At 58.4% G+C, this 461,373-nt stretch carries 384 protein-coding genes, 4 tRNA genes and 3 pseudogenes (1 of these 391 cut by a window edge); 147 read left to right on the plus strand and 244 right to left on the minus strand.

What is annotated here, in order from left to right; translation table 11 throughout:
• Positions 1-192: 192 nt before the first annotated feature.
• Positions 193-621: a TerB family tellurite resistance protein gene (locus FGZ14_RS02875; protein ID WP_139921026.1), complete on the plus strand. Its 429-nt coding sequence runs from the start codon at positions 193-195 to the stop codon at positions 619-621.
• A gap of 120 nt (positions 622-741) precedes the next feature.
• On the opposite strand, the gene FGZ14_RS02880 is transcribed toward FGZ14_RS02875, so the two are convergent.
• The 5 genes from FGZ14_RS02880 to FGZ14_RS02900 all read right to left on the minus strand — a co-directional run bounded on the left by FGZ14_RS02880 (position 742) and on the right by FGZ14_RS02900 (position 4,608).
• Entirely contained in the window at positions 742-1,947 is a 1,206-nt protein-coding gene (locus FGZ14_RS02880) for an aspartate aminotransferase family protein (RefSeq protein WP_139921028.1), read from the minus strand.
• 194 nt (positions 1,948-2,141) lie between these two features.
• Positions 2,142-2,612: a hypothetical protein gene (locus FGZ14_RS02885; RefSeq protein ID WP_139921030.1), complete on the minus strand. Its 471-nt coding sequence runs from the start codon at positions 2,610-2,612 to the stop codon at positions 2,142-2,144.
• A gap of 28 nt (positions 2,613-2,640) precedes the next feature.
• Positions 2,641-3,096, minus strand: a complete 456-nt coding sequence (locus FGZ14_RS02890; protein ID WP_139921033.1) for a hypothetical protein — start codon at positions 3,094-3,096, stop codon at positions 2,641-2,643.
• Between the two features lie 134 nt (positions 3,097-3,230).
• A complete protein-coding gene (locus FGZ14_RS02895) occupies positions 3,231-3,776 on the minus strand; it encodes an RNA polymerase sigma factor (protein ID WP_139925993.1) in 546 nt (181 codons plus the stop codon).
• Between the two features lie 109 nt (positions 3,777-3,885).
• Complete coding sequence (locus tag FGZ14_RS02900; RefSeq protein WP_139921035.1) at positions 3,886-4,608, minus strand: DUF481 domain-containing protein; 723 nt, start codon at positions 4,606-4,608, stop codon at positions 3,886-3,888.
• Between the two features lie 130 nt (positions 4,609-4,738).
• Between FGZ14_RS02900 and FGZ14_RS02905 the strand changes: the two genes are divergently transcribed.
• The 3 genes from FGZ14_RS02905 to FGZ14_RS02915 all read left to right on the plus strand — a co-directional run bounded on the left by FGZ14_RS02905 (position 4,739) and on the right by FGZ14_RS02915 (position 6,539).
• Positions 4,739-5,392, plus strand: a complete 654-nt coding sequence (locus tag FGZ14_RS02905) for a zinc ribbon domain-containing protein (protein WP_139921037.1) — start codon at positions 4,739-4,741, stop codon at positions 5,390-5,392.
• 118 nt (positions 5,393-5,510) lie between these two features.
• Positions 5,511-6,056: a hypothetical protein gene (locus tag FGZ14_RS02910; RefSeq protein WP_219601046.1), complete on the plus strand. Its 546-nt coding sequence runs from the start codon at positions 5,511-5,513 to the stop codon at positions 6,054-6,056.
• 159 nt (positions 6,057-6,215) lie between these two features.
• Positions 6,216-6,539 (plus strand): hypothetical protein, encoded by a 324-nt coding sequence (locus FGZ14_RS02915; RefSeq protein WP_139921042.1) that lies wholly within the window; start codon positions 6,216-6,218, stop codon positions 6,537-6,539.
• Positions 6,540-6,602: 63 nt separating this feature from the next.
• On the opposite strand, the gene FGZ14_RS02920 is transcribed toward FGZ14_RS02915, so the two are convergent.
• The 6 genes from FGZ14_RS02920 to FGZ14_RS02945 all read right to left on the minus strand — a co-directional run bounded on the left by FGZ14_RS02920 (position 6,603) and on the right by FGZ14_RS02945 (position 12,321).
• Entirely contained in the window at positions 6,603-7,559 is a 957-nt protein-coding gene (locus FGZ14_RS02920; RefSeq protein ID WP_139921044.1) for a transketolase family protein, read from the minus strand.
• 68 nt (positions 7,560-7,627) lie between these two features.
• Complete coding sequence (locus FGZ14_RS02925; protein ID WP_308217164.1) at positions 7,628-8,491, minus strand: phytanoyl-CoA dioxygenase family protein; 864 nt, start codon at positions 8,489-8,491, stop codon at positions 7,628-7,630.
• On the minus strand, positions 8,488-9,885 hold the full coding sequence (locus FGZ14_RS02930) for a VWA domain-containing protein (protein WP_139921048.1): 1,398 nt from the start codon (positions 9,883-9,885) through the stop codon (positions 8,488-8,490). The genes FGZ14_RS02925 and FGZ14_RS02930 overlap by 4 nt, the downstream gene beginning before the upstream one ends.
• Positions 9,886-10,036: 151 nt before the next feature.
• A complete protein-coding gene (locus FGZ14_RS02935) occupies positions 10,037-10,939 on the minus strand; it encodes a transketolase (RefSeq protein ID WP_139921050.1) in 903 nt (300 codons plus the stop codon).
• Positions 10,940-11,098: 159 nt separating this feature from the next.
• Complete coding sequence (gene bcp, locus FGZ14_RS02940) at positions 11,099-11,548, minus strand: thioredoxin-dependent thiol peroxidase (protein WP_139921053.1); 450 nt, start codon at positions 11,546-11,548, stop codon at positions 11,099-11,101.
• A 203-nt stretch (positions 11,549-11,751) separates the two neighbouring features.
• Positions 11,752-12,321, minus strand: a complete 570-nt coding sequence (locus tag FGZ14_RS02945) for a lipocalin family protein (RefSeq protein WP_139921055.1) — start codon at positions 12,319-12,321, stop codon at positions 11,752-11,754.
• Between the two features lie 260 nt (positions 12,322-12,581).
• Between FGZ14_RS02945 and FGZ14_RS02950 the strand changes: the two genes are divergently transcribed.
• The gene (locus FGZ14_RS02950) at positions 12,582-13,922 is read left to right on the plus strand and encodes an NAD(P)/FAD-dependent oxidoreductase (RefSeq protein WP_139921058.1); all 1,341 of its coding nucleotides are present in this window, start codon (positions 12,582-12,584) and stop codon (positions 13,920-13,922) included.
• 172 nt (positions 13,923-14,094) lie between these two features.
• On the opposite strand, the gene FGZ14_RS02955 is transcribed toward FGZ14_RS02950, so the two are convergent.
• On the minus strand, positions 14,095-16,104 hold the full coding sequence (locus tag FGZ14_RS02955) for a M23 family metallopeptidase (RefSeq protein ID WP_139921060.1): 2,010 nt from the start codon (positions 16,102-16,104) through the stop codon (positions 14,095-14,097).
• A 231-nt stretch (positions 16,105-16,335) separates the two neighbouring features.
• Entirely contained in the window at positions 16,336-16,950 is a 615-nt protein-coding gene (locus tag FGZ14_RS02960) for a fumarylacetoacetate hydrolase family protein (protein WP_139921062.1), read from the minus strand.
• Between the two features lie 311 nt (positions 16,951-17,261).
• On the opposite strand from FGZ14_RS02960, the gene FGZ14_RS02965 reads away from it, so the two are divergent.
• The 3 genes from FGZ14_RS02965 to FGZ14_RS21965 are packed head-to-tail and all read left to right on the plus strand — an operon-like array spanning position 17,262 to position 18,786.
• Positions 17,262-18,059, plus strand: coding sequence for a M48 family metallopeptidase (locus tag FGZ14_RS02965; protein WP_139921064.1), 798 nt, complete (start codon positions 17,262-17,264; stop codon positions 18,057-18,059).
• A gap of 23 nt (positions 18,060-18,082) precedes the next feature.
• The gene (locus tag FGZ14_RS02970) at positions 18,083-18,652 is read left to right on the plus strand and encodes a hypothetical protein (RefSeq protein ID WP_139921067.1); all 570 of its coding nucleotides are present in this window, start codon (positions 18,083-18,085) and stop codon (positions 18,650-18,652) included.
• 2 nt (positions 18,653-18,654) lie between these two features.
• The gene (locus FGZ14_RS21965; RefSeq protein ID WP_257883327.1) at positions 18,655-18,786 is read left to right on the plus strand and encodes a hypothetical protein; all 132 of its coding nucleotides are present in this window, start codon (positions 18,655-18,657) and stop codon (positions 18,784-18,786) included.
• Positions 18,787-19,136: 350 nt separating this feature from the next.
• Here FGZ14_RS21965 and FGZ14_RS02975 read toward each other — a convergent pair whose 3' ends face one another.
• Positions 19,137-19,847 (minus strand): alpha/beta fold hydrolase, encoded by a 711-nt coding sequence (locus FGZ14_RS02975; protein ID WP_139921069.1) that lies wholly within the window; start codon positions 19,845-19,847, stop codon positions 19,137-19,139.
• A gap of 84 nt (positions 19,848-19,931) precedes the next feature.
• Positions 19,932-21,317: a UDP-N-acetylmuramate--L-alanine ligase gene (gene murC / locus FGZ14_RS02980; protein WP_139921071.1), complete on the minus strand. Its 1,386-nt coding sequence runs from the start codon at positions 21,315-21,317 to the stop codon at positions 19,932-19,934.
• A gap of 407 nt (positions 21,318-21,724) precedes the next feature.
• Between murC and dnaB the strand changes: the two genes are divergently transcribed.
• A complete protein-coding gene (dnaB, locus tag FGZ14_RS02985) occupies positions 21,725-24,283 on the plus strand; it encodes a replicative DNA helicase (RefSeq protein ID WP_139925994.1) in 2,559 nt (852 codons plus the stop codon).
• Positions 24,284-24,379: 96 nt separating this feature from the next.
• Here dnaB and FGZ14_RS02990 read toward each other — a convergent pair whose 3' ends face one another.
• From FGZ14_RS02990 to gltB, 3 genes are all read right to left on the minus strand, one after another.
• Positions 24,380-25,114, minus strand: coding sequence for a hypothetical protein (locus FGZ14_RS02990; RefSeq protein WP_139921073.1), 735 nt, complete (start codon positions 25,112-25,114; stop codon positions 24,380-24,382).
• Between the two features lie 225 nt (positions 25,115-25,339).
• Complete coding sequence (locus FGZ14_RS02995) at positions 25,340-26,815, minus strand: glutamate synthase subunit beta (protein WP_139921075.1); 1,476 nt, start codon at positions 26,813-26,815, stop codon at positions 25,340-25,342.
• Between the two features lie 186 nt (positions 26,816-27,001).
• Complete coding sequence (gene gltB, locus FGZ14_RS03000; protein WP_139921077.1) at positions 27,002-31,522, minus strand: glutamate synthase large subunit; 4,521 nt, start codon at positions 31,520-31,522, stop codon at positions 27,002-27,004.
• A gap of 257 nt (positions 31,523-31,779) precedes the next feature.
• Here gltB and FGZ14_RS03005 point away from each other — a divergent pair, with 257 nt between their 5' ends.
• From FGZ14_RS03005 to FGZ14_RS03040, 8 genes are all read left to right on the plus strand, one after another.
• Positions 31,780-32,136, plus strand: a complete 357-nt coding sequence (locus FGZ14_RS03005) for a winged helix-turn-helix domain-containing protein (RefSeq protein ID WP_257883328.1) — start codon at positions 31,780-31,782, stop codon at positions 32,134-32,136.
• A gap of 68 nt (positions 32,137-32,204) precedes the next feature.
• Positions 32,205-33,167 carry a bifunctional helix-turn-helix transcriptional regulator/GNAT family N-acetyltransferase gene (locus tag FGZ14_RS03010; protein WP_139921079.1) on the plus strand — a complete coding sequence of 321 codons (963 nt, stop codon included), beginning with the start codon at positions 32,205-32,207 and terminating at the stop codon, positions 33,165-33,167.
• A 117-nt stretch (positions 33,168-33,284) separates the two neighbouring features.
• Positions 33,285-35,927, plus strand: coding sequence for a TonB-dependent receptor (locus FGZ14_RS03015; protein WP_219601048.1), 2,643 nt, complete (start codon positions 33,285-33,287; stop codon positions 35,925-35,927).
• A gap of 198 nt (positions 35,928-36,125) precedes the next feature.
• Entirely contained in the window at positions 36,126-36,440 is a 315-nt protein-coding gene (locus tag FGZ14_RS03020) for a hypothetical protein (RefSeq protein ID WP_139921081.1), read from the plus strand.
• Positions 36,441-36,695: 255 nt separating this feature from the next.
• Positions 36,696-39,125 carry a TonB-dependent receptor gene (locus tag FGZ14_RS03025; RefSeq protein WP_180754467.1) on the plus strand — a complete coding sequence of 810 codons (2,430 nt, stop codon included), beginning with the start codon at positions 36,696-36,698 and terminating at the stop codon, positions 39,123-39,125.
• 239 nt (positions 39,126-39,364) lie between these two features.
• Complete coding sequence (locus tag FGZ14_RS03030) at positions 39,365-40,075, plus strand: ABC transporter ATP-binding protein (protein WP_308217165.1); 711 nt, start codon at positions 39,365-39,367, stop codon at positions 40,073-40,075.
• 10 nt (positions 40,076-40,085) lie between these two features.
• Positions 40,086-41,504, plus strand: coding sequence for a DUF3526 domain-containing protein (locus tag FGZ14_RS03035; protein ID WP_180754468.1), 1,419 nt, complete (start codon positions 40,086-40,088; stop codon positions 41,502-41,504).
• 4 nt (positions 41,505-41,508) lie between these two features.
• A complete protein-coding gene (locus FGZ14_RS03040) occupies positions 41,509-42,891 on the plus strand; it encodes a DUF3526 domain-containing protein (protein ID WP_139921088.1) in 1,383 nt (460 codons plus the stop codon).
• A gap of 39 nt (positions 42,892-42,930) precedes the next feature.
• On the opposite strand, the gene FGZ14_RS03045 is transcribed toward FGZ14_RS03040, so the two are convergent.
• Together FGZ14_RS03045 and FGZ14_RS03050 are read right to left on the minus strand one after the other, a co-directional pair.
• A complete protein-coding gene (locus FGZ14_RS03045) occupies positions 42,931-43,281 on the minus strand; it encodes a hypothetical protein (protein ID WP_139921089.1) in 351 nt (116 codons plus the stop codon).
• 16 nt (positions 43,282-43,297) lie between these two features.
• Complete coding sequence (locus FGZ14_RS03050; RefSeq protein ID WP_139921091.1) at positions 43,298-43,885, minus strand: hypothetical protein; 588 nt, start codon at positions 43,883-43,885, stop codon at positions 43,298-43,300.
• A gap of 150 nt (positions 43,886-44,035) precedes the next feature.
• On the opposite strand from FGZ14_RS03050, the gene FGZ14_RS03055 reads away from it, so the two are divergent.
• Positions 44,036-45,100: a succinylglutamate desuccinylase/aspartoacylase family protein gene (locus tag FGZ14_RS03055; RefSeq protein ID WP_139921093.1), complete on the plus strand. Its 1,065-nt coding sequence runs from the start codon at positions 44,036-44,038 to the stop codon at positions 45,098-45,100.
• Positions 45,101-45,122: 22 nt separating this feature from the next.
• On the opposite strand, the gene FGZ14_RS03060 is transcribed toward FGZ14_RS03055, so the two are convergent.
• Positions 45,123-46,097 (minus strand): hypothetical protein, encoded by a 975-nt coding sequence (locus FGZ14_RS03060; protein ID WP_139921095.1) that lies wholly within the window; start codon positions 46,095-46,097, stop codon positions 45,123-45,125.
• An 84-nt stretch (positions 46,098-46,181) separates the two neighbouring features.
• On the opposite strand from FGZ14_RS03060, the gene FGZ14_RS03065 reads away from it, so the two are divergent.
• The 4 genes from FGZ14_RS03065 (at position 46,182) to FGZ14_RS03080 (ending at position 51,001) form a co-directional block, all read left to right on the plus strand.
• Entirely contained in the window at positions 46,182-46,763 is a 582-nt protein-coding gene (locus FGZ14_RS03065; RefSeq protein WP_257883329.1) for a Crp/Fnr family transcriptional regulator, read from the plus strand.
• 356 nt (positions 46,764-47,119) lie between these two features.
• The gene (locus FGZ14_RS03070) at positions 47,120-47,659 is read left to right on the plus strand and encodes a (2Fe-2S)-binding protein (RefSeq protein WP_139921097.1); all 540 of its coding nucleotides are present in this window, start codon (positions 47,120-47,122) and stop codon (positions 47,657-47,659) included.
• Between the two features lie 91 nt (positions 47,660-47,750).
• The gene (locus tag FGZ14_RS03075) at positions 47,751-48,773 is read left to right on the plus strand and encodes a xanthine dehydrogenase family protein subunit M (RefSeq protein WP_139921099.1); all 1,023 of its coding nucleotides are present in this window, start codon (positions 47,751-47,753) and stop codon (positions 48,771-48,773) included.
• Positions 48,770-51,001 carry a xanthine dehydrogenase family protein molybdopterin-binding subunit gene (locus FGZ14_RS03080; protein WP_139921101.1) on the plus strand — a complete coding sequence of 744 codons (2,232 nt, stop codon included), beginning with the start codon at positions 48,770-48,772 and terminating at the stop codon, positions 50,999-51,001. Before FGZ14_RS03075 ends, FGZ14_RS03080 begins: the two co-directional genes overlap by 4 nt.
• Positions 51,002-51,072: 71 nt before the next feature.
• Here the strand turns inward: FGZ14_RS03080 and FGZ14_RS03085 are convergent, their stop codons facing one another.
• From FGZ14_RS03085 to FGZ14_RS03105, 5 genes are all read right to left on the minus strand, one after another.
• Entirely contained in the window at positions 51,073-51,954 is an 882-nt protein-coding gene (locus FGZ14_RS03085; protein WP_139921103.1) for a TIR domain-containing protein, read from the minus strand.
• A 59-nt stretch (positions 51,955-52,013) separates the two neighbouring features.
• Positions 52,014-52,343, minus strand: a complete 330-nt coding sequence (locus tag FGZ14_RS03090) for a DUF5615 family PIN-like protein (protein WP_139921105.1) — start codon at positions 52,341-52,343, stop codon at positions 52,014-52,016.
• On the minus strand, positions 52,327-52,566 hold the full coding sequence (locus FGZ14_RS03095; RefSeq protein ID WP_139921107.1) for a DUF433 domain-containing protein: 240 nt from the start codon (positions 52,564-52,566) through the stop codon (positions 52,327-52,329). The genes FGZ14_RS03090 and FGZ14_RS03095 overlap by 17 nt, the downstream gene beginning before the upstream one ends.
• A gap of 30 nt (positions 52,567-52,596) precedes the next feature.
• On the minus strand, positions 52,597-53,772 hold the full coding sequence (locus tag FGZ14_RS03100; protein WP_139921109.1) for a nitrate/nitrite transporter: 1,176 nt from the start codon (positions 53,770-53,772) through the stop codon (positions 52,597-52,599).
• 141 nt (positions 53,773-53,913) lie between these two features.
• The gene (locus FGZ14_RS03105) at positions 53,914-54,462 is read right to left on the minus strand and encodes a GNAT family N-acetyltransferase (RefSeq protein ID WP_139921111.1); all 549 of its coding nucleotides are present in this window, start codon (positions 54,460-54,462) and stop codon (positions 53,914-53,916) included.
• A 357-nt stretch (positions 54,463-54,819) separates the two neighbouring features.
• On the opposite strand from FGZ14_RS03105, the gene ygiD reads away from it, so the two are divergent.
• The 3 genes from ygiD to FGZ14_RS03125 all read left to right on the plus strand — a co-directional run bounded on the left by ygiD (position 54,820) and on the right by FGZ14_RS03125 (position 61,262).
• Entirely contained in the window at positions 54,820-55,707 is an 888-nt protein-coding gene (ygiD, locus tag FGZ14_RS03115; protein ID WP_139921115.1) for a 4,5-DOPA dioxygenase extradiol, read from the plus strand.
• A 145-nt stretch (positions 55,708-55,852) separates the two neighbouring features.
• Positions 55,853-58,330 (plus strand): M1 family metallopeptidase, encoded by a 2,478-nt coding sequence (locus FGZ14_RS03120; protein WP_139921117.1) that lies wholly within the window; start codon positions 55,853-55,855, stop codon positions 58,328-58,330.
• A gap of 298 nt (positions 58,331-58,628) precedes the next feature.
• Complete coding sequence (locus FGZ14_RS03125) at positions 58,629-61,262, plus strand: glucosidase (protein ID WP_139921119.1); 2,634 nt, start codon at positions 58,629-58,631, stop codon at positions 61,260-61,262.
• Positions 61,263-61,326: 64 nt separating this feature from the next.
• Here the strand turns inward: FGZ14_RS03125 and FGZ14_RS03130 are convergent, their stop codons facing one another.
• Entirely contained in the window at positions 61,327-61,782 is a 456-nt protein-coding gene (locus FGZ14_RS03130) for an ankyrin repeat domain-containing protein (protein ID WP_139921120.1), read from the minus strand.
• A 150-nt stretch (positions 61,783-61,932) separates the two neighbouring features.
• Between FGZ14_RS03130 and FGZ14_RS03135 the strand changes: the two genes are divergently transcribed.
• The 3 genes from FGZ14_RS03135 to FGZ14_RS03145 all read left to right on the plus strand — a co-directional run bounded on the left by FGZ14_RS03135 (position 61,933) and on the right by FGZ14_RS03145 (position 63,956).
• Positions 61,933-62,634: a dienelactone hydrolase family protein gene (locus FGZ14_RS03135; RefSeq protein WP_139921122.1), complete on the plus strand. Its 702-nt coding sequence runs from the start codon at positions 61,933-61,935 to the stop codon at positions 62,632-62,634.
• Positions 62,635-62,773: 139 nt separating this feature from the next.
• The gene (locus FGZ14_RS03140) at positions 62,774-63,244 is read left to right on the plus strand and encodes a hypothetical protein (RefSeq protein WP_139921124.1); all 471 of its coding nucleotides are present in this window, start codon (positions 62,774-62,776) and stop codon (positions 63,242-63,244) included.
• Positions 63,195-63,956: a tellurite resistance/C4-dicarboxylate transporter family protein gene (locus tag FGZ14_RS03145; RefSeq protein ID WP_139921126.1), complete on the plus strand. Its 762-nt coding sequence runs from the start codon at positions 63,195-63,197 to the stop codon at positions 63,954-63,956. The genes FGZ14_RS03140 and FGZ14_RS03145 overlap by 50 nt, the downstream gene beginning before the upstream one ends.
• On the opposite strand, the gene FGZ14_RS03150 is transcribed toward FGZ14_RS03145, so the two are convergent.
• The 3 genes from FGZ14_RS03150 to FGZ14_RS03160 form a co-directional block, all read right to left on the minus strand.
• The gene (locus FGZ14_RS03150; protein WP_139921128.1) at positions 63,919-64,374 is read right to left on the minus strand and encodes a molybdopterin oxidoreductase; all 456 of its coding nucleotides are present in this window, start codon (positions 64,372-64,374) and stop codon (positions 63,919-63,921) included. The genes FGZ14_RS03145 and FGZ14_RS03150 overlap by 38 nt on opposite strands.
• Before the next feature lie 21 nt (positions 64,375-64,395).
• On the minus strand, positions 64,396-66,693 hold the full coding sequence (locus tag FGZ14_RS03155) for a molybdopterin oxidoreductase family protein (RefSeq protein WP_139921130.1): 2,298 nt from the start codon (positions 66,691-66,693) through the stop codon (positions 64,396-64,398).
• A 328-nt stretch (positions 66,694-67,021) separates the two neighbouring features.
• A complete protein-coding gene (locus FGZ14_RS03160) occupies positions 67,022-67,474 on the minus strand; it encodes an ankyrin repeat domain-containing protein (protein WP_139921132.1) in 453 nt (150 codons plus the stop codon).
• A 293-nt stretch (positions 67,475-67,767) separates the two neighbouring features.
• Between FGZ14_RS03160 and FGZ14_RS03165 the strand changes: the two genes are divergently transcribed.
• Together FGZ14_RS03165 and FGZ14_RS03170 are read left to right on the plus strand one after the other, a co-directional pair.
• Positions 67,768-70,230, plus strand: coding sequence for a TonB-dependent receptor (locus FGZ14_RS03165; protein WP_139921133.1), 2,463 nt, complete (start codon positions 67,768-67,770; stop codon positions 70,228-70,230).
• 17 nt (positions 70,231-70,247) lie between these two features.
• The gene (locus FGZ14_RS03170) at positions 70,248-71,393 is read left to right on the plus strand and encodes a PepSY domain-containing protein (protein WP_139921135.1); all 1,146 of its coding nucleotides are present in this window, start codon (positions 70,248-70,250) and stop codon (positions 71,391-71,393) included.
• 146 nt (positions 71,394-71,539) lie between these two features.
• On the opposite strand, the gene FGZ14_RS03175 is transcribed toward FGZ14_RS03170, so the two are convergent.
• The 5 genes from FGZ14_RS03175 to FGZ14_RS03195 form a co-directional block, all read right to left on the minus strand.
• Positions 71,540-72,568 (minus strand): bile acid:sodium symporter family protein, encoded by a 1,029-nt coding sequence (locus FGZ14_RS03175; protein ID WP_139921137.1) that lies wholly within the window; start codon positions 72,566-72,568, stop codon positions 71,540-71,542.
• 87 nt (positions 72,569-72,655) lie between these two features.
• Positions 72,656-74,056 carry a PepSY domain-containing protein gene (locus FGZ14_RS03180; RefSeq protein WP_139921139.1) on the minus strand — a complete coding sequence of 467 codons (1,401 nt, stop codon included), beginning with the start codon at positions 74,054-74,056 and terminating at the stop codon, positions 72,656-72,658.
• Positions 74,057-74,195: 139 nt separating this feature from the next.
• Entirely contained in the window at positions 74,196-76,766 is a 2,571-nt protein-coding gene (locus FGZ14_RS03185; protein WP_139921141.1) for a TonB-dependent receptor, read from the minus strand.
• Between the two features lie 203 nt (positions 76,767-76,969).
• Positions 76,970-78,022 carry an LLM class flavin-dependent oxidoreductase gene (locus FGZ14_RS03190; protein ID WP_139921143.1) on the minus strand — a complete coding sequence of 351 codons (1,053 nt, stop codon included), beginning with the start codon at positions 78,020-78,022 and terminating at the stop codon, positions 76,970-76,972.
• A gap of 91 nt (positions 78,023-78,113) precedes the next feature.
• Positions 78,114-79,679 (minus strand): MDR family MFS transporter, encoded by a 1,566-nt coding sequence (locus FGZ14_RS03195; protein ID WP_257883330.1) that lies wholly within the window; start codon positions 79,677-79,679, stop codon positions 78,114-78,116.
• 122 nt (positions 79,680-79,801) lie between these two features.
• Here FGZ14_RS03195 and FGZ14_RS03200 point away from each other — a divergent pair, with 122 nt between their 5' ends.
• Complete coding sequence (locus FGZ14_RS03200; RefSeq protein WP_139921145.1) at positions 79,802-80,575, plus strand: TSUP family transporter; 774 nt, start codon at positions 79,802-79,804, stop codon at positions 80,573-80,575.
• A gap of 203 nt (positions 80,576-80,778) precedes the next feature.
• On the opposite strand, the gene FGZ14_RS03205 is transcribed toward FGZ14_RS03200, so the two are convergent.
• Positions 80,779-81,246, minus strand: a complete 468-nt coding sequence (locus tag FGZ14_RS03205) for a hypothetical protein (RefSeq protein WP_139921147.1) — start codon at positions 81,244-81,246, stop codon at positions 80,779-80,781.
• Between the two features lie 225 nt (positions 81,247-81,471).
• Between FGZ14_RS03205 and FGZ14_RS03210 the strand changes: the two genes are divergently transcribed.
• From FGZ14_RS03210 to FGZ14_RS03230, 5 genes are all read left to right on the plus strand, one after another.
• Positions 81,472-82,494, plus strand: coding sequence for an SDR family oxidoreductase (locus tag FGZ14_RS03210; protein WP_139921149.1), 1,023 nt, complete (start codon positions 81,472-81,474; stop codon positions 82,492-82,494).
• A 391-nt stretch (positions 82,495-82,885) separates the two neighbouring features.
• Positions 82,886-83,659, plus strand: coding sequence for a prolipoprotein diacylglyceryl transferase (locus FGZ14_RS03215; protein ID WP_139921151.1), 774 nt, complete (start codon positions 82,886-82,888; stop codon positions 83,657-83,659).
• A 7-nt stretch (positions 83,660-83,666) separates the two neighbouring features.
• Entirely contained in the window at positions 83,667-84,041 is a 375-nt protein-coding gene (locus FGZ14_RS03220; protein ID WP_139921153.1) for a pentapeptide repeat-containing protein, read from the plus strand.
• Positions 84,042-84,099: 58 nt separating this feature from the next.
• Positions 84,100-85,500, plus strand: coding sequence for a radical SAM protein (locus FGZ14_RS03225; protein ID WP_139921155.1), 1,401 nt, complete (start codon positions 84,100-84,102; stop codon positions 85,498-85,500).
• Positions 85,501-85,514: 14 nt separating this feature from the next.
• Complete coding sequence (locus FGZ14_RS03230) at positions 85,515-85,796, plus strand: hypothetical protein (RefSeq protein ID WP_139921157.1); 282 nt, start codon at positions 85,515-85,517, stop codon at positions 85,794-85,796.
• Between the two features lie 117 nt (positions 85,797-85,913).
• Here FGZ14_RS03230 and FGZ14_RS03235 read toward each other — a convergent pair whose 3' ends face one another.
• The 4 genes from FGZ14_RS03235 to FGZ14_RS03250 form a co-directional block, all read right to left on the minus strand.
• Complete coding sequence (locus tag FGZ14_RS03235; protein ID WP_180754469.1) at positions 85,914-86,414, minus strand: DUF5004 domain-containing protein; 501 nt, start codon at positions 86,412-86,414, stop codon at positions 85,914-85,916.
• Positions 86,415-86,729: 315 nt separating this feature from the next.
• Positions 86,730-87,548 carry a DNA-formamidopyrimidine glycosylase gene (gene mutM, locus FGZ14_RS03240; protein ID WP_139921162.1) on the minus strand — a complete coding sequence of 273 codons (819 nt, stop codon included), beginning with the start codon at positions 87,546-87,548 and terminating at the stop codon, positions 86,730-86,732.
• A gap of 162 nt (positions 87,549-87,710) precedes the next feature.
• A complete protein-coding gene (locus tag FGZ14_RS03245; protein ID WP_139921165.1) occupies positions 87,711-88,613 on the minus strand; it encodes a PhzF family phenazine biosynthesis protein in 903 nt (300 codons plus the stop codon).
• Positions 88,614-88,744: 131 nt separating this feature from the next.
• Positions 88,745-89,629, minus strand: coding sequence for a membrane-binding protein (locus FGZ14_RS03250; protein ID WP_139921167.1), 885 nt, complete (start codon positions 89,627-89,629; stop codon positions 88,745-88,747).
• Between the two features lie 187 nt (positions 89,630-89,816).
• On the opposite strand from FGZ14_RS03250, the gene FGZ14_RS03255 reads away from it, so the two are divergent.
• A complete protein-coding gene (locus tag FGZ14_RS03255; RefSeq protein ID WP_219601049.1) occupies positions 89,817-91,220 on the plus strand; it encodes an IPT/TIG domain-containing protein in 1,404 nt (467 codons plus the stop codon).
• 13 nt (positions 91,221-91,233) lie between these two features.
• The gene (locus tag FGZ14_RS03260; protein ID WP_257883401.1) at positions 91,234-91,920 is read left to right on the plus strand and encodes a T9SS type A sorting domain-containing protein; all 687 of its coding nucleotides are present in this window, start codon (positions 91,234-91,236) and stop codon (positions 91,918-91,920) included.
• Between the two features lie 166 nt (positions 91,921-92,086).
• Here FGZ14_RS03260 and FGZ14_RS03265 read toward each other — a convergent pair whose 3' ends face one another.
• The 4 genes from FGZ14_RS03265 to FGZ14_RS03280 all read right to left on the minus strand — a co-directional run bounded on the left by FGZ14_RS03265 (position 92,087) and on the right by FGZ14_RS03280 (position 99,176).
• Positions 92,087-93,883, minus strand: a complete 1,797-nt coding sequence (locus FGZ14_RS03265) for an ABC transporter ATP-binding protein (protein ID WP_139921173.1) — start codon at positions 93,881-93,883, stop codon at positions 92,087-92,089.
• Positions 93,884-94,187: 304 nt separating this feature from the next.
• Complete coding sequence (locus FGZ14_RS03270; protein ID WP_139921175.1) at positions 94,188-95,885, minus strand: MFS transporter; 1,698 nt, start codon at positions 95,883-95,885, stop codon at positions 94,188-94,190.
• Between the two features lie 195 nt (positions 95,886-96,080).
• Entirely contained in the window at positions 96,081-98,255 is a 2,175-nt protein-coding gene (locus tag FGZ14_RS03275) for a hypothetical protein (protein WP_139921177.1), read from the minus strand.
• A 201-nt stretch (positions 98,256-98,456) separates the two neighbouring features.
• Complete coding sequence (locus tag FGZ14_RS03280; RefSeq protein WP_139921179.1) at positions 98,457-99,176, minus strand: DUF305 domain-containing protein; 720 nt, start codon at positions 99,174-99,176, stop codon at positions 98,457-98,459.
• Positions 99,177-99,328: 152 nt separating this feature from the next.
• On the opposite strand from FGZ14_RS03280, the gene FGZ14_RS03285 reads away from it, so the two are divergent.
• From FGZ14_RS03285 to FGZ14_RS03300, 4 genes are all read left to right on the plus strand, one after another.
• Positions 99,329-101,602, plus strand: coding sequence for a cation-translocating P-type ATPase (locus FGZ14_RS03285; RefSeq protein WP_139921181.1), 2,274 nt, complete (start codon positions 99,329-99,331; stop codon positions 101,600-101,602).
• Positions 101,603-101,900: 298 nt separating this feature from the next.
• The gene (locus tag FGZ14_RS03290; protein WP_180754470.1) at positions 101,901-102,404 is read left to right on the plus strand and encodes an HNH endonuclease; all 504 of its coding nucleotides are present in this window, start codon (positions 101,901-101,903) and stop codon (positions 102,402-102,404) included.
• Positions 102,405-102,705: 301 nt separating this feature from the next.
• Positions 102,706-103,176 carry a hypothetical protein gene (locus FGZ14_RS03295; RefSeq protein ID WP_139921185.1) on the plus strand — a complete coding sequence of 157 codons (471 nt, stop codon included), beginning with the start codon at positions 102,706-102,708 and terminating at the stop codon, positions 103,174-103,176.
• A gap of 78 nt (positions 103,177-103,254) precedes the next feature.
• Positions 103,255-103,977, plus strand: coding sequence for a hypothetical protein (locus FGZ14_RS03300; RefSeq protein WP_139921187.1), 723 nt, complete (start codon positions 103,255-103,257; stop codon positions 103,975-103,977).
• A gap of 45 nt (positions 103,978-104,022) precedes the next feature.
• On the opposite strand, the gene FGZ14_RS03305 is transcribed toward FGZ14_RS03300, so the two are convergent.
• From FGZ14_RS03305 to FGZ14_RS03330, 5 genes are all read right to left on the minus strand, one after another.
• The gene (locus FGZ14_RS03305; RefSeq protein WP_139921189.1) at positions 104,023-104,226 is read right to left on the minus strand and encodes a hypothetical protein; all 204 of its coding nucleotides are present in this window, start codon (positions 104,224-104,226) and stop codon (positions 104,023-104,025) included.
• 467 nt (positions 104,227-104,693) lie between these two features.
• Positions 104,694-106,478: a hypothetical protein gene (locus FGZ14_RS03310; protein ID WP_139921191.1), complete on the minus strand. Its 1,785-nt coding sequence runs from the start codon at positions 106,476-106,478 to the stop codon at positions 104,694-104,696.
• Between the two features lie 438 nt (positions 106,479-106,916).
• On the minus strand, positions 106,917-107,102 hold the full coding sequence (locus FGZ14_RS22315) for an HNH endonuclease (protein WP_139921195.1): 186 nt from the start codon (positions 107,100-107,102) through the stop codon (positions 106,917-106,919).
• A 337-nt stretch (positions 107,103-107,439) separates the two neighbouring features.
• A tRNA-Glu gene (locus FGZ14_RS03325) sits at positions 107,440-107,511 on the minus strand.
• Positions 107,512-107,623: 112 nt separating this feature from the next.
• On the minus strand, positions 107,624-108,352 hold the full coding sequence (locus FGZ14_RS03330) for a TVP38/TMEM64 family protein (protein WP_139921197.1): 729 nt from the start codon (positions 108,350-108,352) through the stop codon (positions 107,624-107,626).
• A gap of 157 nt (positions 108,353-108,509) precedes the next feature.
• Here FGZ14_RS03330 and FGZ14_RS03335 point away from each other — a divergent pair, with 157 nt between their 5' ends.
• Positions 108,510-110,297, plus strand: a complete 1,788-nt coding sequence (locus FGZ14_RS03335) for a glycoside hydrolase family 15 protein (RefSeq protein WP_139921199.1) — start codon at positions 108,510-108,512, stop codon at positions 110,295-110,297.
• Between the two features lie 103 nt (positions 110,298-110,400).
• On the opposite strand, the gene FGZ14_RS03340 is transcribed toward FGZ14_RS03335, so the two are convergent.
• Together FGZ14_RS03340 and FGZ14_RS03345 are read right to left on the minus strand one after the other, a co-directional pair.
• Positions 110,401-112,575 (minus strand): bifunctional alpha,alpha-trehalose-phosphate synthase (UDP-forming)/trehalose-phosphatase, encoded by a 2,175-nt coding sequence (locus FGZ14_RS03340; RefSeq protein WP_139921202.1) that lies wholly within the window; start codon positions 112,573-112,575, stop codon positions 110,401-110,403.
• Between the two features lie 314 nt (positions 112,576-112,889).
• Positions 112,890-112,961, minus strand: a tRNA-Glu gene (locus tag FGZ14_RS03345).
• 298 nt (positions 112,962-113,259) lie between these two features.
• On the opposite strand from FGZ14_RS03345, the gene gap reads away from it, so the two are divergent.
• From gap to FGZ14_RS03365, 4 genes are all read left to right on the plus strand, one after another.
• On the plus strand, positions 113,260-114,267 hold the full coding sequence (gene gap / locus FGZ14_RS03350; protein ID WP_139921204.1) for a type I glyceraldehyde-3-phosphate dehydrogenase: 1,008 nt from the start codon (positions 113,260-113,262) through the stop codon (positions 114,265-114,267).
• A gap of 259 nt (positions 114,268-114,526) precedes the next feature.
• A complete protein-coding gene (locus FGZ14_RS03355) occupies positions 114,527-115,393 on the plus strand; it encodes a diacylglycerol kinase family protein (protein ID WP_257883331.1) in 867 nt (288 codons plus the stop codon).
• Positions 115,394-115,488: 95 nt separating this feature from the next.
• On the plus strand, positions 115,489-115,833 hold the full coding sequence (locus FGZ14_RS03360; RefSeq protein ID WP_139921207.1) for a translation initiation factor: 345 nt from the start codon (positions 115,489-115,491) through the stop codon (positions 115,831-115,833).
• Between the two features lie 210 nt (positions 115,834-116,043).
• Positions 116,044-116,475, plus strand: a complete 432-nt coding sequence (locus FGZ14_RS03365) for a DUF1622 domain-containing protein (RefSeq protein WP_139921209.1) — start codon at positions 116,044-116,046, stop codon at positions 116,473-116,475.
• 5 nt (positions 116,476-116,480) lie between these two features.
• Here the strand turns inward: FGZ14_RS03365 and kdsB are convergent, their stop codons facing one another.
• Positions 116,481-117,233, minus strand: coding sequence for a 3-deoxy-manno-octulosonate cytidylyltransferase (gene kdsB, locus FGZ14_RS03370; protein WP_139921212.1), 753 nt, complete (start codon positions 117,231-117,233; stop codon positions 116,481-116,483).
• Between the two features lie 261 nt (positions 117,234-117,494).
• Here kdsB and FGZ14_RS03375 point away from each other — a divergent pair, with 261 nt between their 5' ends.
• The 4 genes from FGZ14_RS03375 to rlmF all read left to right on the plus strand — a co-directional run bounded on the left by FGZ14_RS03375 (position 117,495) and on the right by rlmF (position 123,176).
• The gene (locus FGZ14_RS03375) at positions 117,495-118,523 is read left to right on the plus strand and encodes a LysM peptidoglycan-binding domain-containing protein (protein ID WP_180754472.1); all 1,029 of its coding nucleotides are present in this window, start codon (positions 117,495-117,497) and stop codon (positions 118,521-118,523) included.
• A 108-nt stretch (positions 118,524-118,631) separates the two neighbouring features.
• Positions 118,632-119,390 carry a TIGR02757 family protein gene (locus FGZ14_RS03380; RefSeq protein ID WP_139921216.1) on the plus strand — a complete coding sequence of 253 codons (759 nt, stop codon included), beginning with the start codon at positions 118,632-118,634 and terminating at the stop codon, positions 119,388-119,390.
• Positions 119,391-119,733: 343 nt separating this feature from the next.
• On the plus strand, positions 119,734-122,151 hold the full coding sequence (locus FGZ14_RS03385; protein ID WP_139921218.1) for an endonuclease MutS2: 2,418 nt from the start codon (positions 119,734-119,736) through the stop codon (positions 122,149-122,151).
• A 95-nt stretch (positions 122,152-122,246) separates the two neighbouring features.
• Entirely contained in the window at positions 122,247-123,176 is a 930-nt protein-coding gene (rlmF, locus tag FGZ14_RS03390) for a 23S rRNA (adenine(1618)-N(6))-methyltransferase RlmF (protein ID WP_139921220.1), read from the plus strand.
• A 128-nt stretch (positions 123,177-123,304) separates the two neighbouring features.
• Here rlmF and FGZ14_RS03395 read toward each other — a convergent pair whose 3' ends face one another.
• The 4 genes from FGZ14_RS03395 to FGZ14_RS03410 form a co-directional block, all read right to left on the minus strand.
• Positions 123,305-125,584 (minus strand): phospholipase D-like domain-containing protein, encoded by a 2,280-nt coding sequence (locus FGZ14_RS03395; RefSeq protein ID WP_139921222.1) that lies wholly within the window; start codon positions 125,582-125,584, stop codon positions 123,305-123,307.
• A 357-nt stretch (positions 125,585-125,941) separates the two neighbouring features.
• The gene (gene murB, locus FGZ14_RS03400) at positions 125,942-126,970 is read right to left on the minus strand and encodes a UDP-N-acetylmuramate dehydrogenase (protein WP_139921224.1); all 1,029 of its coding nucleotides are present in this window, start codon (positions 126,968-126,970) and stop codon (positions 125,942-125,944) included.
• Between the two features lie 132 nt (positions 126,971-127,102).
• Entirely contained in the window at positions 127,103-128,503 is a 1,401-nt protein-coding gene (locus tag FGZ14_RS03405; protein ID WP_139921226.1) for a sugar MFS transporter, read from the minus strand.
• Between the two features lie 81 nt (positions 128,504-128,584).
• Positions 128,585-129,193: a zinc-dependent metalloprotease family protein gene (locus tag FGZ14_RS03410; protein ID WP_139921228.1), complete on the minus strand. Its 609-nt coding sequence runs from the start codon at positions 129,191-129,193 to the stop codon at positions 128,585-128,587.
• 97 nt (positions 129,194-129,290) lie between these two features.
• Between FGZ14_RS03410 and FGZ14_RS03415 the strand changes: the two genes are divergently transcribed.
• Positions 129,291-130,484, plus strand: coding sequence for a class I SAM-dependent RNA methyltransferase (locus FGZ14_RS03415; RefSeq protein WP_139921230.1), 1,194 nt, complete (start codon positions 129,291-129,293; stop codon positions 130,482-130,484).
• A gap of 153 nt (positions 130,485-130,637) precedes the next feature.
• Entirely contained in the window at positions 130,638-131,300 is a 663-nt protein-coding gene (locus tag FGZ14_RS03420) for a hypothetical protein (RefSeq protein ID WP_139921232.1), read from the plus strand.
• Between the two features lie 35 nt (positions 131,301-131,335).
• Here the strand turns inward: FGZ14_RS03420 and FGZ14_RS03425 are convergent, their stop codons facing one another.
• The gene (locus FGZ14_RS03425) at positions 131,336-131,680 is read right to left on the minus strand and encodes a four-helix bundle copper-binding protein (RefSeq protein ID WP_139921234.1); all 345 of its coding nucleotides are present in this window, start codon (positions 131,678-131,680) and stop codon (positions 131,336-131,338) included.
• A 157-nt stretch (positions 131,681-131,837) separates the two neighbouring features.
• On the opposite strand from FGZ14_RS03425, the gene recQ reads away from it, so the two are divergent.
• From recQ to FGZ14_RS03455, 6 genes are all read left to right on the plus strand, one after another.
• Entirely contained in the window at positions 131,838-134,114 is a 2,277-nt protein-coding gene (gene recQ, locus FGZ14_RS03430; RefSeq protein ID WP_139921236.1) for a DNA helicase RecQ, read from the plus strand.
• A gap of 286 nt (positions 134,115-134,400) precedes the next feature.
• Positions 134,401-135,102: a DUF2306 domain-containing protein gene (locus FGZ14_RS03435; protein ID WP_139921238.1), complete on the plus strand. Its 702-nt coding sequence runs from the start codon at positions 134,401-134,403 to the stop codon at positions 135,100-135,102.
• 52 nt (positions 135,103-135,154) lie between these two features.
• Positions 135,155-136,072: a hypothetical protein gene (locus FGZ14_RS03440; protein ID WP_139921241.1), complete on the plus strand. Its 918-nt coding sequence runs from the start codon at positions 135,155-135,157 to the stop codon at positions 136,070-136,072.
• A gap of 229 nt (positions 136,073-136,301) precedes the next feature.
• Positions 136,302-137,111 carry an XRE family transcriptional regulator gene (locus FGZ14_RS03445; protein WP_139921243.1) on the plus strand — a complete coding sequence of 270 codons (810 nt, stop codon included), beginning with the start codon at positions 136,302-136,304 and terminating at the stop codon, positions 137,109-137,111.
• Between the two features lie 197 nt (positions 137,112-137,308).
• Positions 137,309-138,028: a pirin-like bicupin family protein gene (locus FGZ14_RS03450; RefSeq protein ID WP_139921245.1), complete on the plus strand. Its 720-nt coding sequence runs from the start codon at positions 137,309-137,311 to the stop codon at positions 138,026-138,028.
• 84 nt (positions 138,029-138,112) lie between these two features.
• Positions 138,113-138,832 (plus strand): GAF domain-containing protein, encoded by a 720-nt coding sequence (locus tag FGZ14_RS03455; protein WP_139921247.1) that lies wholly within the window; start codon positions 138,113-138,115, stop codon positions 138,830-138,832.
• A 358-nt stretch (positions 138,833-139,190) separates the two neighbouring features.
• On the opposite strand, the gene FGZ14_RS03460 is transcribed toward FGZ14_RS03455, so the two are convergent.
• The 4 genes from FGZ14_RS03460 to FGZ14_RS03475 all read right to left on the minus strand — a co-directional run bounded on the left by FGZ14_RS03460 (position 139,191) and on the right by FGZ14_RS03475 (position 143,240).
• Positions 139,191-141,044, minus strand: coding sequence for a M2 family metallopeptidase (locus FGZ14_RS03460; RefSeq protein ID WP_139921249.1), 1,854 nt, complete (start codon positions 141,042-141,044; stop codon positions 139,191-139,193).
• A 335-nt stretch (positions 141,045-141,379) separates the two neighbouring features.
• Complete coding sequence (locus tag FGZ14_RS03465) at positions 141,380-141,862, minus strand: SMI1/KNR4 family protein (protein ID WP_139921251.1); 483 nt, start codon at positions 141,860-141,862, stop codon at positions 141,380-141,382.
• A 42-nt stretch (positions 141,863-141,904) separates the two neighbouring features.
• Positions 141,905-142,849: a zinc-dependent peptidase gene (locus FGZ14_RS03470; protein WP_139921253.1), complete on the minus strand. Its 945-nt coding sequence runs from the start codon at positions 142,847-142,849 to the stop codon at positions 141,905-141,907.
• Between the two features lie 58 nt (positions 142,850-142,907).
• Complete coding sequence (locus tag FGZ14_RS03475) at positions 142,908-143,240, minus strand: low molecular weight protein tyrosine phosphatase family protein (RefSeq protein WP_139921255.1); 333 nt, start codon at positions 143,238-143,240, stop codon at positions 142,908-142,910.
• 525 nt (positions 143,241-143,765) lie between these two features.
• Between FGZ14_RS03475 and bglX the strand changes: the two genes are divergently transcribed.
• Both bglX and FGZ14_RS03485 read left to right on the plus strand, forming a co-directional pair.
• Positions 143,766-146,090 carry a beta-glucosidase BglX gene (bglX, locus tag FGZ14_RS03480; protein WP_139921256.1) on the plus strand — a complete coding sequence of 775 codons (2,325 nt, stop codon included), beginning with the start codon at positions 143,766-143,768 and terminating at the stop codon, positions 146,088-146,090.
• Positions 146,091-146,429: 339 nt separating this feature from the next.
• Positions 146,430-148,628, plus strand: coding sequence for a glycoside hydrolase family 97 protein (locus FGZ14_RS03485; protein WP_139921258.1), 2,199 nt, complete (start codon positions 146,430-146,432; stop codon positions 148,626-148,628).
• 155 nt (positions 148,629-148,783) lie between these two features.
• Here FGZ14_RS03485 and FGZ14_RS03490 read toward each other — a convergent pair whose 3' ends face one another.
• The 43 genes from FGZ14_RS03490 to FGZ14_RS03695 all read right to left on the minus strand — a co-directional run bounded on the left by FGZ14_RS03490 (position 148,784) and on the right by FGZ14_RS03695 (position 203,846).
• The gene (locus FGZ14_RS03490; RefSeq protein ID WP_139921260.1) at positions 148,784-149,194 is read right to left on the minus strand and encodes a carboxypeptidase-like regulatory domain-containing protein; all 411 of its coding nucleotides are present in this window, start codon (positions 149,192-149,194) and stop codon (positions 148,784-148,786) included.
• A gap of 424 nt (positions 149,195-149,618) precedes the next feature.
• Positions 149,619-150,095, minus strand: coding sequence for a hypothetical protein (locus FGZ14_RS03495; protein WP_139921262.1), 477 nt, complete (start codon positions 150,093-150,095; stop codon positions 149,619-149,621).
• A 9-nt stretch (positions 150,096-150,104) separates the two neighbouring features.
• Positions 150,105-151,133 carry a hypothetical protein gene (locus FGZ14_RS21890; protein ID WP_139921265.1) on the minus strand — a complete coding sequence of 343 codons (1,029 nt, stop codon included), beginning with the start codon at positions 151,131-151,133 and terminating at the stop codon, positions 150,105-150,107.
• A gap of 492 nt (positions 151,134-151,625) precedes the next feature.
• Entirely contained in the window at positions 151,626-153,089 is a 1,464-nt protein-coding gene (locus FGZ14_RS03505; RefSeq protein ID WP_139921267.1) for a glycoside hydrolase family 30 beta sandwich domain-containing protein, read from the minus strand.
• An 82-nt stretch (positions 153,090-153,171) separates the two neighbouring features.
• Positions 153,172-154,641 carry a glycoside hydrolase family 30 beta sandwich domain-containing protein gene (locus tag FGZ14_RS03510; protein ID WP_139921269.1) on the minus strand — a complete coding sequence of 490 codons (1,470 nt, stop codon included), beginning with the start codon at positions 154,639-154,641 and terminating at the stop codon, positions 153,172-153,174.
• Between the two features lie 62 nt (positions 154,642-154,703).
• Entirely contained in the window at positions 154,704-156,137 is a 1,434-nt protein-coding gene (locus FGZ14_RS03515) for a glycoside hydrolase family 30 beta sandwich domain-containing protein (RefSeq protein ID WP_139921271.1), read from the minus strand.
• 488 nt (positions 156,138-156,625) lie between these two features.
• A complete protein-coding gene (locus FGZ14_RS03520; protein WP_139921273.1) occupies positions 156,626-158,020 on the minus strand; it encodes a DEAD/DEAH box helicase in 1,395 nt (464 codons plus the stop codon).
• Between the two features lie 106 nt (positions 158,021-158,126).
• Positions 158,127-159,044 carry an AraC family transcriptional regulator gene (locus FGZ14_RS03525; RefSeq protein WP_139921275.1) on the minus strand — a complete coding sequence of 306 codons (918 nt, stop codon included), beginning with the start codon at positions 159,042-159,044 and terminating at the stop codon, positions 158,127-158,129.
• Between the two features lie 92 nt (positions 159,045-159,136).
• On the minus strand, positions 159,137-160,132 hold the full coding sequence (locus tag FGZ14_RS03530; protein ID WP_139921277.1) for an aldo/keto reductase: 996 nt from the start codon (positions 160,130-160,132) through the stop codon (positions 159,137-159,139).
• Between the two features lie 165 nt (positions 160,133-160,297).
• Positions 160,298-160,801 carry a phosphoheptose isomerase gene (locus FGZ14_RS03535; RefSeq protein WP_139921279.1) on the minus strand — a complete coding sequence of 168 codons (504 nt, stop codon included), beginning with the start codon at positions 160,799-160,801 and terminating at the stop codon, positions 160,298-160,300.
• Positions 160,802-161,240: 439 nt separating this feature from the next.
• Complete coding sequence (locus tag FGZ14_RS03540) at positions 161,241-162,053, minus strand: DUF1080 domain-containing protein (protein ID WP_257883332.1); 813 nt, start codon at positions 162,051-162,053, stop codon at positions 161,241-161,243.
• A 93-nt stretch (positions 162,054-162,146) separates the two neighbouring features.
• Positions 162,147-163,037 carry a hydroxypyruvate isomerase family protein gene (locus tag FGZ14_RS03545; RefSeq protein ID WP_139921281.1) on the minus strand — a complete coding sequence of 297 codons (891 nt, stop codon included), beginning with the start codon at positions 163,035-163,037 and terminating at the stop codon, positions 162,147-162,149.
• Positions 163,038-163,048: 11 nt separating this feature from the next.
• Positions 163,049-164,314, minus strand: coding sequence for a nucleoside permease (locus FGZ14_RS03550; RefSeq protein ID WP_139921283.1), 1,266 nt, complete (start codon positions 164,312-164,314; stop codon positions 163,049-163,051).
• A 160-nt stretch (positions 164,315-164,474) separates the two neighbouring features.
• On the minus strand, positions 164,475-164,954 hold the full coding sequence (locus tag FGZ14_RS03555; RefSeq protein WP_139921285.1) for a c-type cytochrome: 480 nt from the start codon (positions 164,952-164,954) through the stop codon (positions 164,475-164,477).
• Positions 164,955-164,974: 20 nt separating this feature from the next.
• A complete protein-coding gene (locus FGZ14_RS03560) occupies positions 164,975-166,027 on the minus strand; it encodes a sugar phosphate isomerase/epimerase (protein WP_139921287.1) in 1,053 nt (350 codons plus the stop codon).
• Between the two features lie 6 nt (positions 166,028-166,033).
• Entirely contained in the window at positions 166,034-167,182 is a 1,149-nt protein-coding gene (locus tag FGZ14_RS03565) for a Gfo/Idh/MocA family protein (protein ID WP_219601050.1), read from the minus strand.
• Between the two features lie 137 nt (positions 167,183-167,319).
• Positions 167,320-167,925 (minus strand): gluconate 2-dehydrogenase subunit 3 family protein, encoded by a 606-nt coding sequence (locus FGZ14_RS03570; protein WP_139921289.1) that lies wholly within the window; start codon positions 167,923-167,925, stop codon positions 167,320-167,322.
• Positions 167,926-167,937: 12 nt separating this feature from the next.
• On the minus strand, positions 167,938-169,614 hold the full coding sequence (locus FGZ14_RS03575; protein ID WP_139921291.1) for a GMC oxidoreductase: 1,677 nt from the start codon (positions 169,612-169,614) through the stop codon (positions 167,938-167,940).
• A 152-nt stretch (positions 169,615-169,766) separates the two neighbouring features.
• Entirely contained in the window at positions 169,767-170,666 is a 900-nt protein-coding gene (locus FGZ14_RS03580; RefSeq protein WP_139921294.1) for a sugar phosphate isomerase/epimerase, read from the minus strand.
• Positions 170,667-171,168: 502 nt separating this feature from the next.
• On the minus strand, positions 171,169-171,840 hold the full coding sequence (locus tag FGZ14_RS03585; protein ID WP_139921296.1) for a PA2169 family four-helix-bundle protein: 672 nt from the start codon (positions 171,838-171,840) through the stop codon (positions 171,169-171,171).
• Positions 171,841-172,054: 214 nt separating this feature from the next.
• Positions 172,055-174,298 (minus strand): xanthine dehydrogenase family protein molybdopterin-binding subunit, encoded by a 2,244-nt coding sequence (locus FGZ14_RS03590; RefSeq protein WP_139921298.1) that lies wholly within the window; start codon positions 174,296-174,298, stop codon positions 172,055-172,057.
• 11 nt (positions 174,299-174,309) lie between these two features.
• Entirely contained in the window at positions 174,310-175,296 is a 987-nt protein-coding gene (locus FGZ14_RS03595; protein ID WP_139921300.1) for a xanthine dehydrogenase family protein subunit M, read from the minus strand.
• Positions 175,297-175,305: 9 nt separating this feature from the next.
• Positions 175,306-175,935, minus strand: a complete 630-nt coding sequence (locus FGZ14_RS03600; RefSeq protein ID WP_139921302.1) for a (2Fe-2S)-binding protein — start codon at positions 175,933-175,935, stop codon at positions 175,306-175,308.
• A 261-nt stretch (positions 175,936-176,196) separates the two neighbouring features.
• The gene (locus FGZ14_RS03605) at positions 176,197-176,790 is read right to left on the minus strand and encodes a DNA-3-methyladenine glycosylase I (RefSeq protein ID WP_219601051.1); all 594 of its coding nucleotides are present in this window, start codon (positions 176,788-176,790) and stop codon (positions 176,197-176,199) included.
• Between the two features lie 234 nt (positions 176,791-177,024).
• On the minus strand, positions 177,025-179,076 hold the full coding sequence (locus FGZ14_RS03610; RefSeq protein WP_139921304.1) for a glycoside hydrolase family 127 protein: 2,052 nt from the start codon (positions 179,074-179,076) through the stop codon (positions 177,025-177,027).
• A gap of 200 nt (positions 179,077-179,276) precedes the next feature.
• A complete protein-coding gene (locus FGZ14_RS03615; RefSeq protein WP_139921306.1) occupies positions 179,277-180,959 on the minus strand; it encodes a sodium/sugar symporter in 1,683 nt (560 codons plus the stop codon).
• 64 nt (positions 180,960-181,023) lie between these two features.
• Complete coding sequence (araA, locus tag FGZ14_RS03620) at positions 181,024-182,514, minus strand: L-arabinose isomerase (RefSeq protein WP_139921308.1); 1,491 nt, start codon at positions 182,512-182,514, stop codon at positions 181,024-181,026.
• Positions 182,515-182,622: 108 nt separating this feature from the next.
• Positions 182,623-183,324, minus strand: a complete 702-nt coding sequence (locus FGZ14_RS03625) for an L-ribulose-5-phosphate 4-epimerase (RefSeq protein WP_139921310.1) — start codon at positions 183,322-183,324, stop codon at positions 182,623-182,625.
• Positions 183,321-185,042, minus strand: coding sequence for a ribulokinase (locus tag FGZ14_RS03630; RefSeq protein ID WP_139921312.1), 1,722 nt, complete (start codon positions 185,040-185,042; stop codon positions 183,321-183,323). Before FGZ14_RS03630 ends, FGZ14_RS03625 begins: the two co-directional genes overlap by 4 nt.
• Positions 185,043-185,224: 182 nt before the next feature.
• Positions 185,225-186,430 carry an aldose epimerase family protein gene (locus FGZ14_RS03635; protein WP_139921314.1) on the minus strand — a complete coding sequence of 402 codons (1,206 nt, stop codon included), beginning with the start codon at positions 186,428-186,430 and terminating at the stop codon, positions 185,225-185,227.
• Between the two features lie 288 nt (positions 186,431-186,718).
• Entirely contained in the window at positions 186,719-188,422 is a 1,704-nt protein-coding gene (locus FGZ14_RS03640; protein WP_139921316.1) for a family 43 glycosylhydrolase, read from the minus strand.
• Between the two features lie 50 nt (positions 188,423-188,472).
• A complete protein-coding gene (locus FGZ14_RS03645; RefSeq protein WP_139921318.1) occupies positions 188,473-189,549 on the minus strand; it encodes a family 43 glycosylhydrolase in 1,077 nt (358 codons plus the stop codon).
• Between the two features lie 116 nt (positions 189,550-189,665).
• Positions 189,666-191,192, minus strand: coding sequence for a RagB/SusD family nutrient uptake outer membrane protein (locus FGZ14_RS03650; RefSeq protein WP_139921320.1), 1,527 nt, complete (start codon positions 191,190-191,192; stop codon positions 189,666-189,668).
• 59 nt (positions 191,193-191,251) lie between these two features.
• Positions 191,252-192,721, minus strand: a complete 1,470-nt coding sequence (locus tag FGZ14_RS03655; protein WP_139921322.1) for a SusC/RagA family TonB-linked outer membrane protein — start codon at positions 192,719-192,721, stop codon at positions 191,252-191,254.
• 33 nt (positions 192,722-192,754) lie between these two features.
• Entirely contained in the window at positions 192,755-192,982 is a 228-nt protein-coding gene (locus tag FGZ14_RS03660) for a hypothetical protein (RefSeq protein ID WP_139921324.1), read from the minus strand.
• A gap of 20 nt (positions 192,983-193,002) precedes the next feature.
• Entirely contained in the window at positions 193,003-194,421 is a 1,419-nt protein-coding gene (locus FGZ14_RS03665) for a SusC/RagA family TonB-linked outer membrane protein (RefSeq protein WP_139921326.1), read from the minus strand.
• Between the two features lie 374 nt (positions 194,422-194,795).
• The gene (locus tag FGZ14_RS21970; RefSeq protein ID WP_257883333.1) at positions 194,796-195,464 is read right to left on the minus strand and encodes an MFS transporter; all 669 of its coding nucleotides are present in this window, start codon (positions 195,462-195,464) and stop codon (positions 194,796-194,798) included.
• Between the two features lie 131 nt (positions 195,465-195,595).
• Positions 195,596-195,979 carry an MFS transporter gene (locus FGZ14_RS21975; protein ID WP_257883334.1) on the minus strand — a complete coding sequence of 128 codons (384 nt, stop codon included), beginning with the start codon at positions 195,977-195,979 and terminating at the stop codon, positions 195,596-195,598.
• 164 nt (positions 195,980-196,143) lie between these two features.
• Positions 196,144-197,274 (minus strand): transaldolase, encoded by a 1,131-nt coding sequence (gene tal / locus FGZ14_RS03675; protein WP_139921327.1) that lies wholly within the window; start codon positions 197,272-197,274, stop codon positions 196,144-196,146.
• 142 nt (positions 197,275-197,416) lie between these two features.
• Positions 197,417-199,468 (minus strand): transketolase, encoded by a 2,052-nt coding sequence (tkt, locus tag FGZ14_RS03680; protein ID WP_139921330.1) that lies wholly within the window; start codon positions 199,466-199,468, stop codon positions 197,417-197,419.
• A gap of 208 nt (positions 199,469-199,676) precedes the next feature.
• Positions 199,677-200,672 carry an arabinan endo-1,5-alpha-L-arabinosidase gene (locus FGZ14_RS03685; RefSeq protein WP_139921332.1) on the minus strand — a complete coding sequence of 332 codons (996 nt, stop codon included), beginning with the start codon at positions 200,670-200,672 and terminating at the stop codon, positions 199,677-199,679.
• Positions 200,673-200,743: 71 nt separating this feature from the next.
• Positions 200,744-201,730, minus strand: coding sequence for a glycoside hydrolase family 43 protein (locus tag FGZ14_RS03690; RefSeq protein ID WP_139921334.1), 987 nt, complete (start codon positions 201,728-201,730; stop codon positions 200,744-200,746).
• A 13-nt stretch (positions 201,731-201,743) separates the two neighbouring features.
• The gene (locus FGZ14_RS03695; protein ID WP_139921336.1) at positions 201,744-203,846 is read right to left on the minus strand and encodes an alpha-L-arabinofuranosidase C-terminal domain-containing protein; all 2,103 of its coding nucleotides are present in this window, start codon (positions 203,844-203,846) and stop codon (positions 201,744-201,746) included.
• A gap of 342 nt (positions 203,847-204,188) precedes the next feature.
• Here FGZ14_RS03695 and FGZ14_RS03700 point away from each other — a divergent pair, with 342 nt between their 5' ends.
• The 5 genes from FGZ14_RS03700 (at position 204,189) to FGZ14_RS03720 (ending at position 208,910) form a co-directional block, all read left to right on the plus strand.
• The gene (locus tag FGZ14_RS03700; protein ID WP_139921338.1) at positions 204,189-205,307 is read left to right on the plus strand and encodes a LacI family DNA-binding transcriptional regulator; all 1,119 of its coding nucleotides are present in this window, start codon (positions 204,189-204,191) and stop codon (positions 205,305-205,307) included.
• A 165-nt stretch (positions 205,308-205,472) separates the two neighbouring features.
• Positions 205,473-206,183, plus strand: coding sequence for a 3'-5' exonuclease (locus tag FGZ14_RS03705; protein WP_139921340.1), 711 nt, complete (start codon positions 205,473-205,475; stop codon positions 206,181-206,183).
• Positions 206,176-208,080, plus strand: a complete 1,905-nt coding sequence (locus tag FGZ14_RS03710) for a DUF294 nucleotidyltransferase-like domain-containing protein (protein WP_139921343.1) — start codon at positions 206,176-206,178, stop codon at positions 208,078-208,080. The genes FGZ14_RS03705 and FGZ14_RS03710 overlap by 8 nt, the downstream gene beginning before the upstream one ends.
• A gap of 148 nt (positions 208,081-208,228) precedes the next feature.
• On the plus strand, positions 208,229-208,594 hold the full coding sequence (locus tag FGZ14_RS03715; protein WP_139921345.1) for a hypothetical protein: 366 nt from the start codon (positions 208,229-208,231) through the stop codon (positions 208,592-208,594).
• 100 nt (positions 208,595-208,694) lie between these two features.
• The gene (locus FGZ14_RS03720) at positions 208,695-208,910 is read left to right on the plus strand and encodes a hypothetical protein (RefSeq protein WP_139921347.1); all 216 of its coding nucleotides are present in this window, start codon (positions 208,695-208,697) and stop codon (positions 208,908-208,910) included.
• 69 nt (positions 208,911-208,979) lie between these two features.
• Here FGZ14_RS03720 and FGZ14_RS03725 read toward each other — a convergent pair whose 3' ends face one another.
• From FGZ14_RS03725 to FGZ14_RS03740, 4 genes are read right to left on the minus strand one after another with little or no spacing between them, the layout of a single operon-like run.
• A complete protein-coding gene (locus tag FGZ14_RS03725; protein WP_139921349.1) occupies positions 208,980-209,813 on the minus strand; it encodes a DUF4097 family beta strand repeat-containing protein in 834 nt (277 codons plus the stop codon).
• Positions 209,810-210,703 carry a hypothetical protein gene (locus FGZ14_RS03730; RefSeq protein ID WP_139921351.1) on the minus strand — a complete coding sequence of 298 codons (894 nt, stop codon included), beginning with the start codon at positions 210,701-210,703 and terminating at the stop codon, positions 209,810-209,812. Before FGZ14_RS03730 ends, FGZ14_RS03725 begins: the two co-directional genes overlap by 4 nt.
• The gene (locus FGZ14_RS03735; protein WP_139921353.1) at positions 210,681-211,586 is read right to left on the minus strand and encodes a zf-HC2 domain-containing protein; all 906 of its coding nucleotides are present in this window, start codon (positions 211,584-211,586) and stop codon (positions 210,681-210,683) included. The genes FGZ14_RS03730 and FGZ14_RS03735 overlap by 23 nt, the downstream gene beginning before the upstream one ends.
• Entirely contained in the window at positions 211,561-212,133 is a 573-nt protein-coding gene (locus tag FGZ14_RS03740; RefSeq protein WP_308217166.1) for an RNA polymerase sigma factor, read from the minus strand. Before FGZ14_RS03740 ends, FGZ14_RS03735 begins: the two co-directional genes overlap by 26 nt.
• A 327-nt stretch (positions 212,134-212,460) precedes the next feature.
• Between FGZ14_RS03740 and FGZ14_RS03745 the strand changes: the two genes are divergently transcribed.
• Positions 212,461-212,961, plus strand: a complete 501-nt coding sequence (locus tag FGZ14_RS03745; protein WP_139921355.1) for a hypothetical protein — start codon at positions 212,461-212,463, stop codon at positions 212,959-212,961.
• Between the two features lie 101 nt (positions 212,962-213,062).
• Here the strand turns inward: FGZ14_RS03745 and FGZ14_RS03750 are convergent, their stop codons facing one another.
• The 3 genes from FGZ14_RS03750 to FGZ14_RS03760 form a co-directional block, all read right to left on the minus strand.
• Positions 213,063-213,350, minus strand: a complete 288-nt coding sequence (locus tag FGZ14_RS03750; protein ID WP_139921357.1) for an amidohydrolase family protein — start codon at positions 213,348-213,350, stop codon at positions 213,063-213,065.
• Positions 213,319-214,500 (minus strand): amidohydrolase, encoded by a 1,182-nt coding sequence (locus tag FGZ14_RS03755; RefSeq protein ID WP_139921360.1) that lies wholly within the window; start codon positions 214,498-214,500, stop codon positions 213,319-213,321. Before FGZ14_RS03755 ends, FGZ14_RS03750 begins: the two co-directional genes overlap by 32 nt.
• A 125-nt stretch (positions 214,501-214,625) precedes the next feature.
• On the minus strand, positions 214,626-215,573 hold the full coding sequence (locus tag FGZ14_RS03760; RefSeq protein ID WP_139921362.1) for a YihY/virulence factor BrkB family protein: 948 nt from the start codon (positions 215,571-215,573) through the stop codon (positions 214,626-214,628).
• 107 nt (positions 215,574-215,680) lie between these two features.
• On the opposite strand from FGZ14_RS03760, the gene FGZ14_RS03765 reads away from it, so the two are divergent.
• Positions 215,681-216,187 (plus strand): DUF2062 domain-containing protein, encoded by a 507-nt coding sequence (locus FGZ14_RS03765; protein ID WP_180754475.1) that lies wholly within the window; start codon positions 215,681-215,683, stop codon positions 216,185-216,187.
• Positions 216,188-216,303: 116 nt separating this feature from the next.
• Here the strand turns inward: FGZ14_RS03765 and FGZ14_RS03770 are convergent, their stop codons facing one another.
• The 7 genes from FGZ14_RS03770 to FGZ14_RS03795 all read right to left on the minus strand — a co-directional run bounded on the left by FGZ14_RS03770 (position 216,304) and on the right by FGZ14_RS03795 (position 221,450).
• Positions 216,304-217,290 (minus strand): enhanced serine sensitivity protein SseB, encoded by a 987-nt coding sequence (locus FGZ14_RS03770; protein ID WP_139921367.1) that lies wholly within the window; start codon positions 217,288-217,290, stop codon positions 216,304-216,306.
• A 183-nt stretch (positions 217,291-217,473) separates the two neighbouring features.
• Entirely contained in the window at positions 217,474-217,917 is a 444-nt protein-coding gene (locus FGZ14_RS03775) for a cytochrome c (protein WP_139921369.1), read from the minus strand.
• Complete coding sequence (locus FGZ14_RS03780) at positions 217,914-218,609, minus strand: SCO family protein (RefSeq protein WP_257883335.1); 696 nt, start codon at positions 218,607-218,609, stop codon at positions 217,914-217,916. The genes FGZ14_RS03775 and FGZ14_RS03780 overlap by 4 nt, the downstream gene beginning before the upstream one ends.
• The gene (locus FGZ14_RS03785; RefSeq protein ID WP_139921371.1) at positions 218,609-219,028 is read right to left on the minus strand and encodes a hypothetical protein; all 420 of its coding nucleotides are present in this window, start codon (positions 219,026-219,028) and stop codon (positions 218,609-218,611) included. The genes FGZ14_RS03780 and FGZ14_RS03785 overlap by 1 nt, the downstream gene beginning before the upstream one ends.
• 233 nt (positions 219,029-219,261) lie before the next feature.
• Positions 219,262-219,477 (minus strand): hypothetical protein, encoded by a 216-nt coding sequence (locus tag FGZ14_RS03790; RefSeq protein ID WP_139921374.1) that lies wholly within the window; start codon positions 219,475-219,477, stop codon positions 219,262-219,264.
• A gap of 120 nt (positions 219,478-219,597) precedes the next feature.
• A complete protein-coding gene (locus FGZ14_RS21665; protein WP_180754476.1) occupies positions 219,598-219,762 on the minus strand; it encodes a hypothetical protein in 165 nt (54 codons plus the stop codon).
• 1,208 nt (positions 219,763-220,970) lie between these two features.
• Positions 220,971-221,450, minus strand: a complete 480-nt coding sequence (locus tag FGZ14_RS03795; protein ID WP_139921376.1) for a hypothetical protein — start codon at positions 221,448-221,450, stop codon at positions 220,971-220,973.
• Between the two features lie 570 nt (positions 221,451-222,020).
• On the opposite strand from FGZ14_RS03795, the gene FGZ14_RS03800 reads away from it, so the two are divergent.
• The 9 genes from FGZ14_RS03800 (at position 222,021) to FGZ14_RS03840 (ending at position 233,135) form a co-directional block, all read left to right on the plus strand.
• A complete protein-coding gene (locus tag FGZ14_RS03800; RefSeq protein ID WP_139921378.1) occupies positions 222,021-222,848 on the plus strand; it encodes a hypothetical protein in 828 nt (275 codons plus the stop codon).
• Positions 222,849-222,900: 52 nt separating this feature from the next.
• A complete protein-coding gene (locus FGZ14_RS03805; RefSeq protein ID WP_139921380.1) occupies positions 222,901-224,412 on the plus strand; it encodes a P-loop NTPase fold protein in 1,512 nt (503 codons plus the stop codon).
• A gap of 688 nt (positions 224,413-225,100) precedes the next feature.
• Complete coding sequence (locus tag FGZ14_RS03810; protein ID WP_139921382.1) at positions 225,101-226,186, plus strand: NAD-dependent epimerase/dehydratase family protein; 1,086 nt, start codon at positions 225,101-225,103, stop codon at positions 226,184-226,186.
• Positions 226,183-227,238 (plus strand): NAD-dependent epimerase/dehydratase family protein, encoded by a 1,056-nt coding sequence (locus FGZ14_RS03815; RefSeq protein WP_139921385.1) that lies wholly within the window; start codon positions 226,183-226,185, stop codon positions 227,236-227,238. The genes FGZ14_RS03810 and FGZ14_RS03815 overlap by 4 nt, the downstream gene beginning before the upstream one ends.
• 23 nt (positions 227,239-227,261) lie before the next feature.
• Complete coding sequence (locus FGZ14_RS03820; RefSeq protein ID WP_139921387.1) at positions 227,262-228,038, plus strand: glycosyltransferase family 2 protein; 777 nt, start codon at positions 227,262-227,264, stop codon at positions 228,036-228,038.
• Positions 228,031-228,768, plus strand: a complete 738-nt coding sequence (locus FGZ14_RS03825; RefSeq protein WP_139921389.1) for a glycosyltransferase family 2 protein — start codon at positions 228,031-228,033, stop codon at positions 228,766-228,768. Before FGZ14_RS03820 ends, FGZ14_RS03825 begins: the two co-directional genes overlap by 8 nt.
• Positions 228,765-230,297: a glycosyltransferase family 39 protein gene (locus FGZ14_RS03830; RefSeq protein WP_139921390.1), complete on the plus strand. Its 1,533-nt coding sequence runs from the start codon at positions 228,765-228,767 to the stop codon at positions 230,295-230,297. The genes FGZ14_RS03825 and FGZ14_RS03830 overlap by 4 nt, the downstream gene beginning before the upstream one ends.
• Before the next feature lie 4 nt (positions 230,298-230,301).
• A complete protein-coding gene (locus FGZ14_RS03835; RefSeq protein ID WP_139921392.1) occupies positions 230,302-231,837 on the plus strand; it encodes a hypothetical protein in 1,536 nt (511 codons plus the stop codon).
• Positions 231,834-233,135 carry a glycosyltransferase family 39 protein gene (locus FGZ14_RS03840; RefSeq protein WP_180754477.1) on the plus strand — a complete coding sequence of 434 codons (1,302 nt, stop codon included), beginning with the start codon at positions 231,834-231,836 and terminating at the stop codon, positions 233,133-233,135. The genes FGZ14_RS03835 and FGZ14_RS03840 overlap by 4 nt, the downstream gene beginning before the upstream one ends.
• Here the strand turns inward: FGZ14_RS03840 and FGZ14_RS03845 are convergent.
• The 9 genes from FGZ14_RS03845 to hsdR form a co-directional block, all read right to left on the minus strand.
• Positions 233,095-234,030, minus strand: coding sequence for a glycosyl hydrolase 53 family protein (locus FGZ14_RS03845; protein WP_139921396.1), 936 nt, complete (start codon positions 234,028-234,030; stop codon positions 233,095-233,097). The genes FGZ14_RS03840 and FGZ14_RS03845 overlap by 41 nt on opposite strands.
• A 209-nt stretch (positions 234,031-234,239) precedes the next feature.
• The gene (locus FGZ14_RS03850; RefSeq protein ID WP_139921398.1) at positions 234,240-234,677 is read right to left on the minus strand and encodes a hypothetical protein; all 438 of its coding nucleotides are present in this window, start codon (positions 234,675-234,677) and stop codon (positions 234,240-234,242) included.
• Positions 234,678-234,718: 41 nt separating this feature from the next.
• Positions 234,719-235,450, minus strand: a complete 732-nt coding sequence (locus tag FGZ14_RS03855) for a hypothetical protein (protein WP_139921399.1) — start codon at positions 235,448-235,450, stop codon at positions 234,719-234,721.
• A 308-nt stretch (positions 235,451-235,758) separates the two neighbouring features.
• Positions 235,759-237,078: an McrC family protein gene (locus FGZ14_RS03860; protein ID WP_139921402.1), complete on the minus strand. Its 1,320-nt coding sequence runs from the start codon at positions 237,076-237,078 to the stop codon at positions 235,759-235,761.
• A gap of 12 nt (positions 237,079-237,090) precedes the next feature.
• A complete protein-coding gene (locus FGZ14_RS03865; protein ID WP_139921404.1) occupies positions 237,091-238,989 on the minus strand; it encodes an McrB family protein in 1,899 nt (632 codons plus the stop codon).
• A 70-nt stretch (positions 238,990-239,059) separates the two neighbouring features.
• Positions 239,060-239,461, minus strand: a complete 402-nt coding sequence (locus FGZ14_RS03870; RefSeq protein ID WP_139921406.1) for a hypothetical protein — start codon at positions 239,459-239,461, stop codon at positions 239,060-239,062.
• A gap of 111 nt (positions 239,462-239,572) precedes the next feature.
• Positions 239,573-241,102 (minus strand): restriction endonuclease subunit S, encoded by a 1,530-nt coding sequence (locus tag FGZ14_RS03875; RefSeq protein WP_139921408.1) that lies wholly within the window; start codon positions 241,100-241,102, stop codon positions 239,573-239,575.
• Complete coding sequence (locus FGZ14_RS03880) at positions 241,092-242,498, minus strand: class I SAM-dependent DNA methyltransferase (protein ID WP_139921410.1); 1,407 nt, start codon at positions 242,496-242,498, stop codon at positions 241,092-241,094. Before FGZ14_RS03880 ends, FGZ14_RS03875 begins: the two co-directional genes overlap by 11 nt.
• Positions 242,499-242,566: 68 nt before the next feature.
• A complete protein-coding gene (gene hsdR / locus FGZ14_RS03885; protein WP_139921413.1) occupies positions 242,567-245,821 on the minus strand; it encodes a type I restriction-modification system endonuclease in 3,255 nt (1,084 codons plus the stop codon).
• Between the two features lie 869 nt (positions 245,822-246,690).
• Between hsdR and FGZ14_RS03890 the strand changes: the two genes are divergently transcribed.
• Positions 246,691-247,368 (plus strand): recombinase family protein, encoded by a 678-nt coding sequence (locus FGZ14_RS03890; protein WP_139921414.1) that lies wholly within the window; start codon positions 246,691-246,693, stop codon positions 247,366-247,368.
• A 13-nt stretch (positions 247,369-247,381) separates the two neighbouring features.
• Here the strand turns inward: FGZ14_RS03890 and FGZ14_RS21895 are convergent, their stop codons facing one another.
• The 4 genes from FGZ14_RS21895 to FGZ14_RS03905 form a co-directional block, all read right to left on the minus strand.
• Positions 247,382-247,726 carry a hypothetical protein gene (locus FGZ14_RS21895; RefSeq protein WP_219601052.1) on the minus strand — a complete coding sequence of 115 codons (345 nt, stop codon included), beginning with the start codon at positions 247,724-247,726 and terminating at the stop codon, positions 247,382-247,384.
• Positions 247,727-247,791: 65 nt separating this feature from the next.
• Complete coding sequence (locus FGZ14_RS03895) at positions 247,792-249,357, minus strand: hypothetical protein (RefSeq protein WP_139921417.1); 1,566 nt, start codon at positions 249,355-249,357, stop codon at positions 247,792-247,794.
• A gap of 495 nt (positions 249,358-249,852) precedes the next feature.
• Complete coding sequence (locus FGZ14_RS03900; protein ID WP_139921419.1) at positions 249,853-250,839, minus strand: hypothetical protein; 987 nt, start codon at positions 250,837-250,839, stop codon at positions 249,853-249,855.
• Between the two features lie 74 nt (positions 250,840-250,913).
• A complete protein-coding gene (locus tag FGZ14_RS03905; RefSeq protein WP_180754478.1) occupies positions 250,914-251,159 on the minus strand; it encodes a helix-turn-helix domain-containing protein in 246 nt (81 codons plus the stop codon).
• Between the two features lie 467 nt (positions 251,160-251,626).
• On the opposite strand from FGZ14_RS03905, the gene FGZ14_RS03910 reads away from it, so the two are divergent.
• Both FGZ14_RS03910 and FGZ14_RS22320 read left to right on the plus strand, forming a co-directional pair.
• The gene (locus tag FGZ14_RS03910; protein ID WP_139921423.1) at positions 251,627-252,826 is read left to right on the plus strand and encodes a hypothetical protein; all 1,200 of its coding nucleotides are present in this window, start codon (positions 251,627-251,629) and stop codon (positions 252,824-252,826) included.
• Positions 252,827-253,501: 675 nt separating this feature from the next.
• The gene (locus FGZ14_RS22320; RefSeq protein ID WP_374221712.1) at positions 253,502-253,987 is read left to right on the plus strand and encodes a murein L,D-transpeptidase catalytic domain-containing protein; all 486 of its coding nucleotides are present in this window, start codon (positions 253,502-253,504) and stop codon (positions 253,985-253,987) included.
• 9 nt (positions 253,988-253,996) lie between these two features.
• Here FGZ14_RS22320 and FGZ14_RS03920 read toward each other — a convergent pair whose 3' ends face one another.
• Entirely contained in the window at positions 253,997-254,554 is a 558-nt protein-coding gene (locus tag FGZ14_RS03920) for a hypothetical protein (protein ID WP_139921427.1), read from the minus strand.
• Positions 254,555-254,602: 48 nt separating this feature from the next.
• On the opposite strand from FGZ14_RS03920, the gene FGZ14_RS03925 reads away from it, so the two are divergent.
• The 3 genes from FGZ14_RS03925 (at position 254,603) to FGZ14_RS03935 (ending at position 262,418) form a co-directional block, all read left to right on the plus strand.
• On the plus strand, positions 254,603-255,292 hold the full coding sequence (locus tag FGZ14_RS03925) for a tetratricopeptide repeat protein (protein WP_180754479.1): 690 nt from the start codon (positions 254,603-254,605) through the stop codon (positions 255,290-255,292).
• A 666-nt stretch (positions 255,293-255,958) separates the two neighbouring features.
• A complete protein-coding gene (locus FGZ14_RS03930; RefSeq protein WP_139921431.1) occupies positions 255,959-256,681 on the plus strand; it encodes a hypothetical protein in 723 nt (240 codons plus the stop codon).
• A gap of 748 nt (positions 256,682-257,429) precedes the next feature.
• Positions 257,430-262,418, plus strand: a complete 4,989-nt coding sequence (locus FGZ14_RS03935) for a hypothetical protein (RefSeq protein WP_139921433.1) — start codon at positions 257,430-257,432, stop codon at positions 262,416-262,418.
• A 347-nt stretch (positions 262,419-262,765) separates the two neighbouring features.
• Here FGZ14_RS03935 and FGZ14_RS03940 read toward each other — a convergent pair whose 3' ends face one another.
• From FGZ14_RS03940 to FGZ14_RS03950, 3 genes are all read right to left on the minus strand, one after another.
• Complete coding sequence (locus FGZ14_RS03940) at positions 262,766-263,002, minus strand: hypothetical protein (RefSeq protein ID WP_139921435.1); 237 nt, start codon at positions 263,000-263,002, stop codon at positions 262,766-262,768.
• A 189-nt stretch (positions 263,003-263,191) separates the two neighbouring features.
• Complete coding sequence (locus tag FGZ14_RS03945) at positions 263,192-264,625, minus strand: tyrosine-type recombinase/integrase (protein WP_139921437.1); 1,434 nt, start codon at positions 264,623-264,625, stop codon at positions 263,192-263,194.
• Between the two features lie 65 nt (positions 264,626-264,690).
• Entirely contained in the window at positions 264,691-265,188 is a 498-nt protein-coding gene (locus FGZ14_RS03950) for a DUF4112 domain-containing protein (RefSeq protein WP_180754480.1), read from the minus strand.
• A gap of 239 nt (positions 265,189-265,427) precedes the next feature.
• Here FGZ14_RS03950 and FGZ14_RS03955 point away from each other — a divergent pair, with 239 nt between their 5' ends.
• The gene (locus FGZ14_RS03955; RefSeq protein ID WP_139921439.1) at positions 265,428-266,075 is read left to right on the plus strand and encodes a response regulator transcription factor; all 648 of its coding nucleotides are present in this window, start codon (positions 265,428-265,430) and stop codon (positions 266,073-266,075) included.
• 28 nt (positions 266,076-266,103) lie between these two features.
• On the opposite strand, the gene FGZ14_RS03960 is transcribed toward FGZ14_RS03955, so the two are convergent.
• On the minus strand, positions 266,104-267,555 hold the full coding sequence (locus FGZ14_RS03960; protein WP_180754481.1) for a DNA integrity scanning protein DisA nucleotide-binding domain protein: 1,452 nt from the start codon (positions 267,553-267,555) through the stop codon (positions 266,104-266,106).
• A 212-nt stretch (positions 267,556-267,767) separates the two neighbouring features.
• Here FGZ14_RS03960 and FGZ14_RS03965 point away from each other — a divergent pair, with 212 nt between their 5' ends.
• Positions 267,768-268,025 carry a hypothetical protein gene (locus FGZ14_RS03965; RefSeq protein WP_139921443.1) on the plus strand — a complete coding sequence of 86 codons (258 nt, stop codon included), beginning with the start codon at positions 267,768-267,770 and terminating at the stop codon, positions 268,023-268,025.
• A gap of 257 nt (positions 268,026-268,282) precedes the next feature.
• Here the strand turns inward: FGZ14_RS03965 and FGZ14_RS03970 are convergent, their stop codons facing one another.
• Positions 268,283-269,518, minus strand: coding sequence for a TIGR03862 family flavoprotein (locus FGZ14_RS03970; protein WP_139921445.1), 1,236 nt, complete (start codon positions 269,516-269,518; stop codon positions 268,283-268,285).
• 158 nt (positions 269,519-269,676) lie between these two features.
• Here FGZ14_RS03970 and FGZ14_RS03975 point away from each other — a divergent pair, with 158 nt between their 5' ends.
• Positions 269,677-270,864: a cation:proton antiporter gene (locus FGZ14_RS03975; protein WP_139921447.1), complete on the plus strand. Its 1,188-nt coding sequence runs from the start codon at positions 269,677-269,679 to the stop codon at positions 270,862-270,864.
• Between the two features lie 199 nt (positions 270,865-271,063).
• On the opposite strand, the gene FGZ14_RS03980 is transcribed toward FGZ14_RS03975, so the two are convergent.
• The 6 genes from FGZ14_RS03980 to FGZ14_RS04005 all read right to left on the minus strand — a co-directional run bounded on the left by FGZ14_RS03980 (position 271,064) and on the right by FGZ14_RS04005 (position 278,243).
• Positions 271,064-272,848, minus strand: coding sequence for a chloride channel protein (locus tag FGZ14_RS03980; RefSeq protein WP_139921449.1), 1,785 nt, complete (start codon positions 272,846-272,848; stop codon positions 271,064-271,066).
• Positions 272,849-273,045: 197 nt separating this feature from the next.
• Positions 273,046-273,870, minus strand: a complete 825-nt coding sequence (locus FGZ14_RS03985; RefSeq protein ID WP_139921451.1) for a mechanosensitive ion channel family protein — start codon at positions 273,868-273,870, stop codon at positions 273,046-273,048.
• 107 nt (positions 273,871-273,977) lie between these two features.
• A complete protein-coding gene (locus FGZ14_RS03990; protein WP_139921453.1) occupies positions 273,978-274,376 on the minus strand; it encodes a hypothetical protein in 399 nt (132 codons plus the stop codon).
• Positions 274,349-274,639, minus strand: a complete 291-nt coding sequence (locus FGZ14_RS03995) for a hypothetical protein (protein WP_139921455.1) — start codon at positions 274,637-274,639, stop codon at positions 274,349-274,351. The genes FGZ14_RS03990 and FGZ14_RS03995 overlap by 28 nt, the downstream gene beginning before the upstream one ends.
• Positions 274,640-274,655: 16 nt before the next feature.
• Entirely contained in the window at positions 274,656-275,090 is a 435-nt protein-coding gene (locus FGZ14_RS04000) for a nucleoside deaminase (protein WP_139921457.1), read from the minus strand.
• Positions 275,091-275,213: 123 nt separating this feature from the next.
• The gene (locus FGZ14_RS04005) at positions 275,214-278,243 is read right to left on the minus strand and encodes a PD-(D/E)XK nuclease family protein (protein ID WP_257883336.1); all 3,030 of its coding nucleotides are present in this window, start codon (positions 278,241-278,243) and stop codon (positions 275,214-275,216) included.
• A gap of 288 nt (positions 278,244-278,531) precedes the next feature.
• Between FGZ14_RS04005 and FGZ14_RS04010 the strand changes: the two genes are divergently transcribed.
• The 3 genes from FGZ14_RS04010 (at position 278,532) to FGZ14_RS04020 (ending at position 280,833) form a co-directional block, all read left to right on the plus strand.
• A complete protein-coding gene (locus FGZ14_RS04010; RefSeq protein WP_139921459.1) occupies positions 278,532-278,879 on the plus strand; it encodes a nuclear transport factor 2 family protein in 348 nt (115 codons plus the stop codon).
• A 145-nt stretch (positions 278,880-279,024) separates the two neighbouring features.
• Positions 279,025-280,245 (plus strand): hypothetical protein, encoded by a 1,221-nt coding sequence (locus FGZ14_RS04015; protein WP_139921461.1) that lies wholly within the window; start codon positions 279,025-279,027, stop codon positions 280,243-280,245.
• An 84-nt stretch (positions 280,246-280,329) separates the two neighbouring features.
• On the plus strand, positions 280,330-280,833 hold the full coding sequence (locus FGZ14_RS04020; RefSeq protein WP_139921463.1) for a vitamin K epoxide reductase family protein: 504 nt from the start codon (positions 280,330-280,332) through the stop codon (positions 280,831-280,833).
• Positions 280,834-280,925: 92 nt separating this feature from the next.
• Here FGZ14_RS04020 and FGZ14_RS04025 read toward each other — a convergent pair whose 3' ends face one another.
• The 3 genes from FGZ14_RS04025 to FGZ14_RS04035 form a co-directional block, all read right to left on the minus strand.
• The gene (locus FGZ14_RS04025; RefSeq protein WP_139921465.1) at positions 280,926-282,188 is read right to left on the minus strand and encodes a TCR/Tet family MFS transporter; all 1,263 of its coding nucleotides are present in this window, start codon (positions 282,186-282,188) and stop codon (positions 280,926-280,928) included.
• A 66-nt stretch (positions 282,189-282,254) separates the two neighbouring features.
• Positions 282,255-285,665, minus strand: coding sequence for an exodeoxyribonuclease V subunit beta (locus tag FGZ14_RS04030; protein WP_139921467.1), 3,411 nt, complete (start codon positions 285,663-285,665; stop codon positions 282,255-282,257).
• A gap of 423 nt (positions 285,666-286,088) precedes the next feature.
• Positions 286,089-286,523: a thioesterase family protein gene (locus FGZ14_RS04035; protein ID WP_139921469.1), complete on the minus strand. Its 435-nt coding sequence runs from the start codon at positions 286,521-286,523 to the stop codon at positions 286,089-286,091.
• 318 nt (positions 286,524-286,841) lie between these two features.
• On the opposite strand from FGZ14_RS04035, the gene FGZ14_RS04040 reads away from it, so the two are divergent.
• Together FGZ14_RS04040 and FGZ14_RS04045 are read left to right on the plus strand one after the other, a co-directional pair.
• Positions 286,842-287,033: a cold-shock protein gene (locus FGZ14_RS04040; RefSeq protein WP_110980085.1), complete on the plus strand. Its 192-nt coding sequence runs from the start codon at positions 286,842-286,844 to the stop codon at positions 287,031-287,033.
• A gap of 431 nt (positions 287,034-287,464) precedes the next feature.
• A complete protein-coding gene (locus tag FGZ14_RS04045; protein WP_139921471.1) occupies positions 287,465-289,411 on the plus strand; it encodes a DEAD/DEAH box helicase in 1,947 nt (648 codons plus the stop codon).
• Between the two features lie 181 nt (positions 289,412-289,592).
• On the opposite strand, the gene FGZ14_RS04050 is transcribed toward FGZ14_RS04045, so the two are convergent.
• From FGZ14_RS04050 to FGZ14_RS04060, 3 genes are all read right to left on the minus strand, one after another.
• Positions 289,593-290,039: a PA2169 family four-helix-bundle protein gene (locus FGZ14_RS04050; protein WP_139921473.1), complete on the minus strand. Its 447-nt coding sequence runs from the start codon at positions 290,037-290,039 to the stop codon at positions 289,593-289,595.
• A gap of 186 nt (positions 290,040-290,225) precedes the next feature.
• Complete coding sequence (locus FGZ14_RS04055) at positions 290,226-291,497, minus strand: NAD(P)/FAD-dependent oxidoreductase (RefSeq protein ID WP_257883337.1); 1,272 nt, start codon at positions 291,495-291,497, stop codon at positions 290,226-290,228.
• 45 nt (positions 291,498-291,542) lie between these two features.
• Positions 291,543-292,391: an NAD(P)H-binding protein gene (locus FGZ14_RS04060; RefSeq protein ID WP_139921475.1), complete on the minus strand. Its 849-nt coding sequence runs from the start codon at positions 292,389-292,391 to the stop codon at positions 291,543-291,545.
• A gap of 101 nt (positions 292,392-292,492) precedes the next feature.
• Between FGZ14_RS04060 and FGZ14_RS04065 the strand changes: the two genes are divergently transcribed.
• Both FGZ14_RS04065 and FGZ14_RS04070 read left to right on the plus strand, forming a co-directional pair.
• Positions 292,493-292,894 (plus strand): hypothetical protein, encoded by a 402-nt coding sequence (locus FGZ14_RS04065; RefSeq protein WP_139921477.1) that lies wholly within the window; start codon positions 292,493-292,495, stop codon positions 292,892-292,894.
• 32 nt (positions 292,895-292,926) lie between these two features.
• Positions 292,927-293,808, plus strand: coding sequence for an SDR family oxidoreductase (locus tag FGZ14_RS04070; protein ID WP_139921479.1), 882 nt, complete (start codon positions 292,927-292,929; stop codon positions 293,806-293,808).
• Positions 293,809-293,941: 133 nt separating this feature from the next.
• On the opposite strand, the gene FGZ14_RS04075 is transcribed toward FGZ14_RS04070, so the two are convergent.
• Both FGZ14_RS04075 and FGZ14_RS04080 read right to left on the minus strand, forming a co-directional pair.
• On the minus strand, positions 293,942-294,790 hold the full coding sequence (locus FGZ14_RS04075) for a DUF1571 domain-containing protein (RefSeq protein ID WP_139921481.1): 849 nt from the start codon (positions 294,788-294,790) through the stop codon (positions 293,942-293,944).
• Positions 294,791-294,909: 119 nt separating this feature from the next.
• Entirely contained in the window at positions 294,910-295,209 is a 300-nt protein-coding gene (locus FGZ14_RS04080) for a hypothetical protein (RefSeq protein WP_139921483.1), read from the minus strand.
• A 100-nt stretch (positions 295,210-295,309) separates the two neighbouring features.
• Here FGZ14_RS04080 and FGZ14_RS04085 point away from each other — a divergent pair, with 100 nt between their 5' ends.
• On the plus strand, positions 295,310-296,074 hold the full coding sequence (locus FGZ14_RS04085; protein ID WP_139921485.1) for a glycosyltransferase: 765 nt from the start codon (positions 295,310-295,312) through the stop codon (positions 296,072-296,074).
• A gap of 92 nt (positions 296,075-296,166) precedes the next feature.
• Here the strand turns inward: FGZ14_RS04085 and FGZ14_RS04090 are convergent, their stop codons facing one another.
• From FGZ14_RS04090 to FGZ14_RS04110, 5 genes and pseudogenes are all read right to left on the minus strand, one after another.
• Positions 296,167-297,438: an amidohydrolase family protein gene (locus tag FGZ14_RS04090; protein WP_139921487.1), complete on the minus strand. Its 1,272-nt coding sequence runs from the start codon at positions 297,436-297,438 to the stop codon at positions 296,167-296,169.
• A 40-nt stretch (positions 297,439-297,478) separates the two neighbouring features.
• On the minus strand, positions 297,479-298,153 hold the full coding sequence (locus tag FGZ14_RS04095; RefSeq protein WP_139921489.1) for a hypothetical protein: 675 nt from the start codon (positions 298,151-298,153) through the stop codon (positions 297,479-297,481).
• 79 nt (positions 298,154-298,232) lie between these two features.
• Positions 298,233-300,494, minus strand: coding sequence for a S46 family peptidase (locus tag FGZ14_RS04100; RefSeq protein WP_139921492.1), 2,262 nt, complete (start codon positions 300,492-300,494; stop codon positions 298,233-298,235).
• Positions 300,495-300,843: 349 nt separating this feature from the next.
• Positions 300,844-300,942 (minus strand): annotated as a pseudogene (locus FGZ14_RS22325) (YkvA family protein); the annotation flags it as partial.
• 322 nt (positions 300,943-301,264) lie between these two features.
• Complete coding sequence (locus FGZ14_RS04110) at positions 301,265-301,834, minus strand: YdcF family protein (protein ID WP_219601054.1); 570 nt, start codon at positions 301,832-301,834, stop codon at positions 301,265-301,267.
• A 127-nt stretch (positions 301,835-301,961) separates the two neighbouring features.
• On the opposite strand from FGZ14_RS04110, the gene FGZ14_RS04115 reads away from it, so the two are divergent.
• Complete coding sequence (locus FGZ14_RS04115; RefSeq protein WP_139921496.1) at positions 301,962-302,498, plus strand: DinB family protein; 537 nt, start codon at positions 301,962-301,964, stop codon at positions 302,496-302,498.
• A gap of 331 nt (positions 302,499-302,829) precedes the next feature.
• A complete protein-coding gene (locus FGZ14_RS04120; RefSeq protein WP_139921498.1) occupies positions 302,830-303,183 on the plus strand; it encodes a hypothetical protein in 354 nt (117 codons plus the stop codon).
• 1 nt (position 303,184) lies between these two features.
• On the opposite strand, the gene FGZ14_RS04125 is transcribed toward FGZ14_RS04120, so the two are convergent.
• The 3 genes from FGZ14_RS04125 to FGZ14_RS04135 form a co-directional block, all read right to left on the minus strand.
• Positions 303,185-303,811 (minus strand): helix-turn-helix domain-containing protein, encoded by a 627-nt coding sequence (locus FGZ14_RS04125; RefSeq protein WP_139921501.1) that lies wholly within the window; start codon positions 303,809-303,811, stop codon positions 303,185-303,187.
• Between the two features lie 93 nt (positions 303,812-303,904).
• Positions 303,905-304,774, minus strand: a complete 870-nt coding sequence (locus FGZ14_RS04130) for an SDR family oxidoreductase (RefSeq protein WP_139921503.1) — start codon at positions 304,772-304,774, stop codon at positions 303,905-303,907.
• Positions 304,775-305,003: 229 nt separating this feature from the next.
• Positions 305,004-305,426, minus strand: coding sequence for a DUF3127 domain-containing protein (locus FGZ14_RS04135; RefSeq protein ID WP_139921505.1), 423 nt, complete (start codon positions 305,424-305,426; stop codon positions 305,004-305,006).
• A 148-nt stretch (positions 305,427-305,574) separates the two neighbouring features.
• On the opposite strand from FGZ14_RS04135, the gene FGZ14_RS04140 reads away from it, so the two are divergent.
• The gene (locus FGZ14_RS04140) at positions 305,575-306,564 is read left to right on the plus strand and encodes an isoaspartyl peptidase/L-asparaginase family protein (RefSeq protein ID WP_139921507.1); all 990 of its coding nucleotides are present in this window, start codon (positions 305,575-305,577) and stop codon (positions 306,562-306,564) included.
• Between the two features lie 230 nt (positions 306,565-306,794).
• Here the strand turns inward: FGZ14_RS04140 and FGZ14_RS04145 are convergent, their stop codons facing one another.
• Positions 306,795-307,733 carry a cyanophycinase gene (locus FGZ14_RS04145; protein WP_139921509.1) on the minus strand — a complete coding sequence of 313 codons (939 nt, stop codon included), beginning with the start codon at positions 307,731-307,733 and terminating at the stop codon, positions 306,795-306,797.
• Positions 307,734-307,926: 193 nt separating this feature from the next.
• On the minus strand, positions 307,927-309,735 hold the full coding sequence (locus FGZ14_RS04150) for a M1 family metallopeptidase (RefSeq protein ID WP_139921511.1): 1,809 nt from the start codon (positions 309,733-309,735) through the stop codon (positions 307,927-307,929).
• Positions 309,736-310,023: 288 nt separating this feature from the next.
• Here FGZ14_RS04150 and FGZ14_RS04155 point away from each other — a divergent pair, with 288 nt between their 5' ends.
• The 3 genes from FGZ14_RS04155 (at position 310,024) to FGZ14_RS21670 (ending at position 313,814) form a co-directional block, all read left to right on the plus strand.
• Positions 310,024-311,784 carry a murein L,D-transpeptidase gene (locus FGZ14_RS04155; protein WP_139921513.1) on the plus strand — a complete coding sequence of 587 codons (1,761 nt, stop codon included), beginning with the start codon at positions 310,024-310,026 and terminating at the stop codon, positions 311,782-311,784.
• A gap of 571 nt (positions 311,785-312,355) precedes the next feature.
• Complete coding sequence (locus FGZ14_RS04160) at positions 312,356-312,904, plus strand: helix-turn-helix domain-containing protein (RefSeq protein ID WP_139921515.1); 549 nt, start codon at positions 312,356-312,358, stop codon at positions 312,902-312,904.
• Between the two features lie 739 nt (positions 312,905-313,643).
• Complete coding sequence (locus FGZ14_RS21670) at positions 313,644-313,814, plus strand: hypothetical protein (RefSeq protein ID WP_180754484.1); 171 nt, start codon at positions 313,644-313,646, stop codon at positions 313,812-313,814.
• A gap of 130 nt (positions 313,815-313,944) precedes the next feature.
• Here FGZ14_RS21670 and FGZ14_RS04165 read toward each other — a convergent pair whose 3' ends face one another.
• Both FGZ14_RS04165 and FGZ14_RS04170 read right to left on the minus strand, forming a co-directional pair.
• On the minus strand, positions 313,945-314,421 hold the full coding sequence (locus tag FGZ14_RS04165; protein ID WP_139921517.1) for a hypothetical protein: 477 nt from the start codon (positions 314,419-314,421) through the stop codon (positions 313,945-313,947).
• Positions 314,422-314,613: 192 nt separating this feature from the next.
• The gene (locus tag FGZ14_RS04170) at positions 314,614-316,056 is read right to left on the minus strand and encodes a DEAD/DEAH box helicase (protein ID WP_139921518.1); all 1,443 of its coding nucleotides are present in this window, start codon (positions 316,054-316,056) and stop codon (positions 314,614-314,616) included.
• A 229-nt stretch (positions 316,057-316,285) separates the two neighbouring features.
• Between FGZ14_RS04170 and FGZ14_RS04175 the strand changes: the two genes are divergently transcribed.
• Entirely contained in the window at positions 316,286-316,801 is a 516-nt protein-coding gene (locus FGZ14_RS04175; RefSeq protein WP_139921520.1) for an NUDIX domain-containing protein, read from the plus strand.
• A gap of 77 nt (positions 316,802-316,878) precedes the next feature.
• Here the strand turns inward: FGZ14_RS04175 and FGZ14_RS04180 are convergent, their stop codons facing one another.
• Positions 316,879-317,439, minus strand: coding sequence for a hypothetical protein (locus FGZ14_RS04180; protein WP_139921522.1), 561 nt, complete (start codon positions 317,437-317,439; stop codon positions 316,879-316,881).
• Between the two features lie 361 nt (positions 317,440-317,800).
• Positions 317,801-318,555, minus strand: a pseudogene (locus tag FGZ14_RS04185) (IS5 family transposase).
• A 567-nt stretch (positions 318,556-319,122) separates the two neighbouring features.
• On the opposite strand from FGZ14_RS04185, the gene FGZ14_RS04190 reads away from it, so the two are divergent.
• A complete protein-coding gene (locus FGZ14_RS04190; RefSeq protein WP_139921525.1) occupies positions 319,123-321,093 on the plus strand; it encodes an OmpA family protein in 1,971 nt (656 codons plus the stop codon).
• A gap of 22 nt (positions 321,094-321,115) precedes the next feature.
• On the opposite strand, the gene FGZ14_RS04195 is transcribed toward FGZ14_RS04190, so the two are convergent.
• The 4 genes from FGZ14_RS04195 to FGZ14_RS04210 form a co-directional block, all read right to left on the minus strand.
• Positions 321,116-321,655 carry a hypothetical protein gene (locus FGZ14_RS04195; protein ID WP_139921528.1) on the minus strand — a complete coding sequence of 180 codons (540 nt, stop codon included), beginning with the start codon at positions 321,653-321,655 and terminating at the stop codon, positions 321,116-321,118.
• Between the two features lie 154 nt (positions 321,656-321,809).
• The gene (locus tag FGZ14_RS04200) at positions 321,810-322,850 is read right to left on the minus strand and encodes a S41 family peptidase (RefSeq protein WP_139921530.1); all 1,041 of its coding nucleotides are present in this window, start codon (positions 322,848-322,850) and stop codon (positions 321,810-321,812) included.
• A gap of 34 nt (positions 322,851-322,884) precedes the next feature.
• Positions 322,885-323,268 carry a hypothetical protein gene (locus FGZ14_RS04205; protein WP_139921532.1) on the minus strand — a complete coding sequence of 128 codons (384 nt, stop codon included), beginning with the start codon at positions 323,266-323,268 and terminating at the stop codon, positions 322,885-322,887.
• 30 nt (positions 323,269-323,298) lie between these two features.
• The gene (locus tag FGZ14_RS04210) at positions 323,299-325,014 is read right to left on the minus strand and encodes a M28 family metallopeptidase (RefSeq protein ID WP_139921534.1); all 1,716 of its coding nucleotides are present in this window, start codon (positions 325,012-325,014) and stop codon (positions 323,299-323,301) included.
• Positions 325,015-325,337: 323 nt separating this feature from the next.
• Here FGZ14_RS04210 and FGZ14_RS04215 point away from each other — a divergent pair, with 323 nt between their 5' ends.
• A complete protein-coding gene (locus FGZ14_RS04215) occupies positions 325,338-326,108 on the plus strand; it encodes a nucleotidyltransferase domain-containing protein (protein WP_139921536.1) in 771 nt (256 codons plus the stop codon).
• 28 nt (positions 326,109-326,136) lie between these two features.
• On the opposite strand, the gene FGZ14_RS04220 is transcribed toward FGZ14_RS04215, so the two are convergent.
• Positions 326,137-326,616: a GNAT family N-acetyltransferase gene (locus FGZ14_RS04220; protein WP_139921538.1), complete on the minus strand. Its 480-nt coding sequence runs from the start codon at positions 326,614-326,616 to the stop codon at positions 326,137-326,139.
• A gap of 51 nt (positions 326,617-326,667) precedes the next feature.
• On the opposite strand from FGZ14_RS04220, the gene FGZ14_RS04225 reads away from it, so the two are divergent.
• Entirely contained in the window at positions 326,668-327,762 is a 1,095-nt protein-coding gene (locus FGZ14_RS04225) for a DNA polymerase beta superfamily protein (protein ID WP_219601055.1), read from the plus strand.
• Positions 327,763-327,832: 70 nt separating this feature from the next.
• Here the strand turns inward: FGZ14_RS04225 and FGZ14_RS04230 are convergent, their stop codons facing one another.
• From FGZ14_RS04230 to FGZ14_RS04240, 3 genes are all read right to left on the minus strand, one after another.
• Entirely contained in the window at positions 327,833-328,069 is a 237-nt protein-coding gene (locus tag FGZ14_RS04230; protein ID WP_139921542.1) for a hypothetical protein, read from the minus strand.
• Between the two features lie 163 nt (positions 328,070-328,232).
• Positions 328,233-328,514, minus strand: coding sequence for a hypothetical protein (locus FGZ14_RS04235; protein WP_139921544.1), 282 nt, complete (start codon positions 328,512-328,514; stop codon positions 328,233-328,235).
• A 405-nt stretch (positions 328,515-328,919) separates the two neighbouring features.
• On the minus strand, positions 328,920-329,102 hold the full coding sequence (locus FGZ14_RS04240; protein ID WP_139921546.1) for a hypothetical protein: 183 nt from the start codon (positions 329,100-329,102) through the stop codon (positions 328,920-328,922).
• Positions 329,103-329,194: 92 nt separating this feature from the next.
• Here FGZ14_RS04240 and FGZ14_RS04245 point away from each other — a divergent pair, with 92 nt between their 5' ends.
• Positions 329,195-330,142, plus strand: coding sequence for an ADP-ribosylglycohydrolase family protein (locus FGZ14_RS04245; RefSeq protein WP_139921548.1), 948 nt, complete (start codon positions 329,195-329,197; stop codon positions 330,140-330,142).
• A gap of 38 nt (positions 330,143-330,180) precedes the next feature.
• Here the strand turns inward: FGZ14_RS04245 and FGZ14_RS04250 are convergent, their stop codons facing one another.
• The 3 genes from FGZ14_RS04250 to FGZ14_RS04260 form a co-directional block, all read right to left on the minus strand.
• Positions 330,181-331,275, minus strand: coding sequence for an ATP-binding protein (locus tag FGZ14_RS04250; protein WP_139921550.1), 1,095 nt, complete (start codon positions 331,273-331,275; stop codon positions 330,181-330,183).
• A 399-nt stretch (positions 331,276-331,674) separates the two neighbouring features.
• Positions 331,675-331,748: transfer RNA gene (locus FGZ14_RS04255), tRNA-Asp, on the minus strand.
• A gap of 371 nt (positions 331,749-332,119) precedes the next feature.
• Positions 332,120-332,193: transfer RNA gene (locus FGZ14_RS04260), tRNA-Asp, on the minus strand.
• Between the two features lie 253 nt (positions 332,194-332,446).
• Here FGZ14_RS04260 and FGZ14_RS04265 point away from each other — a divergent pair.
• The 5 genes from FGZ14_RS04265 (at position 332,447) to FGZ14_RS04285 (ending at position 336,522) form a co-directional block, all read left to right on the plus strand.
• The gene (locus tag FGZ14_RS04265; protein WP_139921552.1) at positions 332,447-333,394 is read left to right on the plus strand and encodes an acetyl-CoA carboxylase carboxyltransferase subunit alpha; all 948 of its coding nucleotides are present in this window, start codon (positions 332,447-332,449) and stop codon (positions 333,392-333,394) included.
• Between the two features lie 119 nt (positions 333,395-333,513).
• Positions 333,514-334,365 carry an MBL fold metallo-hydrolase gene (locus FGZ14_RS04270; RefSeq protein ID WP_139921554.1) on the plus strand — a complete coding sequence of 284 codons (852 nt, stop codon included), beginning with the start codon at positions 333,514-333,516 and terminating at the stop codon, positions 334,363-334,365.
• A gap of 118 nt (positions 334,366-334,483) precedes the next feature.
• Entirely contained in the window at positions 334,484-335,281 is a 798-nt protein-coding gene (locus FGZ14_RS04275; protein WP_139921556.1) for a patatin-like phospholipase family protein, read from the plus strand.
• 48 nt (positions 335,282-335,329) lie between these two features.
• Entirely contained in the window at positions 335,330-335,899 is a 570-nt protein-coding gene (locus tag FGZ14_RS04280; RefSeq protein ID WP_139921558.1) for a 1-acyl-sn-glycerol-3-phosphate acyltransferase, read from the plus strand.
• Between the two features lie 98 nt (positions 335,900-335,997).
• On the plus strand, positions 335,998-336,522 hold the full coding sequence (locus FGZ14_RS04285; protein ID WP_139921560.1) for a hypothetical protein: 525 nt from the start codon (positions 335,998-336,000) through the stop codon (positions 336,520-336,522).
• A gap of 101 nt (positions 336,523-336,623) precedes the next feature.
• Here FGZ14_RS04285 and FGZ14_RS04290 read toward each other — a convergent pair whose 3' ends face one another.
• Complete coding sequence (locus FGZ14_RS04290) at positions 336,624-337,289, minus strand: DUF4159 domain-containing protein (protein WP_139921562.1); 666 nt, start codon at positions 337,287-337,289, stop codon at positions 336,624-336,626.
• A 144-nt stretch (positions 337,290-337,433) separates the two neighbouring features.
• Complete coding sequence (locus tag FGZ14_RS04295) at positions 337,434-338,141, minus strand: 16S rRNA (uracil(1498)-N(3))-methyltransferase (protein ID WP_139921564.1); 708 nt, start codon at positions 338,139-338,141, stop codon at positions 337,434-337,436.
• 283 nt (positions 338,142-338,424) lie between these two features.
• On the opposite strand from FGZ14_RS04295, the gene FGZ14_RS04300 reads away from it, so the two are divergent.
• Complete coding sequence (locus FGZ14_RS04300; RefSeq protein ID WP_139921566.1) at positions 338,425-338,817, plus strand: hypothetical protein; 393 nt, start codon at positions 338,425-338,427, stop codon at positions 338,815-338,817.
• Positions 338,818-338,865: 48 nt separating this feature from the next.
• Complete coding sequence (locus tag FGZ14_RS04305) at positions 338,866-339,954, plus strand: SDR family oxidoreductase (protein WP_139921568.1); 1,089 nt, start codon at positions 338,866-338,868, stop codon at positions 339,952-339,954.
• Between the two features lie 124 nt (positions 339,955-340,078).
• Here the strand turns inward: FGZ14_RS04305 and FGZ14_RS04310 are convergent, their stop codons facing one another.
• Entirely contained in the window at positions 340,079-340,864 is a 786-nt protein-coding gene (locus FGZ14_RS04310) for a S1/P1 nuclease (RefSeq protein ID WP_139921570.1), read from the minus strand.
• A gap of 121 nt (positions 340,865-340,985) precedes the next feature.
• Between FGZ14_RS04310 and FGZ14_RS04315 the strand changes: the two genes are divergently transcribed.
• Positions 340,986-341,543 (plus strand): hypothetical protein, encoded by a 558-nt coding sequence (locus tag FGZ14_RS04315; RefSeq protein WP_139921572.1) that lies wholly within the window; start codon positions 340,986-340,988, stop codon positions 341,541-341,543.
• A gap of 39 nt (positions 341,544-341,582) precedes the next feature.
• Here FGZ14_RS04315 and pckA read toward each other — a convergent pair whose 3' ends face one another.
• Complete coding sequence (pckA, locus tag FGZ14_RS04320) at positions 341,583-343,196, minus strand: phosphoenolpyruvate carboxykinase (ATP) (RefSeq protein WP_139921574.1); 1,614 nt, start codon at positions 343,194-343,196, stop codon at positions 341,583-341,585.
• Positions 343,197-343,448: 252 nt separating this feature from the next.
• Here pckA and FGZ14_RS04325 point away from each other — a divergent pair, with 252 nt between their 5' ends.
• The gene (locus FGZ14_RS04325; protein WP_139921576.1) at positions 343,449-344,873 is read left to right on the plus strand and encodes a peptide MFS transporter; all 1,425 of its coding nucleotides are present in this window, start codon (positions 343,449-343,451) and stop codon (positions 344,871-344,873) included.
• 387 nt (positions 344,874-345,260) lie between these two features.
• Here FGZ14_RS04325 and groL read toward each other — a convergent pair whose 3' ends face one another.
• The 12 genes from groL to FGZ14_RS04385 all read right to left on the minus strand — a co-directional run bounded on the left by groL (position 345,261) and on the right by FGZ14_RS04385 (position 358,696).
• Complete coding sequence (gene groL / locus FGZ14_RS04330) at positions 345,261-346,898, minus strand: chaperonin GroEL (protein WP_139921578.1); 1,638 nt, start codon at positions 346,896-346,898, stop codon at positions 345,261-345,263.
• 42 nt (positions 346,899-346,940) lie between these two features.
• Complete coding sequence (gene groES / locus FGZ14_RS04335; protein ID WP_045687497.1) at positions 346,941-347,231, minus strand: co-chaperone GroES; 291 nt, start codon at positions 347,229-347,231, stop codon at positions 346,941-346,943.
• Between the two features lie 329 nt (positions 347,232-347,560).
• Positions 347,561-347,938 (minus strand): preprotein translocase subunit SecG, encoded by a 378-nt coding sequence (gene secG / locus FGZ14_RS04340; RefSeq protein WP_139921581.1) that lies wholly within the window; start codon positions 347,936-347,938, stop codon positions 347,561-347,563.
• Positions 347,939-349,357: a hypothetical protein gene (locus FGZ14_RS04345; RefSeq protein WP_139921583.1), complete on the minus strand. Its 1,419-nt coding sequence runs from the start codon at positions 349,355-349,357 to the stop codon at positions 347,939-347,941.
• A gap of 125 nt (positions 349,358-349,482) precedes the next feature.
• Positions 349,483-350,016, minus strand: coding sequence for an LptE family protein (locus FGZ14_RS04350; protein WP_139921585.1), 534 nt, complete (start codon positions 350,014-350,016; stop codon positions 349,483-349,485).
• A complete protein-coding gene (locus tag FGZ14_RS04355; protein WP_139921588.1) occupies positions 349,997-351,325 on the minus strand; it encodes a sigma-54-dependent Fis family transcriptional regulator in 1,329 nt (442 codons plus the stop codon). Before FGZ14_RS04355 ends, FGZ14_RS04350 begins: the two co-directional genes overlap by 20 nt.
• A gap of 176 nt (positions 351,326-351,501) precedes the next feature.
• The gene (miaB, locus tag FGZ14_RS04360; RefSeq protein ID WP_139921590.1) at positions 351,502-352,962 is read right to left on the minus strand and encodes a tRNA (N6-isopentenyl adenosine(37)-C2)-methylthiotransferase MiaB; all 1,461 of its coding nucleotides are present in this window, start codon (positions 352,960-352,962) and stop codon (positions 351,502-351,504) included.
• 166 nt (positions 352,963-353,128) lie between these two features.
• On the minus strand, positions 353,129-354,412 hold the full coding sequence (gene pabB, locus FGZ14_RS04365) for an aminodeoxychorismate synthase component I (protein ID WP_139921592.1): 1,284 nt from the start codon (positions 354,410-354,412) through the stop codon (positions 353,129-353,131).
• A 102-nt stretch (positions 354,413-354,514) separates the two neighbouring features.
• Positions 354,515-356,029 (minus strand): DUF3808 domain-containing protein, encoded by a 1,515-nt coding sequence (locus tag FGZ14_RS04370; protein WP_139921594.1) that lies wholly within the window; start codon positions 356,027-356,029, stop codon positions 354,515-354,517.
• Between the two features lie 59 nt (positions 356,030-356,088).
• The gene (locus FGZ14_RS04375) at positions 356,089-356,838 is read right to left on the minus strand and encodes a zinc ribbon domain-containing protein (RefSeq protein ID WP_139921596.1); all 750 of its coding nucleotides are present in this window, start codon (positions 356,836-356,838) and stop codon (positions 356,089-356,091) included.
• Positions 356,828-357,928, minus strand: coding sequence for a Nif3-like dinuclear metal center hexameric protein (locus tag FGZ14_RS04380; RefSeq protein WP_180754485.1), 1,101 nt, complete (start codon positions 357,926-357,928; stop codon positions 356,828-356,830). Before FGZ14_RS04380 ends, FGZ14_RS04375 begins: the two co-directional genes overlap by 11 nt.
• Before the next feature lie 75 nt (positions 357,929-358,003).
• Positions 358,004-358,696 (minus strand): uracil-DNA glycosylase family protein, encoded by a 693-nt coding sequence (locus FGZ14_RS04385; protein WP_180754486.1) that lies wholly within the window; start codon positions 358,694-358,696, stop codon positions 358,004-358,006.
• 187 nt (positions 358,697-358,883) lie between these two features.
• On the opposite strand from FGZ14_RS04385, the gene lpxK reads away from it, so the two are divergent.
• The 4 genes from lpxK (at position 358,884) to FGZ14_RS04405 (ending at position 363,257) form a co-directional block, all read left to right on the plus strand.
• The gene (lpxK, locus tag FGZ14_RS04390) at positions 358,884-359,945 is read left to right on the plus strand and encodes a tetraacyldisaccharide 4'-kinase (RefSeq protein WP_139921600.1); all 1,062 of its coding nucleotides are present in this window, start codon (positions 358,884-358,886) and stop codon (positions 359,943-359,945) included.
• Complete coding sequence (locus tag FGZ14_RS04395) at positions 359,938-362,001, plus strand: putative porin (RefSeq protein ID WP_139921602.1); 2,064 nt, start codon at positions 359,938-359,940, stop codon at positions 361,999-362,001. Before lpxK ends, FGZ14_RS04395 begins: the two co-directional genes overlap by 8 nt.
• Before the next feature lie 102 nt (positions 362,002-362,103).
• On the plus strand, positions 362,104-362,700 hold the full coding sequence (locus FGZ14_RS04400) for a tRNA-(ms[2]io[6]A)-hydroxylase (RefSeq protein ID WP_139921604.1): 597 nt from the start codon (positions 362,104-362,106) through the stop codon (positions 362,698-362,700).
• A gap of 92 nt (positions 362,701-362,792) precedes the next feature.
• Positions 362,793-363,257, plus strand: a complete 465-nt coding sequence (locus FGZ14_RS04405; protein ID WP_180754487.1) for a hypothetical protein — start codon at positions 362,793-362,795, stop codon at positions 363,255-363,257.
• A 26-nt stretch (positions 363,258-363,283) separates the two neighbouring features.
• Here FGZ14_RS04405 and FGZ14_RS04410 read toward each other — a convergent pair whose 3' ends face one another.
• Entirely contained in the window at positions 363,284-365,128 is a 1,845-nt protein-coding gene (locus tag FGZ14_RS04410; protein ID WP_139921608.1) for a glycoside hydrolase family 2 protein, read from the minus strand.
• Positions 365,129-365,272: 144 nt separating this feature from the next.
• Complete coding sequence (locus FGZ14_RS04415; protein ID WP_139921609.1) at positions 365,273-366,550, minus strand: asparagine synthetase B; 1,278 nt, start codon at positions 366,548-366,550, stop codon at positions 365,273-365,275.
• A 241-nt stretch (positions 366,551-366,791) separates the two neighbouring features.
• Between FGZ14_RS04415 and FGZ14_RS04420 the strand changes: the two genes are divergently transcribed.
• On the plus strand, positions 366,792-368,030 hold the full coding sequence (locus FGZ14_RS04420) for an ABC transporter permease (RefSeq protein ID WP_139921611.1): 1,239 nt from the start codon (positions 366,792-366,794) through the stop codon (positions 368,028-368,030).
• Positions 368,031-368,661: 631 nt separating this feature from the next.
• Positions 368,662-369,450 carry a hypothetical protein gene (locus tag FGZ14_RS04425; RefSeq protein WP_139921613.1) on the plus strand — a complete coding sequence of 263 codons (789 nt, stop codon included), beginning with the start codon at positions 368,662-368,664 and terminating at the stop codon, positions 369,448-369,450.
• Positions 369,451-369,527: 77 nt separating this feature from the next.
• Here FGZ14_RS04425 and mtaB read toward each other — a convergent pair whose 3' ends face one another.
• From mtaB to FGZ14_RS04440, 3 genes are all read right to left on the minus strand, one after another.
• Positions 369,528-370,868: a tRNA (N(6)-L-threonylcarbamoyladenosine(37)-C(2))-methylthiotransferase MtaB gene (gene mtaB, locus FGZ14_RS04430; protein ID WP_180754488.1), complete on the minus strand. Its 1,341-nt coding sequence runs from the start codon at positions 370,866-370,868 to the stop codon at positions 369,528-369,530.
• A gap of 151 nt (positions 370,869-371,019) precedes the next feature.
• Complete coding sequence (locus FGZ14_RS04435; protein ID WP_139921617.1) at positions 371,020-371,388, minus strand: hypothetical protein; 369 nt, start codon at positions 371,386-371,388, stop codon at positions 371,020-371,022.
• Positions 371,389-371,448: 60 nt separating this feature from the next.
• Positions 371,449-373,308 carry an LTA synthase family protein gene (locus FGZ14_RS04440; protein WP_139921619.1) on the minus strand — a complete coding sequence of 620 codons (1,860 nt, stop codon included), beginning with the start codon at positions 373,306-373,308 and terminating at the stop codon, positions 371,449-371,451.
• A 310-nt stretch (positions 373,309-373,618) separates the two neighbouring features.
• On the opposite strand from FGZ14_RS04440, the gene FGZ14_RS04445 reads away from it, so the two are divergent.
• Positions 373,619-375,808, plus strand: coding sequence for a glutamine synthetase III (locus FGZ14_RS04445; RefSeq protein ID WP_139921621.1), 2,190 nt, complete (start codon positions 373,619-373,621; stop codon positions 375,806-375,808).
• Between the two features lie 159 nt (positions 375,809-375,967).
• Here FGZ14_RS04445 and FGZ14_RS04450 read toward each other — a convergent pair whose 3' ends face one another.
• The 3 genes from FGZ14_RS04450 to FGZ14_RS04460 all read right to left on the minus strand — a co-directional run bounded on the left by FGZ14_RS04450 (position 375,968) and on the right by FGZ14_RS04460 (position 377,458).
• A complete protein-coding gene (locus FGZ14_RS04450) occupies positions 375,968-376,393 on the minus strand; it encodes an STAS/SEC14 domain-containing protein (RefSeq protein ID WP_139921623.1) in 426 nt (141 codons plus the stop codon).
• A gap of 36 nt (positions 376,394-376,429) precedes the next feature.
• Positions 376,430-376,759 (minus strand): hypothetical protein, encoded by a 330-nt coding sequence (locus FGZ14_RS04455; RefSeq protein ID WP_139921625.1) that lies wholly within the window; start codon positions 376,757-376,759, stop codon positions 376,430-376,432.
• A gap of 198 nt (positions 376,760-376,957) precedes the next feature.
• On the minus strand, positions 376,958-377,458 hold the full coding sequence (locus FGZ14_RS04460) for a hypothetical protein (protein ID WP_139921627.1): 501 nt from the start codon (positions 377,456-377,458) through the stop codon (positions 376,958-376,960).
• A gap of 118 nt (positions 377,459-377,576) precedes the next feature.
• Here FGZ14_RS04460 and FGZ14_RS04465 point away from each other — a divergent pair, with 118 nt between their 5' ends.
• Both FGZ14_RS04465 and FGZ14_RS04470 read left to right on the plus strand, forming a co-directional pair.
• Entirely contained in the window at positions 377,577-378,554 is a 978-nt protein-coding gene (locus tag FGZ14_RS04465; RefSeq protein WP_139921629.1) for an NAD(P)H-quinone oxidoreductase, read from the plus strand.
• Positions 378,555-378,670: 116 nt separating this feature from the next.
• Positions 378,671-379,330, plus strand: a complete 660-nt coding sequence (locus tag FGZ14_RS04470) for an NAD(P)H-binding protein (RefSeq protein WP_139921631.1) — start codon at positions 378,671-378,673, stop codon at positions 379,328-379,330.
• 71 nt (positions 379,331-379,401) lie between these two features.
• Here the strand turns inward: FGZ14_RS04470 and FGZ14_RS04475 are convergent, their stop codons facing one another.
• Both FGZ14_RS04475 and FGZ14_RS04480 read right to left on the minus strand, forming a co-directional pair.
• Positions 379,402-380,025: a thioredoxin family protein gene (locus FGZ14_RS04475; RefSeq protein ID WP_139921632.1), complete on the minus strand. Its 624-nt coding sequence runs from the start codon at positions 380,023-380,025 to the stop codon at positions 379,402-379,404.
• 112 nt (positions 380,026-380,137) lie between these two features.
• Positions 380,138-380,629: a TlpA disulfide reductase family protein gene (locus FGZ14_RS04480; RefSeq protein WP_139921634.1), complete on the minus strand. Its 492-nt coding sequence runs from the start codon at positions 380,627-380,629 to the stop codon at positions 380,138-380,140.
• Positions 380,630-380,810: 181 nt separating this feature from the next.
• On the opposite strand from FGZ14_RS04480, the gene ispG reads away from it, so the two are divergent.
• From ispG to FGZ14_RS04505, 5 genes are all read left to right on the plus strand, one after another.
• A complete protein-coding gene (ispG, locus tag FGZ14_RS04485) occupies positions 380,811-382,868 on the plus strand; it encodes a (E)-4-hydroxy-3-methylbut-2-enyl-diphosphate synthase (RefSeq protein ID WP_139921635.1) in 2,058 nt (685 codons plus the stop codon).
• A gap of 74 nt (positions 382,869-382,942) precedes the next feature.
• Positions 382,943-383,242: a hypothetical protein gene (locus tag FGZ14_RS04490; RefSeq protein WP_139921638.1), complete on the plus strand. Its 300-nt coding sequence runs from the start codon at positions 382,943-382,945 to the stop codon at positions 383,240-383,242.
• Between the two features lie 32 nt (positions 383,243-383,274).
• On the plus strand, positions 383,275-383,607 hold the full coding sequence (locus tag FGZ14_RS04495; RefSeq protein ID WP_139921640.1) for a hypothetical protein: 333 nt from the start codon (positions 383,275-383,277) through the stop codon (positions 383,605-383,607).
• Between the two features lie 32 nt (positions 383,608-383,639).
• Positions 383,640-384,335 carry an epimerase gene (locus FGZ14_RS04500; RefSeq protein WP_139921642.1) on the plus strand — a complete coding sequence of 232 codons (696 nt, stop codon included), beginning with the start codon at positions 383,640-383,642 and terminating at the stop codon, positions 384,333-384,335.
• A 75-nt stretch (positions 384,336-384,410) separates the two neighbouring features.
• Positions 384,411-384,731: a hypothetical protein gene (locus tag FGZ14_RS04505; protein WP_139921644.1), complete on the plus strand. Its 321-nt coding sequence runs from the start codon at positions 384,411-384,413 to the stop codon at positions 384,729-384,731.
• A gap of 99 nt (positions 384,732-384,830) precedes the next feature.
• Here the strand turns inward: FGZ14_RS04505 and FGZ14_RS04510 are convergent, their stop codons facing one another.
• Positions 384,831-385,286, minus strand: a complete 456-nt coding sequence (locus tag FGZ14_RS04510; protein WP_139921646.1) for a nuclear transport factor 2 family protein — start codon at positions 385,284-385,286, stop codon at positions 384,831-384,833.
• A gap of 201 nt (positions 385,287-385,487) precedes the next feature.
• Here FGZ14_RS04510 and FGZ14_RS04515 point away from each other — a divergent pair, with 201 nt between their 5' ends.
• From FGZ14_RS04515 to FGZ14_RS04530, 5 genes are all read left to right on the plus strand, one after another.
• Entirely contained in the window at positions 385,488-387,254 is a 1,767-nt protein-coding gene (locus tag FGZ14_RS04515; RefSeq protein ID WP_139921648.1) for a long-chain fatty acid--CoA ligase, read from the plus strand.
• A gap of 200 nt (positions 387,255-387,454) precedes the next feature.
• Positions 387,455-387,628: a DUF6728 family protein gene (locus FGZ14_RS21675; RefSeq protein WP_180754489.1), complete on the plus strand. Its 174-nt coding sequence runs from the start codon at positions 387,455-387,457 to the stop codon at positions 387,626-387,628.
• Between the two features lie 85 nt (positions 387,629-387,713).
• On the plus strand, positions 387,714-388,097 hold the full coding sequence (locus tag FGZ14_RS04520) for an MmcQ/YjbR family DNA-binding protein (protein ID WP_139921650.1): 384 nt from the start codon (positions 387,714-387,716) through the stop codon (positions 388,095-388,097).
• 272 nt (positions 388,098-388,369) lie between these two features.
• Entirely contained in the window at positions 388,370-388,813 is a 444-nt protein-coding gene (locus tag FGZ14_RS04525; protein ID WP_139921652.1) for an Rrf2 family transcriptional regulator, read from the plus strand.
• A 71-nt stretch (positions 388,814-388,884) separates the two neighbouring features.
• Positions 388,885-389,535 carry an NAD(P)-dependent oxidoreductase gene (locus tag FGZ14_RS04530; protein ID WP_139921654.1) on the plus strand — a complete coding sequence of 217 codons (651 nt, stop codon included), beginning with the start codon at positions 388,885-388,887 and terminating at the stop codon, positions 389,533-389,535.
• 232 nt (positions 389,536-389,767) lie between these two features.
• Here the strand turns inward: FGZ14_RS04530 and FGZ14_RS04535 are convergent, their stop codons facing one another.
• Together FGZ14_RS04535 and FGZ14_RS04540 are read right to left on the minus strand one after the other, a co-directional pair.
• Entirely contained in the window at positions 389,768-392,728 is a 2,961-nt protein-coding gene (locus FGZ14_RS04535; RefSeq protein WP_139921656.1) for a leucine--tRNA ligase, read from the minus strand.
• Positions 392,729-392,874: 146 nt separating this feature from the next.
• Positions 392,875-393,870 carry a hypothetical protein gene (locus FGZ14_RS04540; protein ID WP_139921658.1) on the minus strand — a complete coding sequence of 332 codons (996 nt, stop codon included), beginning with the start codon at positions 393,868-393,870 and terminating at the stop codon, positions 392,875-392,877.
• A 252-nt stretch (positions 393,871-394,122) separates the two neighbouring features.
• Here FGZ14_RS04540 and FGZ14_RS04545 point away from each other — a divergent pair, with 252 nt between their 5' ends.
• The 5 genes from FGZ14_RS04545 to FGZ14_RS04565 all read left to right on the plus strand — a co-directional run bounded on the left by FGZ14_RS04545 (position 394,123) and on the right by FGZ14_RS04565 (position 399,490).
• Positions 394,123-394,962: a TssN family type VI secretion system protein gene (locus FGZ14_RS04545; protein WP_139921660.1), complete on the plus strand. Its 840-nt coding sequence runs from the start codon at positions 394,123-394,125 to the stop codon at positions 394,960-394,962.
• A gap of 68 nt (positions 394,963-395,030) precedes the next feature.
• A complete protein-coding gene (locus FGZ14_RS04550) occupies positions 395,031-396,206 on the plus strand; it encodes a hypothetical protein (protein ID WP_139921663.1) in 1,176 nt (391 codons plus the stop codon).
• A gap of 30 nt (positions 396,207-396,236) precedes the next feature.
• Positions 396,237-397,139, plus strand: a complete 903-nt coding sequence (locus FGZ14_RS04555; protein WP_139921665.1) for a hypothetical protein — start codon at positions 396,237-396,239, stop codon at positions 397,137-397,139.
• Between the two features lie 42 nt (positions 397,140-397,181).
• Positions 397,182-397,607, plus strand: a complete 426-nt coding sequence (locus FGZ14_RS04560; protein WP_139921667.1) for a GPW/gp25 family protein — start codon at positions 397,182-397,184, stop codon at positions 397,605-397,607.
• A 35-nt stretch (positions 397,608-397,642) separates the two neighbouring features.
• Positions 397,643-399,490: a type VI secretion system baseplate subunit TssF gene (locus FGZ14_RS04565; RefSeq protein ID WP_139921670.1), complete on the plus strand. Its 1,848-nt coding sequence runs from the start codon at positions 397,643-397,645 to the stop codon at positions 399,488-399,490.
• Positions 399,491-399,638: 148 nt separating this feature from the next.
• On the opposite strand, the gene FGZ14_RS22220 is transcribed toward FGZ14_RS04565, so the two are convergent.
• Both FGZ14_RS22220 and FGZ14_RS04570 read right to left on the minus strand, forming a co-directional pair.
• Positions 399,639-399,959 (minus strand): hypothetical protein, encoded by a 321-nt coding sequence (locus FGZ14_RS22220; RefSeq protein ID WP_308217167.1) that lies wholly within the window; start codon positions 399,957-399,959, stop codon positions 399,639-399,641.
• Between the two features lie 89 nt (positions 399,960-400,048).
• Positions 400,049-402,175, minus strand: a pseudogene (locus tag FGZ14_RS04570) (ATP-dependent Clp protease ATP-binding subunit); the annotation flags it as partial.
• Positions 402,176-402,491: 316 nt separating this feature from the next.
• Between FGZ14_RS04570 and FGZ14_RS04575 the strand changes: the two are divergent.
• The 3 genes from FGZ14_RS04575 to tssD all read left to right on the plus strand — a co-directional run bounded on the left by FGZ14_RS04575 (position 402,492) and on the right by tssD (position 404,866).
• Positions 402,492-402,932 (plus strand): type VI secretion system contractile sheath small subunit, encoded by a 441-nt coding sequence (locus FGZ14_RS04575; RefSeq protein ID WP_139921672.1) that lies wholly within the window; start codon positions 402,492-402,494, stop codon positions 402,930-402,932.
• A 63-nt stretch (positions 402,933-402,995) separates the two neighbouring features.
• A complete protein-coding gene (locus tag FGZ14_RS04580) occupies positions 402,996-404,366 on the plus strand; it encodes a DUF5458 family protein (protein ID WP_139921674.1) in 1,371 nt (456 codons plus the stop codon).
• Between the two features lie 98 nt (positions 404,367-404,464).
• Entirely contained in the window at positions 404,465-404,866 is a 402-nt protein-coding gene (gene tssD, locus FGZ14_RS04585) for a type VI secretion system tube protein TssD (RefSeq protein WP_073287881.1), read from the plus strand.
• Positions 404,867-404,955: 89 nt separating this feature from the next.
• On the opposite strand, the gene FGZ14_RS04590 is transcribed toward tssD, so the two are convergent.
• From FGZ14_RS04590 to FGZ14_RS04630, 9 genes are all read right to left on the minus strand, one after another.
• Positions 404,956-406,536 (minus strand): phospholipase effector Tle1 domain-containing protein, encoded by a 1,581-nt coding sequence (locus FGZ14_RS04590; RefSeq protein ID WP_139921676.1) that lies wholly within the window; start codon positions 406,534-406,536, stop codon positions 404,956-404,958.
• Positions 406,537-406,614: 78 nt separating this feature from the next.
• Entirely contained in the window at positions 406,615-407,592 is a 978-nt protein-coding gene (locus tag FGZ14_RS04595) for a DUF2931 family protein (protein WP_219601056.1), read from the minus strand.
• Between the two features lie 128 nt (positions 407,593-407,720).
• Positions 407,721-408,134, minus strand: coding sequence for a DUF4280 domain-containing protein (locus tag FGZ14_RS04600; RefSeq protein ID WP_139921680.1), 414 nt, complete (start codon positions 408,132-408,134; stop codon positions 407,721-407,723).
• Positions 408,131-409,051 carry a hypothetical protein gene (locus FGZ14_RS04605; protein ID WP_139921682.1) on the minus strand — a complete coding sequence of 307 codons (921 nt, stop codon included), beginning with the start codon at positions 409,049-409,051 and terminating at the stop codon, positions 408,131-408,133. Before FGZ14_RS04605 ends, FGZ14_RS04600 begins: the two co-directional genes overlap by 4 nt.
• Positions 409,052-409,130: 79 nt before the next feature.
• Positions 409,131-410,999: a type VI secretion system Vgr family protein gene (locus tag FGZ14_RS04610; RefSeq protein WP_139921684.1), complete on the minus strand. Its 1,869-nt coding sequence runs from the start codon at positions 410,997-410,999 to the stop codon at positions 409,131-409,133.
• A gap of 176 nt (positions 411,000-411,175) precedes the next feature.
• The gene (locus FGZ14_RS04615) at positions 411,176-411,748 is read right to left on the minus strand and encodes a hypothetical protein (RefSeq protein ID WP_180754491.1); all 573 of its coding nucleotides are present in this window, start codon (positions 411,746-411,748) and stop codon (positions 411,176-411,178) included.
• A 699-nt stretch (positions 411,749-412,447) separates the two neighbouring features.
• Positions 412,448-413,257 (minus strand): hypothetical protein, encoded by an 810-nt coding sequence (locus tag FGZ14_RS04620; RefSeq protein ID WP_139921689.1) that lies wholly within the window; start codon positions 413,255-413,257, stop codon positions 412,448-412,450.
• 503 nt (positions 413,258-413,760) lie between these two features.
• On the minus strand, positions 413,761-414,441 hold the full coding sequence (locus FGZ14_RS04625; protein ID WP_257883339.1) for a spheroidene monooxygenase: 681 nt from the start codon (positions 414,439-414,441) through the stop codon (positions 413,761-413,763).
• A 140-nt stretch (positions 414,442-414,581) separates the two neighbouring features.
• A complete protein-coding gene (locus FGZ14_RS04630) occupies positions 414,582-415,091 on the minus strand; it encodes a pyridoxamine 5'-phosphate oxidase family protein (RefSeq protein ID WP_139921691.1) in 510 nt (169 codons plus the stop codon).
• 81 nt (positions 415,092-415,172) lie between these two features.
• Between FGZ14_RS04630 and FGZ14_RS04635 the strand changes: the two genes are divergently transcribed.
• Positions 415,173-415,814, plus strand: a complete 642-nt coding sequence (locus tag FGZ14_RS04635; protein WP_139921693.1) for an ACP phosphodiesterase — start codon at positions 415,173-415,175, stop codon at positions 415,812-415,814.
• 158 nt (positions 415,815-415,972) lie between these two features.
• Here the strand turns inward: FGZ14_RS04635 and FGZ14_RS04640 are convergent, their stop codons facing one another.
• Entirely contained in the window at positions 415,973-416,488 is a 516-nt protein-coding gene (locus FGZ14_RS04640) for a peptidylprolyl isomerase (protein ID WP_139921695.1), read from the minus strand.
• A gap of 231 nt (positions 416,489-416,719) precedes the next feature.
• On the opposite strand from FGZ14_RS04640, the gene FGZ14_RS04645 reads away from it, so the two are divergent.
• Positions 416,720-417,856: an SMP-30/gluconolactonase/LRE family protein gene (locus FGZ14_RS04645; protein ID WP_139921698.1), complete on the plus strand. Its 1,137-nt coding sequence runs from the start codon at positions 416,720-416,722 to the stop codon at positions 417,854-417,856.
• 98 nt (positions 417,857-417,954) lie between these two features.
• On the opposite strand, the gene FGZ14_RS04650 is transcribed toward FGZ14_RS04645, so the two are convergent.
• The 5 genes from FGZ14_RS04650 to FGZ14_RS04675 all read right to left on the minus strand — a co-directional run bounded on the left by FGZ14_RS04650 (position 417,955) and on the right by FGZ14_RS04675 (position 424,469).
• Entirely contained in the window at positions 417,955-418,698 is a 744-nt protein-coding gene (locus FGZ14_RS04650; RefSeq protein ID WP_139921700.1) for an isoaspartyl peptidase/L-asparaginase family protein, read from the minus strand.
• A gap of 484 nt (positions 418,699-419,182) precedes the next feature.
• Entirely contained in the window at positions 419,183-421,165 is a 1,983-nt protein-coding gene (locus tag FGZ14_RS04660) for an AAA domain-containing protein (RefSeq protein WP_139921704.1), read from the minus strand.
• 868 nt (positions 421,166-422,033) lie between these two features.
• The gene (locus FGZ14_RS04665; RefSeq protein WP_139921706.1) at positions 422,034-422,402 is read right to left on the minus strand and encodes a glyoxalase; all 369 of its coding nucleotides are present in this window, start codon (positions 422,400-422,402) and stop codon (positions 422,034-422,036) included.
• 127 nt (positions 422,403-422,529) lie between these two features.
• Positions 422,530-423,390, minus strand: a complete 861-nt coding sequence (locus tag FGZ14_RS04670; protein WP_139921708.1) for an SDR family oxidoreductase — start codon at positions 423,388-423,390, stop codon at positions 422,530-422,532.
• 209 nt (positions 423,391-423,599) lie between these two features.
• Complete coding sequence (locus FGZ14_RS04675; protein ID WP_139921710.1) at positions 423,600-424,469, minus strand: AraC family transcriptional regulator; 870 nt, start codon at positions 424,467-424,469, stop codon at positions 423,600-423,602.
• A gap of 165 nt (positions 424,470-424,634) precedes the next feature.
• Here FGZ14_RS04675 and mgrA point away from each other — a divergent pair, with 165 nt between their 5' ends.
• Complete coding sequence (gene mgrA, locus FGZ14_RS04680; RefSeq protein WP_139921712.1) at positions 424,635-425,627, plus strand: L-glyceraldehyde 3-phosphate reductase; 993 nt, start codon at positions 424,635-424,637, stop codon at positions 425,625-425,627.
• Positions 425,628-426,528: 901 nt separating this feature from the next.
• On the opposite strand, the gene FGZ14_RS04685 is transcribed toward mgrA, so the two are convergent.
• The 14 genes from FGZ14_RS04685 to FGZ14_RS04750 all read right to left on the minus strand — a co-directional run bounded on the left by FGZ14_RS04685 (position 426,529) and on the right by FGZ14_RS04750 (position 446,129).
• Positions 426,529-426,939, minus strand: a complete 411-nt coding sequence (locus tag FGZ14_RS04685) for a DUF1810 domain-containing protein (protein WP_308217168.1) — start codon at positions 426,937-426,939, stop codon at positions 426,529-426,531.
• A gap of 312 nt (positions 426,940-427,251) precedes the next feature.
• Positions 427,252-427,977: a M48 family metallopeptidase gene (locus FGZ14_RS04690; protein WP_139921716.1), complete on the minus strand. Its 726-nt coding sequence runs from the start codon at positions 427,975-427,977 to the stop codon at positions 427,252-427,254.
• Between the two features lie 90 nt (positions 427,978-428,067).
• A complete protein-coding gene (locus FGZ14_RS04695) occupies positions 428,068-428,574 on the minus strand; it encodes a PPC domain-containing DNA-binding protein (protein ID WP_139921718.1) in 507 nt (168 codons plus the stop codon).
• 146 nt (positions 428,575-428,720) lie between these two features.
• On the minus strand, positions 428,721-429,596 hold the full coding sequence (locus FGZ14_RS04700) for an aldo/keto reductase (RefSeq protein WP_139921720.1): 876 nt from the start codon (positions 429,594-429,596) through the stop codon (positions 428,721-428,723).
• A 267-nt stretch (positions 429,597-429,863) separates the two neighbouring features.
• The gene (locus FGZ14_RS04705; RefSeq protein WP_139921722.1) at positions 429,864-431,360 is read right to left on the minus strand and encodes an efflux transporter outer membrane subunit; all 1,497 of its coding nucleotides are present in this window, start codon (positions 431,358-431,360) and stop codon (positions 429,864-429,866) included.
• Positions 431,361-431,434: 74 nt separating this feature from the next.
• The gene (locus FGZ14_RS04710) at positions 431,435-434,605 is read right to left on the minus strand and encodes an efflux RND transporter permease subunit (protein WP_139921724.1); all 3,171 of its coding nucleotides are present in this window, start codon (positions 434,603-434,605) and stop codon (positions 431,435-431,437) included.
• 130 nt (positions 434,606-434,735) lie between these two features.
• Complete coding sequence (locus FGZ14_RS04715) at positions 434,736-435,884, minus strand: efflux RND transporter periplasmic adaptor subunit (RefSeq protein WP_139921726.1); 1,149 nt, start codon at positions 435,882-435,884, stop codon at positions 434,736-434,738.
• A 196-nt stretch (positions 435,885-436,080) separates the two neighbouring features.
• A complete protein-coding gene (locus FGZ14_RS04720; RefSeq protein WP_139921728.1) occupies positions 436,081-436,347 on the minus strand; it encodes a hypothetical protein in 267 nt (88 codons plus the stop codon).
• A 284-nt stretch (positions 436,348-436,631) separates the two neighbouring features.
• Positions 436,632-437,999 carry a HAMP domain-containing sensor histidine kinase gene (locus tag FGZ14_RS04725; protein ID WP_139921730.1) on the minus strand — a complete coding sequence of 456 codons (1,368 nt, stop codon included), beginning with the start codon at positions 437,997-437,999 and terminating at the stop codon, positions 436,632-436,634.
• 291 nt (positions 438,000-438,290) lie between these two features.
• Positions 438,291-438,968: a response regulator transcription factor gene (locus tag FGZ14_RS04730; RefSeq protein WP_139921733.1), complete on the minus strand. Its 678-nt coding sequence runs from the start codon at positions 438,966-438,968 to the stop codon at positions 438,291-438,293.
• Between the two features lie 366 nt (positions 438,969-439,334).
• Positions 439,335-442,670, minus strand: coding sequence for a UTP--glucose-1-phosphate uridylyltransferase (locus FGZ14_RS04735; protein ID WP_139921735.1), 3,336 nt, complete (start codon positions 442,668-442,670; stop codon positions 439,335-439,337).
• A gap of 212 nt (positions 442,671-442,882) precedes the next feature.
• Positions 442,883-443,836, minus strand: a complete 954-nt coding sequence (locus FGZ14_RS04740) for a UTP--glucose-1-phosphate uridylyltransferase (RefSeq protein WP_257883340.1) — start codon at positions 443,834-443,836, stop codon at positions 442,883-442,885.
• A gap of 584 nt (positions 443,837-444,420) precedes the next feature.
• Complete coding sequence (locus tag FGZ14_RS04745; RefSeq protein ID WP_219601057.1) at positions 444,421-445,542, minus strand: VWA domain-containing protein; 1,122 nt, start codon at positions 445,540-445,542, stop codon at positions 444,421-444,423.
• Positions 445,543-445,577: 35 nt separating this feature from the next.
• On the minus strand, positions 445,578-446,129 hold the full coding sequence (locus tag FGZ14_RS04750; RefSeq protein ID WP_139921737.1) for a CbrC family protein: 552 nt from the start codon (positions 446,127-446,129) through the stop codon (positions 445,578-445,580).
• A gap of 328 nt (positions 446,130-446,457) precedes the next feature.
• On the opposite strand from FGZ14_RS04750, the gene FGZ14_RS04755 reads away from it, so the two are divergent.
• Positions 446,458-448,896: a zinc-dependent metalloprotease gene (locus FGZ14_RS04755; RefSeq protein WP_180754494.1), complete on the plus strand. Its 2,439-nt coding sequence runs from the start codon at positions 446,458-446,460 to the stop codon at positions 448,894-448,896.
• A gap of 187 nt (positions 448,897-449,083) precedes the next feature.
• On the opposite strand, the gene FGZ14_RS04760 is transcribed toward FGZ14_RS04755, so the two are convergent.
• The 4 genes from FGZ14_RS04760 to FGZ14_RS04775 all read right to left on the minus strand — a co-directional run bounded on the left by FGZ14_RS04760 (position 449,084) and on the right by FGZ14_RS04775 (position 454,298).
• The gene (locus FGZ14_RS04760; RefSeq protein ID WP_180754495.1) at positions 449,084-449,446 is read right to left on the minus strand and encodes an Imm51 family immunity protein; all 363 of its coding nucleotides are present in this window, start codon (positions 449,444-449,446) and stop codon (positions 449,084-449,086) included.
• A 454-nt stretch (positions 449,447-449,900) separates the two neighbouring features.
• Positions 449,901-452,261: an FtsX-like permease family protein gene (locus FGZ14_RS04765; protein ID WP_139921741.1), complete on the minus strand. Its 2,361-nt coding sequence runs from the start codon at positions 452,259-452,261 to the stop codon at positions 449,901-449,903.
• 41 nt (positions 452,262-452,302) lie between these two features.
• Positions 452,303-452,992 carry an ABC transporter ATP-binding protein gene (locus FGZ14_RS04770; protein ID WP_139921743.1) on the minus strand — a complete coding sequence of 230 codons (690 nt, stop codon included), beginning with the start codon at positions 452,990-452,992 and terminating at the stop codon, positions 452,303-452,305.
• Between the two features lie 46 nt (positions 452,993-453,038).
• Positions 453,039-454,298 carry an efflux RND transporter periplasmic adaptor subunit gene (locus FGZ14_RS04775; protein WP_139921745.1) on the minus strand — a complete coding sequence of 420 codons (1,260 nt, stop codon included), beginning with the start codon at positions 454,296-454,298 and terminating at the stop codon, positions 453,039-453,041.
• Positions 454,299-454,599: 301 nt separating this feature from the next.
• Here FGZ14_RS04775 and FGZ14_RS04780 point away from each other — a divergent pair, with 301 nt between their 5' ends.
• Both FGZ14_RS04780 and FGZ14_RS04785 read left to right on the plus strand, forming a co-directional pair.
• A complete protein-coding gene (locus FGZ14_RS04780; RefSeq protein WP_139921747.1) occupies positions 454,600-455,973 on the plus strand; it encodes a sigma-54 dependent transcriptional regulator in 1,374 nt (457 codons plus the stop codon).
• A complete protein-coding gene (locus FGZ14_RS04785; protein ID WP_139921749.1) occupies positions 455,963-457,318 on the plus strand; it encodes a PAS domain-containing sensor histidine kinase in 1,356 nt (451 codons plus the stop codon). The genes FGZ14_RS04780 and FGZ14_RS04785 overlap by 11 nt, the downstream gene beginning before the upstream one ends.
• A 216-nt stretch (positions 457,319-457,534) precedes the next feature.
• On the opposite strand, the gene FGZ14_RS04790 is transcribed toward FGZ14_RS04785, so the two are convergent.
• From FGZ14_RS04790 to FGZ14_RS04805, 4 genes are all read right to left on the minus strand, one after another.
• Entirely contained in the window at positions 457,535-458,080 is a 546-nt protein-coding gene (locus FGZ14_RS04790) for a peptide deformylase (protein ID WP_139921751.1), read from the minus strand.
• A 184-nt stretch (positions 458,081-458,264) separates the two neighbouring features.
• The gene (locus tag FGZ14_RS04795; RefSeq protein WP_180754496.1) at positions 458,265-459,704 is read right to left on the minus strand and encodes an amidohydrolase family protein; all 1,440 of its coding nucleotides are present in this window, start codon (positions 459,702-459,704) and stop codon (positions 458,265-458,267) included.
• 18 nt (positions 459,705-459,722) lie between these two features.
• Positions 459,723-460,913, minus strand: a complete 1,191-nt coding sequence (locus tag FGZ14_RS04800) for an NRAMP family divalent metal transporter (protein WP_257883341.1) — start codon at positions 460,911-460,913, stop codon at positions 459,723-459,725.
• Positions 460,910-461,373 carry the 3' portion of a LamB/YcsF family protein gene (locus FGZ14_RS04805; protein ID WP_139921756.1) on the minus strand. 316 nt of this gene lie beyond the right edge of the window, so the window shows 464 of its 780 coding nt (coding positions 317-780); its start codon lies beyond the right edge, outside the window; it ends in the stop codon at positions 460,910-460,912. Before FGZ14_RS04805 ends, FGZ14_RS04800 begins: the two co-directional genes overlap by 4 nt.

Consider the following 461,373-nt stretch of genomic DNA (forward strand, 5'->3'; position numbering starts at 1 on the left):
GTAAATCCCGCCGGAAACTACAGCCTTTGCTTTCGTAAAAGATAAAATAGCGCCCCACCCGACGACTGTTTTTTCACCGCCTGCGTATCGGCCTATTGCGTACTGCACGGCGGGTGGTTAACTTCCGCAACCGGCTGCCGCTTCCTGGCCACCGCCCGCCCGGCTGTTCTACCCCACCTAATGCCCGCCCGTATGTTTGGTTTTTTTGAAAACGAGCAGACCAGAAAAGTCAAAAGCCACCTGATGAACCTGGTGGCCCTGGCCAAAGCTGATGGCCACCTCGACGAGCGGGAAATGAATTTTATCGTGGCCGTGGGCCGCAAAAATGGCATGCGCCCCGACGAGGTACGCTCCATTGTGGGAAATGCCAGCACCATTCACCTCGTCATCCCCGAGAACGACTCCGAGCGGTTCGACCAGATTTTTGACCTTGTGGACATGATGCTGGCCGATGGGGTAGTGGACGACACGGAAATGGATTTCTGCGTGGACATGGCCGAAAAGCTGGGCTTCCGCAAAGACGTAGTAGCCGTGCTGGTTCGCCGTATTTCTCAGGGCGTGAAAGACGGCTTCCCCCGCGAGCAGATCAAAGAAGACACCCAGACCTTTCTGGAAAGCTAGGCTGGCCGTAGCGCGGCAATCCGTTTCCCGAAGAGCTGCTGGCGAGTATCCGGTACCGCGCCGGGTAGCGCATCTGCGTAGAAAATCGACCCGCTCGTCGCGAAACGGATTTTCGCGCTACTAGCCCGCGCTTTGGTTTACTACCGCCTCCACGGCCCGCAGCAGGGCGGCGCAGGCCTCATCAATCTGCTCGAAGGTGATGGTCAGGGGCGGGGCAATGCGCAGGGAATTGTCGCAGAACAAAAACCAGTCGGTGAGGATGCGCTCTTGCCAGAGGGCGTGGTCGATGATGGACTTGAGCACCTCGAACGACTCGAACTCCACGGCCATCAGCAGGCCCTGGTTGCGCACTTCCCGGATGGCCGGGTGCACCAGCTGCCGGCGGAAGCGGGCCGCTTTTTCGGCTACCCCGGCCAGCAGGTTTTCCTCCTGAATAGTGCGCAGCGTAGCCAGCGAGGCCGCGCAGGATACCGGGTGCCCCCCAAACGTGGTGCAGTGCCCCAGAATCGGGCGCGTCTTGAAGCCCGACATAATTTCCTGGGAGGAAATAAACGCCCCGATGGGCATGCCGCCGCCCATGCCCTTGGCCGTGAGCAGAATATCGGGCTCGATGCCGAACTGCTCGAAGGCCCAGAATGTGCCTGTGCGACCAAAGCCGCACTGAATTTCATCGAGGATCAGCAGGGCCCCTACCTCGGTGCAGCGCTGACGCAGGGCCGGCAGGTAGCCCGGCGCGGGCACCCGCACACCGGCCTCACCCTGCACCGTTTCAATGACCACGGCGGCCGTGTGCTCGTTAATCAGCTGCAGGTCCTCGAAGTTGTTGTGGCGGAAGTGGCGCACGTCGGGCAGCAGGGGCCGGAAGGAATTCTTGAAACCCTCGGAGCCCGTGATGCTGAGGGCCCCGTGGGTGGAGCCGTGGTAGGCATTGTAGCTGGAAAGCAGACCGGTGCGGCCGGTGTGGCGTTTGGCCAGCTTGAGGGCACCTTCTACCGCCTCGGTACCGGAGTTAGTGAAGTACACGTTGTCGAGGTGGGCGGGCAGGGTTTGGTGCAGGGCTTCGGCGAGTTGGGCCGGTGGGGCCTGCACTACCTCGCCATATACCATCAGGTGCAGGTATTTATCCAGTTGATCCTGAATAGCCTGGAGTACCTGCGGGTGGCGGTGACCCACGTTGCTGACCCCGATGCCGGAAATCAAATCAAGGTAGCGCTGGCCTTCAGCGTCGTACATATACACGCCCTCGGCGCGCTCAATTTCCAGGAGCAGCGGAAAGTCGGAGGTTTGGGCCTGATGGCGCAGAAAAAGCTGGCGGGGAGTAAGCATACTGGTAATAACAACTTCGGGGCCGCAAAGGTACGGCGGCAGCCGGGGTTTGCGGCCCCGCCCGGGGTAGGGATAAGGGCGGCACTCACTTGAGGCGGCCCCAATCCGCTGCCAAAGGCATCGGGCCGGAGCGGGCATAAAAAAGCGGCTGCCGGAGCAGCCGCTTTTCGCGCGCGGGAAAGGAAGGCAGAACGTTAATCATCGTCGCGGGTGGCTGGGGCCCGGCCCCCGCGCCGGTCGGCTACGCGCTTGATAACTTCACGGGTAAAGTCACGCTCAGCGGCGAAAAGCAGGCCTACCTGCCGGATGCTGAGCACCTTCTGAAACTTCTCAAAGTAGTCTTTTTCCAGCTTCACCTCCTGCTGGCGCAGGTCCAGGGACTGGGTCAGGTTTTCCCGAATCTGCTGATCGGTAAGGGCTTCGGGGTTGGCGAGGCGTAGCTGGCGCATGCGGCGGTTTAGGTCGCGACGCTTGGTGGTGAAGTCGTTGTACACGGGCCAGAACTTCTGGGCCTGGTCCTGGGTCAGGGAAATCTTATCGGTGAGGTAGGCAATGCGGGCGTTTTCCAGCTGACTGAGCCGCTCGGTGCGCCCGGCCTGGGCAAAGGAAAGCGCCGGGGCTACTGCCAGCAACAGCAGCAGCAGGCTACGAAGCATGTATTTCATAGATGTAGAAACTGGGGTAGGCGAGAGGTTAGAGGTAGGCATCCTCGGTGGGCTGGGCATCGAGCAGGTCCTGTACTTCCTGCTCGGAGGCGTGCAGGTAGCTTTCCGTGGGCAAAGCGGTGGTAGCAGCGGGCAGCTCCGCCAGGTCCGTAAGGGTCAGGCGCTGCTCACTGGCCAGCAGGTACTGCACCATTTCCTCGCGGGGCACCTGCGCCAGTGCCGCGCCGGCCGAAGCAGCCGGCACCGGGGACGGACTCAGCAGAAACGAAGCCGCGAAGCCCCCCAGCACTACCACCGAAGCCAGGGCCGTGCGCATGGGCCCCGTGAGGGCCGCCAGCCAGTGCCAGCCTGGGGCGCCGGGCGCCTCAGGCTGCACCCGCTGCATTACGCGCCGGGGCAGCTGCTCGAAGTAGCGGTCCGGGGGAGGGGCCAGCGGCGGGTGCGGCCGGCGCCGGTGTTCATCCAGACGAAAAGGAGTATTCATATGAGTTAGAGGCCGGAAAGGCCGTGAGGTTTAATGATACCGGGGAGCAGGGCTGCTTTTTATATTCTGGCTTTGTGCTGCCAACGGCTCAGGCATCAACTAAAGCGAAGTCAGCGAAATCAACCCACTCAGAGCTAGTCGGGGCCGGCGTTAATGTATTGCTCAATCTTCTTGACGGCGTGGTGGTAGGAGGCTTTCAGGGCGCCTACGGAAGTGCCGGTTACCTCGGCCATCTGTTCGTAGGGCATGTCGTCGTAGTAGCGTAGGTTGAAGACCAGGCGCTGCTTATCGGGGAGGCGCAGGATGGCTTTCTGCAGCTTCAGCTCCACCTCGTCGCCGGCCAGGCTTTCGTCGGCCTCCAGCTTGGCCGTCAGCTCGGCTCCTACATCGTTGAGGGGTAGGAAAAACCGGCGGCGCTTGCTTTGCAGCCAGCTCAGGCACTCGTTGGTGGCAATGCGGTAAATCCAGGTGTAGAGGGAGGCATCCTGGCGGAAATTATCCAGGTGGTTCCACACCTTCACAAACACATCCTGGGTCAGGTCGTCGGCGTCGTCGTGGCTGACCACCATCTTGCGCACATGCCAGTACACCTTGCTTTGGTACTTGCGCACCAGCTGGTTAAAGGCCACGTTGCGGGTGGCGGGGTCCTGAAACTTGACGAGTATCTCCTGGTCTTCCAAGGGGCGCAGGCAGGGCGGATTAGGGCGGGTTTGGGAGCTTAGAGGGGGTAGGGGCCGCAAGGTTTAAACAGGCCGGCAGAAACCCGTATGCGTCCCCGCGCTGAACGCGCTACTTCGTGCTGAACGATACGCCCACCGTCACGTTGGTATTGTCGCGGGGCTTGCCTTCCAGAATGCGGTTTTCGAAGGTGTAGGTATAGGTGCCGGTAATGGCGAAGCGGGGCGTGAAGCGCAACGCCAGACTCGACTGCTGCGTGACGCGGTAATCCTCGAAATTCTGCAGGTTGGGCTGGTAGAAGGTAATGGAGTTCAGCGTGAAGACCCGGTAGGAGTAGGCCACCTTCAGGCGGGTAGAGTTGCGGGCCACCGTGCGGCTGGAGCCATCTTGGAAGTAGGTGGCCTCCCGGATAATGAGGTTGCTGACGGCTACTTCGCGGTTCAGCGAATCGGTATAAATAGCCCAGCCGGGGCCGGCGCCCACCTGGTAGCGGTTCTCGATGCCGCGCAGGTTGCTGCGCTCGTAGCCCCCGATACCGTAGAAGCGGAAGCGGCCTTTCCAGTAGTAAGGGGTTGTGTTCAGCAGAAACTCCCGCTCCTTGAGCAGCTTTTCCTGCTTGCCATACGTGAAGCTGCCCGTAACCGGCGCGCCAAAGTGCAGCCCCCGCAACAGTGTAACGGAGTGCGAGGTGGAAAACAGGGTGCGGTTGACGCCGCCCGAGGTGTACTGCCCCGCCAGCTGACCCGTGTAGCGAATAATGGTGGTATCGGGCTTTTGAGCGAGGGTAGGGCAGGCAAACAGCAATAGGGCGAGCAGGAGGTAAGAAAAGCGCATGTGAAAGGAGGATGGGCATCCTCAAAGTGTCTGCAAGTATAAGCCCGTAATCCGAGCTCATCGAAAAGGCAAAGACAGCTTTGAGTGCTGAGAAACACTATTTTTAGCCCTCCACTCCTCCTCTCACGCCATGAGCAGCATGATTCAGTTCGTCGCTAACCACGACGATTTGTCCACCGACAAGGGCTTCCAATTCAAATTCTACTGCGACAAATGCCGCAACGGGCACATGTCGCGCTTTCACCCCAATGCCATTGGCATAGCCGGCGAACTGATGCGGGCGGCGGGCAGCCTGTTCGGGGGGAGCTTCTCCAGCGCCGGCAGCGCCGCCTACCATGTGCAGCGTGCCATTGGTGGTAAGGCCCACGATTCGGCCCTGGAAAAAGCCGTGCAGGAAGGTAAAGCCTACTTCAAGCAGTGCACCCGCTGCGGTAGCTGGGTGTGCCCCGATGTGTGCTGGAACCACAAAGCCAGCCTCTGCGAAACCTGCGCCCCCGACGAGCACGAGGAGCTGGCCGCCCAACAGCGCCAGGCCGCCAGTGAGCAAATCCGCACCAAAACCCGGAATCAGGACTATACCAAAGGCCTCGATTTCCTCAACACCGGGGGCTTGGTGCAGTGCCAGAGCTGCCAGACCAAGCTGGCTCCCGGCCAGAAATTCTGCCCCACCTGCGGCACTCCCAACGTAGCGGCCCAGACCAAAGACAAATTCTGCGGCGACTGCGGCGCCACCGTGAAGCCGGAGCAGCGGTTCTGCGCCGAGTGTGGTAGCAAGCAGGGGTAGGCCCTCATTCCCTACCCCCGGCCAGGGCTCAAACCCGGCCTGCCGAAAGTTTCCCGGTCCGTTTGCCTGAAGGCACTGGACTGCCGTATGCGCAAGAGTCACCCGCATCCGCCGCCCAATGCCTATGGATCTGGAAGCCGAATTCAGCGGCTTGCCGCTAAGCGAAACAGCGTACTACCTCCGGTTGGGCCTGCAACTGGAGGTAGTAACGCTGGCGGATGTAAGTGACTGGGTGGACGCCGTGTTGCTCCGCGAAGAAGAGCCCAACGGCTTTTTCGTGGAATTGTACCGGTTGCTGCGTCTGCGTCAACCAGACGTACTGGCCTACCTGGCCGCGGCCTTCCCTCCGGCCCGCTTCACTGCCCGGCCTGCCCTGGCATGGCTGCAGCAGCGGCTGGCGGGCAGCAGCTGGCCGCTGGGTCGCGTCAGCCGGGCCCTGTACCGTCTCCGTACATTAGTAGAATCGGAAGTAGAAGTTGGTTGGATATACGGCCTGGCCGCCGACTACGAGCGAGCCGCCTCTGGCCCCGCCGAGGCGCTGCAGGAAGTGTACCGCGAAACCGAAGCCTTCCTGGCCTGCTACCACGATTACACCTTTGCCAACCGCCCCGAGTGGCTGTACCTGGATGCCGTGCTACCCCAGCGCTGGGCCGGTTTGCGGTAGCTGCGCGGCAGGCATTTCGTATCATTGGTCGGATTTACTTTCTATACCCAGCCGAGTTGCATTATGATACCAGAGGTAGCCACTCCTGAACCTGACGCCCGGCCTGCTCTTCAGTCCCAGCCGGCCTTATACTCGAAGCGAGCTATCTAGGGCTTTTCGGTGTTCTTCACCGTCGTTTTCGGCGGGGTGCTCCTGTTTCATAATATGCGGGATGTTGGCCGCTGGCGCGAGGCTTGGCAGGTACTGATTTTTTCAGGGAGCTACACCCTGCTGGCCGTCCTGACCCTGAATGCGCTGAACCACCCATCCCGCGCCCTGACTTACGGATTGAACTTTGCCGGCGGCGGATTTCTAACGGAGTTCTTCTTCAAGAAATACATGCCCCAGCAGTTTCAGACCAAGAAAATCTGGAAGCCGCTGCTAATTTCATTGTTGATTACTATTCCGTTTTTTCTGGCGGCTATTTATAGTATGAATGAGTAAAAACAGCAAGTGCCCCCTGCCGCTTTTCGCAGGGGGCACTTGCTGTATTAAGTAAGCGGCGGCTTACTTGCGGCGGGCCATTACTTTCTCTACGGCGGCCACAATGGCTTGCTCGTTGAGGCCGTATTTCTCCATCAGTTGGTCGGGCGTGCCCGATTCGCCGAAGGAGTCATTCACGGCTACCATTTCCAGGGGCAAGGGCTCCTCGCGGGCCAGCAGCTGGGCCACGGAGTCGCCGAGGCCGCCGTTCATCTGGTGCTCCTCGGCCGTTACTACGCAGCGCGTTTTGCGCGCCGATTCCAGAATCAGCTGGGCATCCAGGGGCTTAATGGTGTGGATGTTGATGATTTCGGCGTTGATGCCTTTCTCAGCCAGCAGCTTGCCCGCCAGAATGGCCTTCCATACCAAGTGGCCCGTAGCGAAGATGCTCACATCAGTACCCTCGTTCAGCACAATGCCTTTGCCTACCTCAAACTTCTGGTCGGCGGGGGTGAAGTTGGGCACTACGGGGCGGCCGAAGCGCAGGTACACCGGGCCTTCGTAGTCGGCAATGGCGATGGTAGCAGCCTTGGTCTGGTTGTAGTCGCAGGGGTTGATGACCGTCATGTGGGGTAGCATCTTCATCATCCCGATGTCCTCCAGAATTTGGTGGGTGGCGCCGTCTTCGCCCAGCGTGAGGCCCGCGTGCGAAGCGCAGATCTTCACGTTCTTGCCCGAGTAGGCAATGCTCTGCCGGATCTGGTCGTACACGCGGCCGGTCGAGAAGTTGGCGAAGGTGCCGGTGAAGGGAATCTTGCCCCCGATGGTAAGGCCGGCGGCCAGACCCATCATGTTAGCCTCAGCAATGCCTACCTGGAAGAAACGCTCGGGGTTGTCCTTGATGAAGGCGTCCATCTTGAGCGAGCCGATGAGGTCGGCGCAGAGGGCCACCACGTTGGGGTTGGTTTTGCCCAGCTCTTGCAGGCCCGCGCCAAAGCCGCTGCGGGTATCCTTCGATTCGGTGTAGGGAAAGTCTTTCATATGTGGAGTTGTAGGGTTCTAAAGGTTTAAATCGTTTGTTATGCCCTTTACTTCTGTCATCTACTTATTCAGGATGAGTAGTTGGCAGAAGTGAGAGGCGCTTCCAGCCGCTCCCGCCACTGTAATCCTGCGGGCAGCTCAGCGGTGCTGAACTCCAGGTGAATCACGCGGCGCGGGCGGTTGCTGGTGCTGCGGTTGGAGGCATGAAGCGTTAGGGGCTGCATCAGCATCAGGCCACCGGCCGGTACAGGGCAGGTAACGGCCTGGGGCGTATAAGCAGGATGCTGTTTGTTTGGGATGATGCCCTGCCGGTGGGAGCGGGGCACCACGCGTAAGGCACCATTTGTTTCGTCGCAATCGTCGAGGTGGAGGCGGAGAGTATAGATGCTTTCCAGAATCGCCTGGGGCGGTAGTACTGCTACTTCACCGCTTTTGCTACTCCAGGGGCCGTAACCAGGCAAGTACAGCCGACGGTCCACGCTAATCATCACATCCTGATGCCAGGCCACCAGCCAGTTGGAGCCGGCGGGCTTATCGAAATAAATAGCCTTGGTCAGATGCGGAGTAGCACCCGGAAACAGCACCGCCAGCACTTCCCGCAGCCGAGGCGTCAGGAGTTGCTCCCGAAGCTGCGGAATCTCGCCCAGCAGATTGCGAATGGCAAACACATCCTGGCTGCGGCGAAAATTAGCGGAATCAGCTTCCGCACCCTCAATGGTTTGGAGCAGAGCCCGGGCTTCTTCGGGAGAGAAGGCGCCTGGCAAGGTTGCGTAGCCGTTTTCCTGTAAACTTTTGACTGCCTCCGCTAGCCCGTCAAGCAGAGCGCAGCGAAGCATCTCGCGTGCCGACGTCTGCAATGATACCACGCGAGATGCTTCGCTGCGCTCTGCTTGACTGTTCAGTTGGGTTTCTTTTGCTACACTGCTTTTCATCGCCCAAAAATGCTGACCGACGAGGTTTGACCCGGCCGAATGGTGAAGTTGCGGACATCGGTGAACTTGCTGCCGGTGGCGGTTTTGGTGCGGAACACCAGGCGGTAGGCCCCCGGCTGCATGGGTAGGTTGATCTTGCTGCTACCCCCGTCGGGCAGGTTGTACACCCACGTCTGCGACTCGTCGTTGTTGAGCTGGTAAATGCTGCCGTAGCCCTTCAGATCCGACACGATGTTCAGGATACCGGGCGCCTCGTAGGTCACGGCTGTTTCCTGACCCTGCTTCACCGAGATTCGGCGGATCTGGCGGGGTAGAGTTAGTAGCTCCACCTCGTAGTTGCCGGCCAGCAGCTTTTGCCGGCTCCCGAAGGGTAGGGCCACCACCGTGGCCGGGCTACCCTGGGCCCGTACTACGGCCTGCACCGTACCGTAAGGGTTGGGCGTGAGGCTGGGGCTTTGGAGCCAGAGTGTGCCCTGGGGCGTTTTGTAGGTAAGGACGTTGGCCTTGCCGGGCCGGATGGGCAGGTTCGGCTGGCGCACCGGCGGTACCGTGTTAATAACCAAATCGTAGCTCTGCAGGGCGTCGATGTCGAGCACGTCGGGCTTGCCCTGGGCGTCGCGGAAGTGCACGTAGTTGTACTCCGGCTGCTCCGTGACGTTGTTGAGGAAGGTCATGTTCACGTTCGACTCCACCGGCCGGCCGGCCTCATCGGTCAGGTTGACGGCCACTGTGGTTTTGGCCAGGGTCTGGGCCACTACATCGTTGAGGATGGTGCGAAAGGTCTTCACATCGGCCGCGTTGTAGTACTGCCCCAGGCACTCCAGCTGCTTGCCAAACTCCCGCTCAGCCCCAATGCCAATCACGAAAGGCTTCAGGAATACGTGCTTGCGCTGCAACGCCACGGCCGTAGCGCACGGGTCGCCTTTGCAGGATTCTAGCCCGTCGGTAATCAGAATGAGCACGTTACGGGCTGTGCGGTCAGCGGGAAAATCCTGGGCCGACTGCAGCAAGGAGTACGTGATGGGCGTGTTGCCTTTCGGCTCGATGGTTTTCAGCCGCGCCTTAATGGCCCCCGCGTTTTTGGGCGCGAAGGCCACTTCCAGCTTCGAGTCCTCGCAGTTATTCTCCTTGTTTTCGTGCTGATGACCGTAGGCGCGCAATGCCAGCTCCAGGTTGGGGTAGGCGTTGAGCGAGTCCACCATCTTCGAGAGCAGGTTTTTGGCCACGTCCCAGCGCTGCTGCCCTTCCCAGGGCGCCCGCATCGAGCCCGAAGCATCGAGCACGAACAAAATGCGGGTGGTCCGGGGCTTCTCGGGCGCTACGTTCTGGGCACGGCTCTGCCAGGGAGCCAGCAGGCTCAGCAGCAAGCACGTAACCAAAACCAAGTAGCGCATGTAGGGCGGCGGAAAAAGAACTGTCATGCTGAGCGCAGCCGAAGCATCTCTACCTCTGGCTAATTCTGGCTAATTCTTGCGTGAGGATGAAGCGGTAGAGATACTTCGACTCCGGCTCCGCCTTCGCTCAGCATGACAGACACGTAGGATATTAGTAGTCGCCGGCTTTTTCAACTACCAACTGCTGCAGGGCCTTCTCCAGCTGCTCATCGTTCGGAGCCACGCCGTGCCACTTGTGTGAGCCCATCATGAAGTCAACGCCGTAGCCCATCTGCGTGTCCATCAGCACCATAATGGGCTGGCCCTGGCCGCTGAGCTGCACGGCTTCTTCAATGGTGGGGAGGAGTTTCTCGAGGTCGTTGCCGTCGGTTTCGAGCACGCGCCAGTTGAAGGCTTCGAACTTGGCGCGCAGGTCGCCGAGGCCACCAATTTTGTCGGTGGGTCCGTCAATCTGCTGGCCGTTGCGGTCCACGAAGGCAATCAGGTTGTCAACTTTGTGGTGAGGCGCATACATAGCGGCCTCCCAGATCTGGCCTTCTTCCAGCTCACCATCACCCATCAGCACGAATACGTTGCGGTCGTCGTTGTTGAGCTTCTTGGCTTGGGCAGCCCCGATGGCCACGCTCAGGCCCTGGCCCAGAGAGCCGGAAGCCACGCGTACGCCGGGTAGGTGCTCGTGGGTAGCGGGGTGGCCCTGCAAGCGGGAGTTCAGCTTGCGGAAGGTAGCCAGCTCGCCCACGGGGAAGTAGCCTGAGCGGGCCAGCACCGAGTAGAATACCGGCGAAATGTGGCCGTTGGAAAGGAAAAACAGGTCTTGCCCGATGCCGTTCATGTCGAAGGGCTCGGGGGTGTGCTTCATAACCTTGAAGTATAGTGCCACCAGCAGATCGGTGCAGCCGAGCGAGCCGCCGGGGTGACCCGAGTTAACGGCGTGTACCATGCGCACAATGTCGCGGCGAACCTGGGCGGCAATCTGTTTCAAATCATCCACCGAGCGGGTGGGGGTAGGGGCATGCGTTTCGGAGGAAGCGGCAAATGAGGAATCCTGAGCCATGTGCTGAGTTAGGGTTTGATGGGGAAACAAAGGTAGAAAGTTGGGCGGGAGGGGAAAGGAGATGATAAGGTGGTGAAGTAAATGGTCACCTGTCACTATTAGCCCTGTTACCTCAACCCACAAAAAAGCCCCGCCGCAACAGGCGAGGCTTTCGGTACTTTACAGCAGCTGAGCCGCGTGGTTCTTGGTATCGACCTTGGTGATGACCTTTTCAATGCGGCCCTGCTCGTCAATTAGGAAGGTGTAACGCATGGTGCCCATGTACTTGCGGCCGTACATCGATTTTTCCTGCCACACGCCGTAGGCTTCCACTATTTTCTTGTCCTCGTCCACCAGCAGGGGAAAGGGCAGTTCGTACTTAGTAGCGAACTTCTGGTGCGACTTTTCTGAGTCGATGCTCACGCCCAGCACCTGAATGCCGGCCCCGAGCAGGCTCTGGTAATTGTCGCGGAGGTTGCAGGCCTGGGCGGTGCAGCCCGAGGTGTCGTCTTTGGGGTAGAAGTAGAGGGCCACTTTGCGGCCCGCGTAGTCCTGGAGGCGGTGCGTAGCGCCGGTTTGGTCCTGGGCTTCAAAGGCCGGAGCCTGGTCGCCCACTTGAGGTAGTGCCATGGCGCGAAGATAAGAGCGAAGCGGTGAAACGGTGAAATTGTCAATAAGCAGGTGCCATGGCAGGGCTGGCAACTATTCGTCCTTTAGGAAACCCTACCCCCTAAAGCATGACCAACCCTTGACGTACAATAGTGTCAAGGGTTGGTCACATAGACTGAAAGAAGGCTGGGATTACCCTAAGTACGGTAGCCCGTCAAACCAGCTTATTCGCTAATGGGCTGGGGCGTGAATAGCAGGTTTTCAACCGGGAACCCCAGCTCACGGGCGTGGGCTACCAGCCGGTCGCGGATGCTGCGGTCCAGGTGCGGGGTGCGGCTCAGAATCCAGAGGTTTTCGCGGCCGGGCTCACCTACCAGAGCGTAACGGTAATCAGAGAGGTCGAGGTCCAGAATCCAGTAGTCGCCCTCGAAGGGCCAGAAGAACTGCACTTTCAGCTTGCTGTTGGTGTCGTCCACGGCGCGGGCCGTGGCGGTGGCCTTTTTCACGGGGCCGTTGAGGCCTTCTTTGTGGCAGGTATTGACTACCCGTACCTTACCGTCCGGCAGCAGCTTGTACTCGGCCGTCACGTGCTGGCAGCCTTTCTCGAAGCGGGCGGGCAGGCGCGCCACCTCGTACCACAGGCCCATGTACTTATGCAGGTTGACGTGGGCCACGGTGGGCAGGGTCGGGTGGAGCTTGCGCCGGGCGTAGGCGTAGGCCGCCACGCCGGTAGCTACCGTGGCACCAATGACGGTAAACAAAACCGGGCGCCGACGCTTGAGCAGATTTGCCATAGGAAAGGGGGTAGGGAAAAGCCCATTATACGCATGGGAGCACCTCCCGGATACCCCAGACCAACGGCGCAGCCGCCGGGCCGGTTGACGCTAGCGCCGACCGCATGACATCTGCCTACCCCGGCCATGCGCTTAAACCTCAAACGGAAGTCAGCACGAAGCCAACCGCCCCGGCAGTGCACCCTGGGGCCCAAGGTCAACGGTAACGGCCGCTTTGCGCAGGCAGCCGTATAGCTTCAGGTTACCCTTTTCCTCCGATTATGCTACACCTGGAACAACTCTCGCTTAATATTCCGGAAACCACTAAGCCGCGCGTCGTAATTATTGGGGGCGGCTTTGGCGGCGTGAACCTGACCAAATACCTGCCCGACGACCAGTTTCAGGTGGTCATGCTCAGCAAACAGCACTACTACGGCTTCTGGCCCCTGCTCTACCAAGTGGCAACGGCCGGCCTGGAGCCCGAAGCCATTGCCGAGCCCATCCGCAAGCTGTTTGATGACCGCACGGATTTCCACTTCCGCTACGTGCGGGTAACCAACATTAACCCCGCCACCAAAACCGTAACCACCCTGATTGGCGAGGTGCGCTACGACTACCTGGTTATTGCCACCGGCACCAAGTCCAACTACTTCGGCAACGAGCAGATCAAGCAGAACTCCTTCGGGCTGAAAAACCTGACCGATGCCGTGAACCTGCGCAGCCAGCTGCTGCAGAGCTTCGAGCAGGCCAACATTTCCAAGGACCCCGAGCTGCGCCAGAGTCTGCTGAACGTGGTAATTGCCGGGGCCGGCCCCACGGGCGTGGAGCTGGCCGGCTCCCTGGCCGAAATGCGCCAGCACGTACTCCCGCGTGACTACCCCGGCCTCGATTTCCGGCTGATGAACATCTACCTCGTCGATGGTCTGGATAGGGTGTTGCCGCCCATGTCGCCGGAGTCGAGCAAGAATACGCACGAGTACCTGGAAAAGCTCGGCGTCAATATCAAGCTCAACAAGTTGGTTTCCAGCTACGACGGTGAAACCGTGACCTTTAAGGACGGGGAGCAGATCAAAACCCAGACTTTGGTGTGGGCCGCCGGGGTAGCCGGGGCCACCATCGACGGCCTACCCCCCGAAACGGTGGAAAGGGGCCGTTACCTCGTCAACCACTTCAACCAGGTTCAGGGCTTCGAGGACGTGTTTGCCATCGGCGACATTGCCGTGATGAAATCGGAGAAATGGCCCAAGGGGCACCCGCAAGTGGCCCAGCCGGCCCTGCAGCAAGGGCGCCTGCTGGGCAAAAACCTGGTGCGCCGCATGCGCGGCGAAGCCTGGGAGGCGTTTGACTACTTCGACAAAGGCTCCCTGGCTATTGTAGGCCGGGGCCGCGCCGTGGCCGATTTGCCCGGTAACAAGAGCCTGAAAGGCTTTATTGCCTGGGTGGCCTGGCTGTTCGTACACATTTACTACCTCATCGGCTTCCGTAGCAAGCTGATTGTGATGACGAACTGGCTCTACCGCCTTTTTACCTACCAGCGCGGCACCCGCATCATTATCCAGCCCTACGTACAGCCCGGCGACAAAGTCGCCGAGGAATTCGTCCGGCAGCACGTGAGTGAGTGATGCTTCTAAGCCACATAGAAAGAGCGGCTCTCCTGAATCAGGAGAGCCGCTCTTTCTATGTGGCTTAAAGGCAACGTGATTAAAATCTAAATAGAACGTCATGTCTCGACAAGCTCGACATGACGTTCTGCTGCTTCTCTATTCGCAGCTTTAGTTGCCGCATCCCCAGACGCTACAGCGTCACGTGAATTACTTTTTCATTGCCGGCCTGGTCGGTGAGGCGCAGGGTAGCGGGGCCGCGCAGGGGCGGGCCCAGCTTGTCGTCGCGCTCCGAGAAGAGGGTAGCGTTTTTGTGCTCAAAGCGCAGCAGGCGGAACTGCCCGTTTACTTCCAGCTGGTAGCTGGCAATGCCCGAAAGGTCGTCGCCGATTTTGAACACGACCCCGCCGGGGCCTTTGCTCAGCAGGCGGGCCGAGGGCGGAATGGTATCCGTCAGGATGCGGAACTGGCCGAAGGTTTTGATGGGGGCCGTGATGGTGTTGCCCTGCCACTTGCCGCCCACGTAGGCCCGCCCGCCCTTGGGCGTCACGCTGTAAATAGCCGAGCGGCGCTGGTCCAGCACGGGCGTTTCGGGCTTAAGGGTGAGGGCCAGGGTACCGTAGAGCGGCGTGCGCGGCTGCTGTACCGTCCAGAGGCCTTGCTTGTAGCTGGTTTGCACGAAAAGCGTGTCGAACAGGGTGTTCGGCCCGAAACCCAGGTTCAGATTCGCCGTGGAGAAGCCAAACTCCCGGCCCGCCGGAATCAGGGCCTGCCGGTCGAAGCGCTTGGTTACGCTCCCGAACTGCAGGGAGTCGGGGCGGCCGGCCCGCAGGTCGTAGAGGTACACGTTCTGGCTCTGCTCGGTGTAGCTGGGCCGGAGCGTGAGGCGGCGGTTGCCGCGGTAAAGCGTAAGGTTGCCCCCTACGGAGGCCGTATCAGGGTCGGCCGCGGTGGCTACCAGTAGGTTACGGCTGATGTCGTAGCGCAGGCTCTGGGTTTTAACGGCCGCCGAGCGGGTTTTGCGGTAGGCCGGCTCCGTACCGCGCAGCACGAAGCGCAACGGGGTCATGTTGCCGTAGGAGTCACTCATCCGGATTTCCACGCGGTACACCTGGCCCGGCTCCACGCGCAGCTTGCCTTTGCTGGGGCCGGTTTGGTAGATGCTCAGCCCGTTGCCGTCATCCACGAACAGCTTTTCCAGTTGCCGGCCCTGGGTAGCCCGCCACTCGTAGTCCATGTGCTGGTTTACCTGGCGGGAGCCCTCCGGAAACGGAATGTCATCGATGACGTGGGCGTAGTGCGGCTGGCCGTTCACCAGCACTTCCACCTTCTGAAAGCCGTTCTTGTTCCAGGCCTGGTCGAACCTATCAAAGCCCTGCACCAGTAGCCCTACCGTGCCGTTGGCCGCAATGGTATCGGCCCACACGTAACCGCCCCCGTTGGGCAGGGGCGGGGCTTTCGGCACGAACACGGCCTTGCCAAAGCGGCCCTGCACGCGGGCATTAATGTCCAGAGCTTCCACCGCAAACGCCTGCAAGGAGGGCGCTACGTGGTCCTGAATTTCCTGGAAGCCGCCCCACTGCAGGGGGTTAAGCTGGCCGCCCTCGGCCGTGCGCACCTCCCAGTGCAGGTGCGGGCCGGCCGAGCCGCCGGTATTGCCTGATAGGGCCACCACCTCGCCGCGCTTCACCGGAAACTGCTCGGGCTTGAAGAACAGCTCCAGCTCGTAGGTTTTCTTCTCGTACTGCTGGCGGCGCATTTCCTCCGCTACCGGCCCCCGGAAATGGTTGAGGTGGCCGTACACCGTCGTCAGGCCGTTGGGGTGGGTGATGTAGAGTACGTTGCCGTAGCCGAAGCTGCTCTGCTTCATGCGCGAAATGTAGCCCTCGGCGGCGGCGTACACCGGCAAATCCACCCGGCCATCGGTCTTGATGTCGAGGCCGCCGTGAAAGTGGTTGGGGCGCAGCTCGCCCATGCTGGCCGCCAGAAAGTTCTGCTGGCCGGGCTTGATGGGAAACAGGAAGTAGCCTTGCGGTACTTCTGGGCGCTTACCGGGGGTAGGGGCCGTAGCCCGGGACACTTGGGGTTCTTTGGTCGAGTCGGGCTCCTGGCCCCCGCACGAAGCCGGCTGCAACCCCAGCAACAGAAAAGGAATGGCTACGCTGAGAAGGCGGCGCGGCCGGGTATTCAACAAATCAGGCATTCAGGAAAGGAAATCAGCAGCGGAAAAAGGTGGCGCTGGCGCCAGTGGGCCTGGGCAAGCCATTATCGTGCCTTCCCGGACGCAAAGGCCGGGGGCAAGGTTGCGCCGAAGGTAAAAACGCGCCAGATGGCAAGAGCATAGTGCGGCGACCCGCAGGGGTAGGGCGACTGTCGTTGCGCGCGGCGCGCGGAATAACAACCAGAGCGGAGGATAGCTTACCCTGTGCTACCCCTACTTCACGGCCAGATCCAGCAGCTTTTCTTCCCCGATGAAGCCCGTCAGTTGGTCGCCTACCTTCACCTGGCCCACACCGCTGGGCGTGCCCGTGAAAATCAGGTCGCCCATTTTCAGGGTGATGAACTGGGAGATGTAGCTGATGATTTTGTTGAAGTCGTGGAGCATGAGGCTGGAGTTGCCCTGCTGGCGCACCTCGCCGTTCACTTCCAGGCGAAAATCGATGTTCTTCAGGTCCGGGAAATCCGTAACGGGCTTGAACTCCTGCGAAATCGGGGCTGAGCCGTCGAAGCCTTTGGCCAGCTCCCAGGGTAGGCCTTTGCCTTTCAGCTTGCTCTGCAGGTCGCGGGCCGTGAAGTCGATGCCCAGGCCGATGGCGTCGAAGTAGGTAGGGGCAAACTTCTCGTCGATGTTCTTGCCGTTTTTGCAGATGCGGAGCACCAGCTCAATCTCGTGGTGGATGTCCTGGGAGAAATCGGGCAGGAAAAAAGGCTGGTTGCGCTGGAGCAGGGCCGTATCGGGCTTGGCGAAGATGACCGGGGCGTCGGGCGTTTCGTTCTGGAGCTCGGCAATGTGTTCGGCGTAGTTGCGCCCGATGCAAAGAATTTTCATACAGCGGAAAGGCTTGAACTGGAAAAGACGGAGGAGCCTGACACGGGCCGGATTAGCCCGCGCCGGTTTTCCGAGGAGAGAAAAACCAGCGCCCGGCGGGTGCCGCGCCGACTCCAAAGTCCTCAAAAGTAGCCTTAATTCGTGGCGCCGAAAAGGTAAAATTCCTCCCGTGAGGAGGGTGGCGCAGTCGGGTGCAAACATTTTGCCCGCTGCCTCACGTATAGCCATTCTACTACCGTCCGGGCCCGTCCGCTACGCAAAGCGCCGTGCGGCGGGCCCATCCGCCATTCTCTTACCTCTTCCCCTTGCCTATGAAACTCCACCGATTTGCCCTGGCCGGTTGTCTATTTTTCGCGGCGGCTTGCTCCACGGTTCCCATCACCGGGCGCCGGCAGCTCAGCCTTGTATCAGACACCGAAATGAATACGATGTCGGCGCAGGAATACCAGAAAGTGCTGGCTTCCAGTCGGGTAATTAACAGCGGCGAGCAGGCAGCCATGGTAAAGCGCGTGGGCCAGCGCATTCAGCAGGCCGTGGAAATGTACTTTCGCCAGCAGAATGCCCAGGCCCAGCTGGAGGGCTACGCCTGGGAGTTTAACCTGCTCGACGACAAGCAGGAAAACGCCTGGTGCATGCCCGGCGGCAAGGTGGCCGTGTACAGCGGTATTCTGCCCATCACGCAGGATGAAAACGGCTTGGCCGTGGTCATGGGCCACGAAATTGCTCACGCCGTAGCCCGGCATAGCTCGGAGCGTATGAGCCAGCAGATGGCTGCCCAGGGCCTGGGCAGCGTGCTTTCAGCCTCGGCCGGCCAGAACCCCACGGCCACCCAGAACGTGTTTCTGCAGGCGGTGGGCGTGGGCTCGCAGCTAGGCCTGCTGAAATACGGCCGCAGCCAGGAATCGGAAGCTGACCACCTCGGACTTATCTTTATGGCCATGGCGGGCTACAATCCCGATGGCGCCGTAGCGTTCTGGCAGCGTATGGATGCCCGCGAAAATGCTGCTTCCCCGCCCGAATTCCTTTCTACTCACCCCTCCAACGGTACCCGGATTGCGGCCATCCAGAAAGAGCTGCCCGAGGCCCGCACGTACTATAAAGGCCGGTAAGCGCGGCCGGCTTATTTACTTCGATGAATCGTTTTCTGCGTTTTACTTTTTCTCCGCTGCTGGGAGCTGCCCTGCTGATAGCCGGCCTGAGCGCCTGCGAAACCACCAAGCGTGGCTTCCCCGAAACCAGCTCCCCCACCAATGACCCCGACGTAGTAAACCGCCGCAAGCTGGAAGCCAGCAGCAAGCAGGTAGCCGAAGTAGCCGATGGCAAAATCCGCTATATCGTCCCCCGGGAGCAGCTCTCGGGGGCATTTACCCGCGCGTTCGGCGACGGCACGGCCATCGATAAAACTATGATCCGGAAGGTGCAGGAAACGCCCAAGGATAAGGCCGTGTACTACCTGGTAGGCATTGGCCTGCGCGATGGTATGTTCCGGGCCATGGCCCTGCCCCTGCAAACCTCCTCCGATAACAGCTTGTACCTGAGCTCCAACGCGGCCCGCTACATCATTACGGGGGTAGGATGCACGTTCTGCTTCTTCAACTTCGAGAAAAATGAAATTGTGGGTACTACCTGCGAGGAAAACACCGGCGGCAGCCGCTGCGACCTGCGCGTAGAAGACAACAACACATTCTTTCCCCGCCGCTAGCCATGCTCAGCCGCAAATGGATTCTGCGCCTCTCACTTACGGCCCTGGCCCTGCTCGTCACCACCGACCGGCGCCGGCCCAGGCCTGCGACTCCCCCGCCGCCCAAGGACAAGGACGACAAGCCCACCAATTAGCTTCTATAAAAAAGGCCCACCAGTTGGTGGGCCTTTTTTTTTAATGGAAGTATATTTCTGACAGAAACTGTAGCCCTACCACCATGAAGTACCGTTCGTTGATGCTGAGTGGGGTAGGAGGGGTAGGGCTTAACTTCTTTCTGATGTTCGGGAGCCCGTTACTAATGACCTGGGGCGGGAAACCCACCTGGTGGCAGCATGTCATGAAGGCTTTACTTAGCTGGCCTATGACTCTGCTAGGCGTCACACTCCAAGACCCGATGCCATCTTACGTATTCGTGGCTCTTATCCTGTTCAATGGCTTTTGCTGGGGAGCGGCCATGTACTTGCTGCTCCGGGGGCTGCGCTCTTTACAGCATGCCTTCCTCGGCTAGCTCCACGAAGCGGGCAATGCGGTTTACCAGCAAATCGGGGTTTACCTTGTCCAGTGGGTGAGGCGTGTTCATGATGATTTCGAAGGTAGCGCGGGGCATGTGGTCGGCGAAGTAGCGGGAGGCATCTACACCGGCGGTTTTGTCCAGCTCGCCCACCAGTACCTGCACGGGCACCTCCAGGGCGGCCAGCTTTTCGGGCGTGAGGGGGGGGGCGTCGCCGAGGCCGCGCATGAGCGTGCTGGTTGCCTGTAGCAGATCGGGCAGGGGGGTAGGGGCGTGCTGCTGGGTTAGCTGCTCCACGAACTGGGGCACCTTTTCCCGCATCTTTTCCAGGTCCAGGTGCCGGGTTTCCAGCATAGCCGAGGCTGGCGACCAGTCAAACTTGGTGCCCAGGGTAGTGATGCTGCTGAACAGCTCAGGCCACTGCACGGCCGCTGTCAGGGCCGCGTAGCCGCCCATGCTGTAGCCGAACACGTGCACCGGGGGCAGCAGTTGGTCCTGAATGAACTGCCGGATTTCCTGCGCGAAGTGCTTCATGGAAAACTCACCGGCTACCAGGGGCCGCCCGCCGTGCCCGCTAAAGCAAAAGCAGTGCACCTGGTAGAAGGACGGCAGCTCGCGCACCAGAAACTTCAACTGCGCTTCCGATGCCAGAGCTCCGTGCAGAAGCAGAAGGGTATGTTGCATGTCTTGATTCCGACAGAAGCAGAAAGCACCGGGCGGGAAAAACGGGGAACACGTTTCGCCGCGCCAGGTACCTGCTACTCGGTATTACTTCGTCACTTCGGCGGCCAGCTGGGCCAGGTCCAGCCCGTCAAACGTACCCGACGACATCATCAGCAAGTTGGCCTGCTGCCAGTTCTGGGCGTGCAGGAAATCGGCCAGCTCCCGGCTGTCCGTGAACACCCGCAGATCGGGGCGCTGGAAGGCCTGCTGCACGGCTTCCGCGGGCAGGGGGGGGAGGCGCTTGTGCTCCAGCACATGAGGATTGAAGTACACTACAGCCACGTCGGGCGTGTCGAAGGTATGGGCGTACTGAGGCAGGAAGGCTGGGTTCAGGGAACTGAAGGTGTGCAGCTCCAGGCAGGCTACCAGCTTGCGCTGGGGGTACTGCTTTTTGAAGGCGGTAGCGGTGGCTTTCAGCTTGCTTGGGGCGTGGGCAAAATCCTTGTACACTACCGAGTCCTGGCCCTCGCGCACCAGCTCCAGCCGGCGGGCCGCGCCCTTAAACGAGCCCAGGGCTTCGTAGAAATCCTTGCCCTTGATGCCCAGTTGCTTGCACACTTCCTTCGCGGCCGAAATGTTGCGCAGGTTGTGCTCCCCGAATACCTTCACGGGCACTTCATCATCCTTCTTAGTGATGAGGTAGGTTTTCCCGTCCCGGATAACGTGCTCGTGCGGACCGTAGCCGATGTAGGTCACGTCGGGGTTGCTGGGCACGGTTACCAGCTGCACCTGCTCGTCGTTCTGGTCATAGATGAGCACCCCGGCTTTGGGCGTCATCTCGGCGAAAATCTTGAACTGCTCGCGGTAGATTTCCTCGGTTGGAAACACGTTGATATGGTCCCAGCTGATGCCGGAAATAACCCCGATGTGGTGCTGGTAGAGGTGGAACTTCGGCCGCCGGTCAATCGGCGACGACAGGTATTCATCGCCCTCAATGATGATGATGGGGGCATCTTCCGTGAGCTGCACCATCAAATCGAACCCTTCCAGCTGGGCCCCCACGGCGTAGTCGAACTTGCGGCCGTGGTAGCGCAGTACGTGCAGAATGAGGGAGGTAATGCTGGTTTTGCCGTGCGAGCCCCCGATTACTACCCGCTGCTTGTCGCGGGAAGCCTCATAAATAAACTCGGGGAAGGAGTACACCCGCAGCCCTAGCTCCTGGGCGCGCAATAGTTCGGGGTTATCGGGGCGGGCGTGCATACCCACAATCACAGCATCGAGGTCCTGGTTAACCTTCTCTGGAAACCAGCCCTCTTCTGCGGGTAGCAGGCCCGCTTTGGCTAGGCGGCTTTTCGCGGGCTCAAATATTTCATCGTCGGAGCCGGTAACGTGGGCGCCGCGCTGGTGCAGGGCCAGGGCCAGGTTATGCATAATACTGCCCCCGGTAGCAATCAGGTGCAGGCGTTGGAGCGAAGAGGGGGTAGCAGTCATTCAGGATAGAGAGTAAGCAGGCGGCAAAGGTAAGGGTTTGGGTGATGGAGTGATTCGTGACAGGTGATGAGGTGAAGAGGGAAACGAACTGGCGGCAGACGCCTGGCCTACGGCCAGTCCGTTCCCCTCCTTATCTCATTACGCCCTCGCCCTATCACCCTTCATCACCTAAAAAAAGAAACCTTTCCGGCTGCTTCCGGATTGTAGGCCTCAGCCGTTAGCTTTGTACCCCTTTGCGAAAACGGGGCGTTAGGCCCGAGGAAATTTCTCCCGCCTCAACCACAAACGGCCCAACCTGCTTACCTTGTAGTGCTACCTCAGTGATGAATGACCGGATGGATGACCGCCTGAAACTATCGGCCTCGCGGGCCAAAGCCGCCTGGAACAACCGCCCTGCGGTGGTCCCGATGGGTGGCCCGGCCGGCAAGCTGCCTCCGCAGGCGCTGGAGCTGGAAGCCGCCGTGCTCGGGGCGCTGATGCTGGAAAAGGACGCCCTCACGACGGTAATTGATATTCTGAAGCCCCAGAGCTTCTACAAAGATGGCCACCAACGCATTTTCAAGGCCATCCTCAACCTGTTTGATAAGTCGGAGCCGATTGATATTCTGACGGTTACGCACGAGCTGCGCGAAATGGGCGAGCTGGAAGCCGCCGGTGGGGCTCACTACGTGGCTAACCTGACCTTCAAGGTAAACTCGGCGGCTAACATTGAGTACCACGCCCGCATCATCACCGAAAATGCCATCAAGCGCGAACTGATCCGCATTGCCTCGGACATTCAGCGCGACGCGTTTGAGGATACCACCGACGTATTCAACCTGCTCGACAGCACGGAGCAGTCGTTGTTTGAAGTGTCGGAATCGAACATTCGGAAGAACTTCGACGACATGCGGAGCCTGATGGGCAAAGCCATCAAGGAGCTCGAAGAAAAGAAGGACCAGAAAGACGGCCTGACCGGCGTACCGTCTGGCTTTTCGGCCCTGGATCGAGTAACATCCGGCTGGCAACCCTCTGACCTGGTGATTATTGCGGCCCGCCCCGGCATGGGTAAGTGCCTGGGCAAGGGCACCAAAGTGCTGATGTATGACGGCACCCTGCGCAACGTAGAGGACGTACAGGCCGGGGAGCTGCTGATGGGCGACGACTCGACCCCGCGCCGGGTGCTGAGCATAGCCCGTGGCCGGGAGCAGATGTACTGGGTGCGCCAGAACAAGGCCGAAGACTACCGCGTCAACGAGAGCCATATTCTGTCCCTGAAGCGCAGCCGCACCGAGGGCAAGCACCGCCACGGCGACGTGCTCAACATTACCGTTAAAGACTGGCTCAGCAAATCGGCGAAGTTTCGCTCCAACTACAAAGGCTACAAGGTGCCCGTGGAGTTTGCCGCGCAGCCGGTGCCGGTTGATCCGTATTTCCTGGGCGTGTGGCTCGGCGACGGGGCCTCCGCCAACTGCCGCATTACGGGTCAGGATTTGGAAATAATTGAGTATCTGCACGAATATGCTGCCGAGCTGGACTTGCAGGTGACTGTAGGGGTAGTGGAAAACCGCTGCAACAGCTACGGCATCACCCGTGGTCGGCAGGGGGGGAGCCTTGCCCAATTCTCGTTGCAGGATGAGCTGCGGCAGCTGGGCGTGCTCGGCGACAAGCACATTCCGCAGGCTTACCTCATCAATAGCACTGAGAGACGCCTGCGCCTGCTGGCCGGCCTGATTGATGCCGACGGCCACCTGGACCCGGTATCCAACGGCTACGAAATCACGCAGAAAAGCCACCGCTTGGCCCGGCAGATCAAGTTCCTGGCCGACTCGCTGGGTTTCCGAACGTCTTTGAAAAAGAAGCAGGCAGCCATCAGCGCCATAGGCTACGAGAGTGAGGTATATCGGGTCCGCATTTACGGTGACATCAACCGGGTGCCGGTGCGGGTAGCGCGCAAGCAGGCTAACCCCTGGGCCAGCAAAGTGGACTGGCGCATGACCGGCATTTCGGTGGAGGCCGATGGCGAAGATGACTACTACGGCTTCGAAATTGACGGCAACCGCCTGTTCCTGCTCCAAGACATGACCGTAACTCACAATACGGCTTTCGTAGTATCTGCCATGCGCAATGCGGCGGTGGAGTTCAAGAAGCCCGTAGCCATTTTCTCGCTGGAAATGTCCTCGCTGCAGCTCGTAAATCGTCTGATTTCGGCGGAGGCAGAGCTGGATTCGGAGAAGATCAAGAAGGGCAACCTGGCCGACTACGAGTGGGCCCAGTTGAACCATAAGATTTCGGCCCTGTCGTCGGCCCCGATTTACATTGACGATACGCCGGGCCTCAGCATCCGGGAGCTGCGCACCAAGTGCCGCCGCCTCAAGGCCCACCACGACATCCAGATGATCATCATCGACTACCTGCAGCTGATGACGGGCAACACGGATGGCAAGGGTGGGGGTAACCGCGAACAGGAAATTGCCTCTATTTCGCGGGCACTAAAAGGTATTGCTAAGGAACTGAACGTGCCCGTACTGGCTCTGTCGCAGCTTTCCCGCTCCGTGGAAACCCGCGGCGGCGACAAGAAGCCGCAGCTGAGTGACCTTCGTGAATCAGGGTCTATCGAGCAGGATGCCGACATGGTAATTTTCCTGTACCGGCCTGAATACTATAAGATTACTGAGGATGAAATGGGTAACCCCACCCAGGGCACCGGCGAGGTTATTATTGCCAAGCACCGAAACGGCTCCCTGGAAACGGTGCAGCTGAAGTTCATTGGCCGCTTCACCAAGTTTGCTGACCTGGATGGGGTAGGCGGCTTCGGCGATGCAGGCTTTAACCCCGGTGCCTTCCCCACCAGTACTTTCGACGACGATGCTTCCGGCTTCGCGCCAAATACCATCCGGCTGGGCTCCCGCATCAACAACGACGGGCCGCCGCCTGCGCAGCCCTTCCCGCGCAGCACCTTTGATGACGGCCCGCCGCCATTTTAACCGACCGGTACTACATACAAAAGCCTCCTCAGCACATGCTGAGGAGGCTTTTGATTTTCTAGTAGGTAGGGGAGGTAGCCTTAGGCTACGCTCTACTTACACGCCGCTGGCGAAGTCTGAATCATCGGAAGAGCTGGAGCTACCACGGTAGCCCTGGCTACGGCCGGCCATCGAAGAGGACGAGGAGTCTGACGATTTGTTGTCGGAGTCGTAGCCGGAGGAGAAGCCGGACGAGTAATCTGATTTACCGGAATTGCCCGAGTTGTAGCTGCCGCCTACGCGGTTTTCGTTCTGGCGGTCAAAGCCGCTGGAACCATAGGCGCTGGAAGAGCTGGCGCCACGGTTCGGGCCTTTGTCCATACGGCGGCTCTCATCTACCTGCGAGTTGGAAGAGGAGTAGCTGGACGGATGTACCTGGCTGCCGGAGCGGTAGTTCTGGTTGGGTCGTTGTGCCTGGGCGCTGTCGCCATAGTAGCTAACACCTTTCATTTTTTTGCCCGATTTGCCCGAGCGGGTAGCTAGGTAGCCTAGGCCGGCCAAAGCCACAACGCCTGCTACTTTTTGCGTAGTAGAGAGCTTGTTGATTTGCTCCCAGGAGTTGGGCAGGAATTCGCGGACGCCTTGAGGAAGCTGATCTACGATTTTCTGAATGCCAGCCTGTTCCATCCAGTTTTTAGCGCCACCGGAGGATTGCTGTTCCGAAGATTTGTTCGAAGAGTCGGCGCCAGCGTTTTGCTGGTTACCGGCGTTTTGTTGCGAGTTCTGGGGCTGATCAGCTGCGGACGAGCCGGCCGCCTCGTTGGTGGGAGTGGCAGATTGATTGGGTTCCATGCAGTTGAGTTGCGTTAAGGGTATACAGATAAGCGCTGCCTACGTGGCAGTTAGCTTCCCTATGCGCAAAAAACAGCCGATGGGTTGCAAATTAGATAATGTTTTTTCTGGTTTAGACCATATTCTATTGCTTGCCCTTGAGCTGATAAGGAGGGTGAGCAGCACAGTTACCTGAGTAAGAAAGAGTGCCACGCAGGGCGCAGCATCAGGGTCTGTTCGTACACGTTACCCAAACATGCCTACGGCATCTTTGCTCGGCAACGCAGTCTTACCCATCAGGAAAACATCAACTTGCCGGGCAGCTTCCCTACCCTCTGAAATGGCCCAAACCACCAACGACTGGCCCCGACGCATATCGCCGGCCACAAACACATTGGGCCGCGACGTGAGGTAATTGGCCTCGCTGGTAGTTTGCACATTACCGCGCTCGTCCAAGGCTACCCCCAGTTGCTGCAGCAACCCTTCGTAGCGGGGCGAGGTGAAGCCTAAGGCCAGTAGGGCCAGCTGACAAGGAATTTCGCGCTCCGAACCTTCGATTTCAGTGAAGCCTAGGCGGCGACCCAGCACGTCGGTTTCCCAGGTTACATCGGTTACAAGTAAGGCGCGCAGGTGATTGTGCTCATTGCCTAGAAAGGCTTTCGTGTTAATGCCCCAGTAGCGGTGGCAGCCTTCTTCGTGCGAGGTACTGGTTCGGAAGAGGGTAGTAGGGTAGTGGGGCCAGGGCTCGAAGGCGGACCGTCCGGCATCGGGCTGGTGCATGAGGGCAAACTGCGCCACTGAGTGGGCCTGCTGACGGTTGGCCGTGCCTACGCAATCGGAGCCCGTGTCGCCGCTGCCGATAACCACTACCTCTTTGCCCGTGGCCAACAGCTCCTCCTCATTGATTGACAAGTTGCTAACGCGGCGGTTATGCTGGGTAAGGTAATCCATGGCGAAATGAATGCCCAGTAGCTCCCGGCCCGGAATAGGCAGGTCGCGCGGCACGAGAGCCCCGCCGGCCAGCACCACAGCATCAAAAGTGCGAAGAAGCTCCTCGGCGGCTAAGTCTCGGCCTACCTCCGTGTTGCACCGAAACACTACCCCATCTTCTTCCATGAGCCGCAGGCGGCGGTCAATTACCCACTTGTCCAGCTTAAAATCGGGGATACCGTAGCGAAGCAGGCCACCAGGCTGGTCGTCGCGCTCAAACACCGTGACGGCGTGGCCCGCCCGCACCAACTGGGCCGCCGCCGCCAGTCCGGCCGGCCCAGAGCCCACTACCGCCACCGTTTTGCCCGTTTTTAGTACCGGCGCTGTAGGCTGCACGTAGCCTTTGGCGAAGGCAATTTCAATGATGTGCTTCTCAATTTCCTCAATGGCTACCGGCGCGCTGTTGATGCCCAGCACGCAGGCCGACTCACAAGGTGCCGGGCAGATGCGGCCCGTAAACTCCGGAAAATTGTTGGTGGAGCTGAGGATCTGGTAGGCCTTCGCCCAGTCCTCGCGGTGCACGGCGTCGTTGAACTCCGGAATGATGTTGCCCAGCGGACAGCCCGAGTGGCAGAACGGAATACCGCATTCCATACACCGCCCCGACTGCCGGTGCAGCTGTTCCTCAGAGTAGCTGCCCACAAACTCCTGGTTGTGCGTTACCCGCTGCTGCGGGTGCACCTTGGGCGGCATTTCCCGCTGAAATTCCTTGAAACCTATTGCGTTACCCATGATGGATAGGGTTTTTGTGGTCGGCTATGGTGCTAGTATTAGACTCTAAACTCTCCTCCTCAGATGAGGAGGGGATGGTTGAAGAGAGCTAGTAATCTTTCGACGGGTGTCAACCACCCCCAACCCCTCCTCATCTGAGGAGGGGAGCTAGTTTCTAGCTTTGGTTCTTCGTGTTGTTTTCATGCATTACTGCACCGTTTCGTAGCGTGCCTTTTGTAGCACCTTCTTGTATTCTGAGGGAAAGACCTTCACAAACTTGCCGGCTTCCTCGGGCCAGTTACTGAGCAGGAAGGCTGCTAGCTGGCTGCCGGTTAGCTCGGTGTGCTGGCGGAGTAGGTGCTGAATCTGGGCTTCATCATCAGTATCGAGCGGGTCCAGCTCTACCATTTCGGGGTTGCAGTTTTGGGGAAAGGTGCCATCGGCGTCATAGACCCAGGCAATGCCTCCGCTCATGCCGGCGGCAAAGTTGCGGCCGGTACGGCCCAGGATCAGGGCGCGGCCGCCGGTCATGTACTCGCAACCATGGTCGCCTACCCCTTCCACCACGGCCGTAGCGCCGGAGTTGCGTACCGCAAACCGTTCGCCGGCCTGTCCGCGCACAAACAGCTCGCCGGAGGTCGCCCCATACAGGGCCACGTTGCCGATGATGATGTTCTGCTCGGGTACGAAGTTGCCATCAGGGGTAGGGTAGATGATGAGGCGGGCCCCGCTGAGGCCTTTGCCCACATAGTCATTGGCCTCGCCTTCCAACCGAAACGACAAGCCCCGCACGCTAAACGCCCCGAAGCTCTGGCCCGCGGCCCCCCGGAACGTGTAATTGATGGTGTGCAGGGGCAGCCCCGCGGCGTGGTAGCGCTTGGTTATTTCATTGGAAAGCATGGTGCCCACGGTGCGGTCGGTGTTGCCGACGACAAACTCTGCCGCCACGGGCTGCTGGTGGTCGAGGGCCGGCTGGGCATATTGGAGCAGCTGCCAGTCCAGAATGTTGCTGAGGCCGTGGTCTTGGTCTTCGCTGTGGTGCAGGGTGCTGCCCGGCTCTGGTGAGGTCAGGTATAGCAGGTCGCGCAGGTCGAGGTGGCGGGCCTTCCAGTGCTGAATATTGGGGCGCGGCTTGAGAAATTGGGCCCGGCCTACCATCTCGTTTACCGTCCGGAAACCCAGCGCGGCCATGATTTCGCGCAATTCCTCCGCCATAAACCGGAACAGGTTCACAATGTGCTCAGGCTGCCCGCTGAACAGGCGGCGCAGCTCCGGGTCCTGGGTAGCCACGCCCACGGGGCAGGTGTTGAGGTGGCACTTGCGCATCATCACGCAGCCACCCGCCACCAGCGCCGCCGTCGCTACGCCCCATTCTTCGGCCCCGAGCAGGGTAGCAATGGCCAGGTCGCGGCCGGTTTTCAGCTGCCCATCGGTTTGGAGCACCACGCGGCTACGGAGCTGGTTGCGCACCAAGGTCTGGTGAGCTTCAGCGAGGCCCAGCTCCCAGGGCAGGCCCGCGTGCCGGATGCTACTCATGGAAGAGGCACCGGTGCCGCCATCGTAGCCGGCTACCAGAATCACGTCGGCGTGGGCTTTGGCAACCCCGGCCGCAATGGTGCCTACCCCCGCCTTGCTCACCAACTTCACGTTGATGCGGGCCTGGCGGTTGGCGTTTTTCAAGTCGAAGATGAGCTGAGCCAGGTCCTCGATGGAATAGATGTCGTGGTGGGGTGGGGGCGAGATGAGGCCCACGCCGGGGGTAGCGTGGCGCACCCGGGCAATCCACTCGTCTACCTTGTGGCCGGGCAGCTGGCCACCTTCGCCAGGCTTGGCACCCTGGGCCATCTTGATCTGGAGTTCGTCGGCATTGGTAAGGTAGTGAGCCGTGACGCCGAAGCGGGCCGAGGCCACCTGCTTGATGGCCGAGCGCATGGAGTCGCCATTCTCCATGGCTTCGTAGCGCAGCGGGTCCTCGCCGCCCTCGCCGGTATTGCTCTTGCCCCCGATGCGGTTCATGGCAATGGCCAGGGTGCTGTGGGCCTCGTGCGAAATCGAGCCAAACGACATAGCTCCGGTAGCAAAGCGGCGCATGATGCTTTCGGCTGATTCCACTTCCGCGAGGGGCACGGCCGGGCGGTGGTGGGCAAAATCGAGCAGACCGCGCAAACTAAAGGTGCCTTTGCTGGGCGCATTGACGAGCTGAGCGTAGCGCTGGTAGGTTTCGTAGTTGCCGGTGCGGGTAGCATGCTGAAGCAGGTGCACCGTTTCAGGGTTGAATTGGTGCGCCTCGCCCCGGCGGCGCCACTGGTACACGCCGCCCTCGGGCAGCAAAGACTGCTCTTCAAGAGTGCTGCTCCGGAAACCCTGATAGTGTTTGAACAAGGTTTCGCGGGCAATTTCATCGAGCCCCAGCCCACCAATGCGCGTTACGGCTCCGGTGAAATAAGCATCCACTACCTCCCGGTTGATGCCCAGAATCTCGAACACCTGTGCACCGTGGTACGACTGCAGGGTGCTAATGCCCATTTTGGAGAAGATCTTCAGCAGCCCGTCGCACACGGCTTTGCTGTAGTTGGCTTGCAGCTTCCCTACCTCCTGCGCGGGCCCCAACCTCCCGTCCCCGTGCAAGGTTCGGATGGTGCTAAGCGCCAGATAGGGGTTGATGGCCGTGGCTCCAAAGGCCAGCAGGCAGGCGAAATGATGTACTTCCCAAGCGTCGCCGGCTTCTACAACCAAGCCCACCGAGCCCCGGTATCCCTTCCGGATGAGGTGGTGATGCACCGCCGACACCGCTAGCAACGACGGAATGGCCGCGTGTTCCGAGTCGAGGTAGCGGTCCGAGAGAATCAGCACTTCAAACCCATCGTCCACGGCGTCTTCGGCGTAGCGGCACAGGCGGTCCAGGCCAGCTTTTAACGCGCCCGGCTTGCCATCGGCCCGGAAATAGGTGTTGATGGTTTTGGCGTTGAAGAGGCCCGTATCAATGCTGCGCAGCTTTTCCAGCTCGTGGTTGGTCAGGATGGGGTGATGCAGGGCCACGCAATGGCAGTGCATTTTGTCCTCATCGAGGATGTTACCGTTGTTGCCAATGAAGGTGGCCAGGCTCATCACCAGCCGCTCCCGAATAGGGTCAATGGGCGGGTTGGTAACCTGAGCAAAGAACTGCTTGAAGTAGCTGCTCAGGTGCTGGGGCTGGTCGGACAGCACCGCCAGCGGCGTATCAACGCCCATGGACCCAATGGGCTCCTTGCCATCCAGGGCCATGGGCGTCAGGATGGTATCGATGTCCTCGCGGGTGTAGCCGAACACCTGGTGGTACTTAAACACGGAGTCGGCGGAGAGGTCGGTGAACACCAGGCGCGGCTCGGGCAGCTCCTCCAGCCGAATCTGGTAGTCGCGGAGCCACTGGCCGTAGGGCTGGCGGGTAGCGGCCTGGGTTTTCAACTCCTCATCGGTAATGATCTGGCCGGCCACGGTGTCAATAAGGAGCATTTTGCCGGGCTGGAGGCGGCCCTTGCGCACCACGGCCGCTTCGGGCAGGCCCGCGCCCAGCACGCCCGCTTCGGAAGCTACCAGCACCCGCCCATCGTTCGTTACGGCGTAGCGCAAAGGGCGCAGGCCGTTGCGGTCCAGCATGGCACCAATCATGCGGCCATCGGTGAAGAGCAGAGCCGCTGGGCCATCCCAGGGGGCCATAAAGGTGGCATGGAACTCGTAGAAGGCCTTTTTCAGCGGGTCCATCTGCTCATTGCCGTCCCAGGCCTCCGGCACCAGCATCATCATGACGTGGGGCAGGGAGCGGCCACAGTGCAGGAGCAGCTCCACAATATTATCGAGGCAGGCCGAGTCCGATTGATTGGGAATGATAACCGGCAGTAGAATCTCCATTTCCTCCGCTGAGAAGAAGGGCGAGAGGTAGGAGGGGAGGCCGGCGTAAAACCAGTTCAGGTTACCGCGCAGGGTGTTGATTTCGCCATTATGGGCCAGCAGCCGAAATGGCTGGGCTAGTCGCCAGCTCGGGAAGGTGTTAGTGGAAAAGCGCGAGTGCACCATGCCAATGCCGGAGGTTACCCGCTCATCCGAAAGCTCGGGGAAGTAGCCGCGCACCTGGTAGGTGGTCAGCTGCCCCTTGTACACAATGACGCGGCAGGAGAGGGAGGTAAAGTACACCGCCTCGGCGGGCAGTTGGGCCGCCACCTCCCGGCTGATGAGTCGGCGCAGCACGTAGAGCTTACGCTCAAAATCCTCGGAGGTACTTACGCCACTCGGCCTACCCACAAACACCTGCTCAATGGCCGGCTCCCCCGACAAAGCCGTGGGGCCAATGCCGGCCGGATTCACGGGTACGGGCCGGTAGCCCAGCACGGGTATTCCTAGCCGGGCCGCGGCGGCGTTGATGATAGTGCGGCAGGCTTCGCGTTGGGCAGTTTCTTTGGGCAGAAAAGCCATGCCTACCCCATACTCGCCGGGCTCGGGCAGCCGAATGCCCAGCGTGGTGCATTCTTCCAGCAGAAACCAGTGCGGCAATTGCAGCAGCAGCCCGGCACCGTCGCCGGAGTCGGAGTCGCAGCCACAGGCGCCACGGTGCTCCATGTTTTCCAGAATGGTGAGGGCATCGGCGACAATCTGGTGCGATTTGCGGCCATCGACGTACGCAATAAAGCCGGTGCCGCAGGCGTCGTGTTCAAACTCGGGGCGGTAGAGGCCCTGGGGCGCGTGGTGCTCCATCGGAGAAAGGTGTCGTGGTTCGAGCGTGGAAAGGTGACCCCCGGCAGCAGGTCCGAAATAGCAACCTATTCACTGCCAGCAAACCCCATGACCCGGCCGCGCCTCATTTTCCGGTTTCTAACTTCCCGCAGCCTACCCCCCGAAACCTCCTCAATCCCTCCAAATAGCCTCCTAGCCAGGCGCTGCCGCGCTGCGTCTGCCAGAAAGTTGCTACCCCTGCTACGATTTCAAACCTTCCGCAGCCCCATCTTTACAGTATGAAAAACCTGCTTCGCCCCGACCTGAACTTTTGCCTCAACGGCCGCCTCTGGGTAGAAACCCCCGACGACCGGTTCATGGGCATTGGGCGGCTGGAACTACTCACGCTCATTCAGGAACACGGCTCCATCTCGAAGGCGGCCCAGGAAATGGGCATGTCCTACAAACGGGCCTGGGACCTGGTGGCTTCCCTGAACGCCCAGAGTGCTACACCATTGGTGCAAACTCAAACCGGTGGCAAGCGCGGCGGCGGGGCTGAAGTAACCCCCGAGGGCCAGCAGCTGATTCAGGAGTTCCGGGCCCTGCAGGAGCGGTTTCAGGCGTTTCTGGCAGTGGAAGCAGCTAGGTTGCTGTAAAACAGCGAAAGAGGAATTTGATATAACAAACAATGTAAGCACTTACGTAAATTATTTATGTTTGCAGTATGGAATTCTTTGATGAACTAGGCTCCGCCGCGCTGGGAAGCCGGCTGCGCCGACTGAGTGAGGTAATGACGAGCCAGGCCGCCGAAGTGTACGAGCTATACCATGTAGCCTTTGAGCCTCGCTGGTTTCCCGTGTTTTATGTGGTGGCCACGGAGCCGGGCCGGCACGTCGGCGACATTGCCGAGCGAATCGGGCAAACCCACGCCGCCGTTAGCCAGGTAGTAAAGGACCTGGTAAAGCACGAGCTGGTGCAGGTACAGCGCGGCGAAACCGACCAGCGGCGCAGCGTCATTTCGCTTACCGAAAAGGGTGCTGCCCTCTGGCCCGCCCTCCAGCAGCAAACCGCCGACGTACGCCAAGCCACCGAGACGCTACTCGCCGAAACCCGCCACAACCTCTGGCTGGCCATCGGGGAAATGGAATACGCGTTGTCGCGCCAGAGCCTAGGGGCGCGGGTGAAGTCAGTGCGGGATGCGCGGGTAGCGGGAGCGGTGCAGATCCTGGATTATGAGCCGCGGTTTCAGCCCGATTTCAAGCGCCTCAATACTGAGTGGATTGAGCGGTATTTCCGGGTGGAAGAACCGGACCTGAAAGCCCTAGACCACCCCGAAGAGTACATTTTGCAGTCGGGCGGGCGTATTCTGCTAGCGGAGTATCAAGGGCAGATAGTAGGCGCGTGCGCCCTGCTGCGTATGGACGCCGATACAGTTGAGTTGGCGAAGATGGCGGTGTCGCCGGCGGCGCAGGGGCTGGGCATTGGGTTCCGGCTAGGCGAAGCTGCCATTGTCCAGGCCCGGGTACTGGGCGCGAAACGCATCTATCTGGAAAGCAATACCAAGCTGGCGCCGGCCATTCAGCTGTACCACAAGCTGGGCTTCCGCAAAACGGTGGCTGGTCAGCCCTCGCCCTACGAGCGCTGCAACATCCAGATGGAACTCGTGCTGCAGGAAGTGAAAGGGTAAGGGCCGTAGCCAAAGCGTCAGGTGCACCGCCGAATGGCTTGCGGCTGGCCGGAGCAAACCATTCGGTGGGTTCTGCGTTATGTTTGTCGGAATATAACGACGCCTGAATCCGCCTGCATGCCTACTACTACCCCCTACAAGCCCGCAAAGCCCAACGTACGCGCCCTATGCCGGCCGGCACTGATAGGCGGAATCATGGTAGTGGCGAGTGGGCCAGTGCTGGCCCAACGCAGTCTGCAACCCACGGCCCTGGCCGATACGACGCGGCTGGGGGAGGTAGTAGTGGCCGCCTCAAAGGTGGAGGAGAGCATGCTGCAGTCACCGGTGACGGTGGAAAAGCTGACGGCGCGGCAGCTGCGGCTCACGCCGGCCCCGTCGTTTTTCGATGCTATTGAGCATGTGAAGGGTGTGCAGGTGATTACGCCCAGCCTGGGCTTCAAGGTGATAAACGCCCGGGGCTTCACCAATACCACCAACGTGCGCTTTGTGCAGCTGGTGGATGGCATTGATAACCAGGCGCCCCACATTGGCGGACCCATCGGCAACGTGCTGGGCCCGAGTGACCTGGACATTCAGGCGGTGGAAATTGTGCCGGGCACGGCCGCGGCGTTGTACGGGCTGAACGCCATCAACGGGCTGGCTAACTTCAGCACCCGCAACCCCTTCCGCAGCGAGGGGTTGAGCGTGCAGCAGAAGGTAGGGGTGAACCATGTAAACGACGCCAACACTGGCGCGCACCTGTTTTCCGAAACCAGTGTGCGCTACGCCAAAGCCGTGAACCCCAAACTGGCGTTCAAAATGAACGGCACCTATCTGCGCGGCTACGACTGGATGGCCACCGACCCCACCGACATCAACCCGAACGGCAACGCTACCACCGGCCTATTCGGCACCGATAACCCCGCCCGCGACCCGGTAAGCAGCTACGGCAACGAATCCTCCAACCGCTCGAACCTGACGCTGGGCGGCAAAAGCTACCAGGTAGCCCGCACCGGCTACCGGGAGCAGGACGTGGTGGATTACCGCCTGCAAACCTTCCGCTACGATGCCGCCCTGCACTACAAGCTGACGCCCACGGCCGAGCTAGCCTACACCTACCGGGGCGCTAACTTCGACAACGTGTACCAGCGCAGCAACCGGTTTCAACTCAGTGATTACCACCTACAGCAGCACGCCCTGCAGCTGACTACCCCCGTAGTGCAGGCCCGCACCTACTTCACCCAGGAAAACACTGGCCGCAGCTACAACCTGCGCTCTATGGCCGAAAACCTGGACCGCAGCTTCAAGCCCGATGCGCGTTGGAACCAAGATTACACCGCCGCCTGGAACAGGGCCACGCAAGACGGCCAAACCGTAGCCCAGGCCCACGCCGCGGCCCGCGCGGCCGCCGATGCCGGCCGCCTGCAGCCCGGCACCCCCGCGTTTAAGCAGCGCCTGCGGGAGCTAGCCGGCATCAACAACTGGGACCAGGGTGCGGCCCTGCGCGTGCAGGCCGAACTGCTCCACGCCGAAGGCCAAGTGAACGTAGGGGAGGCTTTGCGCCGGGGAGGCAAAGCCCTACCCGCCTGGACCGACCTACTGGTAGGTATCGACCACCGCACTTACTTCATTCAGCCTGATGGCAACTACTTTATCAACCCCGAAAAAGGGGAGGATCCGTACAGCACCCTGACTTATGGCAAAACCGGCGGCTTTGTGCAGGCCGGTGCCCGGCTGCTGCAGGAAAAAATCCGTTTGACGGCTACCCTGCGCGCCGACAAGAATGACTACTTCAGCACCCGCTTCAACCCGCGCCTCACGGCGGTGTACTCGCCCACCCAGCGCCACAACTTCCGGGTAAGCTACCAGAGCGGCTACCGTTTTCCGAGCTTGTTTGAGGGGTTTTCCAACGTGAACAGCGGACAGGTGAAGCGTATTGGAGGGCTGCGGGTTATGTCGGACGGGGTATTCGAGAACAGCTACCTGCGCAGCTCCATTGATGCCTTTAACGCGGCTATAACGCGCGACGTGAATACCGGCGGCCTCTCGCGCAGCCAGGCTATTGCCAAAAATCAGGGCACCCTAGTGAAGAACCCCTACACCTACCTGCGGCCCGAGCACATCAAGTCCCTGGAGCTGGGCTACAAAGCGGCCCTGCTACCCGGCGGCCGCCTGCTGGCTGACGTGGACTTCTACTACAACACCTACCGCGACTTTATTGCCCAGGTAGAAGCCTACGTGCCCATCAACGCCGCCGGCCAGCCGCTTTCTGCCGACGCCGACCTGAATACCGTGGCCACTGCCCTGAGCGCCCGTGCCGGCCAGGCCCGCTACCGCCTCTGGACTAACTCCCAAAGCCAGGTGTACAACTACGGCGGCTCCCTGGGGTTGCGCTACGACGTAGCGGGCGGCTACCTGGCCGGCGCCAGCGTCACCTACGCCCGCCTCGACCGCACCGAGTCGGGCGACGGATTAGAGGACGGCTTCAACACCCCGCGCTGGGCGTATAACCTGAGTCTGGGTAGCGAGAATGTGGTGAAGAACTTTGGCTTCGGACTCAACTTCCGCTGGCAGGCGCGCTACTACTCCCAAACCTTCCTGGTAACCGGCTACGTGCCCGCCTACAGCACCCTCGATGCCCAGGTCAGCTACCGCCTGCCTACCCCCAACCTGCGCCTGAAGCTGGGCGCCAGCAACCTGCTGAATCAGTACTATGTGAGTTACCTCGGCGGCCCCAGCGTGGGCGGACTATACTACCTGCAGGTGACGTACGGACTGTAAGCACTGACCTGCTCCGCTTGCCGGGTTACCGCGAAGCATAGGGGGTAGGGGGCGCCCTAGTAGCAGCCGGTTTCAGCCTAAGGCATTTATTAAATATGCAACAATGATGCATATTTAATAAATATCCTACCTTTGCCGGATATGATGCAGAAACAAGGGTAAGTGCATACAGGACGCAGACTAATAGCGTGGTGGCTGTTGAGCCTGCTACTTCGGGTGTTGGCACCCGAGGCCGCTATCCTGCGCCTGCACTTCCACCAGCACACCGAGGATGCGCCCCTGACCAGCAGTACGGTCACGTTGGGCAAGCACAAGGCTATGCTGTCGGCTAAGCACCAGCACTGTTCTACGGAGCAGCTGTACAATGCGCCTTTTCAGCCGGCTGTGCCTATCAAACTGCCGGAACCCGTGCGCCTGTTAGCCTACGCGGTCTACCGGCCGCAGGCCCCCGTGTGCCGGGCCTCACACCTGCTGGATGGGGCTTCGCTACGCGGGCCGCCGGCTCGCGCCTAGTCTTGATTTAGGCTGCTACCCCCTCCGGGGTAGGGTAACCTGCCGTGCCTATCCGGCTGCGCTGCTAATTCCGCGCCCGTAGTGGCCTGCGTCCTTTTTCCGGCAGCCTGAATTCAGGCTAGTGGGCTCCTGCTGTATTTCAGCGGGTCGTCCGGCGCGGTGGGCGTGTAACGGCCTCCCCCTTCTTCCTCTGTTTTTCTGGTTTATTATCAGGAGCTGATGCCTCAGCTCACGGGCCCGGTGTGGCCCTGTCCTATGCCCCGCATTCTACTGGTTCTACTGCTCGTTCTTCCCCAATTGGCCCTGGGCCAACTCTCCGGCCACATCAGCGGCCACCTCATCAGCCCTACCGGCCAGGCCCTAGAGGGCGTTATGGTGGTAGAGAAAAGCGGGCGGTTTTCTGCCCTTTCTGACGCCGAAGGGCATTTCTCCCTTGATCAGCTGCCCCTGGCTGAGTATACGCTCATCACCCGCAGCCTGAGTCACCAGCAGGAGCAGCGCACGGTTATCCTGAGCGCCGAAACGCCCGCCTTGGTAGTCGATTTTACCCTGCGCGCCAGCACCAATGCCCTGCAGGAAGTGGAAGTGCTGGGCCGCAAGGAAACCACCTACAAGAGTAACTACAGCTTTGTGGGCACCAAAACGGCCACTGCGCTAAAAGACGTGCCACAGTCCATTTCTACGGTCACCAAGGAGCTGATGGAGGACCGCCAGGCCCTGCGCTTGCCCGACGTGGTGAAAAACATTGCCGGCGTCACGCAGTACTCCCACTACGACGACCTGACCATCCGGGGCTTCCGCAACGGCTACGAAAGCGGCTTCCGTCTCCTCAACGGGTTGCGCTCGGGTTTCAGCTACGGCAACTCCTTTACCCAAGCTCCCCTGACCGTGAACCTGGAGCGGGTGGAGGTGCTGAAAGGTCCCGGCGCGGCTCTGTACGGCGACATCAACCCCGGCGGCACGGTGAACATGGTCACTAAAAAGCCGCTTGATGTGGCCCGCAAGGCAGTGAGCTTCTCCAACGGCAGCTTCAATACCTCCCGCGCCACGGCCGATTTCACGGGGCCGATGAACGAGCGGAAAAACCTGCTCTACCGCTTCAACGCGGGCTTCGAGAAGTCCAATACCTTCCGCGACGTGAACGACACCCGCTCCGTGATGGTGGCGCCCACGGTCACCTTTCTGCCCACCGACAACACCACCCTCAACGCCGAGCTGGTGTACACCCACATCGACGGCTACCTCGACCGGGGGCTTGCCATTCGGGGGGGCGACTTGTACGCCCTGCCGCGCTCCTTTACCCTGAGCCAGCCGAGCGACTATTTCCGCACCAGCACCTACTATCTCAACGCCTCGCTTAACCACAAATTCACCGACTGGCTGTCGCTGAACGCCTCCTACCTCGACTTCACCTACAACGAAGACCTGAGCGAACACCGCACCCTGAATTCCTATGCCGACGCGCCGGCCAACACGGTGATGAACCTGCGCTATTTCGACCGCCGCGCCGAGGAGTACACCAAAAACCTGGCGGCCTACTTCGCCCTGAACCGCTTTACCGGCTCGGTGGCCCACAAAGTGGTGCTGGGCGTCGACTACATCCGCTTCAACACGGATAAGCAAAGTACCATGTTTGAAGCGCGGCAGAAGCTGGTGGATGGGGTGAAATCTCCCCTGACCTTCGACCTGAAGAACCCGGTGTATGAAATCCAGGACCCCACTAAGTACATCCGCCGGCCGCTGCCCCTGTTCTTCATCGACTACATCAACTCGGTGTACCACACCACGGGCATTTATGTGCAGGACCAGCTTACCGTAACGCCGCGCCTGAGCCTGCTGCTGGGGGCCCGCTACGAGCTATTTGCCGATGAGCGCGACTACCCCGACGGGTCGCAGACCATTCCGCAGCGCCGGCTGCTGCCCCGCGCTGGCCTTACCTACGCCCTGCGTGACAACCTGAACTACTTCGCCAGCTACAGCGCGGGCTTCCGGCCCCTGAAGCCGGAGCTGCTGCGCTTTCCGGAGCGCTACGGCCGCGCTACTCCCTTCGATACCGAAACCAGCTACCAGGTAGAAACCGGCCTGAAGGGGGAGTTTTTCGATAAAGCTCTGTTTGGCACCCTGGCCGTGTATCAGATAGATAAGCGCAACCAACTTGTGCCAACCAATGCGCTGATGCCTGACGGAACGACCATCTACCGCCAGAATGATTTGGTCCGTTCGCGTGGGGCCGAAGTGGAGCTGACCGGCAACCTGCTTCCGAATCTGAATCTGAACGCCACTTACGCCTTCAACCACTCCGAGGTACTGGATGCTGCGCTGGCGGTGGAGGAGGGCCAGCCCCTGGCCAACTCGCCCAAGCATTCGGCGGGTTTGTGGACCAAGTATACCTTCACTCTACCCGCCCTGCGCGGCCTGGGAGTGGCCTTCGGCGGCAACTACGTAGCCGCCCGCCGCACCGAAAATCAGGTGACCAATACCACCACGGGGAAGGAGTACTGGGGGTACTGGCCCTCTTACACCGTGCTCGATGCGGCCCTGTTCTATACCGTGGACAAGTTCAACTTCCACCTGAACGTAAACAACCTGCTTGACAAGTACTACTTCGTGGGCGGGTATGACTACTTCCGCACCAGCCCCGGCGCCCCGCGCAACTTCATGGCTACCGTGGGCTACACTTTCTAAGCGGATTAAACTCCGAGAAAAGAACACGAAAAGAACCGTCATGTCGAGCGCAGTCGAGACATCTCGCGTGCTGACGTTGCCATACTAACTCAACGATTCGAGCGAGATGTCTCGACTGCGCTCGACATGACAGTTTGGGAAAATAGTCGAAGCGTGGCTTCGTCTAACTCTCTGGCTATGTGGACGCTAGGTCAAGCCTGACGGCCAAGAGGGCGAATATCACGACACACTGTTTGCATATGAACTACATTCTGGAAGCGCGCGACCTGCGCAAAGAGTACCCCAGTAAGCTGGCCCTGCAGAGGCTGAACCTGCAAATTGAGCCGGGGGAGGTGTTTTGCTTACTCGGCCAGAACGGCGCCGGCAAATCCACGACCATCAACCTGTTCCTGGGCTTCATTGCGCCAACGTCGGGGGCAGCCTTTGTGAATGGCATGGAGGTAGCCGCCGACCCGCTCAAGATCAAGGAGCACCTGGCCTACATTCCCGAAAACGTGATGCTCTACCCCCACCTGACAGGCCTGGAAAACCTGGCCTTGTTCAGCAGTCTGGCGGGTTTTAAATACAAAGAGGCGGAGCTGCTCGACTACCTGCACCACGCCGGCTTGCCGGCCGAGGCGGTGCGGCGGCGCGTAGGCACCTACTCCAAGGGCATGCGTCAGAAAGTGGGCATTGCCATTGCCGTGGCCAAGCACGCCAAAGTGCTGCTGCTGGATGAGCCTACCTCCGGCCTCGACCCCAAAGCCTCCAATGAGTTTTCGCAGCTGCTGACCCAGCTAAGCGCCGAGGGCACGGCCGTGCTCATGGCCACCCACGACATCTTCCGGGCCAAGGAGGTAGGAACCCGTGTGGGCATCATGCGGGAGGGCGAGCTGGTGGATGTGCGCCCCACTACCTCACTCAACGCCCAGGAGCTGGAGCAGCTTTACCTCACCTACATGCACAACTAGCCCGCCCCCGATGATGCATAGTATTGCGCAAAAAGAATTCGTGAGCACCCTGCGCGACAAGCGTTTTCTGGTGCTGAGCGTGCTGGTGCTGGCCTTGCTGCTGGCTGCTACCCTAGTGGGGCGGGCCAGCTACCAGACCCTGCAGCAGGAGCGGCAGCTAGCCCAGCAAACCGTCAACGACCAGTTTCGACACCAGCCGGCGCGGCATCCGCACCGCGTGGCCCACTACGGCTCCTTTGCCTTCCGGCCCCGTTCTGGCCTCAGCCTGCTCGACTCGGGCGTAGACTCCTTCACGGGCACCTCGGTGTTTCTGGAGGCCCACCAGCAGAACAGCGTCAACTTCAGCCAGGCCCAGCAATCGGGCTCCCTGATTCGGTTTGGGGAAATGACGGTGGCCTTCGTGCTGCAAATGCTGGTGCCGCTGCTCATCATCTTCCTGTGCTTCGGGGCCTTCACCCAGGAGCGCGAAACGGGTACCCTGAAGCTGCTGTTAAGTCAGGGCGTATCCTTGCGGCAAGTGGCCTGGGGCAAGATTGTGGGGTATAGCCGCGCCGTGGCGCTGGTGGTGGCCCCGGCCCTGGCCCTAGCCGCCGTATTGCTGTTCGGAACCGAGGAGTTTGCTTCCGGCGCTGACCTAGTAGGGCGGCTGGGGCTGTTCGTGCTCAGCTACGCCGTGTACTTCTTCCTGTTTATCGTGGGGGCCGTGGTGGTATCGGCGGTGCAGGCCAGCTCCCGCGCGGCTTTGGTAACGCTGCTGGGCCTCTGGATTCTGGGCTGCATCATTCTGCCCAAAGCCACTGCCAACCTGGGTGCTACCCTGTACCCCGCCGTGACTAAGGCCCAGATGGATGCCGACGTGCACGAAGAAGCCCAGCACGGCATCAACGGCCACGACCCGCAAGACCAACGCTCGGCCGCCCTGAAGGCAGGGCTGCTCAAAAAGTACGGCGTCGATTCGGAGGAGAAGCTGCCGGTGAGTGTGGGTGGCATTGTGATGAGTGAGAGCGAAGCCTACTCGGCCAAGGTGTACCGGCAGCACTTCGCCGACCTGAATGCCACCTACGAGCGGCAGAATCGCCTTTCTGATTGGGTAGGGCTCCTGAACCCCTACCAGGCCATCCGGCCGCTGTCGATGGGCCTGGCCGGCTCCGATTTTGCCCACTACGTGCACTTCCAGCAGGCCGCCGAAGCCTACCGCTACGCCCTGGTGCAGCGCCTGAATGCCCTGCAAACCAGCATGGGTTACGGCGACAAAGAGCGCAAGCTCGATGCCCACACCTGGCAGCAGCTACCCCTCTTTGCTTACCAGGCGCCCCCCCTGGGCTGGGCCCTGCCCCGCCTGCTGCTACCCGTCGTGGCCCTGCTGCTTTGGGCCGTGGGCCTGAGCTGGCTGGGGCTGCGGTTGATTTCCAACTCCCGACTTGCCTGATCTGATGAGAATATTCTGGCTTCTGTTTTCCTACGAGTGGCGACACTTCCGCGCCGCCAAAGGGCTGGTGCTACTGTGCGCCTTACTGCTGTTTACGGGCCTCTACGGCATTTACTACGGCACCACCGAAATTGAGCGCCAACGCCAGCACCTTACCACCCTACCCGAGCTCACGCGCCGCAACGTGAAGGAACTTAAGGTGAAGTTTCCTGGCCCCACCGATGCCGGCGACATTGGCTACTACCACACCACCTACGCCGTGCACCACCCCGATGCCTGGGCGGCCCTCTCCCTGGGCCAGCGCGACGTAAATCCCTACTACGTGAAGCTGCGCCTGCTGGGCCTGCAAAACCAGCTCTACGCCACCGACAACACCAACCCTATGAAGGTGCTCAGCGGCAACTTCGACCTGGCGTTTGTGCTGGTGTACCTGTTTCCTTTGCTCATCATTGCCTTGAGCTTCAACCTGCTGTCCAGTGAGCGGGAAGAAGGCATCCTGACCTTGCTGCTGGCCCAGCCCGTAAGCCCCGGCGTGGTAGTAGGCGCGAAGCTGGCTTTCCGTCTGGCCGTGGTGCTAGGGCTGGCCTGGCTGCTCTCCGTCGTGGGCATGCTGTGGGCCCAGGTGCCGCTGGATGGCCGCGTAGGTACCTGGCTGGGGCTGAGCACGCTGTACTGTCTGTTTTGGTTTGGGGTAGCGCTGATTATCACGGCCTTGCAGCGCACCTCGGCCTTCAACGCCGTAACCCTGCTGGGCGTGTGGCTGCTGCTGGTGGTGCTGGTGCCCAGCCTGCTGAACCTGGGCGTGGCCGCCGCCCACCCCGTGCCCCAGGGCATTGAGCTGACCATCAAGCAGCGCGAGGAAATTCATGCTGGCTGGGACCGGCCGAAAACCCAGACCATGAACCGGTTCTTTGCCCTTTACCCGCAGTGGCGTGATACAGCCACCATCCGGGAGCGGTTTGTGTGGCGCTGGTACTACGCCTTCCAGCACCTCGGCGACCTGGCCGTGGCCAAGCAAGCCGCCGCCTACGCCAACGGCCTCCAGCAGCGCTACGACCTGGTGGAGAAATTGAACCTACTCTCCCCGGCCATCAACGCCCAAAGCAGCCTCAACGCCCTGGCCGGCACCGATTTGCCAACCCACCTGAAGTTTCAGCGCAGCGCCACCGCCTACCACGATGCGCTGCGGGCCTTTTACTACCCCTTCCTGTTCCGCAAAGTCGAATTCACCCACAACGATTACGCCCGGGAGCCTACGCACACCTTCACCAGCCAGCCCGAGTTGAGCACCGCTCTGCGCGGCTTGGGCAAGTTGCTGCTAAGCGTAGGGGTAGTGTTTGCGGCCGGACTACTGCTGCTCCGGGCGCGGCCCATCAACCCGCGCTAGGGTTTGGCCGGCAGGGGCAGAAGGGCCCATCCGCCGCAGCTAGTGGCCTTCCTCCACGAATTGACGCAGGCGCCGACGGGTGATGGTCTGGTTGTTCCAGTAGAATGAATCGGCCATTTCCCGCCGGCTCAGCGTGGCGTCCGACTGTTGGCTGAGCCAACTGACGAAGGCGGCCCGGTCGGGGAAGGTTAGGGCGTAGGGCGGGCGCTCATCAATAGTGTTCAGGCCCTGTAGCTGCCCATCCCAGACCTCGGCGTAAATGAATGCGCCCTCTACGCAGGCCAGCCCCAGGCCGCCGTAGTCGCGGTGGTAGGGCACCAGCGTCCGGCCCGCGGCTAAGGCGTCGGCTACCTGCTCGGCTAATGGCAACCCATAGGCGCTTGGGGGCATGACGAGTGGCGTAGGGCTAGTATTCCAGCACGTCGTCAATTTTATAGCCCTGGGCCGTGCGGAGCACTTTGATGTCGCCCTGATTATCCGTCTTGTAGGTCAGGTCCCGAATGGTGACATTGAAGAGGTACCCATTGTCCTTGGTGCGCTCTTTGAACGTGCAGCGCGTGACCTTCAGGTTGCCGTAATCCTGAGCGGTGAACAGGAAGCCCCCCGTGCCCACGTACTTGGTATTGTACTGGCCCGCCCATTTCTTCTCGAAATCTGCCACGGCCTTGTCTTGGTCCTCCGCGAATTCCAGGTTGATGGATTCGAGTTTGTAGGCTTTGTAGCGCCGGGTATAAATACCAGCGGTAGTATCGGTATCGGCTTTGGCATCGGCTCCGGGGCTGCCCGAGTGATAGTAGTCTTCCACGCTGGTCATCAGCCATTGCCGGGCGCCGGCTACATCATCAGCGGCAGCCTCGGACGCTGTAGGTTGAGCGGGCGTCTGGGCTGCGCCTGTTGCGGGAGCTGAAGGGGTAGCCGGTTTTTCGTTGGGTTGGGTTTGGCAAGCCGTGAACAAGCCCACCAGGGCACAAAGCGGCAACAGAAATTTGGTCATAAAGGCTACTAGCGAATAGGGGGTGAATATATAAAAACTCAACTATGGTCGCCTTGCCCGCAGAAAGGGGGGTAGCCTTCTACTTACTCCTGCCAGCCCTTTAGCTAGTTCCAGCTCTTTTTCTGATTTCTATCACTTCTTCTTTTGCGTATGCTGAACCGCGTTTTTCTGCTGCTTTCTACTCTTTTGCTTTCTGCCTTCCAGCTAACTGCCGCACCCAAGCCCTTTGTTTTCAACGGTCAGTCGGTGCCGGCGGGGCGTAAGCTGGCTACCCTACTCCACATAACCGATGGCCGCGACAGTACCGTAGTGCCCGTTACGGTGTTTCATGGCCGCCGGCCTGGGCCGGTGCTGGGCATTATTGCCGGGGTGCACGGCTACGAGTACCCGCCCATTATGGCGGCCCAGCAGCTAAGCAAGGAAATAGACCCGGAGCAGCTGCGTGGTACCGTGCTGTTGGTGCATGTGGCTAACGTGCCCAGCTTCCTAGGTCGCCGCATTCAGGTAAACCCCCAGGACAACAAGAACCTCAACCGTGTATTTCCCGGCAAACCCGACGGCACTATCACCGAGCGACTGGCCTACCGCCTGGGCAACGATGTGATAGGGCGCTGCACCCACGTCATCGACGTGCACGCCGGCGACGCCCTCGACGACCTGCGGCCCTACGCTGGCTACTACAACTACTTCGATACCCCCGAGTTATCAGAAAAAGGCTGCCACATGGCCTCCGTCCTGGGCTTTCCCTACGTCATTCAGTTTGGCAACGAGCCCAGCCTGAAAGATCAAGCCTCGGTGTATTGTTCCCGCGAAGCCATCAAGCGCGGCATTCCGGCCATAGATATTGAGTGCGGCCGCTTCGGTCTGCCCGAGCCGGAGCACATTGCCCAGATCAAACAAGCCCTACAACGACTGCTGGGCCACCTGCAAATGACGGAAAGCCAACCGGCAGTCAGCATTCCGCCCGCCCTGATTACCCAGCGTACCACCGTCAACAGCACGCACACTGGCTTTTTCTTCCCGCTGGTGAAAGCCGGCGAGTTCATTTACAAGGGCCGCCAGCTAGGCTACATCACTGATTTGTTCGGCAATCACTCCGCCGATGTACTGGCCCCCGTGAATGGGGTAGTGCTGTATATGATGGCCACACCGCCCATCAGCAAGGGCGAAAGTCTATTCAGCATCGGGCACCTGCCCAAAGCCGCTCAGCCTTAGTTAATGGGCGAAGCCCCGCTTTTTACAGGCTAGCGATTAAATCAGTTAGAGCCGCTTTTAGTGTGGGCAGATGAGTGCAGATTCTCGGGTCCATCAGATTGCCCCCGAAACCTGCTCTATCCTCGGACGCTTTACTGGTCAACTTTTGCAGGTTTGCCTTCAATGCTTTAGGCTGATGGGCACCCAGAGTCCAAATAGCAATTACTTTGGGGAAATCTGGCGTCTTGGCATCTGACAGCAGGGCGAGTAGCTGCTGATCTGCTTCCGGGGTGTTAACAGCCGTGAGTGCCCGCGCAGCGGATATTTGGGAGTGGAAGTTTTGGTTATCGCGCAGGAAGGGTAGGGTAGCCGTGTAGTAATCAGTCAGACCCAGGTGATAGATAGTTTCCAGGGCGGCGTGCTGCCTAAAAAAGGTGGGTAGTTCTTCCTGGTTCAGCGCAGCGGGCTTTTGAGCTAGCTGCTGCCCAATAAAAGTGCGCACTGCCTCGGCTGCATATGGCTGCTGATGGTAATGCTGAAAAATAGCCGTCATGGTTAGCTCGTATGCTGGTCGCTCGAGCAAGGCTTGATGATAACTATGGCGGTAAGTAGCAGAAACACGCTGCCCTTTCACCAAAGCAAAGCCAGTGGTTGGAGTAGCCAGACTATAAGTACCAGCCTGATTTTTCTTTAGGAAAAAGTAAGCAGTATCCTGGGGACTGAGGTGAAACTCTGGTCCGTGCCCACCCGAAGTGCTGCACAAATCAAGCGAATAGAAATCGGTGAGCTTAACGGCGCCAGTGAGTGGGCTGCCCGTCGTTCCGAGGGTAGCAAGTACAGTAAGAGTGGTGCTGCTCTCGTCAGCCGCCGCGACAGTAGCCAGCACGAAATAATCCGCTTTCCTTACTACCTGGTCGTGCCAGGGTTCATTCCAGGTAGTAGCGTAGGTAAGGTGAGAACCCCCGAGTAGCAGGAGCCAAACCAGAACGAAGTGAAGAAAATGGAGCGGATTGCGCATACCAGTAATAGAATAGGAGGTAGTATAGATTTGACGCAATACTACCAGATTCTTGTTGCTTTACGGCTAATTCCTTGATTGATTATGCTCGACGCTCTGCGTGCCTACCTCTCCGATAAGCTCCCGCTTTCCGAAGCTCAATTTGCGGAGCTGGCTGGGCTGCTCACGCCGCGCCACTTGGCCCGGCACGAGGTATTGGTGCACCAGGGGGAGGTAGGACGTTATGGGGCCTTTGTGGTGCGGGGCTGCCTGCGCAGCTTCGTGACCGACGAGCGCCAGAAGGAGCACATCCTGCAATTCGCGCCTGAAAACTGGTGGATTTCCGACCAGCACAGCCTGGCGCGGCAACAGCCAGCCCTGTTCTCTATCGACGCTCTGGAAGACTCCGAGGTGTTGGTGTTTGGGGCCGAGTTCTACGCCCGGCTGCAAGCCTTCGGGCCAGAGTTCCAGATGTTCTTTTATCAGTTGCTGCAAAACAGCCTAGTGGCGCTGCAGCGCCGATTGATTGGCGTACTCAGCGCCCCGGCGGAGGTGCGCTACCAGGAGTTCCTGCAGCTCTATCCTACGCTGGCCCGGCGGCTACCCCAGCGCCACATTGCCGCCTACCTCGGCATCACGCCCGAGTCCTTAAGCCGCATTCGAGGCGAATTGGCCAGGAATGGGTAGCTCACAAGTGCTACACAAGGCCCGTTAAGCAGCGCGCTTGGGTGGAGTTAACAGATGTATTTCGTTATGTTCCATACTATATAACGTAGGGAATGTCAGAGGTATAGACCTGGGGAAGAGATAGTAGGTGAATATTTAGAATTTGTATGCATAACCAATTAACTGCCTGAAAATTAGTCTTTCACTGTCGGGCTTTTGTATATATAGGATTTTTAAGAGAGGAAATACGAGCAAAAGAATAACGTGGGGCTGAAATCCGGCGTAAAGGAAACTCACTGTCCGGTTCGCGCCCCCTGGGCGCGGTAGGCCAGATAGCTGCTTTCCGCTCGCACTCTCACCTAACTATTCTTTCTCTCATGATACAACAGTCCTCAACCTCCGCGGCCCAAGCGGGTGGGGTGGCTGCCCCGCCGCCTACGGGCACGGTGCGCCTCACCATCAACGGCCAGCAGCACACGCTGCAGATTGCGCCCTGGACAACCCTGCTCGACGCCCTGCGCGAATACGTATACCTCACGGGCACCAAAAAAGGCTGCGACCATGGCCAGTGTGGGGCCTGCACGGTGCTGGTCAACGGCAAACGCATCAATAGCTGTCTCTCTCTGGCCGTGATGCACGAAGACCACGACATCACGACCATTGAAGGCCTGGGCAGCCAGGAAAACCTGCACCCTTTGCAGCAGGCCTTCATCGACCACGACGCTTTCCAGTGCGGCTATTGCACGCCGGGCCAAATCTGCTCGGCCCAGGGCCTCATCAATGAAGGCCGGGCCCACACCGAGGAGGAGATTAAGGAGCACATGAGCGGCAACCTGTGCCGCTGCGGTGCCTACGCCGGCATTCTGAATGCGGTGAAGGAAGTGGTGGATGCGAAAAGTAATGAGGTGAAGAGGTAAAAGGTGATGAAGTAAGCGGCTGTCAAGCCAGTAGCAGCTGCGCTCTTTCAACTGCCTCACAATCTGCTTTATCACCTCATCACCCGAGACCATGAACCCATTCACTTACTCCAGCGCTACGGCCGTCGAGGACGCCGTGCGCGACAACGCCAGCCACGAAGGCGCGGCCTACATCGGGGGCGGCACCAACATCCTCGACCTGATGAAGGAAAATGTGGCGCGCCCTACCCACCTCGTGGGACTGAACAAGCTGCCACTGACCTCTATTGAGCCTACCCCCGAGGGCGGCCTGCGCCTGGGCGCCCTGGCTACCAACGCCGACACGGCCTGGAACGAGGAAGTAAAGCGCCGCTACCCGCTGCTGAACCAGGCCATTCTGGCCGGCGCTTCGCCGCAGCTGCGGAACATGGCCACCAACGGCGGCAACCTCATGCAGCGCACCCGCTGCTACTACTTCTACGACACAGCCACGCCCTGCAACAAGCGGGAGCCCGGCTCGGGCTGCAGTGCCATTGGGGGCTTCAACCGCATTCATGCCATTCTGGGCACCAGTGAGCAGTGCATTGCCACCCACCCTTCGGATATGTGCGTTGCCCTGGCCGCTCTAGCCGCCACAGTGCGCGTGAGCGGGCCCAGCGGCGAGCGGACCATTCCGTTTGAGGATTTCCACCGCCTGCCCGGCAACACCCCGGAGCGCGACAACAACCTGAAGCCCGGTGAGTTGATTACCGGCCTCGATTTGCCGGCCAAAGGCTTCGAGAAGAACTTCAGCTACCTCAAGCTCCGCGACCGAAACTCCTATGCCTTCGCCCTGGTATCGGTGGCGGCGGCTTTGGAGTTGGACGGCGACACCATCACGGATGCCCGCCTGGCCCTGGGCGGCGTGGCCCACAAGCCCTGGCGCGACCAGGAGGCCGAAAACCTGCTGAAAGGCCAGCCCGCTACCCCCGAAACCTTTGCCCGTGCCGCCGCCAAAGTGGTGGAAAGCGCCCAGGGCTACGGCTCCAATAACTTCAAGATTGAGCTGGCCCGCCGCGCCATTGTGCGCGCCCTCAAGCAAGCCGCCGAAGGCAGCCAGCACGCATCCGACGTCTTTTTAAACTCGAATCCATGAGCACGACCAACTATATCGGCAAGCCCACGAGTCGGGTTGACGGCCCGGCCAAGGTAACGGGCGCCGCTACCTACGCCGCCGAGTTCCATGTGCCTAACATGGCGTACGGCTGGGTGGTGAGCAGCCCCATTGCCAAGGGCCGCATTACCAAAGTACATTCTGACGAAGTGCTAGCCATTCCGGGCGTGCTGGAGGTGTTTTCGCACGAAAATGTGCCCAGCCTGGCTTGGTTCGACCGCAAATACAAGGACGACGTGGCCCCCGGCGGCTCGCCCTTCCGGCCCCTGCACGAAGACAAAATCCAGTTCAACCAGCAGCCCATTGCCTTAGTAGTGGCCGAAACGCTGGAACTGGCCCGCTACGCCTCCTCGGTGCTGCGCATCGACTACGAGGAAGAAGCCCACGAAACCGACATCGAAGCCAAGCGCGACGAAGGTTTCGAGCCAGGCCGTGGCAAATCGGGCTGGATGCCGCCGCCCCCGCCCCGCGGCAACCCCGACAAAGCCTGGGAAGAGGCCGAGCACCACATCGAGCACGAGTACGTGCACGGCGCTCAGCATCACAACCCCATGGAAATGTACGGGGCCACGGTGGAGTGGCGCGGCGATAAGAAGCTGACGGTGTATGACAAGACCCAGGGGGTAGTAAATGTGCAGAACTACCTCACCAAAATCTTCGGACTGAGCAAAGACGACTGTCGGGTAATCAACCAGTACATGGGCGGCGGCTTCGGCTCGGGCCTGCGGCCGCAGTACTCGGTGTTTCTGGCTGTGCTGGCGTCCCTGGAGCTGAAACGCTCGGTGCGCGTCACGCTCACGCGCCAGCAGATGTTCAGCTTCGGCCACCGCCCCCACACCCTGCAATACGTGAAGCTGGGCACCAACCCCGATGGCACCCTGGCTGCCATTCAGCACCACGCCCTCCACGAAACCTCGCAGTTTGAGGAGTACACCGAAAACGTGGTGAACTGGAGCGGCATGCTCTACCAGTGCGAAAACGTGAAGCTGGGCTACCAGCTGGCCAAGCTGGATGTATTTACGCCCCAGGACATGCGTGCGCCGGGCGCTGCTACCGGTTCCTTCGCCCTAGAAGTAGCCATGGACGAAATGGCCGCCGCCGCCGGCCTTGACCCCATCGACTTCCGCATCCGTAACTACGCCGAGGAAGACCAGAACGCCGGCAAGCCCTTCTCCAGCAAGCGCCTGCGCGACTGCTACCACCAGGGCGCGGCCAAATTCGGGTGGGACCAGCGCAACCCCCAGCCCCGCTCCATGCGCAAGGGCAACCGCCTGGTGGGCTATGGCATGGCTGGCGGCGTGTGGGATGCTACCCAGAAGAAAGCCGCCGCTAAGGCTACCCTCACCGCCGACGGCAAACTGCTGGTTTCCAGCGCCACCACCGACATCGGAACGGGCACTTACACCATCATGACCCAGATTGCGGCCGACACGCTGGGGCTGCCCATTGAAGCCGTAACCTTCAAGCTCGGTGATACCGACTTGCCCGAAGCCCCCGTGCAGGGTGGTTCCTGGACGGCCGCCTCCGTTGGCTCGGCCGTGAAGAGCGTCTGCGAAGCCATTGGCGAGAAGCTGCTCAAGCTGGCCCAGAAGATGGAAGGCTCGCCTCTGAAAGGCGCCAGCCCGGACGAAGTAGAGTTCGTGAACGGCCAGATTCGGCTGCGCCAAGACCCCGACAACGCTGTGGTTATCCGCGACGTGCTGCAGGCCAGCGGCGAAACCAAGCTGGAAACGGATAGCTCGGCTACGCCCAACCTGCTCAAGCAGGCCACCCACTCCATGCACTCGCACAACGCTGTGTTTGTGGAGGTGGAGGTAGATGAGGAGTTTGGCACCGTGCACGTTACGCGCGTGCTCAACGCCGTGGCCGCCGGCCGCATCCTCAACCCCAAAACCGCCCGCTCGCAGGTGCTGGGCTCCATTGTCTGGGGCATCAGCATGGCCCTGATGGAGGAAACCGTCATGGACCACCAGTTTGGGCGCTACATGAACCACAACTACTCGGAGTACCACATCCCCGTGCAGGCCGATATCAACGACATCGAGGTGCTGTTCGTGGAGGAGGAAGACGACGTAGTAAACCCGCTGGGGGTGAAGGGGGTAGGCGAAATCGGCCTGCTGGGCGTAGCCGCCGCCATCACCAACGCCGTGTACCACGCCACCGGCAAGCGCGTCCGCGACCTACCTATTTACTTGGACAAGCTGCTGTAGTCCGGCTTGCTACTCTATAGAAAAGCCCCGGTGCCATAAGGCGCCGGGGCTTTTTGGTGGGGTGCTTTTTATTAAAAACCTGTTATAGCAGCCTGAATATCAACGTAAATGCCAACTGCTTGCATCTCCTTCATCAGCTTGACTTTCCAAGCACCTGCTGAATCATACTTTTCATAAAGGATGCCTTGTAAATCACTTGGGATTTCTACATCTCCCTTAACAATCATTCTCAATCTAGACTTTCCTAACTTTCCTAGAAAGTAGCCAATCTCCATAATAACATTTTGTCTTGCTCTATTATTACCCGTAGTTGTCAAGTCGTCAGGTGTTAAAAGCGCAATAGCATAGCCAGCTACCTCAGTTTCCTCTACCAATTTGTCAATAATAGTTCGCCCTTTATCAGCCTGCTCGTGCAGTACAATGCTATTAACTCCAGCTCTGTTTAATAACAGCTGGATACTCATCTTTAACTCATTGTCATGCCCGTGTATTATAAATACAGTATCGTTTTTTGATTTTTTTGGCTTTTCTTCTATTTCAGGATTTGCGTTGATAATGTCTTCTACTGCTTTCTCAAAATACCCTAAAAATGTCTGGTTAAGCTTTAATGAATTTGCGGATAGTGATTTATCCATGAATAACTCAAATGCAAAATTATTAATCCAATTTTCATCGTTATGAGCGATTCTATTGTACATACTATAGGCTAAATGTTTGGCCTGTTCTAATTTCGTAGGTAAGCTCCAGCTACCTCCATAAAAACTTATGCCTTCAGAAACAGGCCAATTCCTCCAAGATTTTGCTTCCTCTTCATATGTGTCATACACAGGATTGTCTTTAATTTCACTTTTTAAGTAATCTATCATTTGGCTAACCGCACTATGAAAAGTATGATAGTTCGCTCTTGCAATCTGACTTAGCAAAAATTGAGTGGTTTCAAGATTAAGGGCCATGTTGTGATTTACGGCTATAAATTTCGTGTGAGAATGAGCTTTCGGAGTGATGGTAGTGATTAATCCGCTTTTATCACAATCGGACCGGTTGGTAAGGTGGGAGAGGACAACAACTGCTTGACTTGGCCCGAAAGAGCCGTCAGCACGCTGTACTGGTTGATAGATGCCGACAGCACGAAGACTGTAAGTGTGTACTTCTCGAAATTCTGTTGGTGCTGCAGATTCTTGTCAAATGTGAGCAGAGCATCGAAGCCTTCGGCCAGCATGCGTTTCAATAGTTCTCCATTTTTAATTCCGGCCCATCCTTTATCGCGGACGGTGTACACCTCGTGCTCGGGGAAGTCTGCCTTCAACCGCTTAGGCAGGTTTTCATCAAGCAACAGCCGCATACCAGTGGGCTACGTTACGGGAAGTCAGCAGCTTGTTGGCTACTTCTAAAACGGCTACGGCTTGCTCCCGGCTTACCGTGGGGAAATCGTCCAAGAATTCGGACAGCGAAACGCCAGCTTCCAGATGGTCGAATAACGACTCCACAGGCACGCGGGTACCGGCAAACACCGGCTGCCCGCCCTGAATGTCTTCATTAACAGTAATCAGCGTCTTAATGTCCATAGCAAATTCAAGGTACAGCTTATTGGTCTTTTACGCGAGTACGCCCGGTTTGCTACCCCGCCGCAACCCCCAAAGCCCCAGCGCCGGTCCCACGGCCAGCGGCAGCAGCAGATATGGCGGGGGCAGGAAGTGGCCTAGCCAGTTGGTGAGCTGAATGCTGGCAATGGTGAGGGCAAACCCCAGGCAGTTGACGATGGTGAGGGAAGTGCCCCGTGAGGCAGCCGGCGCATTCTGGGCCACCAGCGTGGAAAACAGCGGCGAATCGGCCACCACCACTACCCCCCAGAAAAACAGAAACCCCAGCAGCCCCGCCACCGAGCCGCCGCCCAGCACCCACGGCGACACCACGCAGCATACCCCCGATAGGCCTAGCGCCGCCGTGGCTACCGGGCGCGGCCCCAGCCGCTGCGAGAGCAGCCCGCTGCCCATGCAGGCCAGGCTACCCACCCCGATAATCAGGAACGAGAGCAGCGGCACCGGCAGCACCGCGCCGGGATGCAACTGGTTATAGGCCACCAGCAGCACTGGCACGAAGGCCCAGAACGTGTACAGCTCCCACATGTGCCCGAAGTAGCCAAACGCCGCCGCCCGAAACGCCGGCTCCCGAAACCCCGCCAGAAACGCCGTGAGCCGCAGCTGCTGCCCCGCGCGGCGGTAGGGCCCGTCGGGCACGAGCAGCACCAGCGCTACCCCGCCCAGCACCGCCAACCCCGAGGTAGCCACCGTCACGTACTGCCACGGCAGCTGGGCGGTGGCGGCCTTGAGCAGGTGCGGAAACGCCGTGCCCAGCACCAGCGCCCCCACCAGAAACCCCAGTGACTTGCCCAATCCGGCCTCGAAGTAGTCGGCGGCTATTTTCATGCCCACCGGGTAGATGCCCGCCAGGAAAAAGCCCGTCAGGAACCGCAGGGCCAGCAGCTCCGGGGCCCCGATACCGCCGAGGCTAACGCCCAGGTTGCAGGCCGCCGCCAGCAGGGCACTGATGCAAAACACCCGCGAGGGCGAAAATCGGTCGGCGAGGGCCAGCAGGGCGAAGGTGAGCGTGCCGGTGATGAAGCCCAGCTGCACGGCGCTGGTGAGCGTGGCCACAAAACCCGGTGGCTGATGGAGCTGAGCGGCTATATCCGGGGCTACGGCGTTGCCGGCAAACCACAGCGAGGTGCAGAAAAACTGCGCCCCCACGATGGTGGGTAGGATGCGGGACATGAAGGCTTGGGCGGGACAGGTGGGTTAGGAGCCGGCAAGTTGCCGAAAGTTCGGCAAGTGTAGCCCGGACTTTAGTCCGGCCCCGAGGCGGAATGTTCCGGGTGTTCCGGGTATTGCGGGTGTTCCGGACTAAAGTCCGGGCTACAGGGTTTCGCCGGCCAGCTCGTAATACTGGTTGCCGTTGAACTCAAACTCGCGGATAACCTCCAGCCCCAGCTTGCGGGTGTGCGCCGCGTAGGAGCGGCCGTTGATGCGGTTGATAAACGTGACCAGCACTGGGTAGCGCGAGGCCATTTGCGCCCGCGAGAAATCGAAAATCCGCCCCAGCAGGCCGCTGCCTCGGTAGGCCTTGTCCACACAGACGGGGCCGTACTGGTAGGAATTTGCGGTGCTGAGCGGCCGGCCGGCGTAGGTCAGCGTGGGCAGCTGCTCTATCATAAAGGCGAAAATCGGCCACACCGACCAAAACTGCCAGCTTGCCGCCATGACGTACGCCACCACCTGCCCCTCGTGCAGGGCAATGGACAGGCCCTGTTCCTGCTCAATCAGTTGCGTAAGCTGTTCGCGGGTGAAGGCGGTAGTCACGAAGCCATCGGCCTTATCCTCCTCGGCAATGGTGGCCAGCTGGTATTTCCGGTGCAGGGCCAGCACCCCGTCTATGTCTTCCAGGCGGGCTAGTTTGAGTTGCATACTGGAGTAGGAAAATATTAACTGTCGTGCTGGTTAGTACTATATCTATTCGTAACGCCTTTATCTGTAATGCTTGTCAAGGTGAATTTATCATAAGCCATTACATCGAATACTTTGGAATAGCCTTGATTCAGCCACTTCTTGTAGATGAGGCGGCCATTCATGTATAGATAGAACTCATGGCCTGCTAGCACTTTAATAATTGCCATTGGAGCTATATGTAGAGGTGATGACACCCTTTAAGAAGCATGAACCGCAATATAGCTTTACTCTCTGCTTCCCCTCTATTTCTTATCCTATATCAAGGTCCCGCTACCGCCGCCGGGGTACTTTTGTTAGGTAACTATTACCAACCCCATGCACCGCAAAGACTTCCTTAAAGCCCTGGCTGTGCTACCCCTCGCTACCGCTATGAACTCCCTGCAAGACCTTCATAAAACCGCCAGTTCCTTTCAGAAAACGGCTAAGATGCCGGTGCTCTTCGTGGGTCACGGCTCGCCCATGAACGCGCTGGCCGATAACCCCTTCACCCAAACCCTGCGCCAGCTAGGCCACGATATTCGCAACCTGCAGCCCCCGCGGGCGGTGCTGGTGGTGTCGGCGCACTGGCTCACGCGCGGCACCTTTGTGGCCGTGAACGAGCGGCCCGAAACCATCCACGACTTCGGCGGCTTCCCGCAGGAGCTGTTCGATATGCAGTACCCCGCGCCCGGCGCCCCCGACGTGGCCCGCGAGGTGCTACAGGCCCTGCCCGATGCCCACCCCACCGACGAGTGGGGCCTCGACCACGGCACCTGGACGGTACTGCACCACATCTTCCCGGAGGCCGATATTCCGGTGTTCCAGCTTAGCATCGACTACTACAAGCCCATTACCTACCACGCCGAGCTTTCACGGCAGCTGCAGTTTCTGCGCCGCCGCGGCGTCCTGATTCTGGGCAGCGGCAACATCGTGCACAACCTGCGCCAGAGTATGCCCAAGCTGATGACCGATGATGCCACGCCCTACGCCTGGGCGCAGGAGTTTGATGAGTGGGCTAAAGCCAAAATAAACCAGCGCGACCTGCACACCCTGGCCCACTACCAGCAGGCCGGGGCCAGCGGCCCGCTCTCGGTGCCCACCCCCGACCACTACATTCCGATGCTCTACAGCCTGGCCCTGGCCGAGCCCGACGACAACATCCGTCACGCCTACGAGGAAGTGAGTTTTGGGGGCATGAGCATGCGCACGTTCGTGGTCGGGTAAGGGGTAGTATTTAGTTTCTTAATCAACTCATGAAGAGCGGGATAAGGGAGTGCTGGCCTCTGGGTCGGCCTCTGTTTCGGTTCCGAAGGCAACCTTGTTCGCCCTACCCCCATCTATCGGCGCAAGTCTCTATACCTTGTGCCCGATGCGAAATCTGTCCTTAGTACTTGCTGGCCTGTTATCGGCCGTGGCCGCGGTGGCCCAGCAACCCACCCCGCAAGCAGCCACCGCTACGACTTACCGCGCCGAGGAGCGCAAAGTCAATGCCCTGGTACACACCCGGCTGGACCTGCGCTTCGACTACGCCAAGCGCTACGCCTACGGTAAAGCATGGCTGACCATGAAGCCCCACGGCTACCCCACCGACTCCCTGCGGCTCGATGCCAAGGGCATGGATATCAAATCGGTAGCCTTACTGAAAGGCAATACGCCGCAGCCTCTGAAGTACCAATACAACGGCTGGCAGCTGGCGGTGCAGCTGGGGCACATGGTGCCAGTAGGCGAGGAATACACGGTTTACATTGAGTACACTGCCAAGCCTGATGAGCTGCAGGTGAAAGGCAGCGCCGCCATTACCGGGGCCAAAGGCCTGTACTTTATAAACCCCGATAGTGCCGTGGCAGGCAAGCCGGTTCAGATCTGGACCCAGGGCGAAACGGAGGGTAGCTCAGCCTGGTTTCCTACCATTGATAGGCCCAACCAGAAATCAACCTCCGAGATAAGCCTGACGGTGCCCGCTAAGTACGTTACGCTCAGCAACGGGCTGCTGACGAGCCAGGAAGCCGCTGGCCCCGGCATGCGCCGCGACACCTGGAAAATGGACCAGCCCCACGCGCCTTACCTGTTCATGCTGGCCGTCGGCGACTTCCGGATTACCAGGGATACCTGGCGGGGTAAAGAAGTCAGCTACTACCTCGAACCCCAGTACGCGGCCCAGGCCCGCGCCATTTTTGGCAAAACGCCGCGTATGCTGGAGTTCTTTTCCCAGCGCCTTGGCGTGGATTTTCCGTGGAGTAAATACGCCCAGGTAGTCGGCCGCGAGTACGTGGCCGGCGCCATGGAAAACACCACGGCTTCCCTGTTCGGGGAGCATGCGCAAGGTACGGCCCGCGAGCAGCTGGATTGGGAGTATGCCCTGGTGGAGCGCGAAATTGCTCACGAGCTGTTCCATCAGTGGTTTGGTGACCTGGTGACGGCCGAAAGCTGGAGCAACCTGACCGTGAATGAGTCGTTTGCCAACTTCTCGGAGGTACTCTGGGCCGAGCACGAGTACGGCCCCGACGCGGGCGCGGCTCAGGCCCACCGCAGTCTGCGCACTTACCTGCGCGGCCCCGGCAACTACGAGAAGCCCTTGGTGCGCTTTCAGTATGCCGATAAGGAGGATATGTTTGATGGGGTTAGCTACCAGAAAGGGGGTAGCATCCTGAACATGCTCCGCTCTTACCTGGGCGAAGACGTGTTTTTTGCGGGGCTGAGAACATACCTAACCCGCAACGCCTTCGGGACCGGCGAAGCCCAGCAGCTGCGGCTGGCGCTGGAGGAAGCTTCGGGCCAGGATTTGAACTGGTTTTTCAACCAATGGTACTACCGCGCTGGTCACCCCATTGTCACGATTGACTATCAGTGGGATGCTGCCCGCCAGCGCCAGGCGGTGGTAGTGCGCCAAACCCAGCCCGGAGCGCCCTTCGTGCTGCCGCTTCAGGTAGATGTGTACACCAACGGGCGCGCCCGGCGCTACCCCGCTACCCTGCGCCACGCCGTCGATACGCTGTACTTTCCGGCCGCTAGCCGCCCGGAGCTGGTGAATGTGGATGCGCAGAAAACCTTAGTCTGGCAGAAGCAGGACAACAAGCCCCTGGCTGAGTTTGCCTACCAGTACCGTCACGCGGCTACCTTCCTAGACCGGCGCGAAGCCCTGGTGGCTGCTCAGAGTCAGCTTTCCGACCCTCTGGCCCAGAAAATTCTCGTTATGGGCCTGCAGGATAAGTCGGATGTGTTGCGTGGGCTAGCCATTGAGCAGCTCAACCTCAAAAACGACACGCTTCGCAAAGCTGCTGCCCCTATCCTGGCTCGCCTCGCCACCACTGACCCGTCGGTGCAGGTGCAGGCTGCGGCCTTGTCGGCTCTGGGTAACCTGAAGCAGAAACGCTACACAAAGCTATTTACCAAAGCCCTGAACAGCCAATCGTACCAGGTGCAGGGGGCGGCCTTGCAGGGGCTGGCCGCCTTGCAGCCCGCACAGGCCCTGGCCCGCGCCACCACTTTCGAGGCCGATAACAAAGGCGCCCTGACGGTAGCGCAGGTGCAGGTATATGGTCAGGTGGGCGGCCCGGCGCAGTGGCCCTCAGTGCTGGCCAAGTTTGATGCCGCCGACCCCAACAACCGCTTCAATATGATGTCTGGCTTTGGAGCCATGCTCGGTCGCCTCGACGACCCGACGGCCCTCACCCAGGGTATTACCCGCATCAAGGATATGGGAGTACAATTCAAGCCCTACGGCGTTGCAAAACCCCTCACCGAGCTGCTCCAGAAGATTCGGCAGCAGCAGGCTACCCGCCCGAACGCCGGGCAGGCGGCCACGCTGGTAGCTCAGGCTATAGCCGAGATTGAGGCGGCAAAGTAGGGTAGGGCAAAGGCGGAGTTGCAGCAGTATTACTACCCCTAAAAAGATACTGAAGGCTGGTTAAGCTTAGCAAAGGAAAGCTGTGAAGAGGAATGGGACCAAATCAGGTCAAGTTCCTAAGGCTACCTCCTCCGTAGCAACCATCCCAGTTAAAATAGAGTAGGGCAAAGCTCACTCGGCGAGACAAATTCACCCGCAGGCGCGGCTCCAGGGCCGGTTGTCGGCCTGGGCGCCACGCTCCGGCGGGTACTCGCCACCATGTTACTTCTGGAACTCAGGAGCCCCGAGCTACTACTCTATGACGCAGGAACAACTACGCCTCGCAGAAACGAATACACACACCGCCCCCTGGAAAAAATTTGGCCCCTACCTCACCGAGCGCCAGTGGGGTACCGTGCGCGAAGATTACTCGGCCGAAGGCAACGCCTGGGACTACATCACCCACGATATGGCTCGCAGCAAGGCCTACCGCTGGGGCGAGGAAGGTTTGGGTGGCATCTCCGATGATAAGCAACAGCTATGCTTTGCTGTAGCCCTCTGGAACGGGAAAGATGAAATCCTGAAGGAGCGCCTGTTTGGCCTTACCAACGGGCAGGGCAACCACGGCGAGGACGTGAAGGAGCTGTACTACTACCTCGACAGCACGCCCACGCACTCCTACATGAAGATGCTGTATAAGTATCCGCAGCGGGCGTTTCCGTACCGGAAGCTGGTCAAGGAAAACGCCCGCCGCACCCGCGAGCAGCCCGAGTACGAGCTGCTCGACACGGGCATCTTCAGCAAGGGCCGCTACTTCGATGTGTTTATGGAGTACGCCAAGGCCGGCCCCGATGACATCCTGATTCAGATAACGGTGCACAACCGTGGGCCCAAGCGCGCTTCGGTGCAGGTGCTACCCCAGCTTTGGTTTCGCAACACTTGGAGCTGGGGCTACGACGATACCCGCCCCATGGTGCGCGAACTGGAGCCCGGCACTGCCCTGGCCGAGCACCCGGCCTTGGGTGCCTACCACCTCTACTGCGACCAAACCCCTCAGCTGCTCTTCTGCGAAAACGAAACCAACGGAGCCCGGCTTTACAACCTGCCCGCCGATGGTCTGCACTTCAAGGATGGCATCAACGACTATATCATCGATGGCAAGGTGGACGCCATTAATGCTGAGCAGCAAGGCACTAAAATGGCCGCCCAGTACTACCTCACTCTGCAGCCGGGCCAGTCGCAGGTGGTGCGGCTGCGGCTGCGGCAGCCGGCCTGCCCCGAGCCCTTTCTGGACTTTGACCACATCTTCGCGGCCCGCCGGCGCGACGCCGACGAGTTCTACGACTGCCTCCAGGAAAACCTGCCGCCCGACCCCGATGCCCGCAATGTGCAGCGCCAGGCCTTTGCCGGCATGCTCTGGAGCAAGCAGTTCTATTATTATGATGTAACCCAGTGGATAGAAGGCGACCCGGCCGTGGCAACGCCTCCGCCCGAGCGCTGCAAAGGCCGCAACCGGCAGTGGGCCCACCTGCAAAACCAGGACATCATTTCCATGCCCGATAAGTGGGAGTACCCCTGGTACGCGGCCTGGGACCTGGCTTTTCACTGCATTCCGCTGGCTATCCTGGATGCCGAGTTTGCTAAAAGCCAGCTGCGCCTGCTCACCAAAGACTGGTACATGCACCCCAACGGCCAACTGCCGGCCTACGAGTGGAATTTCTCCGACGTGAACCCGCCCGTGCACGCCTGGGCCACCTGGCGCGTGTACAAAATGGACAAAAAGCTGCGCGGCGACCAAGGCGACACGGCGTTTCTGGAAAGCGTGTTTCATAAGCTTGCCCTCAACTTTACCTGGTGGGTAAACCGCAAGGACAAGAGCGAGCGGAACATCTTTGAGGGGGGCTTCCTGGGGCTCGATAACATTGGTGTGTTCGACCGCTCGGCTCCGCTGCCCACCGGCGGCTACATTGAGCAGTCGGATGGTACGAGCTGGATGGCCATGTTTGCCCTGAACATGATGCGCATGGCTCTGGAGTTGGCCCGCACCAACCCCGTGTACCAGGAAATGGCCAGCAAATTCTTCGAGCACTTCCTCTACATTGCCGATGCCATGACCCGTGGCGGCGACGGCCTGTTTAACCTCTGGGACGAAGAAGACGGCTTTTATTACGACGTGCTGCACACCCCCGACGAGGAGCGCATCAAGCTGAAAGTGCGCTCCATTGTGGGCCTGATTCCGCTGTTCGCGGTGGAAGTAGTGGACCAGCAACTCCTAGACGCCATGCCTGAGTTTACAGCGCGGGCCCGCTGGCTGCTGGACAGCCGGCCCCACTTGGCCAAGCTGGTGGCTCGTTGGGAAGACCCCGGCAAGGGCGCCCGCCACTTGCTGGGCCTACTGCGCCGCTCCCGTCTTAAGAAGTTGCTCACCCGCATGCTCGATGAAACCGAGTTTCTATCGGAGTACGGCATCCGGGCCATGTCGCGCTACCACCTGGAGCACCCCTACGTGTTCAGTACCGAGGAGGAAAACTTTGAGGTTCACTACGTGCCCGGCGAGGCCGAAAGCAGCATGTTTGGGGGCAACAGCAACTGGCGCGGCCCCATCTGGTTTCCCATCAACTACCTCATTATCGAGTCGTTGCAGCGCTACCACTTCTACTACGATAGCAAGTTTCAGATTGAGTACCCCACCGGCTCGGGCACGTTGCTGACGTTGCAGGAGGTAGCTGCTGCCCTGGCCGGCCGCCTGACCAAGCTTCTACTCAAGGATGAGCACGGCCACCGCCCCGCCTTTGGAGATAATGAGCTGTTGCAGAAGGACCCTCATTTCAAGGACTACCTGCTCTTCCACGAGTACTTCCACGGCGACACCGGCTACGGCCTCGGGGCCAACCACCAAACCGGCTGGACCGGCCTCATCGTGCGTTTGCTGCAGTTGCAGGAGCAGCGTTAAACTGCAAGGGACCCGCCAACAAGCTGTTAGCGGGCCCCTGACGATTTGACGACGGTCGTTGCGCTTATTCTTTCAGTTTGGCCTCAATCAGGGCAATGACCCTCCGGTTCTTGCTTTGCTGAGCGGCCCCCAGCACCGTGTTGCCCTGGCCATCGTCGGCTCGCACGTCGGCGCCATGGGTGAGAAGTAGTTCCACCAGCTCCGGGCTGCCTTTGCCGGCGGCATACATGAGGGCCGTCGTCTTGAACCAGTCTTTCCATTCGAGCTGGGCCTTGTGCTCTACCAGCAGCTTCACAATAGGAAAGGTACTGGTGTTGATAGCCATGGTCAGGGCACTGAACTGAGCACCCGGGCCCATTTGCATAATGGCGCTGGCGTCGGCCCCCTCGTTGAGCAGTTGCTCTACTTTCCGGGCGTCGTTGTCGTGGATTGCGGCAAATAGCTCCTTAGACCTCGTCTGGGCGAAGCCTGCAATAGATAGGCTGATGATAAACAGGAAGGTGAGGAAAACTCTGAGCATACCGCAGCAGGAAATTGGTGTTGGATAATACCCCCAAATATAAGGAGACCAAGCAACAGACCAGTATCGTGCGAAGCTGTTTGGCTATAAAACAAACCATCGGTTACCCGCTTTAGCACCTCACCACCCTACCACTTCACAACCGTACCGATGTACCCTAACGCCGTTTCGCTTACCGCCTCCGATAACACCCAGTTCAACGCCTACACCGCCTTCCCGACTACGCAGGGGCCACATCCCGGTATTATTCTGCTGCAGGAAGCCTTTGGCGTAAACGGCCACATCCGCAACGTGGCCGACCGGCTGGCCCAGGTGGGCTACGTGGTTATTGCCCCCGAAGTGTTTCACCGCACCGCCGAGCCGGGGCTCGAAATTTCCTACTCCGACTTTGCCAGCGCCATGCCCCACTACAACGCCATTACTCCCGAGGGTGTAACCGCCGACGTGCAGGCCTGCTACGACTGGCTCCGGGCCCAGCCCAACGTGACGGAGAAGATTGGCAGCATTGGGTTTTGCCTGGGCGGACGCCTCTCGTTTCTGGCCAATGCCGTGCTGCCCCTGGCGGCCGGCGTATCCTACTACGGTGGGGGTACTCACCTGCTGAAAGACCGCGCTTCGGATTTGCACGCGCCGCACTTGTTCTTCTGGGGTGGCTTGGACCAGCACATCAGCAAAGAGAAAATCGCGGAAGTAATTGATGCGGTGGAGGCCGCCGGCAAGCCCTACATCAACACCGTTATTTCCTACGCCGACCACGGTTTCCACTGCGATGAGCGCCCCAGCTACCATCCGCAGGCCGCCGCCGAAGCCTGGGCCCTCACGCTGGCCTTCTTCCAGGAAAAACTGCGTTAGGTGCTTGTAGAAGGTAGTGACTGGAAATCACTGTCTTCATTAAATAGGTAAGCCGTGTTGCCCTGCCTGGCTCGACATTAACTTCGTTGGGCTGGGCAGGGTATAGTGGGTGAGTCGCTGTTCCTGACTACCCCCACTCATGAAGAAAGCTATCCAGCAGTTCCCCGTCGCTTACTTCGCCCTGATCATGTCAACAGGGATTATTTCGCTGGCGGCTGATGGGCTCCACTTACAGGCTGTAGCAGAAGCGTTCTTCTACGTGAACCTCATGCTATACCCGCTGTTTGTGCTACTGCTGGTGCTACGGGTCGTAATGGCATTTCAGGCCGTACGAGCTGAGCTGACTTCCCACGACCAAGGCGCTACCTATCTGACCCTTGTTCCGGCTACTTGCCTGCTGGGCAATCAGTTTGTGCAGTTGCGGCAGCAAACGGGGGTAGGCAGCGCGTTGTGGATGGGCGCCGCCGTAGTCTGGCTGATTCTGGTGTACAGTTTTTTGCTGGGAGTAAGCGTGGGCGAAGAAAAGCCACCCCTGGAAAAAGGCTTCAACGGCAGCTGGCTTGCTTCTACTGGTAGTAGCTACCGAAGCCTTAGCGGTGCTGGGAGGTAAACTGGTTGCCAGTTGGGCGGTAGCTCCCGAGATAAGCGGCTTTGGGCTCCTGAGTTTGTTTCTGCTAGGCGGTACCTTATATGTGGTGTTAATTACCCTGCTGCTATACCGGCTTACGTTCCGGCCGCTGGGCCAGGAACAGGTAGGGGCCGCTTACTGGATCAGTGTGGGTGCTAGTGCCATTACGGTGCTGGCGGGTGCTACCCTGGTCACCACCCTCCAACAGGCCCGCGTCTCCCTCGATTTGCTGGCGTTTGTAAAAGGCGGTAGTCTGTTATTCTGGGCTGTAAGCACCTGGTGGATTCCGCTGGTGGCTGTTCTCCGAATCTGGAACCATCTGAAAACGAAGCCGGCCTTCACGTACGCGCCTACCTATTGGACGATGGTATTTCCGCTGGGCATGTACGTAGCCGCTACGTTGCGTCTCTCCGAAGTACTCCCGCTGCCTAGCCTGCATCCTATTTCCAGCCTACGGAATCTACGTGGCGCTGCTGGCGTGGGGGCTCACCTGCGCGGGTATGCTCTACCATCTGGCAACCACCTCGCGCACTCCTCACCCCGTTTAACGAACGATATGCCGCACGAATCCAGGTTGATTCAGTTGATGAGTCTGCTGCTAATGAAGCATTCCTACCTGCTCCGGAGGAGTAAACCCTATTGTGTAGCGGCTATTCCTATGCCACTACCAAGGCCTGCGGGGCTGACTGCTTGATCCGGCCCAGCAGCCAGGCAATTTGCCGCTTGGTTTCAGCCTGAAACTCAGTGCAGACGGCCTCCATTTCCTTGTCGTGCAGGGTCAGGGCCGCGTTGCCGATGATTTCCCAGCACAGCTCCACCTCGTTGGCCAGCAGCCACAGGTCGTGCAGGTCTCGGACCAGGGCCAGGCTGCCCGTGCGGGGTTGGCTGAACAGGATCTTCTGCATTTCGTTGGGCTCCGGGCTGTCCTCGGCCGAATACCGCACCAGGTAGGGCTGCATCTGCCCGGCGTGGCGCAACGACCAGCCCGCCAGCTTAATACACATCTGCTCAATATCAGGCTCCGCCCGGTGGTGGCGGGCTACTTTCTCGAAGGCTTCCGACAGCTGCTTTTCGCTGCTTTCCACCAGGCCCAGGTAGTTTCCGAGTTGCATAGACGAAGGAGGGGTAGGCGGTTACACTTTTCGGATGCGGACGGCGGCGTACTTGAAGTGGGGCTGCTTGCTGATGGGGTCCCACTCCCTGATGGTCAGCTCGTTGGCGGCGCGGCGCGGCTGCCCGTCTTCCTGACCCCAGGCACCATAATGGAAGGGCATGAACACCAGCCCAGGCTCGATGCTGCCCAGCCGGGCCGGCGCCACCGCCTTGCCCCGCCGCGACGCTACTTCTACCAGGTCGCCCTCTACAATGCCGTAGCGGGCGGCGTCTTCCTCGGCCAACTGCACAAATGCCTCGGGCGCTGCCTCATTCAGGGCGCGGGCGCGGCCGGTTTTGGTGCGGGTATGGAAGTGGTACACCACCCGGCCCGTCGTAAACCACAGGGGGTAGGCCTCGCTGGGTTCCTCGTGGGGCGGCTCGTAGTCGGCGGCTTTGATGAAGGCCTTGCCCTTAGGGTCCTGGGCCTTATAGGCTTCCGCCTGCTGCTCCGTGCCGGTTTCCAGGTCGTAGCCGTAGGTTTCGCAGTAGTCGGGCTGGGTGTTGAAGACGTGGTTGGGGTACAAGTGCTCGGCCCCGTCGGGGTGCTCTTCGTTGCAGGGCCACTGAATGCCTGAGCCCGCGCTGAGCTTGGCGTAGCTCATGCCCGAGTAGTCGCAGGGGCGGCCTTTGCTGCAGGCTTTCCAGGCTTCGAAGGCTTCTTCGGGGGTAGTCCAACTGATGAGGGGACGGCCATCTTTGTCGCGAAAATCCATGCGCTGGGCATAGTCGCGGAAGATGTCGAAGTCGGAGCGGGCCTCGCCGGGCGGCTGAATGGCCTGGTGTGAAATATGAACGGTGCGGTCGGTGTTGGTGAAGGTGCCGGTTTTCTCCCCCCAGATAGCCGTGGGCAGCACCACGTCGGCGTACTGCGCCGTTTCCGTCAGAAAAGCATCCTGCACAATGATAAACAGGCCTTCCTTTTCCAGAATCTGGCGCAGGCGCGGCAAATCCGGCATCGACACGGCCGGGTTGGTAGCGCTGATCCACAGCATCTTAATGGAGCCCTGCTCGCAGTAGTGCCACAGTTGCATGGCGTGGGTGGGCGGCGACCAGTGCGGGATGATGTCGGGGTCAACGTTCCAGATGCGGGCCAGCTCCTGAATGTGCGCCGAGTTGCCCCAGTTGAGGAAGCCGGGTAGGTCGCCATCGGCACCGCACTCGCGGGTGTTCTGGGAGGTAGGCTGCCCGTTCATCTGCAGAATGGCATTGCCCCTGGACCCAATCAGCCCCCGAATCAGGTGGATGTTATTGATCTGCACCGCCGCCGCCGTGGCCTGCATCGACTGGTACACGCCCTGCAGAGCCTTGGAAACCAGGGTGTTGCTGGTGCCCAGGATAAGGGCCGCCGCCAGAAGCTTTTCGGCGGGCACTCCGCTGAGGGCTTCCACCCGCTCCGGCGTCCACTTTTCCACGGTTTTGCGCAGCTCGGCAAAACCTATCGTGTGCTCCTTGATGAACTTGTGGTTGATGTGGCCAGCCTGAATCAGTAGGTTCAGCAGGCCATTGAGCACTGCCACATTGGTGCCCACGCGCGGCGCCAGGTGCACCGTGGCTTTTTCGGCCGTGTAGGTGCGGCGCGGGTCAATGACTACCAGCTGGGGCGGGTTGGGGCCGGCCAGCCGGTCGAGGATACGGGCCCCGAGCACGGTTTGCTGAGAGGCCATGTTGTGGCCCACCAGTAGCACGGCTTCGGTGGTGTCGAGGTCGGAATAGGAGCCGGGCTGCCCGTCGGTGCCGAAGGATATTTTCAGGGCGGCCGCCGCCGTGGCTGTGCACAGGCGGGTATTGCCATCCATGTGCGGGGTGCCCGGGCCCGCCTTGCCCAGTACGCCTAGGGTGTAGTATTCCTCAATAAAAAGCTGCCCCGAGGTGTAGAAGCCAATGGCCCCGCTGGTGTGCTCCCGAATCAGGTCCTTGGAGCGCTGCACAATCAGGCTCATGGCCTCGTCCCAGGTAGCGTCTTCCAGCTGTCCGTTGCGCCGGATCAGGGGCTTGGTCAGGCGGTCAGGGCTGTGGTTGGCAGCCCAGCCGTGCAGCCCTTTCGGCCCAAGGCGGCCGTGGTTGACCCGGTCCACGGCCCGGCCCCGCACGCCCACAATCCGCCCGTCTTTCACCCCAATGTCCATTCCGCACCCGTTGGAGCACAGCACACACGCCGATTGCACCCAATGGTCGGGTGTTTCTTCTACGTGCTCGTCCACGCGGGTGGGCCACTGCCCGAGGTAGCCGGTGCGGGCTCCCCAAATGTCGGTGATGCTGTTGCGGGTTTCTTCCATAGTTGAAAAGTGCCGGACGAAAAAGCGCAGACTTGTGGCCTGGCTGAGGAGTAGGGCCTACGGCAACGGAGGGAAAGGCAATGCCAGCCACGGGCTACTACGAAAGCCAAATCAGAGAAGGGTAAAAAGCAATCTTATATTTTAATGGCATTTTAATCTATGAAAGGGCCACTACTACCCGTCAGTGGGCTTACGGGTGAGGTAATGAGCGCGCGGCTACCCCGCCTTAAGCGCTACCAAGCCTGCGTCTTCAGGTCCGAAAGCACAGATGCCCGAAGCTCAGAGATTGAGCTTCGGGCATCTGTGCTTTCGCTGGGGTAGGAGAGGTTTACTTGGCTTTGGCCTGAATCAGCTTGACTACCTCGGCGTTGCCGCTCTCCTTAGCACTGGCCAGTACGTCTTTGCCGTCCTTGTCTTTGGCCTTGGGATTGGCGCCGTTTGCCAATAGAAACTCCACTACATCGAGGCTACCGTTGGCCGCAGCGGCCATCAGGGCGGTAGCGTTGAAGCTGTCGGGCTTATCAATCTGGGCCTTGTGCTTCACCAGGGTCTTCACAACCTCCAGCTGTCCGTTGCCGGCCGCGATAATCAGGAAGGTGGTTGGGAAGCCGGGCATCATTTCCACTGGAGCATTCACATCGGCGCCGGCCGCGAGCAGGGCGTCCACGTCGGCGGCTTTATTCTTAACCACGGCACCGTACACTTTCTGCACCGGGGTTTGGGCCTGGGAGAGGGTAGTAGCGGCGAGAAATAGAGTAAAAACGAGAAGAAGTTTTTTCATGCCGGGAAATACAATTCAATAGGGAGAACAAACCCAAATATAGGGGTAAGGCAGCGGAATAGCCCTATTTCGGCAGGGAACAGAGGCGCTCTACAAAAAAACAGGGCTCTGGTCTGGGCCTGTGCTTTATAAAGAACGCTGGCCCGTACCAGCGTCGCGAAGAGGCAGTTAAGCTAAATGCTGCTCTTTGTTAAGGGAATATTGTGTAGAATTATTCTAAATAGATTTTCATCCTATTGATTCCTGCCTTTACTTTGTGAATTTTTAGAATTGTTCTAAATAACTCACCTCGCATGAACACACTGCAACGCCTGGGCCTGGTTTCCACCCTAACGGCTTGTTCCCTATCTGCTTTGGCGCAACAAACAGCGTCTATCCGTGGCACCGTAACTACCTCCGACGGCAGTCCGGCCGAGGCCGTAACTATCGGCCTGAAGGGCCGGGGCCAGGGAGCCATTACCAACAACCAGGGGCAGTATGTGATTGAGCGGGTGCGCGATGGGCAGTACACGGTGGTGGTTACGGCGGTGGGCCTGAAGTCGGAGGAACGGACGGTGACCGTAAGCGGCGGCCAAGGTGTAACTCTGGATTTTGCGTTAGCTGAAAATGCCGAGCAGCTCCGGGAGGTAGTCGTGAACGGAGCCCGCGTGAACCGCTTCGCCCGCAAGCAGTCGGTTGACGTGAATAAGATGCCGCTCAACAACCTCGAAAACCCCCAGGTGTACGCCACCGTGGGCAAGGAGTTGCTGACCGAGCAGTTGGTATTCTCCGTAGATGATGCGACGCGCAATGCTCCGGGCCTGCAGAAAATGTGGGATGCCACCGGCCGCGGCGGCGACGGCGGCGCTTTCTACGCCGCGCGGGGCTTCGTTACGCAAAGTCAGTTGCGCAACGGCGTGGCCGGCAACGTAACCGGCAACATCGACGCCGTGAACCTGGAGAAGCTGGAAGTCATCAAAGGTCCTTCGGCCACGCTGTTCGGCTCGGCTCTGACCTCATATGGCGGCTTGATCAACCGCGTCACGAAGAAACCGCTCGACACCTTTGGCGGCGAGGTAGGGGTAGCAGCCGGCTCCTATGGCTTTCACCGCGTGAGTGCCGACGTGAACCTGGTGGACCAGAACACGCCCGCCGACCAGCCCAAAGCGTTGGGCTTCCGCCTGAACACGGCCTACACTTACGAGGACAATTTCCAGAATAAGGGGTACACTGGCTTCAACAAGAACCTGGCCGTGGCTCCCAGCCTGCAGTGGCGCCCCTCGGACCGGCTGACAGTAAACCTGGACGCGGAAATCTACAAGGGCCGGGGCACGGGCAATCAGTTCATTTTCCTGTACTTCGCCCCGAATGTGCTGGGCTTTGACCGGGCCGACAAGTCGCCGTTTGATTACCGCCAGTCCTACCAGGGCCCGGGCCTGATTCAGGACTCGCGCAGCACCAACCTGTTCGGGCAGGTGCAGTACAAGATTTCGCCCGCCTTTACGGCCACCACCTACCTGACCAGCAGCAACAGCTACTCGAACGGCAACTCGGCGTATTTCTACCTGACGCCATCAACTCCGGGTTTCCGCAGCCGCAACCCCGAGCTGCCGGCCGCCGATACCTACCTGGTGCGGGCCGACCAATCGACGGACAACAGCCAACGGCAGCTGTGGGAAGTGCAGCAGCTGTTTAACGGCGACTTCCAGGTAGGCAACATGCGCAACCGCGTGGTGCTCGGCCTCGATTTCCTGCGCATCAACTCAGATGTCAACTTTGTGGGCGCCAACTTCGACACGGTGGCCCTGGCCTCGCCGCGCCCCATCCTGGACCGCTTCAACGGCACCAATATGAACGCCGTGTACGCTAGCGGCGGCGGTGGGCGCTACCTGATTACCACCAAATCGAATACCTACAGCGCCTTCGTATCGGACGTGCTGAACCTGACGGAGCAACTGAGCGTGCTGGCTGCCCTGCGCGTGGACCACGTCAGCAATACCGGTGGGCTGTTGTACACGCCCGTGGCGGCCTACAAGCAAACTACTTTTTCGCCGAAGTTCGGGCTGGTGTATCAGCCGGTGAAGGAACGGGTGAGCGTGTTTGCCAACTACCAGAACAGCTTCAACAACCTGGGCATCTACCTGGCCGCCGACGGCAGCCGTCCGCTGGCCCGGCCTGAGCGCGCCAACCAGTGGGAAGGTGGGGTGAAGCTGGACGCGGCCGGTGGCCGCCTCAGCGCTACGGTGAGCTACTACGACATCCGGGTGCAGGACCGGCTGCGGCTGCTGGGCTACGCGCCCACCACGTTTGAGGCCATCAACGCCCAGGATGCTACCCAGCGTAGCAAAGGCGTGGAAGTCAATTTTACCGCCAACCCGGTGCCCGGTCTGAACATGGTTGGGGGCTTCTCTTACAACGATTCGAAATTTGAGGACTCGCCCGAAGATGTGAACGGCCGCCGGCCCAACACCGCTTCCTCGCCCTACCTGGCTAACGCCTGGGTAAGCTACCGCCAACCCGAGGGCGCGCTGCGTGGCCTGGGCGCCGGCTTCGGCGGCAACTACGCCAGCGAAAACCGTGTGCAGAACTCATCCACCAACGTGTTTATCCTGCCCAGCTACACCGTGTTCAACGCCAGTGTTTTCTACGACCAGCCCAAATACCGCATTTCGGCTAAAGTAGATAACCTGACCGACCAGCAGTACTGGACCGGCTACACCACCATGAACCCGCAGAAACTGCGCAGTGTTATCGGCAGCGTGGCCTATAAGTTCTAACCTAACCCTTTGCGCTTATGACGGCTAAGCAGCTCGTTGGCAAGCTACACCTCTGGCTCGGACTCGCGTCCGGGCTGGTTGTGTTTATTGTGAGCATCACGGGGGCCATCTTCGTCTTCCAGGATGAAATCCGGGACCTGACGGAGCCCTGGCGTAAGGTGGAGGCCCGGGCCCAGGCGCCGGTGCTGCCCTCGCGCCTGCAGGCCGCTGCCCTGGCTGCCCACCCCGGTATAGACAGTAAGGATACCTGGGTTACCTACTTCGGGCCCGAGCGCTCCGCTACCGTGTTCTTCACCACCAAGGCCGGGGCGCCCACGCAGGTGTACCTGAACCCCTACACGGCTGAGGTGCTGCACGAGCACGACCTGCGCACGCACTTCTTTGCCATCGTGCAGGAAATCCACATGACCCTGCTGCTGCCCGAGGCCATTGCCAAATGGGTAGTGGGCGGCGCCGTCATGATTTTCGTGGTGATGCTCCTTACCGGCCTTGTGCTGTGGTGGCCCAAGCGCAAGCAGGAGCGTAAGCAGCGCTTCACCATTAAGTGGGGCGCCCGGTGGCGGCGCGTGAACTATGATCTGCACAATGTGCTGGGCTTTTACGCCGCTAGCGTTGGACTGATACTGGCGCTTACGGGTCTGTTCATGATTTTTCCGGCGGTTCTAACGCCCATTGCCTACCTGGCCAACGGCGGTAAAACCTACCCCCAGGATCTGATAACGGCCAAGGTAGATACTCTGCAGCCCGTAGCCGCGGCCGTGCAGCCTGTGCGCGACGTCATTTATCAGACGGCCCGCCGCCGCTCGCCCCAGGCCGAAATGATTCTGATGGGCCCCACCGGCGCCGGCAAGGAACCCGCCTACTGCTGGACCTACCGCAAGGCCCTGCACTACTACTACCGCGACGATTACGCCTTCCACCCGGTTTCGGGTCAGGAGCTGCAGGCCAGCCTGCACGACACGAAAAGCACTGGTACCAAGCTCACGGACATGAACTACGACATCCACACCGGCCAGATTCTGGGTTTCGGCGGGAAGTTAGTGGCGTTTCTGGCCAGCCTGGTTTCGGCCAGCCTGCCCGTTACCGGCACCGTTATCTGGTGGGGCCGGCGTAACAAGAAGAAAAAGCTCCGCCCTCAGAAGCTACAGGTGCAGGTTGCCTGAGCAAGCAGGGGTAGGAAGTATTTGTAGCGCGAAAATCCGTTTCGCGACGAGCATAGCGAGTATCGGCAGTAGGAAACTACCATAAAGAACTCGCTATGCTCGTCGCGAAACGGATTTTCGCGCTACGGCCTTAGCCTACACCCAACCTACTCCCTACCCATGCTTTGGGCCATCATGCTGGCCAGAATAATTTGCAGGGCGTGGTAGAGCATGAGGGGAAGCAGGATAAGGCCAGTGGCGGCGGTGGCCGGGAACAGCAGGCTGGCCATTACGCTGCCGTGCACCAAGGATTTCTTGGAGCCGCAGAACAGGGCCGTAATCCGGTCCTCGCGCGAGAAGCCCAGTACCCGGCTCAGGCCCCAAACCAGCCCGAAAATAGCCAAATATAGCCCCACCATGCCCAGGCCCAGCAGCACAATATCCCGGGCGGCATAGCTGCTGAAAATACCTTCGGCAAACGACTCACAGAAGGCCGTGAAGACAATCAGCAGAATCACTACCTGGTCGGAGATGCGCAGGGCGCCTTTGTGCTGCTCGGCAAAGGCCCCGAAGCGGCGGTTGAGCAGCACGCCGGCTACCACCGGCAGAATTACCTGCCAGGTCAAACTCACGGCCAAGCCCCACAGGTGGCCCTCATCGGCGGAGGTGTGCAGGAACAGACTAGTCCAAAGCGGGGTCAGAAAGATGCCCAGCAGGCTGCTGATGCTGGCATTGAAGATGGCGGCCGGCAGGTTGCCCCGCGCGATGCTCACCATCACAACGGAGGTAGAAACCGTACTGGGCAGGGTGCACAGAAAGAAGATGCTCTGCCAAAGCTGCTCGCCTTTCAACCCTGCGAACAAGGGCCGCGCTACCAGGGCCAGTACTGGAAACGCTACGAACGTAATCAGCTGCACCACCACGTGTAGGCGCCAGTTGCGCAGGCCAGCCTTTAGCTTGTCGAGGCTCAGGCGCAGCCCGTAGAAGAAGAAGATAAGTGCCACTCCGGCCGTAGTAATCGCCTTCCACGGAATCGGGCTGGCTTTACTGCCTACGTCCGGGATAAAGTAGGCCAGCACTACCGCCCCAATCAGCCCCAGCAGAAACCAATCGAGCAGACCCGCCCGCCGGAGCAGGGCCAGAAAACGATTTTCGGAAGGGTTAGAGGGCAGAAGGGGGGTAGGAGATGAAGCCATAGAAGCGCAAAATAAAAGCGTCAGGCTGAAGTAGCCTGACGCTTTCTGCAAGTACGGACGCGTAGCGTCCAGGTTCTAATACTAGCTCTATACAGCTGCCGCAGCCAGCTTGCGCTCCTTCTTCCAGGCTTTGCGCAGGCGGTTCAGCCACAGAATGGTGCCCGTAATTGGGAAGGTGAAGCCCAGCACGCACACCACGGCGCTGATAATCTTGGAAGGCCAACCCCAGATGGAGCCCGTGTGAACCGGCTTGAACATGCCGCGCACGCGCTGGCCCAAGCTGCGCTGCTCGTAGGTCTGCTGGCTCAGGACCTGGCCCGAATACTGGTCGAGGTAGGTTTCGTCGGTGGCGTTTTCGTAGCTGGCATCGGGGCGCAGGGTCGCTACCCGTATGCTGCCGGTGGGGTCTTTAGGCAACTGCAGGGAGTAGTACACCGAAGCCGGGGCCAGGGCGCGGGCGCGGGCCAGGACCGCGTCGGGCGTGAGGCCGGGGGTAGGCGCCGCCGCCTCCGGAGTAGCGGCAGGTTCGAGAGCGTCGGTGGGGGTAGGGGCTGCGGTTACGGCCGCGGCACCTGGCACTACCGAAACCGGCGGCTCGGGGCGCTGCATGGGCGAGTTGGTAACGGCGTAGATGCCCTTGTTGAACCACTCAAACGACCAGGCCAGGCCAGTAAAGGCAAACACAAACAGGAACAACGCCGAGTAGAAACCCAGCACGATGTGCAAATCGTGGTTGAGGCGCTTCCAGCCCCCACTCCACTTCACCTGCAGGCGCTGCTTCACCGCCTTGCGGGTAGCAGGCCACCAGAGCACGATGCCGGTGATAATGATGAACAGGAACATAACGGTGCTCACGCCCACAATCAGCTTGCCGATGGGGCCACCCACCATGCCGCGGTGCAGGGCCATCATGGTGAAGAAGAAGGTTTCGCGGTAGTTCAGCTCGCCGGTTACGGCGGCCGTGTAGGGGTTCACGAATACCACCGGGCCGCGGCCGCCTTCGCCGCCACCTTTGCCGCCCTTGCCTTCTCCTTTTCCTTCTTTGCCGCCTCGCTCACCCCGGCTTTCACCTCGTCCGCCTTCGGTCCGCCGCTCTTCTCCCTGCGGAGCTTTGCCGGCCTCCATACGGCCTTCGCCGCCACGTTGGCCGCCTTCACCCCGGTTCTTGCCTTCGCCTTTTTGCTCACCGCCGGGGCCACCGGGTGCGCCGGCCAGGTTGAACTCCACGGTGCGGGTAGGGTCGGCGTACACCTTCATGCCCGTGATTTTCGCGTCGGGCTTGTAGGCTTTCACAGCGGCCGTGAGGCGCTCCAGGGGCAGGGCGGGGGTAGCGGCGGCGGGTGCTGCCACAAAGTAGCGCTCCGGGTGCCAGGCCTGCTCCAGCTCCTTCTCGAAAACGAGTATGCCGCCCGTCAGGCAGACCACGGCAATAATCAGCCCCGAAACCAGGCTGAGGTAAAGGTGAATGTTGCGCAAAAAGATTTTCATGGGGCTAAAATACGAGGCGGAACGTCGGGCGAAAACCCGGAAGGTAGCCAGTTGCAGCCAGCACCTCCCGGGTTTTCTCTTCACTGACTTTTTCTTCGGCCGGCAAGGGCAGGTTTTCCAGCCCGCTGGTATGGGGCACTTACAGGCGGTAGCCCAGGGTAGCCGCGAAGTTGCGCGGGGCAATGGGGTTCACGCTGTTGTCGTCGTGGAGGTTATAGCTCAGCTCATTCAGGATGTTGGCCACCTTCACGCGCACCGAGAACCGCTCGTAGTTGTAGCCCAGGGAGGCATCCAACTGCAGGTAGTTGGGCACGCTGATCAGCTTGAAGGGCTCCGGGGTTTTGTCGGTCCAGGGCAGGCCGGTAGCGGGGTTCAATTCCCGGTTGTTGCGGCCCGCGAGCCGGTCGCCGACGTAGTAAGTCGTAACGCCGGCGGTCAGCCCCCGCAGAAAACCCGTTTCGCCAAAGGCGCTGCTGAAGTTGTAGAATAAACTCAGGTTGGCCGTGTGGGCGGGGTTGTAGCGCAGACGACTCCCGTTTTTATAGATGTTGCTGTTGGTGTAGGCCGTGTTGTTGTAGCTGTAGCCGGCAATAAACGAGAGGCCATACACCGGGCGGCTCTGAATGTCCACCTCCACGCCTTTGCTGGTTACCTCGCCCGCTAGCTCCTGGGGGTTCACGCGGTTCACCGTGTTAGCGGTAATGCGTGGGTCGTTGGGCAGCACGCTCTGCACCTGGTTGCTGTTCACGATATGGTAGGCCGTTACGTTAGCCGACAGCGCCCCTTTGAACAGGTCGTTTTTGATACCTACTTCGTACTGATCAATGATAGAGGGCGGCAGCGGCTGGCCGTTCAGGTCGGTTACTGTGTTGCCCTGGGGGGTAAACGAGTTGGAGTAGGAGGCAAACACCGCCGTGGTTTTCATCGGCTGGTACACCACACCCAGGCGGGGGGAGAAGGCATCGTCGTAGCGGCGGTTATTCACCAGCTTGCCGGCCATGGGGGCCGTGCCCGTGGTGTTGGCTACCGTGTTGTAGTAGTACACGTCGGAGGGCGTTTCCTGGTAGCTCCAGCGTAGGCCCGCCAGCACCTTCACTTTTTCAGAAATGCTGAGCAGGTCCTGGGCATAGAAACCAGCGCGGCGGGTACCTGCCTGCGTATAGGTGTTGCGCACCAGGCTCTGGAAGCCAGCCACCCGCTCCTTGGGTTGGGCAATAGTCTTGCTCAGGTCCAGGATGTTGATAACATCGAACACCGCAACGGCTTTCGTTGGATCAGTGGCCGAAGCCGGGTTAGTGTAGGCGTACGATTTGGTTTGGTACTGGTCGGCGTCGGCTCCTACCAGCACGGTGTGCTCCAGGAAGCCGGTGCGGAACTTGCCCGTCAGGTCCAGTTGGGCCAGGAAATAGTTTTCGGCTGTTTCGCTGCGCTGCAGGCCGCGGTTCCAGTTGCCGTAGGTGGCGCCCGGTGTGGCCACAATATTGGTGGGGCGGGCGGCACTCTGCTGCTCGTTCTCGTAGCGCTGGAAACCCGCTACCCCCCTAATCTGCCAGGAATCGTTCAGGCGGCTGGTAAGGGTAGCCGTGGTGCTGGTTTGCTGGGTAGCGTTGTTGGCGCCCGCTACGTTGAGGAAACGGCTGCGCGAAGCGGGAATTTCGTAATTAATGGCCCCAATGCCGTAGTCAGGCGTGCGGTTGTCGCGCAGGTAGTCGCCCTCCAGAATCAGGGTTGTTTTGGGCGTGAGGTTGAACAGCAGGGAGGGGTTCACATACACCCGGTCCGATTTCACCTCGTCGCGGAAGCTGTTGCCCTGCTCATAGGTACCGTTCAGGCGGAAGGCCACGTTTTCGCTTTTGCCCACGGCCCCGTACACGTCCACCATCGGCTTCCAGAACCCGAAGCTGCCTACGCGCAGCCCTACCGAGCCGCCGCGCTCAAACTGCGGCTTCTTGGTGACCAGGTTCAGCACCCCCCCGGCGGCCACGTTGCCGTACAGGATAGCCGCGCTGCCCTTCAGCACTTCCATGCGCTCCAGGGAGCTGGCCTCGGGCATTACGCCGTTGTTGAAGCGCACCCCGTTCTTGAAGGTGTTGTTGCTGCCGTAGGCAAAGCCCCGGCTGCCCAGCTCTTCCTGAGTGCCGCCGGTGGTGCTGGTCACGTACAGGCCGCTCACGTTCACAAGGGCGTCGGAGAGGCGCAGTACCTGCTGCTGCTCCAGCACCTGGCGCTCCACCGTCACGGCGCTCTGGGGCAGGTCCAGGGAGGCTACGGGTAGCTTGCTCACGCTGGTGGGGCGCTCGTTGAGGCTGCGATTGCCGGTTACGGTCACCTCATTGAGCTGCTGACTGCTCTGGGTCAGCCCGAAGGCGGGCAGAGTGGTGGTTTCGCCGGCCGTAATGGTTACGGTCAGCTCCTGGGAAGTATAGCCTAGGCTGCTCACGACCAGCTGGTAAGAGCCCGCCGGTGCCGAGAAGCGGAAAGTACCCTCAGCGTTGGTCATGGAGCCGAAGGAAGTGCCTTTCAGAGCCACCGTCACGCCTTCTACTGGCAGTCCTTTCTCATCTTTTACTACTCCGGCCAAACGGCCCCGCTGGGCGGTTTCGTCGTCGGCGCGTTTGGTAGCTGCCGGGCCGTTGCCCTCGCTGAGCGGGGTAGCAATGCTGGTCAGAGGAAGGGAAAGAAGCAGTAGCAGGGGGAGAGGTCGGGCCATTGGAGCTAGGGCGAGCTTGTTTAGAACGATTTAAAACAATGCAAAGCTCGGCTCTATTTAGATAGATTCAAAACAGTTCTTTAGAAAAGTTCTACACTAGGAAATAAGGCTCAAAAATACAGGTAAATAGATAGCGAGAAACCCAACGCAGGCCTGAGCTCACGTTGGGTTTACGGTATTTATTTAAGGAATAGACAGGCTTACTAGCCCACCAAGGCAGTATGCGAAGTTGCTACCCCCACCGGGAGGGCAAAGGCATCGGCTAGCAATTCATAAGAGTGCAGCCGGTCGTCGAAGTCGTGGGTGATGGTGACGGCCACTACCTCGTCCACAGCGTAGTCGGCGGCCAGGGCCGTGAGGTCGGCCTTTACCTTGTCGGGCGTGCCGCAGATAATACGCTGGTGATGGTAGGCCAGGCGGTGCAGCAAATCGGCGGAGAGGTTTTTCAGGTTTACTTTCTCCACGGCATCAATGGGGGAGTAGTTGCCGGTTTCCAGCTTCAGCATCTGCAGGGCAAGGTTGTCGGCCAGGGCCTGGGCGTGGCCAGCCGTATCAGCGCACACCACAAAAATGGCCACGTTGGCCTGGGGCGCGGCCAACTCGGCCGAGGGCTTAAACCGGTCGCGGTACAGCTTCATCAGCTTGGGGCCGCTGTTGGGGTTGATGAAGTGGGCAAACGAGAAGGCTGCGCCCGCTTCGGCCGCAAACAGGCCGCTTTGCCCGCTGGAGCTGAGCAGCCAGAGCTCGGGCTGGGTATCGGCGAAGGGCGCTGCCTTTACGGTGGCGTGAATGGTATCGGCTACTACCTCGTCGCGAAGGTAAGCCCGCAGGTCCATGAGCTGCTCGGCGAAATCCTCGTCGCTGAAGGTATTGTGGGGGTTTAAGGCGTGAGCCGTGATGCGGTCGGAGCCCGGGGCGCGCCCAATGCCCAGGTCGATGCGGCCGGGATATAGGGTTTCAAGCAGGCGAAAGTTCTCGGCCACCTTCAGGGCCGAATAGTGGGGTAGCATCACCCCGCCCGAGCCCAGCCGGATGCGGGAAGTTTCGGCGCCGAGGCGGGCCAGCAGTACTTCCGGGGCCGAGCCGGCCAGCGTGTTTGTATTGTGGTGCTCCGACACCCAGAAGCGGGTAAAGCCCAGCCGATCCGTGAGGCGGGCCAGCTCCAGGGTATGCTGCAGGGCCTCGCGCGGGGTGCGGCCCACCGGCACCGGCGACTGATCCAATACGCTGAGACGAATATTCAAAGGAGTTTCCATGGCAGAAGAATGAATAGCTACCATAACCACGGCCTGGCCGCGGAAGTTTGCTTTCTACTGGCTAGTGGAAACCGCTGCCCTGGCAGCCCGGCTACTCCACTGCGGGCGGAGGCGCGTCGGTGTTGCTCTTGCGCAGGGGCAGCTCCGGCACGAACAGCGTCATTAGCAAGCCCCCAACTACCAGGCAGATATTGAACAGATATACCCGGGAAATAGCCTGGGAAAACACGGCTTTGGCCGAAGCTGAGGCAGGAGCCGTAACGCTGGCCGCAGGCCCCTCGGCTACCATTGCCACCGGAATAGCTGGCCCCGTGCCGGTGCGGGGCAGGCCCTGGCTCAGGGTAGTAGCCAGAATAACGCCCAGAATAGACGCCGTGATGGCACCGCCAATCTGCCGGAAAAACTGACTGGCCGAGGTGGCCTGCCCCAGGAGTTGCGGCTCGATGGCATTCTGGATAGCCAGGGTGTAGAGCGGCATAGTAGGGCCCAGCCCAAGGCCGCTGAGCAGCAAATACCCTAGCACCTGCCCGTAGCTGACCGTCACGGGCATGGTCGCCAGCAGTGACAAGCCACCCAGCAATACCACCAGTCCACCCAGCATCCAGCGCTTGTAGTGCCCGAAGCGCGACACCATCTGCCCCGCCAGCAGGGAGCCCATCACAACGCCCATGGAGAGCGGAATCAGGCTTACGCCGGCCTTGGTGGCTGATACGCCCAGCACGTTCACCATAAACAGGGGCTCAAAAATGATGATGCCCAGAAAGGCCCCGCCCAGCAGAAACAGCGCCCCATTGGCCGTGCGAAACACCTGGTTCCGAAACAGGCTGAAATCCAGAATCGGGTTTTCGTGGTGGAGGCTGCGGCGTACGAACAAAGCCAGCGCCGCGGCTGATACCGCCAGCATCCCGAGCGTGACGGGCGAGGTCCAGCCGTAGGTGGCCTTATCGAGCTGCAGGGCTACTACCAGCGGCACCAGCCCCAGCATCAGCAGACCGGCGGCGAGGTAGTCGAGTGGTTTGGGGGTAGCAGCCGGGCGTAGGGCCGGCATCTGGGTCAGGATAAACCACAGAGCCACCAGGCCCAGGGGCAGGTTCACGTAGAACACCAGTCGCCAGCCAGCTACCCCCGGAATCAGGTTGGAGCCATGGTCGGTAAGGAAGCCGCCCAGCAGCGGCCCTAGCACCGACGAGGTGCCGAACACGGCCCCGGTAAAGCCCTGGTAGCGGCCCCGCTCGGCGGGCGGAAACAAATCGGCAATAATGATGAAGGCCATGGCAAACAGGCCCGCGCCGCCTAAGCCCTGCACCGCCCGGAAAATTACCAGCTGGTTCATTCCGTCGCCGAGCAGGGGTAGGGGGCCAAACTCGCCGGCCAGCCCGCACAGCATAGAGCCCAGCAGGAAAACACTCACCGCCCCGATTTCAATCTTGCGTCGCGAATAGGTGTCGGCCAGCTTGCCGTAGATGGGCACCAGCGCCGTACTGGCTACCAGATAGGCCGTGGCTACCCACGTAAAGCGGTCCAGCCCGTTCAAATCGGCCACAATGCGGGGCAGCGCCGTACTGACGATGGTTTGGTCGAGGGAGCCCAGGAACATCGCCAGCAGCACGCCGGCAAACGTGAGCATCTTTTGCCGGTGCGTCAGGTTTTCGGTCATAAGGAAGGAGGTAAGCCTTCCTGTACGGCCCCGCCTCGCCGCAAGATGCCCGAAAGAATAAGGACAAGAGCTTACCGTTGGGCTAGCAACTACGGTAATGGCGGCACTACCTTCGCGGCCGCATGATTTCTACCCTCACCCTCGCCCTACTCTGTGTATTTGCCTTTTTGGCTGGTTTGGTTGATGCCATTGTGGGCGGCGGCGGCCTGATTCAGCTGCCGGCCATGCTGGTGCTGCTCAAGGATGCCGGTACGCCGGTGCCTACCATCCTCGGAACCGGTAAGGTATCTTCCCTGATGGGTACAGCCGCCGCCCTGCGCCGCTACGCCGGGCAGGTGCCCATTCAGTGGCGGGCCGTGGGCACGGCGGCGGCGGTGGCGGGGCTGTTCTCGTTTCTGGGGGCGCGGGTGGTGAGCCTGCTGCCCCAGGAGCTGCTGCCGCCGCTGGTGTTGGGGCTGCTGGTAGTTATTGCCATCTACACCTTCTGGCGCAAAGATTTCGGTTCCATTCACGCCCCGCGCTTACCCAAAAGCCGGGAGGCACTATATGGCGGACTGGTTGGGCTGATTATCGGGTTTTACGACGGGTTTTTCGGGCCAGGCACGGGGTCTTTTCTGCTGTTTGCCTTCGTTGGCCTCTTTGGCTACGATTTCATCACCGCCTCCGCCTCGGCCAAGCTGGTGAACGTAGCAACCAACCTGGCGGCCCTGGCTTATTTCGCTTATACCGGCCAGATCCTATGGGGCGTTGCCATTCCAATGGCCGTGAGCAACATCATCGGCTCGACGCTGGGCGCCCACCTGGCCCTGCGCCACGGTACCGGCTTCGTGCGCATCCTCTTTCTGGTCGTTGTCGGGGCCTTCATTATCAAGCTCAGCCTGCAGGTATTTGGTTGATGAAAGCTAAAGTGCTGTCCTAGCTAGCGGAGCGAAGCCATCCGTCCTCTCCCTGTGACAAGCCTAATAACGTGACAAGCCCTTGACGCTACCATACGTCAAGGGCTTGTCACATTTCAAGGGGTAGGGAGTTGGTCAGGAAGGATGACTTAGCGCTGCTCGCCATGACAACGCACTCATTCATTCACCCTCTCGTTCACCACCTACTCCTCGTAGCGGCTGGGGAGGCCGGGGGCGGCGTTGCCCTGGGCACCCTGGCCGCTGGGTACGCCCATTTTTTCTTCGCGCTTGCGCTGGTACTTATCGAACTGCTGGGGCGTGAGGGCTTCCTTGAGCATCGCCATGCGCGACTGCCCGATGTCGTCAATGACGCCAGCCATCTTGCGCACATCCTGGCGGTAGGTTTGGCGGGCTGTTTCCACCCCACGTACGCTAATCAGGTTGATCTGACGCACCTTTTCTACCTGCTGCGGATTCAGGCCCAGGGCCTTCTGCATATTGTCGGTGAGGGCGTTGGCGCGGGCTTCCACCTGAGCCGGGTTGGGAGCTGCCGGGCGGGTAGGGGCCGCCGTGGCCGCGGGCTTAGGCTTAGGCTTGGCGGCGGGGGTAGTCTGGGCGAATAAGGCCGCGGGGGCGGCCAGCAGCAGGGCCGCGAAAAGGGTAGTCTTCATGTGGGGAAGCAGAAAAATCGGGGGCGCCTATAAGAGAGGCGCGGGGCTTTTCAACTGTAAAGATGATGCCAGATTATGAATCTGTTTGCCCGACAACGCAGAAAAGGTCTGGTGTATTCCGTAGGGTAGCAAAAAACTCATATTGTCGGGGCGCAACCTTTCCGGCCGGGTTTGCATACACCTCAGGGAGCCGTCCGTCCGGTTCGCCCCACTTCCTACCCGCCTATGAAACCCGAAACCCGAAATACGCTCCTGGTCGCCGCTGGCGCCGTGGGCCTGCTGGCCGCTACCCTCTACTCCAACCGCCGTGGCAGCTACGACCTCTCAGGCCGCGTGGTGCTGATTACGGGCGGCTCGCGTGGCCTGGGCCTCATTCTGGCCCGGCAGGCTGTGGCGGAAGGTGCCAAAGTAGCCATCTGCGCCCGCGACGCCGACGAGCTGGAGCGGACCCGCCAGGAGCTAACCCAGGATGGCGCCGAAGTGCTGGCCCTGGTCCGCGACCTGACCAACGCCGAAGAAGTGCAGACCCTGGTAGCCGAAGTGGAGCACCTGCTGGGCAGCATCGACGTGCTGGTAAACAACGCCGGCATCATCACGGCCGGCCCCCTCGACAACATCGAGCTGCGCGACTACCAGGATTCCATGGATACCCATTTCTGGGCCCCGCTTCATGCCATGCAGGCCGTGCTGCCGGGTATGCGCCGCCGGGGCGAGGGACGCATTGTAAATATTGCCTCCGTGGGCGGCAAAGTGCCCGTGCCCCATTTAGCGCCCTACTGCGCCAGCAAGTTTGCCCTGGTGGGCCTTTCGGAAAGCTACCGCGCCGAGCTGCTGCAGTATGGTATTCAGGTAACTACCGTCTGTCCCGGCCTGATGCGCACCGGCAGCGCCCGCCACGCCATTGTGAAGGGCCAGCATAAAAAGGAGTACGCCGCCTTCATCATTGCCGACTCCCTGCCTATGCTGTCCATGGATGCCGACCGCGCCGGCCGCGAAATCTGGAATGCCTGCCGCCGCGGCGACGCCGAAGTGATTCTGAGCGTGCCGGCCAAAGTGCTTTCCACCCTACACGGACTCTTCCCCGGTACCACCGCCGATGTGCTGAGCTGGGTGAACCGCGCCCTGCCGGCCCCCGGCGGCCCCCTCGGCGACGAGCGGCGCTGGGGCTACGAAAGCGAGTCGGAAGCCAGCCGCTCCTGGCTCACCGGCCTCACACGCAAGGCTGAAAAGCAGAACAACGAGCGGTGATTCGGTTGCCAGGGGTGAGTTGCCGATTGACCGAAGTGGCCTGCTGAGCAGCGAAGCACTTCGGCAGAAAAAGCTCTTTGCATATTCTAAAACGTCATTCCGAGCATATGGCGCATCAAGCCAGGGTCCGAGGAATCTTGCGTGCTGATGTTGCCAAAGTATCTGTCATGTCGAGCTTGTGGAGACATCTCGCGTGCTGATGTTGGGGTAGTAATCAACATCAGCACGCGAGATGTCTCCACAAGTTCGACATGACGTTTATTCGTTTTTAATATTCTCTAAACAGCTAGCCAACTCTAACTATATTTCATTTGAGTGCAGGCTGACACGTCTTTGGCAGCAGTGCGTTTTGCGTATCATTGCCACCAGCAACTGGTAACCCATAACTCCTTTGTCCTACCCTGTTCACCTCACGTTAGGGCCGCTTATTATACCCATCCATCTGCTGCTGGAGGTGCTGGCATATTCGGTGGGCTACCGCTTCTACCAGCACCTGCGCACCCGCTTCCCCGACCCGATATCCGACGAAAACCGCCTCTGGATTTTCATCGGCTGCGCGACTGGCGCCCTGCTCGGTTCCCGGGTGCTAGGTCTGCTGGAACACCCGGAACTGCTGCTGCACCCGCCCGGTGGTTGGTTGTACTACTTCACCAATAAAACCATCGTCGGGGGCCTGCTGGGTGGCCTGGTAGGGGTAGAGCTAACCAAAAAACGCCTCGGCGTAACAACCTCCAGCGGCGACCTGATGGTGTACCCAATTCTGCTCGCTATGTGCATTGGCCGGCTGGGCTGCCACCTCTCGGGCCTCGAAGACGGCACCTACGGCACGGCCACTACCTTGCCCTGGGGTTTCAACTTCGGCGACGGGGTAGCGCGCCACCCCACCAACCTCTACGAAATCGGGTGGCTGCTGCTCACGGCGGCCGGCTTGTGGCTCGCGGAGCGCCACGGGCCGCTCCCGAACGGCTGGCGCTTCCGGTTTTTCCTGGCCGGCTATCTGCTATTCCGGCTGCTGGTGGAGTTTCTAAAACCTACGACCGCCCCGGCCGGCTGGGGCCTCACCGCCATTCAGTGGGCCTGCGTGGCAGGGTTGGGATATTATGTGTGGTTGTTCGGGTGGGAGAAAGCACGCACAACGTTTCTAAATTTACTGCCTTCTAATTAGCCTCATCATGGATAGAACTGATCTAGCTGTTTATATATTAGAAAAGTATAAGTCCGGGCAACGCTATTTCGAGAATTTAGACATAATGAACGAAAGTTTAGAGGGACAAAATCTTGATGGAATAACTTTTGAAAATTGCTCTTTATACGTCAGTTTTCGGAAAGCTAATTTGACCAATGCTCAGTTTATAAACGGTGGTATTAAAACCTGTGATTTCAGAGAGGCGAATTTGACTGGCGCTCGTTTTGAAAACGTATGTATTGAAAATGCACAATTTGCACGAGCAATTACTATTGGGACTTACTTCAATAATAATTCTTGCTATAGCCAAGAGGTGACACAGCAACATTGGGAAGAGTGGATTAAAGATTATGAGGAATAGAATGACAATTTGCTGCTCATAGAAATTAAGTTAGACTTATAGTGCTTTCCTTTCCACCATGCCCGAACGGCCCTATACCTACTACGACTTCACCCTGAGTTTGTGCCCGCACTGCCTGCGGCGCGTGGAGGCCAAGATTGTGTTTGAAGATGGCGGCGTGTACATGCTCAAGCGCTGCCCCAGCCACGGCCGCCAAAAAGTGCTCATTGCCACCGACGTTGAGTACTACAAGAGCATCCGCAACTACGTGAAGCCCAGCGAAACGCCGCGCCGCTTCAACACCGCCACGCACTACGGCTGCCCCTACGACTGCGGCCTCTGCGCCGACCACGAGCAGCACAGCTGCCTCACCGTCATCGAAATAACCGACCGCTGCAACCTCACCTGTCCTACCTGCTACGCCGAGAGCAGCCCCCTGCACGGCCGGCACCGCACCCTGGAGGAGGTAGAAGCCATGGTGGACGTGCTGGTAGAAAACGAGGGCGAGCCCGACGTGGTGCAGATTTCTGGCGGCGAGCCCACCCTGCACCCGCAGTTCTGGGAGATACTGGATATGTGCAAGCGCAAGCCCATCAAGCACCTGATGGTGAACACCAACGGTGTGCGCCTGGCCAAGGATGAGGCCTTCGTGGCCCGGCTGGCTACCTACGAGGGCGCGTTTGAGGTGTATCTGCAGTTTGATTCCTTTAAGAAGGAAGCCCTGGAAAGTCTGCGCGGGCGCGACCTGCGCGAGGTGCGCCTCCAGGCCCTGGAGCACCTCAACAAGTACAACCTCAGCACTACCCTGGTCGTGACCCTGCAGAAGGGGCTGAACGACGATGAAATGGGCCAGGTCATCGACTTCGCCCTGCAGCAGCGCTGCGTGCGCGGCGTTACATTCCAGCCCACCCAGGCCGCCGGCCGCCTCCAGAACTTCGACCCCGCCACCGACCGCCTCACCCTCACTGAAACCCGCCAGCGCATCATCGAGCAGAGCCCTGTGTTTACGGCCGAGGACCTGCTGCCCGTGCCCTGCAACCCCGATGCCCTGGTGATGGGCTACGCCCTGAAACTGGGCGGCGAGGTGTTTCCGCTTACGCGCTACGTGCAGCCGGCCGAGCTGCTCCAGAGCAGCGGCAATACCATTGTGTACGAGCACGACCCACGCCTACGCCAGCACCTGCTGCGCCTGTTCAGCACGGCCAACACCGTGGATACCATCACCCCCGAGCTCAACCAGCTACTCTGCTGCCTACCCTCTATTCAGGCGCCAAACCTCCGCTACGAAAACCTGTTCCGGGTGATTATTCTGCAGTTCATGGATGCCTGGAACTTCGATGTGCGCGCCATCAAAAAGTCCTGCGTCCACATCGTAAGCAAGGATTTGAAGATTATCCCCTTCGAAACCATGAACCTGCTTTACCGCGACGAAGAAAAGCTGGCGCGCCTGCAGGAGCTGCGCGATATTCCGGTCCTCTAACCTTTTCCTACCCCATGGAAACGCCTGAACCGTCCAAACAGCCCGAGCTGTCCACCGGGGCCCTGCTGGGCCGGGTAGTGGCAGCTAATTTCGCCGCCTTGTTGGTACTCAGTAGTCTGGGCGGCTTTATCGGGATGCTGGCCCTGCCGGTACTGAACCTGGTAATCGGGGTGGCGCTTCTGTTTACCGCCCACCGCAAGCTGGGCAAGGTCATGCTCGTGTCGGGGCTGGTGGTGGGCTTGCTGGGGCTGGGCACCTGCGCCCTTATCCTCAGTAATCTGCGCGTCAATCACTGACAGCTGGGGTAGGGGCGTTTGGGCCTGTGCTCAGGGTCTCAGAAATTGCTCTGACGGAAAACAAAAAGCCCGGCTATGGTAGCCGGGCTTTTTGCACTTGAACAGGGAGAAAGGCGCTTAGCGCGCGAATACCGAGGTATAGGTGGTAGTGCCTTGCTCGCCGGTTTGGGTTAGCTTGAGGCGCAGGGTCGTGCTGGTCAGCTCTTCTACGGCGTAGTGGCGGGTCACGTCGGGTTGAGTAACCGTCAGGGAGTCGCCGGACAGCGTCCAGGAGCCGGTGAGCTGCTGGGGAGCTTCGGGGTGTGCTTTAAGGGCGGCCTCATCGAGGGTGTAGCTGCCGCCGGTGTTGAACAGATGCAGATTGTCGCGTTGGGCGTCCTTGATGCGCGGGAACAGGTCCACGGCGGGGGTAGCGACGGCACCCGGGGTAGCAGTAACCAGCGTCAGGCCGGTCAGGCGCCAGGGGCCGGCAGCCAGCAGCTCCGGTTTCGATTGGACGGTTGTAGCGGCAGCTGCCACTTCCTGGGCGGGATCTTTAATCTCCTCAATCTCTTTTTCGCAAGAGGCAAATACGAGGGTACTAGCCAGCAGGCTCAGGAATACGGGCAGTTTCTTCATGAAAACGGGTTTTGGTGATTGTACAACAACACGCTTCGAGGCGTAGTACATCTGCGGCATAAGCCTCACTTTTTACGTCCAACTTCTCTACTACCTGGCCGCCCGTGGGCTTCCGATAATACAAAGGTAGTAGATTGTAATTAATACTGGTTCAGGCGATTAGAAAAATTAACTGATTCGTGATACCTGGTATCTGTGAGGTGCAATATCAGCCGTATTTTCTTGCTTTAGAGCCCTATATATCCCCGAAAAACAAAATCAGCCGACTGGGTTTCAGTCGGCTGTACCAAATATAGAATATGGTTTTTTAAGTATTTACCTGAGTTGCTGGCAATGAGGGCAGGTATAAGTAGCCCGTCCACCGACATACGTTTTTTCAATTTTAGTAGTAGCATGCCGCGGACAGAACTGGTGCTGATCGGTGCCGGGTGTCGCGGAATCGTCCCATTCGCGGGCGTGAATAAGGAAGCTGGCCGGAAATTCCCGGTAGGTAGCCTCATGCCCGATGGCCGTACGCAGGACCAGCTGAATAGCGCCGTGCAGGTCCTCAAACTCAGGAGTAGTCAGGGTGTGGGCCGGGCGCTCCGGGTGCAGGCGTGCCTGAAACAGCACTTCATCTACAATCCAATTCCCGAGGCCCGCCGTGATGCTCTGGTCCAGCAGCAGCGGTTTTAGGAAAGTTTTGCGTTTGGCGAGCTTGTTCTGCAGTTGCTCGGCGGTAACATCTAGGGCGTCGGGGCCCAGCTTTTTCGCCTGTTGATACTGCGCTATGCCTTCGGCCAGCCGGATGCGGCCAAACTTGCGCGGATCGATAAACGCCACCCGCAGCCCCGACTCCAGGTGAAAGGCCACGCGGGTAAACCGGGGCGCATCGGCCTCGTCGCGGTAGGCGCCTACGTCGCCGGTCATGCCGAAGTGCAGCACCAGTACCTGCCCGCTACTCAGGAGCAGAAAGCAGTTTTTGCCCAGCCGGCTGGTACCGGTTACCGTGCGGCCCACCAGGGCCCGGCGCAGGGTATCCTCATCGGTGGCCAGTACGTGGGCGTCTTTTACTTCAAGGGCCGTAATGGATTGGTGCAGCATCACCTCATCCAGAAAGCGGCGGTAGGTTTCAACTTCCGGTAGTTCGGGCATGTAAAGAAATGTGTAGGTTAGCAGGAAGCACCCGCGCGGAGAGGGCGGAGCAGCCCTTGGTAACAAGCGCGGCACTAGGCTACGTTCCCGGCCCGCTCAACCTCTGCGCCAGCCCGGCTGCGCTGCCGCGAAAAGCGCCCCGGCGGCCTGCCCGTGCGCCTGCTAGAGCCGGAGCAGGCCCTCCAGCACCACTACGCCAGTGCCCCCTATCTGTACCGCCTCAATGGCCTCGCGGGGGCCATGCACGCTTACCTGCACCGTGCCCGGCCGGCCCAGCCAGTGACCCTGCTCAGCTATAAAATGCGGGCTGCTAAGAAAGCCGTAGTGCCAGAGGTAGGCAGCCATGCCGCCGGTAGCCGAGCCGGTTACGGCGTCTTCGAGCACATCGGGCGGGGTGCACAGGTGGCGGGCAAAGGTGGTGCCGGCGGGCGTGGCCCCTTCCAGGCAAAACAGATGGGAGCTGAAGAAGCCGGTGTGCTGCCGGTATTCCTCCAGGGCCGCGGGGTTGGGTAGGTGGGCCCGGCGCAGGGTAGCCGCGTCGCGCACCAGCACCATGAGCTGGGGCGTGCCCGTGCTCACCGTCTGAATTACGGAGCCCGGCACCAGGTCGTCGGGGGTAAGGCCAAACAGGGGCAGTACCTGGGCCGCGTCGTGCACCTGCCCAAATACCGGGCGGCGCTGGGTCATCAGGACGCGGGGCGGGGTTTGGGCCGTGGCGGGGGGTAGGACCTCAATGGCGATGGGGCCGTGCAGCAGCTCCAGCTGCAACCGGAGGTTTTCGGCCGTTGGGCGGGGTAGGCGGCCCGTGTGCAGCAGCGCCGTGATGGTGGCAATGGTGGGGTGGCCGGCCAGCGGAATCTCCTCGCTGGGTGTAAAGTAGCGCACCCCAAACTCGGCTACCTCCGAGCGCCGCACAAAGGCCGTTTCCGACTGGTTGAACTCCTGGGCCAGGCGCTGCATCTGCTCGTCGGTGAGGTCGTCGGCGTCCAGCACTACGGCGCAGGGGTTGCCGCCCAGGGCAGTTTCAGTAAAGGCGTCTATCAGCAGAAAGGGGTAGGAGGACATGGCAGAAAAGCAGGTACAGGATCAAAGGTAGGGCAAGCCGACCAACGGACACGGTGGCGGCCTGAACATGAAAAAAGGCCGGCTTCCACACGGAAGCCGGCCTTCAGGGATAATGCTTGTATCAGAAGCTCCTACGACGGATCGGAGAGCAGGGCTACCTGCCGGCCGCTGGTGTCATAGATGCCCCCATTGCGGCTGATGTAGAGGCGGCGCTGCTGCCCATCTACCAGCACGTAGGGGTAGTTGGTGCTTTCCGAGCGGGTGAGGCGGCCTACAACCTGGGCGGTGCGGTCCTGGCGGTCAACGCGCACCACGCTGAGGCGGTTGGTGATGTAATAGGGGTCATCGGGGTTGTCGCGGAAGGTGATTTTGCCCAGCACGCTCACGGGGCTGGCAGTAGTAGCCACCGTACGGACGGGAGCCGTGGCGCGGTCAGCCAGCACGGCGGGGGTAGCTGAGGGGGCCGCCGTGCGGGTGCTGGCTACAATCTGCTGATTGGCCCGCTGCCACCCCTCGCCAATGGCCGTGAGGCGGGTGCGGCGGCCGGGGTGAGTCGGCGAGGCCTCGTCGTCGGATACGACGGCCATGCCGGCCTGGGCCTGGGCCAGGCTAGCCCCCATTTTCCGCAGCACAAACCCCGAAAACTCGTCGGCTTCCAACTCATCGGCCGGGTTAGAGCCCCCGGCGCGCAAGGTGTGGCCATTGAGGTGGTGCCCCATTTCGTGGGCCAGAATGCTGATGCCAGCCCAGTCGGTACGGCCGGCGCGGTTTACCGCCGCTACAAACTGCGGGTTATATAAGAGGTAGCGCTTGCCGCCATATACCACGGCCGCAGCGTTTTGCACCTCGGTGGTGGCGCGCAGCTCAAAGCGCGGCTTAAGCCCCACTACATCCGTGATTTCGCGAAGCACGTCGCGCTGCCCAGTGGAGGTTTGCGCCACGGCTGAGCCGGAGAGTAGGAGCCACCCGGCAAGCACCAAGCCTGCGAAGCAGCGGAAGAAGCGAGGGTGGTTCATGAAAAAGTCCTGTTAGATGGAGATACTGAGTTGACAAGAACCTTGCCGGAAATCCGCAGCCAAAATAAAGGCCTCAGGACCTAAGCAAGCAAAGATGGTGGCAAGGAACATTATCTTTGGCGCCTCGGTTGCAGCTGCTACGCGAGTGGGACAGAGAGAAGAGGATGCCGAATACCTACTGAGTTACATGAAAAAAACACAATTAACCTGGCAATGGTTCACCCGAGCCGGCGCTAGCCTGCTGCTCCTGCTGGGGCCGGCAGCCGGGGTAGTACACGCCCAGGAAACCTGCCTGCTGGAGCCATTGCCCCTGAGCCAGCGCGTAGCCGCCGCCACGCTGGTAGTGGAAGCCCGCGTAACGGCCGCCCGCAGCCAGGACGAGGGCGCCCACATCGTTACCCTTAACGAGCTGGAAGTTTATAAAGTATTCCGGGGTGCCCTGCCTTCCGGAAACCTGACCGTAGCCACGGCGGGCGGCACGGTGGGGCTGCGCCGGGAGCAGGTTACCAACTCGGCCCAGCTGGCCATAGGGCAGCAGGGCGTGTTTCTGCTGGTGCCCGATGCCCGGCAGCCCGGCCGCTACCGCCTGTACGCCGGCCCGCAGGGGCTCATCAGCTACGATTTAACCACCGCTACCGCCTCCGAGCCGTTCGCGCGGTATGCTTCCATTGCCGAGGAGTTGTACCCAGCCCTGGAAGAACCAGCCGGTCAGGCAGTACGGGCGGTGCGGCCCAACACTGCCCTGCAGGCACGCCTGAGCCGGGCGGCCCGGCCTGCCGCCGCGCCCCTTATCAGCAGCCTGAGCCCGGCCGTTATTACGGCCGGCACAGGGGCGGTACTCACCATCAAAGGGTCGGGGTTTGGGGCCACGCAGGGTAAAGGACTGGTAGGTTTCCGCAACGCCGATAACGGGGGGCAGTCCTTCGTTTCGCCCCTGGCCTCGGAGTACGTAAGCTGGTCGGATACTGAAATTAAGGTGCGCGTGCCCTCGGTGGCCGAAGGCAACGGCGGCACGGCAGGCTCGGGGGCGGTGCTGGTAACCAATGGCACCTCGGAAAGCGCCCTAAGCCTGGACAACCTTACCATTGACTACGCCCGAATTAACCTTGACTATCAGTCGGATGCCAACTCCCCGCTGCGGGCCTACCCCGTCGCACTGGCCGGCCCCGACAAACAAGGGGGCTATACCCTGCAGTACAACGAGCGGTTTGCCGCCAACACGGCCGCTAAGCAGGCCTTCGAGCGGGCCCTGCTCACCTGGCGCAATGGGGTGGGGGCTAACCGCAAAATAGCCTCCACTACTACCACTGTTAACACCGAGGACCAGCGCGACAACATCAACCTGGTTAGCTTTGATGATGCCCAGGAGCTGGACGCCGGGGTGCTGGGGGTAACTTATTCCTACTACGCCGGCTGCAGCAGCGGCGGGGCCATCAGCTGGGCGCTAACCGGTACTGATTACATTTTTGACGGGGAGCAAAGCTGGCAGTTTACGTCGGCCAATCCTGGCAGTGGGCAGTTCGATTTTGAAAGCGTAGCCCTGCACGAGCAAGGCCACGGCCTGCAGCTGGGGCATATTGCATATTATTAAGCCGGGGGCTGTGATGCACTATGCCATTGCGCCCGCATCCCGGAACCGGGCCCTGAGCCTGACCAGCGACGTAGCCGGTGCCAACGCAGAAACGGAGTTCAGCCTTACGGCTCCCAACTGCGGCATCGGGGCGTACTCCCGGCTGGCGCCGGTACCCCTGCCGGTAACCCTGGTGAGCTTCGGGGCGGAGGTAACGCGGGCCGGTGTACAGCTGCAGTGGCGCACATCGGTGGAGCTAAACAGCCAGTTTTTTGCTCTGGAAGCTACCCATGACCCTGCCACTGCGGCCTGGGAGGAGGTAGTTCGCCTACCTGCCGCCGGCACCAGCACTACCCCCCGCGCCTACACCTACCTCGATGCCCGGCCCCTGGGCACGCTACGCTACTACCGCCTGCGCCAGCAGGACCTGGACGGAACCTCGCATTACTCCGAAGTCCTGACCGTGACCCCTGCGTTGGCCGAGGCCCGGCTGATGGCCTACCCCAACCCGTTCACTACGGAGCTGCAGGTGCAAGTGCCCGCCGGGTCGGCTGCTACCCTGCGCCTGCTCGACCTCACGGGGCGGAGCGTGTACGCGCAGCACGTGCCGGCTGCCCAAACCTCCCTCACGCTTACGCCGCCCGCGCTGCAACCGGGCGTGTATCTGCTGGAGTGGCGGAGCGGCGGCCAGGTAGAGCGTACCCGCCTGCTAAAGCAGTAACAGGGCAAAAAACCAACAAGCCTCAACCCCGGAATGCATATTCCGGGGTTGAGGCTTGTGAAGGGGGTAGGGGCAAGCCCCACGGAGCAATAGGCAAACAGGACTGGCTGCTGTAGCGGCGCTGCCGGGCGGCCTTTGCCTGGTAGTTGGGTTGTCTCGCCAGGCTTTACGCCGCGGCAGTTGCGCGGCCCGGCGTAATGGCCGACTGGGGCCGCTCCCCGATCTGCTGCCGCCACATGGCGTAGTAGAGGCCGCGCTGGGCCAGTAGCTCGTCGTGGCGGCCGGCCTCGGCTACGTGGCCGCGCTCCAGCACGAAAATGCGGTCGGCGTGCAGGATGGTGCTCAGGCGGTGGGCAATGAGGATGGTAATGTGCTGGCGCGAGCCCGAGAGCTCCCGCACCGTCTGGCCGATTTCCTCTTCCGTGAGCGAGTCCAGGGCCGAGGTGGCTTCGTCAAACACCAATAGGGTAGGGCGGCGCAGCAGGGCCCGCGCGATGCTCAGGCGTTGTTTTTCCCCACCCGATACCTTCACGCCGCCTTCCCCGATAACCGTGTCGAGGCCCAGGGGCGCGCGGGCCAGCAGCGTGTGCGCGGCTGCTTGGTGTAGGGCCCGAATGCACTGCTCGTCGGTGGCGTGGGGGGCCACGAAGCGCAGATTTTCACGGATGGTACCAGCAAACAGCTGGGTATCCTGGGTTACAAACCCAATTTGCTCGCGCAGCAAATCCAGGTCCAGCTCGGGGCCGGGAATGTTGTTGTAGAGGATCTGGCCGGTAGCCGGGGGGTAGAGGCCCACCAGCAGTTTCACCAGGGTGGTTTTGCCAGAGCCCGAAGGCCCCACGAAAGCAATGGTTTCGCCGAGCTTGGTCTGAAAGCTGATGCCATCCAGGGCCGGGGCGCTGGCCGTGAGATGCTGGAAGCGCACGTCCTGAAACGTCAGGGTCTCAATCTTCTCAATCACCTTGGGGTGCGTGGGCTTCACCTCCTTGGGCGTATCCAGAATCTGCTGGTAGTTGGCCAGGGAAGCTTCCGTTTCGCGGTACACATTAATGATGGTGCCCATTTCCTGCAGGGGCCCGAAAATGGCGAAGGAGTAGAAAAAGAACGTAATAAACTTACCTGGCTCAATCACCTCCTGCACCACCAGAAACACCAGCATGAGCAGAATCACGTTGCGCATCAGGTTCACGAAGGTGCCCTGCACGAATGATAAGGAGCGTAGGTAGCGTACCTTTTTCAGCTCCAGCTTCAGGATTTTTTCGGTGGTAGCGTTCAGGCGCTGGGTTTCCTGCTGGGCCAGTCCCAGGCTCTTGATCAGCTCGATATTGCGCAGGCTTTCGGTGGTGGAGCCGGCCAGGGCCGTGGTTTCGGCCACAATGGTTTTCTGGATGGCCTTGATGCGCTTGCTCAGAAACAGGCTCAGCGTGGCCAGCAGCGGAATTGTCAGGAAATACACTACCGCAATTGGCCAGTACACGCTGACGGCGTACCAGGTCACGAACAGAATGGCTACCAGGGAAATAAAGAGCACGTTCACGAAGCTCTGAATAAGCTTCTCCACATCGGTGCGCACTTTCTGGAGCTTGCCCAGGGTTTCGCCGGAGCGCTGGTCCTCAAACACCTGGTAGGGCAGCTCCAGGGAATGCCGCAGTCCATCGGAATACAGCTGGGCTCCCAGCCGCTGGGTGATGACGTTGGTGTAGTAGTCCTGAAAGTTTTTGGCGATGCGCGACACCATAGCCACGCCCAGGGCCTTCAGCACAAGCAGGCCCGCCCCACCCGTGACGAATGCCCAGAAGGCCGGATGCTGCCCTGTTTTCAGCTTCGGCGATACGTAGCGGTCGATAATCTGCCCCAGAATATAGGGGTCGAGCAGGGAGAATACCTGGTTAATGGCCGCCAGTAGCAACGCCAGAGCCAGCAGGCCCCAGTAGTTGCGCAGGTAGCTGTAAAGAAGTTTCATGAGAGAAAAACAGAGGGGAGACAGGTAAGAAGCACAAACATACCCGGAAGGTTTTTATCAGGGTAGGAGGGTAGGAGGGTAGGAGGGTATGGGGTGAGCATGTGGCGTGTCAAGCCAGTGCCAAACCCATTCGCCTGCCCAGTTCCCTACCCCCGGAAATATAACGAACCCTTGACGCCAGCACGGATGTCAAGGGTTCATTACATTTCCGGGGGTAGCACGTTCGTCAGAAAGGATGGATTCGTCGTGCCTCCTCGCCATGACAACTTACCCTCTCACCCTCCTACGCTCATGCCCAGAGGAACTATGCCGTAGCCTCGCCAGCGGTGCTGGCTACCAGGCGGGTGCTGCCGGGCACCATTAGGGGCGGGGTGGCGGTGGGGCGATAATGCTGAGCTAACAGGTGGGTAGTGGTAGGTGGTTCGGGGCCTTGGTGCAGGGCCCAGATCTGGGTTTTCAGCTCCGCTTCGTCGCGGCTCACGCCCCGGTCGTGCTGCTGGGCATGCTCCTCCCACGATTCGGTCATGAAATACTCCACCATACGGGTTGGGTCGGCCAGATCAGCGTAGAGGCCCCAGCCAATGGCGCCTTCCCGGCGGCGGATGCGGGCCAGCTGCTCCATTAAGTAGGTGAAGGCCGGGCGGTCGGAGGGCAGGACGCGGTACGTGGTGGTGATGATAACGGGGCCATCTTCCGGGTCGGGCTCTTCGGCCAGAATGGGCTCGGGGCGGGACCGGGCGGGCGTATGGTCGAGGCTTTCGGGGGAGTTACGCAGCGAGAACCGCAGGGCCAGCAGCGTGGTCAGGCCCAACCAGCCGGCGGCTCCGGTCAGGGCCAGGGGTAGGCTCGCGCGCTCGGCCACGGTTCCCCACACCACGCTGCCCAGGGCCATGCCGCCCTGAATGGTGAGCAGGTACAGACTGATGGTACGGGCCTGCACCCAACGGGGCACCACCGTCTGCACACCCACGCTAAACGAGTTCAGCACCAGCATCCAGGCCATGCCCACCAACGTCAGCAGGCCATATAGCAGCCAGTGGTTATCGGCGTAGCCCAGCCCCAGCAGGCTCACGGCAAAGGCCCCGGTTGCCAGCGTCACACGCCAGTCGATGCTGAGGCGGCGGTTGAGACGGGGCAGGATGAAGGCGGCAATAACGGCCCCCAGCCCCATGCAGGAAAGCAGCAGGGAGTAGAAGGAGGTGGGCTCGTGGAGGCGGCGCGCTACCACGGCCGGCATCAGGGCAAACAGGGCGCTGGCCCCAAACGTGAAGCTTACCCCCCGCACCAGAATGTGCTGCACCGCCGGCGCAAAACGGGCGTAGCGGATGCCACCCCGAATGGCCGCTACCAGTCGTTCCGTGGCCAGGGTAGAGGTAGCCTGGGGCTCGCGCTTCCAGCTGTACACCATGTAGATAGTAGCTAAAAACGACAACCCGTTCAGCAGAAAAGCCGCGCCGGCCGAGAAGTAGCCGATAACCAACCCGCCCAGGGCCGGACCAAAAGCGCGGGCCAGGTTGAAGCTCACGCTGTTGAGGGCAATGGCCTGGGGTAGCTCCTGGCGGGGCACCAATTCGGGCGTCACGGTTTGCCACACGGGGTTGTTCAGGGCCCCGCCCAGGCCCAGCAGAAACGTGAGGGTCAGCAGCAGCCAGGGGTTGTTGAGGCCGAGCAGCGTGACAGCGGCCAGCAGCAGGGCCACCACGGCCATCCAGGTTTGAGTGGCCAGCAGCATTTTGCGGCGGTCCACCAGGTCGGCCAGGGCGCCAGCGGGCAGACTCAGCAGAAACACGGGCAGCGCCGAGGCCGTCTGGAGCAGGGCCACCAGCACCGGTGAGGTCGTCAGCTCCGTCATCAGCCCTACGGCGCCCACGTTCTGCATCCACGTCCCGATGTTCGACACGAAAGACGCAATCCACAGCATCCGGAAAAACGGAATCTTCAGGGGCGTAAACGGCGAGGCGGACGGAGCAGGCGGGGTAGGGGCAGTAACGGGAGCAGACATGTAGCTCCCTTACGTAGAAGTGGTGATGAGGTAAATGGTGATGGGGTGACAGGTGATGGGGGGACAGGTAAATGGTGAAGAGGTGATAGGGTGTACTGGCGGTAGGCGTCTGCCGTCCACTCATCATTCACCTCATCACTATCTACCTCGTCACCCCATCACCTCTTCACCTGTCACCTGTCACCTCATCACCACTTACAACCTGAGGCCGATGCCGGGGCCGAGCAGGATGAAAGGTTTGCCTTTACCAAGCAGGTAGCCGCCCCCCAGATAAAGTGGGAACGTGAGCTTGGCGTCGCTGCGGGTGGGGTAAATAGAGCCCAGAATAACCACACCCAGGTCGCGGTTGGCGTCTTTGTTGCTGGTGCTGGTCAGGTTGAAGGCGTTGAGCGCCACAAATCCGGCTCCCACTTTATACGGGCGCAGGCGGTTGATTTTCTCGGGGTGGTAAAAGCTCAGCTGCCCCAGCATGGCCAGGGAAATACCACCAAACGAGGTGTAGCTCGACTCGCCCGAGTACTTGGTTAGCAGGCCGCCCGGAAAGCTCACGTCAATATCAAACTTGACGCGGCGCTGCAGCACCAACTCCAGCTTCTGCGAGAAGCCCGGCTCCTGGTACTGGCTCTGGGTATGCTTCACCGTGATGATGATAGTACTCCAGTCGTCGAGGGCGTAGGTTTTGCGGTAGCTGAGTAGGTTGTTGAGGCTGATATTACCCACCTGGCACTGCTTATCCTGGTAGAAAGCTGCCCGCACCGAGCTGCCATCGGGGCACACCACAATGTTATCAATGGTGCGCATCTCAATCAGCTCGCCCTTGGCGTTCTGGGTCCGGATGTCGAAAGTCAGATACTGCTTGCCGTAGAGCTGCTGCTCCGAGTCGATGGCGCCGGTATTGAAGCTGAACACCACGTCGCTGATGGTGCGGTTGTAAAGCACCGGCCCGTTCAGGCGCGTCAGCGGCCGGGGCGATTCGCCAAACGTCACGCCCACGAAATCGAGCGGATGGGGCCGCTGGAACTCCCGTACCGAGAGCCCAAAGCCAGTGGGCTGGCCCGCGTTGAAAATAGTAATGCGCTTTTTATCAATGGTAACCGGCACCTGCACCCGGTACACCACCGCCGCGTCGGAGCGAATACTGGAGTCGGAGGGAATCACCTGCACATCCTCAAAGTGAAACCGAGCCCGGGTCAGCGACTCGCCTTCCAGGCGCACGTCCACGGTTTCGCCGGGGTTCACGGTGGTGTTGGTAGTCCAGTCGCCGCCGCGGTGGCGCACGCTCACGGCGCTGATGGCGGTTTTGGGTGAGATGTTGAAGTTGGTAACGTACTTAGCCTGGTCGTTTTCCTTGATGTAGAGGTAGCTCTCGATCTGGCGGTGGGTGTTGTACACGCGCAGCCAGCACAGCACCCGGTCGTTGGTGAGGTACTGGCGGGTAAACAACTCGGCAATCAGGGCGCCTCCGGCTTCCTCCTGGTCCTCAATGCGGTAGGTGCGCTTCAGATCAAAGGTGCGGCCATTGTCCAGAATAAGCTCTACGCCCCGGCGGCGCGAGGACTCGTCCAGGGTAATTTCCTTTTTATCAACGCTCAGGAAGCGCAGGCGCGAGGCCTTCACGGTGAACTCCTGGCGGATGGGGGGTAGGGCGTAGGTAACGCGGCGGTTGTTATCGGTCAGGAAAGGGCGCTCGGTTTGGGGGCGCAGGGTAAGCTGGCGCGTACCCAGGGCGTTGGGCAGCACATGCAGGCGCAGCACGCCTTTCTCCTGCTCAATGCGGTAATCAATGTCCTGCCCGCGTGTCCATTCCGGCGTCACGCGGATGTTTTTGGGGTTGTTGCTGCTCAGGTCGAACACCTTTTCCTCGCCCACGAACAGCTCCGTGTCCGAAGGCCGGAACTCCAGCGCCGTGCGCGTAACGGGCAGCAGCTTCACGGTTTGGGCCAGGGGCGGGCGCCCCACCGAGTCGGATGGCTGGCGGAAGGTAAGGCTCAGAAACTTGTTGCCGCCCAGGTCCTTAAACCGCAGCTTGGCGCGGTAATACTGGCCCCCGTCCACGGCTGTGAGCGAGTCAACCAGGGTGAAGTCGGCGGAGCGCTGCAGGCGCAGGGCACTGGCGCGCGTCGGCACCTCAGGATACACCAGCAGCTCGGCGGCTTCGTCATCCTGGCGGTAGTAGAAGTACACGTGCGGCTCGCCCTGCACGGTTACTGTGTTGCGGCTCAGGCTATAACGGGTGGTATCGGTGCGCAGGCTCAGGTCGCGCACCAGGGAAAGTTGCTGGGCCTGGGCAGTCAGGCCACAAAGGAGCAGCAGCAGAGCGGCCAGGCCCCACACGCCCGGCAGCCTGCGGAACCCGGAGAAGTTCAACACGGCAATCAAAAGAAAAGCAGCTCCCGACCCACCGAAAGCTGCGCAAAGGTAGGACGCGGCATAGGCCGGTTGCACTTCGGCGGCCCTTTTTTTCCGCAAACAGAAAGCAGAAGCGCCCCACGCTACCCCTCACGGCAGCGCGGGGCGGCCCGCAAGCCGCTACTTCGGGTAGGCCCAGAATCCGCCCGCAGAAACCAGACCCTACCTCTTACCCGTGTTTTGCGCGTGCCAGTCCTGCATCTGTTTGATTTCCTTTTGCTGGGCCTCCAGCATCTGGCGGGCCATTTCCTTGAGCCGGGCATCCTGGCCGTGGGCAAGCTCGGCCCGGGCCATGTCCACGGCGCTCTGGTGGTGCACCGTCATGAGCAGATTGAAATTCAGATCGGGGTTGGTGCCCGCCTGGGGCATGTTCTGCATCATGTCCGTCATGGAGGCGTTCATTTTGCGGGCGAAGGGGTCAGCGGGGTCTTCGGGCTTGTAGTTGGCCGGAGCACTGGCCAGGCGGTTGACACTGGCTTCCAATTCCTTGATTTCCCTTTGCTGGTCGGCCCTGATTTTCTCCGCCATCCGGCGCATTGTAGCGTCCTGTCCGTCGCGCAGCTCCAGGTCGGCCATCACCACGGCGCCCTTGTGGTGCTCCAGCATATGACGGGCGAAATCGTAATCGGTGTTGCCCCGGGGCTTGGTAGCGTGCATCTGCTGCATCATCTCATTCATGGCCGTCAGTTGGGGCGAGGCGCCGGCCGGGGCGGCCGCCGAGTGTCCCATAGCCGCGTGGTCCATGCCAGCCATGCCGTCGGCGGCCGGGGCGTTTGCGGTGGCAGTAGCTTCCGAGTCGGGAGTGTTGTGGGCGTTGTTGCAGCTGCTGAGCAGCAGGGCTGCTGAAAAGAAAGCGGCAAGGCCAAAAGCTGGAGTTTTCATGGTGGCAAGGGGTAGGGTGGGAAAGCTGGGTAGGAGGCGTGAAAATCATGCAAGATTCCGGAAGAATTCCGTACGAACTCCGGCGCATTCCGGCTGTTCCTTTGTAGCAGATAAGAAGGCGGCCTTCCCGCGCCGCTTTGTTGCGTACCGCTATGGAACCTACCACCCGAACCGAAACCCTCGATATTGAGGGCATGACCTGCGCCTCGTGCGCTTCCTTCGTCGAAAAGTCGCTGAGCCGCACCCCGGGCGTGCAGCGGGCCGTGGTCAACTTCGCCACCGAGAAAGCTACCATTGACTACCTGCCTGCCCAGACCAGCCCCGCTACCCTGCGGGAGGCCGTGCTACAGGCCGGCTACGGCGTCAGTGAGCGGGCTCCCGATACCAGCGCCGCCGACCGGCAGGCAGAAGTTGACCGGCAGAAAGCGCAGGCCTACCAGCAGCTCCGGCGCCGGTTCGGGGTAGCCGCGGGCCTGGCCCTGGTCATCATGCCCCTGAGTATGCTCATGCTCTGGCCCGCCCTGCTCCAGCACATCAATATGCAGTGGCTGAACTACCTGCTGCTGCTGCTAACACTACCCGTGCTGCTGTACAGCGGCCGCGAGTTCTACGTGGCGGCCTGGAACGGCCTGCGGCACCGTACCGCCAACATGGATACGCTGATTGCCGTGGGCACCGGCGCGGCCTTCCTCTACAGTCTGGCCGCTACCCTCGCGCCCGGCTTGTTTCTGCGCCGCGGCCTGATGCCCGAGGTGTATTACGACACCACGGCCACCATCATTGCCCTGATTCTGCTGGGCAAAGTGCTGGAGCTGCGCGCCAAAACCCAAACCTCCGCCGCCATCAGGGCCCTGCTGGGGCTGCAGGCCAAAACGGCCCGGGTGGTGCGCCCCGGCGGGCTGGAAGTGGACGTGCCCCTGGAGCAGGTGCAGCCCGGCGACCTGGTGGCCGTGCGCCCCGGCGAGAAGGTAGCCACCGATGGGGTAGTGGAAGAGGGACATTCCGCCGTGGACGAGGCCATGCTGACGGGCGAGAGCCTGCCGGTGGCGAAAAAGGCCGGCGACCTGGTGTTCGGGGCTACCCTCAACAAAACCGGGGCCTTCCGCTTCCGGGTGACCAAAGTAGGCGCCGATACCCTGCTCTCTCAAATTGTAAAGCTGGTAGAAGATGCTCAGGGCAGCCGCGCCCCCATTCAGCGCCTGGCCGATAAAGTCAGCGCCGTCTTCTTGCCCACGGTCATTGGTATTGCCCTGCTCACCTTTGTGCTTTGGTTTAGCCTGGCCCCGGTGGAAAGCCGCCTGCCCCTGGCTCTGGTCAATTTTGTGGCCGTGCTTATTATAGCTTGCCCCTGCGCCCTGGGGCTGGCTACCCCCACTGCCATTATGGTGGGTACGGGCAAAGGGGCCGAGTACGGCGTGCTGATCCGCAGCGCCGAAGCCCTAGAGAAAGCCTACCAGGTAACCACCGTGCTCCTCGATAAAACCGGCACCATTACCTGCGGGGAGCCCACCGTCACGGACCTGGTGGCCGCGCCGGGCTGGGCGCCAGCTCGTCTGCTACCTCTGGTAGCGGCCGTAGAGCGCCTTTCTGAGCACCCACTGGCCGAGGCAGTGGTGCGCTACGCCGCAAGCCAGGGAGCCGCGCCCCTGTCTGCCACCGACTTCCGGGCCGTGGAAGGCAAGGGGGCTGCTGCTACGGTGCAGGGCCAGGCGGTGCTGATCGGCAACGGGCGGCTCCTGGCGGAAGCCGGCATTAGCCTGCCGCCAGATCTGCAGCAGCAGGCCGATGCCCTGCTGCTGCAGGCCAAAACGGTACTTTACGTGGCGGTAGCCGGGCAGGCCGCCGGGCTGCTCGGGGTAGCTGACACCGTGCGCCCTACCTCGGCGGCAGCCATCAAGCGCCTGCAAAACTTGGGAATTGAAGTGGTCATGATGACCGGCGACAACCCCCAGACGGCCGCCGAGGTAGCCCGGCAGATGGGCATCAAGCGGTACTTCGCCGAAGTGCTACCCCAGGATAAAGCCGCCAAGGTAAAGGAGCTGCAGCAGGAGGGGCGCACCGTAGCTATGGTGGGGGACGGCGTTAACGATGCCCCGGCCCTGGCCCAGGCCGACATTGGGCTGGCTATGGGCCAAGGTACTGATGTGGCCCTGGAAGCCGCCGGCATCACCCTCATGCGCTCTGATCTGCAGGGCGTGGTAACGGCCATTGAACTCTCACGCCAGACCATGCGCACCATCCGGCAGAACCTGTTTTTTGCCTTTATTTATAACACGCTGGGCATTCCGGTAGCCGCTGGGCTGCTTTACCCCGTCTTTGGGCTGTTGCTCTCGCCCATGCTGGCAGCCGGCGCCATGGCCCTGAGCTCCGTATCGGTACTGACTAACTCGCTACGGTTGCGTCGCTTTTCGCCCACGGCTCCTTGAGTTTCACCGAGGCCCAATCAGCCTGCCCGGTACGAAGCCAGAAGCTGCTTTCGTACCGGGCAGGCTGATTGGGCGCCCGATCAAGCTGGATGAAAAAGAAAACGCTCTGTAAACAAGATGTTTACAGAGCGTTTCTATGTGTACACAAGACAACTACCTTGTTTCTGACCAAGGAGGCGTTTTTTCCGTGCAAGCTGACCAGTGTTGCCGCTACCATTCGGATAAAAAAGGCGTGCACATGGTTCGGCTGACTTCGCACGGTGTAACGTCATGGATAATAGTGCCAATACTCGTTGCTATGAGCTTCATTCCCAATGATGATGTGCGCAACACGCACGTTATTCACATCAATGGGGACCGGACTGACAACAGAGCTGAAAACCTGCGGTACGGGCATCAATGGGAGTTGACGGCCGAAATTCTGAAACTTGGTATCCAACGGAAAAACCAGCTCCACAACAACCCAAGAAACTTGAGTAGGGAGGATGTCCAACTTCTTCATTCCGCTTACGCGACTGGAGCAACGGCACCTGAACTGGCAGAATATTATGGCATCAGTAACCATGCAGTTAATAGTAACCTGCGCTACAACACGCACACTTTGGATGTGGCGCTTGAAATCGATGAACAGGCCATATCACCAACCGCGCCACCCGCGCCCACGGCCAGCGAAGAAACTGCTCTGCCGCAGACTGATTCAAAACTGACACCTCCCCTCACGCCGCCGGTACCTCCAACTGCAGCAGATGGTGACTGGCTGCCTCATGGCAAAAGAGGAAAAGCCCTACCCGTAAACGGGTAGGGCTTTTCCTCTTTTGCCATGAGGCAGCGTAGATTTGCTTACTCAGCTAACCAAGTTTGATTTAATGCAACAGTTGTCAATTCCTTCGTTGAGTGGTACCGCGTACTTGAATAGTTACCAACCGCTTTGTTATAATACACCCGGACGAAATGCCCTCCAACGCCACAGAGACTTACAGCCCTACGAGGATGCCTCTTGCCGGAGGGAACCAGATTTTCTTCACCCTCTTGCGCCAATATCAAGCGTATGTCGGGGGCAAAGGTTTGTACCGCGTCTACAAGAAGGTGATGTGGTCGCGTACATGACGAAACGTATGGATGGCGGGCATTACCTCACGGCAGTATTACAAGTTATAAAAAACCTACGCGATAAGAACAGCCATCAACTTGTGGCGGACCACTGCGAGAGCCTAGGCCATGCTCTTCCCAGCAACTGCATGGTCCGTAATAATACACCGCTCACCCTGGACAAGACTGGCGGCTTCCGTAGCAAAGGGCGCGAAACGGTGGCTGCTGTAGCACGCGGTAATGAAGACGAGATGTCTACCATCATCCGTGCCTGGGATGGTATGTATCGGAAGCGTATTATAGTTACGCCCAATGTGGCGCTAACTAAACCTCATTACGTAGAGTTACGCACACCATCTTTCCTGACCGACCAGCACCTAGTAGATGCATTCGGAAAAGTACCATACACGTTGAATCCGCCGAAGACAACGCTGGAGCGTCTTAATATATTATTGTCATCAGTGGGTATTCAACCAGTCGAATAGTTTACTATTTGTGAAAGGATTATTCATGCACTTCGATAAGGTCTTGCTGGTGGCAACATCTTATCTGCTCTTAGTGTCTTGCCTATATTACTATGGATATTGGGGCAATTGAATATAGATGCATTTAACTATTTTCAATTTCAGGATTTAGCCAAAGGAATTGCTTTCCCGTTTAGAGCGCAATTTTTCAGTATTATAAAATTGACTTTTGGGTTGTTTGCCGTTTATATATTCAACTGGATATTTATTCAGCTACTGGATAAGTTGAAAGTCCAAAAATGGAAAGGACAGTATAGACTTATTTCCTTGGTACTTATATTGGGAACCCTGTATGGCACCCCTTACTGGTACTACAAACAGATCAGAGATGTTGATTATACAACCGCTGACCTGCCCGGTAAATTTGAATTCTGGACAATATGCGCGGGTATCGTACTGAGCTCGATGCTTGCTAACGTCCTAATACCAGACGATAAAAAAGAAAAGAAACCTTGGTTGAACACCAATATGTTAACTAGCCAGCTCCTGTTCGTTGTGATTGTAACAACAGTGGATGCTTACGCACTAGGTTATTTCAATGCCAAACGCGTGCTTGATAATGTTGCATTTGAATACGCTGATAGTAAAATAATAGCAGACTTGCCTACATCTCAACAAAGCGATACACTTAAGTATCTTGGAAAAGCTGGTGATACGTTTTTCTGGCTTACGCGTGATAATAAGCAGCGTATTATCGTAGACAAAAGCAAAGTGCCTGTCCTAATATTGCAGGGTTATCGTAAGCCAACGTTCAAAGATTAAATAAAAAGGCTGCCAACTGGCAGCCTTTTTATTTAATTAATACACTTAAGACGGTATCTGTATGTGGTCATGCTCATCGCCAATGCAGACATAACACCTGTCTTTCACTGCCATCTCATCAATATTTAAAAACAGCCCGTGTTCGTCTTTGCCGATAACCTTCCAATAAAGATCGGGGCTATCAAAGGCTTTTGTCCTGAGGTAAACTTCGTCACCTACGTTGATATCCTCTAGCTTGTACTTCGACATAATTGCTTAATGTAATGTATAGTTAACCAATAGACACTACCCAATTAGTAGTTGCCTGCAGCCGTTACAGCAAGGCTGAGGTAAGAAGAAAAGAGAGGAGGGTAAGGCAGCGCTATCTGTAGAAGTTTTGTACCTGATAAGATTGCGTCCCTACGGCGCAAATAAATCGGATTGCCAAGCATATAATTGTATTCAAAAACAACCTGCCATCACTGAGTCCCTCCATGAGAGCTAAATAGTCCGCAGCCATCCTGACTATCCTATGTTTCGCGTAACCGACGACGGCCGCATATTGGGCGCCCGTGGCTTCTGGCTCAAAGCCACAAAAACGTAGCCACACTTCCGTGTACTACTTTACCGCGTAGCATAAGTAGCCCTATATACAGATGCGCCGGCTAGTCACTCTCTACTACGTAACAGCCCAACAAGAAAACCCTCTCAATTGAGAGGGTTTTCTTGTTGGGCTGTTAATTCTGAATCATTAAAGGGGTTATGGCTTTTACTTTGCCTTTGTCGATGAACATAGCTGATGTTATGTTCATGTCGACGATTGGTATGCTCAAATTCTGAATCTTGATCTTCGACAATGTATTACCAGAGCTTACTGAGTAATAAACGTAAGTCATAAAATCAGTTGCATCGGCTAACGTTTCGAACTCCATTATCCTTCCTTCGTAAGTGATAAAGCCTTTTGAGTTGCCTTCACTTATGCCTAATCGATACGTGATAGGGCGAAATTCATTTTTCTCTACGAGCAGTACATCTTTACCATAAAACTCTATAGCAGCATTTTTCTCAAACTGCCTTTTGTTTTCGTCATCTATTTCCCCGCTGCTTTGATATAATTTATTAATGGCTTTAGTATCGATAGCCTTTTTCTTATATGCCGTTAGTGCTTGATCGTTATTTGCCAAGCGTGCACTATCTTTTTTGCTATTAGAGTTTTTCGCTAGATCTGCTTTAAAGCCTACTTCACCATATTGGAACTTGACTTTTTGGCGAGCCTCAGGAAGGTGCCGACTGCCTTTGGCTACTTCACGATAAATATACTTATAGCGAAATTTGCCTGTGACGTCTTTCTTAACATCTGGGTAGAGAAGAAACATGAAAGACGGCTCCAGCTTTCCTTCTAACAGTGGCTTGCTGTCCTTGTCAAACAGCTTATCAAACTTATCCACACGAAGTGGGGAGGCCCATGGTGCCTTCGTGCGATACTCTACAGACACGGCTGTATTGGCGCTCAAGTCAATACCCTGAGCACCTTCCTGACGTAGAAACAATGAGTCTTCATGTAGCCTGCCAGCCAGGGCCAACCGCTGGAAGATAAGGTTCTGGGCGGTTTCGTACCTGTCGCCAACGGTTGCGCTTACGCTAGGTCCCAGATTGAATGAGGAGGTAGCTGTATTCTCGCCTCCTGTGTTACCACCATGTTGCAGGCTATTGGAGCTAGTCGCCACACCCGTAGCTTCTGCGCCTGTAGAATTTGATGTCGTATTTCCACTAGTAACACCATTAAGGGAGTTACCATTGTTCGTTGTGCCAGTGACTGTGGTAGTGTTTTTGTCTGTTTGTGAATCAGAGAAAAGTGAATTGAATAGGTTACTGCTCGAGCGAGTGTCCTTTATCGTCAAGCCAGAGGCGGCCGTTGCGCTGAGATTAGCTGTTGCACTCCAGTTTTGGGCTGATGTAACCTTGCCTAAATCTACCGATCCGTACACCGATACATACCGGTCCCAATCATTAAATACTAGTGATGAGTCCTTGATGTCAAGGTAGAACTCCAAAAGGGAGATACGGTCAGCTTCGTCGAAAATGTAATAGCGTCCTCGTTCCGGGTCACCACCTGAAGCACGGCGGTGTACTGAGAAATTCAGCGCTTTCGTCAAGACTTTGGGAATCACTTTCACCCTGACAGGCACCTCCTTTTTTGGGGGTATTGTGGCCATGATGTTACGCAGTACCACTTTTGCCGTGTCGTTCTTGCTAGATAGGGCCTTGATATATTCTGCTTGCCCTTTATCAGTTAAGGCTAATACGAAGGGGAGGTTGGCAGGTGGCGTTGCTGCAGGAGTTGTTACCTTCCGCCCTACAAGGCTGATGTCTGCATACTCTAGTACTTGACCTGGTGTTAGCTTATTGTACATGTTGTATACGTCCCCTTTGTTTCTATAACGCCTAGCGAGGTTGACGCAACCACTACTGATCAGAAGAAGGGCTGTCAAAGCCAATGTGGGGCGTTGTAGGTTGTTCATATCGGTAGGAGAGTGGATAGAGTAGCTCAATATTATTAGAATATTGAGATATTAAAATGGTTACTCGTACTAAAAACTGAGAGAGGATAAGAAAGGAAAGCCAAAGGCTAGGACAGCATTATCTGTACTGGTTTTGCGCTTGCAGATTTGTGTCTCTACCGCTCAAACAGAAAGAGGCCTGCGACAATGCAGGCCTCTTTCTGTTTTTTGCTATTGCTGCGGAAAGTTCATGTACGTGAATCCTAAAGCAGCGGTCCCAGCATCGCGTGCTCTTACTGCGTTTTCCTCTTCGTTGTGGTAGCCGAAGCTGTGCGTTTTGCCGTTAACTTTCACTTTTGCTACCCACTTGCCTCTAGCCGCGTTGAAGCTTACCCCAACGTATTGCGAGGTGCCGGTTGACGAAGAGCGACGGTTGCGCATCTGGTCGCTGCGATTTGCCTACACTAGATTCTCAATGGCATTGTTCTGTACGTTTTGGTCCAAATGGTCCACTTCGTCTCTATCGGCAACAGGCGGTAGAAAGCCTTGTGTCACGACGCGGTGCGCCTTTACGCGCTTCCGCTGACCGTCTGTCGGAGCCATACCTCCAGGTAGCCGCGAGGGGTAACACCGAGTGCTGCCCATTTGCCTTTAGCCACATCGTAGATTAGGCCGGTGGTGGTGATTAAGTAGTCCGGGTATTCAGGATAGACAACTGCGCCTAGTAGGGCATCTGCGAGGGTCGTATGATTTTTCATACGCTTATACGCCCCGACTATTGAAGAGCCCTCGCCTGGGGCTACCTACGGGCTGCATTAAGTCGAATGACTATTTGTCGCAGTACTGCCCTGAAGATACAGTTTTGCCCTTTTGGTCGGTACAGACCCAATTGATTTAATTTGCTTAAAACGAAAAAAGTCTCCCTGCATCGTGCAGGGAGACTTTTTAGCGCTTACTTGAGAGCTTGTAGCCCCCAGGCGAGTAGTCCGTAGGGGAATCGAACCCCTGTTGGCAGAATGAAAATCTGCAGTCCTAACCCCTAGACGAACGGACCATTTTACCAGCGGAGCGTTTTCCGTTTTGGTGGTGCAAAGATACAAGGCGGATAGTTCAACGCAATAGCTGCACCGGAAATTTTCGCTCCTAAAGCGCTAAGTGCGATAGAATCAGGAAGTTTTTTTTCTATTTCGGCTTCGGTCCCACCATACATAGGCTCCAAACAGGAGCAGGCTGACCACCGTTACCCACACCAGACCCGATTTCAGCCGTTCACTATCCTCCCCCAGGTAGGCCAGCAGGGCAATGAGTGGGGCTACCCCTACCACCGTTGCCAGCATAAACCGCAGGTAGCCCATGCGCGCCAGTCCGGCTACAAAGCTGATGGCGTCGTCGGAGAGGGCCGGGGAGAGGCGGGCAATAATCACGGCCCACATGCCGTAGCGCTCCACCACGTCCAGCACCTTCTGCTCGTTTTTCTGGCCCAGTACGCGCGTCACGAACGATTCGCCGAGGGCGCGGCCTAGGCCGTAGCCTACCGAAGAGGCCACAATAATGCCCACCAGTGCCAGTAAGGAGCCCCACCACGGCCCGTAAGCCAGAATAGCGACCAGAATCAGGAGCACCACATTCACCACAAACAAGAACATCTGGGCCACCATAGCTACTACTATCACTACTGGCCCCCAGTAGCCAAACTGCTGCATCCAGGCGGCAATGCGGGGCTGCTCGCCGCTTTTTAGCACGGTCCATCCCTCGCGGAGAGTTGACTGAAAATCGGGCCAGGCAAACCAGCAGGCTACTAATGCCAGCAGCAACGCCAGCGTAATGTAGAGTGGAACGTGGTTGGCCTGCCGGGTAGGAGCAGGGGTAGTGGAAGCGGGGGCAGTAGTGGCCAAGAGCAGGAACGTTGTGGGGATGACAACCTCGAAAAGAGGACGTACGCAGCGGCAAACCAAAAAGCTGCGGCAACCCCAGGGCCGCGAGTGAGGTACTACCCTCTGAAAAAGCAGCAACCCGGCCGGTGGGCCGCGGGCTGACAACCTCTCTTCCCCGATGACAAAACATACCTATGACTTCGGCCTGATTGGCAACTGTGCCTTTCTGGGGCTGATTGGCACCGATACGGCCGTGCGCTGGCTGTGCTGGCCCCGCTTTGACAGCAGCTTTGTGTTTGGCTCCCTGCTTGATGAGCACAAGGGTGGCGAGTACAGCATCCGGCCCGCTGATGACTCACTGAGCTTTTCCTCGCGGCAGTACTACCGCAGCAATACCAACGTGCTGTGCACCGAAATTACGGCTCCCGACGGCAGCTACCGGGTTACGGACTTCGCCCCGCGCTTCCAGCAGTACGAGCGGTACTACAAGCCCCTGATGTTTATCCGGAAGGTGGAGCCCCTGGAAGGTTCGCCGCGCGTGCGGGTGGCCTGCCGGCCGGTGGGCCAGTACGGCGAGCTGGAGCTAACCCGGCGGCGCAGCTCCAACCACATTGCGTTTCTAGGGCTGGAAGAAGAAATTCGCCTCACCACCAACATCCCGCTGACCTACGTGCTGGATGAGGAAGATTTCGTGCTCAACGAAACCAAATACCTGGTCATGACCTACGGTGCCCCGCTGGAGGCCCCGTTGGAAAGCACCGCCGAACGCTTTCTGCGCGCTACCATTGACTACTGGCGCACCTGGGTGAAAAGCACCAGCATCAGCCCCTTCCGGCAGGACCAGGTAATTCGCTCGGCGCTGGCCCTCAAGATTCACCAGTATGAGGATACCGGGGCCATTATTGCGGCCAGCACTACCTCCCTGCCCGAGGCCCCCGGCAGCACCCGCAACTGGGACTACCGCTACTGCTGGATGCGCGACACCTACTACATCCTCACGGCCTTTAACAACATTGGCCACTTCGAGGAGATGGAGCGCTATTTCCACTACATCGCCAACATTTCCACCAAAATAAAGGGCAAGTACCAGCCGCTCTATGGCATCAGCGGGAAGTCGGAGCTGGTGGAGCAGGAGCTGCCCCTGGCCGGCTACCTCGGCAACCAGCCCGTGCGCATCGGCAACGATGCCTACACCCACATTCAGAACGACGTGTACGGGCAGGTGTTGGTGGCCCTGCTGCCCCTGTACGTGGACTGCCGCTTCCTGGACCCCGAGCGTCCGAACCCCGAAAAGCTGGTGTTTGAAACGCTGAGCCTGATTGAGGCCACCATGGACCAGCCCGATGCCGGCCTCTGGGAGTTCCGCAACCTGGCCCAGTACCACTGCTATACCTACCTGTTCCACTGGGCTGGCAGCCACGCCGCCCGCAAAGTGGCCCGCTCCCTGGGCAACCAGGAAATGGAAGCCAAAGCCGAGCGCCTGATGCAGGCCGCCGCCGACCACATCGAGCAGTGCTACAACCCCGAGCTGGGTGCCTATACCAACGCCATCGGCTCGCCCCACCTCGATGCCAGCACCATGCAGCTCATCCTGATGGGCTACCTCGACCCCAGCTCCGAACGCGCCCGCACCCACCTGGCCGCCCTGGAAAAGGAGTTAAAAACGCCCGAGGGCCTGTTCTACCGCTACCGCCACGCCGACGACTTCGGTACGCCCGAAACGACCTTCCTGATCTGCTCTTTCTGGTACGTGGAGGCCCTGGCCGCCGTGGGCCGGGTAGAGGAGGCTATTACAGAATTTGAGAAGCTGACCACTTACACGAACCACCTGGGGCTGCTTTCTGAAGACGTGGACGCCAAAACCGGCTCGCAGTGGGGAAACTTTCCCCAGGCTTACAGCCACGTAGGGTTGGTAAACGCAGCCTACCGCATCGCCCAGAAGCAGGCCAAACCAAATTTCATCTGATAAGGTCCTTGGGCCTGGATTGTAGACAAAGAAGCCTCGCCATATAGTGGCGAGGCTTCTTTGTACTCTGTCCTTCGAAAGCACTTACGCCTGAAGCAGTGAGCTATAGCAAGCTCCGTAGCAGGTTGCGGACTTCCGTGGGAGACGCTACGTTGAAGCGAGCCAGGGACCGGACGCCGGAGCCCACCTTGATGGTGTAAGCCTCGTCGGGCAGGGCCCGGAAGGTGTCTTCGTCGGTGCGGTCGTCGCCGAGGGCTAGTACGAAGCCGGGGTTGTAGGCGGCCAGCCAGCGGGCGGCAGCCGTGCCTTTGTTGATGCCGGCCGTTTTCACCTCAATCACCTTGTTGCCTTCCATCACTTGCAGCTCGGTGTTGGAGGTCATGAAGGTGAGATGGTTGAGCAGCTCCCGGGCGCGCACGTCGCCCAGTTCCACATCGGCGCGGCGGTAGTGCCACACCAGGGAGTAGTCTTTGTCCTCGATAAAGGAGCCGGCCGTACGCGCCACGTACATTTCCATAATCGGGCGGATGTCGCGCTTCCAGTTGTTATTCAGGGGCTGAAAAAGCTGCCAGTCCTCGCTGACCGGGCGCAGCCACACCCCGTGCTCGGCAATAAAATCGAGGGGGAGGTGCCCAAGCCAGTTCTGCAGCGTAGCTCGGTCGCGGCCACTGATAATAACCACATGGTTCTGCGGATCAGCCGTCAGGGCCTGGAGCAGAAACAGCAGCTCCTGGTCGGGCTGGGCCCGCTGGGGCAGGTTATGGAACGGCATCAGGGTGCCGTCGTAGTCGAGTAGCAGCAGGCGCTGATCCGCGGCCCGGAAATCGGCCGTGAGCTGGGCCGTAACTTCCGGGCTCAGCTGCTCGGTAGCTAGGGTCAGCTGCTTGATCTTGCTGTAGGCCAGGCGGTCCATAAAAAGCTTGGTCCAGGCAAATACGTCGTATTGCTGCACCAGGGCACGCATGCTGGCCATGCGGTGCGCCTGCTCTTCCTCGGGCATCACCAGCGCGTCGTGCATGGCTTCGGCCAGCTGGGCCGTATCGGTAGGGTTGATGATCAGGGCATCGGACAGCTCGCGGGCAGCGCCAGCCCGCTCGCTCAGAATCAGTACGCCCCGGCTCTCGACCTTGCTGGCTACAAACTCTTTGGCCACCAGGTTCATCCCGTCGCGCATAGGCGTCACCAGCGCTACCTCGGCCAGGCGGTACAAGGCCGAAAGCTCTTCCAGCGGGAACGAGCGGTAGAAGTAATGAATGGGCGTCCAGGTGATGGTACGATACTGGGCGTTGATACGCCCCACCAGCTCGTCGATTTCCTCTTTCAGGGCGGCGTACTGCGCCACCTGGTCGCGGGAGGGTACCACCACCATAATCAGGCTGACTTGCTCGCGCCACTCGGGGTAGCGCTGCAGCAGCACCTCAAATGCCCGCAGGCGCTCGGCAATGCCCTTGGAGTAATCGAGCCGGTCGATGGAGAGAATAACGCGCGTATCGTGCAGGGCGGCGCGGTACTCGGCCTCGTGCTGGCGGGCTCGCTCGGAAACCGCTACCTCGGCGTAGCGTCCGTAGTCGATGCCCATCGGGAAGGCATCAATCAGCACGGTGCGGTTGGCGGTTTCAATCTGCCCGTTCTGGGAAGAGAGCCCCAGCACCTGCGACACGGCGCTCAGGAAGTGGCGCATGTAGCCGAACGTATGGAACCCGATCAGGTCGGCGCCCAGCATGCCGCGCAGCAGCTCTGAGCGCCAGGGCAGGGCCCGGACCAGCTCGTAGGAGGGAAACGGGATGTGCAGGAAAAAGCCAATGGTGCAATCGGGCCGGGCTTTGCGCAGCATTTCGGGCAGCAGCAGCAGCTGGTAGTCGTGCACCCAAATGGTGTCTTCGGGGCCGGCCAGCTCCAGCACGGCCCGGCAGAATTTCTCGTTCACGGCCACGTAGGCATCCCAGTGGGCCTGCTCGTAGGTGGCGTACTGCGGGAAATAGTGGAAGGTCGGCCAGAGGGTAGAGTTGCTGAAACCCTCATAGAAGTCGCGGATTTCCGCTTCGGTCAGGAACACCGGCGCCATGCTGTCGACGCTCAACTCCTTTTCTATGTGTTGTTCTTCGGCTTCCTCTTCTACAAAGAGTCCGGGCCAGCCTACCCACACGTTGCCCTCCTGCCGGTAAATAGAGCCCAGTCCCGTAGCCAGCCCGCCTTCGCTGGGCTGAAACGTGAGGCTATTTTCGGTGCGCTGAACTTTGGTAGGAAGCCGGTTGGAAACGATAATCGTGCGGGACATGAGCCGTTGCAGAATGATGATTATCCCTCCTTACGGGAGAAAAGGGCCTTCAGTCGTTATTTTTTCGGGTTCGGTAGGCCGCACTTTCCGCAGTGTGGAGCTTGGCTGAACAATAGGGGATAGGGGGGCGCGGGCTTATCTGGTCCACAATCAGAGCCCTACCCCCTGCGCGGCGCCCACTCCTTCCCAACGGGCGAGCGGGCCTTGCGTCAGCTCCCGCTGCAGGCCGGTTGGCGGCGGGGAGGAAAAACAAAAAACCCGCTCACCGGGAAGATGAGCGGGTTTTGAGGAAGAGAGCCAAAACGGTAGGCGAGTAGTCCGTAGGGGAATCGAACCCCTGTTGGCAGAATGAAAATCTGCAGTCCTAACCCCTAGACGAACGGACCAGATTACGCGGCCTTGTTCCGTTTTGGTGATGCAAAGATAGGAAGCCAAACATTCAGCGCAATACCCGGTTTAGAAAAAAATCTACCCTGCGGGGCAAATAGGCTGATTTTCAAGCCGAAATTTTTTGACGGACGAGGCTGGTAGCTGGCGGGCTGCTTATGCTTGCTAAGGTTCTCCCAAGGCCTTATTATAGGATATTGGGTTTGATTTGGCGAAGTACCCCGAGCCCGTTACCTTCGCTCCGCGTTTTCACCCGGCCCCTCCGGACCGATAAACCTCCCATTTCCCCAACCTATTATGGCTAAAATCAAAGTTGCCATTAACGGCTTCGGCCGCATTGGCCGCCTGACGTTCAAGTCGCTGCTGCAGCGCGAGAACGTAGAAGTCGTGGCTATCAACGACCTTACGGACAATAAAACGCTGGCGCACCTGCTGAAGTACGACTCCGTACACGGCCGCTTCGACGGCACCGTAGCATACGATGAGGAAAGCCTGACCGTAAACGGCCAGCGCATTGCGGCCCTGGCCGAGCGCGACCCCAAGCTGCTGCCCTGGGGCCAGATGGGCGTTGACGTAGTGCTGGAATCAACCGGCCGCTTCGTGGACGAGGCCGGTGCTGGCCAGCACCTGACGGCTGGTGCCAAGAAAGTGGTTATTTCGGCTCCCGCTACCGGCAACATCCCGACGGTAGTACTGGGCGTGAACGAAGAAATCCTGACCGGCGAGGAAACCATCCTCTCCAACGCTTCGTGCACCACCAACTGCCTGGCTCCCATGGCCAAGGTGCTCGACGATGCTTTCGGCATCGAGAAAGGCTACATCACCACGGTGCATGCCTACACCTCTGACCAGAACCTGCAGGACGCACCGCACAAAGACCTGCGCCGCGCCCGTGCCGCTGCTTACAGCATCATTCCTACCAGCACCGGTGCCGCCAAGGCCGTAGGGCTGGTACTGCCCCAGCTGAAGGGTAAACTGGACGGTATTGCCATGCGCGTGCCCATTCCAGATGGCTCGACCACGGACCTGACCGTAATCCTGAAGCGCGAGGTAACCAAGCAGGAAATCAACGACGCCGTGAAGGCTGCCGCTGAAGGTCCGCTGAAAGGCATCTTGGAGTACAGCACCGACCCGCTGGTGAGCATCGACATCGTAGGTAACACGCACTCGTGCATCTTCGACTCGGAGTTGACTTCGACCAACGGTACGCTGGTGAAAGTAGTAGGCTGGTACGACAACGAAACCGGCTATTCTACCCGCACCGCCGACCTCATCCAGAAGCTGGGCGAGAAAATGAACGGCTAAGCTTTCGGGCTTCCTGCTGATTAAAACCGCCTGTTCGGGAAACCGAGCAGGCGGTTTTGTTTGCGTTCTTAGGGTAGGTAGCGTGTGGTGAGTGCATAAGGCACAACTGGAAGCGAAGCACCCTGCGGAAATCGTTGGCCTCCTACCCCCTCAACAGCCTGCAAGCTGCTTCTCTGTTGCGGCCGCTTGCATTGATGCCGCTCCGCTAGCTGGCTCTATCTTTAACTCGCCATTTCACTACTTCACCATCTCACCGCTCGTGCGCATCTGCTTTATTCTGAACCCGACTTCCGGCACCAACCGCACCCAGGACGTGCCCGCGCTGCTCAGGCGCTACGCCAACGCCGCCGGCGCCGACTTCGAAATCAGGGCCACGCAATACGCCGGGCACGGGGAGGAATTGGCCCGCCAGGCTGCCGCTGAGGGCTGCCGGATAGTGGTAGCGGTGGGCGGCGACGGGACGGTGAACGAGGTAGCGCGCGGGTTGCTGGGTAGCACGGCAGCTCTGGGCATCGTTCCCCGCGGCTCGGGCAACGGCCTGGCTCGCCACCTGCGCCTACCCCTCGATTTGCCGGGAGCCGTGCGCCGGGCCTGCCAGCCCACGTTTCAGCGCATAGACGCGGGCCGCATCAACGGACGCTGGTTTTTCTGCACGGCCGGGCTGGGGTTTGATGCCCACGTCAGCAAGATGTTCGCCCAGGCTGGCACCCGGGGGCTGAGTACCTACGTGAAGGTGGCCCTGCGCGAATACCGCTCCTACCGGCCCGTACCGGTGCAGGTGGAGCTGAACGAGCAGATAGTGGAAACCAGCTGCTACGTGCTGGCCTTCGCCAACGCCGCCCAGTACGGCAACAACGCCTACATTGCGCCGCGTGCCAATATTCAGGATGGGTTGCTGGATGTATGCCTGATTGATGCGCTGCCCCTGCTGCGGGCGGTGCGGGTGGGGGTAGGGCTGGCGCTGGGAACCCTGCCTACCTCCGGCGGGGCCGTGTACCACACCAGTCACCACATCCGCGTCCGGACCCAGCACCCACTGGGCTTCCACGTAGATGGGGACTATGCCGGCGACGCCGCCGAATTTGAGGTGCAGCTAACGCCCCTGGCCCTGGAGGTAGCGGTGTAGCCGTGAGATAGTGAACTTGTGAAATGGTGAGTTTGCTATTCTCTTTGCACGCTGGTGCATCAACTCACCATTTCACAAGTTCATCATCTCACCATATGAAAGCCAATAAAAACCGCCGCGAAGGGGTGGTGTATTCCACTAACCCCGATTTTGAATACCAGGAAACCGGCGACGAAACCGTTGCAACTCTACCGCCCCAGCAGCAAAACCTGCGCGTGCAGCTCGATAAAAAATCTCGCGGGGGCAAGCAGGTTACGCTCATCACGGGCTTTGTAGGTCAGGAAGCCGATTTGCAGGAGCTGGGCAAACTGCTCAAGACAAAATGCGCGGTAGGCGGCAACGTGAAGGATGGCGAAATCCTCATCCAGGGCGACTTCCGCGACAAAGTAATGGCCGTGCTGCTGGAGAAAGGCTATAAAGCCAAGAAAGCCGGCGGCTAACCGGCACCCCGAGCCCGGCCGCTCCCGTAATAGCCTCCGGTGCCTGTACTGTTGGCCTCCTGGCGTGCTACTGCGGTGAGCCGGGAACTGTGACTAGGCAGGCAACGGCGGGCGGCTTCGTGCTGACTGCATACACTCGGGCGCCGCCTGCTTTTCTCCAGGCCCGCTAAGCACAAACTACCGTGGGTTTACCTCTCCTTGCTGCCTGATATGCCTGCTACCCCCGAAACCCTGACTGTGTACGCCCAGACCGAAGAAGGAGTAATTGGGGCCGTGCAGTGGCTTAAGCTGGGGGTTGAAACCGTAGGCGCCCTGACCATTGCGCTGGGCATTGGGGTAGCGGCCCGCTTGTTTCTACAAGCCCTGCTGGCCCGGCGCACCGCCGATTTTACCGCCATCCGCCTGACGCTGGCCTGCTACCTGGCGTTGGCCTTGGAGTTTCAGCTGGGCGCCGATATCCTTTCCACGGCTATTGCCCCGAGCTGGGAGCAGATTGGCAAGCTCGGAGCCATTGCCGTCATCCGGACGGCGCTCAACTTCTTCCTCTCCAAGGAAATGAGCGAGGAGCGCCAAAGCAGCGCCGAGCAACACGTAACGAGCCGGGCCGCCGGCGAAACCCCCACGGCCCCCACTGTCCCGTAAGCCTGCTACTGCTTGCCGCGCTCCAGGTACTGCAGGGCCCGCTCCACATCCTCGGGCGTGTCAATACCGATGGTTTCCAGCTCGGTTTCAGCCGTCAGGATGCGGTAGCCGTGTTCCAGCCAGCGCAGTTGCTCCAGGCTTTCGGCCAGCTCCAGCGCGGAGGGCGGGAGCTGGGTTATTTCGGCCAGCACATCGGGGCGGTAGGCGTAGAGGCCAATGTGGCGGAGGTAGCGGTGGTGCTGCAGCCAGCTGTCCGGGGTTTGCTGGCGCTGATAGGGCAGGGGGTGACGGCTGAAGTATAGGGCATAACCGTCTGCGTCGCGCACTACTTTAGGCAGATGAGGGCTAAACAGCTCTTCTTCACTGATAACGGGTTTGACCAGGGTTGCCAGCTGGGGCGGCGCGGGGCGAGCGAAAAGCTGCACCAGCGCGTCAATCTGGGCCGGGTGAATAAAGGGTTCATCGCCCTGAATATTGATGATGCAGTCGACGGAAGTCTGCAGCTGCTGGTAGGCATCCCACACCCGGTCGGTGCCGCTGGGGTGGTCGGCAGAAGTCAGCACGGCCTCGCCACCAAAGCCGCGCACATGCGCCAGAATCCGTTCGTCGTCGGTGGCTACCACCACCCGGCTCAGGCTGGACTGCCGGGCCTGGGCTACTACCCGCTGAATCATGGATTGACCCGCCAACTCAACCAGGGGCTTGCCGGGCAGGCGGGTGGAAGCGTAGCGGGCAGGAATTATACCAATGGCTTGCATGCGCGGAAGAGGGTAGGGTGAAGGCCGCAAAAAACGGGAAATTTCTGCTTCTGAAGCCAAGTCGCCTGCTTCTAGCCCGTATCCTGCAGGCAAGGCAATGGGCCAGCGCTGAAAATGTCCCTGAATCAATCAATAAAAACGCCTTGGCGTCATATAGTAGCGCGGGCTTTCGGCCGATTCCGTAACTTTCGGCAAACTTTATGTAAGCCGGTAGCTCCGTTGTCCCACTGGCCTGCTCCTTGCCTCTCTGCCTCCCCTAGTATGTTCCGATTTTCGTTGCTGACTACCGCGCTTGCCCTCACTGGTTTCACGGCTGCGGCCGGGCCCCGGCCAGTAGCACCGCCTGATTCCATTGGGGTAGAGTACCGCAACAACCTCATGCTCATTAAGCACCGCGTGGGGCCCGGCGAAACCCTGTACGGGCTGGCCCGCCGCTACAAGGTGCCCGTAGAGCAGATCGTGGAAGCTAACTCGGGGCAGAAGGGGGCGTTGGTAACCGGGCAGGTGGTGCTGGTGCCGCGCAGCCGCGTCGTGCTCAGTCAGCCGGCGGCACCGCGGCCGGCTGCTCCTGCCGCTTCTGCCGCTACTCGCGCCCTACCCACTGATGCACACGGCAACCGCGTGTACAAAGTTGAGCCCGGCGTGACGCTGTTTGCCATTGCACGCCGCTTCCAGACTACGCCTGCTGAGCTGTACCGTCTCAATAATTTTCCGGCCAACTACAACGTGCGTGTTGGCCAGATGGTGATTGTGGCCGCTGGGTCAGGCAGCACCCCGGCCCGCACAACCGCCCCGGCTCCCGCCGCCGCCGCGCCGGCCCGTCCGGCCCCGGCTTTCCGCCCCGAGCGCGACGATGAGGCCGAACGCGACGCCCGCGAAACCCGGGAACGGGAGGCGCGGGAGCGGGCCGCCCGCGAACGGGCCCGGGATTCAGCTGCCTCAGCGGCCGCGGCAGCGCCCACCAGCCCCGCCCCCGAAGTTGCCGACAAGGACCGGGGCCCCTCCCGAGCCAGTGAAATCGTGCGCCGGGTGTCGGAGAGCGGCCTGGCCACGGCCATTCAGACGGACGCCTCTGATAAGTACCTGGCCCTGCACAAAACGGCTCCGGTGGGCACCATTATGCAGGTGCGCAACATCATGAACGGTCAATCAGTGTACGTGCGCGTCATCGGCCCCCTGCCCGATACGGGCGAAAACACCAACATTCTGGTGCGCCTCTCTAAGAAGGCCGTGCAGCGCCTGGCCACGCCCGACCAGCGCTTCCGCGTAGAAACCAGCTACGTGCCGTAGCCGTGAGATGGTGAAATAGTGAAAGGGTGAGTTTGCTGTTTTATCGGCGCTAGTGGCGCAAGCAGAACGGCAAACTCACCCTTTCACTACCCCACTAGTTCTCTCCCTATGAATCACGCTCAGGTTCGGGCCCTGCTCGATGAAAAATACCTGCATTACGATCAGCCCGGCTTCATTTTGGCTGATCCGGTCAGCATTCCGCACCGCTTTACCCAGCGGCAGGATGTAGAAATCAGCGGTTTATTTGCGGCTCTGTTGGCCTGGGGGCGCCGCCCTACCATCATCAGTAAGTGCACTGAGCTGCTGCGCCGCATGGACGATGCGCCCTACCAGTTCATTACCCAACACCACGACGAGGACCTGAAAAAGCTGCTGGGCTTCTGCCACCGCACGTTCTGTGATACGGACCTTTTGTATTTCGTGCACTGGCTGCGCTGGTTTTACGGACGCCACGACACGCTGGAAGATGCTTTCCTGACGGGCAGCACCCAAAAGGAGCGTCTGGAAAACTTCCATACCCTGTTTTTCAGCCTCGACGACGCGCCCCAGCGCACCCGTAAGCACGTGGCTACTCCCGCCCGCGGCTCGGCCTGCAAGCGCGTGAACATGTATCTGCGCTGGATGGTACGCCCCGACCCGCGCGGCGTTGATTTCGGCCTCTGGACCCACCTTTCCCCCGCCGACCTCATCTGCCCCTGCGATGTGCACGTAGAGCGCGTTGCGCGCCGCCTGGGCCTGCTGGAGCGCAAGCAGGTTGATTGGCTGGCCGCCGAAGAACTTACTACCCACCTGCGCACCTTCGACCCTCTAGACCCCGTGAAGTATGATTTCGCCTTGTTCGGGCTGGGCGTGGAAGGGGAGATGTGATGAGGTGAGGAGGTGAGGAGGTAAATGGTGACAGGTGAGGAAGTGAACGGGGAAAGGGCGATTGAAGATTGAGGCAGCCCTCTGGGGGTAGCATGTCGGTAGCAAATCCTACCCCCCTGGCACGCCCAAAACCTCAGCGGGGGCCGCAGTTCGTTGAACGACAGGTATTGTTCCGCCGGGGTTATCAAAAACGCTTTCACCTCATCCATTCTTTCTCACCTGTCACTATTTACCTCCTTACCTCCTCACCTCATATTCCAATTATTGAATCTTTCCCGCCCCCGCGAGTGTTTATCTTCGCATTCCCATTCTATTCCCAAGTACCCACTACCACCTACTTCGTTTGATTCTTCCTCAGAACTTTGAGCAAAAAATAGGTTTCTCGCAGCTGCGCGAAATGCTGGAACAGTTGTGCTTAAGCGCATTAGGCCGGCAGTTTGTGGCTAAGATGTCGTTCCAGACCAAGGCCGACCAGCTGGAAAAACTACTGCTGCAAACCGACGAATTCCGCCAGCTCCTCAACAGCGGCGCCGATTTTCCCAGCCAGCACTACCACGATGTGCACCAGCACTTGGTGCGCGCCAACCTGCCCGGCTCTTACCTGGACGTAGCGGCCTTCTTTGCCGTGAAAATGAGCTTGCGCACCATTCGGGAGGCGCTGACTTTCTTTACCCGCGCTGAAGAAAACCTGTACCCAACCCTGCGTTTACTGGGCATTGGCGTGCAGGTTGACCGCAACCTCATGGCCAACCTGGATAAGGTGGTGGATGATGAAGGCCAGGTGCGGGAGGATGCTTCTCCGCTGCTGCGCCAGATCCGGCAGGAGCTGATTAACCGCCAGGGCCAGCTGCGCAAGCAGATTGCCGGCATCCTGCGCCACGCCCGCCAGGAAGGCTGGGTACCCGAGGGGGCCGAGCCCACCATTCGGGGTGGCCGCCTGGTGCTGCCTGTAATTGTGGAGCACAAGCGCCGGGTGAAGGGCCTGATTCACGATGAGTCGGCCACGGGCCAGACGGTGTTCATTGAGCCCGAGGCCGTATTCGAGCTGAACAACGACATCAAGGATCTGGAAAATGCCTATCAGCGCGAGCTGGTCCGCATTCTGACCCAGCTCACGGCCCAGCTGCGCCCCCACATTCCGGACCTGCGCAAGGCCTACCAATACCTCGGCCTGCTCGATTTTGTTCGGGCCAAGGCTCAGCTGGCGCGTCAGCTGGAAGCGGTGCTGCCGAAGCTCAACCCCCGCCCCCTGATCCGGTGGCAACGGGTGCGGCACCCGCTGCTCTACCTCACCTTCCAGGCACACGCCAAGGATGACCCCCGCGAGGTAGTACCCCTGGACATCGAGCTAAACCAGGAACAACGGATACTGCTGATTTCGGGGCCGAACGCCGGTGGTAAGTCGGTGAGCATGAAGACGGTGGGCCTGGTGCAGTACATGCTGCAGTGCGGTCTGCTGATTCCGGCCGGTGAGGAGTCGGAGGCGGGTGTGTTCGATGATATTTTCCTGGATATCGGCGACGAGCAGAGCCTGGAAAACGACCTGAGTACGTATTCCTCGCACCTGCTCAGCATGAAGCAGTTCGTGACCCTGGCCAACAAACGCAGCCTGGTGCTGATTGACGAGTTTGGTACCGGTACCGAGCCCAGCCTGGGCGGCGCCATTGCCGAAGCCGTGCTGGAGCAGCTTAACCGTGCCCGGGCCTTCGGGGTCATCACGACCCACTACACCAACCTCAAGAACTACGCCGAGCGCACGCCGGGCATCATCAACGGGGCCATGCGCTACGACCCCGAGCAGCTGCAGCCCCTCTACCGCCTCGAAATCGGCAAACCAGGCTCCAGCTTCGCCATCGAAATAGCCCGCAAAATCGGGTTGCCCAAGCAAATTGTGGAGCGCGCTACTCAGCTGGTGGGCAAGGACAAAATCCGCTACGACCGGCTGCTGGAAGGCTTGGAAAAGGAGAAAACCGAGTTGGAGCAGCGCACCGCCGAAGCGGCCAAGCAGGAGCGGCGCATGAAAAAGGCAGCTCAGGAATATCAGGACCTTAAAAAGTACCTCGACGATACGACCCTTGAGGTGCTGCGCGACGCCAAATCCAAGGCCAAGCTGCTACTCAAGGATGCCAACCAGCAGATTGAGGCTACCATCCAGGAAATCAGGGTAGGGCAGGCCGAAAAGGAGCGCACCAAGGAGGCCCGCGGCAAGCTGGATACCTTCGTGCGCGAAAAGCTGCAGATTGAGCCGCCCAAGCCCCGGGCCACCCGTGAGCTGGCCGACCCCAACACCCTCAAGCCCGGCGACAAGGTAGCACTGCTGGGTCAGGAGGGCCACGGCGAAATTATGGCCGTAAAGGGCAAGACGGCGGAGGTTTCCTTCGGGGGGCTCAAAACTATCGTCAAGGTCAACCAGCTCGAAAAGCTGACGCGGTCCGAGATTCGGGAGCGGGAAAAGGAGGCGGCTCGCAAGGCCCCGGCCCAGCACGCTACCCTCGATATTACCGGCCGTATGTCGGGCTTCAATACGACCCTCGACTTGCGTGGGGAGCGGGCCGAGGATGCTCTAAACCGCATCATGGCTTATGTGGACGACGCTGTGATGCTGGGCGTGCCGGAAATCAAGATTCTGCACGGCCGCGGCAACGGCATTCTGCGCCAGATTGCCCGCGACTACTTGCACAAGGTACGCGAAGTAGCCAGCGTGGCCGACGAGCACGCTGACCGGGGCGGCGACGGCGTAACCATTGCCGTACTGAAATAAGCTCAGCACCGTTTCTTTTATCGTATTTCCAACCAGTGAGAACCCGCTGCGCCAGAACGTAGCGGGTTCTTTACTACCCTACCTAGTTCTTTCAGATGCACCCCCGTAACCCCCACGCCGCCCGCTACAACTTTCCGGAACTCGTGCAAACCAGTCCTGAGCTGGCGGCTTTTGTAGTCCCCAATCCCGCTGGCGACAGCAGCATCGATTTCGCCAACCCCGCCGCCGTGAAGGCCTTGAACCGGGCCCTGCTCAAGCAGTACTACGGGGTAGCGCACTGGGATGTGCCCGCCGGCTACCTCTGTCCGCCCATCCCGGGCCGTGCCGACTACCTGCACTACGCCGCCGACCTGCTGGCCGCCGACCACGCGGGGGGAATTCCGCGGGATAAATCGGTGCAGGTGCTGGACGTGGGGGTAGGGGCCAACTGCGTGTATCCCATCATTGGGAGCCAGGTGTACGGGTGGCGCTTTGTGGGCTCGGAGGTGGATACCATAGCCTTGCGCGCCGCCAAAAGCATGGTAGCCGTAAACCCTACCCTGGCTGGCCGGGTTGACCTGCGTCTGCAAAGCAACAAGGAGGACATTTTCCCCGGCATCGTGAAGCCCCGGGAAGAGTTTGACCTGGTTATCTGCAACCCGCCTTTCCATACCTCCGCCGCTGATGCCGCCACCGGAAGCCGCCGCAAAGGCCGCAACCTGGGTTACGCCAAAACCAAAACCTCCGAGCCCCTACTCAACTTCGGGGGGCAGAACACGGAGCTCTGGTGCGAAGGCGGCGAAGAGGGTTTCCTCAAGCGCATGGTTGCGCAAAGCGTGCCGCTGGCTTCCCAAGTGCTTTGGTTTTCGTCGCTTATCTCCAAAAAGGAAACCCTGCGCAGCGCCCACTATTTCCTGGGCCAGGTGGGTGCTACGGAGGTGAAGGTGCTGGATATGAGTCAGGGTCAGAAAGTAAGCCGCATAGTGGCCTGGACCTTCCAGGATGAAGCTCAGCGCCAAGCCTGGGCCCAGCGCCGCTGGAAATAGGGAGTAGGTGGTAGGCCAGAAAATAGCCGCCGCCCGGCGCGGCGGTTCGCACCAAATTCTGTTGTTATTCCATGAAAAAAGCCGTCCCCACCTGGGGACGGCTTTTTGCGGTAAGAAGGAAAGCAGAACTACTCCACCACTACCCGGCTAACCTGGGTTGACTCGGGCGTTTCAATCTGAACCAGATACAGGCCGGCGCGCAGCGACGACGCATCCACGCTCACTTCCTGACCGTTCAGGGCCTTGGTCTGATCGAGGACCACGCGGCCGGTAGCGTCGCGCAGCACCACGCGGGCCGTGCGGGCCGCGCTGGTTTGCACCCGCAGCTGGAACTTGCCGCTGGTGGGGTTGGGGTACACCTGCACCGCGCTCTGAGCCACTGTTTGCTTGTTGCTCAGCACCAGGCTGCACACCTGAAAGCCCCGGTTCTGCTCGCTGATGCGGGCCGAGAACTCCTGGAAATACTGGTTCACGATGCGGGCATCGTGCACGATGAGCGTGTTCTCGTCATTTTCCGTGTCGGCCGAGAGCGACCAGTTGTGCGAGCCCACAAACACCTGCGGATCCGACTGCGAGGCGCCGGCATCCACGATGGCGTATTTGTGGTGCATGATGCCGGTAGTATTCTTCACGATGGCCCGGTCGCCCAGGGCCGTGCGGATGGTGCGCAGAATGGCGCCGGTGCCGGCGTTGCTGGTGTCGTTGAGCAGCACCTCCGAGCAGGCCCCGATGTTGCGGGCCTTTACCTGGTCGGCAATGGCGCGGCCCAGGTCGGTGCGCGTTACCAGCATGGTGGCAATATGCAGGTCGTTATCCGCCGATTGGATGGCCTGAATCAGGCGGCTGTTTACCTGGTCAGTCGGCGAAAACCACGATTCCACATTTTTGCCCCCGATAACGAAGTAGTGCGGAGTATTGTCGGTTTTGGCCGAGCCGAAGCGGGCCGTGGCCGTAGTACCGCCGCCCCACATTTCGTTGAACTCCAGGGTATAGGTACGGGCTAGGGCCTGGTCCTGGATGGCAATGGCGTTGTTGCGGTCCAGGTTCAGTTGGGCCGGAGTCCAGTTCGTGGAGCCCGTCCAGACCCACGGCACGTTCGGGTTGGGGTCTTCGGCATCAATCACCACAAACTTGTTGTGCATGATGTTCTGCTGGGTCTGGCGGCCGATGCGCGGAATGGCCGCGTTCAGGCCCGTAATGCTGGCATTGGTGTTGTCATCCTCGAAAACTACGCGCACCTGCACGCCACGGGCGTGGGCAGCGTTTACGGCGTTGAGAATGGTAACGCTGTTCCAGTTATAGATGGCAATATCCAGGGTTTTGGTGGCCTTGCTGATGTAGCGGGCCACGGTGTCGGCAATGGTGCCGTTAGCCAGGTAGGTAGCGCCGTTGCCGGGCAGGGCCAGGGCCGTGTTCACGGGGTTGGTGAAGTAGGCCCGCATTTTACCGCTGGAGAGCGAGGCCGTTACCATCGGTACAATGCGCGACTCCGAGGTGCCGATGGCATTGGTGGACGAGGCCCGCACGTAGTAGATAACACCGGGCTGCAGGCCCGTCAGGGCAATGCGGTGCTGAGTAGCGGCGGCCGTAGGGCCGGCCACGGTGGTAAACGGCCCGGCCAAGGAAGTGGCGTACTCTACCTTGGCCGTACCGGCGTTTTCGGTAGCAAAATTCACTGTGAAGCCAGTGGTGCTAATGCCAGTAGGGAAGGGCGAGCTGAAGAAGTTGGGCGTGCCGCCCAGAACGAAATCCTGGTAGCGGCGCGGCAGCAGCTGGTAGCCGCCTACCCCGGTGCTGGCAAACTGGCTCATAATGCCCAGCACGTCAAACTGGCCGCTGGGGGCCTGCTTGCCCACAATGTCGTTGCCGGCGTTGGCCGCGGCGGCCGTGCGCAGCACGGCCCCGGTCTGCCCGTTGAGCAGGTAGTTGGTGTTGCCCCCGAACGTGCTGACGGTTCCGCCGGTGCTGGTGGTAATGGACGTGTTCTTATTGATGCGCACTACCCGCGACTCGTACTGCTCGGCAAAAACCGAGGTAACGGCGGAGGCATCTACGTTAGCCGCGGGCCGAATAACGCGGTTTTGAGCCAGCACGGTTACGCTGCTCACGGGGTCCATTTCCAGCAGGCCGTTGAAATTCTTCAGGGTGCCGCTGATTTCGATACTGTCGCCGGGCACCAGGCCCGAGAAGCCAGCCGCGGAGGTAGAATAGGCGGCCAAGCCGCCTGTGCCATCCTGCAGGTAGCGAATAACCCCCAGTTCGGGGCCATTGGTTACCACGCCGCGTACGGTCACGGTGGCGCCCGCGCCATCGGTGCGGGCTTCCGCTACCGATTTCACAGTCTGGGCCGTTGCGGTTGGCAGGGCCGCTCCGCCACAAAGCAGAGCCAGCAGAGTAATTTTCTTCATCAAATGAAAGAAGTGGGGGATGAGGTGGGAAGCAAAAACTGCAACAAATATCCTGATCTTATACCAAAGAATAAGCCAGCCCCGAAGAAGATTTTCGGAAGCAAGCAAGCTGGTATTTTGAGGGTAAATATTTGATTTTCAAATATATCAGCAGTATATGTTACGCCAAATCATACCGGCTAGGAAACCGAGCAGCCTGTCTGCGGGGTGCTTGGGGGTAGGCGGTTAAGCGCTTTTTGTTGTGCGTACTCATGGGCACGGCGGCCGAGCTGGAACTACCGGCCGCGTTGCTCGACGATACCCACACGTAAAAAAAGGCCCGACTGCCAAGAGGAAGCCGGGTCTGTGCATGAAGCGCTAGAAGATGTTGACCTCGGGGTGCAGCTCAATACCGAATTTTTCGCGCACGGAGGCAATGATGTCGTGGGCCAACTCCCGAATGTCCTGGCCCTGAGCGCCGCCGTGGTTTACCAGCACCAGCGCCTGCTTGTCGTGCACGCCGTGGGCGCCCCGGCGCTGGCCTTTCCAGCCGCACTGCTCAATCAGCCAGGCGGCCGGCACCTTTACGCCGCCCGGTACGGGGTAGCCCGGCAGCTCGGGGAAGCTGGCTTTCAGCTCGTCGAATTTCAGCTGAGAGATTTCCGGGTTCTTGAAGAAGGAGCCGGCGTTGCCAATCTGGGCGGGGTCGGGGAGCTTGCTGCGGCGGATGTGCATCACGGCTTCGCTCACCTCGCGGGGGGTAGGCTCGCCCCCAATGCCCATGTCTTCGAGAGTGGTTTTGATGGCCCCGTAGCTGACGTTGGGCCGGGCCTGGCGCTGCAGGCGCAAGACCACACCCGTAACAATGTACTGGTTTTTCAGGGGGCCTTTGAACACGCTTTCCCGGTAGCCAAACCCGCACTCACTGGCCGAAAACGTACGCACCTGACCCGTGCTGATTTCTAGGGCCTCCAACTGCTCAAACGTATCCTTTAGCTCGGAGCCGTAAGCCCCGATGTTCTGGAGTGGGGCCGCGCCTACCGTGCCCGGGATGAGGGAGAGGTTCTCGATGCCGCTCAGCTCCTGATCCAGGGTGTACTGCACCAGCCCGTGCCACGACTCGCCGGCGCCGGCCCGCACCAGGGCCGTTTCCTCATCCTGACTGATGATATCAAGGCCCCGGATTTCATTTTTGAGTACGACCCCGTCGAAGTCGCGGGTGAAGAGCAGGTTGGAGCCGCCGCCCAGCACCAGTTTCTCTGCGGCCTGTACTTCGGGCAGGGCCAGCAGCGTCTGCAGTTCTTCTACCGAGGTGAACCGGGCGAAAAGCCGCGCTTTCACGTCCAGGCCAAACGTGTTGTAGGGGCGAAGGGAAACGTGGTGTTCAAGAACGGGAGCCGAAGCCATACGAAAAGCGCTGAAGGTGATTTCGGGGCAAAGGTAGCCGTTTGGCTATTGTGCGGATTACGGCGGGCTACAAAAGAAAAGGTCCGCCACCCGATGCCGGGTAGCGGACCTTTTAAGCAGTTGGGCCAGCAGCTAGCGCACCCGGTACCCTCGTAGGGCATAGAACAGTAGGTAAGCGTAGCAGAACACTGGCAGCACGAAAGCCACCCGCAGACCACCCGCGTACGTAGCCATGGCCCCCATCAGAAACGGAATAGCCGCTCCGCCCACAATGGCCATAATCAGGTAAGAAGAGCCCTGCTTGGTAAACGGACCCAAACCCTTAATAGCCAGCGGGAAGATAACCGGCCACATAATGGAGTTGCACAAGCCGCAGAGTACCACCAGCCACAGGGCCGCCTCGCCGCGTACCAGCACGGCCGCCGCCACGCTCAGCAGCGCCACGGCGCATACCAGCACCAAGGCGTAGCGGGCATTGATGCGGCTGAGCAGCGGAATCCCGATTACCCGCCCTACCAGGGAGCCAAACCAATACGAGGATACCAGCACGGCACCCACAGCCTTCGTGAAGCCGGCAGTAGTATCAATAGGAGCGGGGGCTTGCCCGAACAGAGCCGCAGCCCAGTTGGTGGCTACGCTAAGGCTACGTACCAGAGCCTGCGTGAACCCTGAGAGCTGCCCGATATTCTGAGCTTCACCGAAGCGGATGAGGTAGTCGCCCAGCCCCACTTCCACGCCCACGTACAGGAAAATGGCCCCTACGCCCAGGGCCAGATGGGGGAAGGCCAGGGCCGAGGTCCGGGCCGGCAGGGCTGCTTCCGTGGGGTTGACTTCCTCATCGGCAAAAGTCTCCAGCTCAGGCAGCTTCAGGAAAGCGAATATGGCGGCCAGCACCGCCAGAAACACGGCCAGCCCAATGTAGGGCCCTTTCACTAGAGCGGCTTCCTGGCTCAGGCGCTGAGCCACCGGCATGGCCGCCAGTTGGGCTTTCAGCACCTCCGAGCCCCCGAACAGCAGCATACCACCCAGCAGAGGCGAGAGGGTACCACCGAAATTGTTGGCCACGCCCACCAGGCTTACCCGCGAAGCCGCTCCGCTGGCCGGCCCCAACACCGATACGTACGGATTAGCGGCCACCTGCAATAGCGTGATGCCCGCTCCCAGCACCGCCAAACCCAGCAGAAACACCCCGAAGACCCGCGAGTTGGCCGCCGGAATAAACACCAGCGCCCCTGCCGCCATCACCAGCAACCCCACCACAATGCCGCGCTGGTAGCCCAGCCGTTTCAGGAGCACACCCGCCGGCAACGACATCAGAAAATAAGCCCCAAAAAATGCCACCGATACCGTAGAGGATTGAAAATCGGTGAGCTGGCACACGTCCTTGAGGTAGGGCATGAGCACACCATTGAAGTTCGTGACGGCCCCGAACAGGAAGAACAGGCTCGTCATGGCTGCCATGGGTAGGGCGTAGCTGCGGGACGAGGCGGTAGTGGCGGTAGCTGGAGGAGAGGAAGAGGTAGGAATAGCCATGCAGGCAGAATGAAAGAAAGAAAACAGCCAACCTCGGAGGCCAGCTAAGCAATGCTACGGAGTTTTTTTGGGAAAATGACACTAAGCAGCAGGCCCGGCAAGTGCCCAGCCGCGCTGCCGTAACTGTTTTGCGCAGCGGGAGCAGAAACCGGTTTCCTTATCGGTTGGGTTACCACCTTCGGCGTCGCGCATGAAGCAGGTGGGCGCCGGGCAATGCGGCAGCCCCTGGGTGTGACCGATTTCGTGTAGTACTACTTTGTAAAATTGAGTGGGAAGCTGACGCTGGCGCAGCCGGAAGCTAGATGCGACAGCCGCCCGGCCTGGCTGGTAGCCCAGCCCCAGCACGCCCCAGTCGCGGCGGTCATTTTTGGTGGTGCTGATGTCACGCTGAGTTAGACCAATTACCACGGTGTCGGGTTGGTACTGCCGCACCAGGTAGCGCAGCAATGAATCGGCGCGGTACCGGTGGCGCGGTGGGTAGTAAGCGGCGTTTGGGAGTGCGCGTCGCGGGGCCAGTACCACTGTGCCCGCAGTGCGCCGCAACTGCTGATACACGGAGTCAGCCAGCTGGTGTGGTAGTCCTTGGAAGGGCAGCAGGACTAGTACCGGCGGGGTAGAGCGCCAGTGGCAACTCAGGCAGGTTAAGCCAAGTAGCAGAACCGCCGGTAAAATAAAAATTCGGAAAGACATACTGAGTTTCTGGTAGAGACCACGCAGTAAAAGTACACTGCCAAGCCACCGTGGCAGCGTACCTTTGCTGTCTTCTATTGCTTTACTACCCCCTCTTATGGCTGCCAACCGCCGTTCCGCCCCGTTTTACATGACTGCTACCACCCAGTTTGGGCTGGAAGAGGTGCTGGCTGAGGAACTACGCCAGTTGGGAGCTAAGATTGATAAAGTGGGCCAGCGGGCCGTAGAGTTCACCGGCGATACGCAGCTGCTCTACGAGGCCTGCCTGTGGTGCCGCACGGCCATGCGCATCCTGCGGCCCTTCGCCGGTTTCTATGCCCGCGACGAAAAAGCGCTGTACCGCGAGGTTGGCCGCATTGATTGGCAGCGTTTTATCCACCCGGATCAGACCTTCGCCATTACGGCCGTCGTCAACAAATCCACGTTCGAGCACTCCCTGTTTGTGGCCCAACTTACTAAGGATGCCATTGTAGATCAGTTTCGGAACCGCACCGGCTCGCGCCCCAGCGTGGACGTGAAAAACCCCGACATCCGCCTGCACCTGCACATGATTGAAAACGAGGTAACCCTGAGCCTCGACGCCTCCGGCGAATCGTTGCACAAGCGCGGCTACCGGCAGCAAACCAACGTGGCCCCGCTCAACGAGGCCCTGGCCGCCGGTCTGCTGCTGCTGGCGGGTTGGGATGGTAAAAAGACCCTCATCGACCCCATGTGCGGCTCCGGTACCCTGCTCACCGAGGCCGCTATGATTGCCCAGCGCATTGCCCCCGGCCTTTACCACCAGGGCAAGTTTGGCTTTGAGAATTGGGCCGATTTCGACGCGGCCCTCTGGGAATCAGTACAGCTGGACGCCCGGCAGGCCCGCTTAGAAGACCCTCAGGCCTACCTGGCCGGCTCCGATTTGTCGCGCGAGTACATTGAACTGGCCCGCCAGAACGTGGCCGCCGCTGACCTGGAAGATTTCATTCGGCTGGGCGTGCGCGACGTGAAAGAAGCCAAAGCCCCCGCCAAGGAGGAGCCGGGCATCGTTATCATGAACCCGCCCTACGGGGAGCGAATCGGGGAGGAAGCCGAAATGGATGCCCTCTACAAAGCCATCGGCGACACGCTGAAATCGGGGTTCCAAGGCTATGATGCCTACGTGTTTACCGGCAACCTGGAGGCGGCCAAGCGCATCGGCCTGAAAACCTCCCGCCGCATCCCGCTCTACAACGGCCCCATCGACTGCCGCCTGCTCAAGTACGAGCTTTACCAGGGCACCCGCAAGGTTTCGCGACCCGAGCAGGGGTAGGAAGAAGAGGTTAGCCCCTGCGGAAGGGGTAGGGAGTATTATATCAAAACCACAGGTTGTCCTTTGCTGCGCTTAGGACAACCTGTGGTTTTGGCTTGAATAGCACGTTCTTCACCCGCTTTTCTTAGAATCCAAGGCAACAAGCCCGGACCAGTGGCAGATTCTTATCTTTCGGCGGCCTCCATATCAGAAGCCACTCCGCTCATGATGAACGTATTGTACATAGTAGGAGGGGTAGCCGTGGCGGTTGTCGGCGGTATTTTCTATGTGTTTACGCTGGGGCAGCGCTCCGCTTCGTACGAGCTGCGGCTTACCCTGCGCGATGCTGCCGGTCATGCTCTGCCTCACCAACGGGTTCAGGTCTGGAGCCGAGGTAGTACGCCACTTGAATTCCAGACGGATGACGCCGGCCAGCTGCGACTAGCTCAAAGCCAATCCTTTGGAGCCAGTATTCTGGGGCCGCGCCGGCCGGGGGCGTTTACCGTTGGCTTGGCCTTTCCCGGTATCTCTCCCTTATACTATCAGTTTCCCGTAGAGCGGTCAGGGCCCGTAACCTACCAAGTGTTCAATACTTACTACGATTACAACTATACCAGTTGGGTCGGTGACTTCGATGCCGAGCACTGCGTGCGCACGCAAATCAAATACAACACGGGGAAGCTGCAGCAGGCGGTGGCTCCTGCGGGCGGGCTGGTGCAGCGCTGGCAAGCCGCCGCCGAGCTGGCCCACGTAGGCAAGCAGCAAAATGTGCACGCCTACGCTCTGGACTTGTTGTTGCAGCTCAGTGGGACAGAAATCCCGGAAGCAGTACGGTAACGCCTAAAGCCCGCTGTGCTAGCCGGCCGGAGGGCCTACCCCTGGTACTGGCGGCAAGCCTCCACGCAGGCCCGGCAGGCAGCCGCGCATTTCTGGCAATGGTCATCCTCATGACGGCCGCATTCTTCGGCGCATTTCTGGCAGATTTCGATACACTCTTTGATGACGTGTTTGGCGTGGTCGGAGCCGCGGGCTATGAAGGCGGCGGTGAGGCGGCAGATGTCGGCGCAGTCGCGGTCGAGGCGAATGCAGGGCACCATCATCTGCACATGTTCTTCGTGCAGGCAGCCATCTATGCACATTTCGCAGGCGGCAATGCAGCGGCTAAGGGCGTCGAGTACGGCTTGATTTTGGGAGAGGGATGCAGCGGAAGTAGCCATAGGGGTAACCTGTTGAAGGTGAGAAATAGTCTTCTGGTAAACGGAATAGTCGGGGCCAATGGCTGTTCAGGATTGTGCCCGGCAAGTGCACCATTTCCGCCCCCGGCCGGTTATATTCACTCTTTCTCCCCGCCGCGTTTCGCCGTATCTTTACCCCATGTTATTTGCTGCCGAACAACTCGCTCCCACTCTCGATTCTGCCCGTCGCGTCCTGAAGAAATACTACGGCTACGACACCTTCCGGCCTATGCAGGAAGACATTATCGGCAATATTCTGGGAGGGCAGGATACCGTGGTGCTCATGCCCACGGGCGGCGGCAAAAGCATCTGCTTCCAGGTGCCGGCCGTGGTACAGGAGGGCGTGTGCGTGGTGGTGTCGCCACTGATTGCCCTGATGAAGGACCAGGTGGAAGCCCTGAAAGCTAACGGTATTTCGGCTGCCTACATCAACAGCAGCGTCGGCCAGAGCGAGCAGAACAACATTGCCGCCGACTGCCTGAACGGCTACCTCAAGTTGCTTTACGTATCGCCGGAAAAGCTTCTCTCCGAAGGTTTCCTGACGTTTCTGCGGCGCATGCGCATCAGCATGTTCGCCATTGACGAGGCCCACTGCATCAGCTCCTGGGGCCACGATTTTCGGCCCGAGTACACCCAGTTGCGGGTGCTGCGCGAGCAGTTTCCGCAGGTGCCCATCATTGCCCTGACGGCCACCGCCGACCGCCTTACCCAGCGCGATATTCAGCAGCAGCTGCGCCTGAGCGAGCCGCGGGTGTTCCTCTCCAGCTTTGATAGGCCCAACCTCAACCTCATCGTGCGCCCCGGCCAGGATAGGGTAGGCGGCATCCTGGAGTTTCTGGAGCGCCACCAGGGCGAGGCCGGCATTATTTACTGCCTCTCGCGCAAGCAGTGCGAAACTCTGGCCCAGAAGATTCAGGCCAAGGGCATTAAAGCGGGTTTCTACCACGCCGGCATGACGCCCAACCAGCGCGGGGCAGTACAGGAAGCCTTCCTGAAGGACGATTTGCAGGTGATTGTGGCCACCATTGCCTTCGGCATGGGCATCGACAAGAGCAACGTGCGGTGGGTAATCCACTACAACCTGCCCAAGAACATTGAGGGCTATTATCAGGAAATAGGCCGCGCCGGCCGCGACGGGGCCCCGGCTACGGCCGTGCTGTTCTATTCCTTCGGGGACGTGATGAGCCTGCGCGACATGCTCACCAAGGAAAACCCCAACCTCACCCAGCTTAACCTCACCAAGCTGGAGCGCATGCAGCAGTTTGCGGAAGCCGCCTCATGCCGCCGCAAAATCCTGCTCAACTACTTCGGCGAAACCCTGGCCCAGGACTGCGGTAACTGCGACATCTGCCGCAACCCACCTACCACCTTCGATGGGACCGAACTGGCCCAGAAGGCGTTATCGGCGGTGGTAAGGGGTAGGGAGCGGCTCAGTATCAACCTGCTGATTGACGTGCTGCGCGGCATGCGCAACCAGGCCGTGCTCAGCCAGGGTCTCGACCAGATTAAAACCTACGGCGCGGGCCGCGACTTGGCCTACCTCGACTGGTACAGCTACATCCATCAGATGCTGAATGACGGGCTGGTATACATTGCCTACGAGGAAGGCTACGCCCTGAAAATCACGCCGCTGGGCCGCGACGTGCTGCAGGGGCAGCGGGCCGTGCCCATGAAGAAGTTCCAGCCCGCCGAGAAAGCCGAAAAGGCTCCGAAAGGCCGGAAAGCGGCCGCTACGGCCAAAGCCGCGCCGGTGTCGCGCGAGGCTCAGCTGTTCGAGGCCCTGCGCACCCTGCGCAAGCGCATTGCCGACGAGCAGGGCGTGCCACCCTACGTCATCTTCACTGACAGCACCCTGCAGGAAATGGCTGAGGAGCGCCCGGTGAACCGCACAGCTATGCTCTCCATTTCGGGGGTAGGCATGAAGAAGTTCGAAACATACGGCGAGGCCTTTATTCGGGAGGTGCTGGCCCACGGTGGCAACCCCGCCGCCCATGCCGAACTGGAGGAGAGCGACCTGTCCACCAACCTCGACCCGGATGACTACAGCGCCGCCCGCACCCCGCGCAAGCGGGAGCCGAAAGCCATTCGTGAGACTAATGGCACGGAGGTCAACGGCACCATGGAAACCACCCACCAGCTCCACCGCATGGGCCTGAGCGTGGAAGCCATTGCCCAGCGCCGCGACCTGGCCATTTCTACCGTGCAAACCCACCTTACTACCTGCTACGGCAAGGGGATGGAGCTGCGCATGGAGGAGTTCCTGAAGCCCGAAGAGCTGGCCGAAATCCAAACGGCTCAGGCCCAGCTGGGGGGTAGCCCCATGCTCCGCGACCTGTTCGACCACCTGCGCGAAAAGTACGACTACTTCCGCCTCCGTTTGGGCCTGATGTACCTGAAGAAGCTGCGCGGGGAGTAGTGAAAAGGTGAGTTAGCCGTTTCGGCGGCACGAGTAATGCCCCAGCGGCGGCGCCTACCCCCTCAAACCAGCCAAAGCCTCAGCAGGGCGACACCCAATCGTGCTACGGTAGGGGCCGCTTTGGCGGGGCTTTGAGCGTTGAGAGGGGGTAGCAAGCTGGCAATTTGCCTTTCTGTTGGGGCTTTTTAGCTTTATTGTCTTGCTTTGTCGCTGCCAGGTTCTCCTGTAGAACCAGAGCACCAGAGGCCCATTAACGTTGCTCACTCACTATCTCATCATCTGACCCATGCTGCGCGTTTTACGGCTACTGTTACTGCTGGCGGTGGCGGCTTTCAGCCTGCGCATGCTCACGATGGTGCTGCCCTACCTGGGATTCGAGAAGGGCATCCTGTTTCTGACCACTAAGTCGGCGGATATCAACGATAATCCGTGGTTCCGGGCGGGGTTCTACGTGCACATTACCAGTAGCTGGTGGGTAATGGTGACGGGCCTGCTGCAGCTGGTGCCCGCCCTGTACCACCGCTGGCCGCGCCTGCACCGGCGTCTGGGCCAAGTGTACGTGGTGAGCATCTTGGCTCTGGCCGCCCCCTCGGGACTGGTGCTGGCCGCCTTTGCCAATGGCGGACTGCCGGCCAAAGTGGGTTTTACCCTGCAGTGCGTGGTGTGGTGGCTGGCTACCTGGCAGGCCTACCGCCTAGCCCGGCAGCGCCGCTGGCTGCCGCACTCTGAGTGGATGCTGCGTGCCTACGCCGTAACCCTGGCTGCCATGAGTCTGCGCCTGGAAAGCTATGGCATGCACTCTTTCTTCCAGACCCGCCCTCTGGAAACCTACCTCACGGTGGTGTGGCTGTCGTGGGTAGGCAACCTGCTGCTAGCCGAAGTGCTGGTACAGGCCGGGCTGGGCAAATGGTACCTGCGGGCCTTCGGGCCACGGGTAGCCCCAGCAGTTACCGCCCCGGAGTCGGTAGTTGCCGCTCATATCGGGTAAGTTGTATATTCCGGTCTGCAATCTTGCTCAGCTACTTTATCCGGTGTTTCTGATGCGCTCCGCCTACCTCTCCACTACCTTGTTAACCTTATTGGCCGCCTGCCAGCAAAAGCCCGTTGCTGATGTTTCCGGCCCGGCTGCTAGCACTGTACAGGCAGTTGCGGCCCCAAAATCAGGTGCTCCAGCGGCCCCGGCTGTCGCGCCGTTGTCGGCTGAGGAGCTGAAGTTTCTGCGGGAGTACAGCCTAGCCGCCCTTCTTGCGAAAGAGCCGGACGACCACGAGGTAATGAACGGGTTCTATGGAGCCGACCACTACCGCATTGAGTTTGCCATGCTGGAAGTGCGCCGGGACCCGGCCAACCCCGCGCACTACTTCGTGAAAGGCAAAAATCGATTCAAGAAGTCCATTACGCCTTTCGAGGGAGATATTTTGCTGACCCAGCTGATGAACCAGCCCCAGGCTGAGCTTCCTAAGGGAGAAACCGATAAGAGTGTGAAAGATTACTACCGGGAGCTGAATCGGCGGAATGCGTACTCCGTGCTGGGGACCTTCACCTTGCGCGAAGACGCCGCCTACAAAGGGGCGGGCACATTCCGGGGCGATGTGCTGATTGACTTCTCGGTATCGGAAGAGGGCGACATCGAACTGTTTACCCGTAACATTAGCAAAAATACCCGGGGCGGGGGCGTCCTGTTTGAGGGTACCTGGGAAAACCCGGAAACGCACCAGCAGAAGCCCGTGCTCTTGGTTCAGAACATCTTTGAATATCAACAGGATATTTTTCGCGACTTCATGGTGGGGGAGCGGGACCGGGATTTCAACCCCAAGTATGCCAAGCTAGGCTGGGATACGTACTGGCAGAACGAGGAGTGGTGGGCCGAGCCCGGGCAGGCTACCGCAGCTAATGAGCCGGAAACGGAAGAAACCTTTTACGAAGACACAACCACTGTTGCCCGCACCTTGCTGTAGCGGCCACTCGCGCCTCCATACACCTCCCTCAGCCGCTACCCTGCGCAGTTAAGAGCAGATGCGGGGTAATATAGTGCAAGGCTGAAGAGGTAAAATTCAGGACCAGAGCCGCGTAAAATTTTAGTAAAAATTTCAGCTAATTGAATTAGTATTCGCGTACTGCGGTTTGTACCTTCGTGAGCCGGTACTTGCTTTGCCGATGCAGCCCTTACTCCCGGCTCCCTGCGTTATGATTAACACCAACCTCAAATTCTGGCGGCGCGAACTGAGCCTCACGCAGGCGCAGATGGCCGAAAAACTGGGTATTAAACGCTCCCTGGTGGGCGCTTATGAAGAAGGCCGGGCTGAGCCTAAGCTGGCTACGCTCGTGAACATGGCCCGCCTGTTCGGTATTTCCCTGGATGCCCTGGTCACCACCGACTTTAGCAAAAAGAAGAACGCCAAGGCTGCCCTGCAGCTGCAGGCCCAAACAGCTGCTACCCCCGAGGCCGGCGCCAACCGCTCCAACGGCAACCTGCGCATTCTGGCCCTGACGGTGGACAAGGAGCAGAACGAGAACATTGAGCTGGTGCCCCAGAAGGCCGCCGCCGGTTACCTCAACGGCTACGCCGACCCGGAATACCTCGAAGAGCTGCCGAAGTTCCGCCTGCCCATGCTGGGCAACACCGGTACTTACCGCGCCTTCGAAATTGCCGGCGACTCTATGCTGCCCATTGCCAGCGGCACCGTCATCGTGGGTCGTTACATCGACGACTGGATGAGCATTAAGGATGGCACGCCCTGCATTGTAGTGAGCTCCAAGGAGGGCATCGTGTTCAAGCGTGTGTTCAACCGCCTGAAGGATGCCGCCATGCTGGCCCTGCACTCCGATAACCCCCTCTATCAGCCCTATCAGGTTGATGTAGAGGATGTAGTAGAAATATGGGAGGCCAAAGCCTACATCAGCAGCACCTTCCCCATTGCCGATCTTTCGCTCAACCGCCTGGCCAGCATCGTACTGGATCTGCAGCAGCAGGTAAGCACCATGAAGAAAGTATAGGCCGCGCTCTGCGCCTCAACAGGTAAGCGCCCACCCTTCCTTCCGGAGGGGTGGGCGCTTCGCGTATGGCCTGGGGGAGCAAGCCTGTGGGTGCGGCGCCGGGCGGGAGAAGGCAATATCTATTGCGCAGGCTTTCCCGTTTAACTAACCGCGCCGTGCCGCGTAAGCTCATCTTAACCCTCAACCTCTACTCCCCGATGCTCAAAATTGTTCCTGCCACCGACCGTCATCATGCCGCCCCCGTTAGCTGGCTCAGCAGCTATTTTCTGTTCAGCTTCGCCGACTACTACGACCCCCAGAACGTACAATTCGGGCCCCTGCGCGTGTTCAACGATGATTCCATTCAGGGCAATGCCGGTTTTCCCCAGCATCCGCACTCCGAAATGGAAATCGTGACGCTGGTGCTGGATGGTGAGCTGACACACGTAGATACCATGGGCAACCGCGCTACTATCAAGAAAGGTGAGGTGCAGCGTATGACGGCCGGCACCGGCCTGGCCCACTCTGAGCAGAACGACACCGACAAGGCGGCCCACATCTACCAACTGTGGTTTCTGCCCAACCAGAAAGGCCTACCCCCCAGCTACGAGCAGAAAGACGTTGATTTTCTGGACAAGAAAAACGAGCTGGTACCGCTCGTGTCGGGGCAGAAAGTGCTGGAAGACGTGGTGTACATGAACTCCAATACCACGGTGTACTGGTGCAACCTGGCCCAGGACAAAACGGTTACGTTCAAGACCTTCCCCATCCGGAACACCTTTATCTATGTGAAGGAGGGTAGCCTGTACATCAATGGCGTTGACATTGGCCCCAACGACCAAGTGCGCTCCACCGACGAGAACGTGCTGGAAATCCGGGCTTCGCGCGATGCCCAGTTTATCCTGATTGATCTGCCAGGTTCCGAGGCGAACTACTAGTATCAGAGGCTCCGTAACTTTTCGGCGGGCTGGTAGTTAGCATCTGACTACCGGCCCGCTGTTTTTGTGCCTCATAGCTTCGCAATGACAAACGTTTTCCCTGACCAGCTAGTCCCCCAGAACGAAACGGCGCGTTTGCGTACGCTGCACCTGTACCAAATCGTAAACACTACCCCAGAGAAAATATTCGACGATTACGTGGCCTGGGCCGCTCAGCTGTTTAACACGCCCATCTCCCTGATTTCGTTTGTGGATGATGACTACGTGCACTTCAAGGCCGTAACCGGGGCCGAAGGCGTACCCGGCCTGCCCCGTACCGAAAGCATGTGCTCGGCGGCCATTCTGCCCGATGTGCCGGTGGTAACCTCCGATTATTCGGCGGAAAGCTGCCGCCTGATCAGTCCTGATGTTGCCCAGGCTTTCGGCCTGAACTTCTACGCCGGCTCGGCCCTGCGCATGCCCGATGGCGCCCGCATTGGCATGATGGCCGTTATCGGGCGGGAGCGTCGCACGCTCTCGGCGGCCGAAGAAGAAGTGCTGACCCGCCTGGCTGATCTGGTAAGCCAAACCGTGGAGCTGCGCTTTCAGTATCTGCACGCCCAGCTGCCCGAGGCCTGGGAAGCGGCCCAGCAGGAGCTGGCAGAAACCCTCGACGATAACGCCACGCTCACCCGCTACCTCAGCACCCGCAACCACGGCATCAACCTGGATGATACGGAGGTGCAGGACCTGGTATTGCGCCGCCTCACGGGGGTAGGGAAAGTGCTGGAACGCCGCCTGCGGGAAGTGCCCTCCGCCGCATAGATAAAAACGAGCACAAAAAAGCCGGCCCACATAGGCCGGCTTTTTCATTACCAGTAGTTAGCAGTAAGGAATCCTAGTACTACTCCTAGTACACACAGCGGGAAAATACTGGCCAGTCGGACCAGATAAGATTCCCCACGGGGGCGGAAAAGACTTACAGCCGCCGCCAGTAAACCAGCGAGAGATACTTGAATAGACACCCCCGAAACCAAGTTCAACCAAAATAACGGAGAGAAGCTACCCGCAGGTCGAGCCTGAAAATAATAGCTGATGCAGTAGATTATTCCTGCTACGGCCCAAGTCAAGGCCGGTCGTTTGCGGAGGTAACTCATCTATACATGGTTGCAATATGCTCGGGTTACATCGTGTACTTGCGGCCTTTGTTCTGCTGCTTGAGGTAGGCCATCAGGGGCTGGAAGTACTCAACCATGGCGCGGGCCGAGAGGTCCTCGCCGGTTTTCTCCCGGAGCACGGTGCGCCAGTCTTTGCTGGAGCCGGGGCGCATGATGTCGGCCAGGAAGGCACCTACCTCCTTGCTGCCGTAGTAGTTGGTGGCGTGCGGGTCCTGCTTCAGAATTTTCTTGGCAATGTGGTCGTGGAGCTGGAACAGAATGACGTACGAAAGGGCGTAGTCGTAATACTGGGCCGGGTCGTCGTTGATGTGGGTTTTGGTGGCGGGGTCGAGGTACTGCTCGCCGCGCGGGGTAGGGGGCACGATGCCCTGGTACTGCTTGGCCAGCTGCCACCAGCGGGCGTTGAGCTGGTCGGCGGGCAGCTTATCGGCGTAGAAGCTGTTTTCCCACTCGCTCATCACTCCGGAGGCAAACGGAATAAACACGGCGTAGTTCAGAGCCTCTTTCAGCAGGGTCTGGGTTTCGTCGGTCTTGACTTTGGGGTCAATCAGACCCAGACCAGCCAGGAAGGGCTTTTGGGTGGCGGCGAGGCCCATCAGGGAGCCCATAGCTTCGTGGTAGCCGCGGTTGGCACCCTGGCGCAGCAGCGGCGGCACCTCGGGGTTGGTGTAGGTGAGGTAGTAGTAGATGTGACCCAGCTCGTGGTGAGTGGTTTCGTACCACTCGGTGTTGCCCTCTACGCTCATCAGGCTACGCACGTCCTGGTTCAGGTCCATGTGCCAGGCCGAGGCGTGGTTGTTCTTCTTATAGGTTGCGCCCTTGGGTAGGGGGTAGAGGCTGGACTTCTCCCAGAACACGGCCGGCAGGGCCTGGAACCCCAGGCTCTGGTAGAACCTCTCGGCCTGCTTCACCTGCCACTCTGGCCCCTTTTTGGCCAGCACCGGGTCGAGGTTCAGGCCTTTCACGTCCACCATGGCGCTCCAGTCCTGGCCCCAGCGGTTGGGCAGCCAGGAGGCGGGCAGATAGTCGGGCACCTGCTTCACGCCGTACTTTTTAGCCAGCTCGTAGCGGGCGTAGGTGTGCAGTTCGCGGTAGAGGGGGCGCAGCTCTTCGTTGATTTTACGCACCAGGGTCATCACTTCCTCCCGGCTCATGCCATAGTCGGAGGCCTGGTAGGAGAAGTAGTCGGGGTAGCCCAGGGCCTGCACGGTCTGGTTGCGTAGGTCGCGCAGGTTGAGCAGGCCGTCTTTCAGCGTGGGGCCGATGGCTTTGCTGGCCTCCCAGATCTGCTGGCGCTTCAGGGGGTTGTTTTCCTTGCGCAGTAGCTCGTCCAGGTCGTTGGTGGTGACGGATTTGCCCTGGTACTTGTAGTCGAAGCCGTAGAGCTTCTCGGTTTGAGCAGCTTCGGCCTTAATGCGGCGCTTCACTACGTCGGCAATGGTCTGGGGCGAGTTGGCAGCGTTGTAGAGGGCCGTTTGCAGCTGCTTCACCTGAATTTCGGTGAGGTCCTGCTTATGCTCCAGCAGCTCCCGCAGGCGCTGAATGTTCCGGGCCGAGCCCGTGAAAGCCGCCATGCGCTCATTGGCCCGGGCCGTGGCGCCGGCATTGGTGGTGTCGCCGGTTACGATGTGGGTGTTGGAGCGCCACTCCGCCTCCGAGGACTGGGTGTAAAGGCGTTGGTATTCAGCCGAGTATTCTTTCAGGAAAGCCTCGGCCTGCTCTTGCCAGTTTGGGGCGGCGGCCTGGGTAGCCGGTTCAGCCGCAGAGGGAGGGGTAGTAGCGGCCGTGGGTGTTTTGGCCGTGGGGGCGCAGGCCGTCAGTACGGCAGCGGTGAGGGTGGGGAGGAAGTATTTTTTCATGACGGGAGAAGCGAAATACGTAGGAATAGCGAAGGTACGCAGCCTGCCGGTTTACCAGACAAGCCTCCAGCTCCTGGCGGTAAACTTGATTGAAAGTGGCTAACTCGCTATTGGGCCATTCGGAGCCATTTAGCGTAACATGCCCTCCCCACTTCTGGCGGGAAACCAACCTTCTGAACGGTTCCGATATGGAGACGGGGTAGGGAGCTCCGAACGGCGTGGGCGCGAGCTGGCCGCCTGCGGTGGCCGCAAGTCACAAGGCTTACCTGATTGGCTGGTGGGCAGACGCCTGGCCTGCGGCTAGGGCCGGGGCCTTGTCCGGCGTGTGAGGAAGCCTAATGGTTGTAGGTGTCCAGTAGAACTAAGCCGCTCATAAAATCATCAAAATTTGCCGCTACCTCTAGTTCCTGCTCCATTTCCGTGTCAATCCAGAGAATACGCGGGGTAGAGCCGGCTCGGTAATCCAGCGTAATCCACCAATGTCCGTCGCCGGTCAGCAGCACCTGCTTCTCGGGTAACTCCCATTCTGCGGTCAGGTACGGCGTATCCAGCAGGTTTTGCGCGGTCTGGATAGAAGTATCCGGCACGATGCCAAACAGCTCTGTCAGCGGCACATGATCATCGGCCCAGGAGGTAGGTTGCAACATGGGGAAGGCAAAACCGGCCGTGTAGCCCCCATTCTGCACGCGCAGCAGCTCCACCAAAAGCGGCGGAAGCTTTACTTGTAGCGTAGCCTCGGCCGCCTCCAGCATCGCATCCGTCAGGGGCGGATGCTGGTAGTAATTGTCGGCCCAGAAAGTGCTCTTGTCAATAGCCATGCGAACAGAAATAGGTTGGTAATGGGTCGCGGGGTAGAGCCTTTACGCAGCTGCCGGCTCCTGTTGCAGCAAGTGGCAATCCTTGTACTTCTTGCCGCTGCCGCAGGGGCAGGGCGAGTTGCGACCAAACTTGCGGCTGCGCAGGCTCCGGATCCACTCGCGTGGGTCCACGCTGAAGCGCAGGAAGCGTTTTTTGGGGTTCTGGCGTAAGGCCCGGCTCAGCAGCTGGTACAGCTCGGGGTGGTGCTCCTGCAGCTTCTCGGGCTTCTCGAAAAAGTACTCGGTTACCACGGCAAAAAACTCGGCCTCATTAGTGCCTGCGTAGTCGTTGATTTCTGAGTTGCCGGCCCTGATGGCCGCAATTTCGCGCTGCATCACGGCCTCCCACTCTGGGCGCAGCTCCGGGGGTAGGGCCAGAGCCGGCACCCCATCAATTACGCCATCGGCCTCATCCAGCAAGTGGGCAAACTCATGAATGCCTACGTTCTGCTTATCCATGGCATCCTGGAAGCCCTGCTCCAGAGAGGCTTTCGAAAGGCGCATGTAGTGAGAGGTCTGAAAGCCCTGCACGCTTCCCAGCAGGGTGCCCTCCAGGCCCACGAATTCCTTGTTCGGGTCGCGCTGCTGGGTCCAGGCGTCGGGCACTACCAGCACTTCGCTCAGGTTGGCGTACTCCCAATCGGGGAAGCCGAATACTGGGATAATGGCGGAGGCGGCCACCAGCACCCGGGTGGTATCGTCGATGTCGGTTTGGATACCCGTCACGCGGGTCTGGGCCAGAAACACCTGCACTTTCTTCTCGAAGCGCAGCTTGTCGCCGGGCGTGAGCGAGAGGTAGAACGCCACGCGCGCGGCCAGAATCTGCCGCCACTCAGTCGGAAACTCCGCAGTGGCTGCCGCCTGCTTCAGGCGCGACTCGCGGGTGATGTAGCGGTAGAAGAAAAAGGCCACCACGGCTACCAGGGCGGCAAATAGTAGGTATTGCATGAGGCGCTAAACGCGCCGGCGGCCGGGAGGTTGTGTGGCGGGTGAGGGGGTAGGCGGGTTACAGCACTTCGGGCCCCAGATGCTCGCGCAGCCGCTCCCGGAGCAAATCCAGCAGAATGTGGTCCATGAACTGAAATTTATCGGGAATGCGCAGGTTAATGATGCGCTTGCCGGTCAGCTCTTCCCCGAACTTCTGCTGCAGCAGCTCGGTGTGTTTGCGCTCCATCACCAGTACTACATCGGCCCAGCCCAGGTGCCCGGCCGTAACGCGTACCCGCGCGCCCGGCTCCGTGCCGGCCGAGCGGGCTTGGTAGTGCGCATGGTGGTCGAACAGACGCTCGGCCGTGAGGCTGCGCCAGCGGTTCTGGCTACAGATGAAGAGCAGGTGCATGCGGATGCAGAGTGGAAGCAGGAAAAAAGAGCGAACAGCTAAGGTAAGTGCCTGCTGTAAGAGCAGCCAATTACCAAAAAAATATCGGGGCTGGTCAGTGCGGCAGACGAAGGGTTGTCAGGGCTTTTACATCACAAGCAAACACGGCTTGCGGCAGCTGGCAGGGGTAGGTAATTTTCTGTAAAGCAGGAAATTGGGGTTAGCGGTGTGAGGCTACCCCGCCTGGCACCGGGCCGGGCCCGACACCTACGTCACACATGGGCCGGAAGGTAGCCTCTGAAGGCGCTGGTTGCCTGCCAGGCAGTGCTGGCGGGTAAGGCGGTGCGGCCTTTTGCGGGCGGGGCAGATTTGGTAGTATTGCGCATGCGGCGCGGCCAATTCCGGCCGGCAGAGCCCCGTGGCGCGGCTCCTGATTTTCGCGGATTCCGGTGGTCGCCAGGCGGTAGTTTTCGGCCGGAAGGCCATCTGCTGCCCTGCTTCCCCGCACCTTCTATTGCTTCTCAATAACTTCCCTTCCATTCCCACATGAAACGAGTTTTTCGTACCGCTTTGCTTATGTCGCTGGGGCTGCTTGCCCCGCAGCTGCAGGCTCAGAAACCAGTTGCCACCACGACTACCCGCGCTGCGGCCGCCGACGAGGACAAGATGAACAAGTTCATCTCGGACCTGATGCAGAAGATGACCCTGGAGGAAAAAATCGGCCAGCTGAACCTGATTACCGTGGGCTTCGACGTGACCGGCCCGGTAGTGAGCAAGGACGTGGACGCCAACATCCGCAAGGGCAACGTGGGCGCCGTACTGAATACGTTTACCCCGGTAGCCGCCCGCAAGCTCCAGGAAATGGCCGTGAAGGAGTCGCGCCTGCACATTCCGCTCATCTTTGGCTACGATGTCATCCACGGCCACCGCACCATTTTCCCGATTGCGCTGGGTCTGGCTTCGAGCTGGGATTTGACCGCCATTGAGCGCAGTGCCCGCATTGCCGCTGAAGAAGCCTCGGCCGATGGTTTGAACTGGGTGTACTCGCCTATGGTGGACATTGCCCGCGACCCACGCTGGGGCCGCATCAGTGAGGGCTCGGGCGAGGACCCCTACCTGGGCTCCCAGATTGCCCGCGTGATGGTGCGCGGCTATCAGGGCGACGACCTCTCGAAGAACAACACCGTCATGGCCTGCCTGAAGCACTTTGCCCTGTACGGTGCTGCCGAAGCCGGACGCGACTACAACACCACCGACATGAGCCTGGTGCGCATGTACAACGAGTTCCTGCCGCCCTACAAAGCCGCCCTCGACGCGGGCGCGGGTTCGGTTATGTCTTCGTTCAACGACATCAACGGCGTGCCGGCCACCGGCAACAAGTGGCTGATGACCGACCTGCTGCGCAACCAGTGGGGCTTCAAAGGTTTTGTGGCGACCGACTATACGGCCATTAATGAAATGACCGCTCACGGCATGGGCGACGACGCCCAGGTATCGGCCCTGGCCCTGAACGCCGGCATCGACCAGGACATGGTAGGCGAGATATTCCTGCGCAACCTGGCCCAGAACCTCAAGGACGGCACCGTGAAGCAGGAGCAGATTGATGTGGCCTGCCGCCGTATTCTGGAAGCCAAGTGGAAGCTGGGCCTGTTCAAGGACCCCTACCTCTACACCAACGAGAAGCGCGCCAAGGCTACGATGATGAAGAAGGAGTTCATTGCCGATGCCCGCTACATTGCTCGCAAGAGCATGGTGCTCCTCAAAAACAGCAACTACGCCCTGCCCCTCAAAAAGCAGGGAAGCATTGCCCTGGTGGGCCCGCTGGCTACCCGGCAGCGCGACATGATTGGCTCTTGGAGCGGGGCCGGCGACTGGAAACAGGCCGTGTCCCTGGAGCAAGGCATCCGGAACGTGGCTGGCTCGGGCGTGAAGATCGTAACGGCCCAGGGCGCCAACTTCACCGACGACCAGCAGATGATTGACCGCCTCAACGCCCACGGCGGCGAGTTGAACGTGGACAAGCGCAGCTCGGAGGAAATGATCCGCGAAGCGGTGCAGGTAGCCCAGGGCGCCGACGTAATTGTGGCCGCCGTAGGTGAAAGCCAGGGCATGACCGGCGAGGCCGCCAGCCGCGCCGACATTGGCCTGCCCGGCCAGCAACTGGAGCTGCTGAAGGCCCTCAAGAAAACCGGCAAGCCGTTGGTAATCGTGCTCATGAGCGGCCGCCCCATGACGTTGCCCTGGGAAGATAAAAACGCCGATGCCATTCTGGAAACCTGGTTTGCAGGCTCCCAGGCCGGCAACGCCATTGCCGATGTGCTGTTCGGGGCCTACAACCCCTCGGGCAAGCTCACGGCCACCTTCCCCCAACACGTCGGTCAGATTCCGCTCTACTACAACCACAAAATGACCGGCCGGCCCTACCAGGGCGTGGCGCTGGACAAGTACAAGTCGCGCTACATGGACGTGAGCAACGACCCGCTCTACCCCTTCGGGTACGGCCTGAGCTACACCACCTTCGAGTACGGCAAGCCCGAGTTGAGCACCACCACGCTGCCCATGAACGGCACGCTGGACGTGAAAGTGACCGTGCGCAACACCGGCAACTACGACGGCGAGGAGGTAGCCCAGCTTTACATCCGCGACATGGTAGGCTCCATTTCGCGGCCGGTAAAGGAGCTGAAAGGCTTCCAGAAAGTGATGCTCAAGAAGGGCGAGAGCCGCACGCTCACCTTCCGCCTCACGCCCGAAGACCTGAAGTTCTATAACGCCAACCTGCAGTTCGTGGCTGAGCCGGGCGACTTCCAGGTGTTCGTGGGTGGCAACTCCCGCGACGTGCAGACGGCCGCCTTCAATCTGGCTGCTCAGTAGTGTAAGCAACACCTGCGCCTTGTGTGGGACGAGCGCGCGGGGGCTTCCGGAAGCTAACCTGCTGATAGGGGAGTAGGCTAGCACTCCGGAAGCCATTTTCAACAACAGCGCGAAGTTTCCTGGCGGGAGGCTTCGCGCTGTTGTTTTCAGCCTTGCCCGCCCCGGTTGGAAGCCGGAGGCGTTGGATCGGAGGGAGGCGCCGCATTTAGTCAATAGCGCACGGAAAGCTGACAACCCCGACGTAGCAGGTTGCCCGGAAGAGCTTCAACTTGCTGCTGCGTATCTTCCCCGAGCTTTCTTGCCCGGCAAGACACGCCGAACTCTCTTTTCTTTCCCACCATGCTGATTGACCGCATTAGCCGGCCGGCTTCCCTCCGGGAGCAGCTCCTGGCTCAGGCACTACCCCCCGCGTTGCCTTCAACCCTCCGCCGCTTCCGCCGTGGCGCGCTGCTGCTCTGCGGCCTGCTGCTGTGGAATGTAGCTGAGGCCGAGGATATTCAGTCGCCGAACAAGCAGTTTACGCTCAGCGTGAACGTGCAGGAGGGCGGCGTGCCTACCTACAGCCTCACCTACAAAGGCCGGCCCGTGCTGAAAACCAGCAAGCTGGGCCTCGACCTCAAAAACACGACCGCCCTGACCAGCGGCTTCACCCAAACCAGCGCCGAGCGCCGCACCTTCGACGAAACCTGGCAGCCGGTGTGGGGCGAAAGCAAGAACATCCGCAACCACTACAACGAGCTGGCCGTGACCCTCACCCAGGCGCAAACCAACCGCGTCATGCGGGTGCGCTTCCGGGTGTTCGATGATGGCCTGGGCTTCCGGTACGAGTTTCCCCAGCAGAAAGGACTCGACTACTTCACCATTAAGGAGGAGCGCACGCAGTTTGCCCTGGCCGGCGACCACAAGGCCTTCTGGCTGCCCGGCGACTACGACACTCAGGAGTACAGCACCGTTACCTCCAAGCTCTCGGAGGTGCGCGGGCTGATGAAGGCGGCTACTACCCCCAACGCCTCCCAAACTCCTTTTTCGGCTACCGGCGTGCAAACGCCCCTGATGCTCAAGAGCCAGGACGGGCTCTACATCAACATTCACGAGGCGGCCCTGATCGACTACTCGGCCATGCACCTGGAGCTGGACGACAAGAACATGGTGCTGGAAAGCCACCTCACGCCCGATGCGGTAGGAGACAAGGGCCTGCTCCAGACCCCGGCCAACTCGCCCTGGCGCACCGTAATCGTGAGCGACAAAGCCGGCGACATTCTGCTCTCTAAGCTGGTGCTGAACCTCAACGAGCCCACCAAGTTCAAGGACGTATCCTGGATTAAGCCCGTGAAGTACGTGGGCGTGTGGTGGGAGATGATTACGGGCAAGAGCACCTGGTCGTACACCAACCTGGAGAACATCAAGCTCGACTCGGTGGACTACCGCAAGGTGAAGCCCAACGGCACCCACGCCGCCAACACGGCCCACGTGAAGGAGTACATCGACTTTGCGGCCAAGCACGGGCTGGATGCCGTGCTGGTGGAAGGCTGGAACACCGGCTGGGAAGACTGGTTTGGCAAGCACAAGGACTACGTGTTCGACTTCGTGACGCCCTACCCCGATTTCGACGTGGCGGAGTTGCAGCGCTACGCGGCCAGCAAAAACGTGCGCATGATGATGCACCACGAAACCTCGGGCTCAGTGCGCAATTACGAGCGGCACCTCGACTCGGCCTTTCAGTTCATGAACAAGTACGGCTACAACGCCGTGAAAACCGGCTACGTGGGCGACATCGTGCCCCTGGGCCACAAGCACTACGACCAGTGGATGATTAACCACTACAACTACGTGCTGGAAAAGGCGGCCAAGTATAAAATCATGGTGAACGGCCACGAAGCCGTGCGCCCCACCGGCCTCTCGCGCACCTACCCCAACCTGATTGGCAATGAGGCCGCCCGCGGCACCGAGTATGAGTCGTTTGGGGGCAACAACGCCGACCACACCACCATTCTGCCCTTTACCCGCCTCATTGGCGGCCCCATGGACTACACGCCGGGCATCTTCCAGACCCGCATCAGCACCTTCAACCCGCAGAACAACTCCTTCGTGCACAGCACCCTGGCCCGGCAGCTGGCCCTGTACGTGACGATGTACTCGCCCCTGCAGATGGCGGCCGACATGATTGAGCACTACAACCAGCACCTCGACGCCTTCCAGTTCATCAAAGACGTAGCCGTTGACTGGGACGATACGAAAGTGCTGGAGGCCGAGCCCGGCGACTACATCACCTACGCCCGTAAAGCCAAGGGCAGCCCCAACTGGTTTATCGGGAGCACCTGCGACGAGCGGGGCCGCACCTCCAAAATCGACCTGAGCTTCCTGGAGCCCGGCAAGAAGTATGTGGCCACCATCTACGCAGACAAGAAGGACGCCCACTACGAGAACAACCCGCAGGCCTACCAGATCCGCAAGCAGAACGTGACCAGCAAAACCAAGCTGAGCCAGTACTGCGCCCCCGGCGGCGGCTACGCCATCAGCGTAATGGAGGCCAAGTAGTCGTCCGCCCCGGTCCGACAAACAAAGGGCCCGCTTTACTGCAATAAAGCAGGGCCTTTGTTGATGGTTGTCATTCTGACTAATAAGAGAAAACTAAGTTAATCCATCAGCAGGACTATTTTTAAGGCGACCAACTGATGCCTCGGCCATTGACATTATCTATTTTTAGGCATTTTATGTATTATCGGTTGACCGATAGGAAACTGAAAATCCAACCGAATTGAATCGCCTTTACTCAATTTAATTTTTTCAGTGACTACATCATCGAAACCAACGCTTCGTGCTCGAATAGTATATGTTCCTAGTTTACCTTGCCAACTATAATTTCCTGTTCTATCAGCTGTTACTGTCGCACGACCTATTTTTATGACGCCTATTGCTAAAGGAATAAGATTAGTTTCTCCCACTATTATACCTTGGATAAGAGGAGGAGATGTTAAATTTTTTCGTTTCAGCTTTACTATCTTATAATGAGATGACTCATTATGCCGGCTATCTTGTTGAAGACGGAGAGAGCTGCCAATGCAGCCTGCCAGAGCGAGTGCAATAAAAGAGGATACTGTCATAAGTGGTGTTTCAGCTTGTTGTTGTTTAGCACCCGGAAGGATTATGGACTGGCGGCTCTTGTTGATGTCGTAGTGTTTGCGCTGGGGCTGACGGTGACCCAGAACGTGACCAACATCGCCGTGGCTTACCGGGATTCCTTACGCCAGGAGCGTTGGCAGCATGATTAGCTATGACTGGCTACTTGCAACTAAATAAGGCTAATCCAAATCTGACGCCTAAGATGTTTCGCCAGCCTAGTAATTGATTGTTCCCAATTGCCTACACATAAGAAGGAATATCGGCAGATAGCCGATATTCCTTCTTATGTGTAGGCAATTGGGATGAAGAAATAATATACTTACATGTGCACAACGGTTTTCAATCGATGCTGTTGGGCAGTGCGAAGCGCGGCTAATAGGGTAGCTAGCATATTCATACGTCGCGTTAATCGATGATGAGCTCGGCTGCACTATTAGCCGTTGGCAGTTGGATGCGTATTATGTAGCCGTAAAGAGTAGAATGGCGCAGCCACACGACAACGGGCGGAGCTGGGGCAGGGCGCAAGTTGAACTCGCCGAGGCACTTGCTCCGTGTACGTATTTCCTGATTATTGATTAAATAAGAAGGGCGTACGCGTTCAGCTGCCAACCGTCCAAAGTAGTAACTTGGTTGTTCGTAATAATTGGCACTAGACGTTTGAAAACTGATGTTGAGCTCGCCGCTGTCTAGCTCTACTATTCCCACTTTCTCAAACGTTTCATCTGGGCTCAAGGAAAAATCAAGTAGGTCCACTGCTTGAGCCGAATGTGTGAAATGCGGTACGGCGTGCAGATCGGTACCGACCAGTGTGCCACGGGCAATAATAGAGGCCAGCAGTGCGTTTTTCTTTAATAGAAGCAAAAAGTAGGGTAGCGAATCCATAGCGTAAAACTAGTTGCAGTTACCTCCACCAGTCAGACTGTGGGCATATGCAGCCACAGGTGTGTTGGGGTAGTTGGGCGTGCGAGTGATGCGACCCCCATAAGGCCTAAGCTTGGCTGCCATTTTGTTGTAGAAAGCCGTGTTGATGGTTGCAGCAATGTCTGGCGGATATGAGTTCCCGTACTGCTGTTCTAATTCTTCTTCTACTTCGTCCTTTGCGTTTGCACAAATCGTAGCTGCTTCACCAGGTGTGTAACGTGGAGGCATTTCGAAGTAAAGATTGCCTTTATAAATACCTATTCCAGCGCCAAAACTGCCGTCGGGATTGTTGTAGCGGAATAGTATGTCAACCTCCATATTGCGCACGCCACAGGCCATATAGCCACTAGGTCCAACAGCACGAAATTGCCACGAGTTGCAATCAGAGCGCAAATCTGGTTCGGGCGTGTTGGGGCTGACCGGCCGGAAATCATAAGTGTACTCATCACCGCTACCATTGTCGCCTGGGTCATCCCCAGGATCGTCCCCAGTATCCACACATGCCTGATAAGGGTAGGAGACCTGAAGCTCATATTGCGTCTCATATCCACATTCCAAGGTGTAGCCATACGGAGGCTCACAATAATCTTGACCTGTGGTGCCGATTACACGAACGTCATGATACGTGTAAGGTGGAGGGCAAGATAGGTACCATGAGCAGTCATAAAACGTAGTACAATATGCGCTGGCTCGGGCTGCGGCTCCGCTTGCTGGCTTATTGCTCTGGGGCGGTTGCCATTTTCCATTCCTATAGGTGCTGTGGGTTACTTCACCAGTTTCCAGCACTTGCGTAAGCACATCTCCCGTAAAAGTGGACAGGAATTTCGCCGCGCTAACCTCAGTTATAGACGACTGTAACCTTCCTTTCGGTAGGGTATAAAAATAAGATCGTACACTGGCAAGCCACTGGTTATTTACTTGCTCAAATCGTAGGTAGCGCCGTTTGCCCTCCATTTTGAGTATGTGGGGCTCCACCGTTTGCCGCAGTTCTAAAGGCACATATATGTAGGAACCAGATCCGGGCCGTTTCCTTTCGATTGCCTGTTCCCAGAGCGGTGTCCAGGTCCACACAGTGGTACCTGCTCCAGGGGCCAACCGTTGCACCAGTTGCCGGCTGTATTGCTTCTATGAATACAGCTGCTGTAGAAGTCGGGTATCTACGGGCTTTAAACTAATCGTCTGGTTTTGGCCGGCAGGGGCTGGCTCCTGCTGGTCTTTCGTGCAGCTACTTAGTAGTGTGAATAGCCACCCTAAGCTATAGATGGCAAGTCGCGTCAGTTGTTTCATATAAAGTAAGAATTGGTGGAAAAGCATTCTTACCGGGTTCCAATAAGCCGAAGTAGCTTATAAAACAGTGTCTGGATGACGCCGCTGGAACCAGATTCACAAAAGATGCAATAGGGATAGAGGAGGAGGGCCGAAGATGTCCTTCGGATAATGGGACGCAACAAAGTAACTTCTTGGCATACCCAAGAGTAGATTGAAAATTGCTTAGTTGATTACCAGCGTCATGATGGAGCGGGGGCGGCTGGTGGCCTGGGCGGCCTGGCCCTTGATCCAGAGCTGGAAGGGCTGCTCCTGGTCGGTTTGGTTCATGACGACCACGGCCACTTTGCCATCGGGATTCAGGAAGGCCGTGGTTTGCAGCACGTCGCGGCTGGAGGCGGTGGCGATGCGCCGGGCGCCGGGGCGGATGAACTTGCTGAAGTGCCCGATGTAGTAGTAGGCGTTGGTATAAATCAGCTGGCCGCTGCGGGTGTCGCCGATGACGGGGGCGTAGCAGAAGTTGCCCACGTGGTTGGGCCCGCCGGTTTCGTCGAGCAAAATGTTCCAGTCGGTCCAGGCCACGGTGCCGGCGTTGAAGTCGTTGATCATGGAGTTGCCGTACCGCTCGCCCAGCTTCCAGTCCTGCACGTTGCCCAGCTGGAAGTCCTCCACGCAGCCTTCCGTGAAGATGAGGTGCTTGTCGGGGTAGGTTTCGTGCACGCGGCGCAGGTTGTCGAATTGCATAGCGCTGCCGGTCCAGGTTTCGTACCAGTGGTAGCCCAGTCCCCAGAAGTATTTGCTGGCTTCGGGGTCATCGAAGAGGGTAGCGGCCCGCTGGAACATCAGGTCGCGGTTATGGTCCCAGCCGATGAGTTTCTTATCCTTAAGCCCGCTTTTGTGCAGGGTAGGCCCGAGGTAGTTTTTCACGAAGTCGCGCTCCTCCTCGGCTGTAAAAATGCACGACTCCCACCGCTGCTTGGCCATGGGCTCGTTCTGCACCGTGAGGCCCCAGATGGGAATGCCTGCCTTCTCGTAGGCCTTAATGAACTTGACGTAGTAGTTGGCCCAGCTCTGGCGGAACTCGGGCAGCAGCTTGCCGCCCTGCAGCATGTTTTTGGTGTCCTTCATCCAGGCTGGCGGACTCCAGGGACTTACGTAGAACGTGAGCTTGCCGCCCGCCGCGGCCGTGGCCTGCTTAATGAACGGCATCTTGTACTTCTCGTCGTGCCTGATATCAAAGCTCTTCAGGTCCTTGTCACCATCCTGCACGTAGGTGTAGATGTCGCTGGAGAAGTCGCAGCTGTTGATGTTGGTACGGCCCAGGGTATAGCCGATGCCCTGAGTGGGGCTGAAGTAAGCCTGCAGAAACTCCTGCTGCCGGGCTTTGGGCAGCTTGGCAAAGGTTTCGGCCGAGGCGTCGGTGAGAGCCGCGCCTATGCCCAGCATAGTCTGGAACGTATGGGTAGGGTCCACGAACACCGTAGGCTGGGTTTCCAGGGGCTGACCAACCTCCTTAAAGCTAAGTTTGTCGGTGGCCGAAAGGCGCAGGTCGGTTTGGTTAGCGGTGGTGTACACCTGCACCTGACGGCCGGCCGCTGAGTAGGCTTTGGGTGAGGGTGCGGATTTCTGAGCGAAAGCGGCCGTACTCAACCCGGAGGCCAGCAGCACGGCTAAAACAGTTTTTTGCATATAGGAAGCGGAGATGTACAAGTGAGAACCACGCGGGACAGGCCGGTTTGAGCTACCCCCGGCTACCCGTCGTGGCCGGCCCTTACCAGACGTACGTCCCGACGGCTCCTCCGTCGAGCCGGGTAGTAACTATCTGGCCGCGGTACCGGATGTCGAACGTTTGGGACGCGCCCGTATTAAGCACGATGAGCACTTTCTGGCCGGAAGGGGTTTTGAAGGCCACATTCGGCAGGGTGCCGGGCAGGTTGGTGGCAATGCGCACCGAGCCCGGCCGCGCGAACTTAGCCGCGTGGGCCACTGTGTAGTAGGCCGAGTTGCGCGTGACGGTGTTGCCGCTAATGGTAAGGGCGCCCAGGCAGGTACTGCACCCACCGGTGGTGTGCGGACCGTAGTTCTGGTCGGCGGCCAGGTTCCACTCCAGCACGTTGCGGCTCCAGTTGCGGGTAGCCCCGATGATGAGGTTGTCCAGGTGCCAGCTCAGGTCGGCGGCGAAGTTGCCGGGGCCGCCGGTCCACTGCTCCGTGAAATACACGTGCTTGTTGGGGTAGGCGTTATGCACCTGGCTCATAGTCGAAATAGAGCCCCCGTAGAGGTGAAAGGCCGAGCCATCGACGTACTGCCGGGCCTCGGGGTCCAGCAGAATGCTCAGGGGGTAGTCGGGCCGGTCGAGGTTGTGGTCGTAGAGAATGATTTTGGTGCTCAGGCCCGCCGCCCGCAGCGCCGGACCCACATGGTCGCGGATGAAGGTAGCCTGCTCGGAGGCCGTCATCAACATGCTGGGGTTGTTGCCCCCGTGCAGGGGCTCGTTCTGCAGCGTAATGGCATCCAGCCGGATGCCCTCGGCCTGCATGGCCCGCAGGTACTGCACAAAATACTGGGCGTACACGGCATAGTACTCGGGCCGCAGCGAGCCGCCAATGTAGCTGCCGTTGGTTTTCATCCAGGGCGGGGCCGTCCAGGGCGAGCCCAGCAGCTTGAGGCTGGGGTTGATAGCCAGAATTTCCTTGAGCACCGGAATGAGATGCTGCTGGTCGGGGGCCAGGCTGAAGCGGGCCAGGGTGAGGTCGGTCTGGCCGGCGGGCAGGTCGTTGTAGGTGAAGGGGCGCTCATCCAAATCCGATGCCCCGATGCTGATGCGCAGGTAGCTGGTTCCGATGTGGCCCTCATCGGTGGCAAACAGCTCTTTCAGCAGGGCAGCGCGGTTGGAGGCGCTCATCTGGTTGAGCAGCTGGGCACTGCCCCCCGTCAGGGAGTAGCCAAAGCCGTCTATGGTCTGGTAAGTGCGGGTAGTGTCCACGTCAATAGTGGGGTTGTCGCTCGTGCCGGCCTTGAAGTTCAGGGTTACTGCCTGCTTGCTGAACAGGGCCGTTTTATCCGGCGTGGTAAGCCACAGCGCTACCTGCGAGGGCCCGGTCGTAGTAGGTGGGGGCGGTGCCGTAGGGGGCTGGGGGGTAGGGTCGGAGCCGGCGTTGCCGCCGCAGCCTGTCAGGAGCAGGGCACCACCCAGCAGGGCCGCGGCAACGCCCGGGTAAATGTGCGTGAGTAGTTGCATACAATAATAAACTGACGGAGCCAGCGGCCCGCCACGCCCGGCGCGCACGGCTACTGGGTGCCTTACCATACGTAGGTGCCGGCAGCGCCCGGAGCGAGGGTGGAGGCCAAGTGTTTAGTCTGGTAGCGTAGGCTGAAGGACTGGGGAGACGCGGTGTTGTTCTGCACCAGCACTACCTGCTGCCCGGCCGGGGTTTTAAAAGCCACGTTGGGCAGCGTTTCGGAATCAGTGGAGGCAATGCGCACCGAGCCCGGCCGCACGAACTTGCTGGCGTGAGCAATGATGTAGTAGGCATCTTCGCGCCGAACGGTGTTGCCGTCCAGGGTGAGGGCCCCGCGGCACTCGGTGCAGCCGCCCGGCGTATGTGGGTTTTGCTGCGGGTCGGCGGCCAGGTTCCACTCCAGCACGGTGCGGGCCCAGTTGCGGGTAGCCCCAATCATCAGGGTGCGGATGTGCCAGGGGAAATTGTCCTCAAACCTGCTTTTCGAGCCCACCCACTGCTCCGTGAAATACACGTGCTTGTCAGGGTGAGCGTCGTGCACCTGGCTCAGGGCCTCAATGGGGCCGGCGTAGAGGTGAAAGGCCGAGCCATCGACGTATTTCCTGGCCTCGGGGTCCTGGAGAATGGTGAGGGGGTAGTCGGGTCGGTCGGCGTTGTGGTCGTACACGATGATTTTCGTGTCGATTTTCTCCTGCCGGAACGTGGGGCCCAGGTGGCGCTTCACAAACTCGGCCTGCTGCTCGGGGAGCATGAGCAGACTGGGGTTGTTGCCGGGGTGAAGGGGCTCGTTCTGCACCGTAATGGCATCCAGCCGGATGCCTTCCGCCTTCATTCCCTGGATGTACTTCACGAAATAGCGGGCGTAGGCATCATAGAACTCCGGCTTCAGGGAGCCGCCCTTCGACTCCCCGTTGGTTTTCATCCAGACGGGTGGCGACCAGGGCGAGCCCAGTAGTTTAATGCGCGGGTTGATGGCCAGAATTTCCTTGAGCACCGGAATCAGGTGCTGGCGGTCGGGGGCCAGGCTGAAGCGGGCCAGGGTGGGGTCGGTTTGTCCGGTGGGCAGGTCGTCGTAGCTGAACACGCGGGCGTCCAGGTCGGAGGCCCCAATGCTCAGGCGCAGGTAGCTGACCCCGATGTTGTTTCCATCCGTGGCGAACAGCTCGCGCAGAATGGCCTGGCGCGCCGTCGGGCTCATAGCGTGCAGGAGCTCGGCGCTGCCGCCCGTGAGGCAATAGCCAAACCCATCCATGGTCTGGAAGGTCTGCTTCTCATCGATTTCAATCACGGGCGTGCCAGCCGCCGGGGTGGCCGTGTTCCAGCGCAAGGCCGTTTGGGGCTGAAACAGTACGGATTTATCTGGGTTGGTCAGCCAGAAGGCGGCCGTTCCTTTAGCGGGAATGGCGCCCGTTTGGGGCATACGCTGGCAGCCAGCGCCTACCCCCAGCGCAAGCAGGAAGGCCAGGGTGCGGGCGGCATGAGGAAGGGTAAACATGCGGGGCAACAGGGAGAGGAAGGACAGATGCCGGGCTGCCGGATATTTTGGTCCGCAGGATGGCCAAGGGATTGGGAAGGTGCACGGGGGTAGGGGCGGGCGTAGGGCGGAGCCAAAGCCACAGGGCCGGAAACTGGTGGCCTACCGCGCCTCAGAAAAGCGGCATCAGCCAAATATATTGGCCTTCCGGTGGAGAATACAAGCCGGAAAAACTGCGTTTCCGTCGCCTACTGGGGGCCTTATACACTTACTACACACGCCTCCGGTTGGCTTTTTTGGTGGGTTAGGGCCTGAAAGAAGGCGCAGGTGGCCCAGCCTCGCCGGATAAGAAACAATAAAGCCAGGGGTACTTTTTCGCAACTGTTTCCAGGCAGCAGCTCTGATTTATCCCCAGCGGGTCGGCACCACAGGAGCAAAAACAAACCGGGGGCGCAGCAACAGCTGCGCCCCCGGTGGGCAATCTGGAATAAGAGGTGCTGAGGCAGGGGCTATTCCACCACCGATACCCGCACTTTTTTGCCTTTCACTTTGGCTCCGGCCAGGCGCTCGGCCACTTCTTTGGCCTGCTGGCGCGGCACGGCCACGTAGCTGTAGTAGTCGAACACCTCGATGCGGCCCACTTCCTCGCGGGCTACCCCGCCTACGTTCACAAAGGCCCCCACCAAATCATGGGCGCTAACCTTGTCTTTCTTACCGGCCGAAACGTGCAGAGTCACGTTTTCGGGGCGGGGCGCTTTGGGCGCGGCCGGGGGCAGCTTGGGCGCGTGCATGGCTTTCCACTGAATGGAAGCTGCTACCGGCCACTTTTTCACGTGGGCCTGCTCCTTGTCGGTTACCAGAATGTGAGCCGTACCCTCGGCGCCGGCGCGGGCCGTGCGGCCAGCCCGGTGCTGGAAGGCATCGGCCTTGTCGGGGGCATCGTACTGCACCACCGTATCAAGCTGGGTTACGTCGATGCCACGGGCGGCTACGTCGGTGGCTACCAGCACCTGGCTGGAGCCGTTGCGCAGCTTCAGCAGGGCTTTGTCGCGCTCGGGCTGGGGCATTTTGCCGTGCAGCACCTCGGCTGCTACCCCCCGGCCCACCAGAAACCGCGTCAGCTCCATGCACCGCTCCCGGGTGTTGCAGAAGATGAGGGCGCGGCCGGTTTCGGGCTGATGCAGCAGGTGGAGCAGAGCAGCGGGCTTCTTTTCTACAGTGCCCACATGGCCCAGCAGAGTCAAGTTTTCGGGCAGCTCATCGGTGTCCTCACCGGCATTCACCACGCGGGGGCGGGTCAGGTTTTTCCGGATCAGCTCCACTACCTTATCCGACATGGTAGCCGAGAACAGCAGGGTCTGGCGGCGGCGGGGCAGGCGCTTTACAATTTCCACCAACTCATCCTGAAAGCCCAATTCCAGCAGCTTGTCGGCCTCGTCCAGAATCAGGGTTTTCAGCTGGTTCGGGATGATGCTGCGGCGCTCAAAGTGGTCGAGCAGACGGCCCGGCGTGGCCACCACAATGTGCGGGGCCTGGGTCAGGGAGGCCGTTTCCTCGCGGAAGGCGTGGCCGCCGTAGAAGGCTGCTACCCGCAGGTTGGGCATAAACTTGCCCAGCTTCTTGAGGGCGTCGCGCACCTGCAGGGCCAGCTCGCGGGCGGGCACCAGCACAATCACCTGCACGGCGTCCAGCTTCAGGTCCAGCTGCTGCAGCACCGAGAGGCCGTAGGCGGCCGTTTTGCCCGAGCCCGTGGGGGCCTGTCCGGCCACGTCCTGCCCGGCCAGGGCCATGGGCACTACCTGCTCCTGCACGGGGGTAGGGGCCTGGAATTGCAGTTCTTCCAGGGCTTGCAGCAGCTCAGGGGTAAGGCCCAGGTCGGCGAAGGTGAGGGTAGTCGAAGTCATAAGCGGGTTGTTCGTCCCGCAAAGGTAGCCGGATTTGGGCTGGAAACAGGGGTAGCAAATTCAAGCCTGGTTACGCGTCCTACCCCATTTTGCGCCCCAAAGCCTTCTACTGCGCCGAAAAACGGTAAGCGGCGGGCGTTTGGCCGGTTTTGCTTTTGAACAGGCGGGTGAAGTACTGCGGGTACTCGAAGCCCAGCTGAAAGGCGGTTTCGTTGATGGAGAGGGAGGTAGTGAGCAGCAGGCGTTTGGCTTTTTCGATGAGGTGATGATGAATGTGCTGCTGGGTGTTCTGGCCGGTGAGGGTGCGCAGCATGTCGCTGAGGTAGGCCGGCGAGACATGGAGCGCATCGGCGAAGTACTGCACCGAGGGCAGACTCTGCTCGGTTTCCTGGGCAAAGTACCCGGTCAGCAACTCCTCGAAGCGGGTAAGCAAATCGTGCTCAGCCGTGCGGCGCGTCAGAAACTGGCGGTGGTAGAAGCGGTTGGCGTAGCTCAGCAGCACCTCGAGCTGGGAAACCAACACATCCTGGCTAAAGGCATCAATGGGCAGCTCGTATTCGGCGCGGATGCCTTGCAGCAGGTTTTCCAGCAGTCCTTGTTCTTTGGCTGAAAGGTGCAACGCCTCGTTGGCCTGGTAGGAGAAAAAGCCAAGACTACCGATTTTCTTCCCTAGCGGATACTTCAGCAGCAAGTCGGGGTGAAAGACCAGCATCAAACCTTCTATCTGCGACACGTCCAGCGTTTCGTCGGCCGCAAACACCTGCCCCGGCCCTAAAAAGAAAAGCACGCCCTCACTGAAATCGTACGACTGCCGGCCGTAGTAGATGGTGCCACCCTTCAGCCCGCGTTTCAGGGCCACGGTGTAGAGCTGCTGCACTACGGGCGTAGTTACGCGCGGCAGGCAACGGGCGTACTCCAGGTCGATGACGGTAAGCAGCGGGTGGGCCGGCGCCGGCAGCCCGTAGAAGCGGGCATAGTCGGTTACGGTGTTCAGCACCTGAAATTCACTGGTGGGATGTTTCATGGGAAAGTGAGCTTAAGGATGCGCTATTCCTACCCCGGCCGAAAGCGTAAAGCCTGCGCGGCTTCGCGGTTTCGGCCGGGGTAGGCACTTGCTTACAGCCCAGGGGGGTAGGCGGCCCCCGCGGCACTGCCAACCGGCATGATGGCATCAAGCTCAGCCAGCTCCTGCACCGACAAGGTAAGGCTGGCCGCCGCTACGTTCTGCTCCAGGTGCTTGCGGCGCTTGGTGCCCGGAATGGCCACTACCCCCTGCGTGAGCACCCAGGCCAGGGCCAGCTGGGCGGTTGTCACGCCTTTGGTTTGGGCCAGCGCCTGCAGTTTTTCTACCAAGGCAATGTTCTTATAGAAGTTCTCGCCCTGGTAACGCGGGAAAATGCGGCGCGAATCATTGGGCTCGAAATCGTCCGGGGTCTTGATTTCGCCCGACAGAAAGCCCCGGCCCAGGGGCGAGTAGGCCACGAAGCCAATGCCCATTTCCCGAGTGGCCTGGAGAATGCCTTCTTCCTCTACGTGCCGGTCGAAGAGGGAGTACTCGGTTTGCAGGGCCGTGATGGGGTGCACGGCGTGGCCCCGGCGCAGTACCTCCGCCGATACCTCCGAGAGGCCCAGGTAGCGCACTTTGCCTTCTTCTACCAGCCGGCTCATGGCTCCCACGGTTTCCTCCACGGGCACGTTGGGGTCCACGCGGTGCAGGTAGTACAGGTCCACGTAGTCGGTGCCGAGGTTGCGCAGGGAGCGTTCAATGGATTTGCGCACGTAGGCGGGCTGGCCGTTGTAGCCGCCGGTCCAGTTTTCCTGGTCGTCCACTTCAAAGCCGAATTTAGTGGCCAGGGTGAATTGGTGGCGCCGGCCGGCAATGGCCCGGCCCACCAGCCGCTCGTTCAGCATGGGGCCATATAAGTCGGCGGTGTCCAGCAGGGTTACGCCCAATTCCAGGGCCCGGTCAAGGGTAGCTAGGCTTTCGGCTTCATCAGCCTCGCCGTACACGCTCATGCCACTTACGCCGGCCGTCATACCCATGCAGCCCAGGCCCTCTACTGATACGTGCAGGCCCTGGCTGCCCAGGGCTACTTGTTTGATGGTGCTCATATTCTGTTTGTGAAGTAAGTAGGTGAATGGATTACCACACAAAGGTCTGGCCGCCGCCAGGGGTAGGAGCTATACAAACCGAGGCTTCTGCAACACAAAACGCCGCACAAAAAAGCCGCCCACCCGGCAGGGGTAGGCAGCCTTGGTGGGTAGGGCAGCAGCTAGTTAGCGGCCGAAGTCGTCCTGCACGCGCACGATGTCGTCCTCGTCAGAGGGCTCATCGGCGTTGGTGTGCTGCCAGATTTCGGCTACGGTTCCCCAGCCCTCCAGGCCAATGAGGCGGTGCCGCTCGCCCTGCTGCAAAGTAATCTGCTCGCCGGGGCTGTACTTTTTCAGTTCGCCTTCCTCGTTGGTGTAGCTGGTGATAATGCCCACAGTGCCGCTCACCACGCGCCAGATTTCGGCCCGGCGGTGGTGGTACTGCCACGACAGGCGTTGGTGCGGCGCCACCAGCAGCACCTTGGGGCTCAGCTTGCCCGCGATGCGTAGGCTATCCACCGAAAGACCATCGAAATAGGTGTCAGCAAACGGCTGGGCCTGGTTTTCGTCAATCACGAAGAAACCGCCCCAGGGGCGCGTCTGGTCCTGGCGCTCAATGCCAAAGCCCTGCTGCCGGAGCTGCTGCTCAACTTGCTGAAATATCTCTGGTTTGGTCGATTCTGAACGCATAGGCAGGGAAAACAAGTCAAAAATAAACCCAGAAAGGCCGGGGAAGCCCGTCTCAAACTCACTCGTACCGACAACGAGCCCAGCAAAGCACTACAAGCTACCATAACCCGGTTGAGGCCGGAAAGCTAGAAAAGAACACGTAATTCCCTCAAGAAGACGGAGCGTACGCCTTGGCCGCAGTGCCGAAAGCTGAGTTTGGGGCTCAAGATAAGAGCGTTTCAAAACAGCTGGCGAAATATTTTGCTTTTGACAAGATTAAGTTGGCTTGAATAAAGCAGGCGAAGGGGATGTTCAGGCCGTAAGCTGCCCTGCAGTGCCCACCACCGCGCCAGCCAGCAGGCAGTTCAACCCAGCGCAAACAGATATTCGACGCTGCCGAATATCTGCTTGCGCTGGGTTGGCAAGAATGAAGGGGTTAGGGCGTTAACTAGCAGGCAGGCTATAACTTACGCACCCAGATGTTGCGGAAGCTGATGGGCGCGCTGGGGTCGCCGTGGGCCTGCAGCTTGATAGGCGAGGGGCCGTGGGCCTGCTGGTAGCTGGGCTTGCCAATGTACTGGGTAGGGCCGGCCAGTACCGTGTTGTTCTGCACTACTACCCCGTTAAACCACACCGTCACGCGGGCCGGCGCTTGCAGAGAGCCATCGGCCTTGAACACGGGCGCGGTCCAGAGCACGTCGTACGATTGCCACTCGCCGGGCTTGCGGGCGGGGTTAGCCAGCGGGATGTGCTGCTTATAAATGCTGCCCGCCATGCCATTTACGTAGGTTTTGTTCTGGTAGGAGTCCAGAATCTGCAGCTCGTAGCCCAGGTCGCCCTTGCCGATGGAGGCCAGAAACACGCCGCTGTTGCCGCGGGACTGTCCCGTTTCGCGCATGCCCGCTGGAATGCGCCACTCCAGGTGCAGCTGGTAATTGGTGAAAGTCTGCCGGGTTTCGATGTTGCCCGCTTTTTTGTCCACGGTCAGCAGGCCGCCCGCCACCTGCCACTTGGCCGGCGCGGTGCGGTTTTCGGTGCTCACCCACGGGCTGAGGTCCTGGCCGTTGAAGAGCACCACGGCATCGGAAGGCGGAGGGGCCAGGTTGGGGCTGGCCGTTACGGTTTTCGGGACGGGCTCCCATACTTCCGTGTCTTCCGGTTTGCCGGTTTGCTGGGCCTGGGCCATCATCGAAAAGCTGAGAAATAATCCGGAAACAAGTAGAGCGGCCTTCATGGTAGGCAAGGGGGTAGGGAATAAAAGAAAGGTTGTCATGCCGAGTAGGAGCGAGGAATCAGGAGTAATCCACACGAGTTTAACCCAGATTCCTCGCTCTCGCTCGGCATGACAAAAACATGGCTGGCAGCCTTACACGTCGCAGAGCTGCACGGCCTGGCGCAGGGAGGCCAGCTTGTCGGCTTGCTGAGGCATGAACTCCTGGGCCACGTAGCCCTGGAAGCCGGTGGCTTTAATGGCGCGCATGATGGCGGGGTAGTTCAGCTCCTGCGCGTCCCCGATTTCGTGGCGGCCGGGTACGCCGGCCGTGTGGTAGTGGGCAATGTAAGCGTGGTGCTCGGTGAGAGTCCGGATAACGTCGCCCTCATTGATTTGCATGTGGTAGATGTCGTAGAGCAGCTTGAAGTTCTCCGAGCCCATCTTCCGGGCCAAGGCTACGCCCCAGCTGGTTCGGTCGCACTGGTAGTCTTTGTGGTCGATTTTGCTGTTGAGCAGCTCCATTACCAGCACCACGTTGTGCTGAGCGGCCAGCTTCAGCAGGGGCTGCAGACCCCGGGCGCAGTTTTCCAGACCCTGGGCATCCGAAAGGCCTCGGCGACTGCCACTAAAGCAAATCAGGTTGCGGTAGCCGGCCTGGGCCACTTGCGGAATCATCTCGGTGTACTGCTTCTGCAGCTGGGCATGAAACCGCGGGTCGTTGAAGCCGTCGGTTAGGTTGATTTCGGCCCCGTTGCACATCGAGGACTCCAGCCCGTACTTCTTCAGAGTGGGCCAGTCCTTCGGCCTTACCAGGTCGATGCCTCGCAGGCCCATTTCCTTGGCGGCCGCGCAAAGTTTCTCCAGAGGCATGTCCTGGAAGCACCAGCGGCACACGGCCTGTTTCAGCGCGCCCTTCAAGGCTTCGTTGCCGGTGGCTTTCTGCTCTTCAGAAGGAGAACAGGCCGCGGCCAGGCCCAGCGCGCCCACCGTGGCGGCACTGGTCAACAGGCCCTGCAAAGCGGCCCGACGGTTCCAGGTAGCCATAGGGGGTAGGGTTAGTTAGCGGCCGAAGCCAAGGCGGAAGTGGTATCGGCGTCGTCGTACGCGGCAGCTTCCGTGGCCTGGGCCTGGGGCCGGTCGCGGAACAGGAGCAGGAACAGCACCACCACTACCCCGGCAATGCCCGCCGGAATCAGCCAGATCATGCGCCAGTCGTGGGAGGTAGCCGAAAGCTGGTAGGCGTCGAAGATGCGGCCCGAGAGCAGGGTGCCAATGAGCATGCCCACCCCATAAGTAGCCAATGTAATGAAGCCCTGGGCTGAGCTTTTGAACCGCTCTCCCGCGAGGTTATCGGTGTAGATCTGGCCCGTTACGAAGAAAAAGTCGTAGCAGATGCCGTGCAGCACAATGCCCGCAATCAGCATCCAGTAGCTGCTTTCCCCATTGCCGTAGGCGAAAAACACGTAGCGCAACACCCAGGCTACCATGCCAATGGCCAGCATCTTCTTCACCCCCAGGCGGCTGAAAAATACCGGAATCAGGAGCATGAACAGCAGCTCCGACACCTGCCCGAGGCTTTGCACCCCGGCGGCGCCCTTCATGCCTACTTCGTTGAGGAAGGGGTTAGTAAAACCGTAGTAAAAGGCTAGCGGAATGCAGATGGCAATGGAAGCCAGAAAGAAAATAAGATAGGAGCGGTTCTTGAGCAGGCCAATGGCATCGAGGCCCAGCATGTCGCCCAGGGAAGTGGACTGGCCGCGCTTTACTGGTGGGGTAGCGGGCAAGGTGAAGCTAAACACGCCCAGCAGGGCCGAGGCTCCGGCCGCCATCAGGAAGGTGCTCTGCAGGCTGCCGCTTTGCTCCCAGTTCAGCCAGCCAATAGTGAGGCCGGCCACAATCCAGCCCAGCGTACCCAGTACCCGGATGGTGGCAAACTCCTTCTGCGGGTTCTGCATCTGCCGAAACGCAATGGAGTTCACCAGGGCCAGCGTGGGCATGTACAGCACCATATAGGTGAGAATGTTAGGGTAGAAAGAGCTGAAGTCGGGGGCGGTGGAGGCCCGCCACAGCAGCAGCGCCCCGGCCAGGTGCAGCACCCCCAGAATCTTCTGGGCCGAGAAAAAACGGTCGGCAATGAGCCCAATGATGAACGGGGCCACAATGGCGCCAATGGACTGAGTCAGAAATGCTACCCCCACCTGGGTGCCCGAAGCGCTAAGATTACGCAGCAGGTAAGTGCCCAGCGTCACGAACCACGCACCCCAGATAAAAAACTCCAGGAACATCATGATAGACAGCTTAATCCGGGTCGTGGCATTCATACGTGGTGGGGTTTGGGAAAGGAATGGGGGTAGGGGAGCTGCTGGTCAGGTCGCTATCCGTCATCCTGAGCGGGAGCGAAGGACCTCTACAGAAGGTAATTGCTAACAGTGGAGGTCCTTCGCTTCACTCAGGATGACAGGCGCGGTACTTGCGGAAAAACTACTTCAGGCTCAGGATGTAGCGGGTCATTTCCTCGGCATCGGCTTCAGAGAGGCCGGGGTGGGGCGTCATGGCAATATCGCCCCAGTTGCCTTTGCCGCCCTGAATAACTTTCTGGGCCAGCATCTTCACGTTGGCGGGGGTGTTGGGGTACTTCTCCGCTACGGCTTTGTAGGCCGGGCCGAGCAGCTTATCGTTTTCGCGGTGGCAGCCGGTGCAGTCGGCGCCTTCAATCAGCTTGGCACCCCGGGCTACCGCGCCGCCGGTGGGCGCCGTGCCAATTTTGGTGGCGTTGGTATCTATCTGAGGCTGATGGGCTACGGCCGTGACGTTGGAGCCGGTGGTGCTGTCGGTGTTCAGGGTTTCTTCGGAGTCGGCGAGGGTATATTCCTCCTTGCCTTTACCGGCGGTTTTATCCGATTCAGAACCACACGAAGCCAAGGCGGCACAGAAACTCAAAAGCAGAAAAGCGTTTTTCATAGGAACAGAAGCAGAGAAAGTTACAGACCGAGCAACTGGCGGTTACGGGCCTCGTCGGTGCCGGCCGCCGCGAAGTCATCGAAAGCCTTGTCGGTGACGCGGATGATGTGGTTTTGGATGAAAGCTGCGCCTTCGCGGGCGCCGTCTTCGGGGTGCTTAAGGGCGCATTCCCACTCCAGCACGGCCCAGCCAGGGAAGTCGTACTGCGCCATCTTACTGAAAACGGCCTTGAAATCCACCTGCCCGTCGCCGAGGGAGCGGAAGCGGCCGGCGCGGTCCACCCAGCTCTGGTAGCCCCCGTACACGCCCTGGCGGCCGGTGGGGTTGAACTCCGCATCCTTGACGTGAAAAGCCCGAATCCGCTCGTGGTAGATGTCGATGTACTCCAGGTAGTCGAGGCACTGAAGCACGAAGTGGGAGGGGTCGTAGAGCAGGCAGGCGCGGGGGTGCTGCCGCACTTTCTCCAGGAACATCTCGTAGCTGATGCCATCGTGCAGGTCCTCGCCGGCATGCACCTCGTAGCACACATCCACCCCGCACTCGTCAAACGTGTTCAGAATGGGCAGCCAGCGTCGGGCCAACTCTGTAAAGCCAGTTTCCACGATGCTGGCCGGGCGTTGAGGCCAGGGGTACACCATGGGCCAGAGCAGGGCCCCACTGAAAGTGGCGTGGGCCGTGAGCCCCAGGTTCTGCGAGGCTTTGGCCGCGTACTTCAACTGCTGCACGGCCCACTCCTGGCGGGCGGCGGGGTTGCCGCGCAGGGCTTCGGGCGCGAAGCCATCGAACAGCTGATCATACGCTGGGTTTACGGCCACCAGTTGGCCTTGTAGGTGGGTTGAAAGCTCCGTGATTTCGAGGCCGGCGGCCTGCACCTTGCCTTTCAGCTCGTCGGCGTAGGTCTGGCTTTCGGCGGCCAGCTGCAAGTCAATAAAGCGCTTATCGAGGGTAGGCAGCTGCACGCCCTTAAAGCCCAGGGAGCTGGCCCACTGACAGATAGACTCCAGGCTATTGAACGGCGGCTCGTCGGAAATAAACTGCGCCAGGAAAATGGCGGGTCCCTTGATGGTTTTCATACGCAGCTATACGGTAAACTCAGTCCACTTCTGATCGGAGCGGCCCGAGGCAATTACGTTTTCAATAAAGGCCATGCCGCGCACTCCTTCCGCAATACCGGGGTAGTCGAGGGCTTCGGGCGGGGCAAGGGTGCCGCTGAGGTCGGCTTGCAGGCTGAGGGCGAAGTTGCGGTAGAGGTTGGCAAAGGCTTCGAGGTAGCCCTCGGGGTGGCCGGCCGGGGTGCGGGTGTTGTGGCGGGCGTAGGAGCTCGTGTAGCCGGCACCGGTCCGGCGAATTTCCGTGGGGCGGTCCAGCCACTTTACTAGCAGCGTATTGGCGTCGGCCTGCTGCCATTCCAGCCCACCTTTCTCGCCGTACACCCGCAGTCGCAGGTTGTTTTCCTCGCCGGCCGCCACTTGGGTAGCTACCAGCACCCCGCTGGCCCCACCCGTCAGGCGCAGCAGCACGGCCCCATCATCGTCGAGCTGGCGACCGGGCACTACCGTGTTGATGTCGGCGCAGAGCTGGGTGACCGTCAGACCCGTTACGTACTCCAGCAGGTTGAAGGCGTGGGTGCCAATGTCGCCCATAGCGCCGGCCACGCCGCTGCGGGCGGGGTCGGTGCGCCAGGAGGCCTGCTTGTTGGCGCCGCCTTCCTCGAAGGTGCTCAGCCAGCCCTGCGGATACTCCACGTAGGCCTTCCGAATGGTGCCCAGCTCGCCGGAAGCTACCAACTGCCGGGCCTCTTTCACCATGGGGTAGCCCGTGTAAGTATGCGTCAGGCAAAAGCGGCAGCCACTGGCGGCGGCTACCTGCTCCAGCTCCCGGGCCTCGGCCAGGGAAAACGTCATGGGCTTATCCAGCACAACGTGAAAGCCATTTTCCAGGGCCAGTTTGGCCGGCGCAAAGTGCAGGTGGTTGGGTGTCACGATGGATATCACCTGCACCCGCTCGGCTTCCGGCCGCTGTTTTTCCTGCTGAATCAGCTCCTCGTAGGAGATATAGACCCGCTCGGGGGGTAGCCCCAGCAGGTGCCCGCTGGCTTTCGAGGTTTCGGGGTTGCTGCTGAACGCGCCGGCTACCAGCTCATACAGTCCATCGAGGGCAGCGGCGTGCCGGTGCACGGCCCCGATAAAGGCCCCCTGCCCGCCGCCAATCATTCCTAATCGTATCATTGAGTTGTGAGTTATCGGTTGTCAGTTGCCGGTTGTGAGTTGTCAGTTGTGAGTTGCCAGTAGAAAGTCTTTGCACCTAACAACTGGAAACTCACAACCGGCAACTGACAACTCACAACTCTCCACTGGCAACTGATTTACGTGGTAGCCCAGGCCCGGTCGCCTTTTTTGTAGGGCACACAGCCGTCGTACCGGCCGGGAACAGGCAGGTAGCGCAGGGCCTTGGTGCTGCCCACTTCGGAGGTGAAGTAACCCAGCAGGGTCAGCTCCTTTATCATCCGGAAGTAGTGGTTGGGCGCTTCCCGGGTTTTAGTTTGGCTGTACTGCTTCTGCTCGGCATCAAGGGCCGTGAGCAGGGCCGTGCGCTGGGCGGGGGCCAGCTCCATAAAGCCTTTGCCGTTTTTCTGCTGGCTGGCCTGCTCCAGCTGGGTCAGGCCTTTCAGGAAAATCTGCTGATCGGCGGGCTTGTAGCAGTCCTTTACCATCACGGCCATGAAAGAGCCCACGTCGGCGGCTTTGGCGCCGGGCGTTTTGGTAGTGGGCAGAATGGTTTCACCTACTTCATTGAGGTAGGCCACCTGGCCCTGGCTGAGGAAGGGCTTTTCCGGCTTTCTGGCTTTGGCGGTGCCGCTCTTTTCCTTCTCGGCCTCCGGGGAGGAGCAGCTGGTCAGGAAATAGTCGCCGCCGATGAGGGTGCCACCCATGATGAGGGCTACGCGGGCTACTGCGTCTCTTCTGTTCATAGGGGTAGGGAGTTACACGTTTTGCTTTTTCAGCTCGCCCACGGCGTGGTCCACGGCGCGGGCCGTGAGGGCCATGTAGGTGAGGGAGGGGTTCTGGCAGGCCGCCGACGTCATGCAAGCGCCGTCGGTTACGTACACGTTGGGAGCGTCCCAAACCTGATTGTGCTTGTTGAGCACTGAGGTTTTCGGGTCGCGGCCCATGCGGGCGGTGCCCATCTCATGAATGCCGCCGCCCATGTTGTAGCCATTGTTGTAGGTCTTCACGTTTTTGAGGCCCGCTTTTTCCAGCATTTCCTGGGCGTCCTGCATCATATCGATGCGCATTTTCTGCTCGTTGTCCCGAATGCTGGCGTCCATGGCCAGTACGGGCAGCCCCCACTTATCCTTCTTGGTTTTATCGAGGAAGACGCGGTTATCGTGGTAGGGCAGGGTTTCGCCGAAGGCTCCCAGCCCCATGGTCCACTGGCCCGGCTCGGTGAGGGCGTCCTTGAAATCACCGCCCAGACTCATCTCCGCAATTTCCCGGCTCCAGCCCTCTCGGCCGGCCCCGCCCTGGTAGCCGAAGCCCCGGATATAGTCGCGCTTGTCGCCAAACAGGTTGCGGAAGCGGGGCACGTAAATGCCGTTGGCCCGGCGTCCGTACACGTATTGGTCCTCGTAGCCCGGCATTTCGCCATGAGCCCCCGCCCGGAAGTGGTGGTCCATGAGGTTGTGGCCTAGCTCGCCGCTGCTGCTGCCCAGCCCCTCGGGCCACACGTCAGTGGCAGAATTCATCAGCACCCAGGCCGAGTTGAGGGTAGAGGCGTTCAGGAAGATAATCTTGGCGAAATACTCGTAGGTCTGGTTGGTTTCCGCATCGAGCACCTCTACCCCCTTAGCCCGCTTGGTATCCTTGTCGTAGAGGATTTTGGTGACGATGGAAAACGGCCGCAGGGTGAGGTTGCCGGTAGCCACCGCCGCCGGCAAGCTGGCCGACTGCGTGCTGAAGTAGGCCCCGAACGGGCAGCCCAGCCAGCACTTGTTGCGGTACTGGCAGTTGGTGCGGTTGTTATGGGCTTTGGTGATGTTGGCCGTGCGGCCAATGACCATGTGGCGGTCTTTGAAGTTCTTTTTGATGCGGGCGGCCACGTCCTTTTCCACGCAGTTCATTTCCATAGGCGGCATAAAGTCGCCGTCGGGGAGCTGGGGCAGCCCGTCGCGGTTGCCGCTGATACCGGCAAACTTCTCTACGCGGCTATACCACGGGGCCAGGTCCTGGTAGCGGATGGGCCAGTCCACGGCAACGCCGTCCTTGGCGTTGGCCTCAAAGTCGTAGTCGCTCCAGCGGTACGATTGGCGCCCCCACATCAGGGAGCGGCCGCCCACCTGGTAGCCCCGGAACCAGTCGAAAGGCTTCACCTCCACGTAAGGGCTTTCCTTTTCATCTACCCAGAAATCGAGGTTGCTCTCGTTCAGGGTGTAGTCGCGGCCCAACACGGGGTAGTCGGCTATCATCTGCTGGGTTTTGCCGCCGCGGTGGGGTAGCTCCCAGGGCGCCTTATTGGCATTCACGTAGTCCTTAATGTGCTCTACGTTGCGGCCACGCTCCAGCATAATGGTCTTGAGGCCTTTCTCCGTCAGCTCTTTAGCGGCCATGCCGCCCGAAATGCCGGACCCGATGACAATGGCATCGTAGGTGTTTTTTTCCATAAAACGGGTGGGATTAATCGGTTGCCGGTTATCAGTTCTGAGTTGCCGGTTGCCAGTTGCGAGTTGTCAATGAGAAAGGAGGGTAGGCAGAAGGGCCTGAGCACCGGCAACTCACCCATAACAACTGGTAACTCACAACCGGCAACTCACAACTACACCAGGGTGCGCTTGATGTGGGCAATGCTTTTCTGGATGCTGTCGAAGGGAGAGCCGGGTGTCTGGTCCTGCTCCACGAAGAAGTACTTCAGGCCCGCCGTGTTGGCCTGGGCGAAGATGCGCTTGAAGTCGATGACGCCGCTGCCCACCTCCGTGAAGTCGCGCTTAGGCGTGTTGTCCATGTCCTTGACGTGCCAGAGCGGGAAGCGGCCGGAGTGCTTCTGAAACAAAGCCACCGGGTCCTGGCCCGCCTTGGTGGCCCAGTACAGGTCCAGCTCCATTTTCAGCAGATCTTTATCGGTGGCGCTCAGCAGCACATCGAAGGGCATCTGGCCTTCCAGAGGCATAAACTCGAAGTCGTGGTTGTGGTAGCAGAGCTGGATGCCGGCTTTCTTGCACCGCTCCCCGGCCTTGTTGAGGCGGTCGGCCAGCAGCTTGTAGTGGTCGAGGTTGCCCCGCTCAGCTTCCGAGAGGTAGGCGCAGACCATGTACTTCACGCCGGCTTGGGCTGCGTCGTCCACGGCTTTGTCCCAGCCGTGCAGCATAGTGCCTTGCACAGGCTGGCCTTTGTCCTGCTCCTCGCCGAGGCGGTAATGGCTGCTGGGCATAATCAACCCGGTTTGCTTGAGCTGCTTGGCGAAGGCCGCTGGCTCCATGCCATAAAACTTCTGGCTGCCCGTGTAAGTGGCGCCCTCCACGGAGGTATAGCCCAGCTTCGCGATGCGGGCCAGGGTGCCGGCCGGGTCTTTCTGCATGGCCTCACGCACGGTGTAAAGCTGCAGACCGATGTAGGATTTGGGGACAGGGTTGGCGGCCGAAAGCAGGGTAGGCGACACCAGGGCCCCGGCCGAAAGCAGGGCAGCCGACTTCAGGAAGTCGCGGCGGGAGGTTGACATAACGGAAGGAGGTAGGATGGGAGAGGCAGTAGGGACGTGGCCGGACCCGTTGAAAAAGGGAATCAACCCCCGGCCGCCCCTGAAAGGAGGGGCTTGTCGTTGCCAATGTATCGTTCCTTCCCGTGAGAATCCAAGCCCTGGCAAGCACTACATTATCAGGCAAATGCCGCCTTGTGCACCCAGTTATACACTTAGCGCACACGCAATGTGAGGCCCTTTTTCAGCTGCAGGCCGAAATCCGGCGGCTGAGCGGTAGGTGGGTTGTCACGTAAAAAACACCAGGTTATCCGACACTATTCCGCGCCTAAATCAACACGCCCGCACTGTTTTCTGGCAAATACCTTGAGTAGCGTATCGTCCGTAGGCAAAGTCCTGCTTAGCGGCTCTCCGGGAAAGCCCTGCCCGGCGGCCCTACTTGTGAGCGGCTGGTAAACACAGAACCCTCTGTTGCCGGCTTGGTTAAGCCGGCAACAGAGGGTTCCAAAGGGTATGCGTGGGGCGCTTACTGCTGATCCTGACGCTTTTTCAGCTCTTCGTGGGTTTTCTGCGACTGGGCATATTGGCGCTCTACTTCCTGGCGCAGCTCGCCGGTCAGGCTCTGGCTGCTGAGGGCGTCCTCGTAGGCTTTCAGGGCCCACTCTTCGCCGTAAATGTTGGCGCCCAGAATGGCCTTTTCATCGGAGCCAGTAATGGCGGCTTTGGCGTCCATCCAGCGGCGGTAGAGCTTGCCTTTTACCGTGGTGCCGGTCTGGCGGCCGCCGCCCAGCTCGCGGAGGTGGGCGTTCAACTCGTTGGCGAAGCGCTGGCTCTGGCTAACCAGTTGCTTGTAGTAGCCACGCTGCTGCGGGTCCTGGCTTTCGTCCACGGCGCGCTGGTAGCCTTCAATCCGGTCGTTGACGAAGTATAGCAGCTCGTTGAGCGTGGAGGCTTCATCGGGCTGGCTGCTGGCAGCTTGCTTGTTGCGGGTGGTAAAATACACGGCGCCGGCCGCGAGCAGAGCCCCGCCCACAATTTTCTGGGTGGTGCTAAGCTTGGAAAAGCTCTTGCCGACCTGGCCGAGCAGGCTGGCTACGTTGTCTTTGCCCAGAAGCTGCTGAGCCTGGCCGAGCAGGGAGTTATCGGAGCTGGCGGAGTTGGCAGAGGAAGAAGCGGAGTTGGTTTGAGGCTGGTTCATGCAGGGGAAAGTAAATAGTGAAACTGTTGCTGCCGTTACGGTTACTAAAAGCGGTTCGTTACTCTGGTTTTACTTTTTCCTGTTATTCTACTATTGCATCGGTATTCCGCTTTAGCCTCAGGTCTGCTGGCCTATCATGCTTTCAACCGGCAAAAGCCCTCAGGACAAGTCCAAAAAAGAGCGGCACCCTGGTCAGAGTGCCGCTCAGAGCTGGTTAAATCAGCTTATCAGGGGTAATGGGCAATTCCCGGATGCGTTTGCCGGTGGCGTTGAACACGGCGTTGGCAATGGCCGGGGCCACGCCGATAATGGCAATTTCGCCGATGCCTTTCGTGCCCAGGGCATTCACGTACGGGTCCGGTTGGTTTACGAAAGCAACCTCCACAGCCGGCGAGTCGGCGTGCACGGGTACGTGGTAGTCGGCGAAGTCTTTGGTAACGTAGCGGCCAAACCGGTCATCCATGCGGGCGTGCTCCATCAGGGCCATGCCGATGCCGCCCACGGCGCCGCCTTTCATCTGGTTACCGGCGGTTTTCTCGTTTACAATAGTACCCGCATCGGCGCAGGAAACCAGCTTGCTCACCCGCACCTCGCCCGTAAGCTGGTGCACGCGCACCTCGGCAAAGTGCACCGAGAAGGAGTACATAGAGTACTTCTGGCCCTCGCCGCCGGGTTTGGCTTCCACCATTACGGCCGTACCGCCGGCCTGCTTGAGCACATCGGCGTAGGAAACGCGGGTGTCTTTGTTGCCGCCCACCGTGAGGTAGCCATCCTGCATGGTTACATCTTCTTTTCGGGCCGACGTGAAGGCCGGATTACTGGCGGCGGCCAGGGTGCGCAGCTTGTCCTTCAGAGCCAGGCAGGCTTCCTGGGTAGCCGGGCCCACACTGTTCACGGTGGAGGAGCCGCCCTGGGTGCCCGCCTTCGGGAAGGACGAGTTGCCCAGCTCAAACCGGATTTTATCCGGCGAAATGCCCAGCGTGTCGGCGGCAATCTGAGTCATGGCCGTGCCGGTGCCCGGGCCAATGTCGGTGGTGGCGCACTGCAGCAGCACGGTGCCATTGGCCAGTAGCTGGGCGCCCACCGTGGCGGCGCCGCGGTGCGCCCCGAAGGTTCCTACCCCCATGCCGTAGCCAATCATCCAGTCCCCGTCGCGGAGGGAGCCGGGCTTGAGCTGGCGCTTGCTCCAGCCGATGCGGTCAGCCCCCAGCTTGTAGCATTCCTTCAGAAACTTGGTGCTCCAGGGCTTGTTCTTTTCCGGGTCCTCGTCGGTGTAGTTGCGTAAGCGGAACTCCAGCGGGTCGATGTTCAGCAGGTAGGCCATTTCATCCATGGCCGACTCCAGAGCAAACGCGCCGGTGGCCTCGCCGGGGCCGCGCATCCAGATGGGCGAGCACACATCCAGCGAAGCCAGGCGGTAGCGCGTCGTCACGTTCGGCGACTGGTACATCATGCGCGTTTGGGCCAGGGTGGCTTCGGTAAACTCCTCGTAGGTAGAAGTTTGGCCGATGCTCTCATGGGTGATGCCCGTGATTTTGCCGTCGGGAGTGGCGCTCATACCCAGCTTCTGCCAGGTGTAGGGCCGGTAGCCCACCATGGTAAACATCTGCTCCCGGGTCAGCATCAGCTTTACGGGCCGGTTCACCACTTTAGCCGCCAACACGGCCGCTGCCTCGTGGGGCCAGCTGTGCAGGGCATTGCCGAAAGCCCCGCCCACGTAGGTAGCAATTACTTTTACGTTTTCCTCGGGCAGGTTCCACTGCTTGGCAAAGTCGCGGCGGGTAGCCATGGTGCCCTGGGTTTTGTCGTAGAGCGTGAGCCGGTCGGGCGCTTCCCAGTGCGCCGTAATGGCCTGCAGCTCCATGGGGTGGTGCACCTCGGTGGGAATCACGTACTCCGCTTCCAGCTTCACGGCACCCGTTTTGTAAGCATCCACCTGACCGCGCTGGTAGTCGTTCATGGGGTGCTTGGGGTTCTTCTTGGCGGCGGTGGGTAGGAAAGCTTTGTCGGCGTTGGCCTCCAGGTTGGTTTCGTGCTTTTCCTTGGCATACTGCGCCTTCACGAGCCCGGCGGCGTAGCGGGCCCGGGCCCAGCTATCAGCCACTACCACAGCAATAGGCTGGTCATTGAAGCGGATTTTGTCGTCGTTGAACACCTGCAGGGGGTTGCCCTGGGTTTGGGGCTGCGAGGGGTCCTTACCCTCAGGCTTAGGGCCCTGGGGCTTCGGGGCATTGAGGTGGGTGATGACGGCCAGCACACCCGGCGCGCGCTCGGCGGCTTTGGTGTCGAGGCCAGTGAGGCGGCCTTTCGTGACGGTGCTACCCACCAGCACGGCGTAAGCCATGTTGGGCAGTTGGTACTCGGCCGAGTAGGTAGCTGCGCCCGTTACTTTCTGGTGGCCGTCCACCCGGTTCATCGGCGCCCCGATTTGCTTTTTCGGCTTGGGTTGTTCGTTCATGAGTTCGGGGCTTAGGCTACGCTGGCGGCGGTTTTCAGCGCCTGAATGATGGTATTGGGGCCCAGCTTGAGCTTGTAGGCATTGTGCTTGAAGGCTTTAGCTCCCTGCATGGCAATAGTGGCGGCCTGCCGGAAGCTTTCTTCGGTGGCGGGCTTGCCGACTAGGGCCTGCTCGGCGGCCGTGAGGCGCCAGGGCTTGTGGGCTACCCCACCCATGGCTAAGCGGGCGGCTTTGATGTTGTTGTTGCCATCAATGTCCAGCGCTGCTGCCACTGAAAGCAGGGCGAAGGCGTAGGAGGCCCGCTCGCGCACTTTCTGGTAGTGCACATGCTTGGTGAAGGGCCCATCGGGTACGTCCACGGCCGTAATCAGCTCACCTGGCTCCAGAGTGGTGTCCTTCTGGGGCATGTCGCCGGGTAGGCGGTGCAGCTCGGCGAAGGGGATGCTGCGGTTGCCTTTCGGGCCGCTGACCTGCACGGTAGCATCGAGGGCCACCAAGGCCACGCTCATGTCGGAGGGGTGCACGGCAATACACTTATCCGAAAACCCGAAGATGGCGTGCATGCGGTTGATGCCTTCTAAGGCGCCACAACCAGTGCCCGGCTCGCGCTTGTTGCAGGGCATGGTTGTGTCGTAGAAGTAGGAGCAGCGGGTCCGCTGGAGCATGTTGCCACCCACGGTGGCCATGTTGCGCAGCTGGGCCGAGGCGCCGGCGTTGAGGGCCAGGGCCAGCAGAGGCTGCCGCGCGCGCACCTGCTTGTCGTCGGCTACCGTTGAGTTCAGAGCCAGCGCCCCGATGCGCAGCTTGCCGGGGTCGGCGTCGATGCGGGTGAGGGGCAGGCGGTTGATATCGACCAGCTTCTGCGGGGTCATCACCCCACGCTTCATCAGATCGACGAGGTTGGTGCCGCCGGCAATGAAGGTAGCGGTGGCATCTTTCGCCACGGCGTCAATGGCGGCCTGCTGCTTGGTGGGGCGGACGTATTGGAACTGATTCATACTGGGTCGTTATACTTTTTGTCCGCCGCCTTTGACCTCCTGAATGGCCGCCACAATGTTGGAATAAGCGCCGCAGCGGCAGATGTTGCCGCTCATGTACTCCCGGATTTCGCCCTCCGAGTCGGCCTTGCCTTCCCGGATGCACGCCACTGCCGACATAATCTGGCCGGGGGTGCAGTAGCCGCACTGGAAACCGTCGTGCTTCACAAAGGCCTCCTGCATGGGGTGCAGCTTGTCGCCGTTAGCCAGGCCCTCGATGGTCGTGATTTTCTTGCCCTCGTGCATCACGGCAAAGCTCAGGCAACTGTTCACGCGCTGCCCATCTACGTGCACGGTGCAGGCGCCGCACTGGCCGTAGTCGCAGCCTTTTTTGGTGCCCGTGAGATGCAGGTTTTCGCGCAGAAAGTCCAGCAGCGTGGTGCGGGGTTCAATGGAAACCTTGTGCTTAACGCCGTTCACTTCCAGCTTGAGCGGGATTTTCTCGAAAACGGCAGCCACTTTCTCGTCCAGCTCGGCGGCGGCGGCCTGCACCAGCGGCCCCGGCACCAGAGCCATAGCCGTGAGTAGCGACGATTGCTTCAGGAAGCTGCGGCGGGCCTCGTCGGGGCCGGTGCCGGGCGTATCGTGTTCAGAGTTCATAGCCATAGTTGAAAAGGGCAAAACAAAGGGTGGCCCAAGTAGGACAAAGACCCGACAATGCCGCTGTAGTTGCGGCCAGTGTGCGTCAGTAACCGGCGTTCAGTACTTAAGTTAAGGACAAGCGCAGGAAATTCATCCTATAAATCCCTGAAAAAAGCCTGCTGTACTTAGGCAAGCAGAACCGTTTCAGCCGGAGGGTTCAGCAGCAAATAGGAGGTAGCAGAACAGGACCCCGATCTTATCAGGTTGCTGCTGAAGTTGCTACCCCTCGGCCATTGCCCGGCACTCGGCGTGGCGGGGGCAGGAAGTGAGGTGGTCGTTGACGAGGCCGGCGGTTTGCATAATGTTATAACACGCCACCGGGCCGGTCATGACAAATCCGCGCCGCTTCAGTTCCTGGCTTAGGGCCAAGCTGGCCGGGGTAGAAGCCGGGGGCAGGTTATCGGGGCTGCGTTGGGTGTCGAGCGGCTGGCCCCCGACAAAGGCGTAGAAGAAGGGTAGGAGCCCATCGGGGCCGCCTACCTCCCGGCGAAGCTGCAGCCAGGCGCGGGCATTTTGGATGGTAGCTTCCAGCTTACGGCGGTTGCGGATGATGCGCGGGTTTTGCATCAGCTCCTCTACCTCGGCCTCCCCAAACCGTGCCAGCCGTTCTGGGTCGAAACCAGCCAGCAGCTCCCGAAACGCCTCGCGCCGCCGCAGCACCACTGGAAAATCGAACCCCAGCTGAAAGGTGTGCAGCACCAGATACTCAAACAGAATATCCGGGTCAGAAACCGGCTCGCCCCACTCGTGGTCGTGAAAGCTTTGGAGCAACTCGCTTTGCTGCATCCAGATGCAGGGAGGGGGAGGATTCATGGCGAAACAGGGGGTAGGGATTCAGCAGCGTAACGCAAACCCTGTTTCGGTAGATTTCAGGCAGCGGGCTTTCAAGGAAAAGCGGGGTTAGGAACCGCCTGCTCCTACCCCCTCTTTTGCCCTAGAATGGCTGTATCCTAGCTGTTGTCATTCCGAGCGGAGCGAGGAATCTGGGTGTGCCATTGCAACGGGTTTACTCAGGTTCCTCCCCACGCTCGGAATGATAACAAATGATTATTTGCCCACCGTTACCTCTTTCGGCTGGCGCGACACCAGATCTACATCCGTGATTTGCTGAGGGAACCACACCACCATTTCGCCTTTGCCGCGGTTGGCCCAGGCGTAGTAGGGAATGGCCGTCAGGGTTTGGCGCGTGGTGCTAATGGAGTTGTTGGCGGCATCTACCTGCACGGCGGGCACGGTGGCCGTGAGCTGCATAATGCCATTGAGGACCTCGGGCTGGTAGCTGGCCGTGAAAGAGGTAGCGGCCGGCACGATGAGGTTACTGGCCTTGCCGTTGTTATCCTTCCACTCGGCGCAGTACACCACCGGGCCGCGCTGCAGGGCCACCCGGCCCAGGTTGTCCTGCACTTTCGGGTTGGCTACTACCTGGCGCACGTCCATGGGCAGCTTCACCTCTACCACGTCGCCGGGGCGCCACTTGCGGGGTAGCACGGCGTACCCCTGTCGGGTGGTGTACTGCACGAGTTTCCCATTCACCGTGATGCTGATTTTCTCGGCAAAGGGGGTAGCGAAGCGGTATAAATCCGACGGCATGGCCTCGTTGCGGGCCCAGCCGGGCAGGCGTACCAACAGGTTAAAATCGGTGGAGGCGGCGGGGCTGATGGTAAACTTCAGGTCGCCCTGCCAGGGGTAGTTGTTTTGTTGGGTAATGCGCACAGCCTTGGTGCCCACTTTCAAATCGGTAGTGCCGCTGATAAACAGGTTGGCGTACACGTCGTTGCCTTTCTGGGCGTACACGTAGCCGGGCAGTGAGGGCATCAGGCGGGCCATGTTGGTGGGGCAGCAGCTGCAGTCGAACCAGCCGGCGCGCTGGGGCTCGGTCTGGGGGAAGCTCGCGCTGTTCTTGATCTGCATGGCGTTGGAGTAGAAGAACGATTTGCCATCCAGCCCTACCCCCGAAATGAGCCCGTTATAGAGCACTTTCTCCATGACATCCACGTACTTGGCCTCGCCGTGGAGCTGGAACATACGCTGGTTCCAGTACACGTTGGCCACCGAGGCGCAGGTTTCGTTGTAGGCCGTAGTGTTGGGCAGCTCGTAGTTACCCCCGAACCGCTCGCCGCCGGGCACCGCGCCGGTGCCGCCCGTCACGTAGAGCTTCTTGCTGACCATGTTCTGCCAGATGCTGTCCACTGCGGCCAGCATCCGCTGGTCGCCGGTGAGGGCCGCTACGTCGGCCATGGCGGAGTACAGGTATTCGGCGCGTACGGCGTGGCCTTCGGCCTCGCGCTGGTCCACCACCGGTTTATGGTCCTGCCAGTAGGAGCCGTTGCGCCAGGCATCCGGGCTTTTGGGATCGTAGCCCTGGTACTTGCCGCGCTCCTCCAGAAAGAATTTGGCCGTGCTCAGGTACTCCGGCTTGCCCGTTACGCGGTAAAGCTTCACCAGGCCCATTTCCACAATCTCGTGGCCGGGGGCTACTCCGCGCTTGCCCGGCCCAAACACGGAGCACACCAGGTCGGCGTTTTTCAGGGCAATGCTGAGGAGGTTTTTCTTGCCGGTGGCCTCATAGTGCGCCACGGCCGCTTCGTAGAGGTGGCCCGAGTTATAGAGCTCGTGGCTAAGCTCCCGCTCTTTCACCCAGCGCTCTGGACCCGCCCAATTGTGGGGGTGAGCCGGGTCGATGGTCCGGGCCGTGTAGAGGTAGCCATCGGGCTCCTGGGCGGCAGCCACCTTTTTAATCAGGGCGTCCATGTACTCATCCAGCTTCTCATCGGGGTAGAGCTTGAGTGAGTACGAAGCGCCTTCAAGGGTCTTGTAAATGTCCGTGTCGTCGAAGGGAAAGATGGTGGCAAACTTGCCCGACTTGGCTGCGGCCATTTCAAAGTTCTTGACCCGGTTGGTGGCCTCGCAACGCTGAAACGAGGCCGGAATGGTCACGTCGGTATTAGTTTTGAGGCGAGGCAACCAGAAATTATCTGCTAGCTTCACCTTGGTAAAGGAAACTGCCTGAATAGGGTAGTCTGACTTCTTAACTGATTGTGAGAGCCCCACGGTAGCAGTCAGTCCGGTAAAGGCTAAGAGGGGAAGAAGACGGTTCATGGAAAGGAAGGGGGTAGGGAGGAAGTTGGTTTTCGGAGCCAAGACACTTCACAGCTGCTGTCCGCAGCTATTTAAGCACTCCTCAATATAGTAAAGATCACACAAACGATTGTGTTGTCATTAAAACAGAAGGGCGGTACTAATACCGCCCTTCTGTTTTAATGGCCTTAGGTAAGGCCAGTCAGCAAAAGTTATCTGGCCTACCAGTAAATCGTATAAAGCGCCGTGATGAGGGCAATGACTACGATAGAGCCGATGGCAAAGCTGCGGTGAGGGCGGAACATGCTGGCGTCCACTTCCAGACCTTTGGTTTTTACGCCGCGGCTGGTTTCGATTACGCTAATCAGCACCATTACCAGCACGCAGAGCACGAACACGATACCCATGCGGTCGAGGAAGGGAATTTCGTAAACGCCCTCAGCATTCGGCACGGCAAAACCGATAGAAGCCAGGCCCGATAGGTCGGTGAGGTTGGGCAGTGCTTTCAGAATAACCGACAGGATGAAGCCGCCGATGGTGGCAAACAGGGCCGCCGAAGAAGTGGTGCGCTTCCAGAAGAAGCCCAGAATGAACATGGCGAAAATGCCGGGCGACACGAAGCCCGTGTACTCCTGAATGAATTCGAAGCCACCCTTCTTATCGATGCCCAAGTGTGGGGCAATCAGCACGCCCAGCAGCATGGCTACTACCACGGTAATCTTACCCACCGATACCAGTTGCTTTTCCGAAGCCTCGCGGTTGAATACCTTCTGGTACACGTCGAGGGTGAAGATAGTGGCAATGGAGTTGGCCTTACCGGCCAGCGAGGCTACCACAGCCGCCGTAAGCGCAGCGAAAGACAGGCCTTTCAGACCTACCGGCAGAATGTTCAGCAGCACGGGGTAGGCGCGGTCGGGGTTCAACTCCCCATTCTGCATCATCTCCGAGCCAAACACGTTTTCCTTGTAGAGCACGTAGGCGGCAATACCGGGCAGTACCACGATAACCGGCATCAGCAGTTTCAGGAAAGCGGCGAACAACAGACCGTTACGCGCCGTGGGCAGGTCGGCACCAAGGGCGCGCTGGGTGATGTACTGGTTGCAGCCCCAGTAGTTCAGGTTCACAATCCACATACCACCGAGCAACACCGTCAGGCCGGGAAGGGCGCTGTAGTTAGGATTTTCCTGCTTCAGAATCATGTGGAAGTGGTCGTTGGCCTGCGAGGTCATCTGCGAGAAGCCTGCCAGCACGCCCGACTGACCGTAGTGCTCAGCTACCAGGTTCAGGGCCAGGTAGGTGGTAGCCAAGCCACCCAGAATCAGGAAGAACACCTGAATTACGTCGGTGAAGCCGATAACCTTCATGCCACCCAGGGTGATGATGATGGCAAAAGCCGCCAGCGCGTACATGCAGAAGGTCAGGTTCAGGCCCGAAATGCTGCTTACGGCAATGGCGCCGAGGTAGAGAATGGAGGTCAGGTTTACCACCACATAGAGGGCCAGCCAGAAAATGGCCATAATCATGGCTACGGTGCCGTTGTAGCGCTGGCTCAGGAACTGCGGCATCGTGAAGATCTTGTTCTTCAGATACACCGGAATGAAGAACACGGCCACAATAATGAGCGTGAGAGCGGCCATCCACTCGTAGGTGGCAATGGCCAGGCCCATCTTAAAGCCGGAGCCCGACATACCCACGAATTGCTCGGCGGAGATGTTGGAGGCGATGAGCGAGGAGCCGATGGCCCACCACGTCAGGGAGCCTTCAGCCAGAAAGTAATCTTTAGAATCCCCCTCCATGGTACCGTCGTGACCAGTTTTCCGACGGTAAATCCAGATGCCGTACCCGGCAACTATGGTGAAATAGACAAAGAAAACGATGTAATCAATCGTAGCGAGTTGGTTCATTGGGGAGGAAACAGTAGGGCTTTAAGGTGCGGATGCGAATGAAGATTTCAGAAAAGTAGTGAAATTATCGTCCGTTAAAAGCCACTTCGTTGTAACGAAGCTCATTTTTAAAGGTACGCAGCTTAGTTTCCTCATCGATGATGACGTACTCGATGCCGGCCATTTCGGCAAAATCCTCCAGATACTCAGCCGTTAAATTCTGGCTGTAGCCGGTGTGGTGCGCTCCGCCGGCGTAAATCCAGGCGGCGGCTCCTACGTTCAGGCTGGGCTTCACTTTCCAGAGCACGCGGGCCACGGGCAGCTTGGGCAGATCCTGCTCCGGGGCTACGGCCTCTACCTCGTTTACTACCAGCCGGAACCGGTGACCCAGGTCCACGATGGTGGCGTTCAGGGCCGGGCCAGCAGGGCAGTTGAACACGAGGCGGGCCGGATCGGCCTTGCCGCCGATGCCCAGGGGGTGTACTTCCACCTTGGGCTTGCCCTCAGCAATGCTGGGGCAGATTTCCAGCATGTGGGACCCAAGCACCTGCTCGTTGCCGGGCTGGAAGTGGTAGGTGTAGTCTTCCATGAAGGAATTGCCACCGGGCAGGCCGGCGCCCATCACCTTCATGGCGCGCACCAGGGCCGAGGTTTTCCAGTCGCCCTCACCCCCGAAGCCGTAGCCCTCGGCCATCAGGCGCTGGGTAGCAATGCCGGGCAGCTGGGCCATGCCGTGCAAATCCTCGAAGGTATCGGTGAAGCCAATAGCCTTGGTGTCCTGCAGAAACTGGCGCATGCCCACTTCAATGCGGGCCGCCTCGCGCAGAGAGTCGCGCTGCTCGCCGCCTTCTTTGAGGTCAGCGCCCAGCTCGTATTCCTGCTCGTACGTCGCCAGCAGCTCGTTTACCTGGTCGTCGCTTACCTGATTGATAACCGCTACCAGGTCGCCGATGCCGTAGGTGTTCACGGAGTAGCCAAATTTCAGCTCGGCTTCTACTTTGTCGCCTTCCGTTACAGCCACGTAGCGCATGTTGTCGCCGAAGCGCACGATGCGGGCGCCCTGCCAGTCGGCCCAGGCCGAAGCGGCGCGGGCCCAGATGCTGAGGCGCTCATGCACATCGGCGCTCTGCCAGTGGCCTACCACTACCTTGCGCTTCAACTTCAGACGGGCCCCAATAAAGCCAAACTCCCGGTCGCCGTGCGCCGATTGGTTGGTGTTCATGAAGTCCATGTCAATGTCCTGCCACGGAATGTCGCGGTTGAACTGGGTGTGCAGGTGGGCCAGGGGTTTCTGCAGAATCTTCAGGCCGTTGATCCACATTTTGGCCGGCGAGAAGGTGTGCATCCAGGCAATCAGGCCCACGCAGTTCTTGGTGGTGTTGGCTTCCTGCACCAGCTGGTAAATCTCGTCGGGGCCCGTCAGCACAGGCTTATACACGATTTTGATGGGTAGGGCGGAGCCGAGGGCTTCGGCAATCTGCTGGGAGTGCTGGGCTACCTGCTCCAGGGTTTCGGGGCCGTAGAGGTGCTGGCTGCCGGTGATAAACCAAGCTTCGTATTGGGAGATGTCAATCATGTTTTTAAGCTGTTAGCTATTGGCTGTCAGCTGATAGCTTTTGGTCGGTTGAGAAGAAGGATAAAGGCCGCAAGTGCCAAGATTTCGCTGTTTTACCAGTTAACTGGATCAAGACTGGCCGTAGTAGGAGTGCAGGCCGTGCTTGCGCTCGTAGTGCTTCTGGATAAGGGCTTCCTTGAGGCGGGGCACGTCGGGGCGGAGGGTGCAGCTGAGGTAAGCCATGCGGGCTACTTCTTCCAGCACGGCGCTGTGATACACGGCTTTTTCTACCGTTTTACCCCAGGTGAAGGGGGCGTGGTTGCTCAGGAGTACCATTTCCACTTCCTCGGGCGAGAGGCCCCGGCGCTGAAACTCGTTGATGATCTGCCAGCCGGTCTGGTGCTCGTAGTCGCCGGCAATCATGTCGTCGCTCATGGGCGGGGCGCAGGGAATGTCGGCGGTGAGGTGGTCGGCGTGGGTGGTGCCCAGAATCGGAATGTCGAGCTGAGCTTGAGCCCAGGCCGTGGCGTAGGTGGAGTGCGTGTGCACGATGCCCCCAATATGCTCCCAATGACTGTAGAGCACCGCGTGGGTTTTCGTATCCGACGACGGACGCTTGGTGCCTTCTACTATTTCATTGGCAAAGCTCACGATGACAATGTCTTCGGGCCGGAGGGTAGCGTAGGGCACGCCGCTGGGCTTGATGGCAAACACGCGGTTTTCGCGGTCCACTACGCTGGCGTTGCCGAAGGTGAAAAGCACCAGCCCCAGTTGGGGCAGCTGCATGTTGGCCTCGTAGCAGGCCTGCTTTAACTCTTGATATTGGCTCATGCTTGATCAACCAGCTCGGTTTCGGCGACTTCGCCAGCCTGCAGCTGGGTAGCTTGTTCTACATAGTGCCCGAAGGCCTGGTACTGCTCGTAGCGGCGCTGGTAGTCGGCTACGCGGGCGGGGTTGGGCGAGTAGGTTTCGGCGAAGCCATTGCCCATAGCCTTCTGGGCCGATACCACATCGGGGTGGATGCCGGCGGCTACGGCCGCGTACATAGCCGAGCCCAGGGCCGGCGCCTGGTCCGATTCGGCCACCTTGATGGGGCGGTTAAGCACGTCGGCCAGGGTCTGCATCATAAAGCCCGACTTCTTCGCTACCCCGCCCAAGCCAATTACCTGCTTAATCGGAATGCCTTCCTGCTCGAAGCGCTCCACAATTTGCCTGGAGCCGTAGCAGATGGACTCGACCAAGGCCCGGAAAATCTGGGGGGCGGAGGTGCCCATAGTCAGGTTCATGAGGGCGCCTTTCAGGGCCTGGTTGGCGTCGGGCGTGCGGCGGCCGTTCACCCAGTCCAGGGCCAGCACCTGCGATTCATCGGGATTCACGGCCTCGGCGGCCTTGTTCAGCTCGGCCATCATCTTGTCGCTCAGCTCCTCGCGCAGGGCGGCTTGCTGCTCCGGGGTTAAGGCTGCGGACTGGGGTAGGAGGGTGCGCAGGGGCCACTCGATTACCCCGCGGAACCAGGCCAGCAGGTCGCCCACGGCCGACTGCCCGGCTTCCAGGCCCAACATGCCGGGAATAACGGAGCCATCTACCTGCCCGCAGATGCCGGGTACCAGCTTGCCGCCTACCTCATCCATAGGCGCTACCACAATGTCGCAGGTAGAAGTGCCCATTACTTTCACCATCGAATAGGCCTCGATTTCGCCCGCCACGGCGCCGGCGTGGGCATCGAACGAGCCCACAGCTACCACCGTGTTGGTGGTCAGGCCCAGGCGCTGGGCCCATTCTTCGGAGAGGTGACCAGCCACTTCATCGGCGGTGTAGGTTTCCTCGAACAGCCGCTCGCGTAGGCCCGCCAGTTTGGGCTCGAGCAGGGTTAGGAACTCTTCGGAGGGTAGGCCGCCCCAGCTCTCGTGCCACATGGCTTTGTGGCCGGCGGCGCAACGGCTGCGCTTAAAGGTGTTCAGCTCGCCGCCGGTCAGCAGCAGGGTCAGCCAGTCGCAGTGCTCCATCCAGGAGTAGGCGGCCTGGGCCACGGCCTCGTCCTCGCGCACAACGTGGGTTATCTTGGCCCAGAACCACTCCGAGGAATAGATGCCACCCTCAAACTGAGTGTAGTCGGGGCCGCCCCAGGTGCGGGCCTTCTGGTTGATTTCGGCAGCTTCGGGCAGGGCCGTGTGGTCCTTCCACAGCACGAACATGGCGTTCGGGTTGTCCTCGAAGCCGGGCTTGAGGGCCAAGGCTACCCCGTGCTCGTCCACTGGGCCAGGCGTGGAACCCGTGGTATCCACGGCCAGCCCCAGAATCTGGGCGGCGGGTACGTGCTGGGCCACCCGGCGCACGGTAGCTTCCAGGCCCTCAATATGGTCGAGGGGGTGCTGGCGGAACTGGTTTTTGGTGGCGTTGCAGTAGCGCTGCTCTTTCCAGCGGGCGTAGGGATGCACGGCCTGGGCTATTTCCTGGCCGGTATGGGCATTCACCAGCACGGCCCGCACCGAATCGGTGCCATAGTCGATGCCGATGACGTAGGCTTCGGGGGAGGTAGGGTTTTCCACGGGGAAAGGTAATGGGGTGATGAGGTAAACTGGAATGAGGTAAGGTGATGGGTGATGAGGTGAACCGTAATGAGGTAATGAAGAATAGAGAGTAATAAGTCAACCGAAGCAACCTATCACGCAGATCTTTAGGTATAATCTGGTGTCTTCATCACCTCATTACGATTCACCCCATTACCTCCTCACTTTTTAACGCCAAACGTGTAGATGGTCGTGGATTGCAGCGTTTGGCCCGGCTTCAGGATGGTGCTCGGAAACTTGGGCTGGTTGGGCGAGTCGGGGAAGTGCTGGGTTTCCATGCAGAAGCCCGCGTGCTTGCCGTACACGGTGCCGCCTTTACCCTTCAGGGTGCCATCGAGGAAGTTGCCGGTGTAGAATTGCAGGCCGGGCTCGGTGGTTTGCACCGTCATGGTGCGGCCGGTGGTGGGCTCATACACCGTGGCAGCCGTGTGCAGGCCGCTGGCCTGGTTGAGAATCCAGTTGTGGTCGTAGCCGCCGGGCACCTGCCCAATCCGCTCGCCAATGGTATGGGGAGTAGTAAAATCAAACGGTGTGCCTTTCACGGGGCGCAGCTCGCCGGTCGGGATGAGGCCGGCATCTACCACGTTGTAGCGGTCGGCGGCAATGGTTACCTCGTGGCCCAGCACATCCTTGGTCTGGCCCAGGCCCAGGTTGAAGTAGGCATGGTTGGTGAGGTTGACGGGGGTAGCCTTGTCGGTGGTGGCCGAGTAGCTGATTTTCAGGGCGTCGTCAGCGGTTAGCGTGTACACCACCGTTACGTTGAGGTTGCCAGGGTAGCCCTCTTCGCCGTCTTTGCTGAGGTAGGTGAGCGTGAGGGTCTGGCCCTCGGCGGAAGTGCCGGGCTGGGCCTGCCACACTACCTTGTCGAAACCTTTTTTACCGCCGTGCAGGGTGTTTTCGCCGTTGTTTTTGGCCAGCGTGTACTCCTTGCCATCCAGGGTGAACTTGCCGCCCTTGATGCGGTTGCCGTACCGCCCGATCAGGGCCCCGAAGTAGGGCCCCGACTTCAGAAATTCCGAACTCTGGTAGCCGCTCACGTTGTCGAAGCCCAGCACCACGTCGCCTGGCTTGCCGCTTTTGTCGGGCACCAGCAGGCTCGTGATGGTGCCGCCGTAGTTGGTGATGCTCACCTTCAGGCCGTGGGCGTTGGTGAGGGTATAAAGCTGCACCTCGGCGCCGTCCTGGGTTTTGCCGAAGGAAGCGGTGGTAGGCGCGGCCGGATTGGCGGCGGAGGCCAGGGTAGTATCAGCGGTGGCAGCAGAGCCGGTGGCGGTCTGCTCCGTGGAAGCAGATGGCTGGCAGCCGGCAAAAGTCAGCAGACCTGCCACACTGGTCGTTACCAAGGCAGCGCGGTTAAATTTTGTCATAGAAAGGAAGAGAAAGGCGTAGAGTGAAGAGAGGCAAGAAGGCGGCTTCAGCCGTGTACGATTGGGGTAGTTAATGGATTGTGTAATGCAGGAATCAGGATATCTGTCTGAAGGAAAGAGGCTTGTGGAGCAAACGCTTAGCCCACCTGACTCCATCTTCAAAACACCAAGCGCTTATAGCCATGTAAAGTAGAAAATCCTTTCTGATATGCACAATCGTTTGTGTTGTTTTGTAGGCCCCGTTGCACCCTTGTTGACTTAAAAACGTCAATATCTCCTTCTCTTGATCTAGAGCACCGAAAGCTTTTGGGTAAAGGACCCATCAGCCCGGCGCACCTGCACCAGATACAGGCCCGGCCGCAGGTTGGCATTCACGCGCAGGGTAGGAAGCGGCTTGATAAACTCGCGGCGGTACACTACGGCCCCCGCCTGATTTACAACCTCCACATAGGTAGCCTGCGGGGTCAGCTGGGAGCCAAAGTCAATGGTAAACCCTTCCGAGGAAGCCGGCACGGGATAAACGCGCACCCCCTGCAGCCGGGCCGCCGCAGAGGCTGCCAGCGGTCCACTCGCGGCCGGGGTCAGGGTCCAATGCTGGCAGGCGCAGCCGTTGTAGTCCCAGAGGCCCAGCTGCTGCCCGGCAACCTGTGAGGCGTTGGGTACTTCCACTACCCGGTTGCCATTGGCCGAAGCCAGCACCAGCGAGCCATCGGCGGTGCGGTCGATGCGGAAGCGCTGGCAGGGTGCGCCGCTGTAGGCAAACAGTTGAAGCTTGGCCCCGGCATCCGGCGAGCAGCCCGCTACGTCGGCGGCCAGGCCGCCCAGAGCGTTGGTAATTTTGTATTCACCGTCGCCCAAGGGCACAAAATCCCAGCGCTGGCAGTCCAGGCCGGCGGGAGTGCCCTGGGCAATCATCTGGCCCGATACGCCCGTGCAGCCCCAGGCATCCCACACCAGGTTACTGTTGCTGCTTTTTATTTCATAGCGGCCGGCCGCTACCCAGTCGCGGGTCACGGAGGGCCAACCGGCAGCCGTCCACGTCAACTTGGCCAGGCCCAGCTTAGGGGCGCCGTTGTCGTCGCCATCATAATAGTGGTGGGAGAAATAGCTCACGCCGCCTTCCTCAAAAATGCCCGCGTGGCCCGGCCCGATGTAGCGGCCACCGCTGCCCAGCACCAGGGTACCGCCCCCGGTGTTCAAATCAACCCCATCTTGATCCATAAACGGCCCACTTGGGGAAGCCGAGCGGCCCACCAGAATATGGTAGGTGCTGTTGATGCCGTTGCAGCAGCTGCCTCGGTTGATAAACAGATAGTAAAAGCTGCCGCGCTTGGTTAAGTAGGCTGCCTCTACGTTGCCGTTGGCTACCGTAATCTGCTGGGTAGAAGCCCCGCTGAGGGGCTTGCCGGTGGTTGGGTTCAGTTGCAGCGTCCGGATGCCGCCGAAAAATGATCCGTAGGTAAACCATACGTCGTTGTTGGTGTCCCGAAACACGGCCGGGTCAATGGCGTTGGCGCTACTGCCGGCGTTGGAAGAAACCACCTCGCCCTGGTCTTCCCACTTGTAGTTGGGGCTGGTGGGGTCCAGGGTCACGTTGGTGGCTACCCCCATAGCTGATACTTTGGAGCCGAACGTGGAGCAGGAGTAGTACAGGTAATACTTGCCGTTCATGTAAATACACTCGGGCGCCCAGAAGTTGCCCGTAAAGCCCGGCACTTTGGTATTGATCCAGGCCGGGTAGGCGTTATTGACGAACACAGCCCGGGGCCCCGGTGTCCAGTTCACCAAGTCCGTGGAGTACATGCTATAGATGCCCTGGCCGGTGGCAAAAATCCAGTATTTGTTGCCTTCCTTCACAATGGTGGAAGGATCGTGCACGCCGGTCAGGCCCTGCAGGGCGTAGGCCTGGGGCCGGGCCCCGGCCAGCAGTAGCAGCAGCGCGCTCAGCCGCAGCAGGTAGCGCACGCGAGTGGAGAGTAGGGGTGCAAGCATGATAGGAAGTAGTAGGAGGAGAAAACAAATAAGGTCCCGGCTCGCGGCGGCTATTCGCCGCCGGGCCGGGGTAGGGCGGCGTTAATGGCAACGGGCGTTCCGAAGTTGGGGGTACCATCGGCGTTCCAGGTGAATTTCTGCATCCGCGGGTTGCGCTTCTCCACGCAGCCTTCGTTGGGGTTGGAGTTGGCGTGGTAGAGAATCCAGTCTTCCTGCCCGTCCTTCGACTTAAAAAAGGAGTTGTGCCCCGTGGCGTAGGCCCGGCCGGCCGGGTTCTGCCCGAACACCGGGGTAGTGGACTTGGTCCAGGACGCGGGGAGCAGGGGGTCGGCGGTAGCGGAGGCCGTGAGCAGCCCCAGGGCGTACTGGTCGGTGCCGCAGAAGCTGGCCGAGTACACCAGAAAGATTTTGCCGCCGTGCTTCAGTATTTCCGGGCCTTCGTTCACGCCGAAGCCATTAGCTTCCCAGCTGAACTCGGGGTGGGAAAGCTCCACCCGTGGCCCGGTCAGGGTCCAGGGGTTGCTCATCTGGGAGATATAGAGGCGCTGCACGCCGTCCAAGCCGTTGTGACCCGACCAGATGAAATAGCGCTTGCCGTTCTGCTCCAGCACCGTGCCGTCAATAGCCCAGTGGTCTTCCGGCGAGCTGAACAGGCGGCCCTTGTCCACCCAGGTGCCGGTGGTGGGGTCTGCTGCATCGTTTTCCAGCACCCAGGTGCGCTGCTGCCCCAGGTCGGTGCCAGCCGGGCCGGCCGAGTAATAGATATACCACTTGCCATCCAGAAAGTACAATTCCGGGGCCCACAGGTTGCCTGCGGCGTTGCCCGAGCCGGGCGGCGTCCAGGCCACCACACTGGACGTAGAGCCTAACTCCGACATTCGGGCGGTTTTCCAAATGCGCAGGTTGGTGTTGGTGGTGTGCATATAGTAGTAGTAGCCGTCCTTCTGATACACCCACGGGTCGGGCCCGGAGGCCATTAAGGGGTTCGTGAAGGTGGAGCCCGCCGGTGGGGTAACTACGGGCGGCGCAGGCGCCACGGTAGCCTTGCCACCGTCCTGGCAACTTAGCAGCGCCAGCAGCCCCAGAGCCGGCAAGTAGCGGCGTAATGCTCCAGCGTATCGGTTCATGACAGCATCAAACAGGAGTACAGGAAAAGACCACGAACTTTCCAGAAACCAACAGCCGCTCCAAGCAGGGCCCAGAGCGGCTGTTTATGGTTTTCGTTCAGGCAAACACAGGGACCTTAGTACCCGGGGTTCTGCTTGATGTTGGGGTCAATGGCCAGGTCGCGGCGCGGAATGGGCAGCAGCTTCGAGACGCCCAGGCGGAAGTTGGTAAAGTCAGGGTCCCGGGCTTTCAGCTCGTCAATACCAGCCTGGTTGTCCAGCAGCTGCCAGCGCAGAATGTCAAACCAGCGGGTGCCTTCCCCGGCCAGCTCCTTGGCCCGCTCACTGCGGATCAGCAGGCGCAGGGCGTTTTGGGTGAACGTACCCGTGAGCGGAGCCAGGCCCACGCGGGCCCGCACCCGGTTTACCAGGGGTAGGGCGTTGCCCATCTGGCCCAGCTCCGTCAGGGCTTCGGCCTGCATCAGCAGTACGTCAGCGTAGCGGATAACGCGGTGGTTGATGCCGGAGGTAAAGTTCTCATCCACGCGCGTGCGGTCATTGAGATACTTGCGCCAGTATTGCTGGTTAGGGTTCCAGTTCCACTGGGCAAAGGTTTTGCCGTAGAAGCGGTCGGGGTTGCCGGCATGAATGATGCTGATGTCGCGGCGGGGGTCAATGAGGTGGCGGGTGGTGCTACCAGGGGCCAGGGCTACCGTCGAGTCCTTGTACTCATCCAGCAGCCAGCGGCGGGGCTGCACGTCGGCGTAGGTGGGGCCGGGAGGGCCAAAGAAGTTGGGCCGGTCGTGGCTTTCCGAGGCTGAAGCATTGTCCTGGCCCTGCCCTACTTCCAGCACCGCCCCGGTGAACTGGACCTCAAACAGCGACTCGCGGTTGTTTTCGTTGGCGTCCGTGAAGTTGTCGAGGTAGTTCGACACCAGGTCGTACTGGTTGCTGGCCGCTATCTGGGTGAACAGGGCCGAGGCCTCCGACCATTTGCGTTGCTGCATGTATACCTTGGCCAGCAGGGCCTGGGCGGCGCCCTTGGTTACCCGGCCCTTGTCGGCGTCGCCGTAGGAAAGGGGCAGGTCCGGAATGGTCGCCTGCAGCTCTGCAATAATGAATTCTTCGGCCTGGGCCTGGGTGGCCTGCGGAGCCCGCGTGGCTACGGTAGGCTCCACCGTAATCAGGGGCACGTTGCCGAAAAAGTAGGCCAGATCGAAATACGACAGGGCCCGCACAAACCGGGCTTCCGCCACCAAGCGCTTCTTCAGAGTCTCGTCCATCTGAATCTCCGGCACGTGGGTTATCACCTGGTTGGTCCGATAAATCGTGCGGTAGTAGTCATTCCAGGCAAACGAGGAGATGAAAAAGTCCACGTCAGGCTGAATGAAGCGGGTGAAGTCGGCCAGGGCTACGAAGGGGCTTTGGCTGAACGACTCGTCGGAGCGGTGGGCCATGAAGTGCCAGCTGCGGTAGTAGCAGGCAAACTGCTGCAGGCCTGAGTAGCAGGCGTACACGCCCTTAATGGCATCATCCTGCGTTTTCCAGAACTGGTCCGTGGTGGGGGCGTTGGGGTTGGCCTGATCCAGCAGATCCTTCTCGCAGGCCGTGGTCAGGAACAGACCGCCGGCAAGCAAAAGAGTAGCGAGAGTATTGGTTTTCATTTAGGTAGAAAAAACGGTGGGAAGAGGGGCGGAGCCGGGGAGCCCGCGCCCGACACGAGTTAAAAGTTCACCTGAATGCCGCCCGTGAAGCTGCGCACGTTGGGGTAGGCGCTGAAGTCAACCCCACGGCTGAAGAAGCCGGTACCGGTTACCTCCGGGTCGTAGCCCGTATAGTCGGTGATGGTGAAGACGTTGCGGCCGGTTACGTACACCCGCACACTGCCCAGGCTGGGCACCTTGCTGGTGAGAATTTTGGGGAAGGTGTAGCCCAGCTGAATGTTGCGCAGCCGGATGTAGTCACCATCCTCGAGCCAGCGGGTGGTGTTAAACAGGGAGTTGGAAGAAGCCGCCAGCCCCAGGTTGCCCAGCCCACCACCCTGCAGCAGGCGTGGGGTAGTAGTGGAGGGGTTTTCGGCCGTCCAGGGTTCTACGTCGGCGTTGTAGTTGTTCGGGCCCACATAGCTTTCCAGGTCGCGGCGGGCCGTGTTATAGATTTTATTACCGCTGGAGGAGTTGAAGAATACTGACAAATCGAAGCCCTTGTAGGCGGCCGTCAGGTTCAGGCCCATCACCAGGTTCGGAATAGACTTGCCCGCGTACACGGCGTCGCTGTTGCTAATCACGCCATCATCGTTCGTGTCCTTGTAGCGCACGTCGCCGGCCGAGGCGTAGGGCTGGATAGTCTGGCCCCGGGAGTTCTTGTAGTTGGCTACCTCGTCGTTCGACTGGAAGATGCCATCAAACGGAATCAGGAAGAACTCGCCCAGGGAAGTGCCCAGGGCCGAGCGGGTCAGCAGTTCCCCACCCTCAAACACCTGGCCCTCTACCGGCACGGCGGTTATCTTGTTCTTCACGGTGGTCAGCGTGAAATCAGCCCCGTAGGTGAAGGCGCTGCGGGTGTCGTGGTAGCCCAGGGCCACCTCAATGCCGCGGTTTTCAATGTCGCCGGCGTTCTGGTACAGCGCCTGCCCGAAGTGACCCAGGTAGGTGAGCACCTGCACCGGAGCCAGAGCATTGCGGGTTTGCGAGATGTAGTAATCAGTAGCCAGCGTGAGGCGGTTGTCCAACACACTCAAATCCAGGCCAATGTTCTTGGTGTAGCGGTCCTCCCACCGGATATCGGGGCTGGGCAGGGCCAGTTGCGAGGCCCCGTTTACAATGGTCTGGCCCGTGCCGATAACGTAGTTCACGTTCTGGCCAACAATAGGGTAGGGCAGGTAGCTACCTCCGTACAGACCGTTGAGGGCATCGTTGCCATTGGAGCCGTAGCTGGCCCGCAGCTTCAGGTTGTTGACGGCAGGTAGGGAATTCTTAAAGAAATCTTCCTCACTGATGCGCCAGCCAATGGAAGCCGCCCCAAAGTTGCCCCAGCGGTTAGCCGATGTGAAGCGCGAAGAACCGTCGCGGCGGCCGCTCACCGACAGCAGGTAGCGGTTCTTGAAGTCGTAGGTGGCCTGGGCGAAGAAAGAGCGTTTGGTGTACTTAAAGGAGCTGCCCCCGATAATGCCCTTTTCCGGGCCGGCGCTCAGCTCAAAATAGTACTGGGGCGAACTGGTGAACCCCTAGGCACCGGCCTGCACGTTGTGCTGGCGGTAGCTCTGCTCGGAGTAACCACCTACTACGTTAACCGTATGGCTCCCGAACTGCTTGTTGAAGTTCAGCGTGTTTTCGCCCAGCAAAAACAGGTCGTAGCCCAGAAACTCGTTCAGGGACGATGTGTTAATGCGGGTATTCTGACGCAGGATGCCCACCTTCTGCGCGTCGGCGTTGCTGTAGGTGTGCCCATCCATGGCCACGTTCAGCCGGTAGGTCAGGAAGTCAAAGATGGTAAGGTCGGTGCTGACGTTGCCGGCCAGGCGGTTATCCGACTGCGTGCGCCGTAGCAGCTGCTGGGCCCCAATGGGGTTGGTAGCAAAGGTGTTGAGAATGGGCGAACCAGTGCCGAAGCCCCTTCATTGGCCGGGTCATACACCGGAATGCTGGGAATAATGGTCAGAATGTCGATGAAAGGCGCCCCGTTCAGCAGCGTCACGTCTAAGTGAGTGAGCTGCACGTTTTCTTGAAACTTCAGGCGCCCGCGGGTCAGGCCCGAGTTCAGACGCAGGCTGTAACGCTTAAAGTCCGGACCTTTGGCAATGCCCTCCTGGTGGAAGTACTCGCCCGAAATAAGGAAGTTGGTGGCCGTTTTTTCGCCCGTGCTACCCCCGGAAAAGGTGAGGTTGTAGTCTTCCGTGGTGCCAGTCTGGAAAAACTCGTCCTGCCAGTCGGTGTCGATGTTGGGATTGAAGGCGCCGCCCGGCCCTTTCACGGCCCCGGCCAGACTGTTCTGCCCGTTGTTGAGCGGGTCCAGCCCGGCGTTCCGGTAGGCCGTAACGGCGCGGTCGGCCCACTCGCTGGCGTTGGTCAGGTTGTAGCGCTTGTACACCTGGTCTACGCCGCGGTAGCCATTGAAGCTGATGGCTGGCGTGCCAGCTCGCCCTTTTTTGGTAGTAATCTGTACTACCCCGTTGGCCCCCCGCGACCCGTATACAGCCGTGGAAGAGGCGTCCTTAAGGATGTTCAGAGTCTCGATGTCGTTGGGGTTCAGGTCGCGGATGTTGTCCGTCCAGAGCCCGTCAATCACGTACAGAGGGCCGCTGCCGGCATTGCCCAGCGTGCCAATACCCCGAATGTTGACGATGGGAGCATCGCCGGGGCCACCCGAACCAGTAACCACCACACCCGGCAGGCGTCCCTGCAGGGCCTGGGTAGCCGTTGCCACGGGCGCTTTGGTAGCTTCTTTAACATCCAGGCTACTCACGGCGCTGGTTACGTTCTGGCGGTTCTCAGTCAGGTAGCCTACCACCACCACCTCCGAAAGGGCGCGGTTATCGGGGGCCAGGGAAATGCTGAGAGTGGTCTGGCCATTAACCGGCACTTCCTGCGGGGTGTAACCCACAAAGGACATCTGCAGGGTGGCATTATCGGGGGCCGTGAGGGTAAAGCGGCCGTCGGCATCGGTTTGGGTGCCGGTGGTGGTGCCTTTCACAATCACGTTGACGCCGGGCAGACCCGCGCCCTTTTCATCCACCACCCGCCCCGACACAGTAATGTCGGCCAGGGCAGAGGCAGCCAGGCGCTCGGTAACCGGAGCAAGGGCGGCTGCGCCCGCTAGTACGGGCTGTAAGGGCAGGCAGCAAAGCAACGCCGGGATGGTTACCCGGCTCATTTTTGGTACAGGCTTTTTCATGTACAGGGGTGTGGGAATTGAGGTAAGATGAACACAAACGATTGTGTTACGAGACTTTCACAATCGTTTGTGTAGAAGTTTATAAAAAAAGGCTCGATGGGGAATACGGACCTGGGAGGGGGTAGCAGGGGCCGGGAAACTATGGTGCGCCGCTACCTAAGGATTGGGTGAGTAAGATTAACGATTTCATGACAAATTACCAATAAAATATTGCAACTCTTTTTTAGAAGTAACTACTCACTTAACTGCTCCAACTGGTTCTGCCGCTTCCGCTTAAGCACCCTTCCGATGTTTCGATGGGTGGGGTTAGAGAAGTAAGGTAGGGGTAGGCCTATGTGAACCGCTAATCAAGAAAGAAATCTGATGTAGGGTTGTTATGCGGATACGGCTTCTGTACGCCGCGAGGATGGCGGTTGCTGCTGCTTAAGGGTACGGCTCGCGGCCAGCAGCCCAATCGCCGCGCCCAACCCGGCCACCAGCGCAAACGATACCCTCAGGCTCGAACCTTCCGCTACCAGTCCAATCAGGGGCGGCCCCAGCAGAAACCCCAGGTAGCCGATAGAGGAAACCATAGCCAGGGCCACCCCCGGCGAAACCGTAGCCGACTGCCCCGCCGCGCTGTACGCCAGGGGCGTGACGGAGGCAATGCCAAAACCCACCAGCAGAAACCCCGCAATAGAGGGCACAAAGGCCGGCCATACCACGGCAGTCAGCAGGCCCACCGTAATCAGCGTGCTGCTGATCTGCAGCATCCGGGCGGTGCCAAAGCAATGGGTGAAGTAGTCGGAGATGAATCGGCCCAGGGCCATGGTACTCATACAGGCCACGTAGCCCGCCGTGACCAGGGTAGCATCCGGGCGCACCACCTTCTGAAAGTACACCCCGCTGCAGTCAAACATGCAGCCTTCGCAGAGCATGCCGCAAAAAGCAATCAGCCCGATGCGGAGCAAGTAGGGCTCGGGACGGCGCAGGCCGGAGCCCCCGCCCTCGGTGCCTACGTCCTGAGGCAGGGTGCGCTGGTGGACCAGTACGGTAAGAGCCACGCCTACCCCATCACCAGCAGGAAGTGCTGAAATGGGGTTTGTTGCCAGCGGATGAACAAGGTGCCCAGGGCCCCACCCAGAAAACCCGCCAAGCTCCAAAGCCCGTGAAAGCTGGCCATAATGGGCTTACCCTAAGCCGCCTGCACGCCAATGGCTTGAGTATTAACGCTTGTGTTGAGCAGGTTGCCGGCAAAGCCAAACAGCACCAGGCTGCCGGCCAGGGTCCAGAAACCGCTTGCCCAGCCCAGCAGAGGTAGGAAGCCCGCGTACAGGCACGTAGCCAGCAGCACCACTACCCGGCTGCCGTAGGTGTGCACCAGCCAGCCGGCCACGGGCAGGGCCAGCATGGAGCCCACCGGCAAGGCCAGCAGCAATTGGCCCAGCTCCCCCTCACTCAGGCCCAGCTTCAGCCCGATATCCGGAATGCGCGAGGCCCAGGAGGCAAAACACAGCCCGGCCACAAAAAACAAGGTACTCACGGCCACCCGGCGCTGGGTCGGCGTACTTTCCGCCATACAGGAGTAGGTAAAAAAGTGGGGAGCCACATGGTGGCTCCCCGCTGGTAAGTGTTGTTCTCGGCAGCGCCAGAAACCGGGTGAGGCAGCAGCCGCAAACCCGGTGCGGGTCATGCGGCTGCTCCGTAGCTAGCACCGGTACCTCGATAACAGGTTAAATCGGTTTAAGCCCTAGCACCGGCCAGGGCCTCCTGGCGCTTCTGCTCCAGCACGTTCATCAACTTGCCGAAGGGCTCGGTGAACTTTTTGGCGCCTTCCTGCTCCAGCTGGTTGGTGAGGGCTTCCAGGTCGAGGCCCAGCTCGGGCAGGCGGTCCAGCATGGCTACTTCCTGCTTGTCGGCCAGGCGGTTAGCGGGCTGACCTTTGGCCCGGTAGAAGTCCAGGGTTTCTACCGGAATGGTATTTACGGTGTTCGGGCCGATGAGGGCTTCTACGTACTTCAGGTCGTCGTACTTGGGGTTTTTGTTGCCGGTGCTGGCCCACAGCAGGCGCTGGGGCTGAGCGCCCTGGGCCTTGAGGGCTTCCCAGCGCGGACCGGCGAAAATCTCCTCAAATACCTCGTAGGCGCGTTTGGCGCTGGCAATGGCTACTTCACCTACAAGGCTCTGGGCTAGTTCGCCTTTTTCGCCACCTTCGGCCGCCAGCTTTTCCAGCATGGGGTCAATCAGCACGTCAATCCGCGAAAGGAAAAAGCTAGCCACGGAGTCGAGACGCTTTACGGAACCACCGGCTTTTACCCGGTCTTCCAGGCCGGCCAGGTAGGCTTCGGCCACCAAGCGGTAGCGTTCCACGCTGAAAATCAGGGTCACGTTTACGTTCACGCCGGCCGCAATCAGCTGCCGGATGGCGGGCAGGCCTTCCAGCGTGGCGGGCACCTTAATCATCACGTTGGGGCGGTTCACTTCCTTCCAGAAGTGCAGGCCCTCGGCTACCGTGCCTGCCGTATCGTTCACCAGCTCCGGCGATACTTCCAGGCTTACGTAACCGTCGCCGCCGTTATCGGGGTGGTCGTAGAGGAGGCGGAGCAGGTCGCAGGCCTGTTGCACGTCGGCCACGGCCAGGCGGGCGTAAATCTCATCGGCCGAGAGGCCTTCCTTGGCAAATTCTTGAATGTCAGCGGCGTAGTCGTCGGAGCCGGCAATGGCCTTCTCGAAGATGGCCGGGTTGGAGGTCACGCCCCGCAGGCCGTCCTCAGTAATCAGGCGCTGCAGTTCGCCGTTGTGCAGGATGTTACGGCGGATATAGTCCAGCCAGATGCTCTGGCCGAAGTCGTGAATGGCAACAAGAGGGTTCATATAGGTGGGTGGTTTTTATCAGTACTGGTGAAAAACACAGTGGGAAGAAGTAAGAGCGCCTCGCCCAACTGTCATCTTGAGCATGGTGCTTGATGCGCGGCATGCTCAAGATGACAAACAGAAAGGATAAGGAATAAGCTACTTACGACAGCACTTCCTTCTTTTCAATTTCGGAGGGTTGGCCCTGCAGCACCCAGTTGGCTTGCTTCACCACGTTTTCAACGGAGAAGCCGAACAGCTCCATCACGGCCTCGCCGGGGCCCGACTCGCCGAAGCGGTTCATGGCAATGACGGTGCCTTCATCGGTTACGTATTTGTGCCAGCCCATCGGTGAGCTGGCCTCAATAGCCACCCGCTTGCGCACGGCCGGGGGCAGCACCTGCTGCTGGTAGGCCTTGTCCTGCTTCTCAAACAGCTCCCACGAGGGCATGCTTATTACGCGGGTTGCCACGCCTTGTTGCTGCAGCGTTTCCTGCGCCTGCAAAGCCAAGGATACTTCGGAGCCCGTAGCCAGCAGGATCAGCTGGGGCTGGCCGCCTTCGGCTTCTTGGAGGATGTAGGCCCCTTTGGCCACCCCCTCGCGGGCCGAACCATAGTGCCCCTGATCCAGCACCGGTAGCTTCTGGCGCGACAAAATCAGGACCACCGGCGACTTGGGCGTGGTCAGGGCCACGCGCCATGATTCTACGGTTTCGTTGGCGTCGGCGGGGCGCAGCACCACAATGTTCGGGATGGTGCGCAGGGCCGCAACCTGTTCCACCGGCTGGTGGGTGGGGCCGTCCTCGCCCAGGCCGATGCTGTCGTGGGTGAAGACGAACGTAGCGCCCGACTCGGCCAGAGCCGTGAGGCGGATGGCGCCGCGCATGTAGTCGGAGAAGGTGAGGAAGGTGCCGCCGTAGGGACGTACACCGCCGTGGTGAGCCATGCCGTTCATGGCCCCGCCCATGGCGTGCTCGCGCACCCCAAACCAGATGTTATTGTGCTCATAGGAGCCGGGCTGGAAGCTCACGGCGCCGCTGGTGGGCATTTCGTTGGAGCTGGCAAGGTCGGCCGAGCCCCCGAACAGGAAAGGCACCGTCTGCTTGAGCGCATTCAGGGCTTTGCCCGAGGCCTGGCGGGTAGCCAGGGCGCCGTCGGCGGCGGTAAAGACGGGCAGCGAGGCATCCCAGCCTGCAGGAAGCTCTCCCGCAAACGAAGTCCGGAACAGTTCCCACTCTGCTGGGTACTCCTGCTGGAACGCCTCTGTTTTCTGCTGCCATTCAGCCTGAAGCTGGGCGCCGCGCTGGCCGGCTTCGGCCAAGTGGGTCCGCACTTCTTCAGGCACTACAAAGGTGGCTTCGGGGTCGAAGCCGAAGAATTCTTTAGCCTTTTTCAGGTTATCGGGGCCCAGGGGCGAGCCGTGCACTTTGCTGGTGCCTTCCTGCGGGCTGCCGTAGCCGATGATGGTTTTCACCGAAATGATGGAAGGCCGCTGGGTTTCCTGCTGGGCGGTTTTGATGGCGGCCTCAATGGCGTCGAGGTCGTTGCCATCCGTTACGCGCTGGGTGTGCCAGCCGTAGGCCTCAAAGCGGGCTAAGGCATCCTCGGTGTAGGAGAGGTTGGTGGGCCCGTCGAGGCAAATGTCGTTGTCGTCGTAGAGGTAGATGAGCTTGCCCAGCTTCAGGTGGCCGGCCAGGGAGGCGGCTTCGGCGGCAATGCCTTCCATCAGGTCCCCGTCTGAGACGATGGCATAGGTGTAGTGGTCCTGCAGGGTGTGGCCGGGCTTGTTGTACACGGCGGCCAAGTGGGCTTCGGCCATGGCCATGCCTACCCCGTTGGCAAAGCCCTGACCCAGTGGCCCCGTGGTTACCTCCACGCCGGGCGTCAGGTTCGACTCGGGGTGGCCGGGCGTTTTGGAGTGCAGCTGCCGGAACGCCTTCAAATCATCCAAGGACAAATCGTAGCCGTACAGGTGCAGCAAGCTGTAAAGCAGCGCCGAGCCGTGGCCGGCCGACAGCACAAACCGGTCCCGGTTCGGCCACTTGGGGTCCTGGGGGTTGAAGCGCAGAAAGCGCGAGAACAGCACGTAGGCCATCGGGGCCGCACCCAGGGGTAGGCCCGGGTGGCCGGAGTTGGCCGCCTGCACCATATCCACCGACAGCAGGCGGATGGTGTTTACGCTCAGATCAGCAAGGGAATTAGTCGGCTTGGTCACGAAACGACAATAAAAAAGGTAGGAAAGATGCTAAGCTACGGCTTCAAAGTCCCTTAAGACAGCCTTCCGACCAGCTTACGGCCAGAAAAAAGACCGGTATCGATACCGAAACCGGTGCCGGTAGTCACTCCTGATCCTTACGGTTAGAAAAGTAAAAAACGAATGGCATCTGCACAAACGATTGTGCTAAAAAATGCCGCCCTTGTGCTTAAGGCTGCACCACCGGCCACCCCGCCGCATCCCAGGTCAGCCGCTCAATGCGCAGCTTGGGGTAGCCCTTATCAGCCGCGTCGTAGCCGTGAAACACGAGGTAATCGGTATTGTCGAAGGTATAAACCGAGTTGTGGCCCAGCCCGAACCAGTTTTTGTTGCCGGCCAGCACCTCGGTGCCGCCCCCCTGGTCGAGGGCTACCCCCGCCTTGTCCACGTACGGGCCGGTAACCGATTTGGCCCGCCCCACCATGATTTTGTAGGTGCTCTGGGGACCACGGCAGCAGTAGTCAAAGGAGGTAAAGAGGTAGTAATAGCCACCCTTACGAAAGATGAAGGGAGCCTCAATGGCGCCGTCGCCGGGTAAGGAGTCGTTGAGCTGGGGGCTGCGGGGGCGTTTGGCCACAGTGCGCCACTGCTCGGGCTGGGCCGGGGCCGTTAGGTCGGGGCGGAGCTTCACCAGCTTGATACCCTCCCAGAAAGAGCCGAATGACAGCCAAGGGGTTCCGGCTTCGTCCCGAATCAGGTTAGGGTCAATGGCATTCCACATGTCGCGCCCCGGCACCGACTGCACCACGCGGCCGTGGTCCGTCCATTTGTAATCTTTGGAGGTAGGGTCTAGGGTTTTGTTAGTAGCCAGCCCGATACAGGACGTGTTTTTGCCGAACGCAGAAATGGAATAGAACAGCGAGTACACACCGTTATGGTAGGAAATATCGGGCGCCCAGATGTGGTTTTTGAACCCCGGCACGGCCTGCACCGCCCAGGCCGGGGCCGCAGGAAACACCGGTTTCTCGCGCGTCCAGTTCCGGCGGTCTTTCGACGACCACACCGCAATGCCCGGCCCCGTGCAGAACATGTAGTATGTGCCGTTCTGCCGGATCATCACCGGGTCGTGGGCCGGAATAAGGGCCGGGGTAGTCTGGGCAGAGGCCCCGAAGCCACCTAACAGCCAGACCACAAGTAAAAGACGTTTCCGCAAACGTAGGTACATAAACGATTGTGTTAGACTTGGTGGGGTAGAGGGGGTAGGGCTAAGGCAATGTGGACGCTGCCCCGGTTCGGTTACTTGGCTGGTTTCACGCCCTCGGTGGTCATAACTACCCGCTTCATGGTGCCATCCTTGTTATAGTACAGATAGTCGATGCAAACGGAGCGGCGGAAAGAGCCCCCATCGGTGGGGATGCTGCCGTTGTGGTAGATGAAGTACGACTGCCCTTTGAAGTCGATGATGGCCTGGTGGTTGGTATTGGAGTTGCCGGCTACCTCATTAAGCAGGCCCTTAAACTCCCAGGGGCCCTCCGGGCTGCGGCTCATGGCGTAGGCAATTTTCTCGGGGAACTGGTAGGCGTAGCTGAGGTAGTACCAGCCGTTGCGCTTGTGCAGCCAGGGGGCTTCCGTGAACTTAGGGAGGGTAGTAACCTTGTTGATGGGGCCATCCAGCTCCGTCATGTTGGGCTTGAGCTTGGCCCAGTAGCAGTTGGTGTTGCCCCAGTAGAGGTAGGCCTGGCCCTTGTCATCTACAAACACCGTCGGGTCGATGTCGTCCCACATAATGGGGCTGTCGGTCATATTGTTGGTGATGAGGGCCGAGCCCCGGGCATCTTTGAACGGGCCGGTGGGGCTGTCGGACACGGCTACTCCAATGGCTTTGCCCGGCACGGAGCCGTGCTCCACCGCCGCGTACCAGTAGAACTTGCCGTTGCGTTCAATTACCTGCGAGGCCCAGGCATCGGCCTTGGCCCAGGCAAACGCCTTCACATTCAGGGGCGAGGGGTGCTCTTTCCAGGTCACCATGTCCTGGGAGGAGTAGCACAGCCATTCGTTCATCACGTAGCGTTCCTGCCGGGCCGGGGCTTCGTCGTGGCCGGCGTAGAGGTACACGGTGCCTTTGTGCACCAGGGCAGCCGGGTCGGCGGTGTATTTGTCTTTGATGATGGGGTTGCCGGCCGCCTGCTCGGGCGCGGCCTGCCCCAGCGCCGCGGTGGGCGCCAGGGTAGGAACAGATGCGGCCAGCAGAACACCCGTTAGCAGAGAGAGAGTCTTCGTCATGTCAGCTGCCAGATTAACGCTTGCCGGGAATGCGCAGCACCGTGAAGGAATTCGGGGCCAGCGTGTAGGTTACATTCGACGATGATACCTTGAACGAAGCCTCCTGCGGGGCAATGTTCAGGGGCTGGTCCAGGCTGTTCACGGCGTTCAGGTCGGGGCTGGACAGTACGGTAGCTTTGCCGGTTTTGCCCAGCTTCTTCACGCCCTGCAGGGCCACCGTCACGGGGCGGGCCTCGGCGGAGTAGTTCACCAGCTTCACCACGATGTCGCCGGTTTTGTCGTCGGCCACGGCGCTGCTGAACAGGTTGTCCTGGCCGTTGCGGGCACCGGCGCTTAGCTGTACGGGCAGCATGGTGGTGCCTTTGTTAAGCGAGAACAGCTTCTGCACGTAGTAGTTGGGGGTGCCGTAGGAGCGCAGGTTATCAAACCAGATCATGTTCGGGGTCCACTGCCAGGCATCTACGTGAGCCAGCATAGGGGCGTACGAGGCCATGGTTACCTTATCGGCGTTGCGTTCCAGCCCGGTCATAAAAGCGGCTTCCGAAATAGCGGTGTCCCAGCTGTTCTTGTTGTCGGGGCTGCCGATGGCAACCGTCTGGGCGGCGTACTCGCCGGCGAAGATTTTGGAGCCGGTGGTGGGGTAGTTGTCGTAGCGGCCGGCGTTCTTCCGGAACCACTCGGGGCTGGCGTAGTAGTGCTCGTCAATCACCTCGGCCTTCAGCTCCCGCAGGCGCTTGGTGGCTTTATCGAACAGGTCGCCATCGGGGGCCGGGCCCGCGCTGGATACGATGTTGATGTTAGGGTACTTGGCCTTCACCGCCTTCATAAACGGCTCGTAGCGCTCCAGGTACTGGGGGCCCCACTGCTCGTTGCCAATACCAATGTACTTGAGGTTGAACGGGGCCGGGTGGCCCATGGCCACGCGCTTGGCGCCCCAGGGGCTGCTGGCCGGGCCGTTGGCAAACTCCACCAGATCCAGCGCGTCCTGAATGAAGGTTTCCAGGGTCGGGTCGTTGTCGTGGCTGTGCGCTTCGGGGGCGCTGGGCCCGGCGGCGGCGGTGCTGGTAACCGGGGCCAGCTCCGAGGAGTTGAACTGGCAGGCCATGCCCACGTTCAGAATCGGTACGGGCTCGGCCCCAATGTCCTCGGAAAGCTGGAAGTATTCAAAGAAGCCCAGCCCGAAGGACTGGTAGTAGTCGGGGGTAGAGCGGTGCTTGAACTCCATGTTCCAGCGGTTAATCAGCGGCACGCGCGCGGCTACGTCGCCGATGGTTTCCTTCCACTGGTAGCGCTCCGAGAGCGTGCGGCCCTCCACGATGCAGCCGCCGGGAAAACGCAGGAAGCCCGGCTGCATGTCTTTGAACAGCTGCACCAGATCGGGGCGCAGGCCGTTTTCGCGCTTGTTCCAGGTGTCCTTCGGGAACAGGGATACCACGTCCAGGTCGAGGGTGCCGGCGCCTTCCATGGTAAGCTTCAGCTGGGCTTTGGCCGCCGTAGCCGTGGGCTTCAGCACCACGGTGTACTTTTTCCATTCCGGGGTAAGCCCCCCGATTTGGGCCTGCGCGAGCACCCGGCCCGCGGTAGCCGCTACGGGGCCGGAGCCCGGCCGGCCTTGCTCTTCCAGCGTCACGTTCAGGCCGCTCACATTGCCCGGGCCCCGGCGCAGGTACACCGAGAAGGTGTACTCCGCCCCCTGCTTGACCCCCATGCCGCGGAAGCCTTCGTTCACAATGCCGGCGTTAGGACTGGCCTGGGCGGCCGTGAGGCGGGCAAAATGGTTGTTGGTGGCGCTGAGGGGCCGGTCGGTGGTGACGGTGTAGGTTTGTAGGGCGGCGGCCCCCAGCAGGGCATTCCAGCCAATAAAATGCTGCCCCTGAATTTCAAACGACTTGTTTTTAACCAGTTCGGGGTAGAGCCCGCCGTCGGCGGCGAAGTTGATGTCCTCGAAGAACAACCCGTACATAATAGGCGAAACTGGCGCCCCAGGCTTGTTCACCTGCACGGTAATGGCGGTTGCGGGCTTGGTCTGGCCCAGGGCGGCTGTCAGGCCAAGAGTACTGCACAGCGCCAGGCCGCTGGCAAGCTGCAGGAGTCGGGTGGGAGAAGAGGTAGGCATGGAGTAAATGAAGTGGGCAGAGGATGGAAGAGGCGGAGTGGAACCCCCAGCCAGGGGGCAAGTAGTGCGGAGCAAGCATTCCGCCGGGCCGGCAGACCACGGGAAACCCGGTACGCAACAGGCACAATCGATTGTGTAAAGTAATAAGAAAAACTTAATAGGTAGGTAGCCTTAGCCGAAATGTATTTTGCCAGCCGGATCAAAGGGTAACAAAGAATGCGGGCCACTTCCTGTCTGATTCCTACGTTGCAAGGCGTAAAACCCGGTAATTGGCCCTGTGCTACCCGTCAAATCCTAAAACGTTCTATCTTTACACAAAGCATTGTGTAGCGCTCCTCCTCTATGGCTCCCCGAAAAAAGCAAGTCGCCGACGTAAATAATACCAGCCCCGTTTCGATGGCTGATCTGGCCCGGGAGCTGGGCGTGTCGATGACGACGATTTCCCGGGCCCTGAGCGACCATCACAGCATTGGGCCCGCCATGAAGCAGAAGGTGCTGAAGCTGGCCAAGAAATACAACTACCAGCCCAACCGCCTAGCTTCCGCCTTGCGCAAAGGCAAAAGCCAGCTGCTGGGCATTGTGGTGCCTTACATCGAAGGCCGGTTTTTTCCGTCGGTGGTACATGGCATTGAAACGGCGGCCAGCAAGGCGGGCTACAACGTCATTATCTGCCAGTCGAACGAGGACGTGGCTCAGGAGCGGCGCAACCTCGATATTCTGCTCAGCGCCCAGGTAGCGGGCATTCTGGTGTCCCTCTCGCGCACCACCCGCGACTTTCGCCACTTCGAGAAAGTGCGCGGGCGCGGGTTGCCCCTGGTGTTTTTTGACCGCGTAGTGGAGGGCGACAATGTAAATGCCGTGGTGCTCGACGACCAGGAAGGGGGCTACCTTTCTACCCGCCACCTCATTGCCCAGGGCTGCCGCCGCATTGCCCACCTGGCCGGGCCCCAGCACCTGAACATCTACCGCAACCGCCGCCAGGGCTACCTCGATGCCCTGCGCGAAGCCGGCCTGCCCGAAGATGAAAGCCTGATTCTTTACTCCGACATGGCCCAGGACCAGGCCGCCGAAGGCCTGCGCCAGCTGCTGGCCACGGCCCGCCCGCCCGACGGCGTGTTTGCCGCCGGCGACTACGCCGCCCTGGGGGCTCTGCAGGAAGCCCAGCGCCAGGGCCTGCGCGTGCCCGAAGACGTTGCTATTTCGGGCTTCAGCAACGAAACCTTCACCACCATTACCCAGCCCCCTATCACCACCGTTGACCAGCGCTGCGAGGAAATGGGGCAGGCCTCAGTGCGGCTGCTGCTGGATTTGATTGAGGCCGATGGCCGCCCCTTCACGCCCCGGCAGGTGGCCCTGCGCCCCGAGCTGCTGGTGCGCCAATCCACCGCCTACTCGGCCGATACCCAAGGCCGCTCCGTGCGCGACCCAGCCCTGAAATTTGTGGGCGACGTGGCGCCGTAGCCGTTGCGCGGCCCGCTGCACAGCAATGGCCGAACGGCTAACGTGTCAGTTCTTCCACGCCGGGCTTACGTCGGCAGCGGGGGGTAGGGGCTGTTGCATGTTTACACCGTAGCTGCTGACTGTTCGGCCCTTGTTCTTAGAGTATTCTGTTTTCACCGTTGCCTGATGGCGCAGGAGTATCTGCTTTTCCTGGACACCGAAACCACCGGGCTGCCGCGGCGCTGGGACCGGCCCTATGCCGAGGAAAAGGAGTGGCCCTGCATTGCTCAGCTAGCCTGGGTAGTGTACACCACGGCGGGTGAGTGGGTGAAGTCGGACCAGGACTACCTGCAGATTCCGGCCGGGCGCATGCCGGCGGCCGCCATTGCCATTCACGGCCTCACGCCGGAATTTTTGCGGGAGCACGGCCAGGAGCCGGCCGCCGTGCTGCGGCGCTTGCTCCAAGATCTGGAAACGTATCATCCGCGCGTTGTTGGGCACTTTTTGCGGTTCGATTTTCACGTGCTGGGCGCTGCTTTCAGTCGGGCCGGCCTGCCCAATCCGCTGCCCGGCCTGCCCCAGTTCTGCACCATGAAGGCTACCTGGCCCCCCTTGTCCGGAGCTCCCCACCACCGGCACCTGCGCCTCCACGAGCTGCACGAACTGCTGTTCGGTAGGCCCATGAACCGCCTCCACGATGCCTACCTTGATGCCGCCGCCACGGCCCGCTGTTTTTTTGAGTTGCAGCGCCGGGGCCTGTTGCCGCCCGCCAAGCTCGCGGGGCAACTGCCCCTATCGGTGCCCGGTGCCCCGGCATCGTTGGCCGCCCTGCGGTGGGTAGGCGTAGTGCTGGGCACCGCCTTACTGTTTCTTTTACTCTGGCTTGCATATGGATAACCGCCTGGCTTTTCTGCGTACCGTTGCCCCGTTCAATCTGCTGCCCGACGATGTGCTGGAAGGCGTGCTGGGGCTGCTGGAGGAAGTACAGCATCCGCGCGAAACCCTGCTCTACCAACAGGATACCTCCAAGGTGCGCAGCCTCGATATTATTGTGGAAGGCGGCTACGAAACGTTTTTCTTCGATAGTGAGCAGCACAAGCGCCTGCCCGAGGTATATGGCCCCGGCACCTGCTACGGGGGCATGTCCATCCTGCTGAATAAAAAACGCTCGTTACGCACGGTAATGGTGCAGAAGGGAACCCGCGTGCTACGCCTGCCCCGCCGCGACTTCCGGGCGTTGTGCCAGGCCTACAAGCCCTTTTTTCATTATTTCACGGCCCGCTACGGGGAGCGGATGCTCAACGAGGAGTTTGCCCACTTCGTGAAGCCGGTGAATCCGCCCGAGCAAAACTTTCTGGTGGCCGACCAGCTGTTTTCGCGCCGCATCAGCACCCTGGAGGCGCGGGAGCTGGTTACCTGCCCCGCCGGGGAGCCCATCTTCGAGGCGGCCCGCCGCATGGCCGCCGCCAAGGTCAGCTGCCTGTTCGTGACCGACGCCGCTACGGGCGCCATCCGGGGCTACTGCACCGATATTACCCTGCGCGACTCCGTCATTGCCCGCTGCCTTGATGCCCGGCGGCCGTTAGGGGAGGTAGCCGCCACGCCGCTGGTGTCCATTTCCCGCGAGGCCTTCGTGTACGAAGCCATTCTGCGCATGTTCCAGACCAAAACCCGCTACCTGCTGGTGGAGCAGGACGGGGAGTACGTGGGCTTTCTGAGCCGTAACAAGCTGCTCAGCGACCTGGCCCAGTCGCCGTTTATGTTTATCCAGGCCGTGAAGCTGGCCCAGGGCACCCAAGAGTTGAAGCGGCGCTGGGAAATGGTGCCCGACATCGTGAACCAGCTGCTGAGCCGCGGGGTAAAGGCCGACATCGTGAACCAGGTCATCAGTACCGTAGCCGATACCATTGCCCTGAAGGTGATTGAGAATGTGCTGGCCGAGCTGGGCCCGGCCCCGGCCAAGTTTGTGTTCATGGTGCTGGGTAGCGAAGGCCGCAAGGAGCAAACCCTGCTCACCGACCAGGACAACGCCATCATTTACGAGGACAAAGCCAACGAGCAGCGCGAGCTGGTGCGCGAGTACTTCCTGCGCTTCGCCACGGCCGTGTCCGACCAGTTGAACCACATCGGGCTGCACTTCTGCTCGGGGGGCTTCATGGCCAAAAATCCCAAATGGACCCACTCCCTTTCGCACTGGAAGCGCAACTACCAGCAGTGGATGAGCGAGTCGAACCCGGAAATGGTAATGCAGTTCGCTACCTTTTTCGACTGCCGCTACCTCTACGGCGAGGCCAGCCTGATGCACGAGCTGCAGGATTTCCTGAGCCAGGAGCTGGCCCAGCCCCTGGAGCGCTTCCTGTTTTTTATGGCCAAAAATGCCCTGCAGTACGAGCCCCCGCTCACCTTCTTCCGCAACATCCGCACCTTCGCCCAGGGCGACCAGCAGGTGTTCGACCTGAAGAAAACCATGGCGCCCATTGTGGACCTGGTGCGGGTGTACGCCCTCAAAAACCAGATTTTCCTGACCAACACCGGCGAGCGGCTGGCCCAGCTGCGGGAGCGGGGCGTGTTCACGGAGAAAGAATACCAGGAGCTGCTGCAGGCCTACTACTACCTCATGGGCATGCGCCTGCAGAAGCAGGCCCGCCAGATCATCAACGACCGTACTACCCCCAGCAACTACATTGACCCTACTACCCTCACGCAGGTGGAGCAGGTCACGCTCAAGGAAATCTTTAAGGTCATCAGCGACTTCCAGCTGAAAATAAAAGTCAGCTTTACCAAGTCGCTGTAACGGCCGGGTTAGCGGGGCGCGGGCAGAAAAATGCGTAAAAATCGCCGCCGGAATCCGGGTTTTAACGGGGGCGGTTTGCGGCTCGGCCGGATATCTTTGCTTTGCACGACTCACATAACCGAACAAGCATCCGGTGCCCTTCCAACCCTTGCATATTGAAGTAACTGGTATGGCGGCTGGCCAGGAGGTAAGCCTGCGCGGAGCGTGCCGCACGCCGGCCGATGCCCGGGACCTGCAGCAATTAATAAGCCGCAACATCTTCGGTGGGGCCAAGCCCCTCTGGATCGACTGTGAGCGGCTGACCTACATTTCGTACGCCGGCCAGCAGGCCGTTTTTCGGCTGGAGCAGCAGGCCCGCGCCGCCCGCGTCCCGATTTATTGGTGCAAGCTGTCGGGGCTGGTAGGCGAGCAGCTGGCCGCTTCGGGCCTGTACCTGCTGCTGCGCAGCCTGCCGGGAGGCGGCTTTTGCGGCGCCGGTTTCTCGTCGGCTGCCTCGGGTGGGCGGGTTGGCTAAGCTCAACAGTATCAGGTAGTAAAAAAACTAAGTTCCAGGATCAGGCAATCTGGCGGGGGCCGGCTTCCCGTATGTACCGGCGCACCATCCTTGATTGCCTATGCATTTCGAAGCACCACCTGCTTCTATGCCAGTGTCGGATCAGCAGGCCTGGGCCAAGCGCCTGCTGCAGGCAGAGTATATTTCTGGTATTAGCCAGGAAGGAGCGCCGTTGGTCACTGCGGCCACCATGCGGCTGTTGCGCCGGTTTGTGATGGGCGAGTTTACGCTGCCCGAGTTTATGGTTCTGCAAAACCAGCGCCTGCGGGGCTGGTAGCTGCGCGGCCTACCCCACAAACCCAAGCGGGGCGCCGGTTGCAGCCAGCAGCCCCGCAACAAAGCCCACTCACTTGGCTTTGCGGATGTAGATGTTGCCGTTGAGCGTTTTCATCAGCAGCTCGGCGCCGCCGCCGTTAATCCGGCCGCTGGTCCAGCTTTCCTGGCTCACGCGGTAGGTGCCGTCTTTGGCGGTGCGGGTTACTTTGGGGGCGCTGTTGTCCACGGCCAGGTCAAAGTCGCTGTAGATGTCGCCCCGGTCCGATTTCAGCTTCAGCGCCGCTTTGGCTTTGGCCGGCAGGGTCACGTCAATCTTGCCGTTTACGCTGGAAAAGGCCATGGGCGCTCCGGTGGTGATGTCGCGGAAGGTGGCTACCACCTCGCCATTAACGGTGTTCAGCACGGCCGAGCCGGCTACGTCTTCGAGGCGGATGGAGCCATTCACGTTGGAGATTTCCAGCTCCCCGGTCACGTTCTGCACCGTAATGTTGCCCTCGTTTACCGTGCCCAGCTGCAGGGAAAACTGGCGGGGCACTTTGATAACGAAATCCACCGGCTGCTGCCACGATTGGGTCCGGACGTACACGTGGTTGTCTTTTTCCTGCGCCGTTACCTCCAGGCCACTTCCCTTAGAGAGGCGTCGCATACCGGCCGGAGCGGCCTCGTCCGACGAGCTGGCTTCGCGGCGGCTGCCGCGGGTGGCCACGTCAATGACCACGTCTTTCCCACTGGTGCCCTCCACCCGAATGGAGCCCCCCACCAGTTTCAGGTGCAGCATACCGGGTTTGCCGGGCGCGCTAAGGGCAACTGTAAGTTGTTCTTTGCTGGCTTGCTGGGCCGCCAGGGGCCGGGCCCAGGCCAGCACGAACAGGGCAAACAGGGCACGAAAAAGTATCTTGTTCATCGGGGTTGCTGTTTGATGGTGACGTTGCCGTTGAGGGTTTCGAAGCGGAAGTCAGTTCCGCCTTTACCCAGCCGCACGGCAGTTTCTTTGCTGAGTTTGTACCGGGTGCCCTGCCCGTCGGGCTGCTGGTGTTGCGTGACGCGGGCGGGTAGCACTTCGGCGGCAGGGAAATCGGTGAACATTTCGCCGTGCATGCTTTTGAAGTAGAGGTCGGCCGACACCGTGACCGGGTAGCTCACCACAATGTTGCCGTTAATGGTATGGTAGGAAGCGGCCTGGGTAGGAGCCGCGGCGTAGCTCACGTCCACGTCGCCGTTCACGGTGTGGGCCAGGGTAGCCTGCCGGGCGTTCCGGATGGTAACTGGCCCGTTCACGTTGCGGGCCTGCAGCGGGCCGCTCACGTCCTGCACCAGCACTTTGCCGCCGTTTACCGTCGAGACGCGCACCTCCATGCCAGCAGGTACTTTCACGGTGTAATCGAACTGATACGCATAGCGCGGCCGCTCCTGGTTGTTCCAGTTGTCCCGGAAGCGGCCCGACTGGTGGCTGCGGTTCGGCCGCGAGTCCTGGGGGCCGGCCACGTACAGCAATACGCTGTCGGCGTGCTGCTCAAAGCCCGCTTGCGCTTCCTTTTTCCCCTGCTCCAGCAGCTCGGCGGTGGGCGCGGTAATGGTTTTGGTGACTTCCACCAGCACCGTGTTGCCGCCGTAGCCCTGCACCGTTACGGAGCCGAAGATGTTGTAGAGAGCCAGGGTGCCGCCGCTGGGGGCGCCGGTCAGGGCAAACTCGCGGGTGATTTTTTCCGTGGCTTCACGGTTCTGGGCGTGCAGTCCGCAGCTGGGTAGCCACAGCAGCAGGCAAATCAGACTAAGTAAGCGTGCGGGTTTCATGATTTGTGGAGGAAGTTGAGGGTGGAGGCGCTTGGTCGCCGGACAGCGTTTCAATGCTTTGCTCAATTTTATCTTTCACCTGCTCGTTCAGGTTGTCTTGCTGCAGCAGCTTGCGCAGGGGGCGCACCGAGCGGCGCTCCTGTAGCCGCACCATCACATCGGCCAGGGCCGACTGCACCAGGGGCGAGTCCTGCCGGGGCAGGGACCGGACCAGGCCCTGGCGCACCACGGGGTCGTGGCTGAGGCCGGCCAGCACCTCCAGGGAGGCCAACCGCACGTTCACGTTGGGGTCCTGATTCAGAGTGCTCAACAGAGCCGCTACCACCCGCTCATTGGTGGGCGCTACTTCCTCGGCGTAGCTCACAGCCCGCAGGCGCTGCACGGCCGAGGGGTTGCTGAGCAGGGCCAGTACCTGGGTGGGCTGGGCCTCCGGGCCGGCCGCAGCGGGCTCAGAAGCAGCCACGGGTTGCCCGGCCCCCATGCCGGCAGCATCGGGGCGGCCCTTCAGCCCATAGCCGGCAACCAGACCTACCAGCAGCAAGGCCAGGCTGTAGGCCAGCCGCAGGCCATAAGCGGGCTGCCACCACGCCCTGATGCGCTCCAATACGCCCGCCACCGACCACCGCTGCCGGCGCTGTTCAGTTGCCTGAAAATCAGCCAGCATGGCGTAAAAGGTGGGCCGTAGCTGCTCGCTGGGCTCGGGCACGGGGAGTTGGCCCATGGTTGACCAGAGGCTTTGCACGGCCGCTAGCTCCTGCTGGCAGCCTGGGCACTCCGCCAGGTGAGCTTCCACGGTTTGGCGTTGGGCGGGGGGTAGGGTGCCGGCCAGCCAGTCCATCAACTCCTCCTGCACGCCTTCACAGTTCACGAACTTTGCTTCCATTTTCCAGTTTGAAATAAATATCCTTGAGGTGGCAGAGGGCCCGGTGCGCGCGCACCTTCACGGCCCCCACCGTAGTATCGAGCAGCTGCGCTATCTGCTCGTATTTCAGCTCCTGAAAGCGGCTCAGCACCAGTACCTCGCGCTGGTCGGGGCTGAGCCGGGCCATGGCCCGGTGGAGCAGGGCTACATCCTGGGCCTGCTGAAGGCTGCCGTCGGCGCTGGGGCCTCCGGCAATTTTCTCGGCCCAGTCGGCTACGTCCTGGTGGTGGAGCGAGGCCTTGTTTTTCTGAGCGGCATCGGCCAGCACGTTGCGCGCCAGGTGGTACATCCAGGTCCGGAATTCGCCCTCCCCCGTGAAGGTGTGGCGGTACTTCAGCATCCGGTAGAATACATTCTGGACCAGGTCTTCGCTGGCCGTGGCGTTGCCGCTGGAGTGGTAGAAAAACGCAAACAGCGGCCGGTGATACCGCTCGAACAGCAGGCCCATCTTCTCGACTTGGCCGGCCTTCACTTGCAGCATGAGCGAGTTGTCAGTAAGCGAGTTCAAGCGCGGAGTCGGTGAGAGGTGGGAGCGAATTCGGCGGTGGAAACTGCGCCTTTTGCGGAAGGTTACAGCTTCCCGGGAAATATTTTTTCCGCTGAGAAGTCTTGACCGCTTGTCAGGCCAGAGCACAAGGCGCAGAGGCGGGTAGGCGGAACGCTAAACTATCAGGCAATGAGGCTGCTACCCACCGTTCAGCGTTGAAGCCGACTATACCGCCGGCCTTCTTACTGGAAAAGCCAATACCTTTTACTGAACTAGCTAATCGGGCGCATCCCGCTCCGCTGTCGAACCGTAGTACCCCAAACCGCCATGCCCTCAACCCTTCTCACTATGCGTCATTCCTACCCTGCGTACCCCGCTGCCCGCGGCAATGTGCTGCTGCTGAGCTGTATGGATTTGCGTCTGCTCGATGACATCGTGCGCTTTATGGAGCACGACAACCTGACGAACCGATACGACCAGTTTATTCTGGCCGGGGCGGCTCTGGGTGCCGTTGTAAATGACCATTGGAACACGGCCTTCTTCGAGCACCTCGATGTGGCCTGCAAGCTGCACAACGTCCGCGACGTGTACATTCTGGAACACCGCAACTGCGGCGCCTATAAGGTATTTCTCGGCGACGAAGGCTCTTTCGACGACTCTCACCAGCACCACGAAAACGAGCTGCACCTGCACAACCGCTACGCCCAGCAGCTGGCCGAGCGCATCCGCAGCTGGAGCCAAACCAGCGGAAACCCGCTGCAGGTGCAGTGCTTCCTGATGGATCTGCGGGGCAATGTGGAACTCCTGGCCGACACTGCTGCCCAGGATGAGGGCAGCGCGGCCGTGTAGCCGCGCCAGACAAACGCACCTCCAAAACGAGGGCTCTATCTCAACTGAGATAGAGCCCTCGTTTTTTCTCTTTGACCAGTCAGCGCTGAGCGCCTACCCCTTTAATTCAGCCCAACCTTGCCTTTCATGGAGTCAAACAGTTTCATGGAGTCAAACCCTACCCCTTGCTTGAAGACCAGCTCCATGCGGCGCACCTGCTGAATATCCTTTTCCGGGTCGCCGTCAATCAAAACCAGATCGGCCTGCTTGCCCGCCTCAATCGTCCCGATTTCCTTGTCGCGGCCCAGGTAGATGGCCCCGTTCAGGGTGCTGATTTTGATGGCCTGCACGGGCGTAAAGCCGGCCTCTACCAGTAGCTCAATCTGGCGGCGGTTGGCGTAGCCGGCAATGGGTGCGGCCCGCGCCGGTGGGGTCGGTGCCGGCTACCAGCAGGCCGCCGGCATCGTAAAACTGCTTTTTCCAGGCCATTTCTTTCTTGAACAGCCGCACACTGGCCGAGTCCTTCTGCTGGTTCTGCTGCCAGGTAAGGGTTTCGCGCTCCTGCAGCTGCGGAATCAGGGCGCTCAGGCCGCCGCCCAGCACCACTTCGCGGCCGGTGTAGGGCTCGAACACGGGTAGGGTAGAAGTAAGGGCAACCTTCTTGCTGATCAGGAAACTCATCAGCTCCTTCATTTCCGGGCTGTTGACGGGCAGCTGCAGCAACGAGCGGCGCCCGGCGGGGTAGTCGGCTACGTCGGGGGCTTTGTTGGGCACGAAATCAGAGCTGGCCATAAAGCCGTGCTCCAGGTTGTCGATGCCGATTTCGGCTGCCTCCCGGTAGGTAATGGAGCAGAGGTGGCCGGTTACCTTGAGCTGGCGGGCATGGGCCTCCCGCACCACGGCGGCCAAGTCGGCGCGGGTGGCGTGCATGTACATCTTGAAGGAAGTACAGCCCTTATTGGCCCAGAAGGCGGTAGTAGCCGCCGCATCCTCGGGGCCTTTAATGGTGTTCAGGGCCGGAATATCGAGGGCGGGCTCCTCCATATAAGGTGCCGTTACGTCCATTTCCGGCCCGATGAGCTTGCCCTCCCGCACCATACGCTGAATAGCCAGGTCGGTCTGGGGCTCGATGCTGCCGGCCGTGCGGATGGTGGTGGCTCCCCCGGCCAGATACAGGCGCGGGAAGGAGTAGGGCATCTGAGCAATGTTGAAATAGCTGCCTGTGGGCATAGTGTAGTACAGGTGCTCGTGCAGCATCACCAGGCCCGGAATCAGGGTTTTGCCAGCGCAGTTTATTACCTGCGCATCGGTGGGCACCTTCACCTTTTTCATGGGGCCTACTTGCACAATGCGCCCCTGCCGGAGCACCACGGTTTGGTGCAGCTGAGCCGGCCGGCCGGTGCCGTCAATCACCTTGGCATCAGTGAGAGCCACAGTAGGGCTGTTTACCTTGATAAATTCCTGCACCTGCGGGGTGAACTTCTGAGCCTGAGCCGGCAGCGCGGCCATGAGCAGAAGAAGGGCGCCTGAAAGCAGGAGCCGGCGGGTAGAAACAGTCATAGGGCAAGAGCGTGAAGGAGCGAAGACCAGCCGGAAGATAAGCGGTTGCGCCGAACCCTTCACCCGCCCCGAGGGGGTAGGCGCCCGGCGGGCCAGGACCGCGTAAGCTACCACAGGCCACTGTGCTATTTCCCTTCCGGCTCGATAATATCTACCAGCCGGTAGCGCACCGCCGATTTTTTGGGCCGGATGTCCATGCCTACATAATGCGCGTAGGCCTTGGTGAAGCACGCCCCGAAGTAGAAAATCATGGCCGAGTAGAACACAAACAGCAGCACCAGCACTATGCTGGAAGCCGGCCCGTAGATGGGTCCCAGGTTGCGCGGCACCAGCAGGTAGCCCAGCAGGTTTTCGCCTAAATCAATCAGAATAGCCGTAACCACCGCTCCGCGCAGCACGGCCCGGGGCGGCACCTTGGCGCTGCTGAGGTTGCGGAAGGTAATGGCGAACCAGGCTACCAGAATCAGGAGGGAAGCCAGCTGGTTGCCCAGCTGAAACAGCACGTAGCCGAAGGTGGCGTCAAAGTCGCGGACGTAGGAGGCCAGCAGGGCCAGGGCCGCGTCGGAGAGAAACGCCAGCATGGAGAGCAGCCCCGTGGCCAGCAGCAGCCCCAGGGAGCGGGCCCGCTCCTTCAGCACTTTGTGGAACCGGTCGGTGTGGCGGCTGGGCCGAATCTGCCAGAGTTGGTTCAGGGAGCTTTGGATGACGCCGAACAGGGTAGTGGCAATGAAAAGCAGAAAGCCGAAGCCCACCCACGTTACCCAGCGGCTGCGCTCTATATTGCTCACATTCTGCAGAATCTGCTCTACTAAGCCGGCCGCCGAGTAGCCCAGCAGGTGCGAGAGTTTGGTGAGCAGCAGCGTCCGGACCTGGGAGGTAGAGTACAGAGAGCCCAGCAGCTGAATCAGGATAATCAGGATGGGCGGCAGGGCAAACGTGGTAAAAAAGGCCGTGGCCGCGCCCAGGCGCAGCGGGTCGTTGGCCCCGAATTCCCGGGCCGCGCGGCGCAGCAGCAGCAGGAAATCTGTCAGGAAGTTGCCTCGGGCTCGGCCCGGCGGGTGTACTTTTGTCATTTCAGATGCGTAGGAACCAGAAACAGATGGCCGGCTCTGGCGCCATCCACGAAGGTAACGCCCCACCCGCGCATCACCCAGCCCTTGTGGCTTTAACTTCTCCGCCTGTGACTGAACCCTCCGAATCTGCCCTGCCCATTACGCCGCCGGTTGCCCCGCCCCAGGGCTGGGTGCGGCGCCGCATCGTGCAGCCGGTGCTAGGACTGCTCAGCCAGGGCCTTACCGCGCACCAGCTGGCCCTCACCGTCGCGCTGGGCACTTCGTTCGGTCTGGTGCCCATGCTGGGTATTACTACCCTGCTAGCCACCTTCACGGCCGTGCGCCTGCGCCTGAATGTGGCAGCCATTCTGCTGATTGCCCACCTCTGGAGCCCGGTGCAGCTGCTGCTCATTATCCCGTTTATGAGCCAGGGCGCCAAGCTCTGGGGTAGTCACAGCCCGGCCCTTACCCTGGAAAAGCTGCAGTACCTGTTTGCCCATAGCTGGGCCGAGGCACTACGCCTGCTCTGGCACGCCATGTTGGGCGGGCTGGCCTTGTGGGCGGGGGGCTGCCTGGTGCTGGCCCCGCTCCTGTACTTTGTGCTGCGGCCGGTATTGGCCCGTTTTATCAAATAGCTGCCGGGGTAGCCCTAAAAACTTCGCCCTGCCGTGTCCGGCGCTGGCAGGCGGCCGGAATACAGCAGGGCGAAGGATAAAGAATTCCAGCCACCGGCCGGATGAGGGCAGGGCGCTTAGGCGCGCTGGTACACGGGGGTAGTCTGGAGCAGGTACTGAATGAGCGGCTCCTCGGAGGCGGGGTCAATCAGCATGAGGTCCACGAACTGCGTCTCGCCAATCTTGCCCTGAATAACCGGGCCCAGGTCCTGCAGGAAAGCCGGGTCCTGCTGCTCCGTGTCAATGGCCACCAGCAGGCGGGCCTCCGCCGGGTTGTGCTGCATGCGCATTTCGGCCAAGTACACGTTGCGGATGTGGGACTGGGTAGCGCTGTACTCGCGCAGGGCATCCATTAGCTCAGTGGGCTCGGGCTCCGGCTGGTGCAGCGACACCTGCAAATCCTGGGGGTTGGGCATTTCAAAGAGCTGCCCGCTGAGCAGGGCCTGAATTTCATCGGCGGCCAACAGCTTGCCTACGGCCGAGAAGGGGTTGAGGGCACACTCGGCGCCCTGCACCATTGTGAAGAAGTCGTGGCCCCGCAGGCGCATGTAGGTTACGCTGCCTTCGGGCACGGCGCCGTTGTCGAAAATGCGCTCAACAGCCGTGAAAACCGCAATTTTGCCGTCGTGCAGGGCCTGCAGCTGTACTTCCATTCCTTCGGTGGGCGTAATCTCGCCGGGCTCCTGGCCTTCGCGGGCGGACAGCACTACCACCACTTCCTCACCGAGCAGGGCCTGGTAGAAGGGGCTGCGGAACTGAGCGTCCACGGCCGCCTGCATCAGCAGCTGCTCCAGAATATTGAGAGGCTGGAAATCGGGCAGCTGGGAAGCTTCTTCGCCAAAGGTACCCGGCAGCGGGATGGGCGGTGCCGGCGGAATGTGAGGCATGGGCGGCGCGGCCGGGGCCGGCGGCATCTGGTAGTTAGAGCCTTTATAACGCGGACCGCTGGGGGTAGCCGGTTCCGTGGAAGCGGGCGTAGCCGCATTATCGGTAGCCGGAGTAGGGGTAGGGGCAGACGCGGGAGCGTCTTCGGGTTTCTTTTTCAGGAAGTCAAACAGACCCATAACAAAACATACAGATGAAGCTGCAAGCTAAGCAGGTTTAGGGGAAGATGCACCTGCGGTGAACTGGTGAGATAGTGAAATAGTGAGTTTGCCATGCCATAGGGCCGAGGGGCGCGGGTTTGCACCCCGCCTCCTCCCTTAGGACCTCGCGCCCATCAAACTCACTATCTCACCATCTCGTCTCTACTGTCCGTCGGAGCCATTGCAGCGGCCCAGCAACTCCGAGGCTTCCCGGATAGTGTAGGGCTGGTTCTGGTTGCCCCAGTTGGTTTGCAGGAAGTTCAGCAGGTTAGTAATCTGGGAGTCCGTCAGGTCCTCGTGGCCGGGCATTACCTGGTTGTAGGCTACCCCGTTCACTGTCATGGGGCCTTTCATGCCCTTCCGGATGATGCACGGTAGCTCGGCGCGGTGCCGGGCTACGTAGTCGGCAGCGGCTACCGGCGGAATCAGGCGCTGCAGGCCCTGGCCCTGGTCGCCGTGGCAGTTCGAGCAGTGGGCTGCGTACAGCTTGGCGCCCTCGTTCTGGCGCTCGGTGAAGCAGCCCCCAAGGCTAAGCACTACCATGGCTCCGCCGCTGACCAGCGCGGCCCAGCCGTTGCGCGTCAGACGGGATGCGCGCGGGTTCATTTGGCCGCCGTCTGCTGGTTTTCAGCCTCTTCCTTGAGCAGGATGGGCAGGTCGTGAATCAGCTGATCTACCTGGCTCTCCACCATGCCATCGTACACCCCGCGCACGCGACGCTTCGAGTCCACCAGGGCAAAGGAGCCGTCGTGGGCGTAGCCACCGGCCGCTTTCTTATCTATCTGCGCGGCGGCCATGTACGCTTTAGCCAAAGCAAAAACGGTATCGTGGGGGGCCGTGGCAAAGTGCCAGCGCGAGGCATCATTCACGCCCAGGCGCTGGGCATAATCCCGCAGCACGGGGATGGAGTCGTGAGCCGGATCAATGGTATGGCTCAGGAACAGCACGTTGGGGTTGCCCTCAAACTTTTTGTACACGCGCAGCATCTCGCTCTGCATCTTGGGGCAGATGTCGGGGCAAGAGGCAAAGAAGAAGTCAGTGACGTAAACCTTGCCCGCAAACGTCTGGTTCGTAATCGTTTGTCCGTCCTGGTTGGTGAGGCGGAACGAGGGAACCGGGTCGGGCAGCGTATCAGCCGGAGTGCTGGGCTCAGTGAGCTTGATGCCCAGAATGGGCAGGCGGTCGGCTTCGGCGGGTTTTTCGGTGCAGGCAAACGGCAGCACTCCGGCCGCGGCCAGCAGGGTAGCAAGCACAGCGGTACGCAAAGCGGGCAAACGCATCATAAGCGAGGAAATCATTAGCGGGCAGAGGAAGAGGTAGAGGATGCCGTCAGGAGGAGGCGGGCCGAGTCCTGACTGGCCCGAAACAGGCGGCCAACGGAATCAATGCGCTGCTGCTGAACGGCATAATAGGTGAGCCGGCTCGCCACCTCTACGGTATCCTGGGGGCGGCGGTAGCGGTGCATCCAGGTCATCATGCCGGCTTCGGCGGCCAGCAGCGCCCGGCGGCTGCGGCCAGCGGCCGCCGTGTCGGTGGGTGGGGTTTTCTGCAGCTGCTGGCGCAGCTCGTACAGCTGGCCCAGTTCGGCCATCAACTCGTTGTGGCGGGCAAGCACGGCTTTTTCAGCGGCCTCCGCTTTCTGCTCGTCGCTTTGCAACGACAGGCAGGCCGACAGAAACACCAGGGCTGATAAGAAAGCAAATCGGAGCGTTTTCACGGCGCGAAGGTACAACCGGATCGGGGAGTGTGGGGTGATAGAACCGGCAAAAGCAGAATCGGTTCGGGTCTGGCCGGCAACCTGCTCACCAGCAAGCGTTACCGGAAAAAGGCTATTTCACGCAAATAAGTTCGGGCCCGACTGCAGCCTCGTCGGCAATAAAAAGCCCCGGTACCAATAGGCCGGGGCTTTGTAGAGTCGCAAGAAAAAACTACGGAAAATAGGCCGGGCACTTACGCCTGCTCCTGCTCCCGCAAATAGGCCAGCATATGGCTCAGGGTCAGTTCCTGGTGGGCCACCATGTTCAGCAGGCTCCGCTCGTAGGGGGCCAGCACCTGGCCAGAGTCATGGGTTAAGGCCAGCGCGGCCGCCACAATGCGCTGGTTGCCTTCCTCTGAATCAAGGAGGGAAGGATACTGACTCAACCAGAGAAGAAACAAAAAATTCATGCGTAAAAATGGCAGCCCCCTTTCGCATTGCAAACTCAACAGCTTAGGGTTCAGGGCGAACAGGAGCGGCCAGCGGACGAAGGGGGGCAAACCACCGACGAACGGCTTCGGCCCCTGCTCTTAAAACGCCTGCTGCAGTAGCTGATACAGGATAGAGCCCAGCTTCCAGGCACCCCACACCAGGGCTCCGCCCAGGGCCAGCAGCAGCAACGCTACCCCTATCATCAGCCCCTTGCCGCTGCCCTGATACTTGCCCTCGGCGTAGTGGCGGCGCAGCAGCTCCACGTTGCGGTTGTTGGCTTTATAGGCGAAGTGATTTATGACATAAATAATATGTGTCTGTTGCCTCTGTGCCCATTTTATTCAGCCTTATATGTGCCTTGTGTCAAATATGAGAGCTGTTTTTGATACATTTGGTAAATTATAGTGTGGTAGTGTGGGTTGATTGTAAATTGTATAATATCGAGTTGATTGCTTGTGTAATTATCTGTTGAGTGTAGTCGAAGAGGATGCTTTGCAAGTATAGGCGAAGTTGCGAGACTAGTTAAAACGCCAGTGCTTATCTGTCAAACCGGGTAAGCACTGATGCTTATCATAAGAGCACTAAGTAGCCTCAGGTGTCGCTGCATCCTCCTGTAAGTCAGTTAATATCTCATCGATACAATGAGTTCGACACCAGCTGTTGTATTGGGATTCGTTACTAAGTGTGACACTTACAACCCTTATATAATGTACAATAGCTCCACTCCGAACTCTTCTGCTAAGCGAGCAGCCGACTTGAACATAAGCATCACCATTATCAAGCCAGACACTACCGCTGGGTCCTTTGCCTTCCATAGAGTATATGTCGGTTAGAGAAAAGCCAGCGCTGCGTAGCTTATCTATGGTGCGAGACATTACACCCTTCTTCCCAACCAATGGCTGTACGATAGATTCAATATATTCCTGAAGCATCACTATTCGAATTAATGTAATTGGGCGACTGGTTGCTGAATCGGTAGAATAGCGACGAGATACGCTAGTTTAAACCGTGCAGATACAGCTTCGTATCTTGCGTGTAATAGTCAAGTTGCACTTGCCGTGAACGGTAACACCATTTCAGCGAAAGTGCATCTATCAAGCTGTTGATAAGGTACTTGTTAGTGTTTAATTAGCCCATTTCAGACAAGTCAATCTCAACCACAGCGTCATCTCCCCGGAAGACATTATCCGTTAGGTCTTCTGTACTGCGCGTGCTATAAAGCGTGAGCGTGGCTTTGTAAGGCAGTTCTCCTGATTCATAGGTGGTGTACAAACGAGCTTTCGTGACCTCAGATGAGGTAATGGCTGCGTGAACTGCTGTGGCAAGTTCATGTGCGTCGACGCTCTGTAGTGTTTTTATATAAAAAAGAGTTAAGTGGATAATTCAAAGCGATTCATAAGTACGATTAGGACAAAGCAATCAACTGCTCCAAGCAAAATTGTTGCTGCCTTTTACAAATTTTGCCAAGTTCCTATTTGGCAACCACATTGGTGTTTTTCAGAGCTTGCGCCACTGCTTCAGATAGAGTCAGAGAGCCTTCAATCAAAGGGAAGATAGTTTCAGACTCGGGGGCATATAAACTGTCAGCCTCAAGGGGGGCAAAATGCTGATATAACAAGTCTGTCGCCAAGTCACTGTTATAAGTACAGTTGATGATGTCACATATTTCCTCCATGGTGTTTAAGATGTCATCCTCATATAAGCAATTAATCTGAAAGTCATCCCTTAACTGGCTATCATAGCTGTCACTTTCAGAGCCAGCCAAGTCATTTTTGAGCGTCTCATAACGTTCCTCGTATTTATCTGAGTCATCGTTGTAGTAAAGTTTTAAAGCTTCGGCAATAATAGGAGCCGCCTGTTTCCAATTTCTGTTCTGCTTCATTGTCATTTTGTTAAAAAGGTTGTTGTGAAAAAATATAGACAATACTCTTTTGCCTGATGCGTAGAGCATCAGCAGTAATGCCTTGGTAAAGACATGTTTATTTCTTCAGACCGCTGTATAAGAGATTAGAATCCTAATACAGTAATCCGGAAAAGCTCATAGGATGATATGGTACACCGGTTTCAATACCGATGAGCTTTTAGAAACGCCAGGAAAAATTCAAGAGTACGATTAGGACAAAACTGCGTCTATGCGCAATCAATACGAAGCTGCGAGCTGTCGTTTAATTACCAAATATTGCGTAGTAAAATAAGTTTCCTATAAAAGTAAAGCATAATTAGTCTGAGTTTGGTATAATGAATATGAAATGATGCCAGTGCTTATGTGCTACTGTATAATAATACAAAGCTACTATTGTAGGTGCTAAAATGCAAGATTTGGATAAAATATTTTTTAAAAAACCTAGTGAATGTTTGAATATTTTTTTCATCATCATAAATGATTGATAATAAATATCTTGCTGGTAGTGGATGTGGCGAACAGGACTGATGAGAAGCTATGCGGTTTATTGTAGCAAATGAGAAACGTCGCTGAAATGCAACTTGTAGCGCTATCCTGTTAGCTCTAAATCAATCTCACATGACCCTCCGTTACCTATCATCGATTGCTTTTACAAGCACCGCCATCATTTTATCCGCTTGCGACAGAGGGCAGAAGCCTACACCAATAGAGACGACTCCCCTGGCAACTCAAGTGCCAAGCGCTACCGAACTGGCGACGGTACCCCTTAATGCTGCTACAGTTTTGACAGCTATGTATGGTGGGGGCGTGGGAGATTCAGCGGTATATGATGGTAGCAAGCAAGTGGAGTCTTCCAATCCTGATAAGCACATTGTTGCCAAGGTGCTGCAGAACCAGCGCTTCCAACGGCATGACAGCACGCTAAGCCTTGTAGTAACTAAGAACTCTTTCGAATGGGGTGCAGGAATACACAATGGTTGGGTCGACGCTGCGCTGTTTCACTTCAGCGATGGGAAATGGCAACTACTGAAGACGCGCCGGCAAGCCGTAATAGCGGGAAGTTTTGGTACATGTGACTGCCAGGTGCAAATGCAGCGGCTACATGTAGGCAACGATGAAAAGATATTTGCCTTCGTGCGCAGCTACAACGTGCATCAAGGTGAATCTGAAACGTTCAGTGTGATAACCGAAGACCTGCTCACTTCTAAGGAAGGCTTTACTACGTACGATTCACAACGAAATGAATGTGAAGAGCCTAGTACTGGCGAAGTGCCAAAGACAGGCTTTTTTGTTACGCGTCAACCAGGTCATGACGACCAGATAGAGCTTGTGTCGTACGAGCCTCAAACAACGGATGGGCGGTGTGCGTGGAAGGACAAGCACCGGAGCTTCACCTATACTCAGTTAATACAAGAGATGCAAAAGCCTCAGTCAGCAGGACTGTAATCTATAAACCACTATCTCGACTCATCCCTCTTAGGTAGGATACACTATTGGTATGACCTTATCCTTTTCACTAACCAACCAGCGGACAGCTTTTCAACAGCACCTAGACGAAGAGCGCAATCAGCGTATCATCTTCTCTGGGGCGTTTGGTATCGGGAAGACATATTTTCTAAAAGACTACTTCGCTCATCATGAAGCAGAGTATGTAGCGGTGAAACTTTCACCCGTCAATTACTCAGTATCCGCCAACGAAGATATCTTTCGTCTTATCAAATACGATATATTGTTTGAGTTGCTGGCGTCGCATGATTTGCAGCTGGAAACCGAAACTATCAGCCGGGAAGTAGCCTACGGCGTGGCATTACAGGATAAACTGCCAACGATGTTAAACGGCTTATTGGGCATCGCTCCACTGCTCAACAAGGACAGCGCAGATGTGGTATCAGTTTGGACTTCCTTGAGTGCGCTTGTGCTGCCTTTCATCAAGAAAACAGAAGCTGCCCGCAAAGACCCAAATCTGCTTGGTCGTGTTGTGGATTTTGAGCGGGAGGTGAGTAAGCTGCCAATGCTGGAAGAAGACTTCATCTCCACTTTCATCGAGCAGAGCTTGAATAAGCTAGCTACTACTGAAGCAGGAGCCAAAGCCAAGGTATTGGTGATTGACGACCTTGACCGGATAGACCCTGAGCACATCTTCCGCCTATTCAATGTATTCAGCGCGCATTTAGACTATAATAAATCCACCAGCAACAAGTTTGGCTTCGATAAGGTCATCTTCGTGTGTGATATCCGGAACATCCGCAATATTTTCCACAGCCGGTATGGTGCCGATACTGACTTTACAGGCTACATCGACAAGTTCTATAGTCTTGAAATCTATTACTTCGACAACAGTGCTGAAGTAAAGGAGATGGTGAGCCAATTCATACAAGGCATCGTGCCCACCACAAACTTTAAAGCTTATTTTCTTGAAAATATCACATCATCGAATCGAAACAACAGTCTGTTAGAAATTCTGCTAATAGAAATGATTCATGCAGGGGCACTAACTATTCGTCGGTTGCAAGCAGTGCATGGTCTTGGTTTCAGGCATGTAGAAGTCGATACTGGGTTTAGAAGTGCACATGAATCCAAGAAAAACATAGCATTTCCAGCTATAATTACGCTAGAGGTGCTGAACTGGATAGTTGGTGGAGTAGAAGCATTAGACCGAGCACTACAGAAAGTGCTGCGCTACCAACGTAGTCAAGAATACCTTGGTCGGTCACACCGTGACCAACAGTATTTTGTGTCAGCGTTGCTTCCTGTATTGGATTATAATGGGCATCGGCTCAAGACGCATCAATTACACGAGACTGATACCGTGCCACGCTATGAGTTTACAAATACTAGCACCGGGCAAAAGTTGACTTACCGGCTATTTGCCTTGGGTGTGTGGGAAAGCACGTATGCAGCGCGTATTGATTTAGTTGACGACGAGCCTTTTCGAGAACAAAATCTTGACTTGTTTAATCTTATATACCAGATGTTTACGCTACTCCAAAAAAAGGGGGTATTGCGCTAAAAATTTCGGTGCAATAAACGGCTGGACCTGTTCGTGGTGATGGATTTCTAACCGTTCCAAATCCTCATGCCTAGCTTCTATCTCGCCTTTCTAGATGGTCAGTGGCGACGACTTCGTAAACTACCAACTGCGAAGTCTGTCCCGCCCGCCGAGCACGAGATTAAATGGCTGTTGGTGGGGTGGGATGATTACTGCATTGATGAAAAGAAGCGGATGTGGCGGCGTCCGCATATCAACCGAAAGGGTAGGAGTAAGAGTTGGAAGCGGATTCAGCCGATTGAGAAAAATGCCGGTTACAAAGGTTTCAACCTATGGCGAGATGGAAGAAGGTATTACTATTCTGTGATTCAACTACGCCGTCTACTTCTAATAAATCCGGCTTATAATCAGTGAATTACTACCATCAGTAGATGAGGATGCGATTGTATTGCAACTTGGTTGTAGCAGTAGTTCACTGATTAGTCAGTTGCTTAACCGACTGATTTACCCGTACCTTGGTACTGCATATCCCTAGTATAAAAGCTTGCTCAATCCCTGAATAGGGCTTTCTCTTGTAGATATACTGGTCTTATAGCAATGGGTACTCCTATCTTGGAAAAGGGGGAACCTACTGATTTCATTTGTGTGCCCATAAAGTGTTTTCTCAACCTGCCGTGTATCAAGGTTGGGAATGACAGGATAGCATTATATGCGTCGGATTCTAGTGACTGGCTCTTCGGGACTGATTGGTTCTGAAGTGTGCACCTTCTTCAGCGAGTTAGGATGGGAGGTACACGGTATTGACAATAATATGCGGGCGGCTTTCTTTGGAGCTGCAGGCGATACGAGATGGATGCAGTATCACCTGCAGAAGGTGTTGCCTGCTTTCACTCATCATGAAGTTGATATTCGTGACCGTAAAGCGGTGCAGCAGAAACTGCAGGAGCTACGTCCAGATGCCGTTGTGCATACAGCTGCGCAGCCCAGCCATGATAAGGCAGCCTCCATCGTATTCGATGATTTTGATACCAATGCGGTGGGGACGCTTAACCTGTTAGAAGGGCTGCGTCAGGTCAGCACGAATGTGCCGTTCATTCACATGTCTACCAACAAAGTGTATGGCGACCGACCCAATACCATTCCGTTGGTAGAGCTGGCAACCCGCTGGGAGTATGCAGACGACCAGTTTGCTCATGGCATCGCTGAGGACTTCTCGATTGACCAAAGTGTCCATTCCCTATTCGGAGCCTCCAAGGTAGCCGCCGATATTCTGGTGCAGGAGTATGGGAAGTATTTTGGAATGCCTACCTGTTGCTTACGGGGAGGGTGCCTGACTGGACCAAACCACTCCGGGGTTGAGCTACATGGCTTTCTTAGTTACCTTATCAAGTGCAATCTTGAGCAAAGGGAATACACCATCTACGGGCACCAGGGCAAGCAGGTAAGAGACAACATCCATTCCTACGATGTCGCTCGCTTTTGCTACGAGTTTATCCAGACCCCCCGTTGCGGAGAGGTTTACAATATTGGCGGGGGTAAGGGGAATACAGTCTCCATACTAGAGGCATTCCAACGCATTGAGGCTCTGTCCGGCATACCCATGAGGTTCAGCTATGTGGATACAAGCCGGACGGGTGACCATGTCTGCTACTACAGCGACTTACGCAAGATGCAACGCCATTATCCGGCATGGAGCATTACCAAGACGCTAGACGACATCTTCTCCGAAATCTACGCGGCGAGCCAGCAAGTTGAACAGGCAAGCCAAACACCTATTGACGTCCCTATCCAGTGAAGATTCTAGTTACAGGCGGTGCCGGTTTCGTAGGTTTCAACCTGCTCTGCTATTTGAAGGATAGCTACCCCACGTATCAGTTGCTGGCATATGATAACCTAAAACGGTTAGGTAGCGAGCAGAATGTCCCGTCTCTCTTAGCACGAGGGATTGAATTCGTGCACGGGGATATCCGCAATGCGCAGGAATTGCAGCAGGTTGGCGCAGTTGATGTGATAATTCATTGCGCATCGGACGCTTCCGTACTCGGTGGTATCACGTCCTCATCTGAGCTTATCGTGCAGAACAATCTGCTGGGTAGCATCAACGTATTTGAATACGCTGCGCAGTGTAACGCGAAGCTGGTGTACTTCTCCACGAACCGCATCTACTCGTGTGAATCGTTGAATGCCTTGGCATACATGGAACAGGAGACCCGATTCACTTTAGAGGAAAACCAGCAGTTGGCAGGTGTTTCCGACCAAGGCATTTCGGAGCAGTTCCCCATTTTGCTGAGTAAGACCTTTTACGGGGCAACCAAGTATTGCGGGGAGGTGCTGTTACAGGAGTATGCTGCCTACAAAGGACTGCAGTATGTGGTCAATCGGTTTGGTGTCATCTCCGGCAAAGGGCAGTTCGGGATGGAATCGCAAGGAGTGATTGCCTACTGGTTGCGTCAGCATCTTGAGAAAAAACCGCTTAAGTACATCGGGTTTGGCGGGAGTGGGAAACAAGTCCGGGATGCGCTGCATGTCGCGGATGTGTGTGCCTTGGTGGACTTGCAATTGCAACACTTCGACAGTGTACAGGGCAACGTATTCAACGCCGGGGGAGGGTATGCGAATAGCTTCTCCTTGCTTGAGCTTACTGGGTATTGCGAAGCTTTGACCGGTAATTCAGTTCCCATCCAGGTAGTGGCTGACCAAAGAGCAGGCGACATCCCTATCTATTACACAGACAATAGCCATGTTACTGCTGCCTTGGGCTGGGTGCCACAGCGCAGCATCCACGATATCCTATCGGATTTGCTGGATTGGCTTGACCCCACGGCAAAAATTAGCTTTCCCGGTTAATTTGTCAATTCTTCTAGCTTAGTATGTATAAGGGTAAAAAAGTAGTAGTGGTTTTGCCGGCGTATAACGCGGCAAAGACTTTGAAGACCACCTGTGATGAACTGGACATGAGTCTGGTGGACGAATTGGTACTAGTGGACGATAATAGCACCGACAACACGGAGGAAGTGGCGCGGGCAATGGGAATTCAACATGTAATCCGGCATGATGTCAACCGGGGGTATGGAGGTAATCAGAAGACCTGTTACAACCACGCCCTCGCTCTTGGAGCCGACATTGTTGTAATGGTACATCCCGATTATCAGTACACGCCTAAACTGCTGCCAGCAATGGTGGCATTACTGGAATGCGGACTGTACGACGCGGTATTTGCTTCCCGGATTTTAGGAAAAGGTGCCTTGAAAGGGGGGATGCCGCTCTATAAATACGTTGCCAACCGGGCGCTGACTTTTGCGCAAAATGTTCTCATGAACCAAAAGCTCTCAGAGTACCACACGGGCTACCGAGCCTACAGCCGGGAGGTGCTTGAGCAGATTGACTACGCTCAAAACTCAGACGATTTCATCTTTGATAACGAAATTGTCGCCCAGATTTTTGCGAAAGGCTACGACATAGCGGAGGTGACATGCCCGACCAAGTATTTCGCGGACGGTTCGTCCATAAATTTTCCCCGTAGCATGAAGTATGGGTTTGGGGTTCTGGGGGTATCGGTGCGCTACTTCCTGCATAAAACAGGCGTGTTTTCCTGGGAAAAACTCCGTGCCACAAAGCGTGAACCGATAGCCGTATCCATTGCCTGAATTTTTCGAAGTGAGTTCGCCTCTAGAGCTTTGCGTGCTGATTCCGGCATACAACGAAGAAGAACATCTGCCAGATACTCTCCATGCTATCTATCAGGTGCTGATTGCAGCGGATATTCCCCACAATCTGCTCGTGGTCAACGATAATTCAACGGATAACTCAATTGCCGTTCTGGGACAGATTGAGCAACATATTCCGACCTTACGTTACGCCAACAACGGCTACGGGCAGGGATTTGGAAATGCTGTTCGGTACGGGCTTGACCACTGGCAGGGTGATGCCGTCGCCATTGTGATGGCAGATGCATCCGATTCTCCGGCTGACTTGGTTACGTATTATCGGCAGCTGATTTTAACGGGTAAGGATTGTGTGTTCGGCAGCCGGTTTATGTTCGGTAGTCAGGTCACGGATTATCCTAGACAGAAGCTGTTTTTCAACCGGGGATTCAACCTGCTGGTGCGAGGGCTGGTAGATTACCGGTTCAATGATTTTACCAATGCATTCAAGTTGTATCGGCGGGCAGTGATAGAGGCAGGTCGCCCTTACCACTCGCAAAACTTCAGCCTGACGCTTGAATTACCCCTTAAGGCGCTGCGCAACGGGTTCACCTATACAGCGGTGCCTATCAGCTGGACGCAACGCAAGTTTGGACACTCAAAATTGAACCTGCGACGCAATGCCCGCGCTTACCTGACAGTTCTGAGCCGGTACCTGACCCATCGTCTATGAAAGACTTGATACCTGCTCCTGATTTGAGTACCCGAAATGGACGGTTAGCTACCAGAGTTGGGTTGTTCAGCCTTATCGCCCTCTTCATCCTAGTTGCTGGTTACCAAGTGAACCGGCAAGGCTTTTGGCATGATGAGATGTATACGCTGAGTTTTATTCGGGGCTTCGATATCTATCTGTTTTCAGGTAGCGACCTGCAGGAGACTAGCCTACATCCAGTACAATGGTATCAGCAGTATCTACACCAAGACCTATACTGGCAGAAGTTCTGGCGCAATATTGTCCATGAAGGACACCCGCCCCTGTATTATCTGCTGCTGAAGCTATGGACGTATGTAGCTGGCTACGATGAGACAGGGCTACGGAGCTTCTCTATTGCTGCATCGGTGCTTTCGTTGGTGGTAGCCTTCAACATAGGAGCCTTATTTAACCGGCGATTCGCTCTGCTATACACCGGTTTACTAGCATGCTGCCCGCTCTTCCTGTTCTATGCTTTGGAGGCGCGGATGTATGCCCTGTACGTGCTGCTAGCTTTAGGGTGCTTCTACTGGTTTCTGGTCTTACTAAGACCGACAACGACTTCCAATGTCAAGCCGTTGTTTTGGTTTGTTATAACTGGCATATTGCTGCTCTACACCCACTACTATGGTGTGTTTGTGTACGGAGTGTTAGCACTAACTATTGGCATCGGATTCTTCCGTCAACAAAGGTGGCTGCCATTCATTAGCTTAGGATTGCCGGTGCTCACATTGTTGCCGTGGGTACCTATCATTCAACAGCAAACAGCCGCTCACAAAGTACATTGGACGAATGGCTATTTAGGGTTTGCGCCTTCGTTACAACAATTCGTTAAGGGTAGCACGGAGCTACTCACTGCTCCCTTCCAGGAGCAGAGTGCCTACGAATTTTATGTACTGTATGGGGTAGCAGTTCTGCTGGTCGTCAATATGCGCTTAACTAAGCGTCGTCTGCGTACTAGTTTGTTGTGGGGTGGGGCAGCTATCCTGTTGTATGGTATTGGCATCATTGTATTTGATAAAGCGCTTAACCACCATACGATTGCCGTTCCGCGCTATTACCTGCCGCTTCAGTTTGTGCTGTTATTCGCAATTGCTGTACTCATAGATACGGGTAGGAGCAAGTGGTTAAGCTGGTTAGCCACTATAGTGTTGTTCGGCATGTTCGCTAAAATTCAGGTTGACCTGCTGACTACTATGCGGGAAGCAAAGCAGATGTATCGTCAGGTGGGAGGGTATCTGTCCCAACAGTATGACCCAGCACAGGCGGAGGTTGTCGTTTCTCCTAATGGTCCATCGGCGGTTGCCGTTGCCTACTATGCCAGTAAAAACTTCGTGTTGCACACTATGCCTGCTACTCAGGTATGTGAGCAGTATACAAAGCCCCGTGTAGTAGTAGTGGAACAGCGGTTAGGGCTTGCCAGTGAGCCGTGGATGCTGCCGTGTAAGAATGCGACGCAGGACGGGAGAATAGTCCGTTTTGTGGGAGTGGATGTGGTCAACGAGAAATAGAGCCGTGCTGCAAAGAATCCTGTTTGTTCTATCGTTGGCGCTGCTATTCAGTTCCGGTCATATTGAGAACCCTGATTCTCACTTGCGCTTGACCCAAGCCAGGCTGTTGGTAGAGTCAGGTGCACTTGAGATTCCTCACGGCTATGGTGATGTCACGCACGGAAATATTGCTGTAACGGCTGCTGGGAAGCAATACAGTGTGTACAATCCGGGACAGGTACTGCTGTTTGCTCCGTTCTATTGGCTGGCGCAGTCCATTTCCTCTCCTTGGCATCCATACTACGTAGCGGCTTTTCTATGCTCCTTCCTCGGGTACGTCGCTTTCGGTTGTACCGTGCTGGTTTTTTGGGATATCGGTAAGAAGCTTCGCGTGAGTGAATGGAACCGGATTGTAGCGACACTACTGTTTGCTGGTACTTCCTACTGTTTCGCTCATGCGCAGGATAGCTATGAGCACATATACGAAGCATTGTGCGTGTTACTAGCAGTGCGCCTATTATTGCCTGCTACGCCTCGCTACCAACCTGTTGTGCAGGCTGCGCTTGTCATCGGGTGCGGTTTGCTGTTTCGGACTTCCCTCGCTATTGTCCTGCCCGGTCTACTATTGCTAGTACCAACCTGGCGGCAGCGGCTGCTGTTTGTGGTAGCCTTGTTGCCCTTTGGCGCTGCACTATTAGGATACAACTATTTGCGGTTCGGCGACCCATTGCAGAACGGCTACGCTAGTGCATGGGCGTTGGCGTTTCATCAAACTGCCCAATCTAGTTTTAAGCTGAGTACGCTACCCCTGCACCTGGCAGGCTTACTATTTTCGAGCGCTAAGGGTATCTTCCTGTTTTCTCCTTCGCTGATACTCGTGTTTCTCAGCTGCCGCGCATTCTGGCAGCACCAACGCCGACTATGCTTATGTATTCTGCTAATCACAGGGGCTTATCTGGGCTTATACGCCACGAACTTTGCTTGGCATGGCAGTGCCTGGAACTGGGGTCCGCGTTACATCGTGGCGGCAGTACCGCTGCTATATCTTGCCCTGTTCTACCTGCCCCATCAGCGGTACCGCCAGTGGATATGGACAGTTGGGGCTGCGTCACTGCTGGTGCAGCTATTAGCAATCACTACGTTTCATAAACGGACACTTGTAAAAACCTTTCTGGCGGAAGGAGATATCTTTTGGACGGATGCCTATTTCTTCCATCCGCGCTATTCTCCCATAAAGGGACAGGTCATCTCATTATACGAGGTGACATCCAGCACGCTTGACTTTTCCCACAAGGAGTTGTTTTTGCCCGAAGGTGCCTGGCGTAATGAAGCGCGTCCGGTTTCCTCGCAGGTCATGCTACAAAACAGTATCGACTTTACTGCCTATAATTTCTGGTGGGTTCGGCTGCTTTATCTCAAGGTTCCGGTTATCGTGAAGTTGCTAGGCACAGGAGCAGCCTTGTATGCCTTTCTTACGCTTTTCGGTCAATTCACTCGTTTATGGTCTCGTCTGTCCGCAGAACGGATTGGGCGCTCGTCAGTATCCTCTCGCTTGGCGTGATACTGCGGCTGCTGCTGTTCTACTTCAATCCGCCTAATAACACTTACGATGACCATCTCGAACCCATTGCGTATTACTTAAACCATCATCAGCGACCCGCCCCCAATGCGTGTTGGGAATGCTACCAACCACCATTGTACTATGTAACGGCGGCAGGAGTGTACCGCATAGCATTTCTGCTGACGCACACTTATTACACAGCATGGAAGGCGGTGCAGGCAATCAACACGGTACTTTCCATTGGTGTGCTACTGATAGTCTGCAAAATTGCCCGAAGCGTATTTCCTGGTCAGCGTAGAATCGTGTGGGTGTTGCTGGCGGTGGCGAGTGTATTTCCGAGAGACTTGTATGCCTCGGCAATGATTACCAATGATTATGCGCTGGTCTTTCTTGCTACCCTGAGCATATGGCTATTCCTTCGCTACGTCCGGCAGCCCCAGTTATCCGTGATGGTAGGGCTGTGCCTTTCAGCGGCTGCCTGTGCGCTTACCAAGCAACATGGGTTGCTGGTGCTCTTGCTGCCTGTAAGCATCTGGTGGCGATACATCCAAAGGGGGGCAAGCCTCAAAACTAGTTCCAATTGGTGGACTGTAGCGTTACCGATACTGACGGTAGGAGTAGGGGTAAGTGACGAAGTGTGGAAGTGGCAGCTGACCCATATTCTGCTCGTCAGTAACCAACACTTCTTCGATTATGCGCGAAACCAGCCACCGGGAAACCTGAGTGCGGTTGACTTTCATTCTCTACGGTTTCATACTTTGTTGCAGTACCCATTGCTGCAGAGAGCCACTTGGGCATCCTACTGGACGGTGCTATTTGCTGGTAGTTGGTTTGACTACGAATACCGGTATGTCGCTCCGCAATTGCCGGGACTCAAGACGGTAGCCGGAGCACTGTATGTATACGGAATTATCGTTTTTGCACTATTGGTAGCGGGGGCACTCCACCTGCTTAGGCTAATCAATATACAGTACCTAAGACGGCATTGGGACAAGGCTGTTCTTGCCCTATTAGCGACTGGTTACTTTCTGGTTCCATTGGTACAGACAGTGCGGCTGCCGCACTTTTCTTCCATGAAAAGTCAGTTTGTCCTGCCAGCTGCCTGTGTGTTTCTATTGCTGCTCGGTTACGCTTTGCAGAAAGTAAGACTACTGCAGATGCCCGCCGTACAGTACGGGCTGTTAGGCATAGCGTTGATTACCGGTGTTGGGCATGTATACTACGTAGTTACTCAGTTGCCTTCGGCATTCGGTGCCCTTAGCGGACCACTTTGGCAGTTCCCCCACCTGAACTTTTGATGGTCTGCCGCTGATGTGGACGTTTAAGCCATGACGACCACGTTGCGACTGCCAGCTTGGGGGTAAAATCCGCGTGAAATAGTCCGAGGTAGTGAATCCAGGATTGCTTGGGTGCCGGAGCTTGTGTGTCTATTGTAGATGTCCAAACAAGCACCTCGCATCGTTCACTGCGCTGCAGGTAGGCGAGCAAGTCAGCTAAATACTGTTGCTGCTTTGTTTCTGGATATTGGCTTGATGGCACGCTGGTTTCAAAGATTCCAACGGGTTTGTTCGTCAGATTGAGAATGGCTGACAAGGAGGACAGATTACCGAACTTCCGGCTATTGGAATGGGGATAGGTAGAGAGGGCAAGAATGTCAAAGTCATCCCCAAATGCTTTGAGCACTTCTAATGTGGCAACCTTGCCCCAATTGGTGTGATTCCCCATCAGCAATTCCAATTGGAAGGATATGCTGACTTTGGTATTCGGAAACCGTTGCTTTATTCGTTGCTTGGTGGCATGATAGGTTTTGAGGAATACTTTAAAGTCACTGGAATCAGTAAGGGCATAGAAATTAGCTTCCACACCTAGATTCAGGTATTCAGGATGGTACCGCTCACAGACACTCAGGGCAGTTTCCATAAACTTTTGCTGCGTCTCAGGCTGAGCAAAACGCCAGCCTTTCCCTCGAAGCTGCTGTCGGCTATCAGCCAGCCAGTCCAGATTGACTATTAGGCTACGTTGATGCTCATGCGCTAAATCTGCTATCCACTTTACTCGGTCTAGAAAGTCCTTAGTGCCAGGCTCCCATTGAATCTGAGCAGTTAGTATCTCCGAGTTGTCTAGTAGGTGTTTAACTCCCTGCTTAATTACCGTATCACTAGCCTGTTGTGGTTTCCAGTAGATAGTACCCATTTGGAACCTTCTGCCTGTCTTCTGCGGCTTGTGTTCACTGCATGAAAGCAGTATGGTAACCAGCAGTAAGCTGAAGGAGAGTAGAATGAGTTGTAGAGAGCGTATCAACTGTTAACCGAATATTCTGGAAGTATAAACTGAATGGTCAGCAGACTAATAATTTCATTAGCCTGCTGACCATTGCGAAGTTTTAGAGAGCAAATTTGCGGCTATTCTGAGTCACTATCTTCGTCGGAGTCACTTTCGTAGTCTGACGATTCATCAACGGTATACTCAGCACCCCTATCAGTAGTTACAGTGATAGTTCCGTCGCCGTTGTGCGTCTGGTCAACGATGTGCGAGTCGTCAATCCACCCTCCATTATCAAAGTTGATACGCTCCACATCACCGTTGGAATCGTGCTCCACATCAAGCGTGTACGTACTTTGTGTACCGGTATTGGGATTGTAATACTCCACGTTACCGCTACCAGACGAGGAATAAGAAGAGGTACTTGCCTCTGCAGTTTCCCCAGACTCGTCCGACTCATCTGATTCGTCATCGGTAGAGCTGCTATACTCCGTATCAGATGAGGTAGTTGATGCGTCGGACGAGCAGCCATTGAGCACTAACATGCCGGCAAGCAATAGGAAAAAAGGTCTTTTCATTTTGTTGGTATGTCCTCTAGAAGAGCGTATAAGTGTGGTGATTATACTTGCGCCTGATTGAGGCGAAGGGCAGACCATTCCTCGGCGGCGGCTATGATATCATCCACATATACCTCTCTTTTTACACTGGTTTGCGCCGGGTGATAGGTTTCAATATAGAGCTTATCATCCTTTATGTAGTAGACAAGACTTGCCTTGTGCACTGGTTGAACAGTATCCAAGCCGAGGGCTTTCTTATATAAGGACAGAGTGCTGGCAAAGATGTGAATGTCAGCATTAAGCAAGTCAATTTGCTCATGGAGTAGCGCTTGATGCTTATCGTAGGAATTCTGGATGTGCGCATATTGGGTGTACGCGTGTCCTAGGGAAGGTAGCTTCTGAGCATTGACGATGGCAATAGAGCGCAGCACATCACACATCTCCGGTTGGTTGCGGATGAAGTTCATATCATCCCACCGCATGAAGCCGTTCTGAATCCCATAGGTAGTATAGACTACAGGGTGCCAGGTTGCCCGATGTGCTTCCTTAAGGTTGCAATTGTATAGGTCGTCTTTGTCGAACAGGTCAGTAAAGCACCAGCCCCCGCCTGTACCATCCGTCTCATCATATGGTTCCTTCAGCAACCAAGCAATTTTGATGTCTGAATCTAAATAACGTTCTACATTCACTGGACCGTCATAAATGATGTATCGGTCATTGTCCGGCTCATTCATAGCCGCCTCGAAGCGCTTACGGAGCGTTTTGTTCTGGTCTGAGAATAAAGTTGCGTTCATACAATTGATGGAGTGGAAATATGAAAATTGGGGTTTAAGCAGGATGTGAATCCGCACCGCTCACGAGAGGGCGTAAAGCACTCTCAACTGAGGATATTGGTGCTGGTAAGGATACTTTGTCAAGGGCATCACATTCTTCGGAGGTGAGCTTTAGATAGCCTCCGACTGAGCAGTAATGTTCATCATAGCCCTCAAAATACAATCTTAATTTATCGCTGTCACGGTCATAAAACATTACGGTAGCAGATATTGGTGACCCGTAAGGTTTGAAACCAATAAAGGTTCTTTTGAGGGCATATAGTTACATGTTAAGTTGTTAATGCGGTTTTCCATTGCTGAAGCTTGCCAGCAAGTGAGCAATATAGATAATCTAGTTCCTCGGCTTGGCTCGTTTCAGAGGCAGGTGGGCTAAGACTAACTTGCACGAAAACCGTACTGCATTCTATCAGTGCATCGTCTGAGCATGGTGGCAGATGCGTGGGGTGGAGAAAACTCCCTTCAGTTTCTCTTTCACTTGCCGTGTGGGGATAAAGCAGCAGTGTATGTCGGGCATCATAGTGATGGGCATAGGTGTAGAGCTGACGCAAATCGGCTTCTGCCGGACGCCCTTTAGGACGTTTCCATTTCGCGTCCAGCACGAGGTTCCCTTGACCAGCCATATCGATAAGAATGTCCGGCTGCATCTCGCTAGTCGTACTATCCTTGCCAGCCCAAAAGACCTTATAGTCGGGCTTTTGCACTGTCCAACCGTAAGGCTCAGCCAAACGCTGCAGGGTCCGGAGTAGATAGCGCTCCCATAGCTGATTCATATTGAAAAGCAGGGCTACCAAGTCGCTGCTGCCTCCCTTCAAATCCGGTCGGTATTGCAGTAATATCAAGCGGGCAATGACCAACGCCGAGCGGTAAGCCTCTGTTTTACGGCTAAAAGTCAGGCGGGCGAAAGTCGCTGCCGAAACCTTTATGGTGGGCATTTCTGTCCATTGTAGCAGTGCCCGAGCTGTACGCCCTCGCAATGTGGAAGAGCTAGTTAGCCGGGGCAAAAGAAGCAGGGCTTGCCTAATAAGCTGGTTGTGTAGGTGCTGGTGGTCGTAGGTCTGATGGCGGGTGTAGAAGCGCTCCTGATGCACTAGATTCTGGGCAATGTGCTTGCCAAACTGGATAGTGCCCCGTAGTGCGTTCTGCTGCCCTTCCGTATGCCGGTAGCGTTTGACCAGCCCCCGATGTAAGAGGGACTCAACCTCATTGAGAAACAAGTCAAAGTAGATATCCAGCAAGCTGTTCTCCTTCTCGCGCAGGAGGGCGTTGCTGAGGGAGTCCAGCTTCAGGGTCCCGGACTCGTGCAGCATTCGTAGCAGTATACCCTGCCATTGATGTAGTGTGGCATCTGAGGCAACATCTACATCATCCACCTTGGGTAGAATCTCGATGGTAATATCTCCAACCTGAATGACACCTACATAGCTGCGGAAGCGCACTCCGTCATGGCGCATATCATAGTAGCGCTGCGCATGATGCTCATCATGAAAACGGAAAAGCAGGTTCCAATGTCGCTTCTCAAACTGTACCCCTTGCTGTTCGTCGCCGATGCGCAGGATGCTGTATTCCAGCACCCGCAGAATGTTAGGCATAAGGACAACCAGTTAGAAGGACGCGTAGATGCTCTTGAATGCCTGCGCGTCTAGCTGCAGCGTATCGGTCAGCCTGTAAACTGGCTTCTCACTTAGTTCTTTAGTGCTGAAAGAGCCAAAGGAAAGCAGTTTGTAGCTGCCAGCCGGCTGGTTCTTATTTACCTGTTGGATAAATGGGCTTCCGATTACTAAACCAATCTTACCCCAATCACCAAAGAAATACTCCTGCAGCAAAGGGAGAATATTGCGGCGAAATGCCTCTCGCAGGTCATCCAGCGTAGAAACCTGCATCAATAGGGCATGTCCAATACAATGGTCATGGTCGAGCAGCTGTTCCAGACGAGCATTGATAGCGCGAAGCATTTCCTGCAGATTGACCCCTTCAACATCATCCGGCAGCAGGTGGGGCTGTGGCAGCATTTCCGTGAAGCTGAAACGGCGGCGCAAAGCCGTATCCAGGGCTTCCACGCTACGGTCTGCCGTGTTCATCGTGCCCAACAAATAGAGATTTTGGGGCACCGAGAATTCCTCCTTGGAATAAGGTAGTGTGATAGTGAGGAACTCCGGTTTACCAGCTCGCTTGTCGTCTTCCAGCAGGGTTATCAGCTCGCCAAAAATATTGGCGACGTTCCCCCGGTTGATTTCATCAATGATGAGTACAAAGGATGGGGCAGGGGTGGTTTTCTGCTTTTCTCGCTCCTGTGCTACAAAGGCAGCTTCGTACTTTTTGAACTCCCGAAAAACTACCCACTGCAAAGAGGCATTAGACCCACCAACCACATCGGTGATATCCTGCTTCAAATGCTTGATTTGGTCAATAGACGTGTACTTGTCGCATATCTTCTTAATCCACTTCTTGTCAATGTTATGGTCTTGCTGAGCGCTATTATCATGCAAAAAGGTCAGGCGTTTTGATTGCAGATTCAGCGCTTTCAGTGTAACAGGTAGACCAGTTTTAGAATAGAAAGTCAGCGAACCGCGTGTGTTGAGCATGCGCTGATGAAGCTGCTCTACAAACTCATCATACAGCGTATCGAAGTCCGGTAGATTAGGAATTGTAGCCGTATTGGCGGCGGCGGCGGCTGACTCGCAGATGCGGCGGAAAATACCCGGAACAACATCGTATTGCACAGGTTTTGCCTCCGGTTCAGCACCAGATGCATCCTCGCCATCTTTAGTGGGTGGCAGAGGCTTAATGCCTTCTATAAAGTCCTCGTAGCTGAACGCTTGATGGAATGTTACAAAGGCAATTCGCCCGGCTGCCCGGTATTGCTCGAACTTCTCCCGAAGTTGTTGCCGTTTATCTGCGGGATATTGGGTGACGAGTTCTTCGTCGCTCATGCCTTCTAATAGTGCGACGGCGCGAGCTACTGTGTGATATGTTTTGCCAGTACCAGGAGGACCATAGAGAATCTGGTTGAGTGGCATATTAACGTCAATAGAGCTCGTCTCTTCTATGTCGTCATCCATATCCTTATCTTCCGTAGTCGGCTTTATACGCGTGGCTTCATCGGAGGCGCTATAGCTAGCGAAGATAAATTTGGGTGGTGTGCGAAGTTGGGAGAAGTCTTTGCCTACTCCGTATTTTTTACAAAAACGGGCGTAGCGCTCTGTCTCTATTGGGTCATACACCCATTTCGTATAAAGGCGCTCTAGCTGAGCAGTAGTCAGACCGCCATGCTTGAGCGTGTCTTCCTCATGTTCAGCAACAGAATTGTTCTTGTAGCCTACAAATCGGCTTGGGGCATACTCACGCTGCCCATCAACTTTCTCAACCACTAGAACCTTTGCACTTCGCAAGTAAGCGCGATACTGCTCGACATCATCCTGATTGCGGCTTTCGCGCAGTTTGATGAAAGTTCTGAAGTTCTTCTGAAGTTCAATTGAGTTGGTAACGTATGGACGGGACACGATAAAACGTATTGAGAATGTAGCTGATTAGGACGTGGCAAGTACTCTTGCTTATTGAAGCTGTTGAGGCTCAGCGAAGTATGGTATCCTGTGTGATGTGGAGGGTGTCATACGTATCAGTTTCGACAGCGCCTCGCTTAAGGAGTCGCTCGCGGAAACTATCAGTAAGCTGAACGACAAACACATCATATGAATGGATTTTACCAAGTTCAAAAACCATTAATATCAGCAGCTTACCAATGCCGTTGTGCTGTAAATCTCTCGGTATGAAAATATTGGAGATGTACACCTGCTCATGGTCATGGTTTACACCTACTCGGAAGACGAGAGTCCGGTCTTTATCATCTGTCCGGCTCGTTGCATACACTTCAATGGCGTGACTTTCGAGTACCGGATACTCATAATTCTCACTACAGTGCCGGGTTAAAAAACCTTCGATATAAGTGATAATGTCGCTTTCAATTTTGCTCATTTGAATTCAAAATAAGAATTAATAAGGAGGATGGAAAAGGCTTGTTTTTGACAAAATGCGGGCATCCTACCTAATAATCAATTGGGTAGGATGCCCGCATTCACGTATCCGTTACTCGAACAACGGCGCATCCGCCACTGCCTTGGGCTTCCGCCCACGCTTGCCTTTTACTGGGGCAGCCACTCCCGCTTCTAACCGTTCCAAAAGCACGCTGGCGGGTTCGTCGTTCGGGTCTTGTGGCACGAGCTGCCCGCTGAATGCCTTGGCGAGAAGCGCTTGGGGCAACTGCTCCACGAGCGACGCCGCCTGCTCGAACCGGGCTTCCAGTTGGTCGGCTAGCTCGAAGTAGTGGTTGACTTGGCGTACGATTTCTTGCTGCTCGGCTAACCCCGGTAGAGCCACAGCTATTTCTCTAATTGTCTCCATCGAAAGACTAGGCTGCGCTGTTGCTTTTGCGAAGCTCAGGGTATTTCGAAGCCCCGTTGGAGATTGAAGGTAGAAATTCAGGTACTCCGGCGAAATAACGTCGCAGTCGATTTTAGCAACATTAGGAGCCAGATGCCAGCGCCGGTCTTTAGGGGCGAGGCAAACGTTTCCAGTTCCCGCGCCGATGAAGACCATCAAAACTTCACGTCCATGAAGCTGCGACCTTTCCAAGAAATCAGATGTCGCAAGGTCGATGTAGAGTAGGTTGTCTTCTACAAAACGACCCATTTGAACATTTTGGGCTCTGACTACTGGAATGTCTCCCTGCTCTTCGTACTTGATGTAGTTCGTGTATTCGAACCCCGCTAATTTGGTTACGTGGGCTAAGAAACCGACAGTGCTGGCAGTCCAACTATCAGGCAATTCAGGAAGTAGCGCCGAGCCAATTGTGGGTGCTTCTTCCGCAAAGACTCGACGTGGGGTTTTCCTGCCTTCTGCTTTTGCTAAAGCAGATGCCTGAGCAAAACGGGTTTTTCTTACCTCGATTATTTGCTCAACGAGCTGTTCAGCAGATTCCAAATCAACCTGCTCCGCCCGCCACGCTTCCGTCAGCTTCCCCGACACAGCCGCCGCCAGCACCGCTTGCCGGAACTTCTTCAGCAGCTCTGGCAGCTTCTCAAGCCGCTCTTGGCTGGCTTCGAGCTTCTGCATGGTTGCCTCAAGCTGCTCAACAATGCGTGCCTGCTCTGCAGCCGGGGGCAAGCAAACAGGTATCTTCTTAAGAGCATTCAGATAAATACCTTTCTGCGCCGTTCCTTTAGCATTATCCGAAAGGTATTTTTGAATGAGTGGGCTCCGTAGACAATAAGCCAAAAATTTACTGTCAATTCTGGGCTTGATGATTGCCACGCTTCGTTGCAACGAGAACTTCGGCAATCCATCCGCGACGACCGCGGTTCTGCCGATTGTTCCAACTATAGTCAACAGGACATCTCCTGCAGAAATGTTCACTCGGCTTACCTCGCTCTGGTAATCTTCTTCGGAGATGAGTCGAGCGTCGTCAAAGTGAATGATATTGTCTTGAATATTCTTGGCGCTAAGCATGGGTATTCCAGCCTCTTTTCCTTTTGGGGGATTATGAGAACCGTCCGAAATTTTAACGCTCAATTCATCAAGCGTTGACCATGCCCATCCTGCGGGTAGATTACTTTTCATTGATTTCCAGCAGGCGCAACAGTTCTTTCAATTCATCGACCACCACTTCCAGTTCATCGATTGCCTCGGTCGCTAACTCCTTCGGGTCGGGTAGGTCGGTGCTGCCGGCAAGGCTGGCATCGGCGATAAGCCCCAAGTCCAGCGTGTCGCCGCGCTGCTCGATTTCTTGCCGCGTAAAGGACTGCCACCGCTCATCGGTGTGGGCAGCCCGGTCGTCGGCGTGATATGCCTTGATGAAGTCGTTGAAGTGGGCGCGGGTAAAGGGCGTCCGCTTCCCAAAGTTGTCCATGTTGGTGCGCAGGTCGTAGTACCACACCTGCTTGGTGTTGCCCTTATCGGTCGTGCCGCGCTCGAAGAACAGCACGTTGGTCTTCACCCCCGCCGCGTAGAAAATGCCCGTGGGCAGGCGCAGGATGGTGTGCAGGTTGCACTTAGCCATCAAGTCCGCCCGCACCTTCTGCCCGTCGCCGTCTTGGAACAGCACGTTGTCGGGGAGCACCACCGCTGCCCGTCCGCCCGGCTTGAGCGAGCGGTAGATGTGCTGCAGGAAGTTGAGCTGCTTGTTGCTGGTGGGATAGGTGAAGTCCGACCGGGTCGGACGCTCGCCGCCTTTCTTGGTGCCGAAGGGCGGGTTGGCTAGCACCACGTCGTAGCCCTTCATCTGCTCGCCAATCTGCGTGAGCGTGTCGCCCAGTACGATGTCGCTTTCCATGCCGTGCAGCAGGGCATTCATCATCGCCAGCCGGTGCGTGTCCGCCACCAGCTCGCAGCCCGAAAACGCCTGCTGGCGCTGGAACTCGATTTGCTTCTCGGTGAGGGTATAGTAGTTGTCGGTCTTTGCCTTGACGTGGGCATCGGCGGCAATCATGAAGCCGAACGTGCCGCACGCCGGGTCGTTGCACCGCTCGCCCGGCTGCGGGTCCACCAGCTCCACCATCGCGTCGATGAGCGGACGCGGCGTGAAGTACTGCCCGGCACCTGATTTCTTCTCGTTGGCATTTTTCTCCAACAAGCCCTCGTAAAGGTTACCCAAGCCTTCTTCCCGCGCCGAGTACCAGTCCAGCTCGTCAATGCTCTTGACGATTTTGCGCAGGTTCTTGGGCTCGTCGATGTGGGTCTGGGCGTTGTGGTAAATCTGCGCCACGGTGCCCTTGCCCTCGGTGCCGAGGTGCAGCAGCAGCGTGCGGTAGAAGGTCTTCAACGCCACGCCCTCCTTGCTCACCAGCTCGTCCCAGCGGTACTGCTCGGGGATGTTCTCTTCGTTGCCCGTCTCCTTGAGCATCTTCAGGAAGAGCAAGTAGGTCAGTTCGGTAACGTACTGGTGGTAGGTAATGCCGTCGTCGCGCAGCACGTTACACAGGCTCCACAGTTTCGAAACGATTTCTTGGTTATTCATGCGTCAGGGCAATGCCACCGCCCGGCTCGCGCCGCGAGGTAGGTAAAAAATGAAGAGCTGGAAAAGGGTTACGCCACGTACAGGCGCTCCTGAATGGTGAGCAGCACCCCGTCCAGCTCGTTGTTGAACAGCTTGTTGAAGCGGTTATAGCCGCCCTCGCCCTTGAAGGGTTCCCGGTTCAAGTCGTCGCGGGTCAGCACGGTCTCGATGCGCAATTGGTCTTCCACCCGTTTGAGGAATTGGAGTTGGTGCTTGTTCCACTCCTTTAGGTTGCGCACAAAATCGACTGCCTCACGCACCCGAATGTCGAGCGGACGCGCCGCCACGCCAAGGGCAAGGCTACGAATATAGGCAACGATGTCGGCTCCGATTTCCTGTTTTTTCGCCTTCTTCCACGCCACGTTGAGCTGCGTGTCGGTAAAGCCTTGCTGGTCAAGCAGCAGCTTCAGCTCCTTCAGCATCGGGCGCGTCAGCTCCTGCGGGTTGGTGCAGATGATGTTGAGCGCCGTGATGTGGTTGCGCTGGTTCTGCACGAATTCGGCGAAGGACTGCAGGTAGTCTTCGGGGCGGTTGATGGGGTTGGCGGGGTCGCCGCCGTAGCCGCGTTCCGAATCCAGCGCCACATCTTGGTGGTTGCTGTATAACTGCGGTTTCTTTACGCCATAAGCCTCTGACACTACGGTAAGCGCAGCAAGGTGCTGCTGCAACACTGCCGCAGCTTCTGAAGACGGTAGGGAGCGGACATAGTCAATAAATTGCGCCAGCGTTTGACCCTTCGTATTGTGCTCGAACTGCTCGGCTTGCTTACTCGATAGCTTCTTACGCTTGCGCTGCAACTTCGCCAGAATCTGCTCCACCTGCTGTTTCTGCGCATCGGAGGATTCAATACGGTCAAGCTCGGCAGTCAAATCCTCAATGGACTGGCTCGGGTCAGCCACCACGGGCTTCATGGTTGTCACCGGGTCGAGGGCTTCGTAAAGCCGCACCGCGTCGTAAATTTTGAAGGTTTCCTTGCCAATATCATCTGCCCGGCGCGTTGCTCGCCCCAACATCTGCTCATAGAGGATACGCGACTTCACCCGGCGCAGGAATACCAGGTTGCAGATGTGCGGAATATCCACGCCGGTCGTGAGCAAGTCCACTGTCACCACAATGGTCGGGTAGTGCTCGTTCTTGAACTTCTTGACCAGTTGCTGCGGCTTGTCGGCGCTGCCCGTGATTTTGATGATGGCGTCATCATCTGCCTCGATGCCCAGCTCTCTAAACTCTTCTTTGAGGATACGCACCAGCAAATCAGCGTGCTCATCTGTGGCGGCGAAAACTAGGGTCTTCTCCTTGTCGTCAGGCGACAACTGCTCTACCAGCATCTGGGCGATGGTGCGGTTAAAGCTCTCCGTCAGCACCAGCTTGTTGAAGCCATCCACGTCTATTTTCAGCTCGTCGGGCAGCACGTCCAAGTCCTCGATGGTCTGGGTCTCGGGGTTGAACGCCTGTGGAGTGCTGCCCGCTTCCCACACAATGCCCTCCTGGTTGAGCTTGGTCTTAAGCAGAATGGGCGGCTCGTGGTCGATGAGGTAGCCGTCGATGACCGCCTGCCGGTAGGTATAGCGGAACACCGGGTGCCCGAAAATCTCCACTGTATGCAGTGCCGGCGTCGCCGTCAACCCAATGCGGAACGCGTCGAAGTAGTCTAATACCAGCTTGTAGGTGCTCAGGAAGTCGAGTTGGTCTTTGTAAGAAATCTGCGGCTCCGCCATTTCCCGGTCGAGGGTGTAGCCCCGGTGCGCCTCGTCCACGATGATGCAGTCGTAGGCGTCTACCGGCAGCACGGGCGTATCCGGCTCAGCGTAGTAAATGCGCTTCACCAGCGACTGCACCGTGGCGACGTGCAGGCGGGTCTCCGACTCGGGCAGCTTGTCTTTCAGCTCCTTCAGGTCGTAAATCTCCGCCAGCGTCAGGTTGCCCTCCATCTTCACCTCGTTGAAGGCGTCGGTGGCTTGGTTGCCGAGGATTTTCCGGTCTACCAAAAAGAGGATGCGGCGGTAGCGGTTACTCTTGAGCAGGCGATACACCAGCCCGAGGATGGTGCGGGTCTTGCCCGTGCCCGTTGCCATTGCCAGCAGCGCCCGCCGCTCCGGTGCATTGGCTTCGATGGTTTCCTCCACCCGCTCAATAGCGGTGACTTGGTAGTCGCGTAGCCCCAACCCGTGCGCAGCGCGCAGGTAGTCGAAGCCGTCCGCCTTCAGCGCCGCCTCGGCAGCGTCGATATCCTGCTTGTGCAGTTCCAGCAGCGCGTCGGGTGAGTACCATCCTCGTAAGGCGCGGGCATGGTTGGATGGCTTGCGCCCGTCCAAAAACCAGATGCCTGATTTTTCGGGAAGCTGGTAATGGTAGGGTCTGCCATTGGTGGCAAATAGGAAAGGGGTGCGATACTCTCCCCACGGTGCGCCCTTCAACAGCTCGCTACCAGTAGTAAACTTAATATCCTTGGCATACCGTTTGGCTTGTTGCAGCGCGGCAGATACGTCCTTGTTCTTGCGCTTGGCTTCTACCACGCCTACCAGTGATAAACCTACGAATAAGGCGTAGTCAGCGGGACCTGATTCGGTCTGCCATTCTGCAATAGCTAGGTTGCGTCCTTTCTCCGGGCGGGTGCCCTTGTTATAACGCAGAGTAACAGTATCTGCTTCCCAGCCTGCCGTCCGTAGCTGCTCATCAATGATAGCACGGGTCTCCGCTTCGCTTAGATGTAGATTGTCAGCAGCCTTCTGAGCTTTTTGCTGCAGTTGCACCCGCTGTGGTTCCGACAGTTCCGGGCGAGCTGCCAAGGCAGCCTGTAGTTCCATAATCTGAGCTGCCAAGGTCTGCTTCTCAGCTTCCAGCTGTAGCAGTTCCTGTTCCGTATCCCGGTACTCGGGCAGCTCAAACGCAGGTGGTGTTGCGGCTTCTGTACTACCGTAGGCATCCAGCAACCACTTACCCAAGTGATAAGCCGATTCTAGCAACACACTCGCGTCGGCAAGAGTGCCGGCATTCTCGTGCGCAGCTTTATTACCCCGCCGCTTAAGCAACTGTAGAATGTCCTCTACTTGTCGTGGCAGCAATCCCTGGTACTTAAGTTCCTCCAAGCGCCGGTGCTGCGTGTTCTCCGCCAGCGAGGGGAGTTGATGCTCTGCGAACAGCCGGTCAACTAGCTTCTCTCCAAACAACCGCAGTTTGAACAGGGCAGCGGCGGGGTCATGATCAAGTTGAAATTCAGCCTCTTTGCCAAGCGTATACAAAGCGGGGAATTCGGCACGGAGAAACGTAAAGTTGCTAGTCAAAGGATAGCTGAATAGGGAGTAGAAGGGAATGTATGCAATCTACATCAAGGGTAGGGACCTTGTCAACTTCGTGAGCCTGTTCAAAACGGTTATCGCGCCTGACGAACGCACACTAAAGAATGGTTTTGCTTGCTTTGATGTAGGATTATTTTGATATAATGTCAATTCTGTACCTTGAAAGGTCAAATCTGTACTCACAAAGGTCATTTCTGTACCACTTGCTGTCAAAAGTGTACCGTTGAAAGGTCAATTCTGTACCTCGAAAGGTCAATTGTGTACCGTTGAACTGTCAATTCTGTACCGTTGAGATGCTGTTTTGTACTGATAGTCAAATAGTTGAGACGTTCTCAATACTTATAAAAGAACTTAAAAAGAAAAAAGACTACTAACCACCTGACCGGTGAGCAGCAGTTTTTTTAGTGAGCTTTAAAAGGGAGAGACGAAGTAAGGGATTAGCAAGCTGTCAAGGCTGATTAGGTGCTTTCAGGAGGTTAGAAGGTGTTGCTTGGATGGTCTTACCCAAACCAAAGCTTTCATGCCCGTGACGAGGCTAGAAAACGGTGATTTCAATTGCGCCTGCGAAACTGACGCATAACAAGGGTTTGACTAGGTTGAAAGTCGTAAGTGAATCGATGTAATTGCACTATTGCAGGACGGTGTACATGGGTAGTTTACCCATGAGTTATCGGTAGGTAGGAAAGGTATTTTACCGGTGACCAGAAAGCAGGTTGTCTGACTGCCCACTTGGTTGCAACATCCATTATTCTATTTGGATGGTGACTAGTCCGTTTCGACAGTTATTCAAACATCCGTTTGAAAAATTGTCGGCAGCCGCATACTTCGTGTATTGACTTCGCGTTGGTCCGCCCATGCACAGCCCAACCAAAAAATACGTCACCTACTTTCGAGTTAGTACCACCAAGCAAGGCATTTCCGGTCTGGGCATCGAAGCTCAACGAAATGCCGTCCGCGCATTCGTTCAAGACCCGACGCAGGTGCTGGCAGAATTTACAGAAGTAGAGAGTGGCAAGAACAACCAGCGCCCGCAACTGCAAGCCGCCATCGAGACAGCCAGGAAGCAAGGCGCTACGTTACTAATCGCAAAACTTGACCGCCTCTCGCGCAACGCGGGGTTCATCTTTGCGCTACGGGATGCCGGCGTGGACTTCATATGCTGCGACATTCCCGATGCGAATACCCTCACGGTTGGCTTGTTTGCCGTCATTGCCCAACACGAGCGGGAAACCATCAGCAAGCGCACGAAAGACGCGCTGGCAGCTAAAAAGCAGCGAGGGGCTAAGCTGGGTTCACCCCAAAACTTAACCCCCGCTGCTATTCAAAAAGGACAAGAAGTCCGCCAACGAAACGCCCGCGAGAATCAGCAGAACCGCCAGGCGATGATGCTCAGCACACTGCTGCATAAGCAAGGGCATACCTTGACTTCTATCGCAGAGCAGCTAAACGCTGTAGGATGCCGAACCCGACGAGGCAATCAATTCTACCATTCGTCCGTGCGAATACTGCTCAATAGAGCACTTGAATCGTGAAAGGAATCGATGACTAAGAAGGTGTTATGCTGTTTTCGTCAACTAGTAAGTCAGTCAGTATGGTGTCAATAATATCCGCACGGGTGGTGATGGCTACAATGAAATCATCTACAGATATGTAATCTGAGTACTCATTGTCGAGAACGGGAATAAGGCTACGTATCTTTTTGTACAGCTTCTTGCCAACCTCAATATTCTTTCTGGGTGTGAACTTTGATTGATAACCAGAGCATGTAGGTCGTGGCTTCAAAATGTGAATATGGTAGCTGTAGTCATGGAGTATATCATCAAATTCTGAGTCGAAATAAGCTATTGGGTCATCTTCCCTCACAACCTGTATGGTCAAATCTTTATTCATATAATAGCGCTTCAGAAATTTGATTACGTCTTTGCGCTTGCTTATGTATACTTCTCTTGCCATTGTTATTTAAAATTTGGTTTTAATCCGATGCTGGAAAAGGCTTTCTTGATTACTCTTCTTGCTTTATCTGCTTGGTCTGCGGGCACCATAAAGGAGTCGTGAATAGTGCCAATTCTAGTGATGTTGTTGTCGATAAGAGCTTTGCAAACCACTGTGTATACAATGTTCGATTCTAAGCGTTGAGCAAGCAGTGCGTTATTGGCGTAATACTTAATACGTTCGTCCGGTTCTGCTCCGCGCTCAAAATCCCACTTGAGCTTCTTTATATTAAAGAATAAACTATGAACACTAGGAAATTTATCCTTGAACAACTCGTAACACTTTTGTGTAAAGAGTCGAGAGATTGCTTTTTTTAAATACTTATTCGCAGTATTCAATGCAACTTCGGCAATCTTGACGCGCTCTTGATTTTCTTCAGCCAACGCATTGTTGTATTCTTGCTTTGCATTAGCAAGTAAGGTCACATGGTTGTCTATTGAATTTTGACAACTCTCAATTGTTAGTCTCTCTTTGTATGTATAGTTGGAGAAAAATGCTCGGTAACAAATCTTCTTTGCTTGGTCTCTTGTAAAACATTCTCCGTGTCTATTATTGTATTCATCACGCAAATAATCGTATATGCCATATTCAGAGTTTCCACAAAGTTCACGGAAGTGTATGGCATCCGCCTGATTATAAGCTTTTTCAAAATACGGAATGGCATCTTGGCATTCAGGGACATAACGTTTGATTAGTTTAGGGCTGATAATACTCAGAAACCAAGGCTGGCTTGCGACTATATCAATCTCTACATAAGGGATATTCAAATAACCTGTATATCGAACCCTACTTCGAATTGATTTTATGAGAGTGGTGAGTACAGCATGTAGACGACCTGCAAACGGGCAGATAACGGCACGATTGATAGGGGAGTAGTTGAACTTCTCGATAATAGCAGTCGTTAGACCCTCACTTGGGGAAATGCCTCGGCTAATACAATAGTCATTAATAAGACCACGGGTAGTTTCGTCATCTAGTAATACCATATTTCCCATGCTTGATAAGATATAATTTCTGTAAAATTCAGATTGTACTTTCAAATCTTTGCATACCTTATTGATAGTTAGTATTTTGTTCATCAGTACTTTGTCATTAGGCTCTATCTCTATACGCTTGAATAATGCGCTATCAGAACGTAAGTGTTTGGGGATTCTATACGATTTGCTCTTTTTTGACACCTTGCTGAAATACCCCTTCTCTTTTATCTTGCCGTATGGATTAACGGTTTCTCTTTCCAAGTAGTTGGCATTCAATAACATATTGAGTGTTTTTCCGTAGTTGGCTCCGAGAATTGTCCGAAGAGTATTACAATGAATATGAGTATATCCATTCGGGTTGTTGTTAAGATTCAGGTAGATAAGGTCTTGGCATAAGACTGTATATAATAAGCTAATCTGGTGCACGACCCTTTTTACTTGGTCTTCTTTCTTGACTTGGTCTTCTGTATTGGTAATAGTAGCTACTATACTATTTAGATGGTCGATATCTAGATTAGGTGGCAAGAACAGTTGTTTTCTTTTAATGAGCATTGAAAATTGATAGTTGTAATCGAGTAGGTGGATGTTGTGGTCACTCTGTCAAAAGTTGACATTGTTGTAATAGTTATAGATGTGACTTTAGGATTAGTTTGAAATATCTTATACATTACTCGTTATGTGCTAAGTGCTTGTAGTAGTAGAACTACAAGTGACATTAATGCATAAAACATCCGAGAGAAGAGGGGATAGAGAAGTAGAAAATAGGAGGTATACACTTTGTCGCACGAATTAATCTAAAACCGCCTCTATTAGCTCACAACGAACATTTTGTCTGGAATTAAGAAACAAAAAACCCTGCTGTCAATCACAGCAGGGCACTTCAAGACATGTAAGGTCTCCTTGACCAAGGAGTATGATTGCATTGCTAAGCAGTGACTTAGATAACTATGTTCATTCGCAGGTGCTAATCATGATGTGTTGTGTACTATTCATTTGCTAACGTTCTTGCTTACTGTGCTATGTAGCCATGTATTACAAGGAACGCACTCATATAGGGAAATCAAGCTGAATTTTGAAGGAGTCCAGTATATCCTGGTAAGTACCACTTTGAAGTGCTGAGATTAACTTAAGGGTAGCTTGATGTAAGGAAGCACTGTAGCGTTCGAAGTCGTTCTTGCGGCGTAAGATGTCCTCTACTTCCTCCGTGTCTTCAGCGTCATCTGCTTCTGCGGCGAATACTCCATTTTCATCAACAATGATTTCATGTAAACGGCTTATCTCATTCATAGTGTCAGCATTAGCTAATATCGATAGGTAAAGCATAAGAAAGGCTGCTACATACACCAAGACATATACTGTGTCAAGCAGGAACGCATCCTCTGTAAGGACTATAGTATTATGCTCATCCTCAATTATGTCCTCGTAACGTTTGAGGCTGATATTTTGCTTCGAAAATTTGCAGGAACCGTGTTTGAATGCATTAGCCAGCATTCTGAATTTATTCACATGGTGGTTTAGAACATTAGCTCCTTTGTACAAGTGGTCTTGATGAATATTGAAGTCTTGCTTTAAAATCTTAAAGACCTCAAGCTCTTGTATGTTATAAGCTCGGTATATCTGGTTGACGCCAGAGTTATTATACTCATCCAGGAATCCGACTGTATCTTCTAGAATGTGGTAGAGGCGGGTATACCCTAAGAACAGCGCGTCTTGGATGGGCTTGGTAAAGAACCTGTCCGGCAGGATACAGCTAGATTGTCTAGCGTTATAGTCGCTCCGAAGCTGTGCGACCCTTTCCTTAACACTAGTTAAATAATCACCCGCAAAGGTTTCTCGAAATATTTCTAGTTCTAACTGCGTTTCAAAAAACCTACTGACTAGTAAGCTGATACTTTCTACTATTTCGCTATCAGCATCCGATTCAGCTTGCCCATGTTGCTCTCGAAGCCTTCGAGTCCCATCCAACATACTTGCCTTAATGGCTTTCAGTTTTTCGTATAATTCATCTGCCTGGTTAGGAGTACGAGAGGTCATGCAGGAAGTAGCAGCTGTATAAAATTGGCACAGTAAAGGTAGCCTCTACTCGATGTTCACTTGTATCCTTTTAATTACAGCCCACTATCAGAACTTGTTATTGCTGGGTCATCTACAAGCTCCTTTACCTCCATCATCAAGGCTCTGCTGATAGAAATCAGCACGTCAAGTGTTGGACTGAGTTGCGCTAACTCAATCCGCTTGATAGTAGACTGTTCTAAGTTGGCAATATCCGCAAGCTTTTGTTGGGAGTATCCCTTTTGACGGCGCAAATACCGCAATCTTTCGGCAAACGCCTTGACACCCGCTGGGTTTTTCACACAGCAAGCTGCCCGAACCCGTATAGAATTTTAAGGGCTTATACGCCCTTAAAATTGCACTTTGTTGTAAATTGCACGAACGTTATTGCCTACATTTCAACTACTGAATATGTTTTCTGAACTACGCCGGCTAGTCATTCTAGCTGGGCTGACTATTGTGCCATTCTTTCATTCTTCTACTCATGCGCAGAGTGGGGCAACCCTGCCACCTGCTAAGACCTACTTCCTGGATGGAGCTGGTAACAAGCTTGGGGTGAAAGAAAGATGGACGGAAGATGGTGGCGGAGAGAAAAACGGAACCTATATAAAGTACGACCGCTCAGGTCAAGTCATTACATGGTGTGAAGCAAGGAGCGGCTATGTACATAGATGAATACGGCTCCTTTAACTGGCACACCCCCTGCAGGTTCATCGGTAACTATACGGCGGGCAAGAAGACAGGAGTGTGGTCGCTTTATCTCTCTGTGATGGGTTCTGCCTTTTCGGAGCAACCCAACGTGAAAGAGGAATTTGATATCACTGGCACTCTAATTAGAAGAGCATCCTTTGAAAGTGGTAGACCGACTACCATTTACTCCTACAATGCTAAAGAACAGCGCACCGGTGCCGCCCGACTCTATGCTAAGGACGGGGTTAGCTATGCATCAGGCAATTATCGGGAGGATAAACCAGTGGGTGTATGGCAGAATGCATCACTTGAGAATGACCGGTATCTTACATACAAAAAGGGCTATAAGGTAGAGTTTGAAGGGGGGCAAGCCATAACCATCATTGATAGTAATGGGAGTGTCAGGTCACTAAAGGCAGAGGCTCGACAGCGCGAAATGGAGGCGGCAAATGAGCAAGCAGCCCGAGAAGCAGCTGCTGCGGCAGCACCTAAAGTATACGCTCGTATCGCGGGTGTTAAAAGTATCCGGTTTACTCCTGACAGCTATATGCTTACACCTGAAGGCAATGCGGCAATAGCTTCCATCGCCAAGCAAATCAACGAGCGAGCTAGTAGTGCGCAGAAGGTGAGTACTGTGTATATCTCATCGCACGCCGATGGATATAGCTACACGACAACTGATACAACGAAAAAGATGATGTACATCTTGACGTTGAACAGGTCATTGGCTGTCAAGCTAGCCTTACAAGAGCAATTAGAAGACAAGAGCACTTCCTTTGTTTTGTATGGCTGCGCAGGCTCTTTACCAACTCAGAATGGTGACTTAAGCGGTTTCGATGACGACGTGCGCGTGCAAATGGGATTTGATGAAGAACTGCCTAATGCCGAGCGAGTGTACAGCGAGTTAAAAGAAAAATTTGGGTTGGGTAGCGGAAACGTCATTGTGCCCAATACCATTATGCGCCGTTCAATCCTCAAGCTTGTACCCTCGTATTTTGAAAACGAACAGCTAAGGCAACTAATGGTGGATTGTGCACAAGGCAAGGTTTCGAAGGAAGAGTGCTTCTATAAAATTCCTCAAGAACTATGGGTGCCAACAGTATACACAGAAAAGTATGGTGAAGCGGCAACAGAGGATTTCAGAAAGGAAGTAGAAACGATGTTCTATAAACTGAGCAAGAAGTACAGCTTACTAAGCTTAAATCAAGGTAAAGGGTTATTGCCAAGTGTATTATTTCATAAAGAATTAGAGCAGTATATGAGTAAGGCGACAAACTAACGTTTTTAACCTCGGACACCTGTTTAAGTATTAAAATAAGTTACTTCTATCTGTCATGATGTGGAGTTGTTTGCAGTGTAGCTATCTCTACGAGGTTGTTAATAGAAGCGCTGCTGAACAGTCGCAGTGCCCAAAGTGTGCTAAGTATCAAACTGCCGGTGTCAGCTTTGCACGGGATTTAGCGGAAGGGCAGTGGAATCCAGCTAAGGGATTTTTCTTCGGCTCACCGTTCGGTAAAGGCATCGTGAAAGGTATATTCATTGTAATCGTGCTAGTCGTAATTCATACAATTTTAGAGCACAAATTCGGCTTGGGTAAACAAAGTCAACGCTATGTACTCTTCACATTCGGTGCCGCTGCATGTGCTACGTTGAGCCATTGGTATGATGCATCTGTAAAGCGTAACTCGACTAGTGGCTATTGCATCTGTGCGTTGTTTTATGGGATTATTGGACTAGGAGTTGCATCTGCAAAAGGGATGTGGTGGGGGATATTCTGGTTTGTGTATGTGTATTGGGATGGGTTTTGGCTGTTGGTAGAAACAGTAAAACATCGTCTATGAAATACTGCTCAATAAAACGTCCAGCCCAAGTATTGCTAGGGGCGATAGTATGTCTAATCATCCTGTGCGTGAAGGACAGGATATTGTCGCCTTACTACCGTGCTAAATACTTCATGTATCAAGCGCCTGGATACCCAAGTGTGAAAAGCTTAGCCCGACTAGTTGACCATAATCCATTTTACAATCAGCATCATGCCCTATTAATTAACATGACGCTGCCATCTTCTGCGCCGAGGTTACGAGTTGTAGACCTGCAAAAAGGCAAAATCGTTTTTGAAACATGGGTGATGCATGGTGAAGGGAGTGGTAATGTGCGTGCAACCCATTTCTCAAATCGACAGGGTAGCAACCAGACTGCACTGGGGCGTTACGTTGTGGTAGGGCAATACCGTGGCAAGTTTGGGCGTGCCTATCGTCTAGCTGGGTTGGACGACACCAATAGCAACGCGCTGAGTAGAAGTATTGTCCTGCATTCTTCTCGCTACATCAGCAGAGGGCATGTGGGGCGCAGTAAGGGCTGTCCAGCTGTGTCTCAGGCTGCCCTGAAGACGATGAAGCCATACCTGCAAATAGGTACGTTAGTGTGGTTGTACCGGTGAGCTACTAAGCTATGGTGTGGATTGAGCTGCTAACCATTGCCTGTACCATACCTGCTCATCCCGGTGTAGTTTGCTAGGGTGCGTATCCAGTCGCACGACAAAGTAGTTGGAACTACAGCTGATGCTTACATACTGCAATGCTACATCCTGCTGAATAGCCGCATGTTTCGGTGACGCATTAAACCGTGACCAGATGTAGTGAGCCAGTTTGCGAGGATTGTTGCGATAGGGTTCAACATCGGCAATGCCCCCGACCAGTTCGGCATGGAAAGTAGCGTAATCGTGAAACAGGCTATCCTGCTCCTGCATACGCTGATTATGCTGAACTGTGCCGAATAGAAGGTTAGAGTCAAAGCGCACGATAGGAGCACTAGCAAGCGCCTGGTGACGCTTGTAATTAAGTGCGCCAACATATTCTCGGTTCAACTCCAACAGGTCGCAAGGAGGTCTGAAGTAAGATGCAGGATTTACACTCAAGCCAGCTACAGGCAAACCCAACCAATCCGGCGTCACTTGGATGGTTGCTATACAGCAAGAGGCAAATGTTGCCAGTACCCAATTTGTCATCAGGATTCAGGTGGAAAGATGACTCGCTTGCGATACGAATTAGAACTAATGAGCCACGAAAACGACAGTTATACTGGAAAGCATATAGGTAGTGTAGGAATAGTTCTACTAGTGCTGGTTGGTGTAAGCCTATTCAGGGTGTTAGACGGCTCACGTCCTGCACCTGTGCCGTCAGCCGCCAACGCAATTCATCAGTTGCGCTCCGAAAACTATCAGTATGCCATCAGGGAATTTGATATGCTATTAAAAGTCTGCCCTGATAGTGTTCGATGGCTTAGGCTCAGGGGCTTTGCTTACGACAAGTTAGGGATGTATGAGTCAGGTATAGAAGACTTCACTGCTGTCCTCCATTACCAACCACAGGATGTAGCAACACTCAATAACCGGGGCTATGCCTTCTATCAAATCGGACAGTTAAAACAAGCTGTTGCTGATTATAACAGAGCAATAGAACTGAACGATACTTTCGTACCCGCCCATAGCAATCGGGCACTTGTATTAGTTGCCCGGCAGCAGTATGCGAAGGCACTCCAAGACATCGACTTTGCTCTTACACATGGCGACACCATGAACTCAACCCTGTTCAACATACAGGGCTATTGCCTAACGCAACGCAACCTACCGAATGAGGCTATTGAAGCGTTCAACAGAGCCATCATGTTAGATTCTGGGTACACAGACGCCTTACAAAACCGGGCAGCAGCCTACAGGTTGAAGACAAAAGCTCTAGTGGAGTAGAATCTAAATCCCATTGATGCAGGCTAACCGTTGCAGTCTGTATTTGCGGTGTAAGAAGCGCATTCTGTCATAGGTGATATCCTCCGTTGTAAGCGTGTTGGGTAGGGGTGATACGTTGCTGAGGGCTAGGTTGATAAAGAAGAAGGCAACTTGTGGTGGGACGAAGAGAAAAGAGGTTCTGCTGTTATTAACTAGGCAGAATATCCAATTGATATAATCGTCCATATCAGGACTCGTGCACCTACCATCAAAATAGATGAGTTCCTTGGGGAAGTGAGCTTCAACACAATTGAAGAATTCTTGAAATTCTTCTTCGGATACTGGCGGGATAAACATTCTTGTAAACGTTATATGGTTTATATTGTATATATCTTAAAATCGTAGTAAGGCAATGTTTGGTGATAGTCAATGCACATCCTGAAGCATTTGAAGCGCTTGTAGTATAGGTAATATTAGGTGTTCTTTTGCGCGGCAATATTCTATCTATCAAAGTGGATACTTGTTAATCTTAGTTAGTGTGTAATTTTGTTGATTTGTATATGTACTATCAATATTATTTAAAACTTAAAAATAAATTGTGTCTATAATAAATAGAAAGATAAAAAACTAGTAATGCTGTCTTTGAATCATAAATTCATAAGCAGCTAGCAATAAATTTTATAAAAAATGAATCATTTAAACATTTTAAAATATGATAATTGTATGCAGATGTTGTTTGCAATTTATCAAGATGTATCTTTATGTAAAGAATGTATAGTAACGCATAGTAATACTGATATTGTGGTAACAATTAACGGTAATCGTGTTCATTATGCAAAAATTACATATGAACAATTGTGTAAAATATATGATTTTTACAAACATTTCGATTATGATTTTTCTAGTGATATAGAGGAACCTATTGAACTTCTCACAAAGCTTGGGAACTTGCACCAAACAGAAGAGGAATGTCAGGCAGCGTTCGGAAAGTATTTGGAATTGTATAATACAGATACAATATACTTTGAGATGTGTCTTGAAAAAGAACAAAATACGGTCAGCTACAGTGCAAGTATTAATGCCGCTGATGACCTTACAATCCCAAATGCGCCAACGGCTTTTATCAAGTATATAATTGATACCTATGGTACACTTGACGCGCCATACTACCGTACTACAGAAATGATATACTACGATGCAGATGATAAAATTATAGACGATTTTTTTATACTCGATGAATATGTTCGTATGGAAGAGCGACAACTTTCACCAGAAGAAATAGAAGTATCTAAGTCGATGTATCGTTATGCTTACTGCTACAGGGCACACCTTGACAGTGAACAAATTTTGACTGAGTACGGGAATTGGTATCGTAAAGTCAAGATCGATGAACTGCTTGCTGAGCTATAGGAACAACGTAAACATGATGAAAATACCGTGATTATAGTGCAAATGCCTCAACAAGAATTTCTTGTTGAGGCATTTGTTTACAATAGGGGGTGTTAAAATCCGGCTATTCAGCAGATGTGGCATTCTTACGTGGACGAAAGAAGGTCATACGGTAGCAAATGACTTGTTTAAAACACTAGCCTTCTTTGCTGAGTTCGTGTACATGTTTATGTTGGTACCAACCATCATCCTGCTCACTCCATCGCATATCGTACTACCATTGGAGATAGGTGTGACCTTGCTTGGTGCTGGTCTCTCATTGGAGATAGTGAAGGAGGTAAAAGGCTACTACCAGCGTAAGACTACCGATGGCGACGGTGGAGCACTCGCAACACCTGAGTCTGTCGAGCCACCAGCCGAGCCAGAGCTGATGTCGAAGAGGTAGTGCTGAGTGTCACAAAGTGCAACTTTCTTCCGGTTGAGCGCAGTTCAAAATATGAGTAAAGCATCACTATAGGACTATCGGGAGAAATGTATGTGTAACTAGAAATAAAGTGTAAGATGGAGAGCATTGGTGCTTGGTAAAGTCATACCCAATGTTAATCTTGAGGCAGATAGCTTGATATCATCATACTTATACCTGTCTAATAGATGTAAGCTAAATGATGAGAAAGCTAATATATGTATCACTAAGATATTTAATGAAGAAATAGTCTTAGGTTACAGGTTTAGAAAAAATTCAAATCAATTCTCTTAAACTCTCCATGTGATGGAATTAAAAGCACTTGACCTTCGTAGTTCGTCTCTCTCCTTTAATCAAATATTTTCTGACAATATTGTTAGAAGGGAAAATATTGTAGAAGAAATAGAGGACTTAACTATTGATGATTCGAAATTGGTTATAATTGAAGGGGGAGAAGGCATAGGCAAAACGAATCTCTTATTGCAATTCGCAAATAAGCACAGAATGGATTGTTTTTGTTATTTTATTAATCCAGCAAGTAGACTTTCTTATAAACAGGATTATTTGATGCATGATATAGGAAGTCAGATATATTTTTATAACACATCAGAAGAAGTGGCCGAAGAATTTGAAATTGATGACGCTGTCTTTGGTAGACTATTATTCGAATTGATTAGAAAGCCAAAGAAAAACAAGAAAGTATACTTTATTCTTGACGGGCTTGACCAGATTGAGAAATCTGACATAGAGCTTCTGAAGCCTGTGCTTCACGATTTGCCGTGGGGTAGTAATGGGTTTTATTTTATTGTGTCTGGTGAATATGATAAAATAAAAGACATTCTTCCTGTGCATGCTATGAAGAAGTCAAAAAGCATCAGAGTGCCAAGATTTACATCTGATGAAACCTATTCCTTTTTTAAAGATGTGATTGATAGAGAAGATAAAGAGGATTTAGTGGAAATTCATAATATTTGGAAAGGTCATCCTGATAAATTAAGTCAGGTGAAACGCATATTATCTAATGGAGTAGGGGTCAAGGAATTCTTAAGAAATGGAGATATTACTGAAAAGAATACTCTGCTAGATATAGAATGGAGTCAGTCTGGGTTGGATGATAAGGCTTTTGATAACAGTGCTGTAAAATTAATGTGCATTCTTGCTTTTGATGATAATATCAGAAACATTAATAAAATATCTGAAATTATATCTTTGGATATTTATAATGTAAAAGAATTGGTTAATTGTATTACATTCTTGGTTTTGAAAAACGATGAAATGTCATTTGTTTCAAAAGCATTCAGGGTTTATGTGCAAGGCAAGCTTAAAAAGTATGAAGCAAAAACATCGTCTATTTTAATAGATTTCTTTACAAAAAATGATGATTTCGATTCTGTTGTAAATCTCCCGAATTTATTTACTAAAGTACAAGATTGGGAAAGTGTAGTAAATCTGTTGAGTCACGATAATATTGGGCTTATAGTTTCTAGAAGTAACTCATTTTCAGATATAAAAAAACATATTAACTATGGATATAGTGCTTCTATGAAACTAAAACAATCATATAATAACGTTTTTAAGTTTTCTCTTTATAGGAGTACTATAAATGGTCTTCAGGGAGTTGATTCTAAAGAAGACCAGATACAAGCATATGTGTCATTAGGCAAAATTGAAGAAGCATTGGCGTTCATTTCAAGTACCACTTTGAAAGAGGATAGGGTGAAGATGCTTATTTCTTTTGTAAAATGGTGTAAAAAAACAAAAAAAGAATATGATGAAGTTATTGTTGAAGAAATAAAAGAATTAATAAAGGATATAGATGGAGAATATCTGAAAGATAATCTTACTGAAATGATAACAGGTCTTGCTTATTTTTTGCCAGATTTAGCAGTACAGTTAGTGGAAAAAGCGTCTGGACTGAAAAGTGAAAAAACATCAGTTGAGTGGCTTCTAGGATATATTGCTATGATTATGAAGAGTGGAGCCGACTCTATGATGGACAGCGAATCTATTAAGGTATCCTCAGATATTAAGGATAAAATGTCAAGTGGTTTTGCTGATAAATTCTCGAAATCTATTGCTTTCGGTATTAATGAGGTAACGGAAGAGGATATTATAAATGAAATATCAAAAATTGACAATCAATCAGATAGGCTTTATCTGTTAAGGCGATGGATTAAAAAAAATAAACAATCAAGCAATATAGTTAATATAATAGAGTATGCAATTGAGCTAATGTTGCAAAATTCTTATAATGTAAAACCTACAACAACTATGCTATTAGATGTTGTGTATCCTATTTTGTTTTTTGAATCGTATGATTTAGTAAGCGAAATAGTTAATAGGGTAGATGAGTTAACGATTACAATTAATAGCCCTAGTATAGACAGAGTAAGGCTAGAAATGCTCCTGATAGACAGTATATCAAAATTTGACATTGACACTGCTAATGACAGAGCATTGGCAATGCAGTATAGTTATATCGACACAATCAGTGACCTGTCTGTAAAAGTTGAGTCATTGGCTCTGTTGTGGTCGCTCATCGTTGAGATGAGCAGACATGAAGCAGTCGATATCAGTAAATTTATTTTAAGCGAAGAACAAGTAAAACAAGATATAGGTAACTCCGTAAATAAGTTGCTAAAATCTACTGCTAACCATCTGAAGGAGGTTGGTTCTGCTATTGAAGTTTTGGCTAAGATTGATTTAGATTTTGCAGTTGACATAGCAGATAGACTAAACACCCAGCCAAGAAGAATGCATGCTCGGTTGTTGTGTGTAGAAATTTATGTCGATACTCCAATCAAAGAGTGGAATGTAGAAAAACTAAAAAATGCCATGAATGGCATAGATATACCATCCCTATATGCCAAAGCGGCTGTTTATGTATTCGAAGCTGCTTATGAGCAGCGTGAAAGAACTGTTGATTGTCGTAATAAGATAGTACAGTTGTTGCCAATGATAAGTAAAGTTTCGGGGAGCAGCTCAAAGTGTTATTTAGTTACACAAGCCATTTATTTGCTGAAGCTTCAACCTGAAACATTTGATGGGCTTGCATTCAACTATAATACTTTAGTTGCAAAGCTATCTGAGTTTCTTTCTGATTTCTGGAATAAAATGGATATTCCTTGGGAAAAAATAATGGCAGGATATCAGATGGTTTCTAAATTAGCGGATAACGATAGACTACTCGCTGAAGAATACTTTATCAGAACAGAAAAATTAGTAGAGGAATGTGCGGTTATTAACCCTTTGCATTCGTCCATGATGATGGATTCAATCAGATTGATGATTAGAGCCTACGCAGGATTACTTGAAAATGATAAAGACATGCCATATGATAAGATAACATCTATGATTAATAATATGCCATCGAGTATAGAGCAAGCTCAACTATGGTCTGAGCTTGCTATAAAGGCAGGGTTAGTACCAGTTAAATCTGTCACAGAAGATATTGTTAATAAACATATAATGCCTATAATAGAAAAATATAAAAAATCAAAAGATAAACTGTATTACTATTATATTCTACGTGTTGCTGCTGCTGCAATTCATTTAGCTCAACCAGCATCTTTGAGATTGTTATTGGACGCAATACCTAAAGATGATATTAATGAGAAGGAAAGAATAATATCTTCTGTTTGCTTCGTTTTATTAACGAAATGCCCTGATAATGAAGCATATGATGATATAAAGGGTTCCCCTAACTTTAAATACCAAGATGCTATCGATTATATAAACCTTATATCTATGGTAGAAACTGATGGTGCTCTTTATGACCATATAAGAAACTTGTCTGTGGTTGCAAAGAATTATCCAAATAACTTTCTACGAGACCATAAAAGTGATATTACCAATAAGCTTACAAAACTTATAGATGATAAATTGCCTAATAAAAGAACCGGTGTATTACATGACGGTTATATTGTAGCCGCTAAAGCTTCAATGCAACATTTCAGTTTAGCTCCTTCAAATGGACAAAGTAACGTTTTTGATGCATTAGGTGCTCAGGCAGCAACTATTGACAATATTGCTGACAAAGCACTTGTATATAGTATCCTTTCAAAAGAGTGTTCTAATAAGAAAAAGAAATTAGAATTTTTGGATTTGTCTTTTAAACATGCTGATGAAATTGAATCTCTTACTGAGAAGATAGATTACTACGAAATAGCCCTTGAGTCAGCGCTAAAAATATCTCAGGAAAAGTTCAGTGAAAATTTGGCTAAAATTCATGGTGAAATTTATAAGTTAGATGATTCCGAAATGTTTCCAACGTTTAGACGATTAGTTGATATAGCATATAAGCATGATAAAAACGTAGCGCAAAAAATGATATCATCTCTGGACACAGACCCCGCCCGTAAGAAGATGGTTGAACCTGCATCAGACCACCTAAGTAAGCTGGAGCTAGAGAAAGAAGTATTAGGCGACTACACCCAATTCTCTCGAATCAGAGATAGAAGGCAGATGAGTACAATGGCTTGGCAGATGCTAGGACAATTGAATGCCAACAAGCGATTTAGTAGGGATATGGAAGAAACATCTGCTATCCTGCGAAATGCTTCTAAAAGCCCTTTCTACTATTCTGTGCCCGTTTTTGAGTTCTTTCTTCAGAGCACCATTAAGAGCAATTCCAATAGCGTGAAGAATCTGCTTTTGTCTTTCTATGATTCTGCTTACTCCAATGCTAAGCTGACATACTCATTGATTTGCAGTTTGTCAAATAAAAATTCTAAAATGTTAACATACACAACAATGGAGTCAAATAGCATTTTTGTTGCAAAACCCGGAATGAGGAATGAGGCAATTAGTTTTATTGGCAGACATTTAAAAGAATCAGGTTCGTCTGATGTTTATATTGTAGACCCATATTTTTCTGAACTAGACTTTGAATTCCTGAAGAATGTTTATGATTGGTGTTATGGTGCATCTGTTACAGTGTTGACAAGTGGCGATTCAAGTGGTGATTTTAGTAAATTTTCTTACTCAAATGCTTGGAGAGAAGTTTCATCTGAAGAATTAACTAATTATTCATTTGTCAAAGCTAGTAATCAGGTTAAGAAATCACCATTCCATGATAGGTGGATAATCATGCACGATAAGATGCAAGGATTAAGAATAGGGACATCTATTAATTCACTTGGTGTTAATAAGATTTCTGAAGTTTCAGTCATGTCACCAGATGAAGTTCAAAGCATATATAGCTCTGTAGTCGTTCCGCTTATCAAACACAGGACGCGGGAATATTCTCTGGATTCTAACGACTACACTGTAAAGTATGAGTCGTTTGATATGTAAATAAATGAAGAGGTGTTAGGAGAGAGTTCTTCTAGCACCTTTTTAGATAATATCTACTATCTATTTTTTTTTAAAAATTATATTGTGATAGGGTAGGAGTAATGTGATGCTTCTGGAAGGCTACTAGTATTCGATATCTGATGTCTTCAGCATTGCTTTGCACTACAGTAATACTATCATGGATTGGCAGAGCGAAGTAGTGCTCTGGCTGGTAGGTATTCTCAAAGGGATAGCAATTCTGAGTAAGGATGAAGACAGCGAACAGAAACAAAATAGTTTAGTAAAATAAAAAGAGCCACTGTAATTGCTACAGTGGCTCTTTTTACAATAGGTATGTGAAAATCAGGTTACTCAGCGGCTATAACTTTACGTGGGCGACCGGGCTTCTTAGCACCCTCTGCTCGTGGAGCACGAGGCTTGCGCTCTTTCTTCGCTGGCTGGTAATCATCTGCTAAGAGTGTGGAAAACTCATGCATTGCTGATTCTACTTTACCGTAAGCTTTTTTGATAGCCTGTAAGCGGGCTTCGTTTGCTTCCGCATTCTGCAGAATCTGCTGAAGTTTGTTGAGGTCGGGTGTTGCCATCGTAGAGAGAGTAGGATGATGTAGACGTGCAAGATAGATATAATCCATCTTAAATAGTGCTTGCGATATGAGTTTTAAGCTAATAATCTATTATGGGGAATGATATGAACAGCGCTCTGCTAGACGACGGGAAAGAATATGTGTCGTTTATTATAAAGCAGTTATTTCTACTTATGCTTAAGGAAAGCATCACGCTACAACTTTTATTTTGCTTGCGACTTCACCAGTGGACTTAGGCATCTCGAAAGCTTTTGCCATTTCTGCATTGTCTACGGTTCCGTCCCCATAGACATCCATTATCATCTTTAGCTCACTATGTCCAACAATATTCTTGATGCTAGTAATCTTCACCCCTTTGATTAAACTGATGTTAATGAATGTTTTTCTGGCAGTGTGAGCGGATATCAACTCTCTCTTTATCTTAACTTCTTCACTGCCTACATTTTGTTTATAGTGAGTGCGTGACATAGGGTAGGAGAGTAGATTGTTACGCTTGAGTAGTTGATTCATGTAGTATCTTACTTGGGCAGTATACTTTACATCACCAAAATTATAGTTATATCGCTCTAAAATACTGATTGCCAATTGAGTGAGGGGAATAGTGACCTTTTTGGTAGTCTTTTGTTGAATGATACGCAATGCTCCATCTTTTACATGCCCAGCGGTAACTAATCGAGCATCAACGAAGCGCAAACCAGTTTGAGACATGAATACATAGAAGTCTCTATGCAGTCGCTCCCTGTCCGTAATGCACTCAGCAGCGACAACAGCATCTAATTCATCGGGAGTGAGATAAACAACATTGTCGTTTTGAAGTTTTTTAACGTTATGCTTCCACTTCTTTATTTTAGTAACATCATAGTTAAATTTATCACTAAAGGCATAGTAAACTATCTTGAATTTTTGAATAAATTCTCTTGTAGAGCTATTGCGTAAACCTTTCTCGTACTCACCGGACTTGCTTTTAGTGCGAAGCTTCTTTTCAGTTAGCAGAAAGTCTCGAAATTGCTCTAACGTTTTGATGGAGACATCTGTAATGTTAAGAGAAGGGTTGAATTCTTCTACGGCTTGCTTCAAGCCCTTGTAGTTTTTAATCGAATTTGGCTTTAGTGTTGAACTTGATTTGGCAATAAACTCGTCAATATGAGCAACGAAGAGTTTGCCCGTGTATATGCCAAGTTCTATTTCCTTCTGCTCAATCTGACGCTTAATGGTTTCTACCCGCTTCTCGGCTTTGCTGAGCAGCGACTGTAGAGCAGACAGGCTGGTGTCCGTTATCTCATCAGAGACTTCCTGTCCTACCTGCTCTACAGTGTTGGTCTCCGCTATCCACTTTAGCTCCTTCTCTAAGTTCTTTTTGAACGGTTCCACACCCCGCTCTACTAGGTTACGAATGGCAGTCTCGATAGAGGTGAGACGAGCCTGAATCTTGGCATTTAATTCCGGTGCGTTGCTAACCCCGAAAACCTTGCCAGTTGCAAGGTTAAAATACTGCGGTTCAACTGCTACGCCAGTTGCTTGAACGAAGGGCACTGGGTCGAGGTGCTGTTGGTGCGTATGCTTTACGCTAATACCAGCCATGCCTGCTTTATTCTTACGCAGGACAAACGATAGTTTAGACATTTCTTAGGTGAGCAGAGATAATGTGTCCTGCCTATACCTCTAAGATACATCATGTATTCAATGTATCAAACGTGTATCAAATCGTGCTGCTGGAAGTAATGGAATAGAGTGGTGCCAAGTGCCCAAAGACCCCAAAAAATCAGCCCAAATATCATAAGTAAGACACAGGTAATCAGCACAATCAGCCCCTTGCCGCTGCCCTGATACTTGCCCTCGGCGTAGTGGCGGCGCAGCAGCTCCACGTTGCGGTTGTTGGCTTTATAGGCGAAATCGAAAAGGTTGCCTACCACCGGAATAGCTCCGATGACTGCATCCAGCACCACGTTCAGCACCATCCGGATGACCAGGCTGCCGCTGGCGCCGTGGCGCAAAATGGTCAGAATCAGGACCCCGGAGAGGGCCAGGGAGGGTAGCCCCCCTACCACCGGAATCAGGCCCATGAGCGGATCGAGGCCGAAGCGCCAAGTGGTACCCGGTACCTGAAACTGGCTGTCGAGCAGGCGGGAAATACGCTCCACCCAACGCAGACGCTCATCTTGATCAAAGGGGGTAGGGATGGCCATAAAAAGCAGGAAGAGAAAGCGGGTAGGAGAAGAATGAACACGCTTACTACGGCGCCTACCCCCCTCAGGGATATGTACCCTTGCTGCCCGGGCCGGGGGACGACTGGGGAAGCCAGGGAATTGGTAAAGCGGAGGTATAGCCCTGGCGGGGAAAATTACGTATAAGTAAGCCGGCCTTGGGGGCGCCGGCCCCAGTTGGCCGAGAGTTATACCTGCGCAACCGGTTACAAAACCTAAAAATGATCCGCATAGCTCTGGCAGATGATCATGCCATTATCCGGGACGGAATCCGGGCCCTGTTGATGGGGGAAACCGACTTACAAGTTGCCGCTGAAGCGAGCAATGGCCGGCAACTGCTGGAGTTACTGGCCGGAAACCCCGTGGACGTAGTGCTGCTGGACATCAACATGCCCGAAATGGACGGGCACGAAACCATCCGGCAGCTGCAGCAGCACCATCCGGGCGTACGGGTGCTGGTACTGTCTATGCTGAGCCACGAAGAATACGTGAACCGAATGCTGGAAGCCGGGGCCCTGGGCTACGTGCTGAAAAACGTGAGCAAGGCCGAAATCCTGTTTGCTATCCGGTCGGTGGCGGCAGGGCGGCGGTTTTTGTGCACTGAGCTGGGCGTTGATCTGCTGCATAAGCTGCGCGGGCGGGGCGAGCGGCAAAGCGCCGGTGAGGAGAAAAAGTCGCCGGCCCTTTCGCGGCGCGAAACGGAGGTGCTTAAGCTCATCGGCGAAGGATTTACTACCGGTGAAATAGCCGAAAAGCTGTTCACCAGCAAGCGCACCATCGAAACCCACCGCCAGAACATCATCGAGAAAACCCAGGTGCGCAACACGGCTGCCCTGATCCGCTACGCCGTTACGCAGGGACTATTGTAGCACCCCAGCCGGCGCGTTAGGAGGGCCGTTAGCGCCGCATGGGCGGAAGCAAGTCAATCCAGCCGTCTTCGCTGACTACTACCACCAGCACGGGGTAGCGGCTGCTTTCCACGTAGCGCAGGGCCGAGTTGTAGCGAGAACCCCGCGAGGAGTCGCCTTTTTCGGTGGCGAGGCCGTCGAGAATAACCCCAATGGCGTAGCAGGTGCCCGCTGGGTCGATGAGCACGGCCCCATCGATGTTGGTGACCAGGCGCAGCACGGAGGGCGTCATCAGGCGCGGGGCCACCCGAAAGCACTGGCGGGTCAGGCGGGCTGCCTCCTGGGCCGCCCCCTCCGAAATAACCAGAATGGTACCATTGGTCTGGGCCGTGGCTTTCAGGGTGAGCTCCCAGAGGTAGGCCACGCCCGCCGCATCTACCCCCGGAAATACCCGCCGGATAGCGGCCGCGAAGTTCAGCTCATCAACGGTTCCCTGGGGCAGGCGCGGCGTGTTCGATACCACCTTCATCATCACCTGTCCGTTGTGGCTCAGCTCCCAGCTGTAGTGCTTGGTGAAGTGCACAGTGAATAGGGGCTCGTACTGGGCGTCGCTGGGCTCTACCAGGTAACCCAGGCCGAACACGTCCGATGCGTCGGAAATCAGGGCGTTGCGGTCTTCGCTGAGCTCCAGTAGCTTGCGGATGCGTCGGTAGTCGCGCAACGGAATCGGAGATTCCAGGGTCATGATGGGCACTACGGCCGGGTGGTTGCGCCGGGCAATCAGCATAGTGCCTACCCCTTCGTCGCCTTCGTGGCGCAGGGCCGCAATGCCATTGCAGGCATCATAAAGGCCATGCGAGCCGGCGGCGGCGCGCAGCATAAACCGGCGGCCGGCCGCACGCAGCACTTCGTTATAGTCGCGGTCCAGCACGGGCCGGTCATCATCAGTGTCAGATTCGCGCAGGGCGCGGGACGCATCCTGCAGGAACTCCTGCACCGTGGCGGCCAGCAGGGAGGCCGGGCGCGTGGGGCCCGCCGGACCCGGCAGGGAATAGTAGCTGTTGTACACCTCCGCCGAAAGCTGCAGCACTACAATAACCAGGTAGCCGCCCACGCTTACGGGCAGGGAGCAGAAATTAACCCGGTCTTCTTCGCGCAGTCTTACCAGGTCGTTGAGGGCATGCTCGGTGGCCCGGCGCAGCAGCTCGTACCAGCGGTGCTTCTCAAACCGGTCGTGGTCGAGGGGGTGCAGGTGATATACTACCTCGCGGGGACCGTCGGGCTCCAGGGAAGCGGCCCGGGCTTTCACGGCCCGAAAATCGTAGGGGCGGTAGCGGTGGGAGGTCGGCTCCACCACAATGGCTTCAGGCTCCGAGGTTTCGCGGGCAGAAGCCAGTCCCAGCAGGAATACCTCCGGCTTCAGGCTTCGGTCCAGCAGGTTAAAGATACCATCGGCCGAGAGCTGGGCCGAAACACGAAACAGACTTTGATTTTCCCACATAGGGAGGTAGCGGGGTAGGCGTAAAGGAGCGCAAAGCTGGAAGTACGCGAAATCCGGCCGAAGGATCAGCGGGCCCATGAAATAGCCACAATTTTTAGGAACCTTCTGCTTGCTTTGCGGTTAGAAAACTGCCCGTACCGTGGGGCGGGCTTGCCTGCTACCGTCAGGCGGCGTATCTTCCGTAAAGTCCCACGTTCTTGCCCCGTCGTGCTATGTTCGTAGATCTACTGATAGGCGCTATTTTCGCCATGTCGCTGCTCCCGATTACGACGGGGTACTGCGCCTACAGCTACGGCCGCTCGTTCTGGCTGTGGTTTGCCTTGGGCATCTTTCTGCCCATTGTTTCCTACTTCATTCTGTTTGCCCTGATTTTGCGCCAGCAACTCGACCACGGCCAGCGCCTGCTCACAGAAGCCAAAGCCATTCTGGCCGAAGCCGAAGAAGCCGAGCGGGTACGGGAGAATAGCTGAGTGATTTGTCGGGCGGGTCTATACAACGCCTTCCAGCCGCTGTGCGGCCATTAGTACTTCCTGGGTTCAGAACTTGATAAACGAACCAGCCCTTTCTTCTCAACTTGAAGGAAGGGCAAACTGCTTAATAGGGGGTAGCAACTTGGGCTGACCGGATAACGTTGCCCGGCATTTTCAGCCCCGACAACCCTCCATCTGATTACCTTCCTGCCTGTTCAGTGAAAGAACCAGCTACAGGACGCCCCCACTCAGAGCCATTACTCCGTTACTCTCTGCAGGATGCCCCGGGCGGCCCAGGCGCCGGTGCTGAAGCAGCCCTGCAGCAGATAGCCACCGGTAGGAGCTTCCCAGTCCAGCATTTCGCCGGCCACGAAAACACCCGGCCGGCGCCGTAGCATCAGGTGTTCATTAACCTCGGGCCAGGCAATGCCGCCGGCCGTGCTGATGGCTTCATCCAGGGGCCGCAGGCCCGCAACTGGCAGGGGCAGGTGGGTGAGCAGATAAGCCAGCTCCGGGGCCGTGGTCGGTAACTGGGGCGGGCCTACCTCCCGCAGCAGCGTTGGGGTGGGCGGCCCCAGCTTCAGTGCCTCGCCCAGAAATGAAGCCAGAGACTTGCCTGCCCGCCGCCGGACCAGCTTTTCAATTAGTTGGGCCTCCGTCAGGTCGGGTTTGAGGTTTAGCAGCAGGGTAGCTGGCGGGCCGGCGGCCAGGGCCTCGCGCAGGGCAGGTGTCAGGGCGTACACGGGTGTGCCTTCCAGGCCGTAATCGGTAAGCATTAACTCGCCGCGCACCACCAGGGAGCCACACTGCAGCGCTATGTTTTTGAGGGGCTGCCGTCCGACTTTCTCCCGAAAAAAAGCTGACCACGCTACTTCCGCGCCGCAGTTACTCGGCATGAACGGCACAGTTTCGACTCCTATAGCCTGCAGTGCAGCCGTCCAGCTGCCATCGGAGCCGGTTTTGATCCAGCTGGCGCCGCCCAGGGCCAGCAGCGTAGCCGCGGGGCGCACCACAGTTTCCTGCCCCGTCGCTTCGTCGCGGATGCGCAGGCCTTCCCCGGCGAAGCCCAGCCAGCGGTGGCGGGTTTTCAGTGCTACGCCCAGGGTTTGCAGGCGGGCCAGCCAGGCCCGCAGCAGCTGGGCCGGCTTGTGCTCATCGGTGGGAAAAACCCGGCCGCTGGTGCCCACAAATGTGCCGATGCCCAGCTGCTCGGCCCAGGTGCGCAGGTCGGCCGCCGAGAAATGCTGCAAATAGCGCGTAAATTCCGGCCTGCGAACGGCGTACCGGTTGGCAAAAACCTCGAGCGGCTCACTGTTGGTCAGGTTGAAGCCCCCGTGGCCAGCCACCAGAAATTTACGTCCTACCGTGGCCTGCGCCTCGTACACTGTTACGCGGCAGCCGGCCTCGGCCAGGTGCTGGGCCGCCAGCAGGCCGGCGGGTCCGCCGCCTACCACGGCTACCCACGGCGCACCAGAATCAGGGGGTATTTGCATGCCGCAAAGGTAGAGGACTGGCACCAGAGCAGAGGTAGGCCGTGGCCCGACCAACGGCGGTTTACGCCGAGCCTACCTATCTTCAATATCCGAAAGCCCGGGCTGCTGCGCTGATTTAGCGCGCCTGACAGGGTCAAAGTTGGGCTTATAACTTCTGTATGGGTTCGTATTCCATTTTGATTGGCCTCAGTTTAGCGGTCATCCTTTCCTACCTCTTCGATCTGGCTGCACGGGCCACCAAAGTGCCTTCTGTGCTGATGCTGCTGCTCACCGGTATTGCCTTGCGCCAGGCCGCCGACTACACCGATTTTGTGCTGCAGATCCCGAAGGTGGTGCTGGAAATATTCGGTATCATCGGGCTGATTATGATTGTGCTGGAAGGGGCCCTCGACCTGAAAATCAGCCGGGACAAGGCCCCGCTGATTCGGCGCTCCTTTCTGGCCGCGGCCCTGATTCTGGTGGTGCAGGCCGTGGTCATTGCCATGATCCTGCACTTCTGGCTGCGGGTAAACTTTCAGAGCTGCCTGGTAAATGCCATTCCGCTGGCCGTTATCAGCTCGGCTATTGCCATTCCCAGCGTGGCCGGTTTGTGGGGCGAAAAGCAGGAGTTTATCATCTACGAAAGCACGTTTTCCGACATTCTGGGCATCATGTTCTTCAACTTTGCCCTGCAGGACAACTTCGCCCAGGGCATGTCCGTCGTGACTTTTGGGCGCGACGTGGTGGCGGTGGTCATCGTGGCCGTGCTCAGTACGATGGCTCTGATATTTCTGCTCGACCGGATTCGGCTGCACGTCAAGTTCTTCCTGATTCTGGCCTTCCTGATTCTGCTCTACAGCGTGGCCAAGAAGCTGCACCTTTCTTCCTTGGTACTGGTGCTGGTGTTCGGGTTGGCTGTAAACAACGCCGAGCACTTCCTAAAAGGGCGCCTGCGCCGCTGGTTCCGGCCTGAGCGCCTGCAGGAAGAAGTACACCAGCTGCGCAGCATCACGGCCGAGTCGGCATTCCTGATCCGCACGTTCTTCTTTTTGCTGTTCGGTTTCAGCATCACTCTCAGCAGCCTGCTCAGCGCCCAGCTGCTGCTGCAGGGGGTGCTGATTGTAGCGGCCCTGACGGCCATTCGCTATTTCTACCTGCGCTACATTGCCCGCACCGACCTGATTCCGGAGCTGTTTATCGCGCCCAAAGGCCTTATCACGGTCTTGCTGTTCTACAGCATTCCGCAACGACACCTAATTGGCGAGGTCAGCGAAAACATCCTTTTCGTAGTTATTCTGCTGACCGGTACTCTGATGATGGTGGGCCTGCTGCTGTCCCGACAAGAGCCGGAAATTGGGGAGTACTAGGTGAAATAGAGAAATGGTGAGTGAATGAGTGCGTTGTCATGGCGAGCAGCGCAAAGCCATCCGTCCTGACCAAAGCCCTACCCCCTGAAATATGACAAGCCCTTGACGCTACCATACGTCAAGGGCTTGTCACTTTATTAGGCTTGTCACAGGCAGAGGACGGATGGCTTCGCTCCACTCGTCATGACAATTCACCTCATCAAATTTCGCTTTCCTTGATTAGCTGGCGGCGGTAGTTGGCCAGGATGGTGGACTTGAGCAGGAAGCCGAGGTAGCGGTCATCGAGGCTGAGAACGGGGAGGGCCCAGGCGTCGAGCTGCTCCATGCAGCGCAGGGTATCCAGCAGGGTATCGTCGGGGCGGACGATGGCCGGCGGGGCGCTCATCAGGTCGCGCACGCGGGTGGTGTTGTAGTGCTCATCGTCGAAGAGGGCGTCGCGCACCGTGTCCAGGCTCACGATGCCATGCAGGTGGCCATCAGCATCTACCACCGGAAACAGGTTGCGGGTAGCGTGGCGGAAGGTTTGCACCAGCTCGCCCAGGGTATCGTCGGGGCGGACGGGTAGGAAGTCGGTCTGAATCAGAGAAGCCACGTCCAGCTGGGCCAGCAGGCCCCGGTCGCGGTCCTGGTTCACGTACACGCCCTTCTGTACCAGCTTGCGGGTATACACGGAGTAGGGCTCGAAGTAGCGCGTGATGAGGTAGGAGCCCGAGGTGACTACCATTAGAGGTACGAATAGGGCGTAGCCACCCGTAATTTCGGCAATAAGGAAGATGCCGGTGAGGGGCGCGTGCACCACGCCGGCCAGCGTGCCGGCCATGCCCAGCACAATAAAGTGGACTTCAGAAATAGGGTAGAGGCCGCTCATATTGATCAGGCGGGCAAACACGAAGCCACACAGCGCCCCGGCAAACAGCGAAGAGCCAAACATGCCCCCGTTGCCACCCGAGCCGATGGTGATGGTAGTGGCTACCACTTTCAGCAGCATACTGCCCGCCGCCACCAGCAGCACCAGCCACACGCTCTGCTCCTGAAACACATCGAACAAGGACCCGTTCACGAGCTGCTCGGCCCGGCCCCCCAGCAGCAGCTGCACGATGTTGTAGCCCTCGCCGTAGAGCGGCGGAAATAGAAATACCAGTCCGCCCAGGGCAAGGCCTCCCAGCAGCACCTTCCGAAGCGTGCCCGGTATTTGCTCGAAATACTTGTCGGCCCAGAAATACACCCGGATCATGTACACCGACAGCAGGGCGGTAAACACGGCCAGCATCAGGTAGAGCGGCACCGCATCAACGGGCCAGGAGGTGGTAATCAGCACGAAGGGCTGGCCCGCATACAGGGCCTTCGACACTACCGTGGCCGTAGCAGAAGAAATCAGCAAGGGCACGAAATAAGCCGCCGACAGCTCGGAGAGAATTACCTCCACGGCGAACAGCACCCCCGCAATGGGCGAGTTGAAGATGGCCGCTACCCCCGCTGCCGCCCCGCAACCCGTAAGCAGGCGCCGCTCGCGCCGGCCAATGCGCAGCACCCGCGACGTGTTGGAGCCAATAGCCGAACCCGTAACGGAAATAGGCGCCTCCAGACCAGCCGAGCCCCCAAACGTCACCGTCAGGAACGAGGAGACCAGCTGGGAGTACAGCTTACTGCGCGGTACCACGCTGCCCTGGCGGGCAATGTTGTAAATAATCGGCCCAATGCCCCGGCCCAGGTTGCCATCGAGGAAGTACCGGGTAAACAGCACCGTGAGGGCAATACCGATGATAGGATAGAAAGAGCTGGTAAACACCTGATACTGCCCAGGAACCCAGGCATTCAGCATCTTCTGGGTGTCGTGCACGAGGGTTTTGAGCAGCACCGCCGCCAGCCCGGCCAGCAGCCCCACCACCATACTCACCAGAATAAGGTACACCCGGTCGCTGATGTGGCGCAGACGCCAAAGGAGCAACGGGCGTAACAACCGGTGTATGGTGTTTTGGGCCATAGGCAAAGATGGTAAAAATGTAAGATGGTGAGCTAAAAAGGGGGTAAAGTGAGCTTGACGTTCTGGTGGTGCTGGGCGTAGCGAAGGACCTTATCACGCCTGAATGAGCCGTTTTTAGAAGAACGTACAGCCGTAATAAGGTCCTTCGCTACGCTCAGGATGACGTACCCTTCGCTCACAAGGTCACTATTTCCACGCTATTGACCCAGACCGGGCACACCAAGGCCGGCCCCAACCAGCTCCTGCTTCACCTCCTGCATCACGCGACTCTTAAGCTGCAGCACCCCGCGACGATAATCATCGGAGTCGGCCCAGAAGTACACGCGCAGGTCGGCGGTGGTGTCACCCGCTTTTTCCAGGTTGATGTAGGGCGCGCGGGGCGTCTGCTGAATGTCGGGGATGGTGCGCAGGTAGTTGAGAATGATGTTGATGGCCTGGTCGGGGGTAGCATCCGGGCCCAGGTCCACGGTCACGAGGAACTCCTGGCGCAGGTTGCCGTCGCGGGTGTAATTGATCAGGGGCTCTTTGAGCACCAGGGAGTTGGGTAGGAAAATGTGCTTGCCATCGAAGGTGCGCATGAGGGTAGTGCGCAGGTTCAGGGCCTCCACGTGCCCAATCAGCCCTTTGATTTCAACGGTATCGTTGATGTGGAAAGGGCGGTTGAAGGCCAGAATGACGCCGGCCAGAAAGTTCTCGGCAATATCCTTGAAGGCAAACCCCACGATAAACGCCGAAACGCCCGCCGCCCCCACCAGGCTGCCCACAATGCCCGAAAAGCCCAGCACGTTTAAGGCAATCATCAAACCCAGCAGCACCATGGCCCACTTGCTGAGCCGGGCCAGGAAGTCGGGCAGGAGGGGGTCGTGGGAGCGGCGCCGGAGCCGGCCGCCCAGCAAAGCACTCACGCGGTTGGCAATAAAAATGGCCACTACCAGCAAGATAATGGCAATTAAAAGCTTGGGCAGCACATACAGAAACTGCTGCCAGTAAGAGGAAAGTACGCGGTTTAAATCCTGAATCATGTGCATAGAAAAGCGGCGCTCAATGGGCTAAAACAGAAGCCCCGCGACCAGGAGGCCGTCGGGGCTAAGTAGGGGTTATACGCGCGGAGTAGGGGGTAGGGTTGGCCTCAGGCGAAGGCCGGGCGGTTCATCCAGCGCCAGAACACCAGCCCGCCCAGGGTGTAGGCCACCACATCCAGCGGGTCGGCGGTCATGCGTGGGTTGAAGCGTGGCATGATCAGCTCAAACCACACCGCCACCACAATCCAGCTGGCTATAATCCAGGAGGTAGGGAGCACAAAAGCGGGCTGCCGGAAGTAGAAGCGGCGCATCAGCCAGAGGACCATCGTCAGCTGCAGGGGTAGGGCTAGTAGGTCGGCTAGGTGGGAATTAATAAAGGTGGGCAGGCGCCCGATGGGCCAGTAACGGTTGATGCACGCAACAGCGTACAGCCCTACCCCCGTCAGAAACAGCGGATGCCGCAGCTCGGCGGGCCACCTCACCCGGCCAGGACGGTGACCAGCCACACCATAAAAGCCATGATGGCCGCAAAGGCCAGCTGCCCACCCCGGATGATGTACTTGAAAAAGCGCACCACCGGCCCATCCTCGGGCTTGATTTCGATCAGCATGACCGATGCCAGGGGCTGCTCCGACAGCTTTTGCCGGGCTTCCTCACTAGCCACCCGGTAGGGCTCTAGAACCTGCCCGCAGTGCTGGCACAGGTCGGTAGGCTGCTGGTTCCATTCGGTCCAGTGGCCGCAGTGCGGGCATTTTTTGGTGGCTGTCATACTTCTGCGGGCTTGTTTACAGCTCCATGATATCCTCGTTCCAGAGCGTCGGCTCCGCCTGGATAAAGTCCTGCATCATCTGCACGCACTCCGGCAGGTTCAGCACTTCCACTTCTACGCCATGCGACTCCAGAAACTCCCTGGACTCACCGAAGGTCTGATCTTCCCCTACTACCACCTTCGGAATCTTGAACTGTACGATGGTGCCGGCGCACATGTAGCACGGCATCAGGGTGGTGTACAGCACGGTGTCGCGGTAGGAGCGTTGGCGGCCGGCGTTGAACAGCGCGTCCATTTCGCCATGCTTGATGGGGTTATCCTCCTGCACCCGCTTGTTGCGGCCACGGCTCACAATCTCGTCGCCCCGGCGCAGCACTGAGCCAATCGGAATACCGCCTTCTTTGCGTCCCTGAAGTGCCTCTTCAATGGCGGCCTGCATGAATTTGTCCATAAGTCAAGTTTAAATGTAGATGCAAGGTAGAACGCCTAGCTGTCATTCCGACCGCAGGGAGGAATCTGGGTTCACCATTCAAGGGTTTAACCCAGATTCCTCCCTGCGGTCGGAATGACACCATTACCTCGCACAAATGCTGCGGTAGGGGCAATACTGGCACTTATCCTGGTCATCGGTTTTGCGGATGGGCTCTTCGGGGTCGAGGATGCGGTTGACGAGCTGGCTAAGTAGTTGTTCGCTGTGCTGGACGAAATCCTGGCCGTCGGCGGTCAGGAAGCTCATGTCGGCTGACATGGGGCCGGCGCTGAGGTTACGCAGGGAAATAATAGCGGCATCGGCAGCGGGGCGGCCCTGCTGAGCCAGCAGGAAGCGGTAGAGCCAAAGCTGACGCACCTTGTCGGCGGCGGGGGTAGCATCGGTGAGCAGGCGCTGCACCGCCTCGGCGGGGCCTTCGCCCCGCTTGAGCAGCTGCAGGTGGTACTTCTCCACCATGCCGGTTTTATAGTCCACTACCCGCAGGCGGCCATCCGGAAACTGATCCACCCGGTCGGCCTTGCCGAGCAGGCGCACCGGCAGCTTCTCGCCGCTGGGCAGAGGCACGAACACGGTGGCATGTAACTCCTCTTCCAGCCCCTGAATCTGGAGCGGCAAGGTATCGGGCTGTTCCAGCAGGCTTTCCAGGTAGCGGCGCACCAACTGCCCGGCCACCTGGCCCAGTACGTGGTTCAGGCCCTCGTCGGCGCGGGCGTGGCGGCCCTCTTCCTCCTTGCGTAGGGCCTTGGCTATCATGACCGGGGCCAGCTTCACCAGGCCCGGAATATCGGCGGCGGTGAGCGGCGGGGCCTGCGCATTCACCATCTGGCGCCGGATGGTCTGGGCAAAAGGCGTCAGCAGCTCTTCCAGGGCCTCGTGCACTACCGTTCCAAACCCATCGGGGCCAAGGGCTTCCTCTACCTCATCGTTTTCACGAAAGCGCGCTACCCGCTGGAAGTAGAACTGCAGGTTGCAGTTCAGATACTGGTTCAGGGCGGTGGGCGAGAGGCCTTTATCCAGCACTTCCCGCAGAGCCAGCAGCATGCCGGCATCCTTTTCCAGCACCAGGGCCGTCGTCTCGTCGGAGGCTTCCAGGGCAGAGGCTCCGGCGTGCTGAGGGGGTAGGGTTTCTTCCGCTTCAGGGGCGGTTACCGTGAGGTCCCGTAGCACAAGGCCGGGGTTCTGTACGGCTAGGTCGTTTTCAATCTGCAGCAGAAAGCGGCTTCGTTCCCCGGTGCGGGTCCCCTCGGCGCCGGGCAGAATGTGGAGCAGATCTACCTGGCGGGCGCGCTGCAAAAGCCGCCAGAACTGGTGGGCCGTGGCCGATTCATGATCGGCATAGGTGGGGAGCTGAAACGTGGTGAGCACGTCGTAAGGAAACAGGGAGCTGTGGCGCTTAGGGGCCGGCAGCACGTTCTCGTTGCAGCTCAGAATGATGATGTGGTCGAAGTCGAGGGCACGAGTTTCCAGCAAACCCATCACCTGCACATCGGCAATGGGCTCCCCGCTGAAGGGTAGGCGGGTAGCCTTCATCTGCTCATACAGGAACCGCCGGAACGAGCGCACCGACAGCCGCTGCTCCCGGCAGTCAAACACCGAATCAAGCCGCTTAACTAGGGTGAAGAACAGGTAGAGGTACTCCGCCTCAATGGCCGAGTGCTGGTCCTGGTAGGCCTGTTTGAGCAGGTTGATGAGGGTGTAGCACGCCGCAATAATGTCGTCGCAGTTATTCCAGGTGGCAAACAGGGCCTGCAGCAGCTCGTGGCCGCGGCCCAGCTCCACCAGCTCCTCGGCGGGCAGCAGCACGGCGTGGCGCTTCACAATGGCCCGGCAGACTTTATCGAGCAGGCCATGGTACTGGGTGTTTTCCTGCTTATCGAGCCAGTGCTGGTAGCGGCGCAGAAACGGGTGCTGCAGCAGCTTGCTGACGGCCAAATGATGGTAGCGCGGAATGCCGTAGCCGGTTTCCGGCGAGCCTTCCCGCACGCCCGTCAGGTGCACCTCAAACAGCAGATCCACCAGATTGAACAGGGGCGTACTCTGGAAGTTGAGGCCCATGGTGACGTTGTACTCCGGCACGGCATCGAGGGGTAGGCCGTGAAGCACCGGCAGCAGCAGGGTTTCATCGGGCAGCACTACCGCTACCTTGGCGTTGGGGTTCAGCTGCCGCGACTCGGCCAGCAGCTGCCCGGCCACTTTGCCCTGCATAGAGGCGTTGGCCACGCCCACAAACCGCACCTCCCGGGGCAGGCCGCGCAGCAGCTCGGCGGGCCCACCGAAGTTCTCCCAGGGCAAATCGAACAAGTCCTGATACTCGCGCAGGTGCTGGCCGGCCCGGTTAGGCGAGCCGCGCTCCAGGTAAAAGGCATCGGCGTCGAAAAACACCTCCGCCCGGTGAGCCTTGCGCAGCAGCCGAATCAGCTTTTCCTCGGCCTTCGAGAGCAGACCCAGACCGATGAATACGTGCTGGGGTAAATCCTCGCCTTTCTCCAATTTATCCTGCACCCGGTTTACGGCCAGTCGGTAGGCCAGGCCGGGGTAGGCGAGGTGGTTCTGCTCCATGCGCCGGCGCAGACGACGGTACACCTTCTCCAGGTCGTCCCAGAAGCGGAAGTAAGCGGCCGTGGTGCTCTGGGGGGCAGGCTCGGCGCCCAGTTCCCACCGCTCCAGGGCCTTGGCCTGGCTCAGGTATTCAAAGATTTTCTTGGGCGAAGCCAGGTTCTGATCGAGGCTGGAAAAGTCCTGCACCAGCAGGCCCGACCACCCCACAAACTGGTCGAAATCCAGCTTGGGGTCGATGTCGCGCAGAATCTCAAACAGTAAGAGCTGCAGGGCAATGGGCTCCTCTACCTGCACGCCGGCCAGCTCCACCATGTAGTCTTCCATGGCCGCGATGCGCGGGCTCCAGAGGGCTACCCCCGCTTCGGCCGCCAGGCTCAGCTCGTTCTGCAGGTACACCACTGCCCGCCGGGTCGGCACCACCACCACCAAATCCGACAAGTCGCCGCTAGGCCCATACTTGGCCACCAACTCCCGGGCCATGCGCGTGAGGAAGGGCGTCGTATCGGGGCGGTTGGTGAGCGGGGCGAGGGTAGGGGAAGCGGGGGCGGTAATCATATAGTGTAAAGATACGGGGCAGGGATGGCTATAGTGCCTACCCAGGCTTTTCGCGGTATCCATTCTCTTAATACTTTATGCCCCTCGTATGATTCCCTGAGTTTGGCAGCCCTTTGCCGCGCAGCCAAACTTTAGTAGGTTCAATTAACGTCAATGTCCTATTCCTACATGTTGACTTTGTCTGCTATAAACTACGTCAATCTACCAGCGTATGTAGCTGATGGTCTGTGGCCGCACACCCAACCATTGCACAATGCGCGCCCGCTTATCCATCTCATTACTTCTCCTATGAAGGCAGATAACAAAACGATACTGGAACAGGCCAATGCCGCCATCAGCACCGGCAACAATGAGGGCTTTTTAGCCCACTGCACCGAGGATACACAGTGGACTTTTGTAGGCGAGCAGACGTTGCGGGGGAAGGAGGCGGTTCGGGCCTGGATGGTCACCGCCTATGAGAAGCCACCCGTATTTCAGGCCCGGCAGTTTATTGCCGAGGGTGACTTTGTAACGGCCCTCGGTACGATTACGCTGCCCGACAAAGATGGCCAGGCCACGGAGTATGCCTACTGCGACGTCTGGCGTTTCCGCGACGGCAAAATGGCCGAGCTAACGGCCTTTGTCATTAAGCCTTAAAAGCAGCTAGCTCCCAGTTTAATTACTGCCGGAGTTTCAGTGGCGGGATGGTACCAGTAGGGGCTGTTGTGTCCGGTGTCTGGATGGTGACACACTTTACCAGCCGGAAGCATGGGCCAGTCTTTTCTGCTGTACATTGCCGCATGTGCTTTCGTCGTCTCTCCCTGTTTTTACTGGCCGTTGGCTTCATCACCTCCTGCCAACCCTCCACACCCGCCGGCAGGCTACTACCCCACCCACCGCCCCGAACTCGATAGACGCGGAGGCCGTTGCCGCACCGGTACCGCCCGCCCCCAACACCACCGACTGGCTAAGCCGAACCCTGCCCGAAAAGGCCACTACCGACACCACTTTCCTTATCGACGGGAAGCCATACCGCCTGCGCCTGAGCGCCACCGCCGACTCGGCGCACATGCTGCGCATTGCCACCGATGGCATTGTGGGGCCGGCCCTGGCCGCCGACAGCAACTTCGCCCGCAACCGGCTGGTGGAGGGGCCCGCAGGCTACTACCGCATTGCACTTATCACGGCGGCGGGCCAGCCAGTAATGCGCAAGGAGTTCCGGAAGCCGGATTTCTACCAGGTGGCTGGGGCCGATATCGTGGTGGTAAGTGAGCCGACGCCGCCCCGGTTTCTGGGGTATTATCCGGAGCTAGGCGGGCTGGCTTTCTGGCAGGAAGTCGGGATTCCGGGCAGCGACGTGGGTAGCTGCCTTTTCTACCTGCTGGACCTGCAGGGCCGGGTACGGCATCTGGCTGCAGGCAACGAGTTCGGGGAAGGTCGTGCCGATTGCGACCCGCTGCCCACCCCGCGTGGTGGCGCCTTCATTACCTGCCACCAGCTGCTGCGCGCGGGCCGGCCGCCGCTGCCCCTGCAAAAACCGCACGCCGACCTCGTGCTGGCCCGTTTTCTCTCCGACAGCACCCTGCTGACTATCTATCAATACGGCGAATATGTTGTGACAAATGACAGCCTCGGCAACCCGGAAAGCATGGAGTGGCAGGTGCCGCCCGGAATGACTGCTCAGCCCAATGCCTTCGTGCTGAACCTGGAGGGTAGGAAGCTGGCGCAGTTCCGGTACCAGGGTTTTGCCAGCGCCCTTGGCTATTCCGTGCCGTACGCCTACGTGCCCGCTTCCAATACCTACTACCTGTTAGACACAGAGCGCGGGCTACGCCTGATACCCTGGCAGAACCCAGGGGCCACGCAGGAAGTAAAATTTCGGCAAATGACCCGGTTTCAGCCCCCGATCCGCCCCACCGAAATCCGGTTCTTTATTGAGGAAGAAGACACTCGCTTTGAGTTCTATGCCGATAAAAACCACCCGGAGCAGCTGCGCTACCGTCGGGTGAAAACGGCCGGGTAGCTACCCGGCGCCAAGCTCCACCTTAACCCTACCCCCTCAGAAGCACGTAACCCCGTAGCACCAACCACCTGCTATACTTTTCTGATGGATCCTACCCAACTCAGCCTGGAGCTACGTCACGGCAAAAGCGCCGACCTCAAACGCCGCCGCTGGATTATCGGCCTTTCCCTGGTGGGCGTGGCGGCCGGCCAGATGGTCAGCCTCTACCAAACCGGCATCATCAAGCACCTGCCCGATCCGCCCCTGGATGTGTTTGATTCCGACAAAGTGGATGCCTCGGACTACGCCTACAAGCGCCTCGACACGCCCGATGCCCTCCCCATGATTATGACCTATGGCCTCACGGCTACGCTGGCCGGGGCCGGCGGCATGAACCGCGCCGCCCAGCAGCCCTTTCTGCCCGTGGCTATGGGCCTGAAAACCCTGTTCGACACGGTTACCACCGTGAAGCTGGGTCGGGAAGAATGGCAGGAAAACAAGGCCTTGTGCTTCTACTGCCAGGTAGCCACCGTCGTTTCTATTGCCTCCGTGGCCTTGGCCATGCCCGAAGCTCTGAAGGGCCTGAAGAAGCTGCTGGGCAAGCGTTAAGCTTAGGTCAGTTGTAAAACAGAGAAGCCCCACGCATCTGCCTGATGTGTGGGTCTTCTCTGTTTGTATGATGAGTCTATTGAGCAGTTAGGTTAATGCCCGGCACTTACCACGGGCTCAGCGGCGGCTTCTTGCGGGGCGGGAGCCACATACGAGGCCAGGGACCGAACCAGCAGCAGCAAACTCACCAGAATAAGCACTGCACCCAGAATAAATGGTGCCCCAGGAAAATACAGGGGTGCTTTGGGGCCGGTGTAATAGGAGAATAGGTTGGTCATCAGGGGTGGGCCCACGATAGAAGTCAGACTCATGAGGCTGGTTAGGGCGCCTTGCAGCTCGCCTTGCTCATTGGCTGGCACCTGACCAGAAATAATGCCCTGCAGGGCCGGGCCCGCAATGCCGCCCAGGCAGTAGGGGACCAGGAAGGCAAACATCATCCAGCCCTCGGAGGCAAAAGCAAATAGCACGAAGCCCACCGCGTACAGCAGCATGCCCAGGAACACCGAGCGTTTCGGGCCCAGCGCCGGGTTGATGCGCCGGATAAGCAGGCCCTGCACGATGGCCACCAGCAGGCCCAAGGCCCCCAGGGAATAGCCCACCCAGGCTTCGGTCCACTTGAACTTCTCGATGACGTAGTACGACCAGGTGGATTGCGTGGCATGGGCCGCCACGTACAGCAGTAGCAACGAGGCCACCAGACCGGTAATAACGGGATAGCGCCGTAACATCTGCAGGGAGCCTATGGGATTGGCCCGCGCCCACTCAAACGGCCGCCGTTTCTCCAAGGGCAACGATTCGGGCAGCACGAAGTAGCCGTACACCACGTTGAGCAGCGTAATACCCGCAGCCGCCAGAAACGGCACCTGGTGCCCGTATTTGCCCAATATTCCGCCCAAAGCCGGCCCGATAATAAAGCCCAGGCCAAAGGCCGCCCCAATCATCCCGAAGTTCTGGGCCCGGGTTTCCGGGGTGCTGATGTCGGCGATGTAGGCCGAGGCCGTGGTGAAACTCGCGCCCATGACGCCCGCAATCAGCCGGCCCGCAAACAGCCATCCGATGCTGGGCGCAAAAGCTACCAGCAGATAATCGAGCCCAAAGCCAAGCAGGGACAGCAGCAGCACTGGCCGCCGCCCGAACCGGTCGGAGAGGTTGCCCAGCACCGGCGAAAACAGAAACTGCATCACGGCAAAGGCAAACACCAGCCAGCCACCAATCCGGGCCGCGTCGCTGATGGTGCCGCCGGTCAGGTGCCGGATCAGGGCCGGAATAACAGGTACGATGATGCCGATGCCGGTGACATCCAGCAGCAGGGTCAGAAAAATAAAGCCAAGCGCGGCCTTGCGGGGTGTTGCCATAAAGGGGAGGGGTAGGGCAGACGGTAAAGGTAAGCCTTCCGGAACCCCGATGACGCTAACTGCCACCTAAAACTCCACTATCTCCTGCGTATCAAAATAATACAGCACGCACCGCACCTGCTCGTAGCCGAGCTGCCGGAACAGCTGGGCGTAGCGCTGCAGGGGCTGGCGGTGGCGCGGCTCGGGTGGGGGCGCCTTAAAGTCGATGAGCGTTACGAGGCGGCCAGTGGTTTCGAACACGATGCGGTCGGGCTTGTAGTCCTGCTTGCGCGTGCCGCCTACCAGAATTTCCCGCTCGGCCTCAGCCTCTACTTCGGCGCTGAAGTAATGAGCCATTTGGGGGTGCTCCGTTACCTCGTGCAGGCGGTGCAGCAGCTCCGACCGCTCGCGGGTGCTCACCAGGCCTTCGGCCACTAACTGCGCCGCTACCCGATCCACCTCCGAGGCGCGCTTCACCCGGCGCAGGGCGTAGTGCAACTTGCGGTTCCACTCGCGCTGGGCCTGTTGGTCATCGAAGTCGAACACCGTGTTGGCATGGCGCTTCAGGCGCAGCCGTTCCTCCCAGGGCGTGCTGGTGAGGTTGTGGAGGGGTAGGGAAGTATCGGCAGGGGCCTCCTGGGTTTTGAATGCAGGCACGAAGCCCTGAGCATCAGCCAGCACGTAGGCCATTTGCTCATCATCCCACTGCACGGTGCTCACGAGGTAGCGGTGTAGCAGCTCGGCCACCGTTTTGGCCGGCTCCTGTGTCTCCGATGAAGCTTCACCATCTTTGGCAGCCTTGGTAGGTTTGGGCTTGCGGCTGATGGCATACAGGCGGTGACGAGGCCTCGTGAAGGCTACGTACAGCATGTTCAGTCCTTCCAGAAACGTCTTTTCTACCTCCTCGGTGTATTGGGTAGCCAGGGGCGTACGCAGCAGGGCCTGGGTTTGGGGCAGTACGGCCACGGCGGGCATATCAGCCAGAGGCTTATCGGCAGCATCGGCCAAGCGGCCCCACAGCAGCGTGCCCATGTAGGGCCTGAGCGACCAATCGGCGAACGGCACAATCACCACTCCGTAGGCCAGGCCCTTGGCTTTGTGCACGGTGGTGATGGTAATGGCGTCGCGGCCGGCGGGAGCGTTGATACTAAGGCTGCTTTTACGCTGGGCCCAATAAGTCAGGAAGTTGTTGAGGTTGTTGCCAAAGCGCAGGCTGTACTCCAGGGTCAGATCCAGAAACCGGAACAGATACTCCTGCTCCGCTACCCGGTGCAGCAGCCCAAACAGCCCGATCAGGCGCTCCGTCAGCTCATACAGCCCCAGGTTGCCGGTTTCCTGCTCCTGCACGTCGTAGCCCAAGGCGCGCAGCTCGTCAAAAAACGGCTTCACCGATTCGTGATTAGCCAGCTCCGACCACTTGCGGGCCCGCTCGGGGGTAGGATCCTGGCCGCGTACTACCCTATCAATGAGCAGCAACGCCTCGGCCCGGGCCAGCGTATCGGCGGGCTGGTTGAGCACCCGAAACAAAGCCACCAGCAGGTTTACTACCTCCGCAAACTCCAGGGAAAGCGAGTCGGCGGAGATGATGTCGTAGCCGCGCTCCTTCAGAAACTTCGCTACCCGGCGGCTCTGGTCTCGGCGGCGGCAAAGCACGGCCACATCCTGAAGGCGGAACCCATCGGCTACCGCTTTTTCTACCAGCTGCAGAGTGAGGTAAAGCGTACTTTCGTTGTAGTCCAGGGTCTGGCCGGTGGTATAGCCGGGTAGCAATTCGGGTGTGTAGGTGCCGATGGCCGCGTCGTAGCGGCAGGCGGGGGCATTATCTTCCGTGAAGAGCAGCTCTACATGACCGGGCGCGCCGGTGGCCGTGGGTGCCTGCTGGGTGAAATGTTCGTCGTAAATGCCTTGCACCAATGGCAGCGCCGTATGCGTGGCGCTGATCTGGCTGAAGAAACGGTTGTTGAACTCGATAATGGCGGGCGCCGAGCGGAAGTTGGTATTCAGACTGGCCGCTTCCAGGCTCTGGTCGAGGGTTTGGTAGCGGGAAGCCAGCAGGTCGCGCAGCTCCTCGTCGGTGGCCTTATTATAGAGGTGTTCGGTTTGGTTTTGATGCAGGCGCAGAATCTGCTCCATTTCGCCGCCCCGCCACCGGTAAATGGCCTGTTTGGCGTCGCCCACGGCCAGACTCAGGTTGCCCCCGGCCACGGCGTTTTCCACCAGCGGCAGCAGGTTGTTCCACTGCAGCACCGAGGTGTCCTGAAACTCATCAATCAGCAGATGCAGGTACCGCTCGCCCATGCGCTCATACAGAAACGGCACCGGCTCGCGCAGCACAATCTGGGCAATGCGGCGGTTAAACTCAGCAATCAGTACTACCCCCCGGTCGCGGCTCAACTGGTCCACCGATTTGCTCAGCTCACTCAGCAGGCTTACCTGAAAGAGGTAGGGTAGCATGCCCGTCACCAGCAGGTAGTCGGGGAGGAGAGTGGTGCGGAGCTTCTCCACCAACTCATAAGCCGATAGTAGGGCCGGCTTCACGGCATCTACCCGGGTCTTATCGGCGGGCGTTTTCACCTTGCCGCTGTACCACTTATCCTGGTCCACGGTAGCCCGCACGTAGGAGTTGGCTTCTTTGTCGGCCTGCAGACGTTCTTCCCACTTGGTGAGGTAGCCCAGCAGCCCACTCCGGCCCTGGTACAGGTCCGAGTCGGCCACGCCGGCCGTGTCCACCGCTTCCTGGGCTACCTGAGCCACTTGGCGGAAGGCATCCTCAATTTCGGCTTTGCGCTGGCGCAGAGCCTCGTACAATCGGCGATAATCCTGCATGCTGAGTTTCTGGAGTTGATCCACGGCCTCGTGCACCGGCTCGCTGAGCAGGAACTGCCCGAAGTCCACCAGCTCTTCGGGCAGGTTGTTCCAGCTGCGGCCTTCTTCCGCTTTGTTGAGGGCAAAATCGGAAATAGTGCGAGACAGCAGCGCCGCGTTCGGGTCGCGGTTCACGCGGTCCAGCAGCAGCGCCACCGCACTTTGCAGCACGGTGGCGCTGTCCAGCTCTACCTCAAACGTAGCAGGTAACCCTAGCTCCCGGGTAAACGCCGTAACAATGCGCTGCACGAAGGAGTCGATGGTGCTGACCGCGAAATCGGCGTAGTGATAAAGCACCAACCGGAACGTGCGCCCGGCCCGCTCCCGCAGCACTTGCTGCCGCTCCTGGGGGGTAGGGAGGTAGGCCAGCTGCCCTTCGGCCGCCAGTTCTTCTGCTATGTCTGTCAGCAGCGGGTCGGTTTCGCCCTCCGGCAGCTGCGCAAACCGCCTCAGGGCCCCAATAATGCGCTCCTTCATCTCGCCGGCCGCGTCGTTGGTGAACGTAATAGCCAGAATCCGCTTGAAGTACGACGCGTCGTCCGTGCCCAGGGCCAGCTTCAGGTATTCTTTAGTGAGCTGATAGGTTTTGCCGGAGCCAGCAGAAGATGAGTAAATGCGGAAGGTGGAGGGCATTGAAAGGGGAAATAAGAACGTAACTGGCTTACTTTAACTGTCACATTCGATACAAGCTCAATGGGTTCCTATCAAGCGCACTTTACTTTTCCTTTAGGAAACCCATCTATAGAAGAAATTCTTCTCACCGTTTGGAAGGAGAGGAATTTACAAGTTTACACATCTATTATAGACAGTTATTATAGACAGTGCCTACACTTGTCAGACACCCTTATCAGAAGAGTGCCTATATCGACTGACGCACCCGAAAAGCAGTAGCTTATTAGGTCGATTTTTACATAAATACGGACCCATAAATCTTTATAAGACAGCTATTGAGGGCGAAAATTTAGTAATTCTCCTTTCCGCCCCCGAGTGTCCTGAACTAATAGATATTGTGACTGACACTTTAATCAAATTAGGCGGTGTCCGACAGTCAAATAGTTAGTTGTCAGAATTTTTTACCGGCCCCCACAGGCGCGCTACCACGTCCGGCTCTATCCGCACCGGCCGTTTGGTGGCGGGGTCCAGCAGCACCCACTGGGTTTCCGCCTCGCAGAGCAGCTTGTTATCCTCGGCCCGCTCAATGCGCACGAAACGCTGGCACTGAGCCCCGCGCACCTCACCAATCCAGGTGGTACAGCGCAGCTCCTCGCCCAATAGGGCCGGATGGCGGTACTGCACCCGGTGCTCCCGCACCACCCAGATGTACTGTTCCCGCTCGCCCGGGGGGTAGGCCCGCAGCCAGTGGGCCCCGGCCGTATCCTGCACCCAGCGCACGTACTGCACGTTGTTTACGTGGTCCAGCTCGTCGATGTCCTCGGGCTGAACCGTAAGGAGGCGGGAGAAGCGGAAGGCGGGCGGCGTGGGTGTCTCCATAGAGGGCAAATGTACCAGACGTACCCGAACCCGAACGCAGATGCACGCGAGCTTCTGACAAAATAAAAGCAGGAATATATGAGCTGGCTAAGGTGTAAATATATGATAAACAGATATTTGACTGCTGAGTAGGGCCGATGCGCCTGCGCGCATGGATAGTGTTTCTTCGTGCATAAGGTATTCCACATCTAAAATATCCGTGTATATTTGAGCAGAATAAGAAAACGCGGTTTCACCGTCCTGTTGAGTACTTCCGCAAGGGAGGGAAAGCAGAGTTGAGTGCGCTTTCCTAACAAAACATCCATCATCACCAGTACCATGCAGACAGGAACTGTAAAATTCTTCAACGAAACCAAAGGTTTCGGCTTCATCAAAGTTGACGAAACCGGCGAAGACGTATTCGTGCACGTAACCGAGTGCATCGACGAAATCCGCGACAAAGACAAAGTGGAATTTGAAATTGCTCAAGGCCGCAAAGGCCCGAACGCCGTGAAAGTGAAACTGGCTTAGTCCAGCATCCTTCCCGGATATCTTTAGAAAAGCAGGCTCCCGAAGAGCCTGCTTTTTTTATGCCCTGTCCGCCCCGCCAAGGGGTAGGGCTGGTTTTGCCATAACATGCCCCATTTCCTTCCCTTAGGCCGGGGTAGGAAACGGCTCACTACTTGGCGGGCAACCGGGCGTAGTTGCCCAGGCTTCGGAGTACTGCGCCCGGGATGATCTTATGGCATGCCTGGCCTTTTTCATTATTTCTGCGTATCTTTGCACCCGCATTTGAGAACGGCCACGTTCCGCGCAGCTTAAGAGCTGCCTTTAAGAAACCTGTTGGGCCGGCTTTATCTTCCGTCCGTTGCTTCCGTCACTTGTCGTTGTGTTGAGTGGGAGAAGAGCGTCGCTGAATCCGCTGTTTTCAGAGCTACAGTCTCCACTCCATCAACACAGACATGGAAAACGAAAAGGAAAAAATGAAATTCAGTGAGCTGACCCTCTCTGAAGAAATGCAGCGCGCTATTTCTGAAGTGGGCTACGAGGAAGCCTCGCCCATTCAGGCCGGCGCTATTCCCGTACTGCTCTCCGGCCGCGACGTAATCGGACAGGCCCAGACCGGCACCGGTAAGACCGCGGCCTTCTCCATCCCCGCCATTGAACTGATCAATACCGACTCGCGTGAGGTGCAGGCCCTGGTGCTGTGCCCTACCCGCGAGCTGGCCGTGCAGGTTTCCGGCGAAATCCAGAAGCTAGGCAAGTACAAGCGTGGCCTCTCGGTAGTGCCGATTTACGGCGGTAGCTCCTATGACCGTCAGTTCCGGGCCCTGGAGCGCGGCGTGCAGATTGTTATCGGTACGCCCGGCCGCGTAATGGACCACATTGAGCGCGGTACCCTGAAGCTGGACGCTTGCAAAATGATCATCTTGGATGAGGCCGACGAAATGCTGGACATGGGCTTCCGCGACGACATCGAGACGGTGCTCAAGCAGATGCCTGAGCAGCGCCAGACGGTGTTCTTCTCGGCTACCATGAGCAAGCCCATCATGGAGATGACCAAGCGCTACCAGACGGAGCCGCAGATCGTGAAGGTAAACCATCAGGAAATGACGGTTACCAACATCGAGCAGAGCTACTTCGAAGTGCGCGGCCCCCAGAAGAAAGACGTTCTGACCCGCCTCATCGACATGTACAACATTAAGTCGGGCATCGTCTTCGCTAACACGAAGCGCATGGTGGATGATATTGTGGGCGACCTGCAAGCCAAAGGCTACTTCGCCGAGGGCCTGCACGGCGACATGGGCCAGCAACAGCGCCAGAACACGCTCGATAAATTCCGCAAAGGTACCTTGGAAATCCTCGTAGCCACTGACGTAGCCGCCCGCGGCATCGACGTGGACAACGTGGAAGTGGTAGTGAACTACGACCTGCCCGCCGACGAGGAATACTACGTGCACCGCATCGGCCGTACCGGCCGCGCCGGCAAGCAGGGCAAGGCCTTCACCTTCGTGAGCGGCCGCGACATCTATAAGCTGCGCGACATCATGCGCTTCACCAAAGCCACCATCAAGCAGGAGCGCGTGCCTTCGTTTGAGGATGTGTCGGAGGTGAAGACCACCCTCATGTTGAACTCTATTAAAGAGGTCATCGAGAAGGGCAACCTAGATAAGTACATTGCCCGCGTGCAGCGCCTGATCGATCAGGACCAGGAGGATGGTGTAACGTCGCTGGACGTGGCTGCCGCCCTGCTGAAAATGACGATGAAAGAAGACAAGCGCGCCCAGGAAAGCCTTGACGCCAGCCGCACCCAGGGTGCCGCTCGCCCCGGCTTCACGCGCCTGTTCGTGACCATGGGCAAAAAGGACCGTCTGCACCCCCGCGACATCGTGGACCTGATTGCCGAAAACACCAGCCTCACCGCTGGCAAAGTGGGCGACATTGCCCTCTACGACAAGTTCAGCTTCGTGGAAGTACCGAATGAGTTTGTGGAGGAGGTAGTAAGCCAGCTGGGCCGCAGCACCATTCAGGGCCGGCCCGTAGCCTTTAACATTGCTACCCCCCGCCAGGAGGGCGATGCCCAGCAGGAAGGCGGCAACCGCGGCGGCTTCGGCGGCGACCGTCCTCGTCGGGGTCCGGGTGGCTTCGGTGGTGACCGTCGGGAAGGCGGCTTTGGCGGCAACCGTGGCGGTGGCTCCTACGGTGGAAACCGTGGCGGCGGAAGCTACGGCGAGCGTCGGGAAGGCGGCTTCGGTGGTAACCGCGGTGGCGGCTCTTACGGCGGCAACCGCGGCGGCTCCTACGGGGGCGACCGTCGGGAAGGTGGCAGCTACGGTGGTAACCGCGGTGGCGGAAGCTACGGTGGCGGCTACAAAGGCAAGCGCGACAACGGAGGCTTCGACGAGTAAGCTCCAGATTTTGGTGGTTGGAAGCTAATTGGTCAGATTTCAGACAATTAGCTTCCACTCAACCCAGCCTAAAAAAGAAACAGCCACGTGGTATCACGTGGCTGTTTCTTTTTTAGGCTGGGTTGAAATGCAGCCGGAACGCGGGTCGAAAAATGTTCCTTAACCCGCAAAACCTTAAAGCTTATTTGGAAGCGTTGCGCAGGGCTTTGATTTCGTCGTGGCCTTGCTGAATGCCTTGGTATTGCTTCTCAATAATAGACTTCAGCTGACCGGGCAGGCCTTCTGCCTTAAGCGCCGTCTGGTAGGCTTTCACGGCGTAGTCTTCGCCCCGTTCGCATTCGTTGAGAATGCTCTCCCGGCTTTTGCTGGTAATGGCCGACTTCAGGTTGATAAAAACCCGGTGCAGGGTGCCCGTTACCGAGCTTTCCTCTTCCACCTTAATATTGAGCTGATGCAGTTGGTCTTCGATTTCCGTGAGGTAACCGTCGCGCTGCACGGCGTACTTTTTAAATACTTCTTTCAGATCCTGATCCTCTACATCGGTGAGGGCTTCGGAGTAGCCTTTTTCACCGTCTTTCAGCGTTTGAACAATTTCTTTGAGCAGGGCCTGGGTTTCGTTGGCTTCCATGAGGAGAGTAGATTTGGTGTTTAGGAAAGGAGAATTATGGTTTCCTTTACTGCCAAACCCCAAACGAAGTTGCAATAGCAACTAAACTAGTCAAGTGCTCTACCCTCAGGCAGCCTTAATACGGGAAGCAATAAGCACGGCTACCACAACCGGAAGCGCTGAGTAACCTAGTGTATTTCAGGTTTTTTACGCTACGGCTGAGGCTACGGCCGGCCTCCCTGATCTGGCCATGGCCCGGCCGGCGAGGTAACCAGTGGTCCAGGCTGCCTGAAAGTTGAAGCCGCCGGTAATGCCGTCAATATCAAGTACTTCGCCGGCGAAATGCAGGCCAGGGACCCGGCGGCTCTCCATGGTTTGCATATTGATTTCACTTAAGCTGATACCCCCGCAGGTTACAAACTCGTCCTTGTAGGTGGTTTTGCCGCGCACGGGCAGGGCCGTACGGAGCAAACCTTCAATCAGGCGGTTCTGTAACTTAGCCGGGAGCTCATTCCAGCGGGTTTCCGGGCCAATGCCGGCTTGCTCCGCGAAGGTTCGCCAGAGGCGCTGGGGTAGGCCAAACAGCGGGTTGCTGACCACCACTTTTTTGCCGTGCAGCTCCCGAAACTCCAGCAGATGCTGGCGCAGCGTGTCCTCGGTGTAGTCGGGGAGCCAGTTAACAAGTGCCGTGCTCTGGTACTGAAGCTCGTGGAGGCGGCGGGCGCCCCAGGCCGAGAGCTTGAGCACGGCAGGCCCGCTCACACCCCAGTGCGTAACCAGCACAGGCCCTTCGTATTCCAGCTTTTCACCGGAAACCCGCACCCGGGCCCGGGGCACGCTCACGCCCGGCAGCTCGCGCAAGGGCGAATCGGGCACGTTGAAGGTAAACAGGCTGGGCACCGGCTCCTGAACGGTGTGGCCCAGCCGCCGCAGCCACTCGTACTGCTCCGATTTAGGCGCCCCGCCTGTGGCCACCAGCAGCCGGGCTACGGCCAGCGTTTGGGCCCGAGCACCCGTGAGCGTCAGCTGAAAGCCACCCGTAGGCAGGGGCTCGATGTGCTCCGCGGTGGTTTGCTGCAGTATTTCCACCCCGGCCAGCCGAGCCGCATCCAGCAGGCAGCGGGCAATGGTTTCCGACGAATCGGTGGTGGGAAACATGCGGCCATCGGGCTCAATTTTGAGTCGGACTCCCCGCTGCTCAAACCACCGGACGGTATCTACAGCTCCAAATTGCTTGAACGGTTCTTTGAGTTGCTTAGCCCCGCGGGGGTAGTGCTGCACCAGCTGGGCGGCCGTATCGGCGGCATGCGTCACGTTGCAGCGCCCGCCCCCGGAAATTCGGACTTTGCTTAGCAGCTTGGAAGTTTTTTCAATCAGGACTACCCGCAGGCTGGGGTTGGCTTCGGCGCAGGCAATGGCCCCGAAAAAGCCGGCTGCTCCACCACCCAACACGGCCACGGTATTCTTCGCTTCGTTCACAAAGGCAAAGGTACGGCTTGTACGGGTGGCAGAGAAGCAGTTGCACTAGCAATACTCTAGGGCCGCTACCACATCCTCGTGCCGAAACTGGTAGCCGGTCAGCTCCCGGATCAGGGAGGAGTCTATTTGCTTGCCGCCGGTCGATTCTTCCAGAAAAGTAGGCGGCTGTAGTCCGAGGCGGGTAGCAGCAGCGGTATAGAAGGTGCGCCGGGTAGGGTGGGTAGCCGCGCTGGCATTAAAGGTATAACCCCACAGTTTCCGTTCGATGATGCTGGTTAGCAGGTTGATACAATCCTGCAGGTGAATCAGGTTGACTGGGGCCTCGCCGTGGGGCACGCCGGCCCGGCCCGCCAGAAAGCGACCTGGCGCGCGGCCCGGCCCTATCAGTCCGGCCAGGCGCACCACCGTGTGCTGGGAAGCCTGAAATAAGGCCTCGGCCTGCAGCAGTGGGGCTTTGGCGGTAGCGGCGGCCTGGGCATCGGCTTCGCGCATGATGCGGGGCTCGTCGGCGTACACCCCCGTAGAGCTGACCAGCAGTACATGCTGCACCCCGGCCCGGGTAGCGGCCTGGGCTACTGGTTGGAGTAGGGCGGGGTAGGCGTCGGGGCGGCCGGCCGCGCGGCTGGGCGGCACGTTCAGTACCAGCACCTCGGCGCCGTGCAACAGGGCCTGCAGCGTATCGGCATCAATCACCGACAGGTTAGGGGCCAGGCTGAGCAGAAACGGCCGGATGCCGGCGTCGCGCAGGGTCAGCAGCTGGCCGGGTGTAGTGGTGGAGCCATGCACCCGGTAGCCGGCCTCAACCAGCGTGCGGGCCAGTGGCAGCCCAAGCCAGCCACAGCCCAATACGGCTATTGTGGATTTAGAAGACAGGAAAGTAGCGTCGTCAGTCATGCGGGGTAAAGGTGGCAAAAAATCTTTCCCGGGCAAGGAGCCGCCCCACGAATGGACAAACTGTTACCTTGTAGCCCAACAAGTAGGCAAGCATACTACCTATGACCACCCCGTACCGCCTGTATGCTGACTACGCCGACGACTTTGAGGCCCGCGTGCGGCTGCTACTGCCCGAGGAGTGCGGGCGGCAGTTGCCCCCTTATAATGGCGTACGGTGGGATTTTTGCTACGCCCAGGACCGCCCAATGATTAGCTACATGTGGCTCTACCCGGACTTCTATGACCCCGAAACTGGTAACTCGCTGCGGGAGTTGCCGCTACCCATTGATGAGTGGCTGCACGTACGGGTTGCTATCTTGCTCGATGCGGCCCGGCCCTTTCACTGGCCGAGGCTTTGGCCGGGCACCAGCTTTTACTATTGCGAGTGTAACCGGATAGTAGCCGAGGGCACCGTTACCCGCCTGACGGGTTTACGCAAGCCCCGTCCGCAGTATAGCCACTGAACAGAATTTTCCCACTTCAACTTTCTCACCTTATGTCAGCAACTCACCCCTACGCCCAGCCTATGCTCCGCGACAATGCCCTGCAGGGCAAAACTATCGTGGTAACGGGCGGCGGCACCGGCCTCGGCCGCGCCATGACTACCTATTTCCTGCAGCTGGGCGCCAATGTGGTCATCAGCTCCCGTAAGCTGGAGGTACTAGAGAAAACCGCCGAGGAACTGCGCCAGCAAACCGGTAACCAGGGCGTGCTGGCTGTGCAGTGCGATGTACGCAAGTACGATGAGGTAGAGGCCCTGCTGCGCAAAACTGTGGAAACATTTGGCCGGGTGGATGTGCTGCTCAACAACGCCGCCGGTAACTTCATTAGTCCTACCGAGCGACTGAGCCACAAGGCCTTCGATGTAATCGTGGACATTGTGTTGAAGGGTTCCTGCAATTGCACCCTGGCGTTCGGCAAGCACTGGATTGCCGAAAAGCAGCCCGGCACTATTCTCAATATCGTGACGACGTATGCCTCAGTCGGGTCGGCGTTTGTGGTGCCTTCGGCGGCGGCTAAAGCTGGTGTACTGGCCTTGACCCGTTCCCTGGCCGTAGAGTGGGCCAAGTACGGCATCCGCTCCAACGCCATTGCCCCCGGCCCCTTCCCGACGGAAGGCGCCTGGAGCCGCCTGTTTCCCGAGCCCCTGGCTTCCAAGCTCGATCCGGCAGCTTCCGTGCCCCTGAAGCGGGTAGGCAGCCACCAGGAGCTTGCCAACTTGGCCGCTTACCTGGTTTCTGACTTCTCGGCCTACATGAACGGCGAGGTAGTAACCCTTGATGGAGGCGAGTGGCTCAACGGCGCCGGCGAGTTTAACAAGCTAGAGCTGCTGACCCCTGATATGTGGGACCACATCGAAAAAACCATGCGCCGCTAAATCACGGTTTTAGACTTGTTTTGGCGCTGCTTCGTCCAGCGCTATTAGTACTAAACAAAAAGAGCTTGCCAGATGGCAAGCTCTTTTTGTTTGCAGCGAATCAGTAGGTGAAGAAGACTATCTGAATCCGTGATTAAAGTTTGTATCCCTTAAAATCCTTGGTGAATTCCTGGGCGGGAATCGGCTGGTTGGCTACGATGTCGCTGAATTCGAATTTTTCAAACAAGCCTTTGTCGTCGTTTACCTGAATAACCAGGGGTAGGGTCATTTTCTGATCCACGGCAATGATGACGCGGCGGCCATAGGCGTTGGGCACCTGCAGGGTGCGGCCGGCGGGTACCGTAGCCCCAGGCGAGAGGTCGTTGCGCTCCAGAATGCGGTACTCACCGCAGCCGAACCGGTCGGCAATGGAGGTTACGGTTTCGGCTTTGGTGGTTTTGTAGGCTACGTAGCGAAACTGGGGGTAATCGGCGCGCAGGATGTGGGCGGGGCGGCCCTGCACCGTCGTGTCGCCGGCGTAGCGGAAGCTTTTCTCGAAGCTGCGGTCAAGGCGCTGGCCGGAGCCGCGCAGCAGCTCAGCAATGGTACCATAGCCAGCATCCAGTACACTGTGGTGCTGGGTTTTGCGCATAAGGGCCCCCAGCGGATCGAGGCTGACCGTGACGTAGGGGAAACTGTTGGGGTACACCCAGGCATCGCCATCGTTCTGGCCTGTTACGTATAGCACTTCAATACCCTTCTGGTTGCGCAGATACACCTTGTAGGGCTTGAAGGTCATTTTCATGCTGGTGCGCGCCTGCTGATAGCTGCCGGCAATCCGCTCCTGAGCCCGCACGTTGCAGCGCAGGGTTTTCAGGTTTTCGATGGACGCTGTCAGGCGGGCAATCAGCTGCTCGGTAGTGGGTTTTGGATCGGCTGGTACGGCGGCCATGCCTCCCAGGGACAGCGCGGCAACCGTGAGAAGTCGGAAATAGCTAATCATGCAGAACGTAAGAGGATTACCAGGTTGAGGGGCAACGGCAAGGTAGCAGAAACCGGGCCGAAGCAGTGGGAAGATAGGAAGGCAAAGTAGTGAACCCGCACACGTACTTCTCCAGGCACTTAATTAAGACTAATGCGGGGAAAACGACTGGCGGCGCTGTCGAACACGAACAGCTCATCGATTTCAACTTCGCGGAAAAACCGGTACAGCGGAAATTGCTCCACCACAGCCTTCACCGTTGCCGCGTTCAGCCCATTGATAGTTACCCAACCCCGGGTGCGGTCGGCGCTAATGGCGTACGACTCCACGATATTCTCTTCTATCAGGCTGGTAATGAAGGCACGGTGGCGCGGGATGAGGGCGAGGAAGTCTTCATCGAAAAAATCGGGCAGGCGTAGCGTAACAACGAATTTGGCCATGAAACAAGCAGCAGACACGGCCATAACGCCACTTGCCGGGCGAAGGTTGACTGCCGCCGGGGCCGTGTAACTTTTTTTGCCGCCAGCCAGAATAGGGACCATGCATTTCTCCGTCATCACCCCGACCCACAACCGCCACGACTTTCTGCCCGAAGCGGTAGCCAGCGTACGGGCCACCGTTTCGGCCCCCCTGGATTTTTCCTTTGAACACCTCGTCTGCGAAAACGCCTCCACCGACGATACGGCCGCCTGGCTGCGCGAAGCTGCCCGGCAGGAAGGCGTGCCCCTACGCGTACGCAGCCAACCCACCAAGCTGCTGCCCGGACCGGCCCGTAACCTGCTGATCCGGCAGGATGCCCCCGCCGACGGCTGGATTGTGCCCCTCGACGACGACGATATTCTGCTGCAACGGGCTCTTTTCCACTACGCCAGCCAGATTCAGCAACACCCTAACCGCCCCTGGCTGGTTGCCGATTTCCTGCGCGTGGATCAGGACCGGCGCTACCTGCCCAATGAGGACTATTATGCCTGGCAGTTCGACTCGCCGACGGATATGCTACGGGCTATCTTCCGGGCCGAGCACTTCATTCAGGGCAACGTCTGCTATAGCTGGGCCCTGTTCGAGGAGGTAGGCGGCTACGACGAGCAGATTGAAATGGCCGAGGACCTGGACCTGTACGTGCGGTTTCTGCTGGCCGGTCACCAGCCGGTTATCTGCCCTCATATCAGTCACTTGCACCGCTTTCACACCAGCAACGTCAGCATAGGAGTAGATGCTGACAAGCACGGCCAGGACTTGCAGGTGATATATGAGAAGTACGCCGGGCAGCTGCAGAAATTGGGCATTGAGCGGCCCGGGCAATAGCGCATATCATTCCGAGCGGGAGCGAGAAATCTGAGCTAAACCGTTGAATGGTAAACCCAGAATCTTTGCTCCCGCTCGGAAGGACTTGCTTTTTACTCTTTCGCCACTACCCCTCCTTTTACCACCAACCGCACCTGCCGCAATGCTTTGATGTCTTTGGTCGGGTCGCCGGCTACGGCTACCAGGTCAGCGAGGAGGCCGGGCTGGATGCGGCCGCGGTCGGGGAGCTGGAAGATGCGGGCGTTGCCAGCGGTGAGGCCGCGCAGGGTTTGGAGGGTAGGGAAGCCGTATTCCTGCACCAGCAGCTCGGCTTCGCGCAGATTGTCGCCGTGAGTGAAAACGCCTACGTCGCCGCCAATAGCCAACTCCACGCCGCTTTGCAGGGCTGCTTTTACCGTCTGCTTTTTCTGCTGAATGCGCTCAGGTTCAGGGTCCTGGCCTTTGCGCCAGCCCCGGTACTGGGAGGTAGCGTCGCCGGCCGCTACGGTAGGACAGAGGGCTACCCCGCGCTGCTTCATTAGCTTGAAAATTTCGGGCGTGCCCGCGTCGCCGTGCTCAATGGTTTGCACCCCGGCCAGGGTGGCACGGCGCATGCCTTCGGGCGTACTGGCGTGGGCAACTACCGGACGGCCGGCGCTGCGGGCGGTTTGCACAATCAGGTTTAGCTCATCCTGGGTGAAAGTGGGCCGGCTGGGTTCGTTGGGGCCCCAGCGGTAGTCGGCGTACACCTTAATCACATCGGCTCCTTTGCCAATCTGCTCCCGCACGGCCCGGATAATGCCATCTACGCCATCGGCTTCCTGGGCGCCCTGGGGCACTTCGAAGCCCGAAAGCAGCTTGGGGCCATAAGAGCCCGTAGCCACCAGCGCCCGGGTGGCCACCACCATGCGCGGACCCGGAATCAGGCCCCGGTCAATGGCTTGTTTGAGGCCCACATCGGCGTAGCCGGCGCCCTCGCTGCCCAGGTCCCGAACGGTGGTAAAGCCGGCTTCCAGCGTGGCGCGGGCGTGGGCCGTAGCGCGGGCCACCCGCAGCGCCTCCGATTCCTGCAGCACCTGATCGTTCCAGCTGGTTTCGTTGTAGGGGTGAAGCAGTAGGTGCGAGTGGCCTTCAATGAGACCCGGCAGCAAGGTCAGACCCGGCAGCTCCACGGTATGCGCTCCGGCCGGGGCTTGAAGCTGAGCAGCAGGCCCCACGGCTTTTATTTTGTCGCCTTCCGTGAGCACAGCCCAGCCGGGATGCAGGTTTTCCCCATCGAACACGGCCGCCGGTCGGAGCAGGATGGGGGTAGGCGTTTGGGCTCCACTATCAACAGAAGCAGCCAAAAGGAAAAAAGCCAGTAGGTAATGTATAGGACGATGCATAAATACGGTTATTAAATTCAGGGCAAACCCGGATGCACAATCAGGACTGGCGGTGCATGAGAGCCGAAAGCCAGTAGTAGAACTGTCCAAGCCGCCGGCCGACCTGTGCCGGCCATGAAGCGGGCTGTACAGGTCGGGCAATAAGGGTAGCAGGAGTAAGCGACTGTACTACCGAGACAAGGTCTCGCGCAGCGGGGTAGGGTAGCTCAGCAAGCAAATGCCAAGTGTTCGTGACAGCTCGGTAGATGTCGATTTGCCCTACCTCTATATCGTCCGCTATTGATTGAAAGGGAGTAATCCGAACAGCTTGAATATCGGCAAGTGGAAACTCCTCGTCAAAATCAATTATCGAATCGTGACTGGCAGAGGTCAAGAGAAAAGCGCCCCGAGAAGTATTAAATGTTAGGACAGCCTCTCCGCCATATTCTAAATTCATAGAGCCTCCTTGAAGGAGAAATGTGCTAGCTGCAAACAGTAAGGCCAGTGCAATTACTTTCAGTATAATATTCTGCTGTGCCCAAAGCTGGTAAGAGATAATGGCACCGCTGCCAAGTACCAGTAAGCGCAGAATTGAATTGATGGGCTCGTATTCTGCCTTATGGTAGATAAAACTCAACTCCAGCGCTGACCGCGAATATCTTAACTGACTGCGGCTATCGGTAATCTGAGCTGTCACCTCGCGCAGTATAAAAAGTTGCTGCTGGCTGAATTCCATGCCTCAACCTACGCAAAAAGCGCCGCTTCTAAATAGAAACAACGCTTTCTGAGCAAAGCTGTTTAGCTAGAGAATGACGCTACGCTTTCTCCTTAGCCGGCTTGCGCTTCACTTTGATCTTCTCCAGCTTCTTGCCGTTTTCGGGGGTAGTGGCTTCGCTGCCCGGGCCGCCTACCAGGGTCATTTCCTTGACGAGGTGGCCGGCACCGGCAAATTTATCCACCACGAACAGCATGTAACGCACATCGAGGGTGATGTTGCGTACCCGGTCGGGGTCGAACATGATGTCGGACATGGTGCCTTCCCAGTTACGGTCGAAGTTGGTGCCAATCAGCTCCCCGCGGCCGTTGATGACGGGCGAGCCGGAGTTGCCGCCGGTGGTGTGGTTGGTGGCAATGAAGGCCACGGGCACAGTGCCTTTGTAAGCGTAGGGACCGAAATCCTTGTTTTTGTACAGCTCGGCGAGGCGGGCGGGCACTTCAAATTCGGGGTTAGTGGGGTCAGCCTTCTCCATGATACCGTCGAGGGTAGTGTAGAAGTCGTACTGGGTGCCGTCGGCGGGCTGGTAGCCGGCTACCTGACCGTAGGCTACGCGCAGGGTGGAGTTGGCATCGGGGTAGAACTTGCGCTCCGGTTGCTGCAGGCGCAGGCCGGCCACGTAAGTGCGCTGAAGCAGCGCAATGTTGTCGGTGGCGGCCGTGTAGGTGGGTAGCACCTGCTGGCGGTAGGTCGTCACGATGGCCTGGGCCAGCTGCACAGCAGGGTCGTTGCGCAGGCCCGTCACGTTGCCTTTCGCTACCTCATCGAGCACCGCGTAAGCCGATTCTTGCGTGGTCAGGCGCGACTTGCTGTAGAGCTGGGCCGCGTAGGCCGACCAGCCGGTGGTAGCGTACTGCTTCTGCAGGTTCTTGACGTAGGCGGGCAACAGGGCGGCCGGGGTTCCGTTGGCGTAGAGGGGTAGGAGGGCGGCAGCCACTTTCTGGTCGGTGGGGGCACTGTAGTTACGGAAGAAACCCACGGAGCCTTTGCGGGTTCTTTCGGCGGCGGCGGCCAGCTCTTCCAGCGGGGCTTTTTTATCAGCCATGTCCAGCAAAGGCAGCAGGCTGTTGGCGTAGGTCATCAGCTCCACGCCCAAGGCGGCTTCCGTCACGTAGTCACGGGCCAGGGTATAGTCGCGTACGGTAGCGTAGTTTTTCTGCAGCTCGGGCAGGAGGCCGGCAAAGGCCGCGCGGCGTGCCTCGTCGCCGCCTTCCGCCCACTTCTGGAACTGAGCTTCCTGCTGCTGCTTCACGCGCACGGCGTCCAGCTTTTTCAGGCCCCGGGTTTCGCCAATCCACTTTTTCCAGTAGTTGGCAATGCTGGCGTACTTGGCTGCGTACTGAATGCGCACCTTGTCGGAGGCCTTCATGTCGGCGTCGAGTACCTTCAGCTTGGCGTCGCGCACCTTGATTTTGGCGGGGTTCGACAGGGAATAGGTTTCATCAACGCCCCAGGAGGTCAGGTACTCGTTGGTGCGGCCGGGGAAGCCGAATACCAGCGTGAAGTCGCCGGGCTGCACGCCGCTCAGGGAAATGGGCAGGTGGTGGCGGGGCTTGAAGGGCTTGTTGTCGGGGGAGTACGGCGCGGGTTTGTTGTCGGGGCCGGCGTAGATGCGGAAGATGCTGAAGTCGCCAGTGTGGCGGGGCCAGGCCCAGTTGTCCGTGTCGCCCCCGAACTTACCGATGCTGCTTGGCGGAGCGCCTACCAGGCGGATGTCCTGGAACACCTCCGTCACGAACAGGTAGTACTCGTTGCCATTGAACATGGGGCGCACGAAGGCCTGGTAGTGTGTGCCCTGCACGGCGGCCTGGGCCACGCGTTGGCTGTTCACTTGCACCAGCTTCTCGCGCTCAGCCTCCACAATACCTTTGGTAGGCACTCCCGCCAGCACTTGGCTGGTTACGTCCTCCATGCGCACGATGAAGGTAGCCGTCAGGCCGGGGTTGGGTAGCTCCTGCTCCCGGTTCATGGCCCAGTAGCCCTTCGTGAGGTAATCTTTCTCGACGGAAGAGTGGCTCTGAATCTGGCTGTAGCCGCAGTGGTGGTTGGTGAGGAGCAGGCCCTGATCGGAAATAATTTCACCGGTGCAGCCCCCACCGAATTGTACCACGGCATCCTTAAGGCTACCCTGGTTAATGGAGTAAATCTGCTCGGCGGTGAGCTTAAGGCCTTTTTTCTGCATGTCGGCCTCATTGAGCTGCTTGAGAAGCAGCGGCAGCCACATGCCTTCGTCGGCGCGGGCCTGGGGCAGGCAGGAAAGGAGGGTGAGGGCCAGCAGAGCCAGCCGGGAGCGTACGCGCATAGGGTAAGGGGTTATGCTGCTGGGTGGTCAGCAAAAAAGATGACGCAAAAATAGCAAACCGGCTGCTTGCAGGGGTTAATAAGGGCTTTCGTCAGATTGTGCCCCACGAAAAAGCCCTACCTCAACCGTAGGGTTGAAGTAGGGCCTTGGGGTAGGAACATGCCTAACGTAGCGCTTACGAATGGCCCATTTCGGCCACGGCAGGAGCGTTTTCGGTGTTGGTGTTCGAGGCCGCGTAGGCAGGCTGGGCGGCAGCAGCCGGAATGTCATCGGTTTTCTCCGAAGCATGGGTTTGCTCCCATTCCCGGAAGCGGGTGATTTCTTCCTGAAAGTTGCCTACGAACCAGCTCAGCAGGGCCAGATCATCCAGAAAGCCTACTACCGGAATGAAGTCTGGTACCAGATCCACCGGAGAAAGGGTGTAGAGCAGCACGCCCAGCGCCGACACGATGGTGCTGGTTTCAACCTGGCGGTAGTTGCCGCTCACGTAGTTGCGCACCAGGCGCACCACGGTGTAGGCTACGTCGAAGAGCTGCCGGAACTTGTTGTCTTTGCTTTCTTTGCTGGCGAGCTTGTTGGCCACTTCATTCAGGACCATCACCACCTTAAACGGGCGGCCTAATAGTTTGCCGGCGCGGTTCAGGAAGACGCTGAACAAGGCGTTTTTGGAAATCGAAATACCTTTTTCTACGAGAGAGGACATAGGAACGGGGTGATAGAGTGTGTTGGCTCTACGCTTGCCGCCGGCCCCATGTTGCCCAGCTTTGACGCTAACCCAGCAGGTAGGCGTAGTAAGCAAAGAATTCCCGAAATAGGGCGTAGGCATCGCGCCACTCGTAGTACGTGGCGTGAGCCGCATGCACTACCGGCACGCTTTGTTTTCTTAAGAGCAGTTTGGTGCGGCTGAGATGGAAAAACTGGGATACTACCAGGGCCGAGCGTAAGTGACGTTGCCGGGCTATGTGGGCGTAATTGCGGGCGGTGGCTTGCGTGTTATCTCCTTTGTTATCAACTAGAATGGCCTGAACGGGTACGCCCTGCGCCACCAGGTAGCGCTGCATAGCTGTGCCTTCGTAGTGACCCTCTTTGCCCAAGCCTCCGCTTACCAGAATTAGCGGACTAACCCCTTGCTGGTACAGCTCCAGGGACTTATCAAGCCGGGCCTGCAGACGAGCAGATAAGCTGCCATCCGAATTTACAGTATTACCCAGTACCACCAGGCAATCAACGGGCTGCACATCGTCGGTGAAGCCATCAATGGTTACTACTGCGCTGTGCAGCACAAACCAGCTACTCAATAGCATTAGGCCTGCGAGTACGAAGCGTTTAATCGTGGGCATATACCAGTAGAATAAGTGGGAGAGGCCTTGTCAGCTGAATGGGGGTAGCAAAACACCAGGGTTATACAGCAACTATAAGTGTATAGCAGCCGCTCAGAAAATTACCGCTTTCCCGTAGCTTCGCTCCATGAGCTACCTTACCACCCGCCCCGCTGCCACCGAGTACGCGCCCTACTACGAAACCTACATCCGTCTGATTCCGGCGGGCCACAACCCCTTGCAACAGCTGCGGGAGCAGTCCGCTACCCTGAAGCAACTCTTGCACGGCCTCTCCGACGAGCAGGCCCGCCTGCGCTATGCTCCCGGCAAGTGGAGCATCAAGGAGAGCCTGGTGCATGTGCTCGATACGGAGCGCATCTTCACTTACCGCGCCCTGCGCATCGGCCGCGGCGACCAACAGCCCTTGCCCGGCTTCGACCAGGATGCCTACGTGCCTGCCTCCGGCGCCGATGACCGGTCGCTGGAAGATATTCTGGCTGAGTATGATGCAGTGCGCGCCGCTACCCTTAGCCTGTTCGGCTCGTTCCGGCCGGAGACCTACGAGCGGCTAGGCACGGCTAGCACGTTTCCGGTAAGTGTACGTGCCCTACTCTATATGACGGCCGGCCATGAAGCTCATCACCTACAGCTGCTGCAGGAGCGTTATCTGCCGCTGTTGAAGTAATTCGTACTTTCACCGACGTACAACACCGGCCCAACCGGGCGCGTTAGAGTAGCAGAATCCTTCCTCTCATCATCCCTACCACCATGGCAAAAGCACAAGACGCCCGCAAGGAGAAAAAGAAAGAGTCAACCAAGACGGACAAAGAAAAAAAGGCCGCCAAGGACGAAAAGAAAGCCGCTCGCGCCCGCAAGCAAGAATAAAGTTTTAAAAACACCTTCATTCTATATGGATGGAGGTGTTTTTATATATAGAGTGCTAATTTTGTTGCTTGATAAAAGTGTATATGAAACTACTGTCAACAATAAATAAATGTTCTATATTATACGTGGTAGTGAAAAATATTGCCCTATTTAGTGTTATTACTGTAATATTAATATTTGAAAAGGCATGGCTTGCAATAAGTTATGATTCTATAGTTTTTGCCCTCTACCGCCTGGCTATTTTGATGCTATTTGATCTAGGTTTTTCATATTCTTATTGGAGTATTATAAACAAAATTAATATACTTAATTATAATGCAAGCTATGATTTTATCATATACACGGCATATATAGTTATAAGTGGTGTGTTTTTTGGTTTAATGATTATGCAAATAGATTACTCTATCTCTTTAATAAAAGCTGTGCTTGATGCTGTCTTGCTGTGTTGGTTTGTGAATAGGACTAAGGGTGAACAAGTATCATGAACTATAGCGTATAATACACTTCCTTCTGCTTGTCGTGGTGCTTAATGTAGCCGTGTAGGGTGAGCTTGATGAGGGTGCGGTATGCCCGGCGCTGCCCAATGTTGAGTAGTTTCATGTATTGGGCCAGCGTGATGCGTGAGTTTTTCTGGAGATAGTCCAGCACCGCCAACTCTTCCTTATTCAGTGGGATGCGCTCAAACCGGGGGGTAGGGTCGGTGCGCTCCAGCACTTTTTCGGTGAGCTGGCTGGTTTGCACGCTTTCGTCGCGTACGCGCACGTAGGCCCGCCAGTCGCCGTCGGCTACCTGGGCCCGGTGGGGTTTGTGGGAGCTTTCCGCCACCGTGACTACCAGTACTACCCGGTTGTCATGCTCCACCTCCCGGAACCGCAGCTCCAGCGGCGGGTCGATGTAATGCCGGGCGGCCTCGCGCAGCTGAAATATTTCTTCTTCCGCGTCGCGTACGCCCACAATCCGTCCGTCGTCATCTACGCCCACCAGCACCCGGCCGCCGTGCGTGTTGGCCAGTGAAGCTAGGGTGCGGGCTATGCGGGTAGGGTGAGTAGTACGCTTCTTAAATTCCAGCCGCTCACCTTCGCCCTGCCGAATCAGTTCCTGCAAATCAGTCATGTTGGGGAGGTTTAGTCCGACGTAGAGGGTAGGGAATCAGTCTTTTCTTAACACCGTGGCGGGGCAAAAGGTACCCGGCTGGCTCGCGGCTTTTTACTCAATGCCGGTTTCCTCCGCCGATATACGCCAGAGGCGGTTGGCTTCCGTACGACTCTGGGCGCGCTCCGAGGTCCGGGCGGGGCGTCCGCCGGCAAAGTATCGGCCGCTTACCCGCGCTACCTCCGGCGAGGCGGCCAGGTACAGAGTGGTCTGCGCCCCTCGCTCCGGCGAAACCATTAGGGGGCGGGCTGCCCACCACAGGGCCTTCATGACAGGAGAAGTGCCGGGCCGCATCAGGCCGGTATCCACCAGGCCCGGGTGCAGGCAGTTGGCCGTGATGCCGGTTAGGTCGAGACGGTGGGCCAGCTCATTGGTAAACAAGATGTTGGCCAGCTTGGAATCGGCGTAGGCCGTGAGCCAGCTGTACTTGTCAGGGGAGTTGCGCACGTTCCGGTCGGGCTCAATCTCGCCTACCCAGTGCGCCATCGACGCTACCGTGACTACCCGCGCCTGACCCGCCGCATCAAGCAGGGGTAGGAGCAGGTTGGTCAGGGCGTAGGGGGCCAGGTGGTTGGTTGCCCAGCTCAGCTCATGCCCCTCTTTGGTGAGGGCAAAGCGCCCCGGCATGATGCCGGCGTTATTGATAAGAATATCCAGCTGGCTTAGCTCGTGCTCCAGTTCCTGGGCCAGGGCGCGCACGTTGCGCAGCAGCGAGAGGTCGTAGCACTTCACGGTTACTGGTGCCTCTGGGCCCAGGGCAAGTTGCACTGAGGCCAGCGCGCGGGCCGCTTTGTCGGGGTCGCGGCCTACCAGTATCACGCGGGCTCCCTGCCGGGCCAGCTCGCGCGCGGTTACCAGGCCAATGCCGCTGGTGGCTCCAGTCACGAGGGCTGTTTTTCCAGAAAGCGGGAGAGAAGAAATCATACAGTGAAATAGCAGGCGCACCCGGCCGTGACGTGCTTGGCCAGGGTAATCAAGGAGAACAAGCAGGTGGCGCCGAGGGGAAATACGAAAAAAGCGGGAATTAGGTAGCTCCGAAGTGAGAGCAGGAGCTCTGGGTAGCTGCAAAATTCTCGCCACTGTAAACAAAAAGCCGCTTCCCAACCCGGGAAGCGGCTTTTGCTTACTGCCTATAGCAGCCTGCGCCTCACAGTTAGAAGGGCAGGTCGTTGTCGTCGTCGGAGGTAATCGGGGCGGCCGAGGCACGCAGGTTGGGGTTTTGGTTCTGGGCCGGAGCAGCTGCGCGCGGGGCAGCCTGCTGGTAGTTGCCACCGCCCTGGGGAGCCGAAGCGCCACCAGCACCCGACTCAATGCGCCAGGCCTCAAGGTTGGTGAAGTACAGCATCTGGCCGTTCTTGTTGAACCCACGGCCCCGCAGGTTAAAGGAGATTTTCACCTCATCACCTACTTTATAAGAGTCGATGAGGGCCGTCTTATCCTGTACCAGCTGGAACTTGATATGCTCGGGATACTGGCCGTCTACGACCTCCAGCACGAACTCGCGCTTGCGGAATTTTTCGCTCACCTGCTGTTCGTCGAAAATCTCGTGCAGGCGGCCGGTAGCTTCGTAAGCCATAAGAAAAATAGGTTTGGGAAGTTGAAAACAGTAAACCAAACCTACGAAAAAAAACGCGGTTCGTTCGGGTGAATCCGGGCCGGTTGAGCTCAGTTGCTTGCCTACCTTTGTCTTGCGTTTTTGCTTACCCGCTAATTTTTTTCGCTTTATGACAAATTCCTTCGCTTTGGCTTTGCACGGCGGCGCCGGCACTATCTCGCCCCAGTCCATGACTCCGGAAAAAGAGCAGGAGTACCGGGCGGCGCTCGGCCAGGCTCTGGCCATTGGCTACGCCGTGCTCGGTCGCGGTGGCTCGGCGCTGGAAGCGGTGGAGCTGGCCGTTCGTAGCCTCGAAGATTGCCCGCTGTTTAATGCCGGCCGCGGCGCTGTATTCACCCACGAAGGGCACCACGAAATGGACGCTGCTATTATGGACGGGCGCATCCGCGCCGCCGGAGCCGTAACCGGGGTGCGCAGCGTGCAGAATCCCATCCGGGCCGCGCGCCTGGTAATGGACAAAACCGAACACGTACTGCTGGGCTACCCCGGCGCCGATGCCCTGGCCCGCCAGCACGGCCTGCCCATGCAGCCCCCGGAATACTTCTTTACCCAGCAGCGCTACGATCAGCTGCAGGAAGCCCTGGCCGAAGGCCGCATGCGCCTTGACCATAGCGAGGCGCTGGAAACGGAAGCGCCGCTGCAGGAGCCCGCTGCGTTTCCTAACGAAGACCCGAAAAAGAAAATGGGTACCGTGGGGGCAGTAGCCCTCGACGTGCACGGCAACCTGGCCGCCGCCACCAGCACCGGCGGCATGACTAACAAGCAGTACTCCCGCATCGGCGACTCACCCATCATCGGGGCGGGCACCTTCGCCGACAACCGCACCTGTGCCATCAGCTGCACCGGGCACGGCGAGTTCTTTCTGCGCGCCGTGGTGGCCCACGATATCAGCTGCCTGATGGAGTACCGGGGCCTGAGCTTGTCGGAGGCTTGCCGCATTGTGGTGCACGACAAGCTGGCGCCCATCGGCGGGGAGGGCGGGCTGGTGGCTGTGGACGCGGCCGGTAACGTGGCCCTACCCTTCAACTCCGAAGGCATGTACCGAGCCTACCAAACCTCGGCCGACGCCGCTCCGTTCGTGGCCATTTACAAGGAGTAGCTGCCTCCCCGTTTTTGCGCCTATATATATAAGGAGTAGCCACAGAAAGCAGGAGGGAGGGTTTAAGTTGAGTATAAATCTGATAGTCAGATAATAAAGTAGGAAATCCGTGCTTTTTCTGAACCAGTAGCCCATGACAGCCCTACCCCCATGCGTAAGGCAAAGCCCAGCAACGAAAAAAGGCTTCCCGAGCGGGAAGCCTTTTTTCGTTGGTAGAACACAGGGCTAGCTTAAACAGCCGGTGCCGGTTCGTTGGCATCCTGGCCGGCAGTCAGGCGGACCGACTCAGCCGCCTGCAGGCGAATTTTCAGGTCGGGGTAGAATTCGCGCTGCCCGATGTCATAGACGTTGCCTTTCACCAGCACGTGCAGCAGCATTTTCTCAATCGAAATGGCCTCGCCTTTCTTGGCAGCCGCCGCGTTGTTGTGCTCTAGTTGGTGCCCATCCATGATGATGACCAGATTGGAGCCAATGGTTTCAATCTGGTTGCCCTCGGTGATGAGCACGCCGGTGTCCTCGCCCAGCCCGATGCCAATGAGCTTGGGGTGTAGCGCTACCGCCTCAATCAGGCGGCCAAAGCGGCCCCGTTTCACAAAGTGCGAGTCAATGACGACGTTGTTGATGAAGCCCAGGCCGGTGCCCATCTTCACAGCTCCCTTCATTAGCGCATCCGGCACGCTGCCGCCCTTGATCATGGTTTTGGACATGGCCATGGCCCCGGCCGAGGTGCCCGCAATAATAAAGTTGGGCTGGTGGTAGTACCGCTCCCGCAGCATAGCCAGAAACTCGGTGCCGCCGAAGATATCGGTCAGGCGCGACTGGTTTCCTCCCGAAAACATCACGATATCGGCCAGCTTAAGGCGCTCGATATATTCAGGCTGCAGCGCATCTTCCGGCACCCGAATGTCCATTATGCTCACGTTGTTGCAGTTGAGCATGGTAAAGGACGAAATGTAGATGCGGGCTACCTCCTCCGGAATCATAGAAGCGGTGGTGATTACCTCAATCCGGGGATCTTCCTTGCCCGACTCCAAAACAACCCGCTTCAGAATGCCCAGCTCGAAAAAGTTGAGGTAATATTTCTTTTTGGTGCGCGGGTTAGGGTAGGTGCCCTTGTCTTCATTGCCTCCAATAGCAATGAGCTTACCGAGCGGTTTGGAATTTTTCAAAGCAGAAAATCAGCTTAATCAACACAACTAGTAAAGAACCAGCTTCTGCAAGCAAGGTTCAGGCCACCTCCGGCGGGGCCAGGCAGGTAAACAAGCCAGAGCCGTCGGCTTGTTCCGGCGCGCTCGGTTTTGGCCGTACCAAATAACAGCATACCCCGCGGCAGCGCGGTAGCTTCTGGCCGAAACCATCCGGCTACTCGGCCGGTTTGCCCAGGAGCGCGTCGAAGGTGCTGGTTGCTACCGCGTGGTAGTTGCCACGCGCCTCGGCGTAAATGCGGCGGGCCTGGTCGGCGCCACCCGGCACGGCCAGCAGGGCCCGGTACAGAGGTACTAAGAATTTGCGCCGCCCCACCCGCGTCATAAACTGGTGCAGTGCTGCCTGGGCTGGCTCGTATCCGGCCGCAATGGTGTGCGGGAACCAAGCCGCCAGGATTTCGGAATTGCCCGAATGAGTAAACCCGAAAGTGGTATCCAGCTCCGTCAGCTGCGCCGTCGTCAGGCCCGGGGGCAACCCCTGCAGGAAGTGAACCCACTCGTGACTGCTCCAGGAAGTGGTGTCGAGGGCTGCGGCCGGCGTACCATCCTGCCACTGCCGCAGAGCTTCTGTTACCGCCGTGAATCGGGATGCCGAAACCGGCGGTGCTACCGCGGGTAAGCCGGGCCCCTGAATCCAGGCATCCAGCTGCAGCTGTTCTTCCAGCCCGGGATGCTGGTCCAGCAATTCTTGTCGCAGGTAAAGCACAAAGGAGGCCGTGTCCATGCTGCGGAAGCTATGGCGGGCAAAGTACTCCTTGATAAACGTGTCGAGCGCTTCGCGGCCGACAAAGTGTTCCAGGGTCCGGAGCAGGTAGTTGCCCTTTTCGTAGGCAATTTCATTGAGTCCCTCGTCGGGGTCGCGCCCGGCCAGGTTGAGGTGCAGGTGGGTATCGGGGCTGGTATGACCCAACTCGTCCAGAGTGTGGAGCAGGGCGGTGTGGCCCAGCACCTGCAACATATCGGCATAGGTACGGCCATAGAGCTCCTCCATAATGCGCCGCTCGAAATACACCGTGAAGCCTTCATTCAGCCAGAAGTCATTCCAGGTGGCGTTGGTTACCAGGTTGCCGCTCCAGGAGTGCGCCAGCTCGTGGGCCACCAGGCTCGTCAGGCTCCGGTCGCCGGCCAGGATGGTAGGCGTCACGAATGTTAGTCTGGGATTTTCCATGCCCCCGAACGGGAAGGAGGGGGGCAGCACCAACAAGTCGTACCGCTCCCAGCGGTAGGGGCCATACAGATCCTCGGCCGCCGTTACCATTTTTTCCAGGTCGCTGAATTCATCCGCCGCGCCGGGCAGGGTAACAGCCTCGGCGTACACCCCTGTGCGGGCGCTCAAAGGATGAAACTCTAGGTCGCCTACGGCCAGAGCCATGAGGTAGGCCGGAATAGGCTGGCTCATGCGGAAGTGATACTCGCCGGTTGCCGTGCGCTCCTGCGGATTTTCGGCGCTCATCAGGGCAAGCAGCGGGGCGGGCACCTGCGCCCGGGCCTCATATGTGAAGCGTACCCCGGGCGAGTCCTGGCAGGGCAACCAGGTGCGGGCCAGGATGGCCTGCGACTGGGTGAATAGAAACGGTTGCCGCCGTCCGGCCGTTTGCTCCGGCGCCAGCCACTGCAGGGCCGCCGCTCCGGGCAAGGTCCGGTACCGAATCGTGACGGCAGCGGTATCGGGCTGCAGACGGATGCGCAGACACTGGCCCAGTACCGGATCGGCCGGGCCCAGGGTAAAGGAAGTGGGCGTTCCGGCGGGTCCGTTCAGCAGTACCTCATCAATACTAAGGTCGCGGGTATCCAGCAGCAGCTCCGTTGCGCCGGCGTGGTTGCTGAGTTGCCAGGTAGCAGTTCCAGCCAGCGTGCGGGTGTCAAAATCAATCAGCAAGTCAAGGTCGAGGTGATGCACACTAACCTCGGCTGGCCGGCCGTAGCTGTGCGGATCGGAAATAAAAGAAGAGGTAGCAGAAGACATAGCGGGTGAACAAGGCAGCCGAGTGGCTGGAAAGGAAAACAAAAGTAGGCGGCTGTTTGGGGCAAGCCGCGCATTAAAATAAAGCAGCCTGTCGGCTTCCGGCTTATTTCTACGTGCTTTCGTACGAAGGAGTGAGGCTAAATGCGCTAACTTGCGAGGGCAGGAGAGAGGTAGGCCGCCCCGACAACTTCCGGGTGCGGAAACCAGTAAAACGTCCTGAGTCAAAGTTCGGCCATAGTTGGCGCGAAATCTGATGCAGTACGATTACCATTTCTCTTGCTTACTCACATGAACGAAACACATCGTCCTTTTTTTAATAGCCTTTGCTGCTGGCTGCTGGGCCTGTTGCTGCTCACGTCTACCGTGTCGTGCAGCCAGGATCAGAAGGCTCAGCTGAAGGAGGCGCTGCCCGGTGGCCTTGGCAAAGCCGGTGGCGCCCAGCCCAAACTCGACAGCGTGTACATTGTAAAGTACATGTCGGCCGAACCCAAATTCAAAGACCAGATTGAGTGGGCCAAAAAGTTCTACCGGGAGCGAAGCTTCCGCCTGGGCTGGTTCCGCAACCACGAGCTGGTGCCGCAGGCAAAAACGCTGCTCACGGTTATCAACAAGGCCGCCGATGAGGGCTTGGACCCGAAAGATTATAAAACCAAAAACTTCGACCAGCTTTTTGCCAGCCTAGAGGCCGCTCAGTCTGACTCAACCAAGCGCAACGCCCTGGAAAAAGAAATCGACGTGGCCCTTTCCGGGACCTATTTCAACTATGCCTCTGATTTTTACCGAGGTACGGTAGATCCACGGGCGGTTAAGGCCATTGACTGGAAGGTAAAGCGCAATAAAATTAAGCTGCACAAAGCCCTGATGACGATCCTGAAGGAACGGGAAAGCATCTATGGCTACTACGACTTTGAGCCCCTGCACCCGGAGTACGACCGGCTGCGTAAGGCGCTGGCCGACTACCGCGAGATTCAGCGCAATGGCGGCTGGCCAACTCTGCCCGCTGGTACCCGTCTTGTGCCGGGCGCTTCCTCACCGGCCGTGGCTGCCCTGAGCGCCCGCCTGCTAGGACGGGATGCAGCTGCGCCGGCCCCGGCAGCGGCCCCCGCCGTAGCAGTGGCAAACAAGTCAGCCAGTGCCGCTACAACGGCTCCGGCCGCTAGCCAATATACGCCCGAGCTGGTGGCAGCGGTAAAGGATTTTCAGCAGCAGAATGGGCTTAAGCCCGACGGTATTGTGGCCGGGGAAACCCTGCGTCTGCTCAACATTCCCGTAAGCCAACGCATTGATCAGATCATGCTGAACATGGAGCGGTGGCGGTGGATTCCGAAGAAGTTTGAGCCGAACTACCTGCTGGTAAATATTCCGGAGTACACGTTGCACGTAATGGAGGAAAACAAGGAGGTGCTCAGCATGCCCGTAATCGTTGGCAAGACGCTGAACGCAACCCCTGTCTTCAGCGACAAAATGGAGTTCGTGGTGTTGGCTCCGTACTGGAATGTTCCCTACAGCATCATCGATAAGGAGCTGCGCAATAAGCTGGCCACTGACCCTCATGGCACCCTCGACCGCCTCGATATGGAAGTGGTGAAAGGATGGGGGGCGAAGGCTACCCCCGTTGACCCGGGTAGCATCAACTGGAGCGGCCTCACCGAAAAAACCTGGAAGTACACGCTGCGCCGTCGGCCGGGTCCGAAAAACGACCTGGGCGATGTGAAGTTTATCTTCCCCAACTCCCAGGATATCTACCTGCACGATACCCCCCACGACCAGCTGTTCAACCAAACCAAGCGAGGGTTCAGCCATGGTTGCGTGCGCGTGGCCGAGCCCATCAAGCTAGCCGAGTACCTGCTGCGCAACAAACCCGGCTGGGACCGTACCACCATTATGGACACTATCGCCCAGGGCCGGGAAAAGTATGTTACGCTTCCTGAGAAGCTGCCGGTTTACCTGGTGTACTTCACTACCTGGGTGGACGAGGCTGGCAAAGTTCACTTCCGCGACGACATCTACGGTCACGACAAAGCTCTGGCCAGAGAGTATTTCGACTAACCTGCGGCTTAAGTAAAGACCCGGTTCCTACCTACGTCCAGCCCAAAGGCGTTCTAGAAAAAAGCCGGCAGCGCTACCGTTCACATGGTAACGCTGCCGGCTTTTTTACTGAGGAGGCCAGATAACTTCTGACTGGTCAAGCCAAGCTAAGTCCCGTAAGAGCTGCAGTACACCCGATGGCTAAAGAGAGGCTATAGTAAGCGGTTCTTGATACCACAGAGTAGGGCACTGATGAGTCGAAGTTAGGAAAACCACCTCCTTCCTTGTGCAGTCCGGCAGCCTCAATCATTTGCCGCGTAAGGGCGAAGATATCTCTTCCTACCCATTGGAGCAGTCCGGACCGTGTGGAGTGGAACTAGTAAACTACAGCGTATCACAGGTTGGTGCTGATGAACTAACAGCAACTCCTGTTTACAAATGTATTTACAACTGTAAACAGGAGTTGCCGTTAGCTAGATGTGTTTACAGTTGTATCGATAAGGCCAGCTGTATGTAACAATAGTAAATGTGTGAGCTTAAAATCATATCTAGCAGGATACGCAGTACATTTGTTAATCACTAGTGTTTCCCTATGATTGAGCAGCGCATTAAGGAGCTACTCCTGTCCCGGCAACTTAGCCCAACGCAGTTTGCTGATGCCATCGGCATTTCCCGACCTATTGTGAGCCACATCCTGAGTGGGCGTAACAAGCCTAGTCTGGAGGTAGTACAGCGGGTCATTGCGGCGTTTCCGGAGCTTTCCCTGCCCTGGCTTCTGAACGGCACCGGGCCAATGCTTGCTGCAGCGCCGCAGGCTGTGGCAGAAACTCCCCGTAGCCGCACTGTTCGCCCTAAAACCGAACTGCCCTACCAGCCCAAAGAGACGGAGGCTCCTAAGGCCCTAGAATCGGAGGCAGCGCCTGCGCCGGTTGCGCCAGTTATTTCTGAGGTTACTCTGGCCACCGAGGCGACAGCAGCAGTGGAGCAGGTTAAGCCAGCCGTAACAGCTTCGGTGGTTCCGTCGGAGCCCAGCACACAAGCAGGGCTAGCTCAGACAGTTAGTGTACCCGGCAAGGTTATCCGGCGCATTGTCATCTTCTATCAGGACGGAACCTTCTCTGATTTCCAACCTGAGCAGTAAAAGGTATGTGGCCTCCAGTAGGAGCTCTAATTTTGTGCTTTATCAGATATATACAATTTGGCAGAGTCACTATGTCTGCTGAGTATCTTTGCTTGCACGTCGTCTAACTGCCTGTGTATCATAGAGGCTAAATGTGAGGTTAAGTCTATTGTAAATCATATCTTATACCTTGCTAAGGTAGTTGATAGATTGAGTTGTATATGTATTATAAGCGGCTTTTTATCAGGCGTTTACACAATGCAGTGTAAAGCTAATAATTACATGATATTTGTTAGCTGGCTCATTCATCTTGTATGATTATAGTTATAATTAATAATAGCAGATATAGATTGTGATTTGTCATGCCTGATGGGTCGAGATGATGCTAAATTTCTTGTAGTGCCAGGAAGTGGAAAAAGTAAAACGATATTTTGACTCATTCAGGCTAATTGTATTAGCTCCTGGCGCGAGTTCCGGTTTGTAGATGCAGCTACGGGAAAGCACGGAATAGGGGGGCTATAACGGGAACCTCGCGTTCCTTCGGCTTCCCCAAGCCTGTGCAGAGATTAGATTGATACCACACGGATTTATATTTGTAAATACATTTGTAAACTCACTGAAGCCGCTTCAGACAAATTCAAGTCGCTGTGAAGCGCAGTGTTATCATGCGATAGGCGTGGCTGTTTTGTTGCCGCGTATAACCGCCAATGCCAATGAGGTAGTACTTGCCCTTCTTCGAGGAGGTGCTTACCTTTGAGGCATGAAAAAATTTCGTCTGCCTTTCCTGTTTGCCGCCTGCGCCTCGCTGTTCCTGTCATCTTGCTCGCAAGCTCCTGACGCGGAGAAAGATCCTAACGCTGATGCCGCCTACAAGCGCAGCCACCGTACGGAACAATACCGCGACGCCCAGCGCAGCGACGTAAACTACTAGCCTACCAGCCGCCGAAGTCTTCTGGGGTGTTTCTGCAACTCAGAGCATTTCCGCAAAAAGTATATATCATAAGAAAAGCCCCACTAACCTAGGTTAGTGGGGCTTTCGGCGTGTTGGTGGGGGTAGGAGCCTAACGCGCTACTACCGCGTGTTGTGAAGAAAGCAGAGTGGGTAGCTCGATATGCGCCAGAAGCTCGGCCTCCAGCAAATCGGCCCAGGTGCGCAGGTAAAGCACTACGTCGTCGCGCTGGTTGTGGCGCATGGCATTACGCCGCTCGAAGGGTATGGCCCCAAGAATAGCCGGGTCCGAGAGGCGCTCCAGGTGCGTCAGGTCCTGGCGGCTGAAGCCCAGGGCCAGCATTTCATCAATGGTCGTGTCAATGGGCAAGCCGCTGGTAGGGCAGTAGTCAATCAACTGCCGCTCCCAGTCACCGTAGCGCTGCATGGCGCGGGCGTGAATTTCTCCTTTTGTTAGCTTGGTAATGGTTTGGGCCAGGTGGCCGCAGTTGCAGCTACCCATGTGCCCCCATTGGTAAGGGGCCTGGGCCGCGAGGCGTTGCGCCGTATCGCGCAAGGCCTGAATGACAGGAAGGGTGCGATGAGCCATAGCAGAGCAGTAAGGTTACGCCGTCATAAGAGATGAGTAGCCTGATAAGTTGCTGAGGCATCATTTTGTTTCATCCTTAGAGGCTTACCATAAGAAACCCTCCGCCAGACCAGCCCCGTGGGCTTGTTTTGGCGGAGGGTTGCAAGTACGCAGCTAAGTTGCAGAGCGCAGCTGCTACAGCGCGGGAAGGAGTTACCGGTTACGGCTGCTGTTGTTTCCCCGGAAGCGACGACGCTGCCCGCCGCTTCGGTCGCCTCCTTCGGCGCTGGCGCTACCCTGCGGACGAGAATTGCTCCCGGGGGAGGCGTGGCTGGCCCGGGGGGCTGAGCTTCCCTGACGCTCACCACTGCGGTTGGGCTGCCGGCTGCCACCTTCCGGGCGGGCCTGGCCTCCGGCCTGCGGGCCCCGGCCAGGGCGGGGCGGCCGACCGGCCGGGCCTTTCGGGCGTTTGATGGGGGCGCCGCCGGAAAGCGGAACTGGTGCTACCAGCTCGGAGGTGTAAGGGTGGCCCTGCACCACGGGAACCTGGCGGCGAATCAGCTTCTGAATATCCTGAAGGTAAGCCCGCTCTTCTTCGTCGCAGAACGAAAGGGCGGTGCCATCGGCGCCGGCCCGGCCGGTGCGGCCAATGCGGTGCACGTACGTCTCGGGCTCGTTGGGAATTTCGTAGTTGATAACGTGGGTCAGCTCATCCACGTCGATGCCACGGGCGGCAATGTCCGTAGCTACCAGCACCCGAGTGGTACCCGCCTTGAAGTTGCTCAGGGCGCGCTGCCGGTGGTTCTGCGACTTGTTGCCGTGAATGGCTTCGGCCGGAATTTCCGCCTTCGCCAGCGTCCGGACCACCTTATCGGCGCCGTGTTTGGTGCGGGTAAACACCAGCACGCGGCGGATGTTGCGGTCCTTCAGTACGTGTTCCAGTAGCGCCGGCTTGTCGGTCTTCTCCACCATGTACACGGCTTGCGTAACCGTATCGGCCGTGCTCGACACGGGCGTCACGGTTACCTTCACCGGGTTCGGACGCAGGATGCTGTCGGCCAGGTCCTGGATCTGGCCCGGCATGGTGGCCGAGAAGAACAGGGTTTGCCGCCGGGCGGGCAGCTTGGGCAGAATGCGCTTGATGTCGTGAATAAAGCCCATGTCCAGCATGCGGTCTGCTTCATCCAGCACGAACAGCTCAATGTTGCGCAGGTCAATAAACCCCTGGTTCATTAGGTCCAGCAGGCGGCCGGGGGTAGCAATGAGTACCTCCACGCCGCGCTTGAGGGCCTGTACCTGCGGATGCTGGCCCACGCCCCCAAAAATAACCGTGGAGCGCAGCTTGGGCAGATGGCGACCGTAGGCGGCAAAGCTTTCCCCAATCTGGATGGCCAGCTCCCGGGTAGGCGTGAGTACCAGGCAGCGAATACGGCCCGGCGCGTGGCGCTCTACCTGAGCCGTCTGGTGCAGAATCTGCAGAATAGGAACCGTAAAAGCGGCCGTTTTACCCGTGCCGGTTTGGGCAATGCCCAGCAAATCGTGGCCTTCCAGTACCTGCGGAATGGCTTGCTGCTGAATAGGGGTAGGGGTAGTGTACCCTTCCTCGCGCAGGGCGCTCAGGATAGGATCAATCAGGTTTAGTTCGTCGAACGACATCAAAGGAGAAAAGCGGCTGCCAGATGGGTAGCCGGAATGGCACAGAGATAATGAGCCCGCAAAGGTCGGGGATTTTATACGGATGCGCGCGCTCCGCGTAAAATTGACCGCATAGCAGGTCCGGCTTGTATGCCGGACCCTGGAAAAGGCGCGGTAATTTTTTATAACACCGGGGTCCGGTAAAACCGTTTACTTTTCGCCTTCACACCCCAAAATTTCTTTTCTCCTTATGCGCATCACCGACCGAAAAGTAGCCTACGACGGCCATTACAAGCTTAGCCTGCTGCAGGTGCAGGATGGCGACACGCTGCTAAAGCGCGAGCGGTTTGAGCCTGGCACCGCCGTGGCGGCGCTCGTCTATAATACTCAAACGCGGCAGTACATCTTTACCCAACAGTACCGGATAGGGCCCGAAGCCGACCTGGTGGAAATAGCAGCTGGTATGGTAGATGGCGACGAAGCTCCGGAGCAGGCTATCCGGCGGGAAATTCAGGAAGAGCTGGGCTACGACCCCGACTACCTGGAGCAGATAGCGCGGGTGTACCCCTCGCCGGGCACCAGCGCCGAAATAATTACCATCTTCTATGCAGAGGTAAGCCGCAAAACCGGGCAAGGGGGCGGCTTGGCCGAGGAAAACGAGAAGATCGAGCCGGTGTTTTACCGGGCCGAGGAGCTAAGCCAGGCGTCTTTTACGGATGCCAAAACGCTGGTAGCCGTGCAGTGGGTGCGGCTGCGCAACCGGTAATCCAGATCCGGAAACCATCAGGGCCCGCTGCCTGGGAAGGTAGCGGGCCCTGGGGCTTTGGCTGTGATGTCGGCAGCTTACTGCGCCTTAATAATGTATTCGAAGTTCTGCTTGGTTTTGGCGTCGTTAATCGTCAGCAGAATGTCCTGGGGTGCTTCGGTTTTGGTAAACGGAATGGAGCGCTTGCTCATGTACAGGTCGCGGTTCCAGAAACGGCCCTGGCCGGCGGGCAGCTCCTGTAGGTTCAGGACTTCCTTGCCGTCTTTGGTTTTGGCTACCAGGCTCAGGTAAGCCGGGTCGGCGTTTTGGGCCCCGCGGCGGTACATGGTCACGGTAAGCTGCCCGCCCGCCGGCAGCTGCTGGAAGCGGCGCTGGTAGGTAGTGTCAGCCCAGTTGTTCATGCGCTTCAACTCGTTGATTTCGGTGAGTAGCTCGGCGTAGGGGCGGTAGCTCACGCGGGTAACGCAGGCATCTACCTCCGCGTCCTCGTCGGTGTTTTTCGTGACGTTGAGCACGTAGGGGCTTTCCTCATCCTTCTTGGGGAAGGCGTATTTTTTGCGGGGCTTGCCGGGCATGTATTGAGCCGAGGCCGCCAGCGTGCTAAGCAGTAAAGCGGAGAGGAGGAGGAATTTCTTCATAAAGAAATGGGAAAGTAAAAGCAGAAGAGAGAAAAACCGGTTTGTGGGGTAGCAAAGATAGGTAATAGGGTGGGGCAGCCCCGTAAGCTTTCGGCCAGTGGTGGCTAGGGCCTGGTGGAGCGCCTACCTGACGGGCGGAAAAGCGGCCGCCGGAATCAGAAGCAGGATTGAGCCAGCGCCTCTGGCTCCTCAGAACGGCACTACACTATTACTGGAGCTTCGTTCGCTCCTTCCTAGTTCTAGAGAGGTAGAGATAATGTATTTTTAACAAATGGGTGGTGGGTAACTGTTTTGTCCAAATGTGTGACGTGGGTAGATTGCAGTGCTGGTGTTCAATTCTTACGCTCTAAACTAGGAAGTGTTAACAATCACGTAACCAGACGACGGTTGCCGCGAGATGGATGAAGGCCAAGAAATGGGCATCGAGCTTATCGTAGCGCGTGGCGACGCGGCGAAACTGCTTGAGGCGGCTGAAGAGCCGCTCCACGGCGTGGCGCTGGGCGTAGCGGGCCGCGTCGTAGGCCCGCGGCTGGCGGCGGTTTCGCCGGGGCGGAATCACGGCCTGCGTGCCGCGGGCGGCTAGCGCGGCCACCAGCGGGTCCGAGTCGTAGCCGCGGTCGGCCACCACATAAGCCGGCGCCAGGCCCTCCAGCAAGGGCAAGGCCTGCGGGGCGTCGTGGCTGTGGCCCGCCGTCAGGCGGCAGCGCCGCGGCCGGCCGCGCGCATCGGCGGCCAGGTGCAGCTTGCATGTCAGCCCGCCGCGCGAACGGCCGAGGGCTTGCGGCCCGTTTTTTTGCGCGCGCCGCTCGCGTGCTGGTGCGCCCGCACGGTGGTCGAGTCCACCAGCAGCGTGTGCAGGGCGGCCTCGTCCTGTACGGCTTCGAACACGCGTTGCCACACGCCCGAGGCGGCCCAGCGCTGGAAGCGCGTGTACGTCGTGTGCCAATTGCCGCGCTCTTTCGGCAGCGCCCGCCACCGGGCCCCGTTGCGCGCCAGCCACAGCACGGCCTCCACGAACTGCCGGTTGTCGCGCCCTCGCCCCCCGCTCGTGCCCGGCCGGCCCGGCAGCAGCGGCGCTAGCCGCGCCCATTGTGCCTCGGTTAACATCTGCTCCATACCGCAAGATATTCACTGTTAACACTTCCTAATCTCGCGCTCAGACCAATAAGGATAGCATTTCCTTGATAACCAAGATTATAAACAAATGTATAAAGTATGTATTTATCATTTGGTTATATGTGCTCTTTGTCATTATAAGCCCGTTTCATAGCGGTTTCAGATCGATGCAAAGACGCATACTAGCATCCTATCGTCCGCGCCGCGTGGGTGTCGCTGCTCAACGATTGAGACGCCACTAAGCGTCTCTACATACCCTCTACACCGTTTGGAAATCCGCTATAACTTAGGATAAGCGCGCCAAACCCTACGGCTCTGAGATGTCCTGGCACCACGGCCCAGGCTTGGCTTATGCTCAGGTGATGGATACCTGAACAGCCCCTCGCCTTAGACAGCCTAAGCCCACCGATGAATAGGGGCAGCCGAGGTGCCTACCCTGCTGGTATCCGGCAGTTAGTCCGGGTAGGGAGGGCCGGTTTTCGGGAGGTAGAAAAAGGCCGAAATAGGGCATGGAAGCCGGGGCTTTTTTACCTTTGAAGTCCGTTTCCTCTGCTTATTCTCTGGCTTATGAAGGTTTTGCTGACGCTGGCACTGGCCCTATGCTGGCTGACGCTACGCGCGCAGGAGGTCGGGGGGTTACGGGTATATTCTGATACTGCGGCGCAGTACCAGCTGGCGTATCCTTCCTCCTGGCAGCTGGTTCACCCGCAGAACGACAGCGCAGAGGTAATCCTGCTTGCCACCAAGCTCCCGGGCCAGGTTCTGGCCACTGTCAGCCGGCGTCCGGTGTTCCTTAAAAGCGCGACTGGTTTGCCGGCCCATAGTGCGCTGGACTCATTGTGGAGTGCCACGCAGCGCCTGCCGCAGGTCCAGGTGCTGTACCTGGCTCAGCACGAAGCCGACACCCACACCGAAGTGCGCTACCACTACACCTACGCCGCGGAGCCCGCCCCCGCGCCTCGTACCCGCGTGGTGGGCCGGCGCATCTGGCAGCGCGGCCACGAGCTGCAGCTGGAATACCGGGCCAGTACCAGCCAGGATGCTGCTTACCTAACTGATGCCGACAAGCTGGTGGCCTCACTGCGCGTTACAGGCCCGGCCCGCACCGCTGCCGGCGGCCCCGCGCAGTGCGACGACAAGATGTACGGCATCGCGGCCCTGCGCTACGATAACGAGCTGTGGGAAGATGACTGCCGCACCATCCACGAGTTTTCTGCCGCCGACCTCTCCGCGCCGCCCAGAATTCATCGGCAGGTGCTGCCCTTCCAGTCGTACGCCCTGGCCAAGGGGTTCGATAACTGCCTGTACTCGGTTACCAAGTCGCCGACAGATGCGCCCGAGCTGGTGTACCGCTACAACCCGGCAACGGGCCAGGGTGAGTTCACCCCCTGGCGCCTACCCTCCCAGGGACCCGAGAACGTCTGGATTTCGGCCGCTACTGATGAGCAGGGCAGCCTCTATTTTATGACCTCCGATGCCAGCAAGCTGGTAAAAGTAGCCCCCGCTACCGGCGTAGTAAGTCTGGTCTGGACCACGGACCCCGTGCGGCAGGCACCCTTTTACCCGGCTATTGGCTTTGCCGGGGCCGGCTCCCATGGCAATTTCTGCCTCGGCGATGCCCAGACCCTCTACCAGGTGTACAGCACCGATGGCTCCCTGATCAGCGTAAACCTGGGCACCGGCCAGCCCGCGCCCACCCTGACTGTTCCTGCCGGGCTTCCGCGGCGCGGTGGCTACAGCGACCTGCTGCTGCAAACGGCCCCCGATGGGCGCCGGTGGCTGTACATGGCCGGCCCGAAAGCCCTCTACCGGGTTGATATGAGCCGGGGCGAGACCCAGCTGGTACGCCGCGGAATTTATACGGACCTGGCGGGGTGCAACGTGTTTCGCCAGCCCCCACCGCCGCCAACCAGAGAAGCGGCACCCGCCCCGCCCGTTACCGGCACCTGGCGGGGTAGGGTGCTGGATGCCCGCACGTTTCAGCCCCTGCCGCAGGCCCGGCTGCGCCTGGGGCCGGCCGGCGCCGAAACAACGGTGCCGCTTAGCGCCCAGGGGGTGTTTTCCTTTTTGGTGGAGCCCGGCCGCAAAACCGCCGCCCAGGCGCAGCTGGCCGGTTATCTGCCCCTGGATAGTACGTTCAACACCAGTGCCGGGCCCTATGTGCAGGATATTCTGCTGCAGCCGCTGGCCGTGGGCACCATTCTGCAGCTCGATAAAGTACGCTTTGAGCAGGGGAGTGCCCGGCTGCTTTCCTCGTCCTACCCGGCTCTCAAAAAGCTGCTGCAGCTGCTCACCGACACACCCACCCTCACCATTGAGCTGCGCGGCCACACCGATAACGTAGGCGCCCCAGAGAAAAACGTAGCGCTCAGTGAGCGGCGGGTAGCTACCGTAAAGGCCTATCTGGTGCGGCACGGTATAGCAGCAACCCGCATCAGCGGCCTGGGCCTGGGCGGTGCCGAGCCCCGGGCCAGCAACGACCGGGAAGCCACCCGCCAACTCAACCGCCGCGTGGAGTTCCGGGTGACGGGAGAGTAACACGGTGCAGCGGCCTCCGGCGCTACCAGGAAACGGAGAAGCGCTTAAGCCCCGCGGGGGCCGTAGCCTGCGGTGGCTCGGGGACCACCTGCACCCGGAGCGAGCCGGCGGGCCGAAACTTGCGGGCTACCCCGGTAATGATGCCATGGTCAAAGTTCAGGGGGACGGGCGTAAAGCACTCCACGCGCATCGCCTGAGGGCCCTGCTCTTCAGCCCGGTAGTAGCCGATTTCCTTGCCCCGAACGTTCGACTGGTGCGCCTGCTGCAAACTGCCAAGGGCTTGAGGCAACGTCTGCAAGTGCGCGGGCCAGAGGCTGTGCCTGATGACCTGCAGGCCGGCGGCATACACGGTCTGAGCACCAAAACGTGCTTCCATATCGGCCAGCACATCCAGCCAGGCCTGCAAGGGGTACCAGCTCCCGGCCTGGGGCTCCTCTGGTAAGCCGTGCCGGACCAGAATGCTGCGCGCCTGCTGCTCTATCTGGAAGGCAGCCAGGGCTACGCGGAGGCTGGTGCCATTAATCTCGGCGGCTGGGTCTGGCGAAATATAACGGTCATTCATAGGGGGTAAGGTAAATATAGCGGCAAACCGTGGGTCTTCCGTATAAAACCTGCCTATTATTCCTGAACCAGATTACCCCGCTGTTTTTTCAATCCGGAAAGCAGTGTAGCGAGCCCGGGCCTGACCATGGAAGGCTAATGGTGCCGGGCCGCTCCTAGCCTTTTCGGGCGGTCTTCAACCATTTCAACGCGGCCGCTACCTTGGCATCCCGGTTGAGGTCCGCGAAGTTGTCGCCCTCTGAGATGAGCACATCGGGGGTGATGTTGGACCGGTATATCACCCGGTTGCGGTCGGTTTCCTGGGTGCCGGCAATGGTAAGGTAGGCCGTGCCGCTGATTTGGTAGCTCTCATTGGCGGTGGTGGCCCCGTAGGTGGGCTCCCCGAAGAAGCGCGTGCGGGGTCGCCCTTTCAGACTGATAGCCACTATTTCGCCGGAGCTGGCCGTCATGCCGCTCAGCAGCACGGCCACGGGCTTATCGGTTTTCCGGACGGGGCAGCGGTCCTGCAGGGTGGTGACGCGCAGGGTATCCAGGTAGAAGTTACCCTGCTTGAGATACCACTGCTGGTCGGGCTTGCCATCCTTGTCCGCGAACCCGCCCAGGTAACCGTCGCCGATGATGGGGGCAATACCCGCCAGCATGGGAGCCATGGCCCCGCCGTCGTTCAAGCGCAGGTCGATAATCCACGCCTTGGCTTTATCGGGGTTGATGCGGCAGAGCGAGTCCTGCACCACTTTAGCCGCGTCGCGCATCTGCTGCAGGCTGCCCCCGGCGTTGATGCCCGGCAACTGCACGTAGCCCACGTTGCCGGGCAGCATTTTTACCAGCACGCCGGGCTTTTGGGCCAGGGCTTCCTTCACGGCCGCGTTGGCGTAGGGGGTGCGGGCCGGATTGCGCCACTTATAGGTTTTGCCTTTGTAAGTCAGCCAGCCATGGTCGTCCTTCAATTGTTCAAACACATACGGGTAAACCGGCAGCAGCTCCCGCACCGACTGGGCGCCCTGGGCTTTCTGGTACACCGCCTGGCGCAGCTGCGGCCAGTCCACCGAGCCCCGGTCCAAGGAATAGGTTTCCAGCAGCGTCAAACTCTTATCCAAAAAGGCCTTAACAGAATCGAGTAGCGGGGTAGGGGTAGTCTGGCAGTGGGCCGCCTGGGTGGCGGCCAGTAATAACACGAGAAATCCTAATTTCTTCATACTGCGAAGATGCAGATGGCGGGGGAAGGGTTGGTTAGGAAAGAATTTTGACCACTCGTAGCCGGTGCTGTTCTTGGGGATCAAACAAGCCTACATCATGCTTGACTGCGAATGACTTGGCAGCGTGATAAGCCATTTTAGCTTCAGAAAAGGAAAAAGCAGCATAGATCACCTTATTTCCAATGCTATAATCCGTCGTTTTTGGGTCGTCTATGTCTTCTATTGCATAGGGGCCATTTAATGGCGGAAAGACGGATATCATGTCCATAAACCAGTTGCGTAATGCTATTGTAGTATGCGCTGGGTCTTCATAATCGTGGTCTTCTGTCCATTCTGTTTGCTTCTCATACCATTGGATAAAATCGGTATTACTTTGGGGAGCAGCCTCTTTATCAAAAACCATTAAATCGAAGCTCATATTGATGTTTTATAGTTAGCAAGTTAATTCCTACCGCCCACCCATGCTCTTATCCCGGGCGCCCTTGAACTCGGAGCCGGCGCGCCACTGCGGGAAGGTGGTTTCGGCGGCCAGGCGCTGACCCACGCGGAAGTAGAGCTGGGCATCCTGGGCGATGCCCGAAAGGTCCCAGCTGGGGTCAAACTGGTCGGCGGGCTTGTGGTACATGTTAGTGGTGTAGTTCTGGCGCTGCTGGGCAATGTAGTCCTTGCCGCGGGTGCGGCCCTCGAAACCGCCGCTGGCGTAGAGCGAGGGCACGCCTACGTGGGCAAAGTTGAAGTGGTCGGAGCGGTAGAACATGCCGGTTTCGGGCTGCTGATCGGGGAGGATGTAGCGGTCCTGCTCCCGGGCGGCGGCGCGGGCGTAGTCCTCCAGCTCCGACTGCCCGTAGCCTATGACCGTGAGGTCCTTCATCTGCCCATAGGGCCAGAGCATGTCCATGTTCAGGTCGGCTACGGTTTTGTTGAGGGGGTAGGGCGGGTGCTGGGCGTAGTAGGCCGAGCCCAGCAGGCCCTGCTCTTCGGCCGTAACGGCCAGAAACACAATGCTGCGCTCCGGCTTCTGGGGGGCTTTCTGGAAGGCCTCGGCAATGCTGAGCAGGGCGGCCAGACCGGTGCCATCGTCCACGGCCCCGTTGTAGATGGAGTCGCCGGCAATGGCTTTGCCTACCCCGAAATGGTCCCAGTGAGCCGAGTAAATGATGTACTCGCCGGGGCGGGTGGTGCCGGGTAGCACGGCCTGCACGTTGCGCGAGGTCTGGCGGCGCAGTTGGTTCCGGATGCTGCCCGAGAGGGTAAGCCCGCCCAACGGCCGCGGCCGGAAGCCTTTGGTATTCGCAGCGGCGTAGAGCTGTTCGTAGCTCTGGCCGGCCGCCTGGAACAGCTTCTTGGCCGCGTCCAGGGTCAGCCAGCCTTCCAGGGCGCATTTGTCGGCGCCTTTGTTGGTGGTTTGGGCGCGCAGCTTGGGGCTGATAGCTCCGCTTAACACCACCGACCAGGGGTAGGCCGCCGGCTTGGTATCGTGCACGATAAGCACGCCGGCCGCGCCGTGGCGGGCAGCTTCTTCGTATTTGTAGGTCCAGCGGCCGTAGTAGGTCATGGCCTTGCCCTTGAACAGGGTCGTGTCCTGGCCGGCGTTGCCGGGGTCATTCACCAGCACCACCACGGTTTTGCCTTTCACATCGAGGCCCCGGTAGTCGTCCCAGCCGTACTCAGGCGCTACCACCCCGTAGCCGGCAAACACCAGCGGCGAGTTCGAAACGCTTACCTGCGGCTGCTCGCGCTGGGTAAAGCTCACGAAGTCGGTTTTATACTGAAAGCTCAGGGCCGGGCCTTTGCCCTTGATTTGAAGGGTAGGCGCTGGCGTGCCGGTAATTTCCACCAGAGGCACTGGCTGAAAGTACGAGCCCTCGGGACCGGGCTGCAGACCCAGGCGCTTGAACTCATCGGCCAGATACTGGGTGCTGCGCTCCTCGCCCGTGGTAAACGGCTTCCGCCCCAGCATCTCATCCGACGACACCGCCTGTAGGTAGCGGCCGATAGTAGCGGCGCTGATGGCTTCGGCCGGAGTGGTGGCCTGGGCTTCCGGGGTGAGGTCGGCAGCGGCGGTGGGCGCGGCGGAAGTGGTAGTGGCCGTTTGCGACTGGCAGGCGGCCAGGGTAGTCAGGCCCAGCAGTAAGCTGGCGGGAAGCAGGCGGGGGAGAAGCATGGAAACAGGCGGTTGAATCGGGCGGATAAGGTAGCAGAAGTTGCGGGCTAAACCGGCGTTTCGAGCAAACAAAACAACGCTTTGCCCTAGCGCCGCAAAACCGCCCTGCCTCCTGCCGCCCCCGAAACCCTACCCCGCGAAAGTGGTAAAGATGCCACCCGGCGTTCCGTGTGAGCTCTCAGCAGCAGGTAAAGCACATTTTAGGGCGGCCATGCGCCAGCCTCCATTCCCCGCCCCGGCAGCAGCGGCTCAGGCTCGGGCGGCGGCAACGTGGCTGGGGTGCTACCTTGCAATTCGTTATCCGACGTAGCCCTGTCCGCTCCATGCTCAACGCCCGCATCCAAACGGCCCTCACCCAACTCGAAGCCACCCACAACATCCGCATCCTGTACGCCTGCGAATCGGGCAGCCGGGCCTGGGGCTTTCCTTCGCCGGACTCCGACTACGACGTGCGCTTTCTCTACGCCCACCCCGCCGAGTGGTACCTGACGCTGGACGAGGGGCCCGATACGCTCACGTTTCCCGTGGATGAGGAGCTGGACCTGGCCGGTTGGGAGCTGCGCAAAGCCCTGAAGCTGCTGCGCGGCTCCAACGCCGCCCTGTTGGAGTGGCTTCAGTCGCCGGTGGTGTACCGGCAGGCCGCCGGGTTTCGGGAGGCGCTGGCGCCCTTATGGCCAGCCTGCTGGAACGCCCGGGCCGGCCTTAACCACTACGCCGGCCTGATGCGGCGTGGCGTTACCGAAGACCTGAGCGGCGAGCAGGTGCGCCTGAAACGACTGTTTTACGCCCTGCGCTCTACGCTGGCTGCCCGCTGGATTCAGCAGCGCCCCGCCGAGGTGCCCCCCATGGAGTTCCGGCAGCTGCGGGAGCTGCTGCCACCGGAGCTACAGAGCAGCGTGGATGAGCTGCTGGCCCGGAAGGCCACCGCCGATGAGAAAACCACCGTGCCCCGCCCGGCCGCTCTGGCGGAGTTTCTGCAAGCTGAATACGAAGCCGGGCTGGCCGCCCGCGACACCTTACCTATTCTTCACCGCCTTGACCCTACCCTGGAACTGAACGCGCTATTTCGGGCATGGCTTGCCCCAGCCACCTGAGCGGCTGCGTGCCCTGCCGGAGCTGTTTCTACGCCAGCCGGTAGATATATTCTTCAACCTCCGTCTGGCGGGCGTTGGCAAATCCTCTGTCGGTGCCGATTTGTACGAACCCGCAGTTTTCCAACACCTTACGCGAACCTACATTGTCGGAGACCACGCGCCCGAAAATAGGCCGGGTGGTTTCCAGAGCCAGAAATTGCCTTACGGCGGTTGTGGCCACTCCCTGGCCCCAGCGGCTCCGGTCTATCCAATAGGTAATTTCGGCGTCGCCCTCCCGCATAAACCTGGCGATGCTACCCACTATGGTTTCCCCAAGCAGAATGGTTTGCATGTGAATGCCGGGGTCGAGGAGAAACCGGGTGTATTTTGCGCGGTAGGCTTCCTGGTTGGCATGGTCCGCAGGCATAAAGGCGGCCAGGTAACACGCCTCTTTGTCCAGCTGAAACTGAAAAAGACGCTCCAGGTCGGCTGTCTCAGTTGGCCTTAACCTTACGTGGTCATTCTGCATTTCGATAAGCTCGTTGGGGCGGTTGCGAAGCCTGACGGAAAAGATACTGTGATGATGCTTACTATTTCTGACCTGCGCCAGCGCGGCCTCATTCTCTTCGAGGCCATCAGCGGCAGCCGCGCCTACGGCACCCACCTGCCCCACTCCGATACGGACCTCAAAGGCGTGTTTATCCTGCCTGAGGCGGAGTTCTACGGCCTGACCTACGTGCCCCAGGTAGCCAACGCCACCAACGACGAGGTGTTCTATGAGTTGCGCCGCTTCGTGGAACTGCTGGTGAAAAACAACCCCACGGTGCTGGAGCTGCTCGGCACACCCGAGGACTGCGTGGTGTACCGCCATCCGCTGTTTGATTCATTCCGGGCCGAAGATTTCCTCTCGAAGCTGTGCCGCCGGAGCTTCGCCGAGTATGCTGTGGCGCAAATTCGGAAGGCACGGGGCCTGAACAAGAAAATCAACCACCCCGAGCCGCCCCAGCGCAAGTCGGTGCTGGATTTCTGCTACGTGACGGTAGGAGCGGGGGCGCAGCCGGTAGCCACCTGGCTGGAGCGGCGCGGCTACGCGGCCCACCAGTGCGGCCTGGCCAACGTAAACCACCTCACCGACTTATACGCCCTGTTTGTGGATAAAACCTCCGGCCAGCGCCACGGCTACCGCGGCCTCGTGCGCGACCCGGAAACCTCGCAGGATGTGCAGCTCTCGGCCGTACCGAAGGGAGAAATGCCGGTGGCCTACCTCAGCTTTAACCGCAACGGCTACAGCACCTACTGCCGCGTGTACCGCGAGTACCAGGAGTGGAAACAGAAACGCAACCCGGAGCGCTATCAGAATACTGTGCAGCACGGCAAAAACTACGACGCCAAAAACATGCTGCACGTATTCCGGCTGCTGCGCATGGCCGAGGAAATTGCCTCCGACGGGCAGCTGCACGTACGCCGCCCCGACCGGGAGTTCCTGCTGCAAATCCGGCGCGGCGAGTTTGAGTACGAGCAGCTAGTGGCCGAGGCCGAAGCGTTGGTGGAGCGGGTATCAAACGCCTTTGCCACCTCAGCCTTGCCCGATACTCCGGACGCCGATGCCGCCGAGCAGCTGCTGGTGCGCACGCGCCGGGCCTGGTATGCCGCCCGCCCCGGCCACCAGCCATAATACAAGCGCCCGGCAGATACCTCCATGCAAGTGGGAGTATCTGCCGGGCGCTTAGTAGGTGCAAACCAGGCTACCGGGTAGAGTGGCGGCCTACTTTGTAGGAAGAGTGGCTACGGGCTTTCTGCTTAAAGAGGGAAAGCCGCTTCTTGCTCTTTTTGTGACCCTTATAGCGTTTATAGAATGGGCGGTGGGTATATACTTTGCCGCGCATCTTGGCCCGGGCGTAGCGGGTAGGGCGGGCGGCATCCGCTGGTTCGGCCACGCCCATCATCAACAGCGCAACCAACAAAAGCACGATTCGGGTCATAGGCCAAACGGGTTAAGTTCAACTGTATAACTCGGGGGCGGGTAAAAAATTGTGCTCTGCTTCCGCGTGTCAGCAGCCTTGCGACCCGGGCAGGGCCATAAACAGACCGGGCTTCTCCATTTGGAGAAGCCCGGTCTGTTTATGGCTGCGAAAGAAAGTAAGCCTAGCTGCCGCCAATGGTTTGGTTGCGCGAGGGCTGCTTGGGTGCCGGCGGGGTAGCTTTCCGGCGCTTGCGCCAGATCTGGTACCACCGCTGGCGGTAGCGGGCCGTACGCTTTTTTCGGGCCTTGCGGCCCCGCCCTTTGTAAGTGCGGTAGTTGGGGCGGTGCACGTAGGTTTTACCGCGCATTTTGGCCCGCGCGGCCGGGCCGGCCTGGCCCAGCGCCGGGCTGACATCGACCAATGCCATCAGCATCAGCCAGAGAAGGAGGAAAAGTCTTGGCATATGAGAAAAGAGAGATAATCCAGTGGAAGAGGGGGGCAAAAGTAGAGACGGCTGGGCAACTATTCGGCCAGAATGCGAGCAATACGCAAAAAAAGTCGGCCCCGAATTGTGGAATCGGCCGGGCAGCCGCATCTGTCTGGTAGAAATTATATGCTACCTGGCCTATGTTACAATTCTTACATTTCCTTCAGGTGCTGCTATGAATTAGCCTGCTCCCAATTGGCAGCACGGCTCAGCAGCTCTTGGCCTCGGCCCGCAGCTACCTGACCAAAGTGTTCCGGCCCACCGACGCCCATTTGAGGTGTACCGTGGGTATCTGCGCCACCAGGTAGGCGTTTTTACGGATGTGCTGCCTGTGGGCCGCCACACGTTCCGGGTGGTGTAGCGGCCCCGCTACCGGGGGCGCTACACCATCAACCCGGCCATAGCCGAGCTCATGTATTTCCCTACCCGCTTCGGGCGCTCGGCCAGCAGGCAGGCCGTGGTGGAGTAGGGGCGTAAGCCGGAGAGGTAAACATCCGCGCTGTCGTGCGCCGCCACGGTGGGGCGGGCGTTTTGTTGGGGGCCCATCCCGTGGCGTACCTTCACGGCTCCGGAAGCTATGCCTGCCGAGCAGCCAGACCACCGTGGGCGCTTAGCCGAGCTGCCACCGCTTTTCTTGTTTTCTCAAGCCTTTCCTGATGCTTACTTCCTCCAAAGAGTCTCAGATCCGGGCGGCCCTGCTGGGCCTGGCCGTTGGGGATGCCCTGGGCGTACCCGTTGAGTTCCAGAGCCGCGCCGCCCGCCAACTCGACCCCGTGGTGCACATGCGCGCCTATGGAACCCATAACCAGCCGGCCGGCACCTGGTCCGATGATGCCTCGCTTACGTTTTGCCTGGCCGAGGCTATTGCCGCTGGTTTTTCGGTGGAAAAGCTGGCTGATAATTGCAGCCGCTGGTACTACCAAAACTTCTGGACTCCGCACGGAACGGTCTTTGACATCGGCATCACTACCCGCGAAGCCATTCAGAAACTAAAGGCCGGAGCCAACCCCGTGCTGGCCGGGGGGCGGGATGAGTACAGCAATGGCAACGGCTCCCTGATGCGAATTTTGCCGCTGGCTTTCTATCACGAGGATTTTCCAGTGAAGGCTCGTTTTCAGCTGATCCGTGAAGTATCAGCTATTACGCACGGGCATATTCGCTCGGCGGTGGCGTGCTTCCTGTACCTGGAAATGGCCGCGTACCTCCGGGTGGGGCTCAAACCGGCGGCAGCTTACGCCCAGCTCTGTACGGCCTCGCCGGCTAAGCTCGACGAGCTCAATATCCCGGCCCACGAGGCAGATCATTTCAACGTCATTCTCAGCGGCCGCCTGCCCGACCTGCCTCAGCAGCTGATCAAGAGCGGCGGCTACGTAATGCATACGCTGGAAGCGGCCCTATGGTGCTTGATGCGCTATGAAACCTACCCCGAAACCGTGCTGGCCGCCGTCAACCTTGGCGACGATACCGATACCACCGGCGCGGTAGCGGGCGGGCTGGCCGGTCTGTACTACGGCGAAGTCGCTATTCCTGCCGACTGGCTGCAGGTGCTAGCCCGCCGCCCCGACATAGAGGATCTGGCCCGGCGCATGGCGGCGGGCGTGTAGGGGCACAGGTACGTCTCGGACCTGCCTTAGCAGGCAGCCTAGGGGGTAGGCAGCAGGGGTAGCGTAACCAGAAAAGTGCTGCCCTCCCCCTCGCAGCTTCGCACGGTGAGGGTGCCCTGGTGCAGCTCTACCAGCATTTTGCACAGCGAGAGACCTACCCCCAGTGTGGGCTCGTTGCGCAGGCCCGGCCGCCGGGCCGGGGTGAAGCGTTCAAATAAGCGGGGCTGCAGCTCCAGGGGAATCCCAATGCCATTGTCGCTGACCGTGAGGTGAGCCATCACGCCCTGCACCGCCACCAGTTCAATAATCAGGTGGCCGCCATCGGGCGTAAACTTTAGGGCGTTGCTGAGCAGGTGGGTAATGATTTGCAGGAATTTATTCACGTCGATGCGCACGTACACGGGGTAGGCCGGCAGGCGCAGGTCCAGGGTGTGCGCGGCCAGGGCCTCGGCGCGGGGGTAGTCTTCCAGCGTCCGCCGTAGCCGCTCGCCTAGCTCTACCCGCTCCAGGTTCAGGGCAATAGTGGCCGACGTCTGGATTTCTTCGGTAGTAAACTCCTGAACCAGTCGGGCTCCCTGCTGGCTGCGGTTTTCAATGCGGCTCAAACCCTCCACTAGCCGGGTGCGGATGTAGCCTGTTACGTCGTCTTCGGCATCCCAGCGCAGGCTCTGCGAAAGAACCAGTGTATCGGCCAGGTCCACAGACAAAATTTCCAGAATGGTATTCTTGCGGGCGTTGAAACGGTCGGCGTGGCTTCTGTAATGCTTGGCAACGGAGATGTCGCGCACTACGCCGCCAATCCAGCCGGGGCCGGTGGCAGCAGGCTGGTAGCTGGGCGTGAGCTGCAGCCATTGGTCAGGTTTGCCAGCTATCTGCAGCCGGAACTCTACTTCCTCATGCAACTGGCCCTGCACCCAGCGGCCCCAGCACTCGGCTAAGTAGGGCCGGTCCTCGGGGTGCAGACGCTGCAGCAGGGCCGGCAGTTCTTCGTTTACATGGTTTGCCTGTCCGCCTATTACCCACTCGTAGGCCGCATTCACGAACACCACCCGCTGGCTTTCCAGCTCATAAATAAACTGAACCTGCGGATTGGTGCGGGTCTGCTCCAGTAAGAAAGCGCCAATATCTAGCATACCACCAGGTAGGAACAACGTTTTAAAAGAAGGCGCCCATCTGGGCTGGGGTATGCGGCTCTTACCCGCCTGCCATCGGGGCCCGGTCTTGCCAGCGGGCCTCTTTAGCAAACGGCCCCACCGCCAAGGTCTTGAACACGCGTCATTATCCTGCAAGAGCAGGGCGTGGGCCGGTAACAGCCAGCCCCCGGTCAGCGAAGCGTACCGTTTCGCGGCGGTAATATAGGGCTTGCCAACTCCCAACCCGTACGCACCCCACGCCAGGTAGTTGGAAAAGTGCCCCGCAAAAGTGGCTGACAGTCAGGTGAAAATGCGCAGCTCTGGTAGGAGCCGTAGCTGGCAAAACCAGGGGTTGATAAATGAAAAAGCCCCAGCATCAGATGATGCTGGGGCTTTTTGCGGTCCGGACGGGACTCGAACCCGCGACCTCCGCCGTGACAGGGCGGCATTCTAACCGACTGAACTACCGAACCGTTTACTTTAACTGAGAAGCCGTGTGCTTTCCGTTATTGTGATGCAAATATAGAAGGTCGATTTTGACTGTGCAAACAAAAAAATGCGTCAGTAGGGCAGGAGAGGGCTTTTTTCAGGGGTAGTGTTCTGTTACTAAACAGGATAGGCCTGGAAAAAAAATTTAGCATGACAGCCACACGAAGCAAAATAGTGCCCAGAAAATGCTCCACTGCGTTGCTTCAACCGGGTAAGCCACGGTAGCCGGCGCAGTGGTGGTAGCCGTAGCCCGGGCTTGCAAAGCAGGCACCCGCGCAGGCGACACCTAGGTGCCCGAACGGAACCCGGAAAAGATAAAAGCAAAAGGCCCTTCAGAAATTCTGAAGGGCCTTTGCGGTCCGGACGGGACTCGAACCCGCGACCTCCGCCGTGACAGGGCGGCATTCTAACCGACTGAACTACCGAACCAGGTTGTTCTACTTCGCTGCTGGGTGGCGTTGAAGTGGTGCAAAAGTAGAAGACCGGATTGGACTGCGCAACAGATAGGCTAAAAAAAGCTGAAAAAAGGAGCGGTTGATTTTGTTTAAGCCTGTTTATCAGGAAGAAAATTTTTTGAAAAAATCGGTAGCGCGGGGCCGTGGGCGGTATCAGCCTCGTCGCTTACCTTTGCTTTCTTCTCATTCCCCCTCGCAACCTCCTTAACACGCACTCCGCCGTGGCAATGCTCCTCGATTTCGAACAACCGATTGCCGCTCTCGAAGGCAAGCTCCGTGAAATGCAACAACTGGCCCTCGACAGCCAGGTGGACGTATCAGAAGCGGTAACGGCCCTCGAAGCCAAAATTCAGGCCCTTAAAAAGGAAACCTATCAGAACCTGACCCGCTGGCAGCGGGTGCAGCTCTCGCGCCACCCCGACCGGCCCTACACCCTCGACTATATTGAGGGGATGACGGAGAAGTTTATTGAGCTGCACGGCGACCGGACTGTGGCCGATGACAAAGCCATGGTGGGCGGATTTGCCGAGCTGGATGGCCGCTCCGTGATGTTTATCGGCCAGCAAAAGGGCCGTAATACCAAGCAGCGGCAGCTGCGTCGCTTCGGTATGCCCAACCCCGAGGGCTACCGCAAGGCCCTGCGCCTGATGAAGCTGGCTGAGAAGTTCAACCGCCCCATCGTAACCATGATTGACACGCCCGGGGCTTTCCCCGGTCTGGAAGCCGAGGAGCGCGGTCAGGGCGAGGCCATTGCCCGCAACCTCAAGGAAATGTTTTTGCTGAAGGTGCCGGTTATCTGCATCATCATCGGCGAAGGTGCTTCGGGCGGGGCCCTGGGCATTGGTATCGGCGACCGGGTGCTGATGCTGGAAAACACTTGGTACTCCGTTATTTCTCCCGAGAACTGCTCCACCATTCTGTGGCGCTCCTGGGATTATAAGGAGCAGGCTGCCGAGGCCATGAAGCCGACAGCCACCGACATGCTGCAGGCCGGCCTCATTGACGGCATCGTGAAGGAGCCGCTTGGCGGGGCCCACACCGATACGGCCACCATGATTAATACCCTGAAGCAGACCATTCTGCAGACGCTGGATGAGCTGGAGGCCCTGCCTCAGGAGGAGCGCATCAGCCAGCGCATCGACAAATTCGCGAGCATGGGCGTGGTAGTGGAGTAGAACGCTCCCTGGCCCCTGCCTCAGAAGAACGTCATGGGTAGCCGGGCTGCCCATGACGTTCTTTTTTATTTCTTCGTGCTGATTTCCTACCCCCGTTCCACCCACCAACCCTTTCGCTCATGACCCTGCATACCCTTGATACCGGCCTGTTTAAGCTTGATGGCGGCGCCATGTTTGGTGTAGTGCCCAAAAGCATGTGGCAGAAGCTTAACCCCGCCGACGAAAACAACATGTGCACCTGGGCCATGCGCTGCCTGCTGATTGAGGACGGCGGGCGCCTGGTGCTGGTTGACAATGGCATCGGCGACAAGCAGGACGAGAAGTTCCGGGGCCATTTTTACCTGCACGGCACCGATACGCTGGAAAAGTCGCTGCGGCAGCTGGGCTTTACCGCAGCGGATATTACTGATGTATTCCTGACCCATCTGCACTTCGACCACTGCGGCGGCTCGGTGGTGCGCACCCCGGCGGGCAAGCTGGAGCTGGCTTTTCCCAACGCTACCTACTGGAGCAACTCAAGCCACTGGGACTGGGCCGTAACGCCCAACGCGCGCGAGAAGGCCAGCTTTCTAAAGGAAAATATTCTGCCCATACAGGAAAGCGGCCACCTGCGCTTCGTGGATGCCACGGCCGCAACCCTGCCAACCGAGCTTGCCTGCTTCCGGGAAATCATCTTCGCCGACGGGCACACGGAGAAGATGATGGTGCCCGTACTCGACTACAAGGGCCGTACGCTGGCCTTCATGGCCGATTTGCTGCCCAGCGCCGGCCACGTGCCACTGCCCTACGTGATGAGCTATGATGTACGCCCCCTGGTAACGCTCGGGGAGAAGGAGCGGGTGCTACGCCAGGCCGCCGATGAAAACTGGGTGCTGCTGCTTGAGCACGATGCCCAGACCGAGTGCATCACCGTAGAGCACACCGAGAAAGGCATCCGGGTTGCCGAACGCTTCCGCCTCAACGAGCTGTAAGCCTCCTCTGGGGGTAGGGCGGCTCCGGCGGCTTTGCCCGTAGCAGCCCCAAGGGGTCCGGCGCGCGGCAGAACTCCTGGGGCTGCTGCTCACCATTTCACCACTCACTGTTTCACCCATGCTAGGACTGGCCTTGTCGGGCGGGGGCGCCCGTGGTATTGCCCATTTGGGGGTGCTGGCGGCTCTCGATGAGCTGGAACTACCCATTAGCCATCTGGCCGGCGTGTCGTCCGGGGCCATTGCGGCCACGTTTTACGCGGCCGGCGTGCCGCCCCGGGAGATTCTGCGCCTGTTTCAGGAAGTGAGCCTGACGCAGCTGACGCGCATTTCCCTGAGCCGCTACGGTTTGCTCCGTATTGATGGGGTAGGCCAGCTCTTTGAGCAGCACCTGGGGGCCGAGTCCACTTTCGAGCAGCTGCGCCTTCCTCTGACGCTGGTTGCCACAGATATTATCGAAGGAACTTCAGTTCATTTCTCCGACGGGCCTCTGATTCCACCCTTGCTGGCCTCCTCGGCCGTGCCCGTACTCTACCGCCCCGTGGTGTACCAGGGCCGGCACCTGGTAGATGGCGGCCTGCTGATGAACCTGCCCACGGCCGCCCTGCTCGACAAGCCGGGGCTGCGGGTGGTAGGCGTGCACTGCAACCCGCCGCACCGCGAGGCGCGTATTGCTTCGTTGCGCGGCTTAATAGAGCGCACGCTGAATTTGGTAGTAGGAGCCAACACGGTGGTTAGTAAGCAGCATTGCGACCTGCTGCTGGAGCCGCCCGAGCTAGGCGACTACCGGATGATGCACTACAAGCGCGCCCCCGAGCTGTTCGACATTGGGTACCGCTACACCCTGAGCCGGGCCCCCGAGCTGAGGGCGCTGCTCCGGGAGCCGCACCCCGGTGGCGCTTCCGCTTCAATTCTCTAGCTTTGACTTTCGGCAGCACTTGGTTGCTGCCATCTTCTACTTTTTCGCATGGCTCGTAAGACCTCTACGTTCTGGTATCTGTTTTCGAAGTTCTGGTTCCGGATTACCGGCTGGCACCTGGGGCCACAGGTGCCGCCTAACATCAAGAAAAGCATGATGATTGCGGCCCCGCATACTAGTAACTGGGATTTTATGTTTGCCCGCGCCGCCTTCTTTCTGATGGACGTGGACGTGAAGCTCACCATCAAGAAAGAATGGACTACTATTCCGGTGCTGGGCGGACTGGTGCGCAGCCTGGGCGGCCTGGCTGTGGACCGCAGCAAAAACAACAGCCTCGTGGATGGTATGGTACAGCTCTTCAAGGAGCGCGAGGAGCTGGTCATTCTCATCACCCCGGAAGGAACGCGGTCCTACCAGCCTAAGTGGCGCAAAGGCTTCTACCACGCTGCCCTGGGTGCCGGCGTACCCATTCTGCTGGGTTACCTCGACTATAAGAATAAGGAAGCCGGGGTAGGGCCTGCGTTCTGGCCTACCGGCGACTACGAAAAGGACCTGGAGGAAATCAAGGCATTTTACCGCACCAAACAGGGCCGGTTCCCGGAAAAGGGAGTGCGCTAATGAAAGCCCGCGGGGCTTGCGCTCTTACTTAAGCAGTAAGGAGCAAGCCGGCAGTTTGCTTTCTTTCCGTACCTTCTCCAGCTACTAGCATACTACCCATGGAAAAGCTGCAAACCCTGGCCTGGATTCTGCTCGGGCTGGTCATGTTTATCTGGCGAATGGTGCAGAAGGCCCGGGCTACGACGGCCCAGGAGCAACGGGAGCGGAAATTCACCCGGCCCGACAGCCGCGGCCGACCCCGCCCGGTGGCGCCGGGACTGCCTGGTACCTCATTCGAGGAGCTGCTTCGGCAGATGCAAACCCAAAATCAGGGCGGCGCGGCCCCTTCTGTCCCGCAACCGGAGGCAACCCCGGCCGGGCGGCCGCTACCGCGCGAAACCGCCCCGGCGCCCCGCTCCCTGGAGCAAAACGCACCCACTCGCTCCCTGGAAGCTCCGGCCCGGCCCGCCCGTCGGGCTGCCACACTCCCCCGCGCCGGGCAGCAGTCCACCCCCGATTACTGGCAGCGGCAGCAGGCCCGGCCCGAAGAGGCCCCGGCGTCATCCTTTGCCGAGCGCCTGCGCAATCCTGCGGATGTGCGCATGGCATTTGTGCTGGGCGAGATTCTACAACGCAAATTCTAGCCGATCCGCTCACCCTATAAAGTCCGCTCACCCCTTGGCGGCAACCTACAGCAACGCATAGGTTGCCGCCAAGGGGTGAGCGGACTTTATAGAGGTAGGGCTTAGTCCTGGGTTAAGGCGTACGTGATGAGGTTAGCGCCCATTTTCAGGGCGGCTTCGTGGGTTGCGGGGGTGTCCTCAGGATAGGTACCCAGATCCTCCCAGCCGTTGCCCAGGTCGCACTCATAGCTATAGAAGCATACCAACCGGCCTTTGTAAAGCAGCCCGAATCCCTGGGGCCGCTTGCCGTCGTGCTCGTGCACCTTGGGCAGGCCGCGCGGAAACTGGAACTTCTGATGATACACCGGGTGGGAGAAGGGCAACTCCACGAAGTCCAGCTCAGGAAACACCTTCTTCATCTCGGGCCGGATAAACTTATCGAGCCCGTAATTATCATCAATGTGCAGAAAGCCGCCGCCGGTGAGGTAGCGCCGCAGGTTGCGGGCCTCGGCATCGGTAAAGGACACGTTGCCATGGCCTGTCATGTGGATGAAGGGATACGTCAGCAGCTCCGGCGAGTCGAGCTCCACGGTAGCTTCCTCGGGGTCGATGTTGGTTTTGAGCGCCTGATTGCAGAACCGGATCAGGTTGGGCAGGCTGGTTTTGTTGGCGTACCAGTCGCCGCCCCCGCCGTAGTGTAGCTTGGCAATGCGGAAGCTGGGCGCCGCCGGCATGGCGGCCGCAAACAGCAGCAAAACCAGCAGGGCCGATAAGAGGGACTTCATCATACCGTAAAGATGGGGCGAAAAGGTAGGAACTGCCGGGTACAACGGGCGACTATGTGCGGGAGGTTCCGGCCGGGCCAGGGGGGAGGCGGCGCTCAGAGTAAGTAGCTGGTATGGAAACAGTTTGCTCCATGATGGGGTAGCCGCTTAAGCTAACTCCCGGGCTATGTGCACGGTGTGTACGGCGGCCAGGGCGGCCGTTTCGGTGCGGAGACGGGAGGCTCCCAGGGTTACGGGCCGGATACCGCGGGCAAAAGCGGCCTCAATCTCATGGGGGGTAAAGTCGCCTTCGGGCCCGATAAGGATGCAGCAGCCCGCCCCGGCAGCTGCCACCCGCGAAAGCGGAGTCCGTTCGCCATCCTCCAGATGGGCAATAAAAGTGGTTTCGGGCGCGACGGTGGGTAGGAAACGGGCAAAATCGGTGAGCTCCACGAGCTGCGGCAGCCACGCCTGTCCCGACTGCTTCAGGGCACTGACGGCAATTTTTTCCAGGCGGTCCAGCTTTAGCTCGCGGCGCTCGGAGCGGGCGCAGCGCAGAAACGTCAGGGTGTCCACGCCTATTTCCACGGCTTTTTCCACCAGCCACTCCATGCGGTCGAGGTTTTTAGTAGGAGCTACCGCTACGTGTACCTGGTAGGAGCGTGGGGCTACCTGCTGCTTCTGCAGGATGCGCAACTGGCAGCGCTTGGGGTCGGCTACTTCCACCTGGGCTTGGTACACACCGCCACGGCCGTCAACTAGCACCACCGCATCGGTGGGCCCGAGCCGAAGCACGCGCACGGCGTGCTTGCTTTCGTCCTCGGGCAGGGTGTAGGTGGGTAGGGTAAGCTGGGGAGCGTAGAACGTGTGGGCCATAAGGCAAAACTACGGCGAATGGGGCAGAGCAAACTAGCCTGGTATCCCCGTCCGGATGCTAAAGCCAGCTAACCAAGTGTTTCCGTGTCCTGACGAAGGCTAGATGATACGCATAACTAAGGGTTTACCTCCTGATAAATACGGAATGTGAGGCCCATTGCCGAAAGTTCCGGGCCAATCCGACGTAGAAAACGGCCAGCTTACTACTGTGTCATCTGCCGGACGGGCTGGCAACCAGCCAGTCCGTCCGGTACCTGCTCTTACCTTTTTCCTTTTCAGCCTTATGAAACAGCCCATTTCCCGCGTGCAGCATGGCTTCACCGACTATTCCTACATTCCTGCCGTGGCTACTGCCCCGGAAACAGTAGGGTTCACCGACGAAAAAACCGCCACAACTCTTTGCCGGGTGCTGGCGGGTAATATCCTGCTGACCAGTCTGTTCACCCGGGCCGAATGGGGGCTGGTGCGGGCGATGCCCTACAAAGCACACCTGATGGCTGATGTTGCGGTAGGGGCCTTTGCAGCCAGTGCGCCCTGGCTGTTTGGCTTCGCGGAAAACAAGCGGGCCCGCAATACTTTCCTGGTGGCAGGGGCATTTGGACTGATGGCGGGCCTGCTCTCGCGCCCCGAGGAAATGTCGGAAGTGGGCGCAACCCCTGCGCCGTCAAACGAGTAACCTCTACGGTATCTGTGCTCTTTCCCGCGCACCAACCTCAATCCACCCATGGCAGTTAAACTCAAGAAGCTCAAGAACCAGACCATCGTCATTACCGGGGCCTCCTCGGGCATTGGGCTGGTAACGGCCCGCATGGCAGCCAAATCCGGCGCCCGACTGGTACTGGCCGCCCGCAGCGAAAATGCCCTGCGCCAGCTCACCAATGAAATCAACCAGGCCGGGGGCCAGGCAACCTACGTGGTGGCCGATGTCAGCAAGCCCGAAGACGTGCGGCGCCTGGCCCGCGAGGCCGCGCACACCTACGGTGGCTTTGATACCTGGATCAACAACGCCGGCGTTTCCATCTATGGTAAAATAGAGGAGGTGCCCGTTGAGGATATGCGCCAGCTGTTTGAGGTAAACTTCTGGGGTCTGGTGAACGGCTCGCTGGAAGCAGCTAAGCACCTGAAACAGAAGGGTGGGGCTATCATCAACGTAGGCAGCATCCTGTCCGACATCACGGCCATTCTGCAAACCATCTATAGCGCCAGCAAGCACGCCGTAAAGGGATTTACCGATGGCCTGCGCATGGAGCTGGAAATGGACGGTGCCCCCATCTCGGTAACCCTGATTCAGCCGGCCGCTATTGATACGCCTTATCCCATTCACTCCAAGAACTTTATGGAGCGCGAGGCCAAGCACGCCCCGCCGGCTTACGCCCCGGAAACGGTAGCCCGTGCCATTCTGCACTGCGCCACCACCCCGGAGCGCTCGGTAGTAGTAGGCGGCGGCGGTAAGGCCATGATTGGTATGGAGCACTGGACGCCGGCTCTGTTGGATAAGTTTATGGAGAAGTCCTTCTCCAAGCAGGAAAAAGCAGATTACGCCCCGCGTCCGCTGCAGCAAAATGCCCTCGACCGCCCCATGGGCTCCTTGGAGGAGCGGGGCAACTACCCCGGCCACACCCGCGAAACCAGCTTCTACACCGAAACCGTAACGGCTGGCAGCCCGGCCTTGCGCACGGCTTTGCTGGTAGGAGCAGGGGTAGCGCTGGCGGCCTGGCTCGGCGGCAAAAACCGAAACGGCAGCAAGAGTAGCAACGGTAGCAGCAACGGCAAGAACGAGGAAATCAGCGCCCTGGCGTTCCACGACAGCTAAGCTCCAGTGTATCTTGGTTGAGCAGGCATAACGGTTCTTTTGCTCGTCTGACTGCTCACTTAATAACCGAAAAGCCCATTTACCAACTGGTAAATGGGCTTTTCGGTTGTTAAGTGAGGTAGAGTTAACCCAAGGTTTTATTAAGCAGCCCGGCTAGGCGCACACCAGCTTCCACAATGCGCTGACGCATCAGGTCAGCGTGGGCGGGGTAGTACTTGTAGTCCACGTCGGTGCCGGCGGGGGTTTCCTGGTAAAGCTTCTCCGAGGATTGATACGACTCCCACAGCCACTGCTCGGGCGCGGCGCCCTGCAGCTGCCGGATCTGACGACCCCGTAGCTTCTGGTCGTACTGCTGAGCCATTTCGGTGTACGTCAGGCCCTGGTAATCGAGCAGGCCGCTGTCCCAGAGGCTGTGCAGGTTGGTGTCGCGGCCGCGGTATTTCAGCTTGATGTCGTTGCCTCCCTTGTCCTCGGCGTGGCCTGTGTGCATGGGCTGGTGAATATCGCCCACCAGATGCACCACAAACTTGAGGGCCGCTGCGCGCTCCTCCTTAGTTTTACTGGCATCGGACAGAATTTTCATCTGCGCTTCTAAAGCACTGTATGCGTTAGCGGTAGTCTGCGACTTTACGGCTTGCACGTACTGGTCGCGGGGCAGGCCCGAGGGCGTGTTCACGTAGTGCCAGGGGGCCGTGTCCTTAAACTCGGGGTAGTAGCGGATTTCATCGGGCCAGGTGCTAACCAGGGTTAGGGTTTCCGTGCCCAGCAGGCGCTGCACCTCGCGCCGGGCCTTGCGGCTGAGGTGGTTTTCGGCAATTTTGCCCACGGCCCGGTGGCCATCGGCGCCCCAGGCCCACAGGGTCAGCGGCGACAACAGGCACAGCAGCAGCGGAAGAAGACGCTTACGCATATAGCAAGTGAAAAAGGAGGGTGTGTGGCCGCAAAAGTAGCGCCTTTGAAAAGGAATCTGGTACTATTCCGCGTAAACTTGCTTCCGGCCAGAAAATCCTCCGCTCCCGACTTACTCACCTATGCACACCCCGGAATACTGGCGCGGCCTTACATTCGACTATATCATCACCTACTCCTTGTTGCGCGGCCCTAAATGGAAACACCTGTTGGAGGCTATGCGTCATGAAAAGGACATTAGCCGCAGAGCGCTGCTGACTGCTACCCCTGCTGAACTGCCAGAGCTTCGGGCCCGATTGAAGCGAATAGAACGTAAGAACGATCTGGAAACTCTCCTGACCACGGCTGGCAATCAGGCATATAATATCACGGCTACCCCCACCGATACGCTCAACCGGGGTTCTGCAGAAGTAGAGGAGCTAGGCCGAATTTTGCAAACACCTTGTCAAGACCTCCTGTACTTGATGTGTGCTCCGGTATTCCGCGACGCGCTGGCTTTTTACGACGCGGAGCATCGGCTGGTGGGAGTGCTAAATGTTTGCTTCGGCTGCAGCGCTATCCAGACAGAAAGCGGCCAGGATGTAGGGGCTGATTACCGCGTGTATGACCAGCTGCGCAAATGGTTTCAGCGGCTGGGCCACCAGATAGAGGTGGTAGATTACAAAGAAAGGCCCGGCTAGCTTGAGCTAACCGGGCCTTTTAATAACCTAAACAACCAGCTACACGCTGGCTACTACCTCGGCTTTCGGAGCGCCGGCCAGAATTTCTTCGTTGGCGTAGTCGGCGTACTTCTTGAAGTTGGCTACGAACTTGTGGGCCAGGTCGGTAGCCGTGCGGTCGTACTCTTCCTTGTCAGCCCAGGTGTCGCGGGCATCCAGAATTTCAGCAGGTACGCCGGGTACTGCCGCCGGAATTTCCACCCCGAAGATGGGATGCTTGTGGAAGGTTACGTCGTCCAGCTCGCCGTTGAGGGCAGCCGTAATCATGGCGCGGGTGTAGCTGAGCTTCATGCGCGAGCCAACGCCGTAAGAACCGCCCGTCCAGCCGGTATTCACCAGCCACACGTTCACTTCGTTTTCGTCCATTTTCTTGCCCAGCATCTCGGCGTATTTGGTGGGGTGCAGGGGTAGGAACACCGCACCAAAGCAGGCCGAGAAAGTAGTCTGAGGCTCAGTAACGCCCATTTCCGTGCCCGCTACCTTGGCCGTGTAGCCCGACATGAAGTGGTACATGGCATGGCTCTTGTCGAGCTTGCTGATGGGAGGCAGCACCCCGAAGGCATCAGCCGTCAGAAAGAAGATGTTCTTGGGCGCATCGGCTACCGAAGGCTCAATGGCATTCGGAATGTAGTTGATGGGGTAAGCCGTGCGGGTGTTTTCCGTCACCGACTTATTGGCGTAATCTACGGTGTGCGTACCCGGCACGAAGCGGGTATTCTCCACGATAGAGCCGAACTTAATGGCATTCCAGATTTCGGGTTCCTTCTCGGCCGAGAGGTCAATAACCTTGGCGTAGCAGCCGCCCTCAAAGTTGAAGATGCCCGCGTCCGGAGTCCAGCCGTGCTCGTCGTCGCCGATGAGGCCGCGGTTAGGGTCAGCGGAGAGTGTAGTCTTGCCCGTGCCCGAGAGGCCGAAGAAGATAGCCGTGTCGCCGTCCTTACCTACGTTGGCCGAGCAGTGCATGCTCAGGGTTTCCCGCTCGTGGGGCAGGAGGTAGTTGAGCACCCCGAAAATGCCCTTCTTCATTTCGCCGGCGTAGCCCGTACCCCCAATCAGAATCATCTTCTTGGTGAAATTCAGAATAGCGAAATTTTTCTGGCGCGTACCATCCACGGCCGGATCAGCCTCGAAGCCGGGGGCGCAAATGATGCTGAAATCGGGTGTCCAGCTCGTGTCCGCACCCTCGGTGGGGCGCAGGAACATATTGTAGCAGAACAGGTTGTGCCAGGCTAGCTCGTTTACTACCCGCAGCTTCAGCTCATAGGTAGGGTTAGCGCCGGCGTAGGCGTCGCGCACGTAAATCTCCTTGTCCTCCAGGTACTGCACCATCTTCTGGTGGAGCTGGTCAAACTTGTCGGCGTCGAAAGGAATGTTGATGTCACCCCACCAGACACTGTCCTGGGTATTGGCATCTTTTACTACGAACCGGTCTTTGGGCGAGCGGCCGGTGAAGGCACCGGTGTCCGCCATCAGGGCGCCAGTGTCGGTGAGGGTGCCTTCGCCCCGGCGCAGGGCTTCCTCTACCAGCTCGGCGGGGGTGAGGTTGAGGTGTACCCGGGCGGCGCGGGAAATGCCCAGGGGGGCGAGGCGGGCGTTGGCGGCGGAGTCCATCATAGGGCCGAAAACGGGGGTTGGGGTGGGTGGGAAACTGGGGGAATTGAAAGACAAAAATAGACAAAAACCGGAGGTGGGCACGGTTTTCGATCAAAAAATAGCGAAAATTCGCTATTGGCGGAGCTGAACGATCTGCTGACGCTTGCCTAACGAGTGTTAGCACACCAGGGTTAAGAAACTTTTGTAGCTTTACCAACTAGCCTCACGGTTTCGCTTAGGCTTCCTACTTATCACACCTCTTCCTTCACGTTCATGCAAACAACCTCCGCTGTTCAGGAGCAGCCGATTGCAAAACAGGGCCACCCGCCGGGGCTCTACCTCCTTTTCTTCACTGAAATGTGGGAGCGGTTCAGCTACTACGGTATGCGCGGCCTGCTTATGCTCTATTTGTCGAAAACGGCAATACAGGGCGGACTGGGTATTGACGCGGCCAGTGCTTCGCTTATTTACGGCTACTTCACCGGCTTCGTGTACCTGACCCCCATCCTGGGCGGGTGGCTGGCTGATAAGTATATCGGGCAGCGCCGGGCTATTCTGATTGGTGGCCTGACCATGGCCGTTGGGCAGTTTTTCCTGTTCATGCAGCCGGCTCTGTCCACGGATGCCTTCTTCTTTGGCCTGCCCTGGCCGACGGTTATTGGCCTGCTGCTCCTGATTCTGGGCAACGGTTTCTTTAAGCCGAATATCTCCACCATTGTAGGGAAACTGTACGCGCAGGGCGACCCACGCCGTGATGCGGCTTTTACTATCTTCTACATGGGTATTAACACGGGCGCTTTTATTGCTCCGCTCGTGTGCGGCTACCTGGCCGAAGATATGTTTGCTACGAAAACGGTGGTTGATGGCGTGGAGCAAGTAGCTAGCTACGGCTTCCGCTACGGCTTCCTGGCCGCCGGTATTGGAATGCTGTTGGGCCAGTTGGCCTTTAACTTGCTGGGTAAGAAGTACCTCGGCGACGTGGGAATGTACCCCGAAGGCCAGAACGAAGACAAAACCGTTACCAAGGCTCCTCTTACTAAGGAGGAAACCGACCGTATGGCCGTTATCTTCATCATCACGCTCTTCGTGGTATTCTTCTGGGCTGGCTTCGAGCAGGCCGGTTCCTCGCTGACGCTGTACACCGATAAGTACATCAACCGTGAGGTAGCAGGCTTCCTGATTCCGACCTCCTGGTTCCAGTCCGTAAACGCCGGCTTCATTGTGCTGCTGGGCGCGCCCGTAGCCGCTTTGTGGGTAAGCCTGAGCCGCAAGGGCAAGGACCTGAGCATCCCTGTGAAGATGGGTCTGGGTATGGTGCTGCTGGGCGTCGGCTTCCTGTTCATGGTAGGCGCTGTGCTGGAACGCGGCGGCGACGTAGCCGACCAGACCATCAAGGCCAGCATTCTGTGGCTGCTGGCTACCTACTTCTTCCATACCATTGGTGAACTCTGTCTCTCGCCGGTTGGGCTGTCAATGGTGTCGCGCCTTTCGCCGCCTACCCTCACTTCTATGCTGATGGGTGTGTGGTTCCTGGCACCCTTCGTAGCCCAGATTGCTGGTGGCTACATTGCCTCCTATGTAGAGGAATTGGGCGCTCTGAAGGTGTTCGGCCTGATTGCCGGCTTCGTCATCCTGGCTGGTCTGATTCTGATTGCCATTGCCAAGAAGCTGTTCCACATGATGCACGGCCGCGGCTAAATCACGGATTTTTCGGATTACACGGATTTCGTCTTAATCCACAAAAAGCCCCATTGGCATTGCCAATGGGGCTTTTTCGTATAAGTATCTATCACATAGAAAAGCTAGTCCTTTCCAGTCTGATGCCTTTGGCATCTGAAGGTTAGCTGGTTTCGTGCTGGCTTCGGGTTGAAGAGGTTTGTGGTCTTAGGAGGGGTAGGCGGTAAGCGCATGGAATACTGTTCCAGCGACCCGAATAAGGCCACCATCAACTCTTCAGGCGCCTCCGGCGCCGGACCGCATACGCCGCTACCTTCACACGAGTAACAAGTAAAAAGCCCCGCTGGCAACGCCAACGGGGCTTTTTGTGGGATATAACGGAATCCGTGTAATCCGAAAAATTCGTGATTACATCATGCCGCCCATGCCGCCCATGCCGGGCGATACGGCGCCAGCGCCGGACTTCTCATCTTCCGGCTCGTCCGAAATTACGCACTCGGTGGTCAGGAGCAGGCCGGCAATCGAAGCGGCATTTTCCAGAGCCAGGCGGGTAACTTTGGTCGGGTCGAGGATACCAGCGGCCATCAGGTTTTCGTAGCGGTCCTCGCGGGCGTTGTAGCCGTAGTCAGCAGAGCCTTCACGTACTTTCTGTACTACTACCGAGCCTTCGCCACCGGCGTTAGCCACGATGGTACGCAGGGGAGCCTCGATAGCCGTGCGGATGATGTTTACACCGGTACGCTCGTCGCCGTTCAGGGTGTCAACACCTTCCAGCGCGTCCAGAGCGCGCACCAGAGCCACGCCACCACCAGGAACTACGCCTTCTTCTACGGCAGCGCGGGTAGCGTGCAGAGCATCGTCAACGCGGTCTTTCTTCTCTTTCATCTCTACCTCAGTGCTAGCACCGATGTAGAGGATAGCTACGCCGCCCGACAGCTTTGCCAGACGCTCCTGCAGCTTCTCTTTGTCGTAGTCAGAAGTAGTAGTGCCGATTTGGGCTTTGATTTCGTTTACGCGGCTGGTGATACCATCTTTGTCGCCACGGCCGTTTACGATGGTCGTGTTGTCTTTGTCGATGATAACTTTCTCAGCCTGACCCAGGTACTCCAGGGTAGCGCTGTCCAGCTTGTAGCCGCGCTCTTCCGAAATTACGGTACCGCCGGTCAGCACAGCAATGTCTTCCAGCATCGCCTTACGACGGTCACCGAAGCCAGGAGCTTTTACAGCAGCAATTTTCAGCGAGCCACGCAGCTTGTTTACCACCAGAGTAGCCAGAGCTTCGCCGTCCACATCTTCCGAGATGATAACCAGGGGCTTGCCGGTCTGAACAACCTGCTCCAGTACGGGTAGCAGCTCCTTCATGGTGCTCACCTTCTTGTCGTAGATGAGGATGAAGGGGTTGTCGAACTCAGCCTCCATTTTCTCCGGGTTGGTCACGAAGTAAGGAGAGAGGTAGCCACGGTCGAACTGCATGCCTTCCACCGTTTTTACTTCGGTTTCGGTGCCGCGAGCTTCTTCCACGGTGATTACGCCTTCTTTACCCACTTTATCCATGGCGTAGGCAATCATTTTGCCGATTTCCATGTCGTTGTTGGCCGAAATAGCGCCTACCTGGGCAATTTCCGACGAGTTTTCAATCTTCTTGGACTGAGCCTTCAGGTTGGCAACCACGGCAATAACTGCCTTGTCGATGCCACGCTTCAGGTCCATGGGGTTAGCACCGGCAGCTACGTTCTTCGAGCCAGCGGCGTAGATAGCCTGGGCCAGTACGGTAGCGGTAGTAGTGCCGTCACCGGCCTGGTCGGCGGTTTTGGAAGCTACTTCCTTCACCAGCTGAGCGCCCATGTTTTCAATCGGGTCAGCCAGCTCAATTTCCTTGGCTACCGTCACCCCGTCTTTGGTGATGCTCGGCGCGCCGAATTTCTTGTCGATAACCACGTTGCGGCCTTTGGGGCCCAGGGTTACCTTCACTGCGTTTGCTAGTTTGTCAACGCCGCGCTTCAGCTTGTCGCGGCCATCGGTATCGAATTGGATGTTCTTAGCCATCTTGGGTTCGGATGTTGGGAAATCAGAGAGGGAGAGAAAAACTTACAGTACGGCGAAGATGTCCGACTCCTTCATAATGAGGTAGTCCTGACCATCGACAGTGATTTCAGTGCCGGCATACTTGCCATACAGCACCTGGTCACCAGCTTTTACCTGCGGCTTGATGGTAGTGCCGTTGTCGGCCACTTTGCCTTCGCCTACGGCAACTACTTCGCCACGCTGGGGTTTCTCCTTGGCCGTGTCGGGGATGATGATGCCCGATTTGGTTTTCTCCTCGGCAGCGGCCGGCGCAATGATTACGCGGTCAGCCAGCGGTTTGATGCTAAGCGACATATTGTACGTTTTGGTTGAAAGGTTTACTTGAAGTAAGACGGTGAAGGGCGAGCTACACTTCCTGTGCCAGCCCCGCTAAACCTGACAGAATGGACGCTTTTGCCCCGATTCTGCGCCAGGATTGCATTGCTGGCTGTCAGTCCTGACAGAAAAAGTTTCCGTTGAGGCCAAAGGTTGCGCGGCTGTACGCCCATTTCGTCGAATAGTTGGCAGCCGGGCGGCAGAAAATAAGGGCTTCTTCTCCGAAAGAGGGTAGCCGGTTCGTTGGGAAACAAAAAGCCGGTAGCCCCGCGAGGAGCTACCGGCTTCGAGGCCAAGTAGGCAATACGTTATTGGGCAGGAGCCGGGGTAGGCTGAGCGGCCGGAGCCGTAGCGGGCGCCCCAGCCGGAGCGCCGGGGGCTGCCGCACCGGGTACAGCCGGAATACGCGTTTCCAAGGCTTTCTGCTGGTTGATGCTGCGAACCGGCCCTGCTTCGGAGGCGCCTCCTACTACGTGGGTACCCAGGCTGAGCAGCATCAGGCCGATGGCAAAGCCCCAAGTGAGTTTTTCGAGCAGGTCGCCGGTGCGCTTTACGCCCATGAGCTGGGCCGCGCCACCCGCGCCAAACTGGCTGGAAATTCCGCCGCCCTTGGGGTTTTGGGCCAGCACTACCAGGGCCAGCAGCAGGCAAACAAGAAGAATCAGGGCAATAAGAGCGTAGTACATCTACTCCGGGGATTGTTGCAGTTGTTGAATTTGCTCGGCAAAGTACGCCTTTTTTTCCGGCTGTCGTTCCATCAGGCGCTCATATATTTCAATAGCCTTATCCCGCTTACCCTGCCGCACCATGATTTTGGCGAGGCTTTCGGAGGCCAGCGCGGGCGGGGTGCTGGTGCTGCGTACCGATAAGTCGGCCTGCTCTTCGGCCGGCAGCGGCACTCCAACCGGCGTTTTAATGCGCGGCTGGGTTTTGAGGAACTGGTTGATCAGATCCAGGGAAGAGGCCTGAGGCTTGGGCTTATTGTTCTTCAGATGAGCCAGCAGCAGGGCGTCCGGCTCAAAAAAGGCATCCAGCGGCAGATCAAGCGTGTAGCCGTCGTGGGGCTGCAGGTCGTAGCCCAGGCGGCTGCCGGCACCCAGCGCGTAGCCTACCTCCTTATCGGCGCGGAAGGGCACGGAAACAACCGGAAGCGGGGTACCCGTGTTGCGCAGAGTTGGCAGCTCCTCGTCTTCTTCATCGGCGTCATCGAGCCCGGAAAGCAGGTAGCCCGAGGGCGTTGGCAGGTCAGGCTCACTCAGCCCAAACTCGAAGCGGGAGATGCCTGCCTCCGCTGGCGGCCGGATGGGCGGGGCCATGGCTGGCAGCAGATCCGTGTCCGGCGTAGGTTCCTCGCTGGCAACGGGTTCGGGCACGTTCGGGACTTCCGCGGGGGTAGGGGCCTGCTCGGGCTGAGCTAGATCAACTTCCTGGAAAATAGCCTGCGTTACTTCGGCATCTTCCGTCTCAGGCTCCCCGGCATTGGTTTCCGGTACTGCTTCAGCGGCCGGTGCAGGCACTTCAACCAAGGAGTCCAGCGGAAGCACGTCTTCAGTAGAAGCTACTTCCGCTTCTGGCAATGGCTCTGACGCCTGCTCCTGCGCCGTTACTGGCTCCTCCTGGCTCTCAACGAACAGGCCAGAAACCTCCGCCTCAGGTTCCGCTATGGCAGCTGCTTCCAATACGGCAACAGGCTGCTCAACCTGAGTAGCGTCCGGAACAAGTTCGGAACGGATTGACTCATTGCCAGGCTCTTCTCCCGACGGTGACGCCTTTACAGTGCTATCAGGCAGAAACGCCGTGAAAACATCAGCCTCAGGCTGAGCTACCTGGGTGGGCGTAACTGCCTCTGGGGCCGTTGCTGGTTCCAGGGCGGCGGGTTGTTCCAGCAGCTGGCGCAGCAGGTTGCGGTCGGCGGCGTAGGTAGCGGCCCGGCGCAGGCGCTGACTGGCCAGCATGCTGCCCCGGTCGTGGGCGGCTTTGGCCAAGAGCACATGGGCCGTCTGGCAGTAAGGAAAGGCGGCCGCCAGCTGTTCCAACTCCCGGACCTCGGCATTCGAAATTCCGTTGACGTGGTCCAGGATATGCAAAAGCGACGCGCGGGTCATAAGAGGAGGGTGAATGGCAAAGAAGGGATGGGGGCGAAGGTACTACACCCGCGCAGCACGGCAACGGGGCGGGGTAGGAAGATGCCGGCAAGAAGCCTGCTCGTATCCAGGAGCAGGCTTCTTGCTTACCAGTTGGCTACCGATTTGTTAAAGGCGTCGCTGATAATATTACGAAACAGCTCGCGCAGGGCGGTCGGGTCGTTGTTGATGCTGGTAATGTCGCGGGAAGCAGGGAAGGGCCGGGTCGTTTGCAGGGTCTGCTCGAAGTCCTGCTTGGGGTCCTTGGTATTGGTAAACTTTACCCGAACCTGAATAGTCAGCTGGTTGGCGCCGGCCAAATCCTGCCCGTTTTGCTGCTGAATGGCTGCCGGGGCGAAATCGTAGGCAATGATCTGTCCTTCAAACTGCAGGTCACCGTCGCGCGGGACCAGCTTCAGGGTTGTGTTGCGTTGGAAATAGTCCTTGAAGTCCTCGGTAAACCGGGGGGCCAGGAAGGAGGGGCCATTGTTGGCGTTGTTGGCAAACGTGGCAATGGAAATCGTCTTTACGGAAGGGTCGATGCTGGTGCCGGTGAAGGAGTACACCCCGCAGCCACTAAACAGAGGTAGCAACAGCAGCAAAACCAGCCCAAAAGCCCAATTACGCTTGTTCCAGATCATATTGCTTGAGTTTGCGGTAAAGCGTACGCTCGGAAATGCCGAGGTCGTGGGCGGCGTATTTACGTTTGTTGTTGTGCTTTTTGAGGGCCTTGATAATCATTTCCTTTTCCTTGGCCTCCAAAGAAAGGGTTTCCTCCTCCGTTTCGTGCGGAATGTCTTCCACCCGCTGCACTTCCTCCTCGTAGTCCGTCGTATCGTCCATAGAAAGGTCGCGCGGACTCAGGATATACTCAGCAGGACCAGTTTCGGGGCTGGCGGGGCGAAGGGGACGGGCCGCCGAACCGTCGTAGGGAGCCACGCTCAGGTTGTTGAACAGGTGACTGTTCTGGCGCAGCAGCTCCTGGGTTTCCTGGGGGCGCTGCCCGGCCGCGAGGTCGAGAACCAGCTTTTTCAGGTCGGTCATGTCGCGGCGCATATCGAAGAGAACCTTATACAACAGGTCGCGCTCCGAGTAGGCGTTACCGGCCCCATCAGTGGCAGAGCCGGCGGCGCTTACCAGCATGGGCAGACGGCTGCTTTGGTCGGCGGGCAGGTAGCTGCGGAGGCGGCGCGAATCGACCTCCCGCTCTGTTTCCAGCACCGACATCTGCTCGGCCACGTTCTTGAGCTGGCGGATGTTGCCCGGAAACCGGAAGCGCTGCAGCTCCTGCACCGCATCGGAGGTCAGGCTGATAGGCTTTACCCGGTAGCGGTCGGCAAAATCCGTAGCGAACTTCCTAAACAGTAGGTAGATATCGTCGCCTCGTTCACGCAATGGTGGAACTGAAATCGGAACGGTGTTGAGGCGGTAGTATAGGTCTTCGCGGAAGCGGCCTTCGCGCACGGCATCCAGCAGATTCACGTTGGTAGCCGCCACTACCCGCACATCGGTCTTCTGTACTTTCGAGGAGCCGACCCGGATAAATTCGCCGTTCTCCAACACCCGCAGCAGGCGGGCCTGGGTGCCCAGCGGCATTTCCCCAATCTCATCGAGGAAGATGGTGCCGCCGTTGGTTACCTCGAAATAACCCTTGCGGGCTTCCTGGGCCCCGGTAAAGGAGCCCTTCTCGTGGCCAAACAGTTCGGAGTCAATGGTGCCCTCTGGAATAGCCCCGCAGTTGATGGCAATGAACTGCCCGTGCTTGCGGGGCGAAAGAGCATGGATAATCTTCGAAAATGACTCCTTACCCGAGCCGCTTTCCCCGGTGATAAGCACCGTCATATCCGTCGGCGCTACCTGCGCGGCCACCTGGATGGCATAGTTCAGCGAGGGAGCATTACCGATAATGCCGAACCGCTGTTTAATAGATTGTATTTCGGAAGGAGTCAAGGTCAGGAGTGGGTTTTCGTGGGATAGACGAAAAAGGGCAGTGGTTTATTTTGCAGAAGACGGACAAGCTTCTCTATCCGGAGATATCCGCCTACTCTGACCACAAGAGTCAGCGGCTACCTGCGCAACCATGTACTGCCAACATAGGGGGGAAGTAAGACCAAGATGCCAAGAGCCTACACCATTTCTCCGAGCAGCGCCGCACCCGTGGTGCTAGTAGCCAGCACGTTCACATAATCGCCTTTCTTGGCGGTGCCTTTGGGGAAGATAACCACCTGGTTTTGACTGTTGCGGCCACTAAGGTGCTCCTGGCTGCGCTTAGAAGGGCCTTCTACCAGCACCTGGTGCACGCGGCCCACCATGCGGGCGTAGCGAGCCCGGGCGTGCAGTTGCTGCCGGTCAATAATTTCCTGCAAACGACGCTTCTTTACTTCCAGCGGAATATCATCTTCCAGCTTGCGGGCAGCCAGCGTGCCGGGGCGCTCGGAGTAGAAGAAGTTGTAGCCCATGTCGTACTGCGCGAAGTCGAGCAGGCTCAGGCTGTCCTGGTGTTCTTCCTCGGTTTCGGAGCAGAAGCCGGCAATCATATCGGTGCTGATGGCGCAGTCTTCACCCAGAATACGGCGAATGGCTTGCACACGCTCCTCGTACCAAGGGCGGTCGTAGGTGCGGTTCATGAGCTTGAGCACGCGCGAGTTACCGCTTTGGGCGGGCAGGTGAATGTACTTGCAGATGTTCTCGTGGCGCGCCATAGTGTGCAGCACCTCGTCGGTGATGTCCTTGGGGTGGGAGGTGGAGAAGCGCACCCGCAGCTCGGGGCTTACCAGCGCTACGCGCTCCAGCAGCTGCGCGAAGTTGACCTGCTCCAGGCCATCTTCGGAAGCCCACTTGTATGAGTCCACGTTCTGTCCGAGTAGGGTAACTTCCTTGTAGCCCTGGGCCACCAGGTCGAGGGCTTCCTGCACGATGCTGTGGGCGTCGCGGCTCCGCTCGCGGCCCCGGGTAAAGGGCACCACGCAGAAGGAGCACATGTTGTCGCAGCCACGCATAATGCTGATGAAGGCCGTGATACCATTGGAGTTCAGGCGCACCGGCGTGATGTCGGCGTAGGTTTCCTCGCGGCTGAGCAGCACGTTTACCGCTTTCTGGCCGCCATCTACCTGCTGAATGAGTTGGGGCAGGTCGCGGTAGGCATCGGGGCCTACTACCAGGTCCACCAGCTTTTCCTCTTCCAGGAACTTGCTTTTCAGGCGCTCGGCCATGCAGCCCAGCACCCCTACCAGCAGGCCGGGGTTGCGCTTTTTGTGCCCGTTGATCTGGGCCAGGCGCATGCGCACGGTCTGCTCGGCCTTTTCCCGGATGGAGCAAGTGTTCAGCAGCACCAGGTCGGCACCCTCCAACTCCTCGGTGGTGTCGAAACCCTGCTCAAACAGAATGCTAGACACGATTTCGGAATCGGAGAAGTTCATCTGGCAGCCGTAGCTCTCAATGTAGAGCTTGCGGCTGCGGCCCGTGCGGGTGGCCGGGTTCACGCGCACTTCGCCCGAGGGTTCATGCTCGTGAGTCACCGCCTCAACGGTGGGCGTGGGCAAGGTGGTTTTATCGAGGAAGTCGAGGGTAATCAGCGGTTGGGACATGGAAAAGGCCGTAGCAGGCGTCAGCTTCACAATTCAGGGAACGGCAAAGGTAACGCTTTACTCCCTAAAATGACAGAATGGCAGGAGAGAGTAACGGAGTAAATAAGTAGCTGAGCAATTACGCCGTCAGTTGCTGCCTGTCTTCATTTGATACTCAGCGAATCCATTACTCAGCGACTCCCTGACTCTGCCCCAGCACTTCCAAAAGCGCCTGGGCTTTCAGCAGACACTCCTCGTACTCGCGCTCCGGCACTGAGTCGTAGGTGATGGCCGAGCCAACCTGGAAGGAGAGGTAACCGGTATCCTGGCGGTACTGCAGGCTGCGGATAACCACGTTAAAGTCTAAGTCGCCGGAGGGTAGCACGTAGCCGATGCTGCCGCTGTAGAGGCCCCGGCGGCTGTGCTCGTAGTGCTCAATTAGCTCCATGGCCCTAATTTTCGGCGCGCCGGTCATCGAACCCATGGGAAAAGTTGCCCGCAGGACATCCACCAAGTCCACTTCGGGACGGACCTGGGCCTGCACGGTGGATATCATCTGCCAAACGTGGCGGAAGGGGTAGAGGCCGAACAGCTCCGGCACCTGCACGCTGCCAGTCCGGGCCACGCGGGCGAGGTCGTTGCGCACCAAATCCACAATCATCAGGTTTTCAGCGCGCTCCTTCTCGTCATGAAGCAGGGCTAGGCGTTGTTCTTGGTCGGCGACAGGGGTAGCGCCCCGGCGAATGGTGCCCTTGATGGGCTGAGAAAGCAGCGTATCTCCTTGTCGCCGCAGAAACCGCTCGGGTGAGGCGCAGAGCAGGTAATGGTCGTGGTGACGGTAGAAGCCGGCGAAGGGGGTAGGCGAGGCCTGTTGCAACTGCAAAAACACCTCTACCGGGCTCAGCTGCACATTTTCGGCGTAAAACTCCTGGCACAGATTGAGCTCGTACACCTCCCCATCCAGAATATCGTTCTGCACGGCGCGCACGGCGGTCAGGTACTCCGCACGGGGCATGCGCGGGCGGAGCGTCGGGGTTGGGGCTAGAACTGGGGGTAGCAAGGGCTTCGCCAGAATGTGCTGCAGCACGACACCCGGGTTGGGAGCATGGATTTCCAGCGTTGCCTCCTGCCACTGGAGCCAGACTTCGGGAGTAAAAAAATGCAGGTTAGGCCAAGCCAGCCCATAAGGGTTATTGCTGTGCAGGGCTTCTATCTCATTCTTGACATCGTAGGTAATAAAGCCACAGCGGGGCGCCGAGCCCGGCACCGAAGCCAGCCAGCTTCGAAGCTCCGGGAGGGTGGCGGGCGCGGTACCGGTCTGCGTTGCTACCCCCAGCAGGCGGCGAAACGGCCCACCCGGATAGAGCAGGTCGTTGGGCTCGAAATAAGCGCAATGCGGAAAGCCGGCGGCCCAGTGCAGCGCCCGGGCACGAAAGTCAGCGGGAAGATCAGTGAGCGGAAGGGTAAGCACAAGGCAAAGGTAGCAGGCAGACGCGGCCGCAAGGCGGCCTAAGTCTGCCCGTCAGACTACATCTGGCCTACCCCCGCCGAGCGGTTAAATGTATTTTGGAGGTTACTCCAACTCCTTGAGAGCCAGCTTGGCTTTGGTGTCGGTGCTGTTCTTGTACTCGTGCTTGGGGTAGCTGAGGGCTTTCTGGAAATAAGTTTTCGCCGTATTCTTCTGTCCCTCCAACTGGTAGAGGTAGCCTAACTGCAGCGCCGACTGCGGGGCGAAATAGTACGGCGCGTTGCCGGCCAGCGCAATGGTGCGGGCATAGAATAGCCGGGCCGAATCGGGGCGGCCGACCAGGTGCCAGGCCCGGGCCAGGCGGTAGGGCTCCTCCAGCCGGTCGCGCAGGGGGGTGGCGGAGGTAGCGTGGAAGCCGCTAAGCGTGGTTAAGGCCTCCCGATAATAGCCGCCGTCAATCTGCAGGCGGGCGCGGGTGAGGAGCTTGTGCAGCGGCTGCTTGTCCTCAAAAAATCGTTGGGCGTAGGTGTCTTCTTCCAGCACAGTGCGGCCCCCGGCCCCAATGCGCCGCCGGTACTGCCCGGCGCTGGTTGCGTCGCCACTCAGCCAGGCCGCCAGATACAACTTGAAATAGGCGTCTTTGCGGTAATGCTGGCCCTGGTATTCTGCCAGAAAGATCTGGTTGGCGCGGGCAGAAGCAGCGTACTGGCCTTGGTAGAGCAGCAAATCAGCGGCCATGTGGTGCAGATAGGGCAGGGGCAGGTAGGCGGGGCCAGTGGGGCGGACGCGGTAGGCGGCCAAGGCGACTTCGGTATGGTGCTGCTTTTTGTGCTGACTAACCAGCAAGTAGCTCAGCAGCAGATTGTCGGGCTGCTGTCGATGCAGGGTTTGGATGAGGGTGAGGGCCGCCTCGGGCTGCTTGTAGTAGGTTTCTTCCAGCAAAGCCAGAATCAGGCGGGCCTCCAACTGGAAGTCGTTGGGCTGAGTGGCGGCCAGACGTAGGTTATGCAAACCGGCCTCCACGCTGCCCGGTAGTCCCAGCAGCTTCAGAAACCAGCGGTACGACTCCGGCAGGGACCCAATAAAAAACTGCATCATGCCCAGGGTTTTGCGCGCCGGCAGGTACTGAGGGTAGCGGCGTACTACCTGCTGCATCTGCTGGTAGCTCTGGCGCAAACTCCAGGCGCCCTGCACCTCATGCCCGAACACTACCTGCGCGGCCGCCTGGTGCAGCCTAATTTCGGCCCGGGCGTACTCACGCAGGGCTCCGGTTTCCGCGGATTTCTCCAGCAGAGCAAGGCGGCGGTCCTGGGCCGCCACGGTAGCTTGGTAGCGGCTGGCATCCTGGCTGACTAACAGCTCCGTAATGTCCAGGCAGTCTTGTACCAGCAGGGTGCCGGTATCGGTGCCTTTCAGCAAGGCCCGGGCCGTGGCCGGTCGCATTTTCAGCACCTCAGCGTAGGCGCGGGCCTGGGTGGGCGTGAGGACGGACGCGGATGCGGTTTCTGCCTGAGGTTCGCCGAGGGCTTCGCTGAGAACCGCAGAGCACAGGAGCAGAAGCCAGAACAGCCTCCGCGCTCCTCGGCGCAATCCTGGGCGAACCTCAGCGGGAAATTTCATAGGCAAAAAAAGAACGGCCCCGAAACAAGGCCGTTCTCTTCTAAAAAGGTCAGGACAACTTAGGCGGTACGAGCCTCTACGTCGGCCAGAACGCGGCCGCAGTGCTCGCACACGATGATTTTCTTGTGGGCGATGATGTCGGCCTGGCGCTGGGGCGGAACGGTGTTGAAGCAGCCGCCGCAGGCGTCACGCTTTACTGTTACCACGGCCAGACCGTTGCGCACGTTGCCGCGGATGCGGGTGTAGGCCATCAGCAGGCGCTCTTCTACCGGCTGAACGGCCGTAGAACGCTCGTCCATGAGCTTTTGCTCATCGGCTTCGCTTTCGCTCACGATGGTTTCCAACTCCGACTTCTTATTGTCGAGGTCTTTCTTGCGCTCTTCCAGACGCTGCTTGGTGCCGCTGATTTCGGTGTTCTTCAGCTCAATCTGGTACTGAGCTTCTTTGATCTTCTTTTCCGAAATCTGGATTTCCAGCTTCTGCAGCTCGATTTCCTTGGCAATAGCCTCGTACTCACGGTTGTTGCGTACGTTCTGCTGCTGGTCTTCGTAGCGCTTGATCAGGCCATCGGCGTCTTTGGCGTTCTGCTTGCGCTGCTTGATCTGGTCGTTGAGGGCGGCAATTTCCTCGTCGAATTTGCCTACGCGCACCTCATAGCCCGCAATTTCGTCCTCCAGGTCCCGAACTTCTTCGGGCAGGTCGCCGCGCACGCGCCGGATTTCGTCCAGTTGCGAGTCAATGCGCTGCAGGTTCAGAAGGGCTTCCAGCTTACTGGCAACGGGGGTTTCCGCGGAGGGATTAGAAATCATAACGGACGGGGTTGGTAAGAGTCTCAGCAATGAAGAGCGCAAAAGTACTTCCAAAGTTGCCCATAAGCAAATCCCGGAAGATTTCGCCGGTGAACTGCTCGCTCTCAAAATGGCCTACGTCGCAGAGCAGCAAACGGCCTTCGGCGGCAAAATATTCGTGGTATTTCAGGTCGCCGGTGACGTAGGCATCGGCCCCGGCCGCGCGGGCTTTGCCAATCAGGAAACTGCCGGCTCCGCCGCACAGGGCCACTCTCTGGATGGGCTGCCCGAACTCCGTGTGCTTTACCACGGGCACGCCCAGGGCCTGCTTCAGACGCTGCCGGAACTCCGGGGGGCTTAGTGGCTCGGGCAAGTCGCCCACCATACCAGAGCCTACGTCCTGGTTGGTGTTTTCCAGCTTCACGATTTCGTAGGCCACCTCCTCGTAGGGGTGGGCTTGGCGCAAGGCCCGCAGGGCGGTTTGCTGCAGGTGTAGGGGTAGGAGCACTTCTACCCGCTCCTCGCGCACAACCTCAGCTTCCCCGCGCCGGCCAATAAACGGGTCGGTACCGGCGCCGGGCGTGAAGGTGCCGGTGCCTTCGGTGCGGAAGCTGCACTCGGAGTAGTCGCCGACCTGGCCCGCGCCGGCTTGGTAAAGGGCCTGCAGAACAGCTTCGGTATGCGCGGGCGGAACGTAGGTAATCAGCTTGGCCAGCAAGCCGGGTTTGGGGTCGAGGATGCGCAGGTTGGTAAGGCCCAGCTTTTCGGCCAGCTTGCGGTTTACGCCGTGCCGCACGTTGTCGAGGTTGGTGTGGGCGGCGTACAGGGCCACATCGTGCCGGATGGCCTTGAGCAGGGTTTGCTCTACCTCGTTGGCGCCAGTCAGGCGCTTCAGCGGCTTGAAAATGAGCGGATGGTGGGCCACTACCACGTTGCAGCCGCGACGCAGGGCCTCATCTACCACGGCCGGGGTGCAGTCCAGAGCAATCAGCACGCCGCGTACTTCCATCTGCGGGTCGCCGCACTGCAGGCCGGCGTTGTCGTAGGATTCCTGGTAGGCGAGGGGCGCGGCCCGCTCCAGCACGCGCATAAGGTCTTGGACTGTAGGCATGGGTAGGAAATAGATTGTATGCGGGAAATGAGGTAGCCTCGGTCAACCAGCAGTCGTTACCAAAGAGGTGCTGAGCTAACCCCGGTGCATATTTCCCACATTTCCGGCACTCTGCAAGGTTTCTACATAGAGAGCCACGTTTTCAGCAAGGTGGCGGCGCTTGTACTGCATCAGGTAGCGGGGGTGGTCGAGGATGTGCAGCTGCTCGAACAGCCCAAGCTCTTTATGGAGTCGGGTGAAGTATTGCCCGTTGCGGCGACCCAGGCAGATGGCCGCGTGGCGTGCCAGGCCTACTTCCTCCACCAACTGCTTCATGCCCTGCTGAATGGTAGGCCACAACGCGGCCGTAACCGCCGGCGAATCATAGAAGTTATAGTTCAGCCCGTTGCGCAGCAAAACCAGGGGGTAGAGGGAGCCCAGGTAGAACTGCTCGTAGAACGCCGCTGGCCCGCCCATGGCCGTTACCACGGCCTGCATGAACTCGCTGGAAGGCTCCCGGCGGCGCGGTAAATCATTTTCAATGCCCCAGGCAGCCAGCGCAACGGGGTCAGTAAAGGCTACGCCGGTGCGGCCGTTGCCCAGGCGGCCGGGGTTGATGCCCAGCACGGCCACACGGGGCTGGTTGCCGGTGTAGTACTGCCGGGCAAACCGCGTGAACAGGCCCAAAGGTGTGGGGTCCAAGTAGGGGCTGAACGCCTGTACGTTTTCGGGCAGTGGTGGGGGTAGGGGAAACTCAGTCAGAAAGCGCAGCAGGCGGTCAGCGAACATACAGGAGCACGAAGTAGTGGGGTACTTTGTACGGTAAACCGGCGGGTTCCGCTTAAACAGCCCGTCAGTCAGCTCCCGCGGCCATTTTCTACGAAAATATTCCCGCCTAATACGGGTTGCGTAGGGCCAAGCCCTCGCAAGCTGTCCGTAACCCGCTACTTTTGCGCCTCTCCTTACTGCCTGCCCCATGCCTTCCCTGCTGACCTGGCTGCTGCTCCCCCTGAGCTGGCTGTATGCCGGCGTAATGGCCGTGCGCAATGCGCTTTACCGAAGCGGGGTTAAGCCTTCGACGCGCTTTGCCGAAGTGCCCGTCATCAATGTAGGTAACCTGCGGGTGGGCGGCACCGGCAAAACACCGCACGTGGCCTGGGTGGTGGCCTGGCTGCAGGCCCAGGGGCAGCGGCCGGCCCTGCTGAGCCGGGGCTACGGCCGCCGCACCCGGGGCTACCGCCGCGCCACCACTGCCGATACCGCCGCCACCATCGGGGATGAGCCTCTGCAGCAGTTCCGGCACTTCGGGAGCCAGGTGGCGGTAGCCGTCAGTGAGGACCGTGTGGCGGGCATCCGGCAGCTGCTGCAGGAGGCGCCGGCCGCTACCGCCGTGGTGCTGGACGACGCCTACCAGCACCGGCGCGTGAAGCCTACCGTCAATATATTGCTGACCGAGCAGGAGCGGCCCTTTTACGAGGACTTTGTGCTGCCCGCTGGCCGCCTGCGCGAAAGCCGCGCCGGGGCCGTGCGCGCCGATGTGGTGGTAGTTACCAAGTGCCCGGCCTATTTGTCGGCCACCATCCGGCAGGAAATTGCCCGGCGCATTGAGCGCTACACCCGGCCGGCGGTGCCCGTGCTGTTTTCTTGCTACCACTACGGAGCGGCCGTACCGCTCACGGCGAAAGCACCCCCTGAGCCCGGCAGTGAGGTAGTAGTGCTGACCGGTATTGCCCAGCCCGAGCCGCTGCTGGAACACCTGCGCTCGGCCGGCTACCGGGTTGTGTACCACGCCCGCTTCCCCGACCACCACGTCTTCACCGCGGCCGAGCTTTGGGAGCTGACCGCGCAATTAGCGCCCGGCCAGAGCGTTCTGACCACGCAGAAAGACGCGGCCCGCCTGCTGGAGCCCACTCTGGCAGCAGTTGTGGCCGATATGCCCGTATTTTACATTCCAATTGAGGTCCGGTTTTTGGCCGACGGGGAAGCCCGGCTGGCCGCGCTGCTGACCCCGTACTTTCAGCCCCACGCTGTTGTCTGATCCGTTGTTGTTTTCGTTGTTGAAGGCCCCCGTGGGCCGTATTGCTATGTCGGCGCCGGTTCACTGCCGGGTGCGCGTCCGTCCCTGGGTAGGGCGGGCGGCTGCGCTGCTGGCCGGACTGGGCGCGCTGTCCGGAACGGCCCAGGCCCAGATTACGGATGACTCCACCAAAGTGCGCTACGGAGCCCATACCACCTTTATCCTGCGGGAGGCCGACGTGTTTCGGGGCGATACGCTGGGGCGCATGGTGGATACTACCCTCACGCGCCTGCCCCAGTCGCGCTACTGGACCTACGACAGCACCTACCAGCAAAACCTGGGCAACTTCGGCACGGCCTCACGCCGCCTGCTCTGGACGCCCAACACCCAACTGGGTGCCCGCCTGGGCCGTAACGTCTTCGATCAGTACGTGCGCGACGCGGCCACCATTCCCTACTACGATACCCGCTCGCCTTATACCTTCTTTCGCTTCTTTCAAGGCAACCCCTTCGAGCAGGTATTTGAGCTGTCGTACGCCCGCAGCATCAAAAAAGCATTCAACGTGGGCTTTGCCTACGAGCGGTTCGGGGCGAATAAGTATCTGGCCGACGTAAGTGGCAACCAGGCCGGACAGATGGAGCATTCCAACTTTTTGCTTTTCGTACGCTACCAGTCGCCCGATGACCGCTACCACGCCCTAGCCAACTTCAGCACGGCCCGGCACCGTGTCGTGGAGCAGGGAGGGGTGCGCCCCCTGGCTTCCGACACGCTGGATGGCGGACGGGGCCAGGTTGACTTGTCGAAGCTGTTTGATTACGAGGACGAGGAGGTGTATCTAACCAACGCCGTCAACCGCGACGACCGGGACCGAGTACGCTTAGCGCACACCTACCGCCTGCTGGGCCGGGGGCTCACCGTGTTTCATATTTTTGACTGGAGCCGCCAGCTCAACAAATACACCGATGACCGCCTGAACTTAGTACAGGGCGTTTCGGAGTTTTACCCCAACGTGTTGCTCAGTCAGGCCACCACCGACGACCGTGCCGAGTTCCGGCAGCTGGAGAATACGGTGGGCGTAATGGGCAACAGCAACACGGTGGAATATCGGCTCTACGGCCGGCAGCGCGCGTACTCTCTGATTACCCGCGCCAACTACGGCCAACCCGCCGTACTGCGCGAGGCCCTGCCGGAACGTGCCGACAATCAGTTTTTTGTGGGAGGCACGGCGGCTTTTCGCTACCGGCAGTTTGCCATAGAAACGGCCGGCGAAATCCTGCCGACCCTCAATATTAAGGACAGTGAATACTGGCTCCGAGCCGGCACCCGCCTGGGCCCGCTCAGCGGCGAGGTGCTGTCAACCAGCTACTCACCTACGCTCACCGAGCGGGAAGTAAAAGGCAACCACTATCGCTGGCGCCAAAGCGCCGACAGCGCCGGTGTATATGGGTATCTGCACAACTTCCGCAATACCCAGGTGCAGCAGCTGCGGGTGCGGCTTTCCCGCCAGCTAGGCCGTCATTACCTGGAGCTTGTCGGGACGGTGGCCAACATCAACAACCTGATTTATTTTGATGAAGCCGGCCTGCCCCAGCAGCGCGGCGAGGCCCAGCAGCTGGCCACGCTCATGACGCGCTACCGCGTGAACGTGGGTCACTTTTACTGGGATACGCAGGCCACGTACACGGCAGGCGGGGAGGACGAAAATACCCGGGCCGCCGACAAAGGCGGAATCCGCGTGCCCCGGCTCGTCGGTGACTCCCGGCTCTACTACCAGGGATACGTGTTCCGGAAGGCATTGCTGACCCAGATAGGCGTGCAGGGTTACTTCCAGTCGCGCTGGAAAGCCTACGACTACAGCCCCAGCACCCAGCAATTTTTCCTGCAGGACCACTTCACTATTCGCAACACACCGCTGGTGGATGTATTTCTGAGCGGTGATATCAAGACGGTGGGCGTGTTTCTGAAGATGGCCTACGTCAATCAGTTTTTGCCGCAGTCGGGCTACTTCACTACCCCCTATTACGTGGGCATGCCGCGCCGCTTCCAGTTTGGTATCCGCTGGCAGTTCTTTAACTAAATTGGGTCTTGGAGAGCTCTGGGCCCTGCCTGACGTTCTGGTGGCGCGCTTTGGCTGCCTCAACGCCAGTTAGTGCTCTAAGCTCCAAGGCCTCAACCTCCCATGAAAGAGAAAACCATCCTGAAACTGAAGTTGAACTCTGACCCCCGGTGGGTGGACATTGCCAGCAAAAACATTGTGGATATTCTGGTGGATCATGCCTACTGCGAGCAGAAAGCGGCCAGCACCGGCATTTCACTGATTGTAAAATACCCCGAGAAAACCCGGCTGGTAGAAGAGCTGACGGCCCTGGTAGCCGAGGAGTGGGAGCACTTCACGCGGGTGCTGCAGGAACTGCGCAAGCGAGGCCACGAGCTGGGCCGCCCCCGCCGCGACGAATACGTGGTGCAGCTGATGAGCCACGTACGGAAGGGCGGGGCCCGGGAACGGCAGCTTATGGATCAGCTGCTGGTAAGCGCTCTGATAGAGGCGCGTAGCTGCGAGCGGTTCAAGTTGTTGTGGAAGCACATTCCGGACCCCGAGCTAAGCCAGTTTTACTACGAGTTGATGGCCTCGGAAGCCGGGCACTTCGTTAGCTACGTGGATCTGGCCAAGGAGTATAGCGACCCCCAGGAGGTAGATGCTCGCCTGCAGGAACTGTTGAAAATTGAAGGAGAAATCGTGACCAATCTGCCCGTGCGCGACGACCGCATGCACTAGGCCGAAGAAATTCTGCGGGTCACTTTTTCCGGAGTGTATTACCCATGCCGGGGTAGGCCATATATTAGCCCGGCATTTTCAGGATTTACCGGATGAAGAAGTTATTACTCCTTTTCTTTTTGTGGGTACCCGGCTGGGCCGCAATGGCGCAGGTGGCGGATCCGGCCACCCTTAACTTCTGTGGCGTTGACTTACCCATAACGACCGGCTGCGTGCCTGAGTCGAAGTACGCCGTACGCTGCCAAGACTACCAGATGACCTGGATGTACCTGGATTATGGCATGCTGCGCACCTTTCCCGAGCAGTTCATACAGCAGATCCAGAAAAAGAAAAAGCACCTGGAGCGGCAGCCGCTGGAGTGCACCATCCTGGGGTCCCCGGCCAAGGGGTTCCGGCTAAGCTACCCCACGGAAACGGGGGGTATGGCTTACGAGCTGATAGCCTACGGAGTAGCCAAGGGCCAACCTGTAATGGTGCAGCTTATCCTGGCGGTTGACCCCGACAAAACAGCCGATTTGCCCGAGCTACCCCGCCAGGTTATTCAACTGACGAAGTAGCCCGGGTACCAGGGCTGGGCCACCCGCTACCCCGCCTGCGGGGCAGTATCCTCCGGGGAAGCGCTTTTAGAGGCCAGCAGACCCTGAGGCACCGTCAGCTCGCCGCCGTGGAAGTCAATCAGGCCATTGCGTTCATCCTCGATGTTGGTAGCCTGAGTATATACGTCGCCGGCAATGGGGCGCTTGCGCAACTCTTGCTTGAACTGGCGAATGCGCTCCGTACGCTCATCGGAGCTCTGGGGACCGCCGTAATCAGCAAAGCCAAAGCCGCCCCACTCGCTGACAATCAGGGGTTTCTGGCGGCCGTAGAAGAACGGGTCGCCGATGACCAGGGGCAGTACGGCCACATTGTTCAGGTCGCCCTGCACCATGCGGTCGAGCAGCTCCGACCAGCGTTCCAACTCCGGGGTGTACACATGCGCCGTGAGCAGGTCCGACTTCAGCCGGCCCTCCTGCGAAATGTGCTGCCACCCATCGTTGTCCACCACCAGAAACTGCGGGTGGTTGATGTGCATATGGTGGTACATCTCCACGATGTAGCGCCGGGTTTCGGGGTTGGTGGCAATGTCCTGGGCTCCCCAGTCCTCATTATACAAGCTCCAGATGACAATGGACGGGTGCGACTCAATCAGGGCCAGCATGCGCAACAGCTCGGCCCGGTGGTTTTCCCGGCTTTTAGGGGTAGAGGAGTGGGGGCTGGGTACCTCCACCCACAGCAATAGGCCCAGCTCGTCGGCCAGGTTGTAAATGCGTGGGTCCACGCCGGCAATGTGTACGCGCACCAGATTGCAGCCCAGGGCCTGCATGGCGTGCATATGGCGCTGCATCTCCTCGAAAGTGGCCGTGCCCGGCTGGTATAGAATGCCGTCGAGGTAAATGGGCTCGTTATTGAGGTACACGTAAGTGCCGCGCGACTCAATTTTACGCAGGCCGAAGTGCGTTTCGATTTCGGCAGAATAGCCCTCACTATCAATTAGTTGCGCTACCAGGCGGTATAGATTCGGAGAGCCCGGGGCCCAGAGCTTGGCGCCGGCCAGCTCCATTACTACCCGCTGCTGGCGCTGGCCAGCCTCCAGGCGCAAGGGAAAATCGGCGGTGGCCAGGGGGTGGGGCGTGGAGGCTACCCGGTCATAGACCTGCAGGCGCAGCGTGTACAAGCCGGGGTCATGAATGCGGGTGGTCAGGTTGAAGCGCACCATCTGGTCCTCAATAATGCTATCTACCCCCACCCGGGAGCGGAGGCGGTTGCGCTCTACCATTTCCAGCCATACGCTGCGCACGGCGCCCGTGTAGGTCTGGTACCAGATGCCGCCGCGCTTGTACACGTGCGACTCCTGCTTGCCCCGGGTAGTGTCGGCATCCATGGTATCCACAATGCGCACTGTCAGGCGGTTAACGGGGCGCAGGTGTTCTTCGCGCAGCTCAAACGAGAAGGAGGTGTACTCTCCGTAGTGCACCTGCTCGCCCTCGATGGTGTTGAGCAGAAAGCCGTTAAGCCACACGCGGGTTTCGTAGCCGCAGGCCCCAAAGGTTAATTGGAATAGGGAGTGCGTCCCATCGTCGCCTCGCTCAGGCAGGGGAAACTCCCGCTCGTACCACACCACTACTTTGTCCTGCCAGCGGGGGGCATCGGGTTGGCCTTGGGCCATGTGCTCTTCCACCGAGCCGGGCCAATTGGCAGTTTGCTGATAGTTATGCGCCAGATACCAGCCGTCGCGCAGCCCCGTATCGTCGGGGTCCACGGCAAAGCGCCATTCGCCATCCAGGAGCAGGTAGTTATTGGAGCGCAGAACCGCACGCGGCAGCGGGTTGGTCGTCCGGACGTCGTTCTGAGTAGTGGAGAAGCCGTAGTTAGAGGCGGGGGAAGGCATAACAGCAACGTTGGTGTGAATGCTACAAACGATTTTAGCGCGGGGCTGGATACCTGTGCCAACAGATAAAATAAAAAAACCTCCCCGCCCCGAAGCGGCAGGAAGGTTCGTAATAGCGGGCCGAGCAGCGCAATAGCCTATGGCTTAAGTCTTTTGCTTTTTCTTCTTAGCCGCCGGGAACAGAATGTTGTTCAGGATAAGCCGGTAGCCGGGAGAGTTGGGATGCAGAGCCAGATCGGTGGGCTCTTCCTCCACAAAGTGCTGATAGTCCTCGGGGTCGTGGCCGCCGTAGAAAGTCCAGGTGCCTTTGCCCAGCGTGCCATGCATGTAACGGACCTCGCCGGAAGCCTTGTTGTCGCCCATTACCACCACATCAGGTTTCACCAGCGACTTGCGAAAGGCCGTGGTTTGGCCCATAAAGCCCTTGATGGTGCGCTCGTGGTCCTGGGTGAGCATAGTGGGCACCGGGTCGTACTTGGCCGAGAAAGTGAAGAGCTGGAAATAATCGTTGTCTTCGTACACGCGCCGCTCCCGCGGGTCCATGTCAATATCGGAGTACTCATACTCCAGCGGGTCGCGCACCAGATGAAAGTTCTGGAAAGCCAGGGTGCGGTTGAAGTTGAGTTTTTGCTGGGCCTGGGGGTCGGCCGGGTCGCCATCGTACATGCTTTCCACCATGTCCAGGCCAAGCCCGGCCAGAGCAATATCATAGGAGTCGGTGGCCGAGCACATGGCAAACTGAAAGCCCCCGCCGGCAATGAATTCCTGCATTTTTACCACCACGGCGGCCTTCATCTGGCTTACCTTCGCAAAGCCGTTGCGCTTGGCCGTAGCCTCGGACTCGCGCTGCTGCTGCTGGTACCAGGGCCGGCCGCTGTAGCTGCGGTAAAATTTGCCGTACTGCCCCGTGAAATCCTCGTGGTGCAGGTGCAGCCAGTCGTACTTGGGCAGGTCACCGCGCAGTACCTCGTCGTCGTAAATCTGGGTATAGGGAATTTCGGCGTAGGCCAGCACCAGCGTTACCGCATCGTCCCAGGGTTGCTTGCCCTTGGGCGTGTACACGGCAATTTTGGGCACTTTCTCCAGCTTCATCACGTCCATGTTGGCGTTGGGGTCGGCTATTTCCGAAAGGATGCTGGTGTACTGGGCCTCACTGATCACCTGGTAGGTTACCCCGCGCACGGCCAACTCATTTTCAGCCCCCGGCGCCACCGCGCAGGCAAAGGCTCCGCCCCGGTAATTCAGCAGCCAGTCAACCTCCACCTGCTTGCCCAGCAGCCAGTAGGCCGCCCCGTACGCCTTCAGGTGCTCCTTCTGGGTGTTATCCATCGGGATGAAGATGTGGTTGGCCCAAGCCGCAAGCGGCCGCAATACGGCCGTTGCCAGCAACAGAAACAGCGCAAACAAACGAGGAAAGGTCATACTAAGAAAGGCCAAAAGCAGAACCACCCACCGCCGGGCCGCTACTGCGGCCCGGCCCCAGGCAAGTTCATGAAATTCGAAAAATCCGTCTGAATCCGTGCTTCTAAAGGTACTAAATGCCGGTGGGAGTTTACGTGAAACCGCTTACCTTGCACGGCTGGTTGCTGGTGCCCCTCTGCCCCACGGGCGGGTTTCCCTCGGCTCCGGCTCTACGCTTCCGCGCCTACCTGCCGCCCGCCCTATGCATCTGCTGGAAAACATCAAAGAGGCTTTTCGTTCCATCAAAAGCAATATGCTGCGCACCATTCTCACGGCCCTGATCGTGAGTATTGGCATCATGTCGCTGGTAGGAATTCTGACGGCCATCGACGTGATGAAGTCTTCCTTGAACCAAACGTTTGCCAGCCTGGGGGCCAACTCCTTTGAAATGAAGGCCAAAGGTTACAACAACCGCTCCCGGCGGGGTGGGGTAAAAGGCAAAGTGTACCCTCCCATAACGCTGCTGCAGGCCAAAAAGTACAAGCAAACTCTCGGCGATGAGGCCCAGGTAGGGGTGTCGGCCTTTATTTCAGGCGCAACGGAGGTGAAAGCCAACGGCCAGAAAACCAATCCCAATATTCAGGTGGTGGCCGGCGACGAAAACTACCTGCGCATTCAGAGCTACAACCTGGGCACTGGCCGCACGTTTTCGCCCCTGGAGCTGGAAAATGGCACCAACGTAGCCATTATTGGCTCCGAGATAAAGGACAAGCTTTACCCCACCGGCAGCGCCCTCAACAACTACGTGTATCTGATGGGCCGACGGTTTCTGGTGGTAGGCGTGCTGGAGAAAAGCGGCAGCAGCGGGCAGGGTGGCGGCGCCGACCGACTGGTGCTGATTCCGCTGGAAACCGGCAACCAGCTGCCCCGCCAGCGCGAGCTGACCTTCGACGTGAAAACGGCCACCACCAACCCCGGCGAGCTAAACTACCTTACGGGCCAGGCCACAGGCATTATGCGAGCCGTGCGCCACGATGCGCTGGGTCAGGAAGACAGCTTCGAGGTAGAGCGCTCTGATTCGCTGGCAGCCAAGCTGGATCAGCTGTCGGGCGGCCTTAAAACCGGCGGCTTTCTGGTGGGCTTTATTACCTTGCTCGGGGCCAGCATTGCCCTGATGAACATCATGATGGTGTCCGTGACGGAGCGCACCCGCGAAATCGGTATCCGCAAGGCGCTCGGTGCGACCTCCTTTCAGATCCGGCAGCAGTTCCTCATCGAGGCTATTGTTATCTGCGTGATGGGCGGGTTGCTGGGCATTCTGCTGGGGGTAGGCGGGGGCAATCTGCTGACATTATTTATGGATCAGGGCGGCTTTATCGTGCCCTGGCTCTGGATGACGCTGGGCCTGCTGATCTGCGTAACGGTGGGGCTGGCCTCGGGCTACTATCCGGCCAGCAAAGCCGCCGCCCTGGACCCCATCGAGTCGCTGCGGTTTGAGTAGAATAGGAGGGGTAGGCAGCAGGGCGCCCTTCGGCTGACCAATTGTGCTCTTACTTGTTTGGCGTCTGAGTAGAACCGAGGGTAGGTCCTGATGCCGCATTAGCGGGACGCGACTATTGAACGCCCGTAATTTGCCGTTGTTGATACGGGCCCGCGAGTTATTCGGATGGCGCCTCGGGCAGTCGTATCAGCCGCAACATCTGCCCGACGCTCGTCCGGTCCGGAAGATATTTTCACCTCGGAAGCTGACGCACACCACACCACGGCGACTTCGTAAAGCGGTTTCTAAAGAGAGGTTGATGTAGGAATGCCAGCGCAGCAGACCGAGCAAGTGCTGAGCGCTTCGGAACTCTGGCATAAGCAGCCTGGAGGCGACCCTCAGCTCTTGGCGCATTTCTTCAAAGTCAATCAAGACCGGGCCGTTACCCACGTCTTAAGACGGCCGGCATACCTTTTATTCAGGAGTAGTAGGGCATGCAGTAATACTGCAGATTATAACCAGAGCCGCTTCCTTCCAAGCAAACGGCCTGGCTGCCGGATAGGAGAGAGGGGAGAAACAGCTAGGGTTCCGCTTGAGTACTTTCTGGCCCGATCTATACTCCGACGGGATTTATAGCGCTCCACGAAATATTGTGGCTAAGTTTCTTCTGAAAAAAAACTGTGAGGAAGATGGGAAGGTCTGCATAGCAGAAAATCAAAGAACTGTTATACATTTGCACAAAATACCATTTGAGTATATGGCAAACACGGAAACAGTAGGGCAGCGTTTTATAGCGCTTATTTCTCATTTGGGGATGTCTAAAAATGCTTTTGCTGCTTCACTTGATAAAACAGCAACCGTCATCCAACATCTCGTAGATGAGCGGAATAAGCCTGGTTTCGACCTTTTGTGTAAGGTTTTTGAGGTATATCCAAATGTATCTAAAGACTGGTTGCTTCAAGGTGTCGGACCTATGCTCAATGGTGAAAACGATGAAGCTGTTATTACGGCTCAGCCTCCAGTAAGCCTGCAAAGCGCTCCGCCTGTTCCTGCTTCCGCTTTGGTTGCGCCGGCTGTAGCTTCCACAACGAACAGCGCTCCTGTGGATGAGCCCATTCGTGTTACGGAGCCGGCTGCTCCGGCCGCGCCGGCTGTGCCCGTCACCCCCCAGGATGTTCCGGTTTTAAGCTCTTCCCCGAGCCCGGCACCTGCCGCTCCTGCTCAGCCGGTAGCGCAGGAAACACCAGCACCGGTTTTGTCTGCTCCTTTAGCTGCTACAACCGTCGCGCCTACCCCTGATGCAAGCTGGCAAACGGCTCTATACACTCAGCAAATGGCCCATCAGCTGGCATTGGCGGAGCTGCGCAATCAACATTTGCAAGAGCAACAGCGCCTCATGCAGCAGATGATGGACTTGATGCAGCGGCAGCTAACCCGCTAAAATATGGTGCCAGCTCAACGCAAAAGCGCCTGACCATAAGTGGTCAGGCGCTTTTGCATTTGGATATTACGGGCTGGCTAGTGTTGAAACACTTCTATCCCGACTTCTTCGGCCTCCATGAGGTTCTGCGGATTCACTGTCGTGAGCCGCAGCCGTTTCATTTCCCCGACCAGAATAGGGTCGTATTTAGCCGTAACGCGGATGTAATTTGGCGTAAAGCCTTCCATCTGTCCGTTGGTGACGTCGTCCTCGAAAAGCACCTGGGTTTCGGTGCCTACGTGCTGCTCATAGAAGTAGCGCTTTTTCTTTTCAGAGAGGCTCCGCAACTGGGTGGTGCGCTCGTGGCGGTGGCGGTCCTGTACCCGGCCAGGCAGGGTAGGCGCCAGCGTGTTTTCGCGCTCCGAGTATGGAAATACGTGCAGGTAGCTTACGTCTAGGTCGTTGAGAAACTGGTAAGTTTCCAGGAAGTCGGCTTCTGTTTCGCCGGGAAAGCCCACGATTACGTCCACGCCGATGCAGGCGTGAGGCATTACTTCTTTAATCAGAGCTACGCGCTCCTGGTACAGCTCGCGGCGGTAGCGCCGGCGCATCAGGCCCAGAATCTTGTTGGAGCCCGACTGCAGCGGGATGTGGAAGTGAGGCATAAACCGCTTCGACTGCGCTACAAAGCGAATGATTTCGTCGGAGAGCAGGTTCGGCTCGCAGCTGCTGATGCGGAACCGCTCGATGCCCGCTACCTCATCGAGGGCGCGCACTAGGTCATAGAAGTTTTCCTTCCGTTCGCGCTCCGGCCCCTGCAGCCCAAAGTCGCCGAGGTTAACACCGGTCAGCACAATTTCCTTGACGCCGGTTTCCGCCAACTTTTCTACCCGCTCTACCACGCTCTGTACCGAGTTGGAGCGGCTCTTACCGCGGGCCAGCGGAATGGTACAGAATGAGCAGGAGTAGTCGCAGCCGTCCTGCACCTTCAGGAAGGTGCGGGTACGGTCGCCGTAGCTGTGGGCGGCATGGAACTCGGTAGCTTCAGAAATAGGAGAGGCAAAAACCTGTCCCGGCTGCCCGGCAGCCGGCTTGCGGAAGCCCGCCAGGGTTTCGACCAGCTGAAATTTCTCGGCTGCACCCAGCACGGCATGCACCCCGGGAATTTCGGCAATTTCCTGGGGTTTAAGCTGGGCGTAGCAGCCCACAATGGCCACGAAAGCTTCGGGGTTATGCTTGAGGGCTTCCTTTACTACCTTGCGGCACTTGCGGTCCGCGTGGTCCGTGACGGAGCAGGTATTGATGACGTAGATATCGGCCGCATCCTCGAAGGCCGCTTTCACGAAGCCGTGCTCCTCAAACTGCCGGCCAATGGCCGAGGTTTCGGAGAAGTTGAGCTTGCAGCCCAACGTATAGAAGGCAACTTTTCTGGTTTCCATAAGCAAGACCACAAAGATACTGCGCCAGGTTGGATAGCCGGCACACTGTGGGCGTTGAAACAGACAACAAGCAGGGGGAACAAGGTTCTGGGAAACCGCGTCAGCCAGCGTTTTTTATGAAAGCGCCTGGCTTGGCCACCAGCTCGGGCTGCTAGATGGCAGCGGGCAGCCGCTCCGTAATCACCTGAATCAGGCTGGGTAAGTCAAGCGGCTTAAGCTCCTTGGCCGACAAAAACACCTGCCAGGGCGCATCGGAAGCCCCGCGCCGGAATACGGCTGGCAGGGGTTCGGAGCGCAAGGAGGGGTAGCGTTGCGCCAGCTCATCCCGGTGCAGAAACATAGTCTGGGCGGGCAAGCCGCGCAGAAACGCGCGCCACTCGGGCCGCATGCTGGTAGCTCCATACGTAATGGCGCACAGGGAGCAGGCATAGGTAGCCGGCGACAGGGTTTTGTGCAGCGTATCCAGCGCTGCGTTCAGCAGCCCGGCGTTGGCGTTATAAACAAACAGCAGCTCGGTCATGGGTACAGGGCAGGAGAAAGACGTTCCTCACATACGGTGCATCAGGCCGGAGCCAGCGCCTTATTTCTGGAGAAAATCGGTGAAGGAGGCTTGCTCGTAGGCCTTACCGAACTGCAGCTGGGCCTTTGTGGGGTGGCCGGTATGTTCAATTTCGCGCCGGGCCACGTTATCAAACGTAACCGTGCCGGCCGGCGTAGCTACCCCAAACCCATCGGTGAAGCAGTAGAAGGCTGCTCCTCCGGGCCAGGCGGGCGGGGCCGGGGCCAGCAGGTCGCGGCTCCAGGGGAAATTTGTGGCCGGCAGCCGAAGCTGGGTCAGCAGGGTCGCGGCTACATCGGTCTGGCTGCCGTACGTGCTGATGCGGCGGCCCTGGACCCCGGGCCGCAGGGCGCCCCCGGTCAGAAGCAGCGGAATCCGGAATTTCTCGGGCGCGTGGTTAGGCGTGTCGCCCGGCTGATGGTGGCCGTGGTCGGCAACCAGCACCACCACTGTGTTATTCCACCACGCTTGCCGGCGAGCCTGCAGCAGAAACTGCCCCAGCACATGGTCGGTGTAGTACACGGAGTTACGGAAGCGGGCGGCCTCGGCTTCGCCCGGAAAATGGGTGGGCATGGGCACATCAAACGGCTCGTGGCTGCTGAGCGTAAACGCCGTCACGAAAAACGGGGCACGCTGCCGGGGCAGTTCCTGCAGCATGCGGGCCAGCAGCACATGGTCGTGGGCGCCCCACTTAGAGTTCTGGTCGCGCCGGGCAAAATCGGCGCGTTCCGTAAACCGCTCGTAGCCGGCCGTGACGAGGTAGCTTTTCATGTTGGCAAACGCCAGCTCGCCCCCATGATAATACGCTGTGCTGTAGCCCTGGGCCCGCAGTACCTGGGCCAGATGCGGCAGGCGCTCGGTTTTGCGCGGCGACTTGATGATGCTGGTGGTGGGCTGGTTGGGGTAGCCGGAGAGCAAGGCTACCAGGCCCTTCTGGCTCCGGTCGCCGGCGGCGTACAGGTTCTGAAACGATACGCCCACCTGGCTCAGGCTGTCGAGGGTAGGGGTTACCCCCGGCTCGCCCCCCAGGTGGCCCACCAGCTTACCCGTGAAGCTCTCCAGAATAATAAAGAGTACGTTGGGCCGCGCGGTGCGCAGCAGCGCCACGGTGTCGGGGCCAGTGGGGGTGTAAAGCTGCCGGGTAAGACGGGTGGCCGCGGAGTCGGGCAGGAACTGGTAGGGGTTCGGGCCGGCGTTCTGCAGGCGCAGGGAGCTGACTACATTCCAGGGCACGTTGATGGCCGCGTGGTTGGCGAAGGGCCGGTCGGAGAAGTACACGTCGCTCTGGTTTACCGGAATCTGCTGCAAGCCACCGCGCATAGGCACCACCAGCAGGGCCAGATACAGCAGCCCCGCCACAGTGGCCCTGCTCTTGCCAAAGCCCGGCGGCAGCGCGGGCACGCGCCCTACCACCCGCCCGTACAGCAACCACCCCAGTGCCAGCAACCCCAGCCACAACGCCAGCAGCAGGGCTACCGGCGCGCTGCCGGCCGAAGCGACCATTTCCTGCGGGGTGTTGAGATACTGCAGGGGGGTAGCGTCCAGCCTAAAACCCCAGGCCCGGTATAGCTCTAGGTCGGCTACCGTAAGCAGGGCCGTTACTCCCACTAGCACGGCTGTAAAAAAGCGCACCAGCCGCTCGAAAGGAAAGCGCGGGCCAAACAGGCTGCCGATGATAAACAACAGAAAGGGAAGGGCGCATAGGTAGGCCGTAGCCGCCGCATCTAGGCGCAGGCCATAGCCGAAAATACCGGCTACCGTGCCCGCCGCAGCCCCCGACAGGCGCCCGCCGTGGTACACTACAAAAAGGGCTTTAGCCAGAACGAAATAGAACAGCCAAAACAAGAAGTAGCGCGGCTGAAACGCAAACCGGTTTTTCACCCCGCAAAGGTAGGCGCCCGGCTCTTTCTGCTTACGCCTGCGTGCAGATTAAACACAGTGGCTTGGAACGGATTGGTTTGTCACAGGGTAGCTATTATGGTTGAGTCTATGTTAGCCTAAAGGTGTATTCATTGATTTGAGAGTGCTAAAGCGGGTAGGGTGGGTATTACAAGTGGGTGCTTGGCAGGTAAAAAGACATGTTTCGCCGAAAATGGGGTAAAAAAAGAGGGGGTATTGTGGGAAAGCACGTATTCTATTCTACCTTTGAGCCGGATAATTCCTCTGAAGTTCTCTCACGCCTAATTCCAGCATGGCAATTCTTCGCTTTAAAGCTCTTGAGCTAGTTGACCAGCGCCAGCCGCTGGCCGTCACCATTGCCGGTGAGCGTCGTTCCGAGACGTTTGGCAAAAATGTTTTCAACCTGGATGCCATGCGGGCCACCATGCCCGGCGAGTATTTCAAGAAGCTGCAGGCGGCCATTAAGCAAGGCTCGCCGGTGGAGCGCAGCGTGGCCGATGCCGTGGCTTCGGCTATGAAAACCTGGGCCATGGCTAAGGGTGCTACGCACTACACCCACTGGTTTCAGCCCCTGACCGGCGCCACCGCCGAAAAGCACGATTCTTTTTTCGACCTGAACTCCGACGGACGGCCGATTGAGAATTTCAAGGGCTCGGCCCTGGTGCAGCAGGAGCCCGATGCTTCTTCGTTCCCGAACGGCGGCATCCGCAACACCTTCGAGGCCCGTGGCTACACGGCCTGGGACCCCACTTCGCCCGCTTTCATCATTGAAACGGCCGGTGCCAAAACCTTGTGCATCCCCACCATCTTCGTGGCGTACACCGGCGAGGCTCTCGACTACAAAGCGCCCCTGCTGAAGTCATTGGCTTCTCTGGAAAAGGCCGCCGTAGATGTGTGCCAGTACTTCGATAAGGACGTGCAGCGGGTGCACACCACGCTCGGCATCGAGCAGGAGTACTTCCTGGTGGACCGCGCCCTGTACAATGCCCGCCCCGACCTGGTCATGACCGGCCGCACGCTGTTCGGCCACGCCCCGGCCAAGGGCCAGCAGCTTGAAGACCACTACTTCGGCTCCATTCCGGCCCGGGTGCACGCCTACATGCTGGACTTCGAGGAGGAGTCGAATAAGCTCGGAATTCCGCTGCGCACCCGCCACAATGAGGTAGCACCCCACCAGTTCGAGTGCGCCCCCACCTTCGAGGACGCCAACCTGGCCGTGGACCACAACCAACTGCTCATGGACATCATGGAGCGCGTGGCCGACAAGCACAACTTCAAGGTGCTGCTGCACGAGAAGCCCTTTGCGGGCGTAAACGGCTCGGGTAAGCATAACAACTGGGCCATGAGCACCGATACGGGCGTAAACCTGTTGGCGCCCGGCCGCCGCCCCAAGGAAAACCTGCAGTTCCTGGCCTTCTTTATCACCACGATTAAGGCCGTGCACCGCTTCGGCGACCTGCTGCGCGCCTCCATTGCGTCGGCTAGCAACGACCACCGCCTGGGTGCCAACGAAGCCCCGCCCGCTATTATGTCGGTGTTCGTGGGTTCCATGCTGGACTCGGTACTGGATGAGCTGGAGCGCACGGCCAAAGTGCCCCTCGACAAAGGCGATAACATCTACCTGAAGCTGGGCATCGACAAGATTCCGGCCATCCTGCTCGACAACACCGACCGCAACCGCACCTCGCCCTTTGCTTTCACCGGCAACAAGTTTGAGTTCCGCGCGGTGGGCTCATCGGCCAACTCTTCCTCGGCCATGACCACGCTCAACACCATTGTGGCCGAGCAGCTCATCGACTTCAAGCAGTCAGTGGACAAGCTCATTGAGCAAGGCAAGAAAAAAGAGGTAGCCATTGTGGACGTGCTGCGCGAGTACGTTATCAGCTCCAAAAACATCCGTTTCGAGGGCAACGGCTACTCCGATGAGTGGAAGCAGGAGGCGGCCCAGCGCGGCCTCTCCAACGTGCCCACCACGCCCCAGGCCCTGGATGCCATGGTGCAGGAAGACGCGGCCAGCCTGTTTGATCGTCACCACATCTACTCTCACGTCGAGCTGCACGCCCGCCATGAGATTCTGCTGGAGGACTACATCAAGAAAATTCAGATTGAAAGCCGCGTGATGGGTGACCTAGCCGTGAACCATATCATCCCGACGGCGGTTGCTTACCAGACCAAGCTGGTTAACAACGTACGCGGCCTGCGCGAGCTGGGCCTCGACGATGAGAACTCAGAAGTAACGGTAAACACGATTAAAGCCATTTCGCGGCACATTTCAACCATCAAAACCCAGGTGGATGAAATGACCAACGCCCGCAAAGTGGCCAACAAAATGGACGATACGCGCGAGCGGGCCGTGGCCTACTGCGACACCGTCAAAGCACATTTCGACACCATTCGGCGCTCGGTGGATAAGCTGGAGCTGATGGTGGCCGATGAGGACTGGCCCCTGGTAAAGTACCGCGAACTGTTGTTCCGGCACTAAGTCCAGGGTCAGAATCGGGCCGGAGTTGGGTGGGAATTTTCTCCGCGCCACGATTTCAGAAAAGCCGTTTCCGGGTGGGGACGGCTTTTTTTGTGCGTATGCAAAAGCCCTGGTGACAGAGGCCAGGGCTTTTGCAGTGAAAACGGGGGTAGGGGCTACCTAGCGGGTAACAGAATGCTGCTGAGCTTCACGAAGCCACTGCTGGGCCTCATCGAGGCGGGCGAACATGCGCATGTGTAGGCGGCCTCCAATTCCCAGAAACATAGATTGGGCCGACTGTGCGGCCATGGTTTCGGGGCTTACTACGTGGGCAAAATGGGTGAGGCCCTGGCTGCTGGCCCGGGGCGCCCAGTCGGAAGCAATCCATTCTACGGCATGGTCCCAGGGGCCAAGTACCTGGCGGTTATCGTTGAGCAGGTAGGAGCAGGCGTTTTCGCGCAGGGGATGCAGGCAGGCATCGGCGCCCGCTATTACGCCCACGTAGGTCTGGTAGCCAAGCCAGTTATTGTACACCCATTGGGTAGTGGCATCATACTCGGTGGTAAAGTACACTTTCCCAAAGCCATTGGTAAGTTCTGTGCGCATGCAAGCAAACTCGGAAGAGAAGAAAAAAGCCTGGTGTTAATCAGCCCGGTGTTTTGCCTCCGCCGCCAGTACTTTATCCAGTACCAGCAGCATCTGGTCAATCAGCAATTGCCAGTCGGCGGGCTGGCTCAGGTGCAGGCGGCCCTGTACCAGCTGCTGGTGCAGGGTATCGAGGTAGGCGAACTGCTGGCGCAGGGCCGGGCCATCGAGGTGCAGAAACCGGCCGTAAGGCAGGGAGAATATCTCGTCGATAAAGAATTGGATGGCCTGCTGCAACTGCTGCTGATCGTGCGGGCGGTCCTGGTGCAGGGACGGAAGCTGGTCGCGCAGGCGCTGGAGCTGGCTAACGGGCAGAGAGTGATTCATGTAGGTAGAAAGACGCTAAGCGCGGCAGCGCCCACAGAGGTGATACGATATAGCCTAATAGCTATAAACTATGTACGCAAATTCCTTGAGAATAGTCAAGATGGCGCAGTAAGTGACGTAGTCTGAAGCGCTTATGGGGAAATACGGCCGCGGCATCCCATGCCTGAGCGAAGCGTTTCTTGCCCGGGCCCGGCTCCATCAGGCGGAAAGCCGGGGTGGCAGGGGAGTATCATCGGGCAGAAGCTCCACGCCCGTGCCGTGGTCGGGGGCGAGGCGTTTCCAGGTGGCGCGCTTAAGCTCTTCGAGGCGCTGGAGTGCGTCCTGCACGGTAGTATGCTCTTTTATTTTGTCGAATATTCCCAATTTCTGTCCGGCTTTCAGCAGCTGCTCCAGCACTACCGGCAGCACCCAGCCCACTACACTGGAGGCCAGGGCGCCGCGCAGCCCCAGGCGCACCAGCAGCCGGGCCGTCATGCGTTCCAGCAGCAGGGTGCGGGCGGCGGGCAGGGCTTTGTTGGCGAGAAAGTCGCGCACGAGCTGTACGTTGCCCTTCTGTACTTCGGCCCGCAGCACCTCCTGCACCGACTCCAGGGCTGATTGGGCAGCCTTGCGGAACAACCGGCCGGTTTGCCAGGCCGCCAGGCCGGTGAGCTGGCCGGCTGTGCGCAGGAAATGCGGAAGCAAGGAAATGTTCTTCATGCTGTAAGAAACGCAAAAAACCAGGGAAGGGTAAGAAGGCAAGGTATTAGCCAAGGCCCACCCATCAAACTTCCGGCGTACTGGCTCGTTACTTTCGTGTCCCTGTCTTTTTCGACCCATGAACGCCATTGTTATTACCCAGCCCGGCGGCCCCGAAGTGCTGGAGCTGCGCCAGCTGCCCCAGCCCGCGCCGGCTCCGCACGAAGTGTTGATTAAAGTAGCCGCCGCCGGCGTAAACCGGCCCGATGTGCTGCTGCGCCAGGGCAAGTACCGCGGCAGCGGAGACGTAAGCGGCCTGGTGCCGGGCCTGGAGGTAGCGGGCACGGTAGCCCAGTGCGGCGCGGCCGTAACCCGGTGGCAGCCCGGCGACGCGGTGTGCGCCCTGCTGGCCCAGGGCGGCTACGCCGAGTATGCCGCTGTGGATGCCCGCCATTGCCTACCCCTGCCCACCGGCTGGACCCCAACCCAGGCCGCCAGTCTGCCTGAAACGGTATTTACGGTGTGGCATAACGTTTTTGAGCGGGGGCAGCTGCAGCGCGGCGAAACGCTGTTGGTGCACGGCGGCGGCAGCGGCATTGGCGTCACGGCCGTGCAACTGGCCCGCGCCCTGGGCAGCCGGGTAGCTGCTACCGCCGGCTCCGCCGAGAAATGTGCCGCTGTACGCGCCCTGGGGGCCGAGTGGGCCATCAATTATAAAGAAGAGGACTTTGAAGAGGTGCTGGCCGAAGTCGGTGGGGTAGATGTGGTGCTGGATATGATTGGCGGCGACTACACGCCCAAAAACCTGCGCCTGCTCCGCGACGACGGCCGGCTGGTGTTTATCAATGCCATGCAGGGTAGCACCGCGGCCTTCAACGCCCTGGAAGTAATGGCCCGCCGCCTGACCATTACGGGCAGCACCCTGCGGCCCCGCTCCGCCGAGTTTAAGGCCGCCCTGACCACGGAAGTGGAGCGCCACGTCTGGCCCCTGCTGGCGGCCGGCAGCGTGCGGCCCATTATTCATGCCACTCTGCCGCTAACCCAGGCCGCCGATGCCCACCGCCTACTGGAAAGCAGCGCCCACATCGGCAAAATTGTGCTGACAGTGCCCGGTTAGGAAGGGCTGTTGGCGCGCTGCGTGTGCCGCTACCCCATATAACCCGGCATGCGGCAGAAGCGTTGAGCTTCTGCAAAGCGGCTTTCTGCTTCGCCAACCTCCTATTTTTCTTTTGTATGCCTACTGCTCTGCTTATCGGCGCCACCGGACTGGTTGGCGACCACCTGCTCCGGCAACTACTGCTCGATGAGCGGTTTGATCGTCTGAAAGTGTTTGTCCGCCGCCCCACGGGCTACCAGAGCGCTAAGCTGGAGGAACACGTAGTGAATTTCGACCAGCCCCAGGCCTGGAGCGAGGCCCTGACCGGCGACGTGTTGTTCTCCACGCTAGGTACTACCCTGCGCCAGGCCGGCAGCCAGGAGGCTCAGTACAAGGTCGATTACACGTATCAGTACCGCACGGCCCAGGCTGCTGCTGCCAACGGCGTGTCAGCCTTCGTGCTGGTTTCCTCGGCCGGAGCTGATGCCGACTCTTTTGTGTTTTACAATCGGATGAAGGGCGAGTTGGAGCGTGATATCAAGCGCCTGCCGTTCCAGCGCATCCGGATTCTGCAGCCCGGGGTGCTGGCCGGCGGCCGCCAACAGGTGCGGCTGGGCGAGAAAATAGGGTTGGTGCTGGCTTCGGTGGTAGGGGCAGTGCCTCCGCTGCGGGCCTACCGCCCCATTCATGCCCGCGTGGTGGCCCAGGCCATGATCAACGCCGCCCTCGACGAAGCCCCCGGCGTCAGCACCGACACGCTGGGCGGCGTGTTCACGCGGGCCGGAGAAACGGCGTAACTCGTCACTTGTGTACATTAAAAAGCCCGCTACCTAGCGGGCTTTTTAATGGTTAGTAATGGCAAACGAGGCTAGGCCCGCTTCCACTTGATGGTGCAGCCAATGGCTTTGGTAGAGTTTACCGAGGCGGGCTTACCGGCTATGATGTCGGTCATGGCATTTTCCAGGTACTTGGTCTTCACCAGCTTGGCGTCCTCGGAGTTGTCATCAATGGCCCCGATGTAGCTCACCACAAAGTCGTTGCCCTGGCGGGTGAGCACGTAGAGGTGGGGCGTGCGGGTAGCGCCGTACTGCTTGGCTACCTGCTGGGTTTCGTCCTGGAGGTAGGGGAAGGCGTACTTCTTGTCCTTGGCCCGCTTCTGCATGTCGGCGAAGGAGTCGCCGGGGGCTACGGCGGGGTCGTTGGGGTTGATAGCTACCACGGGGTAGCCCTGAGCCGCGTACTTGGTGTTTAGGTCGATGATGCGCTGCTCATAGGCTTTGGCGTAGGGACAGGTGTTGCAGGTGAATACCACGATGTAGCCTTTGGCGGCCTTGATATCGGCCAAAGACACCATCTTGCCGTCCACGTTCTTGAGCTTGAAGTCGGTGGCTTTATCACCCACTTGGTAGCCCTCGGCCACCGGCCGAAGCATGATGAAGCTGCTCAGGGCCAGCACCAGGCAAGTCGCCAGAAAAGGAAGAAGCTTTTTCATAAGATGACTGGAAAAAGTGAAGAAGGAAGGTTTAGGGTGTCATTCCAATGCAGGAGGAATCTGGAGTAAGCTGTTGAAGGAAACCCAGGTTCCTCCTGCATTGGAATGACAGTTATTTCACGAACGCCTGCAGCTGCTTTTGCAGCTCCTCGGCCGACATTTCCTGCTCAAACGTGGCGCGCTTGCGCTTAGCGTTGTTCAGGATGATGGTAAACGGCAGGGCCCCGGTCCATTTGGTATCTACCTTGTCAAGATAAGTGTTCGGGTCGGTTTCATTGAGTAGCACCACTTCCGATTTCAGACCCCGCTTCTGCACAAAGGGTTTTACTTTTTTGTCGAGCTGGGAGGCGTAGTCCATGCTCACCAGCAGCACTTTTACTTTCTGCTTGGCGTAGGTAGTCGTGAGCTGGTCGAAGTGGGGCAGCTCCTTCACACAGGGGGCGCACCAGGTGGCCCAGAAATTCACTACGTAGGTCGTGTCAGTGGAGCGGCTCAGGCGCTTCTGCAGCTCTGGCAGCTTAATAACGTCCACTTTCTGAGCCTGTCCGGGCAACGCTAGGAGGAGGAAGGCAGCGGCCAGCACAAGAAATTTCAGTTGGTTCATGATAAAAGGGTAGGAGTTATAGTAAAGACAGTTGAGCCAGCCAGAAGTTGCGGCTAGCTAAACGAGTATAAAGGCTCTTCGCGTCTTGGCGTTGAATGAGCCGTGTCATTTCCTACCCCTATGTTGAGCACAATCCTTGCTTACCTTTGTTATTCCTCTGAAAAAGCCTCCCCATCGGGTTATGAATAAGATCTATTGCCCCAGCCTCACCGAATATAAGCGCCGTTTGTCCCGCGAAGTCCAGCTCGGCGACCTGCCCATGGGCGGGCTCAACCCCATTCGGGTGCAGAGCATGACTACCGTGGACACTATGGATACGCTGGGCTCGGTGGAGCAAACCCTGCGCATGGTAGAGGCCGGCTGCGAGTACGTGCGCATTACGGCCCCCAGTGTAAAGGAGGCCCAGAACCTGCTGGAAATCAAAAAGGAGCTGCGCAAGCGCGGTTGCAACGTGCCCCTTATTGCCGACATCCACTTCACGCCCAACGCTGCGGAGCTGGCCGCCCGCATCGTGGAGAAGGTGCGCGTGAACCCCGGCAACTACGCCGACAAAAAGAAGTTCGACGTTATTGAGTACACCGATGCTACCTACGCCGCCGAGGTGGAGCGCATCCGGGAGCGGTTTCGGCCCTTGGTGCAAATCTGCAAGCAGTACGGCACGGCCATGCGCATCGGCACCAACCACGGCTCCCTCTCGGACCGCATCCTGAGCCGCTACGGCGATACCCCGCTGGGCATGGTGGAGTCGGCGTTGGAGTTTCTGCGCCTCTGCGAGGAGGAAAACTACTACAACGTGGTCTTGAGCATGAAGGCCAGCAACACCCAGGTGATGGTGCAGGCCTACCGCCTGCTGGTGCAGAAGCTCGATGAAGAAGGTCTGCAGCCCTACCCCCTGCACCTGGGCGTAACCGAAGCCGGCGAGGCCGAAGACGGCCGCATCAAGTCGGCCGTGGGCATTGGCACCCTGCTGGAAGACGGCCTCGGCGACACCGTGCGCGTGTCGCTCACCGAAGCGCCGGAAGCCGAAGCCCCCGTGGCCCGCGCCCTGATTGACCGCTACACTACCCGCGCCCAGCAGGCCAAATCTATTGCCCCACTAACCGAAGACTTTACTTCGGGAGCTACGGCCGGGGCGCACGAGTTCAAGCCCGAGCTAATCAGCAACGACGCCGCTCTGTTGCCAATTGATCCCTTCCAGTACCACCGCCGCGTTACGCGCGAGGTGATGAACTTGGGCGGACAAAACGTGCCGCGGGTAATGGCCGACCTCTCGCGCCTGCCGGGCCTGGAGTACGCCGACCTGCGCGCCGCCGGCCACCTCTACTCGGCCTTCCTCGACAAGTTCCAGATGAACGACCTCGGGGCCGACTACGTGTACTCGGGCCAGCGGCCAATTCCATTCATGTTGCCCAACGGCCTGAAAGAGGTAGTCGATTACACGGCTTGGCTAGATGGCGGCCAGCGCCCCGAGCACTACCCCGTGCTCACGCCGGCCGAGTACGCCGCGGCCGGCGCCTGGCACCCGGAGCTGAACTTCGTATTCCAGAATCTGGCTTCACTGACACCCGCGGCCCTGGAACAACTGCGCGCCGATGCTACGGCCGTACTCATCCTGCACACCGATAACGCCCACGCCATGCCGGAAATCCGGCGTGCCTTCTTCCGGCTGATTCATAGCGGCGTCACGAACCCTGTACTCATCAACCGCCAGTATCCGGCTCTCACGCCCGAGCAAACCCAGCTCTACGCCGCCACCGACGTAGGCGGTCTGCTCCTCGACGGCCTCGGCGACGGGGTAGTGCTCAGCACGGAGCTGCTGCCGGAGCGCCCCAAAGCCGAGTGGCTCCAGGTCATCGATCAATTCAACCAGCTCTCCTTCGGCATCCTGCAGGCGGCGCGCACCCGCATGAGCAAAACGGAGTACATCAGTTGCCCCAGCTGCGGCCGTACCCTGTTTGATCTGCAGGAAACCACCGCCATGATTCGCAAGCGCACCGACCACCTCAAGGGCGTGAAAATCGGCATCATGGGCTGCATCGTGAACGGTCCTGGCGAAATGGCTGATGCCGACTACGGCTACGTGGGTGTGGGCAAAGGCAAAATTGCCCTCTACCGCGGCCAGGAAGTCATCAAGAAATCCGTGCCCGAAGAACGCGCAGTAGATGAGCTGATTGAGCTAATGCGCGAGGATGGCCGCTGGATCGAGCCCGTGCTGCTGGAAGAGCCGGTGGTGGGGTAAATGAGGAAGCAACCTGACGAAAACGGGATTGGGCTGCAGGGTCCAATCCCGTTTTTTGCTAACTGAGCATATCTATGCTGGATTTTTATTTGATTCCCGACAGCCAGAACCTTTCGAGCAAAGGCTTAACGCTGGAGCGTATTGGCGGTATTGAATACGAGATGTTTGTCGAACTGCAAGCTGCTGGAATTATAGAATCACGGCTTGATTACTATGGTAAATTTCGTTGGGGTAATGATTTGATTATCAGCAAACAACAGCAGTTGCGTCAGTTGCCTGCAACGGCCGTGAGCCTAGGCACGCAGGTTGCGTTCTTGGCGCTTCTTCAACAGGCAGCGCAGGTGCCTTGTGGCTTGCTGGCGGAAGGAGATTGACATACAAAGTCACTTTTATTATTCTTTTGTAGATGAGCCTTAAAATTCAGCTGTTTGCTGGTCCGGCCCTCTTAGGAACTATCGAAGCAAAAGTGGTAGATGTTTCGATGGGGGTAATTGGCGGCACCCTAAAGCCATCGGATACTTATTACACAAACTATCAGTCTTTCTTCCGGGCACACCTAAAAACACCCGACTGGGAAGGTCTTGCGGCACTGGAGCTGAAAGCTATTTCTTCATTGACTGGTGAAATCACCGCAGTAGGAGGAATAGATATTACTGATATAGAAGGTTTTGATGAGGTTGATGCCAATGTCTGCGGGATTGTATTTCAACAATTAAACCTGCTATTCCCTGCCGCCTAAAACATCCGCGCCGCTTATCCGTCCTCCCCACCATGAAACTACGAGTAATCATCACCGGCACGACCGGCATGGTGGGCGAGGGTGTGCTGCTGGAATGTTTGAACAACCCGGAGGTAGAGCAAGTGCTGTCCGTGAGCCGCAAGCCCAGCGGACGGCAGCACCCGAAGCTGCGGGAAATCCTGCACGCTGATTTCCAGGACCTCACGCCTATTCAGGACCAACTGGCGGGCTACAACGCCTGCTTTTTCTGTTTGGGCGTGTCGTCGATGGGGATGAAGGAGCCAGAGTACCGCCGTCTTACCTACGACCTGACCCTGCACTTTGCCCAAACGCTGCTACCCCGCAACCCCGGTTTAACCTTCTGCTACGTGTCGGGCGCCGGCACCGATGGCACCCTGAAGAGCCGGCAGATGTGGGCGCGTGTGAAAGGAGAAACTGAAAACGCCCTGCTACAGCTCGGTTTTCAGGATGCCTATATGTTCCGGCCGGGCTTTATGAAGGCCACGCCGGGCCAGCAGCACGTGCTGTCATACTACAAGTATTTCGACTGGCTGTACCCGGTGCTGCGGGCCGTAACGCCCAAGTACGTTTCCACGCTGGCCGAAGTGGGGCAGGCCATGCTGCGGGTGGCCCAACATGGGTATCTGCGCAAGGTGCTGGAAGTGCCGGATATCGTGGCGCTAGCCAACCTGCAGCAGCGGCAGGGTTCACCGGTTTCGGAGGGGTAGGGCCGTGGCAGAGAACTATGCGTATATTCTTCTGGCCCAACCTTCTGCGAAAGATTAGAAGCCGGCCCAGAAAGCATGCACCAGCGCCCTCTACATCTACCAGAACTTGGCCTGCTGATTTATCTGCTGCGCGGAGCCCCGGAAGCCGAGCACCTGCTGGCGGCCCTGCATACGGTACAGGTTACGGAGGCGTCAGCCGGCGCAACTAGCAGCCTCCGCTTCTTCAGCGCTACCCCTAATCGGCGCCTCGGCCAGCAGCTAGCCACTACCCAATTCCTCGACGCAGATGGCGTTCCGGTTCTGGTGTCGCTGTATTTAGATCAGGCTGGTGAGCTATATGAGCTGGATTGCTGGAAAGTAGATGACACACCAGTAAAGCGCATACCAGCTTTCTGAGCCTTCTTTTCAGCTTTTGTTTCGAGTATTCTGCACATTAAGCATAGACGAGGAATATGGGTAAGCGTCTCATGACGAACCCATATTCCTTGTCTATTCCTACTTGCACTTCTCCTTGCGGCGCGTGTCGATGACGTGAGCAATTTTCCAGCCGTCGGCCAGCTTTACCAGCTGAAACGAGTTGTAGCCGCAGTGGCTGAAGGTGTTGCCCAGGTAGAACTCGTAGGGCGTCCAGACGCTGGCCAGGTTAGCATCAATCAGCACTTTATCAAAGGTGATGCGCTCATCATAGACCTCCTGGTGCGGGGTGCCCACCATCTTCACGAAGCTCGCCGGATTATCGGGCCGTAGCTGGATTTGGCCGCCTTTGGTACTGATAGTATGAAACACGGCGCCGGGCGCCAGCGTGGCCCGTACCATGGTGCTGTCGCCCTTGCGCATGCCCTCAAAAAAGGTCTGGATGGTGCGCTTCACCGCCTCTGTTTCGTTGGCGGGCTTTTGGGCGAAGGCTGGGGCAGCGGCAGCCAGCAGGCAGGGGAGTAGCAAATGTTTCATGGGGTAGGGAAGTTAGGTAGAGGTAGAGACACAGAAGGTCTGCCTGGCGTTGCGGACACCAACAAGCGCAGCTATCAGGCTTGAAGTGAGTTGCCGCTAGGCCAGTGGTAAAATTATGGGCTACCCCCTTGCAGCGGCTCAAACAGGCTATTTTTGCGGGAGCAAGGAATCCAACTGTAGCCCTTGCTCGTTTGCTTTTGCATGGAAATCCGCCGCACCTTCGACCTGCTACCCCACCTTATTGCTACCTCGCCCCAGGCCGATTGTCTGGTTGAAAAGAAAGCCGGCACCTGGCAGCCCCTGAGCACCACCCGCGTGCAGGAGCTGAGCAACCACGTTAGCCTGGGGTTGCGCCAGCTCGGCATTGGGCGCGGCGATAAAGTGGCTATTATTTCCGCCAATCGCCCCGAGTGGGTCATTGCTGACTTAGGCATTGCTCAGCTGGGGGCCGTGAGTGTGCCCATGTACCCTACCATTACGGTGGAGGACTACCGCCATATTTTTCAGGATGCGGGCGTGCGCGTGGTGCTGGTGCAGGATAAAAAGCTGCTGGCCCGGGTGCAGCAGGCCGTGGCGGGCCTGGCGCACGGCCCCGAGCACATCTTCACCTTCGACAAGCTGGAGGGGGTGGCACATTTTGGTGAGCTGCTGGCGCTGGGCCAGGGCGAAAACCCGGCGGAACTGGAGGCCCTGAAAGCTGCTGTGCAGCCCGATGACCTGCTCACCCTGATTTACACCTCCGGCACTACCGGTCGGCCCAAGGGCGTAATGCTCAGCCACCGCAACATCTTGTACAACTGCGAGAACCTGACCGGCTACCTGCCCATGTCGGCAGGCCAGAAGGCGTTGAGCTTTCTCCCACTCAGCCATATTTTCGAGCGCACCGCCACCTACCTCTACCTGCTGTTGGGCTTTAGCGTGTGGTACGCCGAGAGCGTAGAGCGCATTGCCGACAACCTACGCGAGGTGCAGCCCCAGGTATTTACCACCGTGCCCCGCCTGCTCGAAAAAATCTACGACAAGATTGTAGCCCAGGGCCAGAAGCTGGCCGGCGCCAAGAAAAAGCTGTTCTTCTGGGCCCTGAATCTGGGCCTGCGCTACGATACGCAGAAGGACCAGGGCTTCTGGTACAACACCCAGCTGGCGCTGGCCAACAAGCTGGTATTCAGTAAGTGGCGCGAAGCATTAGGCGGGCAGGTGCGCTACATCGTGAGCGGGGGTGGGGCCCTGCAGCCGCGCCTGGCGCGGGTGTTTTGGGCCGCAGGCATCCCTGTAATGGAAGGCTACGGCATGACGGAAACCTCGCCCGTAATTGCCGCTTCCCAGCCCGTAGCGGAAGGTAACTTTATCGGGGCAGTAGGCCCTGTCATTCCCGGAGTGGAGGTAAAAATTGCCCCCGATGGGGAAATCCTGACCCGCTCGCCCTCCGTGATGCAGGGCTACTACAACCGCCCCGACCTCACGGCCGAGGTCATAGACGCCGAAGGCTGGCTGCATACCGGCGACATCGGCGAGTTTATCCAGGGTATATTCCTCAAAATCACGGACCGCAAAAAGGAGATGTTCAAGACCTCCAACGGTAAGTACGTGGCCCCGCAGCCCTTGGAGTCCAAGATTTCGGAGTCGCCGCTGGTGGAGCAGGTGATGGTAGTGGGCGAGGGAGAGAAGTACGCGGCGGCTCTGTTGGTGCCAGCCTTTGCCGAGCTGCGGGCCTGGGCCAAAAGTCACAACCTGCCCACTGACCTCTCCGACGCCGCCCTAGCCGCCCACACCCAGGTGCAGCAGCTCTACGAGCAGCTCGTGCAGCAGGCCAACGCGGCCTTCGCCCAGTGGGAGCAAATCAAGAAAGTAGCCCTGCTACCCACCCTCTGGAGCGTAGAGTCGGGTGAGCTGACGCCCACTATGAAAGTGAAGCGCAAAATCGTGAGTCAGAATAATCAGCAGCGGATCGAGTCGCTGTTTCGGTAGGGCTAGTCAAACCGTTGTCCTTCCGAGCGGAGCGAAGAATCTGGGTCAATCTACTGTTAGGCTAGCCCAGATTCCTCGCTCCGCTCGGAAGGACAATGCCCTTCTTTCGACCCTCGATATAGGCGAATGAATATCTTGCGGATTGTAAATCTTTCTGCCCCGGCGGATGTTATTAAAGCGTACCAGACAGCACTCCCATCATGCGCAAAGACCTGTTTAACTTCGGTCCGGCTCTCGGTTACTTCTTCCGCAAGCCCGATCCTACCCGCCACACCAATTTCAACCTGCGCACCATGCACTTCATCAATAAGCTGAGCATGGCCATGTTCCTGGTGGGCTTTATCATTCTGCTCTACCGCTGGTTTCTCCGCTAGTTGCCAGCCTTTCTACTAGAAGACCGCCCGGCTCCTCTCTCCAGCCCGGCGGTCTTTTTTGCGTGGATGCGTTTACTTAGCGGCCATGAACATTGAAGACTTCCGCGACTACTGCCTGCTGAAAGCCGGCGTCACCGAAGAAACCCCCTTTGGGCCTGACACGCTGGTATTTAAAGTAGGAGGCAAGGTGTTCGCTCTTACCGACATCAACACCTTCGGCAGCATTAACCTGAAGTGTGACCCGGAGCGGGCCCAGGAACTGCGCGAGCAGCACGACTACGTGCTACCTGGTTTCCACATGAATAAGAAGCACTGGAATACCGTGCTCATGGGTACAGGCATTCCCGGCCGGCAGTTGCGCGAGCTGATTGATCATTCCTACGACTTGGTCCGCGCTTCCCTACCCCGGAAACAGCGAGAGGAGCTGGCCGCTGCTGAGCAGGAAGGGGAGTCGTCTTCGGAAATATAGATAGGAAGAAAGATTAGTGCCATCCTGAGCGTAGCGAAGGACCTTACCACGTCTGCATGAGGCGAAAGGCGACCTGTTCTGGCGTGATAAGGTCCTTCGCTGCGCTCAGGATGACAGGTGGGCTTGGTATTGATTATAACAAGTGCCTACTGCTTTTTCGTGAGCTTTTCAGCTTGCTCAAAACCTTGCTGTAACTATTGTGGTTACAGCTATATAGTTGCCCCGCCGCGCGGTAGCAATTACCAAGGCGAAGATGCCGCTTACCATCCATCATGCAGATTAGCAGCCGTTTCTCCGTCGCCGTACACGTTCTTTCCCTGCTGGCCTTGCAGCAGGAAGATGACGTATTGCTGACCTCAGAACGGATGGCGGGGAGCGTGAATACCAACCCCGTTGTGATACGGCGCTTACTAGGGCAGCTCAAAAAGGCGGGGCTGGTGGAAGTGCGTCCTGCTTCGGGCGGCACCTTCCTGACGCGCCAACCGGCGGCCATTTCTCTGCTCGATGTGTACCGGGCGGTAGAGGTAGTAGGGGAAGGACAGCTGTTCAGCGTTCATGACAAGCCCCTGCAGGCCTGCTTGGTAGGCCGCAATATTCAGTCGGCGCTCGATGCTACCCTGCAGCGCGCTCAAAACGCGCTGGAACAGGTATTGGCCGGTGTCACCCTGCAACAAGTCACCACCGAAATCATGTCGCAGGAAAACCTGAAAAATTAAATTTTTTTGCCCTGAACTGTAACAATGATAGTTACAGCCAGTTTCCGTTTCTCACTTCACTTACCTACCCCATGAAAATTGCCCTCATTGGTGCTACCGGCTTTGTTGGTCCGAAACTGCTGCGCGAAGCCCTCAACCGCGGTCATCAGGTAACGGCCATCGTGCGCGACCCCGCCAAACTCACCGAGCAACACGAAAACCTGACGGTAGTAACCGGCGACGTAAACCAGGTGGACGAGCTGGCCCAGCAGCTGGCCGGCCACGACGTAGTGCTAAGCTCCTTTAACGCTGGCTGGACCAACCCCAACCTGTACGAGGATTTCCTGCAGGGCTCCCGCAACATTCAAGCGGCCACCGAAAAATCGGGGGTGAAGCGCCTGATAGCCATTGGCGGCGCGGGCAGCCTCTACATCAACGGCCAGCAGTTGGTGGATGGCCCGGAGTTTCCGGCCAACATCAAGCCCGGCGCCACCGCCGCCCGCGACTACCTCACCGAGCTCAAGCAGAACGATACGCTGGACTGGACGTTCTTCAGCCCCGCCATTGAGATGCACCAGGGTATCACCACGGGCCGCACCGGGCACTACCGCCTCGGCACTGAAAGCCCCGTCTTCAACGAAGAAGGCCGCAGCGTCCTCTCCGCTGAAGACCTGGCCATTGCCCTCCTCGACGAGGTAGAACACCCCAAGCACATCCGCCAACGCTTCACGGCGGCGTATTAGAAACTAAAGCTAGAAAGTTAGTTCCCCTCCTCAGATGAGGAGGGGTTAGGGGTGGTTGATGAATGGTCGAACGATACTAGAGCTAGAAGCTAAATAACGTTCAACGAGTAGTCAACCACCCCTAACCCCTCCTCATCTGAGGAGGGGAACTAACTTTCTAGCTCTAGCTAGAAACTAAAAGGCCCACCAGAGAAATCCGGCAGGCCTTTGTTTTAACCAATGAGGGTAGGGGTTACACTACCACGTTCACCATGCGGCCGGGCACTACAATTACCTTCTTGGCTTCTTTGCCTTCGGCGTAGCGGGCCAAAATGTCGGTGGCACGTACGGCTGCCTCTATTTCGGCGGCGGTAGCGGTGGCCGGGAATTGCAGCTGCTCGCGCACCTTGCCGTTGATGGCTACCGGGTAGTTCACGGTATCTTCCACCAAGTATTCCTCCCGGAACTCGGGGTAGGAAGCCGAGCTGATGGAGCCAGCTTCATGACCGAGCTTCTGCCATAGCTCCTCGGCCAAGTGCGGGGCGTAGGGAGAAATGAGCACCACTAGCGGCTCGAGAACGGCGCGGTTGTGCGTGTTCAGGGCCGTCAGCTCGTTCACTGTAATCATCAGGGCGCTGACGGTGGTGTTGAACGAGAACTTCTCGATGTCTTCTTCTACCTTCTTGATGGCCTTGTGCAAGGCCTTCAGCTCAGCAGGTTTCGGCGTTTCGTCGGTTACGGCGAAGTCGCCGTCCTGGGGGTGATAGAGGCGCCAGAGCTTCTTGAGGAAGCCTGCTACCCCGCTCATGCCATTGGTGTTCCAGGGCTTGAACTGCTCCAGCGGCCCGAGGAACATCTCGTACAAACGCAACGCATCCGCTCCAAACTTCTCAATGAGCGTATCGGGGTTCACCACGTTGTACTTCGACTTCGACATCTTCTCTACCTCGACGCCGCACACATAGGTGCCATTGTCTTCGAGGATAAACTCCGCGTTGGCGTACTCCTCGCGCCAGTTTTTGAAGGCGTCAATGTCGAGCACATCGTTCTCCACGATGTTCACGTCAACGTGAAGAGGCGTAAAAGCAGGACTTCCAAATCCAACGCTGGCGAAGCTGTTGGAGTCTGATGAGCCGGGGGTGAGGTTCCGAAGAACTTCACGAAGTTTGGTGCGAAGAGGGCCTCTTTTGCTCTGCAATGCTTCTTCTAGTGAAACATCACGTATTTCATCGTAGATGCTTCTAGACACAAATACGTTAGGGCCACTTACCTTTTGAAGCTGCCCATTCTCGTCCGCTTGGCTATAGGCCAAATTCAACCGGTACACAAAGTTTGAGCGGCCCAGGATCATGCCCTGGTTGATGAGCTTTTGGAAGGGCTCATTGGCGGTTACCAGGCCGAGGTCCTTGAGGAAGAGGTGCCAGAAGCGGGAGTAGAGCAAGTGGCCCGTAGCATGCTCTGCACCACCTAGATATAAATCTACCTGCTGCCAGTACTGCTCAGCCTCCTGACCCACGAACCGCTCCTGGTTTTCGGGGTCCATGTAGCGCAGGAAGTACCACGAGGAGCCAGCCCAGCCGGGCATGGTGCTCAGCTCGTAGTCGTACTGGCCCTTGTACTTCCAGTCCTTGGCGCGGGCCAGGGGCGGCTCGCCGGTTTCAGTGGGCTTGTACTCGTCGATTTCCGGGAGTACCAGGGGTAGGTCGGCCTCAGCGACGCCGTAGGCCACGCCGTCCTTATAGTAAATCGGGATGGGCTCGCCCCAGTAGCGCTGCCGGCCGAAGATGGCGTCGCGGATGCGGAAGTTCACCTTGCCCTTGCCGATGCCGCGCTCTTCCAGCTGCTGAATGAGAACCTGGGTAGCTTCCTTGTAGCCCATGCCCTGGATGAGGCCGTGCAGGTAGGTGCCTTCCTTGGTGGGGTCGGCCTGCTCCTCAATCTGCTGTTGGTCAACTACCCGCACGATAGGCAGGTTGAAGTGTTTGGCAAATACGTAGTCGCGCTGGTCGCCCGAAGGCACGGCCATCACGGCGCCGGTGCCGTAGCCAGCCAGCACGTAGTCGGCAATCCAGATCTGGATGGGCTCGTTGGTGAAGGGGTTCAGGGCGTAAGCACCGGTGAAAGCGCCCGATACAGTTTTAGTATCGGCCATCCGGTCACGCTCCGAGCGGCGCTTGGTGGCGTCAATGTATTCCTGAATCGTTTCCTGCTGCTCGGGCGTGGTCAGTTCTTTAACCAACTCGTGCTCAGGCGCCAGCACCAGGAAAGTGGCGCCGTAAATGGTATCTACGCGGGTGGTGTACACCTTAATCTGCGCCTGCTTGTGGCCCTGCACCGAGAAGCTCACCTCAGCCCCAATGCTCTTGCCAATCCAGTTGCGCTGCATCTCCTTCACGGCTTCGGGCCAGTCGATGGTATCGAGGCCCTGAAGCAAACGGTCGGCGTAAGCAGTAATGCGAAGGTTCCACTGCGGCATCAACCGACGTTCCACGGGGAACCCGCCGCGCTCCGAAAGGCCATCTTTCACCTCATCGTTGGAAAGCACCGTGCCCAGGCCGGCGCACCAGTTGACATAGGTGTCTGACTGATAAGCTAGTCGGTAGGGGTGCACCGCCTGAAGCTTCTGCTTCTCGCTCCACATCTGCCACTGGCCGGCTGTGAAATCGTGGCGCTCTTCCTCGTCGCCGGCAGCACGTACGCCCTGGCTGCCGTTCTCGGCAAACTTATCGAGCAGGGTTTTCAGCGGCTCGGCGCTGTCGGTATCGAGGTTGTACCAGCTATTAAACAGCTTCAGGAAAATCCACTGCGTCCACTTGTAGTATTGTGGGTCGGAGGTACGTACCTCGCGGCTCCAGTCGTAGCTGAAGCCCAGGGAGTTAAGCTGCCGGATGTAGGTGTCGATGTTCTGCTCGGTGGTAATGGCTGGGTGCTGGCCTGTCTGGATGGCGTACTGCTCGGCGGGGAGGCCAAACGAGTCGAAACCCATGGGATGCAGTACGTTAAACCCCTGCAGGCGCTTGTAGCGCGACACAATATCGGAGGCAATGTAGCCCAGCGGGTGGCCTACGTGCAGCCCGGCCCCGGAGGGGTAGGGAAACATATCCAGCACGTAGTATTTGGGCTTATCCGGCTGGTTTTCAGCCTTGAAGGTATTGTGCTCTTTCCAGTGGGCTTGCCACTTCTTCTCGATATCCTGGGGATGGTAACCGGGCATGATGTACAGCTTCGTTGTCGCCGGCGAAAATACGGGCAATTGGCGGGAATGGCTAATGCTCCCCGATGCCTGGCTCAGTTGCGGGTTCTCCCAAGGGGTAGGAAACGGGCTTAACTGGGGCAGTGGCGCTATTATGAGGCTTTCTGTTACAACCCGGCGGTAGTGTAGCCTAGTACGGCCGTTTCGCCGGTATCAGACAGGACGAAGGATTCGCTGCTAGGAGCCATTTCGTAGCGCATCACCACGTCGGTTTCAAAGGCAATAAAATACCGGCACAGCAGGTCCAGTGCCCGCGACTGCCAGGAGGTAGTATCTAAGTACACCTCCAGTTCAAAGGTCGAGAGGTGAAGCAAGCGAATTTCCAGCGCCGGCAGGGTTTCCTGGTAGCCCCCGCTTAGCACGAAGTCGCGGCCCAGCTCGCCAAAGCCGAGGGCCGCGCCCTGGCTCGTTGAAGCCGCAGGTAAGGCTTCGGGGGCGAAATGCAGGGGGGCTATTGGGCGCAGGCGCACGGCCACGCCCAGAATGCTTTCAAAGACTTGTTGAGTGCGGGGCAGGTCGCCCACAATCCGGTGAGCCAGGGGGAGCAGGTAGAGCAGGGTAGCAATATGCTGGGCGGGCAGTTGGCGGTCCAGTTCCCAGAAGCGCGCCAGTACCTCGTTGTACCACTGCCCCGATATACTGGTCATGTAATGCCGCTCTTCTTCTTCCAGCAGCACCCGGAAGCGGTAGAACTCCTGCTCGAAAGGCGCGAAAAAGCGGCGCGTGGATTTTTCCCGGCGACGTTGGGCCTGAATGTCCTCTATCATGCTCCGCACACCCTGCTGGTTGGGGTTACCGGGCTGGTGGAATAGCTGCTGAGGTAAGGCGTCGTAGAGGCCTTCGCGGTGTACCTCCACCACGGTTTTAGGGTCTTGCCACCGCTCGGCCTGCTCCTCGCTTACTGTACCAATATCAGCCCGGTAGCGGCGGGCAAACAGGCTCACCGGCCGGATAATAAAGTCATTGAAGCGGTAACCATGGGCCAGCAAATCGCCAAGCACTACCTCCAGGCGCAGATCAAACCCTTGGCGACGCAGCTGCTGCAGGAGGGCCACGGGTGTAGCAGTTGGAGCCGAAGCAGGGGGTAGGGCGGCACGAATCAATCGGGTATCAAAATGAAATACATCCGCGCTGGGGTTTGGCATACTATCTTTTTTCTGACAACTTACAATCGATTGGCTAGTACTGAAAAAGCCGGAACCAACGCTCCGATTCTCTTAACTCAGGTAAGCGGAGTACGTTAATCAGGCTTTCAGGTCGTCAATATTATGCAATCGGCCAGAAGTTCGGGCGGCATTCTTTCCGCGCCGGCTTTCTCCCCGGCCTCATCCTTGTGATTACCCATAGTAGCGCAAATGCTGAATATTAACCCTCAAGCACAGGCCCGCAGCGCGGCAGGCAATCTGCTTTCGAATGCACGCTCGAGCCTGCAGCAGAACCCTACCTTCATCAGCGTTTTTCTGTATCTGCTCAGCAGCCTGCTCCTATTCGCTTTGATTGGCGCGGGTGCTGTGTACAGCCCGTTTTCTTACAAAATCACCTTCCTGCTGGTGCAGGCCGCGTCTTTGCTGGTGGGCACGCTCCACCTGTTTGCCCAGCGGCGCTGGCTTGCCTGGTTTGACGAGGACAACTGGGCGCACGGTACCGTCATGACGGTGCTGGCCTGGATGGCCGGGGCCCTGGGTATGGCCCTGTTGGTATGGATGCCCAACCTGGAAGACCGCACCCCGCCTACGGCCTATGTCATGGCCACGCTGACCGCCGTCATTCCATACTTCTTCCACGAGGCATACCGGGCCTGGAACCGGATTCCGATGAAGTACTACAAGCTCTGGCACTACCAGACCAACGCGCAGGGCCCCGACTTGGCGCGCATGGACCTGAGCAATTTTATGGTGCTGCACTTCTGGATGTCGCGGCGCTTTGGGGAGTCGCTTTACCACGATTTTTCGTCGAAGGCGCCGTATGAAATGCACCTGGGCGACCTGTTTCACATCTTCCTGACCGACTACAATGTGCTGAAGCCCGATCAGTCCTTGCAGTATTTGGACGAGCAGGGGCAGCCGTTCGGGTGGGTTTTCTACGCCAAGCAGGCCTGGTGGAAGCCCCGCCGCTACCTTGACCCCGACTACAGCTTCCGCGACAACTTCCTGAAGCAGGGCGACATTATCGTGGCCCGGCGCGTGCCCCACTAGGTTCGGCTTGGTTCCGCAGCCGCTTGCCTAACTTGCGCCGCTCTCTATCCTTCCTTTCTGTTTTTACTATGCTACCCGAAATCAAGCACTACCCCGTGAACTGGGTTGATGGGATGAAAATATCCCGCCGTCATTTCACCGAGCTTGAACAGTTTACCACCGAGCACCTCCGCGACGCTACCGCCGTGGGCCTGAGCGCCCACCGCTACGGCCTGCTCCCCACCGACGGGCACGGGCTGCCTTCCCTGGAACTACTGCTGAATGTAAACCAGCAGCAGGAAATTCAGGCCCGGTTACTATACTGCCGGGCTGTTACGGCCGGCGGAGCCCGCATTGAAATTACAAGCGCCAACGAACCTCTGACCCTGCACACCAGCCTGGCTCAGGTGCTCCAGGAGTTTAACCTGACTGCCACGGAGCAGCTGCGTTTCAGCATAGTAGTATCTGTAAACCCCTACGTGCGGGTGCCCATGGGGCAGCCGGCCGTGGAGGAGGTGCCGCCCCGGCACCCCTATACCCGCCCGGAGTACCAGCTCAGTATTGTGCCTACCCAGCAGGTGAATACGTCGGCGGTCAGCTCTTTTCATCTGGTGGTGGGGGAGCTGCTCTACGCCGAAGGAACGCTACGCGTATTGGCGGGCTACATTCCGCCCAGCACGGCGCTATCCAGCCACCCAGATTTACTAAATTGGCTGCACCAATTGGAGCATGTGCTGCAGGAGGTGGAAACGGATGCCTTCAAGGTCATTCATAAAGTGAAGCTGCGCGCCGATAAGAAAAGCGCCCTCAGCGAGCATGTGCATTTCCTGGCCGAGCGCACCGTGTTTGCGTTGGCTCAACACCTGACCAGCTTCTCGCTGAGTGCCGCCGAGCAGCCGCCCATCTACTTGCTGGATGCCCTGATGCGCATGGGCAAGCAGATAAAAACAACCCTAGAGTGCCTGACGGAAGCCGAGCGGGAGGAGTTGCTGAAATACATAGAGCAGTGGTCGGAAACGGTGCCGGCCATCCTGTTGAACGCCCTGCAGGGGGTAGTAACCATGCGCTACGACCACCACCGCGTGCACGAGCACTTGGCTCAGCACCTGTCGCTCTGGCAGCTGCTGGCCGCTATTTTCCGTCAGCTCACCCAGCTGGAGTACATCGGTAAGAACAAGGAAGGCTGGAAAACCTTCATCAACGAAAACCCCGTGGCCCCGGCCGTTGCGCCGGAGAAGCCCGTTTCGCGGTGGAACCCCTTCTAAGCTCTCTGGCCCGTTATCCTGCCCCCTCGCATGAAACCCCTCAACCACGCCGAACGCAATACCCGCCTCTGGAAATTCACGCTGTTTTACGTGCTGGCCCTGGCCCTGCCCCTGGTAGCCTCCTACTACCTGTTCTCCGATGGCTCCATTGCCGAAGAAAATCAAAAGCTGAAGCGGGAGCTGGAGCGTACCCGCGACGAGCAGCACAAGCTACTGGTGCAGCTGGATACGCTGACCTCGCACCTGCAGCGCATTGAATTGACCGACCGCCAGCTGCGCACGGAAAGCAACGACCTGGTAGTGGGCGACCTGAACAAGCGCACCCAGGACTACCTCAATGCTATTGCCGTAACCCTGAGTGAGTTGCGCCGCGACTCCACCCAGATGCAGTTTCTGACCAACAAGCGCCTGGCTCACAACATCCTGCGCGACTTCGACCTGTTCCGCAGCAACCGCAGTACCGTTGATTTCCTGCGCCAGTCCCTGGACAAAAAGGGCATTGACGTGTCGGGCAAGGAGGAAATGGCCGCTGAGCTGGCGCAAACCAAGCAGCTCCTGGCTACCTACCAGGCCGCTGCTGCCAACCGTCCCGCGCCTGCTATGATGAGCAGTGGGGGCGGGGGAGGAGGCTCCGGCGGTGGCGGTGGGGGTAGTGCCCGCGCGGCCGACCTGCAGCGCCGCCTGCAGGAAAGCATCACGCAAGTAGCCTTGCTCTCAGATCAGGTAAACTTTGCCAATGCCGACTGTTTGCGCCTGCGCTCGGCGGGCATGAGCAAAGAGCAGCGCAAAGAAATGCTGGAACAGTCGCGCAAAGGGTTTGTGGCTATTCTGCAGAACCCCAGCTCCGAAGACATGAAGGCCAGCGTGGAGAAAATGATTGACTCCATTGACAAAGAGCTGGGCCGCAAGCGAGGCATTTTTGGTTATAAATAGCCGGCCCGATCCTACCGGCTGCTACCCCCAGAACTACCGCGCATGAGCAATGAGTATTACCGCCTGCCGCTGAATTTCGAAGAGCTGCTGCAGCGGCAGCCCCTGACGCGCTGCTCGGTGCAGGAGTCTATTGCCCAGCACCTGTACCTGATGCTGACCACCCACTTCGGCGAGTCGAGGTTTGACCCGGCCTTTGGCTGCGTGGTGTGGCAGCAGGATTTCGAAGCCATGACCAACATGCGCTGGAAAGACAATGTGCAGCGCTCCGTGGAGCAAATGGTGGCCGCCCGCGAGCCGCGCCTGGAGCAAGTAAAGGTGCTCGTGGGTATTGAAGATTTTGAGATGAAAGGCGTCAACCAGCGCATCCGGAAAAGGCTGGAGGTAACCGTGCGCGCCGTATTGCGCCGCACCAACGAGCCCTTTGCTTTCCGGGCCAGCCTGTTTGTGGCGCCGCTCTCCGTTGTATAGAAAAAGCGCTGCTTTTAGTTTGCTACCTGCTAGTTATGCACCCATCCGAGGATTTTACCAAAGCCGGAATTAAAAGTCGCCTGACCCAGAAAGCGGCCGAAATGTGGGGCTACAGCGAGGCAGATCTGGATGGCTTTGACCCCCTGGTGCAACTGCTGCTGGAAGCCTGCGCCGTAGAGCTGGAGAAAATCGGGCAGGAAATCAACAACACGCAGTACCGGCTGGTAGAGCGCCTGGCAGGCCTGCTGAACCCCGACGTGATAGATGCGCCCCGCCCCGCCCACGCCGTGGCTCAGGCCTCTCCCCGGGAGCCCGTATTGCAACTGCCTGCCGACGCGCAATTCGCTTTTCAGCGGCCCGTGCTGGGGCGCTCGGCCAGTGCTTCGGCCACCTTCTTTTCGCCTTTGCAGAATACCCGCTTAGTGGATGGAGCCGTGCGCTACCTCGCCACCGACGACCAGGTGTGGCGTGTGGAGCAGGTAGGCCAGAAACGGCCCTTAGCGGCAGCTATTCGCCCCGAGCCCGCCGAGTACCGCCGGCTGTGGATAGGGTTGGAGCTGAACCCCGAGGTAGCATCCCTGGCCGACCTGACCTTTTACTTCGACTGGCTGAACGAACCCCGGCGCGAAGCCTACTTAAGCTACCTGCCCGGCGAAACGTGGCTACTAGGTGGGCTCCCTCTCAGCGTAGCCCAAGGCCTGCGGGCGGGCAATCTTGATGCGGAGCCGCTGCTGCACCAGGAGTACGATTTTCTGCAGCGGGTAGAAGAACAGGTCCGGCAGCTGTATGCTCCGGGCTTTGTGCGGGTGCAGTCGGGCCCTAGTACCGAGCTGCAGTTTTATCTGCGCGAGGCTTTTCCGGCGGCCCTGGCCGCTCGCTTCGCCCCGGAAGTGCTGGAAACGCTGGCGCAACCGCTGATCTGGCTGGAGGTGCGCTTCTCGCACGCCCTACCCCCCGAGGCGCTGGCAACCGTTACCTGCGGAGTCAACTGCTTTCCGGTGCTGAACCGCCGGCTCAACAAGCAGCTATTCCGTCTGCAGCCCGCCCTGAACATCTTCCCGTTGGCTTCCGAGGAAGCATTTCTGGCCATCAAGGAGATTTATAGCCTGCGCAACGTAGTATTCCGCTCTACTACCCTCACCACGCTCAACGAGCACGACACCGACACCTACACCCTGCGGTACGGGGCGGGCCGGTTTGATGCGCGCTCGGGTAAGGAGGCTCTGCTGGAGCTGCTGGAGCTGCTCCGCGACGAAAGCCGTGCCTTCACGGCCACGGGCACTGATTTCGTGGCTAACACCCTGCGGGAGCTTAACCAAAGTCTAGCCCGCCTGGAAGAGCGGATGGGCCAAGCCGACATCGAGCAAACCGGCGACCCGGCTCCTTATGTTATGCTTCGCCCTCGCGACGCCAACGACAGCGTGTACCTGGAATATTGGTCGAGCGACGGGGAGGCCGGCAACCGCATTCCCAGCGGCAGCCTTCTACAGGTTTTCGACGGGCACTACATTGATGCCGTGCAGCTGGTGACTACCACCACCGGGGGGCGGGAACGGCCGCGGCCTGAGGAGCGGGTTTTTGCCCTGCGGAGAAACCTGCTCAGCCGCAACCGCATCGTAACGCTGGAAGACATTCGGGCTGCTTGCTGGGCCGAGCTGGGCAGCCAACTCGGCCAGGTGCACATCGAGAAAGGATTTCGCACGGGCGGCTCGCCCACGGCGGGTTTTGTGCGTTGCATTCGGGTGCAGTTGACGCCCGCAGCCACCAGCCGCATGTCGGGGCCGGAGTGGCAGCGCACCGCCCACGAGCTGCAGGTGCTACTAGCCAGCCAATCGGCCATGAACCTGCCCTACGAGGTGAGTTTACTGCCTGCGGCGGGGTAGTAAACTCAGCTACAGGCAACAAGCGAAATCAGCCGCCGAGCCGTTATAAAAACGGTGGTCCGACGGCTGATTTCGCTTTGTAGGAAAAGGCGGTGGTAATTAAATGCTTCAAGCCAAGAGCTTACCTCCGGTAATGGCAGCCACCAGGCTAACCGATTGGCGCAGCTACGTCTGGTTGCTCAGCTAGCTCTTTGGTAGCTTCCATGTGCCAGGTCAGGTCCTCGGCGTCCGGCAGCTTATCAAGTGATATGACGGAGCCTTTGCCTACCTCGCCGGCAATAATCATCCGGGAAATGGGGCGGCGGAGCTGCTGCCGAATAACCCCTTTGATGGGCCGGGCTCCGTAGCGCGGCGTAAAGCCCAGCAGGGCCAGGTAGCTGCGGGCTTCGGGCGTAAGCTCCAGCGTAATGCCCTGGCGCTTGAGCTGCTCCTGCAGGGGACGCAGGTGAATGTCGAAGATCTGGACCACGTTTCCTCTGAAATAGGCGCGAAGGGCACAATTTCCGTGAGGCGGGCCAGAAACTCGGGGCGGAAGTAGCGGCTCATGGTTTCCATGAGCGTGCTGGTAGCCGGTATCTGGCCCGCCCCGAACGACTGGATAATCTGCTCACTACCAATGTTGGAGGTGAACAGGATGACGGCATTGGAAAAGTCGCCTTCCCGCCCCAACCGGTCGTGCAGGCGGCCTTCATCCAGAATCTGCAGGAAGATGTCGAACACCGAACTGTGGGCCTTCTCAATTTCATCGAAGAGCACCACCGAGTAAGGCTTCTCCCGGATTTTATTGACCAGCAAACCGCCTTCCTCGTAGCCCACGTAGCCGGGAGGCGCTCCGTACAGCAGGGCCGCCGAGTGTTCTTCTTTGAATTCCGACATATCAAAGCGAATCAGGAAGGACTCGTCGTTGAACAGGAAGTCGGCCAAAGACTTAGCCAGCTCGGTTTTGCCCGTGCCGGTAGGGCCCAGCAGGAAGAAAGAACCAATGGGCTGCCCGGCCTTCGTGAGGCCGGAGCGCGACTCCAGAATGGCCTCGCACAATGCTTTCACGGCGTGGTTCTGGCCCACTACGCGCTGCTGCAGGGTTTGGTCCATGTTCAGCAGCTTGTCCCGCTCGTTGCTTTGCAGCTTGCCCAGCGGAATACCCGTTTTGCCCGATACAACGGCGGCAATATCGGTACGCTCCACCCGGTCCTTCTTGGTGCCCGAAAGGTTTACCACGGCTTCCAGCAATTCCCGCACATAGGCTTCCAGGGCTTCAGCAGTTTCCAAAGCCTCGGGCTGCTGTTCCTGATCAAGCTGGTTGAGCCACAGGTGGCTAACCTGGTTCTGAACCTGATACAGAAACCAGCGCAGCTCTTTCAGGTAGTCGGCTGCTGTCAGCTCCGTCTGCCGACCAACCAGCGTCTCAAAATCCTGCTGTAGCTGCAGCAGCTCGGCACTGGCGTGCTCGTCCAGCATCCGGATGGCGGCCATGGTGCGGTCCACCAGGTCAATAGCCGAATCGGGTAGTTGCCGGTCTTTGAGGTAGCGTTTGGCTAGGCGCACGGCCTCGCCCACCGTGCCTTCGCCTACCTGCAGGCCGTGGTGAGCGGCGTAGTAGGGTAGCACACTTTCCACCATGCGCTCGGCCACCACGATGCTCGGCTCTTCTACCCGTAGCACATCGAAACGGCGGTTGAAGGCCTCATCGGCCTCAATGTATTGGCGGTACTCGTCATTGGTAGTAGCCCCGATTACGGTGATTTCGCCGCGGGCTAGCTCCGGTTTCAGCAGTTGGGCTATGCCCGCGCCCGCCGAGCCTTTGGGGTCAAGCAGCACATGAATTTCGTCGATGAAGAGAATGGCCCGGTGGTACTGCTTGATTTCGCTGAGCACGCTTTTAATGCGGTCCTCCACCTCGCCTTTGTACGAAGCGCCTGCTACCAGCGTGCCCAGGTCTAGCTCGAACAGCTCTACTTGCTGCAGGTGGCCCGGTACTTTCTTCTGCACAATCTGCTGGGCAAACCCTTCCACCAGCGCCGATTTTCCTACCCCCGGCTCGCCTACCAACAGGACGTTGGGCTTGGTGCGCCGCCCCAGAATTTCGGCCATTTGCCGCGTTTCCCGGTCGCGCCCTACAATGGGGTCCAGCTTACCGCTTTCTGCCTGAGTTGTTTTATTGATGCAGTATGTGGCCAGGGCACCGGCTTTGCCGGTGGGGTTGCGGTCGGATAGGGGGGCAGTAGCCTGTCCATCAGTGCCTACGGCTACCGGCTGCAAGCTGGCCGGCTCGGCCGCTTCCATCACTTCGCGCTGGGTGAGGGGTAGGGATTTTAGCTGCTCTGGCGTGTACACCAGGCCCGGCCGCAGCACAGCGGACAGGGCGCACAGTGGGTCCGTTTCTTCTTTGGAGAGCTGCAGGGCTACTAAGTCAGCTACTTCCAGAATGGCCTTTATTTCTTTGTCGGCGCCGGGCAACTCCGGGGGGCGCACGGCTTTCGGCAGGCTTTCCAGGCGCACTTCGGCCCATTCGCGCAGGTAGTGAATATCCTTGCCCAGCTCCACTGCCAGCCACGAAGCCAACCCTATTTCATTGTGGAGCAGGGCCGTAAATAGGTGAGAGGCGGCGTAGTATTCGTGCCGGTACTCGTGGGCTACGGCCTGGGCGATATGCAACGCCCGCTTTAACTCATCAGTGTAAGCCATTACTAGAAAGCAGGATAAAAGGAAAGATAGATCGGCCTCAAAGCAGGCAAGGCCAGTGGCCAGAATATAACCGGCGCGGTAAGGTAGGAGAATATCCGTATTGGCGATTAATTCGATGTAAATACATGGTTTTTCTTTTACGCAATAGCACCTTGCCAATAGGCTAGCATATAGGATTTTGCATATTATTTAATTGAGATTTGTGTGTTTTATTTTAGGTAGTTTTTCAAATTCCTGTACCTTACGGCCGGAAAAGCACGTAAAGCTTTTTGCCAATACATTGATACAGGTTGGTTTAGCTTAAATAATACAACGTATGTTCAATTACGGAATAGGAGGGCAGGAGCGGAAGCAGGATGGCGCCCAGGAGTCCATTTCAGATATTCCACTCAACCGCACCCTGCTGGTGCAAAAGCTCACCTCCGATCCGCCCCTGCGCGCCCAGATTGTAGAAGGCCTGCGTACCCCCGAAGCCGTATTTGCCCACTTCAAGCCCTCCGTAGAGGTAGAGTTTGATCGGGAAGATGGCACTACCGTCACGGAGAACTTGCAGTTTGAGTCGCTGGGCGACTTCGGCAAGAAAGGCATCATCAACCAGAGTAATTTTCTGCAGGACCTGAGCACGCAGACTGACGATCTGCAGAAGCTGCTACGCCAGCTAAAATCCAATAAGATCCTGAAATCGGCGCTGGAAACTCCTGAAACCAAGGCAGCCTTCCTGGCGGCCATTCAGGCCATGATCAGCGAGCTGGAGTAGTCGGCCCGGATTTTTTGTATCCGCTCGCCCTATTCGCTCATCCTCCGATAGAAATTCCCCTCTATGGCAACCGAACAAAACGCTTCTTCTGCTACCCCCTCACGGGAGCGGGAGCTTGCCCCTCGTCTTGAAGAAAACGCCCAGGCTTTAGCCAAATTTGGTGGTTTCGATTTGCTGGAAACTACCATCGATGGTGCTTCCAACCTCAACCCCGAGAAGAAGGCCCGCAAAAAGATTTTCCTGACGGAAGACAGCAAAAAGGCCGACCGCCAGCAGCTGAAAAAGCGCCTGGCCCTCTGGCACGAGATGCTGAGCAAGGCCGATTCCGTAGCCGACGCCGTGCAGCAATGCGAGGAGCAGGTAGAGTCTTCTTCCAACCAGCTGACGGATAACCTGCGCAAGGCCATTGAGGCCACGCACGATATGGAGCAGTCGTACCGTTCAGTGGCGCTCTTCTACCGCAACACCGATCAGGACGAGGTGAAGAACATTTCCATCCTGAATGCGGACAAAGACCAGCTGCAGGATCTGGACAATACCACCTTCATTGATGCGGTGTCCAATGAGCTGGAACAGAATTACGACCGCCTCGACCTGCGCGACAACTACTCACTGCTGGTGGTACCGGGCTACCTGGGCTCCAACAAGGTAATTGATAAGTGGGCCAAGATTGCGCACAAAAACAAGGTGATGATGGTCACCGATTTTGAGCACTACGATACCCCCGACGACGTAATTGAGCTGTTTGAGGAAGCCAACCTCACGGGCGCGGAAGCACACAAGTCTAACATCATCATGGCTTGTAACTGGCTGGTAGGCCGGGGTAAGCTAGAGGAGGTAGGCGAGGAGGAAGACCTGTTCGTGCCGCCTTCTTCGGCGTTGGCTGGGCGCATCTACAGCACCCTGGCTTCCCAGGTAACGGCTGGGCGCAAACACGGTACCCTGAACGAGGTGGATGGCGTGCGATTCCCGCTCCGTAAAAGCGAGATTGCCAACCTCGAAAAGCTGGGCCTGGTGCCCATGGTAAACGAGTACGGCCGGGTTATGGCTTTCTCTGCCAAAACTCTGTTCAACGGCGATAATATCGGCCTGCAGACCTACTCCGTGGTGCGGGTGTTCGACTACGTGACCAAGGTGCTGATTGACTTCCTGAACCGCCGCGCTTTCGAGAACTGGGACCACAACATGCGCATGGATATCCAGAGCCAGGTAGTGCGCTTCCTCGATGGCATTGCCGGCCCTGGTAAGCTGATTGAGAAGTTCTCCATCAAGAAGTTTGAGCGTGACCCCAACCAGAAGGACCGCATCCTGCTCGACATCCACATGGTGCCTTACTTCCCGGCCAAAACCTTCCTGGTGTCGCTCGATGGCACCAAAGGCGACGACCCGAATGACCCCGGCCGCGACTGGAACGCTGAATACAAGCAGCAATAGCCAGCGGTCTAGTGGCTTCTGCTCAAGCTAAATAGCAGTAACATAGTACAGTATTTTCATTTCCTTCCTTTCATTTTTAACCCCTTACGCATTTTATTATGGCCTCATTCAGTGCATTCTTTAACGCCGCTGGCAGCGGTGACTGCGAAGTAGTAAGCTGCAGCTACTCCTTCGATCAAGCCATCGATGACAAAGGACGTCCTTCGTCAAAGGTGCAGGGCGGCACTATTAAAGTGACAATTGTTTCAACCGACAGCGCTTCGCTGACGAGCTGGATGCTGGATCCTTACAAGCGCGAAAGCGGCAAAATCACCTTCAAGCGCATTGATCAGGACTCAACCCTGAAGGAAATTTCCTTCGAGGAAGCCTACTGCGTAAGCTACGCCGAGCACTTCGATGCTCGTGGTGCTGACACCAACACTTCTATGACCCTGAGCCTGACCATTTCGGCCAACAAAATCAACGCCAACGGCGCTGTGCTGGATAACAAGTGGGTGTAACCACTTTCCCAGTAAGCTGAAAAGCCCCCGCAACTTCTGTTGCGGGGGCTTTTTTGTGTTCTTCAAAAAGCTGTCATTCCTGGAAAATACTACCAGGAAAGCGCTTTTCGGGCCCGATCGAGGGCGCCGCTTACCGTTTCGTTGACTCGTCGGGCGGCCCCGCTGGCGGTATTACCAGCCCGTACACTGGGCTTATCTACCAGCTTACGATCATCGATGATAGTTCGGGTATTTTCTGGGGCCGGTCCCATCCCAATTTTCCACTCCGTAAGGGAGCGGGCTGAGCGGTGCAGGTAGTTGTTGCGTAGCCAGTGCAGTTGCGGACCGGGGCAGCGAATGATACCTTTCTTACCGGCTCCCTCTAGTTGTTGGGCCTGGTTTTGGTAGTTGCTGCTCAGGGGCTGCAGGGGCGCGGGCACTTCGTAGGTAGCAAAGCGCCCGGTAGCCGGAGAGAATTCGGAGGCTAATTTCTGGCTGTGGCGCTCGGCCAGGTCCAGCATGAGGGCGAGGGATACAAACTGATAGCCATTGGTGAGCGGGCGTACGCCGTCTTCCCAGACGGTAAGCTGGCGCGACTCGATGCTGGGCGTAATCGGGATGCGCTTGCCCATCACCGTAACTCCGCGGCCGGCTATGGCGGGCGTCTGGGCCGAATAAGCCGGCCGGAACTGCTCGGGGCGGTACCAGCCCCCAGCAATAAGCTGCTGCTTCTCGGCGGCGCTGCGGATGCGCCGTATCTCTTCCTGCCCATGCTCAGGATAGCTACCCCCAATATCGGAGTGAACCCCTGGCAGCTCCAGCTCGATGCCCTTGCTTGCGTCGAGGGAAGAGTTGATGTTGGTGAGGGAGAAGTTCTCGCGGAACTCGTCGCCGGCTGTGAGGTGCACTACTTTGTTGGGCACCTCACCCATGTTCAGGCCTAATTGCTTGACGTCGTCATCAAAAATACCCTCGACTTTGCCGCGTATGCCGTTGCCCATTACCCCCAGCAAGTCGCTGCCTCCCTCTTCAAAAGAAGAAACTGTATCGAATATCCCAACATAATTGATGACTAGTTCCGGGTCACTCTGGCCCAGCCAGTCTTCTTTCAGTCTTTTACGCTCTGATACAAAATGCCGGGCCGCTGCCGCTCCCCGGCTGAACCCGAATACATCGACAGTTATTTTCTTGATGTACTGCTCCTGATTGTTATAGGCTTTATTGATTCGTGCTCTGGCTTCGTTAATGCCTTTGGTAACTTTTGCGGTAATGCCAGTAGTACCTGAGCCAAAAGCGTAGCCCTGCCGCACGTCGCGGCCATTGGTTTCATCTGCCAGGGCTTGCTCAGCATTAAAGTCTTCCGTTCCTATCCCTTCAACGTAATATGATACTTCGTGCCGGGTAATGTCATTACGCTTATTCAGGTACTCCAAAATAGCCACGTTGGAGTAATAGTTGCCGTAGCTGCTGTCGGAACCCATTGTCTTCAAAATGCTTTCCTGGGCTTCCATGGTTGGCTGCCCCAGGCGCACGTTGGTGTTATTCCGGTTGTTGAGCGTACCGTCGAAGAATAGGCACAATTTAATTTCCAGGCCTTCTTTGCCGGGCGGGGCGGGAGGCGGTTCGCCCACTACGCCTTTCCCGATAGCCGTTTGGGGCGTATTCATCAGATGATCGAAGCCAGTATCCATAGCCAGCGTGATAAATAGGGAAAGAGGAAAGAATAAAGGCGGCGCCGATAGTGGCGACAAAAAATTACGTGCGCCGGGTTAAAGGTCGAAAAACTGGACTTTGGTTTTGTCCAGGGGCAGGTGGTGGGCACCGGCGCGCAAGGAGAGACTGGCTTTGTCGAGCTGCTCATTGACATCCACGTACAGAGTCAGGGTCTCCTGCGGATGTTGGGCGTGCAGGGTACGGAACGCGGCCAGGGTCTGCTGCTCGTCGAAGGGCGATACTTTTAGTAGGCGCTGGCGGCCATAGGCCCCGCGCACATAGAGCATGGCTGTCTTGGGCACGGCCTTATCGGTGGCCGAAAGCAGGCGCTGCAGGTGGGCCTGGATGTCGGGGGAGTCAGGCAGGCCCGTGCGCTCAGCGCTAAAGTAGCTAATGCCGTAGCGCGTGAGCGTGAGAGGCTGGCTAAAAGCCAGCTGCCAGCGGTAGTGGCGCAGGTACTCGTCCCACTTTTTAGCGCTGAGCGTGCCGGTAGCTATTTCACGCTGTACCTCGGGGCTAAGCTCGGCGCGCGTGTTGCGCACATCGGCGGCGCGGTCCACCTTGGGCCGGTGGCGGGCGTAGTCGTAATCCACTTTGTGCGCCTGGTAGCGCCCAATCAACACTTGCTGTCCTTCCCCATCAAGCCAGACCACCACGCCTCCTGTAGGCAGTACGGATACGCTTAGCCCCGAATACGTGAGCTGTTTCTGTTGCTCAGCATTCCAAATTCCTTGCTTGAGTAGGGCATAAATGCGCTGCTGAGGCAGGAGAAACTTGCCCTCCCAGAATTGATCCTCGGTGTAGGAAAACCAGCGGATTTCCATGCTGTCGGGGGCGGGCTGCAGTTCGTTGCCCACGCCCCAGCCAATGGCGGCCCCGCCCCAACCATTGGTCAGGAAATGGCCCCAGGGAATAGGGAAGCCCCCGCCCGTGGAGGCAAAGAATCGACCTTTGTCGATGGTAACAGGGTAGCCATCGGCCGTACCGGGGCTGGCGGAGAGACGAAATTTTTCAGTTTGGTAAGCAGGCAGCATGGATTTGTGTTTAGTGGGCTTCCGGTCGGAAGATCTAGCTTGGCAGCTGGCCAGGGAGCTGTTCAGGACCAGTAAAGCCAGTACCCAGCAGAACTTATGCATGGCAACAGGAAGGGGGGTAAGGAGCATTACTCATTTATCAGCAATGGGCACAGGCTCATAAAGGAGGTACGTGCCATTTCAACGCGGGGCGGGGAAGGCAGGCCCGGCACGGCAATCTGGAGGGTGCTCAGGATGCTTACCGTACCGCCGATGGCGCACTTGATGGTGCTTTTCTCCAGTAATGGGTTGCTAATAGGGCTCTGTACCGTTACCAGATCAAATACGTCCTGCCAAAACAGCAGCATGGGTGTGCAAGGCATGTTGTTTTTCACGATGCAGGTACCAAAAGGCAGAAACGTTTTGTCCTGGCTGGTAGCCACTAGCTTCCCCTGCAGGTACACATTCTGCTGGCTATTAACCTGCAGCATGCTCGGTAGCGAGCCTTTGTCGCAGCGGCAGATGGCACCGGTGCACACGAGTTCCTGTCCGGTCTGGCTCATAGAATACGGGTTAGGGTAAGCGTATATTGTTTGTTGTAGCGTTGGGCCAGGCGCCCGTACACCGTAAGATGCAGGTGGCGCGGCAAGCCGTCGGCCTGGTCTAGGCTGTACGCTGCCTCGTAGCCCAAATGCAGCGGCTCTTCCGGGGCTCCGGCCGGGGTAGGCGCAGCGGCGGGGTTGGTGGTGAGGGCATTGTGCATAGCCTGGCGCACCGCGGCGGTGTCAATGCTTTGGGTATCTGGCGAGCCGCGCAAGGTATAGTGGATGCCATCAGCCTCAGCAGCCACCAGCTGCCTGGTTTCATGAAAACGCAGGTCGAGCTTCGGAAAGAACTGCGAAAACTCGCGCTGAACCTGAATGGGCGGTGAGTTAAACTGCTCCGAAGCCCTTAGGCTCATGGCCAGTGCCTGGTACATGTAGTCGTGCCGTAGGGAGTACAGCACTTTATCCGGCTGCTCCATTTGGGCATCAAACAGCGCAATCAGCTTGTGTGTGACGGCATCATCGGGGCTGCTGTTGGCTATCAGCTCCTCCCGTAGGTTTGCCCAGGTAAGGACAAGCTCGGCGTGGTTGAGCAAGGAGCTTAGTTCTCCGTTTGGGCTCAGCTCTGCTTCTATTTCCGCGTACAGGGCGGAGAGCTGCAGGGCCATGCGCTGCATATGTTCCGGTTCCTCCTTTTGTACAAGCGCAGGCTGGCTAGCCCGAAAGAAGATAACACGTCCGGCCCCTCGCGGGGTGAGTAGCACCTGCAACTGCTTGGTGATGTGGGTAGTCCGCAGCTCGCCATCCAAAAATTCTTCCCACTGAATGAGGACCTCGTACGTAGCCGCTGAGCCCACCCCGGTTGAGGTCCGGACATCTGGCCGGGACCGGGCCGAGGAGCGAAAGGCAGAAGCTAAAGCATCACGAATTTTCATTCAGGCACCAGAAAGTAAGCTAATCAAGAAACCGGGGCCGCGCCCCACCCTTATGCATACACCACAAGGCAAGCGCCCATTAAGGCTTGCTCCATTTGATGTCGCTGCCCATGATTTTGGTAACACCGCTGGCGGCTATTTCCACATCATCGGCGGCTTTGGCAACCAGTTTTTTGCCGGCGGCTTCCAGCGTCAGGTCGTCGTTCACGGCTTTCAGTAGCAGCTCCTTCTGGGCTTGCAGCGCGATACTTTCCTCATGAGTAGCCACGAGCACGTTTTTCTGGGCCATTACTTCGATATCCTGACCCGCCCGCATCACAATGTTTTTCTTGGCTTCAATGGAAATCGTGTCGCCGGAGTTGAGGGTGATGGGCCCGTTAGAGGTTAGCGAGATGCTGCCGTTTTCCTGAAAGCTGATGAGCAGGGAAGTGCCCTTCTTATTGGAGTTAGAAATCAGGATCTGCTGCGCCCCCTGGGTATCTACCATCACAAACTTGTTGCCGCCGGCGGTCTGCAGGCCCTTCAGGTTGTTCTGAGGATGGGTGTATTTTTTGCCCTGCTTGTTGCTGGGGTGGAAGAGGTTACCCAGAATCAGGGGCTGCTCGGCGCGGTTGTGCTCGTAGCCTACCAGCACCTGCGAGCCTACCTCCGGGGTAAACAGCTGGCCTTTGCCGTCGCCGGAGTAAGGCGTGCTGATGCGGACCCAGTCGCTTTCGGCGTCGGTGGGCTTCTCTACGGGCCAGTAGTAGCGCACGCGCACCCGGCCCAGGCGCTCGGGGTCCTGCAAGTCGAATACCTCAGCCAGCTCGGGGTGCCCTACGGGCTGGGCGCGGTAGGGGCCCAGGGGCGGGTGCTCTGAGGACCACGGCACGGCCTCGAAGATGTTATTGTAGTTGCCCAGCTCATCCACCGTGTGCACGATGGAGGTAACGAAGTACTTGCCGAACGACTCCTCGCTTTCCACGTAGCTGCCCAGGCCTACCCCGGAGGCGTTGATGACACTACCCAGCTGCATATCGGGGTTTTCGCCCCAGCCGTTGCAGCTTACCAGGTTGGTGGCATGCTGCGACTTGTAGCGCGCTGCCACCTGCTCGGCGGTGGCCTGGCTGTCGAGGGCTACTGCGGAGGGCAGCTGCATGGGGTTGGGGAACAACCGCTCCGACTCCGAAAGGGCAAAGCTGGCCAACGGGTTCTGGCCCAGCCAGCTTACACTTTGCGAGGCCGACGAGGACTGCAGCGTCTTGTGTTGCTGCAGGTTGTACTGCGACACCACGAAGGCCGAGTGGCGCAGCGAGATGTTCAGGTTAAAGGAGGCGCGCACCCCGTCGCTGACAAAGTCGATTTCCTTGCCCGCGGGCCGGCCTAGCTGCAGCTGCTTGCCATCGTAGTAAAACCACTCGCCGTACTGAGCAGCCAGGCGGTGCAGGAAGGCGAAGTTGCTTTCGTCGTACTGGGCCAGGTAGGGGATGGGGGCCGTGTGCTTGGGCTGGGCGCGCAGGGCCAGCAGGTCGGCGGGGTAGGGCTGGAGCACTTTCTTGAAGATGGCGGCCAGGCCTTGCTTTAGAAAAGTGCGGCGCACGGGGGCGTCTTCGAGCAAGTAGGTAGGGCTGTAGCCCTGCACCTGAAACGAGCCGGTAAGGTCGCCCTGGTTGCCTACCTCTATCTGCGTGACAATGCCCTGGAAGGTAAAGTCGAAGTCGGTTTTACCGCCGTTGCCCAAAGCACCCAGCAGGTCGTCGGAGGTGCCGAACGAGATGGTAATGCTCTTGCCGCACAGCTCCTTGTGCGCCTTCGAGAGGAAGGTGCCCGTGTTGCCTTCCAGCCGATCAAAGGGGATGTTCAGGCTGAAATGATGGTGCCCGAACAAGGACTGACTAATGGATAAGCTGGTAAACTCCAGAATTTCTTTACCCCCAATCTGAATGCGGGTATCTACCTGTAGTGCCATATACGTGAGAAAGGAATGTGCAACAACTAGAGTCGGGGACGAAAGGATTGCCCTAACGGTACGCCGTAAAAGATGGTTGGTAAGGTAGTTGAATCCGAAGACTTAGACTTCCTACCCCTCCGGGAGGCCCAAACGGTGAAAATCGATTATTCATGTGGTGGATGCTCTGTGGCTAACTAATGGGAGGCTACATATAAACCAATTTCGTGTACCATAGAGGAATCAGCGAAATGGGAATGGGGCAGGGTAGCCGTCACCATTACCTTGCGGGCGTTGGGGCGGGGTTGGTAGCCAAACGAAATCCGGTGGCGTTGCCACGGGGCATTCATGACTTCCATAACGCGCTCCGGCTTGCCAGGGCCAAAAACCCGGCGTAGCTCACCTAACCGGATCAATCGGTCGGCGGGAGCCGAGAAGCTACCGGGGTTACTCGTAGCTGCGGGGGTAGCGGGAACCGGATGATGGGCCGAGATAAAAACGTAATCGGGCTGTTGCTGCTTGTTCAGATCAACCTGAATATCGTAAGGGCCTGATACGAGGGTGAACGACGTGCTGTCGGGGCTGAGTTGAGGAAGCGAATCGTGGCTGCTCAGCCGTTGGCTCCGCAGATTGGTGATGGGGGTGCCATTGGCCATTTGTAATGCATACCGGTTCACGATGGAAAGCAGGCTCACAGGTGGGGCTTGGGCAGCGGTATCGGCGTGGCGCTCAGTGGCCGTGCCGCAGCTAAACAGCCCTATTGTTACCAAAAGCGGGTAAACTTTCCTCCTGTTCAGTATCATTTAACCGGCAATAAGTGTGCGTATAGTTTACGGAAAGTAGCTGCCAACCAGCTTGCCTCTCGCTCGTCTTATTCTTGTGCAAAAAGCGAAATGGAGTCCACCATGGCCGAGTCAGCGTACTCCGGCGTGGGTAATGAGGCCCGAATGCTTGCCTCTCGGCTCTTGGTAGAAAGCAGAAAGCTGAATTCCACCGGATACCGTCGCCATTCTTCTTGCTTGGTGAGCATGGCTGGCCTAATCTGACCCGGCCCAAAGAGTCGTCGGAGCTCACCCAGCCGAATTAATCTGTCGGGTTTAGGTGGGGTAGCTATTGTATTCGCAGGAGAAGCAGGACGGCGGGCGGAGATAAAAACAGATTTCAGGCACTTCTCCTTATCCAGATATGCCTCCACTACACAGGTGTTCAAGGCCAAGATATACGAAGAGCTGTCCGGGTTAAAGCTGGGCAAGGTATCACCCCCATACCACCTGCTTTCTACGGTAGCAAGCGGTTTGCCCTGTGCCATCTGAACGGCGTAGTGGCCTACTACCTCTATCACGCTCGGCACGTGCATGGGAGCTGATGCCTTAGGAAGAGCGCCCTTCGTCTGGCCGCACCCAGCCAGAAAGGCACCCAGGCATGCTCTTGGTAGGCTGCAGGAGCTACCGCGCCGGACCGTAGGCTGGCTATTTTTTGGCCACATTGTACAGGGCTATTTTCTTGGCACCTGGAAAGAAGTGGATTTCCTGCCCCACGCTGCCCTCCGGCTTATCGAAGCCGCGCGGAACCAGGCTTACGGCATACTCATGAATCTGGAGAGTGGCACCCACCTTCAGAATGCCTTTCTTGACCCAGTCCTGCATCACGTTGGGAATCATATGTACGCAGCCGTGCGACTGACCCAGGGGCATGGTTTCTTTTCTCTTTAGCTCCCGGTTCATCAAGGCTACCAGCTCAAAATCGGTGGTTGTGTGCAGGAAGTCGCTGAGTATCTCTTCCTTTTTCCTGCCCGCCTTTGCCGTAGCATCCAGCCGCCTGTTTCCGTTGTAATCAACAAAGTACTTGATAGATACCTGGCCAAAGTCGTTGAAGACCCACTTAGCCGGTAGCGCATTCTCCCACTGCCCCGGCAGCTTGGCAACCTTGAAAAGCGACTTGGTGCTTCTTTGCAGGTCCTTATAGCGACTCTCCAGAGCAGACCGGGCACCCGCAGGATCTTTAGCGTATGTATCCCGCCAGGCGGGCAACGTGTGCAGGTGTTGCCATTTACCCTGCATAAACACCTCTACGTAGCCCTTTGCATCCAACCGAATGTCGGCTCCCCAGGGCACTACTGAGAAAGGCCACCGCCCGGGGCTGGTGTGCGGACCTACGCTCCCGATAACAAATCGGCCGTGCCGGGTAGAGGAATAGGCTTTGCCTGGCGTGTAGGGCTCGCCGGCCGGGCCCCCTTCGGCGTCGAAAACGGTTCCGGGAATTAGGGTGAAGCTATACATAGGATGCAAAGTCTAGCGTAAAGTCCTGATTAATTGCCCTCTGTAGGAATATGCCTGGCTGGTGTTATCAGCTACCCTCGAAAACGGGAAACGACACTTTATCCATGTAACCGGGGGTAGGAACCTGGGTCATTACACCGGGTAAGGGGGCGCAGTGCGTTGCACGGCAATGCGCTCCTGTAAAGAGTGAACTGGACAAATCATAGGTGATATCAATAATATGGTAGCTCGCCAAGATAGAAAACTTTACTGGAAGCCTTCTGCCGAAACCATCGTAATCAGCTGATCTGGCGCAGAACTGAAGTCCGGATAAACAAGGAGAAGTGCCCGATAAAGCTGGTTTAGTGCCCGCTAAAAGGCTTTTCGTCTCGCTGACTACCTCCTTAGGCAGGGCAACAGGAGGGGCGTATAAAATTGCGGTAGGGAACGCCCAACAGGAAGAAGTTAATGAAGGAAACTGGCCGGATGAAGGCTACGGTTCAGAGTTCGGAAACTGGCGCCGCTTACAGCGCCCGGCCGTCCCAGGTACCCTCGGTGCGCACCACCCGAAACCGGGCGAACAGCTCTTCCCCGTACCACTTTTCCTGGCGCGTGAGCTTGATGACCTGCTTGTGCTTTTCGCTGCGGTAGGCGTAGTCCTGCATGGCCTGCTGCGACTCCCAGAGGCTGAACGTAGCCTGGCGCACTACTGGCAACTCACCTAGCCCAATGGCAGCCCGCACACCGGGCGCGTGGGCCACCGTGGCACTGGTCGGGGCCACGTAGCGCCAGAAGCGGGGCGTTTTCTGCCACCGGATAGAGGCACGGGTAAGTACCGCCACGGGGCCGGTGGGTTCGGCCATTTCGGAGGGGTAGGCGAAGGGGTTAACACCATCCCAAAGCCCGTGCGACTTCAGGGGCACCAGCTCGGCAGTCCAGATTTCGGAGGTGCGCTGCTGGTACTGCTGCCACAAGGGGTGCTCGGCAAAAAACCGGGCCGCCGCCGCTTCCGACTCCCACACGGCCATGAAGCCGTAGCGCCGCAGGTTGGGCAGGGCCCCGAAGCCACCGGCTCCGCTGCCCAGCAGCTTCTGGAACCGCAGGCCCGCTACCTGCTGCAGAGGCCCTTGGGCGGTGCCCATCTGCGCGAAGCCCCACCGTTTCTGGTCGGGCAGCAGGGTAAGAATGGAAAGGGTAGTAAGCACGGGAAAAGGGGGGAATAAAAGGACTCTGCGTCCTTTGCGCAAACATCCGCGTTCCTCTGTGGGAACCGACGCCAGCACGAAACAACAAAAAAGGCCGGAATAAGCTTCCGGCCTTTGCTATACGAAAGAGGTAGCCCTCGTTAGCTGGGGTTTACTTTGGCGTGCTCGTCGCCGGTGGGCTGGTACCGCTCGCCGGTGGCCACGGCTTTCACGTAGCCGAAGGCACGCACCAGCACGCTGCTGGGCTGGTCCCAGTACTCGCCGCGGTCAATGGTAATGCGCAGCAAGGCAATGTTGGGGTCCTCGGGGCCTTTCGGGAACCAGGCACGCAGGCCTTCACTCCACAGCTCTTTGATCTTGGCCTGGTCGGTGAGTACCGAAGCCGTGCCGGAGATGGACACGTAGAGGTTATCGTCGGGCTTGGAGTAGCCCAGGTTTACGTGCTGGTCTTTGCGCACCTCATAAATCTTGGCCGAATCTTTCTCCGTGAAAAACCACAGGACACCGTCGGCCTCGGGCTTGTGCGTGTACATGGGGCGGCTATGCAGGCCACCTTCCGCGTCGGCGGTGGTCAGCATGGCAATCTTGATATCCTGGATTCGTTCGATCAGCTTGGTCACGTCGTGACTTTGGGCAACTTGCTCAGCCATTATGTTCAGGTTTTGGTTTTGGTAGAGTAGGATGGTCCAGGAAATACGCGCCCCGCGCCCGAAGGTTCAGTTGTGCCATCTTTGCTTCTCGTACATCCGCCCATGAACTTCCTGGCTCACCTGCTGCTTTCCGGCTCTCCCGGCACTACCCCTCATTACCCCGATATAGTGGTAGGCAACTTTGCCGCCGAGGCCTTACGGGGCCGCGCGGGCCTGCTGGCCTACCCCGAAACCGTGCAGCAAGGCATTCGGCTCCACCGCTTTATCGACTCCTTTACCGATGCGCACCCGGCCGTGCGCCGCACCACCGCCCGCCTGCGCGCAGCAGGTTTGGGCAAGTGGGCAGGGGTAGTGGCCGACGTGGGCTACGACCACCTGCTGGCCCGCGACTTCGCCCGCTACCATCCCAACCCCGCTGAACCCCTCTCGGTCTTCGCCCAGCGTATGTATGCCCTGCTCCACCTTCGCCGCCACGAGCTACCCGAGCGCCTGCAGGAAATGCTGCACTACATGCGCCTTCACGACTGGCTGACCGGCTACGCCCAGCCGGCCGGCCTGGAGCGGGCCCTGCTGGGCCTCTCGCGCCGGGTGCCCGCCGCCGCGGTGCTGGCTACCGGAGGTGCCGCGTTTCTGGCGGAATTGCCCGCGTACGAAGCGGATTTCCAGGAGTTCTGGCCGGAGTTGCGGGCAGGGGTAGCCGGTCGCATTATGTCCGACGAATGAGATTGATGATATAGTTCTATACTTTTTACTGGCCGATCAGACGGGAAGCTTCACTCCGTCTGATAGGCCAGTAAAAAGTAGAAGTCAGTTCTACTCACTGATAATGAAAAACGGGGCCAAGCGGCCCCGTTTTTAGTTTCTGAACAGCTAGGTAAGGCCTAGTGGTGGTGGCCGCCTTCGCCGTGCACGTGGCCGTGGTCGAGTTCTTCACGGGTGGCGTCGCGGACGGCGGCTACTTTGCCGTCGAAGTGCATCACCATGCCAGCGAGGGGGTGGTTGAAGTCCATCTTCACCGAGTCGGCGCCGATGTCCACTACTTTGCCTTGCATGTGGTGGCCCTGGTTGTCGGCCATGGGCAGGAAGTTGCCGACCTGCAGCATTTCCTCGTCAATCTGCCCGTCGATTTCGAATACGTTCTTCGGGATGTCCACTACGGCCTGCTGGTCGTAGTCGCCGTAGGCTTGCTCGGGGGTGAGGGAGAAGGTGAACGAGTCGCCGGCCTGCTTGCCATCAAGCTGACGCTCAAACTCTTCAGGCAGGCCGCTATGGCCGAACAGGAATACCATGGGGGCATCTTCCTCGGCCGATTCTACGAGGACTTTCTCTTGGTTTTCGTCGGTTACGCTCAGGTCGTAGGTGATGGTAACGACTTTGTTTTCGCTGATTTGGGCCATGTTTCGGGGTGGACAATGGCGTCCGGGGCTGGAAGTGGAGAATTGGGTTTCGGTAGGCTAGTTACGGAAATAGCCCGGATTTGTCGGTGCCGGAGTGGGGCGGATTGCGTTTTACGGGGCCTCAGGCGGCTTTGTAAAATTATGGCATCGGCTAACTGCCCGGTAAGCCCACCGTTAAGCTTGAGAAAGTAAACTGCTTTTTATTCTGCGCGTTGCGCCTGCCTTCGTCCTATGAAATCTTCCCTTACTGCCCTGCTGCTGGGTGGCGCCCTGCTGGCCGGCTGTCAGCAAAATCAGCCTAAAACGGAGCAAAACCCCGCCGCGCAACCCACCGACTCCACCGCTACGCACGTACCGCCCACCGCCGATACCGTGGCCACCATCGGGCAGCCGCAGCTGCTGCACACCCTGGACGAGGCCCACAACACCCCCGACGGGCTGGCCTTGGCCCCCGATGGCTCCATTATTCTGTCGGTACCCAACCTGGCCAACAACGCCTACCCCGCCGTGCTCATGAAAATGACCGACGACTCGCTCTCGACCTACCTCACCAACCTGCCCGTGGAGCCCACCACCCAGAAAGCGGCGCCCATGGACCTGGCCTTCGGGCCCGACGGCCACTTGTACTACGCCGAAAACCAGTACGAAAACAGCAAGGATTTCAAATCGAGGCTGATGCGGGTGCGGGTGGAAAACGGCAAGCCCGGCAAGGTGGAGACGGTAGTTGATAAGTTTGGCCTGGCCAACGCGGTGGTTTGGAAGGGCAACACCCTGTACGTGACCGACAGCCAGTGGGACCTGCCCGGCAACGACAAGGGTAGCGCCATTTTCCGCTTTACCCTGGCCGAGCTGAACAAGGGACCCATTCACCTGCAGCCCAAAACCAAGGACCCGCACGCGCTGGCCCTGTTCACGACAACGGTAAATGAAACCAACGTGGACAACGGCGTCGATGGCCTCGACTACGACAGCCAGGGCCGCCTGTACACCGGCTCCTTCGGCGACGGTACCTTCTACCGCGTCACTCTCAAGCCCGATGGCACCCTGGCCCGGCAGGAAACCCTCACGCTCACGGGCAAGAAGATTCCGTGCATTGACGGGCTGATTATCGACCGGAAAACGGATAAGGCCTATGTCTGCAACTCCCGCCAGAACGCCATTGAGGTTATCGACCTGAAGACCCTGGCCGTGACGACTCTGGCCCAGAACGGCGACACCGACGGCCGCGACGGCCTGCTGGACCAGCCCGCCGAAGTGCTGCTCAAAGGCCAGCGCCTCTACGTCTCCGACTTCGACAAGCCCGAGCGCAACTTCGTGAATACCCGCTCCGACGCCCCGCACACCATGTCCTACATCAGCCTGAAGTAATAACCCCTGTCATCCTGACGAAGGAAGGCCCTCTACCAAGAGTAATTACTCCTGGTAGAGGGCCTTCCTTCGTCAGGATAACAAGAGCAGGGTGGGTATTACCGTACCTCCTCGCGCCACACGGCCACGAAGGGTTCCTGCTCGCCGATGCGGTAGGCGCAGCGCATGATGTTGGTGTTGCTTTCGATGGCCACGTTGCCGTCTTTGTCGATGGCAATGAAGCCTTTGTCACCTTTCAGGTCTTCGTCGCGGAGCTGCACGGCCTCGCGGCAGGCCTCAGGGGCAGTAAGGCCGCGGTACTTCACCAGGGCATATACTTCATGGGCCAGGGCTCCACGCAGAATTACTTCGCCGTCGCCGGTGCAGGATACGGCGCAGGCCTCATTGGCTGCATAGGAGCCGCCCCCGATGATGGGCGAGTCGCCGACGCGGCCCTTGAGCTGCCCTTCGATGCCGCCGGTGCTGGTGGCCACGGCTAGGTTACCGTCCTGGTCGAGAGCCACGGCGCCCACGGTATCGTGCTCCTGGGGCTGCTTTTCCTCGTCTTGAATGATTTCCAGCCATTCTTTGCGGGCCTTTTCCGTCTCGAAGTAGTGCACGGCTTCCATGGTCAGGCCGTGCTGCAGGGCAAATTCTACGGCTCCTTCATCGGAAATGTGCACATGCTGACACCGTTCCATCACGGTGCGGGCCAGGCTAACAGGGTTTTTTACGTAGCGGACACTGTTCACGGCTCCGGCCTTCAAGGTGCGGCCGTCCATGATGGAGGCGTCCATTTCAACCTCGCCCTGCTTGTTGAGGCTGCTGCCCCGGCCGGCGTTAAAATGCTCGTTATTTTCCATGCTGCACACGGCGGCCTCCACCGCCTCAACGGCCGAGCCCCCCGGTGCAGAATTTCCCAGCCGGCCTGCAGGGCCTCCTGTAGTCCCTGACGGATAGCGGCTTCCAGGTCCGGGGTCATTTTGGCGGGGTCCATGGTCACGGCGCCGCCGTGAATGACAATGGTGTAAGTTTTCATAGAGGGGAAGGGGTAGGGTGGTAGCGGTGGTACGCACAAAAAAAAGCCCCGTTCGCAGCGAAGGGGCTTTTCCGTGTTAGTACGGGGCACTGGGAAAAATACGGAGGGAGTGGTGAGTTGTCATGGCGAGGAGGCACGACGACGCCATCCGTCCTTCACGAAGTACTACCCCCAGAAATGTGACAAAGCCCTTGACGTATGGTAGCGTCAAGGGCTTATCTGGTTCCAAGGCTTATCACAAATGGGAGGAAGGATGGCGTCGTCGTGCCTCCTCGCTATGACAGCTTATTCACTCACCACTTCACTACTCACTGCAGCTCCCAGGCGGTGCGGTAGGCGCCTATGCTTTCTACGTAGTCGAGGAAGGCCTTGTAGAAGGGGTGGGAGCCCAGGGTGCTGGAGTCGCCGACGAGCAGGAGCTTGCGCCGGGCGCGGGTCATGCCCACGTTCATGCGGCGGATGTCGGAGAGGAAGCCTATTTCGCCCTGGGGGTTCGAGCGGGTGAGGCTAATGGCAATAATATCGCGCTCCTGGCCCTGGAAGGCATCCACGGTGCCGATGCTGAGCATGCGGTGCTCCATGAGGCCGGCCAGCTCGTCGTTATCTTCCACCGCATCCTTAAGGTAGTTGATCTGGGCCCGGTAGGGGGCAATAACACCGATGGTGAGCAGGTCCTCGGTGTGGTCGGCGGCATCGTAGGGCTCCAGCAATTGGGCCAGGCGCTTGAGCAGCAGGTCGGCTTCCTCGGGGTTGGCCGTGGACCGGCTTTCGTCAATGGTCAGCTCCTGGAAGCCGAAGCCGGCGGTGTCCAGAAACTCCACGGCCATATCCGGGGCGAAGCGCAGGTCGTAGTCGGGCAGGTCGGCGTGGGCCACACTGGGGGCAGCTTTCAATCGGCCTTCGTAGAACTGCTCCGAGCTGAACTCCATGATCTGCTCGTGCATGCGGTACTGCACTTTCAGCATGCGGGCCGTTTCGGGCTGGCGCCGGATGCACTTCTCGAACAAAGTTTCCCGCAAGCCCTGAGCTGCCGCTTTCTCGCTTTTCACGGTGGGCGGCAGCTGTTGGTGGTCGCCGGCCAGCACTACGCGGTTGGCTTTGGTGATGGGAATCCAGCAGCCCGGCTCCAGGGCCTGAGCAGCCTCATCAATGAACACCGTTTCGTAGGTGAGGTGGCGAATGGCGCGGTTACCGGCCCCTACCAGGGTGCATGTAATCACCTGCACCTGCTCCAACAGGTCCTCGGTGATGTAGCGCTCCAACTGGTCCGACTCCTGCAAGAGCAAGTGGGCCTGCTCCTTGAGCTGGCGGCGCTCCTCGCGCTCCTCCCAGCCGAAATGGCGCTTGAACTTGCCGGCCTGCTCGCGGTACTGCTCGGCCGTCTGGCGCATGCTTTTCAGCTCGGGGTAGCTCTTGTGCGCCATAATCTGCGCATCGAGGGTGTGCTCCAGCAGCAAATCAGAAACGCGCGAGGGGTTGCCCATGCGAATCACGTTCACGCCGCGCTCGGCCAGCTTTTCGGTGAGCAAGTCCACGGCTGTGTTGGAGGGGGCGCACACCAGCACCCGCCGCTCCCGCCGGATGGTTTCCAGGATGGCCTGCACCAGGGTGGTGGTTTTGCCAGTGCCGGGCGGGCCGTGAATAATGGCTACGTCCTGAGCCGCCAGCACGTGGCGCACCGCCGCCAACTGGCTTTCGTTCAAGGGGGAGGGGTAGTACAGCGTGGCTTCCGACTCGGGCTTGTAGCGGGCCGGCCTGGCGCCCAGCAGCACGTCGCGCAGCTCGGCCAGGCGGCTCTCGTAGGCGCCCATCACCTTGCCCAGAGCGTACTCCATCTCGCGGTAGCTCACCTCGTCGAAGGTCAGGTCCACGCCCAGCTTGCCATCTTCCACCCAGTCGGGTAGGTCTTCCTTGGTGGTAGCCAGTAGGATTTTATTGCGCTTCACGCTGGTAATCACCCCCGAGAGGGTAGGGCGGTCGGTGGCGGCGCGGCCGGGAATATTCCCGAACAGGGCCGCGTTCTTGCCCACCTGAAACAGGTGCAGCCCACCGGCCCCGGCCGGACGCTCCAGCTCAATAACCAGCTTGCCGCCAAAGCCAATGTCCTCGGAGGTGATTTTGACGGGATACCAGGTCAGGCCCCGCTTCTGGCGCTCGGCAATGGTGGCCTGGGCGCTTTTGATTTTGAATTGCTCCAGGTCCTCCTGCTGCTCGAGCTTCATGAGGGCCTGCACCTTACGCAGCTCTTTTTCCAGCGCGTACGGGTCAGTATAGGTAGGTTGTTCAGCCAACTTTTAGAGGTCTTATACGAATCGTTCGTAACAACGAAATCGGGGAAAAGGTGGCCGAAGGTCGGGGAGAAATTTAACTTTGGCGGACTAAGATGAGTCTGTCTTCTATGAAACCATATAATCTTTTAGTCGCTATTAGTTGGCTGATGGTATCTGCCTGTACTCGTACCCCACATCATAGTAATACTATTACGGCAATACCCCATACATGCACATTCTCAGAACTGCAGGAGCCGATGCGGATTAAATTCGATGAGTTTGAAAAGCAAATCAGTGCTTTTGAAGCGAGTCAATTGCCACTAGACATACTGGTAGTTGAGATACGACCTGGACGGGCTGATAATGAACTTAAGCGCTTAATTATTTCTCCAACCGGAGCTTCGTTGTTAGCAGTAAGGCACAACGTTCAGGATAGTATTTTCTTAGAGGGTAGCAGAGTGGACACTACTACGTTAAGAATGAATGTGACTGGTCATTATATGGTAAATAGTAATTCTCCATTCGCTCATACACCTACCATATGTGCGTTGGTGAAACGATACGGAAGAACTGCGTACACGTCAGGCGTAACGTCCTCGAACCTTTCCTGCCTTTCTGATTCAGCCAAGCAGAGAGTTCAACCGGGAATTTATTTAGCTCGTTGGCTACTACAATTGCATTAGTTAGCTTACTTGTTGAAGCCGTTAATTATAGCCTAGAACCTGCGTGTGGCTCTTCTGTATCTTTCCATCTGGGCCAAATATGAGCAGGTAGAGTATTGACTGATCGAAGGTGGAAATCCAGCAGGGGAGCCAGCAGCAAAGCGAAAACTAAAAACAGCTTCATAAGCAACAGATTAAGCTCTCGGCAGCAGCAGGAAGGAGCGTTACTACTGTTTATTAAACTCCCCGATGTGCCAGAGAACCCCTGAGGGGTCGTGCACGAAGCCTTCCTTGCCCCAGGCCTCCTGCCGGATGGGCAGCACCCGCACGCCAGGGTACTGGCCGGGCAAATCCAGGGCCGTCAGCTCCTGCCAGTACTGCTCCACATCGTCCACTTCCAGAAAGAGCATAGTATTGCCGACCCAGTCTGGCACGTAGTAATCCTGCAGGTAAAAGCCCACGCCTTGCAGCGTGAAATAGGACACGGTCGGTGACAACACGGCTTCCGTGAAACCGAGGGTGCGGTAGAAACTACGCGACACGGCAAAATCTTTAGACCCGATGAAAGGCCGGAGGGAACGGGGTTGCGGAGGCATATGGTTGAGGAGCCTGGAACAGGGTTTGGTGGCAGGCAATATGGCGGTTATCTGCCAAACGGGCTACCTCGCTAATAACACAAAAGCCCGGCTATATGGCCGGGCTTTCGGGCGATGAAGCCTTGCGTTATGACTTGAAAATCTCCTGCACTCCTTCCCGCAGCGGGGTGGGCGGGCGGCCCAGCCAGTCGGCCAACTCGGCGGTGACGATGGATTCCTGGCCGTTTTTGATGTCGATGAGAAAGCCCGTGATGTACTCCACAGCTACCTCCGGCAACCCCTGGGCACGCAGGCGGGCCTGGAACTCGGGCGCCTCAATGGGGGTGTACGTCACGGGCCGGCCGGATAGCTCGCTCAGGGCCTGGGCTACGTCGGTGAAGGAATAGGTAGCTCCGCCAGTGAAGGTGAAGATGCGGTTCTCGCAGGCGTCATCGGCCAGCACGTTGGCAATGGCCTCGCCCATGTCGTGGCGCAGGGCAAAAGATACGCGGCCCTGGCCGGCCGGGAGTTGAATGCCCTTGTCAAACACCTGTGGGCCTACGAACTGCGGCAGCGTGTCCATGTACAGGATGTTGCGAAACAGCAGGTAGGAGAGGCCACTAGCCCGAATGTAGTCTTCCGTCTGGAAGTGACGCTCCATCAGCTGGTTGGTGAGGGTAGCGGGGTCCTGGAGGGCACGGCTGGTGTAGGCCAGGCATCCCACGCCAGCCTTTTGGGCGGCATCCACCACGTTGTAGTGCTGCTGCAGGCCGTCTTCGTCGGCCCCGCCGGACACGAGTAGCACTTTGCTGATGCCCTGCATGGCTTGCTCCAGGGAGGCCAGGTCGCGGTAGTTGCCTACCCGGATGCTGACACCCTGGGCTTGTAGGTGGGCGGCTTTTGCTTCGTCGCGCACCAGGGCGGCGAGCTGGTGGGCGGGGAGCTTACGCAGGAGCTGCTCCAGAACAACGGAGCCGATGTGGCCGGTAGCGCCGGTTATCAGAATCATAGAAAAAGGAAAATGAGTGACGGATACACTGCAAAGGTGCTCCGTGAGGCCGCCGCCGGGAAGGGCAAAAGGGCGGGAAGGTTGGGCGAAATGGCGGAAAGCAAAGGTTCCAGAGTATCAGCCCGTCTAACTAAAAGCTAGAAACTAGTTCCCCTCCTCAGATGAGGAGGGGAACTAGCTTGCTCTAGTATGCAGCTTGTTCGCTCTACTCAGCTGGCCTGCTTATACGCCGTGGGGGAGAGGCCGAGGCTGTTGCGGAAAAACCGACTGAAGGCCGATTGGTCGGTGAAGTGGAGCAGGTCGGCGACCTGGGCTACGGTGAGCTGCTGGTTTTGCAGCAGGGCCTTGGCTTCCAGCATTACGGCTTCCTCAATCCACTCGCCGGCGGTTTTGCCGGTGGTCTGTTTTACCGTTTCGGTGAGGTGCTTGGGCGTGATGCACAGGTAGTCGGCGTAGAACTTCACGCTGCGCTCGGAGGTACTGTGTGCGTTTACTAAGTGCTTGAACTCGGCCGTGAGCAGCTGGCTGCGGGTCTGGGTGGCCTGGAGCGCCGCCTGCTGCTGGTCGTACAGGCCCACTACCTCGTAGAGTAAGCTGTTGATGAGGCTTTTGATGACCTGATGGCGGTAGGGAGCCGGGGCCTGGAACTTCTGCTGCAGCAGCCGCAACGACGCCGTAATGCTATCCGCCTCCGCAGCCGCCAGGGGGAGTACGGATTGGGCAACGGTTTCCAGAAACTGCAGGTGGCCGACGGGAATGTGGTTGCGGGCGGTCAGAAACTCCGGCGTGAAGAAAACCGACAGGCTGTCGTGGTCCGGAGAAAAGGACGTCCACTCCTTGATAATGTGGGGTGTGATGAGCATGAGGCTGCCGGGCCCGATGGTGTGGGTTTCCAGGTTAGCCTTCAGCTCCGCCGTGCCGCGCAGGCAGATACCGATCTTGTAGTAGTTGCCCCGGTAGGGTACCCCGAGGGGTGGGCCGCCGGTGTGCGTGTGCTCGTCAAGGAAGAACACGTCCGCTGCCTCATCGTCGGGGCGGGCGAAGTACTGCAGCCGGTAGGTTGGTATCAGGGTGCTCATCACGCAGTTGAGGCGAAAGGAAGGGGTAGGCCCCGGTGCCGGCCGGGTCGCCGGGCAAAAGGTCGGGAAAATAGACTGGCCAGCGCAAAAACAGTGGGCATCGTACGGTGTATTTCCGGCTTCCTGCGTACTTGCCGCCCTAACGTTATCTACCCTTTCCTACCCATGCCCTACCAACCAAACCCCGCCCGCTACGCCACCATGCAGTACCGCCGCTGCGGCCGCAGTGGCCTGAAGCTGCCGGCCGTGTCGCTCGGCCTCTGGCACAACTTCGGCGACGTGGACGTGCTCCAGAACTTCCGGGCTACCCTGCACCGGGCCTTCGATAGCGGCGTGACCCACTTCGACCTGGCCAACAACTACGGCCCGCCTCCCGGCTCGGCGGAAACCAACTTCGGCCGCATCCTGAAAGAGGATTTCCGCGGCTACCGCGACGAGCTGATTATCTCCACTAAGGCCGGCTACCACATGTGGGAAGGGCCCTACGGCGAGTGGGGTTCGCGCAAATACCTAATTTCCAGCCTCGACCAGAGCCTCCGGCGCATGAAGCTGGAGTACGTGGACATCTTCTACTCCCACCGCCCCGACCCCGACACGCCCCTGGAGGAGACCATGGGCGCCCTCGACCAGGTAGTGCGCCAAGGCAAGGCTTTGTACGTGGGCATCAGCAACTACCAGCCCCAGGAGGCCGCCGAGGCCATCCGGATTCTGCGCGAGCTGGGCACGCCCTGCCTGATTCACCAGCCCAAATACTCGATGTTTGAACGGTGGGTAGAAGGCGGTTTGCTGAACTTGCTGGGCCAGGAGGGGGTAGGGTGCATCCCGTTTTCGCCCCTGGCCCAGGGCCTGCTGACGGATAAGTACCTACACGGCATCCCCGAACATTCGCGGGTGGCGAAGGGGGTAGGCTTTCTCACTGAAAATCAGCTCACGCCCGAGCGTCTTGGCCAAGTACAACAGCTCAACGCCCTGGCCCAGGAGCGCGGCCAAAGCCTGGCCCAAATGGCCCTGAGCTGGATTCTACGCGACGAGCGGGTAACCTCCGTGCTCATCGGCGCCAGTAAACCCGACCAGCTCTCCGACTCCCTGCGCTGCCTGGACAACCTACAATTCAGCACGGAAGAGTTGGAGCGGATTGAAGGAATTTTGCGAGGGTAGAGCAGCTTATTGTTAAAATATCATCAACGATAAAATCAGCATAGTCATGCTTAGCAAGACGGTATGACTATGCTGATTTTATCGTTGATATATCTACTCACTCAGCTTTAAAGTTCTTAAGTAATATCTAGAATGCGACAAAAAATCTTTACTGATTGGAGCTTCTCGAGTAGTTCGTAATTCAAAAGTTAAACGAAGCAATAATGACTTAGTAATAGTTACTGCTTCTAATCTTTGGGCTATGTGTTGACTTAACGAGTCATGCTCCGAGTAGGTGAATATGGAGAAGAACCTGTTATTTATCTTTTCTATTGTGTCTGAAAGTAAGATGCCGGAAGGTATTTTTCCTCTGAATCTGACTAGGTTATCCTTTTGCTCTGAATTGTGAAAGCTAAATACGCTAGAGGAGTCTGCTTTAATCTTTACTCCATAGGAATCTGAGTGTACGATTGTAAACCTCTCTATCGAATCCTGCGGTATTTTCCAGAAAAAACCATCCTCCTTCAAAAGGGTACGATTCTTTGGTTGGGCACGATATCTGAAATCAAAGCAAGATGTACAATCAGAGTGGTTTGCCCAGTTAAAGACAGTGTCATATCGGGCCGGTAAGCTAATAGTAATTTTACCTTGACTATCTGAGCTATCAGCCAGGTTTATAGTCACGTCTTTGATTCTCTCTGGTGGTGTTTTATAAGCCTGATTTGTTTGTTGATTACAAGATAAAGCCGCTAGTAATATAAGGAAAAGGCAACTGTTCTTCATAAAAGAACCTTTTGTTTAGGTGCAAAATATATATTTAGTAATAATGACATTTGCAGGTAAAAGCTGTTTCGTAATCATATTAAAAAATTGTTGCGTTGAAAATATTAATGGATTTTTAAATTTATAGTGACGGGCAAACTTAAGTGCCGCTAAGCAGCCGTAGGGTTTTGCCATCGGGGTCGCCGTGGAAGAACTTGTCCAGCACTTGTTCAAAGATGGGGTCGGCGTTGGGCACGCAGGAAAACAGCGTCATGGAGGATTTCAGCTTCACATCATCGGGGCTGCCGAAGATGGCGGTAGCGTTGGTGCCAGGCAGGGCCAGCAGCGCCCGGGATATTTCCAGTAGGCGCGGCCCTAGCACGGGGTGTTGAAGGTAGGCCTCCGCTTCGGCGCGGTCCTGAATGGCGTAGAACTTCGAGGTTTCGCTGAAGCCTAGGCCCCGGATTTGCGGGAAAATGTACCACATCCAATGGCTGCGCTTGCGGCCATTTTTTATTTCGGCCAACGCCACCGGGTAATCCGTGCGCTGGGCGTCTAGGAAGCGTTGCAAATCGTTTTGAGAGGCTATGCTTTTGCGGTTATAGAGTACACGTTTTCTAGCGTGTACGCGCCTGCGGCCGGCAACGCCGTGGTGGGTGGGAGGTTTGGTGGCGGTGGAGAGGTAGGAAGCTGAAGCGTGAGGCTAGAGCTGTATATTTCTATACTGCAGTCATGTCGAGCTTGTCGAGACATCTCGCGTGCTGACGTTGCAATAATAATCCAACATCAGCACGCGAGATGTCTCGACAAGCTCGACATGACCGTTCTTTATGCTCGTTCAGTCATCTCCACCGGCTCATCCGCCTTAAAGCAGGTAGGTCGTTTAATCCGCATCGTCGCCGGTGGGTTGCTGGCCGGTGGGGTTGGCTTGCAGGGCGGCTTTATGCTGGCGCCAATCGGGCATGAACTGGTCCATCAGGCCCCAGAAGCGGGCGTTGTGCAGGCGCTCGTGCAGGTGTACCAGCTCGTGCACTACCACGTAGGCTAGGCAGCCCGGCGGCTTTTTGGCTAGCTCCAGACTCAGCCAGATGCGGCGGGCCCCGATGTTGCAGGTGCCCCAGCGGGTTTTCATCTGCTTCACGCCCCAGGCATCGGCCCGCGCGCCTACAATCGGCTCCCAGTAGGCCAATAACGCCGGAATCTGCTCCTTTAGGCGGGCGCGGTACCAGGCGTTGAGTACGGCGGCCCGCTCCTCAGGGGGGGCAGTTTCCGCTACGTGCAGGTTCAGGGTTTCATCGGTAAGGGCTACGCGGGGGCGGCCGGCGCTGGCGTGCACGCGCAACGTGTAGGGGCGGCCCTGGTAGTAGTGGGTTTCGCCGGTGCTGTAGGTTTGGGCGGCGGGCAGGGGTAGGGCGGCAAACCGTTCCTGATGCTTCTGAATCCAGGCCTGGCGGGAAAGCACAAACTCACGCAGGGTTTCCTCGGGCAGGCGCAGGGGCACGGCCACGCGCACCCGGCCCGCCGGCGGATACACCGTTACGCGCATGGTCCGGATGGCCTTGCGCACTACTTCCACTGATAGCGAACCAATCTGGATAGTCTTGCTCATAAAAACACGGTAGCCGGCCCAGATGAAGGCGGCTCAATTACCGCGCAAGGTACGCACGCTGCTGCTACCTGTCAGTAGGTTGCGAGGACTTTACCAGCTCATGACGGTGGCGCCGTTGCGCTCATCCACCTCCCGAATCTGGCGCTGCTGGTGCACGGTTACGGTAATTTCCATGGAGCCCGTGCCCACTTCCAGCGAAAGTATGTGGCCGCCCACGGTGGCAAAAGTTTTGTCGGCGGCTACGCCGTGCAGGTGCAGGGCTGGCTTGCCCTCCTTCCAGGCAATGCTGCCAGTGAGACTGGCCATTTCCACGTCGCGAAAGGCTTTGGGGTCGTAGGTTTTGGTTTGGGCGTTCCAGAAGCCGAAGGTGGGGTGCCCGAACCCGATGCCGGCCAGGCTGGCCCCCGGAATTTTTTCTCGCGTGGTCAGCTGCTCCAGCTCCTGCAGCACATTGTCGCCCTGGCGCAGCACCATCAGAAAGCCGGTGGGCGTGCGCACGTACTTGGGCGCGGTAGGTTTGGGCGCCGATTGCCCGGCGGCAACGTGGGCAAGTAAGCTCGTGCCCAACGTGAGGCTTGTGAGAAGGAAGGAGTTCATAGCAGAAAAGGGGGTAGGCGTTTAAGACGAAGGATGGGGTAGTGAGGGCCGCGCAAGGGGTTGGCTGAGGCCACGAAAAAGCCCGGCTCATGCGAAGGACTACGGTAGTGCTTCGTACGAACCGGGCGTGGGGTTACAATGGCGGTTTATTCTGCGTCCGAAGAGCCACCGCCGAGGTTTTCCAGCTCGGCCATGTCGTCGAGGGTGAGGGCCAGGGACGCGGCCTGTACGTTTTCTTCCAGGTGCTTTACCTTGGAGGTGCCCGGAATCAGCAGAATGTTGGGGGAGCGGTGCAGCAGCCAGCTCAGGGCTACCTGCTGCTTGCTGGCGTTATACTTCTGCCCAATTTTGGTCAGTTTGTTGAGGGCCTCTTCATTGCCGCCGGCCAGGGGGTACCACGGAATAAAGGCCATGCCATTTTTCTCGCAGAAGTTCAATTCGGCTTCCCACTTGCGGTTGTCCACGCTGTACATGTTCTGCACCGACACCACTTTCACGTACTGCTGGGCCTGCTGAATCTGCTCCACGGTTACCTCCGAGAGGCCGATGTGCTTCACCAAGCCTTCTTCCTGCACCTGCTGCAGAAACTCGAGGGTTTGCTCAAACGGCACTTCGGGGTCAACGCGGTGAAGCTGATAGAGGTCAATCTTATCGAGCTTGAGGCGCTGCAGACTGCCCTCCAGGGCTTCGCGCAGGTGTTTGGGGCTGGCATCAATGGGCCACTGGTTAGGGCCGGTGCGCAGCAGCCCGCCCTTGGTGCCAATAATCAGCCCCGACTTATAGGGGTGCAGGGCCTCGGCAATCAGCTCCTCCGATACGTTGGGGCCGTAGCTGTCGGCGGTGTCAATGAAGTTGATGCCCAGCTCCACGGCCCGCTGCAGCACCCGGATGGCCTCGTCGTGGTCCTGGGGCGGACCCCAGATGCCGTCGCCGGTGATGCGCATGGCGCCGTAGCCCATGCGGTTGATGGTCAGGTCGCCGCCCAGGCGGAAGGTGGTAGCGGGGGAAGGGGAAGTAGCCATGGGAAAGGTGGTTGGTGGTGGATGCAGGAAATACGCGGGGCAGGCCGCTGGTGTTGAGCCCTTCCCCAGATTCTGTTAGCCCACCATTCACCTGAAAGAACCCTGTAGTTCAGCTTGCTACATACTTTGCGGGTTTGCTCCTAGTTGAGCTTTCAAGCAGTGGATAAAGGCGAAGAATCTGCCCGTTAAGCAGAAACGAGGAGCCCTAGGCACCGTGAAAGGGTAGCCTATGCTACTCGCTTCTTCTCGAACTAACGCGGTTTTCAATTACCGCTGAGGCTCCGTTGCCGGTGCCGGCGTCCAGCCGCCCCCAAGCCCGCGGTAGAGGTCAATGAGCAACAGGAACTGCTGGCGGCGCGTTTGGGTCAGGTTCAGCTCGGCATCCAGTACGCTGCGCTGGGCAGTTACTACCTCCAAGTAGGAGGCGTAGTTGGCTTTGTATAGGTCGTCGGACACGCTTACGGCTTTGTTCAGGGCTTCTACTTCCTGCTGCTGCAACTCAAACATGCGCTGGTAATTGCCAATGCCACGCAGACTAGTGCTGACTTCCTCAAAGCCGGTTTGCACGGCTTTCTGGTAGTCGTTGTAGGCAATCTGCTGCTCGGCGGCCGAGCGGCGCAGGTCGGCTTTCAGCCCGTTGCGGTTCAGCAAAGGCGCGCTGAGTCCTGACAGCAGCCCGTAAGCCAGGGAGCCGGGCGAGTTGAACAGCACCGAGGCGCGGTAGGCATTCACCCCGATGAAGGGGGTAAGCGTGAGCGAAGGCAAGAAGGCCGCCCGGGCCGCCGATACATCGGCGCGGGCCGCTACCAATTCCAGCTCGGCCTGCTGCACATCGGGGCGGCGCAGGAGCATGGAGGTGGGCAGACCGGCCTGCACCTGGGTGGGGAGGGGCTGCTGCAGAATGGGCAGGCCTCGGGCAATGTGCTGGGGGTAGCGACCCAGCAGGCGGTTCAGCTCGTTTTCGGAGGCGGCAATGCGCTGCTGGGCCTCGGCTTCCAGGCTGCGGGTGCGCAGCAACTGGGCCGTGAACTGCTGCACGGCCAGCTCGTTGGCGCGGCCTGCCTGCTTCTGAATTTTCACGATTTCCAGGGCCCGCTCCTGCAGGCGCTGGTTTTTGTTGAGCACGGCCAGCTCGTTATCCAGCCCCAGCAGGTTAAAATACAGGCGAGCCACCTCCGACACCAGGGCCGTTTCTACCAGGTGGCGGCCCTTCTCGGAAGCCAGTACCCGCAGGTAGGCCGCCTGCCGGCGCTGGCGCAGCTTGCCCCAAAGGTCCAGTTCCCAAGAGCTGCGTAGGCCCAGGAAGAAATCGGGGGTAGGGTTCGGAATGCGCTGCCTACCCTCAATATTGGGCGAAAGGTTGGTGTCGTAATTGCCGATGCCGTTGAGGGTGTAGTCGCCGAACTTCTCCACGCCGGCGCTGGCTACCCCGTTCACAGCCGGCAGCAAGGCCCCGCGCTGCACCAGCAGGTTGGCCCGCGCAATTTCAATGCGCTGAATGGCCGTGCGCAAATCGGGGTTGGCTTGCAGGGCCGTGTCGATGAGGCCCACCAGGTTCCGATCCCCGAAAAACTGCCGCCAGGGCTGGTCAGCCACGGAGGCGGAATCGGTGGTGGCAGCAGTGACCGGGAAAGCCGCCGGCATGGTGGCCGCCGCGGGTTGCACAGTAGGCGCCGCTACCCGGCAGCTCGTAGCCAAGGCCAACGCAGCCAGGGCGGGCAGTAGGCGGCAGGTAAGGGGACGTATTGAGGTTGATAAAGTCATGGGGCTAGCGAGGCTAGAGCTAAAAGCTAGAGTTAGTTTCCCTCAGGTGAGAGGAAAGCTATTTTTCTTAAGCGTTAGGCGTGGGCGGGTTCCAGGGTTTCGGTGGGCTCGGCGAGCTGCTTGCGCTGCTTCTTTTCCTTCTTGTCCCGGCCGGCGAATAACACGTAGAGACCCGGAATCAGAATCACGCCGAACAGGGTGCCGATGAACATACCGCCGGCCGCGGCCGTGCCGATGGAGCGGTTGCCCAAGGCGCCCGCGCCGGTGGCAATGGTCAGGGGAATCAGGCCGGCAATGAAGGCGAAGGAGGTCATCAGGATGGGGCGCAGGCGGGAGTAGCCGCCCTGCACGGCCGCTTCCAGGGCCGAGAGGCCTTCTTTGCGCTTGAGCACCGCAAACTCAATGATGAGGATGGCGTTCTTGCCCAGCAGACCAATGAGCATGACCAGGGAAACCTGGGCGTAGATGTTGTTTTCCAGGCCCAGCAGCTTCAGGAAGAGGAAGGCTCCGAAGATGCCCGTTGGCAGGCTTAGGATAACCGGCAGGGGTAGCAGGAAGCTTTCGTACTGGGCTGCCAGCAGCAGGTACACGAACAAGAGTACCACGGCAAACACGTAGATGGCCTGGTCGCCGCTCAGAATTTGCTCCCTGGTCATGCCGCTCCACTCGTAGCTGTATCCGCGGGGCAGCTCCTTGGCCGCTACCTCTTCAATGGTCTTAATTACGTCGCCCGACGAGAAACCGGGGGCGGCGTCGCCGTTGAGCATGGCCGAGGTGTACATGTTGTAGCGGGTGAGCTGCTCGGGACCGTACACACGCTCCAAACGCACAAACGAGGAGTAGGGCACCATCTCGTTTCGGTCGTTTTTCACGTACATTTTTAGCACGTCTTCGGGGCTGGTGCGGTAGCCGGGGGCGGCCTGCACCATCACTTTGTACATCTGCCCGAAACGGATAAAGTTGGAAGCGTAGAAGGAGCCCATCAGGGTTTGGAGGGTACTCATGGCCTTGTCCACGGTCACGCCTTTCTTGGCCGCCTGGTCCTGATCGACATGGATAAGATACTGGGGGAAGCTGGCGTCGAAGCCGGTAAAGGCCCCGCCCACAGCTGGCGTGCTGGTGAGGGCCGTGATGAACTTTTCGGCTACCTGGGCCGTGGCGGGCAAGTCGCCGCGGCCGGTTTTGTCGAGCAGGCGCAGCTCGAAGCCGCTGGAGTTACCGAAGCCCGGCACGGTAGGCGGCGGGAAGAACTGAATGTCGGCGTCGTTGATGTGCTTGGTTTGCTCGTTGAGTTGGGCAATCAGGTCGGTTACCGACTCCTTGCGGTCGTCCCAGGTCTTGAGGTTAATCATGCCCATGCCGTAGGAGGCACCGGCTACCTCGTTCATGAGGCTGTAGCCGGCCAGCGTCGAAACCGATTCTACCGGGCCCAACTTGGCTGCTACCTTCTGGATTTCGTCGAGCACTTTCTCAGTGCGCTCCACGGTAGCGCCGGGCGGGGTGGTCACGTTCACGTAAATCATGCCCTGATCCTCGGTTGGGATAAAGCCGGCGGGCAGGATGGAGTTCACGCCCCAGGTAGCCAGGCAGAAGCCAATGAGCAAGCCAATGGTGATGATGCGGCGGTTGGCCACTGTGCGCACCAGCCACTGGTAGCGAGTGGCCAGGGCCTCGTAGCGACGGTTGAAGCCAGCAAAGAATCGGTCCATCAGTCCTTGCTTTTTGGTTTCGCCGTGCGCTACCGGCTTGAGCAGCAGGGCGCACAGGGCTGGCGTCAGGGTCAGGGCATTCACGCCTGAAATGACGATGGAAATAGCCAGCGTGAGCGAGAACTGCCGGTAGAACACGCCCACCGGGCCTTCCATGAACGACACCGGCACGAATACCGCCGACATTACCAGAGTAATGGCCACAATGGCGCCCCCAATTTCCGACATGGCTTCCAGGGTAGCGTCCATAGCGGAAAGGTGCTTCTCGTGCATTTTGGCGTGCACGGCTTCCACCACCACAATGGCGTTATCAACCACAATACCGATGGCCAGCACCAGGGCAAACAGGGTAAGCAGGTTGATGGAGAAGCCCAGCAGCTGCATGAAAAACAGCGTACCGATAAGGGCCACCGGCACCGCCAGGGCCGGAATCAGCGTGGAGCGCCAGTCCTGCAGGAACAGGTACACGACCACAAACACCAGCAGAAAGGCCTCTACCAGGGTGCGCATTACCTCATGAATCGAGGCATCGAGGAAGCGCGATACGTCGTAGGCCACGTTGTAGGTCATGCCGGGGGGGAAGGACGTCTGCTTCAGCTCGGCCATGCGCTCCTTCACCTGCTTAATTACATCCGAAGCGTTGGAGCCGGGGCGCTGCTTGAGCATGATGGCCGCCGAGGGCTTGCCGTCAATCTTGGATACCATGCCGTAGCTGAGCACGTCGAACTTCACTTGGGCCACGTCCTTGAGGCGCAGCACCGAGCCGTCGGGGTTGGCGCGCAGCACAATGTCCTCGTACTGCTTGGGTTCGAAGAGCTTACCGGTGTAGCGCAGCACGTACTGCAGCATCTGGGCGTCCTGGCCCGAGCTTTCCCCCGATTTACCCGGGGCCGCCTCTACGTTCTGGGCCCGGATGGCTTCCACCACCTCCTCGGCCGACACGTTATAGGCCACCATGCGGTCGGGCTGCAGCCACACGCGCATGGAGTACTCGCGCTGGCCCATGATTTCGGCAAAGCCTACCCCATTGATGCGCTTGAGCTCCTGCAACACGTTGATGTCGGCGAAGTTGTAGATGAACTTCTCGTTCACCTTCGGGTCTTCGCTCATCACGTTGAGGTAGAGCAGCATGCTGTTCACCTCCTTCTCGGTGCTCACCCCCGCCCGAATTACCTCCTCGGGTAGCTCGTCGATGATGGTTTGCACCCGGTTCTGCACGTTCACGGCCGCCAGGTCGGGGTCGGTTCCTACCTGGAAAAACACGGTAATCACCGTCAGGCCGCTGTTGCTGCTCACCGAAGACATGTAGGTCATGCCCGGCACGCCGTTGATAGCACGTTCCAGCGGCGTGGCTACGGCCTTGGCGCACACCTCGGCGTTGGCGCCGGTGTAGCGGGCCGTTACGGTCACCGAAGGCGGCACGATATCCGGGAACTGGGTAATGGGCAGCGAGAACAAGGCCAGCCCACCCAGGAAGGTGATAAACAAGGAAATCACCAGCGAGAGAACCGGCCGGCGAATGAAGAGTGCAAGCATAGGTTGGGAGGTATCGGGAGGGTAGGAAGGAGGTAGGGAAGGGTGGAGCCAAGGCTAGAGGTAGGCCCCCCTCCTCAGATGAGGAGGGGGCTAGCTGCTAGTGTTAGCTTTTGGTTTCAGCGAGAATTCCCTACCGCGCTTCTTCAATCAACTCATCCATGGCCACGGGTTGGGGCTTGATGATGGCGCCGTCGCGTAGGTCCTGCACGCCTTCGTACACGATGTTGTCGCCGCTTTTCAGGCCGGTTTTCACCACGTAGAAGTCGGAGAGGCGGGTTTGGGGCTGGAAGGCGTGCTGCTTCACGCGGCCCTGCTTATCGACCATGAACACGTAGTTCTTGTCCTGAATCTCGAATACCGATTTCTGAGGCACCAGCACGGCATCTTCCACGGTGTTGCTCAGGCGCACCTTGCCGCTGGCACCGTGGCGCAAGAGCTGCTGGGGGTTATCGAAACGGGCGCGGAAGGCAATGGAGCCGGTGTTGGCCTGAAACTGACTTTCCACGGTTTCCACCTTGCCTTTCACAGAGTAGATGGAGCCGTCGGCGAGCAGCAGGTGGGCCACGTTGGTGCTCCGGGCCGAGTCGCGCTTGCTTTTCTTCACGTACTCCAGGTACTCGGCCTCCGACACGTTGAAGTAGGCAAACACCTCGTCGATGTTCGAAACGGTGGTGAGTAGGGTGCCATCCTCAATCACGCTGCCCATTTTCAGCGGAATCCGGTTGATGACGCCATCAAATGGGGCGCGCACCAGGGTGTAAGACAGCATCAGGGCGGCATTGGCGGCCGTGGAGCGGGCCTGCTGAATCTCAGACTCGGCGGCGTGGTATTTGGCCTGGGCCACTTCCAGCTCCGTCTTGGAAATGATGTTTTTGTCGGTGAGCAGCTTCACGCGCTCCAGTTCCAGGCGGGCTACGCGGGCAGCGGCCTGGGCGCTGCTCAGGGCCGCTTTAGCGCGGGTCAGGCGGCTCTTGTACTCGGTATCGTTGATGCGGAACAGGGGTTGTCCCTTGCGGACTTCCTGACCTTCATCCACGTAAATCTGCTCCAGAAACCCTTCCAGCCGGGCCCGGATTTCCACGTTCTGCACTGCCTGAATATCGGCCACGTAGTCGTGGGTTAGGATGGTGTCGCGGGCCGTGAGCTGGGTGATGGGTAGCGTTGGTGGGGCTTCAGGTTTGGTCGTTTCAGCCTGGGAGTTAGCGCCGCAGCCGGCCAGGGCAGCCGAGGCAAGCGGAAGCAGCAGCCAGCAAAGGGGTTTCAAGAGAGAGGAAGGCATAGGAAGGTGCTGAGGAAAAGACACGGCCAGAGAGCTTACCCGGCAAAACTCACCCGCCGGGATTAGAGCGAAGTGAGGCTCAGATTAGAAAAGATTAAAAGCAGGAGTTTTGCACGAAGCCCCTGGACCGACAGGCTGGCTGGCTGGCTGGCCGGCAACCTGAAAAAGCCGCCCACAGGCGGCTAAGTCGGCTCCATCAGGGGCCGGCAGAGGCAGTAGATAATGTATCGGAGGCGACCAGCTGGCTAGCCCGGCACTCGGCCAGGGCGCGGCGTACCTGCTGCAGCTCTACTTCCGCAACCAGCTCTGAGAGAGGCTCATCAAGCTGATAGTCCAGGGCGTACTCCGGCCCCCGGAACAGCAGGTAGAGGTTCAGGCCCGTGGAAAGCAGCAGTGTACCCAGCAGCAGCCATACCAGCAGCCGGTTACGCGCGATGGAAGAAGAAACGGGAAGTCCAGCCATGGCGCAAAACACGCCCGGCAGGATTAAAACGGGATGAGAAGGAAATTAGAAGATGTTAAAGGCGAGCTGGCCCGGAGGTTGTCATGGCGAGGAGGCACAACGAAGCCATCCTTCCTGACCAACGTGCTACCCCCTGAAATGTGGCAAGCCCTTGACGACTGTACGAGCGTCAAGGGCTTGTCTGTTTATCAGGCTTGTCACATGAAGAGAGGAAGGATGGCTTCGGTGCCCTCGCCATGACAACGCACTCAGTCACTCATGCACTTATTCATCATTTCACCACTTCACTCCGCCGCGGGGAGCTGCACAATGGCAGTGGTGCCCTTACTCACTTCTGAATGCAGCTCAATCCGGCCCCCGTGCAGGAGCACAATTTTGCGGGTCATGGGCAGGCCGATGCCGTAACCGGGCGCATTGGTGTCGGTGCCGGCGCGGTAGAGGGGCTCGTAGATGCGCTCCAGCTCGTGGGGCTCCATGCCAATGCCCCGGTCCGTAACGCGCACCTGCACGGTTTCCGCCGAGAGGTAGCCCAGCTCTACCTGTACCTCCTGCCGCGAGTATTTGCAGGCATTATCCAGCAGGTTCAGCAGGGCCGTGGTGAGCAGCTGAGCGTTGCCGCGCACCATAAACATGTCCTCCACCTCGGGCGGCAGCAGGCCGAAGTGGAGTTTGAGCGCCCGGCCGGGGTAGCGGGCCTGGCAGGAGGCCAGGGCCTGGGTCAGGCACTCATCCAGGCGCACCGGCTCGCGCCGCATAGAGGCGTCTGTGACCTTAGCCAGGCTCAGCAGGCCATTGGTTAGCTCAATCAGCTTCTTGATTTCCTCGGTAGCCGAGCTGATGCTGCGCTTGGCCTCCGCCAGCTCGGTATCGTAAGCATGGGCGGTTTCCAGAGTGCCCAGCACCGAGGCCAGGGGCGTGCGCAGCTCGTGAGAAGCGTTGCTCAGAAAGCTTTTCTGCGATTCAAAAGCCTGCTCCACGCCCACCAGCATCTGGTTGAAGGTGCGGGCCAGCTGGGCTATTTCGTCGGTACCGTTGCCCTCGTCCACCCGGGCGCTCAGGCGGGAGGCCGTGATGCGCTCTACCTGGCTGATAATGCGCGAGATAGGCTTCAACGACTCCTCCGCGAAATACCAGCCCGCCAGAATAATCAGCACCAGTGCCCCCAGGTTGGCCGCCAGCAGAATCAGGCCCAGCTTCTCCATTTGCCGATGCCCAAAATCGTCGTGGCCGGCAGCAAAAATCCAATAGGGCTGCTTGTTGCGCTCGTAATACAGCCCAATGCACTCCATTGGGCCATCGGTAAACTGCACCGGCCGGTTCGGGCGGATCAGCGGGAGGTAGCGGGAGTTGAGCTTCTGACTGAGGCCATCGGCACTGGTGTAAATCAGGTGTTGGCCGGGGCCGTAAATGCTGATCTGCTCGCCGGGCACCGTGAACAGGTCGCGCCGGTGCATGGTGCGCAGCAGCTCGTGGTTGAGGCTGTCGTGGCGCACCAGCACGCGGGCCGTCATGGTGGCCTTGCCCGCCAGGCGGTTGATAAAGCGCTGCTCCCGGTTGGTGGCCTGGAAAGAGTAGATAAAGACCGAAAAGCATAGCTGTATGCCCACCACCAGCAGGGTAAAGCGCAGAATCAGCTTGTTGCGGATGAGCATGAGGACCGTAAGTGAATGAGTAAATGAGCCAATGAGTGAAGGGCGCTAGGGGTGAGTAGATGACGGCCGCCCTGGTCCGACACTGAAGGCGTCCGGTTAACATTTGTGCCATTCGCATCAGAATAAGGGAGTCCGCCTACCCCCTCAGCCAGCTCAAACCTCACCGGGCAGGAGGCAACAACGTCAACGAGTGCGACGCTTCCTGCGTCGCACCGGGAATAAGAACGAGAAGCAGAGATGGGTAGAACGTCAAACTCACTCATTCACTGGGTTACTCATCTACCACCTTTCCTACCCCTCACGCAGCACGTAGCCCATGCCTACTACCGTGTGAATCAGCTTGGTATCGTAGCCTTTGTCGAGCTTTTTACGCAGGTAGCTTACGTACACGTCGATGACGTTGGTGTTGGTATCGAAGTTGAGTTCCCAGACCTTCTCGGCAATATCGACGCGGGAAATGATTTTGCCCCGGTTCAGCAGGAGGTATTCCAGTAGGGCATATTCCTTGGTGGTTAGGTCGATGCGCTGGCCGGCACGGGTTACGGTTTTGGAGTCGAGGTTGAGCTCCAGATCGGCAATACGGAGCACCTGCTTTACGGCGGCTCCCTCGGCGTGGCGGCGGGTGAGCACGCGCGCCCGCAGCAGCAGCTCCTTAAACTCGAAGGGCTTCACGAGGTAGTCGTCGGCCCCGGCCTCGAAGCCAGTCACCTTATCGTCGAGGCTGTCGAGGGCGGTGAGCAGCAGCACCGGTACGTGGGCATCCTGGGCCCGAATCAACCGGCACAGCTCGAAGCCGTTGACGTAGGGCAGGTTCACGTCCAGAATCACCAGGTCGTAGCGCTGCTGCTGGGCCAAGGACTGGCCCATGCGCCCGTCGTAGGCCACTTCAATTTCGTAGCCCTCATTCTCAAAGCCTTTTTTCACGAAGGAGGCCAGCTTGGGCTCGTCCTCCACCAAGAGTATTTTCATGCAGGGTGCAAGGTAAGGAGTAGCTGCCCGAAGCGGAAGCTGCCAGGGTCGGCATTTGGTAGTTAGGGCGGCTACCCCCATCTTACGCATAAAAGCGTGTGGCTGCTGAATCCCTGTTATCGGTTTCAGCAGCCACACGCTTTTTAAGCATTGACCTAACCCATGTTGCGGAGTACGGAGAACTAGAGTTAGAAACTAGTTCCCCTCCTCAGCTGAGGAGGGGCTAGGGGTGGTTGACGTGGCATAGAACGACACTAGAGGTAGATTCTAAAACCTGTTCAACGATTGATCAACCACCCCTAACTCCTCCTCATCTGAGGAGGGGAGCTAGCTCTAGCTGCACAGTCCGCAATCTAGATTAATACGTTACTCAAACTGCGCCAGCGAAGCTACGTGGTCCTTGCTGCCGTCGGTGACCCAGGCGTCGAGCTGGGCGGGGTCTTTCATCTGCTGGCCGCGGCTGCGGGGTACCACTAGGTAGCCGCAGGGCACATCCGGCAGAGCCGACATATCACTCCAGAGCTTTTCAATCTGCGCAACGGGGTAAATATCCTCCTGGCCGTGGCCCCAGCGGTATTTTACGTCCTTGATGGTCACGTAAGTCGGGATGCGCTGGGCCACGCTGCGCACGGCGCGGGCCAGCTGGGCCTCGTCGCCGGTTTGTAGATCCTGGCGGGTGAGGCCGAAGAGCTCCAGCAGCGCGTCCACCTGAATCCAGGTGGTCATGGTATTGTAGTAGCTCAAACCCAGCTCGTCTTCTTCGTGGGGTTGGGCCAGGCCTTCCAGCAGGCGCACTTGGCCATTCACGCGGGCCAGTCCGCCCCCGCGGTCCTCAATGCGGCGCGGTATCACCTCGAAGGTCAGTACGTTGCGCGAGGCCAGGTGGTATCCCAGCGCGGCGGCGTGCACGTCGGCGCCCAGCGTGTCAATGTTGTGGAGCATGATGGTTTCCACCTGGGGCTGCTCGCGCAGGAGCTGGGCCAGGGTGCCGTTACGCAGCAGGTTCGACACCTCGTACCAGTGACCCAGGGGCGAGAAGCGCTGAGCGGCAATGTTATCGACGTAGTCGGTGGCTTCGCCCTTGCCTTTGGCCCAGGCAATCATGCTACCCCGCACCGCGTCGCGAACCTTCTGCTTGTTCTCGTCGAGGGTTTCCTGGGGCATTTCCTCCCACATAAAGCGCAAATCCCGCTCTGTGGGCACAAACCGCTGCCCGATGCTGCGGCCCGCCGAGAGGTACACCGGCCCCGAGTAGCCGAAGTTGCCAGTGGCGGTCAGCTGCTTGCGGATAGGCTCGTGGGTAAGGTAGCTGGTGGCCACCAGGTGGGGAATCACGGCCCCGTACTGCTCGGCCACTCGGCGCGTTTTGGCTAAGTGAATCTCCAGGAAGCTGCGATGCACACCGGCCATTTCCACAAAGGGGTTCAGAGCTTTGATGACGCCCGCGCCCTTGGTCCAGCGGCTGCCTACCCCGGCGGCCAGGCTCAGCACAGCCACTTTACCGGCCCGGATGGCTTGCTCTCCCGTCGCCTCGTACTGGCTGAGCGTCTCGAACTCCACCACATCGGGCGCTTGCACGTCCTCAATAGTAGTCTCAGCGGCGAGACGGTTGCGCGAGAGGCCGATGCGGCCCTTCTGCAGCTCCTCCCGGATGTCTTCGTGCTGGATGTAGTCGAAGCCGTTTTCCCTTTTGATCTGCTCGGCCTTCTCGTTTTCCGTGCTGCGGTTGCCCTGGGCCGTGGGGTCTGACACCTTGAACAGGTTGCTGACAATGGTGCGCAGCAGGGGGTAGGCCAGGTTGTTCTGCTCGCAGTAGGTCGTGAAAAAGTCGATTTCAGCCCGCCGGATGTAGGAAATGGTTTCCGGTTCCTGCTTTACGAGTTGCGAAACGTGAATGGCATAGTACTGCTCCGGCATCAGGGCCTCCGGGCCCTGGTGCAGCGTGCCCCAGGAGCCGCGCTGGTTGATGCTCCAGTTATACACCACCGGCTCCATGGCGAAGGGTAGAGCCGCCGACAGCTCCTGCTTGGTCTGGCGCAGCAGCTCCAGCACCCGCAGCTTATAGTCCTCGTACTTGTCGGGATTCACGAACATGCCCATGCCCCCGCCCGACATACCGCCCAGCATCAGGAAGCCGTAATAATCGGCCCCGAACTCCTTTTTCGCCTTGGCAATCAGCTGCTCCGTGAAGTAGGTAGAAGCCCAGGGAATGATGGTTTTGATGGGCCCTTCGAAGTTACGGGCCGTATTGGCCCCCAGCTTCTGAATATCTCCCTCCCGGATGGCGGCCAGGATGTTGTCGAATACCTCGTTGGTTTGCTGACGGGCAGCCCATTCCTGCTCGCCGCGGAGCAGGTATTTCTCGGTCACCATTTCCAGAATGGGGCCTACGTTGGAGGCCATGCCGCCGTGCATGAGCACCAGGGAGTTCATGATTTTCTCCCCGATTTCGGGGTGCACTTCCTCGCCCTCCAGTACCCGGTGGCGGGGTAGCAACGTGCCCCGACTGATGTCATATTCCGGGTCGCCGGGCTGGGCAAACGTGCCCTGAATGGCCTTGATGCCCGGCCACACGCCGCCCGAATCCTGCCAGCCACCGCCCGAGCCACCAATCCACTCACCCAGAATAGCCCGCGAGGCTACCAGGCGCCGCTCGCTCTCATCTAGGCCGCCGGTGAGCTGCTGGGTCTGGCCCGTCGCTCGCATCAGCAGGCTGATGATGGAGCCCAGCAGGTTGGTGGAAACGGCAAAGCGCGAGCCTTTCGGAATGTCGTTTACCTTGGTAACCAGCTCAATGCCCATGCCCGGCGCCACGATGCGGGCCAGAATATCGGGTAGGCTCTGGTTGGTGCCTTCGAAGGAGGGCGGAATCAGACCCGAGGCAATGACGCCGGCCTTTACCAGGCTCAGGTAGTCGTTGCCGAAGTTGAACAGGTCGGCCAGGTCGTGCACGTCCTTGGTCGTGTTCAGGTCAATGCTGGTCAGGCGCAGCACCGGGTCCGGAATCACGCGCACGTAGGCGTGCAGGGGCGGCAGAATCTCCTTGTCGCGCCCGAACACGCCCAGGTCGATGGACAGGTTGACTACCCGCGCGCCCTCGGGGTAGTCCATGCCCAGGAAGAAAATATCCGACCAGCCGCTGTGCGTGAGGTCCATGCGCACGGAGGTGCTTTCGTGCAGGATGGGGTAGAAGAGGCTGCCTTCCTGGCGCTGCAGCAGCTGCGGATGGATACGAATCGGGTGCTCTTCCTGGTGGCCGACGCGGAACATCCATTGGTTGCCCTTGCTGGAGCGCACGCTCTTACGCACCTGGTCGGCGAGGATCTGGAAGGAGAGGTGATGGTAGCTTTCGGCCAGGGCGCTGAACAGGGTGGCGTTCGGTCCGTGCGCGTCCAGCTCCCGCAGGAAGGTGCTGATGGCGTGCTCAAAGCGGCGGCCCAGCAAGTCCTCGAAGCCTGCGTAGGGAATCTTGCCCACGGGTGCAATTTCTGAGGACTCCTGCAGGAAAAACCGGAAGCCCGCGTACAGGAACAGAATGGCCCGCACCTTGTCGTAGAGGTTGGGGGTAGCCTTCCGAAACTCGTCCAGCTCCCGCAGGTGGCGCAGCAGCTCCCGGGCCGGCAGCCCACGGCTCAGCTCGTAAAACGAGCGGTTGCGTGCCGCCGGGTCCGGGGAGGTAATGGTATCTATGAATGCATTCATGCAGATGCGTAAGGTCTTATAAGTAGGCGCTACGGTAGCGGCAGGCTGGGAGTAAGGTGCACTTGTTGTTTACACGGCCCGTCATTCCGAGCTTGTCGAGGAATCTCGCGTGCTGACGTAGAAGTACCACCACAACGTCAGCACGCGAGATTCCTCGACAAGCTCGGAATGACGGTCAAACCTGTTGTTCCAGATCAGTTATTATCAGCCTTTTACTTCCCTTTCCGGCTGTTGGCTTCGGCTAGCAGCTCTACTAAGGTGGTGAGGGTTTCGTCGTGGGCTTCGCCGGCCAGGCCCAGGGCAATCTGGGCGCGGAGTAGGCCCTGCTTGCGGCTGAGGTCGTAGCGGTTGCCTTTCACTTCCAGGGCCAGGTATTTCTCGGTGGTAGCCAGCTCCTGCAGGGCTGGGGTGAGTAGCACGTTCGGGCCGCCCGCCTCCATCTGGGGGTGTAGAATGCTGAACACAGCGGGCGTGAGTACGTGCATACCGAAGAAGCAGAGGTAGTAGCCGGCCCGTAGCCCGGGCGTCTGCAGCTCCAGCTCGGCGAGGCTCAACGAAGGCTTCTCAATGATCTTATCAATCTGATACACCCCAATCTGTCCGGCCAGGTGCTGGCCCGTAAGGGTACCGTAGCGGCTTATCTGATGTTCGATGGTGGGGTTCACGGCTGATACCGAGCAGCCTTCCTGACTGGCCAGGGCCAGCAGTTGGGCGGCGCAGCGCTGCCGGGGTACGTCGGAAACGTAGAGGTAGTCGCCGAGCAGGAGCAGGAAGGGCTCCTGGCCCACAAACTCGCGGGCGCAGTACACGGCGTGACCGTAGCCGCGAGCCTCGTGCTGCTCGGCAAACTGCAGGCGGCTAAGCAGGTGGTCGATTTTCTCGGCTTCTTCGCGGGCCCAGTCGATGCCCTGGTAGGACCGGAGCAGGTTGTCGCGCAGGGAGCCGAAGGCTTCGAGGTAGCGCGGGCCGTCGCCGGGGGCGCACACTACGCACAGCTCCTCGATGCCGCTGCTCAGGGCTTCCTCGGCAATAATCTGGATAACGGGCTTGTGCAGGCCATCCACGTCCACCACCGGCAGCATGGCTTTCTGAATGGTGTCGGCTACGGGGTACAGCCGCTCGCCGCGGGCCGCCGCGGTAATAACCGCCTTCTTAATTTTCATCATAAACGCGTAAGCAAGCAGGAGGCGCCACGGCAGGGTGGCGACTGGTAAAGCAATACGGAAGAGTACGCACCGGAAAAAACCGATACGAAAAGCAACCACAAAGAAACGCCGAAAAAAGCCCGGGAGCTGCTACCTGCTACTCTGCAACCTTGTCTGCTAGAGGCTATAAGCCAGTAGTTTACAAGGTTAGGCTAGTGCCGGCGAAATAGAAATTCTACCGAAATCGTTGCCGGTAGTTTGGCGGGTTTCAGTCGGGCTTGACACCAGATTCAGGGTTCACTGGCTTCCGGTCAGCGGTTTGCTGAAGGGCCGCGGGAGTTCCAGGACAGGGAAGCTGAACAGCGCGCTGAACTCATCACGCATAGCCGGAGGCGCAGTATCTCGCTCGGCTAACATTATCAACGTAGTTGTCATACTGAGCTCCGCGAAGCATCTCTGGTGCTTCGTCCTCGCGTAGGAAGTTCGCCAGAAGAAGAGATGCCTGAACTGCGGCTGTGCACCTTGGCTTGATGCGCCACATGCTCGGCATGACACAATCCTTTGGTTCCACCGGTGTTGAGCAAGATGACTCCGACCGGGGCAACCTACAACGGCGCAGCTTTCAGCTCCTGGCCCTGAATGGCGGCCGCCATGAGCTGCGGGAACTGGGCCGGGGTGCAGGCAAAACTTGGGATGCCCAGGGCCGCGAACTGCTCGGCCACGCGCCGGTCAAAGGAGGGCGCGCCATCGTCGGCGAGGGCCAGCAGGGCCACTACGGTTACGCCGGCGGCTTTCAGGGCGGCGGCCCGCTTAATCATCTCGCGCTCGTTGCCGCCCTCGTACAGGTCGCTGATAAGGACCAGAATGGTATCGGTGGGGCGGGTGATGAGTTGCTGGCAATAGGTGAGGGCCAGGTTGATATCGGTGCCGCCCCCAAGCTGTACCCCGAACAGCAGATCCACGGGGTCCTGTAGATCCTCTGAGAGGTTCACCACGGCCGTATCGAACACTACCATGTGCGTTTTCACGGCTTTGATGGACGCCAGCACCGCCCCGAACACGCCCGCGTACACCACCGAGGAGGCCATAGAGCCGCTTTGGTCCACGCAGAGCACAATTTCCTTGAGCGCCTGCCCGCGCCGCCCGTAACCGATGAGCTTTTCCGGAACTACGGTTTTATACTCGGGCTGGTAGTGCTTGAGGTTGGCCCGAATGGTAGCGCCCCAGTTGATTTCGTGGTAGCGGGGGCGGGGGTTGCGCACGGCCCGGCTCAGGGCGCCCTGCACAGCCTGCCGCAGCGCGTTGGCCAGTTTCTGCTCCAGCTCGCGCACTACCTTCAGCACCACCTCGCGGGCCGTGTGCTTCACCTTCTGGGGCATCACCCGGCTCAGCGACATAAGCGTGCCCACCAGGTGCACGTCGGCCTGCACGGTGCGTAGCACTTCGGGCTCCAGCAGCAACTGGTGCAATCCAAGGCGATCCATGGCGTCCTGCTGCATCACGGCTACTACCGAGGACGGGAAGTAGGTGCGAATGTCGCCGAGCCAGCGGCTGACTTTGGGGGCCGAGCCGCCCAGGCCGGCTTTACGCTCCCCGTCGTTGCCGCCATACAGTTGGGTCAGCACTTCATCCATGCGGCCATAATCCGGCGACAGGGATATTTCATTAGCGGCGTCAGCGGAGGAGCCAAGAACCAGTTTCCAGCGGGCAGCAGAGGTTGAGGACACAGCAGGGGGTAGGAAATGGGGAGCTGAAAACTACGTTAGTCACAATCAATATGGAGCCGGTGCTGCCCGCAGTGGTGGCACTGGAACAGGTACCCGGTCAGGCCGCCATCAGCCGACAGGCTTCGGAGCAAAAAATCTTCGTCGGGCCAGCCCTGCAAATCAGGGCGTAGTTCCGGGAGCAGCGGCCGAATATCCTCGCCGCCCACGTAGCCCAGAAACACGCACATGTCTTGGCAATGCGTCAGCCAAACGCCCTGCTGCCAGGAGTTGCAGCCGGGTGAGCGGGATACTACTTCTTCCAGGGAGGCCGCGTTGATAGGAGCTGATGCTTCGGCCGGATCAGGCGAATTGCCTTCCACGGATGCCCAGTCCTGAAATTCCGCGTCCCACTTCGCGGCCGCACTGCCGTCGGCAATGCACCACGGACACAGGTCCTCCACGTCGGCCTCGCAATAAATTGGCCCGGTATAGTTGTACGGGCGCGGCTGCTGGCAGCACTCGCAGGTAATATCCTTCTGCTCGAAGAGCCCCAGGGTGTAGGCATTGGGGTTGAACGTAAACTGCGGTAGGGCGCTGCTGGCGGACATATTAAGTAGGGGTTGCACCGCAAAATAGGCCTTAGCGTGTGGACAGTAAAGTTGTCACGCCAAATAAGCCTGTCATTCCGAGCTTGTCGAGGAATCTCGCCTGCTGACGTAGGAGTACCACCACAACATCAGAACGCGAGATTCCTCGACAAGCTCGGAATGACGTTTGGAGGAAGCAAAGATGGCGCAACGGAGCACGGCGCGGGCGGCTCCGGGTATGAGGCTGCTGAGCAGGAAAATACGCGTTCTGCCCAACGCGTGCGGTAGTCCGTGCTGAATACTGCGCATCCCTCGTTACCTTCCGCCGTCTTCACTACCTCTCCGCTGCATGAAAAAACTGTACTCGCTTCTGGTTGGCTCCCTGCTCATTAGCTCCCACTTAGTTTCGGCCCAAACCCTAGCCGAGAAAACCAAAGGCATGCAAAAGTCGCCGGGCTTTTTTCCGTTTTACTGGGATGAGAAAACGGGCCGGGTGCTGCTGGAAATCGACAAGCTCGACCAGGAAATCCTATACGTTAGCACCCTACCCAACGGGGTAGGCTCCAACGACCTGGGCCTGGACCGCGGCCAGATCGGGCAGACGCGCATCGTGAAGTTTGTCAAGAGTGGGCCCAAGGTGCTGCTGTTGCAGCCCAACTACGATTTCCGGGCCGTGAGTCCGAACGCCGAGGAGCGGCAGTCGGTGGAGAATTCCTTTGCCCAATCGGTACTGTGGGGCTTCAAGGCCGAAGCCCAGGAAGGCAATCGGGTGCTGATTGACCTGACGCCCTTTCTGCTGCGCGACTCCCACCAGCTCGCCGACAAGCTCGAGGACCTGAAGCAGGGCTCTTACAAGGCCGAGGAAAGCCGCTCGGCGGTGTTTCTGCCCAACACCAAGTCGTTTCCGCAGAACACTGAGTTTGAAGCCGTGGTGACGCTCACGGGCAAGGGCAAAGGCCGCGAAATCAACTCCGTTACGCCCGACCCCAGCGCCGTGACAGTGCACCTGCATCACTCCTTCATTCAGCTGCCCGACGATAAGTACAAGCCCCGGGCCTTCGATCCGCGGGCTGGCTACTTCGCCAACGAGTACATGGACTACGCCGCGCCCATCGACCAGCCCATCCAGAAGCGACAGATTGTGCGGCACCGCCTCCAGAAGAAAGACCCCACCGCGGCCGTGAGTGAGCCGGTGGAGCCCATCGTGTACTACCTCGACCGGGGCACGCCCGAGCCCGTGCGCTCGGCTCTGCTGGAAGGGGCCGCGTGGTGGAACCAGGCCTTCGAGGCAGCCGGCTACCGCAACGCCTTTCAGGTGAAGATGCTCCCCGAGGGCGTGGACCCCATGGACATCCGCTACAACCTGATTCAGTGGATTCACCGCTCCTCCCGCGGCTGGTCGTACGGCTCCTCCATCGTGGACCCGCGCACCGGCGAAATTCTTAAGGGGCAGGTGTCGCTGGGCTCCTTGCGCGAGCGGCAGGACTACCTGATTGCCGAGGGCCTGCTGCAACCCTACGAGGACGGCAAGCCCACCAGCCCCGAAATGCTGCGCGTGAGCATGGCCCGTCTGCGCCAGCTGGCCGCCCACGAGGTAGGCCACACGCTAGGCCTGTACCACAACTACGCCGCCAGCACCCGGGACCGGTCATCGGTGATGGACTACCCCGTGCCCCGCCTCAAACTCCGCCCCGATGGCACCGTGGACCTGAGCGAGGCCTACACCACCGAAATCGGCAGCTGGGACAAGCGCGCCATTCTCTACGGCTACCAGGATTTCGGCCCCCAGGCCGATGAAGCCGCCGCCCTCAGGAACATCATCACCCAGACGCTCCGGGATGGCTACGTGTTCATGGCCGATGCCGACGCCCGGGCCCAGGGCGGGGCGCACCCGCTGGCCCACCTCTGGGACAACGGCACCAGCGCCGCCGATGAGCTAAACCACGTCATGGATGTGCGGCGGGCCGTGCTGGACCGCTTCTCCGAAAAAGCTATTGCTCCCAATCAGCCCATGGCTACCCTGGAAGAAGTGCTGGTGCCCATGTATCTGCTGCAGCGCTACCAGGTAGAGGCTACCTCCAAAGTGCTGGGCGGCCTCTACTACACCTACGCCGTGAAAGGCGACGGCCAAACCATAACGCGCCTGGTAGAGCCTGCCGAGCAGTGGAAAGCCTTCGACGCGCTGCTGCGTACGATTTCGCCCCGCGAGCTGGCCCTATCGGAAGAGCTGCTAGCCAAGATTCCGCCCCGCCCCGTGAACTACCCGCGTACCCGCGAAACCTTCAGCGCCCGCACCGGCCTGACCTTCGACCCCACCGGCGCGGCCGAATCGGCAGCGGCTACTACCCTGGAGTTTCTGCTGAACCCCCAGCGCGCCGCCCGCCTCGAAGAGTACCACGCCCGCCACGCCAACCAACCTGGCCTAGCCGCCGTGCTCGACAAGCTGGTGAAGCAGACCTGGCAGGCCAAACCCGAAGCCGGCTACCCCGGCGAGCTGCAGCGTCTGGTAAATATGCTTACCCTGAACCGCCTGCTAACCCTGGCCGCCACCCCGCAAGCGCCCGCCGGCGTGAAAGCCGTAACCGCCATGAAAGTGGATGAGCTGAAAACCTGGCTGCAAAAGGAAGCGAAGTCAGGGAAGGACCAAAGCCGCAAAGCCACCATGTTCGCCGCCATACGCACCATTCAGCAGTTCGAAGAAACCCCCGAGAAATTCCAGCCCGCCCCCGCCTTGCCCATGCCCGACGGCGCCCCCATCGGCAGTGAGGACGGCTGTGCGGGGTTTTAAATGAGGTAGTGGCCTAGGAAAGAAAGGGGCGGTCATACTGATAAAAAAACGGTCCTGCTGAGCTTGCCAAAGCATCTCTACCTCGGACTAATTAACTGGCCTAGAGAAGCGGTAGAGATGCTTTGGCTCCGCGGACGTCAGATCAAGCAAGACTGTTCTTGTGTAGCCGCCATGTAGCCTAGCACCTCTACTCGAAAAAGTCGCCGGGGTCGGCTTGGCTGAGGTATTTGTTGAGGCTACCCAGGTCGGCGAAGATGGGGTGGACCAGGTGCAGGAACTGCTGCGTTGCGGCCCGGCTGTCGGCGTAGGCGCGGAAGATGTCGCCTTCGCCGGCTAGCTCTAGGTGGTCCAGCAGCTCCGGGGTGTGTTCCTCCACAATGGTTTCGATGTGCTCGGCCCAGGAAGCGCCGCTGCCGCTGAACCCGTGCTTTTCAAACACGGCGTAGTAGTCGTCCATTTCTGATAAGTCGACTACAATGCGGTATTGGCGCTCCGGGGTAGCGTGCTCCTGCAGGTCGTAGATGAGGAAGGGGTAGTAGGGGTTGGCCATGAGGTGCAAGGTAGGGGTAGTGGATTGAAGCGCGGAGAGTAAAATTAGTCCAAGCCATTGGTCCCAGTAGTTAGGATGGGGTGCACAGAGGATGATAGCCGGTGGGCTGCACCTCGGTGCCCTCAGCGCGAAGTGTTTAGATGACTTGTTGGAGGAGGATTGCATTCCAGAGAACGACCAGGTCGGTCACCAAGTCCAGCGCCCCGACCAATTCCTTCTAGGCCTCCTCTTGTTTGCGTCGAATCAGCCCGTCGCCACTGAGGGTGACTCAAAAGGTTCGATGTCGGAACCCCGGCCAAAATCAAAGGGCATTGGAAAAAGGGGGCGTCTTTGGCCGAAATGCTTGTCCTCACTGGCGTCAGCTTTTCCTACGTCAAGCGCTACCGCAAACACCTGCAACTACCTAACACCCTTGGTCGGTCCCGACGGCAGCGTAGTAGTAGGCAAGTGGCGGCTACTCCTCGCGCAGGCTCTGCACCGGTTTGTTACGCGCTGCACGCAGGGCCTGGCCGCCCACCGTGAGCCAGGCCAGGAGCAAGGCGCCAAGCCCAGCACTGGCGAAGTACCACCAGCGCAGGTCGATGCGGTACGCAAAATCGGCCAGCCAGTGGCGCATGACCAGGTAGCTCAGGGGCAGTGCCAGCGCAATGGCCACGACTACTAGCCGGGTCAAGTCCTTGGACAGCAGGAAAACCACACTCCACTCACTGGCCCCTAGTGCCTTACGAATGCCGATTTCCTTGCGCCGGCGCTCCGCCGTGAATGTGGACAACCCCAGCAAGCCCAGGCAGGAAATAAGAATCGCCAGGCCTGCAAAGTAGCGTGAAAGCACGGCCACGCGCCGCTCGGCGGCGTACTGAGCTTGGTAGTCGGCTTCCAGGAACTGGTACTCCAGGGTAAAGCCCGGTGCATAGGTAGTGTACAGCCTCTGGAGCCGGCCCAGCGTGGCTTGCTCCTGGCCCGCTTGCAGCTTCACCATCAGCGTGCCCGCTTGCGGTTCCAAGCGCACAATCAGCGGCCGGACTTTCTCGTGCAGCGACTCGTAGTGGAAGTCGTGGACGACGCCCAGGATGCGCGCCTGGCCGAGCCGCTGGCCCACGGGCTGCGTCATGCCCAGGCCGGCCACCAGGGCTTCATTGACGACGATGCCGGCCGTGTCGGACCGGAACTGGCGCGAGAAGCTGCGGCCTTCCTTGATGCGGATACGCAGCGTTTTCAGCAGGTCGTAGCTGGCCAGCAGGGTGTGGGCTAGCACTTTGTGCCCCTGCCACTCCAATTCCCGCCCTGGCCCTCGCTCCCCTAGGAAGCCGCCCCACAGCGCGGAGGCACTGACCACGCCGGGTAGCTTCTGCACCTCGGCCAGAAACGCCGCCGGGCGCTGGGCAGCCCGGCCCGCGGTTTCAAAGTACAGCACATTCTGCTTGTCGTAGCCCAGGCTTTTGCGCTGCACGAAGGCGAGCTGCCGGTTGATGACGAGCACAGCCACGATGAACAGCACGGACAGCGTAAACTGGAACACGACTAGGCCCTGCCGCGTCCACCGGTCCGCCGCCCCCGCCGCCAGTTTGCCTTTCAGAACGGCGGCGGGCCGGAAGCCCGACAGGTAAAAGGCCGGGTAGCTGCCGGCCAGCAGCCCCGTGGCTAGGCCAATTCCCAAAAAGGCCAGCACTAGCCGGAAATCCCACGTCAAGGCCAGGTGCTTGCCTGTCATCTCATTGAAGGCAGGCAGCAGGAGCCCCACCAGCAGCAGTGCCCCGCCCAGGGCCAGCAGCGCTATGGCGGTGGATTCGGTCAGGTATTGCCCCACCAGCATGGCCCGGCTGGCCCCCAGCGCTTTGCGGATGCCCACCTCTTTCATGCGCCGCGAAGCCTTGGCCGTGACCAGGTTCATGAAATTGATGCTGGCGATGACCAGGATGAGCACGGCGACGAGCGCAAACAGGCGCACGTACTCGATGCGGCCTCCGGCTGGCACGCCGTTTTCGTAAACGCTGTGCAGGTAGGCTGCCGAGTAAGGGCGGATGAACAGCTCGCGCTGGGCCGCCTGGGCGCTTTTGCTGCGCAGGTAGCCGGCCAGCTTGGCGTTGAACTGCGCGGCGCTGGCACCCTCCTTCAGGGCGAGGTAGGTCGCAAACGGGCCGTCGTCCGCCCAGTTGACGGGCCCCTCCATGTGCATAATATCTTTAAACACGCTGAACGGCAGCACGAAGTCGAATAGCTCAGAAGAATTGCGCGGCAGCGCGGCGAACACCCCCGATATCCGGCCGGTGCGCTTCAGGTCACCCATGTTCAGCTGCAATTCCACGGTTTGCCCGAGGCTGTTGGCCGGACTGCCGAACAACTTGGTTGCCAGCGCCTCGGAGAGTACCACGGCCTGCTTGTCAGCCAGCACTTGGGCAGGGGCGCCCTGCAGCAGCGGGTAGCTGAAAAGCTGAAAAAACTCCGGGCCGACGAATTTGCCCACGCCCGTCACGTGCTTGCCGGGCACGGCCAGGGTAAATTTTGGAAAGAAGTTGGCTGGCGTGGCGGCCACCGCGTACTCGATTTCCGGCATTTCCTCCCGCAGCGTTTCGGCCAGCCGGGGCGCCGTGCCCGCGCGGGTGTCGATGCCTCGCGCCGTGCGCTGGTTTTCCATCACCTGAAACAGGCGGTGGTCCAGGGCGTGGTAGGCGTCGAAGCTGCGCTCGTCCTGAATCCACAGGTAGATGGTCAGGGCGCAGGCCAGGCCAGTAGACAAGCCCACCAGGTTGATGAGAAACGTGCCGGGAAACCGCTGGGCGTGGCGGTAGAGCAAGAGCAGGGCGTGCTGGAACATAAACGCGGGCGTGAAGAAGTGTAACGGAGGGAAGGCCGCGCTCAGGCGCTGAACTGGCTGCGGCTGTTTTCCAGCACGATGCTGCCATCCAGCAGGCGCACGATGCGCCGGGCATAGCGGGCGTCGTGCTCGGAATGGGTCACCATGACCACGGTGGTACCGGCCTCATTCAGGTTCGTGAGCAGGGCCATCACCTCCTGGCCCGTGGCCGAGTCCAGATTGCCGGTGGGCTCGTCGGCCAGCAACAGCGGCGGCTGGTTTATCACGGCGCGGGCCACGGCTACGCGCTGTTGCTGGCCCCCGGAAAGCTGAGCCGGAAAATGGTTGCGGCGGTGCAGCAGCTGCAAGGCATCCAGCTGCTGCCTGACGCGCTGCTGCCGCTCGGCCGCCCCTACGCCCAGGTAGCGCAAAGGCAATTCCACGTTTTCGAACACGGTCAGCTCGTCAATCAGGTTGAAGCTCTGAAAAACAAACCCAATGCTGCGCTTGCGCAGCTCGGTCCGCTTCCGCTCCGAAAGCCGGCTGGTTTCGGTGCCCAGAAAGTGCAGGCGGCCCGCGTCAGGCTCGTCCAGCAGCCCCAGCAGGTTGAGCAAGGTTGACTTGCCGCAGCCCGAAGGTCCCATAATGGCTACAAAATCGCCTGGCGGCACTTCCAGCGAGACGTTGTTTAGCGCCAGCGTGGCCACGTCGGCGGTGCGGTATACTTTTTCCATGTTCTCGATTTTAATCATGTTGGTAGCACTACCGTTTGGTAAGGGAAAGGAAAGAAACCCGGCATTAGTCGGTGCCGGCACTCAGTGTCAGCTCGGCGTGGCTTTCGTAGCCTTCATAGCTGGAAGTGATGACCCGGTCGCCGGGTTGCAAGCCGGCTAGCACTTCAAAATACTCAGGGTTTTGGCGGCCCAGGCGAACCGCAACCCGCTGCGCCCTCGTGCCGGCCGGGTTTACCTTGAACACCCAGTTGCCGACCGTTTGCTGGTAGAAACCGCCCTTAGGCAGCCGCACGGCTGGCGCCTGCTCGCTCAAGGCTAGGCGCACCGGCAGGGTCTGGCCGCGCCGCAGCCCCGGCGGCTCGGTGCGGCCAAACTGTAAGTCAACTAGCAAGCCTTTCGTCACTTGGGGGTATATTTTGGTGAGGCGCAGCGGGTATGCGGCGCCGTCAACCAGCACTTCCCCGGCTTGGCCCACCACGATTCGGCTGATGTAGAACTCGTCCACAGTGGCCTGAATTTTAAAGCCTGAGAGGGCATCAATCTGACCCAGGCGCTGGCCCCGCGCCCGGGCTGCCCCCACCTCGGCGCTGAGCGAGGTGAGGCGGCCGCCTACCGGGGCCCGGACCAGCAGGTCGTCCATCTTGCGGCGCATCAGGGCCAGGTTGCTGTTCATGCGGCCCAGGGAGGCCTGCATTTTGCCGACCTGCTGCATCATGGCTACCGAATCCTGGCGCAGGGCTTGCCGCGCCAGCGCCCGCTTGCGCACGAGGTAGCGGTAGGCGTTCTGGCTGCGCAGGTAGTCCTGGTGGGCAATGACCTTTTCCGCGTAGAGGGTGGCGTTAGTGTCAAACAGCCGCTGGGCCTCGGCGAGCTGAAAATCCAGGTCGGTCAGCTGGTTCTGGCGCTGCATCCGGTTTTGCACCAGCTGGTTGCGTGTGTTCTGCAGGTTGTTCATCAGTTCAAACACGGCCGTTTCGCGGTTCACCATTTCCAGCTGCAGGTTCGTGTTGGTCAGGCGCAGAATCGGCTGGCCCGGCGTCAGCGTCGCGCCTTCCTCTACCAGCAGCTCCTGCACCGTGCCGTCCTCGGCCGCGTCGAGGTAAGTGGTACGCAGGGGTTGCACCACCCCGTCGAGGGCGGTAAACTCTTGAAAGACGCCCCGGCTTACCGGGCTGATGGTCAGGCGGCGGGTATCTACCCGGAGCCCACTAGCCGAGCGGGCCGTGAACACGCTGGCGGCCAGCAGCCCCACCAGCAGCAAGCCTCCCGTCACCAGCAGGAGCTTAGCCAGCGGCCACTTTTTCTGGATAATTGGAACGTCCATGCAGGTAATGGCTTGAAGTCGTGGGGTTGCGCCCTGAGCTTATGCCAAGAACAGTGCCTTCGTTGTAACTCCTTGTATTGCAATGAATCAACTTATTGCCCTTTGCTCAGCTCCGCTAAAACGTCCGGTTTCGATACACGTAACCGTCCGGTTGTGATACACCCACATGCGGTCTTGATCTAGGAAATCGGCTTGCCCGACGCAGAAAGCCCCCTGACGTACCCATAGCATGGTTTGTGTGCGCCGGTGCTTGGCTTAGTTGCCCGCAAGCGTTACTTTTCCGCCTTATTCTCTCCGGCCCATGATTGCCAAGCAAGCCCGCGTATTGGTAGTAGATGACGACAGCGACGTGCTGTTTGCCGTGAAGATGCTGCTCAAAACCGAGGTGCAGGAAGTTGTCACGGAAACGAACCCCGAGCGGTTGCTCTCGCTACTGAGCAAGCAGTCTTTCGATGCCATCCTGCTGGACATGAACTACCGCAGCGGCGTCGCCACGGGCAACGAGGGGTTCTACTGGTTGAGCCGCATACTAGAGCGTGACCCACAAGCGACCGTCCTCATGCTAACCGCCTACGGCGACGTGCCCACCGCCGTGCGCTCCCTCAAAGCCGGCGCCACGGACTTCCTGCTCAAGCCCTGGCGTAATGAGCAGCTGCTACACGCCCTGACGGCCGCCCTGAACGCCCGAAGCGGCCGCCACGGCCAGCGGGCCCCGCAACGTCCGGCTGCTCCGCGGGCTACGGCCGCGCTGCTGGGCGAATCGACGGCCATGCAGGAAGTGTTGGCCCTAGTCGAGAAAGTGGCTCCCACCGAAGCCAACGTGCTGCTGCTGGGCGAAAACGGCACGGGTAAGGAATTGGTGGCCCAGGCCCTGCACGCCCAGTCCTACCGGTCTAGCCAGCCCTTCGTCACTGCCGACGTGGGCGCCCTGAGCGAGGGGCTGTTTGAGAGCGAATTGTTTGGCCACGTTAAGGGTGCCTTCACTGATGCCAGAGAAACCCGGGTGGGCCGTTTTCAGGCGGCCAACGGCGGTACTTTATTTCTGGATGAGCTGGGCAACCTGTCCTTGCCCCAACAGGCCAAGCTGCTCACAGTCCTGCAAAACCGGCAGGTTACACCCGTCGGCAGCAACGCGCCCGTGCCGGTGGACATCCGGCTTGTGTCGGCCACTAATGCCCCGCTGGCCGAGTTGGCCGCCCGGGGGGCGTTTCGTCAGGACCTGCTCTACCGGCTGAATACCGTCGCGCTAACCCTACCTCCCTTACGCGAGCGGGGCGACGATGTACTGCTGCTGGCCCGGCATTTTGCCACCATGTACGCCGCACGCAACCGCAAGCCTACGCCGGACTTCACGCCGGCCGCACTGGCCCGGCTGCGGCAATACCCGTGGCCGGGCAACGTGCGGGAGCTGCAACACGCCGTGGAGCGCGCCGTCATCCTGGCCGCCGGCCCCGCGCTGCAGCCGCAGGATTTTCCGCTGGCACCGCCGACTAAGCCAACTGCCCCCGCGCTGGCTTCGGCCCAGCCGGCCAAGCCGTTGCAGTTGCTGGAAGTAGAGAAAAACACTATTCTGCGCGTCATCGAGCGTCACAACGGCAACCTGACTCAGGCGGCCAAAGAACTGGGCCTTACCCGCACAGCACTTTACCGCCGACTGGAGAAACATGCCATTTAACCGCCCCTCCGCCGGCATCCTGCTCCGACTGGTAGCGCTGCTGGCGACCCTGAGCGGGGCAGGGTACTGGGCGCTGCACGGGCGCGCGGGCTGGGCCGTGCTAGCCGGCCTGCTGCTGGCGGCCCTCACGGTAGAGCTGGCCAGCTACCTGTCGCGGGGCCAGAGGCAGCTGGCCGACTTTCTGCTGGCGGTGCAGTACCGCGACTTTACCCAGCACTTTGACCCACGGCAGGCGCCCCCCGGCCTGCGGCCCCTGTACGCGGCGTTCAACCAGCTTAACGCAACATTTCGGGAGCTGCGGGCCGAGAAAGACGCCCAGTTTCACTACCTGCAAACCATCCTGGCGCTGCTCGACACCGGCTTGCTGGCCTACGACGCCACAGGGCAGGTTGAGTGGGTGAACGATGCCTTTACGCAGCTGCTGGCCCTGCCGTACCTGAACACCCTGCAGGCGCTGCAAACGCGCCATACTAGGCTCTACGCGGCAATTAGCCGCGCCACGCCGCATCATTCGCCGGTCGTGGAAATCACCGTCAACCGCCAGGTGCTGCGGCTGCTGCTCTCGGTTACGCGCTTCAAGCTCCGCGGCCGCGACGTGACGCTGCTGGCAGTCAAAAACGTGACCCACACGCTTGCCAGCACTGAAACCGACGCCTGGCAGAAGCTGCTGCGGGTGATGACGCACGAAATCATGAACTCGGTAACGCCTATTGCCTCCCTGGCCGATACGCTACGCCGCCACCTGGCCCTGATCCAGACGGCTGGCCCGTCGACGGAAACGCCCGGCAGCAGCCCGTTCGACGACGTAGCGGCCGGCCTGAGCATCATCCAGCAGCGCAGTGAGGGCCTGCTACGGTTCGCACAGGTCTACCGCAACTTTAGCACCATTGCCACGCCTCAGCTCATGCGCGTGCCGGTCCAGGCCTTGTTTCAGGACGCCCGCACCTTGCTGGAAAAGCAGTTTGCGCAGCAACACATTCGGGTAGTTATCACGGTGCATCCTGCGGCCCTGGCCGTAGAAGCGGACCGCCAGTTGCTGGAACAGGTGCTCATTAACTTGTTGCTGAATGCCATCCGGGCCGTGACGGCCGCTCCCCAGCCCCAGATTCAGTTGCTGGCCCACTTGGACGAGCGCGAGCAGGTAATGCTGGAAGTTATCGACAACGGCACCGGTATCGCACCGGACCTCCTGGAGAGCATCTTCATTCCGTTCTTCACCACCGACCCTGGCGGCTCTGGTATTGGGCTCAGCTTAGCCCAGCAAATCATGCAGCTGCACCACGGCAGTATTCACGTGCATTCTGAGGAAGGAGCGGGCAGCCGGTTTCAGCTGCGTTTTCCATAAACCAGGCAGAGGACGAACCGTTGATGGGCAGCCCAACGGCTCGCGGCCTGTACACCTTGACCTACTCACGAAGGGTGAGAGCTTAGAGTAGTTTTATCCCCCGTTGCTACAAGAAGGCCAGGTAGTAGATTGAAGTAGCGGCGCTTACTTGTGAAACTGTCATCCTGCGCATGGCGCACATCAAGTGGGGACGAAGGATGAAGGACTTTCTCCCTATTACTCGCCAACTCGTCCGTACGGGCTATCCATCTTGTAGCGCCGCTCAAATTCCTCGCGGGAGCAGAGCGACTTTACATCCACCATGCGGTCCAGGGACAGGATGCCGTCGAGGTGGTCGATTTCGTGCTGGAGCAGTTCGGCTAGGTCGTCCTCGGGGCCGGCATGGGTTTCGTGCCACTGGCCTTGCAGGTCCTGGTAGCGCACGGTTATCCACTTGTAGCGCTCTACCTGCATGAAGATGGAAAGAAAGGAGAGGCAGGCATCCCAGACGACCAGTTTCTCTGGGCTGTGGGCCACGATGCTGGGGTTAATGAGCGGCCACACCGGGTGGCCTGGCAGACGCAACAGAATCGCGCGCTGCAGCTCGCCAATCTGGGGCGCGGCAATGGCCCGGCCGTAGCCCGTGGTTTCGCGCCAGTGGGCCACCGTGTCGGTCAGGTCCGTGACCAAGTTGGCTACTTCCGGGGAGGTAGGGTCGGCTACGGGTTCGGCTACCGCACGCAGGGTAGGGTGGCCAAGCTGCAGAATGTCGCGGATGGGCATGGAGAATCTGGTGTTGAAGCTAAGCTAGAGCTAGTTCCCCTGCTTGGATAAGGAGGGGCTAGGGGTAGTTGAAAAACTAGAGCTAAAAACTAAAGCTAGATTAGATATTAGTTGATATCCAGGTATATCAACCACCCCTAACCCCTCCTCATCTGAGGAGGGGAACTAGCTTATAGCTCTAGTTCTACTCGGAGTGCTTGATGGACTGCACCATCTGGCGCAGCTCCAGGGCGCTGTACACCCGGCCGCGCGTAATGACTGTGTTGATCTGACGTAAATGAGCAATGTCTTCCAGCGGATTCTGATTGAGCAACACCAAGTCGGCGTCTTTACCGGCCCGGATGGTGCCGGAACGCTGGTCGGCTTTCAGGAAACGGGCCCCATTGATGGTGGCGGCTTGGAGTGCCTGAGCCGGGGTGAGGCCCGCCTGCACCAGCAGCTCCAGCTCGCCCAGTAGGGAGGTGCCGGGGTACACGTAGGAGTTGGACGCGCCGCTGTCGGAGCCGGCCAGCAGCGTGACGCCGGCTTGCTGCAGGGCCGGCACCAGGGTCATGAACTTGGCCGAAAGCTGCTTGTTGAAGGCGCGGGTAGCTGCCGATTGAGCCCGGGCCCCGGCCAGGCGGCGGGCGTAGGTAGCCTGAATTTTGGGGTCGATGTACGCCAACAGGGTGTCGCGGGAGTGGTCGGTTTCGGGCAGTTCGGCCAGTAGCTTCTGAATGTAGAGCGTAGGCACCACGGCGGTATGGTTTTTCGCCAGCGTCTGATAGAGGCGGGCGGCCGTAGCCGCGTCGTAGGTGCGGTAAATGGCGGGCAGCACCGCAAACAGGCCCAGGGGCTTGGGTGTGTTCAGGCTGCGCTGCACGGCCTGAGTGATGCTGTCCTCCCGGTTGGAGCAACCCTTAAACACGTAGTACAAATGCTCCGAAGCATCCAGGCCGCGCTCTGAGGCTTCGCGTAGGGTAGCGGTGTAGGGCATGTGGCCGGTGGTGAGCATGCCGCGCTTCTGGGCCGCCGCAATTGTGTTAAGAAAAGCCTCCCGCGAGATGGTACTTTCATAAAGCTTCACGTAATCGACTTTTAGCCGCTGCAGCGAGTCGAGAGCCTTGTCGATCTGCGCTTGATTTTCCACCTCCAGCGAGCCCGCCCAGAACGCCTTCGGTCCATCGATTTTGGGCCCCGAGGTGTAGATAGTAGGCCCAGCCAGCTGTCCGGCGCGGATCTGCTCCCGCCAGACGAAGATGCTCGGCGTCAGGTCGCCGCCCGCGTCGCGCACGGTGGTAATGCCGTGGGCCAGGTATAGGGGGAGCAGGTTGCGGTTGGCCGTAATAAGCGAATCACCGCCCCGGAAGTGCACGTGCATGTCCCAGAGACCCGGAATCAGGTATTTACCGGTGCCATCCACGGTGCGCCTGGAAACAAGGGCCGGGCCGCTGGTGTTGGTTACCTGCCGAATCTGCCCATTAGCAATTGCTACGGTTTGGTTGGGGCGTACCTGGCCAGTTTCCACATCCACTACGTTGGCGTGGGTGATAACCAGGTCGTAAGCCGGTTGGCTTCGGTGGCCGGCGCAGCCCGCGACCAGCAGGGGCAGGGTTGCGGCCAGCAGGCGGGGTAGGAGTTTCATGAGGCTCATTTTCTAGTGTTATTTCCCTAGCTCTGCTACCTGCTCTAGCAGTACGGCGCCGCTCATCCAGGTCATAAGTAGCACGACCAGCACCCCGAATACCGTCAGGGCCAGGGGGTGGCGGTAGCTGCCTACCACGCTGGGGCGGTAGGCGGCCACGAGCAGGGTGCCCAGGGTGATGGGCAGAATGAAGCCGTTCAGGGCCCCGGCCCAGACCAGCACGCTCACCGGCTTGCCTACCCCCACAAATACGAGGGTCGAGAAAATGATGAACCCAATAATCCAGCGGTTTTCGTGGGCGGCAATACCGGGCCGCATCGACCTGAGGAAGGAAACCGACGTGTACGCCGAGCCAATAATGGAGGTAATGGCCGCCGCGAACATCACCACCCCAAACAGCTTATAGCCCACCGAGCCAGCGGCCAGCTGAAACACCGAAGCCGTGGGGTTGCCCTCCTCAATGGCCAGGCCGCGGGCTACTACCCCCAGCGTAGCCAGAAACAACAGCACCCGAATCAGGGAAGCTACTGATACGCCCATAATGGCACTGCGCGACACCTCGGGCAGGGCTGCTGGGCCTTTTATGTCGGCATCCAGCAGGCGGTGCCCGCCGGAAAAGGTGATGTAGCCGCCCACCGTACCGCCCACCAGGGTAATAATGGCCCGGTAGTCGATAGCAGCGGGAACGACGGTGCGCAGGGCGGCTTCGGCCACGGGCGGTTGGGTAACCACGGCCACGTAGATAATGGCCAGAATCATCACGAGCCCCATAAGCTGGGCGAACCGGTCCATGAGCGGACCGGCCTCGCGTACCAGAAAAATGGCAATAGCCAGGCCCGCCGCCAGTACGGCGCACCAGGTTACCGGCAGGCCCGTGAGCACCTCCAGCCCCAGGCCCGCCCCGCCCACGTTGCCGATGTTGAAGGCCAGCCCGCCCAGCAGAATCAGCAAGGAAATAAAGCCGCCCAGCCCCGGCAGCACGCGGTTGGCAATGTCGGGGGCGCGCAGCTCCGACACGGCAATAACCCGCCAGATGTTGAGCTGCACCCCAATATCAATCAGAATAGAGGTCAGGATAACGAAGCCAAAGCTGGCCCCCAACGACTGGGTAAAGACGGTAGTTTGGGTGAGAAAGCCCGGCCCTACGGCCGAGGTAGCCATCAGAAAGGCGGCGCCCAGCAGCACGCCCCAGTTGCGGGCCGGCCTCACGCGGAAACTGGCTGATGGGTACGCACGGCAATGCCTTCCTGCTCCAGCCGCGCCCTAATCTGTTGGGCAAACGCCAGGGCGTGGGCACCGTCGCCGTGCAGGCACACGGTATCGGCCTGAATGGCGACGTCCGCGCCGGATTGAGCGCGCACTCGCCCTTCCTTCACCATGCGGACCACCTGGCTGATGGCCTTATCGGCGTCTGTAATCAGGGCGTCGGGCTGGCGGCGAGGCGTGAGCGTGCCGTTGGGCTGGTAGGTACGGTCGGCGAAGACCTCCTGGACGGTGGCCAGGCCCAGCTTTTGGCCGGCGCTAATGAGGGCGCTGCCGGCCAGCCCGTATAGGCAGGCTTTGGGGTGCACCCGGTACACGGCTTCCGCTAGGGCCTCGGCCAGGGCGGGGTTTACGGCGGCCATGTTATAGAGGGCGCCGTGGGGCTTTACGTGGTGCACTGTGCCGC

Source organism: Hymenobacter sp. DG01 (assembly GCF_006352025.1).
Lineage (GTDB): Bacteria > Bacteroidota > Bacteroidia > Cytophagales > Hymenobacteraceae > Hymenobacter.

Bases quoted from the DNA above. Each gene is read 5' to 3' on its own strand.
- FGZ14_RS02875 (WP_139921026.1), top strand. From the start codon at position 193: ATGTTTGGTTTTTTTGAAAACGAGCAGACCAGAAAAGTCAAAAGCCAC.
- FGZ14_RS02880 (WP_139921028.1), bottom strand. From the start codon at position 1,947: ATGCTTACTCCCCGCCAGCTTTTTCTGCGCCATCAGGCCCAAACCTCC.
- FGZ14_RS02885 (WP_139921030.1), bottom strand. From the start codon at position 2,612: ATGAAATACATGCTTCGTAGCCTGCTGCTGCTGTTGCTGGCAGTAGCC.
- FGZ14_RS02890 (WP_139921033.1), bottom strand. From the start codon at position 3,096: ATGAATACTCCTTTTCGTCTGGATGAACACCGGCGCCGGCCGCACCCG.
- FGZ14_RS02900 (WP_139921035.1), bottom strand. From the start codon at position 4,608: ATGCGCTTTTCTTACCTCCTGCTCGCCCTATTGCTGTTTGCCTGCCCT.
- FGZ14_RS02905 (WP_139921037.1), top strand. From the start codon at position 4,739: ATGAGCAGCATGATTCAGTTCGTCGCTAACCACGACGATTTGTCCACC.
- FGZ14_RS02910 (WP_219601046.1), top strand. From the start codon at position 5,511: ATGCCTATGGATCTGGAAGCCGAATTCAGCGGCTTGCCGCTAAGCGAA.
- FGZ14_RS02920 (WP_139921044.1), bottom strand. From the start codon at position 7,559: ATGAAAGACTTTCCCTACACCGAATCGAAGGATACCCGCAGCGGCTTT.
- FGZ14_RS02925 (WP_308217164.1), bottom strand. From the start codon at position 8,491: ATGAAAAGCAGTGTAGCAAAAGAAACCCAACTGAACAGTCAAGCAGAG.
- FGZ14_RS02930 (WP_139921048.1), bottom strand. From the start codon at position 9,885: ATGCGCTACTTGGTTTTGGTTACGTGCTTGCTGCTGAGCCTGCTGGCT.
- FGZ14_RS02935 (WP_139921050.1), bottom strand. From the start codon at position 10,939: ATGGCTCAGGATTCCTCATTTGCCGCTTCCTCCGAAACGCATGCCCCT.
- bcp (WP_139921053.1), bottom strand. From the start codon at position 11,548: ATGGCACTACCTCAAGTGGGCGACCAGGCTCCGGCCTTTGAAGCCCAG.
- FGZ14_RS02945 (WP_139921055.1), bottom strand. From the start codon at position 12,321: ATGGCAAATCTGCTCAAGCGTCGGCGCCCGGTTTTGTTTACCGTCATT.
- FGZ14_RS02950 (WP_139921058.1), top strand. From the start codon at position 12,582: ATGCTACACCTGGAACAACTCTCGCTTAATATTCCGGAAACCACTAAG.
- FGZ14_RS02955 (WP_139921060.1), bottom strand. From the start codon at position 16,104: ATGCCTGATTTGTTGAATACCCGGCCGCGCCGCCTTCTCAGCGTAGCC.
- FGZ14_RS02960 (WP_139921062.1), bottom strand. From the start codon at position 16,950: ATGAAAATTCTTTGCATCGGGCGCAACTACGCCGAACACATTGCCGAG.
- FGZ14_RS02965 (WP_139921064.1), top strand. From the start codon at position 17,262: ATGAAACTCCACCGATTTGCCCTGGCCGGTTGTCTATTTTTCGCGGCG.
- FGZ14_RS02970 (WP_139921067.1), top strand. From the start codon at position 18,083: ATGAATCGTTTTCTGCGTTTTACTTTTTCTCCGCTGCTGGGAGCTGCC.
- FGZ14_RS21965 (WP_257883327.1), top strand. From the start codon at position 18,655: ATGCTCAGCCGCAAATGGATTCTGCGCCTCTCACTTACGGCCCTGGCC.
- FGZ14_RS02975 (WP_139921069.1), bottom strand. From the start codon at position 19,847: ATGCAACATACCCTTCTGCTTCTGCACGGAGCTCTGGCATCGGAAGCG.
- murC (WP_139921071.1), bottom strand. From the start codon at position 21,317: ATGACTGCTACCCCCTCTTCGCTCCAACGCCTGCACCTGATTGCTACC.
- dnaB (WP_139925994.1), top strand. From the start codon at position 21,725: ATGGGTGGCCCGGCCGGCAAGCTGCCTCCGCAGGCGCTGGAGCTGGAA.
- FGZ14_RS02990 (WP_139921073.1), bottom strand. From the start codon at position 25,114: ATGGAACCCAATCAATCTGCCACTCCCACCAACGAGGCGGCCGGCTCG.
- FGZ14_RS02995 (WP_139921075.1), bottom strand. From the start codon at position 26,815: ATGGGTAACGCAATAGGTTTCAAGGAATTTCAGCGGGAAATGCCGCCC.
- gltB (WP_139921077.1), bottom strand. From the start codon at position 31,522: ATGGAGCACCACGCGCCCCAGGGCCTCTACCGCCCCGAGTTTGAACAC.
- FGZ14_RS03005 (WP_257883328.1), top strand. From the start codon at position 31,780: ATGAAAAACCTGCTTCGCCCCGACCTGAACTTTTGCCTCAACGGCCGC.
- FGZ14_RS03010 (WP_139921079.1), top strand. From the start codon at position 32,205: ATGGAATTCTTTGATGAACTAGGCTCCGCCGCGCTGGGAAGCCGGCTG.
- FGZ14_RS03015 (WP_219601048.1), top strand. From the start codon at position 33,285: ATGCCTACTACTACCCCCTACAAGCCCGCAAAGCCCAACGTACGCGCC.
- FGZ14_RS03025 (WP_180754467.1), top strand. From the start codon at position 36,696: ATGCCCCGCATTCTACTGGTTCTACTGCTCGTTCTTCCCCAATTGGCC.
- FGZ14_RS03030 (WP_308217165.1), top strand. From the start codon at position 39,365: ATGAACTACATTCTGGAAGCGCGCGACCTGCGCAAAGAGTACCCCAGT.
- FGZ14_RS03035 (WP_180754468.1), top strand. From the start codon at position 40,086: ATGATGCATAGTATTGCGCAAAAAGAATTCGTGAGCACCCTGCGCGAC.
- FGZ14_RS03040 (WP_139921088.1), top strand. From the start codon at position 41,509: ATGAGAATATTCTGGCTTCTGTTTTCCTACGAGTGGCGACACTTCCGC.
- FGZ14_RS03045 (WP_139921089.1), bottom strand. From the start codon at position 43,281: ATGCCCCCAAGCGCCTATGGGTTGCCATTAGCCGAGCAGGTAGCCGAC.
- FGZ14_RS03050 (WP_139921091.1), bottom strand. From the start codon at position 43,885: ATGACCAAATTTCTGTTGCCGCTTTGTGCCCTGGTGGGCTTGTTCACG.
- FGZ14_RS03055 (WP_139921093.1), top strand. From the start codon at position 44,036: ATGCTGAACCGCGTTTTTCTGCTGCTTTCTACTCTTTTGCTTTCTGCC.
- FGZ14_RS03060 (WP_139921095.1), bottom strand. From the start codon at position 46,097: ATGCGCAATCCGCTCCATTTTCTTCACTTCGTTCTGGTTTGGCTCCTG.
- FGZ14_RS03065 (WP_257883329.1), top strand. From the start codon at position 46,182: ATGCTCGACGCTCTGCGTGCCTACCTCTCCGATAAGCTCCCGCTTTCC.
- FGZ14_RS03070 (WP_139921097.1), top strand. From the start codon at position 47,120: ATGATACAACAGTCCTCAACCTCCGCGGCCCAAGCGGGTGGGGTGGCT.
- FGZ14_RS03075 (WP_139921099.1), top strand. From the start codon at position 47,751: ATGAACCCATTCACTTACTCCAGCGCTACGGCCGTCGAGGACGCCGTG.
- FGZ14_RS03080 (WP_139921101.1), top strand. From the start codon at position 48,770: ATGAGCACGACCAACTATATCGGCAAGCCCACGAGTCGGGTTGACGGC.
- FGZ14_RS03085 (WP_139921103.1), bottom strand. From the start codon at position 51,954: ATGGCCCTTAATCTTGAAACCACTCAATTTTTGCTAAGTCAGATTGCA.
- FGZ14_RS03090 (WP_139921105.1), bottom strand. From the start codon at position 52,343: ATGCGGCTGTTGCTTGATGAAAACCTGCCTAAGCGGTTGAAGGCAGAC.
- FGZ14_RS03095 (WP_139921107.1), bottom strand. From the start codon at position 52,566: ATGGACATTAAGACGCTGATTACTGTTAATGAAGACATTCAGGGCGGG.
- FGZ14_RS03100 (WP_139921109.1), bottom strand. From the start codon at position 53,772: ATGTCCCGCATCCTACCCACCATCGTGGGGGCGCAGTTTTTCTGCACC.
- FGZ14_RS03105 (WP_139921111.1), bottom strand. From the start codon at position 54,462: ATGCAACTCAAACTAGCCCGCCTGGAAGACATAGACGGGGTGCTGGCC.
- ygiD (WP_139921115.1), top strand. From the start codon at position 54,820: ATGCACCGCAAAGACTTCCTTAAAGCCCTGGCTGTGCTACCCCTCGCT.
- FGZ14_RS03120 (WP_139921117.1), top strand. From the start codon at position 55,853: ATGCGAAATCTGTCCTTAGTACTTGCTGGCCTGTTATCGGCCGTGGCC.
- FGZ14_RS03125 (WP_139921119.1), top strand. From the start codon at position 58,629: ATGACGCAGGAACAACTACGCCTCGCAGAAACGAATACACACACCGCC.
- FGZ14_RS03130 (WP_139921120.1), bottom strand. From the start codon at position 61,782: ATGCTCAGAGTTTTCCTCACCTTCCTGTTTATCATCAGCCTATCTATT.
- FGZ14_RS03135 (WP_139921122.1), top strand. From the start codon at position 61,933: ATGTACCCTAACGCCGTTTCGCTTACCGCCTCCGATAACACCCAGTTC.
- FGZ14_RS03140 (WP_139921124.1), top strand. From the start codon at position 62,774: ATGAAGAAAGCTATCCAGCAGTTCCCCGTCGCTTACTTCGCCCTGATC.
- FGZ14_RS03150 (WP_139921128.1), bottom strand. From the start codon at position 64,374: ATGCAACTCGGAAACTACCTGGGCCTGGTGGAAAGCAGCGAAAAGCAG.
- FGZ14_RS03155 (WP_139921130.1), bottom strand. From the start codon at position 66,693: ATGGAAGAAACCCGCAACAGCATCACCGACATTTGGGGAGCCCGCACC.
- FGZ14_RS03160 (WP_139921132.1), bottom strand. From the start codon at position 67,474: ATGAAAAAACTTCTTCTCGTTTTTACTCTATTTCTCGCCGCTACTACC.
- FGZ14_RS03165 (WP_139921133.1), top strand. From the start codon at position 67,768: ATGAACACACTGCAACGCCTGGGCCTGGTTTCCACCCTAACGGCTTGT.
- FGZ14_RS03170 (WP_139921135.1), top strand. From the start codon at position 70,248: ATGACGGCTAAGCAGCTCGTTGGCAAGCTACACCTCTGGCTCGGACTC.
- FGZ14_RS03175 (WP_139921137.1), bottom strand. From the start codon at position 72,568: ATGGCTTCATCTCCTACCCCCCTTCTGCCCTCTAACCCTTCCGAAAAT.
- FGZ14_RS03180 (WP_139921139.1), bottom strand. From the start codon at position 74,056: ATGAAAATCTTTTTGCGCAACATTCACCTTTACCTCAGCCTGGTTTCG.
- FGZ14_RS03185 (WP_139921141.1), bottom strand. From the start codon at position 76,766: ATGGCCCGACCTCTCCCCCTGCTACTGCTTCTTTCCCTTCCTCTGACC.
- FGZ14_RS03190 (WP_139921143.1), bottom strand. From the start codon at position 78,022: ATGGAAACTCCTTTGAATATTCGTCTCAGCGTATTGGATCAGTCGCCG.
- FGZ14_RS03195 (WP_257883330.1), bottom strand. From the start codon at position 79,679: ATGACCGAAAACCTGACGCACCGGCAAAAGATGCTCACGTTTGCCGGC.
- FGZ14_RS03200 (WP_139921145.1), top strand. From the start codon at position 79,802: ATGATTTCTACCCTCACCCTCGCCCTACTCTGTGTATTTGCCTTTTTG.
- FGZ14_RS03205 (WP_139921147.1), bottom strand. From the start codon at position 81,246: ATGAAGACTACCCTTTTCGCGGCCCTGCTGCTGGCCGCCCCCGCGGCC.
- FGZ14_RS03210 (WP_139921149.1), top strand. From the start codon at position 81,472: ATGAAACCCGAAACCCGAAATACGCTCCTGGTCGCCGCTGGCGCCGTG.
- FGZ14_RS03220 (WP_139921153.1), top strand. From the start codon at position 83,667: ATGGATAGAACTGATCTAGCTGTTTATATATTAGAAAAGTATAAGTCC.
- FGZ14_RS03225 (WP_139921155.1), top strand. From the start codon at position 84,100: ATGCCCGAACGGCCCTATACCTACTACGACTTCACCCTGAGTTTGTGC.
- FGZ14_RS03230 (WP_139921157.1), top strand. From the start codon at position 85,515: ATGGAAACGCCTGAACCGTCCAAACAGCCCGAGCTGTCCACCGGGGCC.
- FGZ14_RS03235 (WP_180754469.1), bottom strand. From the start codon at position 86,414: ATGAAGAAACTGCCCGTATTCCTGAGCCTGCTGGCTAGTACCCTCGTA.
- mutM (WP_139921162.1), bottom strand. From the start codon at position 87,548: ATGCCCGAACTACCGGAAGTTGAAACCTACCGCCGCTTTCTGGATGAG.
- FGZ14_RS03245 (WP_139921165.1), bottom strand. From the start codon at position 88,613: ATGTCCTCCTACCCCTTTCTGCTGATAGACGCCTTTACTGAAACTGCC.
- FGZ14_RS03250 (WP_139921167.1), bottom strand. From the start codon at position 89,629: ATGAACCACCCTCGCTTCTTCCGCTGCTTCGCAGGCTTGGTGCTTGCC.
- FGZ14_RS03255 (WP_219601049.1), top strand. From the start codon at position 89,817: ATGAAAAAAACACAATTAACCTGGCAATGGTTCACCCGAGCCGGCGCT.
- FGZ14_RS03260 (WP_257883401.1), top strand. From the start codon at position 91,234: ATGCACTATGCCATTGCGCCCGCATCCCGGAACCGGGCCCTGAGCCTG.
- FGZ14_RS03265 (WP_139921173.1), bottom strand. From the start codon at position 93,883: ATGAAACTTCTTTACAGCTACCTGCGCAACTACTGGGGCCTGCTGGCT.
- FGZ14_RS03270 (WP_139921175.1), bottom strand. From the start codon at position 95,885: ATGTCTGCTCCCGTTACTGCCCCTACCCCGCCTGCTCCGTCCGCCTCG.
- FGZ14_RS03280 (WP_139921179.1), bottom strand. From the start codon at position 99,176: ATGAAAACTCCAGCTTTTGGCCTTGCCGCTTTCTTTTCAGCAGCCCTG.
- FGZ14_RS03285 (WP_139921181.1), top strand. From the start codon at position 99,329: ATGGAACCTACCACCCGAACCGAAACCCTCGATATTGAGGGCATGACC.
- FGZ14_RS03290 (WP_180754470.1), top strand. From the start codon at position 101,901: ATGAGCTTCATTCCCAATGATGATGTGCGCAACACGCACGTTATTCAC.
- FGZ14_RS03295 (WP_139921185.1), top strand. From the start codon at position 102,706: ATGACGAAACGTATGGATGGCGGGCATTACCTCACGGCAGTATTACAA.
- FGZ14_RS03305 (WP_139921189.1), bottom strand. From the start codon at position 104,226: ATGTCGAAGTACAAGCTAGAGGATATCAACGTAGGTGACGAAGTTTAC.
- FGZ14_RS03310 (WP_139921191.1), bottom strand. From the start codon at position 106,478: ATGAACAACCTACAACGCCCCACATTGGCTTTGACAGCCCTTCTTCTG.
- FGZ14_RS22315 (WP_139921195.1), bottom strand. From the start codon at position 107,102: ATGGGCAGCACTCGGTGTTACCCCTCGCGGCTACCTGGAGGTATGGCT.
- FGZ14_RS03335 (WP_139921199.1), top strand. From the start codon at position 108,510: ATGACAAAACATACCTATGACTTCGGCCTGATTGGCAACTGTGCCTTT.
- FGZ14_RS03340 (WP_139921202.1), bottom strand. From the start codon at position 112,575: ATGTCCCGCACGATTATCGTTTCCAACCGGCTTCCTACCAAAGTTCAG.
- gap (WP_139921204.1), top strand. From the start codon at position 113,260: ATGGCTAAAATCAAAGTTGCCATTAACGGCTTCGGCCGCATTGGCCGC.
- FGZ14_RS03360 (WP_139921207.1), top strand. From the start codon at position 115,489: ATGAAAGCCAATAAAAACCGCCGCGAAGGGGTGGTGTATTCCACTAAC.
- FGZ14_RS03365 (WP_139921209.1), top strand. From the start codon at position 116,044: ATGCCTGCTACCCCCGAAACCCTGACTGTGTACGCCCAGACCGAAGAA.
- kdsB (WP_139921212.1), bottom strand. From the start codon at position 117,233: ATGCAAGCCATTGGTATAATTCCTGCCCGCTACGCTTCCACCCGCCTG.
- FGZ14_RS03375 (WP_180754472.1), top strand. From the start codon at position 117,495: ATGTTCCGATTTTCGTTGCTGACTACCGCGCTTGCCCTCACTGGTTTC.
- FGZ14_RS03380 (WP_139921216.1), top strand. From the start codon at position 118,632: ATGAATCACGCTCAGGTTCGGGCCCTGCTCGATGAAAAATACCTGCAT.
- rlmF (WP_139921220.1), top strand. From the start codon at position 122,247: ATGCACCCCCGTAACCCCCACGCCGCCCGCTACAACTTTCCGGAACTC.
- FGZ14_RS03395 (WP_139921222.1), bottom strand. From the start codon at position 125,584: ATGAAGAAAATTACTCTGCTGGCTCTGCTTTGTGGCGGAGCGGCCCTG.
- murB (WP_139921224.1), bottom strand. From the start codon at position 126,970: ATGGCTTCGGCTCCCGTTCTTGAACACCACGTTTCCCTTCGCCCCTAC.
- FGZ14_RS03405 (WP_139921226.1), bottom strand. From the start codon at position 128,503: ATGGCTATTCCTACCTCTTCCTCTCCTCCAGCTACCGCCACTACCGCC.
- FGZ14_RS03410 (WP_139921228.1), bottom strand. From the start codon at position 129,193: ATGTCTTTCCGAATTTTTATTTTACCGGCGGTTCTGCTACTTGGCTTA.
- FGZ14_RS03415 (WP_139921230.1), top strand. From the start codon at position 129,291: ATGGCTGCCAACCGCCGTTCCGCCCCGTTTTACATGACTGCTACCACC.
- FGZ14_RS03425 (WP_139921234.1), bottom strand. From the start codon at position 131,680: ATGGCTACTTCCGCTGCATCCCTCTCCCAAAATCAAGCCGTACTCGAC.
- recQ (WP_139921236.1), top strand. From the start codon at position 131,838: ATGTTATTTGCTGCCGAACAACTCGCTCCCACTCTCGATTCTGCCCGT.
- FGZ14_RS03435 (WP_139921238.1), top strand. From the start codon at position 134,401: ATGCTGCGCGTTTTACGGCTACTGTTACTGCTGGCGGTGGCGGCTTTC.
- FGZ14_RS03440 (WP_139921241.1), top strand. From the start codon at position 135,155: ATGCGCTCCGCCTACCTCTCCACTACCTTGTTAACCTTATTGGCCGCC.
- FGZ14_RS03445 (WP_139921243.1), top strand. From the start codon at position 136,302: ATGATTAACACCAACCTCAAATTCTGGCGGCGCGAACTGAGCCTCACG.
- FGZ14_RS03450 (WP_139921245.1), top strand. From the start codon at position 137,309: ATGCTCAAAATTGTTCCTGCCACCGACCGTCATCATGCCGCCCCCGTT.
- FGZ14_RS03455 (WP_139921247.1), top strand. From the start codon at position 138,113: ATGACAAACGTTTTCCCTGACCAGCTAGTCCCCCAGAACGAAACGGCG.
- FGZ14_RS03460 (WP_139921249.1), bottom strand. From the start codon at position 141,044: ATGAAAAAATACTTCCTCCCCACCCTCACCGCTGCCGTACTGACGGCC.
- FGZ14_RS03465 (WP_139921251.1), bottom strand. From the start codon at position 141,862: ATGGCTATTGACAAGAGCACTTTCTGGGCCGACAATTACTACCAGCAT.
- FGZ14_RS03470 (WP_139921253.1), bottom strand. From the start codon at position 142,849: ATGCAATACCTACTATTTGCCGCCCTGGTAGCCGTGGTGGCCTTTTTC.
- FGZ14_RS03475 (WP_139921255.1), bottom strand. From the start codon at position 143,240: ATGCACCTGCTCTTCATCTGTAGCCAGAACCGCTGGCGCAGCCTCACG.
- bglX (WP_139921256.1), top strand. From the start codon at position 143,766: ATGAAACGAGTTTTTCGTACCGCTTTGCTTATGTCGCTGGGGCTGCTT.
- FGZ14_RS03485 (WP_139921258.1), top strand. From the start codon at position 146,430: ATGCTGATTGACCGCATTAGCCGGCCGGCTTCCCTCCGGGAGCAGCTC.
- FGZ14_RS03490 (WP_139921260.1), bottom strand. From the start codon at position 149,194: ATGACAGTATCCTCTTTTATTGCACTCGCTCTGGCAGGCTGCATTGGC.
- FGZ14_RS03495 (WP_139921262.1), bottom strand. From the start codon at position 150,095: ATGGATTCGCTACCCTACTTTTTGCTTCTATTAAAGAAAAACGCACTG.
- FGZ14_RS03505 (WP_139921267.1), bottom strand. From the start codon at position 153,089: ATGCAAAAAACTGTTTTAGCCGTGCTGCTGGCCTCCGGGTTGAGTACG.
- FGZ14_RS03510 (WP_139921269.1), bottom strand. From the start codon at position 154,641: ATGCAACTACTCACGCACATTTACCCGGGCGTTGCCGCGGCCCTGCTG.
- FGZ14_RS03515 (WP_139921271.1), bottom strand. From the start codon at position 156,137: ATGTTTACCCTTCCTCATGCCGCCCGCACCCTGGCCTTCCTGCTTGCG.
- FGZ14_RS03520 (WP_139921273.1), bottom strand. From the start codon at position 158,020: ATGACTTCGACTACCCTCACCTTCGCCGACCTGGGCCTTACCCCTGAG.
- FGZ14_RS03525 (WP_139921275.1), bottom strand. From the start codon at position 159,044: ATGAAACATCCCACCAGTGAATTTCAGGTGCTGAACACCGTAACCGAC.
- FGZ14_RS03530 (WP_139921277.1), bottom strand. From the start codon at position 160,132: ATGAGCACCATCAAACAAGTAGCCCTGGGCAGCCAGGGCCTGCACGTA.
- FGZ14_RS03535 (WP_139921279.1), bottom strand. From the start codon at position 160,801: ATGCGTTCAGAATCGACCAAACCAGAGATATTTCAGCAAGTTGAGCAG.
- FGZ14_RS03540 (WP_257883332.1), bottom strand. From the start codon at position 162,053: ATGACAACCTTTCTTTTATTCCCTACCCCCTTGCCTACCATGAAGGCC.
- FGZ14_RS03545 (WP_139921281.1), bottom strand. From the start codon at position 163,037: ATGGCTACCTGGAACCGTCGGGCCGCTTTGCAGGGCCTGTTGACCAGT.
- FGZ14_RS03550 (WP_139921283.1), bottom strand. From the start codon at position 164,314: ATGAATGCCACGACCCGGATTAAGCTGTCTATCATGATGTTCCTGGAG.
- FGZ14_RS03555 (WP_139921285.1), bottom strand. From the start codon at position 164,954: ATGAAAAACGCTTTTCTGCTTTTGAGTTTCTGTGCCGCCTTGGCTTCG.
- FGZ14_RS03560 (WP_139921287.1), bottom strand. From the start codon at position 166,027: ATGAAAACCATCAAGGGACCCGCCATTTTCCTGGCGCAGTTTATTTCC.
- FGZ14_RS03565 (WP_219601050.1), bottom strand. From the start codon at position 167,182: ATGATACGATTAGGAATGATTGGCGGCGGGCAGGGGGCCTTTATCGGG.
- FGZ14_RS03570 (WP_139921289.1), bottom strand. From the start codon at position 167,925: ATGAACAGAAGAGACGCAGTAGCCCGCGTAGCCCTCATCATGGGTGGC.
- FGZ14_RS03575 (WP_139921291.1), bottom strand. From the start codon at position 169,614: ATGGAAAAAAACACCTACGATGCCATTGTCATCGGGTCCGGCATTTCG.
- FGZ14_RS03580 (WP_139921294.1), bottom strand. From the start codon at position 170,666: ATGTCAACCTCCCGCCGCGACTTCCTGAAGTCGGCTGCCCTGCTTTCG.
- FGZ14_RS03585 (WP_139921296.1), bottom strand. From the start codon at position 171,840: ATGAACCAGCCTCAAACCAACTCCGCTTCTTCCTCTGCCAACTCCGCC.
- FGZ14_RS03590 (WP_139921298.1), bottom strand. From the start codon at position 174,298: ATGAACGAACAACCCAAGCCGAAAAAGCAAATCGGGGCGCCGATGAAC.
- FGZ14_RS03595 (WP_139921300.1), bottom strand. From the start codon at position 175,296: ATGAATCAGTTCCAATACGTCCGCCCCACCAAGCAGCAGGCCGCCATT.
- FGZ14_RS03600 (WP_139921302.1), bottom strand. From the start codon at position 175,935: ATGAACTCTGAACACGATACGCCCGGCACCGGCCCCGACGAGGCCCGC.
- FGZ14_RS03605 (WP_219601051.1), bottom strand. From the start codon at position 176,790: ATGAATCCTCCCCCTCCCTGCATCTGGATGCAGCAAAGCGAGTTGCTC.
- FGZ14_RS03610 (WP_139921304.1), bottom strand. From the start codon at position 179,076: ATGAACCGTCTTCTTCCCCTCTTAGCCTTTACCGGACTGACTGCTACC.
- FGZ14_RS03615 (WP_139921306.1), bottom strand. From the start codon at position 180,959: ATGAACCAACTCGCTACGATTGATTACATCGTTTTCTTTGTCTATTTC.
- araA (WP_139921308.1), bottom strand. From the start codon at position 182,514: ATGATTGACATCTCCCAATACGAAGCTTGGTTTATCACCGGCAGCCAG.
- FGZ14_RS03625 (WP_139921310.1), bottom strand. From the start codon at position 183,324: ATGAGCCAATATCAAGAGTTAAAGCAGGCCTGCTACGAGGCCAACATG.
- FGZ14_RS03635 (WP_139921314.1), bottom strand. From the start codon at position 186,430: ATGACAAAATTTAACCGCGCTGCCTTGGTAACGACCAGTGTGGCAGGT.
- FGZ14_RS03640 (WP_139921316.1), bottom strand. From the start codon at position 188,422: ATGCTTGCACCCCTACTCTCCACTCGCGTGCGCTACCTGCTGCGGCTG.
- FGZ14_RS03645 (WP_139921318.1), bottom strand. From the start codon at position 189,549: ATGAACCGATACGCTGGAGCATTACGCCGCTACTTGCCGGCTCTGGGG.
- FGZ14_RS03650 (WP_139921320.1), bottom strand. From the start codon at position 191,192: ATGAAAACCAATACTCTCGCTACTCTTTTGCTTGCCGGCGGTCTGTTC.
- FGZ14_RS03660 (WP_139921324.1), bottom strand. From the start codon at position 192,982: ATGGATGGGCACACCTACAGCAACGCCGACGCGCAGAAGGTGGGCATC.
- FGZ14_RS03665 (WP_139921326.1), bottom strand. From the start codon at position 194,421: ATGAAAAAGCCTGTACCAAAAATGAGCCGGGTAACCATCCCGGCGTTG.
- FGZ14_RS21975 (WP_257883334.1), bottom strand. From the start codon at position 195,979: ATGGCGGAAAGTACGCCGACCCAGCGCCGGGTGGCCGTGAGTACCTTG.
- tal (WP_139921327.1), bottom strand. From the start codon at position 197,274: ATGAACCCTCTTGTTGCCATTCACGACTTCGGCCAGAGCATCTGGCTG.
- FGZ14_RS03685 (WP_139921332.1), bottom strand. From the start codon at position 200,672: ATGTACCTACGTTTGCGGAAACGTCTTTTACTTGTGGTCTGGCTGTTA.
- FGZ14_RS03690 (WP_139921334.1), bottom strand. From the start codon at position 201,730: ATGACGAAGACTCTCTCTCTGCTAACGGGTGTTCTGCTGGCCGCATCT.
- FGZ14_RS03695 (WP_139921336.1), bottom strand. From the start codon at position 203,846: ATGCCTACCTCTTCTCCCACCCGACTCCTGCAGCTTGCCAGCGGCCTG.
- FGZ14_RS03700 (WP_139921338.1), top strand. From the start codon at position 204,189: ATGGCTCCCCGAAAAAAGCAAGTCGCCGACGTAAATAATACCAGCCCC.
- FGZ14_RS03705 (WP_139921340.1), top strand. From the start codon at position 205,473: ATGGCGCAGGAGTATCTGCTTTTCCTGGACACCGAAACCACCGGGCTG.
- FGZ14_RS03710 (WP_139921343.1), top strand. From the start codon at position 206,176: ATGGATAACCGCCTGGCTTTTCTGCGTACCGTTGCCCCGTTCAATCTG.
- FGZ14_RS03720 (WP_139921347.1), top strand. From the start codon at position 208,695: ATGCATTTCGAAGCACCACCTGCTTCTATGCCAGTGTCGGATCAGCAG.
- FGZ14_RS03725 (WP_139921349.1), bottom strand. From the start codon at position 209,813: ATGAACAAGATACTTTTTCGTGCCCTGTTTGCCCTGTTCGTGCTGGCC.
- FGZ14_RS03730 (WP_139921351.1), bottom strand. From the start codon at position 210,703: ATGAAACCCGCACGCTTACTTAGTCTGATTTGCCTGCTGCTGTGGCTA.
- FGZ14_RS03735 (WP_139921353.1), bottom strand. From the start codon at position 211,586: ATGGAAGCAAAGTTCGTGAACTGTGAAGGCGTGCAGGAGGAGTTGATG.
- FGZ14_RS03745 (WP_139921355.1), top strand. From the start codon at position 212,461: ATGCGTCATTCCTACCCTGCGTACCCCGCTGCCCGCGGCAATGTGCTG.
- FGZ14_RS03755 (WP_139921360.1), bottom strand. From the start codon at position 214,500: ATGACTGTTTCTACCCGCCGGCTCCTGCTTTCAGGCGCCCTTCTTCTG.
- FGZ14_RS03760 (WP_139921362.1), bottom strand. From the start codon at position 215,573: ATGACAAAAGTACACCCGCCGGGCCGAGCCCGAGGCAACTTCCTGACA.
- FGZ14_RS03770 (WP_139921367.1), bottom strand. From the start codon at position 217,290: ATGGGTCTGTTTGACTTCCTGAAAAAGAAACCCGAAGACGCTCCCGCG.
- FGZ14_RS03775 (WP_139921369.1), bottom strand. From the start codon at position 217,917: ATGAACCCGCGCGCATCCCGTCTGACGCGCAACGGCTGGGCCGCGCTG.
- FGZ14_RS03780 (WP_257883335.1), bottom strand. From the start codon at position 218,609: ATGATTTCCTCGCTTATGATGCGTTTGCCCGCTTTGCGTACCGCTGTG.
- FGZ14_RS03790 (WP_139921374.1), bottom strand. From the start codon at position 219,477: ATGAATTTTTTGTTTCTTCTCTGGTTGAGTCAGTATCCTTCCCTCCTT.
- FGZ14_RS03795 (WP_139921376.1), bottom strand. From the start codon at position 221,450: ATGCTCTACGCATCAGGCAAAAGAGTATTGTCTATATTTTTTCACAAC.
- FGZ14_RS03800 (WP_139921378.1), top strand. From the start codon at position 222,021: ATGACCCTCCGTTACCTATCATCGATTGCTTTTACAAGCACCGCCATC.
- FGZ14_RS03805 (WP_139921380.1), top strand. From the start codon at position 222,901: ATGACCTTATCCTTTTCACTAACCAACCAGCGGACAGCTTTTCAACAG.
- FGZ14_RS03810 (WP_139921382.1), top strand. From the start codon at position 225,101: ATGCGTCGGATTCTAGTGACTGGCTCTTCGGGACTGATTGGTTCTGAA.
- FGZ14_RS03820 (WP_139921387.1), top strand. From the start codon at position 227,262: ATGTATAAGGGTAAAAAAGTAGTAGTGGTTTTGCCGGCGTATAACGCG.
- FGZ14_RS03830 (WP_139921390.1), top strand. From the start codon at position 228,765: ATGAAAGACTTGATACCTGCTCCTGATTTGAGTACCCGAAATGGACGG.
- FGZ14_RS03845 (WP_139921396.1), bottom strand. From the start codon at position 234,030: ATGGGTACTATCTACTGGAAACCACAACAGGCTAGTGATACGGTAATT.
- FGZ14_RS03850 (WP_139921398.1), bottom strand. From the start codon at position 234,677: ATGAAAAGACCTTTTTTCCTATTGCTTGCCGGCATGTTAGTGCTCAAT.
- FGZ14_RS03855 (WP_139921399.1), bottom strand. From the start codon at position 235,450: ATGAACGCAACTTTATTCTCAGACCAGAACAAAACGCTCCGTAAGCGC.
- FGZ14_RS03860 (WP_139921402.1), bottom strand. From the start codon at position 237,078: ATGCCTAACATTCTGCGGGTGCTGGAATACAGCATCCTGCGCATCGGC.
- FGZ14_RS03870 (WP_139921406.1), bottom strand. From the start codon at position 239,461: ATGAGCAAAATTGAAAGCGACATTATCACTTATATCGAAGGTTTTTTA.
- FGZ14_RS03875 (WP_139921408.1), bottom strand. From the start codon at position 241,102: ATGAAAAGTAATCTACCCGCAGGATGGGCATGGTCAACGCTTGATGAA.
- FGZ14_RS03880 (WP_139921410.1), bottom strand. From the start codon at position 242,498: ATGAATAACCAAGAAATCGTTTCGAAACTGTGGAGCCTGTGTAACGTG.
- FGZ14_RS03890 (WP_139921414.1), top strand. From the start codon at position 246,691: ATGCACAGCCCAACCAAAAAATACGTCACCTACTTTCGAGTTAGTACC.
- FGZ14_RS21895 (WP_219601052.1), bottom strand. From the start codon at position 247,726: ATGAATAAAGATTTGACCATACAGGTTGTGAGGGAAGATGACCCAATA.
- FGZ14_RS03895 (WP_139921417.1), bottom strand. From the start codon at position 249,357: ATGCTCATTAAAAGAAAACAACTGTTCTTGCCACCTAATCTAGATATC.
- FGZ14_RS03900 (WP_139921419.1), bottom strand. From the start codon at position 250,839: ATGACCTCTCGTACTCCTAACCAGGCAGATGAATTATACGAAAAACTG.
- FGZ14_RS03910 (WP_139921423.1), top strand. From the start codon at position 251,627: ATGGGTTCTGCCTTTTCGGAGCAACCCAACGTGAAAGAGGAATTTGAT.
- FGZ14_RS22320 (WP_374221712.1), top strand. From the start codon at position 253,502: ATGTATCAAGCGCCTGGATACCCAAGTGTGAAAAGCTTAGCCCGACTA.
- FGZ14_RS03920 (WP_139921427.1), bottom strand. From the start codon at position 254,554: ATGACAAATTGGGTACTGGCAACATTTGCCTCTTGCTGTATAGCAACC.
- FGZ14_RS03925 (WP_180754479.1), top strand. From the start codon at position 254,603: ATGAGCCACGAAAACGACAGTTATACTGGAAAGCATATAGGTAGTGTA.
- FGZ14_RS03930 (WP_139921431.1), top strand. From the start codon at position 255,959: ATGAATCATTTAAACATTTTAAAATATGATAATTGTATGCAGATGTTG.
- FGZ14_RS03935 (WP_139921433.1), top strand. From the start codon at position 257,430: ATGGAATTAAAAGCACTTGACCTTCGTAGTTCGTCTCTCTCCTTTAAT.
- FGZ14_RS03940 (WP_139921435.1), bottom strand. From the start codon at position 263,002: ATGGCAACACCCGACCTCAACAAACTTCAGCAGATTCTGCAGAATGCG.
- FGZ14_RS03945 (WP_139921437.1), bottom strand. From the start codon at position 264,625: ATGTCTAAACTATCGTTTGTCCTGCGTAAGAATAAAGCAGGCATGGCT.
- FGZ14_RS03950 (WP_180754480.1), bottom strand. From the start codon at position 265,188: ATGGCCATCCCTACCCCCTTTGATCAAGATGAGCGTCTGCGTTGGGTG.
- FGZ14_RS03955 (WP_139921439.1), top strand. From the start codon at position 265,428: ATGATCCGCATAGCTCTGGCAGATGATCATGCCATTATCCGGGACGGA.
- FGZ14_RS03960 (WP_180754481.1), bottom strand. From the start codon at position 267,555: ATGTGGGAAAATCAAAGTCTGTTTCGTGTTTCGGCCCAGCTCTCGGCC.
- FGZ14_RS03965 (WP_139921443.1), top strand. From the start codon at position 267,768: ATGTTCGTAGATCTACTGATAGGCGCTATTTTCGCCATGTCGCTGCTC.
- FGZ14_RS03970 (WP_139921445.1), bottom strand. From the start codon at position 269,518: ATGCAAATACCCCCTGATTCTGGTGCGCCGTGGGTAGCCGTGGTAGGC.
- FGZ14_RS03975 (WP_139921447.1), top strand. From the start codon at position 269,677: ATGGGTTCGTATTCCATTTTGATTGGCCTCAGTTTAGCGGTCATCCTT.
- FGZ14_RS03980 (WP_139921449.1), bottom strand. From the start codon at position 272,848: ATGGCCCAAAACACCATACACCGGTTGTTACGCCCGTTGCTCCTTTGG.
- FGZ14_RS03985 (WP_139921451.1), bottom strand. From the start codon at position 273,870: ATGATTCAGGATTTAAACCGCGTACTTTCCTCTTACTGGCAGCAGTTT.
- FGZ14_RS03995 (WP_139921455.1), bottom strand. From the start codon at position 274,639: ATGACAGCCACCAAAAAATGCCCGCACTGCGGCCACTGGACCGAATGG.
- FGZ14_RS04000 (WP_139921457.1), bottom strand. From the start codon at position 275,090: ATGGACAAATTCATGCAGGCCGCCATTGAAGAGGCACTTCAGGGACGC.
- FGZ14_RS04005 (WP_257883336.1), bottom strand. From the start codon at position 278,243: ATGATTACCGCCCCCGCTTCCCCTACCCTCGCCCCGCTCACCAACCGC.
- FGZ14_RS04010 (WP_139921459.1), top strand. From the start codon at position 278,532: ATGAAGGCAGATAACAAAACGATACTGGAACAGGCCAATGCCGCCATC.
- FGZ14_RS04020 (WP_139921463.1), top strand. From the start codon at position 280,330: ATGGATCCTACCCAACTCAGCCTGGAGCTACGTCACGGCAAAAGCGCC.
- FGZ14_RS04025 (WP_139921465.1), bottom strand. From the start codon at position 282,188: ATGGCAACACCCCGCAAGGCCGCGCTTGGCTTTATTTTTCTGACCCTG.
- FGZ14_RS04030 (WP_139921467.1), bottom strand. From the start codon at position 285,665: ATGCCCTCCACCTTCCGCATTTACTCATCTTCTGCTGGCTCCGGCAAA.
- FGZ14_RS04035 (WP_139921469.1), bottom strand. From the start codon at position 286,523: ATGGAGACACCCACGCCGCCCGCCTTCCGCTTCTCCCGCCTCCTTACG.
- FGZ14_RS04040 (WP_110980085.1), top strand. From the start codon at position 286,842: ATGCAGACAGGAACTGTAAAATTCTTCAACGAAACCAAAGGTTTCGGC.
- FGZ14_RS04045 (WP_139921471.1), top strand. From the start codon at position 287,465: ATGGAAAACGAAAAGGAAAAAATGAAATTCAGTGAGCTGACCCTCTCT.
- FGZ14_RS04050 (WP_139921473.1), bottom strand. From the start codon at position 290,039: ATGGAAGCCAACGAAACCCAGGCCCTGCTCAAAGAAATTGTTCAAACG.
- FGZ14_RS04060 (WP_139921475.1), bottom strand. From the start codon at position 292,391: ATGACTGACGACGCTACTTTCCTGTCTTCTAAATCCACAATAGCCGTA.
- FGZ14_RS04065 (WP_139921477.1), top strand. From the start codon at position 292,493: ATGACCACCCCGTACCGCCTGTATGCTGACTACGCCGACGACTTTGAG.
- FGZ14_RS04070 (WP_139921479.1), top strand. From the start codon at position 292,927: ATGTCAGCAACTCACCCCTACGCCCAGCCTATGCTCCGCGACAATGCC.
- FGZ14_RS04075 (WP_139921481.1), bottom strand. From the start codon at position 294,790: ATGATTAGCTATTTCCGACTTCTCACGGTTGCCGCGCTGTCCCTGGGA.
- FGZ14_RS04080 (WP_139921483.1), bottom strand. From the start codon at position 295,209: ATGGCCAAATTCGTTGTTACGCTACGCCTGCCCGATTTTTTCGATGAA.
- FGZ14_RS04085 (WP_139921485.1), top strand. From the start codon at position 295,310: ATGCATTTCTCCGTCATCACCCCGACCCACAACCGCCACGACTTTCTG.
- FGZ14_RS04090 (WP_139921487.1), bottom strand. From the start codon at position 297,438: ATGCATCGTCCTATACATTACCTACTGGCTTTTTTCCTTTTGGCTGCT.
- FGZ14_RS04095 (WP_139921489.1), bottom strand. From the start codon at position 298,153: ATGGAATTCAGCCAGCAGCAACTTTTTATACTGCGCGAGGTGACAGCT.
- FGZ14_RS04100 (WP_139921492.1), bottom strand. From the start codon at position 300,494: ATGCGCGTACGCTCCCGGCTGGCTCTGCTGGCCCTCACCCTCCTTTCC.
- FGZ14_RS04110 (WP_219601054.1), bottom strand. From the start codon at position 301,834: ATGCCCACGATTAAACGCTTCGTACTCGCAGGCCTAATGCTATTGAGT.
- FGZ14_RS04115 (WP_139921496.1), top strand. From the start codon at position 301,962: ATGAGCTACCTTACCACCCGCCCCGCTGCCACCGAGTACGCGCCCTAC.
- FGZ14_RS04125 (WP_139921501.1), bottom strand. From the start codon at position 303,811: ATGACTGATTTGCAGGAACTGATTCGGCAGGGCGAAGGTGAGCGGCTG.
- FGZ14_RS04130 (WP_139921503.1), bottom strand. From the start codon at position 304,774: ATGATTTCTTCTCTCCCGCTTTCTGGAAAAACAGCCCTCGTGACTGGA.
- FGZ14_RS04135 (WP_139921505.1), bottom strand. From the start codon at position 305,426: ATGGCTTACGAAGCTACCGGCCGCCTGCACGAGATTTTCGACGAACAG.
- FGZ14_RS04140 (WP_139921507.1), top strand. From the start codon at position 305,575: ATGACAAATTCCTTCGCTTTGGCTTTGCACGGCGGCGCCGGCACTATC.
- FGZ14_RS04150 (WP_139921511.1), bottom strand. From the start codon at position 309,735: ATGTCTTCTGCTACCTCTTCTTTTATTTCCGATCCGCACAGCTACGGC.
- FGZ14_RS04155 (WP_139921513.1), top strand. From the start codon at position 310,024: ATGAACGAAACACATCGTCCTTTTTTTAATAGCCTTTGCTGCTGGCTG.
- FGZ14_RS04160 (WP_139921515.1), top strand. From the start codon at position 312,356: ATGATTGAGCAGCGCATTAAGGAGCTACTCCTGTCCCGGCAACTTAGC.
- FGZ14_RS21670 (WP_180754484.1), top strand. From the start codon at position 313,644: ATGAAAAAATTTCGTCTGCCTTTCCTGTTTGCCGCCTGCGCCTCGCTG.
- FGZ14_RS04165 (WP_139921517.1), bottom strand. From the start codon at position 314,421: ATGGCTCATCGCACCCTTCCTGTCATTCAGGCCTTGCGCGATACGGCG.
- FGZ14_RS04170 (WP_139921518.1), bottom strand. From the start codon at position 316,056: ATGTCGTTCGACGAACTAAACCTGATTGATCCTATCCTGAGCGCCCTG.
- FGZ14_RS04175 (WP_139921520.1), top strand. From the start codon at position 316,286: ATGCGCATCACCGACCGAAAAGTAGCCTACGACGGCCATTACAAGCTT.
- FGZ14_RS04180 (WP_139921522.1), bottom strand. From the start codon at position 317,439: ATGAAGAAATTCCTCCTCCTCTCCGCTTTACTGCTTAGCACGCTGGCG.
- FGZ14_RS04190 (WP_139921525.1), top strand. From the start codon at position 319,123: ATGAAGGTTTTGCTGACGCTGGCACTGGCCCTATGCTGGCTGACGCTA.
- FGZ14_RS04195 (WP_139921528.1), bottom strand. From the start codon at position 321,655: ATGAATGACCGTTATATTTCGCCAGACCCAGCCGCCGAGATTAATGGC.
- FGZ14_RS04200 (WP_139921530.1), bottom strand. From the start codon at position 322,850: ATGAAGAAATTAGGATTTCTCGTGTTATTACTGGCCGCCACCCAGGCG.
- FGZ14_RS04205 (WP_139921532.1), bottom strand. From the start codon at position 323,268: ATGAGCTTCGATTTAATGGTTTTTGATAAAGAGGCTGCTCCCCAAAGT.
- FGZ14_RS04210 (WP_139921534.1), bottom strand. From the start codon at position 325,014: ATGCTTCTCCCCCGCCTGCTTCCCGCCAGCTTACTGCTGGGCCTGACT.
- FGZ14_RS04215 (WP_139921536.1), top strand. From the start codon at position 325,338: ATGCTCAACGCCCGCATCCAAACGGCCCTCACCCAACTCGAAGCCACC.
- FGZ14_RS04220 (WP_139921538.1), bottom strand. From the start codon at position 326,616: ATGCAGAATGACCACGTAAGGTTAAGGCCAACTGAGACAGCCGACCTG.
- FGZ14_RS04225 (WP_219601055.1), top strand. From the start codon at position 326,668: ATGATGCTTACTATTTCTGACCTGCGCCAGCGCGGCCTCATTCTCTTC.
- FGZ14_RS04230 (WP_139921542.1), bottom strand. From the start codon at position 328,069: ATGACCCGAATCGTGCTTTTGTTGGTTGCGCTGTTGATGATGGGCGTG.
- FGZ14_RS04235 (WP_139921544.1), bottom strand. From the start codon at position 328,514: ATGCCAAGACTTTTCCTCCTTCTCTGGCTGATGCTGATGGCATTGGTC.
- FGZ14_RS04245 (WP_139921548.1), top strand. From the start codon at position 329,195: ATGCTTACTTCCTCCAAAGAGTCTCAGATCCGGGCGGCCCTGCTGGGC.
- FGZ14_RS04250 (WP_139921550.1), bottom strand. From the start codon at position 331,275: ATGCTAGATATTGGCGCTTTCTTACTGGAGCAGACCCGCACCAATCCG.
- FGZ14_RS04265 (WP_139921552.1), top strand. From the start codon at position 332,447: ATGCTCCTCGATTTCGAACAACCGATTGCCGCTCTCGAAGGCAAGCTC.
- FGZ14_RS04270 (WP_139921554.1), top strand. From the start codon at position 333,514: ATGACCCTGCATACCCTTGATACCGGCCTGTTTAAGCTTGATGGCGGC.
- FGZ14_RS04275 (WP_139921556.1), top strand. From the start codon at position 334,484: ATGCTAGGACTGGCCTTGTCGGGCGGGGGCGCCCGTGGTATTGCCCAT.
- FGZ14_RS04280 (WP_139921558.1), top strand. From the start codon at position 335,330: ATGGCTCGTAAGACCTCTACGTTCTGGTATCTGTTTTCGAAGTTCTGG.
- FGZ14_RS04285 (WP_139921560.1), top strand. From the start codon at position 335,998: ATGGAAAAGCTGCAAACCCTGGCCTGGATTCTGCTCGGGCTGGTCATG.
- FGZ14_RS04290 (WP_139921562.1), bottom strand. From the start codon at position 337,289: ATGATGAAGTCCCTCTTATCGGCCCTGCTGGTTTTGCTGCTGTTTGCG.
- FGZ14_RS04295 (WP_139921564.1), bottom strand. From the start codon at position 338,141: ATGGCCCACACGTTCTACGCTCCCCAGCTTACCCTACCCACCTACACC.
- FGZ14_RS04300 (WP_139921566.1), top strand. From the start codon at position 338,425: ATGAAACAGCCCATTTCCCGCGTGCAGCATGGCTTCACCGACTATTCC.
- FGZ14_RS04305 (WP_139921568.1), top strand. From the start codon at position 338,866: ATGGCAGTTAAACTCAAGAAGCTCAAGAACCAGACCATCGTCATTACC.
- FGZ14_RS04310 (WP_139921570.1), bottom strand. From the start codon at position 340,864: ATGCGTAAGCGTCTTCTTCCGCTGCTGCTGTGCCTGTTGTCGCCGCTG.
- FGZ14_RS04315 (WP_139921572.1), top strand. From the start codon at position 340,986: ATGCACACCCCGGAATACTGGCGCGGCCTTACATTCGACTATATCATC.
- pckA (WP_139921574.1), bottom strand. From the start codon at position 343,196: ATGATGGACTCCGCCGCCAACGCCCGCCTCGCCCCCCTGGGCATTTCC.
- FGZ14_RS04325 (WP_139921576.1), top strand. From the start codon at position 343,449: ATGCAAACAACCTCCGCTGTTCAGGAGCAGCCGATTGCAAAACAGGGC.
- groL (WP_139921578.1), bottom strand. From the start codon at position 346,898: ATGGCTAAGAACATCCAATTCGATACCGATGGCCGCGACAAGCTGAAG.
- groES (WP_045687497.1), bottom strand. From the start codon at position 347,231: ATGTCGCTTAGCATCAAACCGCTGGCTGACCGCGTAATCATTGCGCCG.
- secG (WP_139921581.1), bottom strand. From the start codon at position 347,938: ATGTACTACGCTCTTATTGCCCTGATTCTTCTTGTTTGCCTGCTGCTG.
- FGZ14_RS04345 (WP_139921583.1), bottom strand. From the start codon at position 349,357: ATGACCCGCGCGTCGCTTTTGCATATCCTGGACCACGTCAACGGAATT.
- FGZ14_RS04350 (WP_139921585.1), bottom strand. From the start codon at position 350,016: ATGATCTGGAACAAGCGTAATTGGGCTTTTGGGCTGGTTTTGCTGCTG.
- miaB (WP_139921590.1), bottom strand. From the start codon at position 352,962: ATGTCCCAACCGCTGATTACCCTCGACTTCCTCGATAAAACCACCTTG.
- FGZ14_RS04370 (WP_139921594.1), bottom strand. From the start codon at position 356,029: ATGAAATTTCCCGCTGAGGTTCGCCCAGGATTGCGCCGAGGAGCGCGG.
- FGZ14_RS04375 (WP_139921596.1), bottom strand. From the start codon at position 356,838: ATGATTTCTAATCCCTCCGCGGAAACCCCCGTTGCCAGTAAGCTGGAA.
- FGZ14_RS04380 (WP_180754485.1), bottom strand. From the start codon at position 357,928: ATGCCTACAGTCCAAGACCTTATGCGCGTGCTGGAGCGGGCCGCGCCC.
- FGZ14_RS04385 (WP_180754486.1), bottom strand. From the start codon at position 358,696: ATGTTCGCTGACCGCCTGCTGCGCTTTCTGACTGAGTTTCCCCTACCC.
- lpxK (WP_139921600.1), top strand. From the start codon at position 358,884: ATGCCTTCCCTGCTGACCTGGCTGCTGCTCCCCCTGAGCTGGCTGTAT.
- FGZ14_RS04400 (WP_139921604.1), top strand. From the start codon at position 362,104: ATGAAAGAGAAAACCATCCTGAAACTGAAGTTGAACTCTGACCCCCGG.
- FGZ14_RS04405 (WP_180754487.1), top strand. From the start codon at position 362,793: ATGAAGAAGTTATTACTCCTTTTCTTTTTGTGGGTACCCGGCTGGGCC.
- FGZ14_RS04410 (WP_139921608.1), bottom strand. From the start codon at position 365,128: ATGCCTTCCCCCGCCTCTAACTACGGCTTCTCCACTACTCAGAACGAC.
- FGZ14_RS04415 (WP_139921609.1), bottom strand. From the start codon at position 366,550: ATGACCTTTCCTCGTTTGTTTGCGCTGTTTCTGTTGCTGGCAACGGCC.
- FGZ14_RS04420 (WP_139921611.1), top strand. From the start codon at position 366,792: ATGCATCTGCTGGAAAACATCAAAGAGGCTTTTCGTTCCATCAAAAGC.
- mtaB (WP_180754488.1), bottom strand. From the start codon at position 370,868: ATGGAAACCAGAAAAGTTGCCTTCTATACGTTGGGCTGCAAGCTCAAC.
- FGZ14_RS04435 (WP_139921617.1), bottom strand. From the start codon at position 371,388: ATGACCGAGCTGCTGTTTGTTTATAACGCCAACGCCGGGCTGCTGAAC.
- FGZ14_RS04445 (WP_139921621.1), top strand. From the start codon at position 373,619: ATGGCAATTCTTCGCTTTAAAGCTCTTGAGCTAGTTGACCAGCGCCAG.
- FGZ14_RS04450 (WP_139921623.1), bottom strand. From the start codon at position 376,393: ATGCGCACAGAACTTACCAATGGCTTTGGGAAAGTGTACTTTACCACC.
- FGZ14_RS04455 (WP_139921625.1), bottom strand. From the start codon at position 376,759: ATGAATCACTCTCTGCCCGTTAGCCAGCTCCAGCGCCTGCGCGACCAG.
- FGZ14_RS04460 (WP_139921627.1), bottom strand. From the start codon at position 377,458: ATGAAGAACATTTCCTTGCTTCCGCATTTCCTGCGCACAGCCGGCCAG.
- FGZ14_RS04465 (WP_139921629.1), top strand. From the start codon at position 377,577: ATGAACGCCATTGTTATTACCCAGCCCGGCGGCCCCGAAGTGCTGGAG.
- FGZ14_RS04470 (WP_139921631.1), top strand. From the start codon at position 378,671: ATGCCTACTGCTCTGCTTATCGGCGCCACCGGACTGGTTGGCGACCAC.
- FGZ14_RS04475 (WP_139921632.1), bottom strand. From the start codon at position 380,025: ATGAAAAAGCTTCTTCCTTTTCTGGCGACTTGCCTGGTGCTGGCCCTG.
- FGZ14_RS04480 (WP_139921634.1), bottom strand. From the start codon at position 380,629: ATGAACCAACTGAAATTTCTTGTGCTGGCCGCTGCCTTCCTCCTCCTA.
- ispG (WP_139921635.1), top strand. From the start codon at position 380,811: ATGAATAAGATCTATTGCCCCAGCCTCACCGAATATAAGCGCCGTTTG.
- FGZ14_RS04490 (WP_139921638.1), top strand. From the start codon at position 382,943: ATGCTGGATTTTTATTTGATTCCCGACAGCCAGAACCTTTCGAGCAAA.
- FGZ14_RS04495 (WP_139921640.1), top strand. From the start codon at position 383,275: ATGAGCCTTAAAATTCAGCTGTTTGCTGGTCCGGCCCTCTTAGGAACT.
- FGZ14_RS04500 (WP_139921642.1), top strand. From the start codon at position 383,640: ATGAAACTACGAGTAATCATCACCGGCACGACCGGCATGGTGGGCGAG.
- FGZ14_RS04505 (WP_139921644.1), top strand. From the start codon at position 384,411: ATGCACCAGCGCCCTCTACATCTACCAGAACTTGGCCTGCTGATTTAT.
- FGZ14_RS04510 (WP_139921646.1), bottom strand. From the start codon at position 385,286: ATGAAACATTTGCTACTCCCCTGCCTGCTGGCTGCCGCTGCCCCAGCC.
- FGZ14_RS04515 (WP_139921648.1), top strand. From the start codon at position 385,488: ATGGAAATCCGCCGCACCTTCGACCTGCTACCCCACCTTATTGCTACC.
- FGZ14_RS21675 (WP_180754489.1), top strand. From the start codon at position 387,455: ATGCGCAAAGACCTGTTTAACTTCGGTCCGGCTCTCGGTTACTTCTTC.
- FGZ14_RS04520 (WP_139921650.1), top strand. From the start codon at position 387,714: ATGAACATTGAAGACTTCCGCGACTACTGCCTGCTGAAAGCCGGCGTC.
- FGZ14_RS04525 (WP_139921652.1), top strand. From the start codon at position 388,370: ATGCAGATTAGCAGCCGTTTCTCCGTCGCCGTACACGTTCTTTCCCTG.
- FGZ14_RS04530 (WP_139921654.1), top strand. From the start codon at position 388,885: ATGAAAATTGCCCTCATTGGTGCTACCGGCTTTGTTGGTCCGAAACTG.
- FGZ14_RS04535 (WP_139921656.1), bottom strand. From the start codon at position 392,728: ATGCCCGGTTACCATCCCCAGGATATCGAGAAGAAGTGGCAAGCCCAC.
- FGZ14_RS04545 (WP_139921660.1), top strand. From the start codon at position 394,123: ATGCTGAATATTAACCCTCAAGCACAGGCCCGCAGCGCGGCAGGCAAT.
- FGZ14_RS04550 (WP_139921663.1), top strand. From the start codon at position 395,031: ATGCTACCCGAAATCAAGCACTACCCCGTGAACTGGGTTGATGGGATG.
- FGZ14_RS04555 (WP_139921665.1), top strand. From the start codon at position 396,237: ATGAAACCCCTCAACCACGCCGAACGCAATACCCGCCTCTGGAAATTC.
- FGZ14_RS04560 (WP_139921667.1), top strand. From the start codon at position 397,182: ATGAGCAATGAGTATTACCGCCTGCCGCTGAATTTCGAAGAGCTGCTG.
- FGZ14_RS04565 (WP_139921670.1), top strand. From the start codon at position 397,643: ATGCACCCATCCGAGGATTTTACCAAAGCCGGAATTAAAAGTCGCCTG.
- FGZ14_RS04575 (WP_139921672.1), top strand. From the start codon at position 402,492: ATGTTCAATTACGGAATAGGAGGGCAGGAGCGGAAGCAGGATGGCGCC.
- FGZ14_RS04580 (WP_139921674.1), top strand. From the start codon at position 402,996: ATGGCAACCGAACAAAACGCTTCTTCTGCTACCCCCTCACGGGAGCGG.
- tssD (WP_073287881.1), top strand. From the start codon at position 404,465: ATGGCCTCATTCAGTGCATTCTTTAACGCCGCTGGCAGCGGTGACTGC.
- FGZ14_RS04590 (WP_139921676.1), bottom strand. From the start codon at position 406,536: ATGGATACTGGCTTCGATCATCTGATGAATACGCCCCAAACGGCTATC.
- FGZ14_RS04595 (WP_219601056.1), bottom strand. From the start codon at position 407,592: ATGCTGCCTGCTTACCAAACTGAAAAATTTCGTCTCTCCGCCAGCCCC.
- FGZ14_RS04600 (WP_139921680.1), bottom strand. From the start codon at position 408,134: ATGAGCCAGACCGGACAGGAACTCGTGTGCACCGGTGCCATCTGCCGC.
- FGZ14_RS04605 (WP_139921682.1), bottom strand. From the start codon at position 409,051: ATGAAAATTCGTGATGCTTTAGCTTCTGCCTTTCGCTCCTCGGCCCGG.
- FGZ14_RS04610 (WP_139921684.1), bottom strand. From the start codon at position 410,999: ATGGCACTACAGGTAGATACCCGCATTCAGATTGGGGGTAAAGAAATT.
- FGZ14_RS04620 (WP_139921689.1), bottom strand. From the start codon at position 413,257: ATGTATAGCTTCACCCTAATTCCCGGAACCGTTTTCGACGCCGAAGGG.
- FGZ14_RS04630 (WP_139921691.1), bottom strand. From the start codon at position 415,091: ATGGCTGAGCAAGTTGCCCAAAGTCACGACGTGACCAAGCTGATCGAA.
- FGZ14_RS04640 (WP_139921695.1), bottom strand. From the start codon at position 416,488: ATGGCCCAAATCAGCGAAAACAAAGTCGTTACCATCACCTACGACCTG.
- FGZ14_RS04645 (WP_139921698.1), top strand. From the start codon at position 416,720: ATGAAATCTTCCCTTACTGCCCTGCTGCTGGGTGGCGCCCTGCTGGCC.
- FGZ14_RS04650 (WP_139921700.1), bottom strand. From the start codon at position 418,698: ATGGAAAATAACGAGCATTTTAACGCCGGCCGGGGCAGCAGCCTCAAC.
- FGZ14_RS04665 (WP_139921706.1), bottom strand. From the start codon at position 422,402: ATGCCTCCGCAACCCCGTTCCCTCCGGCCTTTCATCGGGTCTAAAGAT.
- FGZ14_RS04670 (WP_139921708.1), bottom strand. From the start codon at position 423,390: ATGATTCTGATAACCGGCGCTACCGGCCACATCGGCTCCGTTGTTCTG.
- FGZ14_RS04675 (WP_139921710.1), bottom strand. From the start codon at position 424,469: ATGAGCACCCTGATACCAACCTACCGGCTGCAGTACTTCGCCCGCCCC.
- mgrA (WP_139921712.1), top strand. From the start codon at position 424,635: ATGCCCTACCAACCAAACCCCGCCCGCTACGCCACCATGCAGTACCGC.
- FGZ14_RS04690 (WP_139921716.1), bottom strand. From the start codon at position 427,977: ATGAGCAAGACTATCCAGATTGGTTCGCTATCAGTGGAAGTAGTGCGC.
- FGZ14_RS04695 (WP_139921718.1), bottom strand. From the start codon at position 428,574: ATGAACTCCTTCCTTCTCACAAGCCTCACGTTGGGCACGAGCTTACTT.
- FGZ14_RS04700 (WP_139921720.1), bottom strand. From the start codon at position 429,596: ATGGCTACTTCCCCTTCCCCCGCTACCACCTTCCGCCTGGGCGGCGAC.
- FGZ14_RS04705 (WP_139921722.1), bottom strand. From the start codon at position 431,360: ATGACTTTATCAACCTCAATACGTCCCCTTACCTGCCGCCTACTGCCC.
- FGZ14_RS04710 (WP_139921724.1), bottom strand. From the start codon at position 434,605: ATGCTTGCACTCTTCATTCGCCGGCCGGTTCTCTCGCTGGTGATTTCC.
- FGZ14_RS04715 (WP_139921726.1), bottom strand. From the start codon at position 435,884: ATGCCTTCCTCTCTCTTGAAACCCCTTTGCTGGCTGCTGCTTCCGCTT.
- FGZ14_RS04720 (WP_139921728.1), bottom strand. From the start codon at position 436,347: ATGGCTGGACTTCCCGTTTCTTCTTCCATCGCGCGTAACCGGCTGCTG.
- FGZ14_RS04725 (WP_139921730.1), bottom strand. From the start codon at position 437,999: ATGCTCATCCGCAACAAGCTGATTCTGCGCTTTACCCTGCTGGTGGTG.
- FGZ14_RS04730 (WP_139921733.1), bottom strand. From the start codon at position 438,968: ATGAAAATACTCTTGGTGGAGGACGAGCCCAAGCTGGCCTCCTTCGTG.
- FGZ14_RS04735 (WP_139921735.1), bottom strand. From the start codon at position 442,670: ATGAATGCATTCATAGATACCATTACCTCCCCGGACCCGGCGGCACGC.
- FGZ14_RS04740 (WP_257883340.1), bottom strand. From the start codon at position 443,836: ATGATGAAAATTAAGAAGGCGGTTATTACCGCGGCGGCCCGCGGCGAG.
- FGZ14_RS04750 (WP_139921737.1), bottom strand. From the start codon at position 446,129: ATGTCCGCCAGCAGCGCCCTACCGCAGTTTACGTTCAACCCCAATGCC.
- FGZ14_RS04755 (WP_180754494.1), top strand. From the start codon at position 446,458: ATGAAAAAACTGTACTCGCTTCTGGTTGGCTCCCTGCTCATTAGCTCC.
- FGZ14_RS04760 (WP_180754495.1), bottom strand. From the start codon at position 449,446: ATGGCCAACCCCTACTACCCCTTCCTCATCTACGACCTGCAGGAGCAC.
- FGZ14_RS04765 (WP_139921741.1), bottom strand. From the start codon at position 452,261: ATGTTCCAGCACGCCCTGCTCTTGCTCTACCGCCACGCCCAGCGGTTT.
- FGZ14_RS04770 (WP_139921743.1), bottom strand. From the start codon at position 452,992: ATGATTAAAATCGAGAACATGGAAAAAGTATACCGCACCGCCGACGTG.
- FGZ14_RS04775 (WP_139921745.1), bottom strand. From the start codon at position 454,298: ATGGACGTTCCAATTATCCAGAAAAAGTGGCCGCTGGCTAAGCTCCTG.
- FGZ14_RS04780 (WP_139921747.1), top strand. From the start codon at position 454,600: ATGATTGCCAAGCAAGCCCGCGTATTGGTAGTAGATGACGACAGCGAC.
- FGZ14_RS04785 (WP_139921749.1), top strand. From the start codon at position 455,963: ATGCCATTTAACCGCCCCTCCGCCGGCATCCTGCTCCGACTGGTAGCG.
- FGZ14_RS04790 (WP_139921751.1), bottom strand. From the start codon at position 458,080: ATGCCCATCCGCGACATTCTGCAGCTTGGCCACCCTACCCTGCGTGCG.
- FGZ14_RS04795 (WP_180754496.1), bottom strand. From the start codon at position 459,704: ATGAAACTCCTACCCCGCCTGCTGGCCGCAACCCTGCCCCTGCTGGTC.